The organism is Spirosoma sp. 209, from assembly GCF_002006735.1.
In the GTDB taxonomy this organism is placed as follows: Bacteria; Bacteroidota; Bacteroidia; order Cytophagales; family Spirosomataceae; genus Spirosoma; species Spirosoma sordidisoli.
In genome coordinates this window covers 57,672-519,044 of the sequence record NZ_MVEC01000002.1, presented here as the reverse complement: position 1 = coordinate 519,044, position 461,373 = coordinate 57,672, and the positions used below count along the sequence as shown (strand labels likewise).

The 461,373-nt window shown below is 55.1% G+C and carries 378 protein-coding genes, 7 tRNA genes and 2 pseudogenes (2 of these 387 running past the window's edge); 192 read left to right on the top strand and 195 right to left on the bottom strand.

Annotation, left to right across the window (positions count from 1 at the left end):
- The 10 genes from B1C80_RS05365 to B1C80_RS05320 all read right to left on the bottom strand — a co-directional run.
- On the bottom strand, nucleotides 1–655 hold the 5' portion of the coding sequence (locus B1C80_RS05365) for a BatA domain-containing protein (RefSeq protein ID WP_077920015.1). It extends 566 nt beyond the left edge of the window; 655 of the gene's 1,221 nt are visible here — the first part of the coding sequence; its start codon is at nucleotides 653–655; the stop codon falls past the left edge of the window.
- A gap of 2 nt (nucleotides 656–657) precedes the next feature.
- The gene (locus B1C80_RS05360) at nucleotides 658–1,509 is read right to left on the bottom strand and encodes a DUF58 domain-containing protein (RefSeq protein ID WP_077920014.1); all 852 of its coding nucleotides are present in this window, start codon (nucleotides 1,507–1,509) and stop codon (nucleotides 658–660) included.
- 82 nt (nucleotides 1,510–1,591) lie between these two features.
- Nucleotides 1,592–2,566, bottom strand: coding sequence for a MoxR family ATPase (locus B1C80_RS05355; RefSeq protein ID WP_077920013.1), 975 nt, complete (start codon nucleotides 2,564–2,566; stop codon nucleotides 1,592–1,594).
- Nucleotides 2,567–2,667: 101 nt separating this feature from the next.
- Nucleotides 2,668–3,285, bottom strand: coding sequence for a DUF4159 domain-containing protein (locus B1C80_RS05350; RefSeq protein WP_077920012.1), 618 nt, complete (start codon nucleotides 3,283–3,285; stop codon nucleotides 2,668–2,670).
- Between the two features lie 73 nt (nucleotides 3,286–3,358).
- A complete protein-coding gene (locus tag B1C80_RS05345) occupies nucleotides 3,359–3,865 on the bottom strand; it encodes a GNAT family N-acetyltransferase (RefSeq protein WP_077920011.1) in 507 nt (168 codons plus the stop codon).
- A gap of 21 nt (nucleotides 3,866–3,886) precedes the next feature.
- Nucleotides 3,887–4,354 (bottom strand): DUF1572 family protein, encoded by a 468-nt coding sequence (locus B1C80_RS05340; protein WP_317126229.1) that lies wholly within the window; start codon nucleotides 4,352–4,354, stop codon nucleotides 3,887–3,889.
- Between the two features lie 39 nt (nucleotides 4,355–4,393).
- The gene (locus tag B1C80_RS05335; protein ID WP_077920009.1) at nucleotides 4,394–5,731 is read right to left on the bottom strand and encodes a TldD/PmbA family protein; all 1,338 of its coding nucleotides are present in this window, start codon (nucleotides 5,729–5,731) and stop codon (nucleotides 4,394–4,396) included.
- 23 nt (nucleotides 5,732–5,754) lie between these two features.
- Nucleotides 5,755–7,395, bottom strand: a complete 1,641-nt coding sequence (locus tag B1C80_RS05330) for a TldD/PmbA family protein (RefSeq protein ID WP_077920008.1) — start codon at nucleotides 7,393–7,395, stop codon at nucleotides 5,755–5,757.
- 85 nt (nucleotides 7,396–7,480) lie between these two features.
- Complete coding sequence (locus tag B1C80_RS05325; RefSeq protein ID WP_077920007.1) at nucleotides 7,481–8,821, bottom strand: TldD/PmbA family protein; 1,341 nt, start codon at nucleotides 8,819–8,821, stop codon at nucleotides 7,481–7,483.
- Between the two features lie 123 nt (nucleotides 8,822–8,944).
- Complete coding sequence (locus B1C80_RS05320) at nucleotides 8,945–10,588, bottom strand: TldD/PmbA family protein (protein WP_077920006.1); 1,644 nt, start codon at nucleotides 10,586–10,588, stop codon at nucleotides 8,945–8,947.
- Between the two features lie 216 nt (nucleotides 10,589–10,804).
- Here B1C80_RS05320 and B1C80_RS05315 point away from each other — a divergent pair, with 216 nt between their 5' ends.
- Nucleotides 10,805–11,020, top strand: coding sequence for a hypothetical protein (locus tag B1C80_RS05315; RefSeq protein WP_077920005.1), 216 nt, complete (start codon nucleotides 10,805–10,807; stop codon nucleotides 11,018–11,020).
- Between the two features lie 76 nt (nucleotides 11,021–11,096).
- Here the strand turns inward: B1C80_RS05315 and B1C80_RS05310 are convergent, their stop codons facing one another.
- The 3 genes from B1C80_RS05310 to B1C80_RS05300 form a co-directional block, all read right to left on the bottom strand.
- Nucleotides 11,097–12,188 (bottom strand): RimK family alpha-L-glutamate ligase, encoded by a 1,092-nt coding sequence (locus B1C80_RS05310; RefSeq protein WP_077920004.1) that lies wholly within the window; start codon nucleotides 12,186–12,188, stop codon nucleotides 11,097–11,099.
- Between the two features lie 73 nt (nucleotides 12,189–12,261).
- Nucleotides 12,262–12,735 (bottom strand): DinB family protein, encoded by a 474-nt coding sequence (locus tag B1C80_RS05305; protein WP_161492717.1) that lies wholly within the window; start codon nucleotides 12,733–12,735, stop codon nucleotides 12,262–12,264.
- Between the two features lie 12 nt (nucleotides 12,736–12,747).
- Nucleotides 12,748–13,452 (bottom strand): esterase family protein, encoded by a 705-nt coding sequence (locus B1C80_RS05300; RefSeq protein ID WP_077920002.1) that lies wholly within the window; start codon nucleotides 13,450–13,452, stop codon nucleotides 12,748–12,750.
- Nucleotides 13,453–13,825: 373 nt separating this feature from the next.
- Here B1C80_RS05300 and B1C80_RS05295 point away from each other — a divergent pair, with 373 nt between their 5' ends.
- From B1C80_RS05295 to B1C80_RS05285, 3 genes are all read left to right on the top strand, one after another.
- A complete protein-coding gene (locus B1C80_RS05295; RefSeq protein WP_077920001.1) occupies nucleotides 13,826–14,671 on the top strand; it encodes an esterase family protein in 846 nt (281 codons plus the stop codon).
- Between the two features lie 89 nt (nucleotides 14,672–14,760).
- Complete coding sequence (locus B1C80_RS05290) at nucleotides 14,761–15,618, top strand: family 16 glycosylhydrolase (protein ID WP_077920000.1); 858 nt, start codon at nucleotides 14,761–14,763, stop codon at nucleotides 15,616–15,618.
- Nucleotides 15,619–15,650: 32 nt separating this feature from the next.
- Nucleotides 15,651–17,381 carry a hypothetical protein gene (locus B1C80_RS05285; RefSeq protein ID WP_077919999.1) on the top strand — a complete coding sequence of 577 codons (1,731 nt, stop codon included), beginning with the start codon at nucleotides 15,651–15,653 and terminating at the stop codon, nucleotides 17,379–17,381.
- Nucleotides 17,382–17,508: 127 nt separating this feature from the next.
- Here B1C80_RS05285 and B1C80_RS05280 read toward each other — a convergent pair whose 3' ends face one another.
- On the bottom strand, nucleotides 17,509–18,528 hold the full coding sequence (locus B1C80_RS05280; RefSeq protein ID WP_077920110.1) for an acyl-CoA reductase: 1,020 nt from the start codon (nucleotides 18,526–18,528) through the stop codon (nucleotides 17,509–17,511).
- 134 nt (nucleotides 18,529–18,662) lie between these two features.
- Here B1C80_RS05280 and B1C80_RS05275 point away from each other — a divergent pair, with 134 nt between their 5' ends.
- The 3 genes from B1C80_RS05275 (at nucleotide 18,663) to B1C80_RS05265 (ending at nucleotide 21,880) form a co-directional block, all read left to right on the top strand.
- A complete protein-coding gene (locus B1C80_RS05275; protein ID WP_077919998.1) occupies nucleotides 18,663–19,013 on the top strand; it encodes a 4Fe-4S dicluster domain-containing protein in 351 nt (116 codons plus the stop codon).
- A gap of 341 nt (nucleotides 19,014–19,354) precedes the next feature.
- Nucleotides 19,355–20,509 (top strand): porin, encoded by a 1,155-nt coding sequence (locus tag B1C80_RS05270; RefSeq protein ID WP_077919997.1) that lies wholly within the window; start codon nucleotides 19,355–19,357, stop codon nucleotides 20,507–20,509.
- 42 nt (nucleotides 20,510–20,551) lie between these two features.
- Entirely contained in the window at nucleotides 20,552–21,880 is a 1,329-nt protein-coding gene (locus tag B1C80_RS05265) for an ammonium transporter (RefSeq protein ID WP_077919996.1), read from the top strand.
- A 222-nt stretch (nucleotides 21,881–22,102) separates the two neighbouring features.
- Here the strand turns inward: B1C80_RS05265 and lepA are convergent, their stop codons facing one another.
- Nucleotides 22,103–23,890 carry a translation elongation factor 4 gene (gene lepA, locus B1C80_RS05260; protein WP_077919995.1) on the bottom strand — a complete coding sequence of 596 codons (1,788 nt, stop codon included), beginning with the start codon at nucleotides 23,888–23,890 and terminating at the stop codon, nucleotides 22,103–22,105.
- 522 nt (nucleotides 23,891–24,412) lie between these two features.
- Here lepA and B1C80_RS05255 point away from each other — a divergent pair.
- The 7 genes from B1C80_RS05255 (at nucleotide 24,413) to B1C80_RS05225 (ending at nucleotide 35,748) form a co-directional block, all read left to right on the top strand.
- Nucleotides 24,413–24,886 carry an Lrp/AsnC ligand binding domain-containing protein gene (locus B1C80_RS05255; RefSeq protein ID WP_077920109.1) on the top strand — a complete coding sequence of 158 codons (474 nt, stop codon included), beginning with the start codon at nucleotides 24,413–24,415 and terminating at the stop codon, nucleotides 24,884–24,886.
- 102 nt (nucleotides 24,887–24,988) lie between these two features.
- A complete protein-coding gene (gene hslV, locus B1C80_RS05250) occupies nucleotides 24,989–25,528 on the top strand; it encodes an ATP-dependent protease subunit HslV (protein ID WP_077919994.1) in 540 nt (179 codons plus the stop codon).
- 94 nt (nucleotides 25,529–25,622) lie between these two features.
- Nucleotides 25,623–27,104 (top strand): CHASE3 domain-containing protein, encoded by a 1,482-nt coding sequence (locus B1C80_RS05245; RefSeq protein ID WP_236648625.1) that lies wholly within the window; start codon nucleotides 25,623–25,625, stop codon nucleotides 27,102–27,104.
- Nucleotides 27,058–27,522 carry a response regulator gene (locus B1C80_RS05240; protein WP_077919993.1) on the top strand — a complete coding sequence of 155 codons (465 nt, stop codon included), beginning with the start codon at nucleotides 27,058–27,060 and terminating at the stop codon, nucleotides 27,520–27,522. The genes B1C80_RS05245 and B1C80_RS05240 overlap by 47 nt, the downstream gene beginning before the upstream one ends.
- Nucleotides 27,523–28,120: 598 nt before the next feature.
- On the top strand, nucleotides 28,121–30,667 hold the full coding sequence (locus tag B1C80_RS05235; protein ID WP_077919992.1) for a TonB-dependent receptor: 2,547 nt from the start codon (nucleotides 28,121–28,123) through the stop codon (nucleotides 30,665–30,667).
- 483 nt (nucleotides 30,668–31,150) lie between these two features.
- Nucleotides 31,151–34,318, top strand: coding sequence for a TonB-dependent receptor (locus B1C80_RS05230; protein ID WP_236648624.1), 3,168 nt, complete (start codon nucleotides 31,151–31,153; stop codon nucleotides 34,316–34,318).
- Between the two features lie 14 nt (nucleotides 34,319–34,332).
- The gene (locus B1C80_RS05225; RefSeq protein WP_236648622.1) at nucleotides 34,333–35,748 is read left to right on the top strand and encodes a RagB/SusD family nutrient uptake outer membrane protein; all 1,416 of its coding nucleotides are present in this window, start codon (nucleotides 34,333–34,335) and stop codon (nucleotides 35,746–35,748) included.
- A 165-nt stretch (nucleotides 35,749–35,913) separates the two neighbouring features.
- On the opposite strand, the gene dacB is transcribed toward B1C80_RS05225, so the two are convergent.
- Entirely contained in the window at nucleotides 35,914–37,470 is a 1,557-nt protein-coding gene (gene dacB, locus B1C80_RS05220) for a D-alanyl-D-alanine carboxypeptidase/D-alanyl-D-alanine-endopeptidase (RefSeq protein ID WP_077919990.1), read from the bottom strand.
- A gap of 143 nt (nucleotides 37,471–37,613) precedes the next feature.
- Here dacB and B1C80_RS05215 point away from each other — a divergent pair, with 143 nt between their 5' ends.
- From B1C80_RS05215 to B1C80_RS05115, 21 genes are all read left to right on the top strand, one after another.
- Nucleotides 37,614–39,041, top strand: a complete 1,428-nt coding sequence (locus tag B1C80_RS05215; protein ID WP_077919989.1) for an MBL fold metallo-hydrolase RNA specificity domain-containing protein — start codon at nucleotides 37,614–37,616, stop codon at nucleotides 39,039–39,041.
- A 62-nt stretch (nucleotides 39,042–39,103) separates the two neighbouring features.
- Entirely contained in the window at nucleotides 39,104–40,057 is a 954-nt protein-coding gene (locus B1C80_RS05210; protein ID WP_077919988.1) for an acetyl-CoA carboxylase carboxyltransferase subunit alpha, read from the top strand.
- 241 nt (nucleotides 40,058–40,298) lie between these two features.
- Nucleotides 40,299–41,036 (top strand): IclR family transcriptional regulator, encoded by a 738-nt coding sequence (locus B1C80_RS05205; protein WP_077919987.1) that lies wholly within the window; start codon nucleotides 40,299–40,301, stop codon nucleotides 41,034–41,036.
- A 208-nt stretch (nucleotides 41,037–41,244) separates the two neighbouring features.
- A complete protein-coding gene (locus tag B1C80_RS05200; protein ID WP_077919986.1) occupies nucleotides 41,245–44,238 on the top strand; it encodes a TonB-dependent receptor in 2,994 nt (997 codons plus the stop codon).
- Nucleotides 44,239–44,273: 35 nt separating this feature from the next.
- Complete coding sequence (locus tag B1C80_RS05195) at nucleotides 44,274–45,734, top strand: RagB/SusD family nutrient uptake outer membrane protein (protein ID WP_077919985.1); 1,461 nt, start codon at nucleotides 44,274–44,276, stop codon at nucleotides 45,732–45,734.
- Between the two features lie 82 nt (nucleotides 45,735–45,816).
- Nucleotides 45,817–47,727, top strand: a complete 1,911-nt coding sequence (locus B1C80_RS05190; RefSeq protein WP_077919984.1) for a fibronectin type III domain-containing protein — start codon at nucleotides 45,817–45,819, stop codon at nucleotides 47,725–47,727.
- A 65-nt stretch (nucleotides 47,728–47,792) separates the two neighbouring features.
- Entirely contained in the window at nucleotides 47,793–49,169 is a 1,377-nt protein-coding gene (locus tag B1C80_RS05185; RefSeq protein WP_077919983.1) for an endo-1,4-beta-xylanase, read from the top strand.
- A gap of 67 nt (nucleotides 49,170–49,236) precedes the next feature.
- Nucleotides 49,237–50,430, top strand: coding sequence for an enolase C-terminal domain-like protein (locus B1C80_RS05180; RefSeq protein ID WP_077920106.1), 1,194 nt, complete (start codon nucleotides 49,237–49,239; stop codon nucleotides 50,428–50,430).
- A gap of 14 nt (nucleotides 50,431–50,444) precedes the next feature.
- A complete protein-coding gene (locus B1C80_RS05175; RefSeq protein ID WP_077919982.1) occupies nucleotides 50,445–51,857 on the top strand; it encodes a hypothetical protein in 1,413 nt (470 codons plus the stop codon).
- Complete coding sequence (locus tag B1C80_RS05170) at nucleotides 51,857–52,645, top strand: SDR family NAD(P)-dependent oxidoreductase (protein ID WP_077919981.1); 789 nt, start codon at nucleotides 51,857–51,859, stop codon at nucleotides 52,643–52,645. Before B1C80_RS05175 ends, B1C80_RS05170 begins: the two co-directional genes overlap by 1 nt.
- A 13-nt stretch (nucleotides 52,646–52,658) precedes the next feature.
- The gene (locus B1C80_RS05165; protein WP_077919980.1) at nucleotides 52,659–55,622 is read left to right on the top strand and encodes a sugar-binding domain-containing protein; all 2,964 of its coding nucleotides are present in this window, start codon (nucleotides 52,659–52,661) and stop codon (nucleotides 55,620–55,622) included.
- Nucleotides 55,623–55,634: 12 nt separating this feature from the next.
- Nucleotides 55,635–56,921, top strand: a complete 1,287-nt coding sequence (locus B1C80_RS05160; protein WP_077919979.1) for an MFS transporter — start codon at nucleotides 55,635–55,637, stop codon at nucleotides 56,919–56,921.
- A gap of 97 nt (nucleotides 56,922–57,018) precedes the next feature.
- Nucleotides 57,019–57,732, top strand: coding sequence for an RraA family protein (locus B1C80_RS05155; RefSeq protein WP_077919978.1), 714 nt, complete (start codon nucleotides 57,019–57,021; stop codon nucleotides 57,730–57,732).
- A gap of 196 nt (nucleotides 57,733–57,928) precedes the next feature.
- Nucleotides 57,929–60,043 carry a PQQ-binding-like beta-propeller repeat protein gene (locus B1C80_RS05150; protein WP_077919977.1) on the top strand — a complete coding sequence of 705 codons (2,115 nt, stop codon included), beginning with the start codon at nucleotides 57,929–57,931 and terminating at the stop codon, nucleotides 60,041–60,043.
- A 90-nt stretch (nucleotides 60,044–60,133) separates the two neighbouring features.
- The gene (locus B1C80_RS05145; RefSeq protein ID WP_077919976.1) at nucleotides 60,134–60,790 is read left to right on the top strand and encodes an HAD family phosphatase; all 657 of its coding nucleotides are present in this window, start codon (nucleotides 60,134–60,136) and stop codon (nucleotides 60,788–60,790) included.
- 54 nt (nucleotides 60,791–60,844) lie between these two features.
- Entirely contained in the window at nucleotides 60,845–62,017 is a 1,173-nt protein-coding gene (locus B1C80_RS05140; protein WP_077919975.1) for a site-2 protease family protein, read from the top strand.
- A gap of 66 nt (nucleotides 62,018–62,083) precedes the next feature.
- Complete coding sequence (locus B1C80_RS05135) at nucleotides 62,084–63,457, top strand: sensor histidine kinase (protein ID WP_077919974.1); 1,374 nt, start codon at nucleotides 62,084–62,086, stop codon at nucleotides 63,455–63,457.
- Nucleotides 63,458–63,571: 114 nt separating this feature from the next.
- Complete coding sequence (locus B1C80_RS05130) at nucleotides 63,572–64,162, top strand: RNA polymerase sigma factor (RefSeq protein WP_077919973.1); 591 nt, start codon at nucleotides 63,572–63,574, stop codon at nucleotides 64,160–64,162.
- The gene (locus B1C80_RS05125) at nucleotides 64,159–64,935 is read left to right on the top strand and encodes a hypothetical protein (protein ID WP_077919972.1); all 777 of its coding nucleotides are present in this window, start codon (nucleotides 64,159–64,161) and stop codon (nucleotides 64,933–64,935) included. Before B1C80_RS05130 ends, B1C80_RS05125 begins: the two co-directional genes overlap by 4 nt.
- A 17-nt stretch (nucleotides 64,936–64,952) precedes the next feature.
- Nucleotides 64,953–66,362 (top strand): S8 family serine peptidase, encoded by a 1,410-nt coding sequence (locus B1C80_RS05120; RefSeq protein WP_077919971.1) that lies wholly within the window; start codon nucleotides 64,953–64,955, stop codon nucleotides 66,360–66,362.
- A 66-nt stretch (nucleotides 66,363–66,428) separates the two neighbouring features.
- On the top strand, nucleotides 66,429–69,215 hold the full coding sequence (locus B1C80_RS05115; RefSeq protein ID WP_077919970.1) for a CHAT domain-containing protein: 2,787 nt from the start codon (nucleotides 66,429–66,431) through the stop codon (nucleotides 69,213–69,215).
- Nucleotides 69,216–69,233: 18 nt separating this feature from the next.
- On the opposite strand, the gene B1C80_RS05110 is transcribed toward B1C80_RS05115, so the two are convergent.
- The 5 genes from B1C80_RS05110 to B1C80_RS05090 form a co-directional block, all read right to left on the bottom strand.
- On the bottom strand, nucleotides 69,234–69,851 hold the full coding sequence (locus B1C80_RS05110; protein ID WP_077919969.1) for a 3'-5' exonuclease: 618 nt from the start codon (nucleotides 69,849–69,851) through the stop codon (nucleotides 69,234–69,236).
- 115 nt (nucleotides 69,852–69,966) lie between these two features.
- A complete protein-coding gene (locus tag B1C80_RS05105) occupies nucleotides 69,967–72,141 on the bottom strand; it encodes an FUSC family membrane protein (protein WP_077919968.1) in 2,175 nt (724 codons plus the stop codon).
- A gap of 13 nt (nucleotides 72,142–72,154) precedes the next feature.
- The gene (rpiB, locus tag B1C80_RS05100; protein ID WP_077919967.1) at nucleotides 72,155–72,583 is read right to left on the bottom strand and encodes a ribose 5-phosphate isomerase B; all 429 of its coding nucleotides are present in this window, start codon (nucleotides 72,581–72,583) and stop codon (nucleotides 72,155–72,157) included.
- A 120-nt stretch (nucleotides 72,584–72,703) separates the two neighbouring features.
- The gene (locus B1C80_RS05095) at nucleotides 72,704–73,120 is read right to left on the bottom strand and encodes a response regulator (RefSeq protein WP_077919966.1); all 417 of its coding nucleotides are present in this window, start codon (nucleotides 73,118–73,120) and stop codon (nucleotides 72,704–72,706) included.
- A complete protein-coding gene (locus B1C80_RS05090) occupies nucleotides 73,086–74,252 on the bottom strand; it encodes an ATP-binding protein (protein ID WP_077919965.1) in 1,167 nt (388 codons plus the stop codon). The genes B1C80_RS05095 and B1C80_RS05090 overlap by 35 nt, the downstream gene beginning before the upstream one ends.
- Nucleotides 74,253–74,487: 235 nt before the next feature.
- On the opposite strand from B1C80_RS05090, the gene zwf reads away from it, so the two are divergent.
- The 3 genes from zwf to B1C80_RS05075 all read left to right on the top strand — a co-directional run bounded on the left by zwf (nucleotide 74,488) and on the right by B1C80_RS05075 (nucleotide 77,322).
- Nucleotides 74,488–75,984 (top strand): glucose-6-phosphate dehydrogenase, encoded by a 1,497-nt coding sequence (gene zwf, locus B1C80_RS05085; RefSeq protein ID WP_077919964.1) that lies wholly within the window; start codon nucleotides 74,488–74,490, stop codon nucleotides 75,982–75,984.
- 71 nt (nucleotides 75,985–76,055) lie between these two features.
- Complete coding sequence (gene pgl, locus B1C80_RS05080; RefSeq protein ID WP_077919963.1) at nucleotides 76,056–76,781, top strand: 6-phosphogluconolactonase; 726 nt, start codon at nucleotides 76,056–76,058, stop codon at nucleotides 76,779–76,781.
- A 127-nt stretch (nucleotides 76,782–76,908) separates the two neighbouring features.
- A complete protein-coding gene (locus B1C80_RS05075; RefSeq protein WP_236648620.1) occupies nucleotides 76,909–77,322 on the top strand; it encodes a hypothetical protein in 414 nt (137 codons plus the stop codon).
- 11 nt (nucleotides 77,323–77,333) lie between these two features.
- Here the strand turns inward: B1C80_RS05075 and B1C80_RS05070 are convergent, their stop codons facing one another.
- From B1C80_RS05070 to B1C80_RS05060, 3 genes are all read right to left on the bottom strand, one after another.
- Nucleotides 77,334–78,191 (bottom strand): dienelactone hydrolase family protein, encoded by an 858-nt coding sequence (locus B1C80_RS05070; RefSeq protein WP_077920104.1) that lies wholly within the window; start codon nucleotides 78,189–78,191, stop codon nucleotides 77,334–77,336.
- 137 nt (nucleotides 78,192–78,328) lie between these two features.
- The gene (locus tag B1C80_RS05065) at nucleotides 78,329–79,093 is read right to left on the bottom strand and encodes an SDR family oxidoreductase (protein WP_077919962.1); all 765 of its coding nucleotides are present in this window, start codon (nucleotides 79,091–79,093) and stop codon (nucleotides 78,329–78,331) included.
- 70 nt (nucleotides 79,094–79,163) lie between these two features.
- Complete coding sequence (locus tag B1C80_RS05060) at nucleotides 79,164–79,580, bottom strand: AraC family transcriptional regulator (RefSeq protein ID WP_077919961.1); 417 nt, start codon at nucleotides 79,578–79,580, stop codon at nucleotides 79,164–79,166.
- Between the two features lie 217 nt (nucleotides 79,581–79,797).
- On the opposite strand from B1C80_RS05060, the gene fumC reads away from it, so the two are divergent.
- The 3 genes from fumC (at nucleotide 79,798) to B1C80_RS05045 (ending at nucleotide 83,091) form a co-directional block, all read left to right on the top strand.
- Nucleotides 79,798–81,201, top strand: coding sequence for a class II fumarate hydratase (fumC, locus tag B1C80_RS05055; RefSeq protein ID WP_077919960.1), 1,404 nt, complete (start codon nucleotides 79,798–79,800; stop codon nucleotides 81,199–81,201).
- 117 nt (nucleotides 81,202–81,318) lie between these two features.
- Nucleotides 81,319–82,026: a hypothetical protein gene (locus B1C80_RS05050; RefSeq protein ID WP_077919959.1), complete on the top strand. Its 708-nt coding sequence runs from the start codon at nucleotides 81,319–81,321 to the stop codon at nucleotides 82,024–82,026.
- A 159-nt stretch (nucleotides 82,027–82,185) separates the two neighbouring features.
- On the top strand, nucleotides 82,186–83,091 hold the full coding sequence (locus B1C80_RS05045) for a hypothetical protein (RefSeq protein WP_077919958.1): 906 nt from the start codon (nucleotides 82,186–82,188) through the stop codon (nucleotides 83,089–83,091).
- A 29-nt stretch (nucleotides 83,092–83,120) separates the two neighbouring features.
- On the opposite strand, the gene ggt is transcribed toward B1C80_RS05045, so the two are convergent.
- The 3 genes from ggt to B1C80_RS05030 form a co-directional block, all read right to left on the bottom strand.
- Complete coding sequence (gene ggt, locus B1C80_RS05040; RefSeq protein WP_077919957.1) at nucleotides 83,121–84,818, bottom strand: gamma-glutamyltransferase; 1,698 nt, start codon at nucleotides 84,816–84,818, stop codon at nucleotides 83,121–83,123.
- 120 nt (nucleotides 84,819–84,938) lie between these two features.
- Entirely contained in the window at nucleotides 84,939–86,471 is a 1,533-nt protein-coding gene (locus B1C80_RS05035; RefSeq protein WP_077919956.1) for a malate:quinone oxidoreductase, read from the bottom strand.
- A gap of 262 nt (nucleotides 86,472–86,733) precedes the next feature.
- Nucleotides 86,734–88,440: a hypothetical protein gene (locus B1C80_RS05030; protein WP_077920103.1), complete on the bottom strand. Its 1,707-nt coding sequence runs from the start codon at nucleotides 88,438–88,440 to the stop codon at nucleotides 86,734–86,736.
- Between the two features lie 120 nt (nucleotides 88,441–88,560).
- Here B1C80_RS05030 and B1C80_RS05025 point away from each other — a divergent pair, with 120 nt between their 5' ends.
- Together B1C80_RS05025 and B1C80_RS05020 are read left to right on the top strand one after the other, a co-directional pair.
- Complete coding sequence (locus tag B1C80_RS05025) at nucleotides 88,561–89,556, top strand: DUF1028 domain-containing protein (RefSeq protein ID WP_077919955.1); 996 nt, start codon at nucleotides 88,561–88,563, stop codon at nucleotides 89,554–89,556.
- 20 nt (nucleotides 89,557–89,576) lie between these two features.
- Nucleotides 89,577–90,509 (top strand): DUF2279 domain-containing protein, encoded by a 933-nt coding sequence (locus B1C80_RS05020; RefSeq protein WP_077919954.1) that lies wholly within the window; start codon nucleotides 89,577–89,579, stop codon nucleotides 90,507–90,509.
- 64 nt (nucleotides 90,510–90,573) lie between these two features.
- On the opposite strand, the gene B1C80_RS05015 is transcribed toward B1C80_RS05020, so the two are convergent.
- Nucleotides 90,574–91,161: a hypothetical protein gene (locus B1C80_RS05015; protein WP_077920102.1), complete on the bottom strand. Its 588-nt coding sequence runs from the start codon at nucleotides 91,159–91,161 to the stop codon at nucleotides 90,574–90,576.
- A gap of 482 nt (nucleotides 91,162–91,643) precedes the next feature.
- Here B1C80_RS05015 and B1C80_RS05005 point away from each other — a divergent pair, with 482 nt between their 5' ends.
- Nucleotides 91,644–92,051: a DUF4332 domain-containing protein gene (locus B1C80_RS05005; RefSeq protein ID WP_077919952.1), complete on the top strand. Its 408-nt coding sequence runs from the start codon at nucleotides 91,644–91,646 to the stop codon at nucleotides 92,049–92,051.
- Between the two features lie 79 nt (nucleotides 92,052–92,130).
- Here the strand turns inward: B1C80_RS05005 and B1C80_RS05000 are convergent, their stop codons facing one another.
- The 8 genes from B1C80_RS05000 to B1C80_RS04965 all read right to left on the bottom strand — a co-directional run bounded on the left by B1C80_RS05000 (nucleotide 92,131) and on the right by B1C80_RS04965 (nucleotide 99,077).
- On the bottom strand, nucleotides 92,131–92,886 hold the full coding sequence (locus B1C80_RS05000; protein ID WP_077919951.1) for a hypothetical protein: 756 nt from the start codon (nucleotides 92,884–92,886) through the stop codon (nucleotides 92,131–92,133).
- Nucleotides 92,887–92,936: 50 nt separating this feature from the next.
- Nucleotides 92,937–93,746 (bottom strand): diadenylate cyclase CdaA, encoded by an 810-nt coding sequence (gene cdaA / locus B1C80_RS04995; protein WP_077919950.1) that lies wholly within the window; start codon nucleotides 93,744–93,746, stop codon nucleotides 92,937–92,939.
- A 44-nt stretch (nucleotides 93,747–93,790) separates the two neighbouring features.
- On the bottom strand, nucleotides 93,791–94,741 hold the full coding sequence (locus tag B1C80_RS04990) for a ribonuclease Z (RefSeq protein WP_077919949.1): 951 nt from the start codon (nucleotides 94,739–94,741) through the stop codon (nucleotides 93,791–93,793).
- Between the two features lie 9 nt (nucleotides 94,742–94,750).
- Nucleotides 94,751–95,167 (bottom strand): STAS domain-containing protein, encoded by a 417-nt coding sequence (locus B1C80_RS04985; RefSeq protein ID WP_077919948.1) that lies wholly within the window; start codon nucleotides 95,165–95,167, stop codon nucleotides 94,751–94,753.
- The gene (locus B1C80_RS04980; RefSeq protein ID WP_077919947.1) at nucleotides 95,164–96,108 is read right to left on the bottom strand and encodes a phosphoribosylaminoimidazolesuccinocarboxamide synthase; all 945 of its coding nucleotides are present in this window, start codon (nucleotides 96,106–96,108) and stop codon (nucleotides 95,164–95,166) included. The genes B1C80_RS04985 and B1C80_RS04980 overlap by 4 nt, the downstream gene beginning before the upstream one ends.
- Nucleotides 96,109–96,181: 73 nt before the next feature.
- Nucleotides 96,182–97,357: an acetyl-CoA C-acyltransferase gene (locus tag B1C80_RS04975; protein ID WP_077919946.1), complete on the bottom strand. Its 1,176-nt coding sequence runs from the start codon at nucleotides 97,355–97,357 to the stop codon at nucleotides 96,182–96,184.
- A 16-nt stretch (nucleotides 97,358–97,373) separates the two neighbouring features.
- Nucleotides 97,374–98,063 (bottom strand): lipopolysaccharide assembly protein LapB, encoded by a 690-nt coding sequence (locus B1C80_RS04970; protein ID WP_077919945.1) that lies wholly within the window; start codon nucleotides 98,061–98,063, stop codon nucleotides 97,374–97,376.
- A 51-nt stretch (nucleotides 98,064–98,114) separates the two neighbouring features.
- Nucleotides 98,115–99,077 (bottom strand): VWA domain-containing protein, encoded by a 963-nt coding sequence (locus B1C80_RS04965; RefSeq protein WP_077919944.1) that lies wholly within the window; start codon nucleotides 99,075–99,077, stop codon nucleotides 98,115–98,117.
- A gap of 168 nt (nucleotides 99,078–99,245) precedes the next feature.
- On the opposite strand from B1C80_RS04965, the gene B1C80_RS04960 reads away from it, so the two are divergent.
- The 3 genes from B1C80_RS04960 (at nucleotide 99,246) to B1C80_RS28060 (ending at nucleotide 100,359) form a co-directional block, all read left to right on the top strand.
- Nucleotides 99,246–99,332: transfer RNA gene (locus B1C80_RS04960), tRNA-Ser, on the top strand.
- A 60-nt stretch (nucleotides 99,333–99,392) separates the two neighbouring features.
- A tRNA-Pro gene (locus tag B1C80_RS04955) sits at nucleotides 99,393–99,466 on the top strand.
- 389 nt (nucleotides 99,467–99,855) lie between these two features.
- Nucleotides 99,856–100,359, top strand: a complete 504-nt coding sequence (locus tag B1C80_RS28060; protein ID WP_139361586.1) for a hypothetical protein — start codon at nucleotides 99,856–99,858, stop codon at nucleotides 100,357–100,359.
- A gap of 281 nt (nucleotides 100,360–100,640) precedes the next feature.
- Here the strand turns inward: B1C80_RS28060 and B1C80_RS28350 are convergent, their stop codons facing one another.
- Nucleotides 100,641–100,817 carry a hypothetical protein gene (locus B1C80_RS28350; RefSeq protein ID WP_161492716.1) on the bottom strand — a complete coding sequence of 59 codons (177 nt, stop codon included), beginning with the start codon at nucleotides 100,815–100,817 and terminating at the stop codon, nucleotides 100,641–100,643.
- Between the two features lie 365 nt (nucleotides 100,818–101,182).
- On the opposite strand from B1C80_RS28350, the gene katG reads away from it, so the two are divergent.
- Nucleotides 101,183–103,447 carry a catalase/peroxidase HPI gene (gene katG / locus B1C80_RS04950; protein WP_077919943.1) on the top strand — a complete coding sequence of 755 codons (2,265 nt, stop codon included), beginning with the start codon at nucleotides 101,183–101,185 and terminating at the stop codon, nucleotides 103,445–103,447.
- A gap of 1,177 nt (nucleotides 103,448–104,624) precedes the next feature.
- On the opposite strand, the gene B1C80_RS04945 is transcribed toward katG, so the two are convergent.
- A complete protein-coding gene (locus B1C80_RS04945) occupies nucleotides 104,625–105,032 on the bottom strand; it encodes a response regulator (protein ID WP_077919942.1) in 408 nt (135 codons plus the stop codon).
- A 36-nt stretch (nucleotides 105,033–105,068) separates the two neighbouring features.
- Nucleotides 105,069–105,494: a BLUF domain-containing protein gene (locus tag B1C80_RS04940; protein ID WP_077919941.1), complete on the bottom strand. Its 426-nt coding sequence runs from the start codon at nucleotides 105,492–105,494 to the stop codon at nucleotides 105,069–105,071.
- Nucleotides 105,495–105,738: 244 nt separating this feature from the next.
- On the opposite strand from B1C80_RS04940, the gene B1C80_RS04935 reads away from it, so the two are divergent.
- Nucleotides 105,739–105,812 (top strand) — tRNA-Arg (locus tag B1C80_RS04935).
- A gap of 324 nt (nucleotides 105,813–106,136) precedes the next feature.
- Here the strand turns inward: B1C80_RS04935 and B1C80_RS04930 are convergent.
- From B1C80_RS04930 to B1C80_RS04915, 4 genes are all read right to left on the bottom strand, one after another.
- Complete coding sequence (locus B1C80_RS04930) at nucleotides 106,137–107,345, bottom strand: MraY family glycosyltransferase (protein ID WP_077919940.1); 1,209 nt, start codon at nucleotides 107,343–107,345, stop codon at nucleotides 106,137–106,139.
- 171 nt (nucleotides 107,346–107,516) lie between these two features.
- Complete coding sequence (locus tag B1C80_RS04925; RefSeq protein WP_077919939.1) at nucleotides 107,517–108,296, bottom strand: glycosyltransferase family 2 protein; 780 nt, start codon at nucleotides 108,294–108,296, stop codon at nucleotides 107,517–107,519.
- Nucleotides 108,293–108,916 carry a WcaF family extracellular polysaccharide biosynthesis acetyltransferase gene (locus B1C80_RS04920; protein ID WP_077919938.1) on the bottom strand — a complete coding sequence of 208 codons (624 nt, stop codon included), beginning with the start codon at nucleotides 108,914–108,916 and terminating at the stop codon, nucleotides 108,293–108,295. The genes B1C80_RS04925 and B1C80_RS04920 overlap by 4 nt, the downstream gene beginning before the upstream one ends.
- Entirely contained in the window at nucleotides 108,873–109,814 is a 942-nt protein-coding gene (locus B1C80_RS04915; protein WP_077919937.1) for a glycosyltransferase family 2 protein, read from the bottom strand. The genes B1C80_RS04920 and B1C80_RS04915 overlap by 44 nt, the downstream gene beginning before the upstream one ends.
- A gap of 134 nt (nucleotides 109,815–109,948) precedes the next feature.
- Here B1C80_RS04915 and B1C80_RS04910 point away from each other — a divergent pair, with 134 nt between their 5' ends.
- From B1C80_RS04910 to B1C80_RS04900, 3 genes are all read left to right on the top strand, one after another.
- Nucleotides 109,949–111,937, top strand: a complete 1,989-nt coding sequence (locus B1C80_RS04910) for a sialate O-acetylesterase (RefSeq protein WP_077919936.1) — start codon at nucleotides 109,949–109,951, stop codon at nucleotides 111,935–111,937.
- A 68-nt stretch (nucleotides 111,938–112,005) separates the two neighbouring features.
- Nucleotides 112,006–112,770: a methionyl-tRNA formyltransferase gene (locus B1C80_RS04905; RefSeq protein ID WP_077919935.1), complete on the top strand. Its 765-nt coding sequence runs from the start codon at nucleotides 112,006–112,008 to the stop codon at nucleotides 112,768–112,770.
- A gap of 76 nt (nucleotides 112,771–112,846) precedes the next feature.
- Nucleotides 112,847–113,695, top strand: a complete 849-nt coding sequence (locus B1C80_RS04900; RefSeq protein ID WP_077919934.1) for a polysaccharide deacetylase family protein — start codon at nucleotides 112,847–112,849, stop codon at nucleotides 113,693–113,695.
- A gap of 27 nt (nucleotides 113,696–113,722) precedes the next feature.
- Here B1C80_RS04900 and B1C80_RS04895 read toward each other — a convergent pair whose 3' ends face one another.
- The 20 genes from B1C80_RS04895 to B1C80_RS04800 all read right to left on the bottom strand — a co-directional run bounded on the left by B1C80_RS04895 (nucleotide 113,723) and on the right by B1C80_RS04800 (nucleotide 137,769).
- Entirely contained in the window at nucleotides 113,723–114,874 is a 1,152-nt protein-coding gene (locus B1C80_RS04895; protein WP_077919933.1) for a glycosyltransferase, read from the bottom strand.
- Nucleotides 114,875–114,894: 20 nt separating this feature from the next.
- The gene (locus B1C80_RS04890) at nucleotides 114,895–116,058 is read right to left on the bottom strand and encodes a glycosyltransferase family 4 protein (RefSeq protein ID WP_077919932.1); all 1,164 of its coding nucleotides are present in this window, start codon (nucleotides 116,056–116,058) and stop codon (nucleotides 114,895–114,897) included.
- A 21-nt stretch (nucleotides 116,059–116,079) separates the two neighbouring features.
- Entirely contained in the window at nucleotides 116,080–117,459 is a 1,380-nt protein-coding gene (locus B1C80_RS04885) for an O-antigen ligase (RefSeq protein ID WP_077919931.1), read from the bottom strand.
- Between the two features lie 51 nt (nucleotides 117,460–117,510).
- On the bottom strand, nucleotides 117,511–118,401 hold the full coding sequence (locus B1C80_RS04880; RefSeq protein ID WP_077919930.1) for a glycosyltransferase family 2 protein: 891 nt from the start codon (nucleotides 118,399–118,401) through the stop codon (nucleotides 117,511–117,513).
- A gap of 8 nt (nucleotides 118,402–118,409) precedes the next feature.
- Nucleotides 118,410–119,519 (bottom strand): glycosyltransferase family 1 protein, encoded by a 1,110-nt coding sequence (locus B1C80_RS04875; RefSeq protein WP_077919929.1) that lies wholly within the window; start codon nucleotides 119,517–119,519, stop codon nucleotides 118,410–118,412.
- A gap of 113 nt (nucleotides 119,520–119,632) precedes the next feature.
- Nucleotides 119,633–120,664, bottom strand: coding sequence for a hypothetical protein (locus B1C80_RS04870; protein ID WP_077919928.1), 1,032 nt, complete (start codon nucleotides 120,662–120,664; stop codon nucleotides 119,633–119,635).
- Between the two features lie 18 nt (nucleotides 120,665–120,682).
- Complete coding sequence (locus tag B1C80_RS04865) at nucleotides 120,683–121,696, bottom strand: glycosyltransferase (RefSeq protein ID WP_077919927.1); 1,014 nt, start codon at nucleotides 121,694–121,696, stop codon at nucleotides 120,683–120,685.
- Between the two features lie 8 nt (nucleotides 121,697–121,704).
- Nucleotides 121,705–122,508, bottom strand: a complete 804-nt coding sequence (locus tag B1C80_RS04860; protein ID WP_236648619.1) for a DUF5672 family protein — start codon at nucleotides 122,506–122,508, stop codon at nucleotides 121,705–121,707.
- 20 nt (nucleotides 122,509–122,528) lie between these two features.
- Complete coding sequence (locus B1C80_RS04855; protein WP_236648617.1) at nucleotides 122,529–123,488, bottom strand: glycosyltransferase family 9 protein; 960 nt, start codon at nucleotides 123,486–123,488, stop codon at nucleotides 122,529–122,531.
- Between the two features lie 97 nt (nucleotides 123,489–123,585).
- A complete protein-coding gene (locus B1C80_RS04850; protein ID WP_077919924.1) occupies nucleotides 123,586–124,620 on the bottom strand; it encodes a glycosyl transferase in 1,035 nt (344 codons plus the stop codon).
- Nucleotides 124,617–125,759: an acyltransferase gene (locus B1C80_RS04845; protein WP_236648616.1), complete on the bottom strand. Its 1,143-nt coding sequence runs from the start codon at nucleotides 125,757–125,759 to the stop codon at nucleotides 124,617–124,619. Before B1C80_RS04845 ends, B1C80_RS04850 begins: the two co-directional genes overlap by 4 nt.
- Nucleotides 125,760–126,938, bottom strand: a complete 1,179-nt coding sequence (locus B1C80_RS04840; RefSeq protein ID WP_077919923.1) for a glycosyltransferase family 4 protein — start codon at nucleotides 126,936–126,938, stop codon at nucleotides 125,760–125,762. It lies immediately after the preceding gene.
- Nucleotides 126,935–127,588: an acetyltransferase gene (locus tag B1C80_RS04835; RefSeq protein ID WP_077919922.1), complete on the bottom strand. Its 654-nt coding sequence runs from the start codon at nucleotides 127,586–127,588 to the stop codon at nucleotides 126,935–126,937. The genes B1C80_RS04840 and B1C80_RS04835 overlap by 4 nt, the downstream gene beginning before the upstream one ends.
- A 76-nt stretch (nucleotides 127,589–127,664) precedes the next feature.
- Nucleotides 127,665–128,366, bottom strand: coding sequence for a WbqC family protein (locus tag B1C80_RS04830; RefSeq protein WP_077919921.1), 702 nt, complete (start codon nucleotides 128,364–128,366; stop codon nucleotides 127,665–127,667).
- A 69-nt stretch (nucleotides 128,367–128,435) separates the two neighbouring features.
- The gene (locus tag B1C80_RS04825; RefSeq protein WP_077919920.1) at nucleotides 128,436–130,514 is read right to left on the bottom strand and encodes a protein O-mannosyl-transferase family; all 2,079 of its coding nucleotides are present in this window, start codon (nucleotides 130,512–130,514) and stop codon (nucleotides 128,436–128,438) included.
- Between the two features lie 87 nt (nucleotides 130,515–130,601).
- Entirely contained in the window at nucleotides 130,602–131,693 is a 1,092-nt protein-coding gene (locus tag B1C80_RS04820; RefSeq protein WP_077919919.1) for a DegT/DnrJ/EryC1/StrS aminotransferase family protein, read from the bottom strand.
- 26 nt (nucleotides 131,694–131,719) lie between these two features.
- Complete coding sequence (locus B1C80_RS04815; protein WP_077919918.1) at nucleotides 131,720–132,979, bottom strand: ABC transporter ATP-binding protein; 1,260 nt, start codon at nucleotides 132,977–132,979, stop codon at nucleotides 131,720–131,722.
- A 74-nt stretch (nucleotides 132,980–133,053) separates the two neighbouring features.
- Complete coding sequence (locus tag B1C80_RS04810; protein ID WP_077919917.1) at nucleotides 133,054–133,893, bottom strand: ABC transporter permease; 840 nt, start codon at nucleotides 133,891–133,893, stop codon at nucleotides 133,054–133,056.
- 93 nt (nucleotides 133,894–133,986) lie between these two features.
- Complete coding sequence (locus tag B1C80_RS04805) at nucleotides 133,987–135,102, bottom strand: hypothetical protein (protein WP_077919916.1); 1,116 nt, start codon at nucleotides 135,100–135,102, stop codon at nucleotides 133,987–133,989.
- A gap of 15 nt (nucleotides 135,103–135,117) precedes the next feature.
- On the bottom strand, nucleotides 135,118–137,769 hold the full coding sequence (locus B1C80_RS04800) for an SLBB domain-containing protein (protein ID WP_077919915.1): 2,652 nt from the start codon (nucleotides 137,767–137,769) through the stop codon (nucleotides 135,118–135,120).
- 249 nt (nucleotides 137,770–138,018) lie between these two features.
- On the opposite strand from B1C80_RS04800, the gene B1C80_RS04795 reads away from it, so the two are divergent.
- From B1C80_RS04795 to B1C80_RS04785, 3 genes are all read left to right on the top strand, one after another.
- Nucleotides 138,019–139,911: a DNA topoisomerase IV subunit B gene (locus B1C80_RS04795; RefSeq protein WP_077920100.1), complete on the top strand. Its 1,893-nt coding sequence runs from the start codon at nucleotides 138,019–138,021 to the stop codon at nucleotides 139,909–139,911.
- Nucleotides 139,912–140,014: 103 nt separating this feature from the next.
- Entirely contained in the window at nucleotides 140,015–141,088 is a 1,074-nt protein-coding gene (gene pheA, locus B1C80_RS04790) for a prephenate dehydratase (protein ID WP_077919914.1), read from the top strand.
- A 116-nt stretch (nucleotides 141,089–141,204) separates the two neighbouring features.
- Complete coding sequence (locus B1C80_RS04785; protein ID WP_077919913.1) at nucleotides 141,205–141,897, top strand: molybdopterin-dependent oxidoreductase; 693 nt, start codon at nucleotides 141,205–141,207, stop codon at nucleotides 141,895–141,897.
- A 30-nt stretch (nucleotides 141,898–141,927) separates the two neighbouring features.
- Here B1C80_RS04785 and B1C80_RS04780 read toward each other — a convergent pair whose 3' ends face one another.
- From B1C80_RS04780 to B1C80_RS04765, 4 genes are all read right to left on the bottom strand, one after another.
- The gene (locus tag B1C80_RS04780; protein ID WP_077919912.1) at nucleotides 141,928–142,506 is read right to left on the bottom strand and encodes an SIS domain-containing protein; all 579 of its coding nucleotides are present in this window, start codon (nucleotides 142,504–142,506) and stop codon (nucleotides 141,928–141,930) included.
- Between the two features lie 35 nt (nucleotides 142,507–142,541).
- A complete protein-coding gene (locus tag B1C80_RS04775; RefSeq protein ID WP_077919911.1) occupies nucleotides 142,542–143,501 on the bottom strand; it encodes an ROK family protein in 960 nt (319 codons plus the stop codon).
- A gap of 18 nt (nucleotides 143,502–143,519) precedes the next feature.
- Nucleotides 143,520–145,142, bottom strand: a complete 1,623-nt coding sequence (locus tag B1C80_RS04770; RefSeq protein ID WP_077919910.1) for a hypothetical protein — start codon at nucleotides 145,140–145,142, stop codon at nucleotides 143,520–143,522.
- A gap of 64 nt (nucleotides 145,143–145,206) precedes the next feature.
- Nucleotides 145,207–146,079 (bottom strand): carbon-nitrogen hydrolase, encoded by an 873-nt coding sequence (locus B1C80_RS04765; protein WP_077919909.1) that lies wholly within the window; start codon nucleotides 146,077–146,079, stop codon nucleotides 145,207–145,209.
- Nucleotides 146,080–146,477: 398 nt separating this feature from the next.
- On the opposite strand from B1C80_RS04765, the gene B1C80_RS04755 reads away from it, so the two are divergent.
- The 4 genes from B1C80_RS04755 (at nucleotide 146,478) to B1C80_RS04740 (ending at nucleotide 149,980) form a co-directional block, all read left to right on the top strand.
- Nucleotides 146,478–147,368, top strand: a complete 891-nt coding sequence (locus B1C80_RS04755; RefSeq protein WP_077920099.1) for an AraC family transcriptional regulator — start codon at nucleotides 146,478–146,480, stop codon at nucleotides 147,366–147,368.
- A gap of 68 nt (nucleotides 147,369–147,436) precedes the next feature.
- Nucleotides 147,437–148,174: an SDR family oxidoreductase gene (locus B1C80_RS04750; RefSeq protein ID WP_077919907.1), complete on the top strand. Its 738-nt coding sequence runs from the start codon at nucleotides 147,437–147,439 to the stop codon at nucleotides 148,172–148,174.
- A gap of 293 nt (nucleotides 148,175–148,467) precedes the next feature.
- On the top strand, nucleotides 148,468–149,571 hold the full coding sequence (locus tag B1C80_RS04745; protein ID WP_077920098.1) for a Gfo/Idh/MocA family protein: 1,104 nt from the start codon (nucleotides 148,468–148,470) through the stop codon (nucleotides 149,569–149,571).
- Between the two features lie 178 nt (nucleotides 149,572–149,749).
- Complete coding sequence (locus tag B1C80_RS04740) at nucleotides 149,750–149,980, top strand: hypothetical protein (RefSeq protein ID WP_077919906.1); 231 nt, start codon at nucleotides 149,750–149,752, stop codon at nucleotides 149,978–149,980.
- A 29-nt stretch (nucleotides 149,981–150,009) separates the two neighbouring features.
- Here B1C80_RS04740 and B1C80_RS04735 read toward each other — a convergent pair whose 3' ends face one another.
- A complete protein-coding gene (locus B1C80_RS04735; RefSeq protein WP_077920097.1) occupies nucleotides 150,010–152,190 on the bottom strand; it encodes a DUF5916 domain-containing protein in 2,181 nt (726 codons plus the stop codon).
- A gap of 324 nt (nucleotides 152,191–152,514) precedes the next feature.
- Here B1C80_RS04735 and B1C80_RS04730 point away from each other — a divergent pair, with 324 nt between their 5' ends.
- The 3 genes from B1C80_RS04730 to B1C80_RS04720 all read left to right on the top strand — a co-directional run bounded on the left by B1C80_RS04730 (nucleotide 152,515) and on the right by B1C80_RS04720 (nucleotide 155,712).
- Nucleotides 152,515–152,706 carry a cold-shock protein gene (locus B1C80_RS04730; protein ID WP_077919905.1) on the top strand — a complete coding sequence of 64 codons (192 nt, stop codon included), beginning with the start codon at nucleotides 152,515–152,517 and terminating at the stop codon, nucleotides 152,704–152,706.
- A gap of 176 nt (nucleotides 152,707–152,882) precedes the next feature.
- Entirely contained in the window at nucleotides 152,883–155,012 is a 2,130-nt protein-coding gene (locus B1C80_RS04725; RefSeq protein ID WP_077919904.1) for a Tex family protein, read from the top strand.
- A gap of 88 nt (nucleotides 155,013–155,100) precedes the next feature.
- Complete coding sequence (locus B1C80_RS04720) at nucleotides 155,101–155,712, top strand: C40 family peptidase (RefSeq protein ID WP_077919903.1); 612 nt, start codon at nucleotides 155,101–155,103, stop codon at nucleotides 155,710–155,712.
- 65 nt (nucleotides 155,713–155,777) lie between these two features.
- Here B1C80_RS04720 and B1C80_RS04715 read toward each other — a convergent pair whose 3' ends face one another.
- Entirely contained in the window at nucleotides 155,778–156,032 is a 255-nt protein-coding gene (locus B1C80_RS04715; protein WP_077919902.1) for a GIY-YIG nuclease family protein, read from the bottom strand.
- A gap of 155 nt (nucleotides 156,033–156,187) precedes the next feature.
- Here B1C80_RS04715 and B1C80_RS04710 point away from each other — a divergent pair.
- Nucleotides 156,188–156,261 (top strand) — tRNA-Ala (locus B1C80_RS04710).
- A 64-nt stretch (nucleotides 156,262–156,325) separates the two neighbouring features.
- Here the strand turns inward: B1C80_RS04710 and B1C80_RS04705 are convergent.
- Nucleotides 156,326–156,814: a DUF3299 domain-containing protein gene (locus B1C80_RS04705; RefSeq protein ID WP_077919901.1), complete on the bottom strand. Its 489-nt coding sequence runs from the start codon at nucleotides 156,812–156,814 to the stop codon at nucleotides 156,326–156,328.
- 157 nt (nucleotides 156,815–156,971) lie between these two features.
- Here B1C80_RS04705 and B1C80_RS04700 point away from each other — a divergent pair, with 157 nt between their 5' ends.
- From B1C80_RS04700 to B1C80_RS04680, 5 genes are all read left to right on the top strand, one after another.
- Nucleotides 156,972–158,474: a sensor histidine kinase gene (locus B1C80_RS04700; RefSeq protein WP_236648615.1), complete on the top strand. Its 1,503-nt coding sequence runs from the start codon at nucleotides 156,972–156,974 to the stop codon at nucleotides 158,472–158,474.
- A gap of 4 nt (nucleotides 158,475–158,478) precedes the next feature.
- Nucleotides 158,479–159,144, top strand: coding sequence for a response regulator transcription factor (locus tag B1C80_RS04695; protein WP_077919899.1), 666 nt, complete (start codon nucleotides 158,479–158,481; stop codon nucleotides 159,142–159,144).
- A gap of 165 nt (nucleotides 159,145–159,309) precedes the next feature.
- Complete coding sequence (locus tag B1C80_RS04690; protein WP_077919898.1) at nucleotides 159,310–159,945, top strand: peroxiredoxin; 636 nt, start codon at nucleotides 159,310–159,312, stop codon at nucleotides 159,943–159,945.
- A 124-nt stretch (nucleotides 159,946–160,069) separates the two neighbouring features.
- Nucleotides 160,070–160,312: a hypothetical protein gene (locus B1C80_RS04685; protein WP_077919897.1), complete on the top strand. Its 243-nt coding sequence runs from the start codon at nucleotides 160,070–160,072 to the stop codon at nucleotides 160,310–160,312.
- A gap of 95 nt (nucleotides 160,313–160,407) precedes the next feature.
- Nucleotides 160,408–161,181, top strand: a complete 774-nt coding sequence (locus B1C80_RS04680; protein WP_201723550.1) for a glycoside hydrolase family 25 protein — start codon at nucleotides 160,408–160,410, stop codon at nucleotides 161,179–161,181.
- Nucleotides 161,182–161,226: 45 nt separating this feature from the next.
- Here the strand turns inward: B1C80_RS04680 and B1C80_RS04675 are convergent, their stop codons facing one another.
- The 3 genes from B1C80_RS04675 to B1C80_RS04665 form a co-directional block, all read right to left on the bottom strand.
- Nucleotides 161,227–161,976, bottom strand: coding sequence for a shikimate dehydrogenase (locus tag B1C80_RS04675; protein ID WP_077919896.1), 750 nt, complete (start codon nucleotides 161,974–161,976; stop codon nucleotides 161,227–161,229).
- Nucleotides 161,977–162,041: 65 nt separating this feature from the next.
- Nucleotides 162,042–162,689 (bottom strand): DedA family protein, encoded by a 648-nt coding sequence (locus B1C80_RS04670; RefSeq protein WP_077919895.1) that lies wholly within the window; start codon nucleotides 162,687–162,689, stop codon nucleotides 162,042–162,044.
- A 73-nt stretch (nucleotides 162,690–162,762) separates the two neighbouring features.
- Entirely contained in the window at nucleotides 162,763–163,524 is a 762-nt protein-coding gene (locus B1C80_RS04665; RefSeq protein ID WP_077919894.1) for a phosphosulfolactate synthase, read from the bottom strand.
- A gap of 130 nt (nucleotides 163,525–163,654) precedes the next feature.
- On the opposite strand from B1C80_RS04665, the gene B1C80_RS04660 reads away from it, so the two are divergent.
- From B1C80_RS04660 to recG, 6 genes are all read left to right on the top strand, one after another.
- Nucleotides 163,655–164,104, top strand: a complete 450-nt coding sequence (locus tag B1C80_RS04660; protein WP_077920095.1) for a PaaI family thioesterase — start codon at nucleotides 163,655–163,657, stop codon at nucleotides 164,102–164,104.
- Between the two features lie 72 nt (nucleotides 164,105–164,176).
- Nucleotides 164,177–164,494: a 50S ribosomal protein L21 gene (rplU, locus tag B1C80_RS04655; RefSeq protein ID WP_077919893.1), complete on the top strand. Its 318-nt coding sequence runs from the start codon at nucleotides 164,177–164,179 to the stop codon at nucleotides 164,492–164,494.
- Nucleotides 164,495–164,574: 80 nt separating this feature from the next.
- The gene (gene rpmA, locus B1C80_RS04650; protein WP_077919892.1) at nucleotides 164,575–164,868 is read left to right on the top strand and encodes a 50S ribosomal protein L27; all 294 of its coding nucleotides are present in this window, start codon (nucleotides 164,575–164,577) and stop codon (nucleotides 164,866–164,868) included.
- 157 nt (nucleotides 164,869–165,025) lie between these two features.
- A complete protein-coding gene (locus B1C80_RS04645) occupies nucleotides 165,026–165,628 on the top strand; it encodes a NifU family protein (RefSeq protein WP_077919891.1) in 603 nt (200 codons plus the stop codon).
- A 167-nt stretch (nucleotides 165,629–165,795) separates the two neighbouring features.
- Nucleotides 165,796–167,220: a DUF5723 family protein gene (locus B1C80_RS04640; RefSeq protein WP_077919890.1), complete on the top strand. Its 1,425-nt coding sequence runs from the start codon at nucleotides 165,796–165,798 to the stop codon at nucleotides 167,218–167,220.
- An 84-nt stretch (nucleotides 167,221–167,304) separates the two neighbouring features.
- Nucleotides 167,305–169,413, top strand: a complete 2,109-nt coding sequence (recG, locus tag B1C80_RS04635) for an ATP-dependent DNA helicase RecG (protein ID WP_077919889.1) — start codon at nucleotides 167,305–167,307, stop codon at nucleotides 169,411–169,413.
- Nucleotides 169,414–169,481: 68 nt separating this feature from the next.
- Here the strand turns inward: recG and B1C80_RS04630 are convergent, their stop codons facing one another.
- Together B1C80_RS04630 and B1C80_RS04625 are read right to left on the bottom strand one after the other, a co-directional pair.
- Nucleotides 169,482–170,999, bottom strand: a complete 1,518-nt coding sequence (locus B1C80_RS04630; RefSeq protein WP_161492714.1) for a RagB/SusD family nutrient uptake outer membrane protein — start codon at nucleotides 170,997–170,999, stop codon at nucleotides 169,482–169,484.
- 25 nt (nucleotides 171,000–171,024) lie between these two features.
- Nucleotides 171,025–174,132 carry a TonB-dependent receptor gene (locus tag B1C80_RS04625; protein ID WP_077919887.1) on the bottom strand — a complete coding sequence of 1,036 codons (3,108 nt, stop codon included), beginning with the start codon at nucleotides 174,130–174,132 and terminating at the stop codon, nucleotides 171,025–171,027.
- A gap of 493 nt (nucleotides 174,133–174,625) precedes the next feature.
- Between B1C80_RS04625 and B1C80_RS28055 the strand changes: the two genes are divergently transcribed.
- From B1C80_RS28055 to B1C80_RS04600, 6 genes are all read left to right on the top strand, one after another.
- Entirely contained in the window at nucleotides 174,626–174,838 is a 213-nt protein-coding gene (locus tag B1C80_RS28055; protein WP_139361585.1) for a hypothetical protein, read from the top strand.
- A gap of 242 nt (nucleotides 174,839–175,080) precedes the next feature.
- Entirely contained in the window at nucleotides 175,081–176,355 is a 1,275-nt protein-coding gene (locus tag B1C80_RS04620; protein WP_077919886.1) for an McrC family protein, read from the top strand.
- 15 nt (nucleotides 176,356–176,370) lie between these two features.
- Nucleotides 176,371–177,702, top strand: a complete 1,332-nt coding sequence (locus tag B1C80_RS04615) for a gluconate:H+ symporter (protein WP_077919885.1) — start codon at nucleotides 176,371–176,373, stop codon at nucleotides 177,700–177,702.
- A 167-nt stretch (nucleotides 177,703–177,869) separates the two neighbouring features.
- Entirely contained in the window at nucleotides 177,870–178,130 is a 261-nt protein-coding gene (locus tag B1C80_RS04610; protein WP_077919884.1) for a hypothetical protein, read from the top strand.
- A 51-nt stretch (nucleotides 178,131–178,181) separates the two neighbouring features.
- Nucleotides 178,182–178,628, top strand: a complete 447-nt coding sequence (locus B1C80_RS04605; RefSeq protein ID WP_077919883.1) for an Hsp20/alpha crystallin family protein — start codon at nucleotides 178,182–178,184, stop codon at nucleotides 178,626–178,628.
- A gap of 263 nt (nucleotides 178,629–178,891) precedes the next feature.
- The gene (locus B1C80_RS04600) at nucleotides 178,892–179,557 is read left to right on the top strand and encodes a GDSL-type esterase/lipase family protein (protein WP_077919882.1); all 666 of its coding nucleotides are present in this window, start codon (nucleotides 178,892–178,894) and stop codon (nucleotides 179,555–179,557) included.
- An 11-nt stretch (nucleotides 179,558–179,568) separates the two neighbouring features.
- Here B1C80_RS04600 and B1C80_RS04595 read toward each other — a convergent pair whose 3' ends face one another.
- From B1C80_RS04595 to B1C80_RS04585, 3 genes are all read right to left on the bottom strand, one after another.
- Complete coding sequence (locus B1C80_RS04595; protein ID WP_077919881.1) at nucleotides 179,569–181,035, bottom strand: hypothetical protein; 1,467 nt, start codon at nucleotides 181,033–181,035, stop codon at nucleotides 179,569–179,571.
- A 143-nt stretch (nucleotides 181,036–181,178) separates the two neighbouring features.
- The gene (locus B1C80_RS04590) at nucleotides 181,179–183,317 is read right to left on the bottom strand and encodes a PQQ-binding-like beta-propeller repeat protein (RefSeq protein WP_077920094.1); all 2,139 of its coding nucleotides are present in this window, start codon (nucleotides 183,315–183,317) and stop codon (nucleotides 181,179–181,181) included.
- Between the two features lie 28 nt (nucleotides 183,318–183,345).
- Nucleotides 183,346–184,092 carry a TIGR04283 family arsenosugar biosynthesis glycosyltransferase gene (locus B1C80_RS04585; protein ID WP_077919880.1) on the bottom strand — a complete coding sequence of 249 codons (747 nt, stop codon included), beginning with the start codon at nucleotides 184,090–184,092 and terminating at the stop codon, nucleotides 183,346–183,348.
- A gap of 145 nt (nucleotides 184,093–184,237) precedes the next feature.
- On the opposite strand from B1C80_RS04585, the gene B1C80_RS04580 reads away from it, so the two are divergent.
- Complete coding sequence (locus B1C80_RS04580) at nucleotides 184,238–185,803, top strand: hydroxymethylglutaryl-CoA reductase (RefSeq protein ID WP_077919879.1); 1,566 nt, start codon at nucleotides 184,238–184,240, stop codon at nucleotides 185,801–185,803.
- A gap of 56 nt (nucleotides 185,804–185,859) precedes the next feature.
- Here B1C80_RS04580 and B1C80_RS04575 read toward each other — a convergent pair whose 3' ends face one another.
- The 7 genes from B1C80_RS04575 to B1C80_RS04545 all read right to left on the bottom strand — a co-directional run bounded on the left by B1C80_RS04575 (nucleotide 185,860) and on the right by B1C80_RS04545 (nucleotide 193,633).
- Nucleotides 185,860–187,323, bottom strand: a complete 1,464-nt coding sequence (locus tag B1C80_RS04575) for a DEAD/DEAH box helicase (protein ID WP_077919878.1) — start codon at nucleotides 187,321–187,323, stop codon at nucleotides 185,860–185,862.
- A 139-nt stretch (nucleotides 187,324–187,462) separates the two neighbouring features.
- Nucleotides 187,463–188,236 carry an SDR family oxidoreductase gene (locus tag B1C80_RS04570; protein ID WP_077919877.1) on the bottom strand — a complete coding sequence of 258 codons (774 nt, stop codon included), beginning with the start codon at nucleotides 188,234–188,236 and terminating at the stop codon, nucleotides 187,463–187,465.
- Nucleotides 188,237–188,309: 73 nt separating this feature from the next.
- A complete protein-coding gene (locus B1C80_RS04565; protein ID WP_077919876.1) occupies nucleotides 188,310–189,125 on the bottom strand; it encodes a phytanoyl-CoA dioxygenase family protein in 816 nt (271 codons plus the stop codon).
- 503 nt (nucleotides 189,126–189,628) lie between these two features.
- Nucleotides 189,629–190,312 carry a phosphatase PAP2-related protein gene (locus tag B1C80_RS04560; RefSeq protein ID WP_077919875.1) on the bottom strand — a complete coding sequence of 228 codons (684 nt, stop codon included), beginning with the start codon at nucleotides 190,310–190,312 and terminating at the stop codon, nucleotides 189,629–189,631.
- Between the two features lie 53 nt (nucleotides 190,313–190,365).
- Complete coding sequence (locus tag B1C80_RS04555; RefSeq protein WP_077920093.1) at nucleotides 190,366–191,448, bottom strand: complex I subunit 1 family protein; 1,083 nt, start codon at nucleotides 191,446–191,448, stop codon at nucleotides 190,366–190,368.
- A gap of 72 nt (nucleotides 191,449–191,520) precedes the next feature.
- On the bottom strand, nucleotides 191,521–192,990 hold the full coding sequence (gene asnS / locus B1C80_RS04550; RefSeq protein WP_077919874.1) for an asparagine--tRNA ligase: 1,470 nt from the start codon (nucleotides 192,988–192,990) through the stop codon (nucleotides 191,521–191,523).
- Nucleotides 192,991–193,207: 217 nt separating this feature from the next.
- The gene (locus B1C80_RS04545; RefSeq protein WP_077919873.1) at nucleotides 193,208–193,633 is read right to left on the bottom strand and encodes a hypothetical protein; all 426 of its coding nucleotides are present in this window, start codon (nucleotides 193,631–193,633) and stop codon (nucleotides 193,208–193,210) included.
- A 170-nt stretch (nucleotides 193,634–193,803) separates the two neighbouring features.
- Here B1C80_RS04545 and B1C80_RS04540 point away from each other — a divergent pair, with 170 nt between their 5' ends.
- The 3 genes from B1C80_RS04540 (at nucleotide 193,804) to B1C80_RS04530 (ending at nucleotide 194,953) form a co-directional block, all read left to right on the top strand.
- Nucleotides 193,804–194,307, top strand: a complete 504-nt coding sequence (locus B1C80_RS04540; RefSeq protein ID WP_077920092.1) for a histidine phosphatase family protein — start codon at nucleotides 193,804–193,806, stop codon at nucleotides 194,305–194,307.
- A 63-nt stretch (nucleotides 194,308–194,370) separates the two neighbouring features.
- On the top strand, nucleotides 194,371–194,559 hold the full coding sequence (locus B1C80_RS04535; protein WP_077919872.1) for a hypothetical protein: 189 nt from the start codon (nucleotides 194,371–194,373) through the stop codon (nucleotides 194,557–194,559).
- Between the two features lie 4 nt (nucleotides 194,560–194,563).
- Nucleotides 194,564–194,953, top strand: coding sequence for a VOC family protein (locus B1C80_RS04530; RefSeq protein WP_077919871.1), 390 nt, complete (start codon nucleotides 194,564–194,566; stop codon nucleotides 194,951–194,953).
- A gap of 27 nt (nucleotides 194,954–194,980) precedes the next feature.
- On the opposite strand, the gene porQ is transcribed toward B1C80_RS04530, so the two are convergent.
- Nucleotides 194,981–196,006 carry a type IX secretion system protein PorQ gene (gene porQ, locus B1C80_RS04525; RefSeq protein ID WP_129606754.1) on the bottom strand — a complete coding sequence of 342 codons (1,026 nt, stop codon included), beginning with the start codon at nucleotides 196,004–196,006 and terminating at the stop codon, nucleotides 194,981–194,983.
- Nucleotides 196,007–196,141: 135 nt separating this feature from the next.
- On the opposite strand from porQ, the gene B1C80_RS04520 reads away from it, so the two are divergent.
- Complete coding sequence (locus tag B1C80_RS04520) at nucleotides 196,142–197,731, top strand: acyl-CoA carboxylase subunit beta (RefSeq protein WP_077919869.1); 1,590 nt, start codon at nucleotides 196,142–196,144, stop codon at nucleotides 197,729–197,731.
- Nucleotides 197,732–197,934: 203 nt separating this feature from the next.
- Here B1C80_RS04520 and B1C80_RS04515 read toward each other — a convergent pair whose 3' ends face one another.
- Nucleotides 197,935–199,167 (bottom strand): aspartate aminotransferase family protein, encoded by a 1,233-nt coding sequence (locus B1C80_RS04515; protein WP_077919868.1) that lies wholly within the window; start codon nucleotides 199,165–199,167, stop codon nucleotides 197,935–197,937.
- Nucleotides 199,168–199,333: 166 nt separating this feature from the next.
- Between B1C80_RS04515 and B1C80_RS04510 the strand changes: the two genes are divergently transcribed.
- From B1C80_RS04510 to B1C80_RS04505, 3 genes are all read left to right on the top strand, one after another.
- On the top strand, nucleotides 199,334–200,233 hold the full coding sequence (locus B1C80_RS04510; protein WP_077919867.1) for a hypothetical protein: 900 nt from the start codon (nucleotides 199,334–199,336) through the stop codon (nucleotides 200,231–200,233).
- Nucleotides 200,234–200,366: 133 nt separating this feature from the next.
- A complete protein-coding gene (locus B1C80_RS28860; protein WP_255376557.1) occupies nucleotides 200,367–200,492 on the top strand; it encodes a hypothetical protein in 126 nt (41 codons plus the stop codon).
- Nucleotides 200,489–202,186 carry a sodium:solute symporter gene (locus tag B1C80_RS04505; protein WP_077919866.1) on the top strand — a complete coding sequence of 566 codons (1,698 nt, stop codon included), beginning with the start codon at nucleotides 200,489–200,491 and terminating at the stop codon, nucleotides 202,184–202,186. The genes B1C80_RS28860 and B1C80_RS04505 overlap by 4 nt, the downstream gene beginning before the upstream one ends.
- Nucleotides 202,187–202,257: 71 nt before the next feature.
- Here the strand turns inward: B1C80_RS04505 and B1C80_RS04500 are convergent, their stop codons facing one another.
- Nucleotides 202,258–203,157, bottom strand: a complete 900-nt coding sequence (locus B1C80_RS04500) for a DUF2911 domain-containing protein (RefSeq protein ID WP_077919865.1) — start codon at nucleotides 203,155–203,157, stop codon at nucleotides 202,258–202,260.
- 70 nt (nucleotides 203,158–203,227) lie between these two features.
- On the opposite strand from B1C80_RS04500, the gene B1C80_RS04495 reads away from it, so the two are divergent.
- From B1C80_RS04495 to B1C80_RS04480, 4 genes are all read left to right on the top strand, one after another.
- Nucleotides 203,228–203,800, top strand: a complete 573-nt coding sequence (locus B1C80_RS04495) for an NUDIX hydrolase (RefSeq protein ID WP_077920091.1) — start codon at nucleotides 203,228–203,230, stop codon at nucleotides 203,798–203,800.
- Nucleotides 203,801–203,884: 84 nt separating this feature from the next.
- On the top strand, nucleotides 203,885–204,289 hold the full coding sequence (locus B1C80_RS04490; RefSeq protein ID WP_077919864.1) for a hypothetical protein: 405 nt from the start codon (nucleotides 203,885–203,887) through the stop codon (nucleotides 204,287–204,289).
- A 402-nt stretch (nucleotides 204,290–204,691) separates the two neighbouring features.
- Nucleotides 204,692–205,285: a TetR/AcrR family transcriptional regulator gene (locus tag B1C80_RS04485; RefSeq protein WP_077919863.1), complete on the top strand. Its 594-nt coding sequence runs from the start codon at nucleotides 204,692–204,694 to the stop codon at nucleotides 205,283–205,285.
- Nucleotides 205,286–205,287: 2 nt separating this feature from the next.
- Entirely contained in the window at nucleotides 205,288–206,142 is an 855-nt protein-coding gene (locus B1C80_RS04480) for an SDR family oxidoreductase (protein WP_077919862.1), read from the top strand.
- 85 nt (nucleotides 206,143–206,227) lie between these two features.
- On the opposite strand, the gene cysK is transcribed toward B1C80_RS04480, so the two are convergent.
- Both cysK and epsC read right to left on the bottom strand, forming a co-directional pair.
- Complete coding sequence (gene cysK / locus B1C80_RS04475) at nucleotides 206,228–207,136, bottom strand: cysteine synthase A (protein ID WP_077919861.1); 909 nt, start codon at nucleotides 207,134–207,136, stop codon at nucleotides 206,228–206,230.
- Nucleotides 207,133–207,978: a serine O-acetyltransferase EpsC gene (gene epsC / locus B1C80_RS04470; RefSeq protein ID WP_077919860.1), complete on the bottom strand. Its 846-nt coding sequence runs from the start codon at nucleotides 207,976–207,978 to the stop codon at nucleotides 207,133–207,135. Before epsC ends, cysK begins: the two co-directional genes overlap by 4 nt.
- Nucleotides 207,979–208,228: 250 nt before the next feature.
- On the opposite strand from epsC, the gene B1C80_RS04465 reads away from it, so the two are divergent.
- From B1C80_RS04465 to B1C80_RS04440, 6 genes are all read left to right on the top strand, one after another.
- A complete protein-coding gene (locus B1C80_RS04465) occupies nucleotides 208,229–209,452 on the top strand; it encodes a sorbosone dehydrogenase family protein (protein ID WP_236648614.1) in 1,224 nt (407 codons plus the stop codon).
- Between the two features lie 121 nt (nucleotides 209,453–209,573).
- The gene (locus B1C80_RS04460) at nucleotides 209,574–211,772 is read left to right on the top strand and encodes a prolyl oligopeptidase family serine peptidase (protein WP_139361584.1); all 2,199 of its coding nucleotides are present in this window, start codon (nucleotides 209,574–209,576) and stop codon (nucleotides 211,770–211,772) included.
- Complete coding sequence (locus tag B1C80_RS04455) at nucleotides 211,769–212,272, top strand: methylated-DNA--[protein]-cysteine S-methyltransferase (RefSeq protein WP_077919857.1); 504 nt, start codon at nucleotides 211,769–211,771, stop codon at nucleotides 212,270–212,272. The genes B1C80_RS04460 and B1C80_RS04455 overlap by 4 nt, the downstream gene beginning before the upstream one ends.
- Nucleotides 212,273–212,283: 11 nt before the next feature.
- The gene (locus B1C80_RS04450) at nucleotides 212,284–213,336 is read left to right on the top strand and encodes an MBL fold metallo-hydrolase (protein ID WP_077919856.1); all 1,053 of its coding nucleotides are present in this window, start codon (nucleotides 212,284–212,286) and stop codon (nucleotides 213,334–213,336) included.
- 161 nt (nucleotides 213,337–213,497) lie between these two features.
- Nucleotides 213,498–214,709 (top strand): pyridoxal phosphate-dependent aminotransferase, encoded by a 1,212-nt coding sequence (locus B1C80_RS04445; protein WP_077920090.1) that lies wholly within the window; start codon nucleotides 213,498–213,500, stop codon nucleotides 214,707–214,709.
- A 169-nt stretch (nucleotides 214,710–214,878) separates the two neighbouring features.
- Nucleotides 214,879–215,679: a TIGR00730 family Rossman fold protein gene (locus B1C80_RS04440; RefSeq protein ID WP_077920089.1), complete on the top strand. Its 801-nt coding sequence runs from the start codon at nucleotides 214,879–214,881 to the stop codon at nucleotides 215,677–215,679.
- A gap of 296 nt (nucleotides 215,680–215,975) precedes the next feature.
- Here the strand turns inward: B1C80_RS04440 and B1C80_RS04435 are convergent, their stop codons facing one another.
- The 4 genes from B1C80_RS04435 to dnaB form a co-directional block, all read right to left on the bottom strand.
- Nucleotides 215,976–216,884 (bottom strand): AraC family transcriptional regulator, encoded by a 909-nt coding sequence (locus B1C80_RS04435; protein WP_077919855.1) that lies wholly within the window; start codon nucleotides 216,882–216,884, stop codon nucleotides 215,976–215,978.
- Nucleotides 216,885–216,899: 15 nt separating this feature from the next.
- Nucleotides 216,900–217,250 (bottom strand): hypothetical protein, encoded by a 351-nt coding sequence (locus B1C80_RS04430; RefSeq protein WP_077919854.1) that lies wholly within the window; start codon nucleotides 217,248–217,250, stop codon nucleotides 216,900–216,902.
- Nucleotides 217,247–218,029, bottom strand: a complete 783-nt coding sequence (locus tag B1C80_RS04425; protein ID WP_077919853.1) for an SDR family oxidoreductase — start codon at nucleotides 218,027–218,029, stop codon at nucleotides 217,247–217,249. The genes B1C80_RS04430 and B1C80_RS04425 overlap by 4 nt, the downstream gene beginning before the upstream one ends.
- 257 nt (nucleotides 218,030–218,286) lie before the next feature.
- Nucleotides 218,287–219,882 carry a replicative DNA helicase gene (gene dnaB, locus B1C80_RS04420; protein WP_077919852.1) on the bottom strand — a complete coding sequence of 532 codons (1,596 nt, stop codon included), beginning with the start codon at nucleotides 219,880–219,882 and terminating at the stop codon, nucleotides 218,287–218,289.
- A 360-nt stretch (nucleotides 219,883–220,242) separates the two neighbouring features.
- Here dnaB and B1C80_RS04415 point away from each other — a divergent pair, with 360 nt between their 5' ends.
- The 4 genes from B1C80_RS04415 to B1C80_RS04400 are packed head-to-tail and all read left to right on the top strand — an operon-like array spanning nucleotide 220,243 to nucleotide 225,195.
- The gene (locus tag B1C80_RS04415; RefSeq protein WP_077919851.1) at nucleotides 220,243–221,202 is read left to right on the top strand and encodes a PhoH family protein; all 960 of its coding nucleotides are present in this window, start codon (nucleotides 220,243–220,245) and stop codon (nucleotides 221,200–221,202) included.
- Between the two features lie 13 nt (nucleotides 221,203–221,215).
- Nucleotides 221,216–222,559: a M43 family zinc metalloprotease gene (locus B1C80_RS04410; protein WP_236648613.1), complete on the top strand. Its 1,344-nt coding sequence runs from the start codon at nucleotides 221,216–221,218 to the stop codon at nucleotides 222,557–222,559.
- Nucleotides 222,560–222,601: 42 nt separating this feature from the next.
- Nucleotides 222,602–223,054 carry a GNAT family N-acetyltransferase gene (locus tag B1C80_RS04405; RefSeq protein ID WP_077919849.1) on the top strand — a complete coding sequence of 151 codons (453 nt, stop codon included), beginning with the start codon at nucleotides 222,602–222,604 and terminating at the stop codon, nucleotides 223,052–223,054.
- Nucleotides 223,051–225,195 carry a ComEC/Rec2 family competence protein gene (locus B1C80_RS04400; RefSeq protein WP_077919848.1) on the top strand — a complete coding sequence of 715 codons (2,145 nt, stop codon included), beginning with the start codon at nucleotides 223,051–223,053 and terminating at the stop codon, nucleotides 225,193–225,195. The genes B1C80_RS04405 and B1C80_RS04400 overlap by 4 nt, the downstream gene beginning before the upstream one ends.
- A gap of 2 nt (nucleotides 225,196–225,197) precedes the next feature.
- Here B1C80_RS04400 and B1C80_RS04395 read toward each other — a convergent pair whose 3' ends face one another.
- Nucleotides 225,198–225,734 carry a hypothetical protein gene (locus tag B1C80_RS04395; protein WP_077919847.1) on the bottom strand — a complete coding sequence of 179 codons (537 nt, stop codon included), beginning with the start codon at nucleotides 225,732–225,734 and terminating at the stop codon, nucleotides 225,198–225,200.
- 148 nt (nucleotides 225,735–225,882) lie between these two features.
- Here B1C80_RS04395 and B1C80_RS04390 point away from each other — a divergent pair, with 148 nt between their 5' ends.
- Together B1C80_RS04390 and B1C80_RS04385 are read left to right on the top strand one after the other, a co-directional pair.
- On the top strand, nucleotides 225,883–226,563 hold the full coding sequence (locus B1C80_RS04390) for a TetR/AcrR family transcriptional regulator (RefSeq protein WP_077919846.1): 681 nt from the start codon (nucleotides 225,883–225,885) through the stop codon (nucleotides 226,561–226,563).
- Between the two features lie 78 nt (nucleotides 226,564–226,641).
- Nucleotides 226,642–227,970: an AarF/ABC1/UbiB kinase family protein gene (locus B1C80_RS04385; RefSeq protein WP_077920088.1), complete on the top strand. Its 1,329-nt coding sequence runs from the start codon at nucleotides 226,642–226,644 to the stop codon at nucleotides 227,968–227,970.
- Between the two features lie 289 nt (nucleotides 227,971–228,259).
- Here the strand turns inward: B1C80_RS04385 and B1C80_RS04380 are convergent, their stop codons facing one another.
- Both B1C80_RS04380 and B1C80_RS04375 read right to left on the bottom strand, forming a co-directional pair.
- Nucleotides 228,260–229,117, bottom strand: coding sequence for a glycerophosphodiester phosphodiesterase family protein (locus B1C80_RS04380; protein ID WP_077919845.1), 858 nt, complete (start codon nucleotides 229,115–229,117; stop codon nucleotides 228,260–228,262).
- Nucleotides 229,118–229,264: 147 nt separating this feature from the next.
- A complete protein-coding gene (locus B1C80_RS04375) occupies nucleotides 229,265–232,468 on the bottom strand; it encodes a carboxypeptidase-like regulatory domain-containing protein (RefSeq protein ID WP_077919844.1) in 3,204 nt (1,067 codons plus the stop codon).
- A gap of 447 nt (nucleotides 232,469–232,915) precedes the next feature.
- Between B1C80_RS04375 and B1C80_RS04370 the strand changes: the two genes are divergently transcribed.
- The 6 genes from B1C80_RS04370 to B1C80_RS04345 all read left to right on the top strand — a co-directional run bounded on the left by B1C80_RS04370 (nucleotide 232,916) and on the right by B1C80_RS04345 (nucleotide 240,744).
- Nucleotides 232,916–234,898, top strand: a complete 1,983-nt coding sequence (locus tag B1C80_RS04370; RefSeq protein ID WP_077919843.1) for a KUP/HAK/KT family potassium transporter — start codon at nucleotides 232,916–232,918, stop codon at nucleotides 234,896–234,898.
- A 383-nt stretch (nucleotides 234,899–235,281) separates the two neighbouring features.
- Nucleotides 235,282–235,803 (top strand): dCMP deaminase family protein, encoded by a 522-nt coding sequence (locus B1C80_RS04365; protein WP_077919842.1) that lies wholly within the window; start codon nucleotides 235,282–235,284, stop codon nucleotides 235,801–235,803.
- Nucleotides 235,800–236,405, top strand: coding sequence for an ACP phosphodiesterase (locus tag B1C80_RS04360; RefSeq protein ID WP_077919841.1), 606 nt, complete (start codon nucleotides 235,800–235,802; stop codon nucleotides 236,403–236,405). Before B1C80_RS04365 ends, B1C80_RS04360 begins: the two co-directional genes overlap by 4 nt.
- Nucleotides 236,406–236,553: 148 nt before the next feature.
- Nucleotides 236,554–237,588: a DNA polymerase III subunit delta gene (holA, locus tag B1C80_RS04355; protein WP_077919840.1), complete on the top strand. Its 1,035-nt coding sequence runs from the start codon at nucleotides 236,554–236,556 to the stop codon at nucleotides 237,586–237,588.
- A 119-nt stretch (nucleotides 237,589–237,707) separates the two neighbouring features.
- On the top strand, nucleotides 237,708–240,113 hold the full coding sequence (locus B1C80_RS04350) for a TonB-dependent receptor (protein WP_236648611.1): 2,406 nt from the start codon (nucleotides 237,708–237,710) through the stop codon (nucleotides 240,111–240,113).
- A 61-nt stretch (nucleotides 240,114–240,174) separates the two neighbouring features.
- Nucleotides 240,175–240,744, top strand: coding sequence for a hypothetical protein (locus B1C80_RS04345; RefSeq protein WP_077919838.1), 570 nt, complete (start codon nucleotides 240,175–240,177; stop codon nucleotides 240,742–240,744).
- Nucleotides 240,745–240,826: 82 nt separating this feature from the next.
- Here B1C80_RS04345 and B1C80_RS04340 read toward each other — a convergent pair whose 3' ends face one another.
- Nucleotides 240,827–241,483: a hypothetical protein gene (locus tag B1C80_RS04340; RefSeq protein ID WP_077919837.1), complete on the bottom strand. Its 657-nt coding sequence runs from the start codon at nucleotides 241,481–241,483 to the stop codon at nucleotides 240,827–240,829.
- A gap of 186 nt (nucleotides 241,484–241,669) precedes the next feature.
- Here B1C80_RS04340 and B1C80_RS04335 point away from each other — a divergent pair, with 186 nt between their 5' ends.
- On the top strand, nucleotides 241,670–243,148 hold the full coding sequence (locus B1C80_RS04335; protein WP_077919836.1) for a capsule assembly Wzi family protein: 1,479 nt from the start codon (nucleotides 241,670–241,672) through the stop codon (nucleotides 243,146–243,148).
- Nucleotides 243,149–243,180: 32 nt separating this feature from the next.
- Here B1C80_RS04335 and B1C80_RS04330 read toward each other — a convergent pair whose 3' ends face one another.
- Nucleotides 243,181–243,438 carry a DUF6582 domain-containing protein gene (locus B1C80_RS04330; protein ID WP_077919835.1) on the bottom strand — a complete coding sequence of 86 codons (258 nt, stop codon included), beginning with the start codon at nucleotides 243,436–243,438 and terminating at the stop codon, nucleotides 243,181–243,183.
- 622 nt (nucleotides 243,439–244,060) lie between these two features.
- Nucleotides 244,061–244,134, bottom strand: a tRNA-Met gene (locus B1C80_RS04325).
- Between the two features lie 113 nt (nucleotides 244,135–244,247).
- Between B1C80_RS04325 and B1C80_RS04320 the strand changes: the two genes are divergently transcribed.
- From B1C80_RS04320 to B1C80_RS04300, 5 genes are all read left to right on the top strand, one after another.
- Nucleotides 244,248–244,640: an START-like domain-containing protein gene (locus tag B1C80_RS04320; protein WP_077919834.1), complete on the top strand. Its 393-nt coding sequence runs from the start codon at nucleotides 244,248–244,250 to the stop codon at nucleotides 244,638–244,640.
- Between the two features lie 88 nt (nucleotides 244,641–244,728).
- Nucleotides 244,729–246,234 carry an LptF/LptG family permease gene (locus B1C80_RS04315; protein ID WP_077919833.1) on the top strand — a complete coding sequence of 502 codons (1,506 nt, stop codon included), beginning with the start codon at nucleotides 244,729–244,731 and terminating at the stop codon, nucleotides 246,232–246,234.
- Between the two features lie 120 nt (nucleotides 246,235–246,354).
- Nucleotides 246,355–246,630 carry a 30S ribosomal protein S15 gene (gene rpsO, locus B1C80_RS04310; RefSeq protein WP_077919832.1) on the top strand — a complete coding sequence of 92 codons (276 nt, stop codon included), beginning with the start codon at nucleotides 246,355–246,357 and terminating at the stop codon, nucleotides 246,628–246,630.
- Nucleotides 246,631–246,783: 153 nt separating this feature from the next.
- On the top strand, nucleotides 246,784–248,910 hold the full coding sequence (locus tag B1C80_RS04305; RefSeq protein ID WP_077919831.1) for a polyribonucleotide nucleotidyltransferase: 2,127 nt from the start codon (nucleotides 246,784–246,786) through the stop codon (nucleotides 248,908–248,910).
- Between the two features lie 74 nt (nucleotides 248,911–248,984).
- Complete coding sequence (locus tag B1C80_RS04300; protein WP_009282104.1) at nucleotides 248,985–249,848, top strand: RNA polymerase sigma factor RpoD/SigA; 864 nt, start codon at nucleotides 248,985–248,987, stop codon at nucleotides 249,846–249,848.
- Nucleotides 249,849–249,993: 145 nt separating this feature from the next.
- Here B1C80_RS04300 and B1C80_RS04295 read toward each other — a convergent pair whose 3' ends face one another.
- From B1C80_RS04295 to B1C80_RS04285, 3 genes are all read right to left on the bottom strand, one after another.
- Nucleotides 249,994–251,115, bottom strand: a complete 1,122-nt coding sequence (locus B1C80_RS04295; protein ID WP_077919830.1) for an SPOR domain-containing protein — start codon at nucleotides 251,113–251,115, stop codon at nucleotides 249,994–249,996.
- Nucleotides 251,116–251,131: 16 nt separating this feature from the next.
- Nucleotides 251,132–252,814 (bottom strand): hypothetical protein, encoded by a 1,683-nt coding sequence (locus B1C80_RS04290; RefSeq protein ID WP_077919829.1) that lies wholly within the window; start codon nucleotides 252,812–252,814, stop codon nucleotides 251,132–251,134.
- 92 nt (nucleotides 252,815–252,906) lie between these two features.
- On the bottom strand, nucleotides 252,907–255,945 hold the full coding sequence (locus B1C80_RS04285; RefSeq protein ID WP_077919828.1) for a tetratricopeptide repeat protein: 3,039 nt from the start codon (nucleotides 255,943–255,945) through the stop codon (nucleotides 252,907–252,909).
- A gap of 193 nt (nucleotides 255,946–256,138) precedes the next feature.
- Between B1C80_RS04285 and B1C80_RS04280 the strand changes: the two genes are divergently transcribed.
- Both B1C80_RS04280 and B1C80_RS04275 read left to right on the top strand, forming a co-directional pair.
- Nucleotides 256,139–257,995, top strand: coding sequence for a M61 family metallopeptidase (locus B1C80_RS04280; RefSeq protein ID WP_077919827.1), 1,857 nt, complete (start codon nucleotides 256,139–256,141; stop codon nucleotides 257,993–257,995).
- 293 nt (nucleotides 257,996–258,288) lie between these two features.
- Entirely contained in the window at nucleotides 258,289–261,204 is a 2,916-nt protein-coding gene (locus tag B1C80_RS04275) for a GEVED domain-containing protein (protein WP_077919826.1), read from the top strand.
- A 142-nt stretch (nucleotides 261,205–261,346) separates the two neighbouring features.
- On the opposite strand, the gene B1C80_RS04270 is transcribed toward B1C80_RS04275, so the two are convergent.
- The 7 genes from B1C80_RS04270 to B1C80_RS04240 form a co-directional block, all read right to left on the bottom strand.
- Complete coding sequence (locus B1C80_RS04270) at nucleotides 261,347–262,606, bottom strand: sulfate adenylyltransferase subunit 1 (RefSeq protein ID WP_077919825.1); 1,260 nt, start codon at nucleotides 262,604–262,606, stop codon at nucleotides 261,347–261,349.
- Between the two features lie 87 nt (nucleotides 262,607–262,693).
- Nucleotides 262,694–263,590 (bottom strand): sulfate adenylyltransferase subunit CysD, encoded by an 897-nt coding sequence (gene cysD / locus B1C80_RS04265; protein WP_077919824.1) that lies wholly within the window; start codon nucleotides 263,588–263,590, stop codon nucleotides 262,694–262,696.
- 87 nt (nucleotides 263,591–263,677) lie between these two features.
- Complete coding sequence (locus tag B1C80_RS04260) at nucleotides 263,678–264,394, bottom strand: phosphoadenylyl-sulfate reductase (RefSeq protein WP_077919823.1); 717 nt, start codon at nucleotides 264,392–264,394, stop codon at nucleotides 263,678–263,680.
- 53 nt (nucleotides 264,395–264,447) lie between these two features.
- Complete coding sequence (locus tag B1C80_RS04255) at nucleotides 264,448–265,539, bottom strand: Gfo/Idh/MocA family protein (RefSeq protein WP_077919822.1); 1,092 nt, start codon at nucleotides 265,537–265,539, stop codon at nucleotides 264,448–264,450.
- Between the two features lie 48 nt (nucleotides 265,540–265,587).
- Nucleotides 265,588–266,793 carry a PLP-dependent aspartate aminotransferase family protein gene (locus tag B1C80_RS04250; RefSeq protein ID WP_077919821.1) on the bottom strand — a complete coding sequence of 402 codons (1,206 nt, stop codon included), beginning with the start codon at nucleotides 266,791–266,793 and terminating at the stop codon, nucleotides 265,588–265,590.
- Nucleotides 266,794–266,870: 77 nt separating this feature from the next.
- Complete coding sequence (locus B1C80_RS04245) at nucleotides 266,871–267,953, bottom strand: sulfite exporter TauE/SafE family protein (RefSeq protein ID WP_077919820.1); 1,083 nt, start codon at nucleotides 267,951–267,953, stop codon at nucleotides 266,871–266,873.
- Nucleotides 267,954–268,088: 135 nt separating this feature from the next.
- A complete protein-coding gene (locus B1C80_RS04240) occupies nucleotides 268,089–269,234 on the bottom strand; it encodes a DUF819 domain-containing protein (RefSeq protein ID WP_077919819.1) in 1,146 nt (381 codons plus the stop codon).
- A gap of 254 nt (nucleotides 269,235–269,488) precedes the next feature.
- On the opposite strand from B1C80_RS04240, the gene B1C80_RS04235 reads away from it, so the two are divergent.
- Both B1C80_RS04235 and B1C80_RS04230 read left to right on the top strand, forming a co-directional pair.
- On the top strand, nucleotides 269,489–272,452 hold the full coding sequence (locus B1C80_RS04235; RefSeq protein ID WP_236648610.1) for a SusC/RagA family TonB-linked outer membrane protein: 2,964 nt from the start codon (nucleotides 269,489–269,491) through the stop codon (nucleotides 272,450–272,452).
- Between the two features lie 52 nt (nucleotides 272,453–272,504).
- Complete coding sequence (locus B1C80_RS04230; protein ID WP_077920087.1) at nucleotides 272,505–273,833, top strand: RagB/SusD family nutrient uptake outer membrane protein; 1,329 nt, start codon at nucleotides 272,505–272,507, stop codon at nucleotides 273,831–273,833.
- Between the two features lie 798 nt (nucleotides 273,834–274,631).
- On the opposite strand, the gene B1C80_RS04225 is transcribed toward B1C80_RS04230, so the two are convergent.
- Together B1C80_RS04225 and B1C80_RS04220 are read right to left on the bottom strand one after the other, a co-directional pair.
- On the bottom strand, nucleotides 274,632–275,822 hold the full coding sequence (locus B1C80_RS04225) for a S8 family peptidase (RefSeq protein ID WP_077919817.1): 1,191 nt from the start codon (nucleotides 275,820–275,822) through the stop codon (nucleotides 274,632–274,634).
- A 109-nt stretch (nucleotides 275,823–275,931) separates the two neighbouring features.
- On the bottom strand, nucleotides 275,932–277,770 hold the full coding sequence (locus tag B1C80_RS04220) for a hypothetical protein (RefSeq protein ID WP_236648609.1): 1,839 nt from the start codon (nucleotides 277,768–277,770) through the stop codon (nucleotides 275,932–275,934).
- Between the two features lie 165 nt (nucleotides 277,771–277,935).
- Between B1C80_RS04220 and leuS the strand changes: the two genes are divergently transcribed.
- Entirely contained in the window at nucleotides 277,936–280,800 is a 2,865-nt protein-coding gene (gene leuS, locus B1C80_RS04215; RefSeq protein WP_077919816.1) for a leucine--tRNA ligase, read from the top strand.
- A 66-nt stretch (nucleotides 280,801–280,866) separates the two neighbouring features.
- Nucleotides 280,867–283,125: a fused MFS/spermidine synthase gene (locus tag B1C80_RS04210; protein WP_077919815.1), complete on the top strand. Its 2,259-nt coding sequence runs from the start codon at nucleotides 280,867–280,869 to the stop codon at nucleotides 283,123–283,125.
- 68 nt (nucleotides 283,126–283,193) lie between these two features.
- Here the strand turns inward: B1C80_RS04210 and B1C80_RS04205 are convergent, their stop codons facing one another.
- Nucleotides 283,194–284,210 (bottom strand): LLM class flavin-dependent oxidoreductase, encoded by a 1,017-nt coding sequence (locus B1C80_RS04205; RefSeq protein WP_077919814.1) that lies wholly within the window; start codon nucleotides 284,208–284,210, stop codon nucleotides 283,194–283,196.
- A 191-nt stretch (nucleotides 284,211–284,401) separates the two neighbouring features.
- Nucleotides 284,402–284,770 carry a hypothetical protein gene (locus B1C80_RS04200; RefSeq protein WP_077919813.1) on the bottom strand — a complete coding sequence of 123 codons (369 nt, stop codon included), beginning with the start codon at nucleotides 284,768–284,770 and terminating at the stop codon, nucleotides 284,402–284,404.
- A gap of 186 nt (nucleotides 284,771–284,956) precedes the next feature.
- On the opposite strand from B1C80_RS04200, the gene B1C80_RS04195 reads away from it, so the two are divergent.
- The gene (locus tag B1C80_RS04195; protein WP_077919812.1) at nucleotides 284,957–285,814 is read left to right on the top strand and encodes a glycerophosphodiester phosphodiesterase family protein; all 858 of its coding nucleotides are present in this window, start codon (nucleotides 284,957–284,959) and stop codon (nucleotides 285,812–285,814) included.
- A 49-nt stretch (nucleotides 285,815–285,863) separates the two neighbouring features.
- Here B1C80_RS04195 and B1C80_RS04190 read toward each other — a convergent pair whose 3' ends face one another.
- Entirely contained in the window at nucleotides 285,864–286,508 is a 645-nt protein-coding gene (locus B1C80_RS04190) for an NAD(P)-dependent oxidoreductase (protein ID WP_077919811.1), read from the bottom strand.
- Nucleotides 286,509–286,570: 62 nt separating this feature from the next.
- Nucleotides 286,571–286,981 carry an Rrf2 family transcriptional regulator gene (locus tag B1C80_RS04185; RefSeq protein ID WP_077919810.1) on the bottom strand — a complete coding sequence of 137 codons (411 nt, stop codon included), beginning with the start codon at nucleotides 286,979–286,981 and terminating at the stop codon, nucleotides 286,571–286,573.
- A gap of 111 nt (nucleotides 286,982–287,092) precedes the next feature.
- On the opposite strand from B1C80_RS04185, the gene B1C80_RS28660 reads away from it, so the two are divergent.
- Entirely contained in the window at nucleotides 287,093–287,542 is a 450-nt protein-coding gene (locus tag B1C80_RS28660) for a DUF2809 domain-containing protein (RefSeq protein ID WP_236648608.1), read from the top strand.
- 50 nt (nucleotides 287,543–287,592) lie between these two features.
- Here B1C80_RS28660 and B1C80_RS04175 read toward each other — a convergent pair whose 3' ends face one another.
- Genes B1C80_RS04175 through B1C80_RS04160 form a run of 4 tightly spaced genes read right to left on the bottom strand, consistent with a single transcriptional unit; the run spans nucleotide 287,593 to nucleotide 293,809 of the window.
- A complete protein-coding gene (locus B1C80_RS04175; RefSeq protein WP_077919809.1) occupies nucleotides 287,593–289,191 on the bottom strand; it encodes a carbon-nitrogen hydrolase family protein in 1,599 nt (532 codons plus the stop codon).
- The gene (locus B1C80_RS04170) at nucleotides 289,191–290,228 is read right to left on the bottom strand and encodes a low specificity L-threonine aldolase (protein ID WP_077919808.1); all 1,038 of its coding nucleotides are present in this window, start codon (nucleotides 290,226–290,228) and stop codon (nucleotides 289,191–289,193) included. The genes B1C80_RS04175 and B1C80_RS04170 overlap by 1 nt, the downstream gene beginning before the upstream one ends.
- Nucleotides 290,218–292,119, bottom strand: a complete 1,902-nt coding sequence (locus B1C80_RS04165) for a hypothetical protein (RefSeq protein ID WP_077919807.1) — start codon at nucleotides 292,117–292,119, stop codon at nucleotides 290,218–290,220. The genes B1C80_RS04170 and B1C80_RS04165 overlap by 11 nt, the downstream gene beginning before the upstream one ends.
- Before the next feature lie 52 nt (nucleotides 292,120–292,171).
- Nucleotides 292,172–293,809: a hypothetical protein gene (locus B1C80_RS04160; RefSeq protein ID WP_077919806.1), complete on the bottom strand. Its 1,638-nt coding sequence runs from the start codon at nucleotides 293,807–293,809 to the stop codon at nucleotides 292,172–292,174.
- Between the two features lie 255 nt (nucleotides 293,810–294,064).
- Between B1C80_RS04160 and B1C80_RS04155 the strand changes: the two genes are divergently transcribed.
- From B1C80_RS04155 to B1C80_RS04145, 3 genes are all read left to right on the top strand, one after another.
- Nucleotides 294,065–295,045 (top strand): OmpA family protein, encoded by a 981-nt coding sequence (locus B1C80_RS04155; RefSeq protein WP_077919805.1) that lies wholly within the window; start codon nucleotides 294,065–294,067, stop codon nucleotides 295,043–295,045.
- A 70-nt stretch (nucleotides 295,046–295,115) separates the two neighbouring features.
- Nucleotides 295,116–295,607 carry a hypothetical protein gene (locus B1C80_RS04150; protein WP_077919804.1) on the top strand — a complete coding sequence of 164 codons (492 nt, stop codon included), beginning with the start codon at nucleotides 295,116–295,118 and terminating at the stop codon, nucleotides 295,605–295,607.
- Between the two features lie 76 nt (nucleotides 295,608–295,683).
- On the top strand, nucleotides 295,684–296,394 hold the full coding sequence (locus tag B1C80_RS04145; protein ID WP_077919803.1) for a hypothetical protein: 711 nt from the start codon (nucleotides 295,684–295,686) through the stop codon (nucleotides 296,392–296,394).
- A gap of 50 nt (nucleotides 296,395–296,444) precedes the next feature.
- On the opposite strand, the gene nth is transcribed toward B1C80_RS04145, so the two are convergent.
- The 5 genes from nth to B1C80_RS28965 form a co-directional block, all read right to left on the bottom strand.
- Nucleotides 296,445–297,164 (bottom strand): endonuclease III, encoded by a 720-nt coding sequence (gene nth / locus B1C80_RS04140; protein ID WP_077919802.1) that lies wholly within the window; start codon nucleotides 297,162–297,164, stop codon nucleotides 296,445–296,447.
- Nucleotides 297,165–297,214: 50 nt separating this feature from the next.
- Nucleotides 297,215–297,916 carry an NAD-dependent deacylase gene (locus tag B1C80_RS04135; protein WP_077919801.1) on the bottom strand — a complete coding sequence of 234 codons (702 nt, stop codon included), beginning with the start codon at nucleotides 297,914–297,916 and terminating at the stop codon, nucleotides 297,215–297,217.
- Nucleotides 297,917–297,983: 67 nt separating this feature from the next.
- The gene (locus B1C80_RS04130; protein ID WP_077919800.1) at nucleotides 297,984–300,260 is read right to left on the bottom strand and encodes a family 20 glycosylhydrolase; all 2,277 of its coding nucleotides are present in this window, start codon (nucleotides 300,258–300,260) and stop codon (nucleotides 297,984–297,986) included.
- Between the two features lie 114 nt (nucleotides 300,261–300,374).
- Nucleotides 300,375–303,044, bottom strand: coding sequence for a type I DNA topoisomerase (gene topA, locus B1C80_RS04125; protein WP_077919799.1), 2,670 nt, complete (start codon nucleotides 303,042–303,044; stop codon nucleotides 300,375–300,377).
- A gap of 416 nt (nucleotides 303,045–303,460) precedes the next feature.
- The gene (locus tag B1C80_RS28965; protein WP_077919798.1) at nucleotides 303,461–304,276 is read right to left on the bottom strand and encodes a CHRD domain-containing protein; all 816 of its coding nucleotides are present in this window, start codon (nucleotides 304,274–304,276) and stop codon (nucleotides 303,461–303,463) included.
- 499 nt (nucleotides 304,277–304,775) lie between these two features.
- Between B1C80_RS28965 and B1C80_RS04115 the strand changes: the two genes are divergently transcribed.
- A complete protein-coding gene (locus tag B1C80_RS04115; protein ID WP_077919797.1) occupies nucleotides 304,776–307,058 on the top strand; it encodes an aconitate hydratase in 2,283 nt (760 codons plus the stop codon).
- A gap of 117 nt (nucleotides 307,059–307,175) precedes the next feature.
- Here B1C80_RS04115 and B1C80_RS04110 read toward each other — a convergent pair whose 3' ends face one another.
- On the bottom strand, nucleotides 307,176–308,708 hold the full coding sequence (locus B1C80_RS04110) for a helix-turn-helix domain-containing protein (protein ID WP_077919796.1): 1,533 nt from the start codon (nucleotides 308,706–308,708) through the stop codon (nucleotides 307,176–307,178).
- Between the two features lie 220 nt (nucleotides 308,709–308,928).
- Between B1C80_RS04110 and B1C80_RS04105 the strand changes: the two genes are divergently transcribed.
- The 3 genes from B1C80_RS04105 to deoC all read left to right on the top strand — a co-directional run bounded on the left by B1C80_RS04105 (nucleotide 308,929) and on the right by deoC (nucleotide 310,914).
- Nucleotides 308,929–309,318: a hypothetical protein gene (locus tag B1C80_RS04105; protein ID WP_077919795.1), complete on the top strand. Its 390-nt coding sequence runs from the start codon at nucleotides 308,929–308,931 to the stop codon at nucleotides 309,316–309,318.
- A 79-nt stretch (nucleotides 309,319–309,397) separates the two neighbouring features.
- Nucleotides 309,398–310,111, top strand: coding sequence for a GntR family transcriptional regulator (locus tag B1C80_RS04100; protein ID WP_077919794.1), 714 nt, complete (start codon nucleotides 309,398–309,400; stop codon nucleotides 310,109–310,111).
- Between the two features lie 29 nt (nucleotides 310,112–310,140).
- On the top strand, nucleotides 310,141–310,914 hold the full coding sequence (gene deoC / locus B1C80_RS04095) for a deoxyribose-phosphate aldolase (protein ID WP_077919793.1): 774 nt from the start codon (nucleotides 310,141–310,143) through the stop codon (nucleotides 310,912–310,914).
- A gap of 84 nt (nucleotides 310,915–310,998) precedes the next feature.
- Here deoC and solA read toward each other — a convergent pair whose 3' ends face one another.
- A complete protein-coding gene (gene solA, locus B1C80_RS04090) occupies nucleotides 310,999–312,162 on the bottom strand; it encodes an N-methyl-L-tryptophan oxidase (protein WP_077919792.1) in 1,164 nt (387 codons plus the stop codon).
- A gap of 256 nt (nucleotides 312,163–312,418) precedes the next feature.
- On the opposite strand from solA, the gene B1C80_RS04085 reads away from it, so the two are divergent.
- Both B1C80_RS04085 and B1C80_RS04080 read left to right on the top strand, forming a co-directional pair.
- Entirely contained in the window at nucleotides 312,419–312,817 is a 399-nt protein-coding gene (locus tag B1C80_RS04085) for a hypothetical protein (RefSeq protein ID WP_077919791.1), read from the top strand.
- Between the two features lie 220 nt (nucleotides 312,818–313,037).
- Nucleotides 313,038–315,002, top strand: a complete 1,965-nt coding sequence (locus B1C80_RS04080; RefSeq protein ID WP_077919790.1) for a response regulator — start codon at nucleotides 313,038–313,040, stop codon at nucleotides 315,000–315,002.
- A 51-nt stretch (nucleotides 315,003–315,053) separates the two neighbouring features.
- On the opposite strand, the gene B1C80_RS04075 is transcribed toward B1C80_RS04080, so the two are convergent.
- On the bottom strand, nucleotides 315,054–315,926 hold the full coding sequence (locus B1C80_RS04075; protein ID WP_077919789.1) for an AraC family transcriptional regulator: 873 nt from the start codon (nucleotides 315,924–315,926) through the stop codon (nucleotides 315,054–315,056).
- Nucleotides 315,927–316,059: 133 nt separating this feature from the next.
- Between B1C80_RS04075 and B1C80_RS04070 the strand changes: the two genes are divergently transcribed.
- The 5 genes from B1C80_RS04070 (at nucleotide 316,060) to B1C80_RS04050 (ending at nucleotide 324,167) form a co-directional block, all read left to right on the top strand.
- Nucleotides 316,060–317,076, top strand: a complete 1,017-nt coding sequence (locus tag B1C80_RS04070; protein WP_077919788.1) for a zinc-binding alcohol dehydrogenase family protein — start codon at nucleotides 316,060–316,062, stop codon at nucleotides 317,074–317,076.
- 44 nt (nucleotides 317,077–317,120) lie between these two features.
- Nucleotides 317,121–318,779, top strand: a complete 1,659-nt coding sequence (locus B1C80_RS04065; protein WP_077919787.1) for an alpha-L-fucosidase — start codon at nucleotides 317,121–317,123, stop codon at nucleotides 318,777–318,779.
- A 354-nt stretch (nucleotides 318,780–319,133) separates the two neighbouring features.
- Nucleotides 319,134–322,166, top strand: coding sequence for a TonB-dependent receptor (locus B1C80_RS04060; RefSeq protein WP_077919786.1), 3,033 nt, complete (start codon nucleotides 319,134–319,136; stop codon nucleotides 322,164–322,166).
- Between the two features lie 23 nt (nucleotides 322,167–322,189).
- Nucleotides 322,190–323,623, top strand: coding sequence for a RagB/SusD family nutrient uptake outer membrane protein (locus B1C80_RS04055; RefSeq protein WP_077919785.1), 1,434 nt, complete (start codon nucleotides 322,190–322,192; stop codon nucleotides 323,621–323,623).
- Between the two features lie 274 nt (nucleotides 323,624–323,897).
- Complete coding sequence (locus B1C80_RS04050) at nucleotides 323,898–324,167, top strand: hypothetical protein (protein ID WP_077919784.1); 270 nt, start codon at nucleotides 323,898–323,900, stop codon at nucleotides 324,165–324,167.
- On the opposite strand, the gene B1C80_RS04045 is transcribed toward B1C80_RS04050, so the two are convergent.
- From B1C80_RS04045 to B1C80_RS04025, 5 genes are all read right to left on the bottom strand, one after another.
- A complete protein-coding gene (locus tag B1C80_RS04045; protein WP_077919783.1) occupies nucleotides 324,168–325,067 on the bottom strand; it encodes an FHA domain-containing protein in 900 nt (299 codons plus the stop codon).
- Nucleotides 325,068–325,132: 65 nt separating this feature from the next.
- On the bottom strand, nucleotides 325,133–329,110 hold the full coding sequence (locus tag B1C80_RS04040) for an FtsW/RodA/SpoVE family cell cycle protein (RefSeq protein ID WP_077919782.1): 3,978 nt from the start codon (nucleotides 329,108–329,110) through the stop codon (nucleotides 325,133–325,135).
- Nucleotides 329,111–329,165: 55 nt separating this feature from the next.
- The gene (locus B1C80_RS04035) at nucleotides 329,166–330,830 is read right to left on the bottom strand and encodes a serine/threonine-protein kinase (RefSeq protein WP_077919781.1); all 1,665 of its coding nucleotides are present in this window, start codon (nucleotides 330,828–330,830) and stop codon (nucleotides 329,166–329,168) included.
- Nucleotides 330,830–332,275 (bottom strand): PP2C family serine/threonine-protein phosphatase, encoded by a 1,446-nt coding sequence (locus tag B1C80_RS04030; protein WP_077919780.1) that lies wholly within the window; start codon nucleotides 332,273–332,275, stop codon nucleotides 330,830–330,832. The genes B1C80_RS04035 and B1C80_RS04030 overlap by 1 nt, the downstream gene beginning before the upstream one ends.
- Nucleotides 332,276–332,778: 503 nt before the next feature.
- A complete protein-coding gene (locus tag B1C80_RS04025; protein WP_077919779.1) occupies nucleotides 332,779–333,777 on the bottom strand; it encodes an FHA domain-containing protein in 999 nt (332 codons plus the stop codon).
- A gap of 349 nt (nucleotides 333,778–334,126) precedes the next feature.
- On the opposite strand from B1C80_RS04025, the gene B1C80_RS04020 reads away from it, so the two are divergent.
- The 3 genes from B1C80_RS04020 (at nucleotide 334,127) to B1C80_RS04010 (ending at nucleotide 341,643) form a co-directional block, all read left to right on the top strand.
- Nucleotides 334,127–334,891: an MBL fold metallo-hydrolase gene (locus tag B1C80_RS04020; RefSeq protein ID WP_161492713.1), complete on the top strand. Its 765-nt coding sequence runs from the start codon at nucleotides 334,127–334,129 to the stop codon at nucleotides 334,889–334,891.
- 748 nt (nucleotides 334,892–335,639) lie between these two features.
- Nucleotides 335,640–337,037 carry a tetratricopeptide repeat protein gene (locus B1C80_RS04015; RefSeq protein WP_077919777.1) on the top strand — a complete coding sequence of 466 codons (1,398 nt, stop codon included), beginning with the start codon at nucleotides 335,640–335,642 and terminating at the stop codon, nucleotides 337,035–337,037.
- Between the two features lie 109 nt (nucleotides 337,038–337,146).
- A complete protein-coding gene (locus tag B1C80_RS04010) occupies nucleotides 337,147–341,643 on the top strand; it encodes a DUF2610 domain-containing protein (protein ID WP_077919776.1) in 4,497 nt (1,498 codons plus the stop codon).
- A 177-nt stretch (nucleotides 341,644–341,820) separates the two neighbouring features.
- Here the strand turns inward: B1C80_RS04010 and B1C80_RS04005 are convergent, their stop codons facing one another.
- Nucleotides 341,821–342,798 (bottom strand): AraC family transcriptional regulator ligand-binding domain-containing protein, encoded by a 978-nt coding sequence (locus B1C80_RS04005; protein WP_077919775.1) that lies wholly within the window; start codon nucleotides 342,796–342,798, stop codon nucleotides 341,821–341,823.
- 240 nt (nucleotides 342,799–343,038) lie between these two features.
- Between B1C80_RS04005 and B1C80_RS04000 the strand changes: the two genes are divergently transcribed.
- Complete coding sequence (locus tag B1C80_RS04000; RefSeq protein ID WP_077919774.1) at nucleotides 343,039–343,437, top strand: nuclear transport factor 2 family protein; 399 nt, start codon at nucleotides 343,039–343,041, stop codon at nucleotides 343,435–343,437.
- Between the two features lie 47 nt (nucleotides 343,438–343,484).
- On the top strand, nucleotides 343,485–343,859 hold the full coding sequence (locus B1C80_RS03995) for a hypothetical protein (protein ID WP_077919773.1): 375 nt from the start codon (nucleotides 343,485–343,487) through the stop codon (nucleotides 343,857–343,859).
- A gap of 212 nt (nucleotides 343,860–344,071) precedes the next feature.
- Here the strand turns inward: B1C80_RS03995 and B1C80_RS03990 are convergent, their stop codons facing one another.
- Complete coding sequence (locus B1C80_RS03990; protein ID WP_139361582.1) at nucleotides 344,072–344,914, bottom strand: hypothetical protein; 843 nt, start codon at nucleotides 344,912–344,914, stop codon at nucleotides 344,072–344,074.
- A 269-nt stretch (nucleotides 344,915–345,183) separates the two neighbouring features.
- On the opposite strand from B1C80_RS03990, the gene B1C80_RS03985 reads away from it, so the two are divergent.
- From B1C80_RS03985 to B1C80_RS03975, 3 genes are read left to right on the top strand one after another with little or no spacing between them, the layout of a single operon-like run.
- Complete coding sequence (locus B1C80_RS03985; protein ID WP_077919771.1) at nucleotides 345,184–346,143, top strand: hypothetical protein; 960 nt, start codon at nucleotides 345,184–345,186, stop codon at nucleotides 346,141–346,143.
- A 39-nt stretch (nucleotides 346,144–346,182) separates the two neighbouring features.
- Nucleotides 346,183–346,770: an RNA polymerase sigma factor gene (locus tag B1C80_RS03980; RefSeq protein ID WP_077919770.1), complete on the top strand. Its 588-nt coding sequence runs from the start codon at nucleotides 346,183–346,185 to the stop codon at nucleotides 346,768–346,770.
- Nucleotides 346,739–348,118 (top strand): hypothetical protein, encoded by a 1,380-nt coding sequence (locus B1C80_RS03975; RefSeq protein ID WP_139361581.1) that lies wholly within the window; start codon nucleotides 346,739–346,741, stop codon nucleotides 348,116–348,118. The genes B1C80_RS03980 and B1C80_RS03975 overlap by 32 nt, the downstream gene beginning before the upstream one ends.
- A 182-nt stretch (nucleotides 348,119–348,300) precedes the next feature.
- Here B1C80_RS03975 and B1C80_RS28960 read toward each other — a convergent pair whose 3' ends face one another.
- A complete protein-coding gene (locus B1C80_RS28960; protein WP_369822681.1) occupies nucleotides 348,301–348,549 on the bottom strand; it encodes a DUF4113 domain-containing protein in 249 nt (82 codons plus the stop codon).
- 217 nt (nucleotides 348,550–348,766) lie between these two features.
- Between B1C80_RS28960 and B1C80_RS03965 the strand changes: the two genes are divergently transcribed.
- Nucleotides 348,767–349,636 (top strand): alpha/beta hydrolase, encoded by an 870-nt coding sequence (locus tag B1C80_RS03965; protein WP_161492711.1) that lies wholly within the window; start codon nucleotides 348,767–348,769, stop codon nucleotides 349,634–349,636.
- Nucleotides 349,637–349,915: 279 nt separating this feature from the next.
- Here the strand turns inward: B1C80_RS03965 and B1C80_RS03960 are convergent, their stop codons facing one another.
- Complete coding sequence (locus tag B1C80_RS03960) at nucleotides 349,916–350,470, bottom strand: hypothetical protein (protein WP_077919767.1); 555 nt, start codon at nucleotides 350,468–350,470, stop codon at nucleotides 349,916–349,918.
- Between the two features lie 198 nt (nucleotides 350,471–350,668).
- Here B1C80_RS03960 and B1C80_RS03955 point away from each other — a divergent pair, with 198 nt between their 5' ends.
- Nucleotides 350,669–350,977: a hypothetical protein gene (locus B1C80_RS03955; RefSeq protein ID WP_077919766.1), complete on the top strand. Its 309-nt coding sequence runs from the start codon at nucleotides 350,669–350,671 to the stop codon at nucleotides 350,975–350,977.
- A 4-nt stretch (nucleotides 350,978–350,981) separates the two neighbouring features.
- Nucleotides 350,982–351,368: a hypothetical protein gene (locus B1C80_RS28640; RefSeq protein ID WP_236648605.1), complete on the top strand. Its 387-nt coding sequence runs from the start codon at nucleotides 350,982–350,984 to the stop codon at nucleotides 351,366–351,368.
- 10 nt (nucleotides 351,369–351,378) lie between these two features.
- On the opposite strand, the pseudogene B1C80_RS28955 reads toward B1C80_RS28640, so the two are convergent.
- Nucleotides 351,379–351,432, bottom strand: a pseudogene (locus tag B1C80_RS28955) (hypothetical protein); the annotation flags it as partial.
- A 169-nt stretch (nucleotides 351,433–351,601) separates the two neighbouring features.
- Here B1C80_RS28955 and B1C80_RS03945 point away from each other — a divergent pair.
- The 9 genes from B1C80_RS03945 to B1C80_RS03905 all read left to right on the top strand — a co-directional run bounded on the left by B1C80_RS03945 (nucleotide 351,602) and on the right by B1C80_RS03905 (nucleotide 355,912).
- Complete coding sequence (locus B1C80_RS03945; protein ID WP_077919764.1) at nucleotides 351,602–351,826, top strand: hypothetical protein; 225 nt, start codon at nucleotides 351,602–351,604, stop codon at nucleotides 351,824–351,826.
- A 324-nt stretch (nucleotides 351,827–352,150) separates the two neighbouring features.
- Entirely contained in the window at nucleotides 352,151–352,393 is a 243-nt protein-coding gene (locus B1C80_RS03935) for a hypothetical protein (protein WP_077919762.1), read from the top strand.
- Between the two features lie 3 nt (nucleotides 352,394–352,396).
- The gene (locus B1C80_RS28340; protein ID WP_161492710.1) at nucleotides 352,397–352,552 is read left to right on the top strand and encodes a hypothetical protein; all 156 of its coding nucleotides are present in this window, start codon (nucleotides 352,397–352,399) and stop codon (nucleotides 352,550–352,552) included.
- The gene (locus B1C80_RS03930) at nucleotides 352,545–352,829 is read left to right on the top strand and encodes a hypothetical protein (protein WP_077919761.1); all 285 of its coding nucleotides are present in this window, start codon (nucleotides 352,545–352,547) and stop codon (nucleotides 352,827–352,829) included. The genes B1C80_RS28340 and B1C80_RS03930 overlap by 8 nt, the downstream gene beginning before the upstream one ends.
- Complete coding sequence (locus B1C80_RS03925; protein ID WP_077919760.1) at nucleotides 352,819–353,211, top strand: hypothetical protein; 393 nt, start codon at nucleotides 352,819–352,821, stop codon at nucleotides 353,209–353,211. Before B1C80_RS03930 ends, B1C80_RS03925 begins: the two co-directional genes overlap by 11 nt.
- Nucleotides 353,189–353,395, top strand: a complete 207-nt coding sequence (locus B1C80_RS03920) for a hypothetical protein (RefSeq protein ID WP_077919759.1) — start codon at nucleotides 353,189–353,191, stop codon at nucleotides 353,393–353,395. The genes B1C80_RS03925 and B1C80_RS03920 overlap by 23 nt, the downstream gene beginning before the upstream one ends.
- Before the next feature lie 1,228 nt (nucleotides 353,396–354,623).
- Nucleotides 354,624–355,352 (top strand): hypothetical protein, encoded by a 729-nt coding sequence (locus tag B1C80_RS03910; protein WP_077919757.1) that lies wholly within the window; start codon nucleotides 354,624–354,626, stop codon nucleotides 355,350–355,352.
- Nucleotides 355,353–355,370: 18 nt separating this feature from the next.
- Nucleotides 355,371–355,544: a hypothetical protein gene (locus B1C80_RS28335; RefSeq protein WP_161492709.1), complete on the top strand. Its 174-nt coding sequence runs from the start codon at nucleotides 355,371–355,373 to the stop codon at nucleotides 355,542–355,544.
- Between the two features lie 2 nt (nucleotides 355,545–355,546).
- Entirely contained in the window at nucleotides 355,547–355,912 is a 366-nt protein-coding gene (locus B1C80_RS03905) for a hypothetical protein (protein ID WP_077919756.1), read from the top strand.
- Nucleotides 355,913–356,495: 583 nt separating this feature from the next.
- Here B1C80_RS03905 and B1C80_RS03900 read toward each other — a convergent pair.
- Together B1C80_RS03900 and B1C80_RS03895 are read right to left on the bottom strand one after the other, a co-directional pair.
- On the bottom strand, nucleotides 356,496–356,726 hold the full coding sequence (locus B1C80_RS03900; RefSeq protein ID WP_077919755.1) for a hypothetical protein: 231 nt from the start codon (nucleotides 356,724–356,726) through the stop codon (nucleotides 356,496–356,498).
- 125 nt (nucleotides 356,727–356,851) lie between these two features.
- Entirely contained in the window at nucleotides 356,852–357,133 is a 282-nt protein-coding gene (locus B1C80_RS03895; protein ID WP_077919754.1) for a hypothetical protein, read from the bottom strand.
- A gap of 1,532 nt (nucleotides 357,134–358,665) precedes the next feature.
- Between B1C80_RS03895 and B1C80_RS03885 the strand changes: the two genes are divergently transcribed.
- On the top strand, nucleotides 358,666–360,312 hold the full coding sequence (locus B1C80_RS03885) for a hypothetical protein (protein WP_077919752.1): 1,647 nt from the start codon (nucleotides 358,666–358,668) through the stop codon (nucleotides 360,310–360,312).
- Nucleotides 360,313–360,546: 234 nt separating this feature from the next.
- Here B1C80_RS03885 and B1C80_RS03880 read toward each other — a convergent pair whose 3' ends face one another.
- From B1C80_RS03880 to B1C80_RS03800, 18 genes are all read right to left on the bottom strand, one after another.
- On the bottom strand, nucleotides 360,547–364,014 hold the full coding sequence (locus tag B1C80_RS03880) for a phage tail tape measure protein (RefSeq protein WP_077919751.1): 3,468 nt from the start codon (nucleotides 364,012–364,014) through the stop codon (nucleotides 360,547–360,549).
- Nucleotides 364,015–364,068: 54 nt separating this feature from the next.
- Entirely contained in the window at nucleotides 364,069–364,539 is a 471-nt protein-coding gene (locus B1C80_RS03875) for a hypothetical protein (RefSeq protein ID WP_077919750.1), read from the bottom strand.
- The gene (locus B1C80_RS03870) at nucleotides 364,536–366,635 is read right to left on the bottom strand and encodes a hypothetical protein (RefSeq protein WP_077919749.1); all 2,100 of its coding nucleotides are present in this window, start codon (nucleotides 366,633–366,635) and stop codon (nucleotides 364,536–364,538) included. Before B1C80_RS03870 ends, B1C80_RS03875 begins: the two co-directional genes overlap by 4 nt.
- Nucleotides 366,636–366,638: 3 nt before the next feature.
- Nucleotides 366,639–368,072, bottom strand: coding sequence for an SGNH/GDSL hydrolase family protein (locus B1C80_RS03865; RefSeq protein ID WP_077919748.1), 1,434 nt, complete (start codon nucleotides 368,070–368,072; stop codon nucleotides 366,639–366,641).
- Nucleotides 368,072–368,902 carry a hypothetical protein gene (locus tag B1C80_RS03860; RefSeq protein ID WP_077919747.1) on the bottom strand — a complete coding sequence of 277 codons (831 nt, stop codon included), beginning with the start codon at nucleotides 368,900–368,902 and terminating at the stop codon, nucleotides 368,072–368,074. The genes B1C80_RS03865 and B1C80_RS03860 overlap by 1 nt, the downstream gene beginning before the upstream one ends.
- Nucleotides 368,902–373,560, bottom strand: a complete 4,659-nt coding sequence (locus tag B1C80_RS03855) for an SGNH/GDSL hydrolase family protein (protein WP_077919746.1) — start codon at nucleotides 373,558–373,560, stop codon at nucleotides 368,902–368,904. The genes B1C80_RS03860 and B1C80_RS03855 overlap by 1 nt, the downstream gene beginning before the upstream one ends.
- 28 nt (nucleotides 373,561–373,588) lie before the next feature.
- On the bottom strand, nucleotides 373,589–373,858 hold the full coding sequence (locus B1C80_RS03850) for a hypothetical protein (protein ID WP_077919745.1): 270 nt from the start codon (nucleotides 373,856–373,858) through the stop codon (nucleotides 373,589–373,591).
- Nucleotides 373,859–373,860: 2 nt separating this feature from the next.
- On the bottom strand, nucleotides 373,861–376,758 hold the full coding sequence (locus tag B1C80_RS03845) for a hypothetical protein (RefSeq protein WP_077919744.1): 2,898 nt from the start codon (nucleotides 376,756–376,758) through the stop codon (nucleotides 373,861–373,863).
- A gap of 2 nt (nucleotides 376,759–376,760) precedes the next feature.
- Complete coding sequence (locus B1C80_RS03840; protein WP_077919743.1) at nucleotides 376,761–378,755, bottom strand: hypothetical protein; 1,995 nt, start codon at nucleotides 378,753–378,755, stop codon at nucleotides 376,761–376,763.
- Between the two features lie 67 nt (nucleotides 378,756–378,822).
- On the bottom strand, nucleotides 378,823–379,335 hold the full coding sequence (locus tag B1C80_RS03835) for a hypothetical protein (protein ID WP_077919742.1): 513 nt from the start codon (nucleotides 379,333–379,335) through the stop codon (nucleotides 378,823–378,825).
- Nucleotides 379,332–380,192, bottom strand: coding sequence for a hypothetical protein (locus B1C80_RS03830; protein WP_077919741.1), 861 nt, complete (start codon nucleotides 380,190–380,192; stop codon nucleotides 379,332–379,334). The genes B1C80_RS03835 and B1C80_RS03830 overlap by 4 nt, the downstream gene beginning before the upstream one ends.
- The gene (locus B1C80_RS03825) at nucleotides 380,167–380,742 is read right to left on the bottom strand and encodes an N-acetylmuramidase family protein (RefSeq protein WP_077919740.1); all 576 of its coding nucleotides are present in this window, start codon (nucleotides 380,740–380,742) and stop codon (nucleotides 380,167–380,169) included. Before B1C80_RS03825 ends, B1C80_RS03830 begins: the two co-directional genes overlap by 26 nt.
- Before the next feature lie 8 nt (nucleotides 380,743–380,750).
- Nucleotides 380,751–381,113 carry a hypothetical protein gene (locus tag B1C80_RS03820; RefSeq protein WP_077919739.1) on the bottom strand — a complete coding sequence of 121 codons (363 nt, stop codon included), beginning with the start codon at nucleotides 381,111–381,113 and terminating at the stop codon, nucleotides 380,751–380,753.
- Nucleotides 381,114–381,169: 56 nt separating this feature from the next.
- On the bottom strand, nucleotides 381,170–381,781 hold the full coding sequence (locus B1C80_RS03815) for a hypothetical protein (RefSeq protein WP_077919738.1): 612 nt from the start codon (nucleotides 381,779–381,781) through the stop codon (nucleotides 381,170–381,172).
- The gene (locus B1C80_RS28040; RefSeq protein ID WP_129602153.1) at nucleotides 381,732–381,986 is read right to left on the bottom strand and encodes a hypothetical protein; all 255 of its coding nucleotides are present in this window, start codon (nucleotides 381,984–381,986) and stop codon (nucleotides 381,732–381,734) included. Before B1C80_RS28040 ends, B1C80_RS03815 begins: the two co-directional genes overlap by 50 nt.
- Before the next feature lie 154 nt (nucleotides 381,987–382,140).
- Nucleotides 382,141–383,082 (bottom strand): DUF6712 family protein, encoded by a 942-nt coding sequence (locus B1C80_RS03810; protein WP_077919737.1) that lies wholly within the window; start codon nucleotides 383,080–383,082, stop codon nucleotides 382,141–382,143.
- Between the two features lie 4 nt (nucleotides 383,083–383,086).
- The gene (locus tag B1C80_RS03805) at nucleotides 383,087–384,487 is read right to left on the bottom strand and encodes a hypothetical protein (protein ID WP_077919736.1); all 1,401 of its coding nucleotides are present in this window, start codon (nucleotides 384,485–384,487) and stop codon (nucleotides 383,087–383,089) included.
- Nucleotides 384,484–384,747: a hypothetical protein gene (locus B1C80_RS03800; RefSeq protein ID WP_077919735.1), complete on the bottom strand. Its 264-nt coding sequence runs from the start codon at nucleotides 384,745–384,747 to the stop codon at nucleotides 384,484–384,486. Before B1C80_RS03800 ends, B1C80_RS03805 begins: the two co-directional genes overlap by 4 nt.
- A 276-nt stretch (nucleotides 384,748–385,023) precedes the next feature.
- Between B1C80_RS03800 and B1C80_RS03795 the strand changes: the two genes are divergently transcribed.
- Nucleotides 385,024–385,224 carry a hypothetical protein gene (locus B1C80_RS03795; protein ID WP_077919734.1) on the top strand — a complete coding sequence of 67 codons (201 nt, stop codon included), beginning with the start codon at nucleotides 385,024–385,026 and terminating at the stop codon, nucleotides 385,222–385,224.
- A gap of 831 nt (nucleotides 385,225–386,055) precedes the next feature.
- Entirely contained in the window at nucleotides 386,056–387,552 is a 1,497-nt protein-coding gene (locus tag B1C80_RS03790) for a hypothetical protein (protein WP_077919733.1), read from the top strand.
- Nucleotides 387,553–387,939: 387 nt separating this feature from the next.
- Here the strand turns inward: B1C80_RS03790 and B1C80_RS03785 are convergent, their stop codons facing one another.
- The 5 genes from B1C80_RS03785 to B1C80_RS03765 form a co-directional block, all read right to left on the bottom strand.
- A complete protein-coding gene (locus B1C80_RS03785; RefSeq protein ID WP_077919732.1) occupies nucleotides 387,940–388,473 on the bottom strand; it encodes a hypothetical protein in 534 nt (177 codons plus the stop codon).
- An 11-nt stretch (nucleotides 388,474–388,484) separates the two neighbouring features.
- The gene (locus tag B1C80_RS03780; protein ID WP_077919731.1) at nucleotides 388,485–388,955 is read right to left on the bottom strand and encodes a RadC family protein; all 471 of its coding nucleotides are present in this window, start codon (nucleotides 388,953–388,955) and stop codon (nucleotides 388,485–388,487) included.
- The gene (locus tag B1C80_RS03775) at nucleotides 388,952–389,179 is read right to left on the bottom strand and encodes a hypothetical protein (protein ID WP_077919730.1); all 228 of its coding nucleotides are present in this window, start codon (nucleotides 389,177–389,179) and stop codon (nucleotides 388,952–388,954) included. The genes B1C80_RS03780 and B1C80_RS03775 overlap by 4 nt, the downstream gene beginning before the upstream one ends.
- The gene (locus B1C80_RS03770; protein ID WP_077919729.1) at nucleotides 389,176–389,763 is read right to left on the bottom strand and encodes a hypothetical protein; all 588 of its coding nucleotides are present in this window, start codon (nucleotides 389,761–389,763) and stop codon (nucleotides 389,176–389,178) included. The genes B1C80_RS03775 and B1C80_RS03770 overlap by 4 nt, the downstream gene beginning before the upstream one ends.
- 64 nt (nucleotides 389,764–389,827) lie before the next feature.
- Nucleotides 389,828–390,754 (bottom strand): ArdC family protein, encoded by a 927-nt coding sequence (locus tag B1C80_RS03765; protein ID WP_161492708.1) that lies wholly within the window; start codon nucleotides 390,752–390,754, stop codon nucleotides 389,828–389,830.
- Between the two features lie 910 nt (nucleotides 390,755–391,664).
- Between B1C80_RS03765 and B1C80_RS03760 the strand changes: the two genes are divergently transcribed.
- Both B1C80_RS03760 and B1C80_RS03755 read left to right on the top strand, forming a co-directional pair.
- Entirely contained in the window at nucleotides 391,665–392,120 is a 456-nt protein-coding gene (locus B1C80_RS03760; protein WP_077919727.1) for a hypothetical protein, read from the top strand.
- A gap of 51 nt (nucleotides 392,121–392,171) precedes the next feature.
- Entirely contained in the window at nucleotides 392,172–392,468 is a 297-nt protein-coding gene (locus B1C80_RS03755) for a hypothetical protein (protein WP_077919726.1), read from the top strand.
- Between the two features lie 72 nt (nucleotides 392,469–392,540).
- Here the strand turns inward: B1C80_RS03755 and B1C80_RS03750 are convergent, their stop codons facing one another.
- A complete protein-coding gene (locus tag B1C80_RS03750) occupies nucleotides 392,541–392,915 on the bottom strand; it encodes a nuclear transport factor 2 family protein (RefSeq protein ID WP_077919725.1) in 375 nt (124 codons plus the stop codon).
- Nucleotides 392,916–393,561: 646 nt separating this feature from the next.
- On the opposite strand from B1C80_RS03750, the gene B1C80_RS03745 reads away from it, so the two are divergent.
- The 4 genes from B1C80_RS03745 to B1C80_RS28630 are packed head-to-tail and all read left to right on the top strand — an operon-like array spanning nucleotide 393,562 to nucleotide 395,993.
- Nucleotides 393,562–394,272 carry a response regulator transcription factor gene (locus B1C80_RS03745; RefSeq protein ID WP_077919724.1) on the top strand — a complete coding sequence of 237 codons (711 nt, stop codon included), beginning with the start codon at nucleotides 393,562–393,564 and terminating at the stop codon, nucleotides 394,270–394,272.
- Nucleotides 394,269–395,540: a HAMP domain-containing sensor histidine kinase gene (locus tag B1C80_RS03740; protein ID WP_077919723.1), complete on the top strand. Its 1,272-nt coding sequence runs from the start codon at nucleotides 394,269–394,271 to the stop codon at nucleotides 395,538–395,540. The genes B1C80_RS03745 and B1C80_RS03740 overlap by 4 nt, the downstream gene beginning before the upstream one ends.
- An 11-nt stretch (nucleotides 395,541–395,551) precedes the next feature.
- The gene (locus tag B1C80_RS28635) at nucleotides 395,552–395,824 is read left to right on the top strand and encodes an EamA family transporter (RefSeq protein WP_236648603.1); all 273 of its coding nucleotides are present in this window, start codon (nucleotides 395,552–395,554) and stop codon (nucleotides 395,822–395,824) included.
- A gap of 19 nt (nucleotides 395,825–395,843) precedes the next feature.
- Complete coding sequence (locus B1C80_RS28630) at nucleotides 395,844–395,993, top strand: EamA family transporter (protein WP_236648601.1); 150 nt, start codon at nucleotides 395,844–395,846, stop codon at nucleotides 395,991–395,993.
- A gap of 69 nt (nucleotides 395,994–396,062) precedes the next feature.
- Here B1C80_RS28630 and B1C80_RS03730 read toward each other — a convergent pair whose 3' ends face one another.
- Entirely contained in the window at nucleotides 396,063–397,469 is a 1,407-nt protein-coding gene (locus B1C80_RS03730) for a DUF5982 domain-containing protein (RefSeq protein WP_236648599.1), read from the bottom strand.
- Nucleotides 397,470–397,554: 85 nt separating this feature from the next.
- On the bottom strand, nucleotides 397,555–398,184 hold the full coding sequence (locus B1C80_RS03725) for a DedA family protein (RefSeq protein ID WP_077919721.1): 630 nt from the start codon (nucleotides 398,182–398,184) through the stop codon (nucleotides 397,555–397,557).
- Between the two features lie 152 nt (nucleotides 398,185–398,336).
- Here B1C80_RS03725 and B1C80_RS03720 point away from each other — a divergent pair, with 152 nt between their 5' ends.
- Complete coding sequence (locus B1C80_RS03720; RefSeq protein ID WP_077919720.1) at nucleotides 398,337–400,760, top strand: TonB-dependent receptor domain-containing protein; 2,424 nt, start codon at nucleotides 398,337–398,339, stop codon at nucleotides 400,758–400,760.
- 492 nt (nucleotides 400,761–401,252) lie between these two features.
- Here B1C80_RS03720 and B1C80_RS03715 read toward each other — a convergent pair whose 3' ends face one another.
- From B1C80_RS03715 to B1C80_RS28035, 13 genes are all read right to left on the bottom strand, one after another.
- Nucleotides 401,253–403,022, bottom strand: a complete 1,770-nt coding sequence (locus B1C80_RS03715) for a hypothetical protein (protein ID WP_077919719.1) — start codon at nucleotides 403,020–403,022, stop codon at nucleotides 401,253–401,255.
- Nucleotides 402,994–403,620, bottom strand: coding sequence for a hypothetical protein (locus tag B1C80_RS03710; protein ID WP_077919718.1), 627 nt, complete (start codon nucleotides 403,618–403,620; stop codon nucleotides 402,994–402,996). Before B1C80_RS03710 ends, B1C80_RS03715 begins: the two co-directional genes overlap by 29 nt.
- Complete coding sequence (locus B1C80_RS03705) at nucleotides 403,617–403,895, bottom strand: hypothetical protein (RefSeq protein ID WP_077919717.1); 279 nt, start codon at nucleotides 403,893–403,895, stop codon at nucleotides 403,617–403,619. Before B1C80_RS03705 ends, B1C80_RS03710 begins: the two co-directional genes overlap by 4 nt.
- The gene (locus B1C80_RS03700) at nucleotides 403,879–404,115 is read right to left on the bottom strand and encodes a hypothetical protein (RefSeq protein ID WP_077919716.1); all 237 of its coding nucleotides are present in this window, start codon (nucleotides 404,113–404,115) and stop codon (nucleotides 403,879–403,881) included. The genes B1C80_RS03705 and B1C80_RS03700 overlap by 17 nt, the downstream gene beginning before the upstream one ends.
- 19 nt (nucleotides 404,116–404,134) lie before the next feature.
- Nucleotides 404,135–404,731: a hypothetical protein gene (locus tag B1C80_RS03695; RefSeq protein ID WP_077919715.1), complete on the bottom strand. Its 597-nt coding sequence runs from the start codon at nucleotides 404,729–404,731 to the stop codon at nucleotides 404,135–404,137.
- Nucleotides 404,715–405,377, bottom strand: a complete 663-nt coding sequence (locus B1C80_RS03690) for a hypothetical protein (protein ID WP_077919714.1) — start codon at nucleotides 405,375–405,377, stop codon at nucleotides 404,715–404,717. The genes B1C80_RS03695 and B1C80_RS03690 overlap by 17 nt, the downstream gene beginning before the upstream one ends.
- A 63-nt stretch (nucleotides 405,378–405,440) precedes the next feature.
- Entirely contained in the window at nucleotides 405,441–405,653 is a 213-nt protein-coding gene (locus tag B1C80_RS03685) for a hypothetical protein (protein ID WP_077919713.1), read from the bottom strand.
- Between the two features lie 15 nt (nucleotides 405,654–405,668).
- A complete protein-coding gene (locus tag B1C80_RS03680) occupies nucleotides 405,669–406,199 on the bottom strand; it encodes a hypothetical protein (protein ID WP_077919712.1) in 531 nt (176 codons plus the stop codon).
- Nucleotides 406,200–406,256: 57 nt separating this feature from the next.
- A complete protein-coding gene (locus tag B1C80_RS03675; RefSeq protein WP_077919711.1) occupies nucleotides 406,257–406,682 on the bottom strand; it encodes a hypothetical protein in 426 nt (141 codons plus the stop codon).
- An 88-nt stretch (nucleotides 406,683–406,770) separates the two neighbouring features.
- A complete protein-coding gene (locus tag B1C80_RS03670) occupies nucleotides 406,771–407,859 on the bottom strand; it encodes a hypothetical protein (RefSeq protein WP_077919710.1) in 1,089 nt (362 codons plus the stop codon).
- A gap of 63 nt (nucleotides 407,860–407,922) precedes the next feature.
- Nucleotides 407,923–409,428 carry a S49 family peptidase gene (locus B1C80_RS03665; protein ID WP_077919709.1) on the bottom strand — a complete coding sequence of 502 codons (1,506 nt, stop codon included), beginning with the start codon at nucleotides 409,426–409,428 and terminating at the stop codon, nucleotides 407,923–407,925.
- Between the two features lie 184 nt (nucleotides 409,429–409,612).
- Entirely contained in the window at nucleotides 409,613–410,134 is a 522-nt protein-coding gene (locus B1C80_RS03660) for a hypothetical protein (RefSeq protein ID WP_139361580.1), read from the bottom strand.
- A 536-nt stretch (nucleotides 410,135–410,670) separates the two neighbouring features.
- Nucleotides 410,671–411,042, bottom strand: coding sequence for a hypothetical protein (locus B1C80_RS28035; protein WP_139361579.1), 372 nt, complete (start codon nucleotides 411,040–411,042; stop codon nucleotides 410,671–410,673).
- Between the two features lie 847 nt (nucleotides 411,043–411,889).
- On the opposite strand from B1C80_RS28035, the pseudogene B1C80_RS03645 reads away from it, so the two are divergent.
- Both B1C80_RS03645 and B1C80_RS28950 read left to right on the top strand, forming a co-directional pair.
- Nucleotides 411,890–412,282, top strand: a pseudogene (locus B1C80_RS03645) (recombinase family protein); the annotation flags it as partial.
- On the top strand, nucleotides 412,259–412,462 hold the full coding sequence (locus B1C80_RS28950; protein WP_369822680.1) for a helix-turn-helix domain-containing protein: 204 nt from the start codon (nucleotides 412,259–412,261) through the stop codon (nucleotides 412,460–412,462). The pseudogene B1C80_RS03645 and the gene B1C80_RS28950, both read left to right, overlap by 24 nt.
- A 44-nt stretch (nucleotides 412,463–412,506) precedes the next feature.
- Here the strand turns inward: B1C80_RS28950 and B1C80_RS03640 are convergent, their stop codons facing one another.
- A complete protein-coding gene (locus B1C80_RS03640; RefSeq protein WP_139361578.1) occupies nucleotides 412,507–413,757 on the bottom strand; it encodes a phage integrase SAM-like domain-containing protein in 1,251 nt (416 codons plus the stop codon).
- 248 nt (nucleotides 413,758–414,005) lie between these two features.
- A tRNA-Ser gene (locus B1C80_RS03635) sits at nucleotides 414,006–414,090 on the bottom strand.
- 173 nt (nucleotides 414,091–414,263) lie between these two features.
- Between B1C80_RS03635 and purL the strand changes: the two genes are divergently transcribed.
- The 7 genes from purL (at nucleotide 414,264) to B1C80_RS03595 (ending at nucleotide 423,828) form a co-directional block, all read left to right on the top strand.
- Entirely contained in the window at nucleotides 414,264–416,525 is a 2,262-nt protein-coding gene (purL, locus tag B1C80_RS03630) for a phosphoribosylformylglycinamidine synthase subunit PurL (protein ID WP_077919704.1), read from the top strand.
- Between the two features lie 35 nt (nucleotides 416,526–416,560).
- Nucleotides 416,561–417,379 carry an inositol monophosphatase family protein gene (locus B1C80_RS03625; protein ID WP_077919703.1) on the top strand — a complete coding sequence of 273 codons (819 nt, stop codon included), beginning with the start codon at nucleotides 416,561–416,563 and terminating at the stop codon, nucleotides 417,377–417,379.
- A gap of 286 nt (nucleotides 417,380–417,665) precedes the next feature.
- Nucleotides 417,666–418,211 carry a hypothetical protein gene (locus B1C80_RS03620; protein WP_077919702.1) on the top strand — a complete coding sequence of 182 codons (546 nt, stop codon included), beginning with the start codon at nucleotides 417,666–417,668 and terminating at the stop codon, nucleotides 418,209–418,211.
- 460 nt (nucleotides 418,212–418,671) lie between these two features.
- Nucleotides 418,672–419,010 (top strand): PadR family transcriptional regulator, encoded by a 339-nt coding sequence (locus B1C80_RS03610; RefSeq protein WP_077920084.1) that lies wholly within the window; start codon nucleotides 418,672–418,674, stop codon nucleotides 419,008–419,010.
- Nucleotides 419,011–419,054: 44 nt separating this feature from the next.
- A complete protein-coding gene (locus B1C80_RS03605; protein ID WP_201723552.1) occupies nucleotides 419,055–421,685 on the top strand; it encodes an ABC transporter permease in 2,631 nt (876 codons plus the stop codon).
- A gap of 465 nt (nucleotides 421,686–422,150) precedes the next feature.
- The gene (locus tag B1C80_RS03600; RefSeq protein WP_077919699.1) at nucleotides 422,151–422,729 is read left to right on the top strand and encodes a Crp/Fnr family transcriptional regulator; all 579 of its coding nucleotides are present in this window, start codon (nucleotides 422,151–422,153) and stop codon (nucleotides 422,727–422,729) included.
- Between the two features lie 364 nt (nucleotides 422,730–423,093).
- Nucleotides 423,094–423,828, top strand: a complete 735-nt coding sequence (locus tag B1C80_RS03595; RefSeq protein ID WP_077919698.1) for an SDR family oxidoreductase — start codon at nucleotides 423,094–423,096, stop codon at nucleotides 423,826–423,828.
- Nucleotides 423,829–424,040: 212 nt separating this feature from the next.
- Here the strand turns inward: B1C80_RS03595 and B1C80_RS03590 are convergent, their stop codons facing one another.
- The 3 genes from B1C80_RS03590 to B1C80_RS03580 are packed head-to-tail and all read right to left on the bottom strand — an operon-like array spanning nucleotide 424,041 to nucleotide 430,336.
- Nucleotides 424,041–425,546, bottom strand: coding sequence for a DUF1501 domain-containing protein (locus B1C80_RS03590; protein ID WP_077919697.1), 1,506 nt, complete (start codon nucleotides 425,544–425,546; stop codon nucleotides 424,041–424,043).
- Complete coding sequence (locus B1C80_RS03585; protein ID WP_077919696.1) at nucleotides 425,546–428,836, bottom strand: DUF1553 domain-containing protein; 3,291 nt, start codon at nucleotides 428,834–428,836, stop codon at nucleotides 425,546–425,548. The genes B1C80_RS03590 and B1C80_RS03585 overlap by 1 nt, the downstream gene beginning before the upstream one ends.
- A 15-nt stretch (nucleotides 428,837–428,851) precedes the next feature.
- Complete coding sequence (locus B1C80_RS03580; RefSeq protein ID WP_077919695.1) at nucleotides 428,852–430,336, bottom strand: c-type cytochrome domain-containing protein; 1,485 nt, start codon at nucleotides 430,334–430,336, stop codon at nucleotides 428,852–428,854.
- A gap of 153 nt (nucleotides 430,337–430,489) precedes the next feature.
- Between B1C80_RS03580 and B1C80_RS03575 the strand changes: the two genes are divergently transcribed.
- From B1C80_RS03575 to B1C80_RS03565, 3 genes are all read left to right on the top strand, one after another.
- A complete protein-coding gene (locus B1C80_RS03575; protein ID WP_077919694.1) occupies nucleotides 430,490–431,359 on the top strand; it encodes a helix-turn-helix domain-containing protein in 870 nt (289 codons plus the stop codon).
- 737 nt (nucleotides 431,360–432,096) lie between these two features.
- Complete coding sequence (locus B1C80_RS03570) at nucleotides 432,097–433,428, top strand: glycosyltransferase (protein WP_077919693.1); 1,332 nt, start codon at nucleotides 432,097–432,099, stop codon at nucleotides 433,426–433,428.
- 211 nt (nucleotides 433,429–433,639) lie between these two features.
- On the top strand, nucleotides 433,640–434,305 hold the full coding sequence (locus B1C80_RS03565; RefSeq protein WP_139361577.1) for a response regulator transcription factor: 666 nt from the start codon (nucleotides 433,640–433,642) through the stop codon (nucleotides 434,303–434,305).
- A gap of 11 nt (nucleotides 434,306–434,316) precedes the next feature.
- On the opposite strand, the gene B1C80_RS03560 is transcribed toward B1C80_RS03565, so the two are convergent.
- From B1C80_RS03560 to B1C80_RS03550, 3 genes are read right to left on the bottom strand one after another with little or no spacing between them, the layout of a single operon-like run.
- Nucleotides 434,317–435,660 carry an HlyD family efflux transporter periplasmic adaptor subunit gene (locus tag B1C80_RS03560; RefSeq protein ID WP_077919691.1) on the bottom strand — a complete coding sequence of 448 codons (1,344 nt, stop codon included), beginning with the start codon at nucleotides 435,658–435,660 and terminating at the stop codon, nucleotides 434,317–434,319.
- 11 nt (nucleotides 435,661–435,671) lie between these two features.
- Entirely contained in the window at nucleotides 435,672–437,972 is a 2,301-nt protein-coding gene (locus B1C80_RS03555; RefSeq protein ID WP_077919690.1) for a peptidase domain-containing ABC transporter, read from the bottom strand.
- A gap of 12 nt (nucleotides 437,973–437,984) precedes the next feature.
- On the bottom strand, nucleotides 437,985–439,604 hold the full coding sequence (locus tag B1C80_RS03550; RefSeq protein WP_077919689.1) for a vitamin K epoxide reductase family protein: 1,620 nt from the start codon (nucleotides 439,602–439,604) through the stop codon (nucleotides 437,985–437,987).
- Between the two features lie 670 nt (nucleotides 439,605–440,274).
- Between B1C80_RS03550 and B1C80_RS03545 the strand changes: the two genes are divergently transcribed.
- The 5 genes from B1C80_RS03545 (at nucleotide 440,275) to B1C80_RS03530 (ending at nucleotide 445,222) form a co-directional block, all read left to right on the top strand.
- A complete protein-coding gene (locus tag B1C80_RS03545; protein ID WP_077919688.1) occupies nucleotides 440,275–441,027 on the top strand; it encodes an acetylxylan esterase in 753 nt (250 codons plus the stop codon).
- Nucleotides 441,028–441,162: 135 nt separating this feature from the next.
- Complete coding sequence (locus B1C80_RS03540) at nucleotides 441,163–442,602, top strand: family 43 glycosylhydrolase (RefSeq protein WP_077920083.1); 1,440 nt, start codon at nucleotides 441,163–441,165, stop codon at nucleotides 442,600–442,602.
- 338 nt (nucleotides 442,603–442,940) lie between these two features.
- Nucleotides 442,941–443,495, top strand: a complete 555-nt coding sequence (locus tag B1C80_RS03535) for a YfiT family bacillithiol transferase (protein ID WP_077919687.1) — start codon at nucleotides 442,941–442,943, stop codon at nucleotides 443,493–443,495.
- A 130-nt stretch (nucleotides 443,496–443,625) separates the two neighbouring features.
- Complete coding sequence (locus B1C80_RS28030; RefSeq protein WP_129602000.1) at nucleotides 443,626–443,778, top strand: FeoB-associated Cys-rich membrane protein; 153 nt, start codon at nucleotides 443,626–443,628, stop codon at nucleotides 443,776–443,778.
- A 55-nt stretch (nucleotides 443,779–443,833) separates the two neighbouring features.
- Nucleotides 443,834–445,222: a DUF4403 family protein gene (locus B1C80_RS03530; protein WP_077919686.1), complete on the top strand. Its 1,389-nt coding sequence runs from the start codon at nucleotides 443,834–443,836 to the stop codon at nucleotides 445,220–445,222.
- On the opposite strand, the gene B1C80_RS03525 is transcribed toward B1C80_RS03530, so the two are convergent.
- The 3 genes from B1C80_RS03525 to B1C80_RS03515 form a co-directional block, all read right to left on the bottom strand.
- On the bottom strand, nucleotides 445,191–445,859 hold the full coding sequence (locus B1C80_RS03525; RefSeq protein WP_077919685.1) for a DNA-3-methyladenine glycosylase: 669 nt from the start codon (nucleotides 445,857–445,859) through the stop codon (nucleotides 445,191–445,193). The genes B1C80_RS03530 and B1C80_RS03525 overlap by 32 nt on opposite strands.
- A gap of 38 nt (nucleotides 445,860–445,897) precedes the next feature.
- A complete protein-coding gene (locus B1C80_RS03520) occupies nucleotides 445,898–446,338 on the bottom strand; it encodes a DUF882 domain-containing protein (protein WP_077919684.1) in 441 nt (146 codons plus the stop codon).
- Nucleotides 446,339–446,421: 83 nt separating this feature from the next.
- Nucleotides 446,422–447,609, bottom strand: coding sequence for a hypothetical protein (locus B1C80_RS03515; RefSeq protein ID WP_077919683.1), 1,188 nt, complete (start codon nucleotides 447,607–447,609; stop codon nucleotides 446,422–446,424).
- Nucleotides 447,610–447,739: 130 nt separating this feature from the next.
- On the opposite strand from B1C80_RS03515, the gene corA reads away from it, so the two are divergent.
- Both corA and B1C80_RS03505 read left to right on the top strand, forming a co-directional pair.
- A complete protein-coding gene (corA, locus tag B1C80_RS03510; protein WP_077919682.1) occupies nucleotides 447,740–448,837 on the top strand; it encodes a magnesium/cobalt transporter CorA in 1,098 nt (365 codons plus the stop codon).
- An 18-nt stretch (nucleotides 448,838–448,855) separates the two neighbouring features.
- On the top strand, nucleotides 448,856–451,321 hold the full coding sequence (locus B1C80_RS03505) for a bifunctional UDP-N-acetylmuramoyl-tripeptide:D-alanyl-D-alanine ligase/alanine racemase (RefSeq protein WP_077919681.1): 2,466 nt from the start codon (nucleotides 448,856–448,858) through the stop codon (nucleotides 451,319–451,321).
- Between the two features lie 81 nt (nucleotides 451,322–451,402).
- On the opposite strand, the gene B1C80_RS03500 is transcribed toward B1C80_RS03505, so the two are convergent.
- On the bottom strand, nucleotides 451,403–452,083 hold the full coding sequence (locus B1C80_RS03500; protein ID WP_077919680.1) for a hypothetical protein: 681 nt from the start codon (nucleotides 452,081–452,083) through the stop codon (nucleotides 451,403–451,405).
- Nucleotides 452,084–452,176: 93 nt separating this feature from the next.
- On the bottom strand, nucleotides 452,177–453,379 hold the full coding sequence (locus B1C80_RS03495; protein WP_201723548.1) for an SAM-dependent methyltransferase: 1,203 nt from the start codon (nucleotides 453,377–453,379) through the stop codon (nucleotides 452,177–452,179).
- A 112-nt stretch (nucleotides 453,380–453,491) separates the two neighbouring features.
- On the opposite strand from B1C80_RS03495, the gene B1C80_RS03490 reads away from it, so the two are divergent.
- Entirely contained in the window at nucleotides 453,492–455,099 is a 1,608-nt protein-coding gene (locus B1C80_RS03490) for a SulP family inorganic anion transporter (RefSeq protein ID WP_077919678.1), read from the top strand.
- Between the two features lie 224 nt (nucleotides 455,100–455,323).
- Nucleotides 455,324–456,937, top strand: coding sequence for a catalase (locus tag B1C80_RS03485; protein WP_077919677.1), 1,614 nt, complete (start codon nucleotides 455,324–455,326; stop codon nucleotides 456,935–456,937).
- A gap of 139 nt (nucleotides 456,938–457,076) precedes the next feature.
- Here B1C80_RS03485 and B1C80_RS03480 read toward each other — a convergent pair.
- The 3 genes from B1C80_RS03480 to B1C80_RS03470 form a co-directional block, all read right to left on the bottom strand.
- Nucleotides 457,077–457,154, bottom strand: a tRNA-Val gene (locus B1C80_RS03480).
- 13 nt (nucleotides 457,155–457,167) lie between these two features.
- Nucleotides 457,168–458,496 (bottom strand): MFS transporter, encoded by a 1,329-nt coding sequence (locus tag B1C80_RS03475; RefSeq protein WP_077919676.1) that lies wholly within the window; start codon nucleotides 458,494–458,496, stop codon nucleotides 457,168–457,170.
- Nucleotides 458,497–458,508: 12 nt separating this feature from the next.
- Nucleotides 458,509–459,318 (bottom strand): tyrosine-protein phosphatase, encoded by an 810-nt coding sequence (locus tag B1C80_RS03470; protein ID WP_236648597.1) that lies wholly within the window; start codon nucleotides 459,316–459,318, stop codon nucleotides 458,509–458,511.
- 190 nt (nucleotides 459,319–459,508) lie between these two features.
- Here B1C80_RS03470 and B1C80_RS03465 point away from each other — a divergent pair, with 190 nt between their 5' ends.
- The 3 genes in view from B1C80_RS03465 to B1C80_RS03455 are tightly spaced (at most 49 nt apart) and all read left to right on the top strand, a layout consistent with a single transcriptional unit that may run on beyond the window.
- The gene (locus B1C80_RS03465) at nucleotides 459,509–460,333 is read left to right on the top strand and encodes a WecB/TagA/CpsF family glycosyltransferase (protein WP_236648595.1); all 825 of its coding nucleotides are present in this window, start codon (nucleotides 459,509–459,511) and stop codon (nucleotides 460,331–460,333) included.
- 49 nt (nucleotides 460,334–460,382) lie between these two features.
- Complete coding sequence (locus B1C80_RS03460) at nucleotides 460,383–461,357, top strand: glycosyltransferase (RefSeq protein ID WP_077919675.1); 975 nt, start codon at nucleotides 460,383–460,385, stop codon at nucleotides 461,355–461,357.
- A gap of 11 nt (nucleotides 461,358–461,368) precedes the next feature.
- On the top strand, nucleotides 461,369–461,373 hold the start of the coding sequence (locus B1C80_RS03455) for a glycosyltransferase family 4 protein (protein ID WP_077919674.1). 1,237 nt of this gene lie beyond the right edge of the window; 5 of the gene's 1,242 nt are visible here — the first part of the coding sequence; the start codon lies at nucleotides 461,369–461,371; its stop codon lies beyond the right edge, outside the window.

The window sequence follows — 461,373 nt, the reverse complement described above, 5'->3', positions numbered from 1 at the left end:
CCCGGTTAACCAGTAGTTTTTTCGAGTTGCCGAGATTCAGAAACGGGCGTGGTCGCACCGACGAATCGACCATCGTATGGAGCCGATATCGGGCCGGAACCGAAATGGCGGGTACATCAGCCAGCCTGGGGTCATTGACCAGATACAGATGCAGCTCGGTGTTCGTATGGGGTAGCTGGTCGATGGCGGTCTGAAGGGTCAGGCCGCTCCATGAACCAGATGAACGGGTCGCCCCGTTGGTGGTCGGCTGGTCAGGCAGTGCGCCGGCTTCGTTCATTAGCTCCGGTTGGCGGGTGGCCCAGTACACTTTCTCGCCTTTTCGACGGGCTTCGGCCAGCTCGAACCGAAAGTTGGTAGTGATCCGGTTACTGGGCTGAACGAGGTGAATGCGCTGAACGGTCTTATCGGTGGTCAGTCCCCGGAGCAGGGGCTGGGCCAGCAGAGCCGCCAGCAGCAGGAGCAGCAGACAGCGTACGAGCAGCAGCCATCGGTTGTCGAGCCGCAACCCCCGGCTTTGTTGCTGGTCGCGTTCGGTGAGCCAGCGGGTGGCAGCCCAGGGCAGGGGCGTTCCGCGCTTCTGGTGCCAGAAGTGGATCGCGATGGGAATGGCAATGGCCAGCGCCCCCCACAGCAAAGCCGGTTCTATAAACGACATAACTAACGCAGCAAAAAGGTTTTTAATACCAGCGCAATCGGCTCGCTCAGCCGCACCCGGATGAGCCGGACGTGCGGAATCCGCAGGGCTTCATCCAGCCTGGCCAGATAGTCCGATGCCCGTTGCCGGACTTCGTCGCGTACCGCTTCGGCCTGGAGTTCAAGCTCCTGGCCGGTTTCCATATCCTGGAACCGATAAAACCCGCTCAGGTCGAAGGTCAGTTCCGTATCGCCCAGCAGCTGAAAGATAACGATCTCCCGACGTGGCCCGGCTATGTTTCGGATGAGATTCAGCCACTCGTCGCCCACCTGCAAAAAGTCCGATGCCATAATGAGCAGTTCGCTTTGTTTCCGGCTGAATTCCGGGAAGCTAGTGCTGTCACTTTGCCAGGACCCCGCGGCCCGAGCCGACTCCAGCGTCGCTACCACCTTCTGAAACGACGACTTACCGGCGGCTACCATCAGCTGAACAGCGCCGTTCTGCAACCCGTACAGGCTCAGCTGATCGCCCTGCCGGTTGCCGATGTAAGCCAGCGAAGCCAGCAGAATCTTGGCATAGGCCAGCCGGTTCACGCCCGCTTCGGTATAATTCATCGAGCCCGACAGATCGAGCAGCAATCGAATATGCTGGTTACTCTCGGTAGACGACTCCCGAATGAGATGATGGCCGGTCTGGGCAAACCGTTTCCAGTCGATCCGTTTCGGATCATCGCCGGGTACGTAATGCCGAAACTGCTCAAACTCGGTTCCCACCCCCGACCGGCGGCTGGCCTGGATCCCAAGCAGCAGCTCATCGCTGACCAGCTTGCCGGCCAGCTGAAGGTTGTTGAGTTTGATGAGATCGGTACTGAGCATGTTGATTCGTTTTCAGAGTTGAGGTCATGATCACTAAACACCGTGGTCCATGGGGTCGGCGCTGTAGCTCGTCCGGACACATTTACTTCACCGCTTTCAGCAGTTCATCGATGACCCGATCGGTCGTGATGCCTTCGGCGTCGGCGCGGAAGTTGAGGGCGATTCGATGTCGCAGGATCGGGAAGGCCAGCGCCCGGATATCGTCGGGGGTTACCGAGAATCGTTCGTTCAGCACGGCCCGGGCTTTGGCACAGAGCACCAGCGCCTGCCCCGCCCGCGGCCCCGCGCCCCACTCGACCCATTGTTTGACGAATGCTACCGATGAGTCGGCTGGCCTCGACGCCCGCACCATCCGGTTAATCAGGCTGATCAGTTCGTCGCTGATGTGAACCTGACGGGTCAGTTTCTGGAGGTCGAGGATGTCCTGATCGGTTAGGATCGTTTGCAGGTCGGCGCGACTGGTTCCGGTCGTGCTGCGGAGAACCTCCAGTTCTTCGCGCTCGGAAGGGTAGCTGAGCTTGATATAGAGCAAAAACCTGTCGAGCTGGGCTTCGGGCAGGGGATAGGTGCCGGCCTGTTCGATGGGGTTTTGCGTAGCAATGATCAGGAACGGCTTCGGCAGGGGATAGTCGGTACCGCCGTAGGTAACCTTGTACTCCTGCATGGCTTCGAGCATGGCCGCCTGGGTCTTGGGCGGAGTCCGGTTGATCTCGTCGGCCAGCACCACATTGGCGAAAATGGGCCCCTGGTTGAACTGGAAGAACTTTTTGCCCGTGTTGTGGTCTTCTTCCAGCACTTCGGTACCTACGATATCGCCCGGCATCAGGTCGGGGGTGAACTGGATGCGTTTGAAGCGCATAGCCAGCGCATCGGCCATGGTGCGGACCATAAGCGTTTTGGCCAGGCCTGGCACCCCTTCGAGCAGACAGTGGCCACCCGCCAGTAAGGCCGTCAGAACTTCGTTGACGGCGTCCTGCTGTCCGATGATGACCTTGCCGATTTCAGCCTTCAGCAGCGGAAGCTTGGCCACCAGGGCTTTGTAGTGTTGTGTTTCCAAAATAGTCAGGTTGTATAGAAGGGTACACGGAGAGCAATCAGGTGCCTGAAATTCGCCGGGGCTCCGTGCCTTTCCTCCGCGAATTCTGATGTAGTTTGGGGTCAGGCCGTCAACGCATACGTCACGATATTGACACCGAACTTGGTATTGTCTTCGGCCAGAAACCGTTTGTTTCTAAAATCATAGTCCCATTCGCAGCCGTAATCTTTGTTGCTATACAGCACCCCGATCCGGCCGTTGACGATAATTGCTTTCAGGTAATCATGGACGAGGTCATCGCCCCAGCCATTCAGCTCGAACGAGGTCGTTGGCGGCCCCTCCGGAAATTTAAAAAAACAGCTGTAGATCGGGTGGGTGTTGGGAATCTTCTGCAACGCTTTCGGCCCGAACGTCCGTTCCATCTCCTGCTCGAATGACTTGGCAAACAACCCATCAATGTCATGGTTACAGTCATCGACAAAGACGAAGCCACCATTCTGTACATACCGCTTGAAATAGTCCCGCTCGGTACCCGAAAACTCGACCAGCTTATGCCCGCTGAGGTAGCAAAACGGGCTTTTGAACAGGTCGGGACTGTTGAGCCGCACTACACGCTCTTTCTGGTCGACGGGCAGGGTAGTATACTCCACCAGGGAATGCAGCAGATTCGTAGGCATTCGCTGATCGGTATCCCAGTCGCCGGAGGTGTATTGGATGCGGGTGAAAACGAATGGTTTCAAAATAAGCAGTTGAGTAAGCCGGCAATACCGGCGCGGGTCATATTATACTAACGCGGGTTTGGTGGATATACCATCAGCCGAGTGGTTTTTTCATGATCAGATCGTCCATGATGAAGCCATTGCCAATGTCGATGGTCTCCGACCCTGCCACTGCGAATCCCAGCCGTTCATAAAAGCCAACGGCTTTATTGAACCGGTTTACGTTCAGAGAAAGGGCCTCGTCACCGGCCTGCCGGGCCGCATCGGCTACCGCACCGACCAGTGCGTTTCCTACGCCTTTACCCTGGCTCTCGGGCACGATATACAGCTTGTGAATCTTCGTGACGGGCTGATGCCGATAGGTCAGCTCGTACGAAACATACCCCAGAAAGGTATCCTGGTCGGCTTCCTGCGCCAGTAAAAACACATGCTTCTGCTCATGCACCTGCGCCCGGAGGGCCATCGGGCTGTACATCATCTCCAGCATGTACTGAATCTGCCCGTCGGTCAGAATCTGCCCGAACGTTCCGGGCCAGGTTCGGTAAGCCATGTCGCGGATTACGGGTAAATGCTCGTCGGTAGCTGGTATAATCGTAATCATCTCCTGCGCAGAAACAGCGGACTACTGATCAAGTAGCCGTCTGTGGTAATTGATTTGCCCCAGGTGGTAACCCAGGTGGGTGGCCAGATGAATCAGCAAAAAACCGGTGGTGGTTGGCTCGTTCAGCACCACGATCGGATAGGCCTGCTCCAGCTGCTGATCATCGAGCTGGCGAAGGGTCTGCTCAACAACGGCTATCGTCTGCTCAACCTGATTGATCAGCACTGCTTTGGTAATCCCCTTGAGCGCGAACTCCGCCGGGCGGTCGCGTACGTATCCGGTTTTGCCGAGTTCGGCACCGATATAGGTATTCAGATTGCCCACCAGATGCAGACAGAGGTTCCCTGCCGAGTTGGGAATCTGGCCATCGACTGCCCAGATTTGCTCTTCTGATCGATAGGCGTCAATCTCGTTCCTGAGTCGTTCGAGGTCCCGGCGAAACAGCGCCTGTAGGGTATCCAGCACCATGCGGTAGTTGATAAATAGCAAATAGCCATCGGATGGGGGCCACCCGATGGCTACGGATGGCTATACGGCGTCTGACAGGCTGGTGAAGGTAAACTCCCGGATCTTCATGGGCGGAATCAGGTAGTTCTGATCCGACTCCGTGCTGACCACGCGCTCTGGCTTGCCCAGGGCTTCGAGGTTGTTGAGCATGATGATCGGGCTTTCGTTGAACCGGAAGTTCTTGACCGGATGCTTGATCTTGCCATTCTCGATGTAGAACGTACCGTCGCGGGTGAGGCCTGTCAGCAGAATCGTTTGCGGATCGACCTCGCGGATGTACCAGAGTTTGGTAACCAGAATACCCCGCTGGGTGCTCTTGATCATATCGTCGAGCGATGAGTTGCCGCCCATCATGATCACGTTGTTGGGGCCCGGCAGCGGTTTTTTACCCTGCTTCTGGGCCCAGTACCGGGAATACGACAGGTTCTTGACAACCCCTTTTTCGATCCACATGGTTTTCTGCTGCGCCTGCCCGTCACCCGACCAGGGCGACGCGGGTAGTTCAGCATTGGTCGGGTCCGAGTAAATCGTGACGCGCTCGTCGACGATCTTGTCGCCAAGCCGGCTTTTACCACCTGACTTGCTGAAATAGGACCGACCTTCATCGGCCGACCGGGCATCCATGTTGAAGAATACGTTCTCCAGGAGTACCACCGCTGCGGTAGGTTCCAGAATGACGGTGTACTTACCTGGTTCGATGGCTCTGGCTTCGGCCGACCCCCGCGCTTTCTGAATAGCGATGCTGGTAGCGGCTGCGGTGTCGAGTTTGGTGATATCGCTATAGCCCCTGGCTACGTAGCCCGACCCTTTGCCGTCTTCGGTGCGGACGGTCAGCGAGAAGTTGACGTTGGTGCTGGGGTAATAGGCAAACAATCCTTTGGAGTTCATCATGGCCGAATAGCCATGACGATCTTCCATAAACCCGGCGGCCGTCAGCCTGGCGTCGCGGGTCAGTTGCAGACTTTTCGCAACGGCTTCGGCCCGGGTGTCGGGGGTGATGTTGGCGGTCGTGTCGAAGAAGCCGTTCGCTTTCAGGTACGTCTGCGGCCCCAGCACGCCCATGTATTCGGGGTTTTCGGGTGCCAGCCGCGCGAGTTCTTCGGCCCGCCGAACCACTTTTTCGAGCGAGGCATCGTCGAACTCGTCGATAGTAGCCGTCCCGACTTTCTTGCCAAATGACGACTGAACAACCAGGTTCTGGTTGGTGAGCGAGCCGCTGGTGCTGACCTCGTTACGGGCATAGCGGACGTTACCGCGTTCTTCGCCCGACAGGTTTACTTCGCACTCGTCGGCTTTCGAGTAGCTCAGGACTTTTTGAAGCAGGGTTTTCGCTTCTGCCTCGGTGAGTATAGTTGCCATGGTAGGTTTGCGGCTAAACGAACTTAGATCTTCCGTGCGGTATTGATCACATTGACGCCATTGAACCGGGTCGTGCTGCTCCCGTGCGACACGGCGCTCGACTGCGGAGGCTGCCCTTTTCCATCGAAGAACGAACCGCCCAGCCGGTAATCTTTCTCATCGCAGACGGCCGCGCAGGAGTTCCAGAATTCCTGGGTGTTCGACTGATAGGCCACGTCTTTGAGCATACCGGCAATTTCGCCGTTCTTGATTTCATAGAACAGCTGTCCGCCAAACTGGAAGTTGTACCGCTGCTGGTCGATGCTGAACGAGCCATCGCCGATGATGTAAATGCCCTTTTTCACGTCTTTGATCATCTGCTGCACGGACAGGGGCGTTTTGCCGGCAGCCAGCGATACGTTCGCCATCCGCTGAAACTGTACGGAACTCCAGCTGTCGGCATAGCAGCAGCCCTGCGACTCGTTCTCGCCGATGATATGAACCTGATCGCGGATGGCCTGGTAGTTGACCAGCGTGCCGTCTTTTACCAGATCCCACTGTTTACATTTTACGCCTTCGTCGTCATACCCAACGGCGCCCAGCGAACCCACCTGGGTTTTGTCGGCCACGAGGTTGACGAGTTTACTGCCGTAGTTGAAATTTTTGCTTTTCCACTTGTCGAGGGTGGCGAAGCTGGTACCGGCAAAGTTGGCTTCGTAGCCCAGTACGCGGTCGAGTTCGAGGGGGTGGCCCACTGACTCGTGGATGGTCAGCCAGAGGTGCGACGGGTCCAGCACGAGGTCATATTTACCCGCTTCGACCGACTTGGCCGCATGCTTGGCCCGCGCCTGCTTGGCCGCGGCCGTTACATCTTCGAGCATGTCGTACCCTTTGTTGTAGCGGGTCGTGATTCCGGTTATCTTGTCCGACGGGTTGGCCTGTAGGTATTCGTAACCCATGCCCATCGGCGCGCTGAGCGACTGACGGGTTTCAAACTTGCCCGTTTTGGGGTCGATGGCGGTGACGGTAAACAGGGGCCACATGCGGTGAATGTCCTGGTCGGCATAGGTGCCGTCGGTCGAGGCAAAGTATTTTTGCTCGTTCACCATGAACAGCACCGAGTTGACGTAGTTGGCACCGTTTTTCAGGGCCGCCCCGTTCACCTCCATCAGCAGATCGACCTTTTCTTTGATGGGCACTTCGAACGCGTTTTTGGTGATCGGCGCTTTCCAGCTTACTTCGCCATAGCCTTTCTGGGGCGCTAGTTGTACCGGCTCTTTCATGAGCCTGGCGTTGGCTTTGGCAATGGCAACGGCTTTCTCGGCGGCTTTGGCGGTGTCGGCTTCGCTGCGGGCATCAACAACGGCGGCAAACCCCCAGCAACCGTCGGCAATCACCCGGACGCCTACCCCGTATGATTCGGTATTGACGATGTTCTGTACCTTGTCTTCGCGGGTAACGACAAACTGGTTCAGGTACCGACCGATACGTACGTCGGTATACGTAGCGCCCCGACTCTTGGCCGCGTTCATGGCCGCATCGGCCAGGCGCTTTTTGGTGGCCACGTCGACGCCTGTTTCGAGCAGGGCTTCCGGCGCAACAGTACGCGAAAAGGCAGGTAGGGAGGGGAGCATCAGCCCGGCTGTGCCCATACCTAGTATGTTGGTAAAGTCTCGACGATTCATGGGATACGTTTGGGATGGGAATTCGGAATGCGTTCATGGTATATGGCTGCCGCCCTGGCCGACCATATACCATGAACGGGTTGAACTAAACGGCGTCTGACAGGGAGGTGAACGTAAAGTCGCGGATCTTCATGGGCGGAATCAGGTGACCACCCGCCCGAACCGGTTTGCCGAGGGCTTCGAGGTTGTTGAGCATGATAACCGGGCTTTCGTTGAACCGGAAATTCTTGACCGGAAACTTGATCTGGCCGTTTTCGATGTAGAACGTACCGTCGCGGGTCAGGCCAGTATAGAGCAGCGTTTGCGGATCTACGGCGCGTATGTACCACAAACGCGTCACCAGAATTCCTTTGTCCGTACTCTTGATCAGATCGGCCAGCGACTGCGTGCCGCCCGCCATGATGATACCTCCCGGCGACGGAATGGCTTTTACGCCTTTTTTGTCGGCCCAGTAGCGGGAATAGTACATGTTTTTGACCACGCCATTTTCGATCCAGGCTACCTTTTCCTGCGGGCGCCCATCGGAGCCACCGCCACCGAACCGGCCACCCCCTCCGCCAAACGGGCTAAGCGGCAATTCGGCGTTCATGGGGTCGGTGATGATGTTGACGCGCTCGTCGAACAGTTTTTCACCGAGTCGGGTGCCGCCCCCTTTTTTGCTCAGGAACGACCGGCCTTCGTCGGCATTGCGGGCGTCCATGCTGCCCATCATGTTCTGCAGCAGTTCGACCGAGGCTGTTGGCTCCAGAATAACGGTGTACTTGCCCGGCTCGAGCGCCCGCGCCGACGACGACGCCAGGGCTTTCTGCATGGCTACTTCGGTGGCCGCTTTGGTGCTGAGTTTGCTCGTATCGTTCACATCGCGGGCCGCATAGCCCGAACCCAGACCGTCGGCAGTACGAACGGTGATGGAGAATTCAACCCCCGTCGAGCGGTTGTAGCCAAACAGCCCTTTGCTATTGCCGATGGCCGAGAACCCCGTCGAGTCCTCGAGGTAACCGGCGGCTGTTAGGTTCTTCTGGCGGCAGGGGTCGATACTATCGAACGCGGCTTTGGCGCGGTATTCGGGGTCTATTTTAGCCGTGCTTTCGGCGTAAGTATTCGTGTCCAGGTATTTCTGGGGGCCGAGCATCGGCATGTACTCCGGGTTCTCGGGCGCCAGCCGGGCAATTTCTTCGGCCCGCCGAACCGTTTTTTCGAGCGAGGCATCGTCGAACTCGTTGATGGTAGCGGTTCCGGACCGTTTGCCATAAACAGCGGTGATGGCCAGGCTCATATTGTCCGACTCCCCGGAGGTCGATACCGAGTTGCGGGCGTATCGGATGTTGCCCGTTCGGCCACCCGACAGGCTGACAGCGGTCTCGTCGGCTTTCGCGTACGAGAGAACCTTGTCGATAATTTTTTTGGCTTCTTCTCTGGTTAGCATTGTCTCTTGAAGGTTGTTCTTACTCGTTTAGGCAGCGGCTGTGCCGGACGATCGATGCCGCGCGGAATCAGGCAATGACTGCCGTCGGGTAGCGTATCGTCGGGCCGAACAGCCTGATGCGGGTTAAATCTTCCGGCCGGTATTGATGACGTTGACGCCGTTGAAGCGCGTCGTGGCCGACCCGTGCGAGACGGCGCTGACCTGGCTGGGTTGACCCTTGCCGTCGAAGAACGAGCCGAAGGTGCGGTAATCGTCCTGATCGCAAAGCTGGGCGCAGGAGTTCCAGAACTCCTGGGTGTTCGACTGGTAGGCGACATCGTCGAGCATACCGACAATTTCGCCATTCTTGATTTCGTAGAACAGCTGCCCGCCAAACTGGAAGTTGTACCGCTGCTGATCGATCGAGTATGAACCGCGGCCAATGATGTAGATGCCCTTGTCGACCCCTTTCACCATGTCGAATACCGAGCGTTTTTCGGACCCCGCCTTCAGCGATACGTTCGGCATCCGCTGAAACTGTACCGAGTTCCAGTTGTCGGCATAGCAGCAGCCGTGCGACTCGTTCTCGCCAATGATAGCCGCCTGATCGCGGATGGCCTGGTAGTTGACCAGGATGCCGTCTTTGATCAGATCCCACTGTTTGCAGGGAACGCCCTCATCGTCGTATCCAACAGCACCGAGCGAACCCACCTGGGTTTTGTCGGCCACGATGTTGACCATTTTGCTGCCGTAGTTGAAATTTTTGCTCTTCCACTTGTCGAGGGTGGCGAAGCTGGTACCGGCGTAGTTGGCTTCGTAGCCCAGCACGCGATCGAGTTCGGTAGGGTGCCCCACCGATTCGTGGATGGTCAGGCCGAGGTGGTTCGGGTCGAGCACCAAGTCATACTTGCCAGGCTGAACGGTTTTGGCCGTCAGCTTCTGCTTCACCTGTTTGGCCGCCAGGGTAGCATCTTCAACCATGTCGTACGAGTTGCGATAGCCGACCAGGCCGTAGGGCGCGGCAATCTTCTCGGAGGCCAGCCCGTCGAGGTATTCGTAGCCCATACCCATGGGAGAGGAGAGCGCATCGCGGGTTTTAAATTTCCCCGACGTGCGGTCAACAGCCGATACCGTAAACGTAGGCCAGATGCGATGCACATCCTGATCGATGTACGAGCCATCGGTCGAAGCAAAATATTTCTGTTCGTTGACAAAGAACAGGTTGGAGGTGACGAAGGCTGCGCCATTCTTCATGGCTTCGCTGTTCACCTTCATGAGCAGATCGATTTTCTGCCCGACAGGAATCTCGAAGGCGTTTTTCTGGAGGGGCGTCTTCCAGGTTACGTCACCAACGCCTTTCTGAGGGGCGAGTTTTACCGGTTCGGTCTGTAGCCGGGAGTTAGCTTTGGCAATAGCAACGGCAGTTTCGGCGCAACGGGCAATGGCTTCGGGCCGAACGTCGCTGGTGGCGGCAAACCCCCAGGTTCCGTTGGCTATTACCCGAATGCCGATGCCGTACGATTCGGCGTTGACAACGTTTTGTACTTTTTGCTCACGGGTAAAGAGAAACTGTTGCAGGTACCGGCCAATGCGCACATCGGTATAGGTAGCTCCTTTACTTTTGGCAGCATTCAGCGCTACATCGGCCAGGCGCTTTTTGGTGGCCGCGTCGGCGCCAGGCTCAAGCAGGCGTTCGGGAGCAACCGTGTTGCCAAGGACCGGAATGCCGGCTACCATCAGGCCACCGATGCCCGCGCCGGACAACTGCATAAACTCTCGTCTTTTCATATTGACTGGTACTGGTTAGAGTTCCCGTTGATGATCGGGTTTGTTCAGCGAACTATTCGCAAACCGCGAATATGGCCAAAAAATGGCTTACTATGTATGGCAAGTTGACTATTTTGTGATGAATGGTAATTGCTTTTGGGTCAGGGTGCCAACGAATATTTGGCAAACCTGTGTTCACCCTATTTCTTTGCTATATAGTACAAAAGCAACCCGACGATGCCTGCAACACCCCAGCAACTGGAAGACTTTATTCAGGATGTGCTGATTAGTCTACATGCCAACATCCGCGATCTGGAAGAGAAACGGGCCTTCGCCGATCCGGAAGAACACGCCTACATTGACGGGCGTCTGTTCAGCTACATCGAGATGCTGGCTATTTTGCGCGCTTCGGCCCGCGATATCGGCATTGATCCCGGCGCCATAGGTTTGTAACGAACGAACCAGCCCCGAGACGGCGTCCTGGGGCTGGTTCTGTAAGCAGGCTGCGGTCAGACGGGCTGACGCCCGGTTATTTCTTCGCCTTTTTAGGCTTGTCTTCCTTCTTGGGTTTGTCGGCTTTTTCAGCTTTGGGCGCTTTGTCGGCTTTGGCTTCTTTGGCGCTTTTTTCGGCCTTTTCGGCTTTTGGCTGTTTCGTGTCCGGCGCGGTCAGGCCCGTGCCGGCTACAGAACCGCGTACAAAGGTGCCCCAGGTCAGGTTATCTTTGCCGGTCTGTACGCGACGGGCCCGCTCGATCGCCATGTTTGCCGCGGCTTCGACAACCCATTCAAAGTTGGCCTGACCTACCGAGTGAATGTCGGCATCGGGGGCGGGGTTGCAGAAGTCGATAGCGATCGGAATACCATCGCGAACGGCAAACTCAACCGTGTTGAAGTCGTAACCCAGGCCGTGGTTCAGTTTCAGTACGTAATCGGTCATGGTGGCCAGCAGCTTTTTGCCCGCATCGCCGGTGGTTTTCATCTCGGCTGCGTAGCGCAGGTGGTGCGGATTCCGTGGCTCATACGGCATGATCCGCACGTCTTTGCCGCCAATGCAGTAGCACCGGAAATAATCGTCGAAATCAATGGCTTCCTGATAGAGCATGACCAGCTGCCCCGTTTCGTCGTAGGCCCGGAACATCTGCTCGGGGTTATCAACTTTGTATACGCTTTTCCAGCCACCACCCGCGTGAGGTTTCATGAACGCCGGAAAGCCAATGTGGTCAAAAATGGCGTCCCAGTTCATGTGCTGAAGGTTGCGGAACGAATTATGGTTGGTATCGTCGGGGCGCTCTTTTGAGGGCAGCAGGATCGTTTTAGGAACGGGCACACCGAGCTGTACCGCCAGCGCATTGTTGAAGAACTTCTCGTCGGCGGCCCACCAGAAGGGGTTGTTGATAACGGCTGTGCCGGTCAGTGCTGCGTTTTTCAGAAAGGCTTTGTAGAACGGTACGTCCTGCGAGATGCGGTCAATGATCACGGCATAGTCCGTGGCCACGCTCTGCTCGACCCGGTCGATGCTGACAAATTCGGCGGTAAACTCGCTTTGCTTTTCGTTGACGCGGTCGACAAAGGCCTGCGGGAACGTATTCTCCTGACCAAAAAGGATACCTATTTTTTTCATACGGACAAGACGGGAAACCCGCCTGGTTTAGCTTGGATTGAACGTGAGACATGGAACGGCCGGGCCGTTTACTTCATAACATGGTTTTCAGATGATGTTCTAAATGGGCAACATAATCCTCGATCAGCCACCCCAGCGTCAGGGTGTCGTCGGTCGGGTTTTCGACCCGAATCGGTTTGCTGAGTAACTCAGCCGGTATTGCCTCGGCCACGTAGATAATCTGGGTATTGAGGCTGCTCCAGAGGCTCAGTAGATGGTCCAGCGGCAGGTCCTGATACCGGTTGGCCAGCACCAGTTCATCCTGCTGGTAGCCCTGAAGCCGGTAAGGACCGTCGGCCAGCGGGGCGTCGGTAAATCGCTTAAGATTGTTCAGCGCCGAGTCGATCAGGTGCCCCAGTAGTTGTTTGCGGGACCATTTGCCCGGTAGATGGTAGGTCAGATCGGCCTCAGAACAGCCGTGTAACCGTTCCGGTACCTGTACCAGATGCGTGCGAAGCCGGTCGAGGGCTGGCGTAATCGTGCCAGTGGGCTGGGCGTAAGCGATCATGGTCCACATTGGTTAGATCATACTCAGATAGCGCGGAAACTGGTCTTTCCAGACGGGCCAGTCATGATCACCCCAGGGCGTGATGTCGAGCGTATGCTGGATGCCTTTACGATTCAGAATATCCGACATCTGGATGTTGCCGCTCTTGCAGAAATCATAGGCTGATGTACCCAGCACAATGTTCATGTGGTGGAACTCCGGGTTCTGGGCGTTGGGCATAAAATCGGGCGGGTTGTTAAAATAAACGTTGTCGTCATAATAACCACCCAGAAACGACCGGATGTCGAAAGCCGCGCCCATGGAGAACAGATGCCCCACCTGGTCGGGGTGCCGGAACGCGAAATTCAGCGCGTGATAGCCTCCGAAGCTGGCTCCCGCCACCCCTATTTTACGGACGTTGCACTCGCGCTGAATACCCGGCACGAACTCTTCGCTCAGGAACCGGTCGTATAAAACGTGGTTCCAGATGCGGGTGCCGGGGTGCAGATGCCTGGCGTACCAGCTGTCCCGATCGATGCTGTCGATGCAGTACAGCTTTACTTTGCCCGTTTCGACAAACCACCGTGCGGTTTCCGTTAGCCCGAAATCCTTATATTCATAATAATGGCCCATGGAGGTAGGAAACAGCACAACGGGGTAGCCCCAGTTGCCGTAAACCAGCATCTCCATGTCGCGGCCCAGGTGATGGGAGTACCACTTGCGATAGTCTTCGTGCACGGTGTTGGTTGATGTTGAGATCAGAAAAAATACGGGTCGAAATTAGCCAAATAGCTGGCATCGGCAAAAACAGCCGCGCGTACGGGAAAAATAACGGCCTCGGCAATCCGCTCAGCCCGAGCGGAAGCCCTGTAACAAGGCGCTGGCGAAGGCCGGTGAACCGGATGGTCGGGCTGGAGATTCGTTGGTGAATGCGCCGGGTGGCCTAATTTTTTTTGGTCTGCACCGGCCAGGCCCTTATTTTGTCAGTCCAAAACAACGGGATGACGGAAACGTAAAGCTGATCGGTTCGGCGTATCCAGCCGTTTGCTGGTTACCTTTACCTAACCGGATATCTGCCGAGGTGATACTACTACTACTTGTACTTGCACACATGACTGAACCATTACCGGCTTCTGTTGCAGCCGATCCGGTTGCCGTAACCGTCCGGCATGATGATTCGCTGGTTTCTGTACCCCTGAACCGAACGGTTCGGCTCGATGTCATTCTGCCGCCTGGTCATCAGGCCGGTGGGTCATCACCAGCGCGCTGGCCGGTTCTGTTTCTGAACGACGGGCAGGATCTGCCGCAGCTGAACATGCAGGCAATACTGGATTCGCTGTACAAGCAGCAGGCGATCCGCCCGTTTGTGCTGGTGGCCATTCACGCGGGCGACCGGATTCAGGAATATGGCACAGCCGCCCAGGCCGACTACATGAAGCGAGGGAGTAAAGCGGCTTTGTATACTGATTTTGTACTCACCGAATTGCTGCCATACGTCCGGAAACACTATCCGGTCAGTGCCGATGCGGCCGACAACGTATTTGCCGGCTTCTCGCTGGGCGGCCTGTCGGCTTTCGATATCGTGTTTCACCATCCCGATCGCTTTAGCAAAGCAGGCGTTTTTTCAGGCTCTTTCTGGTGGCGAAGCCGGGCGTTTGACGGAAAATACTCCGACGATACCGACCGCATCATGCACGCCCTCGTTCGGTCCGGATCATATGCTAAAGGGCTGACGTTCTGGTTTGAAACGGGTACCGACGATGAAACCAGCGACCGAAATAACAACGGAATCATCGACTCGATTGACGATACGACCGATCTGATTGACGAACTGGTCAGAAAAGGCTACGACCGAAACCGGGATATCCGCTACGTGGAGATTCCGGGTGGTCAGCATAACCAGGCGACCTGGAGCCGGATTATGCCCGATTTTCTGACATGGGCTTTTGCCCCATAACACCGGGTTAAACGCTGTTTCCTGCCGGTTTAGCGAAACAGCACGCTGGGCCGGGTGCTACAACGAATGCCCGATTGACAGGTAAACCTATGAAACCCTTACTCCTGATGAATACCCTACTGGTTGCTCTTCTCCTGGCCTGCAAGCGTCCTGATGATGCGACGGCTACTCTACCGCTGCCACCGGCCGTAACACCACCTGCCAGCCAGACGGTGTCGCCAACGACCCGAAAACTGGTCTGGGCCGATGAGTTCTCGACTCCCGGCTTACCCGATTCAACCAAATGGGGGTACGAAGTGGGGGGCAACGGCTGGGGCAACAACGAGCTACAGTTCTATACCAGCAAACGGCCCGAGAACGCTCGGGTAGAGGGCGGTAAGCTGATCATTGAAGCCCGTCGGGAAACCTGGGAGAACCGGGGCTATACCTCGGCCCGGCTGTTGACCCGGCCTACGCAGACCTGGACCTACGGCCGGATTGAGGCTTATGCCAGGCTGCCCAAAGGTCGCGGCACCTGGCCGGCCGTCTGGATGCTCGGCAAGAATATTTCCACTGCAGGCTGGCCCCGTTGTGGTGAGATCGATATTATGGAACACGTTGGCTATGACGAGGGTATGGTTCACGGGTCCATTCACTCCGAAAGCTATAACCACGTGAAGGGCACCCAGAAGACCAACAAGCTGAAGCTGGCCGACGTAGTCAACACGTTTCATCTGTACGCCATCGAGTGGACCGCCGACCAGATCGATTTCTTCATTGACGATCAGCAGTATTACAGTGTACAGCGGTCGGCGCTGGGAAACAGCGAGGCCCAGTGGCCCTTCAACCAGCCGTTCTACCTGATCCTGAACCTAGCGGTGGGCGGTAACTGGGGTGGCCAGCAGGGCGTTGACGAGACCATCTGGCCGCAACGAATGGAAGTTGATTACGTGCGGGTGTACCAGTAACGAATAAACAGCAACCCTATTTTTATAGATCAATGATACGACCTCTACTTGCCTGTTTCTGCTGGCTCTGGCTTTCCCATGCTTACGCCCAGACCACATTTTCTGTATCGTTTCCCACTTCGCAGAGCCAGCAGCCACTCGATGGTCGGGTCCTGCTCATCCTGGCCAAGGCCGCTTCACCCGAACCCCGGCAGCAGGTAAGTGATGCGGTCGAAACGGCCCAGCTCTTCGGTGTTGATGTCAACGGACTCAAACCCGGGCAGGGCGCGCTCGTAGACGCCACCGTATTTGGGTATCCCAAACGCAGCCTCCGCGATTTGCCCGCCGGCGATTATTACGTGCAGGCTGTATTGCACAAGTACGAAACCTTCCGGATCAAAAACGGCCCTAACGGAACGCGTAATACCGTGAAACTGCCGATGGATCGGGGCGAAGGCCAGAACTGGCGAATGGCGCCGGGCAACCTCTTCAGCAAGCCGCAGAAAATAACCCTCAAAGCAGGCGGCCGGCAGACCTTCGCCGTTGTCATGGACCAGATTAATCCGCCCATCGACGAGCCAAAGGATACCCGCTTCATCAAACATATTAAAATCCAGAGCAAACGCCTGACTGAGTTCTGGGGCCGACCCATGTACCTCGGCGCCCATATCCTGCTGCCGGCTGGCTTCGACGAACACCCGGAGGCTCGCTACCCACTCGCTATTTTCCACGGCCATTTCCCCGATGATTTCAGCGGGTTCAGCGAAACGCCACCACCCGCCAATATGGACACGACCGATTACGTTGAGCGGTTCAAATTGCGGGGGTACAAGAAGATAGTAGCGCAGGAAGCCTACGACTTCTATAAAAAGTGGACCAGTAAAGACTTCCCGCGGATGCTGATTGTCGAAATCCAGCATGCCAACCCATATTATGACGATTCGTACGCGGTGAACTCCGAAAATCTGGGGCCTTACGGCGACGCCATCATGTACGAGCTCCTGCCCGAGATCGAAACCCGTTTTCGGGGAATAGGGCAGGGGTGGGCCCGGTTCACCTACGGCGGTAGCACGGGCGGGTGGGAAGCGCTGGCGGCTCAGGTATTCTATCCCGACGAGTTCAACGGCTGTTTCGCGGCCTGCCCCGATCCGATCAGTTTTGATGCCTATACCGTTTTCAATCTGTACAAAGATAAAAACGCCTATTATTCCGAAGGCCCTTTACGGCGTACACCCCGACCCAGCCAGCGCAACTACCTCGGACAGGTGAAGGTGACCATGGAGGAAACCAACCACCGAGAACTGGCCCTTGGAACAAACTCCCGCTCCGGCGATCAGTTCGATATCTGGGAAGCGGTTTATTCACCAGCCGCCCCATCGGGCTATCCCAAGCGTATCTGGAATAAGCTAACCGGCGAAATCGACCCCGCCGTTGCCAGCTACTGGCGCGAGCATTTTGACCTGCTCCACATACTGAAACGGGACTGGAAAACACTGGGCCCGAAAGTGACCGGCAAAATCCACATCTACTGTGGAGACATGGACAACTACTACCTCAATAATGCGGTATATCTGATGGAAGATTTTCTGCAAAAGGTTCAGAATCCGCCAGCCCGCTCCGAAGTAGCCTACGGTGATCGGTTTGAACACTGCTGGAACGGCGACCCGAACGTCCCGAACTACATCAGCCGCCTACGCTACAATACGATGTACATCGATAAAATGTTGAAGCGAATGGAAGAGAACCACCCCGCCAACGCCGACCTCAAAAGCTGGCGATATTGAGTGAGTTATGAGTGATGAATGAGGAGCGATGAGTTACCCCGCCACCGTGATCCGTGCGGATCACGGTGGCGAAATGTAAAATGAATGATGAATCGTGAATAATAAATATGTTTTCCATCATTCATCATCACAGCTTACTTAGAAACGCCATGGTATCGATACCGTCGGCGTAGTCGGTCAGGCCGGGGCGCTGGGTTTTACCGAAGGGAACACTGCCCGGGAGCCAGCCCTGAGCCGATGCAATAACCTGGATCTGGGCTTTGTGGGCGTCGAGCCAGTTTCTGGCGTCGTCCTGGGTCTGGTAGATGTGGTAATAGACGACTGATATGGGCGAAACCAGCGCATCGTTTTCGGTAACGAGCAGGTACCCATTGTCGTAATGAGGAACGCCGTTGATCAGGTAAATCGACTTATTATAGTCGTAGTTATTCTGGTACTTATGGTTGTCGAGGTATCGGTTGGCCAGCGGCTCCAGCGTTCGGAGCAGGGGCGTGAAGTCGTACCCTTCCGGCACCAGCAGCGTGGATACATTCCGACAGCCCAGGCCGTAGTAATCGGATAGGTCATGGTCCAGTTTCAGCAACTCATCGTCGCTCTCTTCGCCAATCAACAGAGCAACCGAAGATCGGTTCTTGCGGATGATGTGCGGCTTACTGGCAAAATAGTAGTCGAAGTAGCGCGCTGAATTATTACTGCCCGTAGCGATGTAGGCCTCGGCCGCGTTGAGCCGCTCTGCCTCGACGATCAGAGAGTCAAAGGCCGGGTTGATCTCCTTTATTTTTTGTATTAAATAATGGATAAGTACAAAATCCTGGCTGCTTAGTTTGGCAAGCAGAGCGTGGCCGCTCATCAGTACGCAAAGAAGGTCATGAAAGCCAACGGCCGGAATATTGCCAGCCATCACGACGCCAACCTGTTTGGGAGAATCAGGTTCTGACCGGTACGAGCTAGCCCAGTCGGTTAGTTTCTGAGCTGTCAGAAATTCATCGGCAATTGCTGATAAGGCATTTAACGAATTGGCTACGGTGAACCAGTTATTGCGGGCATGAGCCCGGTGGGCTATTTCGGTCAATTCGGGCTGGGCCTCGGCTGAGCGTAAGAAATCACCGAGCGCTATGAACGTTTGCAGGCGTTCTGATTGAAGCATGTATGAAATAATCAAATGGAATACCCCATCAACCGAAGTGATTAAAATTTAGTTTGCCGCCAACCTTTAAATAGTTATATTTGTTGTCCAATTCAATAGTCTATACTTTTACCTCCAATAAATCTGTACTGCTCATGGCAATCATGATCACCGATGAGTGCATCAACTGTGGTGCCTGCGAACCCGAATGCCCCAATACAGCTATCTACGAAGGTGGCGTTGAATGGACGTGGGGTGGAGGAACTGAACTGACCGACGTCGATTTCGGTGATGGAACGGTTGTGAGCGGGAAAGCACCCCAGTCGCCTGTCTCCAACGAGTTCTATTACATCGTCAGCGATAAATGTACGGAGTGCATGGGCTTTCACGAAGAACCGCAATGTGCTGCCGTTTGCCCTGTCGACTGCTGTGTTCCCGACCCCGAGCACGTAGAAGACGAAGAAACGTTACTGGCTAAAAAGGCCTGGCTACATGCTGAAGCCTGATTGACGTCTACCTTTTTCCTAAGTGAGAACCCGGCTACTGAGTGGCCGGGTTTTTTGTTTTGTCCAATTTTTAAGCTAGCGAGAACTTCCTTATATCTATTAATTTAAAATTTTATAATATTTGGCTTAATGAGCTGTTAGCAAAATATTATGCAAGCATATCATTTTATCATATTTTCAGTATTAATACTGGATTTATTAGAATATTTTAAACAAAATTAAGTAAATAACCCAAAATTGCCTAATAATCTCACGCTATCTGTTGCATAGGCTCATTTTTATCCTAAAATTTGTTCCCCAACAAACCACCATAAGGCCGCCCGGTCTGCAAAACAAACAATATGAAAAAAGCATTTTTACTTCTAAGTTCTTTGCTTTCGTTTTATGGCGTCAGTGCTCAGGATTCCACATCTACTACGCCCGGTAAATTCACATTTTCAGGATATCTCGATACGTATTATATCGGCAACTTCAACAACCCGAAAAGTCAGTCTAACCTGGGGTTGAATGGTCAGGGTGTTGGTAACGCCCGGGCTTTCGATCAACGATCTGGTCAGTTCGGTATCGGGCTTATTCAAGCAAAGGCGACCTACACCTCCGAAAAGGTAGATGCAGTAGCCGACATGGCGTTCGGTCCGTTTGCTGATCTGGGTAACTATGGCAACTACGTGGGTCCTCTTGGTCCTGGTTCATCGTCGCTGGCTATCAAACAGGCTTACATTACTTTTAAAGCAACACCCAAGCTGACGTTCACCGCTGGTCAGTTCGGTACCCACATCGGGTATGAAGTAATTGACGCCCCGGTCAACTACAACTACTCGCTGTCAAATCTTTTCAACAACGGCCCTTTCTACCACATCGGTCTGAAAGGTCAGTACTCGTTCAGCGACCGGTCTTACTTGATGCTGGGCGTAGTCAATAACGTAGACAACCTGTTCGATAACAACAAAAAGAAGGGTCTCATCGGACAATTCTTCTTCTCGCCGGTAGCGGGCTGGAACGTCTACCTGAACGGGATCGTCTCCAATGAAGCTTCGAAGGATGTTAATGGTACCTCGGCTGATGACGCCAGCTACGCGCTCTACGACTTAACGACTACCTACCAGATTACATCTAAGTTTTTTGTTGGACTGAATGCCGCAACGGGTTCGCAGAAAGGTGATTTTCAGGGCTTCGGTGGACCATCGGCCTCCACAAGCTGGAGTGGTGTGGCGTTCTATACGAACTATGCATTTACGGATAAATTTGGTCTGGGTGCTCGTTATGAAGTGTTTGATAATAAGAAAGGCGCCCGTGCACTCACCGACGCAGCGGGCAACGGAGCCAGCGTAAACTCGATCACGATAACGGGAAACATCACGGCCGCCGACGGTCACGTGTTGCTGAAGCCTGAGCTGCGCATCGATAGCTACTCGGCAGACAAGTTTGAGAAAAATGATGGAAGCCTGACGCCCTCGCAGACAACCCTGGGTATGGCCGCAATCTTTAAGTTCTAACTCTCTTTAGCAAACAAGTACAACAAAAACCCCTCCAACACAATGCAAAAACCTAACTACATCCCCCTTGCTATCCTGTTGATAATCAGCATAGCAGCCATCTTTATGCCGGCCGTTCCGACGCAAATCGTAACGGAAGGGATAAACTCGGGCGATACCGCCTGGATGCTTGTGGCCACGGCCCTCGTATTGTTGATGACGCCCGGTCTGGCGTATTTCTACGGTGGTATGGTGAACAACAAGAACGTTATCTCTACCATGCTGCAAAGCTTCATCGCCATGGGCGCCATCAGCGTACTGTGGGTTGTGGTTGGGTTCAGCCTGGCGTTCGGAAGCTCGATCGGTGGCGTTGTTGGTAACCCGTTCGATCACTTCATGTTCCAGGGAGTTCTGGATGGTAAGCCCTGGTCGCTGGCCGCTAGTATTCCTCTGGTGGTATTTGCCTTCTTCCAGTTGAAGTTTGCGGTAATTACGCCGGCCCTGGTAACGGGATCGATGGCAGAGCGGATCAATTTCCGGTCGTATGTATTGTTCATGATTCTGTTCAGCCTGTTCGTTTACAGCCCGCTGGCGCACATGACCTGGCATCCTGAAGGCCTCCTGTTCAAGCGTGGTGTTCTTGACTTTGCCGGTGGTACGGTTGTGCACATGTCGGCAGGTTGGGCGGCTCTGGCAGGCGCTATCTACCTGAAGCGTCGGAAGTCACACGTTGAAGCCAGTGTACTGCCTCCGGCTAATATTCCGTTCGTTTTACTCGGTACGGGTCTGCTGTGGTTCGGCTGGTTCGGTTTCAACGCGGGTTCGGCCGTAGGCGCTTCTCCGCTGGCTGCCTCAGCTTTCGCTACCACCAACACGGCGGCTGCTGCGGCTGGTCTGGCCTGGGTTCTTTTCGATGCCGCAAAAGGTAAGAAAGTGTCGGCGCTCGGTTTCTGTATCGGTGCTGTAGTAGGTCTGGTTGCCATCACTCCGGCTGCCGGCTTCGTAACCATCCCGACGGCTATCTTCATTGGTACGATCGGTGCGATGGTATCGAACTACGTAGCGCACCTGCGCTCGAAATCGACCCTCGACGATACGCTCGACGTATTCCCCTGCCACGGTGTAGGCGGCATGGTTGGTATGATCATGACCGGTATTTTCGCCAGCAAAGGCGTAAACTCAGCCGTAACCGTTGAGGGACTGGCCTTTGGTGAAACAGGTCTCTTCATTGAGCACATGATTGCGCTGGTACTGGTATCGGCCTTCGCTTTCGGTATGTCGTTCCTGCTCCTGAAAGTGACGGACCTGATTCTGCCGCTGCGCGTGTCGGAAGACGACGAGAAGCAGGGTCTGGACGTCAGCCAGCACGACGAATTCCTGATCGAAGCCTAATAGTTCTGCGGCATTCGGTTAACCGTAACCGAATGCCATATACCGAACGATCAACAGAGCCACAGGCATCCTGTCTGGCCGAAATGTCCGACAGCTTTACTGTGGTTTTGTTGTACTCGTGGAGCCGCTCCCGCTTGGGGGCGGTTTCCTGTTTTTAGCCCTTCTGACACAAAAAAGCCAGCTCCCTTCAGAGCTGGCTTTTTTATGTCAGGAGAATCAGGCTTAGTTTATTTTCAGCACGGCCATAAAGGCTTCCTGCGGAATTTCAACGTTGCCGACCTGGCGCATGCGTTTCTTTCCTTTCTTTTGCTTTTCAAGCAGCTTACGCTTCCGGCTGATGTCGCCCCCGTAACATTTGGCCAGTACGTCTTTACGTAAGGCACTCAGGGTTTCGCGGGCAATTATCTTCTGACCAATAGCGGCCTGAATGGCAATTTCGAACTGCTGGCGGGGAATGAGCTCGCGTAACTTTTCGCAAAGTTTCTTGCCCCACTCATACGACTTGGAGCGGTGAACGATGGCCGACAGCGCATCGACCTTATCGCCGTTCAGCATAACGTCGAGCTTAACCATGTCCGATTCGCGGTTATCGATAAACTCGTAGTCGAGGGATGCATACCCCCGCGAGATGGTCTTGAGCTTATCGAAAAAGTCGAAAACTACCTCGGCCAGCGGCATCTCGAACTGAAGTTCAACCCGGTCGGCGGTCAGATAAACCTGGTTTTTGAGTAAGCTCCGCTTATCCATGCACAAGCCCATGATACCCCCAACATATTCGGCCTTCGTAATGATCTGCGCCCGGATAAACGGTTCTTCGATGTAGTCGATCAGGTTTGGCTCGGGCATTTCAGCCGGAGCCGACACTTGTAGTTCCTCTCCTTTGGTGGTCATCACCTCAAAACGCACGGACGGTACTGTAGTGATAACCGTCATGTTGAATTCGCGCTCCAGCCGTTCCTGTACGATCTCCATGTGGAGCATACCCAGAAAACCGCACCGGAATCCAAAGCCCAGAGCTGCCGACGTTTCGGGTTCCCAGACCAGGGCGGCATCGTTGAGCTGCAGCTTTTCCATGGCATCGCGCAGGTCTTCAAATTCGCTGGTTTCTACCGGGTAGATGCCCGCAAATACCATGGGTTTTACCTCCGAAAAGCCCTGTATAGCCACACTGGCCGGGTTGTCGAGGGTCGTAACGGTATCGCCCACTTTAACTTCCTTGGCTACTTTGATCCCGGAAATCAGATACCCTACGTCGCCACATTCGATAACGTCTTTGGGTTCCTGCGTCAGCCGGAGGGTGCCAATCTCGTCTGCGGTATATTCTTTGCCGGTGTTCATAAACTTGACCTTATCGCCCTTGCGGATACGACCGTTTTTAACCCGGAAAATTACCTCGATACCCCGGTAGGAGTTGAAATGCGAGTCGAAGATCAGCGCCTGCAGCGGACCGGCCGGTTCACCTTTGGGGGCCGGAATCCGCTCTACAATGGCGGCCAGAATTTCGGGAACACCGATTCCTTCTTTACCCGATGCCGGAATAATCTCGTCCCGGTCGCACCCGAGCAGGTCGACCATTTCGTCCTTGATCTCTTCGGGTCTGGCGCCCGGCAGGTCGATCTTGTTCAGAACGGGGATGATGACCAGATCGTTGTTCAGGGCCAGGTACAGGTTGGAGATCGTTTGAGCTTCGGTGCCCTGCGAGGCATCGACTAGCAGCAGTGCTCCTTCGCAGGCGGCAATGGAGCGGGAGACTTCGTAGCTAAAATCGACGTGGCCCGGGGTGTCGATGAGGTTTAATGTATAAAGCTCGCCATTATACATGTAATCCATCTGAATCGCGTGGCTTTTGATCGTGATACCACGTTCGCGCTCCAGATCCATATCGTCGAGCAGTTGGGCCTGCATATCGCGGGAGCCAACGGTTTTAGTGAATTCCAGCAACCGGTCGGCGAGGGTACTTTTACCGTGGTCGATGTGGGCAATAATGCAAAAGTTACGAATATGTTTCACGTTGGAAGAACGGAGAGGTCTTTACCTGTAAACTGCAAAATTAGGCAAAAAAGTCCGCGTTTGCGTTGACCGGGAATGGGTATCAAAAAACAAACGCCGATCTCATGGAGACCGGCGTGTCTGATTACACTTCATCAACAAACTAAAACCAATCGAACGCCGACTCGAAAGTCTGAGCGCTGCGATGCTGTAGGAGGGGGACTCGAACCGCCCACGGTGCAGTTAGCCACAGTACAACTCTGGTGGTCAACCCCAGTCGCCCTTGCGGGCGGCATTATGCTGCGTTTATCCCTTATCACCACCCCCGAGACAGGAGGGCACGTCTGCCAATTTCGACACCCTACAGTGTGAGATTCAAAGACATCAAGAAGACCGGCGTGTGACCCCGCTCGATCAACTTGACAATGCAAAGATAGTACATACGGATAATTCATTGCAAATTTTGCAGTAAAAATTCTTAAAATTTAGAAAAAATTTAGAATAATGGTATTTTTGTTGAGACTCATCAAAAATGAAATGGAAATGACCGAGAAAAATTTAGAAATTGATAACACAGACCTTAAAATACTGAATTTACTAATGCAGGATGCCAACATGGCTTACACCGAAATTGGTAAACGGATCTTCGTATCGGGCGGTACTGTGCACGTCCGGATGAATAAACTAAAGCAGATGGGCATTGTACGCGGTTCTCAGCTTGTCATTGACCATGCTAAACTCGGCTGGGACATCAGCGCGTTCCTGGGTATTTATCTGGACAAAAGTTCACTGTACGCCGAAGTTTCCAAACAGCTCGAAAAAATTCCGGAAGTTGTCAACGTCCATTACACGACCGGAATTTACAGCATCTTTGCCAAGATCGTTTGTCGGGATACCCAGCACCTGCGCGAAGTGCTGCACGATAAAATCCAGAAAGTGAGTGGCATTCAGCGCACAGAAACGTTTATATCGCTCGAAGAGAGCGTAAACCGGCCCATTCCGTTTGCTGAAAGCTGATGCCTTACCCGCTCTTTTCCGTATCCGGTTTATGGAGTTAGCCGACGATTCTGTGAACTGTAAACCGGTTTTAGGGCGTTATATTCATCAACAACTTAATGTATGCAACCAATCATTCACGCCACAACCGTTGTGGGAATCCGTCATAACGGGCAGGTGGCTCTCGGAGCCGATGGACAGGCTACCATGGGCAATACCGTTGCCAAGAGCAATGTCCGTAAAGTACGGGTATTGCTGGGCGGTAAAGTGCTGGCCGGCTTTGCGGGCTCAACAGCCGACGCGTTTACGCTGATCGAGCGATTCGAAGAAAAGTTGAATGCCTACGGCGGCAATCTGAAGCGGGCCGCTATCGAACTGGCCAAAGACTGGCGCACCGATCGATATTTGCGCAAGCTCGAAGCCATGCTGATCGTAGCCTCTAAAGATGACCTGCTGCTGGTATCGGGTACGGGCGATGTGATTGAGCCTGACAATGACATTGCAGCCATTGGCTCGGGGGGCGTATATGCCCAGTCGGCGGCTGTTGCGCTCAAGAAACACGCGGCTACCCTATCGGCCGAGGAGATGGTACGGGAGAGTCTGCATATTGCGGCTGACGTGTGCATTTACACCAACCATAATCTGATGGTAGAGGTACTTTAGTCGGCAACTTGTGTGGGCAGGAGTGAGGTCACTACGTCTATACAAAACCTATGCTTTTTCCTATATTTGTTGCCTATAGTGCTCAACGGCTTTTATGAATATACTCGGACGTATGGCCCCCGCGTTGATGAATCGGCGTATCGCGCTGGGGTTCATTGCGGCTCTGGTACTCATAGCTGTCGGGTTCATTATATCATTCTACAGCTACCACCAATACAGCCAGGATACCGAACGGGTACGACACACCTATGAGGTCATAGGAGCACTGGACGAGACCCTGTCGCTACTCAAGGACGTTGAAGCTGGCGCGCGTGGCTACATCATCACCAAAGATTCGTCGTTTCTGGAACCCTACCAGACATCGGTTACGGCACTGCCGGGGCACATGAACCGCTTGCGGCTGCTGCTGAAAGATAATCGGGTGCAGCTGAGCAGGGTCAATAAAATCGATACGCTTATCCAGACAAAGCTGGCCGTTACGCAGGTCCGGATCGGTGTAGCGCCTACCGACAAAACCAATGGGTTCAAACTCATTCGGGAAGCCAAGCGGTACATGGATGATATCCGCTGGCAAATCTCGGTTATGGTCGAAACCGAACGTAGTCTGGTCGAGGTCCGGAGCCGGCAGGCCAACCGATCGTTTCGGCACACGCTGATCATCATTTTTGCGCTGTCGCTGCTGACGTTTCTGACCGTAGTGGTGTTATACCGACTGCTGGAGGCTGAGCTGCTGCGCAGACAGGAGAACGAAGACCGACTGCGCGACTATGAACGGAGGCTGAAAGAGCAGATTCGTCAACTCGAAGCCTCGAACGAAGAACTGGAACGATTTGCCTTCGTAGCCAGTCATGACCTGCAGGAACCGCTGCGCAAAATACAGGCCTTCTCCAATCTGATCACCGATCGGTACGGGAGCCTGTTTGAGGGCGACAGTCTGCTGTTCATGAAAAAGATTGGTGCATCGGCGGAGCGAATGTCCAAGCTGATCAAAGATCTGCTCAATTTTTCGCGGATATCCAGTCACCGCGAAGACTTTAAACCGGTTCGGCTGAACGAGGTGATTCAGCGGATTCTTGACGATCAGGAGCTACGTATAAAGGGGTTGGGCGTGCGGGTTGAGGTAGGGCCATTGCCTACTATTTATGCCGTTGCGAGCCAGATGGACCATCTGTTTACCAACCTGATCTCAAACGCACTGAAATTCATTCGGCCCGATGTGCAGCCTGTGCTGCGTATCAGCGCGACTCCCGTAGACGGGGCTGAGTACCCCGGCTTGGTTGTCGGACGAAACTATTTTGAATTTACCGTGGAGGACAATGGAATCGGCTTTGATGAAAAATATTTAGACCATATTTTTAAGGTCTTCCAGCGTTTACATGGTAAAAGCGAATTTGAAGGAACGGGCATTGGACTGGCCATCTGCAAACGGGTAGTCGTCTATCATCAGGGCTATATTACAGCCCGCAGCAAACCCAAACAGGGGACTTCCTTCGTAATTGTATTGCCCGAAAGTCATCCATTACACAATCATGACCGAACAAACTCAACCGAAGCCTATTCATATTCTGCTGGTTGACGACGACGAGGACGACCGTTACCTCACGCGTGAAGCATTTCATCAGCATTATCCCGCAAGCCGGATATCGTTTGCCGAAGACGGCGAAGATCTGCTTGATTTTCTGAATTACCGGGGGCGCTACATTGGCGCTGAACACTCCTTGCCCGAGCTGATTCTGCTGGACCTGAACATGCCCCGGAAAGATGGCCGGGAAGCGCTGCGTGAGATCAAAGCGGATGACCAGTTTCGTCATATACCCATTGTCGTTCTGACAACCTCAGATGCCAAAGACGATATCGAAACATCGTACTACAATGGGGCAAACAGCTTTATTACCAAACCACCTACCTTCCAGCGACTCAGCGAGGTGACAAAAGCGATCGGGCAATACTGGTTCAGCGTTGTTACCGTCTGCGAGCATCAGGGAGACGAGTAGCCAATGAGTCCCTGCTTTAGGCATAGATCGTCATGATGTGTGCCCCAAGCAGGGACTCATTGGGTTTATAGCTTGCCAACAGGCAGTATACGAGAAAGCGACTCAGTGGAAATACCTGTCTTACAAGTAACTGAGTAAATCTATACAGTAAGCATACCCATACCGCCGGACAGCTGTTCTATCCTGGAAGCCCCAAACTTCGATATTGATCATCATAGCCTGTATCCGCGTATATACTCCTTAAACTAGATAGACTATTGTGTAAGTTGTTGATAGTCATTTTTTTAGCTATTTCTTGGATCGTATTATTTTCCATATCATTTTTGCCCAGCGGTTGCCCAAACTGAAGGTGACCGGCCTGCAATAAGTCAGCCCAACAACTGGCTTATTTGTTTACTGTAATAATATATAAATCCTATAGAATATAAGTATTAATTGGTGCTTGTGTGCCTGCAGGCACCCTGCCAGTTGGGATGGATTACCATCAACAGGAGGGAAGCGCGTGGCATATCGGCCCTAAAAAGTAATGAATCAGCATCTTACCAGTCGCCCGTTGGCCGTAAACAAGAAAGCATTTTACCAACCAGCATAATCCACAATGAGAAAAACACTACCTCTGATCACCCTCTTTATCCTATCTGTTAGCACCTTATTTGCCCAGGGCGTCGTAGTGGGCGTGGTGAAAGACAACGAAGGCCTGCCCGTTGCGGCTGCCACTGTTCTAATAAAGGGCACGAACACCTATGCAATTGCCGATGCCACCGGTCAATTCAGCCTGGCAGCCCGCCAGGAGTTTCCGTTTACTATTCGTATCAGTTCAGTTGGGTTTAAACCTCAGGAAATTCTGCTTGCCAAACGGCCCGATTCGCCGTTATCGCTGACCCTGGCGAACGACAACCAGCTGTCTGAAGTGGTGATCACCTCCCGCCGTCGGCAGGAGTCCGCTCAGGACGTGCCCATTCCGATTTCGGTAGTGCGGGGCGCGCTGGTCGAAGATGCGGGCGCGTTCAACGTGAACCGACTGAAAGAACTGGTGCCTACTGTGCAGCTTTATTCGTCTAACCCGCGCAACACGACGCTCAATATTCGGGGTCTGGGATCGACCTTCGGGCTCACCAACGACGGAATCGATCCGGGGGTGGGCTTTTACGTAGACGGTGTATACTACGCTCGTCCGGCGGCAACAACGCTCGATTTCATTGATATTGAGCAGATAGAAGTGCTACGCGGTCCTCAGGGAACGCTATTTGGCAAAAACACAACGGCCGGCGCGTTCAACATAACCACCCGGGCTGCCAGTTTTCAGCCGGGTGCTACGCTGGAAGTTAGCTACGGTAACTACGGATACATTCAGGCCCGTAGTTCGATCACGGGCCCATTGAGCCGGAAGATAGCCGGTCGGTTGTCCTTTTCGGGAACCCAGCGTAACGGGCTGTTATACAATGTGGCGACCCAGAAGCCCGTCAATGATCTCAATAACCTGGGCGGTCGGGGGCAGTTGTTGTTCACGCCAACCGACAGAATCAGCATAACGCTGGCGGGCGACGTGTCGAGTCAGCGCCCGGATGGGTATGCCCAGGTCGTTGCGGGGGTGGCTCCTACGTTGCGTCCGGCCTATCGGCAGTTTAACCAGATTATTGCCGACCTGAATTACAAACTGCCCAGCCAGAATCCGTTCGATCGGGTCATTGACCATGATACCCCCTGGCGGTCGGGAAACGAGCTGGGTGGTGTTTCGCTCAACGTTGACGCCAAGATCGGATCGGGAACGCTGACCTCAACGACCGCCTGGCGTTACTGGAACTGGGACCCCTCCAACGACCGCGACTTTACGGGCCTGCCGGTTCTGAGTAAGTCGGCTGCCACGTCGCGTCACGAGCAGTGGACGCAGGAGGTTCGGTACGCCGGAGCTATTTCACCCCGTGTGAGTGGGGTCATCGGTGTCTTTGCCATTGGGCAGGACCTCAAGACGGATCCCGTTCATACCGAAGAGTCTGGTTCAGCGCAGTGGCGTTTTTCGCAAAGTTCAACGAGTCCGCTCTGGCGAACCCCCGGCCTACTCGATGGGTTTGGCATCAGAACTACCTCCCGGCTGAAAAGCTTCGGTGCTGCGGTATTCGGTCAGGTCGACTGGGCTATTACCGACCGGCTTCACCTGCTGCCTGGTCTCCGGTACAACTATGATGAAAAACAGGTCGATTTCAGCCGACAGACCTACGGAGGGCTGCAAACGACTGATCCGGCGCTGATCGCGCTGAAAAATGCGGTCTATACGAATCAGGCCTTTACGGCAAACGTAGACGAAAGCAATCTGTCGGGGCAGTTAACCCTATCCTATAAGGTGTCATCGCGAATCAACTCATTTGCTACCTACTCGAATAGCTATAAACCGGTTGGGGTCAACCTGGGGGGACTGCCCACCGCCAACGGACGGGTGCTGACCGAGCTGGCCCGCATCAAACCTGAGTACGTGAGTCATTTTGAGGTTGGGGTAAAAACCCGGCCAACGCCATTGTCTACGCTGAACGTCGTTTTCCATAATACCGACATCCGGGATTTTCAGACGCAGGTTCAGACCGCCGAAGTGGGGGTGAACCGGGGTTACCTGGCCAATGCTGAACGGGTGCGGGTAGTCGGAGTGGAGGTAGATGGCAACATCCGGGTAAGCAACGGGCTCTCTTTCTACGGGGCTGTGGCCTATACCGACGGCAAATACGTATCGTTCAAGAATGCCCCCGTTCCCCTGGAAGAAACGGGTGGAGAGTCGGCCTTCAAAGATATATCGGGGGGCGACCTGCCGGGAATCTCGAAATGGGCCGGGTCGTTCGGTGGCGAAATCAGCGGTGGCGGAAACTTGCTGAGCCAGAGCGGCCGGTTCTTCCTGGCGCTGGATAGCTACTATCGCTCCTCTTTTTCGTCGAGTCCGTCACCCTCAAAATACCTGAATATCGAGGGGTACACGCTGTTGAATGCACGGGTTGGTTTCCGGGCGTCGAATGGATTATCGATTATGTTCTGGTCACGCAACCTGCTGGACAAAGATTATTTCGAGCAGTTGCTACCGGCCGCTGGTAACGCGGGCCACTATGCCGCCGTGCTGGGCGATCCAAGAACCTTTGGTACAACCCTTCGCTACTCATTTTAACCAGACCGGCTGGAAGAACACAAGGCACAACGGGCAGATCGTCAGAAATCACGAACGAATCGATATAAAAGAAGGGGATAGAACGGGTTTCGAACTGTCCCCTTCTGCTGTATGGGTGCGGTAAAAAGCGAGGCCAGTGAGCAAACCGGGAGAGTTTCACTTACCTTGTTCCAGAATTTATCCGCAGGCAAGCGGGATTGCGCAAACAATGCGTAATTTGGGTATCTGTACCACTTCCATAGAACATATACAGTCTACACCAATCCTGGCCGGGTACCCATCGTATCGTCAATGGCTGTCTGCCACCTGCTGAGGGTAGTGAACTATGCTACGCCTAGGTAGACCGATCTTCTGCAATACAGTCCGCTATTGGCAAACCCCAAGAGGAGCCAATCTGTAATTCACCCAGTTGTCAATCACCCCTAAATCAGTCTCTCGCGTATGATGAATTCGTTACTATTAAAAAGACCTTCCCGATGGAAATTGTCAGCAATAGGTCTGATCGGGTTTCTTCTGACCCTATCGACCGGCTGGGCTCAAAACACGATTACGGGAGCCGTTACGGACGCCGGGTCGGGTGAAGCCCTGGCCGGAGCAACGGTGCAGATCAAGGGCACCAATACCGGTGCTACTACCGATGCGCAGGGAAACTACCGGATTTCGGTACCGGCCAGCGCTGGCTCTTCAACCCTGGTTTTTTCGTTTATCGGTTATCAGCCGCTCGAGGTAGCCGTGGGTAATCGAACTGTCGTCGATGCGAAGCTCAGCAGTGCCGATAACGCGCTGAGTGAGGTTGTGGTGGTTGGGTATGGCGTGCAAAACCGGCGCGACGTGACGACCGCTATCGGGTCAGTGCGGGCCCGGGACCTGGCTAATCAGCCCGTCGTCAGTTTCGACAATGCGCTGGCGGCCAAGATTGCGGGCGTTCAGGTTACCCAGACCTCGGGCGCGCCGGGAGCGGCCCTGCAGGTACGGGTACGCGGTACCGGGTCGATCAGTGCCGGGCTCGACCCGCTTTACGTAATTGACGGCGTTCCGCTGTCGCGGGATACGAAGTTTGCAACGGGCAGTACGAGTACCCAGTTTCCCGACAACCCGATCAATGTGTTGAGTACGATCAACACGGATGATATCGAGAGTATTGAAGTACTGAAAGATGCCTCGGCCGCGGCTATTTACGGGTCGCGTGGCTCAAACGGGGTGGTACTGATCACCACGAAGCGGGGGCGCGAAGGCAAGACTATCATCAACTACGATAGTTTCGTCGGGTTCCAGCAGGTATCGAAAAAGCTGGATCTGCTCAACGCTTATGAATACGCGACCCTTAACGTGGAAGCGAAAAACAATGCTTATCTGGACCGGAATCCAACGGGCCGGGTTACGGACAGCAATGAGATCAGGAACAGGGGAGTAGGGGCACCCAGCACCCTGATTCCGCCCCAGGTGGTGCCCTACCTGAGCGGCCAGCCTGGGCTGACCAATACCGACTGGCAGGACGAAATTTTCAGAACGGCTCCCATTCAGAATCATACCCTGTCTATTTCCGGCGGCAATGCCAATGTGCGCTATTACGTCTCGGGCAATTATCTCGATCAGCGCGGCATCGTCATCAATTCGGGCTACCAGCGGTACGCGGCCCGGGCCAACCTCGATATAAAAAGTGGTCGGTTGTCGGTGGGGTTTAATTTCAACCCTACCTATTCCTACCACGATCTGATCAAGGCTGAAGGGCCTTACCTGGCCGATGGGGTCATTGGCTTAGCCGTTCAGATAGCACCGATCTGGCCGGTGTACAACCTGAATGGCACGTATAACTTCGATGCCAACGGCTGGGGTTACGGCGCTACGTCTATTTTGAACCCGGTGGCGGTTGCCAATGAGATAAAGGACAAGCTGGGGCACCTCCGATTGCTCGGCAACGCCTATGCGCAGTACGATATCGGGAAAGGCTTCTCGTACCGGCTCAATGTCGGCGCGGATGTCAACAATTTCCAGCGTGACTATTACCGCCCATCTACCGTCGAGATCCGCGATCGGAAAGGGGCGTCTGTACCGACCGGTTTTTCCAGAACGCAGAATTACATCAACTGGCTGGTAGAACACACGCTGAACTACAGCCGCAGCATCGGCCAGCATAACCTGTCGGCACTGGCCGGTTTTTCGGCTCAGAAAGACCGCCGAACCGCTACCGAACTGACCGCCACCAACTTCCCCAACGACCTGGTGCAGACGCTCAACGCCGGGCAGGTGTCGGCGGGGGGCTCCGATATTCAGGAGTGGTCACTGCTGTCGTACCTGGGGCGGGTGCAGTACGATTATAACGGAAAGTACCTGCTGTCGGGCGCCGTCCGGGCCGACGGATCTTCGCGCTTCGGGGCCGCCAATCGCTGGGGCTACTTTCCGAGCGTATCGGCAGGCTGGAACATTTCCCAGGAGCCGTTCCTGAAAACATCGACCTGGCTCAGTGATCTGAAACTACGCGCGAGCTACGGCCTGACGGGTAATTTTCAGATACCGAACTACGGGGCCGTTAGTCTGCTGAATTACCAGAATTACATCCTGGGCTCCGAAACGCTCGTTAGCGGTCTGGCACCGGGTAACTCGGCCAATGACCAGCTCAAATGGGAAAAGACGGCCATGCTCGATATTGGCGTCGATGCCAGTTTCTTCCGCAACCGGTTGACCCTGAGCGTCGATTATTACGATGCCAACACCTCTGATCTGTTGCTGAACGTGCCGGTGCCCAGAGCTTCGGGCTTCAGCACCGAGCTGCAAAATATTGGGAAGGTGAACAACAAAGGGATTGAGCTGACCCTGGGGACGCAGCAGTCGTTCGGAGGGTTTCGCTGGAACGCCAGTGCCAATATAGCGGCTAACCGCAACCGGGTAAAGGCACTTGGTCCGTCGGGCGATCCGATCATCGTGTCGGGTGGGGTAGCGGGCGCGCAGTTCATTACCCGCATTGGTGAGCCCATCGGGCAGTACTGGACCATGAAAACCAACGGCGTATTTAACAGCCAGGCCGAAATCGACGCCTATCCGCATACGACCACGACCCGCCCCGGCGATTTTCGCTTCGTTGACGTAAACGGCGATAACCGGATCGATTTCAGCAGCGACCGGGCCGTTACGGGCAGCTATTTTCCCAAGTACACCTTTGGCTTTACCAATACCTTCGCCTATGCCGGTTTCGATCTGGGCGTAACGGTGCAGGGTACGCAGGGGAACAAAATCCTGAACCTGATTCGTCGGTATATCTACAACCAGGAAGGAAACGGCAACCTGTTCAGGGGCGCGCTGAACCGGTGGCAGTCGGAAGCTAACCCGGGCGACGGGCAGCACAACCGCGCCAACCGCCTGCAAACGGGTTCTAACGGCGAAATATCGACCTGGCATATCGAAGACGGCTCGTTTGTGCGGGTTCGGACCATCACGCTGGGGTATACGCTGCCCACCGCGCTGCTCCAGCGGCTGCACCTGAACCGGGCCCGGCTGTATGTTACAACCCAGAATCCATTCACGTTCACGAAATACATTGGGTATAACCCCGAGGTGAGTGCCCGCCCCGATAACGCCCTGTCGGCTGGTGAGGATTATGGTACGTATCCCCTGGCCCGTACTACTTCCGTTGGCCTTAACCTCAGCTTCTAACCCCCGTAGTCATCATGAAAACCAATTCGTTTGTTCGCGCTTTCGGTCATCAAACGGCTATGGCCACCCTTTTTGTGCTTGGTCTGGCTGCCTGCCGGAGCGATTTTCTGGACCTGAAACCACAGTCGCAGCCCAACGTCGATAATTTTTACCAGACCGCCAATGACTTCAACAACGCTGTCAATGGAGCCTATGATGCCCTGCAATCGCCCAACCAGTACGGTGGTGATTTTAACACGATCGTAGAAGCCCGCAGCGACAATGTGCTGGATAACGACCCATCGTCGAACGCGGGTCTGCGGTATAACATCGACCGGTTCATCGAGCCTACTACCAACACCGTTCTGCGCGATACCTGGGGGAGTCTCTATACCGGTATCAACCGAACTAATCTGATCCTGGACAAGATCGACGCGGTCAGTATCGACGCGGGTCTGAAAGCCCGTTACCGGGGCGAAGCCCAGTTTATCCGGGCACTATCGTACTTCAACCTGGTGCGGTTGTGGGGACGGGTGCCGCTGGTGTTGACGGCCGGTACTACAGCCGACTCGCGTTCGTATGTTCGTAATGAGGTAACGGACGTGTACGCGGCCATTGAAAAAGACCTGACAGAGGCCGTCACGAACCTGCCCGCCAGTTATACCGGTGCTGATGTGGGTCGGGCTACGGCGGGGGCTGCGCGGGCGTTGCTGGGAAAGGTACTGGTTACCGAGAAGAAATACAGCCAGGCCGTACCAATCCTGCGCGAGGTAGTGACCAGTGGTCCGTATCGGCTGCTGGCTAACGTTGCCGACGTGTTTGCGGTGAACAACAAAAACAACGCCGAGATTGTATTCGCCATCAAGTTTCGGAAAGGCGTAGGCGGGGTGTCGGAAGGCCACGCGCTCTGGTTCGGGACCAACATCGGCGACAACATCGAAAAATCGCTGCGGTCGGCTTACCCGGCTGGCGACAAACGGCTGCCGCTGACCGTACAGGTGCCGGTGCCGAGCAATGTCAACGTGGTACCCCGCAAGTTTTACGACGAGGTATCGGCAACGAATGACGTAGGTAACGATTTTCCAGTATTGCGCTTTGCCGATGTGCTGCTGCTCTATGCCGAAGCGCTGAACGAGGTGGGCTACCAGCCCGACGGCGATGCGTTCCGGTCGCTCAACCAAGTGCGGAGCCGGGCCGGCATAGAGCCGTATACGCCTGCGCAACTCGCCAGCCAGGCGGCTTTCCGCGATGCCGTTATCAACGAACGGCGGCTGGAGCTGGCGCTGGAGTCGGACCGTTGGTTCGACCTGATCCGGACGGGTCGGGCCGTAGAGGCCATCAAGGTAACCGGCATTACAGTGCCTGCCAACCGGCTTATCTACCCCATTCCGCAGGCTGAAATCGACGTGTATAACAACCCCGCCACGTTCCCGCAGAATCCGGGTTATTGATAATTGATCAGTAAGCTGTCACGACTGCTGCTAAACCCGGCAGCGCTTCCGGTAACCAATAGCCCTTCCGGTTTGTGAGCTGTTTCACAAAACCGGAAGGGCTTCTGGTGAATTGATAAATAACAGATTGCAGCGGGTCAGCTCTTGATCGAAAACGGTGGCAGACTAGTTGCCGGGCAGTCCAACCAGTCCCAGAAAAATCGTTTCCAGTTCGGTGGTTACCGCGCGGTTCTGGCCGGGGGTAAACTTATTGACCAGTACGCAGAACGACATACGCTCGCCGTCGGTAGCGGTAAAGTACCCGGCGTAGGCTCTGACGCCTTCAATTGACCCGCTCTTGGCCCGAATGTTACCGGCTGCGGCCGTACCCCGGGCCAGCGAACGCACGGTACCGGTCTGTCCGACTACCGGAATGGTTTCGTAGAAAGCGGAGAACGAAGGCTCCCGCGCCATGGCGCTCAGGATACCCGTCATGTTGTCGGCCGTGAGGGCACCGGTGGTAGACAGGCCGCTGCCGTCGTGAATACGGAACCCATCGAGGTTAACCCCTTTTTTCTGCCAGAATGCCGTTAGCGCGTCCACACTGGCGTCGGTTGTGCCGACGGTTTTGTCGAGTTGGCGCGTGGCGGTTCGGATCAGGGCTTCGGCGTAGAGATTGATACTCTGGTAGTTGGTTTGCTGCGCCAGTTCGGCCAGCGTGGGTGACCGGTGCTGGTTGATGACTACGCGCGTGCCGGATGCTACGACGGTAGTCGACTGGCCACCACCAATCGATACGGGCAGATTCGGTACCAGAACGTTGTCCTGCACTAGTTGTTGCCGAAGCGCATGAGCGGCAAAGTAAGCCGGGTCGGGCAGGGCTCCTTTTACGCTGAACTCGTTGGCCGGTTCGCCCATGGGTACCTTACCGGTAAGCCACTGCAGGTTCAGAAACGGAGCGCCCACGATATTGACCTGGTCGCCGGTTTTGGCCGCGTCGGTCGTGACGGTGTTCTGGAACGTCAGGTAGGGCACGAGCGGGTCGGTGCGGAGTACGCTGGTAGGAGCGCCTACCGATTTGCCCGGCCGGAAAAAGATGCGGTACAGGTTCTCGTTGATGTTGAGGGCGCTCAGCCCGGCCCCGTAGTAGTTGCCCAGGTCACCGAAGGGCCAGGTACCCGGCGTAGTGAGGTCCGAGTAGAGGCTGGCATCGCCCACCACAACCCCCTGAATCTGGCGGATGCCGGCCGCCCGTACGGCTTCGGACCAGCTCTTGAGCAGCGCCGATAGATCATAGTAGGCGGGAAAACGCCAGCTGCCCAGCGACGGATCCCCGGTTCCCCGGATGTAGAGGTTACCTATCAGTACGCTGTCTTTGATGGTGCCGTCGTACTCGAGGGTAGTGGTATAGGTATAGTTCGGGCCCAGCACCGCCAGGGCGGTGGCCGTAGTGATGAGTTTAAGCGTAGAAGCCGAGGGCAGGCTCAGCCGGGCGTTGTAGCCAATTCGTTCTTCGCCGTCGCGTACCCGCCTGACCGAAAGCGCCACGGTACCGTACCGGACAGCGGGACCCGCCTGAAACGACTCGATCTGACGAAGGAGCCGCTGGGTTGCCAGCGAATCGGGCGGTGACGACGGTTGCCCATCCATACCGGCCCGGACCGCAAACGTAGGAAACCAGACGACGATAAAAAACAACAGGAAAGGATAAAATCGAACTAAACGGTGTCGCAATGGGTACATACTGTAGGTTTCCGTGCGGTTAGGGGAATCGCCCCTGATTTTGTAGCTTTGCAAACTTACGGATTTCGCGCCACCCAACTTGTGTCAAAATCACCTTTTCCGAAGCATTGAATCAACGACATTGATTAGCTAACGCTGTACGCATGAAAGTATCGTTTCTGGGGGCGGCCCGGCAGGTTACCGGCAGTATGTATCTGCTGGAGATAGACGACTACCGCATCCTGGTTGACTGTGGGTCTGATCTTGAACGGTCGAAAACCAACGGCCAGGCTGCCCCAATCACTCCGCAAACAGGTTTCTTCCCGTTTGAGGCTTCGAGTATTAACGTCGTGTTGCTGACCCACGCACACGTAGACCATTCCGGTAATCTGCCCAATCTGTTTCGCGAAGGTTATGAAGGACAGATCCTCTGTACCGAACCGACGTTTGCCCTGACCAACGTCTTGCTGAAAGATGCGGCTTCGCTCAATCAAAAGCGAATCAACGAGCTGAACGCCAGTAAGAAACAGCGCGTCAAAGATCGGCAGGCGCAGATGCAGAAAGATCTCTTCCTGGACCGGCAGGTACGGGAGGCCATGGAAAATGTAGTTCCCATTGCCTTCAACCGCAAATTCCGGCTGACCGATGGCATCGATGTGACATTTATTCCGGCTGGCCACCTGCTGGGAGCGGCTCATATCGTCATCAACGTAGTCGAAAACGGCGAGCAGAAAAGCATCTGTTTTTCGGGCGATATTGGCCGCAAAAACTACCCGCTGCTGGTCGATCCGGCACCGGTGCCGCCCGTCGATTACCTCATCTGCGAAAGCACCTACGGGAATCGGCTCCACGAGAACCACATGAGTCCCGAAGACGCGCTGGCCGACGTTATTCAGCGGACCTGCATCGATATTCCGGGCCGGCTGATCATTCCGTCGTTCAGCGTAGGCCGTACGCAGGCGCTGCTGTACACCCTGAACCGGCTCTATACCGAACGTGACTTCCCGCCCATCAGGGTGTTCTCCGACAGCCCCATGGCGTTCGAGAGTTCCAAAATCTATCTGCAGCACGTCAAGATGCTGAGCGGGGAGGCCAAGGCGTTTTATAAAGAGAACGAGGCTCTGTTCGATTTTCAGAATTTTCAGTTTCTGGAGTCTTCCAAAGCCAGCAAAGCCGTGTCGAACTTTGGCGAACCCTGCATCATCATCTCGTCGTCAGGCATGGTACAGGGCGGTCGGGTTGAATACCACGTGGCCGAAAACATCAGCAATCCGTACTCGACTATCCTGATCATAGGCTACTGCGCCGAAGGTACGCTCGGATGGCGTCTGCTGAACGGACAGCAAACCCTAAGTATTAAAGGGAAAGACCATCAGGTGCTGGCCAATATCGAAAAAGTCGACGTTTTCAGCGGCCACGGCGACCGCGACGATCTGCTGAATTTCGTTAGTATGCAGTCGCCCGAAACGCTCAAACGTATTTTTCTGGTCCATGGCGAGTTCGATAGCATGGAAGCTTTCCGTGATACCCTCGCCGAAACCGGCTACCCCCAGGTTGTTATCCCCAAGAAAGGAGAAACTTTTGATTTATGAGCGATGCGTGATGATCGTATGCCGTTCATCGCCCATTGCTCATCGCCCATCACCTAGTAACGATGAGAACGTACCTCGACTTTGAAAAACCGATTGCCGACCTTGAATCCCGGCTGGAAGAAACCAAACGGTTAGCCCAGACCAGTAACGTCAATGTCAGCGAAGCGGTACACGTACTGGAGCAGAGCATCGATAAACTGCGCCAGGAAATTTTCCAGAACCTGACCCGCTGGCAGCGCGTACAGCTCTCGCGCCACCCGGACCGGCCCTATACGCTCGATTACATCTCACTCATGTGCGATCAGTTCATCGAACTGCACGGCGACCGCACGGTGCGCGACGATCCGGCCATGGTGGGTGGTTTTTGTGAACTTGGCGGTCAGACCGTTATGGTTATCGGGCAGCAGAAAGGGCGTAATACCAAGCAGCGGCAACAGCGCAACTTCGGTATGGCTAACCCCGAAGGATACCGGAAAGCCCTGCGACTGATGAAACTCGCCGAGAAATTCAATAAGCCCATCATCACGCTCATCGATACGCCGGGCGCTTTCCCGGGCCTCGAAGCCGAGGAGCGCGGACAGGGCGAAGCCATTGCCCGGAACCTGAAAGAGATGTTCATGCTTACGGTACCTGTTATCTGCATCATCATTGGCGAAGGAGCCTCGGGGGGCGCCCTGGGTATTGCCATCGGTGATCGGGTGCTGATGCTCGAGAATACCTGGTATTCGGTTATTTCGCCCGAATCGTGCTCATCGATCCTGTGGCGTAGCTGGAATTTCAAGGAGCAGGCTGCCGAAGCCCTCAAACTAACCGCCCGCGATATGCAGGCCGCCCAGCTCGTCGACGGTATTGTGGACGAACCCCTGGGTGGTGCTCATAACGATCATTCTGAAATGGCCAGCCAACTCAAAACGGTGATTCTGGACACGCTGGCCGAACTGAACGCCCTGGATCCCCAGATCCGTATCGAACAGCGAATCGAGAAATTCTGCAACATGGGTGTGGTGGTCGAATAGACCCGTACTTATTGGGTTAACAAGAATCCGCGGAGACGATCTTCGCGGATTTTTTTGTTGAGGGTACTGTCAGGATCGGGTAGCTGCCCGGTTACGACATTCCGAAAGGGCCGCGCGCGTTACAGGACGGTACGGAGACCGTCAATGAAAAGCGGTGGATAGATTCGGGGATAAAAACACGGGTTGCCTATTGACATATTCACCGTTGTCGTTAGCTTTGTTTTATAATGTAAAATTAAATATGATTCAGGTTATCAACCGGGCCATTGATATTGTCGAGTATATCGCCCAGGACCCCGATAAGCCCAAAGCACTGGGGGATATAGCCGATGCCGTTGGACTAAATCACGGTACCTGCGCCAACATTCTGAAAACGCTGGTCAGCCGTGATTTCATCGAACAGATCGGTGCCAAGAAAGGGTATATACTGGGAGCCAAGGCCTATGCGCTGACCGGAAACGATAATTACCGGAAAGACATCGTTGAAGCCGCCACCGACGAGATGGACCGGCTTACGACGCTCCTCAACGAGAACACCTTACTGGCCGCCCTGAAAGGAAATCAGCGGATCGTCCTGCTCCGTACCTTCTCCGAACACGATCTGCAGGTACGCACACCCGATCAGAAAGATGCTTATAATACGGCCTCAGGCCGTCTATTGCTGGCTTTTCATACCGACGCCGAACTAGTAAAGTATACCGCCCGGTACGGATTACCCACGGCAGATATCTGGACCGAAGCCGCCAGTCCCGGCCAGTTTCAACAGGCCATCGACCTGATCAGGCGTGAAGAGCTGGCTATCCAGACCACCACCGGCCGACAGGTGGTAGGGCTGGCGGTGCCGGTTCGGAAGGCGGATCGGGTGGTGGCGAGTCTGAGCATATACATGCCCGAATATCGATACATGGTTACCGATAAAGCGCGGGTCGTTCAGGAACTACGTAACACCGCCAACCGCATATCTGCCAGACTGGCCTAAACGGTCAGCGGCCTTTACCATCCCATAAATAACCGAAAAACTACGCCAAACGCCCGCTCCTTACAGTGGGCGTTTTTTTTGTTTCTTGGCTATTTCCAAGAATATATAAAAAAAAATATGACTGAACACTTTGAGAAAGGGGAAAGAGTAATTTTATTTGCTTATCATTATGGTATTAAATTTTATAATATAAAAATAACTAAACCCTATGCAATCAAAACTACAATGCCTGGTACTGATGGGGTTACTCTCCCTCGTCTCAGTAGCAGTCCAGAGCCAGTCCATTACCCTGACGGGTAAGGTCGTTACGGGCGACTCCCGTGTTGCGCTTCCTGGGGTGAACGTCTCCGTTGAAGGAACAAACACCGGCACCAGTACCGATGCGAATGGCACGTACCGGCTGAACCTGCCTTCGGGGAACAGCACGGTGGTTTTCTCCTATATCGGCTACGTAACCCAGCGGGTGGAAGTTGGCGGCCGTACGCAGCTGGATGTTTCTCTGGAGGAAGATAACAAGTCGCTCAACGAGGTGGTCGTCGTGGGTTACGGAACGGTGAGAAAGTCGGATCTGACGGGTTCGCTGGCTTCCGTGAAGGCAAAGGACATCAACGCCTTTCCGGCCACCAACGTGCTGCAGGCGCTGTCGGGGCGGGCACCGGGGGTGCAGGTTATTCAGAATACCGGCGCTCCGGGCGCTGCGGTCAGCGTGCGCATTCGGGGCACCAACTCGGTGCAGGGCAGCAATGAGCCGCTGTACGTAATCGACGGGTTCCCGACCTCGGGCAGCAACCCAACCGTTCTGAACAACAGCGATATCGAAAGCATCGAAATCCTGAAAGATGCCTCGGCCACGGCCATTTACGGATCGCGTGGGGCAAACGGCGTCGTACTGATCACCACCCGGCAGGGAAAGGCCGGGCAGATGCGGGTAGACTACGAAGGGAGTTACAGCGTGCAGAGCCTGCGTAAAAAGCTGGACCTGATGAACGCCAGGGAGTACGCTACCTTTTATAACGAGCAGGCCGCCAACGACAGGCTGGCTCCGTACTTTACCCAGGCGCAGATCGACTCGTTTGGTGAGGGGTTCGACTGGCAGAACCTGATCTTCCGGAAAGCGCCCATGCAAACGCACAACCTGACCGTCAGCGGGGGGAATGAGAAGACCCGGTTTTCGGTCGGTGGCAGCATCTTCAATCAGGACGGTATCCTGATCAACAGTGATTACAAACGCTACTCGCTCCGGGCCAATGTCACGTCTGATATCAGCAAGAAGTTTAACCTGACCTACGGCGCTACCCTGACTAAAATCCAGACCAGCCGGCAAAACAACGGGGGCGGCAACCGGGGTGGCTCGCTGATTTCGGCGGCTATATCGGCTCCACCTACGCTCACCCCCTACAACGATGATGGCACCTACCGGGTGCTGGCTACGGCCTATCCGTTCATCTCGAACGTGCTGATCAACCCGCTCAATTACATCTACCAGCAAACTGACCGGATCGACGCCAACCGGGTGCTGGCCAACGCAGCCCTGACGTTCAAGCCCGTCGATGGGTTATCGATCAAACTGTCGGGCGGGATCGAAAACAGCGACGACCGGTCTGATTTTTACACCTCTACCCAGTTTATCAACTCGCAGGGGAGCGCCAGTGTGTCGAGTACGCGCGGCACCAGCCTGCTGAGCGAAAATACAATCAGCTACATCAAGACGCTGGCCCAGAAACACAGCATTTCGGCCGTTGTGGGGCTGACCTATCAGGACTTCCTGAATACCTCGCTGGGCGGGTCGGGAAATGGCTTTCTGAGCAACGTTACCGAAACCGCTAATCTGGGCTCGGCCAATACGCCCGGTATTCCAAGTTCGGGTTATTCGTTCGCCACCCTGCTGTCGTACCTGGGCCGGGTCAACTACAGTTACGATAACAAATACCTGCTGACGGCCAGTTTCCGGGCCGACGGCTCGTCCCGCTACAGCGAAGGGAACAAATGGGGGTACTTCCCATCGGGCGCGCTGGCCTGGCGGGTGTCGGAAGAAGATTTTCTGAAGAGTTCGGCCTACATCAGCGACCTGAAGGTGAGAGCCAGCTGGGGCCGTACCGGCAGTCAGGCGATCAACCCCTATGCGACGCTAAACAACCTCCTGGCCGGCAAGACCGTATTCGACGACGCGCTCTACAACACCTTTGCGCCCGGCACTGTACTGCCCGGTAACCTGAAATGGGAAACCACCGAGCAAACGGACTTCGGAATCGACGCCGGGTTCCTTAACAACCGCTACCGGCTTACGCTCGATTATTACATCAAGAATACCTACGATCTGCTTAATACCGTACAACTGCCGGTCGGTTTTGGGTTTACCAGCACCATCCAGAACGTGGGCGAAATCCAGAACAAAGGGCTGGAAGTGGCCCTCGACGCGCGGGTGATCGACAAAGCCTTCAAGTGGGACCTGAGCGGCAACATTGCCTTCAACCGGAATAGAGTCATTAAACTGTACGGCGGCAAAGACATTCTGGGTGGCAACGTGGGTGTAACGCTGATCAGCGACGCGGCTAACCTGCTGCGCGAGGGCCAGCCGATGAGCGTCTTTTTTGGCTACCTCGAAAATGGCTATAACGAGCAGGGGCGGGTCGTTTATCAGGATCTGAACGGCGACAAGGTCATTAACCAGCTCGACAAAGCCATCATTGGTAATCCGAACCCGGACTTTATCTACGGGCTTAACTCCACCATGTCGTTCAAAGGCCTGGAGCTGACCATGTTCTGGCAGGGATCTCAGGGGAACGATCTGCTGAACGTCAGCTCGATCAATAACACCCTCGACTACGGATTCGGGCTGAATATGCCAAGAGAGGTTTTTACCAATCACTGGACGCCCGACCGGCCCAATGCCAAGTACCCGGTCATTTCCCGCTCCAACACCTATAACTACTCGAATCGGCTGGTTGAAGATGGCTCGTTTCTGCGCCTGCGTAACATTCAGCTCGCCTATAACCTGCCCCTGCAGCAGTGGGGCGTCAGCTGGATGCGGAACGCGCAGATTTACGCCAGCGGCCAGAACCTGCTCACCTTCACCAGGTATTCCTGGTGGGACCCCGAGACAAACTCGCAGGGTGGTGCCAACTCCATCGGTCAGGGTATCGATCACTACAGCTACCCGACCTCCAAAGCCGTTACGTTCGGCCTGCGCGTAGGATTTTAATGAGTTTGACCCTTACTCTTCATGTTATTAATCCGATGAAATCTCTCATTCACATAGTCGCGCTATCACTCGCCGTTGTTGTCTTTACAGCCTGCGAGGAGGTACTGCAGGAATCGCCGAAGGCGGTAGCGGTCGAAACATTTTACAATACCGCCGGCGAGGTAGAAGCGGCCGTCAACGCAGCTTACGCCCAGCTTCGGGCCCCCAACAACATCAGCGGTCAGCTGGGCGCGCAGCTGGAAGCCTATACCGATTATAGCTACGGACGCGGCAGCTATCAAATCCTGAGCGATTTTCAGGGGCTCAACAGTACCAATATTCCCCGTACCGATGCCGGCTGGACCCTGTTTTACCTGACCATCCGTAATGCCAACCTGGTTATTCAGAACGCGCCCAAAGGATCGTCGATCAGCCAGGCCGACGTGGCCCGTTTCGTAGCCGAAGCCAAATTTCTCCGCGCGTTCAGCTATTTCTGGCTCGTGCGGAACTGGGGTGGGGTGCCAATCCGTACCGAAGCCACGCTCAATGAGCCGAACATAAAACGATCGACGGCCGAGGAGGTCTACACGCTGATTCTGGCCGATCTGAAAGAAGCCGAAACGGTATTGCCCGACAAAGGCGCGCAGGTAGGCCGGGCCACCAAGTGGGCCGCCAAGGCCGCGCTGGCCGAGGTCTATTTCTACCGGAACCAGTATGCCGAAGCGCGGGATAAGGCCAACGAGATTATCCAGTCGAAGCTGTTTTCGCTGGTGCCCGTAACAGTAGCCAATGACTTCGACAAAGTGTTTGGCCCCACCGTTGTATCGACGACCGAAGAAATCTGGTACCTGAAAATGACCCGGCAGGCCGGTCAGGGGCAATACCTGGCCATGTTTGCCCATCATCCGGGTTCCCGTCTTCACGGGGCCGGTGGGTTCTTCGCCCACTATACCGACGCGCAGACCAACTCCGTCTTTAAAAACTGGGATAATGCCGATCTGCGCAAGGGCTACAACTGGTACAGCTGGAATATCGGTTTGGGAGCCAACTCGTTCCTCTGCAAAAAATTTGCCGATCCCCTGGCGCCGGGTAATGATGCGGCCGGTAACGACTTTCCGATCTATCGCTATGCTGACATCCTGCTGCTCTATGCCGAAGCCGCTAGCCGGGCTGGTAACGGACCTACCGCTGCCGCCCTCGACGCGCTGAATCAGGTACACCGCCGGGCCTATGGTCAGCCGCCCACCGTAGCCTCGGCCGTCGATTTCAAACTGGCCGATTACAACGCTACTTCGTTTGCCAATCTGGTCATTCAGGAAAGGGGGTACGAAACCCAGTACGAAGCCAAACGCTGGCTCGACCTCAAACGCCTGGGCACCGCCGAACTGAAAGCCCGCATCAAGGCCGCCACGGGTAAAGACGTGGCCGACAAGCACCTGTTCTGGCCCATTCCCGTGGGTGAGCTGAACTTTAATACGGCGCTGGACCCCGCCAAAGACCAGAACCCAGGCTATTGATTGACAATGTTTAGGTATGATCCCGTCAGGTAGCTGACCTTATCGGCTACCTGATTTGTACCCCTCTTTGATTGATTGAGTTATGTTGAGAATAATCGTTCTGAGTATCGTTGTGATTCTGGTACTGGCCATCCAGCCACGCGCGAATGCCTTTACGCATTTCATTACCAGAGCTGGCGACCGGCTAAAGGAGGGCAATCAGGTGTTCAGGTTCATATCGGTAAATACACCAACCATCAATGGGCATTACGACGGTTATAAACATACCAATCCGGCCAGTGGGTATGTCTATGATCCGGTAGAGCTCTTCTTTGAGATGGAAGCCCATTTCAAGGATATGGCCCAGATGGGGGTTACCGTTATCCGCACCTGGGGAATCACGGTTAACGATGGCTCGGGCGAATTTGAAGCCCTGGTTTCGGGTCCGCATACCTATAACGAGATGGCATTCCGGCGCATCGATAAAATGCTGGAACTGTGCAACAAGTATAACATCCGGGTCATTCTCTGCCTGGTTAAGGAAAACAAATACTGGGGCGGAACAGCTGCGTTCAGCAAGCTCTACGGCGGGGGCGACTACTACCAGTCAGCGGCTGTCAAAGCCGGGTTTAAGGAATTGCTACAGACTGCTGTCAATCGAAAAAATCGGTTTACGGGTGTACCGTATAAAAACGACAAGGCTATACTGGCCTGGGAATTTGGCAACGAGGTGCCGAACAACCAGAGCGCCTGGATCGCCGAAATGGCCGGCTATCTGAAGAGTATTGACTCCAACCATCTGATTGCCGATCCGCGTCGGGCCAACGGGGTGCAGCAGATGAACGCCATCGTGACGGATGTGCTGGCCAATAATACCAACATCGACATCGTCAAAACCCGGCAATACCCCAATTATCGGAACACGGTCGCCGAACTCTGGAACGAATGCCAGGGTAAACGCCCGCTGATTATCGACGAGTTTCAGCGCTTCGATGGGTTCAAAGATGTTCTGGAAGCGGTTTGTAACACGGGCACCAGCGGGGCGCTGCTTTGGAGCCTGATGAAACCGCAGTATAATGGCGGCATTGGCGGCCATGCGCTGTTTCATTCCTATTCCTGGGGCGGCAGCCGCTGGCCCGGATTCGACAGTGGCGACTATTTCAAGGAACGCGAAAATCTGATGTTGGTCCGGGCGTATGGCTATAAAATCCGGGGAAAGCAGCTACCCGCCCTGCCTGCGCCGACGGATGCTCCCTACCTGTTTCCCAGTTTACGAAGCGATGCCGTCGCCTTAAAATGGCGCGTTTCGCCCGGCGCGAGATACTATATCGTCGAAAGAGCCAGTTCGGCAAAAGGGCCCTGGCAGGTGATCCGAACTGATCTGGACATCAGCTATCATCTTTATTTCTATCCGTTGTTCACCGATGCCAGCGCCATTCCCGGAAAGGCCTATTACTACCGAATTAAAGGTAAAAACGAGGCTGGTATATCGCCCGCATCGAATATAATCGGACCAGTAGTGCCCACATCCCGCATGGTGATGGATAACCTGAAAGACTTCTCACTGACCGCATCGCATTCCGACAATCTGCGGATCAGCCAGGAGACATGGCCCCGGCTCCGGCAAACCGAAGAAGATTTTTTTCAGGCGGAGCGGGTCGTCGGTAGTGAATCGGGCGAACTGGTGTACCGGGCCGATACGCTGAGCTGGATTGAGGTGATCGCATTCAGCGATAAGGTAGATGCCGTTAGTCTGTTTTACTCGACCGATGGCTCATCCTGGACCGCACTGCCGGAGGGGGTGCTGCATAAAACTCACCGAGCCGCCTATCCCAGCCAGATTTCCGGCAACAAGGATAATTCGGTTGATAAGTACACCTATACCGTACCGGCATTACCCCACGGTACGGTTGCGGTCAGGGTCGTAACCGGCAACGCGGGGGCTACTAATACCTACCCCTGGCTTGCGCGGGTGCATCTCGGATTCAAAGGATCACTAAAAACAGCTAACTAGGCCAGCCAGCATTAACCTCTTTTCTAACGAACCTGCCAGCCAACTGCCAGGCTACTACCCTAACTATGAAACAACTTGTCTTTGCCACCTATCTGACGCTGTCGGCACTGCCGTTGTCGGCTCAGCTGTCTGACGACTACAAAAACCAGTGGGCCAGCCCCGCCGTGCAGCAGCGTATTGCCGACGGTATTCGCGAACATCGTATGGGAAACTTTACGGTGCGGTTTACGGATAAGGACGGGAATCCGGTTTCGCCGGGCGATGTCTCGCTGACCCAAACCCGCCACGATTTTCACTTCGGTGCCAATGGTTTTATGGTCAAAGGGTTCAAGAATCCGAAGGAGGATGCGCTGTACGAAGAACACTTTGCCCGGCTGTTCAATTTCGTCACTATTCCGTTCTACTGGCCCGAGCTGGAGCCCGAACCCGGCAAGCTGCGTTTCGACAAAAACAGCCCCTACAGCTACCGCCGACCGGCTCCCGACCTGGTGATGGAGTTTGCGCGGAAGCATGCTATTACCCCCAAAGGCCATACCCTCGTTTGGGATAATCCGCGCTGGTCCATACCGACCTGGCTCCCGAAGGATGAGAAGATCATGGAGCAGAAAATCAACAAACGCATCGAGCAGATTGCGCAACGGTATGGCCACGAGATTCAAATTTGGGATGTTGTCAACGAAGTGACCGACCGGCATGCCGACGTGCTGATGCCCAAAGATTTTGCGTTCAAGGCTTTTAAGGAGAGCGAACGGGTATTTCCGAACAGCAATGTCTTTACCCTCAACTTCACGACTGCTATCTGGAAACGGAGCAACAAACGCGAGTACAGCGCCGATTATCTGCTCACCGAAAGTCTGCTGCGCCGTAACGCGAAGATCAACGCCATCGGCCTGCAGTTTCACAACTTCAGCGAGCCGGAATACGAACAGATTATGAAGGGCAAAGAGATGACTCCCACTACATTATTCAACACACTCGACCTGTATTCCGACTTTAACCTGCCGCTGCACATCACCGAGATTACGGTTTCGGCGCTATCGGATAAAGGCCCTGATTACCAGGCGGTCATGGCCGAGAACTACTATAAACTGTGGTTCAGCCACCCAAAAGTAGAAGCCATTATCTGGTGGAATCTGGTCGACGGCACCGCGGCCCCGGCCGGGATCCGGGCCGATGGCAGTGTGATTCCCGGCGAAGACAAATGGAAAGGCGGGCTGCTGAACCGGGACTTTACCAAAAAGCCGGTTTACGACGTACTCGACCGGCTGATCAATAAGGAGTGGCGCACGAACCTGACCGTAAAACCAACCGCAAACGGAGCCAGCTACCGGGGCTTCTACGGTACCTACAAGCTGGTAACCCAGCTGAAAGGCAAGACGTACGAAAAAGAAATTCAATGCCCGAAAAGCGGCACACGCGACATTGTCGTGGTGCTGGATTAACCTAACAACCTGACAGATACCCTTTAACGGAACGGCCGTGACCAGTCGCCCGGTCGTTCATACCGCTATGAAAATCATTGACTTACGTACCCGTTGTGTCGCTATTCCGCTCAACGCTCAGCTCCGCCACAATACCGGCGTTCATCCGGGTTATTTTCTGCGCACCATTCTGGAAATCATCACCGACGAAGGGGTGGTGGGCCTGGGCGAAGTAGGCGGGGGCGATCAGCGGGGCGCTCTCCAGAAACTGAAGCCGCGCATTGTGGGTGAAGACCCGTTTCACCTCGAAAAAATCAAGCTGAAAGTACTGCGCAGTATCTATTACATGTCCAATGCCCGCCTGTATGCCGCCATCGAAATGGCCTGCCTCGACATTCAGGGAAAGGTACTGAACCGCCCACTGAGCGATCTGCTGGGCGGTCGCGTACGGGACGAAGTGCCGTTTATTGCCTACCTGTTCTGGCGCTACGACCGCCCCGGCGATGGACGGCATGACGAAACTGCCGAAGACCTAGCCGATTTCTGCGTCGAACTGCACGAAACGCTGGGCGTAAACGCCATGAAGCTCAAAGCGGGGGTTATGGCGCCCAAAGAAGAGGTGCGGGTGCTCGAACTCTGCCGCCAGCAGCTGGGCGACGACTTCGGTCTGCGGATCGATCCGAACGGGCTGTGGTCGGTGCAGACCGCCGTACAGATGGGCCACCGGCTCGAAGACCTCAACATCGAATATTTCGAAGACCCGTCTTGGGGGCTCGAAGGCAACGCGGCCGTTCGGAAGCAGATCCGGATTCCGATCGCCACCAATATGTACCCCGCCCGTTTCGACGATCTCGCTCCGGCGATCCGGATGGGGTCGGTCGACATTGTCCTGACCGATATTCATTATTGGGAAGGCCCGCGCGGGGTAAAGGATCTGGTGGCCGTCTGTAACACCTTCAACCTGGGCGTGGCCATGCACTCCGGTGCCGAATTCGGTATCGAGCTGGCGGCCATGATCCATACAGCCTCGACGATTCCAACCATGAATTTTGCGGGCGATGCGCACTACCACTACCTGACCGACGACATCATTGAGGGCGGGCTGATGCGCTACGAAAACGGCTGTATTAAGGTGCCAACCGGGCCGGGGCTGGGCGTCGCGCTGGACGAGGACAAGATGACGTTTTACGAAAAATACTACGAAGAGAAAGGCGATTACTACGCCCGCTTTCATCAGGACCCGTACCGGCCTGACTGGTTTCCGACGGTGGGTGGGATGTAAACAATAGGGCTGTTATGTATTATTCTCTGACTCGAAACGTACTGCTGCTGGTGCTACTCATTTGTCTGGAGGGGGTGGCCCAGCCAAGCGCGTTTGTACGGGTAAGCAAAACCAATCCGAGGTATCTGGAGCTGGCGGGTAAACCTTTTATTCCGGTGGGCCCCAATATCTGCTTTGCCCGCCTGGTGACGAATGGTGACAGCCTGCTGGCCTACTACGACCACTATTTTGGCCGGCTGGCTGCCAGTGGCGGAAACTTTACGCGCGTCTGGTTAAGTACGCCTATGCTGGAAGTCGAAAAGCAGCAGCCGGGTTTGGTCGATAAACAAACCGAAACGCTGATCGACGGCCTGGTCGGGCTGGCCCAAAAGCACGGCATACGCATCAAATTCTGCCTGGAACATTTTCGCAAAGTCACCGGCTCACCGGCGCCCTTTCCGTCTTCCGTTCCGTTTGATAAACCCGTTTATGCCGGGGCGGTCTCGTCGATGGATGCGTTTTTTCGCTCGGAAAAAGGAAAGCAACTGTATCTGAACCGGGTCGCTTTTTTCGCCGGAAAATACCGCAACAACCCAACGGTTTTCGGCTGGGAATTATGGAATGAGCTGAACTCGGTACGGGTCGACGACGAGTCCTTGCTGCTGACGTGGACAACCGACATGCTCGACAGGGTGAAGGCGCTGGTGCCGAATCAGCTGGTGATGCAAACGCTCGGAAGCTACGATTCGCCCAAACAGCATGAGCTGTACCGGACGTACTCGGCGCTGCCGAACAACGAGCTGGCGCAGGCCCATCGCTACCTCGACAAAGGGGCGTCCTTACCCGTTTGTCAGGCACCGATGGATGTTTTGGCCAGCGACGCGGTCAGCAGTCTACTGGCCCTGGCACCGGCAAAACCCGTTCTGCTGTCGGAAGTGGGGGCCGTGGAGCCTCACCATACCGGTCCCTTTTTACGGTACCCGGCCGATACGCAGGGGACCTTACTGCACGACCTCCTGTTCGCTCCGTTCTTCGCGGGAGCGGCTGGGCCGGGGCAGAGCTGGCACTGGGATTATTACATCGAAAAAAATAACCTGTGGTGGCATTTCAGCCGATTCAACGAAGCCATCAGCGGCTTCGACCCGGTAGCGCAGCAGGCCGCACCCTTCCGGCTATCGGCCGACAATGGCCTGACGATTTACGGCTTACGGGGCCGGACAACTACCCTGCTTTGGGTGAAGGACACTGCCTCGAACTGGAAAAGCGAGCTGGAGGCTAACCGGCCGGCAGCCGTGCTGTCCCGAAAAACCATAAAGCCGGGGCTTCCGGCCTCCCGAACGCTTTCCTTTTATGATCCTTGGAAAGGTGTCTGGACGAAGGGTACCCCTGGCAAAGCGCTGTCGCTGCCAGATTTCTCCCGGTCAATCATCGTAAAACTGGACTACTGATGGAGTCAACACCAAAAAAAGCCCTGGTAACGGGTGCCTCCCGGGGAATAGGTAAGGCCATTGCGCTCCGTCTGGCCGACGAAGGCCATGAGGTGGTGGTGCATTTCCACGAGAACCAGGCCGAAGCCGCCGGAGTCGCCCAAGCCATTCGGGAGAAGGGCGGAACAGCGTATGTGTTGCAGGCCGATCTATCGGATGTGAAGCAGGCTATTCGACTGGGCGAGGTGGCCTGGGACATGACCGGCGGGCTGGATATACTGGTGAACAATGCCGGGGTATCGTACAAGCGCCATTTTCTGGACGTTACGGAAGCCGACTTTGAGCTGTTCAACGCCGTCAATTTCCGCAGCACCACGTTCCTGACCCAGTCGGTGGCCCGCAACATGGTCAGGCATCAGGTAGCGGGCAGCATCTGGACAGTTACGTCGGTCAATGGAATACGGCCGGGTCTGGGACTGAGCGTGTACGGAGCAACCAAAGGGGCGCTGGAAACCCTGATGAAAGGCATAGCCATGGAGCTGGGGCCGCACCAGATTCGGGTAAACACGGTGGCCGTTGGGGCCGTGCAGACCGATATCAACCGGGATGTATGGGAGAACCCCGACCTGCTTCAGACGGTGAACAACGGTATTCCCGCCGGTCGGTTCGGCCTGCCCGACGAGATCGCCGGCGTACTGGTCGATTTAATTAACTCCGGTAGCTACATGACCGGTACTACCATCACCATTGATGGTGGACTCCTGCTGATGCGGGGGTATGGACAGGTAAAACCCTACAAAACCAACTAACCGAAAGCATAGCATGAAGCTATATAGCGCACTCTTTTTAGGCCTGTGGCTGCTAACGAGCGGAGTGTCGGCCCAGTCTGACATGACCGCCAGAAAGCTCTGGCAACCGTACCGCATAACCCCCCGAACGGGCGCGCAGCACATCGATTTGTCGGGCCGTGGCTGGGAACTGTCGTATGCCGATAAGCCGGTAACGGACCTGAAGCAGAGCCGCCAGGGGGCTTTTCAGACGACCATCCCTAACTCGGTTCACTGGTCGCTGTTCAAGGCCGGCAGGTTGCCGCATCCGTATTATAACCGCAACTCAACCCAGTACCGCTGGGTCGAAGAAAAGGCCTGGTACTACAAAAAGACGGTCGACGTGCCGGCAGCTGCCCGGGATAACTTTGTTTTTCTCTGTTTCGACGGCGTCGACTACTTCTCGAAAGTCTGGGTCAACGATAGCCTGGTGGGGGTTCATGAGGGCATGTTTGGCGGGCCTACCGTTGAGGTGAGCCGTTTCCTGAAGCCGGGCGGCAAAAACGACATCACGGTAGAGGTGCGGGCGGGTAACTGGGGAAACCGGGCAACCGACTACGAGAACCTGCCCCGCACAGCCTCGGGCGAATTCGATTACTCGAAACGAACCGGCTTTAATCCCCGCGCCACTGGTAAAATCATTAAGCCGTGGGTGATTTCGGGTGGCTCGGGGGGTGAACCGTTTTTCTCGGTGGGTATGTGGCAGGGCGTCCGGCTCGAAATTGTACCGCCCTTTCATCTGGAACGGCCGTATATGACCACCCGAAGCCTGACGGCCAGCGCGGCCCAGCTGCACCTCTCGGCCGAAGTATTCGCGCAGGCCCACTCGCTCCAGAAACAGCTTCACCCCTGGAACAACACCCAGCTAAACCACCCCAACGAAAAAGGAACCGTTTTCAAGCCGGTGGCCGAAACGCTGAGTGTGCTGGTCGAACTCAGGCCAAAGGCAATGGCGCCAGCGACCGGGTCCGGCGGTCAGTCGCCCAGGACCAAGCCGGGCGAGGGTTTCAGCCGCGAGTACCCGGTTACCGCCTATGAAGGCCGTATCTGGCTCGAAGAGGACATCACTCTGCCGAACCCGAAGCGCTGGAATCCGAACGGTATGGGCGACCCGAACCTGTACGACGTCAGCCTGACGCTGAAGCAGAACGGCAGCCCGGTAGACCGGATGCAGTTTGACTATGGCATCCGTACCATTGAGCGCGTACCCACCGCCGGGCCGCGCACCGCCGACCGGTGGGAAAACTGGCAGTTTATCGTGAACGGGCAGAAACTCTTCGTGAAGGGAATGAACTTCACCCCGCAGGATATCCTGCTCGATCTGCCCCGCGAACGCTACCGCTGGACCCTCGAAGCCGCCAAAAAAATGGGCGTACAACTGATCCGCATCTGGGGCGGGGGGCTGCTCGAAACCGATCACTTCTACGACATCTGTAACGAGCTGGGGCTGATGGTCTGGCAGGATTTTCCGATCGGAAACCAGGATACGCCCGACTATCCGCAGGATGTCTGGGAAGCGCAGGTAGTGCAGAATATTTTCCGGCTTCGGAACCACCCCTCGCTCGCGATCTGGAACGGTGGTAACGAGTTTAACCCATACTCGTACGGCAATGCCGCTTCCATGGGCATCATCGAACGGAACCTGGATATCTTCGATAAGTCGAGGCTGTTTGTCCGTACCACCCCCGACGATGGCTCCATGCACGCCTATCCCGACATGGACCCCAGCTGGTATAACCGCAGCTACAAGTTTGAGCCGTGGGTGTCAGAAACGGGTATGCATAGTATTCCCGAAGCGGGTGTATTTCTGGAGACTGTCGACAATAAGGAGTTTACCGGGCTGGGCAAGATGTGGGATAAAGCGTTTGGCCCCGCGCACCCCGATTTCATTCATCACTTTACCGAATACGGCCCCGGTCGGGTGCCGCGTATGCTGAGCCGGGCGTCGCACATTGCCGACATGGCCGATCCAACGCTCGAGTCCATCTCCGAAGCGTCGCAGATTGGGGCGGGGGAATTTTATCAGGTCTTCTCGGAAAAGATGCAGGGTAACTACCCCGTTACGGCTGGGCTGATGCCCTGGGTGTTCAAACGCCACTGGCCCGTCATTGCTATTCAGCTGATGGATTGGTTCGGACAGGCAGCCGCTCCGTACTATTTTCTGAAACGCACCTACGAGCCGACCCACGTAGCCATCGACCTGCCCCGGTTGATCTGGGCGTCCGGCGAAACCATCGGGCTGACCGCCAAGGTCACCCACGCCCAGCCGCAGGCACTGGCCGGTCATACGGTACGTGTAACGGTGCTGGATGATGGGTTCAACCCACTCTGGAAAGCCACCAAGCCGCTCGCCATTGCGGCCGGGCCCTCCGTCAGTTCGGCAACCATCGGGGCGTTTGCGATCCCGGCTGCCTATAAAGACCGCTTCCTGTTTGTCGTGGCTGAACTAACCGACGCGTCGGGCAAGCTGGTATCGCGCTCCATTTATTACCCGCGTTCGCTGACGATGATGGACGACAAAACCACTCACGATAGGTACGTAGCGGAACCCGTAGCCTGGCCGGCGATCGAGAAAGGACCTTTCCTGAAAGCAACCGTTCAGAAAACAACCACCACGCTCGAAAGCAAACTGCTGTCGATGAAGCCGCTCGACGATAGCCGCTCGCAACTAATGGTGCAGGTACGGAACGCAGGCACGACGCCCGCCTTCATGACCCGACTCGACATTGCCGGGGCCAGACGCGCCCTCGTTGCCGATGACAACTATTTCTGGCTGGCCCCCGGCGAAGTCCGGACCCTGGCCGCTACGGTGCTCTGGCGGGGCGACACCCAGCGGCCCGACGCTCCCCGCGAACGGCCAGCCGGAACGGTATCGGTCACTGTCAGTGCCTGGAACGCGCCGGTGGTGAGCCTGCCGCTGGATACCAAAGCGCTGCTGGTTCAGAAAACAAGCAAGTAAACCCGATCCAACATGAACCCATCCGAACCACTAGGAATTGTGCCGATACCAGAGGCCGCCCGCCCGAAACCGCCCCAGGCGCCCGTTCGCTGGACCCTGCTGATCCTGCTATGGCTGGCCTTTTTCCTGAACCAGGCCGACCGGCAGATCTTCAGCGTGGTGCTACCGCTCATCCGGACCGAGCTGGGCCTGACCGACGCGGAGCTGGGCCTGATTGCGTCGGCGCTGGTCTGGACCTACGGGCTGCTGGTGCCGGTAGCGGGCTTTATTGGCGATCGGTTCTCGCGCCGGAATATCATCGGGTTCTGCCTGCTGTTCTGGTCGGGGGCCACCCTGTTTACGGGCCTGTGTTCGTCGGTGGTGCAGTTTGTTTTGCTGCGGGGCGTCGGAACGGGTGGGGGCGAAGCCTTCTACGCGCCATCGGCCAACGCGATGCTGGGCGAGAACTACCGCCATAACCGGTCCTTTGTCTTGTCCATTCACCAGTCGGCCGTTTATTTCGGGATCATCCTGAGCGGACTGATTGCGGGCTACATCGGTGAACGATACGGCTGGCGTCATGCCTTCTACCTGTTTGGCGGACTGGGCATCGTGCTGGCGGCTGTCTTCTTCCGACTCATTCCCGAAGACGTACCGGCCGCCGGGCCCGCCAGCCAACAGGAATCCACAACTCAGATCGTGGCCACGGCCCGGGCCATTATCCGGAAACCAACGGTGATACTGCTTACCCTGGGGTTTGGCTGCATGGTATTCGTGAATGTGGGGTATCTGACCTGGATGCCCTCGTTTCTGGTCGATAAGTTCGGGTTGAGTCTGACCCAGGCGGGTTTCTCCGCCCTTTTCTATCACCATGCGGGTGCTTTTCTGGGCGTACTGTCGGGCGGAAAGCTGGCCGATCATTTTGCCCGCGTCAACCCCCGCAACCGACTCGTGATCCAGGCGCTTGGGCTGTTGCTGGGCGCGCCCTTCATCTACTGGATCAGCATGAGCCAGAGTCAGGCCATGACCTACGCAGCCCTGTTTGGCTTCGGCATATTCCGGGGCTGGTACGACTCCAACATCGTGGCTTCCCTGTATGAGGTAGTAGCACCCACCATCCGTTCATCGGCCTACGGGCTGATGCTGGCCTGTGCGTTTCTGATCGGCGCATCGGCTCCTTATCTGCTGGGCGTGCTGAAACCAACGCTCGGGCTAACCATTGGGCTGGCCAGCCTCTCGGGTGTATATGTGGTCGGGGGGCTACTGATCGGGGCGGGGGCTATCTGGTTTTTTGAGGCCGATAAAGAACATAGCCTGTAAAGGGCAAGCGTCGACGCATCGGCCTGGTCAGCCTTGTGTTGCCTGAAACTAACTGACTGAACGTATTGAAATTGTAACTTATAAATCAACTGATTACATGGAAATCATTGCTAACGATTATCCCGTCCGCAAGCACTTCGTAGACTACGACACCGCCGAAGTAGCTTACCGCTACAAAAAACTGTATGCCGCGCTGATCTCGGATGCCCTCGAAGGGCTGGGCTACCACAACCAGTGTATGTCGAGCGGTATCTACCCGCTGGTTCATACCATGAAAGTGGCCGGGCCTGCGTTTACCGCCCATGGTATCGCGACGCCCAGCCGCGACCATAAAGTGCATGATATTCGGCTGGGTATGTTCAAGAGTATGACCGATGGGGTTGTGCAGATCCGCGATACGCAGGGCGACACCTCCTGCGGGCAGTTTGGCGAAATATCCGCCACCGCGGCTGCCGCTGCGGGTTGTGTAGGGGCTGTCATTGACGGGTCCACGCGCGACTCCAATTACCTGATCGATATGGGTTTTCCTACGTTCTGCCGGTTTCGGAATCCAGTCGAGGCTTTTGGCCGGTTCATGGTGGTCGATTACCAGATTCCCATTTACGTCAAAGGCATGAGCGGCCAGCTGCAGGTGAATCCCGGCGACTACATCTTCGGCGATAACGACGGGGTGGTGGTGGTGCCGCAGGAGCTGACCATCAAAGTGCTGGAAATTGCCGAACAGGCCTTTGCCGATGAGGCTCAGAGTCGTCAGGCGATGGCTACCGGCCGCGATCCGTTCGAGGTCTATCAGGAGTTTGGTCGTTTCTGAGCCGATTGGTTATTCGGTTGACTGCCCGTTCGCCTGTCCATTCCGGTTTCCGGGCAGGTGAACGGGCGGGTTGGTGGACGAGTAAAAAGAGCAGCTACCCACGCTTCGTTCACGAATGGGCAGGCTGTACTGACCGGCCCGGATTGTCGACTGTTCTAGTTATTCCGAATTGGATAGTATGGCTTACCTGTCTGGAATGCAACGTGTGCTGCTCGGGTTTGTGTCTGTTTTAGGCTCGGCGGGCCTGATGCTTAATAGCCCCGAACCGAATACCGACTGGCCTGAATACAACGGCGACGGGCATCGCAGCCATTATTCGCCCCTGGCTCAGATTACGCCCGCTAATGTGCAGCGCCTGGAGGTGGCCTGGCGCTATGCGTCGGGTGGGGCCGATACCGTTGGGAACCGAACCCAGATGCAGTGTAACCCGATCGTTATAGGCGGTATCCTCTACGGTGTGTCGGCCAATACCCAGGCCTTTGCGGTGAACGCAGTTACCGGTAAAGAAATCTGGAAAACGAACCTGCCCGATACCGACGGCACCACCAGCCGGGGCGTAACCTACTGGACCGACGGCACCGACGAGCGGATCTTCTTCGGGGCCGGTAACAACCTCTACGCGCTACGGGCCCGCACCGGCACCCGGATCGAGTCCTTCGGACAGGGCGGCTATATCGACCTTAAGCAAGGCATCGACCGACCCGGTGGCGACAACTACGTTCGGGCCAATACGCCCAACACCATCTACAAAAATCTGATCATCGTGGGGGCCCGGCTGGCCGAAGGCGAAACCGCGCTGCTGGGCGACGTGCGCGCCTACGACGTACGCACCGGCCGAACGGTCTGGACCTTTCGCACCATTCCGCAGCCGGGCGAGTATGGGTACTCGACCTGGTCGCCCGCCAACCCCCGCCAACGGCTGGGTGGGGCCAACGCCTGGGCCGGCATGGCTATTGACCGGCAGCGGGGTATCGTCTTTGTACCCACCGGATCGGCCGCCTATGACTTTTACGGAGGAAACCGAAAAGGCGATAACCTGTTTGCCAACTGCCTGCTGGCGCTCGATGCCGCCACCGGGAAGCGCCTGTGGCATTTTCAGTTCGTTCACCACGACATCTGGGATCGCGACCCGCCCGCGCCCCCCAACCTGCTGACGGTCGTGCAGAAAGGGTCGGACGGCAGGCCCCGACGCATCGACGCGGTGGCTCAGATAACCAAACAGGGACACGTGTTTGTCTTTGATCGGGTAACGGGCAAACTCTTGTTTCCGGTCGTTGAACAACCGTTTCCCGGCGATGCCGTAGCGGGTGAGCAGACCAGCCGCACCCAGCCAATTCCCCTGAAACCTGCCCCGTTTACGCAGCAGACCTTTACCGAGAAAGACATTAACCCCTGGGCTTCGGACCGGCCGGCCCTGGTAGCCATGCTGCGAAAAGCCCGCACCGGCAGCCCGTATATACCCCTGACGGCGGAGACGACCATCTTCTTTCCGGGCACCGACGGGGGCGCACAGTGGGGCGGAGCCGCTACCGACCCGGAAGGAACCATCTACATTCCGGCCAAGCAGAACCCCTGCTATTCGACGCTTATCCTGAAAGACCAGCCCGCCGGGAAAGCCCTGGTGTCGACGGCGCAACTGTACAAGGCAAACTGTTCATCCTGCCACGGAGCCGACCGGCGCGGCAATCACGACGGGTCGTATCCGTCGCTGCTCGGGATCGACCGGCGGCTCTCGGCGGAGGCTATTCATCAGGTGGTACTCAGGGGGCGGGGTATGATGCCCGGCTTCTCTCATTTACCCGAAGCGGAACGGAAAGCCATCGTCGACTATCTGCTGAACAAAACCACCCCGGCTCAGGCGAGTCGGGCTCGTACCCGTGATGTACCTTACCAGCATACGGGCTATAACCGCTGGTACGACAGCCAGGGCTATCCGGTCAGTGCGCCACCCTGGGGTACGCTGACCGCCATTGACCTCAATACGGGCGAACACCGGTGGCAGGTGCCGTTGGGCGAGTACCCCGAACTGACCGCCAGAGGCATTCCGCCTACCGGCACCGATAATTACGGAGGGCCACTGGTAACGGGCAGCGGGCTGCTGTTCATCGCGGCCAGTAAAGACAGCCAGTTGAGGGCCATCGACAAAAAAAACGGCAAGATCGTCTGGCAAACAAGCCTGCCGGCTGCCGGCTACGCGACCCCGGCTACCTATTCGGTAGGTGGTCGGCAGTTTGTTGTGATTGCCTGTGGCGGGGGCAAGCTAAAATCAAAATCGGGCGATCAGTATGTGGCCTACGCGCTGGCCCCCTGACCGGCATAAATCGGAAAGAGGACGGATACGGGTTGTGTGCTATTCTACCCGTATCTTTGGTTTTCTGAACGTACCGCTTATCGGCCAGTTATGCAGCCTACACTCGACCCCGCAACGCTCAAAAACCTTATTTTCGACCTCGGCGACGTTATTATCCCCATTGACCTGACGGCCCCGATCCGCAATTTTGCCATGCTGGCCAACATGCCCGAAGACGACGTACGGGACCTCTGGCAGCAGCACGATTTCCTGAATCACTACGAGACCGGCCTGATCGACGACGACGCCTTTCGCAACCATGTCCGGCAACTGATCAGCCAGTACAGCGATGCACCTAAAGACTGGGCCGACGAAATCATCGATACGGCCTGGAATACCGTGCTGCTCGATCTGCCCGTGGAGCGCATCGAGCGCATCAAACAGCTGCGGACCCGCTACCGGCTGTTCCTGCTGAGCAATACCAGTCCCATCCATATCCGGCAGGTCAACCAGGTGCTGACCGGCATGGGGCAGCCAGCGCTGGAAGAACTCTTCGAGACGGTGTTCTATTCGTATGACCTCCGGATGGCCAAACCATCGCCCGGGATCTATCAGCACGTGCTGACCCAGGCTGGCATCCGGGCCGAAGAAACCGCTTTCTTCGACGATAACGCCCTGAACATCCGCGCAGCCGCCGAGTTAGGTATTCAGGCGGTTCAGGTGCAGCCACCCCTGACGATGCTGGACTACGTAAAGGATTTATCGTGATGCGGTCATACCGCCTTTCTGCTCACTGAACGGGTTTGTACCCGCGTTTTCGACATGAACCAGCGCACTCGTACCTACCTCCTGCACGGAGGTCTTTTTTTGCTTACCCTGATTACCACCACCCTCTCAGGAGCGGAATGGATGTTTGGCCGGCTCTTCATCGCCATCGAGGACATGAAACCCCTGGGCTGGGCCGAGTTTGTGGCCGGATTGCAGTTTTCGGTGCCCTTTCTGGCTATTCTGACCGTACACGAGTTTGGCCATTACTTTACCGCAAAGGCCAACCGGGTGCGGGTAACCCTGCCTTATTATATACCGCTCTGGTTCCTGGTCGGGCAAAGCATCGGTACGCTGGGGGCCTTTATCCGGATCAAAGATTACATCGGCAGCCGACGCAAGTACTTCGACATTGGTATTGCCGGACCGCTGGCCGGATTTGCGCTGGCGCTGGTTGTGCTCTGGTATGGATTCACTCACTTGCCGCCACCGGAATACGTCTTCAGCATTCACCCGGAGTACCAGAAATACGGCCTCGATTATGGGAAGTACGTGTATGCTAACCTGCCCCCGGGCGGAGCCGTAGGGCTGGGCGATAACCTGCTGTTCTGGTTTTTTAAAACGTACGTGGCCGATCCGGCGCGGGTGCCGCACCCTTACGAAATGGTTCATTATCCGTTTCTGCTGGCGGGGTATCTGGCCCTGTTCTTCACCGCGCTCAACCTGATTCCCATTGGTCAGCTGGATGGCGGACATATTCTGTACGGACTTATTGGCCGGACGCGGTTTAACCGGGTAGCGCCGGTGCTCTTCACGGGCTTTGTCTTCTATGCCGGACTTGGGGTCTTCAAACCCGCCGATTTTGCCGTGCCTACCGACGATGCTTTTTTCTCACAGCTGGGGTATTTCGGACTTTATGTGCTGTTTCTCTACCTGTGTTTCTCCAGAATAGACGAGCAGGATGGTCCCCGGGCGGGCTTTCGCATGACTCCGCTACTCGTAACGCTCAGTGTTGTTATGGCGCAGCTGGTCATCTCTTCGTTCCGGCCCGACTGGGAAGGATACTCGGGGTTTCTGGCCTTTGCCTTTGTGCTGGGCCGCTTTCTGGGTATTTACCATCCCGAAACCCAGCTCGACGAACCACTCGATGGTAAGCGGCAACTACTGGGCTGGCTGGCGCTGCTGGTGCTGGCTCTTTGTGTGAGTCCACGTCCGTTTCTGATTCCCTAGGAAAATTCGGGCTTACTCGTATGTTTGTAGGATAACTGGTTGACCTATTGATCATAGGCTTTTAGTATGGCTTTACCTGCCGCCTACACGACGCTACGCCTGTTCCTCGACGGCATGCTATGCATGATGGCGCTGTATGCCCTGCTGAGCTATTTTCAGCAGCAGAAGTCGATCTATTGGCAGTATGCGCTCTATATCCTGTGTATGGTCGCTACCTTCTGGATCGATGACATCGGCTACGGTAAGGTCGATTACCTGCCCGGAGCCGATTACCGGGCCGCCCTGCTCGAAACCATTGCCTTTGTCCTCTACATCCGGTTTGCGGTGCTGTTGATGAACATTGCGGTGCAGGATTCCGTCAGCTACCGGATACTCTGGGTCATTACCACCATACTGATGGCCGGGGCTCTGCTCGATACGGTGCTGTGGCTGGCCGGAGCTTCCGACAGCCTGCGGAGTACTTTGTATACGATCAACCGGTTCAGTGTGGCGGCTGGTGCGCTGCTGGTGATGCCCCGGATTCTGCGGCTGCGGCAGGCTGTGGTGACCTACTTTATTGTCGGATCGCTGCTGTTTACGTCGGGTTGTCTGCTGGCCCTCTGTATAAATTTCATTCCGGCGCTGTTTACCCGCCAGATCGACCATCCGTTTACGTACCCGATAACATTCATGCAACTCGGCGTGGTAGGTGAAGTACTGTGCTTCACGCTGGGTATGTCGCTGCGGAACCGCGAGAATGAACAGGAAAAAATAAAATACCAGGCGCAACTGATCGAGCAACTCCTCGAAAACGAACGGAAACAGCAAAAACTTCAGCGCATCCGCGACGACATTGCCCGCGACCTGCACGACGACGTAGGCTCTGACCTGAGTAGTATCAACCTGCTCAGCCAGGCAGCCGCCCGCCAGCTCGACCGCCAACCCGACGAAGCGCGCGCCCTGATCCTGACCATCGGGCAGACATCCCGGCGGGTGGTAGCCACCATGCGCGAAATAGTCTGGAGTCTGAACTCGGCGCAAACGTCGCTGGAGAGTTTTTCATTCCGCCTGCGCGAAACGGCCAGCCTGCTCTTCGATCACCAGCCTACGGAGCTTCATCTGGATTTGCCGCTCGACAGCGATCCTACCTGGGTTCTGCCGGCCGAAGGACGGCGGGATCTGTTTCTGATGGTGAAAGAGATGCTGCATAACGCCGTCCGACACGCGCAGTCGTCGCATGTCTACGTGCAGGTAAGACAGCAGGCCGGCGTACTCCAGGTCAGTGTGCGCGATGATGGGCGGGGGTTTAGGGTAGCGGATCGGACAACCGGCAACGGACTAAGAAGCCTGAACCAGCGGGCCGCATCGCTGAGCGGGCAACTCCATATAGAGTCAGCGCCCGGAGCCGGTACCCTCGTTACGTTTCAGTGCCCGCTGGCCGAAGATGTCGTCATAGCCTGAGCCGGATCGTGATGCAGGCCGGTGCTATCAGGGACTAATTATCGAATGATCCTAGTCTTTATTGCCTGTTTTTGTCTACTTTACGTCCCATAAACCTCTCTTTCTCTACTTCTTATGGAGCCTTTACGCCGGCAGTTATCGGACGCGGATTTGATGGCGGGTATCCGGTCGGGTGGTACACAGCGTCGGCTCTTTGAAAATAAGCTGTACGAAAAATACGATTACCTCATTGCCGACGGGGTGCGAAAACACCGGCTGACCGAAGACGATTGCGCCAGCGCTTACTCCGATTCGGTCCTGACTCTCTTCGAACACATTACCACCGGCCGGTTTGAGGGCCGTTCGGAGCTTAAAACGTATCTCTATCAAATTTTTTCGAACAAATGTGTTGACGCTATTCGGAAAAAGACGACTAACCGAAGTAGTGTCCACGATGCCCTGTCTCTCGACGATACGCTCCTGCAATTACCCGATGAAGCCCGTTCGGCGGTACAGCGGCTCATTGCCCAGAGCGACGTAGACGCCCTGCACCGGCACCTGCGCAGTATCGGCGATAAGTGCCGCGCCATGATTCTGGCCTGGGGAGAAGGGTATTCTGACGACGAAATTGCGCAGACCATGGGCTACAACACGGCCGCTGTGGCCAAAACCAGCCGACTGCGCTGTATCGAAAAGTTGCGCGAACGCTATCGCGATATGCTATGAACGATCTGGAGATCATTGAAAACTACCTGAACGGTCAACTCTCCGCCGACGAACGAACGCGGTTTGAGACCTCGCTCCGCACTGACCCGGCCCTTGCCGATGCGCTCGCCTTTTACGTGCTGACCAAACAGGTAGCCCGGCAGGAAGCCCGCGAGCAGCGCCTGGCCGAACTGGATGCCCTGCGCCGGAACAAACATCCGCAACCGCCCATACACACCGGGTCCGACGAACCGACCGTGGCAACCCCCCGGCGCCGGCTGGCGCCTATGCGCTGGGTTGCAGCCGCCAGTGTCCTGTTGCTGCTGGGACTGGGCTGGTACATCTTCCGGCAGGCTGGCGGGCCAACAAGTGCCGTAGAACTGGCCGACACTTACCTCAACCAGCAATACGGTCAGTTGAGCACGACCATGAGTGGCGGCCCGGCTGACCGGCTTAAACAGGGTATTGACCTGTATAACCAGCAAAAATTCCAGGAAGCTGAACTGATTTTTAATCAGCTACTTATCGAGCAGCCCGATAATGACCGCGTCCTGAAACTGGCCGGTCTTGTTGCCCTGCGACAGGCAAATTACGACGAAGCCATAGCGCGTTTTCACCGCCTGAGTCAGCGAACAGACCTGTATTCGAATCCAGGAACGTTCCTCGAAGCACTCGCCCGGCTCAAACGGAATCAACCGATGGATAAAGAGCAGGCCAAAAAGTTGCTTGACGAGGTCATTACCAGCAACTTGGAAGGCAAAAGTACCGCGCAGTCTCTTGTTAAACAGCTGTAATTAACCTATACCCAGTTATGTCCCACTCTCAGGAAAAACCCATGTTGAACCCAGGGCGCCCCAATTTCCATGTGAAGGTTAAGCGGTTATATGAAAAAGGTGAGCTCGTTCCCGATACGGTGCCAGACGAGATTGACCCCCGCCGACTGGTAGTACGTAATCAACTGGTTGCGCTGTTCGAAAAGCCGTTGGAGGTGGACCAGGAGAAGACCTTAAGTCTCGTGGGTGTCGGGGGAAGGGACAAACGGGAAGTAGTGATCAGCGAAGCACGGGTCATCAAACGATCCCACTGTAACCCGAATCTGGTATTGCTCGAAGGTAATAACGCGCACCTGTTAACGGAGGATATAAAAATTACTTCTGGTCCCACTCTCGATATAGTCAAGAGTAGCGCCAATGATGTACACTACTCCGAGGGCGGTACCATTACTCCTCCGCCCAAAATCCTGGATTCCAGCGGGCCGGGCAACCCGAACCCACCGCGAATAAAACCGGCATTGTTCGATTTTCAACTCCGGCGCATCATCCGTGATTCGTCGGCCTGGCAAGATTTTCCGATTGTGGGCATTATGGATACGGGTATCGATTTTTCATACCCTAATACTGAGTCGATACCGATTCAGTTTAACGGCGGTAAACCCCTGTGCAGAAAAACCATTGAACCTGATTTTATCGGCTGGGATTTCGTACACGACCAGAACTATCCCTACGACGACAACGACCGGAGCAAGCACGGAAGTCGTATTGCGGCCATCATCAGCAGGCAGATGGAGCACAAGGTTCGCATTCTGCCGCTGAAAGTCATCGACAAGTACGGTATAGGCCAGTTATTCGATATTCTCTGCTGCTTCGAATACCTGCTCCACTCCGACAGTTTGCCTCAAAAGCCGGTAGCGATCAATGCCAGCTGGGGATTTTATCAGTCGACAGAAGACAAACTATTGAGTAGTTATATACCGCGTCTGCAGGACGCGGGAATCTGGCTGGTCAATGCAGCTGGCAACGAGGGTGATGTGAAAAATAATAAGACTGTAGATCTGGGCGATGAGCGCAGATGGCCTTCTTGTTATAGTGACCAGTTTGCCAGCGTAGTGACGGTTACAACCGTGAAGCGAACCCCTCTGCTGGGTTTCGAGACGGTCGAAAACTTTTCAAAGAGGTTTGTTAATATGGGTATCGGCAGCGGAAACGATGGCAAATTTATTGAGCCGCTGGTGTCGGAAGACAATTCACCTCCGGTTACGTTTCCGCCGGTAAAGGGATCATCGTTTGCTACGCCATTTGCGGTTGCGCAAATCGTGAAATGCAACCAGCGCCCCACCACCATACCGGAGCGTCTGAGGATGCTCACGTCGATACCGGGCCGAATCACCGCGCTCACCGAGCGGATCGATCAGGGTACGGTTGTTCCGGTCGAGACGAACTAAGGCCGGCAATCAGCGTAGTGGCGATCCGTGTAGTTGAGAGTGTCCGTTCAGTTATTGAGTATAGCTATGAGAAACGCACGACTGCTTTGGTTGATCAGTGGCTGTACGCTGGCTACGCTAATTACCTATGCGCAATGCCCTGCGCTCCGGTCAGACTGGGACCGGCTTCAGAAAAATACGACGCTCGAGGCTAGCCAGCTGGCCGGACAGGCCCTCGCCTTACAAAAACGATGGGGTGCCTGTCATGAGTCCGTCGATACGTCTTTTGTGCGTCTGCTCCTGTTTACCGGTACTCAATTCAGACAGCAGGGAAAATACGCCGAGGCCATCGGCTATTATCAGCAAGGAGTGAAACTGGCCACTACTCGACCCGAAAACAGGGCGCTGGCGGCTCAGGCGCACTATCTGGCCGGCTCGTCATATCTGTATGACAACAGAGCCGAACAGGCAACCGCATCCTTACTACAGGCCCTGCGCTGGGCCAAAGGTCGTGATGCTGACCTGAAATGGGCGGCCAGTTCATTATTGAATCTGGCCTACATAAGCGCATCGGGAGGAGAGTACCAGCAGGCGCTGACCTATGCCGAATCGGGCTCGCGGCAGGCTGTCGGTCTAAATAAGCCGCGAATCGTTGCACAGCTACTACGCGAGAAAGCCAATGCTCTGTACTGGCTCGGCCGTTACGATGAAGCCATTGTTACTATTGAAGAAGCCTGCCGACTGAGTATTGCGGCTGCTGTAACAGATGTTCTGCCGCAGTTGTATTTATTACTGGGCGACATCGAGAGCAATCGCAACAAGGATGTGTCGGCGATGAAGGCCTATCAGAAAGTGGTTCAGCTGGCCGATCAGGCCAATGATACCGCGCTGAAAGGGGTTGTTCTCAATAATCTCGGCTATTTGTATTTCAAACAGAAAAACTACCCCCGGGCGGTTCAGACCTACCAGGAGGCCCTGCAGGTAGAAACCAATCCGATGAATCGGGTCCGCCTGCTCGATAACATTGCGTCGGCACTGCGTCGGCAGGGGCAGTATACGAAAGCCCTGTCCGTTTATCAGCAAAGCCTGGCAGCCGTGCCTAATATTCGGTTTGTTGCGTCGGATATAACAAAAAATCCGGCAGCCGAATCTATTCGATCGGTGCTTCAGCGCGAGTACCTGCTCACCACCGTTCAGGACAAAGCGGACGCCTGGTTAGACTACGCCAGGGCGACCGGAAACAACAAACAACGCCTGTACCATGCCCTGCATACCTACCAGGTGGCCGATCAGATGATCGACTTCATGCGGTGGGAACATACCGAGCAGCAGTCGAAACTGTTCTGGCGAAATAAAACCAGAACCCTTTACGAGCGCGCTATTGAAACCTGCTGGCGGTTGGGCGATGCCGAACAGGCATTTCGATTTATTGAAAAAAGCCGGGCCGTCATGCTGGCCGACAAACTGAACGAGCTGGGAGCCCGGCGGCAGCTGACAGCCGAACAGAATGCCGAAGAAAAACGATTACAGGCCACGCTCAGTGAACAGCAAACCGCGCTGGCCAATGCACCGGCAGGCCGGGCTTACGACAGTTTGCGGGTAGCCCTGCTGGATGGTCAGGTTAAGCTCGATCGGTTCCGGCGGGGGCTGGAAGCCTCCAATCCGGCTTACTACCGTTATAAGTACGATACCACGACCACCCACCTGGCTGACCTGAAAGCATACCTGACCGAACGGAAAGCATCGTATGTCAGCTATTTTATAGGCGATAGTAGCCTGTATGTACTGGGCGTGGCCGGTGGGCGTACTACGCTGGTTCGGCAACCGCTTAGTAACTACAGCCAGACCGTTCGTTCGTTTATGAATTTGCTGGCTAATCCTGATGCGATGAACCAGCGGGCCAACGTGCGTCAGTTCATGGGGCTGGGAAACTCACTCTATCGGCAGCTGCTGGCTCCAGTTGGGCTACCCGAAGGCCGGGTTATTGTGTCGCCCGATGGGGCGTTTGTCCCGTTCGAGGCTCTGAGCCGCTCGGCCAGTACCGCCGACTATCTGGTGCAGACAAACGCGTTCAGCTATGCCTATTCGGCGCGGCTGCTGCTGAAAAATGAAACGAGAGCCTCCGCTACGGCCAACTTATGGACCACCGATTTTCTGGGGGTGGCACCGGTAACCTTCGCGGCTGGCCTGGGCCAGGTGTCACTGCCGGGCTCAGATGCTGCACTTCAGCCAATAGCCGATCGGTTCAAGTCGTCGGTGCTGCTTGTCCATACTCAGGCCCGACGCCGAACCTTCCTCGACGAAGCCGCCCGCGCGCGCGTCGTTCACTTGTTTACCCACGCCATTGCTGATGACAGTACGGGCCAGGAGCCTCAGCTTTATTTTGCCGATTCGACCCTACAATTATCAGACTTGAGTAACAACGATTTATTCAATACGCAACTGGTAGTGCTGGCGGCCTGTAAAACCGGCATCGGAGCCAACCAGCGGGGCGAAGGCGTTTTTAGTTTAGCGCGGGGCTTTGCTGCCCTTGGTGTTCCCAGCGTACTGACCACGCTCTGGAGCGTCGAAAACAAAGCGACTTACGACATCACCAATTTGTTCTACCGCTACCTGGCCGAAGGAATGCCCAAAGACGTAGCCCTGCAGCGGGCCCAGCGCGACTGGCTGGCCAGGGCCGAGGGCGAAAATCAGCTACCCAACTATTGGGCGGGTCTGATCGTCGTTGGCGATGCGGCTCCGCTCGACCAGCCTCCGGCCTGGCCCTGGATGGTCGGCAGCGCCTTGCTGTTGCTCAGCCTGGGGCTTGTTTGGGCCTGGTGGCGTAGGAGACGCCGGGTCGCACAGCCGTCTCCACAGTATAATCTGGCCTAACGGGTAGCCAGCGTTTTCTTATACAGTGAGTTTCATGGTATCCGCCAGTTTGAATACCTCGGCCAGGCATTTTGCCGTGAGTTCCGCATCTTCGAGGGCATTATGAAAGCCATCTTCCCGTGCCAGACCGAAGTAGCTGGCAATGGCTGTCAGGCTCAGCCGGTCCGGCACTTTACGGCCGTTCGCGCGCAGGACCCGGAAGGTAAAGTAGCTAAGCGTATGCAGATCGAGGAGCACCCGTGAATATGGCCATTTCAGCTTTTCGTACCGATACGCTTCCTTCAGAAAATTGATGTCATTGATGACGCTCTGGCCACAGATGATTACGTCGCGCAGGTAAGGCGTACGGTCGAGCTGACCCGCCGGTACCCGGATCGACAATTCTTTGCAGATCCATTCTTCCAGCTCGGGCAATACGTCGTACATCATGGGCGCATCCTGCAAATCAGCCAGAGACAGGTTATGAATCTTTTCCGAAGACGATGAGAAGGCCTCTTCATTCTCGGGGTAGACGTTCGTCAGGTACTGTCCCTTCCTGACCCAGTTGTCGTCGAAGAGCACTGCGCCAATCTGAATGATTTCGTTGTAATCCGGCTCAGGGCCGGTCATTTCAAGGTCGAGTACAAGGTAGGGCATGAGTTATAATGGCGAAGTTGATTAAAGTGAAAAATAATGTCACAGTTTTTCATGTGTGAAACAAACGGGATACGTTAGGCGTTTACCTCTTAACAACGCAGCAAAACCTCGATGACTACGGTCCGTCGGGGTTTTTTGTTGCCGGGTGATCAACCCAGTTCCCCTTCGAAAGTACCTTGCCTATATCGCCACTTACCTGCTGGATAAACTGCAGGTGTTCCATAAACAGAAGATCGGCCGAAGTCGGCTCAGGCGCATCGACCGTGTCGGCCGCTACGGGGCGGGTGGCAGCCGACTCTACGGGCTGCGTTTCCACTAAGCGCTTCTGGCTGTCGGTCAGGGTGGCTGCGGCCCGCTTGATCGGTTTAAGTACCTCTGCCGAATACGGCCTGGGCCGGTCGGTCAGCAAACCGGTAATCAGGGTGGCAATATTGGCCGATAGTATGTGGTTAAGTACCACAAATTCGTAGATGAGCGTTTCGTTGCGCTGCTTATGCTTCGGTTCCGATGTCATTCGCTGAAAGGCCGCTGCCAGGTTGGCCGAAGCTACGTACACCTCTTTTCTGACCAGTTTATAATCGACAACCGGCAGTGATTTGCCCGACAGCCCGTCGAGGAGCAGATTCATATACCGGATGTTGGCGCTGAGCATTTCGCGCATGGTGTTGACAATCTGGTTCGACTCCCAGTTGGGAAAAAGCAGATAGCTGGCGCCGAAGGCCAGCAGCCCGCCCAGCAGCGTATCCAGAAACCGCTCGCCCGCCACGTCGAGGTAGCCCGTTCCCAGAAAGCTGAAAACAATCAGCAGGAAAGGGGTTACGCAGACAACCATGACCAGGTAGTTGAACCGGAGAAAGCTGTAGGTGCCCAGCATGAACAAAACCAGAAACGCGAACTGAGCGGCTTTGTCGGGCACAAACATCAGAATCAGAACCCCGATGATGGCCCCGGCCAGCGTGCCGGTAATGCGTTCAATGTTTCGTTGTTTGGTCAGGCTGAAAGCCGGTTTGAGAATAACCAGCACTGTAAGCAGAACCCAGTAGCTATAGTCGCCGTACGGCAGTACCAGCGTGAGCAGGTAGCCAACGACCAGCGAGACCGCCACCCGCACCGAGTGTCGGAAAGCTGATGACTCGCGGGTCAGGTTGTTTCGGAAAGAAGGCCAGTCGATGACCTGGTGAGACACAAACCGGCCGTATTCGATGGTGTCGGCCCGATCGGTGGGTACCGCGGGCTGGCTGATGTTATTCTGAATAATTGACAGCCGCTGGCTGATGGCTCGTAAGCCGACCATGGCTTTTCGCAGGACGAGGGTACTGCCGTATTCAGGGCCCAGTGCTTCGATGTGCTGCCAGAGATCATCGAGCTGTTTGCTGATGTCGATCGGGGGGCGCCGAATCACACTGGCCTGTATCGATAAGCCAATGTAATCGAGCTCGATGGATAGCTTACGAATCAGGGCGGCAAAGCGCGGCAGAACCCCGGTCTGGCCAAACCGCTCCAGCATATCGGCATAGTCGAGGTACATGGCCAGTATCTGGTCGTACAGATCAACGACATCCGTGAAGGTAAGCACGAGCAGGCGGCTGGTATTGTCGGACTCGGCCATCAGCTGCCGGCTTTTGAAGAGAATTTCGCGCACGGCATCCTGCTGCTCGCTCACCACAACCTGCTGGGCAACCAGCCGCCGGTAGTCATCATCGAGCGGGGTGCTGATGTCGTAGAAATCGGCCTTAATGGCCATGAAGGTTGCCACGGCATGAATACACTGGCCCAGCGCCTGACGGGCAGCCTGGTAGGGGCGAAGCCGCGACGAGAGCAGACCAATGGCCGTATACCAGAGTCCGCCGGCCGCAATGAGTCCGCTCTCGCGCAAAATACCCATCAGATCGAGCGGCCGGTCGAGCATCAGGATCATCGTGAGCAAAGCGGCTGTACCGACCGAGGTGGCCCGGTTGCCGTAAATCACGAACATGGAAAAAAAGAAACCCAGCAGCCCGATTTCCAGGGTCATGGAAATCGGGTGCAGGCGCGCTACGCCGGTCAGTAAAGTCATCCCGACGCTGACAACAACCGTGGCCAGCATGGCATTCCGGCGGTGCTGAACCGGGCCGGGGGCATCGCTCAAACTGACGGCCAGCGCCCCCAGCGAGATGGCCATACCCGTATCCAGCTGCCCAAACTGATCGAAAACCAGCGAGGGGAGCAGAATAGACAGCGTGGTACGAAAGCCGTTCGAGAAGTTCTGGCTTGAGAGAAAATAGGCGATTTCCCGGATGCGTCGGTTCATAACGCCCCCGTTACTATTCGTCCAGCTGCTGAATGCGTGTCAGGTGCCGACCGCCTTCGAACGGGGTGTCGAGCCAGATCTGCACGAGTTTGAGCGCCGTTTCTTCACTCATCATCCGCTCGCCCAGCGAGATCACGTTGGCATCGTTATGCTGGCGGCATAGCCGGGCCGACTCTTCATTCCAGCAGAGGGCCGCGCGGACGCCTTTGATGCGGTTCGACATGATGGCTTCTCCGTTGCCTGAGCCGCCCAGTACAACCCCACGTTCTACGTCGCCAGCCGCTACGGCTTCGGCAACGGGCCGGATAAAACGCGGGTAATCAACCGATGCGTCGGAGTAGGTACCCATGTCCGTTACATCATGACCCTGGTCAATCAGATACTGCTTAATGGCTTCTTTGTAGCGGAAACCGGCGTGGTCGGAGCCGATGGCAATTTTCATAAAGTAATGCAAGGTTGATATCAGGCCCAAAAGTAGCCAAAATGCGGGCCTGACGAAATAATAATGTAGATAACCCGCCGGTCGGATCGTGTGGCTGAGCGCTATTCAGATTGACCGGCCTCAGACCGGCGCTGAGAAATAGGTATCCACGATTTTCTGGATCATATCCCTCGTTAGGGGTTTGCTGTAATAGCCAGCCACCTCGTCCATGCCAATGGCCCGCTGCCGGTCGGCGGGGTTTAGCGAAGTCGTCAGCATCAGCAGGATCAGCCGGCTCTTTTGCGAGGCTGGCAGCTGATGGTACCGATCCAGAAATTCGAATCCGTTCATGCCGGGCATGTTGATATCCAGCATGATGACGTCGGGCTGCAGGTAGTCGGGATGATCGGTCTGGGTCAGGTAATCGAGGGCTTTCTGGCCGTTCTCGGCGATCCGCACCGTTTCGCAATAGCCCGACTCCTCAATAATCAGCTGATGAAAGAAATTATCGTCGGGGTCATCGTCAACCAACAGAATGCAGCGAATCGGTTTGGGCATAATGCTGTAGGGTTTTTATGATTTTGGGGAGGGTAAAATGAAAGGTACTGCCGGTGCCGGGGGTACTCTCGACCCAAATCCGGCCGCCGTAAATATCGATGACTTTTTTTACGGTGGCCAGCCCGATGCCGGTTCCCGAGTATTCGTTGCGGCCGTGCAGGCGCTGAAAGATCTGGAAGATACGGTCGTGGTATTGCAGATCGATACCGATCCCATTGTCGCTGACCATAAAATGATAGCGATCACCCCGGTCGGTAGCCCGGATCAGTACTTTGGGGTCGGTAGCCGGCCGTCGGTATTTGAGCGCGTTACTGACCAGGTTCTGAAACAGCTGGTGGATATCGGTCTGGTGGGCGGTCAGCGTAGGAAGCCTACCCTCTACGCGGATGGTCGCGTGGGTGGCCTGAATATCGGCCTGGTGTTCTTCGATCACATCTGCCACAACCTGATTCAGGTCGACGGGGGTAAACTCGACCGTGTTGCCTACCCGTGAGAAAGCCAGCAGGTCGTTGATCAGTGAGCGCATCCGGTCGGCCGCGGCTGTTGAGACGCTGATCAGCTTTCGGGCGTCGGTGTCGAGGTGGCTGCCATGTTTGGCTTCCAGCAGCGTGAGGTAGTTGGTAATGGTTTTCAGGGGTGACTGCAGATCGTGGGAGGCCACGTAGGCAAACTGTTGCAGTTCTTCGTTGGAGCGGGCCAGCTCCTGCATGGCCTGTTGCCGAAGGGTGAGCTCCCGGCTGTATTCATCCGATGTCCGCAACCCCAATGCCTCGTTAAAATACCGGATCAACGCTATTACGGTAGCAATAGAAACAAGACCCGTCATAAACCGGACAAGGGCACTGATGCGGTAGGCTGGCCACCAGAACATGAGCGCATCGATCAGGTGGGTCAGGCCGCAGAGCAGAATAAAGGCGCCAAACAGCCAGAATACACCCGTGAGCGGAACCCCGGTTTTTTTGAGTAAAAACCGAATGAGTATAAGCGGTATGGCCATATAGGCCAGCCAGATGGTAAGGTCTGAAACGATATAGAGCCATCCGTGGAAGTCGGTCCAGGTACCACACAGCCAGCGGGGAGGCCAGTCGCTGGTGTCGGTAAGCCGCCGGAAAAACTCGAAAAACTGATCCATAGTAAGCGTAAGACTGGGGAGAGCCGGTAAAGAAAGTAAAGCCTGCTGAACCGAACTATAAATGTACTAAGTCCGGTTGGGATGTAGATAATGCAAGTCTACCAAAAAAGAAGAACAGCCGTACATTTACCTATCCATCCGTCAGGGCTATGCACCACCAACGCTAACCTTATTCGTGTAGACTTGTTCGGAACGGGGGGCATCGGTAATTTGCGGCCCTCAATACAACCAGCTTATGATTCCAGCCACTAATCAGCGGCCAGCCGCTACCATCCTCTTTATATTCGGCGGCAGCGGTGATCTGAACCTCCGGAAACTAACGCCAGCGCTTTACAACCTTTTTATCGACCAGTACCTGCCCGAGCGGTTTGCCGTTGTTGGCCTGGGCCGTAGTCCGTATGACAACGACTCGTTTCGGGAGCGCCTGCTCGACGGGGTACAATCTTTCTCGCGCCGTAAAAACGGACCCGAAGACGCCTGGAAATCGTTTTCGCCCCTGGTATCCTACCTGCAGATGGATGCGGGCGATGCGGGCGCCTACGGTACGCTGTCCGATTTTGTGCGTCAGAAAGAAGAAGAATGGGGCGAGCACCCCAACGTGGTGTTCTACCTGGCCGTGGCTCCGCAGCTGGTTCCCAACATCGCTACCAACCTCAGCAAGCTGGAGCTGTGTGGCGACAAACGGCACGTGCGGATCGTGGTGGAGAAGCCGTTTGGCCATGACCTGAAAACGGCCCTCGAACTGAACGAACTGCTGGGTGGCCTCTTTGCCGAAGAACAGATCTACCGCATCGATCACTACCTGGGGAAAGAAACCGTCCAGAATATTCTGGCGCTGCGGTTTGCCAACTCGCTTTTTGAACCGATCTGGAACCGGCGCTATGTCGAATATGTGCAGATCACGGCCGCCGAAACGGTAGGGCTCGAAGGGCGGGGGGGCTACTACGAAGGCTCCGGTGCGCTGCGCGATATGATTCAGAATCACCTGCTTCAGGTCATGTGCATGGTGGCTACCGAAGCTCCGGTCAATTTCGACGCGAATGAAGTCCGCAACAAAAAAGTAGACGTACTGCACGCGATTCGCCCCATCAAGCCCGAAGACGTCAAACAGGTGGCCGTTCGTGGTCAGTACGGACCGGGGCGCGTAAAAGATAAAGACATCCCCGGCTACCGGCAGGAAGAAGGCGTAAAGCCCGATTCGGCTACCGAAACCTTTGCCGCCGTAAAGCTATACGTCGATAACTGGCGGTGGGAGAATGTGCCGTTCTACCTGCGGACGGGCAAATCGCTGGCCGAAAAGACGACGGTCATTACGATTCAGTTCAAAGCGGCTCCGGATTTTGCCTTCCCCGATGAAGCGATCTCGACCTGGGAGTCGAACCGGCTAACGATCGGTATCCAGCCGGCCATGGACATCCGGCTGCGTTTTCAGGCCAAACGCCCGGGGCAGACCCTGGCCATCGATCCGGTCGAGATGGTGTTCAGCTACAAAACGGCTTACGACGGGCAGGAACCCGAAGCGTACGAAACCCTGCTGCTCGACGTGATGACGGGCGATGCTACCCTGTTTATGCGCGCCGATCAGGTAGAAGCGGCCTGGCGGGTGGTTACCCCCATCCTCGACGCCTGGGAGAGCGAGGCTCCCACCGATTTCCCGAACTACACGCCCGGTTCATGGGGTCCCGAAGCGGCCATGCGCCTGGTCGAAAAAGACGGGTTCTCGTGGAAATAACCCGGTTGGGTGTTCGAATCGTGGCTTTTGCCGTCATCAGCATCGTTTGCCAACAACTGTAAACCGATCGTATGCAGGTTCTTATCAAGAAAAACCCGGACGCGCTGGCCAAGGCTGCGGCTGAGTTTATTACGAAGCAGATCAAAGAGGTTCTGAAAAAACAGGACCGTTTTACCATTGCCCTGTCGGGAGGCAGTACGCCCAAAGCCCTGCACGAACTGCTGGCAAAATCACCCTTTGCCGAGCAGATTCCGTGGCTGCAGCTGCATGTTTTCTGGGGCGACGAGCGCTACGTACTCATTGACGACGAGCAGAGCAATGCTGGTATGGCCTACGATACGCTGCTGGGGCATGTGTTCACCCCCGAAGAACAGATCCATGTCTGGCGCACCGAACTCGAACCCGAGGCTGCGGCTGTCGACTATGACCGGATTTTACACGACTATTTTGGCGACACCGGCCCCACCTTCGACCTGGTGTTGCTGGGCATGGGCGACGACGGCCATACGCTGTCCCTGTTTCCGGGTACCGAGGTCGTACACGAGCAAACCAGCTGGACGAAGGCTTATTACCTAAAGCAGCAGACTATGTACCGGCTCACCCTCACGGCTCCGGTGGTAAACCGGGCGTCGTGTGTACTGTTTCTGGTGGCCGGCCCTAAAAAAGCGGCCCCGCTGAAAGAAGTGCTGGAGGGCGAGTTCCGGCCCGACACTTATCCGTCGCAGGTTATCAAACCCGCTGACGGCCAGCTTATCTGGATGGTCGATGAGAAAGCGGCTGCCAGCCTCAGTCAGTAGCCACCATCTGTGTACCTTATAAACCGCCCGACGCTACCGATCAGTAGGCGTCGGGCGGTTTTTTGTTTAGGAGGCAGCGGGAGATCGACTCCTGTACCATCCTGAACAAACTAACTTCTTCATTATCATGCGAATCCGATCCCTGGTATTCCTGCTTATGGCCTGGGTAGCCAGCTACTCTGTAGTCACCGCTCAGACAACCGCGGCCCCGGCCGACTCATCGGCCATGCTCATCGGCAAATGGGCCGGTACGTATGATGGCTCAGACGCGGGGAAATTCGACCTGATTATCAATCAGGACAACGCCCGGAAGCTGACCGGCCAGATCGTGATGCTGGCGCCCGATGGCAATCGGTATCCTATTGATCTGAAAGTGATTACCTGGCAAAACGGTAAACTCAGCGCAGCCTATGCCGACCCGCAGGGTGGGAGTGACGTCACGTTTTCGGGCACCTATGAACAGTCCGCGCTAAAAGGGAACTGGCGGGCGTCTGATGGTATGGCTACCGGTAGCTGGCAGGCCACCCGGGCCGACAAGTAGCTGGCGGGTGGTTAGCTCAGGTTCTTTTTAAAGAATGAAATAGTACGGTCCCAGGCTAGTTTGGCCGCGGTTTCGTTGTAGCGGGTGGGCGCGGTGTCGTTGTGAAAAGCGTGCTGCGCGCCTTCGTATACGTAAAGTTCGTAGGCGACCCCTGCCTTTTTCAGCGCTTCTTCGTAGGCCGGGATCCCGGCATTGACCCGTTCGTCCAGCCCGCCGTAATGGAGTTGCACGGCCGCTTTGATCTTAGGTACGTCGGCCGCGTCGGGTTGGCGGCCGTAAAACGGAACCGCTGCTTTCAGGTCAGGCACATGAACGGCGAGCTGATTGGCCATGGCGCCACCCCAACAGAAACCAACGGCACCCACTTTGCCGGTACTGTCGGGGCGGGTTTTAAGGTAGTCGACGGCTTTCATGAAATTTTCGCGCGTTTTCTGGGCATCCAGTTTGCCAAACAGCTCCCGCATCTGGGTTTCATCGGTTGGGGTGCCTCCGGCGGCCGACAGCGCATCCGGGGCGAGGGCTACAAAGCCCGCCAGCGCCACGCGTCGGGCTACATCTTCGATGTGGGGGTTAAGGCCTCGGTTTTCGTGGATGACGATAACGGCCGGATACTTACCAGCCGCTGCGGGGCGGGCCAGGTACCCCTTCATGGTGGTGTCGGAGCCGGGGTAGGTGATGGATTCGGTTTTGATACGATCGTCCTGAGCCGTGATGGTTTCGGCTTTGGCGTAGTTGACTTCCAGTAAGGGTAGCACCGCCAGGGCAGCGGCTGTTCCGCCCGTCAGCTGGGCCAGTCGTTTCAGAAAATCGTCTCGCCTGAGCGGTTTATGGGTGTACTCGTCGAAGAGGTTGATAATACGCTGATCCATGCCAGATTGGGGTTTAGAGCTCGTTTTGTAAAGCTGCCGAATCACCCGATCATTTGCAAATGTGGTTGCTCGATCGTCAACAAACATGGGTAAGCAACGCCAGCTGGTGCGCTCACCCATGTTGTTGGAGTCCGGATTTACAGGAACATACCGCCTGATGCCTCGATTCGCTGGGCGTTAACCCAACGGGCGTCGGCCGAGCAAAGAAACGCAACCACCCCACCCACATCGTCGGGAACCCCGAGTCGACCCAGCGCCGTCTGCGACGATATGAACGCCCCCAGCTCGGGATGAGCGTCGCGGGCTGCCTGGGTAAAATCGGTTTCAATAAGACCGGGCGCTACCAGATTGGCCCGGATACCCCGGGGACCGAGTTCTTTGGCCAGGTATTTGGTAAATACTTCCACCGCCCCTTTCATGGACGCGTAAGCCGCGTAGCCGGGCGTTGTGAAGCGGGTAAGGCCAGTCGATACATTGACGATACACCCATGGTCGGCCAGTAAGGGCAGCGCTTTCTGCGTCAGGAAGTAGACTCCTTTCACGTGAACGGCAAACAGGTTGTCAAACGCTTCTTCGGACGTTTGCGCAATGGGCGAGCTGGCGTCGATACCGGCATTATTGATCAGAAAGTCGAACTGGGTGCGGCCCCAGGTTTGTGCTAAGCTGACCTTTACGTCGTCCAGAAACGCATCGAAGGTCGTTGACAGGCTGGTGTCGAGCCGTAGGGCCACCGCTTTCCGGCCCTGCCGTTCCAACTCCTGTACCACAGCCTCGGCTTCTGCCTGCTGCGTACGGTAGGTCAGGATCAGATCAATACCATCGGCGGCCAGTCGCATCGCCATATTTTTTCCCAGCCCGCGGCTGCCTCCGGTCACCAGTGCAATTTTGTTGTCAGTTGCCATATTGTTTGTTTTAAATGGATGGCACAAAATTGCGGGTCCCGACGGCTTGGGCTGTGGTGACAGTTTCCGTTTAAATGGTGAGCATTTCAGTTTTTTCGCGCTCCGCCCGCCAGTACTCCTCGCGGTACTGCTTTGGAGTGACTCCCTGAAACCGCTTGAAGAACTTGGTGAAGTTGGAGGGGTCGAAGGTGAGTATAGCGGCAATGCTGGCAACGGACTGCTGTGGATCGGTTAGCATGGACCGGGCTATGGTCATGATTTTTTCTTCGAAGAAGTAGCAGGGTGCCTGGCCCGTTGTGAGCTTGATAGTGTTGCTCAGGTGGGTGGGATGAATGTGCAGCTCGTCGGCTATGTCCCGAATCTCATACATCTCGGTAACCCGTCCGGCCAGCAGGTCGGCCAGATGTCGGTCAATCACCATCAGGAAGTCGGCAGTGATTTCGTGCTGCCGGGCGGCTATTTTCTTGGGTAGTGTGTAAGCGGCCATGTTCGATCGATAAGCCAGGGGTTACCCTATGAACCATTTTACGTGCTGTTTTGATCAGTATCGCCCGGCAATTCGTGGCGCAAAGTGACCATACCCATGGGAAAACACCGGCCCCCCTGTACCTTTGCAGCCGGATTTTAAAGAGTCAGCGACGGAACGGATTCCAGGCCTGGTACCTGTTCCGTCGCTGACTCCTTCACTCTTTCGCTCTTACCACATGGAATACCGCATCGAGAAAGACACGATGGGCCAGGTTCAGGTGCCGGCCAACGTTTACTGGGGCGCGCAGACGCAGCGTTCCATCGAGAATTTTAAAATTGCTCAGGACATCAATAAAATGCCCCGCGAAATTATCCGGGCGTTTGCGTACCTCAAGAAAGCGGCTGCGCTGACCAACCTCGATGCCGGGGTGCTGGCGCCGGAAAAAGCAGAACTGATCGGCCGCGTCTGCGACGAAATTCTGGAAGGAACGCTGGACGATCAGTTTCCGCTGGTTGTCTGGCAGACCGGCTCGGGTACCCAGTCGAATATGAACGTCAACGAGGTGGTGGCTTACCGCGCGCACGTGCTGCAGGGCGGATCGCTTACCGACGAGAAGAAGGCGCTGCACCCGAACGATGATGTAAACAAGTCGCAGTCGAGTAACGATACCTTCCCAACGGCCATGCACATTGCCGCCTACAAGATCCTGCTGGACGTGACCATTCCGGGCATTACCAAACTGCGCGATACGCTGGCGGCCAAGGCGAAGGCCTTTATGCACGTCGTAAAGATTGGCCGCACCCACTTCATGGACGCGACCCCGCTCACGGTGGGGCAGGAGTTTTCGGGATATGTGTCTCAGCTCGATCACGGTTTGCGGGCAATCAACAACTCGCTGGCTCACCTGAGCGAGCTGGCGCTGGGCGGTACGGCCGTCGGAACGGGGATAAACACCCCGCCCAACTACGCTGACAACGTGGCCAAACACATTGCCAGCCTGACCGGTCTGCCGTTCGTTACAGCCGAGAATAAGTTTGAAGCCCTGGCGGCCCACGATGCCATTGTAGAAGCACACGGCGCGCTGAAAACGGTAGCGGCCAGCCTGATGAAGATCGGCAACGACATCCGCATGCTGTCGAGCGGTCCGCGGGCGGGGATTGGCGAGTTACACATTCCGGACAACGAGCCCGGCAGCAGCATCATGCCAGGTAAGGTAAACCCGACCCAGTGTGAAGCCATGACGATGGTGGCCGCGCAGGTGATGGGCAACGACGTAGCGATCAACATCGGCGGTATGAACGGCCATTTCGAGCTGAACGTATTCAAGCCGGTTATGATCTATAATTTCCTGCATTCGGCCCGGCTTATCGGCGACGTATGCGTATCGTTCAACGACAAATGTGCCGAAGGGATCGAGCCGATCGAAGCCAACATCAAAAAGCACGTCGATTCGTCGCTGATGCTGGTAACGGCGCTGAATACCAAAATTGGCTACTACAAAGCCGCCGAAATTGCGCAAACCGCCCATAAAAACGGCTCTACGCTGAAAGAAACGGCCCTGCAACTGGGCTACCTGACCGAAGACGAGTTTAACGAATGGGTGAAGCCCGGCGATATGGTTGGCGAGCTGCCTGCCTGACGATAGCCCCTGCCGAACTAAACACCCGAAACAACACGGGCCGGATGACAGCATCCGGCCCGTGTTGTTTCGGGCCGCGCCAGGTTGTACTTTGTCGGGTACTTTCGCCACCGCCTTATGCTCCATCAACTTCCTCTGTACGTTAGCCTTGTCTTCGGCGCCACGACGCTGGCCACGGTCTGGCTGTTTTACCGGGCCAGTCGGCAGTCGATCCTGGTATTGGTCGTTCTTCTGGCCTGGATGGCGCTTCAGGCGGGCCTGAGTCTGGCGGGGTTTTACCGGCAGACCGATGCAATGCCTCCGCGTTTTCCGGCCCTGGTGATTCCCCCGCTTCTGGTACTGATTGGGCTGCTGCGAACCGCCGGGGGGCGTCGGTTTCTCGATTCGCTTCGGCTGGACCAGCTGACTTTACTGCATACCGTACGCATCCCGGTCGAGCTGGTGCTGTTCTGGCTGTTCGTTGCTGGCGCGGTGCCGAAGGAAATGACCTTCGAAGGACGGAACGTCGATATCGTGTCTGGTCTGACGGCGCCGGTGGTATACTATCTGGCATTTGTCCGGAAGCGGTTGTCCGGTCGGGGGTTGTTGATATGGAATCTGATCTGTCTGGGTTTGCTGGTCAATATCGTGCTGACTGCGGCTATGGCTGTTCCCTCGCCTGTTCAGCAGATTGCGTTCAGTCAGCCCAACATAGCCATCCTCTATTTTCCGTTTGTATGGCTGCCATCGGTGGTGGTGCCCATTGTGCTGGTGGCTCATGTGTCATCGCTACGTCAGTTACGCCGGAAAGCGTCGGAGAAGCAGACGGATCTGTTTATACACTGAACCCCGCAGATCGGAGCCTCTGGGGTCAGGATACACCATTGACTAACAAGGCGTCTCACTAATCGGGTAAGTTCGGTTAAAACAACAGCCCAATGCCTTTCTGGAGTATAGCTGCCCAGGCAACCCGTTTGGTAATCGGTCAAACCTCTCTACGTGCCCATGTTCTACGATTCAGAAAACCCGGCCATCGCGTTGATAGGCCTTGGCGAAACCGGAACTGCCGTTGGCAATCAGCTGCACAAGACAGCTATCCGGAACCTTGTCCCGATCCTCTGCGATACCGATCCGGACCGGCTTCGGGCCTCTCCGATAACCAATAAACTGTTTGTGGAGTCCGGGAGGGAGCGTGCCGACGCGAAGTGGCACCTGGCCGATGCGTTTAATGAGTTGCCGGCGCTGGGTGAGCTAGCCCTTGTCGTAACGGATCTTCGAACACCTGCCGACTGCGAACTGGCGCCAATCCTGGTCGAGCTACTAGCCGAATACGGGCTGTTTACGGTAGTGTGTATTGGCCTGCCGCCAGATCTGGAGACCGCGCAGCAGGATATGGCCAACCAGACCATGCATCGCCTGCAGGCCGAGGCCGACAGCCTCTGGGTATACCCGCTGTCAGAAACGGCCTGGTCGCAGCAGGTTGATCAGTTTACCAGCGCGGTTGGCAAACTGGCTACGTTCGGCGAGTCCATGCTGGGTCATGTCGATTTTATGGACTTTAAAAAAGTGGTCAGTAAGGCACGATTAACGCTGACAACGGCCAGAGCCAGGGGCCAAAGCCGGTCGGCCGAGATTATGCAGGAACTCACTCGTCAGCTAAACCAGCAGATGGCAACCAGCGAATCGGGCGTATACCGGGTGTTGCTGGTTATGAGTTACAGCGACGATAAGCCGCTGCTTGTGCGTGAACACGTGGACCTGTCAAACTGGGTCAGTGATGTCGTCAAAACCGAGCCCCGTATGTTTAAGCTCGGGATGTTTGCCGATCCTGAACAGGGCGAATGGCTCGATGTGTCGGTACTGATCGGGATGCCCGTTACGGACGCTTCAGCTGGCCAGACCAGCCGATAGCCACTCACGCCTTTGGTCCATAACAAGGTTTAGAAACCCGCTGCCTGCCCGTCTTTTCGGGATTCTGTAGCGCCGTGGTAGATCTTGTTCTTGGCATCGTACATAATGGCCTGATAGCCGCCGTATCCGCCCAGGCCATAGCCTACCTTATGCCCCCTGCGCATCAGCTCGCGGATGGTTTCGTACGGGTAGCCCGACTCGAGGGTAATCAGACCGGAGTCGGTCATTTTCTCGCCCGTCGGTTCCGATGATCCCTGGTGGTCGATCCGGGGGGCATCGCCCGCTTCCTGTGGGTTCATGCCGTAGTCGATCATGTTCATCACGATCTGAACATGACCCAGCGGCTGAAAACTTCCTCCCATCACCCCGAAACTCATAAAAGGCTGCCCGTCTTTGGTGATGAAAGCCGGAATAATGGTCTGGAAGGGCCGTTTGTGGGGGGCGTAAGTGTTATTTTGCCCGTCGATGAGGCTATATAACTCGCCCCGGTCCTGAAGCATAAAGCCCAGCCCATCAGGAACCATGCCCGACCCGAATCCGCGGTAGTTGCTCTGGATCAGCGATACCATATTACCCTCATCGTCGGCAACGGTGAGGTAAATGGTGTCGCCCTGTTTAAGCGCCGGATTGCCTGCATCGACCCGGCTGGCAGCCCGGTTCAGGTCGATCAGGGCCCGCCGATCAGCTGCGTAGGGTTTACTGATCAGCGCCTGAACAGGAATAGTAGCAAAGGCCGGGTCAGCATAGTATCTGGCCCGGTCTTCGAAGGCCAGCTTCTTGGCTTCCACGAACCGGTGAATGTGTTCCGGGCTACCCCAGGGAATCGTCGAGAAATCGTAGCCTTCCAGTATGTTCAGCATCTGCAGGGCCGCGATACCCTGGCTGTTGGGGGGCAGCTCCCAAACGTCGTACCCGCGGTAGTTGGTCGATACGGGTTCGACCCACTCGGAGGTATGATCGGCCAGGTCGCGGGCACTCAGGTAGCCGCCCATCTTTTTCATGAACACGTCGATCGTCTGCGCAATGTCGCCTTTATAAAACGCATCCCGACCACCTTTGGCAATTTTTTCGAGGGTGTTGGCCAGCGCCGGATTCCTGAACAGCTCGCCCCGCTTGGGCGCGGCTCCGGTGGGGGCGTAGGTTTCTTTAACGTTGGGGTACTTGCCGAAGCGGGCAATCATCGATGGCCAGTAAAAAGCAGCCTCGTCATGAACGGGGTAGCCTTCGCGGGCGTACCGGATGGCGTGGGAAAGAATATCGGTCATGGGTGCCCTGCCAAACCGTTTGTGCAGCGAGAACCACCCATCCACACAGCCCGGCACCGAGACGGGCAGGGGGCCGTCGGCGGGAATGTGCGTCAGCCCCCGTTTCTTAAACTCGGCCAGGGTAAGTGTATAAGGCGACCGCCCCGATGCGTTGAGACCGTACAGTTTTTTGGTTTTGGCATCCCACACGATGGCAAACAGGTCGCCCCCGATCCCGTTTACGTGCGGCTCTACCAGGCCTTCCATGGCGTTGGCGGCAATGGCGGCATCGATGGCGTTGCCGCCCGAGCGCAGCACCTGAAGCGCGGCCTGGGTCGAGAGCGGATGCGAGGTGCAGGCCATACCGTGACGAGCCATCACGACCGCCCGGGTGGCAAAGGATTTGCCGCTGAGCCGGTCCTGGGCGATCAGACGGGGAAGCAACAGAATCAGCAGACAGAGGGTAGCGATCAGCTTGTTCATGGGTGGGGCAGGGCTGAAAAAAGATGTGCCACGACCAGGCGGTCGTGGCACAAGATACGTAAATCGAGCTATTTATGCAGTAACATCGCTCTGGCGCAGGATACCCTAACGTAGGGTATGCTAACGGGTTACCTCAGGTGTTTGCTCGTCGGTGGTCAGTCCCAGCACTTCGCTGGTTTGCCGGCGGAGTTGCTGACCCAGTTCCGGATTGTTGGCCAGTACCTGCCCATAGGACGGAATCATCTGCTTCAGCTTGGTCTGCCAGTCGGCCGAGTTCATTTGCTCCGGGAAGCACCGCTTGATGAGGTCGAGCATGATCGATACCGCCGTCGACGCGCCCGGCGAAGCCCCCAGCAGGGCGGCAATGCTGCCATCGGCCGCGCTCACGACTTCGGTGCCGAACTCAAGAACGCCCCCCTCTTCCTCATCTTTTTTGATGACCTGTACCCGCTGACCGGCAATCTCCAGCTCCCAGTCGTTCATCTGGGCGTTGGGGAAGTATTCGCGCAGGGCGTTGAGCCGATCCTCGGGCGACTGCATCACCTGCTGAATCAGGTAGCGCGTCAGCGGTATGTTATGCAGACCCGCCATCAGCATGGGGGCCATGTTGCTCAGTTGAATCGACTTGGGCAGGTCGAGGTACGAGCCGCTTTTAAGGAACTTGGTCGAGAACCCCGCGTAAGGTCCGAACAGTAACTCCTGTTTGCCATCGATCATACGGGTATCCAGGTGCGGCACCGACATGGGTGGGGCGCCAACCGAGGCTTTCCCGTAGACCTTGGCGTGATGCTGTTCAATAACAGCGCGGTTGGTACATTTGAGCCACTGCCCACTTACCGGGAAGCCCCCGTAGCCGCGGCTCTCGGGAATGTCGGATTTTTCGAGCAGGCGCAGCGAACCACCCCCGGCTCCGATAAAGACAAACTCGGTCTGTACATCGCGGGTTTTGCCGTCGTTCAGGTTTTCAACTCTGATTTTCCAGCCGCCCAGACTTTTGGAGCGCCACAGATCGCGCACGTCATAGCCAAAATGCATGGTTACGCCGTCCATCTGCTGTAACTTCTCGAACAGGCAGCGGGTCAGCGCGCCGAAGTTGACGTCGGTACCGATATCCATCCGGGTGGCGGCAACGGGCTGTGCCGGGTCGCGGCCTTCCATTACCAGCGGCATCCACTCGGCCAGTTGAGCAGGCTCTTCGGAATACTGCATGCCGTGGAAGAGGTAGTTCTGCTGGAGTGCGTCGTAGCGTTTGTGCAGGTAGTTCACGTTGTCTTCGCCCCAGACAAAGCTCATGTGGGGAATGGAGCGGATGAAGTTGGGCGCATCTTTCAGGAAACCCTGTTCAACCAGGTAGGCCCAGAACTGCTTCGACTGCTCGAACGATTCGGCAATCTTGATGGCTTTGGCGGTCTCAACGCTGCCGTCTTCGCGCTCGGGGGTGTAGTTGAGTTCGCAGAAGGCTGAGTGACCCGTACCGGCGTTGTTCCAGGCGTCGGAGCTTTCTGCTGCGGCACTGTCCAGACGCTCGTAGATCTCGATCGTGATGCTGGGTTGCAGTTCCTTGAGCATGACACCGAGGGTGGCGCTCATGATACCTGCTCCAATCAACACGACATCAGGACCTTTTTCAGTTGTATTCGTATGTTTTGCCATAATGGTAGCTGGGGGATTCCCATACTCATCTACAAAATTAGTAGGTCTGATGTTCGGAAAAGTAAGGCTGTTGCTCCGTAAAGGGGCCGATCCGTGAGGTTTCTGGGAAAACGCAACTTTATCCCGTAGCAGTACCAAAAAAAGGTGCGCCCAGCCACGATCCCAATGGGTTGGCTGAGCGCACACTAAGACCGATGTGGCTCTGGGGCAGGGCCTTCCGGCATAATACCCTCAGCCAGTCGACAGCGTGTTATGCCGTAGTTTAGCTGGCCCGCAGTACCTTTTCGAGCCACTTCATGGTGATCAGGTAGGTCGGCTTGACCCCCAGCGTACCCAGACTGCCCGATGCCAGCGTAGCGCCGGTCAGCAGCGGGTTGTCCGATGCGTAATAGGCGTATCGCACTTTCACGTCGGCCGGTACGCTGTTCCTGATTTTGAGGTGGGCCTGAATCGCTTTCTGGTAGTGGGCTCCTTCCATTTCCAGCCCAATGGCTTTCCAGGACGAATTGCAGAAGTAGCTGAGGATATCCTTGTTCTGTAACGACGTGCCCAGTACGGTAATCATGGCGCCTTCGTAGACGGCCAGCCCGTTGCCTTCAAAATCGTCTTTGCTGAAATCATTATCCAGCGGGTAGTTGTCGGCGGTGCCCTCAAAGATGTGTGATGTCGGAATCATCAGGTCGCCTTTGTCGCCGGTCAGGATACCGGCTTTGCCCATGATCGTCACCGAGGCTACTTTCAGGGTTGCCGATTCGCTCTGGCGTTCGTAGGGCTTCAGCAGTTCGTCCATCGTCTCGAAAGCCTGCTCGCCGAAGGCGTAGTCCATGACCAGCAGCAGGGGTTGGTTTTCCTGAACATAGACCGGGTCGGGGTTCAGTTCGGCGGGCAGGTTCGATACGTCACAGCGCGACAGATCGATCAGCTGTACCAGCAAACTGGTGCCAGCGGTGTCTTCCAGCACATGCATGCCATGCTCGGCTGCGTACCGAGCGACCTGCTCCCGCAGCTCCCGCTGGTTGGGCTGGCTCAGGGTCATGGCCAGGTCGTAGAGGTTATCCCAGGTGGTGGTGCCTTTCAGGGCGGCCGGTGCGTAGAGGCAGTTCATGACACTGTGCGGATTGGCGCTGATGATGTGCAGCGGCCGGTCCTGCAGGTTGTTTTGCCATATGTATTGTTTGATGCGGGTCGCCCAGCGCTCGCCATAGAGATGCTGGCCGATGCGTTCGCGCAGCATGGGGGTGAAGTTAATTTCCCGGTCTACGTTCGATTCGCGTACCTCGCTGATCGAAACGCTGCCCAGGCCGTAGACAATCTGAAACAAGCCGTTGTTGGTGCCCGCGGTTTCTTCGAAACGCCGGTAGGCCCGCTGGGTTTCTTCAAACGTGCGCCCCAGTATAGAACTCAGGTAGGTCAGGGCCAGCTCCCGCTCATCGTCGGTAACGGTGCCGCCCGACCGGATGATGGCTTCGAGCTTTTCCCACTCGCGCGATTTACTACCCCGCTCCTGGAAGGCGTTGCGCCTGATCTTGTCGGCCTCCATAAACATGAAGGTCAGGTGGGTCAGGATATCGTAGATTTCGCTTCGGCCGTTGGTTACCTCAATGACCATCTGCTCCTGATCGATACGGTAGCAGTTGCGCCGACGCTTGGCGGGTACCAGCACCGGAAAATGGGAATTCTCGAACCCTTCGCGCGAGGCCAGGGTGATCACCCGACAGGCTTCGATCCCCTTGGGGAGCCGGTCCATGACGTAAACCAGACCGTCGAGCTCAACCCGCTGGGGGTCGCCAACGAGTCCGTAGATTTCGGGTTGCAGCGTCAGCAACGCCCGTCGGATCTCTTCGCCCGATACGCCCGATGGTTTGTAAAACCCCCGGTTAAAGAGGTGACGCATGGTAATATAAAGCCGTTCAATAGCAACGCGCGACTCCTGAGCGCGGGTGAGTGGGGGAGATGGTTGATCGTTCATGACGATAGGCAGCAAATCAAATTGATCCGCAAGTTACATGGTCTGGTGTATCGGGTCGGTTAACTCCTTGTGAAATTGCCCCGCACGCGTACATTTGATGATGACAACCACTCATCAATCATGCGTAAACGTATTCTCTTTTTTCTGCTTCTAACGGCCCCAGCCTTGGCCCAACACGTACGGATCGGCAGCAATGGCCAGCCCGAACCGTTTGCCCATACGTTTTCTATCGTTGCCCGCGACGAAAAAACCGGCGACCTGGCCGTTGGCGTTCAGAGCCACTGGTTCTCGGTGGGTACCTCGGTGTCGTGGGGTGAGGCCGGGGTAGGGGTGGTCGCTACGCAGTCGTTCACCAACAAATCATTTGGTATGCGGGGGCTGGCGCTACTCAAAGCGGGAAAAACGGCCCAGCAGGCCCTGGATGAGTTGCTGCGTACCGACGAGGGGCGGGACGTACGGCAGGTTGCTATTGCCGACGCTAAGGGCAATGTAGCCGTGCATACCGGTAAAAAATGCATCGACTTCGCCGGTCACCAGAAAGGGGCTACCTATTCGGTTCAGGCCAATATGATGCTGAACAACACGGTGCCTGCGGCAATGGCGGGGGCATTCGAGAAAAACGCCGGTATGCCCCTGCCCGAACGGGTACTCTCGGCCCTGCAGGCCGCCCAGGCCGCCGGTGGCGACATTCGTGGCCGGCAGTCGGCGGTGCTGTTGATGGTGAAAGGCCGCGCGTCAGACACCCCCTGGGACGATAATCACCTGGTCGACCTGCGCGTCGATGATGCCGAACAGCCGCTGGCCGAGCTGGACCGGCTGTTACGGACGCATCGGGCGTACGAACACATGAACCGGGGCGATCTGGCTACCGAAAAGAACGACATGAAAGGGGCTATGGACGAGTACGGCGCGGCCATGAAGCTGTTTCCGGCCAATCTGGAGATGCAGTACTGGACGGCCATTGCCCTCGCCAATACCAAACAGGTTGATCGGGCGGTGGTCATGCTGAAACGAATTTACGAGGCCGATCCCAACTGGCGGGAACTGACCCGGCGGTTGCCCAAAGTCGGGCTACTAACCGTATCGGCCGCGGAATTAGCGAAGCTGGTCAACTGATTATCGGCTATTTTTAGGCCATGAACTACAGGCTCTACGCCTTCTTGCTGGCCTGGCTGCTGGCAGTCAGCACCTTTGCTCAACCGCAGCCGGTTATGCCGACTAGGCCCGACCCGTCTGGTATCAGACAGGGACGCTTTATTGGGGTGGTGGCCGGAACCGCGGCTTTCTATACGGTAACGCTATTGGTGCTGCGAAAGCAGTGGTACAAAAAGCGGGTGCCTTTTCACGCGTTCAACGACAATCGGGAGTGGTTGCAGATGGACAAGGTCGGTCACGCGGCTACGGCCTACTGCATGAGCCGGGGCGGTTACGAACTCATGCGCTGGAGCGGGGTAAACGAGCGAACCAGCATCCTGACCGGCGGTTTGCTGGCGCTGCTGTTTCAGAGTACGCTGGAGGTTTTCGACGGCTATTCTGAAGGATGGGGCTTTTCGAAGGGCGATATGCTCGCCAACGCGGCCGGAACCGCTTTGTTTATGGGCCAGCAGTACGGGGCCGGGCAGCAGATCGTTACCCTGAAGTACGGGTTCCGGAAAACCATTTTTCCCCAGTACCGGCCCAATCTGCTCGGAAAAACAACCGGGCAGCAACTGCTTAAAGACTATAATGGGCAGCAATACTGGCTATCGGTTAATCTGGCGTCGGTCGTACCGGTTGGCCCTCAGTTTCCGCGCTGGCTGAATCTGGATATCGGCTACAGCGGAAGCGGTATGATCGGGGGGCACGATAACCCCAGGGTCTGGGACGCTAATGGCAATGAAGTCAGGTTCGAGCGGTACCGACAGTTCTTTATCTCGCCCGACGCTGATCTGTCGAGGGTTGGCACGTTCAGCCCGTCGTTGCAGCGGTTCATCGGTACCGCCCAGTTTTTTAAGATACCGGCCCCGACACTTGAATTCAGCCGTGTAAAAGGCCTCCGCTTCCACCCCTGGCAGGTACCAGAGGACTAAAAGAGAGAAAGAGCGGTTATTATGGCCGCTCTTTCTCTCTTTTAGTCGCTCGATCACGGCTGGCTTAGTACCGCCCTCCGCCAATGTCGAAGCCTACTTTCACGCCGAGGTAGGCGTTTTTGCTCTCGATGGTCGTATTCGTCAGCCGGTTAGACGTGGTCGGGACCGCATTGTATTCTACGCCCAGAACGAAGTGACCGGCCTTGATGCCGCCCCGGATCATGCCGCCAAATTTGGTAGCGCCAACCAGGGTGACATCTTCCGGTGTCTGGCCATCGACCACTGTTACGACACCGCCCGAAGCGATGCTGTACAGCCCAGCGCCCAGACCCAGGAAAGGGCGTACTCCGCCCGTTCCGAACAGGTAATTACCGGTTATCAGGTACGAGCCGAACGCGCCGATCTCCCCCGAAACGGTGTTGCCGCTACTGATCACCGCCCGCGCTACAAGAGCCGACTCCAGGCGCAGGCCAAGATCAATATTGTCGGTGATCCCGTATTTGGGTTCGATGGCAAACAATACCCCACCTGACGCGCCCGACGACAGCGGTTTGGCAAAACCTAGAGACAGGTTTACTTTGAATGGCTTGTACTCCTGCGCCGTAGCCGAGAAGGCTGCCAGTGTGAATAGAACAATTAAGACTCGCTTCATAATGAATAATGAATGAATGGAAATAAACCGTGCAAACATACTCCTTCCCGATACCAAAACAATATAGCGTATATTTCTGGCAGGCCATTCACTCCGCAGGCGTCTGGGAATAATGAACCAGGGCTGACTGCTTCTCTTGATCTAAACAGTGAGTAGATTAACTTTACGCCCCCACCCAGAAGGAATCGCGGTTGATGCTACAACGAGTGTGCTGCTTTGACAAAGACTAAATAAATGGATGAACTATTTGATAACTATCTGCTACAGAAGAAGATAGATGCCAATCGGTTCCGGGAGCAGGAGCCAGATCGCTACGTAATATGGGCGCGAGAGTACGCGCAAATGCACCCGGACAGCTTTACCGCTCAGAAAAAATTTCTTTTAAACGATACCCGAAGAAAGTACCTTGTTCGTTGAAAAAGTACTCTGCGGCCTGAAGGTCGGGCCGATTACCTCTGTTTAACCCATATCCTCTTTTTGCAATGAGTGTTACGTTAGGAGAACTGCGCGGTATTACGGATGCCGTTCTAAACGCCCTGAAAGGGCAAGGTTTAGGCGACAGTGACGCGCTTCTGGAAGCCGCAAAAACCCCGGGCGGTCGTAAAACGCTGGCCTCAGCAGCTGGTGTCGATGCAACCGCTATTCTGGAACTGGCCAATCGGGCCGATCTGGCCCGAATCAAGGGAATTGGTCGGGTATACAGTGATCTGATGGAAGAAGCCGGGGTGGATACGGTGAAGGAACTGGCCCAGCGGTCGCCCAACAATCTGCATGCAAAATTGATTGAGATCAACAAGAAACGGCAGTTTACGCAACGGCCGCCGTCTGTAGAGCAGGTGAGCGATTTTGTTGAGCAGGCCAAGAGCCTGCCCGGTATGCTGGAATACTAAAGGCAGCAACGCACCCGGATGATATTGACTCGTCCTGCGGAAGATCGATTGGATCGATTGCCCGCAGGACGAGTTTCGTTTAGAGGGTTATGAGCAGCCCGGCCGATGCGTAGTTGATCCAGGTGAAGTTATAAATCGTATCGACGTTGGCACCGCCTTCCACGACCCGGTACCCGGCTTTTAGACCGAAAGCATCGCTGAGCTGGTAAGTAGCTCCCGCAAAAATATCTTCGGCCCGGCCCTGTCTGGCCCCCAGCGCATCGCCCTCCAGCAGCAGGCCCAGCCGTTGCGTGGGCCGGTAGCTGACATAAAAGTTGATCAGCGGCACAAACCCCAGGTTATCGAAATTCGTATCCCGATTGCTGGTTTCGTTCGCAAACTGAACATTGGCATCCCTGATTTTGCCCGTGAAGCCCAAACCTACCCGCCAGCGCTCGTCGGCTACAAAATCGTACCGATACGTTAGCCGGTATGAGTTGAAAGTATAGTTGACCCGGGTGGCCTGCCCGGCCGGAAAAATCAGACCATTGTAATTCACATCCCGATCGAAAGCCCCATCGTAACGAACCGTAAGGGGAGCATATAGCGCAGAGATTGTGTGTCGGTTGTTAATGGTATAACCCAGCCGAATACGGTAAAAGGCGGTTGGTTGAGCCGACAGTTCGGCTGATAGGTCAACGAGAGTGCCGCCCGTATTGGGGATGCGGACTTCGTTATAAGGAGTGCCGAGAACAAGACCCGATTCGAGGTCGAGCCGGAGCTGGGCGTGAACAACCGGGCCGGAAAGCAGCAGGAAGGCCAAACAAAAGCTGAGCCGTTGTATCGTGTTTTTCATAGCGTATTGACTGATGGTAATTCACTCAACCGGCTATGGTCAATAATGGTTTAGTGCCCGATTCGGGGTTCGCGTAGATATTGGTCCAGCCGGTTTTCCAGCTCAGACAGGCTCAGGCTCGTAAACAGTTCGCCGTTTATGGCCAGGGCGAGTCGGCCGCTTTCTTCCGAAATAGCGATAACGGCGGCATCGGTGGCTTCACTCATACCAAGAGCGGCCCGGTGCCGGAACCCCAGCGCCGGCGGTAGTTCGTCATCGTTGGAGACGGGTAAAATACAGCGCGCTGACCGAATTCGTCCGTCGCTGATTACCACGGCGCCATCATGTAAGGGGCTGTACTGGCTGAAGATAGCCAGCAGCAGCGACTTGGACAGATCGGCGTTGATGATTTCGCCCGACTGGATAAACTTTTCCAGGTCGTCATTCTTCTGCAGAACCAGCAAGCCCCCCGAAAACTCGGTGCTCAGCGCCTTGCAGGTATCGAGAATAGGCTTCAGCGTTGTTTGATGATCGGCCTGCAGCGGCTGGCGCAGGAGCCACCGGCGAATCCAGCGGCTGTTAGTGAGGTTGGTCGATTTACCAATATAAAGCAGAAACCGCCGAATCTCCTGCTGAAAAATGATGATAAGCGCCAGGGCACCCACACTGATAAAATACTCCAGTATGGTAGTCATCAGGTTCAGGCCGAGTGCCTTTACCAGCAGGTAGGCCAGGTAAACCAGCAGGTAGCCGATAAACACCCGGCTGGCCACACTGCCCCGAACAAGGTTATAAATCTGGTAGATCAACAACGCTACCAGGCCCATGTCGAGCAGGTCTAGCCAGCCAATTTCAAGAAACCCCAGTCTGAACCCCAGCATAAAGGATAAGTACATAGCAACTGTAAAGGTAGGCCGGCGGAGGCTTAAACGGCCAGTGTCTCGCCTTCTATAGCCAGGTAGGTTTCGGGAAAGACGGTACGGGCTTCGTCCAGAAACGGCTCGTACTGCTTATAGCGAGACGAAAAATGACCGATAAGTAACCGGCCTACGTCGGCTTTTGCGGCAATGGTAGCGGCCTGGCGGGCCGTTGAGTGATACACTTCGGCCGCGCGCAGGGCGTTATCTTCCAGGAACGTGGCTTCGTGATAAAGCAGGCTGACCCCCTGCAACTGCGGCACCAGCTCCTCAACGTAGCGGGTATCTGAGCAGAAAGCGTAGGAACGCGGCTCCGGTCCCGGCGCGGTATGCTCGGCCGCAGCGTAGCGTACCTGCCCGCTTTCGTCCAGTACGTCCTGTCCCTCTTTCAGTCGCTTCAACACCTCAATCGAGACATCGGCCGGCAGTTTTTCACGGAGCAGGTGAGGCTTGTGGGGCTTTTCCCGAAAGATGTAGCCCGTGCAGCTGATCCGGTGCTGCAGCGGTATCGATTCTACCGTTACCAGCGGATGATCGAGCAGCAATGCCGGCTGGTCAGGCTCAACCGCCTGGAAGTGAAGTTTGTAGCCCAACCGGGAATCAGACACCCGAAAAATGGTCGTCAGTACATCGTCAAGTCCACGGGGTCCGAACAGATACAGATCTTCCGTTCGACCACTCAGATTGAGCGTCGACAGGAGCGGGGCCAGCCCGAAGTAGTGATCGCCGTGGAGGTGGCTGATAAAGATGTACCGCAGTCGGCCCGGCCGTATCCGGTGTTCGAGTAATCGAAGCTGCGTTCCTTCGCCACAGTCGATAAGTATGTGATCATTGCCAACCGTTAGCAGCTGGGCTGTTGGATGAAACCGCAGGCTGGGCGTGGCCGAACCGGCGCCCAGCACGGTGAGCGTAAACGGCAAATGAGCGGGTCTGGAATGATCTGAAACTTGGTTGGGCATAGGGTTAGGCTAGGCTTCCTCGCGACCGACGCTGCCCCCGGCGTCGTACTCATCGTCGTCTTCGCTGCGGAAATCGTTTTCCAATTCGTTCATAAATACGGCATCGATGGCTTCCTCTACCGTGGGCAGAATGGTCAGGTCACTACCGCCGGCTGAGTCGAGGAGCTCGATCAGGTCGTCATCTTTCGTAACGAGTACCAATAACCCAACTTCATTCGTGCACTGACGGTTTATTTTTCGTATCGCCGTGATGCCTGCCATGTCGATGGACTTCAGCGAAGCCATGTCCAGAATAATATTGCTGTACCCTTCGCGGAACAGGCTGCGGCTGAGGGTCTCGAAGGTCGTTGGCAGCTCGCCTTCCAGGGCTGTTTCGTTCAGGCGAATCAGGGCATACTGCTCGTTTTTTTCAATGGTATAATTCATATGGTTGTATCAGTAAGGGTCTTCAGAATATTGGTTTCAATCCGGTTAAGTGGGTTGGTTTCGTCGGCGCGCAGAAAGGCCTGGCCCGTTACGGTTTCAAACAACTCAATGTACCGACCCGAAATCTGGTCTACCCACTCATCGGACATGGTCGGAACGGTCTGGCCGGTTTTACCCTGAAAACCGTTCGCGATAAGCCATTCTCTAACGAACTCTTTCGACAATTGTTTTTGAGGCTGGTTCGCCCGGAGCTGTTCTTCGTAGGTATCGGCGTAAAAATAACGTGATGAGTCGGGGGTATGGACTTCGTCGATCAGGATCACGGTTCCGTTCAGATTACCGAACTCGTATTTCGTATCGACCAGGATAAGTCCGCGCTCGGCAGCCATCTGTGTACCCCGCTCAAAGAGCGCCAGGGCGTACCGCTCCAGCTGCACATACTCGCTTTCCGAAACAATGCCCCGACTCAGGATCTCTTCGCGGCTGATGTCCTCATCATGGCCTTCGTGGGCTTTGGTTGATGGGGTTATGATGGGCGTGGGGAGCCGGTCGTTCTCGCGTAATCCGTCGGGCAGGGCAACGCCACACAGTATTCGGTGGCCATCGCGGTACTGCCGCCAGGCGTGTCCGGCCAGATACCCCCGTACTACCATTTCGACTGCATAGGGTTCGCAGCGAAACCCCACACTGACGTTAGGATCGGGAACCGTCAGTAACCAGTTGGGAACCAGATCGGCGGTGGCCCGCAGAAAATACTCGGCTGTCTGGTTCAGCACCTGTCCTTTGTAGGGAATAGGGCGGGGCAGAACGACATCAAAGGCCGAAATCCGATCGGACGCAATCATGATCAAACGGTCCGGGAACGAATACACATCACGGACTTTGCCGCGGTAAAATCCCGTTTGGCCGGGAAAATGGAAGTTGGTTTCCTGAATGGGCATTGGCTACATATTCGGTTTTGGGTCCGGCGGAATGGAATGACTCGCTTCCGCGAACACCGGACCCAAAACCCGTTTATACTTTTTCGATGACAAGCGCTGACGCTCCTCCTCCGCCGTTGCAGATACCGACCGCGCCGATGCGGCCCTCAGTCTGCTGCAGCACGTTCGTGAGCGTCGTTATAATTCGGGCCCCCGACGCACCCAGCGGATGGCCAATCGATACAGCACCACCAAACACGTTCAGCTTCTCTTGAGGCACCTCCAGCAGCTGACTAAACGCCAGGGGTACTACGGCGAACGCTTCGTTGATCTCGAAATAATCAACGTCGGCCGTGGTCAGGCCTGCCCGCTCCAGCGCCAGTGGTACGGCTTTGGTGGGAGCGGTCGTAAACCACTCGGGTTCCTGTTCGGCGTCGGCATAGGCCAAAATACGCGCCAGTGGCTTTAGTCCGAGCTCATCGGCTTTGCGTTGGCTCATGATAACGAGCGCAGCGGCTCCGTCGCTGATTGGCGATGAGCTGGCTGGCGTTACGGTACCGTCGGGGGTGAAGGCGGCCTTCAGCGTTGGTACTTTATCGTAAATGACATTCTTGTACTCTTCGTCTTCACTGACGGTTACGGTGCCTTTACGACCAGCCACCTCAACGGCAACGATCTCTGCTGCGAACCGCCCGGTTTGGGTACTGTCTTCGGCCCGCCGGTATGACTGCACCGTATAGGCATCCTGCGCTTCACGGCTGATGCTGTAGGTTTGGGCCGTGCGGTCGGCAAACACGCCCATCGCACACTGATCGTAGACGTCGACCAGCCCATCCCGGGCCAGCCCGTCAACGAGTTCGGCATTGCCGTATTTATAGCCGAAGCGGGCTTTGGGTACGTAGTAGGGAGTGTTCGACATGCTTTCCATGCCGCCCGCCACCACTATGTCGGCCTGGCCAAGCTGGATTGCCTGTGCCGCCAGCATAACGGCTTTCGTGCCGGATGCGCATACTTTGTTGATCGTGGTGCAGGGAATGGTGGCTGGGAGGCCCGCTTTCAGGGCTGCCTGTTTGGCCGGTGCCTGACCCACATTGGCCGAGACAACGTTACCCATAATAACCTCCTGTACCTGGCCGGGCTGCACACCGGCCCGGCTGAGTGCTCCCCGGATGGCGGCTGCACCAAGGTCGGTCGCCGACAGGGAAGACAAGACGCCACCAAAGCCCCCAATCGGGGTTCGGACAGCGGAAATAATTACGACTTCGTTCATGGTTAGTTTGTGATTACTACCAGCGGTTTTCCCCCGCTGTCGGGCTTGTAACGCGTCGGGCTGAGCGCGTCAGCGCATACGGTAAGTCATCGGTCTGCATAGCATCGAGCAGCTGAAGCGCCTGATCCTGCGTCAGATTCAGCTGCCTGAAGCGTCGGAGCAGATCATCCTGGCGTGATGACCGTTCTACCTGCCCATTGCCCATAGACGGTTGATCTGCCTGCTGCTGGATTTCGGCAGTCGATTTGGCCGGCGCCTGTCGGGAAGGTGGACGCGGAGTATACCGCTTACTTATCAACTCAAAGTTATACCGCGCCGGTTCATTCGTGAAATCTTCCAGCAACGCCTGGCGGAACAGGGTCAGAGCCGCCGTACTGTCGTGGTCGAGACAGGCAATGATGCCCAGCTGCGTAGCCGCTACCGTACGCAGAGCAGACCGGTCTGAGTCGAGTAACGTCTGATACTGCTGACCTGCTTTTTTGTATTGTCTCAGTTGAAAGTACGTGTGGCCCAGGTTAAGCCGAACGGCAGGGTCGGCAGTTGAAGTGGCCTGACTAAGAAAGACATATAATCTAAGGGCCTGTTGGTAGTGGCCTGCCCGATAAGCTGATTCCGCTTCCTGCCGGGCCTGATTATTTAACGAAATCTGGTTGACCGGCACGGTCTCGCTCCACCAGAGCCAGGCAATCATCAACACATAGATCATAAGCTACGAACAAACAGGAGTCCAAAAATAAGACGAAAGATTGAGACCACCCTATAGCCGAAACGTCCGTACGGTTATGATCAGATCAAACAGAATCAGGACCAGCGCTGCCAGCACGAAGTAGTAATATTTGTTGGTCGATACGGCCACTTGCTGCTGGTCAACGACCCGCCCCTGTAACGACCGCATGTAGCTGGCCAGCTCATCAATATGCTGATCCTGGCTTTCTACTTCTATGTAACGTCCCTGCGTCTCGAGCGCCAGTCGTTGTAAAAAGCTTCGGTTCAGCCGACTACGTACAATCTGCTTATCGGCGTCACGTATAAAATCCCGGCCCTGTCGGATCGATGCGCCCCCCTCCGTACCCACGCCCATCGTCACCAGCGGAATCCGGAACGTACGAAGCCGGGCCATGGCCGTACGGTCGCAGGTGTTGAAGTTTTCGCCGTCGCTGAAAATAACAATAGCCTTGGCGTTCTGGCGGGTCGAGGGGTCGGTCAGCAGTTTTTGCCGGGCCAGCTCGATAGCCTCGCACAGATTGGTGCCCCCCGTTGGCGAAACAGTAGTCCGAACATCGCGAACCGACTGCCTGATGGCATCATGATCGGCGGTGAGTGGCGACAACACAAACGACTCGGTAGATGACAGGATCAGGCCAAACCGGTCGGCCGCCAGCGTATCGCACAGCTGCTGTACATCGTACTTGACCCGCTCGAGCCGGGTGGGTACTACATCGTCGGCATCCATGGACCGCGAAACATCGACAATCAGGAACACGTCGCGTCCGGTAGTCATCAGATCGGCACTGGCCTCGCCGAAAGACGGGCCAAGCAGGGCAATCAGTAGCAGAATCAGGTAGCTGCTGCGTAAGAAAAATTTGGGCACTACTCCCCAGGCCGTTGTTCCCAGCTGACGGGCGAGTCGAAATGTACGCCAGATGTAGAAAGCGTACAGGCACATAAATAGCCCTATAAAGAGGTATTCGGTCGTTGAGAATGAATATAACCAGTTCATTTAAAAATTTTTTTTCGATGCTGCCGGAACTGGTAATCAGGGCCAATAGGAGCAAAGAGGAGCAAAATTAGCGATTCTGCAAAGATTTTTCTGAGCTACCTATTGGCATAAACGGAGAATGGCTCTATCTTTGCACTCCAACAAGCCGGAAGCAGTTGTAAAAAATCCGGAGAGATGCCTGAGAGGCCGAAAGGAACAGTTTGCTAAACTGTCGTACTGGTAACGGTACCGAGGGTTCGAATCCCTCTCTCTCCGCAGAAAACAGTAGCGTGCCTTTCTAGTATGATTGCTACGGCTTACTAGAAATTAACAACTCGGGGTGTAGCGTAGCCCGGTATCGCGCCTGCTTTGGGAGCAGGAGGTCGTAGGTTCGAATCCTGCCACCCCGACACTAAAAACCGTCCATTTCGCAAGATTTGGGCGGTTTTTCTTTTTCAGCCATACGTATTGGCCGTTTTTTGGCAGCAATTGGCACAGAAGAATGGTACGAAGCCTGGTACTGAAAACGAGTAACTACACAACCAGCAGCGTGTTTGGTTGCGGCCTCAACCACCCTTTGCGTGGTGTATCGTGTCTGGGGCGTTTAGAATAAACAGAAAGTTTTACTGCATTTAGGCTTCTGAATATAAATTAACTTATATAACAGTTTCAAGCGTACACTTATATTAAAGATCAATGGTATAGTATTGACAGAGGCTGCCGCTTAGTATACTTCATTTTTCACTTATGTATAAGATACATTCATATACGTTACGGATGAAAACTGTCTTTTCCTTCCATGAAAGCTCCTGTAATCTTAACTTTTATCCTGTCAGTTTATGGCCTGTGTTCTCAAGCACAGAAAGCCAAATCGTTAACGGCTCGTAACACTGTCTATCTAGAGATTCTGGGGTCTGGTGCGCTTTATTCGATTAACTATGAACGTCTCTTACTTCAAAAGGAAAAACAGGCTTATGGATTGAGAGTAGGTACTTCTTACTTTGGAGAGAGACCCGCTACAATAGCTCTTATAGGTGAGTTACTTATGTTGACAGGGAAGGGTGATCATCATGGTGACTTTGGTTTAGGATTAACTGGTGCGAGTGGAAGGAATAATGAGTTAGGTCTTTCGAGCTTTGAGAGAAAAACCTCTTTATTTGCTGTTCCACGATTAGGTTACCGTTATCAGAAGCTGACAGGAGGGATTATGTTACGAGCTGGTTTTACTCCCTTGATACGGTTAATTGGCAATAGCCGAATTTTTAGTCCCTCTTTAGGTCTATCAATAGGGCATAGCTTCTAGCAGTTTTATATGTTTTTAAGAACAGCTTCGTAAAGCAGCGATTGTTATACTGCTTTTAATCGAATAACACAATGTGAGTTATATAAAGCAGCATATCTGCAGTGTACAATTTAGCTCGTGCTGCCGATGGGCGTTCAATCCTTATACTTCTCCCAGATCAGTGGTCAGTTTTCTTTTGCACCTGTGAGAATGCTGTTTTGGCTGAAGTCCAGTTCTGCTTTCAGGGAACTGGACAGTTAATAGACCTCTGTGATTTGCTCCTTTCGTCTAAATGAAAGTGGCTACAGGTATGCGGCCGTCAGGTTGATGCGCTTGGTCACCTTAACGGTGTTGCCTGTTAAACGTCTCAAAACGCCTTCCACATCGACCAGGCTATTCGCGCCGGTATACCAGCGCCAGCGGCTGCTGTGGTCGTGGGTGGCTCTGGGTTCGTTCCCCACCAGCTTATTCTCATACAACAGCTTCGGACACGGCCCGTAGTTGTCTTTATTCTGCTGGATGACATTAGGCTGCTGACCGATATTGGAGATGTCTCACGAGTGATGTACTTGTCCATGGAGCTAATTCGCACAATCTGAGCAGGTTTTCTTTTTCCCTTTTTCACCGGCCTTTTATGGGTAGCAAATAGCCCCTTGTTGATGGTGCCAATCGAAACAGGCGTTCTTGCTGAAAGCGCCATCTCCCAAATGCCAGCTTGTTGGCAAACCGCGTGTCAGTTAGATCTTCGTTATAGATTTACTCTATGTCAGTATAAAAACAATAGATTGGTACTATATAAAGGTTCATGTAAATTTGATTCGTAAAACCACTAAACACTATCATAATGGGAAACAACGGAAGTCCTGAGACAACTGCGCTGGACGTCAACGATGAAAGCCACGTCAATACAGTAGGCAAATGCCCTTTTCTGAATGGAGAACTGAATAAGAGCGCTGGTGGTGGAACGAGAAACCGCGACTGGTGGCCAAATCAGTTACGGCTGAACATACTACGGCAGCATTCGTCTCTGACCGATCCGATGGACGAAGGTTTCAACTACGCCGAAGCGTTCAAGTCGCTGGATCTGGCTGCGGTCAAGCAGGATATAGTTGAGTTGATGACTACCTCGCAGGACTGGTGGCCAGCGGACTACGGTCACTACGGGCCTTTCTTCATCCGGATGGCGTGGCATAGTGCCGGTACCTACCGCATTGGCGATGGCCGCGGAGGGAGCAGTTCCGGGGCCCAGCGTTTTGCTCCCCTCAACAGCTGGCCCGACAATGCGAACCTCGACAAGGCTCGTCTGCTGCTGTGGCCGATCAAACAGAAATACGGTCGGAAAATTTCCTGGGCTGACCTGATGATCCTGGCCGGTAACTGCGCGCTGGAGTCGATGGGATTCAAAACGTTCGGCTTTGGTGGCGGGCGCGAAGATGTCTGGGAACCGGAAGAGGATATTTACTGGGGATCTGAAACCGAATGGATGGGCGATAACGTACGGTACCCCAGTGGTCCGGAACGTAAACTCGAGCAACCCCTTGGCGCATCTCACATGGGGCTCATCTATGTGAACCCCGAAGGACCCCAGGGCAACCCTGATCCGCTTGCCGCGGCCTACGACATCCGTGAGACGTTTGGTCGGATGGCCATGAACGACGAAGAAACCGTTGCGCTGATAGCAGGCGGGCACACATTTGGTAAAACCCACGGAGCGGCCAGTCCGAGCGAATACGTTGGTTCTGAACCCGCCGGCGCAAGCATTGAAGAGCTAAGCCTGGGTTGGAAAAACTCATTTGGCACCGGTCATGGGGCACACACCATAACCAGTGGGCTCGAAGGGGCGTGGACTACAACCCCCACGAAATGGGGCAACGAGTATTTCGATAACCTGTTTGGTTTCGACTGGGAGCTGACCAAGAGCCCGGGTGGAGCCCACCAGTGGCGGCCGAAAAATGGGGCCGGCGCGGGTACGATCCCCGACGCACACGACCCGTCGATCCGGCATGCCCCCTTCATGCTTACGACAGATTTGGCGCTGAAGGTGGACCCCGCCTACGAAAAGATTTCAAGACGCTTCTATGAAAATCCAGACGAGTTCGCCGACGCATTCGCGCGGGCGTGGTTCAAGCTGACCCACCGTGATATGGGGCCGATAGAGCGTTATCTTGGACCAGAAGTGCCAACCGAGGTGCTGATCTGGCAAGATCCGGTTCCTGCCGTTACGCACCCCCTGGTCAACGATCAGGACATTGCCGAGTTGAAAGGTAAGATCCTGGGGTCGGGCCTGACCATATCGCAGCTGGTTTCAACAGCCTGGGCTTCGGCGTCTACCTACCGCGATTCCGACAAACGTGGTGGTACCAATGGGGCACGGGTTCGGCTGGCACCTCAGAAAGACTGGACAGTCAATAACCCGGTTCAGCTGGCGGCTGTTCTGAAAACTCTTGAGGGCATCCAGCAGGAATTTAACAACGCGCAGGCTGGCGATACAAAAATATCGATGGCCGATCTGATCGTGCTGGGTGGATGCGTTGGTATTGAGCTGGCGGCTAAGAGTGCCGGCGTTGACATTACAGTGCCGTTCACACCGGGCCGCGCGGATGCCTCGCAGGAGCAAACGGATGTAGAATCGTTCGATGCGCTCGAGCCAGGTGCCGATGGGTTCCGCAATTACCTGAACCCCAGCCATAAGTCGGCGGCCGAAGACATGCTGATTGACAAAGCTCAGTTACTGACGCTGACCGTTCCGCAATTGACGGTGCTGATTGGCGGTATGCGGGTGCTGGACACAAACTTTGATCAGTCGCGGCATGGCGTATTTACCAACCGGCCCGGGGTGCTCACCAACGACTTTTTTGTCAATTTGCTCGACATGGGAACAACCTGGAGAGCAACCTCCGAAACCCAAAACGTTTTTGAGGGACGTGATCGTAGAACGGGCGAGCGCAAGTGGACCGGAACCCGGGTTGATCTGATCTTCGGGTCGAACTCAGAACTCCGCGCTATTGCTGAAGTGTATGGCTGCGGAGACGCGCAGGAAAAGTTTGTGCGGGATTTTGTCGCAGCGTGGGCTAAAGTGATGAATCTTGGCCGATTCGATCTGGCCTGATTGGGCCCTGACAGAATAGTTTACTTCGTTCGTTATCATCAACAGGTAGTCTGGCAACGGACTGCCTGTTGTTCTACTTCACTGGTGTACCAGGTAACGATACGCCAGCTAACACTCATCAACAATGATCTTTGACTATCCAAACCCAATGTGTAGTCCGGTTTTTTCTACTCTGGTTCCTCTGGAAGTAGAGTACTCAGGAACCATCCCCAGGCTGCAAAAGACGATTATTGATCTCGATGCAACGCTGGATCCGGCTCAGATTTCTATTGTTGCGCAGCCCACTACCCATACTATACGCATAATGGGGGTTAAAGCCGAAACGGTTTGTCGGGCTATCCAGCTTATAGCCTTTCCGTCAGCCAGTCGGCCAGACTAAGCAGTTGATAATTCGCACTGTCTGTACCTGGGCAACACGCCAAAGGTAAGCCCGACAAGCGGCTATCACAGGCCGGGCTAACCAGACTATTTCATTATCTGGGGTTCTAAGCAACTTGGCCGGACAGTGCAAAGTACCTGATTACCGCTGTGCAGAAGTTCGTAGCCCTCAGCAGGCAAAAGAATCGGTTGACTTATACCGATAAGGAGCCTGCTGCAGGTATAAGAATGTTCCTGCAACAGGCTCAATTAAACAGAAGAGTTGGATAAAGCAAAGAGCTAAAAACGCGACAGGCGCTGGGTACCTAGCCCGAAATCGAATAGAATGAAGTAGCTATTTTTTCATATTGAACTAGTTTAAACTGTACACAAAAAAACAAGGCTCTGCGTCATCAGTATCCGTAATAGTTACGGTTTGTACGATGTAGAATGCATAAAGCACACTGCCCCAAAAAGGGCTGGCATGGGGGAATTCCAGGACAGTTGTTGGATACATAGGTACTTATTCACAAGCAAAATGCCTGCCAATCTTTCTAACCTATAGGTAAACAATACAAAAAAATAGCCGCAATGCGCAAAGCAGGGCGGCAGGTACAGCAAGTCGTAAAACGCGGAAGATCACGTTTTTTCATTCATAGATATGTATATACGGAGACAAACTACGTGTGGATTATAAAGTTTTGAAAAAAGTATATTTATTTTGAAAAAAAGCCCAAACCATCGGGTCTGGGCTACTCTTAAGTTAATAAGTTACGGATAGTACTAAAATATACGTTTAGAATGAAATTATTGATATGTTTTAGTTAAGCCAGTTATTGCTTAGATCGCTAACCCATTCAGCCAGTTGACGGTAACTACTGTTTTTTACGATAAAGGCACGGCTGCCCAGTTCATAAGACCGGTTTATATCGGCTAGCTTTACCGACGAGGTACGCACAATCACGGGAATACCCTGCCAGTCTGAATCGTTTTTCAATACCTGTAATACTTCATGTCCGTTCAGTACGGGCATATCGAGGTCGAGCAGAATAAGATCGGGAAGATGTCCGTCGAGCTGGTGGGTCAACTGGGTGAGAAGTTCGCGGCCATGGCTGAAGCAGCGTAAATTACAGGCAGCATATTTGTTGGTAAATACGCTTTGTAGTAGATAATGTTCGTCTGGATCATCATCGACTACGTAAATCAGTGGGTTTCTTGAAAGAGGCATACGGTGGATTCGATTGAATTGGTAAGACAATATAACTTAATTCCGATAATTATTTTTATAAAAAAGCTGCACTAGGGTAATAATGACGTTCTCTTGTCGGGCATCGATGTCAGCAGCCGGATTGTTGACGAAAGGGATGATCGCCCGAATTTGCTCAAACTCGCTGGATGATAACGATTTATAACCCATGAACCAGCCCGGAAACGATCGTTGTCTGATTGGACTTTCGTATAGCTGGATAAGCTGGCTGTGTCTCGGATCATGGCTAATCTTTTTAAATAGCTCTTTTACCGCTTTTTCCGGCCCTTCCAGTACTTCAATCAGGCAGCCATTGAAGTAAAGAAGAATTCCGGTTATGTCTAGTGACTGGTTTTTCAGCTGGCTCTGGTGCCTGATCTTGTCCAGCTCAGCAGAAGACAGAAGCGACGTCACCGAGCTCGTGTAGACAATACAGTAGTCCATCTGATGTATTTTTACACAAAACAGCGTATACTTAACCTGTTGTGAACTGATTACTATTAGTATATCATATGACTTTTATCATATACTATTTTTTGCCGACTAACGAGAATAGTTATAGGCTATTAGCAGCCCATTAAAGCCACCGGTTTTTGTAAAATCAGGCGGATCACTGTACTTTTGTGCATTATCTGGCCTACCGGGTTGCTCTTCATCAGTTTGGCGATGCCCGCACAGGATCAGATACGGTCCCGTAGCTCAGTTGGATAGAGCATCTGCCTTCTAAGCAGACGGTCTTTGGTTCGAATCCAAACGGGATCACGTTGAAATCAAGCACTTGTCTGTATGGTCAAGTGCTTTTTTTATGAGTTATTAGTTGACCTACCAAACGCTTTGGGCATTGATCGGGCAAACTAGTAAATTCAGACATCAGGCCTCACGGTTTCGTAGACGCAAAACTTGATGAGTCAATTACATATCGCCATGCTACCAACTCTGTTTTCACACTATTGGTGACATGCATACTTATCACAAGCGGCCGATACCACCTGTTTACGGTTACGATCTCCTCCAACATAAAACCCCTGGCCAGATGGCCAGGGGTTTTATGTTGGAGGAGGGTATGCTTGTAAGAAGATTATATTGTTACAGATAATCGACGATACGTTTGCCAACAATTCCGTTTTGCAGCTCACGGCGGAGAACCGCTTTACGACGCCGGGGATGGGTCGAAACGTACTTCACCCGCATTTTAAGCGTGAAGCTAACCACCATGTATATACCGAAAAGCGCAATCAGAATCAGCAATGACATGGTATTGGATATGTTGCGGTGGAGCAGGAAAAACAGGACCGTGTTCAGGAACGATATACCACACAGCACAGCGGTTGCTCCGGCATGGGAAAGGCCATTGTCAAGCAGGATATGGTGCATGTGGTTCCGGTCAGCCGAGAACGGAGAGCGACCGGCCAGAATACGTACCAGAAACACCCGCAGCGTATCGAAGATCGGGACGATCAAAATGACGATCGCAATGATTGGCGCGTTGAAGAAAGCGGTAGGTTCGTAGCGGAACGACGCGTTTAGATTCACAAACCGAACGGCGAAGAAAGCCAGCATGAAGCCTATGATCAGCGATCCGGTGTTACCCATGAATATCTTGCTGGTCTTCGAGAAGTTGAACCGCAGAAAGCCAATCAGCGCCCCCGATAGCGTAAAGGCCATGCAGGCCATGGCAAAGTGATTGGTCAGCAGAAACCACCCGCCAAATGTAGCACTGGCAATTGTCGCAATTCCCCCGGCCAGGCCATCGATCCCATCAATCAGGTTGATAGCGTTTGTCAGGGCGATGAAAATGAAGCAGGTCAGCAGGATACCAACCAGTTCTGCGATGTGGTGAAAACCCATGATGCCATATAGATAATCAACCCGCAGATCGCCAAAGAAGATCAGAATCATGGCTGCAACTACCTGAAAGAGAATCTTCTTGGTCGGGTCTATACCAACCAGATCGTCTTTAATGCCGATGAAAAACAGGATGGTCATACCGGCAACGGACAGGTTGGTACGATATATATCGGTCTGATCTATGCTGGGCCAGAGAAAATAGGCGATCAGGATGGCAGCGTAGATAGCAATACCGCCAAAGGTGGGCGTTGGTGTTGAGTGAGAGCGACGTTCACCCGGTTTTTCCATCAGCGACTTCAGCTCAGAAATCTTGATGACTACCGGGATGGAAACGACTGATACGAAACAGGCAACTAAAAAGGATAATATGCACTGATACAGGCCAAGTGTGAAAATATCCTCTCCAAACTTATGCTGTAAGTATGCAATAAATAAATCAATGTTCATAAGGCTGGTCGTTTAGTGATGGCGTGATTCAGAGTTTGGTATCTCCGTTTGTCTAGCCCCTTTTTGCTTCTTTGGTTAGAGGAGTGTATATCTACCAGGCCCAGCAGGGAGCGTAAAAATCAATTGTTAATTTAAGACCACAAGAAAAATTTGATCAAACGGCTTATGTCACTAGTGTACAGGCGAACCGGGCGGGTGAGGGGGTCGGGTTACGTACTGACTTATCTTGCGCAGAGGTTTCAGCCAAAGGGTGAAAAAATAAGGGGTAAGTCCGTTTAGTTTCCAGGCTAGCTGGTCTTCCCGATTGGCGCGCAGTCGGTTACCAACGTTTTTGTTGCTGACTCCGCCGTCCCGCATCACAATGGTTACCTCATCCATATAGGTCAGTTTAGCTTTATTCTTATGAATGAACCGCAGCAGCAGCTCGTAGTCAGCGGCACTTTTCAGGTCGAGCCGGAACAGGCCATGCTGTATATAGAGCTGCCTTTTGGCGAAAAAGGACAAGTGCCCCGGCATCCAGCCCCATAAAAAAGCGTTTGGACTGTACCAGCCCGACCGCCAGTAGCGCCTGAGCCGATTGGTATCGTTGCGATCAACATACAACATGTCTCCGTAAACAGCATCGCTGCCGCTACGCTGAAACGTGGCCACAACATGGTCGATAACACGATCGTGCCGATAAAAGTCATCCGCGTTGAGTAAGCCGATTACGTCGCCGGTAGCCAGGCCAATTCCTTTGTTCATGGCATCGTAAAGCCCTTTATCCGGCTCTGAAATAAATCGCGCAATTCTCGTGCCGTATGACTTAACAATATCAACGGTACCATCAGTCGACTGGCCGTCGACAACGATGTATTCGATGTCAGCGTAGGTCTGGTTCAGGATCGACTCGATACAATCCCGGATATGTTCGGCGCCGTTGTAGACAACCGTAATAATGGATACTTTCACGGAGTAATAATTCGTTGGCGGACCAGAACGGCCGGGTTTCCCTGATAAATACCATAGGCGCTGAGTGAGCGGGTGGCTACCGACCCTACCGACAGCACAGCATGCGACTGACAGTGGACCCCGGCACAAACCACCGCTCTGGCACCGATCCATACCCCTTCGTCAAGAGTGATGGGACGGGTTGTCAGATCGAACGTAACCCGCCGGTAGTCGTGATTGCCTGTAAGCAGCAAAGCCCCCTGCGACAGACAGGCATGATTACCTATAACAACCTCACTTAAATTATCGATCCATACCTGCTCGCCGATCCATACATGGTTGCCGATTGTCAGAAACCAGGGGTATTTGATATTGACAGCCGGCTTAATGACAACACCAACGCCTATTTTAGCACCGAAAAGCCTCAGTATAGCGGTTTTCAGCGCAACGGGTATGGGTAGGTAATTATTTAAAAACACTGAGTTCGCCAGAAACCACAGTAGTATTTTCCAGCGTGGACCCGGCTTGTACCAGTCGTTGTCAAAGCGGGCCAGATCGGTCTTGGCACCCGAAGATGCCTCGCCGGCAGAGGCTGCGCTAGCCGACGGGATGGGGGCGGCCGGGTTTGAGGTTCTTGCCATACTCTGATTGGAAATAGTCGATGATTGCCTGCTTATCGTGACCAACTGTATGATAAACTTCGTACAGCTTGGCATCGACCAGGAACCGATACCAAAGCCCTTGTAGAAAATGCCACATCAGGCCCGGGCGACCATCCAGGAAGCCCAGCCTGATAATGTATCTGTACAAAAAGTACAAAAAGGGCCGGGTAAATAAAGGCAGCGAAGCATATTGCAATTTCAGGAATCGCGTGCGCTGCTCCTGAGATCCGAATAACTTCGGTGTTACTCGTTTGGCATCTTCGAAGTTATACTTTATATTCAGCAAATCAATAGCTTCCCGAATTGCGTATTGATTGTGTTTCTGAGTCCACCAGGTCAGGTTGTTCAGGTTGTGGTCTACCAGATCATGCTGAAAATGAGCAGTTTGGGCAGGTGAACCCTGTTGGTCCGCCAGCTTAATGTGCTCGTCCATCCAGATTTCTTCACAAAGGCCCTGACCACGGCGCCAGAGTCGCAGTAACCAGATTGGATAATACCCACCACGGCGCATCCAGCGGTCGAAAAACATAACTCGACGTTTCACATAAACACCCGATATATCAGCCGCCAGGGTTGGTAATCGCTGTGTAATTTCACCGGCTAGTTCAGGCAGTACATACTCGTCGGCATCCATCCGCATGAGCCAACCCGTTTTGAAAGGCGTGTTGGCAATACCGAAGTTGAACTGGGTAGCATAATTGACCCAGGTATTCTGAACAACGACAGCGCCCATTGACTGAGCAATCTCTACCGTGCGATCGGTCGAAAACGAGTCAACGATAAAGATTTTGTCTGTAAAGGATTGCAGACTTTGTAAACACCGGGCGAGATGCTTCTCCTCGTTGAACGTTAAAATGATGACAGAAACGTCAGTCATAACTTGTATACGAAATCAATCGAAAGAACATGTCTGCGATACGAATAATGCCTTTTCGGTATTATTTTTACACCACTATCCACGCGCCGATTGTCGACGCAATATTATAACTTTTTTTAGACGGGAAAAAGCCGATGAAGCGACTTTACTGTACCCTTTTATTGATTTTATACTATTTTTCGGTTTCGGGCCAGGTAAATTATACCGAACTGCCCCGCAATCTACAGCTCTATCCGCGTGATGCTCAAAATCAGGCAAAAATCGTAGTAAGCGGTACTGTTACCTGGAGCGACTTCAAACGCATTGGGGTAAAGGTGCTGCGGGAAGGGGTCGTAACCGATATACTGAGCCAAGCCCTGGTGGGCGAGTCCGACAGACCATTCAGCTTTAGTACAACAATCAAAGCCGAACGGGCGGAATACGGAATAGAAGTGTATTTATATACGGATACTGATACAGTATTATCTGTTACACGAAGCCGGCTTGTTTGCGGTGATGTATTTATAATTCACGGCCAGTCAAACGCACAGGCTCGGGTAGGTATTGACGAAGGAGACTACGGGTTTGAACCCCAGGATCGATTCATGCGAAATTGCTCCTACACCGGAGACGATGTGCAGAATATAAATTGGTTTCAGCTTACCCAGGGAGATAATAGCGTAGGTGGGTTTGGGATTACGTTGCAACGACTGATTCTGGCCAATTATAATATTCCGACACTGATCATTAACGGCGCAGAGGGCGGGAAACCCATTACCGAACTGGCAGCCCGTGATCCGGTTAACCCTGCCAATCCCTATTTCTATTACGGAAAACTGCTCCGCCGGGCTCAATGGGCGGGCGTGGCCCGGCAGGTGAAAGGATTTATCTGGAAACAGGGAGAAGCGGAGGCAGGAACGGATCCTGCAGGTTATGACAAGAAATTTGCAACCTTGTATGATCAGATTCGTGAAGATTACGGTAATGCCCGCATCTACATAAGCCAGATTAACATATTAATGTCTGCGCAGCGTTCAGGAGCTGCGGCTTTACGTGACTTTCAACGGCGTACAAAATATTTGTTCAAAAATGTAGAGACGATTGCCACCGTTGGAACGAGAACGTATGATGGTACGCACTATGGCGTAGACGGACACAAACAGATGGCTTTTGAGCAATTCCGGCAAATTGCCCGTGATTTTTACGGCTCTACAGACACGATGCAGATCAACTCGCCAGATATCAAACAGGCGTTTTATAATGCTCGGAAGGACTCGATAACGCTGGTATTTGATCCGGGTATGGATATGGTCTGGAAGGCAGACTCGATTACTTATGATTTTTCGAATGGAAAGATTATAAAAGAGAGATACCAAAAAGATTATTTCTACCTGGATGAGCAGCCGGGTTGGATAGTGGCCGGAAATGCCCAGCAGAATCGGGTAAAGCTGGCGCTGAAAGGGCCTGCTACGGCGCGGTTTTTACGCTATCTGCCATCGGTGTTCTCGGACCCACCAACGTCTGATTTCTATGACGGGCCAACCCTGCGGAACAAGCGGGGCATCCGGGCGTTTTCATTCGATGGGTTTCCCGTGGCAGATGCTATTCCAACCGTAAGTACGCTGGCCGCCAAACCGATCTCTGAGAAGGAAATTCAGCTCAGCTGGCCCGCGCTGCCAACGGCCCAGGTACAGATTATTGAGCGGGCCGATGGAACGCCGGTAAACTTCCGGCAGATTGCCAGCCTGACGGCGCGTGAAGCTTCGTTTACCGATACAAACCTGCCCGATCCGTTCGGCATCTATTACTACCGGATGCGGGCGTTCAGCGCGGTCTCCGAGTCTCAATACAGTAATGTAGTAATGGGAAGGCCCCTGGTGCTGGGTATCGAGCCTGTGGCCCCGCTGGTGCAGGTCTATCCCAATCCGCTGGCTACCGGTCAACAGCTGCACATAGAATCCGATCAGGTACAATTTACCCGCATCGATCTGCGCGACCTGACGGGGCGGCTGGTTAAAAGCTGGACGGGTCCCGCCCGTAAAACAGTCTCGATAGCCCTCGACGGACTGGCTACCGGGTTGTATGTTGCTGATCTGGGGACTACTCAGGGGCATACTGTACAGCGGAAGCTGATTGTACGGTAAGCGAATCCGCGTTGGCTTTGCGCGGGATTCCGTAGTTTTGCGCTGTCATCATTGTGATTCACTTATCTATGCGCCTAGTTATTCTCACGCAGGACGATCCATTCTACCTCGCCCGCAACATTGACTACCTGCTGAAAAAATTGCCACCCTATGCCGAAGTTGTAGCAACGGTGGTGTTTGACGTATCGCCCTTTGGCAAGCGTGAGAGCTTTAAAGATAAAATGAAGAAGACGTACGATATTTTCGGCTTACCCTTCTTCATTCGGTATGGCTTTAAGTTCGTAGCCTCGAAGCTCGATAGCCGTAATAACGTTCGTAAAGTGCTGTCTGACCGAAATATTCCCCTGGTTCATATAGAGGGAAATATCAATAAAGAAGAAAATCTGCAGAAGCTGCGGGCCTATAAACCTGACCTCCTGGTCTCTATTGCCGGTAACCAGATTTTCAAACAGAAGCTACTCGACGTGGCTACCCACGGTTGTATCAATCTGCACACGGCGCTGCTCCCGAAGTACCGGGGACTGATGCCGTCGTTCTGGGTGTTGAAAAATGGCGAGACCCATACCGGGGTATCGGTGTTTTTTGTCGATGAAGGCATCGACAGCGGGCCAATTCTGGTACAGAACAAACTGGAGATCAGTAACCGGAGCCAGGCTGAACTGATCGATGTCACGAAGAAAATGGGCATGGACGCTATTCTGGAATCGATCGATAAAATTCATAGCGGTAACTACCAGCTCATCGAGAACGATGCGTCGCAGATGACCTATTTTTCGTTTCCCACCCGCAACGACGTCAACGAGTTTTTAAAAGCCGGCAAACGGTTTTACTGAAAAGGAGGAAGGCCCAAGAGGCTGGACACTTGTCTGAGTCCTGTTTCTTTACCCATCTTTCCCTTCATCCTTAGTTATGAATATTCTGACATTTGATATTGAAGAGTGGTTTCACATTCTGGACAATGCGTCGACGCGGACCGAAGCCGAATGGGGCCGCTATGAAACCCGAATCTATGAGAACATGGATCGGATCTTCCAGCTGCTGGATGAAACGAAAAGCCGGGCCACATTTTTCTGTCTGGGCTGGGTCGCCGATAAGCACCCCGATGTGATTCGTAGGATCGATGCGGCCGGATACGAAGTCGCAACCCACTCGTACGCGCACCAACTGGCCTATGAGCAGACCCCTGCCGATTTTCAGGCCGATCTGGAGCGATCAATCAAACACCTGCAGGACCTGACCGGCAAGAAAGTGCGGTCGTACCGGGCGCCGGGTTTTTCTATCAAAGAGTATAACCGGTGGGTATTCCCGATTCTGATTGAGCAGGGAATCGAAATTGACTGCTCGGTGTTTTCGGCCCGCCGGGCTCACGGGGGCGATGCGTCGCTGGGCATGTTCGAGCCGGGCTACCTGAACGTTGGCGGAACACTGCTGAAGGAGTTCCCGATCAACACAGCCGCCGTGCTGGGGCAGGATCTGATCTTCTCGGGTGGGGGCTATTTTCGGTTATTACCCTATACCGCCATTCGGGGCCTGATGCGCCGGTCAGACTACGTGATGACCTATTTTCACCCCCGCGACTTTGACGCCGGGCAGCCGATGATTCCGGGCCTGAGCCGGGTACGCCAGTTCAAATCCTATTACGGTCTTAAACACTGCTGGCCCAAGCTACACAAGCTGCTGAACGATTTTCCGTTTATCGACCTGGCCGAAGCCGAACGGCAGGTCGACTGGTCGAAGGTGATCAGGCGGGATGTATAGACTCCGCCGGGATTTAGTCCCGGCGGTTTATTTTTTACGGGCCACCCGACTGTATTCGTCAAGAAGTCGTTTCGCTACGATCTCAATATCGTACTGGGTCCGGAGCAGGTTCGTGGCGTTCTGCCGGACCCGCTCCCGCAGGGCATCGTTGCCCAGCATGCGTTCCAGTCCCGCCCGTACACCTTCAGGCGTTAAGTCGACCAGGCCGGCGGCCTCGTGTTCACGAATGGCCTCTCCGAACCCAACCCGATCAGATACCAGCGCCGGAGTGCCAGCAGCCATGGCTTCGAGCACGGCCATGGAAAAGCCTTCGGAGTAGGAGGGCAGCGTGAACAGATCAGCGTCGGCCAGTGCCGCTTTTTTGTCGTCGCCCGTCAGCATACCAACCATCCGAATCGAATCACCCAGGTTGTTCTGCTCGATAAACTGCCGGGTTTCAGCCTCGTACCCGTCGTCAGAACCAGCCAGGGCCAGCACGGTGCCCGGATGCTGGCGTACGTAATCCCGAAAGGCGGGCAGGAGCAGATCGAGTCCTTTTTTCTTGTTCAGTCGGCTCAGGAACAAAACTACTTTCTGGTCGAGTGGCAAACCGAATTTGGTTCGGAAAGTACCTTTGGCGGGTAAGCTGACAAAATCACTCATCTTGACCCCGTTCGGAATGATGACCACGTTGGGATGCTGGTAACCCAGATACCGCAGCACGTCTTCGCGCTCGTCGGTATTGTTGATGTGCACCAGATCGGCCCGACGCAGATACGCTTTCTGCGCCAGCGTATCCATGATGCGCTTTTTCCAGTTATTCTGGGCGTAGGTCCAGCGGTCAAGTACGCCATGAATGGTGATAATCTTGGCTACCTGCCGGTCGAGCATAAACGGCGCCAGCGTACCAAAGTGCCATAGTCCATGGCAGTGAATGACATCATAGTCGCGGACGTGCTTCTGTAAAAAGCGGTACAGTTCGCCCGAAAACTCCCTGAAAAATCGGCTGATACCAGGTGTTCGTTTGCAAAGAATTAACCGCGCGCCCTCAGGTACCGGGTAAGGACGTTCGCCGGGCGAGATGGGACTCAGAATATCGACCTGGTGACCCTGACGCAGTACAACCTGAGTATGGTCGAAGATGATTTTGGGGGGGCCTCCTGTTTCCCAGGAGTAGGCACAAATGTTCAGAATTCGCATATGTCTCGCGAAATAACCGCTTATGTAGTGAGTTTGATGAACCCGTCGAGCATGTCCTGTGCAACCGCTTCGGGGGCGTATGGGGCAATATGAGCCAGGGCTGACTGACCCAGCTGGTCGGCATCGACAGTGCCGTTCATGAACGAGAGCAGATGCCGGGTTAGCTCGTCGGGTTGGTCCGGATCGAACACGAAGCCGTTTTCGCCATGCCGTACCAGATCAGGCGCACACCCGCAGCGGTTCGACACGATGACGGGCAGGCCGCAGGCCATGGCTTCGTTGACCACCAGACCCCACGGCTCCGACAGGCTTGGCAGGACCAGCACATCGCTTATGGCCAGTACATCCGGTACCTGGTACCAGGGCCGGCCTGGCAAAAAATGAACCGCGTCGCTCGATCCGCGTGTAGCCGCCTGTTCCAACAGGGCGCTTTTTTCGGGGCCGTCTCCGAGTAAAATCAGCCCCCAGTCGGCTGCATGTTCAGCTTGAGCCTGCGCATCGGCAAAGGCGTTTAGCAAGGCTTTCAGGTTTTTGACCGCAATAAGCCGGCCAACAAACACAAAGTTCCGGGTCCGAATACCCAGCGAGTGCTGTTGGGCCGACCGGTGCTGTCTGGCCTGTAGATAGGCCGTTCGGAGCGCTGTATTGTCGACGGAATTTTTGCGGAGAAGAATTTTGTGGGGCGCAATGCCGAGCTGGATGAGGTAGGTGGCCGACTGGCTGCCGAAGCAGAAGAAACCGTCGCAGCGGCTCAGTATCCACCGTTTCAGCTGCTCTTTCCAGCCTCCGCGCTGATGATCTGCCGCTGTACTTTCGTTCTGCATCACAACGCGCACACCCGTAGCTTTGGCCCAGAGCAGCAACAGAAGCTGAGCCGGATCGTAGTACCCGGTCAGTAACAGCACATCGGGGCGAAAAGCCCTGGCCCGGTTAAGAAGGGCGCTGCTTCGTTCCTGTAGACCTACCTCTTCCAGATACCGGTCGAACAGGAGTTCATACGGGTAGGTATAGGTTGGCGCATCGGCCTGGTTGGCTTCGAGACCGGCGCGCGAACGTTCGTTACGGGCAATCTGCAACACCATCAGCGTACTGTCGGGCCGAAGGTCGATCAATCGCTGCAACGCCTGAAAAACGCTTGATTTATAGTGCGCCCAAAGAATATTATGAACGATCAGAATGCGCATCTGGCGTTGATAAAGCAGTGACTAGCTAGGTAAGGCAAGGGGTCTGACGGGCATGAGTTCGCTGGTAACACCCGGCGTCGGTCGTTTGGTCAGATGGGCGGGCAACAGATGTTCAACCCCCATAAACCGAATCATGGCCGCCAGCGGAAACCAGAACGTAATGTCATACGGTCGTCCGTTGGTGAAGAGCTGAACGAGTATCAGCATATAAAAGTAAGCCAGAAAAACGCTCAGCTCATTGGGGTTCGTGCTCATACTCCGGATGGCGTACCGAAGCACCATCGCATTCAGTATACCGAAGAGCGCAAAGCCGAAAATGCCCTGATTGGTCAATGATTCAATCAGCGGAATGTCCAGATAAAGGAATTTGTAGCCGTACCCCAGAATGAGCCGGTGCGGGTGCCCTTCCAGCACGTTGGTAAAGAACAGGGCACTCACCGATCGGTTGGCGGCCGAATCGTCGAGCGTGGCTTTATAGCCGGAGTTTACACTTAACCCCAGCAGGGCATATACGTTCTCCAGGTTTCGCTCCATAAACCCAATTACGTATCCATACAGGATAGCATAGGCATCGTAGTACTTCCGGAAGAAGAAGCTAATACCGATCAGGCCAATTACGATAACGGCGATCGGCATGGGACGGAATAAACTTCTGACCGCCGTACGGATCTGGGCGGGCCGAACATTGAAGTAGACGAAGAAGACAACCGCAATGATCAGGGCAACGATGGCCGAGCGGGTTTGAGTCAGTACCAGCACCGCCAGGTTGAGAACCCCCGCAAACAGCGACAGGAGCCGGAAAAGAATATTGGTTTGCGGGTTAAGAAGCCAGATCGCGCAGGCGATCAGCCCCATAAAGGCATTACGCGAGAAGGCGTGCGGGTTGCCGGACCCTTCGTCGCTGTTGTTCAGCGAGATCGTGGCTCGCTGGCCAATTGTCCAGGTTGGGTCGGTAATCAGCGAATAAATCAGACCGAGGTTAGACACCAGCGTGAACAGGACGACTATCGGTATAAACACCCGGATAACATCGTTCGGGATGTTGATCAGCAAAAACAGGAAGATCAGGATGTAGGCATAATAGATCATGTCCCGGTCGTAATCCTTGAAGCCAGGCACGCCGTTGTAGACAAACATGTACAGCACGCAAAGAATCAGAAAGGTGATACCGAGCCAGAACATGGTAATGTTGGGCCGGTATAACCGACGCAGCACCGTGAAGGGAATCATCAGCAACAGGCCACCCGCCATGGCTACCGCCGTAAACGTAGAGTTACCCGGCGCCAGACGCAGGGCATCCCGGAAAAAGAAGATCAGCGGATAACCATCCAGAAGAATACAGATGCCCACCACCATGCGCATGAGGTCGAGCGTCTGAAGTAAGCGAATGAATTTAGCCATTACGTCGGATCAATTAGCTGATTCACTAAAAATTATGGAACAGCTGCGCGCTTACCTATTTTGCCGGCGCGACAGCCGATGGTATACATACCCGAATTCGCCCTGTAGGACAAACGTTGTCAATTTACGCACGCGGGCGTACCGTTTCCAGAACCATTCGCCAAGCGGACTCCGGAGCTGGGGCTGAAACTTGCGTTTGATCTGTTCATGCTCCTGCAGCCCAACGGTACTGGCAATGGTCGACGATTTGGCATCGGGCTGAACCCGAAAACCGCCCCAGAAGCCGTTGACGTGCTGAAACCGAACTCCTTTCTGCACACCCAGCCGGGTAACGATCTCATAATCGATGACAAACTTCAGACTCTCGTCCAGAAAGCCAGCCTGATTCATGAGACTGCGCCGGATAAACAACGACTGGTTAAATACCTGCATGCCTTCGTAAATCTGGCATTCGATACGAAACGGTGGCACCCGTAGTTCTTCAAGAATAACGTCGTTCAGATCGGTGATGTACATATCGCCGAAGAAAACATCGGTTTGCGGTGATTTTCGCCAGGCTTCGGCTACCCGTTCAAAGGCGCCGGGCGCAAAGACGTCATCCGAGTTCTGGAAAGCGACATAATCGCCCGTGGCCCGGCGAAACCCCTTATTGATGGCGTCGGTCTGGCCCCGGTCTTTTTCGCTGACCCAGCCGGCCAGATAAGGCTCATATTGCTTGATCAGCTCAACACTCCCGTCGGTAGAGCCGCCATCGATGATGAAGTACTCGAGGTTGGGGTAGTGCTGATTGAGGACGCTCAGGATGGTTCGCTCCAGGTATTCTACCTGGTTGAAGGAGGGCGTAACCACGGTCAGTTTAGGGTAAGCCTTACCGTCAGTCCTCACAACCGGCGGCTGGTAGGGTTTGGTAACAAAATCGCGTAACGAATCAGATGCAGGCATAGGCTTACTCAGAGCAGGTTTTGGTAAACTTCCAGCGTCTGCCGGGCCGTTTTGTCGCAGGAAAAATCCTGAAGACGGCGGGTGCCTTTCTGACGCAGCTCGGCTCGCAGGGGTTCGTCGGTAACCACCTGTTCTACCGCATTGGCGATCGAGTCGTCATCTTCCGGGTCAAAGTAAATGGCCGCATCGGCCCCTACTTCGGGTAAGGAGCTTCGATCGCTCAGGACCACCGGACACCCCCCGCTGAACGCTTCCAGCACCGGAATGCCAAAGCCTTCATTGAGTGATGGAAATACGAATGCGCGGGCGTGCTGATACAGGTTCAGCAGACCAGCATCGGTAACGGGCCGGTAGTGAACCCGGTCGGCCAGCCGGGCTGCATGGAACAGCGCCTGTTCATCGTGGTTAAACAGGCCGCCCCCTCCGCAAACCAGGTGCAGGTCGGGATGGCGTTGTAAAACCGGCTGAATGGCGCGGAAAAAGCCGTCAAAATTCTTGTAAAGCCCCCGTTTACCAACGTACAGGATATACGGGAAGGGTAGTCCGGGCGTTACGGACGATGGGGTGTTGACTTGTTCGGCCAGGGTTGTACCCAGGTGAATCACCTTTATTTTGTCGGGGTTGATCGGGAAGTAGCGCAGGATCTCTTCTTTCGAAAATTCCGACACAGAAATGATACAGTCGGCCCGGCGTAACAGTTGTTTCTTTACGTCGTACAAGCCCTTGCCGACATCCGGGTACTGATCGCCATAACGTTCGCTGGTCGCATCATGAAAAGTGATGACGAAGGGGCGGTTACCGATCGAGTTCAGGAAGTACCGGTGATAATACGTGGGGTGAAACACATCGTACTTGCCGGCGCGTATTCGTTGCAGACTATACAATCGGTTCAGGACAGAGGCTATCCGGTTGGCATTCGGTAAGTCGGCCAGGTTACGGTAACGCAGGTGGCGGCTGAAAGATACCTGGTCAAGATACTCGTTGTTGGATAAACGCAGGGATAACTCAAACTCGATATCAGGCCGCTTGGCAAACGAACGCATCAGTTCAAAAAAATACCGGGAAACGCCCCCATAGGTCAGGCCTGTGAACGATTGATGGTCGTATAGAACTTTCATGTAAGGAAATCTACAAACTCGCAAGTTTGTATTTTTCTGAGAAATAGTACCTGCAAAATTAAAGTTTTTATCGACAATTCCCAGACAAGCGCCATAGGATTGGGGGTCAGAACTTACCGAATGGCCGGTAGGGGTATCTGATCCAGAAAACGCGTAACCAGCCGGAGCGACTTCACCGTACTACGTTTCCAGCCTCGTAAAACGACTGGTTCGGGTTGCTGACCATAGGCGGGAGCCTGGGCTTCCGGTAACGTTAGCCGACGTGCCGACAGGGTCGACTTACAGGCGGTCAGTAGAGCCTGAATATCGGACCGGTGGGCGAGTTTAACTCGATTCTGGTGCGGGAAGAACCCCTCGTTCGGATTGGAAAGACCCTTCAGGTTGACGAATACCAGCGGCTGGTTCTGCCCCGTGGGGTCTGTCACAAGCCAGCTGGTTCCTGACGATTGCAGGCTGCGTTCCGGTAAGTTCCAGAGCGCCAGATGCCAGCCCGGGTTTTTAACAACGACCACGTCCCGAAAGAAGACAGGAACATGCATCAGCCAGATCTGATCGGTACACAAACCGGCGCAGAAGTCGATATAGGCCCGCTCGGTAACCCGATCCTGCCACCAGGCAAGGAAGCGATCGGTTTCGGCCGAGCGACGAAAAGCCAGAAAATCAGCGCTATACAGCCCAATGTTTTGAAAGTATTTTTCGTCGGGCCAGGCGCCACCGGGCTGCGGCCCGGACGCGGGCGACCGGGTAATGTGCGGAGTCAGCAGTATGGTTGCGTTGGCAAGGGCTTCCCAGACCGGCGTTACCGACCCCATAAACTGAATGGCGGAGTCTGCATAAATGAGCTGGTCGGCATCCGGAAAGTGCCTGAACACATGCGCAATGACATGAGGCTTGCAGGCGGCTGCGAATTCGGTAGGCGTGTATTTCGCCGACAGCGCCGTCAGCTGCTCGGCGGGTAAAACCTCACCCATGGGCAGCAGCGGGTAGGGCGACACGAAGTCGGCTGGTAAGCGGGCCGGATCGTCGACGAGGCCGATCAGGACACGCATCGGCTGGCCGTTGGGCTGAAGCGCGTGACGGGAGAAACTATCACCGAGGGCAATAGCCTGCGGCAATTGGCGAATGGTACAGAGAGTTAGTAGCACAGTAGGCGCAAAACTAACTCATTCGAGTATATCCCCCAAGGCCGCTAGGTAAGGAGCGAGCCAATTGGCCGATGCGTCGGCATACCGTTGGTAATTTCCCTGCCGCAGGTTGCTCAGCACCGGACTGATGCGCTGAAGTCGGTCGTGGGGCAGGCAGCTCCGCATCGTAAAATGAGCCAGCCGACGGCGTAGCGCCTGCATACCGGGCGAGTTTTCGGGGACACGCCCGCTCAGTAACTGCGTGATTGCGGCTAACTGAGCCTGCTTTTCGCGCAGGGGAGCCAGCTTCTTGCTACGGTGACGGGCCAGCCGATCCCGCAGCCGTATCCGTTCGGCGGGTTCCTGCTGGCGGATGCCTACCTGCTGCTGTACGTGGGTGCGGTACAGCTGGAGGGGTTCATCGATGTAGTGGATCACGTTATTGGTGGCACCCACCAGGCCGAGCCATCCGTCGTAGATATAGCCGGGAACCAAGTCGGGGAAAGGCATGGCTACTGCCAGAAACGAGCGCCGGAGCACGGTAGCGCAGCCCATGACCCGGTTGCCTTCCAGCATGACTTCCATCATATCGCCCGAATACCAGCGCTGGCGAGCCTCCTGATCGAAGCGTACCCACTCCCAGAAGCGGGATTGCCGCCCCTGTAGCTGTTCATCGGTAACCCAGGCGTCGCAGAAGGCAAGCTGGGCTTCGGGGTGTTGCACCATGTAATCGGTCATCGTGCTGATCTTTTCAGCCAGCCAGTAGTCATCCTGGTCGCAGATAAAAATCAGATCGCCGGTGCACTCGGAGAGCGCCCGCTCAAAGTTTTTGTTGTAACCTAGCCGATGAGTGTTTTCGTAGATGCGTATCGGAAACGGAACCTCTGCCGCCAGCTGTTGCAGGAGGTTGATTGTCGTGTCTGTCGACTGGTCATCGCAGACAACGACCTCGTCGGGTTGTTGTTTTTGAGCAACCAGACTTCGCAACTGGGTTGCGAGGTGCTCCTCACCATTGTAGGTGCACAGGGCGATCGAAATAGTTGGCCGAGTCATACACTCACTCAAATTTGATAGCCGTATTTAGCGAAGATTGGACGCCAGTAATCTGTACCATGAATGTTCCAGGCATGACAGCCAAAGGGTAGTTCACCCTTGTTGTAGTGTTCTATGGCCCATTGTGGGTAAAATTCAACCGCAAAATGCAGCGCCGTATGGTACGAAGGAATGCGTAAAAAAGGTCTGTAACGATTTACCTCAACCCCAAAGAAAACGTCTTCGTTATACTGGTGGTCAGGTCTTCGCTCATAGGTCTCGATCTTACTTCGGAATGCCCGGAGCGCCCGAAGCATAGCGGGTATCCGCCGTAGTGATAAACCCCCGTTGCCTACTCCATTGAGACTGATGATTTCCCGGGGAGTCATCCCATCCGGCTTTTTCAAGTCGAGCCAGGTGGCTATGCGCTGCTTGACCTGAAACCACATTTTGTCGCGCCAGTTGTAAAAATCGCGATCGCGTAGCCAGGGAGCTCCTATGTAATCATAGCCCAGTTGACACCAGTCTGTCAAACTGTCCCGAAAGACAAATGCATCCAGTTGGTGAATAAGCATATACTCGGTTTCGGCAAAAGCCTGATAAAATTCTTCGGACAACATTAGCTTGTTATAGCCCTGTATATCAGCAAAGTAAGCTTCGTCGAACGTTTTCGCCCGTAAAGTTGGGTATATTTTACGGTATTCGGAAATATCAAGGTTATGCGGACTGGCCAGTAAAAGAGGATAATTACCTAGTACTGAAACACATTGCACAAAAGAGATGCGTTCGTATTCGGTAAGCGACGTTTTATAGACGGGTATGACAACGGCCACACTGACCGGCGAAGAATGGTTCATACAAATTTTGGCTGGCCAAGCCGTTGTGCCACAGCCTGTTGTACCCACTCGTAGGGCAATTCGGCGCACGGGTACCCAAACTTGTTCAGGATCGTTACGCCCTCTCCCCGTTTATAACGACCTGAATAGGGCAGGTAGTCCACAAAATCAAAAAGTTTACCGAGCAACAGCACACTTTCGGTGCCGCCGGCATTAGCCATATGGGCCGGACCGCTGTCGATACCGACAAACAGGCGGGCGTGGCGGATGACTTCAGCCGTTTCGAGCAGATTTAATTGACCACAAACGCTGATGTACTGACTGTCGTTGATATGCACAACGGGTTTAAGGCCTATTTCGACGACGGGGTAGCGGTACGTATCGATGAGCCACTGTACGAGCCGGTTCCAGTTCTCAGCTGGCCAGTCGCGCAGCACATGACTCGACTGGCAATGTATCACAATGGGGCGGGCTGGTAGTTTCAACGACGCTACCCGCTCCCGTACTGGTTCCGGAATGTACATTCTGGGCTCGTCGGTCAGGGCTGGTAAACCGGCTGCCTGCGAAAACATGTACAAGAGGTCGCCCCGGTGGTAGTAGTTATCGAACGTCAGGCCGATCTGATCCGCCGTTGGATTGATTGGATCCTCGGGGCAGTACTTGCATTTTCGGTGCGATATGTGCAGATTATATACCTTGTCGTAGATGCCGGAACGAATAAGCCACATCCGTTCACTGGGGCATTTTTCGACCAGGTAACCGTCCAGGTCGGGGTGGTGTTTAACCAGCTCTATGTACGCTTCCCGAACTACCCAAATGATGTACGCATCCGGATGGCGCTGGCGCACATCCCGCGCCACGGGTTCGCAGGCAATGATGTCGCCCATCTGTTCCGACAGGATAATAGCCACCAGCGGTCGCCCACCCGCTTTTAGTTTGAGCCGCTGCAGGTGGATATACTTTAACGCAAAAGACACGAATTTACCGGCAATATGAGTATACTTTCGGTATCTATATGTCCAGAGTGTTCGGAACTGGTGCCATTCGGAGCCTGGTCGGAAACCCATACAATTTCTACGATTCTAAACGCGCAATAACTCGGTTGAACGGTGCTTTCAGTAATTTTCGGACCCGCTGGTACCGCAATACTACCGGGGGTTTTATGTAAATGCAGGGGTACTGCCGGTACTGATCATTGTAGTTCGCTAACAATCGGTCGCGATACAGGTCGAACAAGGGCCTGGCATCGGGCCGTTGCCGCTCGGGCCGTACGGCAGCCGTTGCGGCTTCCTGGGCAAAGGTGTACCGGGTCTGATATTTAGAGACCTCATCGGGGCGGGAGGGGTTGTAACCACTGTAATGAAAAAACTGTAACGATTCGGCTGGACGATCATCCGGACCGTTTACAACCCACTGACCAGCTTCGTCTTTGGCAAGTATTCGTTCGTGCAGATTCCAGTAGGCAACATTATAGCCCAGATGCTGCTCAATCAATACGTTGTCAAAGTAAACGGGAGCAAAGTTAACCCAATGCTGATCGACAAAGAGACCTTCGCACAAATCAATTCGACATTCGTACACCAGCCGGTCTTTCCACCAAGATACGAATTGCCTGGCTATACTATCATTACGAAGTCCAATAAATCCTAAGTTAAATATACCCGTGTTCAGATGGTGCTGCTCATTCGGACGCTCCCAGTCTGGCGTTGGCGAACAGGTATGGGGGGTCAGTACCAGGCTGTACTGCTTCAGATCCTGATCTAACTTACGCAGGGGCTGGTAAACGATAATATCCGGGTCGAAGTAAATGACTTCGGTGGCATCTGGGTATTCCCTATAGAAATAGTCAATGTAAAATGGCTTTACGGCGGTGTTCAGTTCGGTGATGTCATACCGGTCGCACATGGCCGCGAAATCAGGAATACCGATCTGGTCGACCTCCAGCATGGTGTAATCCGGCACCAGTTCGCCGGGTAAATTAGCTTCGCTGAGCTTGTCGACCAGTCCGATGATATATCGATAGTCCGGGTTGGTCTGCCGCAGCGAGTCACCCAGCGTACGCGCCTGGGCCAGGTAATTGACAGAGCAGATCGTGAAAGCGAGAGTCATCGATACGAAAAATAACGTTTGAGGTCGTTAATCGGCTTTTCAAAGGCATACCAGGACGCCGAAGCAATAGCAATCAGCACCGCCAGACTGAACAGGCGATGAGACCAGTACCCCAGCGTCAGTGAAACACCCAGCCGGTTACTGATCCGGAACAGAATTGGGACAATATGGCCGGGAACCAGCATATGAAATACATAGATTCCGTAGCTGATGCGGCCTATGTAGAGCAGGATTCGATTATTCAGCACCTGCCCAATGGGGCCGCCAATACCAGCGCTGGCATGAGAAACAATAAACAGCGCCAGTATCGATAATACCAGCCGCTGAAACAGGACCGTAATCAGGTGATCATCGGGTAGGAACTGGATACCGACAAAGGCGGCAAAAGCCAGCCCGGCAATCAGGCCCAGTCGTTTTCGTACGGTACCCTCGGCAGCTGGTCGGTCAACCAGCACATAGGCCCAGAGAGCCCCCAGCCCAAAGGCATCGGCACTGGCGGGGGTGAGCAGTCCATCAATATCGCCCCGGGCGTAGCCGTAGGCCCGAAACAAAACACCCAGTACGATCATGCCGCCGATTACCCAGCGAAAGGCCGACCGGGGCGTTAGCAGAACGATCCAGGGCCAGACCAGGTACAGCTGCTCTTCTACGCCCAGTGTCCAGAAGGGCGACAGCACGTCAGACCAGTTTCCGGTCTGGTGGAGCAGAATATTATAGCCGTACAGATAGTAATAGAGCGGATGTGCATCGATGTCAGAATGCTGCGGAATCAGCAGCCATACCCCCGTCAGCACCAGGTAATACAGCGGAAAGATGCGCAGTACCCGTCGGATGAAGAAGTTACGGTACGTACCGGCTACGGTTGCTTTGCCCAGACTGATCCGGTTGCGGTTATCGAGTAAGATCCGGGTAATCAGAAACCCACTGATGACAAAAAATATCATTACCCCCATCGACCCGTTGGGCAGCCGGTTGATACCTACACCGGTCGGAAACCAGTGGTAAATCACCACCAGCATGACCGCAATGGTCCGCAGCGAATCCAGCTGGGGCATGTGGCCCGAACGGACGCTGACCGACGACGCCGTTGCCGTGCTTGGATGAGGAGACCGGATCGAACCGGAAAACGGATTCAGCATTCAGGCGGTTAGTTTGTCGAACAAAGTTACGAGTGTAGCGACACTTTGCTGCGCCGGATGCCGGTCTAGTATTTTCTGGCCCAGCCGCTGCCCCATCTGCCGGCGTTGTTCGGGCTGGTCGAGCAGGTCAATGACCCGGCCGCTCATGGCGTCCAGATCGAGATAGGGAACAACGAATCCACCGTCGGCCTCCACCAGTTCGGGGGCGCCACCCGCTTTGTCGAAACAAACCACCGGTACGTCACACAAGCCCGCTTCGAACATGACGAGCGGGTAGGGGTCTTCGCGGGAGCAGAGTACGAATACGTCGAACCGGCTCATGTAGCGCAGAACATCCGGGGTAGGTGGAATCAGATGTACCCGGTCAGCCAGACCCGCTTTCCGAATGTCGAGCCAGAGGTCATCGTGCAACGGCCCCGGCGGAACCCCCACCCAGACGAAATGGACCGGAGCGCCCGATGAGCGGCCTATGACCTGTCGGGCCAGGGTAACGAACAGGTCGTTTCCTTTCCGCCATTCGGCATTTCCGCAGCCACCAACCAGGCGCGCATCGGCAGGAATGCCCGGAACCGATAGGGGTTCGGATTTCGCCTTTCGGACAGCCGTGACCAGCGCGGGGGTATCGATCAGGGTAAACTGAGTAATCCGGTTTGGGTCAAAATGATGCTCTTCGATGTAGTACCGGGCAGTCGCGCTGGAAACGGCCAGCAGCTGATTGGTTCTGGTCAGGAGCTGGCTCAACTCGTCGGGGCGGGTATACATCCGGACCGACATGGCCAGTTCGTGAACAAACGTAACTACCGGAACCTGGGCAGGAATCGATAACTGGCTGAACCATCGGCTGCTGGTAACCGTGTTGACGAATACCAGATCGACCGTGTCGAGCCCCAATTGCTCCCGGATGGCCTGCTGCTGCTGTGCTGCCTGGCGGGCATGCATCGATTGCCAGAGACCTACTTTCCCGAGTACCTTATCGGCCACCGCGCCCACAACGTAGCGGCTGGCCGGGGGCCACACGGTAACGGGGCAGATGGTCTGATAGTCCGTCAGGAGCGGCCCCCCTTCGCCCAGGAGCAGATGCATCTGATAGCCTTCGGCTTTCAGGAGTCGCATCAGGTTTAACAGGACCAACTGGGCGCCGGCTCGATTGGCATCGTGGCCGATAAACAAAAGTTTCAATATGCTTCGTAGCTGGGTTTGGGTAATTTTTTGGCTGGGTTACCGATATAAAGCCCCCATTCGTCGGTGTCTTTATAAATGGCAGAGGCCATGCCGACCAGCGTTCCGGTTGCAATATGCAGAAAATCGCGGATGGTGCTGTTCACCCCAAAGAAGCAGTACGGCTCAATGACGCAGTGACCCGACATGACAACATGCGAGGTAAAAAAAACGTGGTCTTTAATCTGGCCGTGGTGCCCGATATGGTTGCCGCTCCAGAGCACTACGTTGTTGCCGATGGTGGTGAAGGGCTGAATGGTATTGTCTTCCAGAATAAAGCAGTTTTCGCCGATCTGGTTGCCAAACAGTGTGGCTTTTGAGCTGACGTAGGAGATGAATTCGTAGCCTTTGGCTTTCGCTTCCAGGTAAATCCGCTCGCGGTTGCGGTTCATGCCCCGACCGGTCATGGGCGCAAAGAACTTAAAATCCTGTGGGGGGTAAATCGTTTCCACGTCCTCAAAGGCCACAACCGGCAAACCCCGGAACTCAGTAGTGGTCAAATACTCGCGGCTCACGGTAAACGCCACTACGTCGTGTTCCGAGTCCTGCGTGAGATAGAAATGAGCCAGCTCGGCTGTATCCATCACGCCAAAGATGATAACGTTTGCCATAGTTTATGAGTGAATGATGAACGACAGATTCGGGCATACACGACAGGCGAATCCCGAAGTTGTCGTTCATTCTCGGTTATAATAAATCAAATTCGGTTAGCATAGCCCGGGTGGTCGGCACATCATTGAACATTACTATGTCGATGATCGACAGCCAGGGAACAAACTCCGGCCGGTTGAACTGGGCGTATTCGACCCGTTTGGCCTGGATGAAAGCAAGGTCGATACCCGCCGTAGCAAACGATGGTTTATCATACAGGTCGGTACCGCCAATGGGATTAATGTACCGCGTGGCCTTTTCCTGCCGGCAGATGTCCAGAATACGGTCCTGGGCTTTCAGGTCTGCATTCTGATAGATTGATGAGGAGGCCACGAGACGCGTAGGTATCTCCAGGAATGTATTCAGTTCTACCAGGCTAAAATGAACCAGTTCGGCGATCGAGTCCGTGGTAAAGTTGACAATTTTTTCAGTCAGGGGCATTACCGTTCCGTAATATGGCGCTTTTCGATAGCCCTGTTCGATGGTTTTCAGCAGCTTACTCCGCCACTTCGGATCGTCGGCCAGATGAACCTCATTAATGCGTTTATTCTGGCTGGCATCGCGCAAAGGAACCGTAAACAGGTATTCCTGCCCGTTGATAAGGAGCCGGTTCCGGTTGATCCAGCCCCGGTTAATGAACGAAACATCGTCATAGAGGATAAACGTATCTACTGCGCTCATCAGCTGCATGTAGCCGATGTAGGGCAGGAAATAAGGTTGCATAATGGCGATAGTCATAGGGCAATTTGGGGTAGTGAGGCTGGTTCGTGGCCGACAGGGAGCAAGCCCGCAACGGAACCGGTATGGTTATTTCAGCTTGCGGAGGTAATAGTCTTCGCCCGGTACAGGCGCAATGGCCCGCAAGGTCGTATCGGTACCTAACCGAATATCTCCGGCCTGGGGTCTGATTACGCTACTGGCAAAAAACAGGTAATCGGCCTCTTTCGGAATCGGTCTCAGACCCTGTTCGAACGGGTTGATTGGTATGAGCCGACGCGACAGGGACGGTCCGTATAGCGGGTACTCGTAATCGTCGTTGATTGTACCGAGGGCCACCGTTGCGTTTGCCGGAACAAGTTCGTCAAATCGTTTGTAGGGCCGGAAGATGTCGGGCCGCCCGAGGGTCATCTGCTCAACGCGGTCCGACGAGAACGCCGACGGAAAAGGCCGTCCGTCGGGAGCCGTCCAGGCAAAGGGAAGCGCCCGGGTGTTTAGAAACACGCACATCAGGGCCGAGACGCAGCCAAGCACGACAATCAGCCCAACGTACCCTTTCCAGACCACGCGCTTCGGCACCTCGACTGATAGCCGGGCGTGCAAAAACAGGAGGCCTAGAAACAGGATGCCGAACAGGCCCGTTTCGATGAAGTATCGACCCTTGAAGGGGTCATAGGGCGCCGAGTAGGAGAGTGCAGCAAAATGAAGCAGCAGGGCCAGACCGATGAACAGATGGGGTGTGGACCGAACAAAGCCCGTCAGAACCAGAATCAGCAGCGGAAAAATCAGCCCAATACCGATAGCCCCCCAGTACGGGTTGGCATTGTAGAACATAAACTTGCGGTCGAACGCAAACGGCTGGATGGAGAAATCGGTCTCTTCGTCCAGGCGCATATGTAGTTTATCTTCCAGTATGACCAGGGGTTGCCGCATGGCATGATTCAGGGTAGCCCCGGCCCGAACATTCCGGATACCGTCCAGATTAGCATGGTCGTAGGCATAGCGAATCACATTCCGGCTTCCCTGTTCGAACAGGTTTCGGGCCGAGCCTGCCCGTTCTACCGACTGGTGTTTGAGAGCGGTTGGCGGGCCAATCGGATGACCAAATACTTCGATATTTTTCAGATACCCGGTAGGCAGCGTCCATAAGCAAACGCCTACCAGTATAGCTCCCGCCAGTCGCAGGGTTCGCCGGGTCGTGATGGCCAGCGATGGCGACAGAAAGACCGTGTAGATCATAATCACAAACACCGACGGCAGCAGCAGCGCGAAAGTAATCTTGTGGCCAAAGGCCATGCCGAAGGCCATACCTGCCAGATACAGATACCGGCTGTCGCGGGTTTGCGGACTGCCGGAAGCCTGGTAGCTGAAGAGCATGTACAGTAGCACACTCAGGTAGGCGGTCAGCACAATATCGGTTTCGGTCGTAATGGCCTGCATCAGAAAGTCAGGCAGCAGCGCATAGCAAAGGGCACAGAAAAAACTGGCCGACAGCGACACCGCACCCCGGCTAACCCCGATGCGCTGGATAATACCGAAAACCGAGACGATGGCTACCCAGTAACTGAGGTGATGAATGAACTTGAAGCCGTTTTCGAACCGGCCGGTCATCAGAAAAGAATAGATCTGAAGCGTACAGACGCTCTTGGGGTAGGTGTCAATGTTCCAGTTGGTACCGCCAAAATGCCGCATGGTACCGCGTTGCATGTACTGCATCAGCCGGTTGAGGTGCCCGGTCATGCTATCCCATTCGTTGGGAACGGTAAAGAAAACGAGCAGCAGGTTCGTTACCGCAATAACGGCGAGCGTGCCAAACAGGATCGTGAACAGAAACTTCGGGAAGGTGGTCAGGGCCTGAAACCACCGGCGCATCGAGTGGCGCCGGTCCCGGATCAGCAGCGACACCGAGAAGCGTTCATGATCTGGAACAAGCCAGCGCAGTATACGACCCAGCACCGTTGCCGTAATGAAGACCGACACGGCCCATACGGGGGTAGTATTGGTCTGGTAAAGCGCCGACAGGATAAAGCCCGTCAGGATAACGCTGCCTGCCCCAAGCAAAAACGAAGTCAATAGCCAGTCCACCAGCGACCGGCGGCAAATTCGGGCCGCTAGTCGTCCAACGTAGAATAGAAAAAGAAATAAGGCAAGGATGTAGATAAGTGTCATACTATCGAATAACGAATCATAAGTGACTGGTTCTAAGGTATTGCTGGCCTAGTCGGTGACCAGCGCCCAATCAATAGCCAGCACTTATTAATCGATATTAACCAGAGCAACGGCCTCGTTAACGACGCTGGCAATACGGTCGGCATCGGCTTCGGACAAACCCGGATACATAGGTAAGCAAAGCACCCGCAGCGATACGTTCTCCGAAATCGGGCAGGGCTGGTGGGTTTTCACGAAGGGGAGCGTATTAAGCGACGGGTAGAAGTACCGCCGGGGCAGCACATCCTGCGCTTGCAGGGCGTCCATAACTCGTAGCAGCGTTTCTTCCGTATCGAACACAATCGGGTAGTAGGCGTAGTTGTAATCTACACCCGGCGTGAGGGTGGGGCGGGTAATTTTCGAGAAATCCAGTCGGCTGTCGTAGTACCCGAATACCTCTTTCCGGCTGGCAATCAGTTCGGGCACTTTGGGCAGTACACAAAGCCCCATGGCTGCGTGTAACTCGGAGTTTTTCGCGTTGATGCCCACACTCCGGTAGTCGTCGTTGCGGTGGCCGAACGAACGGTAGAAGTGCAGCTTTTCGGCCATCTCGTCGTTGTCCGTCACGATACACCCGCCTTCAACGGTATGAAACACTTTGGTGGCGTGGAAACTACAGGTACTCAGGTCGCCGTACGAAAGGATCGATTGACCGTTGTAACTGGCTCCGAATGTATGGGCTGCGTCGTAAATCACCTTCAACCCGTATTTGTCGGCTATCGCCTGGATCTGCTCGATGCGACAGGCATTCCCGTACACGTGGGTGGCCATAATAGCCTGGGTGTTTTCAGTGATCAACGGCTCAATGGCGTCCGGATCGATGCAGAAATCGTCGGGGCGGATATCGGCAAAGATGGGGGTACAGCCTTCCCATAAGAGGGCATTGGTTGTCGCTACGTAGGAGAAAGGCGTGGTAATAACTTCTTTGGTTATATCCAGCGCTTTCAGGGCCATCTGCAGCACTACCGTACCGTTACTGCAGTATTTCAGGTGACGAACGCCCAGGAACTCCTTCATCTGGTCTTCGAGCTGGCGGAGCAGCGGGCCATCGTTGGTCAGGTGCACACGTTCCCAAATGCCTTTCAGATAGGCGGTGTATTCGTCGAGGTCGGGTAAATATGATTTGGTAACGTAGATCATGGGTAAGTTATCGGTTGGCGACTCGGCTATTGTTCGCTGTTCACTGGCTCCAGCATTTCCATCTCGAACGGAAACTGGGGCCGAACGTAGCCCGGCCATTTCCCGTACCAGGCAATTCCCTCTCGGTAGTCCTCAACGTCGAAGGTGAGGCCTTCTTCCATAACGTACAGGGGCGTGACGGTATCTTTCACCACCATTACTGACACAGTGTAGGAACCGTCGTTGAGGAAGTAACCCGGTACTGTGCACTCGCCCGCAATCAGGCCTTTGCCGTAAGGCTGCGACCGGGTGCCGACGTTAAAGATACATTCGCCGGTCAGGGAATTCAGGTGCATGGACAGGTTCAGGTTGGCCCGATCCATCATGTTCCAGAACTCGAACCGTATTTTCATCGGTGTACGAACGTCGATGTGGGTTAGTTCATCCTGATATTCCGGAATCAGCTCGATACGCCGGAACCGGACCAGATCGTTGCCGGGCGCATCTTCGGGGCTGTCCCACTGGCGTACGAGCCGGGTCCGGGATACCTTACTCAGGTAAGACGCAATGACCTGGTTGGTTTCGCCCTGCTCGATGAGCCGTCCTTTTTCGAAGTACAGGGTTTTGTTGCATAGCGCCTGTACGGCGGTCATGTTGTGGCTAACAAAAATGATAGTCCGGCCACTGGCTGAGTTGTCGCGCATTTTGCCCAGACTTTTCTTCTGGAATTCAGCATCGCCCACGGCCAGTACTTCATCGACGATCATGATTTCGGGGTCGAGGTGAGCCGAGATAGCAAACCCAAGCCGTACGTACATACCAGACGAATATCGCTTAACGGGCGTATCGAGAAACTTCTCGACACCCGCAAACGCAACTATGGCGTCGAACTGGTTCCGGATCTCGCTGCGGCTCATACCCAGCAGTGAGCCGTTCAGGAAGATGTTTTCGCGACCCGTCAGCTCGGGGTGAAAGCCGGTGCCGACTTCCAGCAAGCTGGCGACGCGTCCCTTGATCCGAACGCTGCCGGTGGTAGGCTCGATGATCTTGCTCAATACCTTGAGCATGGTCGACTTACCGGCCCCGTTGTGACCAACGATACCGACCCGGTCGCCTTGTTCAATAGAAAAGCTTACATCACGCAGCGCCCAGAACTCCTCGCGGGACAGGCCATTCTGCTCTTTTTTGCCACCAAAGAGTTGCTTCACGTTCTGAGTCAGCACGTCGCGCAGGGTGTTGACCCCTTTGCCCTTCTGGTGGTCAATGATGTATTGCTTACTTATATTATCGACAGTAATGACAGACATAGTAGTTGGTCGTTAATCGGTCGTTGTTCGGGTAAGCCAGGATAAGCTTTGCCGACTACAACGCCCGACCCCGTTTAGATATCGTCAACAAACGTGTTTTCCCGTTTGCGAAAAAAGTAGATCGAAAGAGTCAGGCAAACGCCCGTAATGATCACCGAGGTCAGCAGACTCTGTGGGTTAAAGTAAGCATTTTCACCGAGAAGTGCCCACCGGAATCCGTCAATGATGCCCACCATCGGGTTGAGCCAGTACAAAGGAGCCCACCATTCATTCGATTTTTCAGCAACCAGCCGACTGCTGTACGCGATCGGGCAGATGTAAAAACCCACCTGAACGATAAATGGGATCAGCTGAGCAATGTCGCGAAATTTGACATTGACAGCGGCAAAAAAGAGCCCGAAAGCAAACGATGCCAGCAGGGCCAGTACAATGAACGCCGGCAGGAGCAGCAGGTGCCAGTCAGGAACGAACCGGTACCAGGCCGCCAGCAGAATGAACAAACCCAATGATACCAGGAAATCGACAAAGCTGACCGCAACCGAACTGATGGGCATGATCAGCCGAGGGAAATATACTTTTGTGACGAGGTTTGAGTTCAGCGTCACGCTGTTGCTGACCTGGGTGAAGGATGTGGCAAAAAAAGTCCAGACCGTAATACCGCCAAGTACCATAAGTGGGTAGGGCACCCCCGGATCAGCCGGTAGTTTCGCGATCTTACTGAACACGAAGACCATGATGAGCATGGTCGTCAGTGGTCGGATGAGGCCCCAGGCGGTGCCGAGTGCGGTCTGTTTATAGCGAACCGATACATCGCGCATCGACAGGATATACATCAATTCGCGGTTACGCCAAAGGTCCCGCCAATAGTGCTTTTCTGAGCGGCCTGGTTGTATAATTACTTCGTGGGTCTTCACAAGTATAGATTTTCGATGTTCAGTTTACGGGCAGTGAACCTGAGCAACTGACCAATGTCCGGCTACCCGTAAACTGAAAGCTACAGACAGATTTTATTCTTCCCGCATGATAGAGCGGTACGTTTCGCGCATGAACACAACGATGAGGCTCAAAATAACGCCCAGCGCAATACCAATCCGCATGCCTATCGGAGTTTTTACCTGTCGGTACAGCGGGAAGGATACCGGTTCGATAATGGTAAACAGCGGAGCTTCGCGAATCAGCGACAGGCGCATGTTATCGGCACTCTGCAGGGCCTGGTAATACAGGGTGGTCAGGAAGGTCGAGTTGCGGGTCAGCTTGTTTTCGGTAATCCGACCCTGAGCCACAACCATCTGCTGGTTCTGGTCCATATACCGGGCCAGCTTGTTTTCGGTGCCCGACAGTACGCCCAACAGGGAATCGGCGCGTGAGTTGAGCAGGTCGTACATCTCGCGCGTTTTCTTCGTCTCTTTCTTGCGGTAATCTTCCTCGATCGTCTTCAGGTGCGAGGTCAGGAAGGTAGCGGTCAGCATCTCATCCTGCATACCGCAGCTCATCTCCATAAACGATGATTTTCGCTCCGGCTGGGTAACGCTCATTTCGGTAGAGATACGAGTGTAAATCTGCGACATGACGTCCTGCTCGGTCTTGGTGTACTCGCTGGGTTTCTTGGCCCGCGGGAACGTAAACGCCCGCAGGGTATCGATCTCTTCCCATTCTTCGTCCCGGATACCGCTGTACTTGATGTAGTAGTTGGCCAGCAGGTAGATCTTCCCGTTGATGGTGTCATACTGCATGAGCGTTTTCTCTACTACCGGACGAGACTTGGCGTAGATCAGGAAGTTGTCGCCCGTGAAGATATTGGCATCCGAAGCGCCCTGACTCAGGCCGAATGCGCCGGCCAGCGCACCCAGATCGCCAAAGCCCCCTCCCGATGAACCACCGCCCAGGTTGAACGTGATCGATGAGTTATAGATGGGCTTTTTCTCATGGGTAAAGTCGTAGATAAACCCAATGGAACCGCCAATGGCTGTCAGGATCAGGAGCAGCTTCCAGTTGCGCTTAACTACGTCTTTCAGTTTGAAGAGCTGTAGAACGACCGATTTGGGCGAAATCTGGTCGGGTGGCAGTGGTGGACGGGTTACCATCCCGTTCGGGTCCGCTGGCGTTGTTTTTGTCGAATCCATGCGTATTGTATGAGTTTAGTTGCCTACTCGGCTCAAGGCGATAACGGTTACAATCAGCGTAATCAGTGAGGACGCTATACCTGTAGCAGAACCCAGTACCTGTTGGGGAGTGAGCGGGTTCGTTGTCTTTTTAGGAATAACGACTTCTGATCCTGGGGCTACACGTGGATAGACGTTGAAGAACATAAATTTACGCGTACGGTCTACCGAGCCGTTGGCGTAAACGACGAATGATTTCCGGCGTTGCGACTTGGAGGTAAACCCACCGACCTGGCTGATGTAGTCCTGGAAGGTCTGGCCCGAGCGGTATTTCACCGTGTTGGGCAACATAACCTCACCCTGAATCCGAACCGTTTCGAGCAGCTTGGGTATGCGCAGTACATCCCCTTCCTGCACCAGAATGTCTTCCGATGAGCCGGGGCGTTCCATGATCTTCTTCAGGTTGATGCCGATTGATTCCGGTTTGTCGGCAACGACCGAGTCTACTTCAACAACGCCCCGACCCGTGGTGACATTATCGGCCAGGTCGCGGATCGAGCGCTGACGACGGGCAATTTCGTCTTCGCTCAGTCTGATTCGCCGAACCAGGGTAGCCCCTTCGATGTAGGCCTGCGGGGTCAGACCGCCCGCCAGACCGACCAGGTCCGATACTTTCTGATCTTTGCTCCGGATAGCATACAGGCCCGGCAGGATGACCTCGCCTTCTACCGCAGCGTAGGTCTGAACGGCGTAGTTTGGCGACCGACGAACGATAACCTGGTCGAAAGGCTCCAGCAGGAAGTTGTTCTCATCTGAGGTGGTCGACAGATCCCGGTTGATGTTGAACCGTTTGATTTCGGCAATCTGAGCCGAAGCCGAACGTGGGTCGACATCCTTTTTCCGGCGAACGATTTCGACGACCGATGCCGCAGCAGACTCCCGAAGGCCACCCGCCTTCAGCAAGGCATCGTTCAGCGTCATGTTGGCCATATAGGGAATTGCCGGATTAGGCTTGGTAACCTCGCCCAGCACGGAGATCTCAGCGGGTTCGGCCAGATCGAATTTTGACGGAATAATAACCTGGTCTTCGCGCTGCAGGATCACATCCGGATCAGTGCCGGCCATGATATTGCTCAGGTTGACCGTTATGTTTTCGATGGCGAGGTCTTCGCGGGTCCGAACAATGTTGACCCGGCCCATGAATGCATCGCCTTTCAGCCCTTCAGCGGAGCCGATCAGCTGCTTCAGTGTTTTGTTCTGATCGAGCGAGTACTGGCCTGGTCTGTAAACGGCCCCTTCGATCGTGATCTGGTTTTCGAAACGGTCGAGGAGTTGTTCGACCGACACCTGATCGCCATCCTGCATAACGAACGATTTGTATTCGGTGGACGTAACGTCAATGATTTTACGCTCGCGGTCGGTGAGCCGCTGCACCTTCACCCGACCTTTGTAAGCCGTAGCTGCAAAATCACCGGCGTAGAACAGAAGCCGGTCCAGGGTTTCGCCCGGCATCATCTCAAACAGATTATTCCGCTTGGTAGCGCCCGTGACGTCAACCCGCAGGGTGTAGGTCGAAAACCGGATATTATCATTATCCTGGAGACGGATGTCGTTCCGCTGGGTGCCGTTGAGCAGGTAATCGTATAAGTCGAGGGTAGCCGCTACGCGGTTGTTGCGGATGAGCTGCACTTTACGAAACGATCCCAGCTCGTTGGGGCCACCTGCCTGATAAATAGCGTTCATAACCGTCGAAAGCGACGACATCGTATAGGTGCCCGGCCGAAGGGCTTCGCCCGTTACCGTAACCCGAATGCTGCGGATGGTTGTCCCCAGCGATACTTCCAGGAACGTGTTTTTCGGGCCGTAAGATGAACTGCGCAATCCCACGTATTTGGTGGCCAGGCGGCTTTCCATACGCGCTTTGGCCTGCTCAACAGTCAGCCCCGATACGAAGACCGGACCGATGCCCGACTGATTGGCAAAATAAACATAGCCCTCCGACGAAACCGTTTGGGAGAAGTCGGTTTCCGAGTAACCGTATATCCGGATGTTGAGCTGGTCGCCTGGTCCAACCATGTAGTTGCGGGGGGTGGCGATACTGGTATTGGGCTGAAACGACGCTTTCAGGGCCGGATCGTTGAAGATGGCAAAGCCGAACAGTTTCCGGCGAATCTCGAGTTTCTCCTGTTCGCGGGCGAGTTCGTAGCTGCTCTTTTGTACCTCCTGGCTATTTTCTTCGTTAGGTTCGACCCCGTCTTCGTTCTGATTAACACCTTGTTCAAGGCCGTTTGGAGAACTCCGCTCGGTAGTGGTCGCGTTACCATCGGCGCCGGTGGCTGCGCCGGACCGGCCGTTGGCACCGTTTCTGCCCTGGTTCTGAAGCTGTCCGGCCCGCTGGTTAATTTGCTGCTGAACACCGGGCGGCAGGTTGTTTACGTTTACGCCGGCGGGTAAGCCACGGCCGGGTTGCGAAGAAGGAGCGGAGGGAGTGGCGCCGGGCCGGGCTGTTCCTGGTGAGGTAGTCGCTCCTCCCGCAGCGGGAGCAGGCGTTACCTGAGCCCGTACAGTCAGTCCAGTTAAGGTTAGCAGCAGATAGACCACAAACGGGGCGAGCCGCTGGAGTGGAGCAACTGGTGCGACAGAAAAAGATTTTGGCGGAAAGACGTGGTTAATTCGCAGATTTTGCATATTTTTAAGATGTCGAACAGCTCGGGTAACAGCGACGGCGAAGACCTGTATGTAACGTTGTTTTTGACCGTATAGTACACAGCACAGTTCAGTCGGCAAAGTAAGCGAACTTTTGTTGGATTTCTAATAGTTTCCTATTCAGCGGAGACTTTTCCTGCAGGCAGGGCTTGCGTATGATTTTTCCGATGTTTTGTTTACCGGGCTCGTGTATCCTCCTAGTTGTTTGATCCTTGCTTCACCGTTTTTTTTATGACAGAATTAACGAACCAGACCGTTCAGTACAACGAAGACAGTATCCGTTCGCTCGATTGGCGCGAACATATCCGGCTCCGGCCCGGCATGTATATAGGTAAACTAGGTGATGGCTCTGCCGCTGATGATGGTATATATGTCCTGTTGAAAGAAACTATCGACAATTGCATTGACGAACACGTGATGGGATTTGGTAAGACCATCGATGTGCGCGTAACGGACCATCGAATTGAAGTTCGCGACTATGGCCGCGGCATTCCGCTCGGGAAGGTGGTCGAGGTGGTGTCGAAGATCAATACGGGTGGTAAATACGACTCGGGTGCTTTCCAGAAATCGGTCGGCCTCAACGGGGTGGGTACTAAAGCGGTGAACGCGCTGGCTACTTACTTCCGGGTGCAGTCGTTTCGGGAGGGCCGTACGGTCTGGGCCGAATTTGAACGCGGAGAGCTTCAGCAGCAGGGTGATGAGCCGACCACCGAGCGCAATGGTACGCTGATCTGCTTTGAACCGGATGATACCGTGTTTAAACATTTTCATTATCGCGGGCAGTTCGTTTCCGACATGATCTGGAACTACTGTTACCTGAATGCCGGGCTGATCGTTAACTTCAACAAGCAAAAATTTGTCTCCCAGAATGGCCTGCTCGATCTGCTCAGCAGCAAGCATAAGGAAGACGACTTACGGTATCCGATCATTCACCTGAAGGGGAATGACATTGAAATTGCCCTATCGCACGGCAACGCCTATGGCGAAGAGTACTATTCATTCGTTAACGGTCAGAACACCACGCAGGGCGGTACACACCTGCAGGCGCTCAAAGAAGCCGTTGTCGATACTGTTCGTAAACACTTCGACAAAAACTACGAAACGACCGACATCCGGGCCAGTATCATTGCGGCTATCAGCGTCCGGGTTCAGGAACCCGTCTTCGAGTCGCAGACGAAAACCAAGCTGGGGTCGATCAATATGTCGCCCGAGCCCAATGCCCAGTCGGTTAACTCCTTTGTCAAGGATTTTGTAAAAGAACGGCTGGACGACTTCCTGCACATGAACCCGACCGTTCGCGACGCGATCAAGAAACGAATAGAACAATCGGAGCGGGAACGCAAGGAACTCGCCGGTATCAAAAAACTCGCCAATGATCGTGCCAAAAAAGCGAGTCTGCACAACAAGAAGCTGCGCGATTGCCGCAATCACCTGTCCGATCTGAAGGCCGACGACCGGTATCAGTCTACGTTGTTTATTACGGAAGGCGATTCAGCTTCGGGTTCGATCACCAAATCGCGGAACGTACAGAACCAGGCCGTCTTCAGCCTGCGCGGTAAACCTCTCAACTGCTTCGGATTAACCAAAAAGGTGGTGTATGAAAATGAGGAGTTTAACCTGCTGCAGCACGCCCTCGATATCGAAGACGGGCTGGAAGGGCTGCGTTACAACCGGATCGTGATCGCTACCGATGCCGACGTCGACGGGATGCACATCCGCCTGCTGATGCTGACGTTCTTTCTGCAATTTTTTCCCGAACTGGTTCGTAACGGGCACCTGTATATTCTGGAGACTCCGCTTTTTAGGGTCCGAAACCCCAAAAATCACAAAGAGACGACCTACTGCTATTCCGAAGAAGAGAAGCAGAACGCTATGAGTAAATTGACCAAGGGGGGTAAGAAAGTAGAAATTACCCGTTTCAAAGGGTTAGGCGAGATATCGCCCGAAGAGTTTGGGCTCTTTATCGGCGAGAACATGCGGCTCGAGCCGGTCATCATGGAGAAAGAAACGTCGGTGCCAAAACTCCTGAGCTATTACATGGGTAAGAACACGCCCGACCGTCAGCGGTTTATCATCGATAATCTGCGGATCGAAAAAGACGTTGAAGAAGCCGCGCTGGTGTAAGTTTTAACCCGCAAGGGTAGCAGTCGTAGGTCGTAAGTCGTAAGTTTGCCGGGCGTGAGTTACTGCTCCGACAAATTGATACGATTTACGACCTGCACGTTTTATGACCCTGGAGTCTCTCCGTAACGACATCGATGCCCTGGACGACCAGCTGCTGACTTTATTAAATCAGCGGATGGAACTGGTTCGGAAAGTGGGCGAGCTTAAGCGTACGACCAACGCCGTTATCTACCGCCCTGAGCGCGAAAAACAGATACTCGACCGGCTGCACAAACAAAACAACGGTTTGCTGAACCAGTCGGCTATCGAAGCCATCTTTCTGGAAATTTTTGCGGTTTCGCGTAATCTCGAATTGCCCGAACGGGTTGCGTACCTGGGCCCCGAAGGAAGCTTTACCCATCAGGCCGCCGAAAGTCGGTTTGGGGCCATGAGCGCCTATACCGCCTTACCAACCATCCGGTCCGTTTTTGAAAGTGTTGAGACCGGCCGGGCTCGCTTCGGGGTGGTGCCGATCGAAAATAATCAGGAAGGAGTCGTCAGCGAAGCCATCGACCTGCTGCTCGAGAAAGACCTTAGTATTGCGGCCGAAGCGCAGATTCCGGTTCATTTTACCTTTGCGACTCAGACAGAAGACCTCTCGCAGATCACCCATATCTATTCCAAAGATATTGCGTTCCGACAGTGCAGTAAGTTTCTGAACGATACCTTCGACGGACTTAAAGCGGAGCTGGTGCCGGTTGAGTCGACGTCTAAAGCCGCTAAACTGGCCGGTCAGCAGCCTTATACGGCGGCCATTTGTTCAACCATCGCGGCCAAGCTGTTCGATGTGCCGGTGCTGTTCGACAATATCGAAGATTCGGACCTCAACCGCACCCGGTTCCTGATTCTGGCCAAGAATTTTGTGAACCAGCCCAGCGGGCATGATAAGACAACGCTTATTGCCAAACTGCCCAACACCGAATCGCCGGGGGTACTGGCCGAATTTCTGCAGGAGTTCAACACCCGCCATATCAACCTGACCAAAATAGAAAGCCGTCCGTTGCGGGAGGGAGCTACGTTCCGATACTGGTTCCTGCTCGAATGCGAAGGCCACGCCAGTGACCCGGATCTACAGGATATATTGAACCACCACACGGCCGACGTCAAGCTACTGGGTAGTTACGTGCGGGTAGCCTGACCAAAACAGGCATTCGTAAAAACTACTTATTTCAATTTGCGGTTGAGGGAGTATCAGGTTTCGAGAAAAATACCAGGTCAACTGTAAACCCGAACGTAGATTCGGTACGACTCACGATGGAAGCGAACGATAAAACGGAGCGGATCATTGAGGCCCGCCTGAAACTCAAACGACGGTTTGAAGAAAAAATGGCGCAGACGCCATCCATGACCGACGCTACACCACGTGGCTCAGGCCCGGTTAATCGCCACGGCATGCCAACGGTACCCGTTGGGCAGACCGTGACGACCAAATGGCCCGTGCTCGATCTGGGTTATCAGCCCAATATCCCGCTCGATAAGTGGCAACTGGCCATCGATGGTGAGGTCAACCACCCGGTTCGGCTGAAGTGGGATGACCTGATGGCATTACCGCAAACGGAAGATACCAGTGACTTCCACTGTGTAACGACCTGGTCGAGACTGAACATTCCCTGGGTAGGGGTGCGGTTAATCGATCTGGCGGCCCTGGTTGATCCGAAAGGGTCGGCAACGCACATCATGTGCTACGGATACGACGGTTATTCTACCAATGTATCGCTCGAGGAAGCCCTCAAGCCCGATGTGCTCCTGGTGCATACGGCCGATGGCGAGCCACTCCCGCGCGAACATGGCGGTCCGTTGCGAATGATTACGCCCCAGTTGTACGCCTGGAAAGGCTCCAAATGGATAAAACGTATTGAATTTCTACCCCAGAATAAGCTTGGTTTCTGGGAAGAACGGGGCTATTCGGACACGGCCTACCCCTGGCGGAACGACCGGTACGCCTAGCCGCAGAGAGTCTACTTAAAGCGTCTTTACTTACAGGTAGGCTTCAATAAATCCGTAGCAGATCATGTGGCAGATGGTCATCTGCGCATCTTCTACGCGGCCATAGTGCGTCTCGTTGATGACGATAACCTCGTGGGCGAGATCGGCCACCTGGCCTCGTTTGCCGCCGACGAGCGCAACGGTGATCAGGCCGTTAGTTCTGGCCCATTCCACTGCTTTCACCACATTGGGCGAACTGCCGCTTACACTCAGTGTGATAACCAGGTCGCCGGGCCGGGCGTAGTTCTGAAGCTGCCTGAGGTAAACATCCTCGTAGCTGTAATCATTGCCCAGGGCGGTGATCCACGAAAGGTTTTCGTTCAGGGATATGCACCGGAATCGGTTAGCCTCTCCCCGGGCCATCATGCTGTCGGATGCACTCTTGCCAAGGTCGGTGATAAAGTGCGAGACATTAGACGCGCTGCCGCCATTACCGAACGCGAATAACTGCCGGTCCTCTTCACGGCACTGCTTCACGAGTTGAATGATGCGCTCTACCGTATCGAGCGGAATGGCATCATAAGCCGCTTTTTGCTGTTGAAGATAAGCCTGAAAATAAGACTGGTTCATGTCGGCAGGTCGGTCAATCGACAACTAATATATAGTTATAAGTAGTCATCATTCATCATCGCCAACGCCCCCGCCGGAACGGCATCTTCTCCCAGTTTGGCCAGCAGAATGATAGGAGCGGGGTGGAAGGCCTTCATCACAAAACGGGGCAGCGCCTGCCGAACCGCGGCCCGCAAGGGTTCTCCAATCAGCGAAAGTCCACCACCCAGAACAATGGCGTCCGGATGAAACAGGTGTATGGCATGGGAGAGACCCAGGGCCAGTACCGACCCTACCTGTTCGATCAGCATACGAGCTACCGGATCGCTGGCTTCATAGGCCGCATGCAGGTATTTCGCCTGTCCACGCGGAGGATGCTGTTGAATGACTCCTTCGGCCTGCGCCCCGAGTACCATAGTCTTCAGCGCCGAGTCGGGAGGTAGTTGCGGCAGCAGGTCGGCAATCTGCTGGTCAACAGCCCATCCTGATACAGTTTGTTCGAGGGTCTGCCCCGGCGACGAGTCGCCCGGAGGAACCAACCACAGTTGACCAATCTCGGCCTCACCGGGCGACGCTCCGTGGTAGAGCTGTTTATCAACCACCAGGCCACCGCCCATACCACTCCCCAGCGTTACGTAAAAAACCCGCCTGAACCCCGTAGCTACCCCTCGTCGGGCTTCGCCCAGAGCCGCTACGTTGGCATCGTTTTCAATACGAACCTGAGCGCCTGGCACCTGAGTACGCAGCCAGTCCGCGAGATCGAAACCAGCCCAGCCACCAATCTGGTGCGACGTGGCCACCCGACCCGTCTGCCAGTCGACGGGGCCACCGAAGCCAACGCCTATTGCCTGCGGAGGCTCGGGAAGCTGGGCTATTGTTGTCGCAATTTGATGCAGTATACCATCGGCGCCTGCTGAAGGGGCAACCCTAAAGCGGTAACGCTGATCGATCCAGCCGGTTAGGTCGCTGGTGACGAGTTGTATTTTTGTTCCGCCGATTTCTATGCCAAGCGTCATATGGAGGTGGGAAGGAGGTCAGCTTCGGCGACCCGCGCCCTTGCGCATGGTAGCCCGACCCAGGTAGATCTGATCGCCCTGTAAATCTATGGTTGTGTAAAACTGGTATCCGTTCTGTACGTACCGGAGCATCACCTGTCCGGCCTGATTGGGCCGGGCGTAGGCCTGAGTAGCCGCCACCAGTATCTGATCACCATTAACGATCGCCCGCACGAAAGGCAGACTGCGGGTCTTGATCTGATTGGCATTGTATTTCAGCCAGGTCTTTCCGCCGTCGTAGGAGCACTCGGTCTGTTCGTTGAGGTACGTTTCGCGGCCGTTGAAAAGATCGCCATGGTGCTTGAACAGCCGCCACAGGCCATGAATGTAATGTTCGTAACAGGCGTAGGGCCGGTCGTTTCCCAGGCCCCGCAGACCCGGGTCGGCCGGAGTGGGCTGACCCGGCACCAGGTCTTTGTGATCATCCCAGAACAGAACCCCATAAGCGCCCGTAAACCAGTAAAAGATACTCATTCCTTCGGCAATGGCGGGTGGCGCGGGGTGTTCGGCTTTACCGCTTTTTTCGAACTCGCCACTCTGGGTATTGAAGAGCCAGTGCCAGGCGATCCGTTTCTTGGACGACAGCTTCATGTTAACCTCCTGCTCCCCCAGCAGGGCAGCCAGCCAGTGGCGACTGTCGTCCGCCGTATGAGCGATGCTGTAATCGAAATCGGGGTATACGTAATACGTACCAGCCATGTGAAAATCGGCGACGTCAGCGAAGCGTTTTCCCACCAGATCGTCTGGCATACCGCGCTGCCGACTGCTGTTGGTATGCGTTGCCGGCGTATTCCAGAGCCAGTCGGGCTCGGCCATGTAATCAGACGCGCGGGAGTAGCCGAAGCTGTTATGTGGGACGGGAGCTATGGAGCCAATTTCGGTCTGCGGGCTAACGTTCTCTTTAATGGTACGGGCCAGATAGGTGTATAAGTTAGCCTGGTCCTGTTTTTTGCCGATGCTGACGCCATCATTTTCGATGTCCAGAAAAATTTTGCCAAACGTACTGATCATCGTACCCGGCGGGCAATCGCCGAAGCCGACGCAGCCTCCCCGCAGTTCCATACCGGCCTGGTAAATCGTATTCCGCGCAGCCTGATTCCGGGCGGTAGCCCTGTACAGGGTGTTTGTCGCCTGATCGCCGTTGCGAGCCCAGTCAAGCTTAAACGCATTGGCAAAGTAATCCTGATAGAGAATTAAAGACCGCTGGCTTTGTTTCAGCCTGCTCCGCCAGCCCGCCGGGGGCATACCATCGGTCCAAATCTCCTGGCCGCCGACCATACGGGTCTGGTCAAGGGCCGTAAAACCACGCCGAAACAGCTTACTCCAGTCCCGGTCAACGTGCAGGTTTCGACCGGCTCCGCAGAACGTAATGGTCTTGGTTGCCGGTACGGTAAAATCGTCGACAACGTCGATGTTGTAAAACCCTTTACGGCTGGCTGGCGTTGGGTTGAACCGGGCGCGGGGCGTGGCCGTTAGGGGAGTCGGCGCGGGTAGCGGATCGGTCTGCAGAACGGCTGCGGGTACCGGCGGTGCCGACGGGCGCAGCCACCAGAAGCCGAACCCCGTCAGGCTGGCTATAAAAAACGACAAAACTAGTTTCATGCTGGTTTTCACTGAAGCCGAAAAAAAGAAGTCAACATATCGCACTGCTCGATCGCTGGCCTGGTTATTCGTCGATATACCGTCTGGTGATCGGCTGGTACGAGTCAATCCGACGATCGCGGAAATAAGGCCAGGTCGTGCGGTACTTCTCCGACAGTGCCAGGTCTATCTCCTGCACGTGTACAACTTCCTGGTCGTGCGGAGCCAGGTAGAGCAGGGAACCGAACGGATTGGCCACAAACGAGCCGCCCCAGAACTGCTGATCCGCTTCGCGTCCAACCCGGTTGACAGCCACGACGTGAACCCCGTTTGCAATGGCGTGGCTCCGCTGAATGGTTTGCCAGGCGTTATACTGTTCGGTATTCTGAGCCGGGTCAGGCTCATTGGTGTCCCAGCCGATGGCAGTGGGGTAAACCAACAGCTCGGCGCCCATCAGCGCCGTTATGCGGGCTGCTTCCGGATACCACTGGTCCCAGCAGATCAGCACCCCCACACGGGCATACTTCGTGTCAAAAACCTTATAGCCCAGATCGCCTGGGGTGAAGTAGAACTTCTCGTAATAGCCCGGATCGTCGGGAATGTGCATTTTCCGGTACTTGCCTAGGTAGCTGCCGTCGGCGTCCAGAACTGCCGTCGTGTTGTGATATAAACCGTGCGCCCGTTTCTCGAACAGCGAAGCTACAATGACAACGCTCAGTTCGGCGGCTACCTGCCCCAGCCGCTCGGTGGTTGGGCCCGGAATGGCTTCGGCCAGACTGAAATTGTGATGATCTTCCACATCGCAGAAATACAGCGATGTGAACAGTTCCTGCAAACAAACGATCTGGGCGCCTTTTTGGGCTGCTTCCCGAATGCCGCTGATGGCTTTCTGAATGTTCGACTCGACATCGGCCGAGCAACTCATCTGGACTAAACCAATATTGACTTTCTTAGACATGATGCAAAAGTAGAGCGTTCTGTCATGACAACGCCTATTTTCAACAAAAGTCTGAGCAGGCGGGTTCGGGGTAAAAAGAGAGTTCGTTGCTCACGTCAAATGGGCGTTGAAAGCAGGACTTCTACCCGATTTGAGGTAATGCTGGACATGCAGACCTGGACCTACAGGGAACTGCTCGAAGCCAAACGACATTATCAGGCCGAACGTAAGGCAGCCCCGGCGGTCGGCAAAAAGGGTACATGGCAGCAGGCAACTGGGGAAGGTCAGCACTTACTGTCATCACCATGGTTCTGTCAACCCTTTGGCAGTCCGCACCAAACGGGCTTAAACAAACGAACACAGGTGTGATGTCAGTCCTACGACCCGGCAGCGCACTGCAGACCCCGGTCAAATCGATAATGCAAGTATATAATACCTCTTTACAGATACCGACCTATAGTCTGGAGCCGGACGAGCTGATGGGTAGTAAACAGCTTCGAATCTATAACTACGACGGTAGTATGCCCGGCCGGAGTGATTTGCTGGTGCCGCATCGGAAAGATTATTACCTGCTTGTGTTTATTCGGCAGGCCGAAAGTCGTCAATGGATCGATATGGTGCCGTACACGCTAAAAGCTAATACGTTTTACTTTACTGCGCCGGGCCAGATCATCGTTAAAGAAGGAATCAATCAACTGTGGAGTACGGGTATTGCGTTCACGGATGAATTTCTGGCTCTCCAGGAAAACGCTTCGCTGCGTAAACTGCCGCTTATTCAAAACCCGTACAACGGCCATGAATTGCAGCTGAAGGATACCGATGTTCGGTTCGTTGAAGACCTGTTGACTAAAATCTGCCTGGAGACGCAGCAACCCGGCGATTTCCAGCAGCGGATGATGAGTGCTTACATTACCGTATTGCTGACCTACATGAGCCGCCTGTACACCGAACAGTTTACGGGCGAAGAGCCCTCAGCCGATAAACTGCTGCTCCGGCAATTTCAGGCGAAGATTGAGGAGAACTTCTGGTATCGGCACGAGGTGGCTCAGTATGCCTCTATGCTGCATCTGTCGGCCGGGCACCTAAGCGAGATTGTGAAAAGGCAAAGTGGGAAGCCCGCGATCAAACACATCCATGAGCGACTGGTACTGGAGGCCCGGCGGCTGCTTTTTCATACGCAGCATTCACTTAAGGAAATCGCCTTCAGCCTTGGGTTTGCCGAGGCTTCTTACTTCACCCGTTTCTTCAAGCGCGAAACCGGTCAGACCCCCGCCGACTACCGGGCCACCATCCGTAAAATGTACCAGTGATGCCGCAGAATGTGTGCCGGACAGGCGGCTGAGGAGCGGTACTTTTGTGCTGTCAAAACAACCTGATCATGAAAACAGCACTGATAACAGGAGCCAACAAAAGCATCGGTTTCGAAACCGCCCGGCAGCTACTGCAACATGGGTATTATGTCTACCTGGGAAGCCGTGATGGACAAAAAGGACAGCAGGCCGTCGACCAGCTTCAATCGGAGGGTCTCTCCGCCGTCGAACTCCTGCTAATCGACGTTAACAACCTTGACTCGATAAAGGCAGCCCGCGAAACACTGGGTCAGAAAACCCCGGTGCTGGATGTGCTGGTCAACAACGCTGGGGTCGGCGGTAATTTACCACAAGAAGCCATCAGTACCGACATCAGCCTGTTTCGGCAGATATTTGAGACCAATTATTTTGGTGTCATCGGTGTCACCCAGGCCTTTATCGACCTGCTCCGGCTGTCGCCCGAACCCAGAATCGTTAATGTTACTTCTGGACTGGGTTCGCTGGAGCTGCATAATGATCCGACCTGGCCGTATTACGCGGTTAAGCCCGCTTGTTATGTGTCGTCGAAAGCGGCTCTCAACGCCTACACCATTGTGCTGGCTTACGAGCTGCGCGACACCCCGTTCAAAGTAAATGCCGTTGATCCGGGCTATACCGCTACCGACTTTAACGGCCACAGCGGACCCGGAACCGTGCCGGATGCTGCTGCCAGGGTAATAAAAGCAGCTATGCTGGGACCGGAAGGTCCGACCAGCCAATTCTTCAGCGATGACAACGCGCCGGAAACGGGTATTAGCCCGTGGTAACTATCGACTGATCACCCGTACAGTCAGCACGGGTGATCAGTCGATAGTTACCTATTCAGAAGCGGGGACACGAGGTCTTAACCTGACGCAGGTCAGGTGATCGAACTGATAAAGTAGGATGACGTCTGGTTACTGTTTTCGGTATGTAGGCCTGGCTAATGCTGAGGCAGATGGGTAGGGTATGGGTAAATTCGCTTTATAACCAGAAACGGGACACTGGTAATTGATCAGTGCCTTTTGTATTCTTGTACTACACATTACGAACCCTGTACCGAAACCAGTACGATAGCATTATGACAACCCGAAGAGACTTTTTACAGGCTACTGCTCTTACCAGTGCCGTAGCCACGTTTTCGCCCAACACGCTGTTAGCCGCTACCCGCCCGGCTAAGGACCGGCTCGGGGTAGCGCTGGTCGGACTGGGCTACTACAGTACCGATCTGCTGGCTCCCGCCCTTCAAAAAACCAAAAAATGCTACCTCGCCGGTATCGTAACCGGAACGCCCGCCAAGGCCGAGAAATGGAAGAAGCAGTACAACATTCCGGACAAGAATATCTACTCGTACCAGACCTTCGATCAGATTGCTAATAACCCGGATATTGATGTAGTGTATGTCGTACTGCCCCCTTCCATGCATGAGGAGTACGTTGTTCGGGCGGCTAAAGCGGGCAAGCACGTCTGGGTAGAAAAGCCAATGGCCGTTACCGCTAAAGAATGCCAGAACATGATTGATGCCTGTGCCAAAAACAAGCGGTCGCTGGCAGTAGGGTACCGGCTCCATCATGAACCAAATACCCAGGAGTATGTGAAAGCGCTTCGGGACGGGAAGGTTGGCAAAATTCAGATGGTGAGCTGCTCGGCGGCTTACTATGACGCCCGAACCGACCACTGGAAACAGAAAAAGGAAATGGGCGGGGGCGTTATGTACGATATGGGCGTATACGCCATTCAGGGGGCACGACTGGCCACCGGCGAAGAACCGATTTCACTAACGGCGCAGCAGTACACGACCCGCCCCGACGTGTATAAGAACGGCCTCGACGAAACCTCCATGGCCCAGCTGGTTTTTCCCAGCGGAGCGCGGGCAACCATTCAGACAAGTTACGGGATGAATATGAACTACCTGCACGTAACGGGCGACAAGGGAACCCTACACATGGAGCCTTATTCAGCCTATAACGGGGTCAAAGGGGAGTTCACCGGCCGGGCCAGTGGTAAAATTGACCATCCGTATGAAACGCCCTGGCAGCAGACCCTGCAGATGGACCACGATGCCGAATCGATCATGCAGAACAAACCCATGCTCGTGCCCGGCGAGGAAGGACTACGCGACATCCGCGTGGTAGAAGCTATCTACGAAGCCGCTCGTACCGGTCGATCCGTCAAGCTGTCATAAAATTAAAAGCCCCTGCCCACCCAGTCAGGGGCTTTTATCTGACTGGTAAATAGCCCATTGATGAATGGGCTATTTTATTTGTATGATAATAGTAATTAGGGTGTATTATATAAAGTCAGTTTGGCCGGTTGCCTGACTGCTGATTTTTGGCGTATTTCGCTGGCCAACCCCGTTTCATATGCAACCCGCCGATTTTACCCGACTCCCCGCCAACCAGCAACTCGATACGCTTTACTACGCAGGAGACATACTGGCTAATCGGTACGAAGGTGACCAGATCTTTTTGTTGTATAACCTTCGCGATTTCTACGTCGAGCTGTGCTACGATGCGTACCGCAACAACCTTCAGAACGTAGCCGCCTTCCGCGATACCGATCGGCTGGAGCCCTATCTGCCGTATCTGAACTAATACCCTTCTGGTTTCCCTACTGGTACTTGTTACAGGTTAAGCCAGTACGATAGTTTTAGTACCAGCGTACGGTTCTTGCTCTGGAACGAGCCCGGTATGTAGTTTTCCTGATACACGACAAACAAATCCGACACGGGGGCGTATCGCCACTGCAGCCGCGTGTTCAACAGGGTGTTGTTGGTTTGATTGTTGAACTGGGCGAAAGTTGTCAGGAATACCCGACGCGAAAACGTCAGATCGAGTCGGGGACCAACCAGCCAGAAAGAAGCCGAACTGTAAGGAGCAGGCAACCGGATGTTGTTGTGTTCAGCCGTGATGCCAAGCGACCCGTACGGCTGAAAGCGGTAATTGAGTGTAGGAGCAATGTTGAAGTTGGTCCCGTTGAAATACCCACCCGTCCAGCCCTCGACCTGCAGCGTCAGTAACTTTCGGCGGTCAGTGTTCAGGAACCAGAATCCTCCTTTAATCCGATAGTCTGTTCCGGCGGGTAAGGCCTTCCCGTCGAGGTTGGTAGGATCGAAAGCCGAGAACAGATACGTGTAATACGAGTAAAAGCCTCCGCCAAATTCGGTCGTGTTCCGGAGGGCGAATGAATAAAAAAGATTCAGCTCGCGGTCAAGCAGCCTGCCGGTCAGGTCACGGTAAAAGCGGGTTTCAAAGCCGGGGCCGTGGCTAACCAGTCCTCCCTGCTGTCGGGAATAGAAGGTATACCCGCCTTTCGGGAAAAAGCCCCATTGGCCGCGCCGGGCTACATACCCCACATCGTTGATGTTGTACCGGGCACCAATGTATTCGTGCGACCATTCCAGCATCAGGTTCCGGCTGGTATAGGTTAACAAGAGGCCATGGGCTGCGTCCTGAGTGGTGTTCACGGCCTGACCTTCCTGAAATGCTTTGTGGCCCCATACCTTCCCCGCCCATCGGTTGTCGGCGGTAAGCAGGTTAAATTCAACCCCGCCAATTCGGGTATAGCGCGACAGACCGGGTGTTACCGAAGCCGCATCCCGGTTGATGAAAAAGCCAACCAGATTGGACCGGCCCAGTACCTGCCTTTGGACAACCCCTACTGTATAGTTCTGCGGACTGATGCCCCGGCTGCTTTGTCGGGCGGTTTGCGTGTTCAACAGTCCGATCCGCCAGTTCTTATCCACTTTCCCGCTCAGTCGGAGTCCGTACAGGATAGGGTTCTGGACGGTCACCCCCGTGCTGGTATCCCGTCCAATACCGATGCGTCTGCTGAAGAAGGGCCTCGACTGCTCGAATCCAAGATTCGCAAACAGATCGTTGTTTTCCAGAAAGAACTGTCGTCGTTCGGGGAAAAATATCTCGAACCGATCGAGGTTCGTAACCTGTTGGTCCACTTCTACCTGCGAAAAATCAGGATTCACGGTCAGGTCGAGGTTGAGGGCTGGCGTAACTGCCACCTTCGCGTCGAAGCCGGCGTTGCTTCCCGGTTTGTAGGCTCCCCCTTCGCCCCGATTGTCGTCGATGCGGCCACTGACGTAGGGTATAAGTGATATATTGGTTCCCACACGGGGGAGGGGAGTCGAGAAGCGAACTGTATCGGCAAAGGCGAGCGCCGAAATCCGATAGGCAATCGGCACCCGGCGCCAGGAGGTTCGCTGGTTATTCTTCAGATCATGGCGGGCAAAGTTCATTAGGAACCAGGTTGAATTCTGGCGGTATCTAATGCTCTTGAAGGGAATCATAAGTTCAGCCTGCCAGCGATCCGGGTACACCTTTACGAACGAACGCCATTTGTTGTCCCATTCCGTGGCCACCCGTTCTCCGTTGAAGAGTTGCCCTTCGCGCTCAACACCAAGCGGGGTTACGTTGAAGGTAAATCCGTTGGTACGGTCGCCGAAGGGATCGATATATAGGGTAAAGTTGTCGTTCAAATCCCATTCCCAGTCCCGGCGCAGCGAACTGGCCACAAATCGTTTGTTCCGGTTCTGGTCGAAACAGACAACGCCTACGTATAAGTTATTCTGATCATAGGTCAGCCGGACTTCGGTCCGGTTAGAGGCCGGTAACGTATCATTGGGAAAGTTCTGGGTAAACTGGCCGGCAACCGCAGCCCGCTGCCAGACCGACTCCGTTAATTCACCATCCAGCCGAACCAGCGTATCGGTCGGGCTAACCAGCAGGGACTGGGAGAGAGCAACCGAATGAAGTAAAACGGCAACAAAAACTGTCCAGGCGGTCCCCATTTTACAAATCAGTCTATACGCCAATTTATTCTGTACTACCAGCCAGGGGCCCAATCCCTGCTCACTCGAACGAAAAAACATCTGGTCAATCTACTTTTTTCAGCCTGCAAAGAACGCCTATTTTACCGTATAAATGCCTGAGTATATTTTGTTAAAAAATGATAATGTGTTGTATGTCAGCGATTTGAATATTTATGATTTTTTTTAGGGCATTATGCTGATGCGAAGTGGTACGAAGAATCAATGGGTATTGTCAGAAAATTTATCAGATATATTTGGAAAACAAGTTTATTGTGTCGTCCTTCGCTTAAATTTTAACAAGCAATGCAAACAGGAACAGTAAAATTCTTTAATGAAACCAAAGGGTTTGGTTTCATTAAGCCCGATGAAGGCGGTGAAGACATCTTCGTACATGCTTCAGGTCTCATCGACCAAATCCGCGAGAACGACAAGGTTAAGTTCAATGTCGAGCGCGGCAAGAAAGGCTTAAACGCCGTGAACGTCGAAATGGCTTAATCGTAAGATATACCCCGACAACCGTTGTAGAAACATGCCTTACGGCATGTTTTTTTTTGCCCTGTCGGTTCGTAGAGCCATTTTTGCGGTCAGTACAATAACTAGTCACGTATAAACAGAGAAGCCAGACATCTACGGCCGGCCGATCTGTCCGATACGGTCTATACCCTCATTGCATGACCATACTTTCGCTCGAACAACGCGTAGCCAACAAACTCGGCCTTAAGCTTTCATCGGTAACGGCCACAATCGATCTTATCAACGGAGGAGCCACCGTACCGTTCATAGCCCGCTATCGTAAGGAAGCGACCGGCCAACTGGATGAGGTGCAGATCGGGCAGATCAAAGAGACCACCCAGAAACTGCTGGATCTTGACAAACGGCGGGAAACGATAGGAAAAGCAATTGCCGACCAGGGTAAACTCACCGACGACCTCCGTCAGAAACTGGCGGCTGCGGATACCCTCACGGAGCTTGAAGACCTGTATTTACCCTACAAACAGAAGCGGAAGACGCGGGCTATACTGGCCATAGAGCGCGGGCTGGAACCCCTGGCCAACCTGCTGCAGCTGCAACGGGAACCGAACCCCGAACGGGCCGCCCAACGCTACCTGACCGACGCCGTACCTACCGTTGCCGATGCGTTGCAGGGCGCTCGCGATATACTGGCCGAGCGTATCAGTGAAGATGCCGACGCCCGTCAGCGCATCCGGAACCTCTTTGAACGCGAGGCCATTGTTCGATCCGTCGTCAAAAAAGGGAAAGCAGCAGACGGCGCTAAGTTCAACGATTACTTCGACTATGCCGAACCACTTCGGCGGGTACCATCCCATCGGTTGCTGGCGATACGCCGGGGCGAAGCCGAAGGTTTCCTGACGGTGAGCATCGGCCCGGCCGAAGAGGTTGCGCTGGAGCGGCTCGACCGTCAGTTTCTGGCTGGTACCGGCACAGCCGCCAGCCGCGATCAGGTTTCTCTGGCCATTCGGGATGGTTACAAACGATTACTCAAACCAGCTATCGAGACCGAATTTTCGGGGCTGGCCAAAGAGAAAGCCGACGCAGCCGCTATTACTATCTTTGCCGACAATCTGCGGCAACTACTGCTCAGCCCCCCGCTGGGCCAGCAGCGGGTACTGGCTATTGACCCCGGCTACCGCACTGGCTGCAAAGCCGTCTGCCTGGACGCACAGGGTAACCTGCTCACCCACACCGTACTGTATCTGTTTCAGTCAGACAACCAAAAGCAGCAGGCGGCACAGGTGGTGCAGAAGCTGGTCGATCAGTACAGGATAGATACAATTGCCATCGGCAACGGTACGGCCGGCCGCGAAACAGAAGCGTTTATCCAGGGTCTGAACCTCGGCAAGCCGGTATTTATGGTGAGTGAGCAGGGCGCTTCGGTGTACTCAGCCTCCGAAGCTGCGCGGGCTGAATTTCCTGATCATGACGTTACCGTGCGGGGCGCAGTTAGCATTGGCCGGCGGCTCATGGACCCCCTGGCCGAACTGGTCAAGATAGACCCCAAATCGATTGGGGTAGGACAGTACCAGCACGACGTTGACCAGACCGAACTAAAGTCGAGCCTTGATACGGTGGTAGAGAGCTGCGTGAACCAGGTGGGCGTATCCCTCAACACCGCAAGTGCTTATCTGTTGCGGTACGTATCCGGACTGGGCCCGCAACTAGCCGACAATATCGTTTCGTTCCGCTCGCAACACGGCGCGTTTACGTCGCGTGAACAACTCCGTAAAGTACCCCGGCTGGGGCCCAAAGCCTATGAGCAGTGTGCCGGATTCCTGCGTATAGAAGGGGCTAAAAATCCACTCGATAACAGTGCCGTTCATCCCGAACGCTACGCCCTCGTAGAGCGCATGGCAGCGGATATAGGAAGCAATGTCGTTACCCTCATCCAACAACCCGACCTGCGCCGGCAGATCAAACCGGAACGTTACGTAACCAGCGAGGTAGGGCTACCTACCCTGCGCGACATTCTGACCGAACTGGACAAGCCCGGTCGTGATCCCCGGGAACAGCTGTCGGTATTTGAGTACGACGATCGTATCCGCTCCATTACCGATCTGCACGAGGGTATGGTCCTGAATGGTGTCGTAACGAACGTTACGGCATTTGGGGCTTTTGTCGATATTGGCGTCAAGCAGGACGGTCTCGTACACATCTCACAACTGGCTGACAAATACGTCGCTGACCCCAAAACGGTAGTGCAGGTCTACCAGAAAGTACGTGTAAAAGTGCTGGAGGTAGATACGACCCGCAAGCGCATTGCGTTATCCATGAAAGTTAATTAAGTTGCCATTACGCATCGAGCCGGAAGGTCGACCCGGTATTGCGCCAGCGAATCGACCTTCCGGCTGCTACGATCCTAACCCCATCCGTATGTCACTACGCTGGTTCCGGGCCATCGGCCAACCCGTTTTACTCAGTGCCTGTCTGCTTACGACCCTGAGCGCCTGCGAAGCGCTCCGTTCTTCCGGCCCCTCGGTGAGCCGCCGTCCTGCCGCCACAAAAACCGTTGCCCGTCGGCCGGCTAGTACCCGACCACCGGCCGTTCCCAAAGCGCCAACCGGCAAAGTGGTGGACAGCCGAACCTACGTCAATCGCTACGTGCCGGAGGTGGTTAAAATAGCCCGTACCTATACAGGAACCCCATACCGCTCGGGCGGCAATACGTCCGATGGCATCGACTGTTCGGGCCTGGTATACGTCGTTTTCAATACCGTAGGGCTCAGAATGCCACGCATCTCCTGGCAGCAGTCGGAGGTGGGCCGTGAAGTAGAGGTAAATGAGATTTCGCCGGGCGATCTGCTCTTTTTCGTGCCGGACAAAGGACAGGCTGGCTACGTGTCACACACGGGAATCGTGACGGAGGTAAATGGGCCTACTAACATTCGGTTCATCCATGCCTCTTCATCGCGGGGGGTGCGTGAAGATAATCTCTATGCCGACTATTTTAAGGGGCGCTTTGTCAAAGCCCTGCGACCATTTTAAGGCGTTGTGAACCGGATAGGTACCAAGTTAAAAAGCCCACGTGCAAACGTGGGCTTTTTAGTAGGCTAGAGCACTGGCTGTGCATTGCCGATAAACTCTTCGAGGGTTGTTCGATTCTTGTTTTTCAGTTTCATCTCCAAACTCAACGCTTCATTACGGGTAGCAAACGGCTGGGTGAACTTTACCTCCCAGGGTTTACCATTGGCCGTGGCCGGGTTCGTTTTGGCATTGTGCTGCCACAGGCTGATGCGTAAATCTTTCGTCTGACCAATAAAGTACTGGTCCGTTGAGGGGCTGTAGATAATATAAACTGTATGCATAGTATGTAGGGACTATTACCAAAGCTACGGCATTGTTCACGGAAAACAAACACTACCTGATTGAAAGGAGGATTTATTGGACGGAGAGAATTTTTTTGCGTTTAGAGTTGACACGACCTGATTTTTTCCCGATGTTTGCACCCACAAAAACGCTCGGGGGATTAGCTCAGTTGGCTAGAGCGCTACAATGGCATTGTAGAGGCCATCGGTTCGAATCCGATATTCTCCACCCCTGGAAAACAAAAAAACCACTCGTGATGAGTGGTTTTTTTGTTTGGTATGATTCGCTGCGCTTAGCCTTCGATCATTTCGGCGTCGGACAGGATGTAGTTCAGTTCGTAAATATTATCGGCGTTGAGCTTCAGCGTACCCCGGAACGTACGACGCTCATCGGTTTTGAATTTCTTACCTGCTTTTTTGAACTTCAACGATACGACGGACTCCGGACCGGCGCCCCCGCAGAAGAAACAGGCACTGAAGGGAAAGGCTGACAGCACGTAGGTATTCGTTTCCAGATCGACCGGCAGTACGTAGCCGGTCAGTTCAACAGCTTTCCCGTTGAGCTTCTGAATACCCGCCCCGAACGTCGGATAAAGCATATACACCGATTCTTCGGCGTACCATTTTTTCTTAAAGGTTACGTCACGAAGGGCCTCCCACGATAGTTTGACCGGCTCCGCCGTCGGGGCAGCCGAAACAGGGGTCGGGAGAGCGGGCGACAGCGGACGAAAAGCCGTGGCCGACAGAGAAACGACGAATAATGCGATGAGTAGCCGATGCATAGTGTTGGGCACTTATTGATAAGGATTACGGTAAAATTACGTAAAAAGATTACTTTTACTGACTCAATTTGTTCGTTCAGGCCTTATTGTGTCCGATTTACTCAACGATAACACAAAAGATAGCGCGGCAATTCCCGTACGGTTCACGAGACTGTACATGACCCTGCTGATTACGCTGGCCGTTCTGCTCACCGCAGGGCAGGGCCTGACGCAGTGGCGACTTCATGCCTTCCAGAATGAGCTCTGGATAATTCGCTATACTGCCCTCCAACGCCATCAGAGTCAGCAGATTGTCAAGCAGGCGCTCCAGCTAAGCCGGATTAGTCAGCCCGTCAGCTTCGCTCGAAAAGTAGCCGAGATCCAGCAGGTTTTTGTCAAGTTTGAACAGTATCATCTGGAAGGCCGCGAAGGAAAAGTTGTTGACCGGGACGTATCTGTCCCTAATTCCGAGACAGTTCGAAAGCTATACAAAGAAATTCGGCCCGAGTTTGAAGCGTACCAGCGCAGCGTTCGGCAACTGATTACCCTCCGGGAGCCCGACGACCTGAAACGGCCAGACGCGCAGGCCAGTCTGAATCTGCTCCTGGCCAATGAGAAGCCGTTTCTGGAGGAGATCGACGGAATTGTGCGTGTTTATACCACTGAACTGCGGTCAAAACTGGCCTGGCTTCAGGCGGTCGAGCTCTATTTGTACATTTTTACGGTAGTGGTGCTGATCGGGATAGGGGGACTGATTTTCAGACCGGCAGCCCGGCGTCTTCGGCAAACCTTTATGCAGCTGGTCGAGGCCCAGAACCAGACAACAGCCGCCAACCGAAAGCTGATCAGTGCGAACAAATCGCTGAAAGAAACCCGACAGAAGCTCTACGAAGCTACCAAACTGCAATACCAGCAGCGGATCCACGAACAGCAGATCAGAACCTCGGGGCTCATTGCCGGGCAGGAAGAAGAGCGCAAACGACTGTCGCGCGATTTACACGATGGGCTGGGGCAGATGCTGACGGCCATCAAGCTTCAGCTCGAAGGGCTGGAGGCCAGCCTAAACCGGCTGAACGGAGCCGAGAGCTTGGGTAAAGCGCCCTACAGCAAGAACCTGCGCACGCTCAAGACCCTCGTTACCCAGACCATTCAGGAAACCCGCACCATCTCTAATAATCTGATGCCGAGCGTACTTAGCGACTTCGGCATTGCGCCTGCCATCAAAATGCTGGCCGAACACGACCGGAGCGAAGCTGTAGATGTCACGTTCGTTACCAATCTGACGCCCAGCATGCCCCGGCTGGATCGTAATCTGGAGATTACTCTGTACCGTATTACGCAGGAAGCCATTAGCAACGCCATCCGACATGCTTCGCCAACTCAGGTCAGAATTGAACTGCTTGAGCGTGAAAACGTTTTATACTTAACTGTGGCCGATAATGGTCGGGGGTTCCGGGTAGCTGGTCGGGGGGCTGTTCCCGAAAACGGGAACGAACCCATGGAAACCGGTTTGCAACCTGCCGGTAAAAAAAGGACTCCTTCTCAAGGAATCCATAACATGCAGGAGCGGGTCAACCTGCTCAACGGAAAGTTTAAAATTCACTCAACACCAGGGAAAGGGACCAAAGTACAGGTCAGTATCCCCTATAAAACGCAACCTGCGCACTATGACAATTACTAAATTGATGCTCGTTGATGATCATTCCATTGTTCGCGATGGAATCCGGTTACTCCTTGAACAGGCCGAAGGGCTGGAGATTATCGACGAAGCCAATGACGGCGAAGAAGCACTGGAGAAGCTCAAAGCTCATCTGGCCGAAGAAAACGGTAAAGCGCAATTACCAGACATCATCCTGATGGATATCTCGCTACCGGGCATGTCGGGTATCCAGACAACACAGGTGATCAGCAAACACTATAAGCAGGTGCGGGTGCTGATGCTGTCTATGCACAATAACGAAGATTATATCTTGCGCTCGGTAGAGGCTGGTGCGTATGGCTATATCCTGAAAGACTCGTCGTCCGATGAAATGATCAAAGCCATCCGGACCATTGCCTCAGGCGAAAAGTATTACAGTTCACCCGTAGCATCGATTATTTTGAGCGGCTATATGCAGCAGCTGAAAAAAAGCGAGAAAAACAGCCGGGTCGAGCGCCAGTCGAAGCTGTCGAATAAGGAGAAGGAGATTCTGCACTATCTCATCGATGGAATGAGCAGCCGCGAAATTGCCGAGAAACTGCAACTCAGCGTTCGGACTGTCGATAACCACCGGGCTAATATGATGCGTCGGCTCCAGGTACGTAATGCGGCCGAGCTGGTACGCATGGCCGTCGAAGAGAAATTGATCTGATGATGCATGAGCCAGAAAGGTCCCAAAAAAAGACCTTTCTGGTGTGAACGAACTCCACAAAGCTTTTCTACGTTTGCCCTGTGAAACCGGTCCAAAGCCGGTTTTATCCTTTTTGGATTAATATATTTAATTGATAGAGTTTATTAACTAAAACCCCATTAACTTATGTCACTTCGCTTAGGAGACATTGCCCCTGATTTTGAGGCTGATACAACCCAGGGCCGGATTCGCTTTCACGAATGGCTCGGCACGTCCTGGGGCATGCTGTTCTCACACCCGGCTGATTTTACACCCGTTTGTACCACAGAGCTGGGCCGGACAGCTTTGCTCAAAGATGAGTTTGGTAAGCGTAACGTCAAGGTGATAGCTGTATCGGTCGATGATCTCGATTCGCACAACCGCTGGACGCCAGATATTAAAGACGTAACTGGATCAGAAGTGAATTTCCCGATTATTGCCGATGCCGACCGGACCGTAGCTACGCTCTATGACATGATCCATCCGAATGCCAGTGAGAAGGCGACCGTTCGCTCAGTATTCGTAATCGGACCGGATAAGAAAATCAAGCTGACGCTGACTTACCCGGCTTCTACCGGCCGTAATTTCAACGAACTGCTGCGGGTTATCGACTCGCTGCAATTAACAGCCGACTACCAGGTAGCAACTCCCGCCGACTGGCAGGACGGTGAGGACGTGATTGTTACGCCCGCCGTAACCAACGATCAGCTGGACGCTAAATTTCCTAAAGGGGTAACGTTTGTGAAGCCCTATCTGCGCACTACCCCGCAGCCAAATAAGTAATAAACAGTGCCTGTTCAGGGGGCGGTTAGTCGATTTGCCGGTGGCAAACAGGCTGATTGCCCCCTGAACAATATGCCCGGCTGCCGGTTAGGAATTTTGTAGCAACCAAACTAACATCAACGTTATGGCAAAGAGAAATTTGAATCCGCAACATGATGAGGGACCAGTAGCTGAGGCCATTGAACAACAGACCGCCAAATTGCCGTCTGACCTGTTCCTGTGGGGTGGCCTGGGGGCACTGGCAGCCGCAGCGGCTGTTTACGCCAGTGGCAAACGGCATGAAGCGCTGCTGGTTGGGCAGTGGGCAGCTCCCATTCTTATCTTGGGTCTCTATAATAAAGTGGTTAAACTGGAAGGCAGCGATTAGATCAAGTGTGCCCTTCATCCTGTAGCCCGGACGTTGCCGTTCGGGCTACATTCGTTTTAAAGCCGTAATTTGCGAGCTCCTAGTTTTTGAATGGCATGAAGTCCCGCGTTCTGGGTAAGATTATTTTACGGCGTTATGGCTTTTGGATAGCCGGCGGTCTGATTTTACTGCTGGCTGGCTGGTGGTTCCGGTCGCGACAGAAAGCCCAAATGGACTGGCGGCACGTATCCGCCTTTGGTATTCGGCTTCCTATGCGTTTCGGTATTCACGGTATCGACGTATCGCGGCACAATGACCGAATCAACTGGAAGCGGGTTCGGGACATGGAAGCCGAGGGAGTGCGGCTCCAGTTTGTGTTTATCAAAGCCACAGAAGGTGCTACCTTAAGCGACAAACAGTTTGCCAAAAACTGGCGCGAAGCCAGAAAATCGAACCTGCGTCGGGGCGCCTACCACTTTTATCACCCTACCCGCGACCCCATTAAACAGGCCAATAACTTCATCAGGACGGTTGAACTGGGCGAAGGCGATTTCGTACCGGTCGTTGATTTTGAAGTTACAAACGGGCAATCAGACGTCGTCATCATTGACGGGTTGCGGCAGTGGCTCGAAGCCATCGAAGACCATTATAACGTTCGCCCCATGATCTACACCAACGGCAATTTGTACCGCCGGTACATTAAGGGCAACTTCAACGATTATCCCCTCTGGATTGCGGATTATTCAAACACGCACCTGCGGCAATACGATTCTGATCAGCTTTATCTGTGGCAGCATAGCCAGAGCGGCTGGGTACAGGGTATTCGCGGTCGGGTCGACTTCAACGTGTTCGTGATGGACGAGGACCGGCTCAGCGATATCTGTCTATGAATTGCCGCGTCAGGTCGTAGCGTTCAGGCTGGCCGTTGCCAGTAACTAACTCTGCCAGATTTCCCAGGCTTTTTCGGCCTGTAGTTCCAGCATACGCAGTCCATTATGGGTAGCGCAGCCCCGTTCGCGTCCCAGCTTCATGAACAAGGTTTCAGCCGGGTTATAGACGAGGTCGTAAAACAGATGCCAGTCGGTAATTTGCCCGTACGGCAGATCGGGGGCTTCGTCCGTGTGCGGATAGGTACCGACGGGCGAGCAGTTGATGATAAGCCGGTAATTATGGATGAAGGTTGGCAACTCGTCGTAGGTAATCGTCTCGGGCGATTTGTGACGGGAAACGAGCCGGTAGGCAATCTTCAGATCGGTCAGGGCCGCTGTTATGGCTTTGGATGCGCCACCGGTCCCCAGCACGAGTGCCTGGCCGTTATAGGACAGAAGGCTGATGCCCAGCTCATAGAACCAGTTGCTGAGCGAGGTCTTGAAGCCGTAGTAATCGGAATTGTAGCCCGTACGTGAGCCATCCTGTTCGAGCCTGATAACGTTGACCGCCCCTACTTTCCGGGCCGATGCATCGAGCCGGTCCAGGTAGGGGAGTACGACCTGTTTGTGCGGAATCGTTACGTTCAGGCCGCGTAGATCCGGAGTTTGTAATACGTCGGTCAGTCCGTCAATTGCCGGAAGCTCGAACAGATCATACCGGCTGTCAGCGATGCCTTCGCGGGCAAATTTCTCGGTAAAATACCGCTGGGAAAACGAGTGGGTAAGCGGGTACCCGATGAGACCGTAACGAGGCATGAGAGGAGGGGTTTTATCATGGTGTTTTGGATAAAGGGCAAAAGCACCGATAAAACCCCTGTTACTCACCCTTTGCGTAAACGCTTCTTGGCAAACTCAACAACGATTGGCATGATTGAGAGACCAACGATACCGAAAACAACCAGCTCAAAGTTTTTCTGAACAATGGGGAAGTTGCCGAAGAAAAAGCCCAGCAGCGTAATGCTGAATACCCACAAGACGGCCCCAACGATGCAGAAACGGATATAGGTGCCGTAGTTCATGCTGCCTGCGCCGGCAACGAAAGGCGCAATGGTGCGCACAATCGGGATAAACCGGGCAATGATGACCGTGCGGCCTCCGTATTTTGCATAGAACTTCTCGGTTTCGGAGATGTACTCGCGCTTAAAGAACAGGATTCGTTCGCGGGATTTGATCCGGTTACCCAGGAACTTGCCCACAAAATAGTTGACGTTATCACCCAGGAGAGCCGCCACAATCAGCAGCGGAATGATCACCCACACACTTAATTCATTGGTATCTCGTGCGGCCAGGGCGCCCGCAGCAAAAAGCAGCGAATCACCCGGCAGGAGGGGCATCACGATCAGACCCGTTTCGGTGAATACAATCAGAAATAGGATGGCATACAGCAGTATCCCGTATTCATTAGCCCACAAGTCGAGGTACCGATCCAGGTGAAGCAGGAAATCCAGAAGTGATTTGATGAGTTCCATAAGTGGAGTTTTCGGCCTACAGGTTTAGAAAGGCTATGACCGCGCCAGGCGATCCAATCCTGTAAACAGGGTCTTATTTGTCAAGAAAATGGGAAAAAGTGTCGCCCCGAAGTCCTAGCCGGATCGTTTCGAGCGGAATGACCTCGTGGGGAGCAATGTTGCCCAGGTTAACGTTAGCCCCTAGTAGTTTGACAAACCAGACCTGCTGCTCTTTCTGGGGAGCTTCCCACAGAATGCTCTCGAACGGAATCTGGGTAAGAATTTCTTCGACCAGCCCCTGCCGAACTTCACCGCTCGACCGGAAAAGACCAACGGTACCCCCTTCGCGGGCCTCGCCGATTACTTTCCAGGCGCCAGCCGCCAGTTCAGCCTTCATCAGCTGGATCCATTTGTAGGGCGGAATGATCTTGGCTTCATCTTTGGAACCCACCTCCGACAGTACCGTTACCTGGGTGGCGAGCTGGCGAATGTAGTTGCACTTATCATCCTGCTCCATCTCGATCGATCCGTCCGATACTTCGGCGTACTGCATGTCATACCTGTCGAGCAGTTTCCGGTAATCGTCAAACTGCTTTCGGACCACGAAGGCTTCGAACAGCGTACCGCCAAAGTATACGGGTAAGCCAGCAGAGCGGTATATTGCCAGTTTTTCTTTAAGATGAGGGGTAACGAAAGAAGTAGCCCAGCCTAGTTTGATAATGTCAGCGTAGTCGGCGGAAGTGGACAGAAAGTCTTCTACTTCGCGTAGACTCAACCCCTTGTCCATAACCATGGTCAGCCCACTATTACGTGGTTTGGCGGTACGGTCGGGAAGTTGCGTAAGCGTATAGTTCATTCGGTTCAATTGAATAGGCATCTGTAAAATCGCCCAAAAGTAGCATAACTCGTCTATTACTCCCAAGAAAGTCCATAATTAATCAAGCCAGATAAGCGTTTCGCTTGGTTTAGTGCTATTTTTGCCGGATATGGACAATCCCGTTAACCCACGTCTTGATTTATTTCGCTCCATGATCGGGCGCGACATGCAGGCCAGTATTTCGCCGTTTGGCCGCTGGCTCAACGGAATCATCCGATCTGCCGAAGCGGGACAGCTTACGGCTGATTATACCATCCGGGAAGATATGACCAACCCGGCGGGTGTGCTACACGGCGGGGCGGCTGCCGGCATACTGGACGACCTGATCGGCGCGACCGTGTTTACGCTGGGACGCGAATATGCTTATACGTCGGTCAATCTGAACGTCGATTTTCTGCATGCAGCCCGGCTGGGCGATACGGTAACGGCCACGGCTCAGGTGCTGCGGGCCGGCAAAAACATTATTCACTGCGAAGGCCGGATTGTGGCGGCCGATGGGAAGGTTATTGCCAAATGTGCCACTAATCTTATTCAAACCTCGGTAAAACCAGGTATTTAGCCCGGCATTTGTTTGTGTCTGTGCCGAAAATAAATTACTTTTGCACCCTAATTTCCAATTTACACACAGATCATGTACGCAATCGTAGAGATCGCAGGGCAGCAATTCAAGATCCAGAAGGGTCGTTCCATCTATACCCACCGGTTAGAGGGCGATGTGGACGCTGCGCTTGCCTCCGACCAGGTGAAAATTCTTCTGGTTGACAACGAAGGTAGCATCACCATCGGTGCACCTACTGTCGCTGGAGCGACGGTATCCGCCAAAATCGTCGAGCATTTGAAGGGCGAGAAAGTTATCGTCTTCAAAAAGAAGCGTCGTAAAGGCTACAAAAAGAAAAACGGCCATCGTCAGTACCTGACTAAGGTCATGATTGAAGACATCACTATTTAAGGTACTGCGTTTTCGAGTCCGGCTACCGGAGAATAAATTTCCGGCGGGCTAAACTCTGAAAATAAAAAAACTCCAGAAAAATGGCACACAAGAAAGGTGTAGGTAGTTCCAAAAACGGCCGCGATTCGCACAGCAAACGCTTGGGTGTGAAACTGTTCGGTGGCCAGTCGGCCATTGCCGGCAACATCATCGTTCGTCAGCGCGGTACGAAACATCATCCGGGTAAAAACGTAGGTCTGGGTAAAGACTATACGCTGTTCGCCCTGGTCGATGGTACCGTTAAGTTCCGTCCCGGCCGCGATAGCCGTTCGTACGTTGACATCGTTCCGGCCGGTCCGTCGGTTGTTGAAACAGCACCGGTTGCTGCTGAATAAGTCACGTTTATCGATGAAATTGAACCCGTCTGGCTTTAGTCAGGCGGGTTTTTTTACGGTCAAAAACTAAAAAAACGCCCTGGCTGTTAGCCATGCAGCGCCAGCCATTCCGGTGGCCGGCCAGGTACGCCAAACCAGACTATAAACCAGATAAGATATGAATCCTGCACTGAACCGCCCTGTTTCCATTTTCACAGAAGGAAGCCCGAACCCGAACTCGATGAAGTTCGTGGTCAATTTTGAGCTTGTGCCGGCCGGACTGTCGTTCGATTATGCCACCCCCGCCGAAGCGGTCGTTGATGGCAAGCATTCGCCCCTGGCCGTCGCTTTGTTTGGGTTTGACTTTGTACGGCGGGTGTTCATTTCGGCTAACTTCATCACCGTAACCAAAGATGAAGAGACCGATTGGGACGAGGTGATGTTTGAAGTGAAGCTGTTTCTGAAAGAGTACTTCAGCGAACAGAAACCTGTGTTTGCCCAGCGTACGATGGATACCAACTCGGCCAAGCTTGACATGGACTCCGAAACGGTTCAGAAGATCAAAGCCGTACTGGATCAGTATATCAAGCCGGCGGTCGAGTCGGATGGGGGAGCTATCAATTTTTATTCATTCGACGAACCCAGCGGTACCGTGAAAGTGCAGCTACAGGGCTCATGCAGCGGGTGCCCGTCGTCTACACTGACCCTCAAAGCAGGTATCGAAAATCTGCTGACCCGTCTGGTGCCGGAAGTGAAACTGGTGGAGGCAGAAGGCGTATAACCAGAGCCAGATGGTCCGCGGATTTATATACCTTGGTATGATACCAGGTATTATTCGTTGGGTTATACTTCGGTTTCCACTTACTCGATAAAACTGACACGAGCCGAACAGCCCTCAGTAATTCGCGTTTACTTTGCATGACAGTTTCCCATTCAACTTGCCACTGCATGAAGTTTTCGCTGATGCTGGGGGCGTTTTTTGTAACGTCCACAGCCAGTTTCGCCCAGAATATGCTGGGTATATCGACCAGCCGCCAGGGTGGTACCAATCGACTGTATATCAACCCGGCTTTAGCGGCCGATGCACAAAACCGGGTATATCTGAACGGGTTCGTGGCCAACCTGCACGTCGACAATAATTACGTTCGCTATCAGGCTCCGTTCTCACTACTTGGGTTGATAACCGGCACTGTACCCGATCAGTACCGGCGACCCGATGGATCGGTGCGCTTCGAGTCTGACTACACCAGCGAGAATCTGGACGGTCGACGCAAAAATGGTACGTTGTGGGGAGAGGTTCGGGGGCCTTCTCTGTTGGTCAAAACCAATGAAGGCAGTGCTTTTGCCGTAACCACCCGTTTTCGGGCCATTGGGCAGGTGACGGGCGCGTCGCAGTCGCTGCTCTCCGCAATCCGGGCGGGATTGGAAGACGGTGCCCTGTATGGCATACCGAGTAGCGATAACCAGTTTAGTGTCAATACCAGTACCTATTCGGAAGTTGGGCTTACCTACGCCGGTACGTTACTCGAAGCCGATGGTCGACGGCTGTTGCTGGGAGCTACGGCCAAGGTGTTGCTGGGATATAACGCACAAAGTCTAATTAACCGGGGGCTCGACTATCGCGTCATTGCCGATCCTGACCAGCCGAACAGCGCCATCCTGGAGGTCAACCGACTCGACGCTACGCTGAGCTACACGACCTTTTTGCAGAACCGCACGCTTACGCCCAGTACACTGCTGAGTCCATCGTCTCCGGGCCGCGGGTTCGGGCTCGATCTGGGGTTGACCTATATCAGCCAGTACGATACCGACAGTCCGGCCTGGCAGATTGGGCTGGCCCTGACCGACATCGGTAGCATACGCTACAAAGGCGAACAATACGATTATTCGTCGGTTCAGCAACAGCCCGTGCAGTTTAGAAGCAGCGACTTCAATAACACGGCCGGTACGCTGCAGATCGCGCGGATCATTCAGGATAAATTCAACACGGGCCGTAGTCCAGACCAGAATCAGTTTCGTACGGGGCTGCCTACGTCGCTCAACCTCACCTGGGATTATCAGAGCCCGCGGGGCGCCGGGCTGAACATTACGTATTTTCAGGATGTCCGGTCTGCCGGTGCGCAGTCGGTACACCAGCCTTCGCTGCTGGCGATTACTCCCCGCTATGACACCCGTCTGGTGAGTGTAGCGTTGCCGGTGCTCTATCTAAACCGGGGGCTGATGGCGGGCGCGTCGCTGCGGGTTGGCCCAGCCTGGCTGGGTACTGACAATTTTCTGGGGCTGGTCGGGAACGGATCGAACGGAATCCGGCCCCGTGGGCTTGATGTCTACGGCGGTGTTGCCTTCGGCATTGGCCGGACCGACGAAGACTGAAACCTCTCCTGGTTGATTAGTTTGCTTAGAATTGCGTAAATTTGATCAAATAGCGATGTTTTAACGCCATTTGATGGGTCACGCATGACCGAGCGAGCCACATTTTTTGAAACGCCCCTTCTCTACCTCAAAGGCTTAGGACCGCAGCGCACAGAACTCCTCAATAAAGAGTTGAATCTGTTTACCTACGGTGACCTGATCCAGTACTACCCCTTTCGGTATGATGACCGGTCGCGGTATTATACCATCAGCGAACTGATGGACTCGATGCCGTCGGCGCAGGTGCGCGGTCGGCTTCGCGACTGGTACCTGGAGGGGGAGGGCCCCAAAAAACGGCTGGTAGCCAATTTTACCGATGGCACCGGCAGCATGACACTGGTATGGTTTCAGGGGATCACCTACATCGAAAAGACACTCCGGCGCAATGGCGAGTACATTGCCTACGGGAAACCGCAGTCATTCAGCGGGCAGTTCAGTATTGTACACCCCGAACTCGACAACCTGGCCACGGGCGGTGAACATGAGGCCGGATTTTTTCCGGTATACAACCTTACCGATAAACTGCGGAAGCGGCACATCGACAGTAAGCTGATCGGGAAAATGATGCGGATCCTGCTGGAACAGGCCTGGCCGCATATCCATGAAACCTTACCCGAAGAGCTGATTCAGAAATACCGGCTCATCGGCAAGCGGGAAGCACTCTGGAATATTCATCTGCCTCAGAACCAGGGCTGGCTCAAACAAGCCCAACGGCGGCTCAAGTTTGAGGAGTTATTCTACAATCAACTGCGGCTGATTAAAAATAAGCTGATTCAGAAAGAGGAATTCCCCGGTCAGATTTTCAGGGACACCACGCTGATGAAGCATTTCTACAATGAACTGTTACCGTTCGAACTGACCGGGGCGCAGCAGCGGGTGATTCGGGAAATCTACGCTGATTTTCTGACCGGAAAACAGATGAATCGGCTGTTGCAGGGTGACGTAGGAAGCGGCAAAACTATTGTAGCGTTCATTGCCTGTCTGATGGCGATTGGTAATGGCGCGCAGGCCTGCCTGATGGCACCCACCGAGATTCTGGCCGATCAGCACTACAACGGACTGAAGCCCTTTGCCGATGCCATGGGGCTTAACATTGGCATACTAACGGGTTCGACGAATAAAAAACGACGGGCTGTGCTGCACCAAGAGTTGCAGTCGGGCCAGATGCATATTCTGGTCGGGACCCACGCCCTCCTCGAAGACGTTGTTCAGTACAAAAATCTGGGGCTGTGTATTATCGATGAACAGCACCGCTTTGGGGTGGCGCAGCGGGCTAAACTCTGGCGAAAGAACGAAACGGTACCCCCGCATATTCTGGTTATGACGGCCACGCCTATTCCGCGTACGCTGGCCATGACCCTATACGGTAACCTCGACGTGTCGGTGATCGACGAGCTGCCGAAAGGACGTAAACCGATAAAAACCGTTCATAAATTCGACAAGCACCGTGCCGAGGTATTCGGCTTCATGCGTCAGCAGCTGGAGCTGGGCCGGCAGGTGTACGTGGTTTACCCGCTGATCGAAGAATCGGAAAAGCTGGACTACAAAGACCTTATGGACGGCTTCGAGAGTATGCAGCGGGCTTTTCCCCGGCCAACCTATGAGATCGGCATTCTGCACGGCAAGATGCTGCCGTACGAGAAAGACGACGAGATGAAACGGTTTCTGAACCGCGAAACCCAGATCATGGTAGCCACTACGGTTATCGAAGTAGGGGTAAACGTGCCGAACGCCAGCGTTATGGTCATCGAAAGTGCCGAGCGGTTTGGCCTTTCGCAGCTGCACCAGCTGCGCGGACGGGTTGGCCGGGGCGCCGATCAGTCGTACTGTATCATGATGACCGGCTACAAGCTCAGTACCGACACCCGAACCCGGTTGGAAACCATGGTGCGGACCAATAACGGTTTCGAAATTGCGGATGTGGACCTGCAACTGCGCGGCCCCGGCGACCTGACCGGTACGCAACAAAGCGGGGTGATGGATCTGATGATTGCCGATCTGGCCAAAGACGGGGCCATTCTGGCCGTTGCCCGGGAGTCGGCACAGGCTATTCTGCAGGACGATCCGGAACTGGTGTTGCCCCAGCATGCGCCTATTCGAAATCATATCGAGAGCCTCCGCAAGACGGAGAGTAACTGGGGGCGAATTTCCTGATGGTATACTGATCCGCATAAAAAAGCCCAACCAGAATGTCTGGTTGGGCTTTTTGCAGAAAGTGACGTCTACCAGCCTGTGTTCTGCTTCACACCGCTGTTCGTGTTGACTTCGACGAAGGGCAGGGGCAACAGCCGGAATTTGTCGCCCGAGACCGTGCGTCCGGCGTATTTCTGAATCAGCTCGTTGGTTTTGCCAAAGCGACGGGCGTGGTTAAAGGCCCAGCCTTCGCCGGCAAATTCCTTCATCCACTCGTTGAAAATAGCTTCCCGCAGCGCATCTTTCGACAAACCAGCCAGCGGAGCCAGACCGGCCCGCGCCCGAACCGCGTTGATGCCCATGTAAGCATCGCCCGTGGCGCCGGCGTTAACCGCTTCAGAATGAGCCAGGTAGGCATCGGCCAGCCGCAGCAGCACGAAATTCTTCTCGGTCCTGTTCCAGCCACCCGTGTTATACTCAATGAACTTGTTGAAAATTACGTTGTTAAACGACCGCTCCGGGCTGCCGGGGGCTACGAAGGGCGACCGGGCCGTGGGGCTGTAGCGAACTACCTGCCCATTGGCGTTCTTCGACCGATACTGGGTCATGAACGTGGCCGGAATCCGTTTGTCCGTTGCGTCGAACGACTCGCGGAAGGGGATGGCTCCTACAATCCAGGCATCGGCCCAGCCAGCGGCTGTTACGTTATCGCCCGGGGTTAGTGCGGTCGGATCGCCACCGTCCCAGTCAGACGGGGTGAAGTGCGCGTGCATATTGTTATACAGCGCACCAGCTGTGGCCAGGAAGCTCTGTTGAATTTCGAACAGGCGTTCTCCCTTGTTCTTATTGGCAACATCGAAATTGTTGGCAAACTCCGTAAACAGCTTCAGGCCGCTCTGGTCGATGACCTCCTTGGCTTTATCGGCCGCGAGCTGGTAGTTCTTGTTTTCCAGATACACCTTTGCCAGCAACGTCTTGGCAGCCCAGCGGGTGGGTTTGCCCGATCCGTCGGCGGTAGCAGTCAGGTCGGCTTCGGCGGCCTTGAGGTCGGCAACCATCAGGTCGAGCGCTTTCTGTTTACCCCCTTCGTTCGACTGGTAAGAGCCGAGTTCGGTTGTGGGCTTATCCAGTACCGGAATGTTCTCGAAGAACACGAACAGCTGGTAGTAGTAGAAAGCCCGAAGGAATTTAGCTTCGGCCAGTACCGCTTTGCGCTCGGCATCGGTCATGCTTGCCCCAGGCGCTCGTTCAATTACCGCGTTGGTGCGGTTGATACCCCGGTAGTTTTGTGCCCAGTACGTACCGATGTAGTCATCGGATGGTGCATAGCCGCCCTGTTTGTAATACTGGGGGCCTTTCTCATAGCCTGTCTGAATGCCGAGTGCGCAGTCAAATACCGAGCGGTTGTAATAGGTGTTGAACCACTCGTTGTTCAGTTCGCGATAGGCTGCATTCAGCGCCGACTGAATATCGCTGGTGTTGCGGTAAAAGCTCGAGGGACTGACAAAGTCGGGCTGTTCGGTCAGGTCTTTGCAACCAAACTCGGTTAGCGCCAGACCACCGGTCAGGGCCGTCATGAGCAAAATTCGGGATGTAATACGATTCATGGTCATGTCTGTTTATGAAATCTGGTTATAAGCCAATTTGCAGACCCAAGGTGAGTGTACGTGGACGCGGGTAGGCATCGTAGTCGTCGCCCCGGTTCAGGCTGCTCTGACCCTGGTTGTTGACTTCGGGGTCGAAGCCGCGATACTTGGTAATCAGGAACACGTTTTGGCCGCTTACGTAAATGCGGGCGTTGCGAATCGATTTAATCTGCGGCAACCGGTAGCCCAGCGAGATATTCTGCAGGCGGATGAACGAGCCATCTTCAATGAAGAAGTCGGACCGGCGGAAGTAGTTGGCAAAGTCGCGGGTGGCGTCAATGACCGGGCGGGTTGCGTTCGGATTTTCGGGCGTCCAGGAGGTTGTCAGGATGTCATAAGCCTGGTTGTAGTTACCCACGCCATCGGCCATCTCGGACTGCTGCAGGTTCCGGACTTTGTTACCCTGAGTGCCGCGCAGGAACAGGTTCAGGTCGAACGCGCCATAGGTCAGGTTCGTGTTGAAACCCCAGATCATTTTCGGGTTCGGGTTGCCCAGGTAAGTCCGGTCGGCCTGCGTGATGGTACCGTCGCCGTTAACGTCCTGGTAGCGCGGATAGCCGGGCTTATCGCCGACGATACTTGGGCTGCTGGCAATCTCCTGGGTGCTCTGGAACAGACCAATGTAGTGGTAGCCATACCACGATCCAATCGCCAGACCGGGTGCAACGTAGCTGCCATCAACACCCAAGTGGCCACTGGGGCTACCGGCGTAGAAAGGAGCGCTGGGTCCTATGTCAAGAATTTTGTTGTCGACAAAAGACACGTTGGCTGTGGCATCCCAGCGCAGCTTCCGGTTATTGATGATGACGCCGTTCAGCGCCAGTTCAAACCCGGTGTTTCTGAGCGAGCCCGCATTCTGGAACGAGGTGCTGAAACCCGTACTGGTTGGCAGGGCTACATCGAGCAGCAGGTCGGTGGTTTTGTTGTAGAAGTAATCGGCCGTTACGTTGAGCCGGTTGCTGAACAGACCCAGGTCAAGACCTACGTTGAACATCGCCGTTGTTTCCCACTTCAGGTTGGGGTTCGCCACCCGTGATTCGGCCAGACCCGGCAGCAGACCCGAGCCACCCAGGTAGTTCGTGGTGCTCAGCGCAGCCAGTGAGCGGTAGGTCGGAATGTTCGAGTTACCCGTAATACCGTAGCTGGCTCGTAGTTTGGCTTCGCTAACGGCTTTGATGTCCTGCATGAACGATTCGTCTTTGATCCGCCAGCCGAGGGCTACCGATGGGAAATTAGCCCACTTGTTGTTCTCACCAAACCGGCTCGAACCGTCCCGGCGCAGCGTCAGCGTGAACAGGTAGCGACCCAGCAGGTTGTAGTTGACCCGGGCCAGGAACGACTTCAGCGCCCAGGTATCGCGGTACGAGTATGGAATCTGGGGCCGGAGACCATCCTGCAGGCGAGCCGTCTGGAAGTCATCGACCGTAAAGCCCTGGGTAGAGGTACCAAAACGCTGGTTGTTGTCGGTCTGGTAGGTATAGCCGACCAGTGCGTCGATAGTCTGATTTTCGCCCAGCTGCCGGTTGTAAGACAGAATGTTCTCATTGAGGAAGTTCAGCACATACCGCGACTCTTTGCCCAGCGAACCGCCCGAATTGCGCCCGTCGACGGTTTGCAGGTTATAGAACGTTGTCCGGTTGGTGTTGACCACGTCGAAACCAATGCTGGAGCGGAGCGATAACCCTTTGGCCAGTTCAGCCTGCACGTAGTTGTTCGACAGAATACGGTTCTGAACGTCGGCATCAACCGGTTCCAGCACCTGAGCCAGCGGGTTCGTCAGGAAACGGCCATCGTAAGAAACGAGGTCGTAGCCGCCACTCGCGTTATACACCGGACCCAGGGGCGATTGGCCGAGGGCGGTGATAATGGCCGAGCCACCCGGGCCGCCCCGGTCAGTGGCTACGGCGTTTGATCCCGACCGGGAGAAGGTAGTGCTCGTACCGACGCGCATCTTGTCGTTCAGAAAGCGCGAATCGACGTTCAGGCGCAGGCTATACCGTTCGAAATAGGAGTTTTTCACCACCCCATCGTTCCGGAAATAGCCACCTGCCACGGCAAACTGCGTTTTTTCGTTACCGCCCGACAGCGTCAGGTTATGATTGGCGATGGCACCGGCACGGGTGATCTCGTTCATCCAGTTGGTGCCTTCGCCGTACTGCTCCGGATTGGGGTAGGGGATCGTCTGGTTCCGCGACAGGGCCCGCAGGTTCTGATAACGGGCGTAGTCAGCCGCGTTCAGCACTTTCACCTCCCGGGCAATGCTTTGTACGGATTGCGACCCGTCATAATCGATGCGGGTAGAACCGGCTTTACCACGCTTCGTCGTGATCAGTACGACCCCGTTAGCTCCGCGCGATCCATAAATGGAGGTGGCCGATGCGTCTTTCAGGATCTCGACCGACTCGATATCGGACGGGTTAATCGATGCCAGTGCGTTGGTCGGCTGTCGGTTACCCCCGGCGCTTAGCGCACCATTGTCGGGATAGATCGGAAAACCGTCGATGACGTACAGCGGTTCGGAGCCAGCGTTGATGGAGTTTGCCCCCCGGATACGAACCGTTACCCCGCCACCCGGCGCGCCCGATGCCTGGGTAACGTTGATTCCCGTAGCGCGCGCCGACAGGGCCTGGTCGACCGAGGCAATCGGAAACGCTTTGAGTTCTTTGCTACCGACTGAAGCGACAGAACCGGTCAGGTCGCTTTTCTTTACAGTACCGTAGCCGATCACGATCACCTCGCTGAGCGCTTTGGTGTCGTTCTGGAGCGTTACGGTCAGGTTCGACCGGTTGTTGACCGGCACTTCCTGACTCAGGTAACCAATGTACGAGAAAACCAGCGTACCCCGGCCATCGGGAATCGTGAGCGAAAAGCGTCCTTCGGCGTTCGTAGTAGTTCCCTGAGAGGTGCCCTTAAGCAGAATGTTTACACCGGGTAGTGCGTTACCCTGATCATCGTTGACCTGGCCGGATACCGTGACGGCAACCTGCCGGTTAATGCTTGGCGTATCGGCCAACCCTACCGCTGGTAGCATGACAAAGGTGCTACTCAGTAACATGCCGCCAGTCACCCAGCAGCGATGTATAGTGTTCTTCATAAAAGGATTATTTTGGTACTACACACATAAAGGTCAATAAGAAGTTATTATAATGATAGCTATGATATAATATAAAGAAAAATTTTAAATATTCGCTCCAACCGCAACAGAATCAATAGGCTATAAACCCATAAGTAGTAATACTAATAAGCCAGAACAGCTTGTTGAGTAGTTTAATTTTACCCGAAATATCTCCCCAGTGCCAATTATGGGGTTAAACGTAACCCGGTAGAAAGGTAATACAGTCCCGGCTAGGCCCTGTCTGGCTATGATACTTTGTCAGCGCCAGATGTCTTCTTTAGTCCTACCTGTGGTTATTCTGGATTATCGTTGCGCTGGCCCCCCGTCTCCCAAGAAGACGGGGGAGACTATTGACTCAATTGTGCCAGGGTTTTACTCAAAGCTGACATAGCTTACTGGGCGTAAGACGGACCTTTGATTCGACCAACGCGGATAGTCCGCCAGTCGATACCCACCAACCGGTTTCTGTCCCATGAAAACGTCACTCCACTCCGCCACCCGCTTACTGGTCAGTGTAATCGCCCTCACAACGCTGCTTCAGCTTGCCGGTTGTCAGGAACCCGATGTTAAACCACGGGTAAATCAACCCGCCCAAACCAATGCACCCCGATCGATGCCCAAACCCGCGGCCGTAGAGATGGACAGTGTTGGTAACAATTTGCCCTACATGGAGCCACAGCAATGAGTGTCATTTATTCAGCCCCTTCTGATTAGCTGGTCAGAGACGAGTCTGAATGTTTGGCCGAGCCAGATAGCCAGTTAATTATTTTGCCAATGGGGGACTGGCTAAAAACACAAAATTCCCGCCAACGAAACGTCCGGGGGATTACAGCAGGCATTTGTCATAAAACCCCGGTACTGAATTAACTTTGGTCGGTAAAACGTGGGCCGGACTTGTCAGACCCGGCCCGCTCTGTAAGCCTGCCTATGCACACGGTTTTTTCGGTTGTCGAGAATGGATTGATTACCAGCGATCGGTACGGCACTGATACCAGCGACGAGATACAGGTATTGCCCGACTCCGCCTTTCAGGCGCTTCGACAACTGGCGTTTAGTGATAACGAGACGGATCTGCTATTGACCCTGACCGTTAAAAAAGGGCAGGAATACGTCCGTTTTAGAAATTACGTTGGTCTGCTGGGGCTGGCCGATGGTACGCAGCTGGAAATTCTGCCCAAAATTGGGGCGCCTGCCGAGTCGCGAACCACACTGCTGACCATGCTGCGCCACCTGCGCAACAGTCCGTTTCGAACCTTGCCCAACGCCCGAACGGGGCCTTCGCGGTTACCGCTCTGGGAGGTGTTCATTGCCGCTTTCCTGGATGCCCTGGTCCCGCTGATGCGGCAGGGAATACAACAGGCGTATGTGTCGGTCGAGGCCAGCGAACGATTCTGGAAGGGTAAGTTTCAGGCCACCCGCCAGCAACGCGACAATGCGCACCACGCCGAACGGCTGGCAGTCTGTTACGATGCGCTGACGATCAATATACCCCCGAACCGGGTTCTCAAATCGGCCCTGCTGTTTCTGAATGAGCGCTCTGCCAACGCAACGAACCGGCAGCGTCTCGGGCAGATGCTCCACGCGCTGGCCGATGTACCAGCGTCCGACTCGGTTGCCGCCGACCGCATCGCCAGCCGCCGGACTAACCGGCTGTTTGTGCGGTACGAACCCGCGCTGCGCTGGGCGGTAGCGCTGCTCGGCCACCGGGCCTTTGGCGTTCGGCAGGGCGAAGTTACCGAGCAGTCGCTGCTGTTTCCGATGGAGCGGGTGTTTGAAGATTACGTCGCCTACGGCATTCGAACCTACTGGCCAAACGAAGGTGTCGTATCGGTGCAGGAGTCATCGGCGCATCTGGTCGATGAACACGTCGGTTCTCCTAAATTTAAACTGCGCCCCGATATTCTGATTCGGCAGCATGGGCGGACGCTGCTGCTGGATACAAAATGGAAATCCGTGAACGGTCAGGAGCGGGGGCAGGGTAACTACGGCATCGAGCAAGCGGATCTGTACCAGCTCTTTGCGTACGGGAAAAAGTACGCAGCCGACGATCTGTTTCTAATCTACCCGACCAACGAGACCTTCCGGCAGCCCCTGGCGCAGTTTGGCTACGATGCGTCAACCCGCCTGCATGTGATCCCTTTCGACCCGTCGCAGCCGCTGGCATCAGAAGTAGAAAAACTGGCGAAATACGCTTTATCCTGACAAAACCTGCCGCTCATGCCCCTGCTTCTAACATTTATCGGTATTCTGGCCCTTGTTTTCCTGATTGCCGTTGTTAACCTCGATACGTTCATTTCCTTCGTTCTGGTTTCATTGGGTATAGGGCTGGCGTCGGGGATGAGTATTACGGCCGTGGGCAAATCGATACAGACCGGCATCGGCAGCACCCTGGGCGACCTGGTTCTGATCATTGGTTTCGGGGCTATGCTGGGGCGTCTGGTGGCCGAAAGCGGAGCGGCCCGGCGCATTACCAATGTACTGATTGGCTGGTTCGGCATAAAAAACATCCGCTGGGGGCTGGCGCTGGCGGGCTTTATCATCGGCATTCCGTTGTTTTACAATGCCGGCTTTATCATTGTCGTTCCGCTGATCTTTACCATTGCGGCTTCGTCGGGGCTGCCCTTGCTGACGGTGGCCATACCAATGCTGTCGGCGCTGTCAGTGGCGCATGGTTACCTGCCTCCACACCCCTCACCGGCGGCTATTGCGGGTCAGCTAAACGCCAATATTGGCCGTACCCTACTCTACGGAATTATCGTGGCAACGCCCGCTATCGTTATTGCGGGGCCTATATTCGGTAAAACCCTGGGCCGGTTTCAGCCCAAACCCGACCGGGAGCTGTTCAACATTCGAGAAGTCCCCGTTACCAATCTGCCGGGGGCCGGCATCAGCTTTTTTGTGGCCCTGCTGCCGGTCGTGATACTAACGCTTTTCGGTCCGCTCAAAGGGATGCTTACCGAAGGAACGGTGCTGCACGGCATTGTGGCGCTGATGGCCGAGCCCTACGTGGGTATGCTGGTTTCGGTTCTGGTGGCGGTCTACGCGCTGGGGCTCCGGCCCGACGAAACGGGTAAGCGACCCACCATGAAAGCGGTCATGAAAGACCTCGAAGAAGCCATTAAGGCGGCATCGCCCATATTGCTGGTCATTGCCGGAGCGGGGGCGCTGAAGCAGATTTTCAACGACTCCGGTACAAGCCTGTACATCGGTGCCCAGCTGGCTGGGGTCAATATGTCGCCGTTGCTGCTGGGCTGGGGTATGGCGGCCGTAATTCGCGTTTGTGTGGGGTCGGCCACGGTAGCGGGTCTGACAACGGTCGGCATTATTCTGCCCCTGATTCAGTCGCAGCACGTCAATCCTGAGCTGATGGTGTTGGCGATCGGGTCAGGAAGCCTGATGCTGTCGCACATCAACGACCCGGGTTTCTGGCTCTTCAAAGAGTATTTTAACCTTAGCATCAACGATACCCTTCGCACCTGGAGTGTCATGGAGTCGCTGGTTTCGATCATCGGCCTGCTCGGCGTTCTGGCGCTTAACCTGGTGGTATAAGCGGTCGTCAGAAAAAAAGTTGTTTCTCCCTACAATATAAATGCCCCCGCTGCGACTACCCCTCTAGAGCAGCCTGGGCCGGATTGAGCAAAACAGCCCGATCCAGTCGGTACCGTAAGCCAGCCGTGTCCGGTTGCTCTGAACAAATCACTAAATCAGACAACGACATGAGAATTTGGCGAGTAGCGGGCGTAGTCCTGTTGGCCGGAATGGCCCTTTTTTTACTATCTCTTCTGATTAAGCTCCTGCTGGTAGCTGCGGCTGCTTTCCTGGTGGTACGGGTAGTAGGCGGCTTACTAGCGAGTCAGTTTACCCATTCGACCGAGCGGGTGGGCTGGCATTCACCCACTATCATATCCATCGATAATCCAGCCTATCGCTCACCCATGAGCCGGGTCACGTATGACCGGGTAATCCCGATTCACTAATCGGACCATTGCCGATAGTACAGTGTAAATACAAGACTAAAACACACAACCATGTATCATAAACACGCATTTCAGTCAGACTACAAAGGCCGTTGCGGAGGCTGGGGCCGCAGTAAATTTAACGAAGCCTGGGGCCGGGGTCGGTTCAGTGGCTTTGGCTGGCGGCCGGGCAGCAGTCAGCCGCCGGTCAACATCGAAGAAACCGACGACGCGTTCGTTATTTCGCTCTACGCGGCCGGTCTGAAAAAAGAGACCGTTGCGCTGACGGTGAAAGAGGATGTATTGCAGATCAGCTATCCCGGTACCGGTGCTGACAATGCCGAATCTGGTTATACCTACCAGGAGTACCGACAGGGCGCTTTCGAACGGTCATTCCGATTAAATGGCAAGGTGCTGACAGAGGCCATTTCGGCGTCGTATGCCGATGGTATCCTGAAGGTGACGCTGCCCAAAAATCCGGAAACGAACCAGCCCGCCCAGACGATTACAGTAGGGTAATGCGCTAAGCAGTCCCGCGAAGGGCCAGATCGTAGCTTCGGTCTGGCTCTTTTGGTATGGGTCAGGCCAGCGATCAGGCTAAACGGTTTAATTGGGCAGCGTCGCTTCCAATATTTCCGGATGCCTTAGCTGGCAGGAAGGCAGAAACGCGGACGATAGCCAGGTGAATGAAGTCAGGTATTAGCAGGAGATGATTACAGAAAATGTAGAGGGTGGAAGAGGCTGTTACGGGTAGTGAACCGGGGCGATGAGCTTTAGTCAGCATGACAACTTTCTTCCGCCTTTCATTTATCAGTCTGCTTGTCGGACTTCTGGCCATGACTGCGGCCAAACCCAAACGTGTGGTGTTTTTTGGCGATTCAATTACCCAGGCTGGAATAAAGCCAGGGGGGTACATTGATCGGTTGAAATCGATGGTGCCGGCTGATCAGTATGAGTTGGTTGGCGCCGGCATTGGCGGTAACAAGATCTACGACCTGTTTCTTCGCATGGACGAAGACGTGCTGGCCAAGCAACCCGATGTAGTCGTCATTTGGGTAGGGGTCAACGACGTATGGCACAAAGCGACCTCAGGTACGGGCACCGACCCCGATAAGTTTGTGCGCTTCTACGAGGCCGTAGTGAAAAAGTTTCAGGCCGCCAACGTGCGCGTGGTGCTGTGCACGCCAGCGGCTATCGGCGAAAAAAACGACATGACCAACCAGCAGGACGGCGACCTGAACCAATACAGCCAGTTTATCCGCGATCTGGCCAAACGGCAGAATCTGCCCCTGGTTGATTTGCGGAAAGCATTCCAGGACTACAACCTGAAAAACAACCCCGAAAACAAAGACCGTGGCATCTTAACGGCGGATCGGGTCCACCTCAACGAAGCCGGCAATCAGTTTGTAGCCGATCAGATGAAGTCCGTTCTGCTCCAGGTCAAATAGCCAGTGGATCGTCAAAACTTAATAATGCGCAGGATGAGGTCGCGCGTGCCCGGCGGAGCTGCCAGTGAGCCACTCGGCTCGGCCGATCCGCTCTTGAGTACCTGGCCCGTTTCGGCGTCGGCCCACTCGGCATGATAGTCACCTTTGGGCAGGTTCACCTGCAGCAGGAATGAATTGGGCGAAAACGGCTCGGCATAAATCAGCCAGCCGTTTTTGCCATTTTTGAGCGTCTGGGTAACCGCCCCCGGCGACGCTTTGACGAAGGTTGGATCGGGGCTGAGTTGGGTCAGATCGAACCGGTCCAGGTAGCGTTTCATGGCACCGAGTTGCCGGCGCAGGGCCGGGCTGCCGCCACCGGGGGTGGTGCTGCGCCGGTAGGTAGTATCCTGACCAATTTCGCCCCCTACGCTGAACGAATAATCGAGGTGGTTGAACAGCCCCCCGCCCGCCATCAGAAACCGCCAGGCCTGACGCCGGTAGGTCCGGTCAGCCTGTCCCGCAAAGCCCGTTTCGTTAAAGCCAATGACCCGGTTCAGGGCGTAATTGTCCGTAACGGCTTCGGGCAGCGCGTAGTGAAACGTATAAATCGAAACATTGGGGTCGAGGTCGAGAATGGGGTAGCGAAAATTGCTGACATTCTGCGAGATCAGGTGATTCTGTAACAGGTTCTCTTCTTCGCTCACAATCCATGACGCTACCCGCCGTTGCCACTGCAACGACGCCTGACTGCTCACTTCGAGTGTCGCTCGCCAGTCGCGTTTACCATCCGGGCTGGTGTGGTACTCGTTGCGGGTCAGCACCGTGTCTTTCAGGTCGGCCCAGGGTTCGTTCTGGATCTCATAGTAGAGGTTCCTGAAGCTGTTAAGTTCCCGGACCAGTTTCCGAACGTACTGCTCCTGGTATTTCAGCAGGTTCCCGTTCTGCAGGGTGTTGGCCTGAAGGGGGCGGATAGCATCGGTCTGGTTGATGTTGTTGGCCGGATTGAACGGACTATAGGGCCAGCCGGTACCATAATATGAGGAGAAAAGGGTTACCTCGACAATGATGCCCAGCTGCTGCGCCCGGCTCATAAAGTCCCGAAGCCGCTCAAAATAGGCCTCATCCCACCGGCTCAGGTCAAACTTATTCCCTCCCAGCGCGTACCCAGACTGTTCTGAACGCGCCCAGGGTAAAATCAGTCGGCCCGACCGGGGAGCCAGGGTATTTTTCTGAATGCCAAAGTCGCCCTGCTTTTCAACATAAGCTCCTGTAAACAGCCGGGTGTTGTTAAGGCCGTCGGCTGCCAGCGTGGCGAGATAAGTCTTATAGTCGAAATCCAAGTTAACGACGGCGCCGTAGTGTTCACCCGATCCAACCAGCAGGGTGGGTTTTCCGTCGTACTGGAAATAGTGTGGATTTTCGGGGAGAAGCTGGAGCGGCTGGGCCGTTACCCCTACAGCGGAGAACAGTATACAGCAGATTGCCGAAACAAGGCGCATATCGTAGTTTGAGAATTTTGGGGCAAACTAAGGACTTTCTCGCAAAACAGCCCCACAACTTACCGTACGAGCCTCGCCGAACCAGGGCCTGCCAGGGGTGGGGCTGGCCAGCTAGTCACCAGCCGAGCCCCGCCCATTACTGTTTAGGGTAAGGCATAGGCCACATACTGATTGCCTTTTTTGGCGCCGAGCTTGGCCCCTCCGCAGGCAATGACTACGTACTGCCTGCCGTTGACCTGATAAGTAGCCGGGGTAGCAAAACCGGCTGCCGGTAATGTGGTTTCCCAAAGCAGCTTGCCGGTCTTCTTGTCGAAAGCCCGGAATTTCTCATCTTTCGTGGCGGCAATGAAAAGCAGGCCGCTGGCCGTGACCACCGGACCACCGTAGTTTTCGGTACCCGTTTGGGTTGCTTTGCCGGCTAAGGCCGAATCCTGGCCGAGGGGTATCTTCCAGAGGTATTCGCCGGTGTTTAAATTGATGGCGTTCAGCGTACCCCAGGGTGGCGCAATGGCTGGCAGCCCTTTGCTATCCTGAAATTTGATGTACCCCGTCACCTTGTAGGGCAAATACGGCTCTTTGACTTTGGCCGGATAGGGCGACCCGCCGGCTACTTCCTGCTTTTCATCGCCAAACAGGAATGATACCAACGCCTGCCGATCGGCCGCCGACAGGGCTGTAAAGCCGGGCATCATGCCTTTGCCATTGCTGATAATCTGGTTCACATAAGGCCGGTCGCGTCGCTGGCTAATATCGACCAGGGAGGGGTAGCCGCTGCGGGCGTTGCCTTTGCGCTCGGGGCCGTGGCAGCTAATGCAGTTCTGGGTGTAGATCCGTTGCCCGGGACTGAGATGCGCCAGCTCGTCGCTCTTGGGCGCATCGATCATCGTAAAAATCCAGGGTATATCGTTCGCGTTCACGTACAGGATGCCATCCGGATCAGCCGCTGCGCCCCCCCATTCGGCTCCCCCGTCGGTGCCCGGAAACATCAGACTACCTCGTTTGCTGATGGGTTCGAACGGCCGGCGACCCACAGAACGGAACACGCGCAGCAACGAATCACGGTCGGCGGAGTAAGGGTTGATGTCGGCTTCACTCATCTGTTGCCGGGCAAAGGGCGCGGGTTTCTGCGGAACAGGCTGCGTAGGCCAGGTCACTTCCCCGGGCAGGTCTGACTTGGGCACGGGAGTCTCCCGAATCGGGAAAAGCGGTTTTCCGGTTACCCGGTCGAAGACGAACACGTGGCCCGACTTGGTAACCTGAGCCACGGCGTCGATCTTTTTGCCGTTCTGTGTAACCGTAAGCAGGTTGGGGGGAGCCGGAAAGTCGCGATCCCAAAGGTCATGGTGTACAGCCTGAAAATGCCAGCGTCGCTTACCGGTTCGGGCGTCGAGGGCCAGCAGGCAGTTGGCAAACAGGTTCTGGCCTTTGCGATTGCCGCCGTAGAAATCATACGAGGCTGAGCCGGTGGGGACGTAGAGCAAGCCGCGCGGTCGGTCAATAGCCATTCCCGACCAGTTGTTGGCCCCGCCAACGTCGATATTGCGGTATGCTTCTTTGGGCCAGGTTTCGTACCCGTATTCGCCGGGATTGGGAATGGTGCGAAAGACCCAGGCCAGCCGACCCGTCCGCACGTTGAAGGCCTGAATGTAGCCCGGTGCCGCGTCGGGGCCTTCCGAGACCCGCGTGGGCATGATAATCAGGTCTTCGAACAGGGTGCCGGGGGTGTTCGAAATAATGAACTTGTCACGGGCCTGCTCGCCCAGACCCGCGTGCAGGTCGGCGGTTCCGTTATCGCCGAAACTCGGGATTGGTTTGCCGGTTCGGGCATCCAGCGCATACAGCTTTGGCCCGACGGTGTAGAGGATTCGTTTATCCGGTTCGCCGGTTTTGTCGGAAGATTGCCAGTACACGACCCCCCGGCTGGTGCTGTGCCATACTTTGAGGGGATCGCCAAATTTCCAGAGTTCTTTGCCGGTCGTAGCATCCAGCGCAAAGGCCTGTACGGTAGGTGTTACCCCGTATAGGACGCCGTCGACAATAATAGGGTTGGTTTGAATCTGGCCACTATCGGGTGTCGAGTACGTCCAGGCTACTTTCAACTGGCTGACGTTCTGCGGGCCGATCTGGGTCAGTGCCGAATAGTGGCTACGATCCGGGCCGCCCAGGTATTCGCCCCAGTTGGTGTAATCATTGGGTTTGGTATCGGTAGGGTTCCGGGTGAACTGTGCCCATCCCAAGGCCAGCACGGCGCCGGCTGCAATCGGTAGAAGAAGGCGTTTCATAAAGCGGTTACAGGAATAGTCCGCCAATTTATCGAATATCCGCGAACCACCGCTTTAACTTGTTGGGTGAGTAGCCCAGTCCCCACAAAAAGCCGATAGCCAGATAGATACCATTGGCCTTCCAGAAGCCCCACCGGGCGACTCGACGGTCCGACGACTCAACCAGCCGATTCACCTGGCGCACCCGGCCGTAGGGAACCAGCTTCAGCAACAAATCCGCTTCTTCCATAATGGGCATGCTGGCCGTATAGCCGCCAACGGTCATAAACTGATCCCGTCGGCAGAATATAACCTGATCGCCAAAGAGCAGGCGTGCCCCCCGAAAGAACAGGCGGGGCCTGAAGAGCAGCGGGGCGTAATAGGTCTTGATGTAGTTATGGAAGGACGTCAGCCAGCGGGTTGTATGCGCCCCCCGCATGATGGAAATAAACCCACCGGCTACCGTATCGGCGTCGGCCAATGTTTGCCGAATAACCTGGAGTGCATCATCGGGCAGGGCCGTATCGGCGTGTAGAAAGCACAAAATATCCCCAGTTGCTTTGGCCGCTCCCGCATTCATCTGGCTGGCGCGGCCCGGGAGTTTGGCGTGAACAATGCGCATCGATCGAAAACAGGGACTGGTAGCCTCCGCCAGCTGAATGGTCCGGTCGGTGCTGCCACCGTCAACGATGATAATTTCGAGCGGTTCGGGACATAGTCGTTGTAAGAGCCGCAACGTCCGGGGAAGCGCGTTTTCTTCGTTAAGGGTTGGAATGATGATCGACACTGTACGCATACGGGGAATAAACCAATCCGGCGAACGAGGGTTTTTTTAATGGATAATGAATGATAAAAAATGTATAATAAATAAGTAATTCATCATTCATCATTCATCATTCATCATTCATCATTCATCATTCATCATTCATCATTCATCATTCATGTTTCGTTTCCTGCCCAATGTGCTGCTGAAGCAGTTGTATACCCGTAAGAGTTTGCGTAATACGGCCACAGGGTTCACCTTTACCCTGAAAAACAGGCTGTCGGATGCCCAGTTTACGGGACTCGAACGGGCCAGAATAAACGGACGTGATTACCCGGCCAGCGCGTTCCTGCTGGAGACCGATGGGGGTGAAGAAGTGCTGGTAGACGCTATTTCGGCGGCAACGCCACTCGCGTTTCCGCTCCGGCGGTCAGTTCGTGTACGGGCCATCGCGCCCCCGCTCGAACCCGGTCAGCATATCCTCGAGATCACCCTCAAAACGCAGCCCTTTGGTACCATAACGCTAACCGTAGAAGACAACCTGCAAACCGAAACGCCCGAAGGCACGCAGCGGACCCAACCCGGTATTCCCCGCCATGCGGTTGATGATTACAACCCGCAGGCGGTTGCGGAGCGGCAGCAATTTCTGCGCGATTTCACCCAAACGAATCCGCAACACGTCATACAGCCCTCGTTTGAGCCGTCTGCCGTGAGGGGAAACTGCGAAAACTTTGTAGGCGTGGCGCAGGTGCCGATCGGGCTGGCCGGTCCGTTACGGGTTAACGGCGAGCACGCGCAGGGTGACTTCCTGATTCCGCTGGCTACTACCGAAGGAACGCTGGTGGCGAGCTATAACCGGGGTATCAAGCTCATCAACGGTAGTGGGGGCGTGTTATGTACCATTCAGGATGAGGCCATGCAGCGCGCCCCGGTTTTTCAGTTTGCCGATGCGCGTCAGGCCCGCTCGTTCGTTCGGTGGGTCGAGGCCCGGGAGCGTGATATTGCTGCCGAAGCCGAAACGACCTCGCGGTTTGCCCGGCTCACCTACGTAGACGCCTACCTGAACGGCCGGTTTGCATTTCTGCGTTTTGGCTATACAACAGGTGATGCGGCTGGGCAGAACATGGTCAGCAAAGCAACGCTGGCTGCCTGCAACTACATTCTACAGACCTACCCGGCGGCTGCGGCCATCGAGCACTTTTTCCTCGAATCGAATATGGCTACTGACAAAAAGCCATCGCAGCTGAACATGCTGCGCACCCGCGGCAAGCGCGTCACGGCCGAAATTCGCATCCCGCGCGAGCTGCTTATTCAGGAACTCCAGGTTGAACCTGAGCAACTGCTGCGGCACGCCCGGCTTGGTGACGTAGGGGCCCGCCTGGCCGGAACGAACAACAACGGCCTGCATTCGGTAAACGGACTGGCGGCTCTGTTCATCGCAACCGGCCAGGATGTTGCCTGCCTGGCCGAATCATCGGCGGCCATAACCTATTCCGAATTAACCCCCGAGGGTGATCTGTACGGGTCTGTCACCCTGCCGTCGCTGATCGTGGGGACCGTTGGTGGTGGTACGGGGCTACCTACGCAGCGGGAGTGTCTGGAGCTGATGGACTGCTATGGCGAAGGGAAAGCCAACAAACTGGCCGAGATCATGGCCGGGGTAGTCGCTGCCGGGGAGCTTTCACTGGCTTCGGCTATCTCCTCACTCGACTGGGTATCGAGTCATGACGCCACGCGGGCCTAAAAAAAAAGGCAAGCTGATGCTTGCCTTTTTTTAGCCGGGTCAGTGGAGCCAGCGGGTTAGTAGTTTTTGTCTGACGAGCCAAAATTGGTGAACCGGCTGTTGCCGGTGCCGCGGCTGGGGCGCTGCTCGGAACCATTCCGTTGCCGGCCCTGGCTGCTGCCGTTGCGGGCTTGTCCGCCTTTGGTGCCTTCGCTCCGGAACGAGTTGCCATTGCCCGACGAATTGGGTCGACCGCTGTTGCTGCGGTTTTGACCGTTCCCCGATGAGGCACTCGACATCCGACCGTTTCCGTTTTGGGGGCGGGCGTTGCCCTGCCGGTTGCCGCCACCGTTGCGACCCTGGCGTTGCGGTGGGGCCGGATTCACTTTAGTGGTGTCAATATCCAGTACATACGGATGTTCGTCGATAACCGGAACCTGCTTGCCGATCAGTTTGTGAATGTCGCGCAGAAACTCCGTTTCTTCCGCGTCGCAAAACGACAGGGCTATGCCGTCGTTTCCTGCCCGGCCGGTCCGGCCAATGCGGTGTACGTATGTTTCGGGAATGTTCGGCAGTTCGTAGTTGATCACGTGCGACAATTCGTCGACGTCGATACCGCGGGCCGCAATATCGGTTGCCACCAACACCCGCGTTTCGCGGGTTTTGAAGTTCGAGAGCGCCCGCTGACGGGCATTCTGCGACTTGTTACCGTGAATGGCTTCGGCTTTGATACCTACCCGAACCAAGTCTTTCACTACTTTATCAGCCCCGTGTTTGGTGCGGGCAAAAACCAGCGCCGACTTGATGCGCTGATCATCCAGGATATGAACCAGCAGTTTACGCTTATCTTCCTTGCTGACGAAATACATCGCCTGCTGAATGGTATCGGCCGTTGATGATACGGGGGTTACCTCAACTTTGGCGGGGTTATGCAGAATGGTATCGGCCAGTTTGGCTACATCGGTCGGCATGGTAGCCGAGAAAAACAGCGACTGACGACGTTCGGGTAGTTTAGCGATGACTTTCTTGACGTCATGAATAAAGCCCATGTCGAGCATCCGGTCGGCCTCGTCCAGCACGAAGAACTGTACATCGCGCAGATTGATAAAGCCCTGATTCATGAGGTCGAGCAAACGGCCCGGCGTAGCAATCAGAATATCCAGACCGGCTTTGATGGCGTTGACCTGGCTATGCTGGGATACACCCCCAAAAATAACGGCATGACGCAGGTTCAGGTGCCGCCCGTAGGCTGCGAAACTTTCGTCGATCTGAATAGCCAGCTCACGCGTTGGGGTAAGAACCAGCGTCTTGATGCGCCGGGGACCACCCGCACTTTTGCTCCGTTCTTCGTTAAGCAGTTGTAAGATCGGGATAGCGAAGGCGGCTGTTTTACCCGTACCTGTTTGTGCGCAGCCGAGGAGGTCGCGCCGACCGAGTAAAATAGGAATTGCCTGTTGCTGAATGGGAGTAGGGGTAGTGTATCCTTCTTCGGCAAGCGCCTTCTGGATTGGTTCAATCAGTGATAAATCGGAAAATTGCATGGGTAGGCTGGACGTCGATAGGCAGTGGAAAAACGGTGTTCATGAAGTCCAGCATCCAACGTCGAAAAAATGAAGTTATACGTCTACAACCCCACTATGGCAAAGAAAGTGCCATACTTGCCGGTATGTTAAATTCTTGCTACTCGTAGATACTGCCCGCAGCCTGTTCAACCACGGCTTTCGGCATGAGCCAGGCCATCAGTTTGCCGAGTTTATTGAGTACACCCGTAACGACTTCGGTTTGCCCCGCCAGCGTAGCATCGACTGCCTGACGGGCTACATCGGCGGGGGTCATGTTCACTTTTTCGGCTGCTTTGCGACCTTTTTCGCCAATCTGAGCCCGCGTAACGAAGTCGGTATCAGTAGCTCCGGGACAAACGCAGGTTACCGAGACCGAACTGCGTTTCAATTCCTGGGCCAGGCCCCGGCTAAACTGCAGAACCAGAGCCTTGGAAGCTGCGTACAGACTCAGACGCGGTACGGCCTGGTAGGCGGCCGAGCTGCCAATGTTTAAAATGTAGGCGCGGGGCTGTTGCTTGAGCTGGGGTAAAAAAAGGTAACAGAGTTTTACCAGGGTGGTATTGTTCACCGCCAGCATGTCGAGGTGCTCGGCCAGGGCGTGGCTTTCGAAGAGTCCGCTCAAGCCGTAGCCGGCGTTATTGACCAGCAGTTGTACCGTATACCCGTTCTGCTCACACCAGCCGAATACCTGCCCGGCGGCATCGGCTGCGGCCAGGTCGGCAACCAGCACCTCGGCGCGAACCCCGTAGGTGTCGGCTAACCGACGGGCCTGCTGTTGCAGCACCGACTCTGAACGGGCTACCAGCAGGAGGTCAAACTGTCGGCGGGCCAGTTCATCGGCAATGGCCAAGCCAATGCCACGGCTGGCACCGGTAATCAGAGCGTAAGGCATACACAAAAAACGATTTACGGTATTCAGCCCATGCGGATCGAGTCCCGGAGGCCAAATACCGTAAACAGTATACTTAAATATTTACTTTCGAGATAAACCGGTGATAGAACGGCGTCTTACTGTTTTCGTGCTTGGGCATGTACTTACCCGTTACAACCGGCACGTACATGACCCGACGACGGCTGGCTTCGCCAAAGTGGGGCGACTGCTGAGCCCGGTGCCAGAGCCGTCCGTCATGTACCGATAGATCCCCTGCCTGAATGTCGAAGCCGATCTCGTGCTTGTCGGGGTCGTTGTCCACGAAGTATTTCTTCCGAAACAGCATCTTGATGATCCCCTGTTTATGGGTACCCGGAATAACGCGCAGGCCACCATTTTCGTAGGGCGTATCGTTCAGGTGAATGCCTACGTTCAGCATCGGCATGATGCGCTGCCCGAGAAAAATGTCGCGGGGGCTGTCGGTATGCCAGCCCATCTGCGAAAATTTGCTGTTGGGGGTGCGTACATAGTGGTTGAGAATAAGTCCGTCTTTTTCGATTTCGGCGATGCGACCTTCGTACGGTTGCAGCAGATCAACAACGGCCTGCAGGCGCGGGTCCTGTAGAAACTCATGAAGGGCTGTGCTGTGCTGCGACAGGAAACACATCCGCTGAATCATGGGGTTTCCGGCTTCATCCTTCCCGAATTTCAGCGGAACTCCATTCACTTTATCGCGACCTTCATCCAGCCATTGCTGTTCAATGCGAATGGTTTCGCTGATAAATAATTTTACGGTTTCGGGATTAATAAAATTTTTGAAAACAATCACACCGTGTTTATTAAAAAACTGGCGCTGTTCTGTGGTAATGGTTTCGCCCAGGGTAAACGGGGGCAAGAATATTTTGCTCATATCGGTGGTTTTGCAATGCGGGTATTTCGGTATCGTACTAGCTGTATGGGTGTAGAGCTGACAGAATCAACGAGGTAACATTATCTTAACGTGCCAAATCTAATAAATTTACAATTTTGGGATTACTTTACCGCCATATAATTAATTCGACTTTAATTGGCTCTTCTTCCGTAAATAGGTGTCATTCTCCTGCAGACATAAGGTAATATGTTGACTGTCAGTTGATTTTTGGCCCGGCTTATTCGATATGAACCGATAGCCGGTTAGTAAATTACAAATCAGCCTGAACGCGTAATATTCTTATTCTACTGGTTGATAATCAGATTTACAGCCACGCACCGAACCGGTAAATATATCCGCCTATGTGGCTGGTAGTTTTTTTGTAGCCTAATTGGTCGAGGCAGGTCCGGCAATCGCGAACGTTGTCCCTTAAACGGAACCTCTTACTGAGCTATCCTGACCTGGGACGGAGTTTATGTTGGTGCTGGTCGGTAGCCGGCTTTTCATGATACAGACCGTTCTTCTTCGTTTTTTTCGACCCTGTTCCAGCCGCTGAGGGCCAGCCGTTTGCCCAGCCAGTAAAGCGGGTAGGTAAATGCAAAAGCCCCCACTACATCCACGGTATAATGTACGTGCTGTACCAGCAACAGACTCCCGACAAGCAGTGACCCAATCAAGGCCAGCAGCCTGTCCCACCACCGGCGCAGACACAGGAACATCAGGAAGATACTGGACGTATGACCGGAGTAAAAAAGATCCTTGGTAATATACGTTTTGCCGTAGAATGCATTACTGATCGGGTCTATCAGCGGAATGAGACCAGCTGGCGGATTCAGGGGTACCAGATTGATACTCAGCATGCGGGACAGGCTAACGATGATATAGCCATACGTGAACATCATAAATATGGCCGGGCTGCGTCGGGCCCGAACGATGAGCAACAGGGCCGTGGCCCAAATGATCAGGAAAATACCCAGCGATACATCCTGAGGGGGTAGCTGGTTCAGCACCCAGTCGTTCAGAACGGGACCCTGGTGCTGTTCTATGGTTTGAAAGAAAACCGGAAAGGTAACTAGCAACGCCAGCGTACAGGCCAGACCCACAAAAAACTTGATGCGGAAAATAGGTTGTTGCCAGGCTGCCTGCCAGGCCAGATCGCCAGTGGGATCAGGAGAAAGAATACGCATTTGTACACGCTAAAAAGGCCGCAAAGGTACGAAAGCCAGCTCGTTTGTACCAGTTACACCATCAGCAATCGCCAGATACCCGATGCCAGCAACAGCAGCAGACCGGCCGGTGTCAGCACTTTCCAGCACAGAAACATCATCTGGTCAACCCGAATGCGGGGGAATGTCCACCGGACCCACATCTGGAGCAGCACCGCCAGGAATACTTTACTTAATAGCCAGAAGGCCCCCGTTACGTTACCCCATACGGTGCCGGGCGCGCCACTCGTCCAGTCAGCAAGCCGGACAGGTCCGATGTTGGGAAGGGGCGTATTCCAGCTACCCAGAAACAGGACGGCACCCAGAAACGACACTAGGAGCATCATGGCATACTCCGACAGATAGAGCAGCGCAAACCGCATGCCCGAATACTCGGTATGAAACCCGCCCACAATCTCCGACTCGCCCTCCGGGAGGTCAAACGGGGCGCGGTTACTCTCGGCCAGCGTGCATATAAAGAAAATTACGTAGGCGATCAGTAAAAACGGATTCCGGAAAACGTTCCAGGCAAAAATGCCCCCCCAGCCCGTTACATCGATTCCAAGGAATTTGAGGCCGAACAGGTAGTTGGTATCTGTCGTATAAATACCCTGTTGAAAGCTGATTTCCTGCAGGTTGAGCGTCTGGGCAATCATGGCAACGCACAGGACCATCAGACCCAGCGGAATTTCGTAGGATATGATCTGGGCCACCGATCGCATGGCTCCGAACAGCGAATATTTGTTGTTTGACCCCCAGCCTGCCATCAGGATGCCCACGACATCGAAAGAAACGATGGCCATCAGGTAAAAGACCCCCACGGCAGCGCCCGACCCCTGTACATCCGGCGTAAGGGGTAGTACCGCAAAGCCGGCGAAAACAGAGGCAAAAATGACGGCCGGTGCCAGCAGGAACAAGCGACGATCGGCAGCTGTCGGTACAATATCTTCTTTCTGCAGGAGTTTCAGCAGATCGGCAAACAGTTGCAGCAACCCCCATTTTCCCGTTTCCATGGGGCCGAGCCGGTCCTGCATAAACGCCGACACCTTCCGTTCGGTATAAACACCAACGACTACGAAGCCAGAAGCAATCAGCAGGAAAAGAGGAAGAGCCAGCACAGCATACAAGGGAAATGCCTGAGGCTGCCAGCGGCCCGACCCGCCGGTTCAGGTCGCTGGCAGCCTCAGGGGTTAAAACTCGGCCTGTTTGGGCGCGCGCGGGAAAGGAATAACGTCGCGGATGTTGCCCATACCCGTCACGAACTGCACCAGTCGTTCGAAACCCAGCCCAAATCCGGCGTGGGGGGCTGAGCCGAACCGGCGTGTATCGAGGTACCACCAGATGGTTTCCGGATCGATCCCGACTTCCTGCATGCGGGTAACGAGCTTGTCGAGGTCGTCTTCCCGCTGCGATCCACCGATGATCTCGCCGATACCGGGAAAGAGCACATCCATAGCCCGAACCGTCTGGCCAAGTACCTCGCCCCGGCTGTTGGTGGCCTGGGCCTCGTCCTGCTTCATGTAGAACGCCTTGATGTCGCGGGGGTAGTTGGTCAGGATAACCGGTTTCTTAAAATGCTTCTCGACCAGATACCGCTCGTGTTCAGACTGTAGGTCAACGCCCCAGCTAACTTCGTACTGAAACTGTCCTTTTTTGGCTGGTTTTGAATTGACGAGAATGTCGATCGCATCGGTGTAGGTTAACCGGACAAACTCGTTACTAATCACGAATTGAAGTTTTTCGAGCAGACTCAACTCGCTCTGTTCTTCTTTCTTCTTTGTTTTCTCTTCCTCCTTGAGCCGGTTGTCCAGAAACGCCAGATCGTCGGCACAATGCTGAAGGGCGTAGCGGATAACGGTTTTGACGAAATCCTCGGCCAGGTTCATGTTATCTTCCAGCTCGTGGAAGGCCATCTCGGGCTCAATCATCCAGAACTCGGCCAGGTGACGGGTCGTGTTGGAGTTCTCGGCCCGGAAGGTGGGTCCAAATGTATAGATTTTGCCCAGCGCCAGTGCACCCAGTTCGCCTTCGAGCTGACCCGACACGGTCAGGTTCGTTTCGCGGCCGAAGAAATCCTGGCTGTAGTCTACTTTGCCATCGTCGGTGCGGGGCGGATTGATCGGGTCGAGTGTCGTTACCCGGAACATCTCACCAGCGCCCTCGGCGTCGGAGGCCGTTATGATGGGCGTGTTGAGGTAGAAGAATCCGTTGTCGTTAAAATATTGATGCACCGCAAAAGCCAGGGCGTGACGAACGCGGAGAATGGCGCTGAAGGTATTGGTTCGGGGACGCAGGTGGGCAATCTCACGCAGAAACTCGAGCGAGTGTCTTTTGGGCTGGAGCGGGTACTTGTCGGGGTCGGCCGGTCCGTAGATATGGACGCTGGCAATTTTTACCTCTACCGACTGTCCGGCACCCTGCGACTCTACCAGCTGGCCCGTTATGGCCAGGCAGGCTCCGGTCGTGATGAGTTTCAGGGTTTCGTCAGGAAGTTGACCCGCTTCGGCTACGGCCTGAATGGTATTGATGGTAGAACCGTCGTTAAGGGCAATGAAAACCGCGTTTTTACTTTCACGCTTGGTGCGGACCCAACCTTTTACGGTAACACTGGTGCCAACGGTTGCAGATTTGAGCAGCTGCTGAATGGGTAGATAACTCATAAAAAAAAGCGATCAGTAGGGGATCGGCCCGCAAAAATACAGATTGTCGACTGAATCGCCCACTTCTGTTTTAGGTGAAGCTCGATTCCACAAAAGGGCATGTTACTGCGTATAGAGGTAAACAACAGTATATACGTTTCAAACGCCTGTTTTGTGGGGGCTAAAGCACCCGAAGAGTAAACAAGACAGAACGGAGGGCGGTTGTTGAAACGGGTAGTTACCAGCTCAGGTCAACGGACCAGGAGTCGCGCTGAAGGGCCCGGGTGAGGTAAACGAACTCGGGCTGGCGGATGTCGAGCCGAACGATCAGCGGAAACCGGATTTCCCAGTTCCACCAGACAGGGACCTGCTCCATAGACAGCTCCAGCTCCAGCTGGGTTATGTTGCCAGCCGGTGAAGAAAGTCGCCGGACATAGCGTATGGGGTCCGTGAAGGGGAGTGGCGTACTCGATTCGGAAGCCAGCCAGGTCTGCAGGGCGGTCAACTGATCCGGCGGCAACAGCGAATGAAACCGCACTACGGGTTGCTGGGGCTGGGAGCGGGTAGACTGCCGTAGTGGCCATACCGTACCCGATAAGCGGACCAGGCCTTTGTCGAGGGAAAGGCCGAACGATAGCGTACAATTTTCGCCTTGAAAACGCATGATAGTAGTATCGTTCTAATGACTTTGATAGCTTTGCAACCTCTAAAATTAGTCGCTTTTTGGACTAAATCCATAAAGTTGCTTTATTTTTTGTTTAAATGAACCTAAACAAACCGGCTCGGTAAGCGCCTAACCCTGCCAAGCCGGCTGCCGATACAACCCAATCTATGATGATGCGTACCTTATATATCGTTCGTCATGCCAAAGCTGAAGAGCGGAACATGTTTGCCGCAGACCACGACCGGCAACTTACTTCGGAAGGTATTATGGCGGCCGCCCGCGTAGGTCGGTACCTGCACAGTCGGCAGGTTATGCCGGGTCATATTATCAGCAGCACGGCTCCGCGTGCCAAAGACACCGCTCGGGTAGTGGCTGAACAGCTTGGCTTTGAGACGAGTCAGATTCAGCTCAACCCAAATCTGTTCGATGGTGGACCTAAAGCGTATCTGGAAGCTATAAACGATTTGCCCGATACTATTGATTCGGCTATGATTGTGGGCCACAATCCGGACGTTTCGTATTTTGCCGAGTTCTTGACCCATCAGTCAATCGGGTCAATGAGCAAAGGTGCCGTCGTGGCTGTTTCGTTCGAAGGGCTGAACTGGTCCGAGGTGTCGGGCCGAACGGGGTCGGTGGCCTTTGAGATAGCGCCTAAAAAGCTGCCTAATTCATAAGAAAAGCGCCCCTGCATTATTGACCCGGAAACAAGGTGCTGCTTTTAGCAAGCTGTAATCGTCATGAATCGCAACCGTCGTATTTTTATCGTTGTCTTTATTGTCTTCACAGCCATCGTGGCTCTGCTGGCTATCGATATGGGGCGCCGTACTACCGCGCCCTGGAACAAACGCAGGGAAGTAGAACGAGCCTTTAAACGGGATGGCACCACCGCCGATACGCTACTCTCCGATACGCTGCTTACTCCCTGAAACCATGCTGCAACTCGCAGGTCTTCACCATGTCGCCGTCATCTGCTCGGACTATGAGCGGTCGAAGCATTTCTACACCCAGATTCTGGGATTAACCGTAGTGGGAGAAGTGTTCAGAGCGGAACGACAATCGTATAAACTCGACCTGGCCGTCAATGGACACTACCAGATCGAGCTGTTTTCGTTCCCCGATCCGCCCCGTCGCCCATCGCGCCCGGAAGCCCTCGGTCTTCGGCACCTCGCCTTTGCCGTAGCCGACCTCGATGCGGCCGTTGCGCACCTGACAGAGCATAATGTAATCACGGAACCCATCCGCGTCGACGCGCAGACGGGCAGGCGGTTCACCTTTTTTGCCGATCCCGACGAGCTTCCCCTGGAATTGTACGAAGAGTAGCGAGCCAACCAGGCTGGCAGCAGGCCATCAGTTGAGGAGTTGACCCAGATCGATTCGCATCGATAGCTGGCTGGTACCGGCGGTTGGTACTGAGGTAAAGCGTCCGTAGGTGAGCTGAAAGCCCCGCGCCTGTACGGATGCGCCGAAGCTGACGCCCGCTCCGCCCGTGATCAGCTTGCCTTCCTGCCGTTTCTGATGATTGTAGCCGAGCATCAGATGCACATGCCGGCTGATGAGAAACTCGGTGCCCACGCTCAGGTGACGGGCCAGTTTCTCGGCCAGGCTTACCGGCTGCGGGATCGGATTCCCGTTCAGGTCGAACCGAACGGCCAGGTTGGGGTCGTTATAAGTAATATCGAACCGGTGCAGATGATGGGCCGTCAGCGTCACCCGAATGGGGGCGTACTGCGGCTTCAGGGTGATGCCAGCCTGGAGGTCGAAGGGAAGGTCGGCCTCGGCCGGACCGTAGTTTTTGAGCAGATAGCCCGCATTTTTGGCGACGAGACCTACCGTCAGATTTCCGTTCGGGTGGCGCCAGATACCGCCCAGGTCGGCCAGAATTCCGAAGGCTGAATAGGTTTCAATGGTCGACCCCACAGCCTTTATGGTAGCGCCGAGGGTGAAATTGCCTTCGGTGCGGGCATGAGTGAGGCTGAGGGCATAGTCGTTAGCCGAAAACGTGCCGAGCGTATTACCGCCGGGGTCGGTCAGATCGAACTGGCCGTAGGTCAGATACTGCAGGCCAACCGCCCAGGTGCCGGCCGATCTGACGGGTAGGCCATAGTGCAGGGTATAATACCGGGCCGCAGCCCGATACGGCATCAGACTAATGGACAGCTGGTTGTCGGGGAGTGAGTCGGCCAGCGCCGGGTTGTTCAGGAAATAGGGCGCGTCGGGACGGAGACCACTGGCAACGGTACTACCCAGAGCCGCTACGCGGGCGTGGGTGGGCAGATCGAGGAACGAAAACACCCGCTGGCCACCCAGAGGCTGGCCTTGACTCAGCAGCGGTCCCAGAAAGACCACCCACGAAAAAAAGAGCGCGCGTTTCAAACCAGAGAGCAAGATGTGACAAAGAAACGCCAAATTTCAGGGCGGTAAAAATCGACTGGCGAAGATTCGGGTTAAATATTATCGCGTACTTAACGAATACGTAACTTTGCCAACATCGATTCGACAAACCGACTTATGCAAACCGAAACCCGTCCGGAAGTACCCCTACATGCGCTCAGCAAACCATCAAAAACTGATCTGCTTGCCCAGAAAAACGCCGAAGCTGAACTTGGCGGGGGACAGAAACGGATCGATGCCCAACACGCCAAAGGCAAACTAACGGCTCGTGAGCGAATCGCACTCCTGGTCGATGAAGGGTCGTTTGAGGAGATCGGCAAGTTCGTGATGCACCGAACCCGCGACTTTGGCCTCGACAAAGAACATTACCTGGGCGATGGTGTCGTGACGGGCTACGGCACGGTTGACGGACGACTGGTATACGTGTTTGCGCAGGACTTTACGGTCTTTGGCGGGGCACTCTCCGAGACCCATGCCGAAAAAATATGCAAGCTGATGGACCTGGCGTTGCAGAACGGTGCACCGCTCATCGGGCTGAACGATTCGGGGGGCGCCCGTATTCAGGAAGGGGTTCTGTCGCTGGCGGGTTATGCCGATATTTTTTATCGCAACACCCGGGCCTCGGGCGTTATTCCGCAGCTCTCGGCAATCATGGGTCCCTGCGCTGGCGGAGCCGTGTATAGCCCCGCCATTACCGACTTCATCTTCATGGTAGAAAACACGAGCTATATGTTCGTGACGGGCCCCAATGTGGTCAAAACCGTAACCCATGAGAACGTAACGGCCGAAGAACTGGGCGGGGCCAGCACCCACAGTACCAAATCGGGGGTTACCCATTTTGCCAGTGCCAACGAACTAGCCTGTATTCAGGACATCAAACAGCTGCTCAGCTACATCCCCCAGAACTGCGAAGACGAGCCATTCCGGCTGCCGTACGACACCACCCGCGAGGAAAGACGCCCGGCGCTGAACCAGATCATACCCGAGAATCCGAACCAGCCCTACGATATGCGCGAAGTCATTGACGAACTCGTCGATGAAGGCACGTTCTTCGAAGTGCATAAGAATTATGCGGAGAACATTGTCGTTGGCTTTGCCCGGATTGGTGGGCGTAGTATCGGCGTTGTGGGGAACCAGCCTGCTGTACTGGCCGGTGTGCTCGACATTAACGCCAGCGTAAAGGCAGCCCGGTTTGTTCGGTTCTGCGATTGCTTCAATGTGCCGTTGCTGGTGCTCGAAGACGTGCCCGGTTTCCTGCCCGGCACCGATCAGGAATGGAACGGAATTATTACCAACGGCGCCAAGCTGCTGTTTGCCTTTTGCGAAGCCACTGTACCTCGCGTAACGGTAATTACCCGCAAAGCATACGGCGGGGCCTATGACGTAATGAACTCCAAGCACATAGGCGCTGACCTGAACTACGCCTGGCCCTCGGCCGAAATCGCGGTAATGGGCGCGAGCGGGGCTGCCGAAATTATTTTCAAGCGGGAGATTGCCGAAGCCGAAGACCCGCAGGCCAAGTTGCAGGAAAAAGTGCAGGAGTATACCGAGAAGTTTGCCAATCCCTACCGGGCTGCCAACCGAGGCTACATCGATGAGGTCATCATGCCCGACCAGACCCGGCATAAGCTGATCCGGGCGTTTGGGATGCTGGAGAATAAAGTGGCCAGCATGCCGAAGAAAAAACACGGAAATATTCCCCTGTAAAAACACGGAACCCGGTCATGAAGCGGTAGCTCGTGACCGGGTTCCGTTACAAGCCAGTTTATAATGCCTGCTCCAACGCCCAAAAAAAACGGTAGTCTGCTTCGAACGGTGCTGATCGGTTTATTGATCATTTTCGGCCTGGCTCTGCTGGTCGGTACGGCTTCGGTGCTGTTTCCGTAAGCAAGTCCGACCCGGCTGCGTAACTAGCCGATAGCTTTCAGAATAATAGCGCAGGCCTCTCGAATCTGCTCGTCGGTGATGATGAGCGGGGGGGCTATCCGCATGGAATTATTGCAGAACAAAAACCAGTCGGTGATGACGCCCGGGCCGGCGTCCGACGCGCCACCCGCAATAGCGCGGTCGATGATGGGTTTGAGCACATCGAACGAATCGAACTCAACGGCGAGTAACAGACCTTTTCCCCGAATGTCACGAATGGCCGGGTGCTTTAGCAACTGACGGAACAGCTGCCCCTTGGCTTCGGCCTGCTCGTACAGCTTTTCGTCCCGGATCACCTGTAACGTAGCCAGCGAAGCAGCGCACGAAACCGGATGACCGCCAAAGGTTGTAATATGGCCCAGCACTGGGTTGTTCCTGAACACATGCATGATCTGGGCCGAGCTGATAAAAGCGCCGATCGGCATGCCTCCGCCCATTCCTTTGGCACACAAGACAATATCGGGTACAACCGCCCCCGCTGGACCGGCACCTTCAAAGGCCCAGAACGTACCCGTACGACCAAACCCGGTTTGTATTTCGTCAAAGATGAGCAACGCTCCCACGTCGGTGCAGCGCTGGCGAACGGCTTGCAAATACCCTGCGTCGGGTACCCTAACCCCCGCTTCCGCGCCTACGACCTCCATCACAACGGCTGCCGTTCGGGGACCAATCTGATCGATATCGTCCCAGTTCGAGTAGCGGATGTGCCGCACGTCGGGTAGTAAGGGCCGGTAATTTCGTTTGAAGTTCTCATCGCCCGATAAGGACAGCGCTCCCTGGGTGGCACCGTGATAGGCATTAACGCAGCTGATCACTTCGGTACGGCCGGTATATCGTTTAGCCAGCTTCATGGCGCCTTCCACCGCTTCGGTACCGGAGTTGGTGAAATAAACCGTATCGAGGCCGGGCGGCAGGGTACTGGCCAGGGCCTGAGCCAGCTGCGTCTGCGGGGTCTGCACGTACTCGCCATAGACCATCAGATGCAGGTATTTATCCAGCTGGTGCTGAATAGCTTCCAGTACGCGCGGGTGCCGGTGTCCGACGTTGCTGACGCCGATGCCGGAGATCAGATCCATATACGGTGTCGACGTACCGTCCGAGTCTGCCGTCGAATAAATATATACGCCTTCGGCCCGGTCTATTTCCAACGCTAGGGGAAAGTCGGAGGTCTGGGCTACGTGCTGGAAAAATAACTGCCGGTGGGTTACCGAATACATGATGAATTTGTCAATATTGTCGATGCTATCCTAACACACCCAACCGGGAAAACAGTTCTGCTCATTCAACTCCCCGATCTCTGGTCCGCCCGGGCTAAGCCAGGGCCAGCGTCCCTGATTAGTTCATCCCGCTTTTCACCACCACATCCTCTTTTTGCCGAAGTCTATGACCATGAAACATGTTTATCTGTTGCTGCTGTTGCTGCTGCCTGGGCTGGTAGCCGCGCAGCATGACTACTATCCACCCAGACAGGAGGCTGCCCCGGCCCCCCGCCAGTACAGCATCACGCTGAAGGACGGTACGGAGCTACGGGGCGAACTGCTGCGGCAGGACAGCACAGAAGCCCTGATCCGGACCAAAAACCTGGGTGAAATCCGACTTCGGACCGACCAGATCCTTCGAATCGAGCAGACCGGCGTTCGGGGCGAAGGGGTAGCCTATCCAAACCTCTTTCCGCAAACGATGCGTATCGCGCCAACGGCGTTCTCGGCCGAAAAAGGGCGACTGTATTACCGGAACTATTACGTGTATATAAGCCAGTTTGAATACGGTGTGACCGATAACTGGAGTGTGGGTGCTACCTTCTACTCGATCCTGCCTACCAACCTGTTCAGCCTGAACACGAAAGTGTCGGTGCCGGTCAGTAGCCGGCTGCGGCTGGGGGTAAATGCGCAGTACGCGGCTGTCCGGTTCGATTCATTTCTGGAAGGCATCGGGTACATTCAGGGTATCGTCACTACCGGCGACCGACAGAACAATACCACCTTTGGGCTAGGGTGGAGCCTGTCGAACGGGACGGTGTCACGCAATGTCGTGGCTACCTTCGGGCTAGTCCGGAAAGTAAGCCCGAAGCTGTCATTCATCAGCGAAAACTTTGCCCTGTTCGGCAGTGGTATCAACCGGAGTCTCGATTTTGCCGGGGTGCTTTCGGCGGGAATCCGGTTCGACCGTCGGCGGCATGCTTTCGATCTGGCGGCTTACGTGCCGATCATTGTCGGTTCGACTGCCGGCAACCCCATTACGTTTCTGCCCTACGGCAGTTATCATCTGCGCATCGGGAAGTAGAAGACAGTCGGTACAATAATTGCGGAATGGCTGGCAGACAAACGAATGCGTCTGTTGAACGGATCAGCAGACTGTTTAGTGGTCGATTATTTCCGCTAATTTCGCCGTTATAGTCAGACAACCCTGCCGTTTCATGTCCGAAGATCCTACCGATTTACCTCCTTTCGCCCGGTCGTGGCCCCAGCTGTATGCCATTGTCATCGGCAGTCTGCTGGTTGAAATTATCCTGTTCTACGTCTTAATGCGCTGGCTGTCATGAGCGTGGTTGACTGGGGCGTGCTCGTCGCTACGCTGGCAGGCATTATCGTTTATGGTATTGTCAAAAGCCGCGGGAGCCGCAGTATGGACGACTACCTGCTGGCTGGTCAGTCGCTGCCGTGGTACCACGTGGGGCTGTCGGTCATGGCGACTCAGGCCAGCGCCGTTACGTTTCTGTCTGCGCCGGGACAGGGCTTCTCGGACGGGATGCGGTTCGTTCAGTTCTATTTTGGCCTGCCGCTGGCCATGGTGGTCCTGTCGGTAACGTTTGTCCCCATCTTCCATAAACTGAAAGTATTCACGGCCTATGAGTTCCTGGAGAAGCGGTTCGATACCCGCGTCCGTACGCTGACGGCAGGCCTGTTTTTGCTCCAGCGTGGCCTGTCGACGGGTTTATCCATTTACGCGCCGGCCATCATCCTGTCTACTATCCTGGGCTGGAATATCTACTGGACCAACCTCATCATGGGGGGCATTGTGCTGGTCTACACGGTAACGGGAGGAACCCGGGCTATTTCCCACACCCACCTGCAGCAGATGGCTGTTGTTACGTTCGCCATGGCGCTGGCCGGATTCCTGACGGTGCGGCTCCTCCCCGACGATATTGGGTTCATCGATGCGCTGCAGGTAGCCGGAAAAGCGGGCCGGATGAACCTGATTGATCTTAAATTTGATCCGGACAGCCGCTATAACCTCTGGTCAGGCCTGATCGGAGGGTTCTTTCTCCAGCTTTCGTATTTCGGAACAGACCAGTCGCAGGTGGGGCGTTACCTGACGGGCGAATCGATCGGGCAAAGCCGGTTGGGGCTGCTGATGAACGGCTTGCTGAAAGTGCCGATGCAGTTCCTGATTCTGCTGGTTGGGGTGCTGGTGTTCGTTTTTTATCAGTTTAATCCGGCGCCGGTCTTTCACAACAAACAGGAAACCGACCGGCTCCGGGATAGCCCCTACGCCAGTGACTATCAGCGGGCCGAGACCCGGCATCAGCAACTTACGGCCCAGCGGCAGCAGGCGGTGCTGGACATGCAGGCCGCGATCCGTACCGACAATGAACCGGCTGAAACGGCTGCTGTTGCTGTACTAAAAGAGACCGATGACGCGCTCAAAACCGTAAAGGCAGACGTAACCAAACTGATTGAAAAGAACAACCCCGCGGCTGACACGAACGATGTGAATTACGTTTTTCTTCGGTTCGTACTCGATTACCTGCCCCACGGACTGATTGGCCTGCTGATAGCGGTCATTTTCAGCGCGTCGATGGGGTCTATTGCCGCGGCTTACAATTCGCTGGCGTCAACGACGGTTGTCGATGTGTACAAGCGGCTCGTGAACGGCCGGGCCGACGATGCGCACTACCTGAATGCGTCGCGCTGGGCCACCATAGGCTGGGGCATCTTCTGCATCATTGTGGCTCAGTTTGCCAACCGACTGGGCAGTATGATCGAAGCCGTCAATATCCTGGGGTCGTTATTTTACGGGGTTATTCTGGGGGTATTTATCGTCGCCTTTTACGTTAAATCGATCGGGGGACGGGCTACGTTCTGGGCCGCGATCATCGGCGAGCTGTTCGTAGTGCTGAGCTGGTATTATGACCTTACCGCCTTTCTATGGCTTAACGCAATCGGGTGTCTGCTGGTCGTTGGAATCGCCTGGCTGATTCAGCAGCTGATCGGCCGGGAAACGCTGAACACCTAGGCAAACCAAATAACAGCAAAGGCCCCGAACTACAAATCTGTAGCCCGGGGCCTTTGCTGTTATTTGTATAATCAGGCTTTTTTCTTGCCCTTGCCCTTCAGAGCAGGCATGGCCGGCAGTTTTGCGGTGTATTCGCTTACGCTTTTCTCGATCGCATCCTTAAAGAATGGGAAAGAAGGGTCGTTGGACGATTGACCGAGCGACAGGGCTTTTTGTGCCATCGGGACGGCTTCGGCAAATTTCCCCATCTTCCCCAGCAGCTGCGATTTCACATAAAGGTTGCGAAACGTTTCCTTGGCCGCAATCGATTTATCGATCCAGGTCATTGCCTGGTCCAGGTTACGGCCTTTGCTCAGGTTGTAGTTGGCAGCAGCCTGAAGAACGGCCGCATCATCTGGTTTCTCTGCAACGGCTTTATCAACGCTGGCTGCGGCATTGGCACTGGTGTTAACGGCCAGATCGGCCTTCGCCTTTCTGTTGGCCCACATGAAATTCATGGACGCCGTGCTGTCGGTCAGGTCGCTGAAATTAATCGTGAAGGTCTCGGTAGGCTCCGCAGTGGCTGACGACTTAATGGACACACGCAGCGCATCCTGGTCCTGCTTATACGACTGCTCGGTAACGCTTAGGTCTTTGCTGAAAATCAGGGTCCAGTCGTCAGAAGCCGGGATCGACAGGATAGCATAGGTACCGGCGGGCAACGTCTGGCCATTCACCATCAGGTCAGTCGAGGTCGTGAAGGCTGTTGCCTGGTTGGCACCAGTACGCCAAACCTTGCCGCTGGGCACGAAAGCCTCCGTGAAGGGGGTACGTCCTTTCAGGCTGGGGCGGGAGTATTTAACGGTCAGGTCAGTAACGCCAATCGTTTGTATGACTGTAGCACCAGGGCTGGGGGAGGGGAGTTTGATCTGGGCTGTAGCCAGCTGAGCAGCCAGGCCCAGTGTGATGCCACTTAGTACGAGTTTACGCATGGTTATGTAGTATGTTTTAGAAAACTAGGGGCGAAATTGCGGCTTTTTGGGCACAAAAGCCAATACCATCATGCACAGAGAGCCGCTCCTGAACCTGCTCCGGCAATACCGGCCGGCCGATCCGGAAGAACAGACAATGACTGCCAGAACAATCGATTTTGTAGAAAAGAATCCAGCCTGTTTCGAGCGTTCACTGCCTGATGGCCATATAACAGGCTCTGCCTGGGTGGTCGAGCAAAAAGCAGGCCAGGGCCAGCCAGCCATTAGCCGTGTGGTGTTGATTCACCACCGAAAACTCGACCGCTGGCTACAGCCGGGTGGACATGCCGATGGTGATCCGGATGTAGCCGCTGTAGCGCTGCGGGAGGCTCAGGAAGAAACGGGGCTCAATAACCTGAAACTGGTCGGGCACGCAGACGGATCGCCGGCTATTTTCGACGTCGATATTCATACGATCCCGGCCCGGGGCGACGTTCCCGAACATCTTCATTATGACATTCGTTTTTTGGTTGAAGCAGACCCGGAAGAAGCATTCCGGGCAAATCACGAAACGAAGGATATTCAATGGTTTAGCCTGGAAAAAGCAGAATCATTGACTAAAGATGCCTCAATTTTCAGAATGCTTCGAAAAAATTGGCTTTAACGAAGAACATAGTTGGTGTTTTGCTGGTTTTTTTGTTAGGTAGGTATTTATACATTTGCCTTACAACAAAACCACAGAACGTCAATGAAATTCGCACACATAGCCTTGGTTGGCGTAGCTTTACTGGCTACTGCTGTCCAATCGTCAGCGCAGGACGACCGCAAGCTGCGTAAAGATCCAACCTATTCGACGGGTAATTACAAGCATGCCAACAAAGCGGCTACCGCCCGGAGCTGGGAAAAAAACACAGGTGTAGCGGTTGAGCAACCTGCACCGACCGACGCTAATCTGGCCAACTACAAGCGGCAGGTGCCTGCCCAGCAGCCAGTAGGTGGCGTGACGGTTGAACACACCCCCTCGACCGATGTGGCTGATCGGAATTATAAGATGCAGCGTCCTTCTACGGTGACCAACTCATCGGGTACGGGCATTGCGCGCAAGTCGCGTAAAAACGCTGATACAACGAGCGCGTCGGGTACGGGTAACTAATACGTGTACGCTCTCAGACAGGCCAGTTCCACAGGGACTGGCCTTTTTTTATGCCCGTTTACAGCCAGATTGTCTGCCTGGCCGATCGGAATGAATAAGTTGTGTTCCGGTTGAGGTTGGTAAACAACAGATTGTGGTCAATGGGCAGGTAAAGATTGCTCCAGATCAGGCCTTGTGTCGTGATAGTGAGCTTATTAAGTGCTAATGATGGTATTATTAGCTGACTTTTAATTTACATTAAAAATGAAGTAAAGGTCTGATAGTTAGTGAGTTATTCGGAATTGGGTTATCATATGTAAAACATTTTTATGACTAAGCAACGTGTACGTTAGAGTAAACCAGGACTAATGCGTAGTTTTCAGGTGATTTAACACCGTTAACTAACTACCTATAACTACCTATATGGAAACCATTGAGAGAAAGCCGCGCTCTCGCGAGCAAACGCGTTCGGGTATCATGGTAACGGCCAAAACCATTGCCCGCCGGGAAGGATGGCAGGCGGTTTCGATCCGAAAAATTGCCGATGCTATTGAATACAGCGCACCCATTGTTTACGAGTATTTCGACAGCAAAGACGTACTGCTGAATGAGATTCGAAATGAAGGGTTCAGCTATCTCTACCAGGAGTACGACCGCATTCTGAAATTATACCGCGACCCCGAGAAACGCTTATACGAAATATCACTCATTCAGTGGGATTTTGCCCAGCAGCAGCCTGAGATCTATCAGGTCATGTACAGCCTGGAGGGAGCCTATTGCTCGATGCCCGTTTACCAGTCCGACATCGTGCAGGCTGTTTCAGACAAGGTGTCGGAAATTATTTGCTCCTTTATTCCCAAGTCCAAAGAAAGCATCCGTCGACTTTTCTTTGAATGGTGGTCCATTTCGCACGGATTGATCTCGATGGCTATGATGCTTAAAGACGAACAGTCGATCGAAATGTCGGCGCAGGTGTACCGGGAAACGATGCGTCGGTTTGTTCGTGGGCTTAAGTAGTCATGCTGGCGATTATCGGCGCTACCGGCATGCTTGGCCAGCCCGTTGCGCATCAACTGATCTGGGCCGGCAACGCGGTTCGTATCATTGCCCGTAATGTTGCGGAGGCCAAGGGCTTGTTTCCGCATGTAGAGGTGGTGCCCGGCGATCTGCGCAATCCAGACAGCCTGTTGCAGGCTTTACAGGGTGTGGATACGGTTTACCTCAGTTTATCCGTCAGGCAAACCGAGAAACGAACCGACTTCCATACCGAGACCGATGGCCTGCGAAACCTGCTGACCGCGGCCAGGCAGGCCGGGGTGACGCGTATTGCGTACCTGTCATCGCTGGTGATGCGCTACCAGGGTATGAACGGATTCCGCTGGTGGGTATTCGAGGTGAAGCACGAAGCCGTTCGGCTCATCAAAGACTCGGGGCTTCGGTATAGTATATTCTACCCATCCTGTTTTATGGAATCGATCAATACGGTACAGCGTATGGGTCGGTTTATTCTTGTCCTGGGCCGCTCGCCGGTTCGGCCGTGGTATATTTCTGCCCATGACTATGGCAAACAGGTAGCGCGGGCGTTGAAACAGGCCTCAGATAACCAGGAATACGTTATCCAGGGACCCGAGGCCCTTACGCAGCATGAGGCTGCTGAACGGTTTACACGGGCGTATACGGCCAGCCCAGTAAGGGTGCTGACGAGCCCGTTGTTTTTCCTGAAAATGGGAAGCGCTTTCTCGACCCAGGCCAACTACGGCTGGCACATTGGCGAAGCACTGAACAGCTACCCCGAACAGTTCGAGGCAGAAAAAACCTGGGCTGATCTGGGGAAACCCCAAACGACCATCGACCAGTTTGCGGCCGACCAGTAAAACGAATCCAGCAGCTGGCCAATAGAAGGGCGGTTAACACCAGGCCTGGTAGTCGGTTTTAACCGCCCCGTTCTTCTTAACCAGATCAGTATAACCCTTCGATCGACAGATACCGTTCGCCGGTATCGTAGCAGAACGTGAGGATGCGGCTGCCAGCGGGTAGTTCCGGCAGCTTTTGGGCGATGGCCGCCAGCGAAGCGCCCGACGATATCCCGATAAAGATACCTTCTTCGCGGGCCGCTCGCTGCGCCCAGGCAAAAGCATCTTCTTTACTGACTGCAATGGACCCGTCGAGCAGGTTGGTGTGCAGGTTCTGCGGTACGAAGCCGGCGCCAATACCCTGAATGGGGTGCGGACCCGGCGCTCCTCCGCTGATGACCGGCGAGAGGGCGGGTTCGACCGCAAACACTTTAAGGGCAGGAAACGATTCTTTCAGCACCTCGGCAACGCCGGTAATGTGTCCGCCCGTACCCACGCCGGTAATCAGCGCATCGAAGCCTTCCGGAAAATCGGCCAGGATTTCCTGCGCCGTGGTTTGCCGATGTATCTCAATATTGGCCGGATTCTCGAATTGCTGAGGCATCCACGCGCCCGGCGTCTGACTTACCAGCTCATGCGCCCGTTCAATGGCCCCTTTCATACCCTTCTCACGCGGAGTCAGATCAAAAGTGGCCCCATAGGCTGCCATGATACGCCGACGCTCGATACTCATCGACTCAGGCATGACCAGGATCAGCTTGTATCCTTTTACCGCAGCCACCATGGCCAGGCCAATACCGGTATTGCCCGAGGTGGGTTCAATAATTGTACTGTCGGAGGTCAGAATGCCTTTAGACTCGGCATCGTCAATCATGGCCAGCGCAATGCGGTCCTTGATGCTGGCGCCGGGATTGGCCCGTTCCAGTTTCATCCAGACGTCGTAGCCGGGGTAGAGCCGGTTCAGTCGTACGTGGGGAGTATTACCAATCGTGTCGAGAATGGAGGTAGCCTTCATATGACAAAGTTTATGGGTTCAGCCGATTCGAGCGACTTCAATCGTACTTCGGTCTGGTGCTGGTGATAAACCAGCGAATGCGCTTCTACGCTGTCGGTCAGCCAGACGTTGCCGCCAATGACTGAATCGTGACCAACGACGGTATGCCCACCCAGGATGGTCGCGTTGGCGTAAATGACTACGTTGTTCTCGATTGTCGGGTGCCGCTTTTTCTGCGCCATCGATTTAGCGACGTGGGTGGCTCCGAGCGTGACGCCCTGGTAGATCTTGACGTTGTCGCCAATAATCGTCGTTTCGCCGATCACAACGCCGGTACCATGATCGATGAAAAAGGCGCGACCAATCTGAGCGCCGGGGTGAATGTCGATACCGGTTTGTCCGTGGGCGTATTCCGTGAGCATACGGGGCAGCAGCGGTACGTTGAGCCGAAGCAGTTCGTGCGCAATCCGGTAAACGGCAATGGCGTAGAAGCCAGGATACACCGCAATTACCTCTTCGAGTCCAATAGCGGCCGGATCGTTATCCGTGATGGCATGGGCGTCGAGCAGCAGCCGGTCGTAAATAGCCGGTAACTGATCAAAGAATTTCTCGGCAATGCTGTCGGCGCCTTCGGGCAGGGTATTCTGTAAAGGACTAAGTAGACAGACCAGCTGCTGGTTTAGTTTCTGATAGGTTTCCTCCACATGCTGCGACACCGACTGGCAGTCCTGCGTAACAGGAAAAAGGAGTCGCATCAGCTGGTCGATAAAGCGGCCGGCATCGGGGCGGGAGGGAAGCTTGTACCGGTACTGCGCCCGCTGAACCAGCAGATGGTCAAGAAAGGCGTTTGTGGCAGTGGTCATAACAGAATAGTTAACGCGAATGTACGAGTAGAAAGAAGAGAATGCTTGATTGTCAGCGGGAATAGAGTGGTGATTTTGCCCCGTATTGTGGAGACACTACACAAGCTGTCGGTTCGTTTATGTGCATAGGACGGCCTGCTTCACAGGGACATTCGTTGATTTTCAAACAAAATGCGGGCCGCAAAGTTCTGCCGCGGCTTCTGGAACCTGATTTGTATTAAAAACAACTGAACAGATGGAACAAATCGCCATGATAAGTAAAGCTATAACTACATTTCTTGTATCGCTGGTGGCCACGTCGGGGTTTTCCTGGCTGCTGTCAATGGCCTGCCAGCGTACGGGAGGTGCCGAAACGATGAGTCCCGACTCAGCCGTTACGGCCCCCGGTTCATCCGAGCTGGCAGGCCTGACGCTGGTCAACGCGTACCCGAAACTCAAATTCGAAGCGCCAGTCGAATACACCTATGCCGATGACGGAACGAACCGGGTGTTTGTGGTCGAGCAGGCCGGGCAGATTCGGGTTTTCGACAACAACGCTGATGCATCGTCGGCTAGTACATACCTCGATATTCGGAGCCGGGTTGCCTACGGAGGGGAAATGGGACTGCTGGGCCTGGCTTTCCATCCCAAATTCAAAGAGAACGGCTATTTCTATGTCAACTACACCAAAAACAACCCGCGTGAAACGGTTATCAGCCGGTTCAAAGCAGCTTCACCAACCGCTTCGACCGCCGAAGCAAGCTCGGAAGTCGTCCTGTTAAAATTCAGCCAGCCTTACTCGAACCACAACGGTGGCAAACTGGTATTCGGCCCCGACGGGTACCTGTATATTTCTACGGGCGATGGCGGTAGCGGGGGCGATCCCCAGAACAACGGGCAGAGCCGCAGCACCCTGTTGGGTAAAATTCTCAGGATCGATGTGAACAGCACGGAGAAAGGTCAGTACGGCATTCCGGCCGACAATCCATACAAGGGAAACAGCAACAACTATCGGGAGGAAATTTTTGCCTACGGCCTGCGTAACCCCTGGCGGATTAGCTTTGACGACAAAGGTCAGCTGTGGGCGGGTGATGTCGGCCAAAATGCCATCGAAGAAATTGACATCGTGACCAAAGGAGGCAACTACGGCTGGCGCGTGAAAGAAGGAAACTCCGATTACAACGCCAGGGATAATCAGGCGGCTGACTTTGTTGGCCCTATCTGGCAGTACGATCACAAAAACGGCGATATCTCAGTAACCGGTGGGCTTGTCTACCGTGGCCAGGCTGCGCCGGCGCTTCGTAACAAATATGTGTACGCTGATTACGCCAGCGGCCGGGTCTGGGCGCTGACATCCAATGGAACAAAAGCCGTCAGCAATCAGGAAATTGTAGCGCGGGCGGGGCTGATTTCGGCTTTTGGTGAAGACAAGAACAAAGAGATGTACCTGTGCGACTACGACGGGCGTATCCTGAAATTATCGGCTGGTAAATAAGCAACAACCAGTGATCGAGCGGGTTCGGGAGTTATACGGTCCAGTATAGCTCCCGAACCCGTTTTTTGTGCGGGTCAGTCAGCCTAAAATCGTTATCTTGGGACTGTATACCCGGATATCGATGATGCGATTTCTTCTGCTTTTGCTGCTGATCGGCTGCGCTGTAACCACCTGGGCCCAGCCAGCCACCCCCTATTCAATTGAACAGGTAGTATCTGCTCCCTACTGCGCCAACCTGACCGCCGGCCGCAACCGGGTGGCCTGGGTTGTCACGACCGAGGGTGTCCGGAATATCTGCGTATATGAGTTTCTCGAGGCATCCGGCAACGTTCCGCGTGCGCAGCCGACCCAACCGGGTAAACTGATCCAGCTTACTCGCCAGACCGTTGACGATGGGCAGGAGCTGGGCGAACTGCGCTTCTCGCCCGACGGCCGTTACCTGGCCTATGTACGAGGGGGGAGCAAAAACGCAAAGGGCGAGAACCCCAACCCTGTCAGTGATCCGGCCGGCACCGAGCAGGCTGTCTACCTCGTGCCGACCGACGGTAGCAGTACCGCCCGCAAAATCGGATTGGGTAACCATCCGTCGTTTTCGCCCGATGGCGGTCGGCTGTTGTTTAGCCAGGCAGGCCAGCCTGTGGTAGCCAGCCTGACCGCCCAATCGGCCGGCGGGTCTGTAACAGCGGCTCCGGCCGTCAGTAAACTATTTACATCCCGTGGCAGCCTGGGGAGTTTCAGCTGGTCGCCCGACGGAACCCGGGTGTTGTTCGTGAGTGATCGAGGCTACCATTCGTTTATTGGTGTATACGACCTTGCGCAGAAAACGATATCGTGGCTGGCGCCGGGCGTTGACCGGGATGCTGCACCCGTCTGGTCGCCCGACGGAAAACGGGTGGCATTTATTCGCGTGCCCGGGCTGCGTCATGGCGAGCTGGAGAACGTACAGGGCGGAAACCGGTTTGCGATCTGGACGGCTGACGTGAAAACCGGCGAAGGTCGTCAACTCTGGCACTCCCCGGCCGACGATGGAGGTTTTGCGCAGTATTATCCCGCCGAGCCCCTTCGGTGGACGGTAGCGAATCAGCTGCTTTTTTTCTCCGAACATGAGGACTGGATGCACCTATATTCGCTCTCGCCGGAAGGGGGCTATAAGCCCGTGGATCGCACCCCCGGACCTTACGAAGCCGAAGAAACGGTTGTTTCGCCCGACGGTCAGACGCTGTACTTCAGCAGCAACAACCCCGAGAACGATCCGCTCGACCGCGACCGGCGGCATGTATGGCGGGTGTCTCTGACCGAAAAGAACCCAAAGCCGGTATCTGTTACGAAGGGGAAAGGCATCGAAACCGACCCGACGCTCGTTGGCAACTGGCTGGTCTGCCGGTCGGCTGCTTATAACCGACCAACGGGCATCGAGATGCGCAGCCTGAGCCAGTCGCTGGAGCCGATTCGGTATCCAAGCTCATTACCCGCTCGCTTTCCGCAGGGCGCCCTGGTTGAACCCCAACAGGTGGTGATGACAGCGGCCGACGGGGTGGTTGTACACGGTCAGCTGTTCCTGCCGACTGGGGTAACGTCGGCTGGGAGTCGTAAACCGGCGCTTATTTTCATGCATGGCGGACCGATGCGGCAAATGTTGCTTGGCTGGCATTACCGGGGTACCTACTACGCCAATGCCTACGCCATCAATCAGTATCTGGCCTCGCAGGGGTACGTGGTGCTGTCGGTAAACTACCGGGCGGGTATCGGGTACGGGCGGACGTTTCGCCGGGCCGAGCGACAGGGCCCCCGGGGAGCCTCCGAATACCAGGATGTGCTGGCTGCGGCCGACTACCTGAAAAGCCGTTCCGATGTCGACGCGGCCCGAATAGGCTTGTGGGGCGGCTCCTACGGTGGTTATCTTACCGCACTCGGGCTAGCCCGTAACTCGGATCGGTTTGCGGCCGGGGTCGATCTGCACGGCGTTCATGACTGGTCTTGGCGGGGAAACCATTTCACGCCCGGGGGCGAGTGGGGCATCGGGCCCGACCAGATGAAAGAAGCCCTGGCTTCGTCGCCCAACGCGGATTTGAGTCAGTGGCGATCGCCCTGCCTGTTCGTGCATGGCGATGATGATCGAAACGTGAGCTTCAATGAAACGGTCGATCTGGTGCAGAAGCTACGGGAGCGTCAGGTGCCAACTGAGGTGCTTATCTTTCCTGACGATGTCCATAGTTTACTTCTTCACAAAAACTGGCTTCGGACGTATAACGCGCTGGATGCTTTCTTCAATAAATACCTGCTTCGTCAACCCGACAAAGGTGTCGCCACTGAAAAATGATCTCTACTGTATTTGAATCGCCCATCGGACTGGTTCAGGTGATGGGTACGGCCGAGGGCGTTTCGGCCATTACCTGTATTGATGTGTTGCCTGGGCCAGGACTGACGCCCGATACCCCCGAACCAGTTCGGCAGGCTGTCGAGCAGTTACAGGCTTATTTTGCCGGCAGTGGGCAGACATTCAGTTTTCGGCTCAATCCGGTAGGGACTGCTTTTCAGCAAACCGTCTGGCGGGCGCTGCTCGACATCCCGTTTGGAACGACCTGCTCGTACCTGACCCTGACCCGACGAATCGGCGACGAAAAGGCCATTCGGGCGGTGGCGGCTGCCAACGGCCGAAATCCAATAGCTATCGTAATTCCGTGTCATCGGGTGATCGGCTCAAATGGGTCATTGACCGGTTATGCGGGTGGTTTGTGGCGCAAACAGTGGCTCCTTGAACATGAGGGCACCTGGCCGGTTAAACCAACTAACCCACCGGGCCAGTTATCGCTGTTCTGACTAAACTCATCATGACATATACCCACCTGCCGTTATGGCGTTTGCTGTTGTTTATTGGTTGTCTGGCAACGGGCTCCTGTGCTCCGCGCTACCGGGGCCCGGTGACGGATCATTTTACCGGTAAGCGGTTCGTCAACCCCGACATGCCTGCCCGCGAGGGAGGTGGGTTGTTGAAATGGCTGCTGCATCGCGACAAAGGACCATGGGCTGAGCAGCCGAACGCCTACGTGGGGGCGCCACCGGCCCGGCGCATCGAGGGCGACAGTCTGGTGCTGACGTTTGTGAATCATTCTACTTTTTTGCTGCAAACGGGCGGACTAAACATCCTGACCGATCCGGTCTGGTCAGAACGCGTGGGCCCGACGAACTGGCTGGGTGTCAGGCGCCGACGACCGCCGGGAATACGGTTTGAGGATTTGCCACCCATCGATGTGGTTTTGCTCAGCCATTTGCATTACGACCATCTCGATTTACCCACGCTGCGCCGGCTGGTCCGGGCCCACAATCCGCTCTTCGTGGTGCCGCTGGGCGTTGGCTATCTGCCGCGCCGGGCCGGGGGGCGGGTAGCCCGAGAACTCGACTGGAACGATACCCTGCGGATCAGGCCTGGTCTTGAGTTGACCTGTACACCCGCTCAGCACTTCAGCAATCGGGGTTTGGGTGACCGGGATCGCACCTTATGGGCCGGGTATCTGCTGCACACGAGCTTCGGTACGACCTACTTCTGTGGAGATAGTGGGTATGGCCCCCATTTCAAACGCATTGCCGAACAGGCGGCCCGCAGCCCAACCGGGCCTATCAGGCTGGCGCTGTTACCTATCGGTTCTTACCGGCCAGAGTGGTTCATGGCGCCGGTGCATGTGTCACCCGCCGGAGCCGTGCGCGCTTTCATGGATGTAAAGGCGCCCCGGGCAGTCGGTATTCATTTCGGAACTTTTCAGCAGGGCGACGATGGCCTAACGGAGCCCGTAGACGATCTGCGCAAGGCCCTCGCGGAACAGGGTATCGTGCAGGACCGATTCATAGCCCCCCAGGAAGGCCGACCCATTACAATTAAAAAGTGAATGAGCCAGGTTCATAGAAGAGATCGCTAAGTACATTACTGGAAGACGAATAGCAAAACGGCATTGATATTGTGTACTTTTGCCGCATGGAATCAGTGCAGATTGATAGGCCCACCACCGATGCTCCCGGCACGGAAAAAGCCAGTATGGATGTACCCGGTATGGATATACTGAAAAGCCAGCGTCTCGAACAACTCAAATACGACATCAGAGGGCCCGTATACGAAAAGGCACTTGAACTCGAAAGTCAGGGGTACAAAATTATCAGCCTCAATATTGGCAATCCGGCTGTTTTTGGCTTCGATGCGCCCGATGAGATTGTTCACGATATCATCCTGAACATTCGGAACGCGCAGGGCTACGCCGACTCGCGGGGGTTGTTCTCGGCCCGTAAAGCCGTCATGCACCACACGCAGAACATCGGCTTGCCCGGTATTACCATCAACGACATCTATATCGGAAACGGCGTCAGTGAGCTGATTATGCTGGCCATGCAGGCCCTGCTCAACGAAGGTGACGAAGTGCTGATTCCATCGCCCGATTATCCGCTCTGGACTGCCTCGGTCGCGTTCTGCGGAGGAAAGCCGGTTCATTACGTTTGTGACGAAGCGGCCGGCTGGAATCCGGATCTGGCCGATCTGGAGCAAAAGATAACCCCTCGTACCCGAGCGGTAGTTGTCATCAATCCCAACAATCCGACCGGGGCCGTATACGACCGGTCGGTGCTCGAAGGCATTGCCCGCATTGCCGAACGGCATAAACTAATCGTCTTTTCGGACGAGATTTATGACCGTATTCTGTACGACGGAGCTCAGCATTTTCCCATCGCCAAAATGGTACACGACACGTTGTGTATCACCATGGGCGGCCTGTCGAAGAACTACCGGTCTGCGGGCTTTCGGGGCGGATGGCTCATCCTGAGCGGAGCGCGTCACCGGGCCAAGTCCTACATTGAAGGATTAACGCTGCTGGCCAGTATGCGGCTCTGCGCCAACGTACCGACCCAGTACGCTATTCAGACCGCGCTGGGCGGCTACCAGAGTATCAACGATCTGGTCGTACCAGCCGGGCGGCTACACAAGCAGATGATGCTGGCCTACGAACGGATGATCGCTATTCCGGGGGTGTCGTGCGTGAAACCCAAAGGCGCCCTTTATATCTTCCCCAAACTGGATCTGAGCCAGTTCACCTTTGCCGACGACGATGACTTCGTGCTAAACCTGCTCATCGAACAAAAGGTACTGGTGGTGGCCGGTAGCGGCTTCAACTACACGACCAAAGACCACTTCCGGATCGTGTGTCTGCCAACGGTCGATGAACTCAACACCGCCCTCGATCGCATCGAAGCGTTCCTGGAAAGTCACCGGCGCTAACTCTTGCCGGGTGTTCATAAACGTTTTTCTTCATTTCAACGTTATCGTATTCCCCCCGCGAAAAAGTCGGCTGGTATGGCTAACCGTGCCCGACTATACGCGGCAGGGAGGATCGTTTACTGATCAGTGCGTACGCCCTTCGCGCCCACTGCCTTTTTTAATGAATGAAATGGAAGCTACAAAAGAAAACGTACAACGCTCTGAAACGCAGAGCACCGAACGAATTGCCCAGGATTTACCCAAACGCGATGAGTTACTCCTGACCCCCGACGAACAGCGAATCAAAGAAGCGTTTCAGGATCATAACTGGAACGAAATCAAGACCGCCGATTCGTGGGTGATATTTAAAGTGATGGCCGAGTTTGTTGAAGGCTTCGATAAGCTGGCAAAAATTGGCCCATGCGTGTCTATCTTCGGATCGGCTCGGACCCAGCCCGACAATCCCTATTACAAAATGACCGAGGAGATCGCAGCCAAGCTGGTTCGCCACGGGTATGGTGTGATTACGGGTGGCGGCCCCGGCATCATGGAAGCCGGTAATAAAGGCGCCTATGAGCAGGGTGGTAAGTCGGTAGGACTAAACATCAAACTTCCCTTCGAGCAGCATAGCAACATCTACATCGATCCCGACAAAAGCATCAATTTCGATTTCTTCTTTGTTCGGAAAGTGATGTTTGTCAAATACGCGCAGGGTTTTGTGGTCATGCCCGGCGGTATGGGTACGCTCGACGAACTGTTTGAAGCGCTGACGCTGATTCAGACCCGTAAAATTGCCCGGTTCCCCATTGTACTGGTTGGACGGGCCTACTGGCAGGGACTCATCGACTGGATCACCCAGGTAATGCTCGAACAGGAGCACAATATCAATCCGGAAGATATGAAGCTGATCAGCATTGTTGACACGCCAACCGACGCCGTGAGGGTTATTGACGAGTTCTACAGCAAATACCTGCTGAAGCCGAACTTCTAGGCCGGTGGGTACGCTTGGGTCATCCCAGGTGTCAAGCCACCATTAGGCTATAGTATAGAAAGCGATGTCAGTCTGCACTGGCATCGCTTTGTTGTTTTAAAACACCAACGTTGGCATGATCCCGTTTGGTAGCCCACTAGTCATTTCGCTCGGTGGACTTGCTGGGTCAAGGGAGTATAAGTTTCCGTTCAGGAATTGTGCAGTATGGGCTTTGGCAATTTTCCGGATGGCTCGATACATGCGACACCCGCAGAACGCGAGAGCAGCGTCTTATTGCCCAGCAGCGCTTTTATCGGTCAGTTGAACGACGCCCTGAACGACAGTGGGCTCTGGTTTGTCTTAGCTTTGAACAGCTTACTAAACGATTGAGAATGCTCAAACCCTAACTCATACGCAATTTCACTTACCGACAACTCCGTCGTCGAGAGCCGTTCTTTCGCTCTTTCGATGAGCTTTTCGTGGATGAGTTGCTGCGTAGTTTGCCCGGTCAGCTGCTTCAACAGACTGCTCAGGTATTTGGTCGATACATGTAGCGTTTCGGCAATCTGTTGGACTGTAGGCAGGCCTTTTTGCATCAAGTCATCACCCCTGAAGTAATCCGTTAGCATATCATCTACCCGTTCTAACAGCTTACTGTTAGTAATTTTGCGAGTAATAAACTGGCGTTCGTAAAACCGTTGGGCGTAGGTAAACAGTACCTCCAGGTGAGCAATCATGACGTCCTGACTAAACTTGTCCAGATTGGCCTGGTACTCCTGTCTGATAATGTCGATTATGCCATCAATAATTGTTTCCTCTTTATCGGACAGAAACAGCGCTTCATGGGTAGAGTAGCCGAAAAAGTCGTACTGTTTTATTTTTCTGGATAGGGAGGTATTCCACAAAAAGTCGGGGTGAATGAACAGCATCCAGCCTTCGAGCTGATGGGGTACTCCGTTCTCTTCCCCTCGTAGAATCTGGCCGGGGGCCAGGAAAGCCATCAATCCCTCATCGAAATCATATTTCTGCTGGCCATACATAAGTTTGTCGCAACCGCGTTTCAGCGAAACCACATATAAGTCAAAAATAACGGCATGGATACCCGGGTCGGCTTTCAGGTCTTTCAGATCGATGATGCCGATGAGAGGGTGGTGGGGCTTGGGCAGCCCCATTATCCGGTGTATTTGTGAGATGGATTCGATTCGGACCAGGTTCGATGCTGCCATAAGGTAGACGTGGGGTTAAAACTTGAAGGGATACTTCAGCCAGATCAGGGCCAGTGGCATGGCGAGAAAGGGAATTTCAATCAACGCCATGCTTATGTTGCCGGCTCGTAGCGACAAGGCCATGATCAGGACGATGGTTACCGCGTTCAGCACATTACTGATGAAAAACGTTGGCGGAAACAGCAGCATTAGCCCGATAGCGATGGAAAGTACACCGAAAAATGGCATGATGGCTTTACTAATGCCCAGGTCTGCCATCATGTTTACCTGGTCGGTATTAGCCGGCTGGAAGGTATCCCAACCGTGTTTGAGACTCAGGCATGCCGAAATAGTTAATAAACCTACGGAAATAATAGTCTTCATCATGGCTTGCTGACCAGTTTGAATTTTTTGAACTCACGGTGTCCTATGTTGCGCTCAATAAAACCGGGGGCAATACGGCTCGCTAACTTGATCACATTCACCAGGCCTGGCCTTATTTCAAGCGTGTCGTTCAGTAGCCCTTTTATAACAACGCTTACCAGTTTATCGACGTCCATCATCTGGCCTGGGTCGGGTTGTACCACCCAATCATTCTGAAGATTGGTGTTGACCCCCGGCGGTATGAGTTCAAAGACCCTGACATTAGAGTCTTCGAGTTGTAACCGCAAGGCCTTTGTGTACGCGTGAACCCCTGCTTTGGAGGCACTGTAGATAGGAGCGGAGGAGTAAGCCATAAAGGCTATCGCTGATGAGACGTTGACAATACCAGCCGTTTTTTGCTGGAGCAGGTGCGGCAAAAATTGGTGCACCATCTGGATGGTACCGGACAGGTTGGTGCTGATTTCGCGGACTATGCTATCCAGATCATGGCTCGTATCCTGCAAATCGAGCTGTCGCATCAGTCCGGCATTGTTGATGATCATGTTCAACGCCGGAAACTGTTGGGTGACGGCTTTGTAGAGCTGTTCGATATCCGTCGGTTTACTCACATCGCTTTGCAGGACGTGAACAGCCGGGAATTGCTCCCTGGTTTTCTGGAGGGCGTCCAGACTGCGGCCTGTAACGATGAGGGTGGCTCCCTGTTGAGTAAGTTGTTTGACAAGCGCTAAACCGATACCGCTGGTTCCGCCTGTAATCAGAATGGTGCTGTTTGCCAGGTTCATTGTTTCCGTTTTTTGTTATTGCAAAAGTCTGCAGCAGTCAAAAAACGGATGTAGCCAAAAGTCGCGGTGTTGTAGTAGAAAGGGAATATGGCCATCCGCCAATCCAGGTCTGACCTCGATTGGCGGATGGATGCGTAAGTACTTCGATCAACGCTTGTACCTATTTATCAGGAGTAGAGCAACGTCCCGATGCTGGCCTGAGAATAGCCAGCTCCGTCAAACTGCGGAATGAGTTAGAGTTGGGAGCGATACCAGTCTTAGAATGGGGTCTCCTGGCTGGGGTCGGCGTTGCCGAAGTTGGAGAGATTGTTCGCCTTGCTCTTGAAGACGCTGCCGCCGGCAGGGGGCATTCCGGGTGCGTCGAAACTGCTCAGTCCGTTTACCTCAGGGGCAAAGCCCTGCGCCTGAACGGGCTCGAAATACGTATCGAGATCGCAGAATTTGGTGTATTTATTGATGAATCGAAGTTGAATCGTGTCGAGCGAACCGCTTCGGTTTTTGGCAATGATTACTTCGCCGATGCCCTGGGTAGAGTTTCCGTTTTCGTCGGCCGTGATGTTGTAATACTCGGGTCGGTACAGGAAGCATACCATGTCTGCATCCTGCTCAATAGATCCTGATTCACGAAGGTCAGACAGCTGTGGTTTTTTATCGCCACCGCGGGTTTCAACGGCCCGGCTCAGCTGCGAAAGCGCAATAACCGGAACGTTGAGTTCCTTGGCCAGATTCTTCAACGCCCGCGAAATCGACGCAATTTCCTGTTCGCGGTTACCACCCCCGCGACCGCTCGTATCGCCCGACATCAGCTGGAGGTAGTCGATAACGACCATCTGAATGTCGTGCTGGGCTTTCAGACGTCTGCACTTGGCCCGTAGTTCCAGGATCGACAAAGCCGGCGTATCATCAATAAAGATAGGAGCCTCGGTCAGCCGCTGAATTTTGTGGTGCAGCTGGGTCCACTCGTGCGGAGCGAGCGTCCCTTTCCGGATTTTCTCGGAATCGATCTCGGCTTCGGCCGAGATAAGTCGGTTAACCAGCTGTACCGACGACATCTCCAGCGAGAAGATGGCTACCGGTTTACCGTGGTCGACGGCGGCATTGCGCAGGGCACTCACCACAAAAGCGGTTTTACCCATGGCAGGCCGGGCCGCCAGAATAATGAGTTCGGTAGGTTGCCAGCCCGACGTAACGCGGTCGAGGTTGGTAAAGCCCGACGGAACGCCGGTCAGACCTTCCTGGTTTTTCTTGGTTTCCAGTTCGTTCAGGGCCATCCGAACGATGGTACTCATGTCGGCGTAGTTCTTCTTGATGTTCGATTCCGAAATCTTGAAGAGCGATTGTTCCGTACGGTCGAGGAGTTCGAATACGTCGGTCGTGTCCTCATACGCGTCGCGCAGAATCGTCGACGACATGGCAATCAGCGCCCGTTTCAGGGCCTGCTCCGAAATAATCCGGGCGTGGTACTCGATATTGGCGGCCGAGTTGACCCGGAACGTCAGCTCCGATACGAAGCCGCCCCCGCCTACCAGTTCAATCTCGCCTGTCTTCCGCAGCTGCTGCGTAACCGTCAGCAGATCGATCGGGTCGGAGTTGCCAAACAACGTCAGTATGGCATTGTATATACGCTGGTGAGCCTCCTTGTAAAACGTTTCGGGCTTCAGGATATCAACAACGGAGGAGAGCGCGTCTTTCTCGATCATGAGCGCCCCGAGTACGGCCTCTTCCAGATCGAGCGCTTGAGGGGGGAGTTTGCCGAGACCGGTATCCAGCCAGGCGTTTCCGGCCTGCTGACGGCCACCGGCAAAGGCTGACGGCTTTCTAAGATGTTGGTTTGGGCGTGCGTTATTCTCCATGACGTACTGCAAGTTTACGCAAACATGTACCCACAAGGCAAATCCAATCGTATACGCGTATAGGCCTGTCAGCTAAAAAACAACGCGTAACATTCTGGTAATGTTGACGCTACTGTACGAAAAAAAAGTTGGTGTTTTTTTGCAACGCTGGCAGAGCCTCTGGGCGTATAGGATCTTTGACAGGGAAAGGTCGTTGATGATCAGATAAATAGCAAATTATTTCAACAAAAAGGCTTTTTTGTTCAAAAAACACAGGGCAGATAAGATTGCTGGGCAAGCGAATAATTTTTTGCAAAAAGTTGTTGTATAGGGGAAGAAATCGCTTACTTTTCGGAATCACACGCTAATCCTATTCATCGTTTGGTCGAAAAAGTTATCACCCTCGACAACATCTCGCTCATCGACTTTCTGGGCGTAGAGAACCACAACATCCGGGAAGTGGCTGCGGCCTTCCCGATGAGCAAAATCATTTCGCGCGGAAACGAAATTCGCATAAAAGGCACAACGCCCGAAATCAGCCGTATCAGTACTATTCTGGATTCGCTCATGGAACATTACCAGAAATACGGCAAAATCACCCACGAGAACGTTCAGAATTACATCAGCCATAGCGGCCAGCCCGTTAGTGGAGCCAGCGCACCAGTAGTGCCCGACGATGATGAAGTCATCGTATATGGGAACAAAGGCGTGGTGGTTCGGGCGCGTACCGACAACCAGAAACGACTGGTAGAGGCCGCCGAGAAACACGATCTGGTGTTTGCCATTGGGCCAGCCGGTACGGGTAAGACCTATACGGCGGTGGCTATTGCGGTACGGGCGCTCAAGAACAAGGAAGTTAAGAAAATTATCATCACCCGGCCGGCCGTAGAAGCCGGTGAAAATCTGGGCTTTCTGCCGGGCGACCTGAAGGAGAAAATCGACCCGTACCTGCGTCCGATCTATGATGCGCTCGACGATATGATTCCGGCCGAAAAGCTGAAATTTTACGAAGAGAACCGGATCATCGAAATTGCTCCGCTGGCCTACATGCGGGGGCGAACGCTGAATAATGCCTTCATTCTGCTTGACGAAGCGCAAAACACAACGTCGATGCAGATGAAGATGTTTCTGACGCGGATGGGCCCAACCTCAAAAGCCATCATCACCGGCGACCGGTCGCAGATCGACTTGCCCAATAAGCAGAAGTCAGGACTAATCGAGTCGGTCGATATCTTAAAAAACATCAAGGGTATCGCCTTCGTTGAACTGGATGGCCGCGACGTGGTACGGCACCGGCTCGTTCGGGAAATTATTACAGCATATGATAAAGCTGGGCAATAACTGCCAATCAGGCATGTGGAGAACCGGGCGGCTTTGGCTGACCGGTTCTTTTGTGTGTTTACTGGCTGTATCCGGGCAGGCTCAGGTACCAGCCACACCCCTGGCCGAAGAGCCGGCGCCCAATCGCTGCGGGGTGGTTGAACATGAACGAATACTACAGCAGCGCCACCCCGGCCGGCTCCGGCAGCTCAACGAATTGAACCGCCAGCTCGAGCAGGCGGCTGCGAACGGACGAATGCTGCGGGCTGCGGCCGATGATCAGGTTTTCCGGATTCCGGTCGTGGTACATGTCGTTCACAGCACCGCTTCGAATGAGATTGGCGGGCCAACGAATGTCAATATTTCTGACGAGCAGATCGTCTCGCAGATTCAGGTGCTGAACGAAGATTACCGACGCAAATCGGGCACCAACGGCTTCAACACCAACCCGATAGGCGCCGATGCGAAGATCGAGTTTTTCCTGGCTACGACCGACCCCAGCGGCAATCCGACAAATGGCATAACACGGCATTATTATCCGCAGAAGACCTCGTTCAGCGTTGCCGACGGGTCGGGTGATGATATTCTGCTTTCGCAGATTGCCTACTGGCCCAGCGATCGATACCTGAATATCTGGGTTACCCGGGTGAACTCGTACCTGGGGTATACGCAGTTTCCGACCTCGGCGGATACGCTCAGCGGGTTGCCCTTCGACGCGAGTGAATTTACGGATGGGTCGATTATCGACTACCGCTACTTTGGGCGCCAGCTCGGTTCGGTTCGTGACCCGACTTACTCGCTCGGTCGGACTGCTACGCACGAAATAGGGCACTGGCTGGGGTTGATTCATACCTGGGGCGACGGGAATGGCTGCGCCGAAGATTACGTGGGTGATACGCCCCCCACACTGGCCCCCAACCAGACCCGGCAATGCCGCGAAACGTTTTCGAACTGCACGGGCCGGGGACCCACCCGCGACCAGACCGAGAACTACCTGGATTACTCGCCCGATGCCTGTATGAACCTGTTCACGGTTGGTCAGGTAGCCCGAATGCGTACCGTGCTGGCCCTTAGTCCCCGGCGGGCCCGCCTGATCCGGGCGGCCAATTCGCCCATTACCGAATCTGAATCACTGGCCGTTACGGTGTATCCGAATCCGACCCAGAGCGACCCGGCCGTTGAAGTGCGGCTGAAAGGAATACAGTCTTTTTCGGTCGATCTGTTCGACGCCACTGGCAAGCACGTTCGTAACGTAAATTACACTGACTCGCCCAGTACGCTGGTATCGCTGCCGGTGAGTGGTCTCAAGTCCGGCATGTACATTGTGCGCGTCAAAACCGCCGATGAAATAGTGAGCAAACGCCTGCTGTTACAATAAAAAAGGTCTGGCCCATCGGCCCGCGACCTATATATTGCTGCTATGATACAAGTTCTGCCTATTTCCAGCCCGGCTGATCTCGATACTGCCTTTGCCATTCGACGAACAGTTTTTGTCGAAGAACAGCGCGTTTCTGCCCGGGAAGAGTACGATGAATATGAAGAGTCAAGCCGCCATTTTCTGGCCCGAATCGATGGGGTGCCGGGCGGTACGGCGCGCTGGCGTCGCACCTCGTATGGCGTTAAGATGGAGCGGTTTGCCGTGCTGAAAGAGTTTCGGCAACAGGGCGTAGGAAAAGCGCTCGTGCAGGCCGTTCTCGACGATGTCTTCAGCCAGCAGCCCGAACCTATCGAAAGCATCTATCTGCATGCTCAGTTGTCGGCTATGCCGCTCTACGCGGGTTTTGGCTTCGTTCCGGTGGGCCCCATGTTTGAGGAAGCCGGTATTCAGCATTATAAGATGGTACTGCCGGGTTCTGCTTACTCGAAGCAATGAAAGGGTATCCGTTCGTTCGGTATGCGGCCGCGCTGGCAGCCGGGATCGTATTGTACGGACAATGGCCCGGCCTGATCTGGATACCCGCAGGCGCTGCAGTACTCGGCCTGGGCTTCTTCATCGGCTATTTTATTCGGTACAGAAACCAGGTAGTCAAACCCCTAGCGGCCGTGCAGGGGCTGGGCGGACTGCTGCTGCTGTTGGCGGCCGGCTGGTGCCTGACCTACGAGCGTACAGCCAGCAACCGGCCCGACAACCTGCTTCACCTGACAGACACCTTGCAGGCCTATACGGGGGTAGTGACGGCCCAGCCCGAAGAGCGGGCGAAAACCTACCGGGTTGAACTGGCCATTCGCCAAGGCCGCTGGCAAACCGGCTCCAACACGGATCATCTGGCTACTGCCTGGCATCCGCTTAGCGGACGCGTCATCGTGTACATCGATAAAGCCATTGGTCAGATTCCCCGGTACGGGGAGTTGTGGCTGGTTAGTGGCTCGCCCCGCTCCATCGACCCGCCACTGAATCCGGGCGAGTTCGATTACAAAAGGTATCTGCACTACCGAAATATCTACCATCAGCAGTATCTGCGACCGTTCCAGCGGCAGTTGATCGGGTACGATCCACCATACCGCATCACAACCTGGGCCATGTCGATAAACCGACTGGCCGATGCACTCATTACCCGGCAGGTCGGGAATCGGGATGAATACAGCATCGTAAATGCCATGATCCTAGGGGTACGTGACGATCTGGATCCGGCGCTATATCGAGCCTATTCGGCCGCCGGGGCAGTGCATATTCTGTCGGTATCGGGTCTGCATGTCGGGATTCTGTTTACGGTGCTGACCTACCTGCTCAGCTTTCTCATCAGGCGCCCCCGCGGTAAACTCATCATGGCGGTTGTGCAGCTGATTATCCTGTGGTTCTACGCCCTCGTAACCGGCCTGTCGCCCCCGGTTCTGCGCTCGGCCGGTATGTTCTCGATGCTGATCGTAGCCAATGCCCTCGGCCGTCAGCAGCAGTTGCTGAACACCATGGGGGCATCGGCGTTTTTCATTCTTTGTTTTGACCCGTACGCCCTGTTTTCGGCGGGCTTCCAGCTGTCTAACCTGGCCGTAGCGGGTATCGGTTCCTGGCAGTCTACGCTGTCGCAGGCGCTTACGTTCCGGTATCGGTTCCTGAATAAATTGTGGGAGCTGACGGCGGTAGCGCTGGTAGCCCAGCTGATTACCTTTCCGCTGGGGGTATTCTATTTTCATCAGTTTCCGACCTACTTTCTGCTGGCTAACCCGGCCGTTATGGGCTTGTCGTTTTTGCTACTGCCCCTGGCCATGGCTACACTGGCGTTGGGCTGGGTACCGTATCTGAACGATCTGCTGGGCTGGTTGCTTCAGAAAACGGCCTGGCTACTTAACTGGGTGGTGGTGCAGACCGGTACGTTGCCCGGCGCTGTCTGGGATGGACTCTGGCTGTCAGCAGGCGGGATGTTGCTTACCTACGCGGTCATACTCGGGGCGGTGGCCCTGGTGCTGACCCGGCAGCGTGAGTATGCCTGGGTCACCTGCCTGGCTGCTTTTCTGCTGGGCGTCCTGATCGTCTGGGATGAGTATGAACAACGGCATCAGCAGACGCTGGCGGTTCATTTTCTGCCGCACCGTACGGCCGTAAGCCTGACCGCCGGCCACAAAAGCCTGCTCCTGACCGATCTGGATACTTCAGATACCCGGTCGTATGACTTTTACCTGAAAAATACCTTTGGGCAGTGGGGCATCGGTCAGCTTAGCCTGCTCGACCTGCGTCAGTCCGGTGATTCCGCGCTGGCTGATTCGCCGATTCGGACCTTTTACCGACATCGGGATTATATGCTGTGCGTCTGGCAGGGAAAAACCATTATGCTGGTCAACAAACTCAATAGGTACACGCACTGGCGGTTACCAGCCGTCGTCGACTATTGTATCATCCGCCGGAATGCACTGCAGCACTGGGACGACCTGAAAGGTAGGATAGTAGCCCGGCATATTATTTTCGATGACTCCAACAAAACCCCGCTGACCGATCGGCTGCTGGCCGAAGCGGATCAACGGGGGCTTGTCTGTTACTCGGTCCGGCAAATGGGGGCCTATGTGGCCGAGTTAAAGTAGGGTTACTGCCTGGGCGACCCGGTTGAGTCGGGTCGGACGGCTGTACTTTTGGGGGCCGGTGGCCGGAAACCGCCGACCTCTTTCTGCATCGATTCTTTTTTAGCCTGATAGGTTGTCCACTGTTCGGGCGTCAGTAAGCCTTTGAGCTTATCTTCTTTCTCCTCGTTCAGCATCAGCATCATGTCCTGGATCTGCTTTCGGGTGTCTGCAGTCGGCTGGGTTCCCGTGCCAACAATATCCTTGATGGCGTCCTGCTGAATATCGGCGTACTCATTGTTGAGCTTCTTGACGGCCTTGGCCTGTTCTTTGTCGAGGCCCAGATTCTCTTTCAGCCATTTGGTTTCCTTATTGGCTATATCGCCCGCAATGTTCGGGATCTGGGGCCGCGAGGGGCCGCTGGCCTGGGGCGTCATGCCCCGACCCATACCACCCCGACCCATGCCGTAACCAGAACCGGGGTAATACTGACTATAGCCGGCGCTAATGAAGAGGCAGTTCAGGGCCACCAGGGCAGTGAAAAAACGTGCCGTTGGGTTCATAAATCGATTGCTGTTTAGTTCTTACCGAAATGAGAGTGCGAAGTACGGTAAAATTAGGCTGAACGCATCAGAAACGGACTAAAGATGAGTTGAAATACGGCCCCGTAATCGTAAAACTTTTCAGTCGTACAGACCGTTAGCTAAGTATATGGAAACGCTAGAAAAAATCCGTAAGGCGTACACCGAGTACGTTCTTGAAAACGGAAAACAACCCACCTCCGTCTTCCAGTTTGCTAAAAAACTGAAACTGGCCGAAGCCGATTTTTACAACTATTACGCATCGTTCGACGCCATCGAAGCCGACGTTTGGCTGGCATTTTTTCAGGATGCAAAGGCTACTGTCGAGGCCGATGATACCTATCAGGGTTACTCGGTTCGGGAAAAGCTGCTGGCCTTTTACTACACCTGGATCGAGCTGTTGAAAGCACAGCGTAGTTTCGTCACCTACAGCTATACCCGGTTGCGGGAAGAAGGCGCGGCCGCATCGCCGATTGCCAAAGCCCGTATGCGGAGCAGTCAGCTAAAGACCAGCAGCCGCGTACTGCAGCCGTTTCGCGAAGCCTTCTTTGACTACGCCCGCGACCTGCTGGCCGAGGGGCGTGAAAGTAAGGAGGTGGAGCCTCGTCCGTTTGTGACGGACCGCTACCCCAACGCCCTCTGGTCACAGACGCTGTTTCTGCTCGACTTTTGGGTGCGCGACGTGAGCCGGAATTTCGAAAAAACCGATACTGCCATCGAGAAAGCCGTCAACACCGCTTTCGACCTGATTGGCCGTTCTCCACTGGATACTCTATTCGATTTTGCCAAGTTTATCTATCAAAATAAATGAGTGAAGGGGTGGGCGAGGTGAGGAGAGCCTGTGTGGCAGGTACTCTTTTGCTCGTTCATGTTTTCGCTCTTTGAGCGCATGAAAACTCAGAACTCCGTTCCGACGACCAAAGTTGCCCGCGCCAGTCAGTTTGTAAAAGCAGGCGTGAAGGTCGGTGGCAATTACATTAAGCATTACAGCAAAAAACTACTCGATCCGGAGCTGTCGAAAGAAGAGCTGCACAAGGATAATGCGGCCGATATCTACGACGCGCTGAGTGAACTGAAAGGATCGGCCCTGAAAATGGCGCAGATGCTTAGTATGGACCGGGGCCTGCTGCCGGTGGCCTATTCCGATAAGTTCACCATGGCCCAGTACTCGGCTCCCCCTTTGTCGGGACCGCTGGTGGTGAAGACCTTCCGGACTTATTTCGGCAAATCGCCCGACGAACTGTTCGACAAATTCGATATCAACTCGGTCAATGCCGCCAGTATCGGGCAGGTCCACCAGGCCTGGAAAGCGGGTAAGAAACTGGCCGTAAAGGTTCAGTATCCGGGCGTGGCCGATTCGGTTAGTTCGGATCTTAAAATTGCCAAGCCGCTGGCCGTTCGGCTGCTGAACCTCGATGAGCGGCAGATTGACCGGTACATGGGCGAGGTGGAAAGCAAACTCCTCGAAGAAACGGACTACGACCTGGAGCTGCGACGGAGCATCGAAATTTCGGAAGCCTGCGCTCACATCGACGGACTGGTATTCCCGACCTACTACCCCGAGTTATCGAGCAAGCGGATTCTGACCATGGACTGGTTGGACGGGCAACACCTGAAAGAGTTTCTGGCTACCAAACCCTCGCAGGAGGCCAGAGACCGCATCGGGCAGCTCTTGTGGGATTTCTACGATCACCAGATCCATACGCTCCGGCAGGTGCATGCCGATCCGCATCCCGGCAACTTCCTGATGCGGGCCGATGGCACGCTGGGAGTGATCGACTTTGGCTGCGTAAAGGTCATCCCAGACTACTACTACGATAATTATTTCCGGCTGATCAACCCCGATACCATCAAAGACCAGGCACTGACCGAGCAGATCTTTACCAATCTGGAGTTTCTGGTGGCTCAGGACTCGCCCAAAGACCGTCGGTTTTTCTCGGATCTGTTCGTGCAGATGATCGAAATGCTGGGCGCGCCTTTTGCCGTCGATGAATTCGATTTTGGTGATGATGCGTACTTCAATAAAGTATACGCCTTTGCCGACGAACTATCGAAACTCGAAGAGCTTCGTTCGTCGAAAGTGGTCCGTGGCTCGCAGGACGGTCTGTATGTAAACCGGACTTACTATGGTCTGTACGCCATGCTGAACGAGCTGAAAGCCCGCGTCCGGACCACAAAACCGGAATGGCTGCGGTCGCAGCAGGTTGCATCGGTATAAAGCTAACGGCTCCGGGAAAAGGTCGCTGACAGTTTGTTGGCGACTTTGTTGTTATGGGCGATGCTTAATAACGAAAAGAGGTTATCCAGATAAGGTTATCTTACAGATGGGTCTTGTTAACACCGGCAGTAGACGAAAGAACTACCGGAGCAGCAAGCAAATCCTGGTTTTCCCCGAGGTTTCGACAGGGTCTATTGATTTCCAGAGGGCAGGTCACACGATAGGTACAAAAAGCCAGCGTTTTTCAAGGCGCTGGCTTTTGGAATGGCAGGTAGTTTTGCCTGTCGACTCAAAACAAATTCGGGTAATCCGTAATGATGCCATCTACGCCTAACCCCGTCAGCGCGTCGATTTCAGGCTTGGTGTTTACTGTCCACGGAATAATCTTCAGGCCCTGCTCGTGGCAGGCTTTCACTAACTCGGCGGTAACGGTTTTGTAGTAGGGGCTGTAGATGGCCGGTTTGAAACCCAGCGTTTGCAGGTTCTCAGCCAGCGTTTTGGGGTTGGCCGTCAGGTGGGCCAGTACCACATTGGGGTGTTGCTCATGCAGCAGCTGCAGTGGCCGCACATCGAACGACTGAATATTGAACCGGTTACCCAGCTTCCGGCTGTTAATCACGTCCATCGCCAGCTTCACAAACTCGGCTGGGGCCGGGTGATAGGTGCCGTCGGTTTGTGGACTGCATTTGATTTCGATGTTGTAGCGCGGCTGCGGCATCCCCTTCGCCCGGGCATACACCTCCACCGAATCAATCAACTCACCAAGCAGCGGTTTGTAGGCGGCCTGTTTCTGCTGTTGCGGAAAGAGCGGGTGCGGCTTGCGACCCACGTCGTAGCGTTTAATCTCATCGTAGGTCATCTGGTACAGGTTCAGCGACTTTTCTTCGGACTTTGTTACAGGCGAACCGTCGGGTTTGGTGGCAATGTCCGACACCATGTAGGTATCATGCGAAACGACCACCTGCTTGTCTTTCGAGATGACGATGTCGAGTTCGAGTGTGGTTACGCCGAGGTCGAGGGCCTTTTTCATGGCCGCAACCGTGTTTTCAGGCATAAGACCCCGGCACCCCCGGTGACCTTGGCGGTCGAGCCTGGGCTGGGCGAACGTAAGAATTGGGAGAAGGAGAAAAATGAAAAATTTTGTCATCAGTTAGTTGGGCTTCGCCCGTCATTGGTGATTGGCCCTTCGTGCATCATTGGACATTGTTCATTTTCCAGTTACTATACCTGCCGGTAATTAATGACTGACGAAGTTTAAACAGCCAATGACTAATGACGCGCGAAGGGCTACCCACTAAAAATTATATCGCGCACCCACCTGTACCTGGAAAGGATCGTTGGTAGGGTTGGGAATGCCGGTTGCGTTGACGCGGTAGTTGTAGCGCGCGTTGGCTACGTCGAAATTTGGTACGGCTGGCGAGGTAGCTGTGGCCGCCCGGCCATTGGGGGCGTAGAGGGCCTGCGAACCCAGTGACTTGTTTACACCCCAGTCGCGTTTGAGCATGTTGGCAAAGTTGAAAATATCGGCCGAAAACTCGATGTTGTGGTTTTTGTAAATACGGAACCGCTTGGCTGCCCGGATGTCAAAGATGCCGTAAAAGGCATTGATGCCGCCGTTCCGGGGAGCAAACTGACCCGAATACGTCGTTATATAGTCTTTTATACTTTGACTGGCATCAGGGCTGTTAAGCAGGTTTTGCAGTCCCGTACGGATGTTTTCGGGAACTTCGGCGCTGTTGCGGTCGAAGATAAACGCCAGGTCGTTCTGACCCGCTACAAAGTCACCGTTGCTGTTCACGCCCGACAGCAGGGTGTAGCGCGTACCGCCCAGTCCTGAATAGCGAACGCCCACCGTGATGCCCCAGAACGTGGGCAGCGTGCCATACACCACGACCTTGTGCCGGAACTGGTTGTCGGAATAGGTCATGCGGGTCAGGTTGCGCGGGTCGTCGACCACGGGTTGCACCAGCGTAGCTGTGTTCGCTACATTACCGTTATAGGAGGTATTGTCGCGCACATCGCTCCAGGTATAGCTTGCCGAAATTTCACCATCACGGAAGTAGCGGTACGTAGCGTCTACAACAGCCGCAAACTGATTCACCCGGCCATCGCTCGTTAGCTCCAGTACTCGACCCAAGCGGTTGCTGATGCGCCCGTCGAGCCAGTTGGCCGCGCCATTGGCAGGCATCCGGTTCAGCGGCACAAACACGCCCCGGTTGCCTTCGTTCGAGAGTCGGAAGAAAGGCTCGGAGGGCATATTGCGGTCCACGTAGGTGTAGTTGTTGCGGGCCAGCGACATAAAGCCCGACAGGCTCACCTTCAGGCGGTCGTTGATGAAGCGCGTGTACGACACGTTGGCTTTGTAAAGTACGGGTACGCGGGCATCGGCCCCGGTCAGGTTGATGGTTGGCAACTGAAACTGCGCCAGCGTCGGAATGCTGTTGTAATCCTGCCGGTATGCCGCAAAATTTGGTGCTGGCACGTCAGCCCCGCGCACATCGACGGTGGCCAGGTTCGAGCCATCGAAAGTCAGGTTATTGATGAGCATGTAATTGTTGATGTCCGAGGCAAACACGCCCGCGCCCAGCCGGATAATGTCACGACGCTGCTCATTCACGTCCCAGGTAAACTGCAACCGTGGCTGAGCCATGAACGTCCGCAGGCGGTTGTCGGTCCGCAGGCCCAGATCCTCTAACACTGCCTGATTTAGCGAAGCTTTGGGGAAGTGGGCGTAATCGAAGCGCAGGCCGGCGGTCATGTCGAGGCCGGGCGCGAGTTTGGTCGCCATCTGGCCATAAACACCTGCGTTCCAGATGCCCCCGCGCACACTCCAGTCGTCTTTGAGCGGCACTTCGCGGAAGTAGCGGTAGGGCCGCAGCCGGTCGAAGTTGTCGAGGGCCGAGCCGGTTGCGTCGTTGGTATAGTGGAAACGTCCGTTTACTTCACTGCCATATACCGAGCGGGCGTTGGTGTACATCAGGTCCACACCGAACGTAAACTGCGCTCTGTCGGTGTTGTAATACAGGTTGTTGATGAGTTGCACCACGTTGTTGGTGAAGCCTTCCTGCGCAAAGCGGTGACCGCCCATCTGAATATTGGTGGCGCGGGTGGATCCGCCAATGGTCGATTGCACGTTCTCGACAATGTTGCGCGGAATGTTACGCTCAGGCAGCTGATCGCCGGGGCTGCTTAACTGGTAGGTATGGAGGTGCTGCACCTTCAACTCGTTGGTGATACGCGGGCTGACCGACGACCGAAGCGTGGCCAGCAGGCTATTGTCCCAGTTATAGTCATTGCCGGTCGACTCAAGAATGTTGATGGCTGAATTGTCGACTAAACCCAGCTTATTGCGGTCGGTGGTAAAGTTGTTGCGAACGGTCAGCAGGTTTTTGCTGTCGATCTGCCAATCGAGCCGCAGAAAACCTGTGCTGGAATTGCGTACCCGGTCAAATTGCCCGTACTGCGGAGTATTGGCCACGCCATAACGAGTGCGGGCAATGTTCACGTACCGGTCGAGCGTAGCAGTAGTCACGTTGAAACGCAACTCATCGGCGGGAGACTGAATATCGGCGATAAACAGCGGCCGCGAGTCGATTTGCCGTTCATAAACGGCGTAGTAATGCAGTTTGTCTTTAATAATCGGCCCTCCCAGCGCGAAGCCAAACTGATTTGTTGAAAACCGAACATCCCGGCGGTTCCCCCGAATATCGAATCGACTGGCCAGCTGGTTGGCGCGCGTGTAGTTGAATACGCTACCCGTAAGCTGGTTGGTACCGGCTTTGGTAACGGCACTCACAATACCGCCCCCGGCGCGGCCGTAGACTACATCGTACTGGTTCGTAATCACCTTGAACTCCCGTACGGCTTCGAGCGAGATCGTGTATGGGCCACCGCTGCGGCTGTTCGAGGCACCCGCCGAGGTGGGGTTTTTGGCCGTCGTGCCATCGATGGTGAAGTTGGTCGAAGAACCCAGTTGTCCCGACAGGTTGCCGCCCCGGCCCGCGAGTGGCGACAGGTCTGTTAGCGTTGTGAAGTTCCGGCCATTCACCGGCAGCGTAGCGATGGCCCGGGCCGATACGTCCGTGGCCGCGCCAAAGTTCTCAATTTTGTTTTTCAACCCCGAAGCGACTACATCGACCACGGCCAGGTCCTGACCGCTTTCTTTCATGTCGAGGTTGATACGAACCAAATCGCCCTGATTTAGCATGTAGCCCGTTAGTCGCTGTTCGCCGTAGCCGACAAAAGTAGCCCGGACGGTGTAGGGGCCGCCGAGGGGTAGTTCTTTGAACAGGTACTCGCCTTTAGCATTGGTGACGGTACCGACGGAGAAGCCCGTTGCTTCGTTGCGCACAACAACCGTGGCTCCCGGTAGGGGCGTTTTGCCATTTTCGAGTACAGTTCCAGTGATAGACGTTTGTGTAGTTTGCGCGGTTATGTTGCCAATGCCCACGGCGGTTAGCAACAGCAGGAGGATGAATGTGAATAATGAACGGTTCATAGTGACAGGTATATTTCCTGCCGCAAAGAGACGCGATATGCGTTATGTGGGCGTTACTCATAAATTAAGAAATTATAATAATTGTGTCTGGTACTTAATATAAAATAAGAACAGTGTGACCTGCTCTGTAGTAAGTGCCCGGAGCGTACATGCTGACCTTACCATTGATCCCAAGAAAAACCCCTGTTTACCAGAGTTTTTGGTGGAATGCTAAACGGCATATTATAAGCAACCTTAAGGCTCTTGAACGCAATGGACCTACCAGTGGCACGAGCTTGGCTGACTATCTTAGGTGGATTTTCGCAGCGTAATAGCCAAATTGGATTGGATTGTGCCGTAACAGAAACTGTTGCTTTTTATTTTCAATTACCTGTCCTATTCTTGCGGAATCCCTGAATCGAGCCCGTCAACAACCAATCATTCGTAGGGTCACTATTCATTTATGTCATGACAAAGTCTACCCAACATTTAGACAAACTGACAACCGCAGGTTTACTTGTAGCGGTCGGTATTGTTTTTGGCGATATCGGTACATCGCCACTTTACACGTACCGCGCCATAATTGAAGACCGAAGTGTGACTGAAACCCTGGCGCTGGGAGGGGCATCGGCCATTTTCTGGACGTTGACATTTCAGACCACTCTAAAATACGTGCTGATTACCTTACGAGCCGACAATAATGGGGAGGGTGGGATTTTTTCGCTTTACGCCCTAATCAGGCGATACGCCAGATGGCTCCTATTTCCCGCTATTGCGGGGGGGAGCTTTCTCATTGCTGATAGCATCATCACCCCACCCATTTCGGTATCGTCTGCCATTGAAGGGTTGTTGCCGATTTATCCTGACCTGCCTACGGTCCCGATCGTACTGGCGGTTCTGTTGGGGTTGTTTCTGGTGCAGCAGGCTGGCACAAACCGGCTGGGTAATGCCTTTGGGCCGATCATGACCGTCTGGTTTACAATGATTGGCCTGTTAGGAGTGGTGCACATTGTCCAGAATCCTGCGGTTGTTCGCGCCCTTAATCCCTACTATGCCTACGAATTGATTGTCCACTATCCTGAAGGTTTCTGGCTGCTGGGTGGGGTGTTTCTCTGCTCAACAGGTGCTGAAGCGCTTTATTCCGACATGGGCCATGTGGGTCGGCGAAATGTGCAGGTGTCCTGGGTTTATGTCAAACTTTGTCTAATACTCTGCTATTTAGGGCAGGCAGCCTGGCTGCTCGACCATACTGGTCAGCCATTGGGTAATCAAAGCCCGTTTTTCGGATTAGTACCCGACTGGTTTATGTTACCTAGTATCGGTATTGCCACACTGGCAACAATTATTGCCTCCCAGGCGCTGATTAGTGGCACGTTCACATTGGTGTCGGAAGCTTTCCGACTGACGCTGTTGCCTAAGCTACGGATCGTATTTCCTTCCGATGCGCGGGGGCAGGTGTACATACCGGCGTTCAACTGGCTGCTGATGGCAGGCTGTTTTGCGGTCGTACTGTACTTTCGCGAATCAAAAAACATGGAAGCGGCTTTTGGACTGTCGGTCAATCTAACAATGCTGATGACAACCGTATTGCTGGCTATGTACCTTTACAGCCGTCACGTCAGCCTCTTCTGGGTAGGGGCGCTGTTGCTGGTTTTTCTGGTTATCGAGAGCGCATTTCTGGTAGCCAACCTGCGAAAGTTTACCCACGGTGGCTGGGTGTCGCTCCTGCTGGGTTTCATCATGACTACGGTGATGCTGGTGTGGTACTATGGCAGTCGCATCAAACGCCGACTAACCCGCTACGTCAGCCTACGCGATCATCTGCCCATCCTAAAACAGCTCAGCAACGACGAGTCTGTACCGAAATATGCCACGAATCTTGTTTACCTGACTGCATCTGATCAGCCAGCGCAGGTGGAAGAGAGTATTATTAGTTCTGTGCTGGAAGGTCAGCCTAAACGCGCTGATGTGTACTGGCTAATCCACGTTGACTTAATGGACGAACCGTATACGACCGAGTATAGCTTAGATATTTTAGAGCCAGAAGAAGTGGTCCGTATAACTTTCCGGCTGGGGTTCCGGGTACAGCCCCGCATCAACTTGTTATTCCGCAAAGTTGTTGAGGAGCTGGTGCGTTGCCGAGAAATTACGCTTCGACCCAACTACCAGCCGCTGCACGCAAAAGCCAACGCCATCGGTGACTTTCGCTTTATCGTTATCAATCGGTTTTTGTCCTATGATAACGATCTCAATTCGCTCGATACGTTTATCATGAACAGCTACTTCGCCTTGAAAAGTATTAGCGTAGCCGATGAGCGAGCATATGGACTAGACACCCAGAACGTAGCTACTGAGCAGGTGCCTCTGATCGTCAAACCTGCTGAATTTGTCCGGTTGCGTCGGGTCGACTCGCCAACCAGCACCGAACAAGTTCCTGACCATCGGGGATGATTTTGGCACCAAAACACCCCCATATTGGATAGGTTTTGTGTTAATATAACTTGCATCTACAGGGAGCAAAAAACCGTTTTGGCCGCCCACCTTGCCTCTTGCTTATACCTGACGACCATAGCGATTTGTTTGATATTGACTCCTGGTTTGAGTTGCTCTGCCAGATGCTAGGGGCTGCCGACTTATGAGGAGATGACTTATTTCTGAACGCGGATACTGGCTTTGATTCAACGCAGACTAAAGTACGGCTCGCATCGTTGGACAGACAGAAAACCTTCGCCATTACGTATTCGATTGTTAAAAACGCCTAAATTGCTATAGTGCCTGATCTGGTAGTCGGTTCGGCTCTGTCATGTGGTTGTCATACGCATTATAAATTATTCATGTCTCGCCCTCGTTTCGACGATATTTTTATGGAACTGGCCGTTAACCTGGCCAAGCGTTCTCATTGCATCAAAGCCCAGGTCGGGGCCGTTCTGACCCGCGATACCCGCATCATATCCATCGGATACAATGGCCCCCCCGCCGGTACCCATAATTGCGACGACGAGTTTCCCGAAACGGGTTGCCCCCGCGACTCGAAAGGCTCGTGTTCGCTGGCGTTGCATGCCGAAGAAAATGCCATTCTGTACGCAGCCAAGAACGGCTCAGAAGTTGAAGGTGCCACTATCTACGTGACCCTGTCGCCCTGTATTGCCTGCGCCCGTATCATCTACAGTATGAAAATAGCAAGGGTTGTTTTCCTGCATTCCTATGCCGAATACAAAGGCATTGGCTCGGACGAAGGCGTCGACTTTTTGCGCCGATTCGGTGTCACGGTTGAGCGCTACGTGCCGAGTCCGGGGTTTGACATCCAGTCTGAGCCGCCCATTCCTAAAAAAGCGGTCTCGGCGCCCGTATTATGAATATTCTGGCACATGCCTACCTGTCGGGTCAGGACACAGGACTCATCGTTGGTAACTTTATTGGCGATTTTATCAAGGGTGATCCGGCCGGGCTCCGCCATCATCTGCTGCCGGGCGAGATAGCGGGGGTGCGGCTGCATCGGGCCATCGACCTGTTTACGGATACCCATACCGACGTAGCCGCCGTGCGCGATATCCTGCATCCACGCTGTCACAAATACGCCGGGGCGGCTGTCGACGTTTTTTTTGATCATTTTCTGGCGGTGCGCTTCCAGGAACTTACGGGTCAGTCGCTGTCCGCCTTCACGACCGATTTTTACCAGACGCTGCTTCGGCACACGACCAATTTCCCGGCTACCGCTCTGCGGATGCTCGACGCCATGATTCGATACGACTGGCTGACGCATTACCAGACGCTCGACGGCATTAACCGGTCGCTAACGGGTATTTCGCGCCGAACGGCGTTTCCGTCGGGCCTCGAGACGGCTGTCGAAGACCTGCAAACGTATTACGTTGAGATCGAAACCCGGTTCATGCACTACTGGCCACAGTTGACGGCCGAGGTCGGGCGGGTTAAAAGGCAGCTGGCCGAAACGACCTGAGCCGACCTGGCGTTCGTAGTCCAAACGGCGTCGCGGGCTGGCAAAGGCCGAAAATCGTTACTTTTGTTGTTCACCATCGGCATTTGTCGTAGGGGAGGCTGGCCTTCGTTCTGCCCGCGACCCCGCCTGTATAATCTCCTGGTACGTCTTGATTGCTGCAGTTGATACCCTCCTGAAAGATATTCGCAACAAGCGAATTGCTCCTGTTTACCTCGTTCATGGCGACGAGCCCTATTATATCGACCGAATTGCTGAGGAGCTCGAAAAAGTAGCCGTACCGGTAGCGGAACGCGGTTTCAATCAGTTCGTGCTTTTTGGGAAGGATACCGATGTGGGCGCTGTGCTCAACTACGCCCGGCGTTACCCCTTCATGGCCGAACGCCAGCTGGTACTTGTCAAAGAAGCCCAGCAGATGGCCGGTATCGGCGATAAATCGGCGCAGACCCTGCTCGAAGATTACGCGCTCAATCCGCTGGCCAGTACGATTCTGATGCTCTGCTATACCAAAGAGGACGGTAAACCAGGGCTCGACGAGCGGAAGTCGTGGGTGAAAGCGTTCGGGACCAAGGGAAAGCTGCTGGGTGTCAAGAAGCTGTATGATAACAAAGTGCCTGACTGGATTGGGGAGTATTGCCGGGAGCAGGGTACGAAAGTAAGCCCGAAAGCCTGTCAGTTACTGGCCGATCACATTGGTAACGACCTCAAGCGACTCGCCAGCGAAATCGATAAAATACTCATCAATCTGCACGTTGGCGAGGAGATCTCAGCGGCAACGGTAGAGCGGCTGGTCGGAATCAGCAAAGAATACAATGTTTTCGAACTGCAGAAGGCCCTCGTGCAGCGAGACGTCGTAAAAGCCAACCGGATTGTCGATTACTTTGCCCGTAACCCGAAAGATAATCCACTGGTTGTTATTCTGGCGCAGCTGTTTGGCTATTTCAGCAAGGTAGTACTGGTGCAGGCCTCACCCGACCAGTCCGAGAAAGGACTGGCCTCGGTGCTGGGCGTTAACCCGTTCTTCGTCAAAGATTATCTGTCGGCCGCCCGTACGTTCCCGCTGGCTAAAGTGGCAGACATTATACACGCCATCCGACGAGCCGATGCGCAGAGTAAAGGGATCGACGCGCCCACCCTTACCGAAGGCGATATTCTCCGGGAACTCGTATTTACGGTGCTGCACTAACAATCACTCGCTTTATCTGTTATATTTGCAACTATGTTGCAGGAGTAGAGGTGAGTTGTACTCAGCCTTGCGCCTGCCAGTTTCAATAACAGATGAGTGCAGGGCGGACAGTAAGTCGAATGGTAAGTGTGCTGATGGGGATATGTACAGTATCTCTGGCTCAGGCACAGACGTCCTGCACGGCTGTATTGAGTGGGCGGATTCTGGACCAGGCCAGCCACCAGCCGCTTCCGGGGGCTACGGTCTACATTCGTGAGCTGGGCACTGGTGCCGTAGCCGATACAAACGGAATGTTTCGGGTGGCCGCCGTCTGTGCTGGTCAGTATACGATCGACTACCAGTTTGTCAGCTACCAGAAGCTGGAGCAGCGGATAACGATCGGGGCGGATACGCTTACAACGCTCCCTACGGTACAGCTCGCTCCGGATAGCCGCACATTACAGGAAGTTGTTGTGACCGAGTACCGATCCGAAGCGCAGCAGTTGCTTCAGGTCCAAACTTCGTTGAGCGGAAACGCGCTGGAAGCCACCCGCGGTCAGTCGTTGGGCGAGAGCCTCAAAACGTTGCCGGGTTTGTATACGGTGCAGACAGGCCCCTCCATTGCAAAGCCGGTTATTCATGGTTTATACAGCAACCGGATCATAACCCTGAATAACGGTATTCGTCAGGAAGATCAGCAGTGGGGTAGTGAACACGCTCCGCAGATCGACCCGTTTCTGGCATCCCGCATAACGGTCATTAAAGGAGCGGCCAGTATACGGTATGGCTCCGACGCCATTGGTGGGGTCATTTTGGTCGAGCCCCGGCCCATGCCCGTCAAGCCTGGTTTTGGGGCTGAACTGAATGCCGTTGGCGGTACAAATGGTCGGCAGGGTACCCTGTCGGGGTTTGTTGAGCAGGCCTTTGGGGGCAAACTCAATGGGTTGAGCTGGCGGTTACAGGGAACCATAAAACGGGTAGGCTACGCCCGGACCCCCAACTATTACCTCGACAACAGCAGTTACCACGAGACCAACGGCTCCGGGCAGCTAAGCTATAGCCGGAATCTCCCGAGCGGGAGTACCGTTGGGACTGACCTGTATTACAGTCTTTTTACTACCAAAGTAGGCTTGTTTACGGGCGCACAGGTGGGCAGTCTGGCCGATTTTTACGCGGCTATAGCCCGCCCCGAACCCTTACGCCAGCCTGGTTTTTCGTACGACCTGAGCCGACCCTACCAGCAGGTCCAGCACGAACTGCTGAAGTTTCGGACGTTTGTGCGGTCCGACCGATGGGGCACGCTGACATTTACCTACGCCCGGCAGCAGAACATACGACGCGAATACGATTTTTTGTCCTTCAGCCGGGCTACCGACCCCGAACTATACCTGAAGCTGGTTAGCCAGACCGCCGATCTGATCTGGGAGCGGAAGCCAGTTAAGCTGGCTAACGGAGGTACCCTGTCGGGGAGTGCCGGTTTTAACGGGATCACGCAGGGCAACGTTCGGCAGTTTCTGTTTCTGATCCCGAACTACCGAAACTACGGTGCCGGTCTGTTCGCCATTGAGCGCTACGCAAACGACCGCTGGACCCTGGAGGCCGGCGTCCGGTACGACTACCGCTGGTTGCGTGCCTTCTTCCTCAACGAGCAAACCAGTACCGTTACCAACACAACCCGTCAGTGGCAGAACGGTAGTGGCTCGGTTGGTGCCACCTACCAGCTGAACCAGCGGCTATCGCTGGCAGGTAATCTCAGCACGGCCTGGCGGGCTCCCAACGTCAACGATCTGTACTCGAACGGCTTGCACCAGAGCGCCGTGGCCTACGAGCGGGGTAACCCCAACCTTCGGGCCGAGCAGGCCTATAACGCTACGTTCTCGCTGGAATATACCAGCAAACGACTTTACCTGGATCTGGGCCTGTACAACAACCGGATCGACAACTTCATTTATTTGAAACCTGACTCCGTACCTATTGTCCGGCAACGGGGGGCCTTTCCGGCGTATACCTACACGGCCGTTCAGGCAACCTTCCGGGGGGTAGACGCTACGATTCGCTACAAAATCGTTGACCGTCTGGCGCTTACGTCGAAAACGTCGTTGCTGCTGGCCTACGCCCGTTCAACGGACCCGGCTACCCGGGGGGCACATGAGTACCTGGTGTACATTCCACCGAACCGAACTGACAATAGCCTGCGCTATGAGCTAAAGGATGCCAACCGGTTCTCAAGTATGTACGTCAGTGTCAGCAGCCAGTATGTGGCCCGGCAAAACCGAGCGCCGGCGGTATCGCAGCGGCAGGAGGGAGGGCAGCTCATTTTTACCGGCGATTTTGCTCCGCCCCCGCCCGCCTATACCCTGTTCGGGGCCGAAATGGGCTTCACGTATCGGATAGGCACCCAACCGCTGGGTGTCATTTTAACCGGAACCAATCTGCTGAACCGGGCTTACCGCGACTACCTGGACCGGTTTCGCTACTTCACCGACGAGCCGGGCCGGGCCATCTGGCTTAAGCTTAGACTGCCTTTAGCCTTTGGTCGTAGTTAGTCGCTTCGGCTTTATGGTCTGCTTTTTCAACCTGATGTTTCACATAAATCGTTAACTACCAATGAACATGTTCCGTCAATCGCTCCTCTTCCTGTTACCCATGGCTCTGCTGGTTGCTGCCTGTAACAACGATGAAGAAAACCCGACCCCAACCGACGATAACGAAGCGATCACCACGGCTACGCTGACGCTTACCAGCCAGACTACTCCCGTTCAAACCGTGACTGCAACGGTCGAGAACCTGAACACGAACGCTGATTTCAGCCGGGCTACCCTGACGCTTCGGCCCAATACAACCTATACGGGGGTTTTATCCCTGCTGGATAAAACAAAAACGCCCACGCTCGACGTATCGGCCGAAGTGGCCGAAGAGGCCAATGAACACCTCGTGGTGTATACGTTCACACCAACTACGGGCTCGCCCGCATCCGTGACCGTAACGGCTACCGATCGGGATACCAACCCCGCGCCGGGACCTTATCCTATTGGGTTAGCCACGCAGATACGAACCGGGGCTGCCGGCAGTGGAAAACTGAAGGTCGTGTTGCGGCACCAGCCTAACGTAAAGAACGGCACCCCCCAGCCAGGTTCGTCTGATCTGGATACCGACTTCTCGGTCACCATTCAGTAAGCCGAATGGACGACTCGCGTTAACAGCAGCAGGCCACTACCCCAGGGTAGTGGCCTGCTGCTGTTAACAGGACTTGGGTCTGTTAATAAGGGAGTGCACAAAGCTGGTTATACGCGACCACCATCTCACCAAACCGATCCCAATCCCGGCGGGTCGCTACGGGGTAATTTCGGATGAACTCAGAACAATCACCGAAAATAGCGTCATGTACCGCTTCCAGACTGCCTGGCCGGGCAATCAGAGGGGACTGTCCGTTTTTCACGACAACATAGCTAAGATCCCGGCGGTGGCTGAGGGTAAAGTTGCCAAACGAATACTCGATGGTCCGCTTCCAGCCCGATACGTCGAAGTAAAGCGCCAGTGGTCCGCCCGCTGGCGTCAGTCTTTCCAGTAACATGGGCTTGCCACCACGACGAGGATTCGGCACACGCTCAAACACAATCGTTTTCCGGTCTCGCGGAATACTCCCCGTCACATAGGCGAAGTCAGGAATCTGCTGAACCAGTGTACGGAGTTCATCCCCGCTCATTTTTACTCTTTTGTCGCCGGCAAGCCGAATGACTATACCCGTTGGCGAGCCGTTGACGACTGACCCCACGCGAACCTGACCGGCCAGTGTATCGCCCTGATGGCTGACGACGTATCCGTCGACCCAGCTCGTTATCGCACCCAGCGGATCATACTGGGCATTGCTTATATGGCTCCCTAGCAGGAGGAGCCCGAAGACTATTTTTTTCATGAGAAAGCAGTTCAACCAGCAGGTGGTAGAACAAAGCTAAACGTGACTAAATGGCCCCTCAACCAGGGCGATGTTAATCAGTAGATAAATAAGGATGAACTGACAAAATCGGGCCCTGAATCGGTAGTATCTACTTTTAATAAATATCTAGGTATAGTCTACAGGATAAGTGATTATTTTGTAGATATGAAACACTTGTACTACGTAAATATTATCTTATTTCTGACAGGCTTGACGGCTTACGCCCAGCTTCCAGCCCCGCATGAGGGGTATGTGGAAGTCGGCGGTATGGCAGCGTCGAGCGCGCGAACACCTTTTTGGCTTCGGGCCAACCAGTTTGGCACTATACCGCTGTCGGCACCGGCAGTAACCGGGCGGGCAGGTATTCGCGGACGCATACTGCTGACGGATACGACGAAACAAACGGCCCGAAAGCCCTGGACGGTGAGTTATGGAGCCGAACTGGTTGGGAATGCCGGTCGGGACAATCAACTACTGGCGCCTGAATACTTCGTGAGTCTGACCCACCGTCAGATCCAGCTTACCGCAGGTCGTCGGCGTGAGGTGATCGGGTTAGTAGATACAACGCTGTCTTCCGGATCGTACGCCTGGTCAGGAAACGCCTTGCCGCTGCCAAAAATCCAGTTCGGAACCCGGGGGTTTGCCCCGCTGGGTCGGCGGCAATGGCTGGCCATCAATGCGTTCATAGCCCACGGGCTATTTGCCAATACCGACTACATGCAACATTCATTTCTCCATCAGAAATCGATCATTTTGCGAGTTGGTAAACCGACATCGGCCATACGGGTGTACGGGGGCATAAATCACAGCGTTCAGTGGGGCGGGCATTCTGATTATCTCGACTACCATTATGCGGTGAATGGGCAGTTGCCCGGACAGTTGCGCGACTTTCCAAACGTACTTTTTGCCATTCGCACGGGCGGGTTAAACAACCCTCGGGTTACTTCCTTCGACTATGTCAATCTGTATGGTAACCATGTCGGCAGCATCGATCTGGGCATGGAACTTAGGCTGGCCTCGGTTCACCTGATGCTCTATCACCAGCACAGTTTCGACGACGCATCGGGTATGCTTCTCCAGAACGTTCCAGATGGGTTGAGCGGATTGCGTATCCGCCCGCAGAAGCATGGGTCGGCCGACTTTCATATTGATGCGGTGCTGGTTGAATTTCTGTCTACCCTGCATCAGAGTGGTCCCAGTTTTTACCAGGCCAATACCCATACGAAGGGAGCGGATAACTACTTCAATAATGGACAGTATGCCGAGGGCTGGACGTATAACGACCGGGTAATTGGTACGCCGTTCATTACCCGCAAACAGGATCTCAGTCCAGACCTGCAGAACAACACACAGTGGACCATAAACAACAACCGCCTGCAGATGGCACACGTTGGCCTGAGCGCTACCCTGGCGCAGCGCATAAGCTGTCTGGCCAAGGTGTCGTATAGCCAGAACTACGGTGTACCTGGTGAGCCTCTTCCTGGTACGCCTTCCCAGTGGTCGTCGCTGCTGCAGCTCCAAACCCCGGTTTCCTGGATGGGTGGGATGACGCTGACCGCGGCTGTGGCTGCCGACATAGGCGAGCTATACACCAATTCGATAGGCGGGTCTGTTGGCCTTCGAAAAACGGTCTGGCAAAAGTAAAACCGCAGTCTGACAGCAACTGCTGACTGGAATCAGTCAGACTGAATCTGAACCCCCTGTTGGTGGGCAGCCTGTTTAATACGATCCTTAATAATCTGTAGGTCGTCGGCATCGTACCTGGCCGCATTGTCTTTATGGTTGATGTAAGACCAGGCAGCCCGAACGTGATCGGGAGTGTCGATGGGGTATTTCTTGTTGACCGGATCGGCAAACGGTACATCCCCGTATTTGTGCTCGCCTTCTGACGGACGCACATCGTTGCGACGGTCAATGTCTGGGTTCTTTTTCATAACGTTATCAGTGACAGGTAAAAGTTATATAGATTCAGCCTGGTAGCCAGCTTGCTCAACAGCTTCGACAACGGTTTGGCTCACGCGGTTGTCGACCGTCTGAACGGTTAGCAGGTGATCCGGAATGGCGTAACGGCCGCTACCCCCTCATGATCGCTAATATTCGTTTTAAACGTGAGTGTTTTCATCGTAATCAATTCTTGTGACTATATTCCGGATAAACGGGTCTGTATTGGGTTGGTTTGATAATGCGATAAAACGGGAGACCAGCAGCCAAAGCGCTGCCAGTCCATAGGAACAAAGCTCCGCAGGTTAATGAGTGTACCCCTGAGGTTTATGTTTTTTTGATATATATAGGCTTTAAATACTATACTAGCACAGTGAATGCCGGAAAGCGGAGCTGGGAGCTGGACGTTTGGATGAGGCATTACCGTATAAACGCGCCCGTTACCGGTTGGCTTGTGATCTAGCCAGGACGTATGTATCGGATACGGGGTGAATGAGTCAGAAGAGCAGTATAGACAGGTCGCGCGAAGGAACGGTAAGCGCTGCTCAGGGCGCAGAGGGCCCTACTAAAAACGCCAAAACCCGCTGCTGGGCGGGTCTGGAGCAAAATTACAGGTAGCGGGGAGCAGGATCGAACTGCCGACCTTAGGGTTATGAATCCTACGCTCTAACCATCTGAGCTACCCCGCCGTCTTGATGGCACAAAAGTAAGGAAAAAATCAGCGTTCCCCAAAAGTGCGCGTTGACTTTCGCAAAAAATTTCGTTTACCTTTGCCGGGGTCCCCCCTTGATCATTACCAACTATGGAGAAATTAAAATTTGTTGCGGAATACGAGCTCCGGGCGTCTCCCAAAATGCTGTTCCCCTATATCAGTACAGCCTCCGGGTTGTCGCAGTGGTTTGCCAGTAAAGTGAATACCCTGCCCGAACAGCGCTTCGATTTTCAGTGGGATAACGAAAGCCATATTGCCCGGCAGGTATCCATGCGCCAGAACAAGGGTGTGCGATTCGAATTTCTCGACACTGCCGAAAACGGATCCGACAACAACTACGTCGACTTCCGTGTCGACCAGTCGGAGCTGACTCAATCTACGTTTCTGCGCGTTACAGACTACTCCAGCACCACCGACGAAGACGAACTGAAAGACCTCTGGGATGGTTTAATGGATAAGCTCAAAGAGATTGTCGGTAGTTAAAAATGCTTAATGGATAATGGATACGGTGTAGTTGCTCGTTGGATATATACCGACATCTCACACCTTCTCTTATGCATTATTCATTCGAATGAAAAAGATAGATAAACTGGTACTCGGCTCTTTTTGGGGGCCATTCTTCCTGACTCTCGGCGTCGTCATCTTCATATTCCTGATGCGACTGCTGATGTTCTACATCGACGAGTTTGTTTCCAAAGACCTTGACATGGCCACGTTTGGCCGGTTACTGTTCTACTTTGCCCTGCTGACCGTTCCGACCGCCCTGCCGCTGGCCGTGTTGCTATCTTCCCTGATGACCTTCGGCAACCTGGGCGAGTTTTTCGAGCTGACCGCGCTCAAAAGTGCGGGTATTTCGCTCACCCGGGCCATGCGCCCCCTGCTGATCGTGGCCATCTTCATCAGCGTGTTCTCATTCTGGTTCAACAATGTGGTTTCGCCCTGGGCCAACCTGAAAGGGTACAGTCTGCTCTACGACATTAAAACGGCTAAAGCAACGCTGAACCTGAAGGAGGGTATTTTTTACAACGACCTGCCCGGCTACAGCATTAAAGTTGATAAGAAGGTCAAAGCCAGTAAAGAGAGCACAACGGGTGACCTGCTTAAGGGCCTCGTGATTTACAAACAGGCAACAAACGGTATGGAGACCGGCAATCGGGAGATCATTCTGGCCGATTCCGGTCGAATGTATACCGACAAAGACCGGACCTACCTCGTTTTCGAACTTTTCAATGGCAACGACTATCAGGAGTATACCGACAACAATACGGTGAGCTATGCCAGCGACGGAACCAGCAAAGGGGCTCAGTTTGTCAGAAATGGATTTAAAAACTATCGGCTTGTGATCAGCCTGGAATCGTTCGGTATCAAGCGCACGGACGAAAACCAGTTCGAATATCACGAGTATATGAAAAACCTGAGTGAGCTGGCCAGTCTGACCGATTCGCTCCGAAAAGATTACAAGAACACGAGTTTGAGCGTGGCCAGTACATCACGTCAGTATTATAGCTATCAATTCAAAGCCGACGAAGCCGCTAAATTTCAAAAAGCAAAAGACGGTAAATGGGTCGACTCGCTGCTCAGAAAGCAGGATGCTACCCGGCCCGATTTTGCCCAGACAGCGCTCAGCCAGGCCCAGAACGTTCTGAACTATGCGACATCGAACGTATCCTACCTGGCCGAAAAAGAGAAGAGCGTCTGGAAATACCAGCTCGAAAGCCACCATAAATTCACCCAGGCTATCTCTATCTTCGTCATGTTCCTGATTGGCGCATCCATGGGGGCCATCATTAAAAAAGGTGGCTTTGGACTACCGGTACTGATCGCCATTGTCTTTTTTATCTTCCTGTACGTATTGACCATTGCGGGCGATAAATACGCGAAAGACGGATTAATATGGGTACCAATCGGCGCGTGGCTGGCTAACCTGGTTTTGTTTCCAATTGGGTTATTTTTGATGCAACGCGCCCGCTACGATTCGCGTCTATTCGATAAAGATGTATACATCATTGCCTGGGGGCGGCTGAAACAGAAATGGGCCCAACGACGCCAGCAGGCCGTTACCGGAGGCATGTCATAAAGCGAAGCCTGTTTTGTGACAATTCATAACATTTCTGGTCATAATTTACAGGAGGCTTCCCGGTTTTTTCCTATCTTTGCACCCAAATTCATTTTTTCAATTATAATTAGCTGTCTGAAGATGTATTTAACGACCGAAAAGAAACAGGAGATTTTCTCCACCTCGGGCTTTGCCAAAAGTGCAACGGACACCGGGTCGGCCGAATCCCAGATCGCGCTGTTTACGTACCGGATCAGTCATTTGACCGAGCACCTGAAAGTTCACAAGCACGATTACGGCACCCAACTGGGTCTTTTGAAATTAGTAGGTAAACGCCGGCGTCTGCTGAACTACCTGATGAAAAAAGACATCACCCGTTACCGGGCTATTCTGGCTGCTCTGGGTCTCCGGAAATAATTCAAGGCCACTGATGAAGGGAATCTGCTCAACAACCAAGTCCGGTCGAGTAGATTCCCTCATTTTTGTTGTTTACTTACTGATGCGATGATTGCTGCGGTGAGAAGTTTGTTGTCTGTAAAGCTGTAAGAGGGCGTATCCAAAATCTGTTGTATGTTTCAAATCACCACGCAATCCGTTGCGCTGCCCGACGGGCGGGAAATCACCATCGAAACCGGTAAACTGGCCCGACAGGCCGACGGCGCGGTGGTTGTACGACTAGGCGACACCATGCTGTTGGCCACGGTCGTATCCAGTAAAGATGCTAAAGAAGGCGTTGACTTTCTGCCTTTATCCGTTGATTATCAAGAGAAATTTGCGTCGGCTGGCCGGATTCCGGGAAGCTTCCAGCGCCGGGAAGGCCGCCTGGGCGACCATGAAATCCTGATCAGCCGGTTGGTTGACCGGGCGTTGCGTCCAATCTTCCCCGAAGATTACCATGCCGATACCCAGGTGATGATCACCCTGATCTCGGCCGATCCGGAAGTTCAACCCGACGCCCTGGCGGCCCTGGCCGCTTCGTCGGCCCTGGCGGTATCCGACATCCCCTTTAACGGTCCGATCTCCGAAGTACGCGTTGCCAAAATCGATGGCGAGTACCGGATTAATCCAAAAACGGCCGATCTCTCGCGGGCAACTATCGATCTGATCGTAGCCGCAACGGCAAAAGACATATGTATGGTAGAAGGCGAAATGAGCGAATGCTCAGAAGCCGAAGTGGTTGAAGCGCTGAAAGCGGCCCACGAAGCCATTAAAGTACAATGCCAGGCGCAGCTCGAACTGCAAACCAAAGTTGGCAAGACCGAAAAACGGCAGTATAGCCACGAAACCCACGACGAAGAACTCCGTGCGGCCGTTCGGGCGTATTGCTACGACAAAATATACGAAGTAGCCCGCCGTCAGAATCCCAATAAAAAGAGCCGAAGCGAAGGGTTCCGCGACGTTCGTGACGAGTATCTGGCCACCTTCCCCGAAGGCAGCGAGGTAAACGTTTCGCTGGTGAAAACCTATTTCAGCGATTTGGTCTGGGAAGCGTCACGTCGGCTGGTGCTCGACGAGCGCACCCGGCTGGACGGTCGCCGTCTCGACGAAATCCGGGCTATTTCAGCGGAAGCTGGTTACCTGCCCGGGCCACACGGTTCGGCGCTGTTTACCCGCGGAGAAACTCAATCGTTGACGACGGTAACGCTCGGTACCAAAGTAGATGAGCAGATCGTTGATCAGGCGATGCACCAGGGTTACAGCAAATTCCTGCTTCACTATAACTTTCCTGGCTTCTCAACCGGTGAGGTGAAACCTAACCGGGGTGCTGGACGTCGGGAAATCGGCCATGGTAATCTGGCCCACCGCTCGCTGAAAAAAGTGCTGCCACCCGAAGCGGATAACCCGTATACAATCCGGATTGTATCAGATATCCTGGAGTCGAACGGGTCGTCATCCATGGCAACCGTTTGCGCGGGTACCATGGCGCTGATGGATGCCGGCATCAAGATCAAGGCACCTGTCGCTGGTATTGCCATGGGGCTGATCTCGGACGGTGAAAAATACGCCGTGTTGTCCGATATTCTGGGTGATGAAGATCACCTTGGGGATATGGACTTTAAAGTGACAGGTACTGAGAAAGGCATCGTTGCCTGCCAGATGGACCTGAAGGTAGATGGTCTTTCGTACGAAGTGCTGGCTCAGGCTCTGGAGCAGGCCCGTGCTGGCCGTCTGCATATCCTGGGCGAGATGAAGAAAGGCATCACCGAAGTTCGGGCCGATCTGAAACCACACGCGCCACGGGCCGTAGTGATCAAGATTGAAACGAATCAGATTGGCGCCGTTATCGGACCAGGTGGTAAGGTCGTTCAGGATATCCAGAAAGATTCGGGTGCTGTGGTGAACATCGATGAGCACGACAATGCTGGTTGGGTGAGCATCTTTGCTACCAACAAAGAAAGTATGGACCGGGCTGTTTCACGGGTGAAAGGCATTGTAGCCGTACCGGAAGTGGGCGAAACGTATGTCGGTAAAGTAAAAACCATCCAGCCCTTCGGCGCCTTTGTCGAGTTTATGCCGGGCAAGGACGGATTATTGCACATTTCTGAGATCAAGTGGGAGCGTCTGGAAACGATGGACGGTGTACTGCAGGTTGGTGAAGAAGTGACGGTAAAACTGATTGACGTAGATAAAAAGACCGGAAAATATCGTCTGTCGCGTAAAGTTTTGCTGCCCAAGCCGGAGAACAAAAACGCGTAAGCCTTTGTTACTTTTTTGTGTAATGCAGCGTCGTACGTTTGCGTTATACAGTCACCCCACCCGGGCAACGTATCATGAGACAGCTAAAAATTTCAAAACAGATTACCAACCGCGAGAGCCAGTCGTTAGACAAGTACTTGCAGGAAATTGGTAAAGTAGACCTGCTTACACCCGACGAGGAGGTAACGCTGGCCCAGAAGATTCGCGAGGGAGACCAACTTTCGCTCGAACGACTGACGAAAGCCAACCTACGCTTTGTGGTGTCGGTGGCTAAGCAATATCAGAACCAGGGACTTTCGCTGGGCGATCTGATTAACGAAGGTAATTTAGGACTTATCAAAGCTGCCCAGCGTTTCGACGAAACACGAGGGTTCAAGTTTATTTCCTACGCGGTTTGGTGGATCCGTCAGTCTATTCTGCAGGCGCTGGCCGAACAGTCCCGGATTGTCCGGTTGCCGCTGAACCGGGTCGGTTCGCTGAACAAAATCTCGAAAACGTTCTCTGACCTCGAGCAGAAGTTTGAGCGTGAGCCGTCGCCCGAAGAGCTGGCAGCTGTGCTGGAGATTTCGGCCGCCGAGGTAGTTGACACCCTGAAGATATCAGGTCGTCATGTATCGATGGATGCGCCGTTTGTACAGGGTGAAGAAAACAGCCTGCTCGACGTACTTGAGAACGATGGCGAAGACAAGCCTGATTCGGGCCTGATCAACGATTCGCTCCGGAAAGAAGTGCAACGGGCTCTTTCGACACTGACCCAGCGCGAAGCGGATGTGATTACGCTTTACTTTGGACTCAATGGTGAGCATGCCATGACGCTCGAAGAAATAGGCGAGAAGTTCAACCTGACCCGGGAGCGGGTTCGTCAGATTAAAGAGAAAGCGATTCGCCGGTTACGTCATACATCGCGTTCAAAGGCGCTGAAAACGTATCTTGGCTAGTTACGAGCTAGCGTAACAAAAGCAACAATGCCTTCGTCCGGGACGAAGGCATTGTTGCTTTTACTGAAAATCAATTAGAGTTGCCCCTAACAAAAAGAGAGAAATTCGCAGGAATTTCTCTCTTTTTGTTAGGGGGTATGTACTGTTAATTTTTCAAGATCCAGGCGGTGGTACCGGCCAGTTCCGTAATAGCGGTAGCGCTGGCTACTGCTTCGGCCCGATCGGCAGAACCCGAGGCTGCCACTTTATAAAGCTGGCCTTTAGCGGCAGGCATAATGATGAAAGCGTCTACATACCCGGCTTTGCGTAACTGACGACGAAGCCGAAGCGCATTCCGTTTGCTGGCAAAGCTACCGGCAATGACGGTGAAGTGCGGACCTGTACGAACCGGCTTAGCAGCTACCTCGACAGGCTGTTTACTAACCGTAGGCGTGGCAGCTGGCTGTGTAGCAGGTTCCGCTTTGGCGACCGGCTTCGCCACAGGGGCTACATCGGCTGGCAGGTTCACTTCAGGTTTTGCGGCTGTTGCTGATGGGTTCGGAACGGCTTTCTCTACAACAACTACTTTAGAAGACTCAGTATTGGGGGCTGATTTGGAAAACCAGTTGTCAGGGATGCGGAACAGATTGGCCGGGTCAACGCTACTTTGCTGAGGCTGACCTGGCTTGATGACCGAGAAATAACTAACGAGTCCTAACGAGCCGACCAGTAGCGTGGCTGCTGCAATGCGCCAGTAGGGGCGGGCCGGGCGCAGGGGCGTCAGGGTAGCCTCTTCATCGCGAACGAGAACGGGCCCGGCAGCCGTAACCGGAACCGCTTCGATGGACGGCTGGGGCTGGAGTTGACGATTGATGGCTGTTGCCGAGATGGCACTCATTCCGTACGCTTCGCCGAAGAAGTTATGGCGCAGGTTTGGTTCAAACTGTAACCGGCCCTCGTCATTATGACTGAATGACCCAATACCGTCCAGTTCGAACCGGTCGGTTAACTCGACCTGACTGCGCAGCTCGCTAACAAACTGACTGATATGGCGTTGGGCCAGTTCACGAGTAACCGGCTCGTGGAGCATGATGTAGTTGGCCAGAATACCATCGTCCAGACGAAGTGCTTCGTTGAAAGCAACCCGCTTGCGGGGAGGTAAAAACAGACCACTCTCTTCCGTAAATGAGGCTGGTTGGTAATGGGTCAGAAAGGCTCCCAGTTCAGGTACAACCACACAGTCGTACTGATAAAGAAGCTTTTTGAGGTACTCATTAACGGATGCCATAGTGTCAGGGGCAGGATTAGAACGAATAACTGATTCCTCCGAGAAAGTTAAGGCCTTGTACCTGATAATACAAATATCGCTGGTACTGCTGGCCAAAGATATTATTTAACGCGACAAAAGCCGAAACCTGCTTACCCAGGAAATAATCGATCTTGACGTTGGCATCATAGATCGGTTTGAGCGTGTAGGTAAGGTTAGAGGTGAAGTTTTTATTCTTGATCCCTTCGTAGAAATACAGGTCGGCCGTGATAAATAATTTTTTGTTCAGCACGTAGGAGTTAGTCCAGGTAGCGGCAACGCGCGGGCGGCCCCAGGCTTCGTCGAGCCGCTCAAGACCGTAGCGAAAGAAATCGCCCCGAAGCGACGAGCGGAACTTGTCTTTCTGGGCATAGGCCAGTTGAGCCGAAATGGTCAGTACTCTCGACACTCCACCATCGTAGAGAATAAAGAATTTGGTAGTGTCGGGAATGCTGTTGTTGAAGGTAGAGAAATTCCGGTAGCTGGCATAGGAAACCTTGCCTTCATAGGAGAAGCCTCCCCCCAGATTTCCCTTCGAGCCGCCGTAAATGTCCAGTGACTTAACTGTGTTGGCCAGCAGTACTTCCGGAGCGAGCCATCGGTTCTCGGTCAGGAATGAGCGCAGGGTATTTCGGTTGATATCCCCGTCGACCCCGGCAAAGAAATGGATGTTTCCCGTTGGCACAACATCAATATCAAGGACAGGAAACGCCCGCGTGCTGTTGATCGACTGTCGTTTATCGGTCTCGTTGACGGCGTTGATCCCCGCCGTGACGGTCAGAAATGACGAGCTGTATTTAAAGGTGGGCTTTACCCGGAACAGATTCCGGTTGTCGACGATAGGGCCGTCAGAACGCTGGGTCACGTAAGCGTCAGCGGCCACCAGTGCAAAAACGTTGTCTGTAATACCAAGCGACGCGTTGAAGTTAGTGCCCCAGTCCGTCTCAGCCGCGTTGAACCGGTCGCGCAGGGAGGTGATACCGGTTTTCAGCGAGTAGTCGATTGCATTCTCAGCATTGGCGTTCTCGATACCAAGCCGGAAGTTGAGTGTATTCAGTCGCTGCCGGATCCGGTCCGGGTTGAAGTCGGGCCGGGCCGCGTACTCACGGCTATAGCCATAAAAACCGTAGGCGTTTCGGTCGAAACCCAGATCGGCCTGAAACTTAAACGCATCGGTCAGGTATTTGCCCGTTACGTTCAGGCGGGTATCGGCCTGCGCTGAATTTTTACCGTCGACGGGGCCGATGCCGGACGACAAATGGCGGGCCGAGGCTTCGAGCGACAGGTTCGACAGGTTGTTTAGCCCTACGAAGCCTTCACCAAAAAATGAGCTGTAGTTACCGGCCCCCAGCTTTACGTAGTTATCATAAGCCGGATTTTCGTCAGGAGCGGTAGTGGCCGGGGCTAACACGCCGGGTGTGATCCGGGGATCGCCAACGGTCAGTTTTCGATCTTCAAATTCGTACGTCAGCTTACGCTGTTCGGTAGACGGCTTTACCGAAGGAATTTTGTTAAAGAGCCGGTTGGCCGGAGGAAGCTCAATCTTCCGGCTTTTTTCTACGGTTATTTCCTGGTTATCGATCTCGCCTTCCTTTACGGGTCGGGTTGGCCGGGGCTGCTGTGCTAACACGGCCGCAGAGACGAAGAGCAGGGGGAGGGTATGTAAGGGACGTACAGTCATAAGGGATGCACGATAAACTGACAAGGCTAAACGATGAATGATACCGTGGGCAGGGCCTGGGTCGATGCCTCGTTTAGCTGCTTCGTTCATCATTAATTTTTGCTGTCGAGCGTGGCTAGTTTCTGTTTGGCTTCAGCGACGATGGTTTGGTCGGATGAGTTTTCGATAATGGAGTTGAGCACGGCTTTGGCCTGAGCGGTTTCTTCCAGGGCTACATTGTTATCGGCAACCAGCATGAATGCTTTTCCTTTCCAGTATTCAAAATCGCCAAACTGTTCGTTGAACTTCAGCAGCGAAGCAATGGACTCTTTGTACTTCTTCTGTTTATAGAGAATATCGCCGAGGTAGTACAGCGCTTCAGCTCCGTTGACATCTTTGCCCAGGGCTATGGTTTTATCCAGTTCGGTTTGGGCCGTCTTGTAGTCGCCTTTGGCGAACGCCACTTTACCAAGCATCAGCTGAGCCCGGTTTTGCGCACCCGGCACAACGTTACCGCCCGTAACGACGTCGCGGGCAATGGCAGCGGCTGAATCAGGCTTTGGCATGGCAAAGTACGTATCCATCAGCCCCAGCTGGGCCGTTACCTGAGCGGCTTTATCGTCGGCTTTGCTGATAATCAGCTGGTAGTTACGAATAGCGCGCGGGTAGTTTTTCTGCTGGGTCTCCAGCTCGGCCGCCCGGGTGGCTGCCCGAACCAGGAAGCTGGACCGGTTATCGGTAATAATCTGGTTAAAGTAACGCAGAGCGTTGGTTGCATCGTCGGTTTGCCGGTACGATTCGGCCAGATAATACCGGGCTTCGTTCAGGTTAGGACTGGCTGGGTACTCCTGCAGGAACGCGATGAACGACTGGATAGCCTGCGCATATTTCTCGTTGGCGTATATGTTACGGGCGTTTTCGAACTGCACCCGCTCCACATCTGTACTCCCCGGGTTGCTCTTTTTATACTGCCCCAGCACCTGCGAGAACTCCTCGGGTCGACCGGCGTCGTTGAGCGTATTCTGAATACCCAGTAAAGCACTTTGAGCCTGCTCGGAGTCGCCGTAATTGTCCAGAATTCGTTTGTAATCCGCTACGGCGGGGTCGTACTGTTGCAGGTTACCGTAAGCAATAGCCCGTTTCAAGAGCGCAGCCGGCACCAGTTTGCTATTGGGTTTACCGTCGATAAGCTTCGAGAAACCACGAATAGCTACCTGATAGGCGCCTTTTTCAAAATCTACGTTGGCCGTCTGGAACAAGCTCTCGTCAACGAATCGCGAGTTGGGAAACTGACGCTGTACCTGGTCGAACTGCGCCTTGGCTTCGGCATCCCGACCTACATAGCTGAGAATGACTGCTTTCTGGTAAGCCGCGTAATCTTTGTCCGGGGCGTTACGGGCGATGGCCTGATCGTAATATCGCATGGCATTCTCGTACTGCTTGCCGGCAAAATAAGCGTCGGCCAGCCGGATCGTGGCGTCCAGTACCTGTGCCTGCTCGTCATTGTCGGCTTTCCGGCTCACGAAGTCACGGAAGTAGGGTAGGGCCCGGGCGTAGTCTTTCTTATTGTAATAGGCGTAACCCAGCGCATACAGGCTTTTGGACGCATACTCACCCGCTCCTTTGGCAATACTGGCATATAACGGAATCGCTGTATCGTATTGTTTCCCCGCTGAATAGGCCTCCGCTTTCCAGAACTGAGCCGCCTGCTGCAGCGCATTATCGACCGGATACCGGAGCGATTTGTCGAGGTTGGCTACCGCCTGGGGGTACCGCTCGGCGTTGAACTCATTGACACCCTGATTATAGGTCAGGCGCTGGTACGTTGTATTGATCCGGGGAGTCCGGCGTTTCAGTCCTTCAATGTACGCGATAGCCGCCGGGTAATTGTTGGATGCGAAATAGGCTTCGCCCACCAGCTCGTTGGCTTCGTTCTCAAACTTGCTGTCGGGATACTGTTTCAGGAACGCTGTGAGTTCCTTTACGGCATCGGCGCCGTTGTTCTGATCAACGAGCAGCTTGGCATGATTGAACCGCGCTTCTTCCTGAATATCCCGATTGAACGACAGCCGTCCGGCCTGATCAAAGGCGTTGAGGGCGTAGGTAGGATTCTGTGTCTGGAGATAGCTTACCCCAAGGGTATAGGCGGCATACTGGGCGGTTGTGTCTTTCCCCGTTGCCAGCGATTTCAACTGGGTGATGGCATCAGGATAGGCCCCCGTCCGGAAGAGCGACTGTCCGTAACGGAACCGTACGGCCCCCGGTGCTTTGGCTCCTGCAGCGGCTATGTATTGCTTATAATAGGGGATAGCCTTCGCGAACTGATTTTGCTGGTAATAGACTTCGGCCGTAAACAGCGCTACTTCGCTCAGGCCCGCCCCGTTTGAGCGCCGGAGCAGGGGCTCAGTATAGGCCAGCAGGTCGTCGAACCGGCGTTGTCGGTAGAGAGCCTGCGCAATCCAGTTAGGCACCTGGTTTTGATAGATCGGATTGGTTTCAACGCGCCGGAAATCGGCCACGGCTTCGTTGAAGTTCCGATTCCGGAAGTTGATAACCCCGGCATAGTAGGAAGCCGCGGGAGCGTCGGTCGAGTTGGGGTCGAGTTTTACCTCATTCAGCAAAGGCAATGCCCGCTGCAGATCCTGGGTGTTGTAATAAGATAACGCCAGCTGATATTTATACCGGCTGTTGTTTCCACCCTGAGCAACCGCTTTCTCAAGAAAGCCAATGGCTTTGGTGTAATCTTCACGGGCAAAATAATAGGAGCCGAGGTCGCCGTAGAGCTGACTGGCTTTAGGATGGGCGCTATGGTTTTTGACGAAGCGATCGACCAGCAGTTCGGCACCGGGCTCATCGACATACAAGCTGGTCAGCGCGATGTAGTATTCGGCATCGACGGCATTCTGATCGTTGGTGTTGAGCAGCGTACTGGCGCCCTGGCCCCGGCGGGGTTCGAGATACTGCCGAAACTCATACCGGGCTGCGGCATAGTTACTGCGTTCGAAAAGTTCGAGACCGTTGCGGTAATGGTAATCGGGTTCCTGGTAACTCTGGGTTCGCTGGGCCAGCGCCGACAGCGTAGTAAACAGCCCAAAAGTCAGCAGACAGAGTTGTCGACAGCGCTGACGGGATTGGGAAGGATGATGGGGCATAGTTGATTGTTGCTAAAATTAGTACCCGGAAAGACGCAGCCCGCAGGAATCATTGGGAGCGCTCCGTGTATGTCTAATGTTCCCGGCAAGGGGTTTTGTAACGGTTATTTCACCCAGAACGTCGTAACTTCGCCGACAAAATGACAAAGTTCAATTCAATCTGGACAAAAAACGAAGGTATTCCCGTTTCCGTATGAAAAAAAACGCCCGGCTCTTTTATTTACTTACTGTCTGGACACTTTTCGCTTCTCTACAAACGCTTGCTGTTCCACGCTTCGTTACCGATGAAAATCTACCGGCTCCGGCCCCTGGCATCTCCTACGTGTTGTCGATGCCAGAGCCCCAAACCCACTACTTTGAGGTAGAAATGCAGCTGAAAAACAGCGCATCAGCCACCAGTGCCAGGAAGAATGGATACGTTGATATCAAAATGCCGGTCTGGACGCCCGGCTCGTATCTGATTCGGGAGTACGCCAAAAACGTGGAGGCTTTTTCGGCTTCGGCCGCCGGGAAACCTGTTCGCAGCGAAAAGGTCCGCAAAAATGCCTGGCGCGTTTACTCCACAGACGATAACCTGACGGTTAAGTACCGGGTCTATGCCAACGAGCTAACTGTCCGGACGAGTTTCGTTGACGCTGACCACGGCTATGTAACGCCAGCCAGTGTGTTTATGTACGTGGAGGCCCTTAAAAATCAGCCGCACCGCGTGGTGGTACAACCCTATAAGGACTGGAAGAAAGTAGCTACCGGACTGAAGACCATCAGCGGGTCCCCCTATACGTACGAAGCCGCCGATTATGACCTGCTGGTCGATTCGCCGATCGAGATCGGGAATCATAAAACGTTCTCTTTCACCGCTTCCGGTATTCCGCATACGGTGGCAATGTTTGGCGACGTGACCTATGACGAGAAGCGTCTGGCCGCAGATTACACCCGGGTTTGCGAAACCGCGGCCTCGGTAGTTGGCGAGCATCCCTGTACCGATTATACATTCATTGTCCATCACATTCCGCAGGGCGGGGGTGGTCTGGAACACCTGAACTCCACTACGCTCGAAACCTACCGGACAGCCTACGCCACCGAAGCCAGTTACAAAGGATTCTTCACGCTGGTAGCCCACGAGTATTTCCACCTCTGGAACGTAAAACGAATTCGGCCGATCGCGCTGGGGCCCTTTGACTACGACAACGAGAATTATACAACCATGCTCTGGTTGTCGGAGGGCTGTACATCGTTCTACGAAGATTATATTCTGCGCCGGGCCGGCTTCCACAGTCCGGAAGCGTATCTGGGTATTGTGGCCAATGATATCACCCAGATCGAAAATCAGCCGGGTAGCCGTGTACAATCCGCATCAGAGTCGAGCTGGGACGCCTGGATTAAAGGATACCGGCCGAACGAGAATTCGGCCAACACGACTATTTCGTACTATAGTAAAGGATCGGTGCTCGGAACTCTGCTGAATCTGACCATCCTGGCCGGCAGCAACGGCGCGCGCAACATGGATGACCTGATGCGGCTGCTCTATACCGAGTACTACAAAAAGCAGAAGCGCGGGTTCACCGATGCTGAATTCCGGCAGGCAGCTGAACAGATGGCCGGTCGGAAACTCGACGATTTCTTCGGTACGGCAGTCAATAGCACCAATCCAATCGATTACAACGCTTATTTCGCTCCGGTCGGTCTGCAGCTGACTAACGTAGCCGGTCGTACGCAGGACGGTTTTCTGGGTGCCGGTACTACGGTTCAAAACGGCAAAGTGGTGATCTCGAGCGTTAGACGTGGGTCGGCCGCTTATACGGATGGGCTGAACGTTGGAGACGAAGTGCTGGCTGTTGACAGTGTACGGGTGGGTGATGATCTGCTGCGGTTAATTAGTGGCCGTCGGGTGGGCGACAAGCTGGACATACTCGTCAACCGAGCTGGTCTGGTTCGTAAGTTGTCGATAACCCTTACGCAAAACCCGCTGGTAAGCTATCGGCTGGAACCAGTCGCCAATCGGACAGATGCCCAGAAAGCGCTGTTCAATAAATGGTTGTATATAAAATAGGTGAAAGCTGACCCGCAATTCGGTAAAGCGGCTTTGGCATTTTTTGTCAAAGCCGCTTTTTTTAGCTTCTGAAAGACTTTTAATTCTATGGATATAGATATTGTCGTAATGCAGTGTTAGTGTATCATATGTATGATTATAGAAAATTATCAGCTTGATAAGTATATATATTTTAATATTCATAAATATACAACCTTTTTCGTTGTCGTACTCTATATTTAGGTTAAAAGCTTGGATCGACTCTCGTTATTTCCTGAGGCAATGATGACTATTGCTGTATACGTGTCGACTATATGAGAAAATTATATAGCCTGATATTCCTCTTACTGGTGTTGTTAAGTGCTGGCGAAGCACGGGTATGGGCACAGAAACCTTCAGGGGCGTCTGCGCCCATACCCGTGCCCGCCGTATGTGGCACCGTTACGCCCGCAAAAGGCCGGACAGCAGAATTGAACCGGTTATCTAAACTGGCGCTGGGTATAAAACAAGCCAACGCGGCCGCTAACACAATTACCCATATCCCCATTCGGCCTCATATCTATCGGCGTAGCAACGGTACGGGGGGATTTAGTCTGGCTGCACTCAACAATGTAATTGCCCTGACTAATTCGTACTATTTGCAAAACGGGTATGGGCTGCAGTTTTATCTGGCCGGTACGTCGCCCAACTACATCGACGATGACGCCCGTTATGCGGTGTTCAACTATACTGACGAAGAAGGCATGGTCGGGTCTACCACTGTCAACAATGCGTTGAATCAGTATTACGTGCAGGATTTCAGTAACGGTATTGGCGGGTATGCCTATTTCCCTGAAAACCTGATGCAGACAACCCGGTCCTTTATACTGGTTGGTGGGCCAGAAACAGAAAATGACCTGGGTAATCGGCTGATACCGCACGAGCTGGGTCATAATTTTGGGCTGCTGCATACATTTGAACGCGCCATTGCTACCGAGCGGGTAACCCGCAATCCAAACGAGGTTTCTCCCCGTTTACCGGCCAATTGCACAACAGCGGGCGACTTTGTTTGTGATACCCCCGCCGATCCGTTCGGCCTGCCGGGCGCCAGCACGGCCTACAGCGCTACTCCTTCGTGCCTTACCTATACCGGCACCACCCTGGACAGTAATGGCGACTCCTATAATCCGCTGATGACCAACATCATGTCCTACTATTTCCCGTGTAAGCATGATTTCACGCCGGGTCAGTATGATCGGATTCAGGAAGCGCTGGCGCTGCGCGAAACCCATACAGCCTACTCTCTGACGTTTCCGCCTACCGCGGTTCAGGCCGTGACGAACCTTCAGGCGTCGGTTGGTCTTTCAGGCGCTATTGCCCTCAGCTGGCAGGATAATGCCAGTAACGAAATGGGGTACTTTATAGAGCGGGCAACCGCTGCCGCCGGACCGTTTATTGCCATTGGTGGTGTAGCACCCGATGTGAGCGTGTTTGCCGATGCCCGGGTAACTACCGGTCAAACGTATTATTACCGGGTGAGGCCTTCCAATACCAGTACAGGAGCAATGAGTACCGTAGCAACGGTAACCGCTACAGGCACTCTTTACTGCCGGCCGGGTTTCAGTTACGGTGCCAGCACAACCGAACCAGATGGGCTGAACGCCGTATTCCTGAACGGAGAAACGCTGAGTACGCAATCCGGGCCTGCAGCCAACGGGTACAACGAATACAGGCCTTCATCGCTGACCGTTGTTCCGGGGCAGGTGTGTAATCTGAACGGTTCCTTTTTAAGCACAACCCAGCAGGAAGGCATTTCGGTATGGCTCGATACGAACCGTAATGGCGTTTTTGAAATCGGTGAGCGGGTGGCTTCCGGTCTGTCGACGAGCCAGTTTTCAGTGAGCCTGACAATTCCATCCAGTGTAACGGCCGGGCAACTGGCCATGCGCATCATTGTCTTACCCAACAGCATAGCCAGCGCTACCGGAGCCTGTGCCAACTACACCTATGGCGAAGCTGAAGATTATTCGATTACGGTACAGACGGGTGGGTGTGCGATACCGACCGACCCGACGGTCAATCCGGGTATAACCACAGCTTCTCTTTCGTGGTTGCCGGCCGGTGGCGCTACTGGTTTCGCCCTCCGCTACAAACTCGTGAACAGCCCGACCTGGATCAATCTACCGTCGACTACGACCCCAACCTACTCCTTAACCGGTCTCTCGCAGGGAACCGCTTATCAGTGGCAGGTACGATCTGACTGTGGTGGTAATGTATCGCCCTGGGTGGGGCAGCTCTTCGTTAGCCTTTGTCCCAACGGTCCGGTCAGCACAACGACATCGGCCCTTACCGAACAATCGGCAACGCTGAGCTGGACCGGCGGCTACGCGCCTTACGAAGTACGTTATCGTACAGAACCAGACGGTGCCTGGCAGTTACAGTCGGGTATTACGACAACCACATACAATCTAACCGGCCTCACGTCGGCTACCACGTACAGCTGGCAGGTACGCAGTCGCTGTTCAGCTGAGGGTGGTTCGTTGTACACTTCCCTGACCAGCTTCACGACACCGGGCTACTGCCGTCCTGTATTCGGAGCGGCTACCAACTGCACCGATGGCGACGCTATTACCTCATTTATACTGAGCAGTACGGCGCTGAGTCTAAACTCGGGATGTTCGGCGGGGGGATACGGTTCGTTTACATCGGTATCGGCTACCGTAGGAGCCGGAAACAGCTACACATTTACCGGTACAACGGCATCCAACCTGTATGCCCCCGGGCAGGGCGTGGCCGTCTGGATCGATCTGAATCGTAACGGGCAGCTGGAAACCGGCGAGCGCGTCTATGCCATGACTGAACTGATGCCCGTAGGGCAGACGACATTCAGCGGGAGTTTCAGCATTGCGTCCGACACCGGGCCGGGGCTGCTCACCATGCGGGTACTACTGGTGTATGGGCAGATCCCATCAGCCAGTTGTGGCAACTATAACTACGGAGAAGCCGAAGATTACCGGCTACAGGGAGAAGCGAACTGCCTGAGTATGGTCTCGGTGAAAGATGGAGACTGGAACGACCCTACCGTCTGGTCCTGCGGTCGGGTGCCAACGGCGAACGACCTGATTGAAGTCAGTCATGTGGTTAGTTTACCGGCAGGCTATACCGGTCATGCGCAGCGTATTCGTATCAACACCGCCCGGAAACTGGTATACGGCACCGGTAGTCAATTGCGGATTGGGCAGGTCAATTAAATCGGAAGGTAACGTAATCAAAAACGCAGCGAGACGTCTGTCAAAGAACGGACGTCTCGCTGCGTTTTTGATTTTTGTAGGCAAGTTGCTAATCAGTAGATTATACGTCTTCTGGTAGCACGGTCCGGCTATCACTTCGGGGTTATGCCTCGCCCACCAGCATCAGCGCACCTACCGTTACGTTGCTCGTTTCATCGATCAGGATCGCACCACCGGTGGCGCGGTTCTGTTGATAAGGATCAAAGCTTACCGGCTGGGCGGTGCGTAAGACAACCCGGGCCAGGTCATTGAGCGCCAGGCTTTCTACGCCCTCTATTTTTTCGTAGGTGTTTACATTGAGCTGGTGTACAATCTCCCGTACGGAGCATCGGGTCCGGGCGGTGCCAACCTGCAACACGTATTTACTGCCTACCCGAAGTTCTTTGGTATCCATCCAGCAGAGCATGGCTTCTACCGTTTGGCTGGTGAGTGGCAGGCCGTCGGAGCGAACCAGCAGGTCGCCCCGGCTGATGTCAACGTCCGTGGCCAGGTGAAGAACCACCGACTGCGGAGCCGTGGCTTCGGTCAGGTGCTGCCCGGCAATTTCAATGGCGTCGATCGTGGAGGTTTCGCCGGAGGGGAGTACGGTGATCGAGTCGCCCGTGCGAAACAACCCACTGGTAATTTTACCGGCATAGCCCCGGTAGTCGTGGAGTTCGCTCGTCTGGGGCCGGATTACGTACTGCACCGGAAAGCGACCGGCTGCACCTGCGTCTGCACTGGCTACCTCATCTACCTCGATGGTTTCCAGATGATCGAGCAGCGTTGGGCCATCGTACCAGGGCATCGTCGTTGAACGGTCAACTACGTTATCGCCGTTCAGCGCACTGATGGGGATGTAGGTGACCTGGCTGACGTTCAGATTCCGGGCCAGCTCGGCGTACTGAATGCATATATCCGAAAAAACATTCTGCGAATGCCCCACCAGGTCCATCTTGTTAACGGCTACCACGATGTGTGGAATGCCCAGCAGACTGGCAATCAGGGAATGACGCCGGGTTTGCTCAACGACACCCTGCCGGGCATCGATCAGCACAATAGCCAGCTGACAGTTCGAGGCACCCGTTACCATGTTGCGCGTATACTGGATATGCCCGGGGGCGTCAACGATGATAAACTTCCGTTTCGGCGTCTGGAAATACCGGTAGGCAACGTCGATCGTAATGCCCTGTTCGCGCTCGGAGCGTAGCCCATCGGTCAGCAGGGCCAGGTCAACGGTTCCATCGTCGCGACCTTTGGTAGCTCGTTCAATGGCTTCGAGCTGATCGGCCAGAATGGATTTGGAGTCGTAGAGCAGTCGGCCAATGAGCGTACTTTTTCCATCATCGACGCTGCCGCAGGTTATAAAACGTAAAAGATCCATTGTAAATGAGTGAAAGATGGATGAAACAGCCAGGTAGGCAAGTGAGTCGGCAGACGCACCTGGTTACCGGTTTACCCAATCATCCAATTAAAAATAGCCTCCTTTTTTCCGGTCTTCCATTGCCGCTTCGGAGAGCTGATCGTCCATGCGGGTTTCGCCCCGTTCGCTGATGCGGGTGGCCTGAATTTCGGCGATAACGGCATCCAGCGTGCCGGCCTCAGACTCAGACGCGGCTGTGCATGAAATATCACCCACCGTGCGGAACCGTACGGTTCGGGTAACGAGCTGATCGTCGGCTTCGGGTTTGATAACCCCACCGGCCGTGGCCATCAGCTTGCCATCCCGAACGAGTAACTCGCGCTCGTGGGCAAAATACAGGCTGGGTAAGGCGATATTCTCACGCTGAATGTAATTCCAGACGTCCAGTTCGGTCCAGTTAGAGATGGGGAATACGCGCACGTTTTCTCCTTTGTGGATACGCCCGTTGTAAAGGTTCCACAACTCGGGACGCTGCCGTTTGGGGTCCCACGAGCCAAACTCATCCCGGACCGAAAAGACCCGTTCTTTGGCGCGCGCTTTTTCTTCGTCTCGTCGGGCACCGCCGATGCAGGCGTCAAACTCAAACTCTTCGATGGCGTCGAGCAGGGTAAACGTCTGCAGGCCGTTACGGGTGGCGTTGCGACCGGTCGGCTCCTTCAGCTTTTTGGTCCGGATCGTATCTTCTACGTAGCGAACAATAAGCCGTTCGCCGATCCGGTTTGTCAGCTCATCGCGAAAGTCGAGGGCCTCCTGGAAATTATGCCCCGTGTCGATATGAAGCAGCGGGAACGGAAATTTGCCCGGCCGAAACGCTTTGAGGGCCAGGTGAACCAGCGTAATAGAATCTTTACCGCCCGAGAATAACAGCGCCGGCCGCTCAAACTGCCCGGCTACCTCCCGCAGGATATGAATCGCTTCCGATTCGAGTTGATCGAGATAATCCATGTTTAGTGAGTGAGTTAGCGAATGAGTGAATTAGTGAATACAGACCAGGTCGCCACCATTCGCTTATTCATCAATTTATTCATTCTCTCATTTAGCGTGTAGCCCGCATTCTTTTTTTGAGTTGTCTTCCCACCACCAGCGGCCGGCCCGGAAATCTTCGCCTGGCTGTATTGCGCGGGTGCACGGCTGGCAGCCAATACTGACAAAGCCCCGGTCATGGAGCGGGTTGTATGGTACGTTATGGTCTTTGATGTACTGTTTTACCTGCTCGAAGGTCCAGTCCATCAGTGGGTGAAACTTGAACAGGTTGTGCGAATCGTCCCACTCGAGCTGCGTCATGGTCTGCCGGTTGGGCGACTGCTCGGCGCGTATGCCCGTGATCCAGATTTTCTGACCGGCCAGCGCGCGGTTGAGGGGTTCTATTTTCCGGATGAAACAGCACTCCTTCCGGTTTTCGACCGAGTCGTACATACTGTAGGGTCCCTTGCCGGTCATCAGGCTTTCGACCGATTCCTGTTTGGGGAAATAGGCTTCGATTTTAGCACCGTAGCGGTCGTTTGTTTTTTTCCAGACCGAGTAGGTTTCGGAAAACATGCGGCCCGTATCGAGGGTGAAGATGCGGATCGGGATATCGTTGGCCAGAATCAGGTCGGTGATAACCTGATCTTCGTAACCCAGGCTGGTTGAAAAGACAACCTGTCCGGGAAACTGGTCGGCCAGGGTCCGTAGCGCTTCAACAGGGTCCTGGCCGCGCAGTTGCTCTGCCAGGATGTCTAGTGTGGGGGTGTTTGGTTCGGCAATCATAGTTGTATGGCCTCCTGAATCGGAACGGACCTTGGCCGGCCCGTCCGATTCGATTACTGTAATTTAACCGCTTTGCCCGTTTTGGCTGATTGGCGCGCGGCATCTAAAATTTCCATGACAATCAGGTTATTCTCCACCGACGTAAGCTCGTCTGGTTTCGTCTGGCCCCGCAGCAACTGGGCCAGATACGCAAATGGATCAGCCGCCGGGGCGGCCGTGGCGGGAGCTTCGAGAGCCTGTTCGGCCTCTTTCTCTGTCCGCCGGATACGCATGCGCGACTTGTCGAGGGTGAAGACAGAGCCGGTCTGGCCGTATACCTCCATATCTTTCCGGGCATAGGGCCAGTTCCAGGACGCCTGAATGACGGCCTGAGCCGTTGGGTACGTCAAAACGATGGTCGCTTCGTCATCTACCTTGGGGTAAATGTCGGGTTTGATCTGCTGAGTAACGGCCAGAACCGATGTAGGCCGCTGGCCTCGCATGAGCCAGGTCGACAGGTTGGCTCCGTAACAGCCAAAATCAAACAAGGCACCCGCCCCATTGGTGGCCGGGTCGGTAAGCCAGACCAGAAACTCGGGCATAACCCCGATTTCTTTTGGCCCCTGGTGGCCGTCGTGGACAACAATCTTTCGAACATCGCCAATGGCTTTATCGCGATGCGTGATGCCGTAAGCGTGGTGATTGCTCGTATACCAGGTTGTTTCGTAATTGGTAAGAAGCTGTACGTTATGTTTTTTAGCCAGGGCTGCCATCTCTTTTGCGTCAGCATAGCTCGTGGCCAGCGGCTTCTCAACCATGACGTGGATGCCCCGCGGAGCGCATACCTTCACCGTTTGCAGATGATCGACGATCCGGCCAAAATCCGTTACGGCTTCTGGTTTGGTTTTGTCGATCATTTCGGCCGTGGTGTTGTAGACCAGACTCATGGGCAGTTTGTACTGCTTCACAAACCGCTCAGCCAGCTCCCGATTCGGCTCGGCAATGCCGACAATTTCGATACTCTTTCCGTTTAGTCCCAGAATCTGGTGGACGTGTGAATGGACCAGACCGGCCACGCCCACCCGTACTTTGCCGGACGTAGTTTGCGCGCCCGCTGCCTGAGCGAGTATGCATATGGAAAACAACAGGACTAAACGACGAATCATGAGCGTAGGGATTTATGGGTTATGGGTATAGTACTACCAATAAACCCGTTAGGCCCGTTCCTTTACTATATCAGCACTGACCGTTAGCGCCTGCCCGAAATCGGCGATCAGGTCCTCGACCGCTTCCAGACCGACAGAAATCCGGATCAGACCGGGCGTAATGCCCAGGGCGGCTTTTTCGTCGGGTTTCAGTTTGGCGTGGGTGGTCGTGTTGGGGTTCGTTACAATCGTGCGCGAATCACCCAGGTTAGACGAAAGGGTGGGGATCTGGAGAGCATCGAAAAACGCGCTGACCCGGTCGAAACCACCTTCGAGTTCAATGGTGATGATGGCTCCACCCGCACTCATCTGTGCTTTCGCCAGTTCGTATTGCGGATGCGAGGGCAGGAACGGATACAACACCCGATCAACCTCGGGGTGCGCGTCGAGGGCTTCGGCCAGCGCCAGGGCATTGCGGCAGTGGCGCTCCATCCGCAGATCGAGGGTCTCGAGACTTTTGGATAATACCCAGGCGTTGAACGGCGAGAGCGAAGGGCCCGTATGGCGCGCAAAAAACCGGATGGGCTGAATCAGGTCGGCCCGCCCTACCACGATACCACCCAGCACCCGCCCCTGGCCATCCATAAACTTCGTGGCCGAATGAACCGAGAGGTCGGCTCCCAGATCGAGCGGGGTTTGCAGGATGGGCGTGGCGAAGCAGTTGTCGACGTTCAGAATGAATCCGTATTTCGCTTTCAGCCGGGCCAGCATGGCCAGGTCAACCAGCTCGAGGCCGGGGTTGGAGGGGGTTTCCAGATACACCATGCGCGCGACCGGCCGATCGGCGGTGGGCTGTATGGCGGCTTCCCAGTCGGCCTCGGTAGCGGTGGCGTCAACGTAGGTATGGGTGATGCCCCACTTGCTCAGAATCTGGGTGATGATCTGGTGAGCCGAGCCAAACAGCGCGCGGCAGGCTACTATGTGATCGCCCGACTTGAGCAGGGCGGCCATACTCGCAAAAACGGCGGCCATACCCGTGCCCGTGGCAATACCATCTTCCGCATTTTCGAGCATGCATACCTTCTCGACAAACTCCGATACGTTGGGGTTTGAAAAACGGCTGTAGATGTTTCCCGGCTCGGTTTCTTCGAACAGTGCTTTTCCCTGTTCAGCACTCTCAAAGGCGAAACTGGAGGTCAGGTACAAAGGAACCGAGTGCTCGCGGTTGAGCGACTTCGGGGTTTGCGTCCGGATGGCTTTGGTTTGTTTTTGCATGCTTTACTCCCGAACCCAACGGTTCGGCTGAAATCGTATAGAATGGAACGAAGTCGGCTACCGTTAGGTGGCGTGACTCAAAAAAACAGGATAATCTTTCGCAGGCTGACCAGGATCACGACAATGCCTACCAGCACCATCATCGTTTTTACGGGTAATTTCTGGGCCAGTTGAGCCGCAATCGGGGCGGCAATCATACCGCCCAGAATCAGTCCCAAAATAACCAGCCCGTAATTGCCTAGGCCAGCGTACAGGGCGAAAACTACAGAACTGGAGAACGAAACAAAAAATTCAGCCAGGTTCACCGAGCCAATCGTATAACGCGGGTGCCGACCGGCAGCAATCAGCGTTGAGTTCACAATGGGGCCCCAGCCACCACCACCAATGGCATCGACAAAGCCGCCGAACCAGGCCAGCAACCCAATGCGTCGGACGGGCTTTTTCTTAATTCGTTTGACGAGGGCTTTCCGGATGATGAGCGCGCCCAGTATGGCCGTATAAACCGAAATGGCTGGCCCCAGGTACTTGGATACGATCTCAAGGTCTGCGAGCTGGGTAATCAGGAATGCGCCCAGGGCGGCTCCGATCACACCCGGTATCAGCACCACTTTGAACAAACGGCTGTTGACGTTGCCAAACTTAAGGTGCATGTAGCCCGACACGCCCGAGGTGAAAATCTCGGAACTGTGAACGCTGGCCGTGGCAAACACGGGACTGATACCAACGCTGGTCAGAAAGGTTGTAGCGGTTACCCCATACGCCATGCCCAGCGCTCCGTCGATCATCTGCGCCGTGAAACCGGCCAGGATGAAATAAAAGATATCCGGCGACAGATCGATGGCCGTAGCCATAACCGTTAGCCGATCGAGGGTAAAGTAGCTGAATAGCAGGTGGCCAACGACCATCAGCGCCAGCGCTGAGAAGACGTAAACCGCAATCTCTGTGCGCGTTCGCCGGCGTAACAGATTGGCATACCGCTGCCGGACCGGTTTGTGAACGCGTACGCCAATGCCCGGAAACTCCGCCCGCAGCCGGTCGGCCTGCTGTTCGGCGTTTTCACCCTCCAGCGTGACAGTCAGGCCGGTAAGGTCGAACGAAAACGGTTTGCCTGGCAGCGGGTCAGTACCTGACGAAGGCGTCACTATGTCGTTTGATTGCATAGTGTTTAAATCCTATCGAGATAATAGATTAATATACTTATGAAAAACGGCACAAGTCCGTGCCGCTGTTGAGATGAAGGGTAGCCGCAAAGGTAAGCAGAGGAGGGGCAAAGATGCAAATCGGCCGACTGGTGTTCAGCCGGTTCGCAAGAGTTCGGCGATCAAAATACCGAGGTACGTACCGATTGCGTTCCCGAGCGTGCCGACCAGCACGGCAGGTAGCTGCAAATCAGGTCTGCCCAGGCTTTTGGCGAGCGCAAGCGCCGAAGTAGCCCCGCCAATATTAGCCTGGGAGGCAATACCCAGCACGGCCCAGTCCTGCCTGAATAGCGCACCGATTCCGAACAGAATGCCACCGTGAACGAGCACCAGCAGCAAAATCATGCCAAACAGAATAATGGCCAGCTGGCCATCGCGAAGCAGGGCGGCTATATCGCAGTAGGCACCGATAACGGCCAGGAATATATATATCCCAAAAAGGCCCAGAAGTCGGCTACCCCGTAAGCGATTAATGGCTCTGAACTGAGCCAGCACCAGCGCCATGGTTGTCAGAATAAGCACGAAAGGAACACCCGGAACGACCGCGGCCAGCTGTTTCGAAAGGAAAATAGAGCCTATACCCAATGCGAGCAGCAGGGCCAGATCGTTGGGTGTCATGGTTTCAGAGTCCTGGTAAGGATTGCCACCACCCTTGTCTGTCGTGTCCGTTTGGGTCGTGGGGAGTGTACGCGGAAAACGCTGCTGCAAAAAGCGGGGTACGGCCAGCGTCACGATCATCCAGAGAGTTGTCATGATGTTATCGGCTGCTGTGGAAGCAATGAACAGATTGCCGGCTTTGGAAACCCCGTAATGAAGGGCCACGGCATGGAAATTGACACTCCCCCCGATATAGGTTCCCGTGAACATGCCCGCCAGGGCGTAAAAGAGCGTTCCGATTGTCTGGGGTGCAGAAAAGGCCCAGACGCTGGTCAGCACACCGATAATTGTGCCCACGGAGCCGATCAGATACATAGTCAGCATCGGCAGGCCGGCTTGTCTGAGGTCCTTCAGATTAACACTGAGCAGCAGTAAGAACAGCGAGAATGGCGCGACGTAGCCAAAGATACCTTCGTAAATGGGGGTTTCGACGGTGGGAATGATTCCAAGATTGGCTTCAATGGCAGTGACAACGATGACCAGCAGAGCTGTTCCGATGTGATGCAGACCAGGTCGGCGGGCCAGCCATTCGCAGATAACCACATTCAGACAAAGAACGAATAGGATGAATAGTGAATCAAACACAGGAAAAGATAAGTCTTGGGTTGGTAAATATACTTAATAGACTGTTGTTCGGGTAATTGGCTGATTCAGTCAGCCCAAATATCATTAGGCTATTGGTGTAATATGTAAAATATTTACTAGAAAAAATCGGTATTTGCCCAACAAAGATGTTATTTGCAGTAAGTTTCACTACTTAATTTTAACTAAGTTTAACACATATGAACAGAAAATTACTACTGAGTTTGTGTTTGTTTTTGGGCTTAGCAACACTGGCAATGGCACAAAATCAGACGCTTACGGGTAAGGTCTCTGACCAAAAGGGGAATCCATTACCCGGTGTATCAGTGCTGGTGAAGGGAACTACTCAGGGCGCTACCACCGACGCTGACGGAAATTACCGGCTGAGTGTTCCCGGTAACGCACGGGTTGGTTTCAGTTTCATCGGCTTTCTGAGCCAGGAAATTGCAGTGGGCTCACAGTCGACCCTTAACGTTACCCTGGCCGAAGATACGCGGCAACTGGAAGAAGTAGTTGTATCCGGTCTGGCTACTACCGTAAAGCGATCTAACCTCGCTAATGCTGTAACCCGGCTCGACAGCAAGGACCTGACCGGCGCAACGAGCCCGGTTACTACGGATGCCGCGTTCCAGGGGAAAATTGCCGGTGCCAACATCGTGTCGAACAGTTCGGTACCGGGTGGTGGCTTTAACGTACAGTTCCGGGGTGTTTCTACCCTCGGCGCATCGGCCTCGCAGCCCCTGTTTATCGTAGACGGTGTCTATATTGACAATGGTCAGTATTCAAACGGGCGGTCGGCTGCCAATAAAGCGGCTGCGGGTTCGGCTCAGAGCACACAGGATAATAACGCCAACCGCCTGGCCGATTTGAACCCGGATGACATTGAAAGCATCGAAGTGCTGAAAGGCTCTTCGGCGGCTGCTATTTACGGTACCCGGGCTAATGCCGGTGTGGTCATCATCACGACCAAACGGGGTAAAGGTGGCAAAACAACCGTTTCGTTCGGGCAGGATCTGGGCTTCAGCAAAGCACTCAGCTACTACGGAGGAGCCGACTGGACCGAGCAGAAACTGACCGATTACTTCTCGGCATCGGAGATTCCGCAATTGCAGGCTGCGCGGGCCAACGGTACCTATACCGACTGGGAGCGGGTGGTCTATGGCGGCACCGGAGCGATCCGCAACACCCGGCTGGGCATCACGGGTGGTAACGAAAAAACCAAGTTCTACGTAAACGGCAGCATCTCCGACGAAACTGGTATCATTAAAAATACAGGCTTTCAGCGGTACTCGATCCGGGCTAACATTGATCATAAACTGACCAACTGGCTCGACTTCAGCATCAACTCGAACTACATCGTCAGCAACAACGACCGTGGCTGGACCGGTAACGATAACTCCTACATTAACTACGGTTATTCGTTGCCCTATACCAAGCCGTATATTAACCTGTATCCTGATGCCAACGGCCGTTACCCCGACAACGGATCGGGCGTAGGGGAGAACCCGCTGGCCGTTCGCGACCGGGCTATCAACAACCAGAAAAACAACCGGGTGCTGCAGGGCTTTACCGTAAACGCCCGGGCTATCAACACCGCCAAATCGTCGCTGACGTTCCGGGTGAACGGTGGTCTGGATTACCAGAACGGGTTTGCCACCATCTGGCTGCCTTCCGATCTGCAGTCGCAGCGGCAGGAGGCTAACCCCGGCTTTGCGCAGGATACCCGCACGGAGGTATTCAACTCCAACGTACAGCTGTCGGCCATCTATACGCAGGCGGTTATGGATGGTCGGTTGAATCTGACAACCTCGGCGGGCGCTGTCCGGCTGTTCAAGTACCTGCGCTCGAATTACGTGCGGGGTACAGGCCTGCCCGCGGGTGTGTCGAACCCATCGCGTGGTAAGGTAATCGACGGATTCGTCGAGTATCAGGAAAATACCGACGTGGGTGTGTTTGCTCAGCAGGATGCCAACTTCGAGGACAAGGTGATCGGTTCGGTTGGTATTCGTTTTGACAAATCGACACTCAACAGCGAGTTCGATAAATTCTATGCGTTTCCGCGGGCTGCCCTGGCGGTCAACGCGGCTCGTTTCGGTACCTGGGCCGGCAATACGGTTAGCCAGCTGAAATTCCGCGTAGCCTACGGGCAAACGGCTGGTCTGCCGACGTTCGGTACAACCTATTCGCAATTGCAGGTAGTGGGTATCGGCGGTCTGGGCGGTCTGGTGCCATCGACGGTGCTGGGTAACACCGCCATCAAGCCCGAGCGTGCAACTGAGCTGGAGTATGGTATCGATTTCGGCCTGTTCAACAACCGGGTAACGGGCGAATTGACGATGTACAACAAGAAAGTATTCGACCTGATTCAGCCGCTGACGACCGCACCAACAACGGGTGTAACCTCGACCCAGATTAACGCAGCTGACCTGACCAACAAAGGGGTAGAAATATCCTTGGGCGCTGATGTTGTCCGGAGCAGCAACTTCAGCTGGTTTGTACAGCCCATTTTCTGGTACAACCGCTCAAAGATTACCCGCCTGGCCATTCCTGAGCGCTTGACGGGTGGTTTCGGTGCTACGTTCGGTCAGTGGCGCGTGAAAGGTCCCGATCCCGATGGGACCACCTATTCGCCAACGCAGATCGTAGGCCAGCCCCGGACCGATCCGGCCAACGCCACCTCCTGGACGAGCTACGGCGACGCTCAGCCGAAATACGAGCTATCGCTGAACAACCGGATTACGTTCCTGAAGAACTTCGAATTTTCGGCGCTGCTCAACTACCGGCACAAGTTCACGGTCGTGTCACTCACCCGCGTCCTGTGGGATGAAGGCGGCAACACCTACGACTGGAATGAGACGGACGACGCTGGCAACGATGGTAAAACGCCGAACGGTATCTACCGGCAAAACGCCAACGGACTGGACGAAAGTGGCAACCCCAAGCCTGGTTATAACCCGGGTATCTACAGCTTCCTGAAGCTGCGCGAGGTTTCTCTGTACTACCGGATTCCTGCGCCGGCGCTGAAGCGTGTGTTTGGCAATGTTGTCAGCAACATTCGGGTCGGCGTATCGGGTAACAACGTACTGCGCTGGACCGACTATACGGCTGGTTACGACCCCGAGAACTCGAACTTCGGATCGCTGGCCCTGGGTGGTGGTGTCGACCTGGGTTCTACGCCCGCCGTTCGTCGGATGATGTTCCACCTCGCTGTTGACTTCTAGAAACGACCGAAATGCAGTCAGACGTACGTTCACGTTCCTAAAAATGAAACTCATGAAAAAACATACATCAATTGTGCTCACCAGCCTGCTGGTGGGTGGCCTGACGGCCTGTAATCCGCTCCAGACGGAAGAGGTCATTGATCCAAACTTCCCCAGCGTAGGGGCTGTAACCAACAATGCCACCAAAGCCCAGCTGGACGCGCTGTCGGTCGGTCAGTTTTCGCTGGCCCGGAATGGCCTGTCTACCTACCTGCTGGTAACCGGAACCATTGGTAAAGAGCTGTTCAACTTCAACGGTACCGAATCGCGCTGGATGACGGAGTTGAACGGACTGCGCCCCATCGACAACTCGGCGTTCTACAACACCGCCACCACCGGGTTCGGGTTGCCCGTTCGTCAGGCCAATATCACCCTGGCGGCTACCAACAACACCAGCTCCGTGTCTGACGCTGAAAAGAACGCGTACCGGGGCATTGCCAACACCTTCAAAGGACTGGCTTACCTGCAGATGCTGAATGCTCAGGGAACGAACGGTGTCCGTCTGAACGTGGAAGATCCGTTTAAACCAAGCAAAGCAGCTACCTACGCTGAGTCACTGGCTGGTATTGCCAAGTTTCTCGACGACGGGGCTTCGCAACTCGATCAGGCGGGGGCTGCTTTTCCGTTTTCGCTGCCATCGGGCTTTGCCGGGTTCACGACCCCGTCAACGTTCAAGCGGTTTAACCGAGCCATTGCCCTTCGCGTTGCCATCTATCAGGCCGACTGGGCGAAGGCCGCTACACTGCTGCCCCAGACGTTCTACAGCGCGACCGGCGACCTGAATGCAGGCCCTCGTCATACCTACAACCCAACTCCGCCCGATATTCAGAACCCATTGCTGAATACCTCGTCGAGCCAGATCGTAGGGGTTAAAGAGGTGTTTGATGCGGCTGAAGCCGGGGACAAGCGGCTCTCGAAAGTCCGGAAGCAGGCTACTCCGCTGAACTACACATCGGGCGTAACCTACAGCACCCCTTACCTGACGAACATGTACACGAGCGGCAGCGACCCCATTCCTATTATCCGGAACGAAGAGCTGGTACTGATTGCTGCCGAGATTGCGGCTCAGCAAAACAACGCAGCGGAAGCTACGCGTCTAATCAACGTCATCCGGACGGCGGCTGGTTTGCCTAACTACGCCGGAGCCACCACGAAAGATGCGCTGATCAACGCCATCCTGAAAGAGCGGCTGTACTCGCTGTTCTACGAAGGTCACCGCTGGGTCGATATGCGTCGGTACAACAAACTGAACGAGATCATTCTGCCGGTAGCCAACATGAAGGTGCTGGAGCGGCTCGAGCGGCCGGTGGCCGAAGTGAACTGGGACAAGTTCAACCCATAGACTGAGCTTGATTTACGCTTCACCAGGAGTACGCAGACTGAAAAGTATGATGTACTCCTGGTGATTTTTTTTATTCTCAACCTAGCCGTGACGGGTAATTGTGTACCAATTCAGAAAATACCAAAGTGCCACCATAATGATGAAAATGCCAATGGCTATTGTGAAATTCAACCACCGGTTGGTCGTTTTCTCATTGAGCCAGAAGTACAATGACACACATTGAATGACTAAAATACTGAGCAGGATAGGGTGAAAAAGTCGGTTATTGGCTTCCAATATCCTAAAATATAATAATATGGGTGTCAAGACTGTTGATGACACACCCAAACGACGAACTACATTCTTGAGACTCAGTGTGGTTGTCATTTTCGCTGAAGTTTCAGAATAGATTTCTGTTGTCTACGCTAGTTAGTAATCCTTTAGTGACGTAGAATAACAGGAAGTTATGAATTAATTGTTGCAATTGCAGTTAACTTCGATGTCTCTTGTGCATTGAGTGCGTGCATTCTCAACTGTATTATCCCAAATTGTCGCGGCTATCAGCACACAACTACCACCTGTTACTAAGCCGGACAGAAATGATACTATCTGCGCTGGTACAGCCCCTGCAGGTCCAACTACAAAAGAAGGAGCGGTTATGGTTGCTGAAACATAAACCTTAGTTTCCGCAGTTACCTTACCTACTCAAGATAACAATCTTCATTAGAAAAGAAGCATATACTGAAAGTTCAGTATATGCTTCTTTTCTAAGAAACGTTCTGTACTAATTGGGTTTCCGTCCTCTGCGTTTAAACGTATTTACTCGCCGGCAATAGGGTCCGGCGTGCCGTCTGGGTCGCCGGTGACGAAGCCGCGCGTTGGGAGTTTGCTGCCCCGGATCAGCAACAGGCCGGCCACGTGCGGAGCTGCCATGCTGGTACCACTCAGAACCGCGTACCGGCCATCCTTGTAGGTCGAGGTGATACGAACCCCGTAGGCACAAACGTCAACGCTGGAGCCGTAGTTGGAGAAGCTGGCAAACCGATTGGCTCGGTCCATAGCCGATACGGTGAAGACGTTGGTAGTGTTGAGCCGGGCGGGAGTGGCCTCGTTGGCGTTCTGGCCGTCATTGCCGGCTGCGATGGCGAACAGGATACCGCTGTTGGCTGCCTGCCGGATGGCGTTTTCCAGCGTTACCGATACCCCCTCGCCACCCAGGCTCAGGTTCACGACATCACCGGCTTTGCCATTCTGACGAACATAGTTTACGGCCTGAATAATACCCGATAGCCGCCCTTCGCCCAGCTGGTTGAGCACTTTCAGCGCAACCAGACGCGCCCCTGAGGCCACCCCCGTTACTCCAACGCCGTTATTGCGGGCGCCGATAATACCGGCTACGTGGGTACCGTGCCCGTTCTGATCGTCGGCCGAGGTAACCCCACTCACAAACGAGCGGCTACGCTCCGTGTCGACGTTCAGATCGGGGTGGTCGAGGTCAATGCCAGTATCGACTACCCAAACCGTTTTGCCGGTCTGCAAATCGCCCCGACCATAGCCGGTCTGCTGGACGTTCCAGTACACGGTGCTGGGTGCGGCCACATCGACGCAGTTGCAAATCGACATAATCCGATCTGGCTCGACCATAGAAACGGTCGGGTCCTGCTGGAGCTGCTTGGCTTCGGCAGCGGACAGATGGGCCAGGAAACTGGTCTGCTCCGTGGAGGCCAGCAGCTCCGGCGCATCGTCTTCGATGCGGTGGCGAGCCAGTAGCTGGTCAATCCCGGCGCGGGCGGCACTTATCCGGGCGTTGGGCGAGCCGGGCAGCGACTGCTCAGGCTGGTACGTGACGATGTACGAACCCGCGATGGCCTGGCCGTTCAGGGCGGAGGCTTTGACCAGGCAGTCGGCCGAGAAGGTGGGCTCGACGTCTCGATCGGAGCGGCAACCGAACACAGCAAGCCCCGCCAGCACAACATACGTAGCCGTTGTAGAGAAAATAAAACGTTGCATGAACGAGTCAGGAGGATAAAATTAGCCGGAGAAAACAGTGGGTACACCTAGCTCATACGCGAATCAACAGTCAACCGTTGCGGCTGTTACTAAAACGTTAAACCGGGGTTTATGGTGCAGCAAGGCGGCTCTTTTCTGCCAGTGGCCGGATCGGAATGAACACCACCCGCCCGGCTACCGGGAAATGCGTTTCGATCGTGGGCTGGCCCAAACGCCGGTAAAACTCCGCCACCTGGTCCGGCGTCAGTAAATCGGGGTAGAGATTGATACCCGCGAAGTTATTTGTCCGCAAAAAATTGATAAAAAAGCGCCAGTCAGCTTCCGTGAATGACCTTCCAGGTGTCAAAAGCCTCGGCCAGCCATCGCGCAGGAAGGGTTGAATCTGGCTGGGGTGAAGCCGCCCGAAATACTGACCGACTACGTGTTTGTCGTAAAACCGACGAAAGGTGAAAACTGCATTCTGTTGTTTGTAGTAGGGACAAAGCCCTTCGGCCATGCCGGGTCCATCGGCTCCGACGGCGCAGAAGGGCCAGTCGAGAACGGCCTTACCCGGCTGCTGACGGATGGTCTGGCAATAGCGGAGCAGGTCATCAGAGGCCACGAGCGTAGGCAGCGTGGTGCGCAGGTACAAGCCATATGACCATTCGCTGACCATTAGCAGCAACACCCCAGCCGTGGCGATCAGACCGGTTCGGTTGGTAGGCCAGCGGAGCGGTAAAGCCAGCAGGACCAGCAGAACCGGATAAACCAGGCTGGCCCGGCCGCCGTGCCGGTTGAAGCTAAACCAGGGAAACAGCTTGAGCGTAGGCAGTACCGCCGGATGATACAGCAGACACAATACCAGCATCAGCACCACTGGCAGCCACAGTCCAACCTGCCGCCGGGTCTGCCACAGTCCCACGCCAGCCAGTATGGTCAGGTATAAACCCGGGCTACCCTGCCCGTAGCTCTCGAACGTATCCCGCAGCCACGACTGGTAAGGCACTACAAAGGCGTCTAGGCCCGGGAGATGAGGCAGAAACAGCCGTAACGGATGCGACCAGGCGCGGAGGGGAGGCATGGCGGCAAAATCGAACTCCCAGGCGGTGAAGGCGATCTGGAGGGTGAGCGGCAGATACAAAAAAGTGCTGATAAGAGTCAGGACCAGCATCAGAATCACCTGTCGGGGCTGACGGGTCCAGGAAGCGGCCAGGTACCGACTCAGCTGCGCCATCCATTGGGCCGGACGGGGGTGTTGTCGGTAGAGAACGACGCCCGCAACGGGCAGCGCCAGGGTGGTGAACGTAAGCGCATAACCCGCTACATAGCCCAGCTCCTGGCTCAGCACCTGCACATGGAGCCATACCCACAGCAGAACGAACACCAGCGAAACCAGTTGTCGGTTCACAAGGTCGTGAAGCAGGCAATAGGTGGCTATCATACACAGGATAGTCCAGTGGCCGACGCAGACGTTCATATGGACCGGAAACTTGAAGATCGCATAGAGGTTGAAAACCGACACGATCAGCCCGGCCGCAAACGATCGGCCGGTGCCAAAGCGGGGCTGAAGCAACAGGTACGTTCCCAGCGCAGCTACCAGCAGACTGTAGATGTAATAATACTGGAGATAGGGACCGGCATACCTACCATGAAACTGGTAACACAGGGCGTACCAATAGTCGCGCTCAAACCCCCAGGGTAGAAACACCTGGTTCAGGCCATAGGGGTAAAACGATTGGTTATTAACCAGATCGAGATGGGGGAAGGGCCACAGAGAGAGATTTTTGCCGAAATAATAGCCCGCGTACTCGTACTGATCCGTGTCGTCGCCGTCGGACAGGGGGCGGCTGAAATCATCCACGACCCAGGCGCCCAGGATAGCCGTAAGGATGGTTAGAAACAGGGGCCAGGGCCAGCCAGCGGCAGCGTGGGCGGGTCGGTGAATCGAAGCGGAGGAAGCAGTGGGCATGGGAGTGGACAGGCGATTGTCGGAAGGAGGTGGGCAAAAGTCTCAGTAAACGGCTATTTTTGCAAACCAGAGACCGGGCCAACCGACTCGTTTGGCCCGCAAGCCAAGTATCTGACAGACATACATACGATTCAGATGGGCTAAAAAAACCATCCCTCCTTACATATGGCCGATTATAACCACCGCGAAACCGAGCAGAAATGGCAACGGTTTTGGGACGAAAACCAGACGTATCGCACGCAGACCAGCACCGGCAAACCGAAATACTATGTGCTCGACATGTTTCCGTATCCTTCCGGAGCCGGACTGCACGTTGGTCACCCGCTGGGCTATATCGCTTCGGATATCGTGTCGCGGTACAAGCGGCTGAAAGGCTATAATGTCCTGCACCCGATGGGATTCGATAGCTTCGGCCTCCCCGCCGAGCAGTACGCCATTCAGACCGGTCAGCATCCGGCCCTGACCACCGAGCAGAACCTGACGCGCTATATCGAACAACTCAAAAATATTGGCTTCAGCTACGACTGGTCGCGCGAGGTGCGTACCTCCGATCCGGCCTACTACAAGTGGACGCAGTGGATCTTCATGGAACTGTTCCGGTCGTGGTACAACAAAGACACGGACCGGGCCGAGCCCATCGAGACGCTGCTGGAGAAGTTTGCTACCAACGGAACCACTGATGTCAACGCTGTCTGTGACGATGACCGCGAGCCCCTGACGTTTACCGCTGCGGAGTGGAACGCCATGTCGGCCGAAGAGTCGTACGAAATTACGCTCAGATACCGCCTGACCTACCTGGCCGATGCCGTTGTGAACTGGTGTCCGGCCCTCGGTACGGTGCTGGCCAATGATGAAGTGAAGGACGGCGTTTCGGAACGGGGCGGCTACCCCGTTGAGCAGAAGCTCATGCGCCAGTGGATGATGCGGATTACGGCCTATGCCGACCGGTTGCTCACTGGTCTCGATACCATCGACTGGACCGAATCGATCAAGGAACAGCAGCGGAACTGGATCGGCAAAAGCGTTGGCGCCAGCGTGAAGTTCCCCTTGCCCGACGCGCCGGTGGCGGGTGAGCAGCCCAAAACCATCGAAGTATTTACCACCCGTGTCGATACAATCTATGGCGTAACCTTTATGGTGCTGGCTCCCGAACATGAGCTGGTGCCGGGCCTGACTACGCCAGAACAGCGCGACGCGGTTGACGCCTACGTAAATGCCGCCAAACTGCGTTCCGAGCGTGATCGTATGGCCGAAACCAAAGTCGTATCGGGCGTATTCACGGGGAGCTACTGCCTCAATCCGCTCAACGGGGAGAAGGTGCCTGTTTTCCTGGCCGATTACGTGCTGGCCGGGTACGGTACCGGTGCTGTCATGGCCGTTCCGTCGGGCGATCAGCGCGATTATCTGTTCGCTAAGCACTTTAATTTGCCAATTGTGCCGGTGCTGGACGCTCAGAAAGAGATAGACATCCAGGCCGACAATACCAAAGAAGGGCGGTACATCAACTCGGGCATCATCAACGGTATGACCTATGCCGAAGCCGTACCGACGCTGATTGCCTGGCTCGAAGCCCGCGGACTGGGCCGTGGAAAGGTTAATTTCCGGATGCGCGACGCCGTTTTCAGCCGCCAGCGCTACTGGGGCGAACCCGTACCGGTCTATTTCAAAGAAGGAGGGTCAACGGGACGGCTGCCCTATCTGATCGATGAACAGGATTTACCCGTTGAACTGCCGGCGGTTGACAAATACCTGCCCACCGAGACCGGCGAGCCACCGCTGGGCCGCGCCGAAGGCTGGAAGTACAAAGGGCAGTATGAGTACGAGCTGAGCACCATGCCCGGCTGGGCGGGCTCGTCGTGGTACTGGTACCGCTACATGGACCCGCAGAACGAGACCGAGTTTGCGAGCCGCGAAGCCATCAGCTACTGGCAGAACGTAGACCTGTACATTGGTGGTACCGAACATGCAACCGGTCACCTGCTCTACAGCCGTTTCTGGAATAAATTCCTGAAAGACCGGGGCTACGTGCCGCAGGAGGAGCCGTTCAAAAAGCTCATCAATCAGGGCATGATTCAGGGGCGGTCAAACTTTGTCTACCGGCTCAAAGGGACCGGGCAGGAAGGGCAACCCGCCGTTTTTGTGTCGCTCAACCAGATTCAGGGTAGAGAGGTGACGCCCTTACACGTGGATGTGAACATAGTCGAAAACGACGTGCTCGACATTGACGCGTTCCGCAACGCCCGGCCCGACCTGACCGAAAACGCCGAGTTCATCTGTGAACCCGACGGCCGCTATGTTGTAGGGGCCGAAGTCGAGAAGATGTCGAAGTCGAAGTTCAACGTGGTTAACCCCGATACGATCGTGGAGCGCTACGGGGCCGACGTGCTGCGTTTGTACGAGATGTTTCTCGGACCGCTCGAGCAGGCTAAACCCTGGAACACCAACGGAATAGATGGCGTATACCGGTTCATCCGTAAATTCTGGCGATTGTTCTATAAGGACAATGCTGCCGGGGCATCGGATGCCGGATCGAGCCAGTGGATAGTGACCGATGAGCAGCCGACCCCCGCCGAGCTGAAAATTCTGCACCGGACCATCAAGAAAACGCAGGACGACATCGATGCCTATTCGTTCAACACGTCGGTAAGCTCGTTCATGATCTGCGTCAACGAGCTGGCCTCGCTCGACTGCCATAAGCGCTCGGTATTGCAGGATCTGGTGCTGCTGCTGTCGCCCTTTGCGCCCCATATTACCGAAGAATTATGGGCGGCATTGGGGAACGAACCAGGAACGGTTTCGCAGGCCAGCTTCCCGGTTTTCAACCCGGCCTATCTGGTTGAAGACGCCTTCGAGTACCCGATTCAGATTAACGGCAAGGTGCGTACCACGATCAGTTTTGCCATCGACCGCGCGCCGACCGACATCGAACGGGAGGTGCTGGCCGACGAGATCGTTCAGAAATGGCTCGAAGGAAAGACGCCCAAGAAAGTGGTTGTCGTGCCAAAGCGTATTGTCAATGTGGTGATATAGACGATTTTGAGCCATATTGGGCCCAGTTTCCTGATAGTCGGGAGGCTGGGCTTATTTTTTTTAGGCATGTCATCTAACCGTAACCGTCTATTTGTTCTACTTCTATTTTTTCTGTCCGGGTTTGCTGCTTTACTCTACCAGGTTGTCTGGCAGCGGCTCCTGGTGTTCTACACAGGCTCCGATACGGTCAGCATCAGTCTGATAGTTTCAGCTTTCATGACCGGGCTGGGTATTGGCTATCTGGCCGGGGGGCGGCTGGCCGACCGGTCGGCACCGCCGGTCAATTTGCGTTACTTTATCGGGGCCGAGCTGGGCATTATGGGCTTTGCTGCGGGTAGCAAATGGCTCCTGTATGACTTTCTCTACGCGTCTGCTCCACCCCTGGGCGATAGTCCCATTATCCTGTACGCTATTGTGTTCGGAGTTCTGCTGGTGCCCACGTTTCTAATGGGGCTATCGTTGCCGGTGCTGTCCCGGGCGTTCCGGTTCGGCGAAATGGACCAGCAGGCGCGTTACATCAGCCTGCTCTATTTCATCAATACGCTGGGAGCATCGCTGGGGGCCCTGATCACGGGATTCCTGCTGGTCCGGCGGCTCGGGTTCGACCAGGCCATCTGGGTGGGTGCGGCCCTGAACGGCGTTTGTGCCGCATCCGCCTACCTGCTGAGTCGACAGGCATCTTTGTCCGGGGAGGTGTTGGTCAGCGGATCGGATGCGGGCTCAAAAGTGCCCCTGCGGCTTACGCCGGTCCTGACGATCTGGTCGGTACAGTACTTTATGTCAGGGCTGGCAGCGTTATCACTCGAACTCATCTGGTTCAGGATACTGGAAACCCTCATCAAGTCAGTGTCGCTGACGTTTGCCGTGCTGTTGGCCATCTACCTGGGGTCAATGGCTATCGGTACCGTAGTGGGCACCCGGTTCGGCAACCGGTCGGCCCGTTGGCGTGAACGTCTTTTCCTGGTGTGTCAGCTAAGCCTGTACGCGTACACCATTCTGGCCCTCACGGCGTTTTTGTACGGTATTGCCCATTGGCCGGCCCTGCGGTTTCTGTGGGATTACTTCGCCAGTGGAGAGCCGGTTCTGACTCCGCGTTTCAGCATCTTCACCTACGGCCTAGTACCGGTCTTTCTGCTGTTTTTACCCACCTTCCTGATGGGAATGAGTTTCGCCTTGTCCCAGTCTCTACTCCAGGACAAGCCCGATGAAGTGGGTCGCCGGGTGGGCTGGTTACAGTTTGTGAATATTGCCGGATCGGCCGTTGGAGCATGGGGGATCACGTGGGTGGGCTTCCCGCTGCTCGGTACCGCAATGCTCGTACGAATTATCGGGTGCCTGGGGCTAGTGTACATCATCGTGCTGGCTGTTCGTCGGCACTGGTCCGCTGGTCTGGCCGTCGTCATGGCCGGTGCGTTGGTACTGGTGAGCCTGACCATACCCGATAATGCGCGGTTCTGGCAGCTGATGAACGGCATCGAAACGCCCGATCAGTTCGTCTTCGACGAGAACGAATCGGCAGTGTCGGTGATCAAACGGTCGCCGGATCGGAAGCTGGGTGTCGTTTTTGTCAACGGGTTGGGGCAGAGTGCGCTGCCTTACTCGACCGACGAGATTCATACGTTACTGGGAGCGTTGCCGCTCATGATTCATCCCCGGCCCGAGCGGGTTGCCGTGATTGGTCTGGGATCGGCCGGTACGGTCAACGGGATAGCCGGTCGGGCAGAAACGCAGCGGATCGATTGTTTTGAGATTGCCACTAACCAGGCGGCTGTACTGGCGGAGTATGCGGAGCAGGCGGGCGATTCGGCCATACAAACCCTGCTGCACGACGAGCGGCTGCATCTGATTTTTCGGGATGGGCGATACGCTATCCGTAACCAGGCCATTCGCTATGACATCATCGAAGCCGATGCCCTGCGGCCAGCCTCTGCCTATTCGGGTAATGTATATTCGAGAGAGTATTTTGAGCTGCTCAGGGCGAAACTGAAACCTGGCGGACTGGCTGTTACCTGGTGTCCGACGGCGCGGGTGCTCAATACGTTTCGCTCCGTTTTTCCGTACGTCGCCTACTGCGATAAACTACTGCTCATCGGGAGTAATCAACCCATAAAACTGGACTGGGCCGCCATTCGGCAACGGGCTGGCAGTGTTTACAGCCGGCAGCATTATGGGCGGTCAGGGATACAGATAGAGCCCCTGCTGGCCCGCTACGGCCACGGTATGCGGTTGTTGCCGGCCACTGCGACACGCACGGACGAAATCAATACCGACCTGTTTCCCAAAGACGAATATAGCATCCGGGTCAACGATCGGGCCCGGTTCTGATCGACAGGGGATCGTTCCTGGTAGCAGCCCCACTTACGTGAGCCAGGGCTACTACCAGGGAACCGGCTTTAGTGGACTACCCCCTGCAGTGAGGTATCGGCCAGCGCCTGTCGTACCTGGGCGGTCAGGGTGAGCGAATGTTTGCGGGCCTCGTGGTCGAATATCGGCGCGGTAATAATCAGCTCGTCGGCCTGCGTCTGGTCAAGGAAACTGGCCAGGCCCCGCTGTACCGTTCCGGCCGAACCAACCGCCGAGCAACTCAGCACCGACTCGATACCCGCCAGTTCATAGTCGGGCCACAACGCCTGAATATCGTCGACCGGGGGTTGCATCTGCCGGGCTTTGCCGCGCCGGATGTGAAGAAACTGTTGCTGAACGGAGGTAAACAAGCGCTCGGCTTCCTGATCCGTATCGGCGGCTATGACGTTCACGGCCACCATCGCGTAGGGTTCCTGCAACTGAGCCGAGGGCTTGAACTGCGACCGATAGACCTGCAGAGCCCGCATCAGCTGCGCCGGTGCGAAGTGGGAGGCAAAGGCATAGGGTAAACCCAGCAGGGCGGCCAGCTGGGCCCCGAACAGGCTGGATCCCAAAATCCAGATCGGTATGTCTAAACCAGAGCCGGGAATAGCCTGAACGAACTGGCCGGAGTCGTCGGGCTGAAAATAGCGCTGCAGCTCAATGACATCCTGCGGAAACGTATCGGGCCCTGTTGCGTCCCGGCGTAGCGCCCGGGCGGTAGCCTGATCGGAGCCGGGCGCGCGACCCAGACCCAGATCGATTCGGCCGGGATAGAGCGACTCCAGCGTGCCGAACTGTTCAGCGATGACCAGGGGCGAATGGTTGGGGAGCATGATACCGCCGGAGCCAACGCGGATAGTCTGGGTGCCGCCGGCTACGTACCCAATCACGACCGAGGTGGCAGCGCTGGCAATACCAGGCATGTTATGGTGCTCGGCCAGCCAGTACCGGTTGTAGCCTAGCTCTTCAGCATGCCGGGCCAGATCTAATGTATTATGTAGCGCCTGACTGGCGGTGTTGCCAGCCACAATGGGCGATAAATCAAGAACTGAAAAGGGAATCATACTACGTTGATGGGCCGTTGGGCCCGGTTTACGGCAACGGGCGGCCTGATCCGGTTGGATGAAGCACCGATGCTTACCTATAGGCAACAACGCAGCTTGCCCGAACGGTTCCTGGCCATAATTAGCCGCGAGCCTGGTCGGGGCGCAAACACAATGGTACGTAAACGGAAGGCTGTAACTTCGAAGAAAAGCTACTCCTGCGGAAAAACGATCTGATCCTCTCCAGCCTGGGGCTCGAAGACGGAAACCCGAAAGCCGCTGGCCGATTCGTTGGTGGCCGCATCGGGCAGGTTGCCGGTGCTCAGGTAATCGAGCAGCTGTTCGGTCCTGGCGAAGTTGATCGTTTGGGTTGCCGGGCGGTCATGGAGCCGATCCGTGTCTGACGAGTCAGCCTCAACGGGCTGGATCTGTACCGTAACGACGGCGTAGTCATGGGTGCGGGCCATCACCTCGAGCGGAGCACTGTCGGCCTGGCCGGTTTGTCGGTGAACGTTCAGGATAGTGAAGGCATTGCCCTGATTGCCCATATTATGCAGCAACCATTCATAGATAGTTTCCATAGGGTACGTTGGTATAGCAGGTGTTCTGAATAAAGGTCAGCGGCAACCGGCTTCGGGTACAACCGGACGGTCCTGATCCTTGTTCAGGGTTTCTACCCGACGGCCCCCGGCCAATTTATCGGAATCGCCATCCCGAATAGCCGGGTAAGCTAGGCCAGACGCTGTTCTTTTTAGTAGGTTTGCGGCATGAAAAACTGCATTGCTGTTAGTCTGCTGGCGCTTTCGCTGGTCACCTGCTCGCCCAAAACCTACACGCGCATTCCTGCCGGTGGGGCCTACCAATTTTTTAAATACACACCTGGGCAGCCCGTCCGTATTTCAGCCCACCGGGGTGGGGGCGATCTGAAAGGATATCCCGAAAACTGCATCGAATCATTTGCGTACCTGGCTAAACAAACTCCCGTCATCATCGAGTGCGACATCGACCTGACCAAAGACAGCGTACTGGTGATGATGCACGACGCCACCCTCGACCGCACCACAACCGGAACCGGCAAGCTTATCGAAAAAACCTACGCTGAGTTGAGCCCGTACCGGCTGGAAGATAACCAGGGTAATCAGACACCCTACAAAATTCCTACGCTGGAGCAGGTTCTGCGTTGGGGAAAAAATAAAGTAGCCTTTACCCTCGACGTGAAGCGAAACGTATCGTTTGAGAAGATAGTCGACATGATCCATCGCACCGGCGCGGGCGACTATGCCGCTGTGATCACCTATAACGCGCAGGATGCCGGCAAGCTGCACAAGCTCGACCCGGCGCTGATGATCTCCGTCACGATCCGCAACCGTGCTGAATACGACCGACTGCGTGAACTGGGCGTGCCGGACAATCGCATGATTGCGTTCGTGGGCGTCAAAGAACCGGACAAGGCGTTATACGATTTTCTGCACCAGAAAGGGATTGCCTGTATCCTCGGCACCCTGGGTAACCTCGACCGGCAGGCCGCTGCCAAAGGTGACCAGCTCTATAAAAAATTTGCCGACAACGGGGCCGACGTAATGAGTACCGATCGGCCCCTGGAAATGGCAAAGGTGCTGTACTAAACGCTGACGCCCCGGCATGCTGGTTTCGATCAGGCCGGGGCGCCAGCGTTTAATAGCCGAGCGTGAACCGCTGCCGAACAAACTGGGGTTGCTCCACCTCATTCAGAATAGCCACGGCCAGGTCGGCTACCGAAATGGCCGATCCTCCGTTTTCATCGAAAACGGGCTGGTCAGTGCCGAGTCGGAACGTGCCGGTACGCGCGCCGGGCGCCAGCCCGATGGCCGGACTGATAAAGGTCCACTCCAGGGTCGTATTTTTTCGAATGATGTTGAGGTAATCGCGGGCCGCCGTGGCGCCTGCCTTCCAGTCGGCCGGAAACTGAGGGGTGTCAACCAGTTGAACACCCGGCGCCACCTCCAGGCTTCCCGCTCCGCCCACAACCAGCAGTCGTTTAACGCCTGCCTGCTCAGTGCCTTTCTCGATTGCTTCGCAGCCAGCCAGAAAATCGGTATACAGGTTCGGGTTTGTCCAGCCTGCGTTGAATGAGTTGATAACGGCATCGTGGCCCGCTACCAGTGTCGCCACCGTATCGGCCTGCTGCGCATCGCCCGGCTGAACGCTCAGGTTAGGGTGGGTAGTGGTGATTTTATCAGGATGGCGAACAATGGCCGTGACCGAATGACCGCGTTCCAGCGCTTCGGTAAGTACGGCAGATCCGACAAAGCCAGATGCGCCAATAAGGGCAATTTTCATACGTATAACCGATTTATGTAAAAAAAATGTAATAAAAATTGTTACAGTTATGGGTAAAAAAATTAATCGAACCGGTGGCTGAAGTCGGCCAGTGTGCTGTCGCCCAGTTTCTGAACGAGCGCTTCTTCAGCCTCCTGATAGAGCTCTTCCAGGTGCCGGTTGATTTCTTTGCCGACGGGGCAATTGGGGTTGGGTTTGTTACGGGACGTACCCAGAAATGGGCCCTGGCGGGTGGCCAGAAAGATATCCGACACCCGCACCTGATCAGCCGGTTTGGCCAGCCTGCTCCCCCCGTTCTTGCCTTCGCGGCTGACTACCAGCCCATTTCGACGGAGGTTGCCAATCTCCTTACGAACCAGAACCGGGTTTATGTTGATGCTGCCCGCAATCAGATCCGACGACACCCATTCACCCTCAGCCGCTTTGGCCAACAGGGTAAGAATGTGCATCGATATCGTGAATTGTCCGGTCATTACTGTAGTTAATAATGTTACAGTTTGTAATGAATAATAATTCCCTTTATCGCTGAAATTTTTTGTAGACTGCATGTACCAACTGCATACAGGCAGCGGGCAGACGAATACGTGGCAACCAATCAGACCGCAACTACAGACCGGCAGGAATCCGTGTCGATTCAGCGTAACCGGCTGGCGTACGTGGGTTTTGTTGCTCTTGCGTTGCTGGCAGGGCTGGCTTCCCGTCGTTTTTTCGGCGACATCCCGTTTATCAGGCTTTATGCGGGTGATGTTCTCTGGGCGCTGATGGTTTTTTTTGGCTTTTGTACCCTCCTCCCCGGTTGGCCTGCCGGCTGGCTGGCGCTGGTGACGCTGTTGTTTTCATTTGGAATAGAAGCCAGCCAGCTGATTCACGAACCCTGGCTTGAGGCTATCCGGGCAACCCGGCTGGGCGGGCTTATACTGGGCTTTTCATTTGTGTGGAGCGACCTGCTTTGCTATAGCCTCGGCGCGCTGATCGGGTATCTGATGGACGCGTACCTGATGCCAGGCCGATATCGGCGTATACTAAAGCGGTAACGTCGCGGAGAAAGCAAAAAAGGCCTTCGCTCAGGAAGGCCTTCTGTTCATTAACTGGCTACCACAATGACCGGCGCCACTTCTTCGGGGTCGTTGTCGGGCGAGGCCTTTTTCTGCTTTAGTGCTTTCTTAGCGGCCTTTTTCAGCGTAACATCGTAGAGGTCGGTTCGCCGGTCTTTCAACACCTGTACCGACCCGTGTTCGTGCAGCTCTTTCAGCAGGCTCAGGTCGACGTCGGCGATCAGCACCATTTCCGTATTTGGGGTCGCTTCTGCCTTCACCGCGTTGGTCGGAAACTGGAAGTCAGACGGGGTAAACACCGCCGACTGCGCAAAATTGATGTCCATGTTGTGCACCTTCGGCAGATTGCCGACGCAACCCGAAATTGCCACGTAACATTCGTTTTCGATTGCCCGGGCCTGGGCGCAGTGCCGTACCCGTGAATAGCCGTTCTGGGTATCGGTCAGGAACGGAACGAACAGAATCTGCATGCCCTGCTGAGCCAGAATCCGACCCAGTTCGGGGAACTCAACGTCGTAGCAGATCAGCATCCCGATCTTGCCGCAGTCGGTGTCGAAGGCGCGGATCTCGTAGCCCCCCACCATGCCGTAGTGACGCACCTCGTTGGGGGTGATATGGATCTTTCGGTACTCTTCGTAGGAACCATCGCGCCGGCAGAGGTAAGCCACGTTGTACAGCTTGCCATCACTGTCGACCAGGGGCATACTGCCGCCAACGATGTTCACATTATACGAAATGGCCAATTCGCAGAGTTTGTCGCGCACCTCTTCGGTAAAGTCGGCCAGTTTACGAATGGCTACCGGCTCGGGCAGGTCGTTGAAGTCGGCCATGAGCGGGGTGTTGAAAAACTCCGGCAGCACCATAAAGTCGGCCCGGTAATCACTAACCGCGTTGGCAAAAAACTCAACCTGATCCAGGAAAGCGTTCAGGTTTTTGAACAGCCGCATCTGCCACTGGATAACGCCCAGCCGGATAATGGAGTCGGTATGGGGGCGTTTGTCTTTCTCGACAACGTAATAAATGTTGATCCACTCCAGCAGGGTGGCGTACTCCTTCGACTCCGTATCGCCGGGCAGGTAGCCGCGCAGGACCTTCCGAACGTGGAAATCGTTCGAGATCTGGAAGGTCAGCGTGGGGTCGTAAATTTCTTTCTGCTTTACCTTGGCGATGTATTCGCGCGGGCTCAGCTCGTCAGCGTATTTATTGTAGTTCGGGATACGTCCACCCGCCAGAATCCCTTTCAGGTTGAGGGTTTCGCAGAGTTCTTTTCGGGCGTCGTAGAGCCGTCGGCCCAGGCGCAGGTCGCGGTAGTCGGGGTGCACGAATACCTCGATACCATACATGTAGTCGCCCTCGTCGCTATGCGTTTTGAAGGTATAGCCACCAGTAATTTCGTGGTAGGTGTGGTTGTCGCCAAACTGGTCGTACTTCACCCGAATGGCGAGCGCACAGGCCACCACTTTCCCGTCGACTTCAACGCAGAACTGGCCTTCGGGGAAAATCGTGAGCAGCTTGTTGATCTTACTTTTCTGCCAGTAATCTCCGCCAATGCCGCTGTATACCTCAATCATGGCCTCCTTGAGGTCATCGTAATCATCTTTCTGTAGTGTTCTGGTCTGAATATGCATCAGTAGGTAGTCTCTAAAGTCAATTGCTGGAGTGCCCCGGCCATCTGGTCAATGTGCTCGTCGGTCAGGTGCAGATGGGTAACAAACCGAACCAGGTGCTTACCGAAGGTGATCCCCCGGATACCAATTTGCTCTAGTTTCTGAACATAATCAGCCGCTAAAAGGGTTTCGGATAGTCTGAAAATGACAATATTCGTGTCGATCGGATAGATTTCCTCTACCTCGGGCCGGTTGCTGAACAGCGTCCCGATCCGGCGGGCGCGGGCATGGTCCTGCCGAAGCCGTTCAACGTGGTGGTCGAGGGCGTAAATACCCGCAGCCGCCAGAAAGCCAGCCTGGCGCCAGCCCCCGCCCATGAGTTTTCGGTACCGGCGGGCCTGCCCGATGAAAGAGGCCTTCCCCAGCAGTAGCGAACCGACCGGACAGCCTAAGCCTTTCGAGAGGCAGATACTGATCGAGTCGAACAGTTGCCCATAGGCCTGGGTTGGGTCGCCGGTTTCGACGAGGGCGTTGAAAAGCCGGGCCCCGTCGAGGTGCAGCAGCAGGCCGTGTTCGTCGCAGACCTTGCGGATAGCCGCTATTTCGGGAATGGTATAGTAACAGCCCCCGCCCTTGTTGACGGTATTTTCCAGCACCACCAGCCGCGACAGGGGTTTGTGCGGATCGGCCGGACTGTAGATGTAGTCGCGGATGAGGTCGGGGGTTAGCTTCCCCCGTTTTCCCTGGGGCAGACTGACCGAAGCCAGCGCATTGGCCATGATACCCCCGCCTTCGTACAGATACACGTGCGAGAGCTGATCGCAGATCACATCGTCGCCGGGGCGGCAGTGGGTCCGGATCGCCAGCTGATTGGTCATGGTGCCGCTGGCGCAGAAAAGAGCCGCTTCCATACCGAATATATGAGCAGCTTTAGCTTCCAGGGCATTTACAGTGGGGTCGTCGCCGAGTACATCGTCGCCCAAGGGGGCGTTAAACATAGCCTCGCGCATGGCGGGCGTGGGTTGAGTAATGGTATCGCTACGAAGGTCAATCAGCATAATCAGGTTGTCCGTTACCCGACAAATTTAAGGGATATTGGCGGACATGAACGGTTGGATAAAACAAGCTGGTATCGGCCAGCAGCCGGATGGAGGCCAAACCGGGCAGATGCTGATCCCGCCGTTGCAGAAAATGGCTCATGTTGGTCAGGTTGCGGGGATGAGGTCCAATCAGTAGGCCGCCTTTTAGCAGGGGAATGGCCGTTCGGAAGGTATCGCGCTGGCCAGACCGGTACGTCAGCTCGACATGAAGCGACGGGGGTTGAAAAAGCAGCCGCTGGAGCGCCCCCATGGGGCGATACCGGCAGTCGATCTGCCAGCGTTGCCAGCAACCGTCGGCCGGCCGTACCGGAACAGAATGACCTATCTGGGCAACCTGAGTACGGAACGGGGCCTTGTAGTCGGTTTGACGGATCGGTTTCTTCCCCAGCAGCAGCCAGTCGCCCTGCTGATCAACAACGGCGTAGTGCGTACGAAGGGCCAGCTTGGTGGCGGGTTCGTCGTTAAACGGATCGCGGCCATCGATGGCATCCCAGGCGATCACCACATAGTCGGCCGCGCGGGCTGAGCCGTAGTAAGCCGCGTTGAGCGAGTCCAGGTAAGCATCGGTAACCTGGTAGGTCTGCATAATGGGACGGGGCGTATACCGCAGTTTATGGTGATAAAGCAGGGCCACATCGGCGGGCATAATGTCAACCCGCTTCTGGTTCAGCCGGTTTAGCCAGGATACGGGGAAGCCCATCCGGTTGGTTACCAGCGAGGGCCTGACGGGGTTCCATACATCCTGTCCGTAGCTAAAGGCCTGGCTGACCCAGCGGTACGGAAAACTACTGTCCCAGTTATACGCAACCAGCTTCGGCGCGGCCAGGGCCAGTAGGATCATGGGCAGCACCGCCCACCGGCGAACAGACGAATGAGCCGAAAACAACGCCAAAATCGTGAACGGCAGCAGCCCGTACTTATAAAAGAAACCAATGTGCCCGGCGTCGGCCCGGACAAAGGATTCCTTGAAAAGAACGAAGAGCTGCAACGCTACCAGCCCGAACAGGACGCCTTCCCGGCGGAGGAACCCGGGAAGCTGCCCCCGCTTCAGGAGCTGGTACAACGGCCAGCTCAGCGCGCCGATGGATAGGCCCAGGATCAGGAGGCTTACCAGTATAGCCCGTTTGTTCTGAACCAGGTACATGACGTCGTTGTAAGAATCGATCAGGTGCCACTGGGCAACGAGGTAGGGGCCCAGCTGAACAGGCAGCAGCACCACGCTCAGGGCCAGCAGACCTGCCATGCTGCTCATGCTGATCAGGAGGTGACGGGAGGTCATCTCACCCGTCAGCCGCTGAATCAGGGCGTAGATAACCAGGCTGCCCAGGCTGACAAGGCCCACATTCGCTTTCATGTAGAAGGAAAGGATGGCGATGACCGACGCCCCCACCAGTAACCAGGCCCGACGGGTACGCTGATAGTAACCCAGATAGGCCAGCACGAAGAAGTAGAAGACAAAAGGAATCTCAGTCCCCGCGGCCAGCGTATGCAGGGTGACCAGCCCGGCTACGATTCCGTACCGCAGCCAGGAGAATTGGTTGCCAAGAACAAACCATATGATTATGTATACATGAAAAACGTAAACCAGGTCCAGGAGAACAATTTCCCAGCTCTCTACCGCAATCGGGAGTCGGGTCGTGTACCAGCCCAGGGGGCCATAGGTGAATATGAAGTCGGTACCGTAGTCCAGCCCGGCCGCCCGGGCCAGATGCAGGGCAATGGCCCAGGATCCGTCAAGGCCATCGAGTGGGGTATTATAAACGACCCATCGGTTGAAAACGAGGAGGGTGAATACGAAGCTTACCAGCAGCCTGTATAGCCGCTGACCTGACGCGTGCGTGCCAGTCATGAGTGAATCTGTATGGTGTGGAAGAAAAAAAGCCCTAAAACAGCACAGGTATCTATTGCCCCGGATCGTGCGTGCCGAAATAGCGGAGCGTCAGCACTTCGCCGGGTGCGACAAAAGCCGGACTGTAGTTGTGCGCAATCTCGAACTGCTGCACTACATCTTTCCAGGCAGGATGACCCGTCATGGTTAGTTTGTAGGTGTGCATCTGTCCGTCATTTTGAACGACCAGGGGGACGTACTGATCGTCAGGCCCCCGAATGCCCCTGGGAAACCGGGTTCGGTTCTGGTCCGGATACTGACTGTTGAAGCCGTTGGGTTCCTGCCCGTTCAGCAGCCAGGCCAACCGCAGAGGAACCTGAGCCGGAGCACCGGGCGGGCCGGTATATGCCATACGGATGTACAGGGTTCCGGATTGACTGGCGGGCCAGCTGCCCGTCGTTGAGATGAGTTTAGTACCCCGGGCGTTGGTGACGCCATTTTCGGTTTTGCCGGTGAACATAACCCGCCAGTCGTCGGACGAGAACGGTTCCTGCTGATCATAGCCGCCATCCTGGATGAACCAGCCGTTACGGCCACCGGCTTTGTTGAACGTAAAATCGGGCACCATCTGCCGGGGCTGCGCGTATACGTACTGACGTATATCCTGCTCACTGCCAAGTATATACGTGTAATCTTTGTGCCAGATATTGTCGCTGTCTAAATGAACCATGGGCCGGTTGCCTACATAGGTCAGCGTCAGGCTTCCTTCGCTGTTGTCGGGCGAGGGGGTCAGGGCGGCTACGTTGTAGTTGGCCCGGAAGAAACCGGGGCTATATAACCCAATCAGCCGGTCTGGCGCAATCTCGACGCCTTCCCAGGGTTCGGTCAGGTAGAAAGGCGTGCTTTGCTGGGTAGCCATGCTGCCGATACTCCGTTCAATGCCGTCGCTTACGGTAGTCAGGTCGTGCTGGTAGGGGCGTGAGCCGGTATAGAAATGAACCCTGCGGTGCCCGCTGATCATCATCATGGGCCATTCCTGCTCTTCGACGTTGTAGAACGTTTTGTCGGGTCGCTGGTGGGTTAGTCTGACCTTGACGTGCACTTTGTTGCTGTCGACGCCAACCCACTGTTCGTAGAAAAAAGGCAGTCGGCGGGCATCCTGATGGGCCCAGGACAAACACTGGGCTTTCGTATAGATCCAGCCGTTCACAATGCCGTGAACCAGGATGGGAGATGGGTTAAATCCATCGTCGCCAGCCTGTAGTGGATTATAACCGATGTTTTTCCAGCGGGGCGAGTCGTCGGCGAAGCTTCGGGGCCCACCGTACGAGGCCATGCCTGACTCGCGGCCCATATCGTAGAAGTTGATGAGGGCCTGGTTGCTGACTTTGTCGTAGATCTGAATGCTCCCTCCGTAATCCCGCCGAACCTCGACCCGTAGTATTGACGATTCGGCCGCCGATACCGGTCCAATGGGTCGGCCGTTGATGGAGTTGGGGTTGGTACCCATCCAGGCGCTCGACTCGGTCGGCGTTTCGTACGTAAAAGGGCGGGTAGGGGGCGGGAGGGGCGGCAGCGCTACCGTTTTGGGAATGTCGGGTGGTTCGGCTGTCTGGTCTACGGCGGTGACGCCGTTTTGACAACGGCTCAGCAGGGCGAACACCATTAACAGCAGTCCCGCACGGAGCAAAGCCGGAAGGATATGGGTCATGATAAGATGGTATGGATGTTAGTTCTATAGAACTACTTACAAAACTAGTCTTTTTCGGTTATGGATAGGTGATGTCGGTAACTAATTGACAGACTGGCCGGGGTTCGTGCTACTATGGGTGGAGACAGCATATTGAGATTCCCTGACAGTCTTGTATTTATACTGCTTGCATGTATTTTTGAGCAACCTTTTCCGGGATCGCCGTCTAATAGCCGCACTCGAAACCGAGAGGTACTTTCTAACCCCACTATCGCTATGTTCACCAATAAAACCCCTTGGATTATCCTGCTGGTGCTTTGGATGATCGGTTCAACCTGGTGGCATGTCTGCAAAATCAAGCAGTTGTGCGTTGACGATCTGCCATCGTCCACCACCTTGCCGACCGTTGCCATGCCCTCGCTAATCATTGCCGACGGTGACCGGTTCAGGCTCGATATGGCTGGCAACTTCAGCTTTGCCAAGTCGGGAGCCAATGCCAATATGAGTGCGCTGGGCGGATCGCTCGATTCATTAACGGCTTATCTCAAAACTACCGGCCGAACCATGGAGATCAGAGGGTATTACGCATCGACGGAAGCGAATACCAGTTCGTTCCCCAATCTGGGCCTTGCCCGCGCCGAGGGCATCAAACAGTATCTGGTGCAGCAGGGCGTTCCGGCGGCATCGCTGACTACGAAAGGCGTATTGCAGGATGATCTGACGTTCACGGCTGCCGGTGACTCGCTGTATGGTGGGCTAAACTTTGTCTTCGACGGAGCCGACAGCGCGTCGCCTGTCGATACGACTCTGACCGATCTGACCACCGATACGACGTCGACCGCTACTGCTCCGGCTACCGAAACCGTGGCTGCGGGCATCACCGAAGCGGGGTTGGCTGCCAAAGAAAAATTCACGACGGTTTTTGAGCCCATCGATCTGTACTTCCCGCTGGGCGAGGCCAACTACATCAAAACTCCCGAAACCGCTAAATTCTTTAAAGAAGCCGTTGCGTACCTGTCAACGCATAAAGATAAGAAGCTCGTACTTACCGGCTATACCGATAACTCCGGTCCGGACGACGTAAACCTGCGACTCTCACGTGACCGCGCCAACCAGGTCAAGGCCAGACTGCGCCAGTCGGGCATCTCGCCCGATCAGATCGTGACCGACGCCAAAGGGGAAGCCAATCCTAAAGCCTCTAACGACACTCGCGAAGGCCGTAAAGCCAATCGCCGGGTTATGGTCGTAGTCAAGTAATACATCCTCTCATCTGCTCGGGCCGACCAGCCGGTCGGCCCGCAGTCGTACTTTTAACTCCAACAGTCGTATGTTTGACATGAACCCCCTCAACCTGCCCGAGGCCCAGATGCAGCAGTGGATAATGCTGTTTGTGGCCGGAATGCTGGGTTTTATCATTGGTTATGTATCGCGGAAGAGTACGGTCCGTCAGCTCGAAAGCGAGCTGGCTACAACCGAACGGGCCGTTGATGACTGTCAGCGCATGCCCACGGCGTCGGCCAGTAGCAGCACCGAGGAAGCCATCGTGCTGAATCGGATAGCAGCCCGCGCGGGTGAGCTGAATTTTAACCGGATCGGTCTGGCCTCTCTGGACGAAGCCGACGATCTGAAAATCATTGTTGGTATTGGGCCTTTTCTGGAGAAAAAGCTGCACGCTGTGGGCATCTACACGTTTCGGCAGATTGCTAACTTCAACCGGGAAGATATCGATCAGGTAAACGATGTGATCGAGTTCTTCCCCGGTCGTATCGAGCGTGACAACTGGGTGGGGCAGGCAACGGACCTGATTAAAAAACAATAAAACGCGATTTGATGCACAGGTAGGCCTTCATGAGGTCCTACGTACCGAATACTGAAACCTAAAAACAGACAAAATCATGTTTGGATTAGATCCATTGAGTCGCCCGGTTGCCATAGCCGAAATACTATTGCTGCTGGCATTTGCCGCGCTGGTTGGCTGGTTGCTGGGACGGTTAATCCTGGCCGGCCGCATCCGGACACTGCGGACCGCACTCACAAACAAAGAAGCCGAGCTGGACGAATGCCGCCGGACCAAGTTTATGTCGACCTCGGGGCGGATGCCGGCTGCTTCCGTGCCCGCCCGGCCCGCGCCCATAGCGGAGATGCCGCCTACCTATGTTCATGCCGACCCGCTCGAGCCGGCCCTGAGTTTCGATACGACCCCGGACCCAATCGATGCCGATCCGCTGGTACCGGTCGTCGCTACCCGGGAGGCCGAGGCCGTTGGGCTGGCCGGTACCGATGCCGGCGCAGTAGCCGAGAACTCGGAAGTGGCCGTGCTGAGCCGGATTGCGGCCCGCGCCGGTGAACTGAACTTCGACCGGATCGGTCGGGCTACAGCCGCCGAAGCTGATGACCTGAAGGACATCGTGGGCGTAGGTCCGTTTCTGGAGCGTAAATTACACAGTCTCGGTATCTACACGTTCCGGCAGGTGGCCAACTTCACCAAGGAAGACATCGATCAGGTAAACGAAATCATCGAGTTCTTCCCCGGCCGCATCGAACGCGACAACTGGGTCGATCAGTCAAAGTCGTTTTACGAAAAGAAATACGGAGCCACCTCCTGATCCGGCTCGTTCCTCTCTTGTAGCCGTCGTGCCAGTTGCTGGTACGGCGGCTATTTGTTTTTACGGCTGGGCGTACTGCTGAGAGCCAGGGTCAGGCCAGACTGGAAGTAAACACACTGGTCGCGAAGGACGCATTCGCCACAGCGGGGATTGTACCAGGTACACACCCGCTGGCCATGCCAGTAGAAGTGTTTGTGGAAGTTGAACAAGACGAGAGGATCGGCAGGCAGGCGTTCCAGCAGGAGCGTATGGGCTTTTTCGGCGCTGACTTTAGGACCGATCAGACCGAGTCGCTGGGTTACCCGATGGACGTGGGTATCAACGGGCAGTACCGGTTTCTGAAAGTTGAACAGCAGCAAGAGGGTGGCCGTTTTCAGCCCGATACCCGGCAGGTCGGTTAGCCATTTCATGGCCTCGTCGGTAGACAGGTCGCGCAGAAAGTCGATGTTGGCCACACCGGTTTCGCGGATGAGGTGAGCCAGCAGATTCTGAATATACGGGGCTTTAACCTCGGGATAATTAGCCGTTTTGATGGCGTCGATCAGGTCCGGCAAGGGCGCATCCCGCACAGACTCCCAGCTTGGAAACCGCTCGCGCAGGGTTCGATAGGCTACCACTTCGTTATGGTGGGTAGTCCGGTGCGACAGGATGGTGCCGACGAGTTCATGCATCGGGTCCGCCCGGCCATAGATAGCCTGAACCCCGTAGAACTCATTGAGCCGCTGGTGGGCGTCCAGGGTTTTGGTTGTCTCGTCAGATTGGGATGTCATGGAACAGAAACGTTGAGCGTTTCTGATGAACCCGGTTTGGCTGATACTGTTTACGTCGTGCCCGACAGCAGCTGGTCTGCCAGCTGAGTCAGCCCCACCGTTGCGGGCTCCTGAATAAAGGTTACCTCCGACGTTTTGCGCATACTGGGTGTGTGTGGGTCGACCACGTAAACAGGAACGCCCTTCCGTACACCATAGACCAGGCCAGCGGCCGGATAAACGTTCAGGGAGGTACCGACCACAATAAAAATGTCTGCCTCCCCGGCAATATCCATGGCCATGTCCATCATCGGTACGGCCTCCCCGAACCAGACGATATGCGGCCTCAGCTGAGAGCCTTTCTCACAAAGGTCGCCTTCTTTGAGCTCCCAGCCGTCCATCGAATAAACGAGCGATTCATCGACGGTGGATCGGGCTTTGAACAGTTCGCCGTGCAGGTGTACAACGGTAGATGAACCGGCTTTTTCGTGCAGGTTGTCAACGTTCTGCGTAACGATGGTAACGTCGTACTGCTCCTCCAGCCTGACCAGCGCATAATGGCCCGCATTGGGTTGAACCTGGAGGGCCTGTTTCCGACGCTGATTATAAAAATCCTGAACCAAGGCCCGGTTTCGGCGCCAGGCATCGGGGGTGGCTACGTCTTCGATCCGGTGGTTTTCCCACAGCCCATCCGACGCCCGGAACGTGGGGATACCGCTTTCGGCGCTGACCCCCGCCCCCGACAAAACAACAATCTTTTTGCGTGTGTCCATGAAATAAGGCAAGCAGCCGGGCGGAGCAGGTTGGATTTTACCCGGCTGCTTGGCTCCTTAAAGATACCTATTCGACCACGATTTCGTCGGTGGCAAACCAGGTTTTTTTGCCTTCACTGGGGTGCCCGGCTGGGCAGACACCGGCGTTTTTAGCGCGTATACGCACGTAACGAGCCCGACCCGTCCGGAAATCGGCCACCACAGGCAGGATCGACCAGGGGCCGTTCAACTCGTAGGTTACGGGTTGGGCAATAGCCTCTTTGAAGTCCTGCCCATCGCGCGAGAGAGCCACCTCTACGGAGGTCGGCGGGAAGCCTCCTTCCAGAATGATCTTCAGGAAATTGAGCGACACTTTCGAGACACTCGTAACCTCGCCCAGATCCAGCGTCAGGTCCAGGTCGGTGCCGTAGACACTGACCCACTGGCGCCGGTCGCGGGGTGTTTCGCCCCGTACGCCATCGGTCAGTTTCAGGTTGTTGGCGGTAGCATCGCCCTGCGGAGCAGTGGCGTAGGTGTAAGGCTTATTCTTAGCCTTATGCAGGGTGAAGGTTTGGGTGAGCCGGCCCCCCGTCTGGGTGATAGCGCGCAGGGTTGTTGTCTTGGTCAGGGTGATAGGGCCGCTGTATTCGCTGCTCTTCTCGCTGGGTTCTTTGCCATTGGTCGTAAAGAAAATGCGGCTGTCGGCATCGAGCTTGGTTAACTTCACCTGAACCTGCCCCTGCTCATTGGCCTGCGTTTGCGCCGATATATCGAACAGTCGTTTGGCGTAGTTGACCCGGCTGGCGTCCAGTTTGGGAAGGTGATTCTTTAGCCGCATCGCAAAGTCCTCGAAGTTGCGCGGGCCAGCGGGCATCCAGCCGATCTCGGCCAGCGCCAGCGCCCGGGGCCAGACCATATACTCGACCGACTCCGGGGTTGGCATGTACTCGGTCCAGATATTACCCTGCACACCCAGAATATACTTCTGCTGCTCGGCCGTTAGCTCAGCGGGCATGGGTTCGTAGGCATAGACCTTGTCTAGCGGCAGGTAGCCGCCAATGGCCAGGGGTTCGGTGGCGGGGTTGCCCTGGTAATAATCCAGGTAGCAGTTATCGGTAGGGGTCATGATGACCGTATGCTTCTGTTTGGCAGCAGCGATGCCACCCGCTGTACCGCGCCAGCTCATGATCGTTGCGTTGGGGGCGACACCGCCCTCCAGAATTTCGTCCCAGCCAATAATACTCCGGCCTTTGCTGTTCAGGAATTTCTCCATCCGCCGGATGAAGTAGCTCTGCAGTTCGTTTTCGTCTCTGAGCTTGTTCTTCTTCATAAGCTCCTGGCAGAACGCGCTTTGTTTCCAGGCCGTTTTCAGGCACTCGTCACCCCCGATATGCACATACTTACCCGGAAAGAGAGCCACAACTTCGGTCAGTACGTCCTGCAAAAAAGTAAACGTTTTCTCCGACGGGCAAAATACGTCGTCAAAGACACCCCAGTGGGTAGCCACCGTATAGCCTTTGGTGGGTTCGCAGCCCAGCTCGGGATAGGCAGCCAGAGCGGCTCGCGCGTGACCCGGCATCTCGATTTCGGGAACGATCGTGACGAAGCGGCTCTGCGCGTACCGGACTACCTCCCGAATGTCGTTCTGCGTGTAGAACCCGCCGTGCGGTTTGCCGTCGTACTGCATGGGGTAGTTCTGGTAAAACTGACCAACGAGGGTTTCGGGGCGCTGGCTGCCGATCTGGGTCAGCTTCGGGTATTTCTTAATCTCGATCCGCCAGCCCTGATCGTCGGTCAGGTGCCAGTGGAAGGTGTTCTGTTTATGCATGGCCATCAGATCGATGAACTTCTTCACGAACGATACCGGCATAAAATGGCGGCTGACGTCCAGCATCAGACCCCGATGGCCGAAGCGTGGTTTATCGGTAATCTGGCAGGCGGGCAGTCGGTTGTCCGTCAGGAGTTGCCGCAGGGTCTGGGTGGCGTAGAACAGGCCCCGTGGGGTTGCGGCTTCGGCGGTTACTTTATTAGGTGCGATGGTCAGTTTGTAGCCCTCGTCGCCCAGGGTTAACTTTTTGTTGATGGTCAGGAAAATATGCGCGCCTTTGGCCAGGGCCGGGCTGGCAGCCGCCAGGCTAAGGGTGGGTCCATTAGCTGCTTTGACCTGGCTCGCAAAGGTCTGGGCTACGGCCCGTACGCCCGCATCGGTACCGGGCGCGGTAACCAGTCGGGTGGTGCTGGTAATGGAAAACTGGCCATCCTGACCAGCAAAGCGGGCAGGAAACGGAATGAGATTATACTGGTTTTCGGGTTGTTGACCGATAGCTGCAAAAGAGAGGAGTAACAGACCAATCAGGTACTTCATACGAAAGATGGGGCAAGAATGAACGGGCAAGGTAAGCACGATCGACCGTATGAAAAAGCAACCCCCCATCCAGACGGTCTGGATGGGGGGTTGAGGCTAGCCATTTTCGTTGGCTTATTTAGACTTGGCCGCGGGCTTCTTGGCCGTCGTTTTTTTCGCCGTCGGTGCTTTGGCTGTAGCCTTGGTTTTACCGGTTGAACCGGCCTTTTTCGCCGTCGGTTTACCGGCGGACTCTTCGCCCTCGCCGGCCAGTTTCAAACAGTCGTCCAGGGTCAGCGAGGCCGCGTCTACATCCTTCGGGATGCGTACGTTTCGTTTGCCCACGGCCAGATAAGGGCCGTACTGACCGTTTACAATCTTGATCTCGGGCCGCTCGGCAAACTCTTTTATGTACTTGTTGGCTTCTGCCTGGCGCTTCTGCTGGATGAGCTCGATAGCCCGCTCCAGGCTGAGCTCGGCCAGCGACTCATTGCGCGGGATGGAAATGTATTTGTCGAGATGCTTCACGTACGGACCAAACCGGCCTTTGCCCGTGGTAACCAGTGTGCCCTCAAACTCGCCCAGCGATTCGCTGACCGATTCCGCCCGTTTCTGCTGAATCAGCTCAATAGCCCGTTCGGCTGAGATCGTATAAGGGTCGTCGTCGCGGGTGAGCGATACGTATTTGCCGTCATGCTTGACGTAGGGGCCAAACTTACCGATACCGATGGTCATGGCCTGGTCTTCGAAGAAACCAACCTCACGGGGAAGGGCGAAGAGGTTCATGGCCTCGTCGAGGGTAATGGTTTCGATCAGCTGGCCGTCGCGCAGGTTGGCATAGCGGGGCTTCTCTTCGTCGCTGGCTTCACCGATCTGCACGTAGGCCCCGTATTTGCCCAGTCGGGCCGAAACGGGTTTGCCGGTAGCCGGATCTGCGCCCAGCACGCGTTCGCCGGTTTTGAACGACACGCCCGATGAACCCTGTATATCTTCGATGTTCTTGTGGAAATCAACGTAGAAGTCGCCAAGCATGGTTTGCCAGTTAACCTTACCATCGGCAATTTCATCGAACTCTTTCTCGACCGTAGCCGTGAATTTGTAATCGACAATGTCCGGGAAGTACTCGACCAGAAAATCATTTACTACAATGCCCGTGTTGGTCGGGAAGAGCTTGGCTTTTTCGGAACCGAACGTTTCCTTTCCGCTCGTCTCGCTGATCTGATTCTGCTGCAGGGTGTATTCGACGTACTTACGCTCCTGGCCGGGCTTATCCTGCTTGACAACATAGCCGCGGTTGATAATCGTTGATATGGTTGGCGCATAGGTGGAAGGACGGCCAATGCCCATTTCTTCGAGTTTCTTCACCAGCGAGGCTTCGGCGTAGCGGGGCTGCGGCCGGGTAAACTTCTCGGTAGCTTTCATCTGACCGAGGGTCAGGTCCTGTCCGATGCGGAGGGGCGGGAGCATGCCTTTGGCATCTTCATCATCCTCGTCATCTTTCGATTCCATATATACCCGCAGAAAGCCGTCGAACTTGATGACCTCACCCTGCGCAACCAGTTCTTTAGGGAAGCCGGCCGAGTTCGATTTGCCGCTGGCAACGGGCGCATCGAACGGGCTGTCGTCCAGGTTAGCCTGTACCGAAACTGACTGGCCATTGGCAAAACCAATGGCAATCGTCACGGTGGTGCGCTCCAGCTGGGCGTCGGCCATCTGCGAGGCAATGGCGCGTTTCCAGATCAGTTCGTAGAGTCGTTTCTGATCGCGGTCGGCGCCGGCGTTGCGGTCGTTGAAGTTCGTGGGCCGAATGGCTTCGTGGGCTTCCTGGGCCGACTCGTTTTTGGTCTTGAACTGCCGGGTCTGCACGTACTTGTCGCCGAATTCGCTTTCAATTTCGGCTTTCGCTTTGCCGATGGCTTCCTGCGAGAGGCTGGTCGAGTCGGTACGCATGTAGGAAATCTTACCGGCTTCGTACAGATTCTGCGCGATGCGCATGGTTCGGTCTACCGAGTAGCCCAGTTTACGCGACGCTTCCTGTTGCAGGGTAGAGGTCGTAAAGGGGGGCGCGGGCGACTTCTTGGCGGGTTTGGTCTCCAGGTTCCGGATCGTAAACGAAGCGCCAATGCAGGCATCCAGGAATGCCCGGGCATCGCCGGCGGTGGGGAAGTTCTTCGGCAGCTCGGCGTTCAGTACCTTATTGCCGTCGACAATGAACTGGGCAGTAACTTTAAACGACGATTTCGACGAGTGAGCATCGATTTCGCGCTCGCGCTCTACGACGAGCCGCAACGCAACCGATTGCACACGCCCGGCCGATAAACTCTGTCCACCTTTGATCTTGCGCCATAAAACGGGCGAAAGTTCGTAACCAACCAGCCGGTCCAGCACACGCCGGGCCTGCTGAGCATTCACCAGATCGACGTCGATGGTACGGGGCGACTGGATGGCGTTCAGGATCGCGTTTTTGGTGATTTCCCGAAAAACGATGCGTTTGGTGTTGTCGCGCAGGCCGAGGGCTTCTTTCAGATGCCAGGAGATAGCTTCGCCCTCGCGGTCATCGTCCGTTGCCAGCCATACCTCTTCGGCCGACTTAGCCAGCGATTTCAGTTCACTCACCAGTTTTTTCTTGTCGGGCGATATTTCGTACGAGGGCCGGAATCCGTTCGCGACATCGACGGCCAGTCCGTCTTTGGGCAGATCACGGACGTGGCCGAAGCTCGACTTCACGGTAAAGTCTTTGCCTAAGTAGCCTTCAATGGTCTTGGCCTTCGCTGGCGACTCCACAATGACTAAGTTCTTCGACATGTTGTGTGTTCAGGTTGATAATGGCTCCGGGACATTTATCCCGCGGTAGATTACATCAGCATTTCAGTCCAGACCGGGTCAATCTGGCCGACGTCCATACTGGCTGACCTTATGCAGGTCGAGCCAAATATAGGCGCAAACAAATTGACTTATGCAAATGCACAAAATGCGTACGGCGGGAAAAGATCGGAGAATGGCTCCCTTTTATAACGCCATACGGTTGGTCAACGTTCGTTTACTGGGTCGTAAGGCGTGTATAAATCAACGTTTAATTACTTTGTTTTAGTTACTACCAAAATACATGCCTGATTCGGGCTAAATAGCTCCTGATCGGTTGCCTGGTTGAACCCGGAGGGGCCCAAAAAAGGGTATCCCATACTATAGGATACCCTTTTTTGGGGTAGGCTGTAGTCCGTTTATGGCTTGATGTCGCCCCGAATCTCACCAGCCGGGTAGGCTGCGGTATGGAGGTTGGCATAGTAAAATCCGTTCAGCAGGCTGTCGACCCGGCCAGGCGTTGCCAGGGTCGTAGTGCCGGAGATGGGTGAGCTCAGACTGGTGAAAGGAATCTCAACGGGCCCATTACCAATGGTCGAGTAGGGGGTAATGCGGTGCAGGTGCCCCATAACCGGCGTCAGGCCCGAATAGGTAACGGTATAGCTGAGCACCCGGGTAACCGGATCGACCAGCCCCGTAAAGGTCCCTGACCCCGATGACGTAACGGGCGTGGGTTTTTCCGACGCTCCGTTGAGTGTGGCTTTTAGCCGAATTATCCCTTTAGGCCGAATGTTACCCCGGATCTCACCGGCGGGGTAGGCTACCGTATGGAGGTTGGCGTAATAGAATCCGTTGATCAGGCTATCGACTCGGCTGGTCGTTGCCAGGGTTGTTGTACCAATAATAGGCGAATCGAGGGTAGTAAAGGGGATCTCAACCGGTCCGTTGCCAACCGCTGAGTTGGGCGTGATGCGGTGCAAATGGCCCATGGTGGGCCGCAAACCGGTGTAGGTAACGGTATAGCTGAGCACCCGGGTCGAGCGATCAAGCACGCCAACGAACGAGCCAGTGGCGGCTGTTGTTACCGAGACTGGCCGTTCGGCGGCCCCACTCAGGGTGGCTACCAGCTCAATTCTGGCGTCGGGAGGAGCAGCCTGATGATCGTTACAGGCATAGAAGGTGGCGGCCAGACAGACGAGTAACGCCACGGCCAGCAGGGTAGCTAGTTTGTTCATAAAGGTGAAAGAGTAAGGGGTATAAGTAGAGTTTTGTCAAAGCTACTGATACTTATGTAATTACCACTAGAGCCAGCAGGAGATATACGTAAGATTGTGCCGACCGGGTACGGTCTGTTAAGGCTACCGGACAAAAAAAGGGTCTTCACAAAAGTTAGCCCACATAAGAGGTTGTTTGGGGAAGCTATTGGCTGAGGTTAGTCGGCTCGAAGGGCGGGCCTTTTCTACCCCCCCAGCCCCCTAAAGGAACGGTTGGCCGCTGCCGGAGCCCATTCGGCGAGGCTGGGGGTGAGAAATCCGGATATGAATCTTCGGGTTATGATGAGTCAACAGCCCCTGTCGCCGGGAATCTGGGCCGGCTCGGGCAAGCTAGCCGTGAGAATATTTCCAAAACGAAATAGAATCCTCTAATTTTGACCCGCTAACTGGAATCCATTTACTGAATTTGCTGGTTAGCTTACTAGATACCCTATTCAGTACCTTATAATCCGTTATTATCATGGCTTTTGATGTCGACATGATTCAACGCGTGTATGCCGGTTTGGGCGAGCGCATTGAAGCAGCCCGGCAGGTAGTGGGCCGCCCACTGACCCTGTCGGAAAAAATCTTATACAGTCACCTCTTTGCCGGTGCCGGTACCTCGGCCCAACCCACGCAGGCATATGAGCGGGGTAAAGCATACGTAGACTTCGCGCCTGACCGGGTAGCTATGCAGGATGCAACGGCCCAGATGGCCCTGCTGCAGTTTATGCAGGCCGGTCGGCCGCAGGTGGCTGTTCCATCGACGGTGCACTGCGACCACCTGATCCAGGCTGAAGTAGGTGCCGATAAAGACCTCGACATTGCGAAAAGCAAAAACAAAGAAGTATATGACTTCCTGGCGTCGATCTCGAATAAATACGGCATTGGTTTCTGGAAGCCGGGCGCCGGCATCATTCACCAGGTGGTGATCGAGAACTATGCATTTCCGGGGGGCATGATGATCGGTACCGATTCGCACACGCCCAATGCCGGTGGTCTGGGTATGATTGCGATCGGTGTTGGTGGGGCCGATGCCTGCGACGTGATGGCGGGCCTGGCCTGGGAGCTTAAAATGCCCAAGCTGATTGGCGTAAAACTAACGGGTAAACTGAGCGGCTGGGCATCAGCCAAGGATGTGATCCTGCGGGTGGCGGGTATCCTGACCGTAAAAGGCGGTACGGGCTGCATCGTCGAATACTTCGGCGAAGGGGCCGAAAGTCTGTCGGCTACCGGCAAAGGTACGATCTGTAACATGGGTGCTGAGATCGGCGCTACCACGTCGATTTTTGCCTATGATGAGGCCATGGCCAACTACCTGCGGGCTACCAGCCGCGCCGATATTGCCGATGCGGCTGAAGCCGTAAAAGCGCATCTGCGTTCCGACGACGAGGTCTATGCCGACCCGGCAACGTACTACGATCAGCTGATCGAGATTGATCTGAACACCCTGGAGCCGCACATCAACGGCCCGTTCACGCCCGATCTGGCCTGGCCGCTGTCGAACTTTGCCAAAGCGGTGAAAGAAAACGGCTGGCCCGAAAAACTGGAGGTAGGCCTGATCGGTTCCTGCACCAACTCGAGCTACGAAGACCTGACCCGGTCGGCGTCGGTAGCGGCTCAGGCGGTTAGCAAAAACCTGAAAGTCCGGTCGGAGTTCACCGTTACCCCTGGCTCGGAGCTGGTGCGGTTTACGGCCGAGCGCGACGGGCTGCTGGGTACGTTTGAAGACATGGGGGGCGTAGTGCTGGCCAACGCCTGCGGACCCTGCATCGGGCAGTGGGCGCGTCACATGGACGATCCGACCCGCAAGAACTCGATCATCACGTCGTTCAACCGCAACTTCGCCAAGCGGAACGATGGCAACGCCAGCACCCACGCCTTCGTGGCGTCGCCCGAAATCGTGACGGCTCTGGCCATTGCCGGTGACCTGACCTTCAACCCGATGACCGATACGCTGACCAACGAAAATGGGGAGCAGGTGAAACTCGATGAGCCGCAGGGTATCGAGCAGCCCGTTAAAGGCTATGCCGTCGACGACGCCGGTTATCAGGCTCCTGCCGAAGACGGATCGGGGGTTCAGGTAATCGTATCGCCCACCTCGGATCGTCTGCAGTTGCTGGCTCCGTTTGCTGCCTGGGAAGGTACCGACCTGGCCGGTCTCAAGCTGCTCATCAAAGCCAAAGGCAAGTGTACTACCGACCATATTTCGATGGCCGGTCCGTGGCTGAAATACCGCGGGCACCTCGACAATATCTCGAACAACATGCTGATCGGCGCTGTCAACTTCTACAATGAGAAGACCAACAGCGTGAAAAACCAGCTCACGGGCGAGTACGGCGAAGTACCGGCGGTGCAGCGGGCGTATAAAGCGGCTGGCATCGGATCGGTCGTGGTAGGCGACGAGAACTATGGCGAAGGCTCATCGCGTGAGCACGCGGCTATGGAACCCCGCTTCCTGGGCGTTCGGGCCATTCTGGTGCGGTCGTTTGCCCGTATCCACGAAACCAACCTGAAAAAGCAGGGTATGCTGGCGCTGACGTTTGCCAACCCAGCCGACTATGACAAAATTCAGGAAGATGACAGCATCGATATCACCGGCCTGACCGAGTTCGCTCCGGGTCGTCCGCTGGGTATTGTGCTTCACCATGCCGACGGTACCACCGATGAGTTCCAGGCGAATCATACCTACAACCAGGGACAGATCGAGTGGTTCAAGGCGGGTGCTGCGCTGAACATCATCCGGATGAAGCAAAACGCGTAAATCCGATGACGGACCTGCTGTCTGTCATTGACTATAAAAAAACCGGCTGGCGGTCCTTACGGATTGCCAGCCGGTTTTTTTGCATCTCACCCGGACATGAGTAGCTGTTGGATTCGGTTACTTCAATTTTTCAACGGCTTCTTTCAGGCCGGCAAACTGACGTTTCTTCTGAAGAATCGTCGGGGCGGCCACCCGTTCGCGGCAGTCGAAGATCCCGCAGCGTTCGCAGGCTTCGTTCACAATCCGAAAGGGGATGTCGTTGTTGGTCGTCGTCAGGAATTTCATCTTGGCCCGCAGTGCATCGTTGATCGCGAAACACATCGACACGCTCATATTCTGCTGGGCGGTCTGGCCACCCACGCGGGCCTGGAACGGGTGGGCTACCGAAACAATCAGGTACTGTTGCCGGGTGTCGAAATACTCCGATACCTGCGCCCGGCAGAGCGTACCGTCGAAGCCTTTGTTCTGTTGCAGAAGCGATAGCTCCTGCAGGATGGTCAGCGCGATCCACCGGCGGCAGTAGTGCTCATCGACCATGCCGCGGGGCCCCTGTTGCCGCGACAGGTGCATCTCTTTGGTCAGATGGAAGGTCGTTTGGCCCGCCGTATGGTTGAACCGGTAAAAGAAAAGCTGATCGATGCCGAACGCACTCGGCAGCACGTTGCTGAGCCGGTAGAAGAACCGCTCGGGCGTAGCGCCAAAGTCGGTGATGAGCTGTAGAAAATCGTCATTGCTCCAGGTGTCGCGGGCAAACAGCGCGCTCAGCCGCTCCACCAGCTGGTCGCGCCGGATCAGGATGGCGCCGGCAAAATAAGACGCTTTGTAGTTATTCAGAATCTGCTCGAACGACTCGGCCTCAACCCACGAATAGGTGTAGGGCCGGTTTTTGAGGCTCATGAACTGAAACCCCACTTCGCGGGCCAGAATGAACGACCGCTGCTCGAGCGTAAGGCCCGCGTTGAGGTGCAGGGTTCGCTTTTCGGCCGGGGCGTTTGCGGACGATACCGCCCGGCCGGGCCTGAAAATAGACCGCAGGGCCGTCAGTTCGGGCTGCGTGAGCGGGTCGAAGTACTCGATATGAATATTGTACTGGGTCTTGAGCAGGTTGGTCAGCAGGGCTTCGTCGACGGCCTGACCCGAGGGCGCAAACTGATTGAGGAACCGTTCGGCATCAGCTTCGATATCCGGAAAAAAATTGTCGTGCATTTCCTGATACGAGCGCAGCATGGTCAGGTACAGCCGCTCCACACTCATGTTGTAGGTGAGGGCGATATCCATGAACGTACGGATCATGGCACTCACTTTGGCGGGGGCTTCGGCCAGCAGCTCGAGCAGGTCAGACGGATCGATGCCGAAGAGCTCGAGCGGTACCTCGGTCAGGAATTTTGACCGCAGCAGGTCCGAGATCGGTTCCAGTTTCTTGCTCAGCTTCAGGGAAACCAGCGTGTCATAGTCGACCTGCATGGCATTGGCAAGCGCCGAGATCTTGTCGGCTTTCGGGTATTTCCGGCCTTTCTCTATCTCGGTCACGTACGAGACAGACAGGCCGGCCTGCTGGGCCAGCTCACTGACCGACAGCCCCCGGTCAAGGCGGAGCTGGCGGAGTTTGAGGCCGAATAACAGGCGAATATGGTCAGCGGGTAGGTTCAATGGAATGAAGAACGATAAATGGTCAGAACCAGGTGATGGCAGGCTACTGGCAAACGGGCCAGTGCTGGTCCCGTCAGTAAAAGTACGAAAAGTGCACGGGAACCGGTGTCATGTTCTGAAAAGGCTGCGGCTGTTCGGATGGCGTTGAAAAATACAACCCCGGTTCCAACCCTGTGCGGATCGACAGACTCTTCGGTACAACCTGATTGTTCCCGCCACAATGACCTTCATAAACCTAACGACGCTGGTTGTATGCCTGCTGACGCTCGGCGCCTGCCAGTTTACCCATCCTGAACACGAAATTCATTTTCGGGTAACCAACCAAACCGCTTCGGCCCTTGATCAGCTCCGGTTCTCGACAGCCGACGGACAGGGCCAAACGGCGGCTTACCGGCTACCGGCCGGTGCTTCCCTGACGGTTCCTTTTAGGTTCGCGAATATCGACAAAACGGATGGCAGCTACCACATGACCTATGTGCATGGCGCTACGGCCGATACCGTAACCAGGGAATTCGGATACTACACCAACGGCCACCCACTCGACAAAGAACTGGTGCTCGACGTGTTCGCCGGCACGGTGCGGATAGGCCGGGTTGCGCATTCGTACTAAGCCAGTATATGACTGCCTGACCGGGAGAAAATAGCTCGTCTATACTTGTCTAGACAAGTTGGGGTGCCTACATTTGTCTATGCTTACCCGCCCGCGTCAGTACCAGCTTATCTACGAGTCGCTGAAGACCCAGCTGACGGCTGGTGTCTACCCCAAGGGGTCGTTGCTGCCGTCGGAGAACGAGCTGGCGGGTCAGTTTCAGACCACGCGAACAACCGTCCGGCAGGCGCTTACCGAACTGGTCCGGGACGGCTATATTGAACGACAGCACGGGCGGGGGAGTATTGTTCGGTCCGAACGGCAGACCCTGGGTTTGCTGTCGTTCCAGGGGTTTTCGGAGGTGGTAGCCGGTGACCATGCGGTTCGGACTACCTTTCTGAAGCCCATCACCCTACAGGACTGGCCGTCGGCCTTCGTTTTTCCGCTGACCGATACCGAACGGGCTCTGACTTGTCTGGCGCTGGAACGGATCCGGTACGCGGATGAGCACCCGGTCATGCTCGAGTACACCTTCGTGCCCAACGTCGGTCTCGACGATATGCTGACCAACGACCTGCTGAACGGCTCCCTGTTTCGAACCCTGCACCAGCGCTACCAGCTTGCCATCATCGACATGCAGCAGCGGCTCTATGCTGTGGGTGCAACGGCCCGGCAGGCGGCTGTGTTCGGGTGTGCGCTGCATACCCCTTTGCTGTATATGGAGCGCCGGTATCTGACCAGCCGGCCGGGACTGCACGTGTATAGCCAGTTATACTGCCATACCGATAAGTACGCCATCAGCAATGGTCTGTAACCCTTAAACCCTGTATAAACCACGTAATCATGACGCCTAATCAGACTTTGATCCGCGAGATCGCCAAGATGATCGATCATTCGCTGTTGCACCCCACCCTGACCGACGCCGAACTGCGCGAAGGCTGCCAGCTGGCGCTGCGCTATGAGGTAGCGTCGGTCTGTATCAAGCCCTATGCCGTACCCCTGGCCAGTGAGCTGCTGGCCGGCTCTGACGTGCTGGTGGGTACGGTCATCGGTTTCCCGGCCGGTAACAGTGCCGTTTCCATCAAGGTGGCCGAAACCATTCAGGCCTGCCTCGACGGCGCCGTCGAGATCGATATGGTCGTCAATCTGGGTAAGGTGCTGGCCGAAGACTGGGACTACGTGACCAGCGAAATTCGGGCAGTCAATACCGCCAGTACAGACCATGGCGCTATTCTGAAGGTTATTTTCGAAAATGACTATCTGCCCGAAGATCGCTACAAGGTCCGTCTGTGTAACATCTGTACCGAAGTAGGGGTCGCGTTTGTCAAGACATCGACAGGGTATGGCTTCGTGAAGGGAAGCGATGGCAAGTACAGCTACGAAGGCGCTACCCTGCCTGACCTGCGCCTGATGCTCGACCACGTTGGCCCCGGTGTGCGCGTTAAGGCGGCCGGTGGTGTACGAACGCTCGATGGGCTGCTGACCGTCAAAGACATGGGCGTATCGCGGCTGGGCGCTTCGGCTACGGCAGCTATTCTGGAGGAAGCGTACCGGCGGTTCGGTGCTGTAGCGGCCGACACGCCCGTAGCGCCCATAACCGAAGGTAAAGGCTATTGATCAGTGGGCCGTAGGCTGGCCACCGGGCTGCTCGCAAAGTATTCGTTCCGGTGAGCCAGACTACGCCCGGTTGCTTTACCGTCGTCAGGAGCGGTCGAAGCGGCTTAGCTGAAACGGGCTGATGTTGAACCCGGTCCGGCCCTCCAGGGCCAGCTCGGCCAGCACCTGCCCAACCGCGGCTGAGTGTTTGAAGCCATGTCCCGAGCAGGCCGAAGCCAATAGGACGTCGCGATGCTCGGGGTGCTGATCAATGATAAAGTCGCCGTCGGGCGTCATGGTGTAGAGGCAAACGACCGACTTCACGCACCGTGGCCCAATCCCGACGAAATTAGGCGCAACGTACTGCTCGTACATCTGCCGGGTTTCCGACTCGCTGACGGTCCGGTCTACCGTGTGCGGACTGGTGGCGTGCTCGTAGGTTTCTGTGGCCAGCTTGATCCCTCCCTCTGGGCCACCCACCGCCGGAAACCCGTATACATTCCGTTCGTTCAGGATAAACACCGGCAGGGCATCGGGTGTGTAGCGGGTATAGTCGCCTTCGATGCCGAACCAGTACAGCACCTGCCGGTTCACCGTCAGCAACTCGCGATACGGGGTCTGGCGCAGCGATTCGGTGATCCAGGAACCAGTTGTCAGGATTAGCTTCCGGCCGTGGTAGACCCCCTGATCCGTCTGTACCCGAATGCCGCCATCGGTGGCCGTAAACCCGAGCAGACGCTCCTGCGTACGAACGGTAGCGCCCTGCTGCCGGGCCTGTTCCAGCTGGGCAGTCACGCAGCGTTCCGGCCGCAGAAAACCGGCTTCTTCTTCAAAATACCCAATGTCGCCCGGTCGGTATCGGAACTGGGGAAACTGCTGCCGGAGCGACTTGGTATCCAGTACCTGGTGGGGAATGCCAAACTGCTCGGCGGCCCGGATGGTAGTGTCGAGCCAGCCCGGCTTATGATGCATAGCCACCGTTGAGTTCGGCTGCCCCACGAACAGCCCACCCGTACTGGTCAGCAGCTGATGACCGGTACGTTGCTCGAGGTCGCGCCAGATGGCATAGGAGCGCAGCGCCAGCGGTACAAAATGGGCACCTTCGCCAATGGCCTGCCGCGTTATTCGGGTATCGCCGTGGGTCGACCCCATCGTATGCGGGGGCGAAAACTGGTCAAAGCCCAGCACTCTAGGCGTATGGGCCGAGAGCTGGTAGAGGGCGGCACTGCCCATGGCGCCAAGCCCAACAACAATAGCATCGAAGATCATAGACTGTACTTAGGTGTGGGGGTGAGGTCATGGCCGCAGGGGCACAGGCCAGCCTGCCGGGCAAAAGTAGGGGTATGGGTTTGGTTGGGACGGTCTGTAGCCATAAAAATCAGCGGCTGGAGGACGCCCAACCGGTTCGTCTGGTATCCATTCTCAAAAGTAACAGGGATTGACTCATTTGTGACAGGCGCTCCGCCCGGTCTGGCCGACCTTTGATCTATCCAAAACGGACAAACCGATTCAACTCCATACAATCATGAAAACGCTCATCAAACCCCTGCTCGTTGCCTTTTCGCTGATCCTGATCAGCCTGACTGTTTCGCTGGCCGCTGGTAACCCCGGCCGTCGCCCCGCCCGCATCGCTACCTTCCAGAGCGGTGTCTATATCACCGCCGAAGGGAAAGTTAAAGTGGCTCTCGATAAACAAACCGGTGGCGCCGTTACGCTTCGACTGATGACCGCTGCCGGCCAGGAGCTATTTGCTCAACAGGTTGGCAAGAATCAGACGATGACCCGTATGCAGCTGGATGTGAGCAACCTGCCCGACGGTGCCTATCAGCTGGTTGTTTCCAACGGCGTAGACACCACGACTCACGAGCTGACGCTCGCTACCAAACAGCCGGTAGCCAGCCCCCGACGCGTTGTGCTGAACTAAACAGATAATCCGTCTGTAGCCTTTCCTCAGTAACCCGATTAACTACCTCAATCAAGACGGCACGGTCAGGGATCGTGCCGTCTGTGTATAAACCAGTCCGATGGTATAGCTATAGCTGGTCAAACGATTTTTGTGTAGTACATTGGCTCCGGGTTGGGCTTGTACACGCAGGACCGGCTTACCTTTCCCAACGAGCTTATTACGTGCTGCTAGCTGATCGATGAAGACCAAATTACTTCTGGTGGACGATGAAGCCGATCTGGCGGCTCTGTTTCGCCAGCGTTTCCGCCAGGCTATTCAAAAAGGAACCTACGAATTTGTCTTTAGCCAGGATGCGGAGGAGGCTCTGTCGATTCTGGAACAGCAGCCCGATATCGATCTGGTGCTGACGGATATCAACATGCCCGGCATGGATGGACTGACCCTGCTGGATCGCATAACCCGAACCAACCCGCTGCTGTGTACGGTCATGATCACCGCCTATGGCAACATGAATACCATCCGGACGGCGATGAACAGGGGGGCCTTCGACTTTATTACCAAACCCATCGACTTCGAAGACCTCGAAGCAACCCTCGTCAAAGCCACCCACCACGTTCGGCAGATGCGGGAGGCCCGGGAGCTGAAGCTCATGGACGAGGTGAAGACGCGCTTCTTTACCAACATCACCCATGAGCTGCGAACCCCACTGTCGCTGATCGTTTCCCCGGTCGATAAACTGCTGGAGACGGCAGACCTGCCCGACGGTTTGCGCGAGCAGCTGCTTACGGTGCGTCGGAATGCCCGCCAGAGCCTGCGCCTGATTGATCAGTTGCTGGCCATCGACCAGCTCGAAGCCCGGCAGGTAGAGCTGGTCGACCAGATCGGGGATCTGCCCGAATTTGTGGGGCAGGTCGTCGAGCTGTTCCGCCCCTCAACGGCGACAAAAAATCTGCAGCTAGTGTACGAGACCGACCTGCCCGCGGGGAGCTACCGGTTCGACGCCGGCAAATGGGAAACGATCCTGTTCAACCTGCTGACCAACGCCATTCGATTCACCGACGTTGGCTCGATAACCGTTTCGCTCCGGCAAACGACCACGGGCGTTCGCCTGACGGTTCGCGATACCGGCATCGGCATCACGGCGCATAAGCTGCCCCATATCTTCGACCGTTTTTATCAGGGCGATAATCTGCGCATCCGGTCCAACGACAGTACCGGGATCAGCCTGGCGCTGGTACGCGAACTGACCCTGCGGCTGGGCGGGGCCATTGAAGTCGACAGCCAGATTGATGGGCCTAACGGCGAGTCGGGTACGGTGTTCGTGCTGGATTTACCCGTTCAGCGCACGAGCGAAGCGCTGGCAACTCCGGCGGCCATAGTCCCCGACCTGGTGATCGACCTGCCGGCCCTACCCGGCAGCGCAGCTAAAAAACCGGCCACCAGCGGTGCTGAGTCGACCCCGCTGGTCCTGGTCGTTGAAGACAATGCCGAACTGCGCGAATTCATGACGACCGAACTGGCTACGAGCTACCGCGTACGGTCGGCGGCTAACGGCTACGATGGCTGGGTTCTGGCCAAAGAAGAGCTACCGGCGATCGTGATTACCGATCTGATGATGCCCCGGCTGGACGGCTACGACCTGATTGAGCGGCTGAAGTCCGATCCGGCCACGGATCATATTGCGGTTGTGTTGCTTACGGCCAGCGTCGGCGAGGAGCAGCGACTGCGGGGACTGAGCCTGGGCGCCGACGATTTCCTGGCCAAACCGTTTCACCTGGGCGAACTGCGGCTGCGGCTGCGGAACCTGCTAAACAGCCAGCAACGCCTGCGGGAACATTACCGGCAGCAGCTGGCCCAACCCGATAGCGCCACGCCACTGGATACCGTCGGCGATCAGTTTCTCAAAAAGGTATACACGCTCATCGAAGAACATCTGGACGACTCTACCCTGAGTGTGGAATGGCTGGCCGACAAACTGGCCATGAGCCGGAAAGCGCTGTACCTGAAAATACATAACCTCACCCACCTCTCGCCCGTGGAGCTGATTCGGCAATACCGACTCCGCAAAGCCATCGACCTGCTGCGGCTGGGCCATAGCGCGGCCGAAACGGCGTATCTGGTGGGCTTTGAAACCCCGTCTTATTTCACGAAAGTGTTCCGGGAGTTTTATAAGCAGACGCCAACCGCTTACGTCAAAGGCTAACCGGAGGAGTTGAGCCCGCGGCACCGGTACGGCCCGGAGCGTTCTGATCGGTTACAGGGGCCTGGTGGCAAACGAGCGCTGGTACTGGAGGGGGCTCTTGCCGGTAATGTGCTTAAACTTTTTGTAGAAGCAGGTAAAATTATTAAACCCGCTTTCGTAACAAATTTGCTTGATACTCATGTTCGTGTTGATGAGGAGCTTGCAGGCATTGCCGATGCGGATCTCCAGCAGGAACTGCGTATACTGCTTGCCGGTTCGGGACCTGAAATAGCGGCAGAACGAATTCGGAACCAGGCCCGCCAGCGACGCTACATCGTCGAGCCGGATCTTTTCCTGAAAATGGTTGAGCGTGTAAGCGTAGATGGTGTTTATCCGCTCATGTTCCACCTCCGAGGCTTCGTGCTGGAAGCCCATCGACGCCAGCAGGCAGCTTTCGTCGGCCTGGCTGGCCGACAGCAGACACTCCATCAGCGCAATCAGCTGGTACGTTCCTTCGGCTTTATACAGCGTTTCCATCAGGCCGGCCACCCGCTGACCGGCCTCACCCGTGAGCCGGATGCCCCGCCGGGCCCGGTCCAGTACGGCTTTCAGCACCGCGTTCTCGGGAAGACTCAGAAACCGGTCGCCCCAGAAGTTTTCGGTGAAATGGATAACGGTCGAATAAGGTTGCTGGCTGGCTTCGGCCGCGTCGTCCCGGTCGTAGTGCCAGTAGTGAGGCAGGTTAGTGCCAACCAGCACCACATCTCCGGGGTGGAACCGGCGAATGTTATCGCCGACAAACTGGGTGCCACTTCCGCGGTGAAAGTGAATCAGCTCCACTTCAGTATGGCAGTGCCAGCGGCTGTTGATGTTGGGCAGGTGGTCACGCCGAACGCTGAACGATCGGTTGGGGGCTGTAGCGACCTGTAAACGTTGAGGCTTCATTACATTAGTACACGTAAAAACGGGTCTTAATGTTGTAAACAGGTTAAAATAGCTTACTATGTTGGTAATTTACTAATTAATCGGAAAAAAGAAATAGTAGTCCTTTGCGCTGGGGATCACAGCGCCCTTCTGTATGAAAACACTTACCTGCACCGCACCTGGTCAACTGGATTATCGAACCGACTTGCTGCCAGCGCTCCAGCCTGGGCGTGCGATCATCCGGATCACCCGAATCGGTATCTGCGGCACCGACCTGCATGCCTATGAGGGTACGCAGCCGTATTTCAGCTATCCGCGCGTGCTGGGACACGAACTGGCGGGCGAACTGGTCGATATCGACGGCGATACGGGCTTCGTTCCCGGCGAGGCCGTTACCATTATGCCGTACTTTCACTGCGGCCGCTGCATAGCCTGCCGGGTTGGCAAGACCAATTGCTGCGAACGGATGCAGGTTTGCGGGGTCCACATAGACGGCGGTATGACCGAATACCTGATGGTACCAGCTTACGCGCTGCTTCATGGCCACGGCCTGACCTACGACGAGCTGGCGCTGGTTGAGCCACTGGCTATCGGGGTGCATGGGCTTCGGCGGGCGGGCGTACAGGCGGGTGAGCATGTGCTGGTGGTCGGCGCGGGGCCCATCGGCCTGGGCATCATCGCGTTTGCGCAACTGGCCGGCGCGCAGGTAACAGCGCTGGACGTTAACGACAGCCGGCTTGGTTTTTGTCGGCAGCAGTTCGGACTAACCCGTACCGTTAACCCCCGCACCGAAGACGCTTTTCAGGCGATCAGTGCCTATACCGGCGGAGACATGCCCACGGTGATCATCGACGCTACCGGTAATCTGAAAGCCATTGAGCAGAGTTTCAGCTACATGGCCCACGGTGGTCGCTACGTACTGGTCGGTCTCCAGCGGCAACCCATCAGCTTCAGCCACCCTGAATTTCACAAACGGGAAGCCACCCTCATGAGCAGCCGCAACGCCACCCGCGCCGATTTCGATCAGGTCATCGACGCCATCCGGGCCGGTCATATCGATGCCTCCAGCTACATTACCCATCGGGTTCTGTTCGATCAGGTTGGTGACCAGTTCAGCAGCTGGCTCGATCCCGACACGGGCGTGATCAAAGCCATGGTGAGCCTACCCTGATCAATACAAACTGATTATTCGTAAACCCTTAATCCAGTATTTTAATGAACAGACGACACATCCTGAAGGGGATAGGGGGCCTGGTACCCAGCTGGTATTTGTCACAGCTGCCCGCCTGGGCACGCCCCGCTGCCTGGTCTGGCCCTGGCGAGCCAATGGCAACGGGAAAGTTCAAGCCCACCTGGGAGTCGCTCCGGCAGTATAGCGTACCCGACTGGTACCGCGATGCGAAGTTTGGTATATGGGCCCACTGGGGCGCCCAATGCCAGCCCGAACATGGCGACTGGTACGCACGATCGATGTACGACGAAGGCAGCAACGACTACAAGTTCCACATCGAGAAATACGGCCATCCCTCCAAAGCTGGTTTTAAGGACGTTATTCATCAGTGGAAAGCCGAAAACTGGAATCCTGATCAGTTACTGAGCCTCTACAAACGGGCCGGGGCGCAGTATTTCATGGCAATGGCGAATCACCACGACAATTTCGACAACTATGACAGCAAGTACCAGTCCTGGAACTCGACCCGGCTGGGGCCCAAGAAAGATATCATCGGGGGCTGGGCCCGGGCTGCGCGTCAGCATGGGCTTCGGTTTGGGGTCAGTATACACGCTGCCCATGCCTGGACCTGGTACGAAACCGCCCAGCGCGCCGACAAAAACGGGCCGCTGGCGGGCGTACCCTATGACGGGAAACTGACCAAAGCCGACGGAAAAGGTACCTGGTGGGAAGGCTACGACCCTCAGGAACTGTATGCCCAGAACCACGCCCTGAGCGAGGGAAGTGAAAAAACCAATACCATCCACCGGCAGTGGGAGTGGGGGAACGGCGCCAATGTACCGACGAGCGAGTACATCGAAAAATTCTACAACCGCACCGTTGACCTGATCAACAAGTACGAACCCGAGGTGGTCTATTTCGATGATACGGCGCTACCACTCTGGCCGGTCAGCGATGCGGGGCTGCGGATTGCGGCCCACCTGTACAACAGCAACATGAAGCGCCACGGTGGTAAGCTGGAAGCCGTTGTGAATGGTAAAATTCTGACGCCCGACCAGCAGAAATGCATGGTCTGGGACATTGAGCGCGGCCAGTCGAACCAGATCGAGCCCTTTGTCTGGCAAACCGACACCTGCATCGGGAGCTGGCACTACGACCGGCGCGTCTACGAGGGTAACCGGTACAAGACGCCCCAGACGGTGATTCATACCCTGGCCGATGTGGTCAGCAAAAACGGTAACCTCCTCCTGAGCGTACCTGTCCGCGCCGATGGCAGCATCGACGAAAAAGAAACGGCGGTGGTAGAAGGCATAGCCAGCTGGATGGCTGTCAATAAGGAAAGCATTTTCGGGACCCGTCCGTGGCGGGTATTTGGCGAAGGCCCCGCTCTCGAATCGGCCGCTCCGCTCAGTGCTCAGGGCTTTAACGAAGGAAAAGGAAAACCGTTTGGCCCCGAAGATATTCGGTTTACCCAGAAAGGAAACACCCTGTATGCGATTGTGATGGGATGGCCGGCCAGTGGTGTCGTGCGTATTAAAAACCTGGGCACCAACGCAGCCGCGGCCCGGGACCAATCCGTAAAACAGGTTGAACTGATGGGACATACCGGCCCATTGTCTATAAACCGAACGGCCGAAGCGCTGGAAGTAACGCTGCCAGCCCGTAAAACCGGCGACTATGCCCACTGCCTCCGGATCGTGTAAGTAAGGCGTAAATCATAAGTGGTTGAAAGCCGGCGAACAGTCTTGTTTGCTGGCTTTTTGTTTTGCTCAGGTATCGAAGGGCTTGTAGTGGGCGACTGACGAAGCTATGGGTAAGGTTTATAAGATTATTCCTACTTAACAAGGGTTAAATACTGTAAAAGGTTAAAATAACTTACTAATCAGATAATATATAAACCCTATAAATTAAGAAATACTTTTCCTTTGTATCGTTCTATTTAGAATTGACTTGTCTGGCCGGACTTTCTGATTATCAGTGTATTTCTTTCATGTGTTCTGTCCTGCCCAGGGGCGGATACTGCTTTCTATTTCAGGCCTTTTTTCACCTATCAACTTATGAAACAGCACGTTTTACGCGCCTGGAAATTGTCCGCGCTTCCGGCCTGTATACTATTCTTCGGAACAGGCAACGGTCTGTCGGTCTATGCCGCTTCTAACCATTCGGTCATGATAAACTCATCAACCTTGCAGGCTGACCGGCCTGTTACGGGGAAAATAACCGGTGATAACGGGGAAGCGTTGCCGGGGGTCAACATTCAGATCAAAGGCACTACCCGCGGTACTTCCAGCGATGCCAATGGCGCCTTTCGGCTGAGTATCCCCGACGAGACAGGGACGGTGCTGGTGTTCTCTTTTATCGGCTATGTGTCCCAGGAAATACCCATCGGCAATCAGTCTACGGTCGATGTAACCCTCAGGACCGACAGCAAATCACTCAATGAAGTGGTCGTCGTGGGCTACGGAACCCAGCGCAAAGCCGACCTGACGGGAGCCGTGTCGGCCATTTCAGCCGGTGATTTCGATAATACCATCAATACGAACGTGGGCCAGGCGCTGCAGGGTCGGGCTGCCGGAGTACAGGTTACCCAGAACACCGGCAAACCTGGCGACAATGCCATCATTCGCGTACGGGGCGTTGGCACGACTGGTAACAGCAATGCGTTGTACGTTATCGACGGCGTTATTACCGATGGCGGCATTGCCAATATCAACCCCGATGATATCGAGTCGATGACGGTACTGAAAGACGCGGCCTCGTCGGCTATTTACGGCGCCCGGGCCGCTAACGGAGTGGTGCTGATCACGACCAAACGAGGCAAAGCCGGGGTTGGGCGGGTTAGCTTTTCCATGTATTACGGCACCCAGAAAGCCTGGCGGTTGCCAAAGATGGCTAACGCACGCGAGTTTGCGACGTTACAGAACGAAGCCCGTCGAAACGCCGGTCTGGCTCCCTACTGGAATAACCCGGATTCGCTGGGAGTGGGTAACGATAAAATCGGGGAGATTTTCCAGACGGCTCCCATTCAGAACTACCATCTGTCGGTATCGGGTGGGTCCGAGAAATCGCAGTATTCCGTATCGCTGGGCTACTTCAATCAGGTCGGTATCGGCATTGGCGTGGGCTACGACCGGTACTCGCTGAACGTCACCTCAGACCATCAGGTGCTTAAAAAACTGCGATTCGGCAACAGCCTGTCGCTGACGCGCGGTAACCAGACCAGCGGCCAGTGGAACGAGACCTTCGTGAACGCCATTCGGTTCTCGCCCACGATTCCGAAATATATGCCCGATGGGAACTATGGCTATGCTACCCTGCCCGGCGAACAGATCGGATACCTTTCGTCGCTCGGGAGCGCCTACCTGTTTCAGAACGACCTGGCCCGCTACCGGTTGCTCGGCAATGTGTACGGCGAATATCAGTTTACTCCTGAACTGAAGTTTCGGGCTACCATCGGTACTGACATCATCTTTGAGAACGGCACCAATTTCGTACCTACCTACGCGTTCGGCGGTCGAACCAATACGGTCAATTCGCTCGACCGGTCCAATGTCATCAACCTGACGTGGCTCAACGAAAACCTCCTCTCGTACGATAAGAAAATCGGTAAACACGGTATTTCGGCGCTGGCCGGTATCACTCAGCAGTCTAACCGCTTCGAGAATTTCACGGCCCACCGCGAGAGTTTCCCCAATAATGACATTCGGGTGCTGGACGCGGGTGCGCTGAACGACCGGGCCCGGGGAAGCGCATCCGAATGGTCGATTCGGTCGTTTCTGAGCCGGGTTAATTACAACTATGACGAGAAGTACCTGCTCTCAGCCAACCTCCGGGTCGATGGGTCGTCGCGCTTTGGGGCGGGTAATCGGTATGGGGTGTTCCCGTCTTTCGCGGCCGGCTGGCGTATTTCGGGTGAGCCGTTTATGGAAAATGTGCGGCTGATTAACGACCTGAAGCTGCGGGCCAGCTGGGGCCAGCTCGGTAACCAGGAGATCGGGCTGTACTCGTTCACGACGGGTCTGAACCTGGGTCAGAACTACGTGCTCGGCAGCGGCCAGACGGTGGCGCCGGGGGTAGCTCCCACGGCACTGGGAAACCCGGATATCCGGTGGGAAACTACTACGATGCAGGATATTGGTGTTGACCTGGCCCTGCTCAACAACCGGGTGTCGGTAACGGCCGACTACTTCATTAAGGATACCCGCGACATGCTGGTGCAGGTGCCTATTCCGGGGACTACGGGGGTTACCACCGCGCCGTACCAGAACGTGGGGGCCGTGCGTAACTCGGGCTTCGAGCTGGCCGTCACCTACCGGCAAAACGCAGGTCCGTTTCGCTGGGACGTGAGCGCCAATATGGGAGCCATTAAGAACCGGGTGATCTCGCTGGCGGGTCTGCCCATTATCTCGGGCGTGTTCAAAACCGCCGAGGGGCAGCCGATCAACTCCATATTCGGCTATGTGCAGGAGGGTATTTTCCAGAATCAGGCCGAGATTGACGGTCACGCCCGGCAGCAGAATGCCCAGCCCGGCGACATCAAATGGAAAGATATAAACGGTGATGGCATCATCAATGACCTTGACCGTGACTATATCGGTAATACCATTCCGCGCCTGTCGTACGGTCTGACGGCCAATGCCAGCTACAAAGGGTTCGACCTGAGCATTTTTGTGCAGGGCATTCAGGGGCGTGAACTCTACCTCGACGGAACCGGTGGTCGACGGCTCATGGACAACTTCGACAACACAACCGCCGATTACCTGAGCCGCTGGACCGGACCGGGAACCAGTAACCGCGTGCCCCGGCTGGTTTGGGGCGACCCCAGCAACAACCGGCGTACGTCTAGTTTCTGGGTATATGACGCCAGTTACATGCGGATACGTAACCTGCAGCTGGGATATACCCTGCCGAAAGGGACGCTGGGATTGGGTCGGCTGCGGGTGTACGCCAGCTGCCAGAACCTGCTGACACTTACGCCTTATCCCTGGTTCGACCCGGAAGTGGGGGCGGGTATCGATAATAACTTCACCGACCTGATGACCTATCCGCAGCCCCGTACCATCCTGGGCGGTATCAACATCGATTTTTAACGGGTTCCCCAACCATAATCTCTATGAAAAAGATACTCGTAGCAGCCGCACTCTGCCTGGCCGGTTGCCAGAATGATTTCCTGGAAAAACAACCGCTGAATGCGGTGACGGCCGATAACTTTTACCAGACTGCCGACGATGCAGTCCGGGCCATCAACGCGGCTTACAAGCCACTGATGTACAATGGCGTTGGTCAGTTTGGTCTTGCCTATTACGGCAATAACCAGGCGGGCGATTCAAATACCTATGGCGATGATGCCAACTGGGTAGCGATCGAGAATTTTACCGTAAATGCCGATAATCCGGCCGTCAGAAGCTCCTGGACATCGTTGTATCAGGTCGTATTCCGGGCCAACCTGGTGCTCGAACGGGTGCCTGCCATCGCGATGGACGCCAGCCTGAAAGCGCGGATTCTGGCCGAAGCGTCGTTTTTGCGGGGGCTGTCGTATCACTACCTGGTGCTGCTTTTCGGCGACGTACCGCTGATTACCAAACCGCAGTTCAACGCCAGCGAATTTCTGGTGTCGAGAACCCCCGCCGATCAGGTATATGCGCAGATCGTCGCCGATTTTCAGGCAGCCGAGAAAAGCCTGCCGCTTACCTACGCTGCCGCTGATCTGGGGCGGGCTACGCAGGGAGCAGCCAGGGCGTTTCTGGCCAAAGTTTACCTGTACCGGAAGCAATGGGCCGAAGCCGCCAGCAAGGTGAAAGAAGTTGTCGATTCACGCGCCTATAGCCTAACAGATCGTTACTTCGACAATTTCGAACTGGCTACGGAAAACAACCGGGAGTCTATTTTCGAGATTCAGTATGCCTCGTTTCTGGGCGGTCTGGGCAACGCGACCAACAACTACGACGCGCCCCGTGGCTCGGGCTTCACGCTGGACGGCGGCTACGGCTGGGCACAGCCTACCCAGAACTTTGTAAGCTCGTTTGCGGCTAACGATCCCCGGAAAGGCTTCACAATTTTTCAGGCGGGCGATGTGTTTCAGGGAATTACGTTCAATCCGGCTTCGTCATCGACTGGCTACGGCTCGCGTAAGTACGTAGTGGGTAAAGGAGCGAACATCGGCCGAAGCGACGACCCGAAAAATTTCATCCTGATGCGGTATGCCGATTTGTTGCTGATGTATGCCGAAGCCCTGAATGAGTCGGGCAAAACGGCAGAAGCGCTGGCGCCTATCAATCAGGTACGGGCCCGTCCGGACGTCAGGCTGCCGGCCCTGAGTTCGTCACTTTCGCAGGTCCAGCTTCGGCAGGCAATCAAAGATGAACGCCGGGTAGAGTTGGGTATGGAAGGTCACCGCTGGTTCGATCTGGTACGGTGGGGCGATGCTGCGGCTTTCATGCGCTCGATTGGCAAAACTAACTTCCGGGAAGGAATCAGCGAGCGCTTCCCCATTCCTCAGGCCGAGCGGGATGTCAACCCTAATCTGACCCAAAATACAGGCTATTAACCCCCGCGCCGGTTGATGACCAGGTGATCGGCCTCTTCGGTTCAAAATAGTATTACTTACAGCATTGATACTACTGCTGAATTGGTTAGTAATCAGTATGTTGTATAAACATGTAAACTTTTTTTCACATAAAAAACCGCCTTATTTTCGAAAATAAGGCGGTTTTTTATGTTTTGTAAATTTATTTTGTGACTCTTAAAAACTACTTTATGGATCCATTCGTAAGTATTGAGTAACAAAATAAGTTTATTGAAGACCTATACCTATCTGCACCATGGCAACACGTCCAACGATCTTTGTTAACCACAAACCTGGTGATCTCTACTTTACTGTTAGCTTCCGCAACGACCCTCATTTAACCACTCAGATCGGCAACCTCGAAGGCGCTTTGTGGAACGGCGCCTACTGGGAAGTGCCCGTTTTTGCCCCAACCAAACGCCTGCTCGACGGCAAAATGATGCCGGTCAATCAACTAAAAATGGTTGTCGATCGTCGCCGTCTGCCGGGGCTCATGAGCTACCCCGTCGATTTCACAAAACTGTAACTACTGGAGCTCAAACAGCAACAGCACCTCTCCGCCCAGTTCGATCTGGTCGCCCGACTGAAGCGGGTAAACCAGGGTGGCGATATCTGCCCGCTCGATGGTATCATCCGGGTGAATAATCTTGGTTTTATTACCACTGGCGGGCAAGCCGCCCGGATCGACCAGCAGGGCGTAGCGCCGTTGAACGCTATCGTAGCGGATCGACGCGTGGGCCCGGCTAACGGCGCCATTGCCCTTTCCTCGCTGCGCGTCGAAATCGGGATCGTCGTCATTGACGATAACGATATCGTTGGTGCGAACCCGGCCCGAGTTAGTCTGGGTAGTCTGTCCGCGTCCAATACAGAAGCTGGTTTGCCGGGTGGGATCGAGGAGGTATTCAGGCTGCCTTGTCTGGCCCACCAGGGTGATGAGTTTGCCCAGTACGGGCGAATCGTCAGGTTTCGAGCTATCGACGATGAACAGGCTGATGTTGCCGTCGCGGTAGGTGCTGGCAGGCAGCTCGTCGGCGAAGAAGGTATAATCGAACAGCCAGTTTTTGGGCAGTGTGATGTAGTTGTCGGCCAGTTGTCGGCTCAGTTCCTGCTGAAATTTCCCCGGCTGGCTGGCCCATAATGCCACCTTGTACAAGGCCTGTTCTTCCGGATCGCTGCTCAGGATACCCAGCCGAATGCCGACGGGAACCGTATCCGGCTCGTTCTGATAGATCCGTAGTTTGCTGACAATAAACCGGATCAGCTGCTCCCGACGCTGAGCTGCGGGCGGAGGCCCGGCAGGTGCGGGCACAGGGTGGGCAGCAACCGGTTTGTCCGGCAATGGAGACTCCGTTGTTAGGGTAGCCGTGGGGCGCGACCCGGGGGAGCCGAACCCGAACCAGTTTTTTAGGTTTTCCAGTAGACTCATCGCAGTAAGGTATCGTTGGCCCGGCCCGCCGGATTGGTCGGGGAGCTGTTAGTCAGGTTTATAGGTTAAAAACTCCCCAGGTAATTCCGCTGGTTCAGGATCGGTGCCACTACCTCGTTGGCTAGCTGCACGGCATCGGCCGACGACTCACCCAGCTCGATCCGTATGGCCGTGACGGTATGCGAACGGCCGTTGGGAGTCGGGGCAAAAAAAACGTACCAGCCGTCGTTCTGCTGCTCGCCCTGCACGATGCGTTCGGGGGTGCCAGTCTTACCGGCTACCCGGGCCACACTGATTTTAGCCCGTCCGCCCGGATTCGATTGTTCGATCATGAACGAGGTCAGTTGCTGAGCATAGTCGGCCTGTCGGGCCAGGGGTTTGGCGGGGAGCAGGGGTTGTGACTTGCCGGCCCGTTTCAGCACGTAGCGCGAGGGTTGCATGCGCCCGTTGTTGGCGATAGCCGCTGCCATCCGGGCCAGCGACGCGGGCGTTGAGGTCAGTTTTCCCTGTCCCCAGGCCAGCCCCGAAAACTCGCTGCGGTACCGGCGGGGGTACCGGGTGCTCTGGTATAAGTTACGCCGAACGACAAACGACGAGTCGCGCCAGTGCTGCCGTATCTGTTGCTGCTCGGCTTCGGTATGCGTATCCGCGAACGAATAGCCCCCCATCAGGTCGACATTCATCCCCGTAGCCAGGTAAAGGTCGGCGAGTTCGCTGTCGAGGGCGTTGTCGTTGGCGGCCCGGATAAAGTAAACGTTGCTTGACCGGACAATAGCCCGGCGCATGTCGACGGTTTCACCGCAGGGTTCCGATTCCCGCGTGCCGCGCCGGATGATCTCCGCGCACGAAATGGGGTAACTGACTTCAGACGCCGACGTGCCCAGCTTGTTGAACGCGGCCATTGCCGTCAGGATCTTGGCGGTTGAGCCGGGGGCGGTAGCGTAGGTCATACCCAGGTCGCGTTCGGTGACCAGATAGGGCAGTTTGAGCCGATCCCGATCGGGTAACAGCATCGTTTCGGGCGTTTTCAGGTTCGGCAGCGGGTACATGGCCGATGCCAGCACATCGCCCGATGCCGCATCCATCACCACAACCGACAGCCGTTTGGTCGTAAAGGCCGACTGGGCGAGGGCCTTTTGCAGACTAACCTGTAATTCGGCGTTGACACTCAGGTGCAAGTCGCGATTGCGGGCTTTGCGCTGCGCCACCTCGCGGCTGTCGATACCTGCCCTCAGGGCCGGGGCCAGCTCCCGATAGTCATATACCGATAGCGTGCGGGTTTGCTGGACCGATGGGCTGAACCGGTCGGCGCGGTAGCGGGTGGCGACCAGGGTTGTTTTGCGGGGTCGGCTGTTGAAGCCGCGCAACTCGCTGAAGTGGGTCGCTTCGGCATAGTAGCCGTTGCTCTGACCCCAGAAAAGCTGGGTATTGAGGTCGCCGGTCCAGAAAAAAAGCTGCTCGCCAAACGGGTAATAGCGTTGCAGCCGTTTCTGGGTCAGGCGGGACAGCTCCTCGGGGGCCAGCCCGCTCTGCCGCAGCCGGGCGCGCTGCTGGTTGATCAGTTGCGGTGAGCTGGTGGCCAGGACCAGCCCATTCCGGTCGTAGAGCGTACCTGAAGCCAGCACGCGCGTTAGCCGCTCGATTCGGGGGTTGTAGCTATAGACCGGATCGCCGGTGCGGGTAACGACCCGGGCGGGCCGCACAATGTACTCGTCGCCCCGCCAGCCGATAACCGGCATTAGCCTGCCGATCAGGATGACTACTCCCAGCAAAAAACCGGCGATACCGGCCATCAGTACTACGTCATACTGTTTCTCCAGATACTGCCGCTGTTCGGCCTGGCCGGGTCGGTTGGCCACGCTGAAAACGACCCCCATGGCCAGCAGGTTGATAATCAGGGATATTTTGCCATAACTCAGAAACGGTACGCTAATGCCGGTCAGGGGCAGTAGCCCGAGCGATCCGCTGGCGATGATCAGAAACTGGATGCCGGTCGAGATGGCGATACCAGCTACCAGGAAAAAGCTGAACGGCTGACCAGCCCGACGGGCGTGCAGAAAGAGTCGATGGAGCAGCAGCCCCATCAGCAGAAATACGGCAATGACGCCCAGCCCGCCCAGCTCTTCGCCTACGCTGGGCAGTATCATATCGGTATGGGCGGCTGGCATGGCATTGGCAAATCCTTTGCCGAGACCCTGCCCGGTCCAGCCACCCGATGCCAGGGTCCAGAAGCTATGGGCCAGATGATCGCCCCCGTACACGTCGTTGTCCCAGGGGTTGAGCCACATGGCTTTTCGGTCGGCCAGCCGGTCGCCCACGAAAGGCAGCTGATCGCCGAAGGTGAACATGGCCATGACGAGCAGCAGCAATACCGGGGCCTCAGTCAGCAAAGCGCCCCAGCCCAGTGCCGTCCGCGACCGCGCTTCGCCCTGCCAGACCATGTAGACCACCAGAGCCGCCAGGGTCAAGAGCGTTGCCAGACTGCCCGGTAAAAACCATAGCGCGACGCCGTAGCCCAGCCCGGTGGCCAGGGTCAGGGGGAGGTTACCGCGGGCAATGCTGTAGAAAAGCAGAAAGGTAAAGCACACAACCAGCGCTGGCCCCATGTCGCCCAGCAGCAGGTACAGCAGCATAAGAATCCCGGCTCCGGCCAGCGCGCCGGCGCTCACGGCAAATCGCCAGCGCAGGTCGGGCAGTTGCCGAAGCTGCTGCTCATGGGCTGCGAAGAACCCGGCAAAAAACAGCAGGAGCAGGTATTTGGTGATTTCGCTGGGCTGAAACGTCAACCCCAGCACCGACAGGTTAACCCGAACGCCACTGCCTTCTGGCCCCGACCCGATCAGCAGGGTAAGGAACGCCAGCCCCAGCGCCAGAACCAGCCAGGTCCAGCCCGACAGCCGCACCGACGACCGGCTTCGGAACGTAACCAGCCAGTCAAACCGCCAGTCGGCGTAAAAACGACCCACATTCAGCTGCGACAGAACCGCCATGCCGGCCAGTCCGGCGGCTACGCCCTGTAGCGTTTGCCAGGCGTAGAGCATATCCTGCACCGGGTCCTGAATGGCCAGCAGCGTCAGTATCGAAATGCCCGTCAGCAGCATCAGCACGGGTAGCAGCAGCGGGTCGGGCGCAAACCGCCGGAGCGACCAGAACCCCTGAACGGCCCAGAACGCCAGCAGAAACAGGCCGGCTATGGCCCAGAACTGAGCGGTGAAGGCCGAGGGCGTTCGTACCGTAAAGGCATGATCGGTCTTGAGCTGGCCGTAAACGATAGAGCCAATGAGCCGGAGCTGATGTGGTCGGCCGGTAAACGAAAACTGCGGATCGCGGCTGAGCCGGCTGGTTCCTTTGCGGCTCCCGAACTCAAACCCGGGTTTCATCGGCACCACGCTGTAGCCCGATCCGTCGGTCAGACCCGTGAAGGAAAACTGGCCGTCGGTATCGGTTCGGGCGTAGGTGAAGCGGTCGGGCAGGGTATCGGGGCGGGCCGTGGCGGGGTGTTGCCTGAGCTGCACCAGTACGCCGGCCATCGGCTGGTCGTCGCGCAGAACCCGGCCCGACAGGCCTACCGTGCCTGTACCGGCACTGACGCTAGCTGCATACGGGCGCGGACTGGTTTGTTCCTGCCGGTATAATACCGAATCGAACCCCATCTGCTGGCGGGATGCCTGGAGCCGACTCTGAAAATCGACCCCGCCAATCCGGCTGCGCCAGGCCACGGGAGCCAGCACGGCGAACTGTCGTTTGTTGATCGCTCCCAGATTCTCGGGCGCACCGTACTGGTTGAGTTTGGTAGCCAGCGAATCGGCAACCAGCGCTCTGTCTTTTGGATCGGTATAGTAGTTGCCGCTATTGAGCAACCGCTGGATAGCGGCCGGTTTCAGGCCGGGCGTCAGGGTGAGGGCCTGCCCGCTGGCCAGGGCGTCGGTGGCGTGGTTCAGGTCAGGGTACAGGTTCAGATACAGCCGGGCAAACAGCAGCAGGAGCATGCCGGAAGCACCGAGCAGATACAAACGTCCTGACGAAGGGGAAGCTGGGGTCATACAGTCAAACGGTGGTGCTTGTGCGCATCAGATGAAGGGAGCAGGTCCGGGACGATCAATCGAGGGAGTCAGACTCGTCGGATTCGTCATCGTCGGGGCTTTCCATAATCGTCATCAACGAATCCAGGTCGGGCGCAAATTGGTGATTAATCACTTTGCAGGTAACCCGAACGCCCCGGTCGCTGTTGGGGGCCGTACGGGTCAGGGTCATGTTGGGGCCAACGGGGCTGAAAAATACGTTTTCTGACTTGTACAGGCCGCCATTGTCCTTGTAGTAATTGACCCGTACCGCCACCGACGCAAAGTCAACCGAGCTGGGGTTGCGCAGCTGAATCTTCACGTTTTTGATGCCCCCGAAGAAGCCAACCTTAAAATCGGTCACCTCGGCGCTCAGTTCACCAACGGCGGCTTTTGCCTGCTGTTTGCGCAGAGCGAGCTGCCGTTCGGCTTCCTCCTGTTGCTGCCGGAGGGTCTCTTCATCCAGCGCAGCGGAGTCGGTGGTGATACCGTCGAGGCCCGTACTTACTGGCGCTTCGGTGCTGGTCTCTGGCCGGTTGCCGTTTTGTTTCGGGAGCAGGAAGAAGTAATACACACCGGCGCCCGCCAGTAACACGGTCAACGCCAGTATCCCCCACGACAGTCCACCCGATACCGACTGACGCGGCCGACGGGGCTGCGGAGCCGGTGTGGCAGCCGCTGCATTCGTGGCCGGGGGCTCGGCTGGCGGTTGAGAAGGGCGCGTTGCGGTGGGTGTTGTAGCTGGTACCCCGGCTCCCGGGGTGGCGGGGGCGGGCGAAGGCGTGTAGGCGGGACCCGCTACCGTCACCGTTGGCGGAATAGGAACGGGTCGGGCGTTGCTGGCCCGGTTGGCCTGCAGGTAGTTCAGCTCGGCCTGTTTGAGCAGCCACGTCAGCTCGTCGGGGTCACTGATCCGGTCGGAGGCTTTTTTCTGCAGCAGCCCCCGCAACAAATCGTTGAAATGGCTGAGCGGCTGACTGACCGCATCAACCGTTAGCACGGGGGGCGCTTCGGTCAGTACCTTGTTCATGAACGTGACAATTCCCGAATGATCGTCGAGCGCAAAAGGTACGCTGCCGTGCAAACATTCGTACAGCACGACCCCCAGCGAGTAATAATCCGTAGCGATGCCTACCCCCTTGGGATCATTGAATTGCTCGGGCGATGCGTATTCATAGGTCATCAGCGACTGGCCGGTCAGGGTGGTCGACTGTTCATGCAGCCGCGCCACGCCGAAGTCGGTGAGGAGAAAATGCAGCTCACCGCTTGGCAGGGGCCGGTACAGGATATTTTCCGGTTTTATATCGCGGTGGATGATGCCCTGCGGGTGGATGGCTTTGAACGCGCTGGCCATCTGTAACCCCAGCCGAATCGTCGTGGGTACGTCGATGCGTTGCTGACCGGCAAAGAGGTTCTTCAGGCTACCGCCTTCGATCAGCTCCATAACGATGTAAGGCAGCTCGGCTTCGACCTGCACCTCCCGCACTTTGACAATATTTGGATGGGCAATGCTGGTCATAATGGCCGACTCCCGCTGGAACCGGCGAATGGTCTCGGCATCGGTGTTGAGCGCGAAGTGCTTGATGGCCACCAGCTCGCCCGTGGCCAGATGACGGGCTTTGAGGATACGGGCGTTGCTGCGCCCCAGCTCACTCAGCACCTCATAGCCAGGAAATCGGGTGTCGAATCGTATGGTGGACATTAGGGACGTACGGGTTTGGGTGAATCGGTCTGGCTTTGTACGCTAACCTGAATAACGGCATTCTGGAAGCTGTCTTGCCGGATTTCTGCGCGAATGGGCAGGTCTACCTGCTGAAAATGGACCTTGACGAGCTGTAGCTTCGTTTCGCGGCTGGTTTCGATGCCTGTCTTAAAGCCACTGATTACTATATTTTCTAAACGAGTCGGTCCCGCACGCAGTATACGTAACGCTACGGCCGACCGCATCGTATCCGCGGGCACCAGTACCGTTAACCGCTCCGTGCCGACAATGCTCTGCAGCGAATCGGCGAGGAGCAGGGGCGAGTTGAGCCGGATGGTGTCGGGGGGCAGCACCAGGCGTTTGTCGGCACTCCGGTACGCCACCCGAAGCAGGGAGTCGAGCGGACTGGCCGGTCGTAGTTCGGTTGCCGGCGCACCGCTGGCCAGGCTGTCGGCTGGAGCGCTTGCATTTTCGGCCGTACCGGTCGGGTCTGCTGCCTGATGTTGGTACCATACAAACCCGGCCACCCCCGCAGCCAGCAGGCCGAGCACCAGCCAGCGTCCCGCCCGGTTGCCGGATTGTTGCCGGGCTGATGCGGAGGGTGCCGGAGCGGGCGCCGTTGCGGGGGGCGGCAGTGGGGTGGGTGCCACCACCCGGTCCGACTGGGGCTGGTCGGCCATGGGCGGGCGGGCTGGTTGGGCGGTGTTGGTAGCCAGCACGACCGTAATATTATCGTTGCCGCCCGCGTCGTTGGCCAGCTGCACCAGATCGGCCGCTTTTTCAGGAAGGGCTTTTTTCGGGTCCAGCACCGATCGGATCTGGGCCTGGGTAATCATATCGGTCAGCCCATCGCTGCAGAGTAAGAGCTGATCGCCCGGCCGGAAATCGGATTCGCCCGATTCGAGGAAATCGGGATCGTCGACCCGGTGGGCGGCCGACCCGACTTCGCGCAGAATCTCGTTTCGGCGGGGGTGCTGCATGGCCTCGGCTTCGGTCAGCTCGCTGGCATCTTCCCGAACCCCAACCAGCGAGTGGTCGTGGGTCAGCTTGGTGAGGGTACCCTGCCGGTAGCGGTACAGGCGGGTGTCGCCCACATGCGCAAAAAAAAGTTTCCCGGACTGGCTATCGACTACGGCAACCGTCAGCACGCAGCACATCTGCGCCAGCGCGCGATCCTGCTGCCGCCGGGTGTTGATCTGGTTATTGGCAAAAACGACCGCTTCGCGCAGCATCGACAGCGGGTTTCCGGTTGGGGTGGTCATGTACTGGGAAATCGACTCCTGCGCAATGGCCGCAGCCTGATCTCCGCCCGCATAACCCCCTACGCCATCGATCACCGCCAGCAGCGCACTGCCTTCCGCCCAGATCGGGGCGCAGATAAACGTATCCTGGTTATCGGTTCGGCGCTGGCCGACATCGGTCTGACCGGTAATTTCTAACGACATCGAATTCGGTTACTGGTTAATAACTGTATAGGTACCTCGTTTACCCCCAGGCACTACTCCCGAAGGAATTGTTTGGGTCGGGCATTTTCTGACTTCTGTTGGCTACCTGCACACCCCCCAACCCGCTAAGAGGTTGTTTGGGGAAGATAGTTGCTGACTTTAGTCGGCTCGAAAGGCTGCCGTTTCGCCCCCAGCCCCTGAAGGGGGAGTTAGCTCCGCCGAATGGGCTCCCCCTTCAGGGGCTGGGGGTGAAAATCCGGTCTTTTCACGGCTTTACCTTTTTATCAACACTTCCCCAAACAACCCCTTTATGGGGCCGGGGGTAAACGAAAGGGTAAAACTACCAGGAGCAAACCATACCTCCACAGCCCCCACTCAATCGCCATCCACAAATCACTCAATCACAAATCATCACTTACCGGGGCAGGTTTCGGAAGTGCTGAACGACGAGGGCGACGACAAACAGGAGCAGCAGCACCGCAAGCAGGGCATCGAGCATAGGGTCAGACGGTACGTTGAAAATGAAGGGTAACCATGTTGTTGAGCAACACCTGCGCCGTATCGGGCAGTGGGTGCCACTGCGGACTGGCGGGTTCGCTTCGCGCAATCAGCTGCTCGTTGACCCGGGTTTCGTTGCGGCTGAACGAGGCTATCTGAAACGAATCGGAAGCGTCGTGGTAGCGAATCCGGGCGTGGGGATTCGAGACGTAGGCCGATTCGAGCAGCAGGTAGTTCGGGAAATGCTGGTTGTCGGGTTCTTTGCGGGCTATCACGATTTCGCGGTCTCGCATCCGGCAGCTGCCTTCCTTATTCAGTTCGGCCAGATAATACGATATCTCGGCCAGCACATCGCCGGGTTTCTGGGGCTGGCTGGGAGCCATGCGGGTGCCGCTGCCTACCGCCGGCCGGGCCGGGGACGCGGGCGTGTCGAACCCAAAATGAACCACAAACGCGCCCGGCTCGCGGAAGTCGATATGCTGGAACATGTTCAGGTCCACGTCTACCTTTTCGTAGCGGTTGGTTTGCCGAACCCGGCGCGTCACGTTGAGCCGGTCGGGCGTCTGGCTCTGTGCGTTGCCGGGCAGAATACCGGTCAGCGCCCCCACCACGAACACATCGGTCGGGCTGACGGGCTCACCACCGAACTCGCGCCCGCCCCCGAACTTGAAGAACCAGCTGGACGCTACCGGCACCACCCGTTCATAGGACGACTGCTGCGCGTCGATACTAGCCCTGAAGGCGTTGACGGCTTCGTTGACAATGACCGGAAACGCATTTTGCCGTTCTTCGTAGGTGTCGGGGTGCAGAATGATCAGAAAATGGGCGTTGAAAAGCAGGCTGGAACCGACGGACTCGCGCCGGATGGAATCCTCGAACGAGGCTGCCAGTTCGTGCAGAATCCGCGTGTTGGTAACGGTAGCGGTCGGGTTGGACTGGGCGTCGCTGGTCGGGACCAGGAGCTTGCCCAGTTTACTAAGCCAGGTCGTTGGCTGATTGGCCATGGATGAATACAAGAAGGATGCTTGCTACAGGGTTAACGGTGTGGGTGAAAAAATCTGTCAGACCAGGTCGGTTTTTTGAAATCCGGCACGTCTACAGGGTAAAACGAAAACCGCGAAAGATAGTCGGCCTTCGCCAGTTTCGTCGCTAATCTTTGTAAGCGGTGGTTAAAACCGGCAGGCAGCAGTCCTCAGCTGCCCGGCAGTGACGGGGCCTCGACCGTTGGTGAACTGCAATGGGGCCCGTCTATCGGGTTAGTTTCGTAGGTTTGCCACCAACAGGCCGGTTAGTGGCTGCGAGCCCGGCTCCGCAAGCGCCTGCCCATCTTCACGTCTTATTGTCTGTTCATCTGTGAAAACCACCGCACTCCGCGAAGGGCTGTTTACGGTAAATGCCGACAAGGTATTTACGCCCATCGACGATCAAACCGACGTATCATCGCCCGAGCTGGCCGGCAGGGTGGTGGTGGCGGTACAGCCGTTTCTGGTCTGTACGCAGACCGACTTCATCCTGCTCGATACCGGACTCGGCTACAGTCGCGATGGCCAGCTGCAGATTCTGACGGCCCTGGAGCGGGAGGGGGTTACGCCCGGTCAGATCAGTAAGGTGATTCTGTCGCATCTGCACAAAGACCATACGGGCGGCATCGGCCACTGGCTGAGCGACGACCAGTTTGCACTAAACTTCCCGAACGCGACCTACTACGTGCAGGAGCGGGAGCTGGCGTTTGCCCGTCAGCAAACCGGTAACCCGTCGTACCACGACCCCACACTACGGGTGCTGGAGAATCACCCTCAGGTCGAGTGGCTGCACACGGACGAAGGCCAGCTGAACGACCAGATATGGTACGCCGTGAGCGGGGGGCACACGCCTTTTCATCAGACTATAACCATTCGGGAAGGCAGCGAAACCCTGTTTTACGGAGCCGACGAGGTGCCCCAGTTCGGGTATCTTCGGCGAAACGTTGCTTACAAGAACGACTACGACGGTAAACGCGCCCGGGATTCGCGCAAACGGTGGGTCGAGCAGGGCGAAGCCGGGAACTGGACGTTTCTGCTCTATCACAACCGCCAGCTACCCTTCGCCACCTTACCGATCAACACAGGCACAACATAGTTGACCAGCATAAAATGGCCCAGCTGGCCGGTGGTAAATGCAGTGCAGAATGTGTGAGCCATCAACAATTCATTCATACTCAATAAATATTCCTAGAAAAAGCCCTCTTAGGCTGTTACTTTTCTCACCCTGTTCGGAATATATCAGAGAGCCTGGGAAAGCAACGGATTTTTATACAATCATTAAACGGTCTTACCATCGCAATGGTGAGCCTCAGGCTCTTCACCACAGTCCGCAGCTAAAGAACCAAAGCCTGTACAGGAAGCAATAGTACAGGCCATTGCAGGAACCCAGGGTACCGACTCAACGAGTAAGACAGAAGAGCCAATAACTGATCAGTCTATACTGCGCCCAGCGGTAGCGCAGAACATGCTGTCAGATTTACTTCGACACCAATAGGGGTATATACACCATACCGAACGTGGATTGTGGTTTCCAGAGAAAGCTTTCTTTCTGGCTCCGTATCGGCGGGCGCCGGGGGAAGTTTGCCCTGGAGTGCATTGGGTATCTGCCGGGAAGAGTACGCCAACAAACAACAGTAAACGACCTGCCATAAACGACTGAGCCGACTGGAAAACACAGTCGGCTAACCGATTTTGAGCAAATCGTGACGGTACTGACGTTCAGCGCTGTACAAATCACCTACTTTTTCAAACAAGGCTCTGTCTCACCTAACCGGGCCACACTTCGCATCGAGTTTTAACCTGTTCTATAAACGTGTCGTAACCCCTGCCAAACGCTAATTACTATGAAAATCTCGATCTACGGTTTGCTTCTTCTGTTTGCTCTTTCGGTAAAGGTATCGGCCCAACCGGCTGCTGGTTTGGCTCAGGCGTTACGCTACATTAAGGCTGGCAACACGCTGAGGGAAGCTAACCAGTTTACGCAGGCCGCTAAGTATCTGAACCTGGGACTTGCCGGAGCCAAAAATGCCAAAGATGCCTACTGGATGGCGGCAGCCTACGAAAATCTGGGGTGGCTGTACCGGGATATGAATGATGCAACACAGGCTACCTTTTACCTGAACAAAGCGTTTGACCTGTATAAAGGAAAGTACAGCGTCAGCGCATTGGCCCTGCAGAAGTTCGTAGGTGGTCTTAAGAAACAGGAGGAGATTTACGGCGGTATCGACATCGGGGCCAGAGGGGTAAAAGTTTCGGTAATTGCGCTCCAGTACGCATCCAATGGCCGTCCGAATTTTAGAATTATCAAGGCGGAGTCGATTAACACGGGGGCGGCCGAGGGGACGCCTGCTGCTTTTGCCGCCACCGCCAAAGCCGTTCGCAGCTACCTCGATACACTCCTCAACCGACGGAGCATCGTCCGGAATCGTGTTTTTGTCGTAGGCAGTAGCGGACTGAAAACCGTGCTGGAAAATGCCAGCAAACTGCCCGACCTCAACAAAGCCCTCAAATCGGAACTAAGTTCGGTATGGCCCAACGACATCCCTTTTATCGACGCGGCTACGGAGGCTGAACTAACCGTCCGGGGAACCATTGCCCAGAATGAATGGCTCACAACGGCCACCCTCGATATTGGCAGCGGCAACACCAAGGGCGGCTACTTCACGGCGGATAATCAGTTCGAATATGTTGACTTTCCGGGTACGTCGGCCATGACCCGCAAAATTCAGGACAGTGGTAAACCCGTTGCCCAGTCTGCCCAGCAGGTATATACGGACGAGATGCAATCGGTGGTGGGGCGGGAACTGGGGCGCAAGCCGGAGTTTGAAAACCGCCGTAAAATATACGTGTTCGGCGGGATAGTCTATGCCCTGATTACCTACCTGCACCCCCAGGAGACCAACAAAACGGTCGTTCAGTTCAGCTACAAGGATGCGCTGAAGTTTCAGGACCTGGCCATCCGCAATTACGAAGCGCTCACGAATCCTGATATGAGCGGCATCGACAGCGACGACGTTTTCAAAAAAGCACAGGCCGATGTAAAGACCGTTCGGGAAAAAATCTTTAAACGCGACGAAATCATTGCCGGCGCCACCCTGCTACGAGGCATCCTGGAAGAATGTCGTCGGAATAATCCTGAAACCAAAGAGTTTCATTTTCACCGGAACGGTCAGATTGGGTGGATTTCGGGCTTCATCATGAAGATGATCGAAACCGAATATCAGCAGCAGAAAGAACAGTAAATCAGCCCGAACCAGTACATGGGCCGGCGGCCTGAAAAGCTGGTGTTCAGACCGCCGGCAAGACGTTTTCTGTTGAGAACAAACCAACTCGTTAACCTCTCCGATACTCATGAAAAAAGTGCTGGTATTAGGCTGCGCCCTGCTGATGTTGAGCGGTGTAGCTTCGGCTCTTAGGGCTCAGTCAACCGATAAAAAACGCGGCTCTCAGGCGGCTGCGGAAGAAACCTCATCGACCTTTAAAAACATTTACGCGCTGATTGTTGGGGTCAGCACCTACGGCAACCGGGATATTCGGGATTTGGAATTTGCCGATGATGATGCCCAGCTGTTTTACACCTACCTCCTGGCCGCTTACCCCAACCAGGCTAAGCCGGGAAACATTCATCGGTTACTCAACGAGCAGGCTACTGGGGCTGAAATCGAACGAAAGCTGGCCTGGCTCCGGGACCAGGCCAACGAAAACGACCTGGTCATCTTCTTCTTTGCGGGGCATGGCGGCATTGACAACGTCGGCATCAACCGGGGGCAGGCTTACCTGATTCCCTACAAAAGCTCGCTGGCCTCGTTGAACGATTCCAGAGCCATCAAAATGACTGACGTCGATGACTTGATGAATAATCAGATCTCGGTTACTAAAAAAGCGACCACCATCTGTATCCTGGATGCCTGCCATGCGGGGAATAGTACCAATAACCAGCAGATGGCTACCATCATCAACGAACGGCTCAGTCAGCAACAGGGAAACGTTATCAAGATTCTCGCATCACGGTCCAATCAACTGGCCGCTGAAGATCCGTCGCTCTGCGGAGGACACGGGGTGTTTACCTATTTTCTGATAAAAGGGCTGCTCAAAGAAGCCGACAAGGATGGAGATAATCGGATAAGCCTGGCCGACATGAATGATTTCCTGCCGGGCAAGGTGCGCGAGAAAACAAAGGGCAGCCAGGACCCGGTGGTGCAATATCAGAACAATCTGCTGCTCAATGGCTGGCAGGGGGGCAGCAAAACCGAATTCGACTGCCTGCTCGACCAAAAAACGGGAGCCTCCCAGCCCATCGCCTACGCCGAGTATGATGAGAAAAAATTAATTGGTGACCAGCTCAACCCCACCCAGATGCGGCACTATGAGCAGTTCACGAAAGCCCTGGCCGCCCGTCGGTACTTAGAACCGGCAGGTGATAACGTACTACACTACTTCGACATCCTGCGCGACGACCGCGTGGCCCCGGCTTTGCTGAACCAGATTCGGGGACAGTGGAAAGCTGCGTTTCAGGATTATGCCCAGGAACTGGTGTTGGTTTATCTGAACGAACGCCCCATACAGGACCCCACCGAGTATGAGCGGGCTGCCCGGATGATGCGGCACGTGCTGGACGCATCGCAGCCCAACGACGATGAGTACAAGCGCCTGCAGGCCCAGCAAATCTGGCTGGCCAGCTTCAACGAATCCCAAAAAATAACCCTGGGTATCTACCGAAACTCGCAGAACGAGCAACGGAAACAGCGCCAGGCCATTGTAAATGATCTCAAACGGGCCGTTCAGCTAGATCCTGAAGCGGCTTATCTGTTTAATACATTAGGCCGCAACTTTGAAAAGCTGGGCCAGACCGAGGAAGCCAGAAAAGCATATCGAAAAGCAATTGAACTGGCCCCCCGCTGGACCTACCCCCGTAATAATCTGGCTGTCACCATCAACGACCGGGAAGAAAAGATCAAACTTTATGAGGAGTGTATTCAGCTTAATCCCAAATTAGATGTGGCGTACACCAACGTGGCTCAGCAATACCTGGCCAAAGGCGATACGCTGAAGTGCCGGCAGATGCTGGAACAGGCGCTGGTGCTGTGTAATGCAACAAAAGACGCTTACTACCGATACAGTCTGACCTGGGTGTATCAGCAATACGCGGCCCTATACCGCAAACGGGAGAATCGTCAGTTGGCTGAGTACTATTATAAGCTGGCGGTTGACAACAGTGACCCCAACGACATCGATAGCCGCATGACCCTGGCCAACTACTACAGCGAAATTTATGAGACCAATAAAGTAGATGCGCTCCTCAGCGGCATAATGACCCAATGGGCCAACGATGCCCGTCCGTATGCTGAGTTGGGGTATAAATACATGCAGATTTCGGATTGGGTAAACTCGGAACGTTATTATCTGGAAGCGATCAACCGGGACAGCCTGAATGCCAACTACTACGCCAATTTAGGAGACATATACAGAAGCACAAAGCGATATGACAAAGCCCTGGAAGCGGCTAACAAAGCTATCCGGCTTGACCCCGAAGAAGATACGTATGTGAGTGCCCGGGGGAATGTGTTTCTGGAGCAGGGCGATTACGACAAAGCCATCAGGGATCATGAACAAGCGCTGCGCCTGAACCCGAATTCAGCGTTTGCGCTCGGTAACTTGGGGCATGTCTATACCATTAAAAAAGACTATGCTAAAGCGGAAACGTACTTCCGGCAGGCGCAGACGTTACGCAGCCAGGCCGAGTATTACTACAGAGGGATGGGATACGCGATGTATCAACAAAAAAAGTACCCGGAAGCCCTGGCCGAGTACCAGAAAGCGTTGAAAATTAGCCCATCCAACAATGATACCTGGTTGAACCTAGCCGATGTGTACCGGGTAACAAACCGGCTCGATAGTGCCGTCACAATGCTTAATCAAGGAGTTGAGCTAAGTGGATACGTTAAGGAGCGCAAGTACAAGGAAGCAAAACAGCAGTTTTTGCGGACGGTTAGCCAGAATGAAAATATATTCTCTTATTACGCCTTAGGTTATCTGGCTGAGAAAGGCTACGGCGAGCCGACCAATCTGTCGGCTGCGGCCCGATGGTATAGTTTTGCCGCTGAAATGGGAAATGTCATTGCGGCTCAACGGCTTATTCAGCTGTACCAATCGCGTCAGATTCGCATCGACGATGTGAAGGCAGAAATTGAAAGACTCCGGAAAAATACCGAAAAAGGCCGTAAGAAGTTTACAATCCCCGCAACGCTGGCCGATGGAAACAAAGCGCCGGTAGACCTGTACATCGAAGATTTTCCGCCCGATCCCAACGAGCCGATCCAGCACGAACTCCGGCGAATCAAAGAAACCCGCAAAGCCTCCATAGGGCAGGAGGTAATCGACGCTTTTGGGAAGTTATATGCCCTGGCCGTGAAAAACGGAGTTTCGTTTCAGGACCTTTGCGTATATGCGCTCAATGCTGCCAATGAAGATAAGCAGAAGACGACCGCACGGCTGACGAACTATCCGGCCAAAGCGCAGGCCGCTATCCAGAATAACCAGCTAGACAGCCTGAACGCCTACATGCGGCAATCGGTGGTTACCTACCTGGGTGTCGATCTGAACGATACCGAGAAGTCGACCAAACAGCTGGTAGACTCGCTGCGGGCAGGAACCAGCCAGCCCGGTTTGTTCTATTATGCGCTCGGTTATCTGTTTGAACACACGCCGGCTGGCCGGTCGTGGGCAAAAGCGGAAACCTATTACCGCTACTCGTTTCAAACGGGGTATGATCCAGCTTATTACCGGCTTCTGACGCGCTTCACCCGGGAGATCCCGTCTACCTCGCAAGCCAACTGGCTGCGGGATAACTTTAACCGGAAAATTCAGGGATACACAGTAACCGGTAGTCTGGCCGACAGTTCGAGCCGTAAACTGACCATCTATATCCATGATTTTCCGCAGGATGCCCGAGATCCAATCGCCGATGAGCGCCGGCGGTTGCAGGACGTTTTTGGGGCTACACTCTCGCCCGTACTGGTTAAAAATTTCAAAGAGCTGTATGCCCAGTCGCAGAAGAACCGACGGTCGTTTCAGGAGCAGGTCCAGTTGGCTGTTGCGTCGAAGCCAGCTGAGACCAACGCAGAAGGATCAGCCGAAAAACTGGTCAAACAGGGGGATGTGCTTTTCGAACAGGGCAAGTACAAAGAAGCCGCACTGGCTTATATGGCAGCGGTAAAACAAACGGACAGTAAAACGCAGCGGGCTGAGTACTGGGTCAAAATCGGCAATAGCATGATGTTGCTGAAAGATCATACTATGGCGCAGGGAAGCTATCAACTGAGCGCTTCCCTGCATCCAACGGCCTGGGCGTACTACTGCTCCGGCTACGATTACGCCCTTCAGACAAAATACGATTCAGCCGCAATCCGCTACCAACAAGCCATCGAGTTGAATCCGGGCCGGGCGTCGTATCACCGGGAACTGGGGCGGTTATACTATGATCAAAAGAAGTATACGGCAGCGATCAGCGCACTCCGGCGCGCTCAGCAACTAGACTCAACCAACACGCAAACGTTAAACACCCTGGGTATCAGCCTGACCTATGCCAAACGTTTCGAGGAGGGATTAGCCTGTTTTCGAAAAGCGATTGAGTTGAACCCGTCCGAGTCCAGCGTTTACCTGTATAATATGGCGTGTAATTATGCGCTACAGGATAAACGTGTTGATGCATTGAACTACCTCGAAGAAGCCCTGAAAAAGAAATACGCCGATTATGAGGGAATCAATAAAGACCCCGACTTTGCTACCCTTCGCACTACCGATGCGTTCCGGCAGCTCATGGCCAGGTATTTTCCTAACCGGAAGTAAACTCCGCCCAATGCCCGGGTACTAACAGCATAAAAGCCAGGATACCCAATACCCGTTGTCAGCCCATCAGGCTGGACAAGCTGTTGCGTTGATGCGTGAAAAAGGGTAGGGTCATCCGGCTCCGAAGCGTGAGGCCCGCCCCCATTGTCTTTCCTTTGGGATGAGACGTATTGACCTTCACATGCCGTCAAAAAATGGTTGCGTACGCCATTTCTTGACGGCATGGAGGTACGCGCTGGGGCTGGAGTAGCCCAGTACATAGGCAATGTCCTGGGTACGGAGCGAGCGACCCTGCTCCAGGTAGTGCGACAACTGCCGTTTGAGATCGTCGGCTATGGCCCGAAACGACGTGTTTTCCTGGGTGAGCCTGCGCTGAAACGTTCGGTGGCTCAGGGAAAACTGGGCCACGACCTGGTCCAGCGTTGGCAGTTCGGGGGCGCATAGACTGAGCGTCATGGTACGCACCTGCTGGGCAAATGGCGTTTGGGGGTTGGGCGACTGGTCGAGCAGCTGAAGAAAAATCGGGAGCAGGGTTTCGATTTGCCGGAGGTGTCGGCGGTTGATCGGACCGGCCACCTGCCCTGTCGTCAGCCGGAGCCGGTGCGCGTCGGCCCTCACCACCGAACTCTGACACAGGCGCCGGTACTCGCTCAGGTCGTCGTGGGGAAGCTGCACCTCCGAAACCGGCCCTTCAATCAGTACGCCCAGCTCGCGATACATCAGAAACAGCACCGAATCCAGGATATGCCGCCGAACGGGCCCCTCGGGCAGGTCGCTCCGCAGGGTAATGACCAGATGCTCCGGACCGACATCGCTGGTCAGGCTCACCACCGAAAATGTCTGGTTAAGGTAATCGTCCAGCAGCCGCATGGCCTGCCCGATGCTGGAGGCCGCCAGCGAAATCTGGTAGATCAGGCCCAGGGCTTTCAGATTCAGGAAACAACCATAATGCAGGCCGAGGTGCGGATCCCGGCTTAGCTGCAGCATCTGCTCCCAGACCTGGCAGTACTCGCTACGACTGACGCGGCCCTGCCCGTCGGTTCGGTCGGCGTCGGGGGTATAGAGCAGGCGTTGCAGGGCTGACCGGTCTATGCCCTTGCAGGCGGCATAGTCCAGCAGGTTGGCCAGATGAAGGGAAGACAGCGTCGTTGCCATAGTCGGTTGCCGTTGAGCGTTGGCGCAAAATACGGCGAATTTGGCGTAAACTATCAATACTCCCCGCAGCGGTCCGCCGACCTTTGTGCTGTTCAGTTACGCAAACCGAAAAAGAGTATGAGCCAAAACCATGTCGCCCTCCGATGGATCTCCCTAAGCCTGCTGTCACTGCTTGCGGTTGGTCGGCCCGCATCCGCACAGGTCTATCCGTCACATCAACCTAATCAGTCCGCAAACGCCATGACAAATCAACCCTCCGACGTCGTTACCCGTTTTCTGACCGCCGTTCAGCGCGGGGACCAGGCCCAGCTGGCCGCGCTGGTAGCCCCCAACATCCACTGGTCGCAGCCGGGCCGCCACCGCTTCGCCGGACTGAAAAAAACCAGTCAGGAGGTCTTCCAGATGGTTGGTGTTATGATGGAAGCGTCGGCGGGTACGTTGCGATTAACCGACGTTAAACCGCTGACGGTTAACGGCAATCAGGTAGCCTGCCTGATGCACTGGCAGGCGGTGCAGCCGGGCGGGGGCACCCTGGACGTCAACAATATTGACGTCTATACGGTCGAGGACGGGAAGCTGGTGGCAGCTACCATTTTTTCGGCCGACCTCAGGCAGGAAGACGAGTTCTGGGGCCGCTAAGCCAACGACGGATATAGCCCATTTTTTTCACTCAATCGATTATTCCAATGATTTCTCTAAAAACAACCCTGCTGATCAATGGCGTAAGCTCGGCCGCAACGGGCCTATTGCTGGTACTACTGGCCGACCCTATAGCTACCCTGTTCGGCGTGGCGGCCACCGATCCGTTCATCGGCGTCGGTCTGTTTCTGCTTGTATTCGGCGTGTTTGTGCTAATCACCAGCCTCAGAACCCCTATTAATCCCCGCGCGGTTAGACTGATTAGTACGCTGGATATGCTCTGGGTGGTAGCCAGTATCGTTGTCGTTGTCTGGCTGGCGGCTACGATCAGTCTGTTTGGTCTGATTGCTATTGCCGCCGTTGCAATATGGGTAGCGGCCATGGCTTACTTACAAACCAAAGGACTGAGCGCTTTTCCCTGAACCACCCGGCTGTACGATACCAGGCCGGTCAGCTATTGCCCATGTTTCCAGTGTCTACAGTCTTCGCCGTAACCCATCCGGCGAAGAGCTTGTGAATCAAAAGCTGTTGACCGGCTTAGTCGGTCCTCGGTTGACCGTGAATACCGATCGATCAGTCTATATGAATGACTTCCCTGGTATCCGGTTAGTAAGATACCAGGGAAGTAGCCGGCTTAATAACTTTCGTATTCATACCGCAGCACAACACCCGGCGAAACCGCCCGGGTTGGTAGTCCCTGCTCGTTGAATTCGTACTGGATGGTGTAAACATCCCTCGGCTGAGCCTGCGTGGGTGAACCAAAATTATCAATCATCGACAGCTTGAGTACATTGTTGCGGCTAAACCGACGCATGTCGCCTATGCCGGGTCCAATTAATCCGAAAAACGGATTTGACCGGTTATCGTAGGTAAAATCAGAGGCCACCCGGCTCGAACTGCCTGACTGACTGATCGTGCGGCTTAGATTGCCACCGGCGAAGGTTTGCTCATAAGCCGAACTGGCCCCCGACTGGGGCGAGGTGTCTGTGAAACCAATGGGCTGGTTTTGACCATCCATTCTATAAACCGATGTTTTTATGGCTCGGAGTGGTGCATATTGACCATTGATCATTGTCAGCAGCGAAAGCGTGGCCCGCACCTCCCGCTGGGCGTCGTCATAGGCAAAAATAGTCTGCTCCCCGGTGACATTCTCTCGGGTGGTGTACGAATACAGGATGCTCGTTATGCGGTCATTGGCATCGTAGGTAAATGTAGCCGTATCCCCCAGATAAACATATCCGGATTGGCGACCCTGCTGATCATACAGGAATTCCGTTATGCCGGGAAGGCCCGGCGAGGTGCTGACGGTTCGTTTGAGCCGTAAGCGAGGCTGGCCGGGATCGTTCGTGCGGGTGGCTCCCAGTCGCAGTAGCTGTGGCGGTTCCGGCTCTACAAGGGATTGATTTTGGGTGCAGGCACTTAGGCCCAGAAACAGGATTATTGTCAGGCCCGTTAAACTACGTGTGATGTGTACCATGGTTGTAACGATTTGGTTGAGTGAAAAAACAAACCCATTCGACAGGGCGGCCAAAACGGTTGCGGATTAGTCAACTGAAACCCATCACGCTGCCGTCGGGACGATAGACACCCCAAAAGACACAAAGTGTTGCATAGCCCGACAAACGGGCAGGGCAGGCGGGGTGTCAGGAAAAAAAATAGGATTGGTTGCAACAGCGTACCCTAGGTTTCGTGTCTGTGAAGAGGGGACGTAAAGCCCAGGGGGAATGCACAACACGATACCAACCTATGAACCCGCTCACTCGATTCGTCTGGATAGGCCTGTTGCTTGGCGTAAGCAGCTGTAACCAGTTTGTAGACCAGCAGCCCGAACCTGACGGCGGACCACCGGCAGAAACGGTGCAGGCGCTGCTCCACCGTTTTTCCCAGGCCGAGGAGGTGCGCTTCAGCACCCTACTGAACAACAAACTGTGGCAGGTCGACTTCAGCCAGCATCGGTTGCGCTACCAGGGTCTGATGGGGCCCGGTCAGCTTTTGACAGCGGATCAGCTCCTGGACGGTAACCTGCCCGACTCGCTTACCCGCGTCCTGCACGCAACGGTATTTGCTGGAGGAACGATTGCCCGGCCTCGTCTTCACCTGTACGAGAGAGGCTGGTCTGGTCCCGTGGGGGCGGCTGAGCCAACGGCGTTTGTTTTGGCGGATTACACCTGGCAGCAGCAACCGTATACGGCTTTTTGGCGTGTTTCCGGGCGCAACACTGATCGATCGTGGTATAATGTCACGATAACCCCGTTTCAGCGGGCTTCTTATTCGGCCGAGGGCCAGCAGGAGATTCCGGAACTCATTCAGGCGCAGCTGCGCAACGACAACATGACCTTCCTGTTCGCCCAGGTGCAGGTAGATGCCGCCGGCCAATCCACGTACATCGTATCCGCGTCTCAGCAGGGGCAATTCTGGAACCTTACCTTTACGAGTGACGGACAGTTGATCGCCGTTCGGAATCAGGCAACGGTGCATTTCTTTCAGGAGACGAATCAACTGCCCCCGGCGGCACAAGCGTATCTCCGCCGACCTGAGCTGGCGGGCTTTGCGCTGGCCCGTGGCGGCTCCTACGCCCGCCATTCGTATGGCTCGCTGAACACCTACGAATTTACCGTCGAAAAAGGCACAGAAGCCTGGGATCTGAGGTTTTCGGACTCCGGACAGCTGATCAGTCGTAGCTACCGCCTTTACGGGACTTTTTGAGTCGCGTCTCCTGAGCCCTCTACTCCCCAGTCTTCCTGCATGGCATTTTTTGGTCGTAAGTCCTACAAAACCCTTACCGAACTGGTAGCGGGCTGCCAACGGCAGGAGCCCAGGGCGCAGCGGGCTTTCTATGAACGCTACCAGGAGCGCATGTTAGGGGTTTGCGTCCGATACGCCCGGACCGTGGCCGAAGCGGAAGATATTTTTCAGGAGGCGTTCCTTAAAGTTTTCACCCACATTAACGACATAACGAAGCCCGAATCGGCCGATAGCTGGGTCAAATCAGTCGTGGTGCGTACGGCCATCAACTATTATCACCGCACCACGCTACCCCAGGAACACCTGACCAGCTACGAGTCCAGCCACGAATCATTGGCCAGTGATGAGCACCTGCATATACTGGCCGGTTATAATCTGGAGGTTTTGTTGGGTTTGCTGGCCCGCCTGCCCGATACGTACCGGCTGGTGGTGAATCTATATTTGATTGAGGGCTATTCTCACGCCGAAATAGCCCTTTTACTCACGATTCCAGAAGCCACGGTCCGGTCGCGCTTTAGCCGGGGCCGACAGCTACTACTAACCGATATCGAACAACATGGCATCCAACGACACGAACTCCTGGGATGAGGACCCCCATGAGCTGATGCGCCAGCGCTGGCAACAGGCGTTTGCGGATCACCGCATGCCGGCCCGGCCTGATTTGACCCGGCGGATCTTTGATTCGCTAAACGCCGGACGTAGACGCAGATGGGCCTACCGGACGGTGAAGCTACTCGGCAGCCTGTTGCTGTTACTGGGGGGCGGAGTTGGTCTAAACCCTTCGGTAGAGCGCCCCATGTGGGCAAATAGTACTATCCATAGGGTAATGCCCGCAGCCCAACCTGTTAGTATGACCGGGCAGGATTCACCCCAGCCACGGGCCATCGACGCCCGGGCAGATCAAGGCATCGAACAGCAGCGTACAGCGGCTACGACCCTAGCCGACCGGAAAGATATCCATCCCGTTTTACCCACTGAGGGAGTGACTCGCCCAGGCATCACCCGACCAACTCGATTTGGCGGTAAGCCGACACCTGTTTATCGGGTAGCGGCAAAAGAGACTTCCTCGAAGCGCTCCACGCGTTTTGATCTGCCCGGTAAACGACCTTCCGTACAGGACAACTCTGTTCCTGATGAGTACCTGATCAACCCAAACGCACAGCTGACCGATCAGTCGCAGCCAGATATCCTCGGGGCAGCCGTTTCGGGACCGATGGACAGAGTGGTTTGGGAGCGGCTCAAACCACTGAGCCTGCTCCCGCCAACGGGTACATTCGATAACCATCTTCGGCTGCCATCCGCACTCGACGTTACGGTTCAACACCTGACCAGGCCGGTAACCGCCCGACGAAGCGGCCGATGGTTTGCCGAGATTACCCAATTGAGTCATTTTCAACTGATGACCGCCCCGCCCAATGCTACAGCTTATCTGTCGTCAGTAGGCTCTCCGGCCGCTTTTTCGCCCACTACCTGGGGCGTGCAGATGGCCGGCGGGCTACGCTGGTCCCGCTGGCAGCTTCACGGGTCGATTGGTTATCTTCGCCGATGGGCCTATTACACCGTCAGCGAGAACAGCTACCACCTGAGGTCGGCGCCGGACAACGCCTACCAGCTCGTCCGGGAGACATACGCTGTAGCGGAGAATAAGCGATTACCCCTGGTTGGTCTTGGCGTAAGTCAGCAGCAGCTTCTGTTCCGGGGGCGCTATGCGGCCGAGCTGGGGGGGCAGATCTCTTACCTGCCCACTATCAACCAGTCACTACTGGCTTTGCGGGGCGGCATTGCCCGACAGCTTCCGCTCGTTCGGGGGGTGGAGCTTAGGGTGAAGCTGAAGGTCGACTATGGCCTCAATCAGCTCCGGGACGAAGCTAACCAGCTTACCCTGCGTCCACTCATGGTAGGCATTGGCATACAGGTACAACCCCGGCCGAAGTAGCCGATCAACTAAGGCCGTCAGTTTGGGCGTGGGGAAGAAATCGACCAGCAGTCAACAGGCGGTGCTGATAGCCTGGTAAAACGCAGCCGGGCAACAAGAGCAGAAAGGACAATAGCGTTGCCCGGAGAGCCTCTGCTAATGAACTTTCAGAATGTCGTTCCAGCGGGTGGTGTAACACGGACTCAACAACTCCTGTGTCCCCAGTCGGGGGTAAACGACTGACTGGCCAGCCGCACCCGATCCCGGCCGTGGCGTGCGTTGAGCCGGTCTATTACGCCCGACAACGTCAGCAGCCGCTCGTTTGGCCCCTCTACGAAAATGCCCTGTTGCCGATGATCGGCCGGAACGAAGTTCGACAGGATGATGCCGATTTTCTGGTAGTTGTAGCCGAATCGGTATACGGCCCCGCGTGCTGACTCGGTATAGCGCAGCAGCTCAACGGTACTTGAGGTGGGGCAGGCTAACCGTCTGACTGCCGCAATACGGCCGGGCGGTTCGTGGGAACTTAGGCGGCAGGCCTAGTGCTAGTGCGTGTTATACCGCTATATTTGAACTGATCGAAATCGGTATGTCCCCCTATTGTATGAAGCCTTATTCCCGTAGCGGTCATTCGAAAACTCGATGTCCAACTTTGTCATTCTATATAGTATGAAACTGTTTACCTACTCCTCTCGATGGCTGACGAGCCTGTTTTTCGTGGTAGCCTTCCAGGCTCAGGGCCAGCCTGTTCAGCCCTATACCTATCCACCCAGTGAGGTGGTGAAAATTCACTCCAGGCTGTTAAACGAAGAGCGAAAAGTGTATGTGCATTGCCCTAAAGTAGACTCTGCCTATGCAAACAGTCGATTTCCAGTCTTATACGTTTTGGATGGGGACAATCATTTTGAACTCTTTGCTCAGTATGTTGACTATCTGAGTCGGCCCGATGTGTTGGCCATGCCCAAGATGATTGTCATCGGCATCCCAAATACCAAGCGGACCCGAGACCTTACGCCAACAAACAGCATCCTTAACTACGAGGGCAAACCTGATAGTAGCTCGTATCGAGGCAGTGGAGGAAACGAAAAGTTTTTACAATTTATGGCGACCGAGTTGATGCCCGTGATCGAGAAAAAGTACCCAACAGCGCCCTGTAAAATTTTGGCCGGCCACTCCTTTGGGGGCCTTGCGTCGCTTCATTGTCTGTTGACCCATCCCGATCTGTTCGATGCGTATGTTGCCGTAAGTCCATCCCTGTGGTGGGACAAGGAGTATGTATTGAGAATGACCGATGAGAAACTGAAGAGTGGTTCAACCTTACACAAAACGCTTTTTCTTAGTGATGGTAATGAAGGCGGAGCGGATTCGTTTTTTCATAAACATCTATTAAAACTGGAGGCAACACTCGCCGGAAAAAAGCTGAAAAAACTTGATTATCGCTATAAGCATTATCCCACCGAAACCCACATGACCGAACCTGTTGTGGCTTATTTCGATGCGCTGCGCTTTATTTTTAAGGACTGGGAAAAGCAGCACTGAGGACTGAAGCGTCGCTATCGGGCATACGCTGAGAACAGGTAATGAGACAAGAGAAGCCGGAAGCTACAGCCAGCGGCCGTTTTGACGAAGATGCCATACAGATGTCTTTCTGACAACCGGTACTTTGCTTCAACTCCCCCGTTTTTTAGGGTCGCTGAAATCTGCGGTTTAGGCAGGGCACAAAAAAAGCCCGAAACAGTTTTCGTCTCGGGCTTCTGGCATTATGTAAGGTCTTTCTGCAGAGAGAGAGGGATTCCTCAAAATCTGCCATACATGCAGTCACTGCCGTGTTCTCGTGGTTTGAGAACGGGGTGCCACCAACTTTTGTTCCGCCATAGCCGTGAACAGTGGCGAGGAGGGCAGGATCTGGCCTGCATAGGGCAGGTCAAACTGCTGGGCTACCTCAGCCGTATATTTTTTATACATCTCTGTAAACGTCATCTGGCCGGACAAAAGCGGCTGCTCGATAGCACCCTCAAGCTTTCCCAAAAGGTCCAGCAACTTCTCGATCTGGCGATCCTTTGCTCTTAATTGATCTTCGAACACCTTTCTCAAGGTTTCAAGATCATCGGCCATTCTGGTTAAAACTTCTTCCCCAAACGAGTTTTTGTTATCACTTTTCTTGGTATAGGATGCTTCCTCACCGTAAAAGTATGATACTGGTACATCGAAGAATTGTGATATCTCCGCCAATCTACTAGCCGTAATAGAGTTGTTTTTGACCATCCCATCAAAACCGTTAGCGGTCATCTTTAAGTGGTCGTATAAACTCTTTTTCGTATTTCCTCGCTCGGTTAGCAGTTTTTCTATCTTTTTTCCAAAGTCATATTCCATTGAATGATAGCGGTTTGTGTGTGATAAGGTATTTATAGGAAAAATATTTTCTAACTATTGTTGGATATAATTCCAACTGTACTTAGAATTGCATCGGGTTTTCGTATTTGATAGTACGAAAAGTAGCAATAAGATGTGCAAAAGAATGTAGTAAGTACTACAAAATCAAGTACAAGCAGACTTCTGGACGGTAATTCTATGCGAACGGTCAATAAAGTTATACCCGGCAAAAATGCCCTATGGGTAGCGTATCGAGAGGCTGCTCCCCTGGTACGCGACGAAATTGTACTGGAGCTAAAGAAGATCGAGCTGTTCAGGTATTGGCAGGAGACGGCGAGTAAGGAAGGGTACGACCTAAGAAAGAAGGTGAAGGCTCCTCTGCGGGACATCTTTTTAAGGCTGATGCCAGAAACCGCCCCCCTCTTTGGTCTACCGGCTCCCCGAGGAGCTGGTAAGAAGAAAGAGACCGCCATCGTCAACGACGGTACACTACCCCTTTTCTCATAGTACTATGAAGATCACTAAAGAAGAAGGTCTCCGGTTGATGGAGGTAGCCGCGAAAATCAATGTAAACCTCGGTTACTGCCAACTTGAGTCGGACTATAAAGACCTCTACCAGCTACTACTGGACAGCACGGTTGAGAATAAGCCAACTGGCGATGAGACTATTCATCCCAAGGGGGCTTACCCGCTATGTCTGCATTGCCAAACTGGAAATGCTGGGGTGGTTTCTGGGCAGTCGGCTGTTGAGCCGCCTGTTGTCGAGCTGCCTGTTCCAGCAGGGACTCCAGGGCTGACAGAACTTCCGGAGACAGGCGGTCTTTTCGATCCACTACTTGAAATATCCGAAGAGTCTCGGGTAAGAAATCATGATGCCGATACTCCCCCTGCACCGTAAACCAGCTACACCTAACCGTGCCCTGGCCGTTTGTTGATTTGTTGTTGATCGCAATGACGGTCATTACGGGGCCACCGGACAGGAGTTGTGTCAGGTCGCCTATGGTAAACTGAGTGGATAGGTACATGGATCATTTTTATGTCAAACTACAAATACCGCATCGAATAATCAATTCACTATCCCAGAATTGATTTGAGCGTTCGACCGGAACACCTTTTATAACGCGTCAGGCTATGGAGTTGCTACTAGAAGGAGAATACGATATGCTCTCGGCAAAGGTCACGCTCAGACTGTTGGCTGTGGCCAGAGAGCTCAGCGGGGGCATTGAAGAACGTGAGCGCCAGAACTTCGTTGAGCTGATCCGCTGTGCTATCGGGCAGTATAACCGGATGGTTGCGGCAGCCGTCAAGGCCAGCTCTACCGAGAGCGACGACCACAGAGCCCCTAACCTGCCTTAGTGCCCAAGTAAAGAGCTAAGAGAATACGTTGTCCAAAAGTCTCACAGCAGGGGGCAATACTATAGACGGGGCGCCCGTCAGGACCGTCCACAAAGCGGACAATAGTAGGCTGATTAGGATGCTTGGGGCATTGAATGCCTTCCAGGGCTGGTTTGAGAATCATGTCACGCTCCTGCTGGGCTTCAAGGTCAACGCTTGTAGAGTTGGTTTCGATAAGGTATTCAAACATGATTAAGATGGGGCTTAAACAGATCTGTTTAACTGGACAAATGATCCCCACTACCAACAACTGAGAAATAAGTAAGCAGTTTCAACGATGCAACTATGGCCACATTAGAAACCGAACAAGCCTGGCTGGAACAGATCGAAGCCAGTAAGCTGGTGGGCATCTGCCTACTTGACGCCGACGGTCGGCTCGTGCAGCGGCTCGATGACGATCCGACCCTGAAAGAAGCCATTGCAGACTGGCAGGCTCAGCGCATCCGCGAGCTGAACCGATCGGCCTTTCGGAACCAAACACCAAGCTACGAGCTGCCTGATGAGAGCTATCAACCCCAAACCGCTTGAGCCATGAGTTACCTGTTTGAATTTGGCTCGTTCATCCTGCTGATTGTCCTAGCCGCGCTGCTGGGGATCGTAGGTATATGGACGGTGCTGTTAGCGTGGCGTGACAACAGGCGTGTCGACCAGGCGATCAACTCGATGAAACCGCACCGCCATGTATAACAACCTCGCTGATTTCTTCGTGGCCCACCAGGTCGATCACCTGCTGGAGACAGATCACCAAGCTCTCACCAAAGCCGAGCGCTGGCAGCTTATTGATCAGCTCGATCAGGCGACTGACCAGTACCAACGCTGGAAGCAGCGACTCCAGCCGAGTCAGATCGCTCACAAGCTGCTTACCCAAAAGCTGCGCGCGATTCGCTTGAAACGGTTTCAGGTCTGGAATTCCTTCTACCCGGCGATGTCAACCGCCATAAAGATCGGCCTCCATGCAGCTTGACTTCGACAACTTGGCCAGCCTCCTGAAGCCAGGTAAGCAGGAGATGGTTCTCGACCATTTCGGGATGGGGCCAGAGTTTATGGTTCGTTTCGACCAGCTATCAGCGGCCTTTAGTGTGCACGTCACGAGACTGCTTCGGGGTGCTGAACACTCGGGTGATGCGGAGCAGCTTCACGAGAGCCTGCTGCTAAAAACACTCTTCGGCATGGCTGATCAATACATCAAGCCCGAGTCGGCTCGTGAACTAGCCTGCGTCGCTTATATGGCCAGTAACCTGCTGGCAAGCACGCACCCCATTATCTGCTCGTTTTTGGCCATTCTTCAGATGCGTAAGACCGCATCTCAAACCACTACATTTTATGGAGGCACAGCAACAGCTTGACGAGTTGGTCAGGGCGACGCGTACCATGCGCCAGGCTCAGAAGAAGTATTTCAGGAGCAGGACCACTACGGCCCTGTCCGAATCCAAAAACGCGGAGGCAGCCGTCGACCGGCTCCTCCAGCAGCTACCCGAACCGGCCGGGCCGGTGCAGGGAGAATTGGGTTTCAGTACATCACATAAGTAATGCGGATTGGCCACTTGGCTTCCGGGTGGCCAATTTAAAACAAGATCAGAAGAAAAACCTAGCGGGGCAGAGCAGTAGGTAGCAATAACTAATTACGCATTTCCATGCCTTACAAAGACAAAGAAGTTCGAAGGGAAAAACAGAGGGAATATGCGGCTCGTCACTACGAGGCCAATAAGACTAATGTCAAGAAGCGAGCCGTAGCTAGCAAGACGGATGTCAGGAAACGTAATGTTGAATATATACAACAGTATAAGGCTGAACATCCGTGTGTCGACTGTGGCAATACCAACCCAATTGTATTAGAGTTTGACCATTTGGGGTACTCGATTAAGCTTGGTGATATTGCTCACATGGCACGCTGTCACAGCTTAAATACAATAAAGGCGGAAATTGAAAAGTGTGAGGTTGTTTGTGCTAACTGCCACAGGATTAGAACGCACAACCGAAGAAAGCAAGCGGGCTTGGAGGTCATAGTTAATTAGTCGCCGGTTCGAGTCCGGCCCCCGCTACATGGGTGGTTGACGATTGGTTGGAAGGCATGCAGAATGCCTGACGAGCGTGGAATAGACACCTCGACCCTGGAACGGCCAGGGCCGGGCTGAGCCGGCAATCATTCTTGAAACGAGGTCACAGGGGTGACTGGGTAGGAGCGACCCTACGCAAGCGGTTCGAATCCGACGTTTCAACTACTGGTCCCCTTCTGGGGGCTGGTATGCTTACCTCAAGAGGTAGAGGTAAGTAATGGTGTGGATAGAACGAGTGAATACCGGGGCCGCTGGCTCCGGTGTTCCTTTTCTGCTCCACAGCAAAACTGACCCGTTAACACACAGGACCATGCTTCACCCGTACACGCCCCCTTAATTTCCCCTGACCATATCGTCCTTGTGCATTGCACGTCCGAAACTCGCGATTTCGGAACGCGGTAATGTATTTTTTATGCCTCCACGCCTATGCGTATAGGGGTAAAAGGTATCTCCATGCCCGTTGCGCAAGCAGCGTTTTTTCGCCACCGACTTTGCAGTTATTCGGTTAGGATAGCTATATAAGAAAAGTTAACAACGGTTAGTCCTAGGTTCCACCGTTGTCAACTGTAGTTAACCTGTACTGAAGTTAACTTAGTTAGGGCGCGAAAAAAAATCGAAAACGAGCGGGCCCCACCCGCTTGGCCCAGTATAACCTAGTCTCTCCAATCGCGCCAGATGGGCGCCTGTGATTACCGAAAACCATGACAATACAACCAGCCGCCTACAACCGTAAGCCCAATACCGGTACGCCCAAATTTGAAGCCGACCCGATCAACAGCACCTTCCGCTGGGAGTTCTATCTCACACCCGGCAACGCCCGCAACCGCATCAGCCTGATGGATGGCTACAGCAAGGGCATGGGCTTCGAAAATCCCAACAAGGTGCTGCTCCTGTACCGCAAGCTGATTAACCCGCTGTTGCCCTATTTGTCGCGCTGTGACGCCATCGTGATTTACGAGCAAGCACCAGGCCTGCCCAAAGAGCTGCATACGAAAGTGCTGGAGATTTACAGTAACCAGTACCGGGCGCATGGCTGGGTCAAGGATACGGCCGTCATTACCGAATATCTGGACAACTACTTCAACCACTATGTCAAGACCGGTACCATGCCGCCCCTGGAGGATCGGCGCAAAAATGTGCGGCAGCCCGTGTATATGCAGGAGCTGGACCACACCAGGCATCACTTTGCCACGCTCGATGAGCTGCGAGTGTTCTGCCGCAGTCGATCAGAAAAATACTCCGAGATCTGCATGCGGGGATGGTACTACCGGCACGCGGAGTATCAACCTGAACTGTTCGAGAATGAAGTGACGGATATGATAACCGACGCACTCGCTCACCAGGTACATACAGCCACGACGTACGAAGAGGCCGAGCGGGCTCAGAATAGCTTGACTAATCTGCTCACCAAGCACAAATCGAATCGTTGATCTCTGATCACAACGCTCATGAACACACCATTGCATACCATCCCCTATACCGTTGCCGTCTGGCTGGGTGACCGTTTCGTTATCCGTCTGACTATTTGGGCCGCAAACCGATATACTGCCGAGCAGCTGGCCGGCGTGGATCTGCACGCGGCTGGCAAAGTCTACGATACCATCACTGCTATTGCTGTTTAGCCATGATCTCACTGAAGCTGACCCCCAACGAGTTCAAGGCGCTGATCCTGTTTGTCCGGGGTGTGGTGGACATGCAGAGCCGCCTGCCGATCAGGAATCAGCAGCTGTCGGGTCTGGTGCTCGAGCAGTATCTCGGGAAGTGGCGACCACATCAGCTGCTGGCCTGGGGGCAGCGCACTGCCGGCAAGGAGTTCAAACTGAATCTGTCCCTTCCGGTGGCTAAGGCTTTGCATCAGGAAATGCAGCATTCGGTGCTGATGGGCTGGCAGCAGCTGCTGCTGGGTAAGCTGGACCAGGCGCTGATCAACTACCAAATCCCGCTACTGGAAAGCGTACCAGTTATCACATTCCGGTACGGCTCAAACTGAAGCCGTACCGGAATGTCAGTCTAAAACCGTCAGACGGGTTAGTTCCCCACTAATTTCGTCAAGCCCTTTTTGGAGCTGTCTGATTTTAACTTCCAGAAATAGTTTCTTTTGCTGGAGTAATTCGACGCGCCGACGGGTGCGCTCGGCCGGGGAGAGTCTTGGCATGAAGTAAAGTAGGCTACCGGCAGTCAATGGGCGGTGCTGCCTGTCCCGCTGCTAAGTTCTCGCCGTGGGTCAAACTACCTGCATCATTACAATACAGGAACGGGGGTGCAGCACCGCCTATTGACAGGCGGTGCTGACCCACGACAACAAAAGAACTTAGCAAGGCAAAAGTAGTAAAAAGGACGATAGGCCTGGTCGATTCATTCATTGCGAGCCCGGTATTTCGCGCGTAGCAGACCGAAGAGTAACAACAGATCCGTGTTAGCAACAGGCTGCTTTCCAGTAGTATATATTTTGGTTAGTGTGACGCGGAGGCCCGGCCAATACACCTCACAGAAACAATAGATTAATAGCTGCGAAACTCCCAAGCTGGCCAGGGCAACCTATAGGCGCGGCACTGCCCCGAACTAGGCCGGCTTTAGCCCGGGCTGGTTTCGTCGGTGGCTGGCCCTTTGAATATGATTATGCCCGGCTCTGTTTCGTGTTTGCGCCAGGCGCGTAGTAAGGAAGAGACGTCTTCGTAGTTCGCAACAATCAAATTCGTTGACTCTTCTGAGGAGAGGGCCAGTTCGTGCTGCTCCGCCAGCGAGTGAATCCGCAGCGGATAGCGGGACAGGAGATCGGTTTGGTCCGCTGAGCGCTGATCCATACTTTATGAGGTTTAGCTCAAAGGTGACCTGCTAATTTGAACGGACTATCTGTATACGTTGTAAATACTTAGTTTATTTATTAAATGCTAGTGGTTTACACTTACGTATATCTACTATATATGCTTTAATTGTATACGTAACTTTTTGAACGAGTCCGGGACATGTGGATGTACAGCGAGAGAATCTTGTCGGTGTGACCAAAAGCCAGCACCTGCTGGATTGGGTACACCCTGGTTTCCAATTGAACAAATTCATAGCCGAATGACCAGGTGGCACTTTGCTGTAGGAGCGCCACTGACCCCGTAGCTGGCTCCGGGTCGACGCGGTAAATGCGGATCAAATTAATCCGCTGGAGGGTGATGACCTCCTGCAAAGTAAGGACGAGTGGCTCAGCCGAGTTGTTCATTGCTTATTGTATAGTCGCACGTCTATAAATGGGCTGCCTGATTGGTAATGAATTGTTTATAGAAGCGTTTGCAAGAAGGTAATACCCTTACGCGCTAAATAAAGTTTGGCAGTAGCTGTACACTACCCGCCGGCAGTGGATCATCTGATGCGTCAAAAAGCTGACAGGCAACCTAGGCTGAACCGGGGGCGGACTGGGAGGGAGTGGCCGTGGAATTGACTGGGGTTCTTCGGGCTGATTCAGATCCAGTTGATCCAGTCGGTCCAAGGCCAATCCAATGGCTAAGATACCGTCCTGCCAGGGCTTGAGCAGGGAGTAGTACTCCCGCCCGGTGGTGGGCGAGTGATAAATCTCTTCCTGAGCGAGGCCTGATGAGAGAACTTGGCTGTAGGCTTGGAATAGGCCTTGCCGGGCATCCTCGCGAAACAACTCCCAAAAGGAAGCTCCCTGATACCAGTTTTGTAAAGCCGGGATGTCAAGGGTAGCATGGTGGTTGAACGAACACACCTCAAAATTGACGAGCTCTCCCTGCTGGTTACGAATGGCCCGCGAGTGCATAACCCCAAATGGGAGGACGTATGGTTGGTCTTGCCAGATAAACGATGACGCAGGTGCAGCCATTAAGACACGTACAGGATGAAGAGAGGTATAAAGTTATAAGAAAGTAAACAAGTAGTAGACATAGATGCTATTAATTATACGTAATATAAGCTATAGGTAAGTGCCATAGAATGATATTAGTAGTAAGGTCTATAGATTAAGGCTATTTTTGTGCATTGATAAAGTCTCTGCTGGTTTTACTCTACGTCCCGTGAAACGTCAATTTGCTTTGCCTGCCCAACCTCGTTTTGAGGAACTTGTCGCGCGCTACGTGGAGCGTATCCGCAGGGCGTATGAGTTACCTGCTGATTATCCAGGATTCGAAAAACTCCATGAGTTGGCTTCACCACAGGTAACGGGGCCTTCACCAGACGTTGACGAACCACCCCATTCCTGAACTGCGGTCTTATTAAATGATTAAGCGGCAGGTAAAGCGTATGGGTTGATGTCTAGATAAACCATACAAAATGACAGTTGAAGAGGCCGGGATCGGCTGTCTATAGAGCCGCTGGCAGTTCCCTTGTCACTGGCACGTGTTATGGGCTAATTTTCCTGGCTACAGGAATTGTGTATTCATGAGGCTGCTCCACAGCCCAAAGTAGCCTACCGGTTGCAGTAGTATTGTAAGCAATTGATTGAGCAACTTTTTTCAAACGCTCACGACCCGAGACTTTTTTTACTACCGGTTAGTATATACCCCTTTATTTCAAGACGATCATTCATTCATAAAAACGTGAATGCTTTATATTTCGGCTAGGAACGCAGGAGTGCCACTGCGGACCGCTCAGCGAAGCAGCGGTAAATTATCGACAGCCAACCCGCCGTTTCCCGGATTGGCATTACTGGTTTGTTTCTGTCCGTAGGCTTACGGCTTAGATTGACGAGTTAACCGAGATTATACTTGTTCTATATCCACTAACCAACGCTTACTCATGCCCCAAAAACTACGTAGCTATCTGGCGCTATCAGGCTTTCTGTTTTTGATTCTTGGTTGCTCCAAAAAAGAGATCAGTAACCCGGTACCACCGGCGCAGACGGCTTACTTCGTAGCGCTCACAGACCCCCAAGTCAACAAAAATGTAAAGGTTTTTGCCAGTGGTCCCATTGTCGACGAGATAAGCAACGTATCGCCTACGCAGCTTACCTTCAAAAAAGGGAGCCCGGCCGCTCAACCCCTTATTGTGGGTGATATCATTGTCTCGGATACCTCGAAGGTATTTCCCTACGGCACCCTGAGAAAAATTGTGAGCCGCAGCGAAAACGCCACTGGTATCACCTTTACAACCGAAGCGGCTTCCCTGAATGATGTGTTCGCCAGTGGGTCTATACACATTGAGCATGAACTGTCCAATCAGTCGGTGAAAGCGGTCAGAGGCGGCCGGCCGGGAGCCATCGAGCCCGTGGATATGTCTCTTTCGTACAAGTTCACCGATAACATCATCCTGAAAGGCTCGGGGTCGGCGAAGCCTAAATTTACCTTTGATTGGCAAAAGCAACCCAATTCGCTGGAACCCAGTTACGCCAAGATGACTCTTGATTTGGATACAGAATACTACGTTGGGTTGTCGTTTGCGGCCGACACCTATGACGACGAAAAGTTGCTAAAGGGGTTTGACTTCGGGGTGCAACGAACCATCGCCTTTGGGGTGCCCATTGCCTTCCGGCTGGAGCTGAATTTATACGGCCGAATCAAAGTGACCAATCCGGTTGATCTGAGCTTTGGATTTGAGGGAACCAAGAACTTTCACATGGCCGGAATATACAAGGATGGCGATTGGAAAAGTGAAACCAGCTCTACCGATTTGACCGTCAACTTTAAACCGCCGTTCCAGGTCAAGCAGGCCGGGGAAGTGAAACTGAGCTTTTTAAAGCCTGTCGTTGAGATTCATCCCTATGACATTGACGGCATAGCGCTATATCTGGGGGTAGATCTGGGGTCAGAGGCAAAATTTGATTGCCAAACCAAACGCTACAATGGAGATGTCTATTTGAAGGGAATATTGGGAGCGAAAACTAACTTCAATTATTTCCTGGGGGCCTTCAAGTTTAAGCAGAATTCTGATACGTATTTAGACGTTGATATAGCCAAGAAAAGCCTGGGGAGCGGAACTATCCTTTGTGATCAGCCGCAAATATCAGGCAAAATAGATTTAACTAGGGAGAAAATACAGTACAGCGATGACTATCAGTACGTTTTGACGTTTAATGTAGTGGGCCTTCCTAGACTGGAAGATGATAGATTTTATTATTATGCTCAGATAAAGGGGCCTAAGGGAACCGTGCAGAATGTGTATTTATCAAAGCCTCCCTTTGAAATTACCGTAAGCAACAAAATAGAAATATCCCCGCTTATGGGGTCGGGCAACTATACAGTGCAGTTACAGGTATTTCCCAAGAGCGTCGCGGGCTTTCTTCCAGGGTCTTATGGGGGAGGTTACGGAGGCAGTTGTTGTGGCCCCTGTTATCAGAACGAGTTTGCACTCGGTACCATATCATTCGACGAAAAAGGACAGCCCCTGCCCAATTTCTCAACCTCGGTAGTGATCCCCAAGACCAACTACTATATCTGCAATCCCTAGCCGTGGCCAGGGCCGTTGCCGCGCCAACGCACCAAACCCGTTATGGTAAGGTCAGTGCTGGTTTACCAGGAAGAATTGCCTGAGAAAAAAGTAACCGTAGGAAAGGGTAGCTGAGCAACCCAACCAGGCTACTTTATCCAACGCGAAAGCCGGTCAAACTGATCGGCTTTCGCGTTGGATAAAGAATGATGCTTTCTAGCCGATGCAGAATTTCCCAGCGTTCAACTAAGCTCTTTACAGTCGATTGGAGGTTTTGATATAGTCGATAAGTTCGGTTTCCTGCTTGAAGAGGTGATAGTTCAGTTCAACCGGGCGGCTGGAGAGGTTGTTTATATCCTGCCGTAGCGTTTGTAGCTCCGCGACCAGGGCGCTCAATTCCAGCCCCTGATGGTCCCTGCTCCCCCGACTATTATCGGCCGCTGGCGGGATAGCCCCCTGAGTAGGTGACAAAGCCGCATAATTGCCCGTTCGCTGCATGGCATCCAGCATCCGGGCAAAATCGGCCACCACCGGATGCTGCAGGGCGCGGTTGCTAATCACAAACTCGCGGCCGGCTTCACCGGCTATATAGGACCTACGGCCCATGTTGAATAGGGTAGGCCCATCGGTAAAACCCGCTGGTCCGGCCGATCCCGGATACAGTTCCTCTAGGCCGGTATAACCGCCATCCGCTTTCGCGGCAATTTCAGTGGCGCCCTGGGCGGCAATGGCCGCAATGGCCGAGCCGGCCTGAATTTTAGCCGTCAGGATCGATTTGGCTAGGTAAGCTTCCCGGACACCGGGGGGCATGGCCATCACCGAGGGGCTGGCGGCCAGGCCCACAATCTGCCGCTGCATGTCGATTATAACCTGCGCAATGGCGAAGGCTTTCTGAGCCGCCAGGGCCACCTTGTAGGCCCGGGTGCCTTCTTTCAAAAAGGCTTTTAGCAACGTAGTACCCTGCAGATAGGCGTCGCGCTTGGCGTCGGCGAGGGCCCACTCGGCCTGCTTCATGCGCTCGGCGGCATCGTATTCGGTCTGGGCCCGCAGGTGCACCTGGGCATTCCAGTTCTCGGTCAGCTGGCGCTGGGTGTCAGTGACCTCCTGAGCGAAGGTTTGCTGGAGAAGGAGTTTCTGCTCCAGAAAGCGCTGCTCGCTTTCAAGCTCGAGCTGGCGGGCTTCGGCTTCCCCGATTTTTTTGGTGGCCAGATCCAGGCCAATCCGGGTTTGATCCCCCGCCCGGGTTTGCTCGGCTTCGCCCAGGGCTGCGGTATAGCCCAGCTTATTGTCCCGCTCGGCCTGCCTACGGGCCGACTCGTCGAGAAGCTCCTGCCGGCGCCGTTCGATCTCGGCGAACTCGACCAGGCTCAGCCGCTGAATCTCGTCGATTTTATCCTGATGATCTTTGGCCAGCTCATACATCCGGGTGTACTTCTCGGCGAAGGCGGCTACCTCCCGTTCGTAGTCGGACGCTTCGCCTTCGGCGATTCGCTGCCGGCTGTCGCCGAGTAGTTTCTCCAGTTCGTCGGCATCGCGTTTGGCATCGGCTTTCTGTTTAGAAGCCGCAGCCCGGCGGTCGTCCTCGCTGACAATCGTCGTGCTTGCCCCGCCATCCCGGCCCGGAGCAGGTCGCTCGTAGCGCTGGATTTGATTCAGGATGGTATCGTACTGTTTAAGCTCGTTGGTTAGGCCCGAGATGCCTCCTTCGAACTGCTGGCGAACGGCCAGCACGTTGGCCAGTCCCTGCTCCATAAGGTTCTTGGGAACGGCGGCCATGTTGCCCCCGGCTTTAATGACTGCCCATAGCTTTTGCCACAGACTGGGCTCCAGGGCGAGCATCTCCATTTCTTTCGCGCGCGCCTTCATCCGGCTCAGGCGGGCCTCCAGATCCAGGCGGGCGATAGCCACGTTTTTGACGTACTCGGCCCGCTCGGCCTGGCTCATGGCCGTGTAGTCCTGCAGCTGCTCGTTGAGTTTATCCAGGGTCCGGGTTTGTACCTCGGTCAGCAGCGTCATATCCCGCTGCAGGCGCAGCTTCTCCCGTTCCAGCCGCAAGGCCTGCTCGGTATTGTCCGAATAGGTTTTTACGGCGTAGGCCAGGGCGGCCAGCCCGGTCAGAACGACCCCGATTGGATTGGCAATCAGGATCGCGTTAAACGCCGTCCAGGCGGTGCGGGCGAGCGTTACGGCCGCCGTTTGCAGGGTAATCTGGCCGGTGAGTACCTGGGTGGTCAGGGCATACGCTTTAGTAGCCGTTTCGGTGATTACCAGCCAGCGAAACCCCAGTTCATAAGCAGCCCGCCGGTAGAGCTCGGCGGTCGTGTGGGCGACGGTGGCTGCGGTGGCTTTCAGGGTGGCCCCGTAGTAAGCTACCGTGGCTAGCATCAGTCCGTAGAAATAGTCCTTCATGCCGCTCAGAAAGGCCCCGGCCTGGGGCAACGCCCGGGTAAAGAGGACCAAATTGTGCAGGGCCGATACCAGAAACTGCTGCAGGGCTTCGCTGGTCAGCAGGCTGTTGAACCACTCGTTGAGTTCCTTTAAGTCCCGGGCCAGCTGGTGGTTCTTTTTTGTGAACTCCTCGGTCAGACTGGTGCCTTCGGCCATCGCTTTGGCCGCCAGATCCTGCTTCTCTTTAACGAAGCCCGTCTGATCAGCCAGCAGACTCATCACTTTGATGCTTTCCTGGCTTTCGACCTTGAGTTCTTTCAGCCGCTGGGCGACGGCGGCTGGTGCCATGCCTTCAAAACTGCGGGCCAGCGTCATCAAAAACTCGTTCGGGCTGGTGTTGATCAGCTGCTCGAGGGCGACTTTGCTCAGGCCCAGGTGCTGGGCAAACAACTCACTTCGATTGGCGGCCGTGAGCATAAGCCCTGTCAGACCGGACGAGGCAATCTCGGCCGACAGACCCAGCTCCTGCAGGGCGGCTCCCAGTCCCATGGTTTCGGCGAGTTTGGGCGCCAGCGCGCCCAGCTGGCCCATGCGGGTGGTGAACTCGGCGACGACGGCGGAGGTGGCCGATCCGGCGGCACCGAGTTCGTTGAGAGCCGAACCAACATCGTTGATCACCTGACCGGCGGGTAGATTGCGGGTTTCGGCAAAGAGTTTACCAATGCCCCCCAGCGATTTGGCCACCTCGTCGACGCCCCCCGAAAACTCGTCGCCGAGCGCGACGACGGCCTGGTCGACGTTCTCGACAAACTCGACCAGTTCGGCGTTGGGCACGCCCAGCTGACCGCCGGCAATGGCTATTTCGCGCAGCTCCTGGTTGGTCGTGCGGGTGTCGATGGCCTTGAGCTCCTGGTTGAGTTTCTGCACGCCTGCCGCGCTCAGGTTGGTTGCCTTTTCGATGTCGGCAAACGTATCCTTGAGCTTTAGGGTCCGATCGATCGTCGAGGGAATCAGGGCCACTAGCGATTGCAGGGCGGCCGTGATCACGTTGCCGCCCACGACACCGACGGCGACCTGGGCCATTTCTTTCTTAAAGCGGCCCCAGGCGGTGGTCGTGTCGTCGATGCGCTGGCGCATCTGCTTCTGGGCGGCCAGCATCTTATGATACTCGGCCAGTTTGGCTTTGTAGAATTCGGGGTTGTCGGCTTCCTTGAGCTTGAGCAGGGCCGACCGCTGGCGGGTGACCTCCAGGGTAATTTCTTTGAGGTTGGTTTTAGCCTGCTGGCCGTTGATCACCAGATCAATGACGGCCCGCTCGGTCTGGGTTTTTGCCACGGCAGTTGCGGGTTAAGCGTTGCCGCGGGTGACGTGTCGCGTGTAAGGCGTGTGTTAGAGTCGGAGCTCAATGCGCGTACTGAGGGCGCTTTCCAGAGTCTCCAGGGGAATATCAATATGGTGCTGCACCAGCAGCTCGCGGAGCCGGTGCGTTTCGTAGCCTTTCCGGCGGCTGTACCAGCGCACCGGGATCCGGGTTCGTTTCTCGCCGTTGGCCCGAACCCGCTGGTAGGTAGCCAGGGCGGAATCGGTTCCCTTGCCCACGCCCATGTCGACAAAGCGGCCGTACTGCAGAAAGCTGATCTGACTGCCCCGTACGTCGTCACCGGCCCCGATCAGGGCCATGTGCCAGTTGTTGCGCAGCTGATACGTCCGGCTGAGTGTTCGGCGCCAGCGGGCCCGTTTTCGCCCGTAGAGTTTTTGGTTTAGATCCTCGCGGAATCGGTCGACGGTAATGCGCTGCCATGCCTGCACCAGTCCTTTCAGATTGATCCGTTTGTTGATATCAAGATCGTCGTAGCTCATAGCAGGGTATAGCCGTCGCCCGGATCGAGCTGGATGGTTCGTTCGAAAATGCTGATGCGCCGATCGGGTCCGTACACATTCTGGGTCGCTACAAAATCAGTCGTGACTATCGTCTGGTGGGTATTGACGACATAGGTCGTCACGTATTCTTCCCCTTCCAGCACGCCGGCCATCCCCGGCATCCGCTGACGCAGGTTAACGGGTAGACCCGACGGAATAAAGGGCTGCGTGCGGCCCGAATCGCTCCAGCAGCGCACGGTGACCGATTGTTTCCAGACGGGGTAGGTGCCGCTGGCGGGGGAAGGTACCGGCAGCGGCTGGGCTACCTTGGGGCCCAGAACGATGTCTACCCAGACAACCGGATCATCAAACTCGCCCGGCAAATCCAGACCGCTGGGCAGGCTTAACACCTCCAGCTTGACAATGGCCAGCCCGTCGGGGCCTGGACTCTCGGCCTGGACCTTACTGATTAAGTAGGACCGCCGAATGTGATCGTCCAGGCTCAGACTGACCGTGCCGTGCAGGGGGAGCGCGCTGAGCACACTTACCGGCAGGAGCAGTTTCTGGGTGATTGGCCGGGTCTGGTTGCGGAAATAAACGTAGTTCCGCAGCGCCCGGCGCCACAGCCCGTACCGGCCGGACAGCATACAGGCGTCCGTCCCGACGATCTGCTGCCGGCCGTCCCGCACGTCGGGCGTGCCCAGCGGGTGGGGGCGACCGGTCGAGTCCTGGGTCATACCCCGGTAGCTGAGCAGCTTTAGCCCCACCGGGTTCCGTATCTTCCCGGTCTCATCGAGGTAGTGCTCACTGGCCTTGTAGGCCTCGTCGAGCAGGTTGCCGGGCTGACGGACGATGGGCACAAACCAGCGACCGGCCGCGCTGGCGGGGCTGTTTTTAGGGGCTAGTGTGGAGGCTTCGTAGCTGAGCTGGGTAGTGCCCACGCGCAGGTTGAGCAGCTGCTGGCCATCCCCGATTGTCAGGGGGGCGGGCTGCAAGAGTTCCCCTTTCTCCGTTTTGTAGAGGGAATCGGCGGAGTCTACATAGTCAATCACCCGGTAGCCTTTGCCAAACGGGTCAGTACAGTCGTAAGGTCCCGACTGATAGGGGGTCAGATCCAGCAGGGGCGGCTGGGCTACGCTGTCGACAAAGCGAACCAGGCGGCAAATTCGATCATTGGCATTAAAGGTGAACGCCAGCCCAAATCGTCCCTTGATCGCTTTCAAAAAATCTGAAACGCTCATGTCGGGCATGTGCTGGCCGGCCGTTACGGTATGGCCCACCAGCAGGGTGTTGATGCCGCCCGTCAGCAGCTGGCCACCCGTCCAGATGGGTAGGGCGGTCATGTTGACAATGACTAGCCGCTGCGCTTCCGGACTGGCCAGCCAGTCGGATTCCAGGCGAAAGCCGGCCAGGGCCATGATGCGCTCGAGTACCCAGCTCAAGTAAAAGAACGGCACCACGGGATACCCCCGGGTGAGGGCGAGCTGACCGGATTTTAGGGTATCGGTGCGGAAGCCGTACCCACCGCCCGTCAGCGCTTCCCAGGCATTGACGTAAGGTTGACGAACAAAACCCGGGACCTTGACTGCATCCAGCGCGCTCTCGAAAAAGCCGTCATTCCGAATGGGGAAAAACGTGAGCGGAAATTGACCCGGCGGCATCTCGGCGATCTGCCGCAGGCGGGTGGCAATCGGTATGGTTTGGCCACTAATCAGCCCGTCGCCCAAATTGATGCGGTCGGGTAGGGCCTCCAGCAGGGTGAGATTGCGGATTCGGTCGTAAAACTCGGCGGAGTCGAGTTTGAGAAAACCCGTCAGCTTGCCACCCTGCAGCCGGTAGCCGAACCGGCAGCGCCGGTACAGCACCCCCTGCATTTCAACACGGACCGCCAGCTCGCCGAGGGGCCGGGCTGCGTCAGGTCGATACCCAAACCGGACGAATCGCCGGTTGTGGTCGTTCAAGGGAGCCTGGATCGGGTACGAGAATTCCGCCGGCAGTTCATCATCACTGAGCCAGGCAACGGCCTGCTCCGTGATGACTTCCTGACCGGGATCGAGTTGCAGGGCTTCACCCTGATCGTTGGTGATGGCGATCATGGGTTAGAATTGAATGTTGAGGGCGTTCAGGTCATCCCGCACCGCCTGAAATATTTTCAGGTTGCCACCGTCATTCGGATGGATGCCGTCCGTAGTGTCAAGCGCAGGATTGAAACAGGTGCGCGTGGAGCCAATCCAGATAATGTTCGGATCACCCACGCTGGCCACGGCGGCTGCCATTTGTGGACTGAGCGTGGCCAGGCCAGCTTCGAGGGCCGCATTCGTAACCGGGAAGGGGGCCAGCACCAGCATTTTCGCCGTGGGCGCCTTTCGCTGTTTGTGGCGGATCATGTCGACCAGATCCGCCACGGTTTTGCTGTCGGGAACGTTGGTAGATTTATTATTTACCCCGTGCTCGTAGACCCATACCCCGGTTTTGGTGTCAAAATCATAGCGGTTATCGAACAGGCGGAAATTATCATGGTCGGTAGTTGTCGAGCCACTGACCGACTTGTTGATCCGCCGGATGTGGTAACCCCGTTCGTTGCGGAGCCAGTTGCGAAACAACATGGACCACATCGTTTTGTAGTTCGACGCCCCCGAGCCCGCACTAATAGAGGTGCCGATGATCGGCATGATATGCGGGGCGGAGTAATCGTTATCGCAATCGATCAGCCAGCCATTACCGCTCCCCGATATGTGGGCATTAATCGTTGGCGCAACGGTTACCGACAGCGGAGCCGAGTTAGTGCCTGGCGCTAGGATGGCCGTGGTCGTTGCGGTTATTGTGCCGCTCGCCACCGAGGTAGACCAGCCCGATCCGCTGACGGCCACCAGCCGGACCCCGGTCGGCAGTACGTCAGTCAGCGTCGTCGTCCCAGTCAGTGAGGTACTGGTCGAGTTGGTAACGCTGACCGAATAGCTGAACGCCTGATTGGCCAGGGGCGTGAGGGTTGGATTTTTCGTTGTGACCAGCCCGGTCGAGCCATTCACGGCTGATGCCACCATCAGCAGCGGGTCGGCCTCGCTCATGGAGATGATATTAACCCCATAGGGGCCCATACCCGGCCGTATTACCGATCCGACGTTGATAACGACCGAACCCGATGGCCCACCTACAACCTGGCTGTTGAACTGCACGGCCGTGTTGCCCACGGCATAATAACCAAACCCGCCCTTCAGCCGCACCTGTCGGGTAGCCGACAGCGTTACACTTTTTAGATAGTACGCGTAACCGGGCGGAATCGGCTGAATGGTGCCCACGGACTGCCCGCCTTGCGTATTGAGCCCCGACCAGACAAAGCCGGTCGCTTCAAAACCAGTCGGGCCCGGGACGCCTTCGCGGTAGCAGCGCTGCTCAAAATCGTCGTTAGCCTGGTTAACCGATCCGGCTACCTGCAGCGATGAATTGGTAATTTTGGTGGGAAACCCCTCGATAGTCTGCGCGTGAGCGGTGTACGAAAGAAACGTGAGTAAACTGAGGATAAGCGTTTTCATTATCTGGAGATTAAAGGAGATACAGAGTAGGTGGAGCCGTCCCAATAGGTGACACTACGGCCAAAGCGCTCGTCGTTGGTGATCAGATAGATGGTGGGCCTGCCGGCGACTGATAGCGCCTGCGCGGCCTCGAACGTGGTCACCGCGACGATATCTGGCTTTTTGGCATCAGCCTGGGCCTTCGTATACACGTCGCCCGTATTCGCTTTCAGGCCGATCGACAACATCATATTCGACTTGTCGACGTTGTAGCTGCTCAGATCCACCTTGCCGGCCGACAGAGAGCTGATCTTCGTGGTCTGTCCGGCATCGATGCTGGCCTGACTGGCCAGGAAAGCGCTGTAGATATCCGAATCCAATTTGGTAGGCAGCGTGGCGCTGACGGCCGCGATCGAGGTGCTGAGGGGCAACAGATCCGCCCGGGTCAGGTTGCTAACGTTGACGGGCTGGATCTGCCCCTGGGTAGCAACGTTCCGGTTAGCCGCAACGAACTGAATGTAATCGGCCCAGACTACCGTCTGCTCGACGCGAATCTCCAGCCAGATCTGAGAAGGCTGCTGTTGCGTTTGTGAACTTGTCCAATTAATTGAGAAGGTCTGTCCGTTTCGCGTGATACCGGGCTGCAAATAGTCTGGTAATACTGTGCCAACCGGAAAGTTCTTAGCCCGGACGGTTACGGCAACCGGATCACCCTGGAGGGTGCCCGTCAGGCTGGCCGGCGAACTCGGGTAGAGCTGGATGGGTCTGGCTGCCAGGGTCAGCGGCAGGTTACTCTGGGCCAGCGTCGAGCCAGCCCAGAGCAGCATGAGAAGCGTTACGTAGGTACGCATTATTGATTGTCTAAATTGCGGTAGCTGATCCATTTGATGTGCCACTGATCGTTCTGCAGCGGGATGAGGCCACTCCCGTAGTTGCCGCGCTTGATACTGACCTCCATGCCCAGATCCCCCGACCAGTTCGGCACATTCGTCAGGTCGATATCGATCGTCCGCAGCTGCCCGTCGGCATTGATCGAGAGCGGATGGGTGAACTCCTGGGCGCCTTTCTTCCAGCGCAGGTAGATCGAGTTCGAGCCCTGAAACGACGCCCGGAGGTAGACGTGCTTGTGCACATCCGCGTTGATCCAGCGTTCGGGCAGGGTGATATCGAAGTCGCGCCCCCCGTTTTCGTTGTCGGTCGCCGGGGTCACCGTAATGCCGTCGACGATGTTTTTTTCGAGCTGATCGTAGGCGTTGTACAGCGTGCAGCCAAACCGGCTCTTTTTGCCCTGATCGAAGCGAACTTCGAAGGTGCCGGGCCAGCGCGGCTGGTTGTAGAGCCAGATCCGGGCGGCCGCTTCGCTCGGAAATTCGCCCAGCGCCACGTCGAAATCATACACCCCATCGCGATCGCACGACAGCATCGGGGCTGACGCGATATAAGCGGCCGGGAAGGTCGCGTTCGGCCCGTTGGGGTGCTCAGCCGCCACCACCCGGCCCGAGTGGGGCGTGTAGAGAATGATGACCCGGCCTGTACCCGGATTTTTGGCCAGGATAAAGGGCTCGGTCGAGAAGCGAGGGGGTTCGGCCGCCCCCGAGCTGGTAATGGGGTACGGAACCAGCGAGGCATTGGTGTAGGGCTTACCGGCGCAGTACCAGAACTCGGAATAGCTCGGGTGGACGTACGCGCAGGGCAGCTCCTGCTGGCGGGGGGTCGGGTAGTGACTGGCCTGAGGATCGTCGCGGAACATCGTCCAGCGCGAATGCCGCCGGACGGCCCGCGGTTCAGCCGGATCGAACTGCTGCCAGGTCTCCATGTACATTTTTCCCAGCACGCCGGTGCCATCCCCCCGGGGCGACGGTCTAAGCTCCCACTGCACCGGCTGCGTTTTGCTATACATCAGCCCGTTTTGTACCGAATGAATCAGCGTTTCCCCGTACTTGGGGTAATCGTCGATGTTGCCCCCCTGGACGGGGTTATAGCCGATGCCCACCGGGCTGAACGAGCTCAGCCCGGCTTCCGAGTACAGGCCTTCGCTCCAGGGGTGCAGGGCGACCCCGTTTGGAAAACCGTACATGGCATCCATCACCTGCCGACCGGCATCCTCCCGGCCGCTGTTCCACACCGGTGAGTTGATCAAATTGAGGTTGCTGCCGGCCACCGATAGCCAGTCGAGCACCGACCCCACGCGCACGTTGATGCCCGCCTTGATCACTCCATTATCAATAAAACTGCGCCAGGGCGACGCACTGGGGCGGGCCGTTTCGGGCTGGGCCGTATAGCTGCTGTTGGCTGCGTAAATCCCCCCGTACCCCTCAAAGCCGGCTGTCGTTGCCGTTCCCGAGTTACAGGTCGTGCAGACCGGGGCGCTGGGCGTCGAGGCAATGGCGACCAGCGTGCGCCGGGCCAGCTCGCGGTGGCCCGCATCGTTGGGATGGCGCTGCACCCCGTTGCCCGTCTGATCGACGTAGTACCCTGGATTACTCCAGAAATCAGCCACGTCGACCAGCGACAGGCCCAGCTCACTGGCCACCCCGTTGATGACGCTCGTCACCGCAGCCTGATTCCAGACCGAATTGGTCAGAACGACCCGCGCGGAGGGGTTGCCCGAGCGCAGTTTAGCCAGCAGCGCTTGGTAGTCCGCGCTGAGGTTGGTCAGATCGGCAATATTTTCGGCCAGGTGCACGACGATGAGGTTCGCGCCCCAGGCCGCTACTTTGTTGAAGCGATCCAGATTGAACGTCCGGTGGTTCTGCTCCCAGTCCGAGCCGGTGGAGCCCGTGACCGAACCTCCGTCCCCTTCGAAGTCGACCAGGGTGCGCGCCTGCAGATTGGTGTTGACCGTTTTAAGCTCCCGGACCACCTGGGCCATAAAGGTTTTGTCGGGCGCAGACGCGGCCATCGCCCAGGCGTATTCCCACACCCCCGGCAGGTAGGGATGGTAGGTAATGCTGTTGCCCACAAACAACACCTTGGCGTAGGCCGGATAGGTGCAGCTGGGGCACAGCCGCTCGGGAGCCGTGTCGAGGTTGGTGGCCCCGATGTACTGGATCTCCAGCTGCTGGCCTTTCTGAATCAGCCCGCAGCAGCCCCGGTCGTTACCAATCTCGAAGCGGTGAATGATCCCCGTCCAGCCGGGGGCGCTGGCCAGGTTGACGGCGTAGGTGTGAAACTGACCATCATCCTGCACGTCGAAGTAGACCGTCTGGGCGGCATCATCGCGCTGACCCAGGGGATACTGCACCGAATTGCCGGCGTTGTTGGGATCAAAGCCCGACGGTTTCTGTCCCACCCGCAGCCAGGTTACCCGCAGCCGGTTGGGGGCGTTGGAGGCCCCCTTGGCGTACTTCATCCGGATGTAGAGGGTCGTAAAGTCAGCCGCCTTCCAGGCACCGGCCGGCGACTGCAGCGTCACCGTCGAGGCATGCGTGGTCGGGACGCCCCCGATCAGTTCGGTTTTTCCTTCAAACTTCGGATTCCAGTAATCGGAGTTGAAGGGCTCGCCTTTATCCGAAATACCGTCCAGGCCCACCCACCCGGCCCGGCCCGCGGCCCGGCTGAAGGTCCAGCTCGGCAGCGCCTGCCGGGGCAGGGCGTAGGCTGCTTCCCGGATGTCGGCCTCCGAGCCGATGACATAGCTATACTCGTGGTAGAAGGTCTGGTCGGCATCCAGGTGACTGTAGGGCCGGGCACCCATGTACATGAACCGATCACTGTACTCGCCGGACTCTCCGCCCAAATTTGTGTAATTCAGGTTGGCGTTGTACAGATCCGGCGAGACTAGCCCGATGTAGCCCCCCTCGGGTAGGTTAGCCGCTATCCAGGGTTCGCTGAGGGGAAAACTGGATATGGTCCAGCCAACGGCATCGGTGCTTGTCGTCGAGGCATTGGTAAAGGGTTGATTACCGTTGTAAAAGCGCGCTTCCGTCGCCGGCCAGATCATGGTGAACGGCGTCTCCTGCTCCCGGGCATCATAGAGCGTTTTATCGCCCCGGAAGTGGGTCACTTTCAGCCGGACGTCGACGCGCTTGTTGGTCACTTTCGCCCACCGCTCGACGTACATAGGCAGCAGCTGCAGCTGGTTGTGGGGCCAGCTGACGTACTGGGTTTTGGCGTAGAGCCAGCCGTCCGGGGTGATGCCCTTGACGAGCACCGGCCCCGCTTCCCCACTCACCCCACCCCCCAGGGGGTTATAGCCAATCTGCGCCCAGAAATTACCCTGATCAGCTGCGTAGTTGAGGGGCCCTGCGTAGCCGCAGTACGACTCGCACCGACCCTGATCGCGCCGGTTGATGGTGCTCACCCACTGGGTACCCACTTTGCGCTGGATCTGCAGGGTGGCCCCGAAGCCTTCGGCCAGCTCAATGCGGAGGTTACCCGACTCCTGGCGCAGAATCCCCTTGACGGGTATGTTGTAGGGGGGCACGATTTCCGTGCTGACCTCCGTCCAGTCGCTTGGCTGAGCGGGGGCCTGGTAGGCGAACGTACCCGAGCCGCAGGTGGTGCAGGCCGGTGGAGTGGTGGTGCCCCCCCCGCTAGAACCGGCCGCCGTAAACAGCGGAACCGGCGTGGCCGTCAGCGCGGGCGTAAAGACGTGCACGAAATCAGCCTGACCCGGTTTTTTAAAGGTCAGCCGAATCGGCACCGTAGGCACCGGCCCCAGCGTCCACTCGATGACAAAGGGAGCCTGGTTATTGAGTTGCCCCCAGGGGTAGTCGACGCCCGAGCTGAGGCTGGGGTTGTTGTCATTCTGCAGGGCCATCGCCACGCCATCGACGCGCTCGATGCGCAGGGTGATGCCGTTGCCGTCATCGCTCGGATCGCCCTGCACCTGCAGGTACTGACTCGACTGGGTGTACCGCGCGGCCAGCCAGCTGGGGCCGGTGGTCGTGCCGGTGCCGCAGGTGGTGCAGGTGGGCGGGCTGGTGTTGCTGCCCGACAGCACGATCCGCTGCGCGCCGGTACTGGGCGTAAACGTATAGGCGTAGGTAGCCGATCCACCCGCCTGCTCGGCCGTAATCCGGAGCGGTACCTGGGGCAGATTGACCGCCCACTGCCGGTCGTAGGGAGCCTGATTGTTGAGGGGTCCGTAGACGTAAAAGGTATTCGAGTTGATGGTAACGCCGTCCGGATTGGTGGTCGTGAAGGCCTGGTTATCCTGCCGCTCGAATTTCAGCCGGCCGATCTGGCCCGCCCCTTCCATGGTCAACAGCCCCCCGGTGTAGGAGTAGCGCATGCCGGTGATCCAGGAAGGAGCCGATACGCAGGTGCCACTGACGGGTATGGTGCCCCCGTGGGTGTAGGAAAAGGCGGTGCAGCCGCTGTTGACGGCCACAAAGAAGGCGTCTCTACCCGCTGGGTTGTCCGGGTAGACACTCATGTCGCGCCAGAGCTTGAACTTTTCGGTCGAGCCGTCCGCCCGCTCCCGTTTTACCTTCTGTTTCTTGAAGGACTGCGCCGAGCCGGTGAGCGTCAGGATCGACAGCAGCAGAATAAGTACTTTTTTCATGGTTCGTACAAGTGGGGTGGTAAGCAGGTTAGTCGATCAGATCCGGACCGTCGTCGGTGTCGGGTACGTAGGGGCCATCGGCCGTGGCCGCGCAGTTGCGGACCTGCCAGACCTTGCCCGAAGCCGGGGCGGGAGCGGCCAGCGTGGTCTGGGCCACCTGCTGGGCGTCGGTAAGCGCCCGAAACGCCGCTTCGGCCTGGGCGCAGGTGCCCTGACTGTAGGGCCAGTAGCGTTTCTGGCCCACCGGCCAGCCGGTCTTGGCGGCTACCGTGTTGGTTACTTCGAGGTAAAAAGCCATGGTTACGGAGCGGTATAGATGACCCGTACTTCACCGATGGCGAGGTTGGGCGCAGTGAACTGGAATTCGAGCAGATTGGTCGTTGTATCAGCTTTGCGGAGCCGGAAGGTGGTCGTGCCATTCAGGGCGGTGAGGTAATCGCCGGCCGACGCCCCGTATTCGTACTGGTACTGGAAGTTCTCAAAGCCATCCGGTCGTTCGTCGATGATATTGGACTCACCACTGTAACCGACCGGAAGCCACAGACCCAGGGACGACCACCAGCCTTCCATACCCAGATTGCCGCTGGTCGAGGCCGACCGCACCAAAAACATGGGGGTATCGTCCGGGGTGCGCCAAATGGCCACGCTGGTTATGCCGGGCGGTGTAGCCGCGGGCACGTAGCGCTCGGACAGGTTGGGAGCCGCTTCGAGCTGTATACCGGGCAGGGCGGTCTGGTTGGTCAGAAAGCCCCCACCCGTTCCCAGGTTGTCGTCGATCGGCGAATACACGATCAGCGCCTGCCGGGGCATCGCGTTGGGCAGGTTACTGATCTGCCCGTCGCTGAGCGTCGTTTGCCAGACCTGGATGTTGCGGAAGGCGTAGCCCTGGGCCGTCGATGGGGTGCCGTTGGTGCGGCCACCCCAGCTGAGAAAGGGCACCTCGATGCCCGCCGTCAGCGTACCGCTGCCGATGGCCACCTCATTGACGAACAGGCTGGCCACCCCGGAAATCGCGTTATAGCGCACGACGATCCGGTGCCAGGTGCCGATCGAGAGCGGAGTCTGGGTCGAGGCCAGCAGGGTTCCCGTCGCGTAGATCAGCTCCAGTCGCCGGTCGGCCTGGGCGATGCGCAGGCGCACACCCGGCTGGTCGTTATCGATCGAGTGCTGGGAGAACAGCGAGCGGAACAGCGTGGCCTGCTCACTATCGAAGCGCAGCTCGAAGGCGGTCGTGAAGGAGGCCATCGGCCGGGTCAGCTTGAAGGGTATCCCCTCCGAAACGGTCACCATACGACCAGCCTCGGTCGAGCGGTTCAGGGCGGGCATCATCGCGCTGACCTGCAGGTACTCCCGGGGCATGGTTTTGACGGCCTGCTGGTGGCCCAGATCGTTCCAGTGGATGTTGTCGGCGTTGATGGCCGGCAGGTAGCCGCCGGTACCGTCGTCGCCCAGGGCACCCACCCCCAGCACGTAGGCGGGCAGGGTGTTGATCTGCGCCCACTCCTGTTTGACCAGGCTGTACTGGGCGGGCGACAGGCCGGGCCGGGTAAGCGAGTCAATCATAATCGGAATGGCGCCCACCGCGCGGATCTTGTTGACCAGCTGCCCGTAATTGACAGTAAACGTGTCGTAGCCTACTACGTCGCCCTGCAGCGCATTGCTCCATTCGTTGCCCAGCGTGAGCCAGACGATGACGTAGTGGGGGTTGACCTCTTGCAGATCCTGATCGATGCGGTTGATCCACTGGCTGCTGTAGGAGCCGCCCACGGCGCGGTTGACGAACGAATGGGTGGCGCTGAGCGCGGTGGCCAGCTGCTGCATGGCTCCGTTGTTGCCAGGGGCGCTGTTCCCCACCGCGCTGGAGGAGCCCACCACCAGCACCCGTTTACGGGTATCGGCACCGGGGCGGTTCAGGGTGATCAGCACGTCGTCGGGCGTCGAGCCGTAGGCGTTGCTGCCCACCACGCGGATCGCGATGGTGTCGACGAAGGTGCTGGCCACGGTTAGTTTTCGGGTGGCGGGGTCATAGCTTAGCCCGTTGGGCAGCACCGCATTGGTGTTCTGGTCGATGATGCGGTATACATTCATACTGGTCGCATGGAGGAAATAATCGACCGGCAGCGTGTACTCATGGGCGTCGTTGTCACTGATGAGGATGTCGGCGATGGGGTTATGAAGAATAGGCGGAGCGCCACCGGGTTGTTCGGTGGGGCACGCGTCGGTGGTCTTGGGGCTATAGGTCAGGGCCGTGGCCGTACCGGCCACGCGCACGGTGATGGTCAGGGCCACGCCTGTGCGGAACTCGGCCGGGATGGTCCACTCGAAACCGTACTGGTTGAAGGAGCCGGTCTGTCCCAGGGCGGTGGCCACGTCGGGCCGGGGCTTGGTGGTGGACACGGTCGCCTGCTTGGTATCGCCCAGGTAGATATCGACGGACTGGGCCGCGTTGCGGTCGCTGTCGCGGCTCAGCCAGCCGGTTACCAGGTAACAGGTGTTGGTCTCGTGACTACCCCGGTAGCCGCCCGCCAGCAGGGGCGGACCGATCGGGTCAGGATCAGGGTCCGGATCGGGGTCAGTCGGCAGATCGACGTAGACGAATGCATCGACGAAGTGAGTACCGAATACCAGCACCGGTACCGGGGTGGTCGTGCCCCCATCGCCGGCCAGCGCCTGGTCGATATCGACGTAGTGGTTACCGAACACCAGGACCGAAACGGGGTCGGGATCGGGGTCAGTACCGCTGCCGCACCCCTGGGCCGTCAGTTTGGCGCACAGGGCCTGGATGGTGGCGGCATCGGCCGCGGCAATGAGCTGACCCAGCAGGCCGTTGAAGCCCGCAGCGCCCAGCACCTCGAGGGTTTTGGTCTGGGGATTGAAAACGACCAGGCGAAGCTCGGGAGCGCTTGCGGGCTCCAGTCCGGAAAAGACGACGCTTCCCGCCAGCTCGATATCGGCGTCGGTGTAGCCGTCCCGGCTGGCCACCTCATCGAGGGTATCACCAGCCCGGGGCATAGTCACGAACCGACGGCCCCGTTTGGCTTCGCCCACGTTACGGATCTCGATGAGGTACTCCTGACCCGGCACGAAGGGCTCCCCGTTCAGCTGGGCCGTAAAAAGAGGTTCGGTCTGCCAGGTCACTCCGTCGAGGCTGTACTCCCAACCGTCACCGAGTGGGCCTAAAATGCGTATACCGCCCATAGTTAAGCAGGTTCTAGGGCCGTGATCCAGGTTTTGACCCGGATCACGACGTCGTTATTGGTGAGGGTAGATTCAGCCAGCGCCCGCACCTCGTCAAGGGTCGGTACGTCTGACAAGCCGATGCCATCCCGGGTGTTGGGGATATTTTGCAGTTCGGCAAACTGTATGGGAATACTGGAGGGTCGGAAAATCATCCGGGCCGTCTGCTCGTTGAGAAAGCCCAGCGTGCGCGGATCGGGCCTGGCAGCCGCGATATCAAAGGTGTTGATTCGCTCGGGGGTCAGGCCACGCACCGCATTCGGTACGGTGTCATCGACCGATCGGATTAGGGTAGTCTGCTCGACGACTACCGTACCGCCCCCGGCCACGAAGCCGATGGGCGGGGCACCGTCGCCGGCTTCTTCTTCAGCTTCCGCCGTAAAAAAGTCATCCCGAAATAGGTAGGTGTACTCGAAGGTGTGGGCAAACAACGTGTCGCCATCCTTACCCTGTTTAATGGATTTGCTCAGGATTCCGATGGGCAGGGCCCGGCCGGTTTGCAGGCGAAACCGGTACGCCGACCGGTAGAAATCCGTCCACAACAGCAATTCGGCGGCCGGCCGAAACCCGGTAGTTACTTCAACCTGCTGCTGCAGCCCGACGTTGTAGTCGACAAACTGCCCGTCCTGTACAGTGTAGGCGTGCGGCAGGTAGCGTTCGGCCTGCTCATAGAACCGGGTTAATTCGGCCGATCCCTTGCCGGTGGTCGCCAGCGTGTCGACGACGCCCAGGCTGGTCAGGTAGGCGAAATAGCGCGTGTAGGGCTGATAATCGTAGTTGAGTACGTAGCGGTAGGTGACGCTGAGTGCGCTGCCGTTCCCGGCTGTACGGCGAACGCTGTATTCGGTCAGGTGTTTACCGGCTGGTACCAGCGCGAGCAGCTCCAGCTGCCGGGGGCCGACCGGGTAGGTAAGCTTTTCGCCTTTGGGCAGAGCGAGCTGAGTCGGCAACAGGTTGTCACGGCTTAGTGACGAGCCGTCGTCAAAGGTCAGCTCAACCGTTAAACGAGACTGATCCTGCTGCGGGCGGGTATTAACAAATGTCAGGTATTGCGGTTCATCAGGCCGGATATACCGCGTCAGCGAACCGAACCGCAGGGCCGTATCGAGGGCGGGGGTGCTACCGGTAAACTTGTAGAGTTCAAAGCCACTGCCGGCCCGGCCCGCAAAGTCAGCCCCGCCCAGATAAACGGTGCGGATGTCGTCGGCCTGCATGCGGCCGATCTGCAGCGGACTCCCCCAGGCTTCACCGTAAGCTAGAAAATACTTTCGTACCGAATAAACCGATCCAGACGGGTTTTGAAACGACCAGGTAGGCCAGTCGGGCGTTAGCAGGCTATGCAACACGCTGCCGGCGTCAAATTGGCACTCACCGGTTTCGTTGGTTTCGACGGGCGCGGAAAATACGCGGTCGAAATCCGCCGGACTGTCACCCGCCGAACCCGGCCGCAGCGCCCAGAGTTCAACGTACACGCCGTAGCGATCCCGCCGGATGGGGTCAGCCCCGGCTAGAATGGGCTCAAAACCGAGCTGAGCTGGCGCGGTGGGGGTTGGGGGGGCGACCAGTGACAGGGTATACGCTTCTCCGTGCTGGCGGGCGTTGAAGACGATACCCCGGTGGCTGCCGAAATCACTGGCTGTTGCGACAAAATCCTCGCGGAAGGGAAAGTACTCCTGGAAAAAGGGAGCCAGCACGTCGCGGGCGTAGTCGGCCGACCCGTCGCCGGCGGGGGCTTCATTAGGCAGCTGGGGGTTGTTGCGAAAGGTGATGGTTTGATTTTGCCCCCGCCAGCGCAGCTGGATGCGGGTGCCATCCGCCAGGGGCCCGCTGAAGCGTAGTACACCCCGGGCCGTGGCACCCCGGGTGAGGTACTGGCCTGATCCGAGAAAGTGAAAGGTGGTGCGCCCGCCCCGGGAAAAAGCCAGTGGATCGGGCGCGCTGATCAGGGTAACGGGCATAGCTCCGCGAAACTGCCCGCCCGGCTACGAATCGGCCGCGACAACCTCGGTGACGGCCCGGGGCTAATCAGGGAAGGTCGAGCCAGGTGCCCGGCTGGGTGGCCACGCGGGTGGGCAGTACCCATTCAAAGGAATAGCCCCAGCCGGTGGCTACGCCCGAGCCAATGACCGGGGTTGGTTCGCCATTGGTTTCTTTGGCTGCTACGACGCGTTTCTGCCCCAGCAGGCTGGTGGGGCGCCGGCAATCGTCAAACATCCGATTCACGAATTGGAGGGCGATCGTGCGGGCTTCGGTGCGCGCCCGGCGTTTGTCGGCCGGGTCGGCCGGATTGCATTTGACCAGCACGGCCAGGCCGCCCAGAATGCGCAGCCGGTGGTTGTCGGCGGTGCGGTCCTGATCGTCATAATACTGATCGAGCAGCAGACAAGGAAGATAGAGTTTATTCCGAAGGGCCAGCTCGAGTTCGGTCCGGTTGTCATCGTGCACAACGTAGAAGCGAGGTTCGGCCGCCGAGTGCCGAATGGCCGTATGCTGACTGGCCAGTCGGGCAAAATAATCGATGTAGTCCTGTTCCGTCATCGTTTTTTTACGGCTTCGAGTTGCTGTTTCATCTCGTCGGCCTGGCGGATCTGCTCGTTGAGTACCTTCAGCGCCAGGTACAGATTGGTCTGTTCGATGTCCCGGATTTTGGTTACGTCCAGTTTGGCCATGTTAATGGCCACGTCAAGCCAGCTGCCGCTAGTCGGTTTACCGCTGTTGGTTGAGGAACCGCCCGGCGGATCGAAGACCTGGGGGAAGTGACGTTTGAGTACGAGCAGGGACGAGCCAAAACCAAAGTAGAATCGCTCCAGCAGCGCCGGATCGAGCCGGGCAAAGCGGCTGACGTAGTTGGCTACCCTATCCTTATCCAGGGCGGGCCGGCCTTTCCCGAGCGGCCGGCACAGGACGGCCGCCAGCAGGGGGCGGTTGTTGCTGCGGAAGGCTTTCTCGGCGAACATAAAGTCCTCGAATGTGCAGTCCGACAGGGCCTCGGCGGGACCGCTGAAGATCTGACGGTTTCCCAGTCGGCCCAGCCAGACGCGGGGGGTTCCGAACTGAAAATCATAAACCCGAAACCGCCTGGGGAACCGGGCGTCGGGTTCGCCGATCCAGGCCAGCGTATCCAGCAGCTGCCCGCCAATCGACAGGGTCAGATCGATAGCTTCCGGAGAAAGCCCCTGCCGACGCAGAAAGGCCGCGTCGAACAGCCACCGCTGATCCCGGGGCTTCATGCCGTAGAGCACCCGTAACGCCACAAACACGCGTTCCTGGTGATCCTGAATGCTTAGCCGCACCCGGGTCATCTGAATGGCCTGCTGCTCGCTGAGTTCCGCCCAGCCCGACGGCCCACTAAACAGGCGGGCTTTACCCTTAATCCAGAGTTCGATAGTGTTCATACAGGGCTAAGAGGTCCGGTCCGTAGTTGTTGGCGGCACTGTCGGTACCGTTATAGGCATCGGCAAAGGCTTGCAGCCGTCGTTCGCGTAGCGCATCGGCCAGCCCCTGCTTTTGGATGTAGCGCACGAAGGCGTCGAGCTGGGTCCCTTCGCCCTGATTGAAGGCCTGCACCAGGTCGTAGGCACTTTTGTAGCCCAGTAGGGCATAATGAAAGCCCATAATCTGAAACATGCCGTAACTGGCGCACTCGAACGCCACATCCCCCGCCAGCTGGCGAGCCTGCTCGAGCCGTCGCCAGTCGCTGATCGTTCCCTTGTTGAAGGGGCATTTTCGCATGTAGGCATGGGACAGCGTGGGGTGCGTTTTGTTAAACTTACCCCGGGTGAGTCGCTGGAAAATATGGCCCTCGAAGCGAACGACCAGGAGCTGACGCTTCAAAAAACCGCCCCCATCAGACTCTTTTTCGGCAACCGCCCGGATGATGGCAACCTCGCAACCAAGCGCAGCCGCGGCCCGCTTGTAATCAGCTGGGGTGAGTATAGCTTTCATAGGTTCGCTCAGGCCTGGGCCGGTTCGGTGGGTTTGGCGACCGGTTTGCGGGGGTTCAGCGGGCGCAGGCCTGCTTTGCGGGGGTCGAGATCATCGATACGGGACAAAATCAGGCGGGTGTTGTCTTCGTTGACATCGTTCATGCGCTGGATAGCGTTGGCCAGCGCGTTGTAGGCCGCCGATATCTGGCCGTTCGAGCTCATCATTTTTTCGAAAAACTCTTTTTGAATGGCCAGCGTCATTGCCCGCTCGGCCGTCAGATCGGCATCTTTTTTCTGGACGTATTTCCAGACGACGTACAAACAGAAAAACAGGACAAGCGCAATGGGCGTCACTTTGAGCGCTTCCATCACAACGGGCATAAATTCCATAGCGAAAAGGGTCTAGCCCCTGGCAACCAGGGGCGGGTTTGGATACAGGCGTTAGCTTACAAAAGCAGGGTAAGACCCAGCACGAATCCGAGGGCGCACCCAGCCCCCCCGAACGTCCACTTTCGCACCCGGAGTGTATCCAGGTAGGTGACAAGGGTCGAGTACGTTTGGTCGGGATCCGCCGATCGAGCCAGCAGGCGCCGTAAACGCCGGGGTAGAGTAGCTACGACCCGGGCAATGGTGCCATTGGCCCGCTCCAGCTCCTGTTTAACCACCCCGAGTTCGGTTTCGACCTGGCGGAGCCGGCCCCGAAGCCGGGCCGTTTGCAGGGAATCGTGCCGGCTAAGCCGGTCGCGATCCGCCAGGGCACCGCGGGTAGCGGTGATCTCCAGGGTGAGCGCCTGGATGCGGGCCTCGGCGTGCGTGCGCAGGGAGTCGGCGGCCCGCACTTTAGCCTTGACGGCCGCGTAGGTGCTGTTGTCCAGGGCCACACCGGTTGGGTACGGGAACGGCTGCTGGTTGACCATGGGGAGAACCGGCGGTAGCACCTGGGCGTCAGCTGGGGTAAAAAGCGCACCCAGGGTGGCCAGGGCTAGGGCAACCAGCAGGAGCAGGGCTTTACGGCAGCGTAACCCGAATCGAGTCGTAGCGTTGACGAAATTGTTCATAGGGCGTTTGGGTTTGGGAAGCTCGGTGGCGCACGATCAGCAGTTCGCCGGCCGACTCGTCGGCGCGGTGCTGAAGATGAATGCGGGTAGTGTCGACGTATAGCGTAGTTTGGTCAGTGGGGGTGGGGGGAGCGGGCCGCGAGCCGCAGCCACAGAAAAGAACGATTAACCCCAGTGTCAAGAGAAACAGGGATACGTGCCGCATTAGGGGTGTCCCAGGGGTTAGGAAGAGTCGCCAGGCTAAAAAAACTGCGGGTGTAGCTCGTTGACTGGACGGGGGGAAGGTAATTGGCCAGACAACTCGGGTGAGTACATGAATGGCTAAAACGATCAAACTGGAAGACAGGGTCGGGAGCATGTCAAAGCAGGGTTACAGCGCCGGTCGAATAGACCAGGCTGGTTGAATCGGAAAAAGCATTGGGGGCTAAGACGGCCGTAAGGCTATCTTCGTAGGTGCGCCAGGCTAGATCGGCCTGGCGCGTCAGGTTGTCGAGCAGCCAGCTCAGCTGTTCCTTGCCCGGCGCGTTGTAGTACTGGGTGTTGCCGTACTGGCTCGAGTAATTCACCTGCAGGTTCACGCCCTGAATCTCAACGCTCAGGTTAGGTAGGGCCTCGATGACGCTCTGGTAGGCCAGCGCCCGCTGAAGCTTTCGGCGGATCAGCGCCCGCGTCGCTTCCGGTACGGCAGGGGCCAGCTCGTCGATGCGCGCCACAGCCGCCACGCCCCGGTCTTCTTCGACGGCCCGGATAAACGGTCGCAGCGCCCAGAAGGTGAGCCAGCGGTCCTGGATCGGGTAATACCGCGAGAACTCGGCGGGCGTTTTGAATAAGGCGTCTTGATGCTCCTGAAAATAAGGCGAGTCTGGCCAGGTGGGGAAAATCTCGGTCTGACTGGCGACGAGCGTAATCAGCGCATCCAGCTCACTCCAGCCCCGCTCCAGCAGGGTCTGAGTGAGCTTGTTGGTCTGGTATTCGAAAGCCGCTTTTCGACCCTCCATGGCCGGCACGGTGATGCCAATGTCGTCGATCTGAACTTCGGCAAACGGTACGTGCTCGGCAAACGCAATGCGGGCTACGGCGGAGCGGGCCAGGTGCAACGCCTGCCGTTCGACGGTTGACAACGCCTGGCTGGCCGTGTTGACCAACTCCTCGAACTGGCTGGCTATGGCGGGCCCAAAAAACCGGTCCAGCAACCGGGCCTGGGTGGCTTCCAGCGTGGGCAGCAGCGCTTCCGCCGTATACGTGATTGTGACGGGTACGTACTGGCGTAGCTGGTCCGTCGAGCCATTGAGCAGGGGCATAGCGTTAGGTTAAGCGATCTTGGGTGCCAGCCCCGGTGTCCAGGGTGGTCAGCAGCGTATCCCGCCAGCAGAAGCGCAGTCTGGGGAAACGGGCTTTCCAGCCGTTGTAATCCGCCACGAAGGAAAGCGGCTCGATGAGCATCTGGCGAAAGGGAGCCAGCATCTGCAGGGCGATCAGGTAAGCCTCCCGCTTGTCGGAGCCGCCCGAACGGGCGCCCATCTTCTCACCCCCTGCGAAGCCGACCAGGGTCGGATCGATGTTGAGGGCGTAAAAGATGTTGGCCGCGGCCTCGAGATTGTCTTCGATGTACTTGCCGTCCTTCATGGCGTCCGTCAGGGGCACCAGCTGTACGTAATCCTTGGTTGATTTGCCGTCGAGCTGCTGTTCAATTTCGGTCATCAGCATGGCGCCCGCGTTCTCGACGTTGGTCAGCATTTTGGTGATCTTGTCGACCCAGCCTTTTTTAAGGGCCTGCTTCTTGGCGTTATCGGCCGCCGTGTAGTCGTTGCCCCACAGCGTTGACCAGTAATTTTTATCGACCTTCAAGTGATACTTTAAACTCATCTGGTTTTTGAGCAGGTACTTCTTGAAGGCTGGTACGGCCAGGTGCACGTCGAGCCAGCCTGATTCGACCAGGCTGTAGTGGTGAGCCAGGCTATAGAACCGTTTGCCCGGGGTGGGATACGAGATGGGGTATACGCAGTTATAAAATGAGCTTTCCCGCAGCCAGTCGACAGCATCCCATCGGTAGGGGTCGAGCGCGTTGATTTTGACCGTACGGCCGTCGTCGACGGTGCAGTGGGGCCAGTTGGCATTCAGATACACATGGGGCATATTGCCCCGCTCATCCATGCGGCACCAGCGGATTTCCTCGGCATTGAGCGGGTGGAGCTGCACGATTTTTTTGCGATCCTTGCTGAGCAGCAGTTCCGGAAACCCGTTAAAAAACCAGGCCGCATCGGCCGCCATCTCCCGGAGATACGTCTCAAACCGGATGTTGCTGATGAAGGCGGTAATCTCAGCCGTTACTGGATCGCCCGCCGGCAGCGGGCGGGTGAGTTCCTCGCCGTTCTGGTCAATATCCTCCAGCACCGCCTTAATGCCCCGGCCGATGAGCATAGAGGCTACTTTGCCCAGGGTAGGAGGAATGATGGGGTCACGGTTGTAGAGCTCAGTAATGCGCTGGGGAAAATCGTTGCTCTCACCCCAGGGCATGATATCGCCACTACCGGCAAACCGGGCCAGATCGGGCTGAACGACCGACGGGCGGGTCCCCGGCCCAGGTAAGCTACTGGCTCCGGCAATTAGCCGAGCAGGCTGATCATTCTCCAGGGCCAGGCTGACGCCGGCACCGGGCAACAAGACGACGTCGTAGGCATCCCCCGGGAAAAAATGCTCGTTCATGCGACCGGGATCTGATTAAAGTACAGGATCAGATCAAGGTGGACGCAAATACAATCTTTCGTGCCCAGGGGTTGCAGATTCACCGTGCGGTTCTCAGTTCGCTGTTTCGTCAGCAGCACGGCCTTGTGCAGTTCACGAATCTGGCCCCCCCGGCCACGTCGGCGATCGCCGGTCACGAAAACAAGTGAGAACGGTCGGGGCTGATGCAGGCCCACCGTGCGTCTCATTTCCTTCACCATGTCGCCCACCTTGATGATCATGTCAGTTGATAGCGCTACCCATTGGCAGCAATGGGCGGAAAATTGGGGGAGTGGGGTGCTCGATACCGCGACAACCTCGGTGACGGCCCCGAAGGAGTCGTACCAACGGACTTACATCCATTCGTTGTCCATAGAGGAGAGGGAGCGGTCGGTCGTGAAAAATAGGTGATCTGGATAGCCTGACGATGGAAGCAGGAAACTACAATGGCGTTAGGAATTCCTGACGATTTTTTCTAGATTTGTGGTATGTCAAAGCCCGAAAACACCACAAACGCCATGTTTGACATCTTGGTCAACTCACCCTACTACTGGAGCTTGACCGGACGAAACAACGGCCTGCGCCGTCAATACGTGCATACGCTAGGCCGGGGCGAAGGCATTAGTCTGGATAAGAAAGAGCAACTGCTGGCCGAAGCCGGTTTCACCGTAGCTCAGGAGAAGCTGTGGAATCTGCCGTCAGATAAGAGTATTGAATGAAGAATTAATTTGATTGAAAGTGTGAACACCCCCGGAGCTATGCATTGGGGGTGTTTTGTTTTTTTAAGGCAGTCTACTGTTAAGTGGATCAAGGCTGAATATTAGCCAGCGTTAGTTCGACAGTTCCTAGGCTTTAATGCACAAAAAGATTTTGGATGATGCTCTTCAGTTTGACGACGGGCTGTTGACTGGCCAGTGTAATTCTACTACACCGCTTGGGAAGGTTTAAGGATTAAGATACATGAAAACCAATCTGGAATAATAGGGAGCTTATAGATATGCCACCAACGTCCTGTTGTCCGAATAATATAGGTGGCAAATACTAGTAAATCGAGTTGGTAATGAATGAATAACAGACATTAAAATTATAATTTTTAAAGAATTTTTATTGACAAATACCAGTACTTCAAAATCATGTAAGTACATATATTAATTCAATTGTTCGATTTAAAAACAGTATTTGAGTAATGAGCAGGGGTGTAACTGCATCCCACAATGAATAAAATAAGTTCAAATAAATTTATAATTAATCCTATAAATTGTATAATAAGTTAATCAAATAGTCGATTCGGTTGTAGTTTAGCAGGGAAACAGCCTGGTAATATTTTGACGATCAGAGATGGGGTTCAACGTTTCACTGCTAAATCATCAACATATGTAAAAATTAGAGATTGGCTTTTTGAGACTTTAAGTCATCTCTCGCCTACAGGTACCCTCCTAAAAGCTGTTCTAGCTATTCATTGATCTGGTCTGCGCTACTAAGCCTGGAAAGCATCACCTGCGATGCTTAGAAATTAGTGTCAAGTACTCAATTCTAAACTCATCAAGATCATGAAAAATTTGTCTCTAATGTCAATGGTATGGGTATTGTTATGTATCCTGTTACCGCTCTCCTGTAATACGGAAATAAATTCACTCGCTCCTAGTAAAATCAAGCAGGGGCCAGCACCCCTAAATCTCAATGGATCTACTACGTTAGATGATATCCTGGCTAGAAATAACGCCTACGCCCGGGCTAGAGATACAACTGGCTTTAATTTCAATACCCACGGTCAGGTACTGTTGAGGCACATTAAATATTACTCCGCAACTATTGATCCATTGACCTACTTGCCGGCCAATCAACGAGCAGGGTTCAAGGCTAAGTTTGACGCCTATCAGGCGAAGATAAAGGCCAACCATTGGACTCATGACCAAATTATTGATGATTTGGTTGCTCAGAAAAGCTATACCCAGCGACAGGGTCAGATCATCAAAGACCAGCAGCGTTCGCTCCTTGAGCTGCTAGCTACGCAACCAGATATGCAAACTGCCTGGGACTGGTTTGCGCAGCGCGAGAAGGAGATCATGCAGGATAACGTCTTGACTCCATCCGAGAAAAGTGACGTCCTGAATCAGCGGTCAACTGTCAAATATGCCCTGCTTTATCGATTGGAACAGGCGCCTGCATCAGAAGGCGTTTCTGAACCAAAAGCACGTTCCACGTCCGCTTGCGGATTTTGGGCTAAACTGTATTGCTACGTGGGCACGATCAGTGGGTTGTCCTCCACGGGCAGTGCCATTGGTGGCGTGGAAGCCATTGTAAAATCGGGGGCGACAATATTGGTGAAAGGCTCAGCGATCGGCGCCATCATTGGCGCTGCCTACGGAACCATACAGGCCTTTACCTCTTGTCAGTGCGATCAGCAGGAGTTAGCCAAATGTGACGCGCCTGCAACCGTTTCTTTCCCTTACCGCTGCTACGTACCGGGAGCTGGGCTACGATATACAGCTGTTGGTTATGGTACGAATGGGCCTACTCAGTTCATCTGGAAAATATCGGCCAACAATGATTTAAATAACGTCATCTATGAGAACATAGGTAGTGGTAACTACTTTGATATACCTGGTAATTTAATAACTCAAAACAACGTCAGTACGCTCGGCATGCGTGTCACAAGCCAGTGCCATGATACCGGTGTCACCGAGTCCAGACAGTCTGATGCGTTCGGCTGGTTTGATCTAAGTAAGTTGGGCAAGCCTTATTTTACGATATCAGGAGCTGATAACGTGTCACCGGGTCAGTATGCTATGTACGGAGTAGCTGGCTCGTACGAGAATATTGAGGGTAGTGTTACAATAACCTGGCAAGTCATTCCTTCGGGTTATCCTAACTACTCACTATCAGGAACATTTTCTAACGGGCAAACGACGATAACAGGGGGGACCTATGTGGGGGTTCAGTGGAGTTCGAACCAGGGTTATGGGACCATCAAGGTTACGATCACCAGCTATTGTGATGGTGGTCAAATCAGTGAAGTCCAGTATTTGAATGTCCGGGCCCAATAATAAAGCCGGACAGTAAGAGCGCAATTAGATGAAGCTAGAAAGGCAGCCCCAATAGGCTGCCTTTCTAGCTTCATCTAATTCATATTAACTCAAAATACGTCCATAGTTGCTAGAAGGGAGCATAGGTAAATCGGCTGTGGAAGCTGCATCAATCCAGAAAAGCAGGCGTCAGCAACGTGCCGAGGGTGGGGTAGATCCGGGCGGTTTTCTTTGTTACTTTCTTACCAAGAAAAAAGAAAGTAAAAATTTTGCTTGTCGAAACTATATTTTTAGTTGCATAGGTCAAAAAAAAGGTCTGTAACGAACGTTACAGACCTTGCCAGGATGGACATATCTTTTGGGCAGATCGGCGCTAAAATGGGCAGAAGAGGGGCCCAAAACAAGGGACTAGGGGCGGGCATGTTGTTTGGCTCCTCCATATTCTTCGGCAAACGGAATGCCTAAAATGTTCTCGTAGACTTTCCAAACCTTATCCGCTATGAGTAATTTTTGCACCTCAGGGGTAAAGTAGTCGAGTGGCTGAAGTGAGCTGATCTTCTCACTGTCGCGGCCGTCGAAAATGGCAAACCGTTTGTAGACTATATCCGGCGCTGGTTCCGGCTCGGGTACTGGCGTTGGCTCGGAGACTGGTGCTGACTCGTGGAGCGTTCGGGCAACCTTGTAAAGGTGGAAAGCAAATAAGCCTCCTGCTGAAATGCTTCTAATTTCCTTGGTCGTATGATCCCGGTTAACCCCCAACGTCTGCGGACTGCAACGGCGATAGGTATAGTTTGCCGTATCGGTACATTTTTGCAGGATGGCGAGTAAGCTGTCTGGGTCATGTAGCAGGGTGTGATTGTAGGTTTCTACCTGCCTGAGTAGATAGTGCTGTAGCTGGTTGGCTGGCCGTAACTGGCTACTGATCCGGGCGAAATAGGGCATAGTCGTAGGGATTAAATGCCTTCGTCAGCAAATGAAAAATACCGGTCTTGATCAGGCCCAAGAATCAAATGATCGAGTACGACGCAATCAAGCAACCGGCCAATTTCCCTAAACTTTTTGGTTAACTCCTTATCCTGCGCGCTAGGACTCATATTACCGCTTGGGTGATTATGCGCCAAAATGATGCTGGACGAGTGACAGCCTAAAGCAACCTGAAAAATAACTTTCGCGTCTACGTAGGTGGCGGCGGTTCCACCCGTTGACACGAGGTAGATACCTACTACCTCGTTGGCTCGGTTTAAACAAAGTATATAAAACTCTTCCAGTCGGTTAATTTGGTCGGTCCAGTGCTGACGGAACATATAAAAAGCATCCCGACTACTGGTTACCCGTTCGCGTTTGATAGAACGGTCCTCTTGATACGTTACTTTAATTTCAGCCACACAAAAGCGGGGCGTAACGGAATCGTTTAAAATAGTCATACGTCTAAGATCTCGACGAGGTCGAATTGGGTATGGTGATGACAGAAAGAAGTAGGATGCACTAAACCCGACGGATACCAAAAAATGCGGTAGCCGATGCGGTGCGGTTCGGTCAGTCGAAAAATGCCGGCGGTATAGTTGTTGAGGATGGCTTTTGCCGGGGGACGAGTGCGCCGAAACTCCCGGCGCAACTCGTCCACAATCAGCCAATCAAAGTCACTCACGATCTGGACACCCGTAAAAATTCGGTTTCTTTCTCGTCAATTTTCTGCAAGAATACCCCTTTCAGGTAGTCCACCACCAGAGCGGCCAAGCCGTGATTTTTACAGACAAACTCCCGGTTGGCATCATCGTAAATGACCAGACGTCCAAACCGGCTATCCTCGCTCTGATCTACGGTATAGGAAAATGCTTTTAGTTCGTCGTGTTTGCCTTTCAGGTTAACCAGTTGTGTATTGACCAGTTGTAGCCGGTTGGCTTTGTCCACCTGAAACTGAATTTCTTCGGACCGACTACGTACAGGCATCAGGGCCATTGGTTGGGGGGCTGGCTCCGGCTCGGGGGCTGCTGCTGACTCCGGTTTTGTTGCTGGTACTGGCTCGGGTTTAGCGGCTGGCTCTATCTGCGGGGCTACCTCTGGTTTAGTAGTTGGGATCGGGTAGGTAGTTGGCGTTTTGACGTCTTCGGGGTTAATTTTTTCTTTAGCCTGGGCGATTAGTTGAGAAACGGCTACGGGTTCGGTTGGCTTGATGCCAAATGCCGGTTTACCGCTGTTGATGGTGCTGGTTGTTGCGTTGGTCGTTTTCATCTGATTGAAAGTGATTAAACTGATTTGAAAAAATTGAACTTGGGTAAAGTGATCGGGTAAGTAATCAGGCGGTTACGGCTTGCTCTGAACAATCCATTAGGAACGTAAAAGCGGCCTGTGCCTCGCTGGCCGCGTCCCAGACAAACCGCTTATCCTTTCGTAACTTGGTTAACCAGCCCTGTATATAGCTGGCCGCGTTATCTTCGACGGAGGCCGTATTGATGCCGTGGCGATTGCACAGAAAACAGGCGCCCAACTCGGCCACTAATTCTTCTTTGCTGTAATTGGTATCGCCAAACTTAAGCGCGTCGGTTAGCGTGGCCCGATTTAACCGGCTGGCGTGGCCCGTAAAATGGGTTAATTCATGGTACAATGTGGCGTAATAATGTTCCGACGACTCAAAGCGGGAAAGTTCAGGCATGAGAATTCGATCTTTCGATTTGCTGTAATAGGCCTGTCCGCTGGTGGGACTGTTTAGCAACTTTTCCCCTAGGTTTAAGCCCGTGACGAAGTCAGCGCAAACGGCTATTTCCTGATTTTCGCTGTTTCCCTTGTGGCTGACTGGCTTAACGGGGCACCCTTCCACATCCTGCATATTAAAAACCGGAAACAGGCGGATATAAGGGTATTTACTGACGTTTTTATCACCCGCTTTCAGTCGCGCCCGGGCTTCTTCCTCGTTTAGTCGGGCACCCGTTTTGGCGTCTTTATAAATGCAATCGTGAAAGTAAACGGCGGAGCTTTTGGCTCCCTTCTTTACCCGCCCTCCGGCCTCGTTGATCTGGCGAATGGTGGCGAAATAGGGCGTTTCATAATTGGTAATTAGCATTAACAGCTGATTGATACCTCGGTATTTGTGGCCCGTGAAATGATTCTGTGCGGGTTCAATAAACCCCCAGGGTTGATGCCAGGGTACAACCCCATGTTCAAGGCTCTTGATAATGCGCTCGGTTACTTCGGCGAAATGATCGCGTTTGGCAGTGGTTTCCATGTCTTTTTTTGATTGAAAGTGTGTAACTGACTTTAAAATTTGGGCCGTGTAGGCCCGTTCGTCGGTGGTGCCGACTAGCATTGATCTGTCCAGAAATCAAAGAACGAACCCCTTACCCGCCCGATACCGGCCTACCTGGTATCACCCGCCAACCCATTCAAAATCCTGTAGGTCTCCCTGCCCAAAATCCCCTGATTTTTCCCCTTAACTCCTTCACTATCACTATATAAAGGTAATACAAAGTGTTAGGAATTCCTAACGATTTGTGACTTATTTTTGCAATTTAGAAAAGGTCTAACTAATTGTCTTTCAGGCGCTTAAGTCGATTATTTGGTGCACGCTTCGCGTTTGGGACGAAGTGCCCCCCAATGCCACGCACTGAGCCGAAATGCAATTGCAGGGGTGGGGGTAGGGGCGGTATATGAAGGGGGGCAGACTGTGCTACTATGGGCGGTTACGCCCTACACAAACAGGTCCGCTTAATAGGCCTGGGCCTCTCAAAGTGCCCTACTTGAACAGGTCCGCTAGCTAGGTATCGACAACTCGAGTGGTATATATAATCGTAGGGATCAGTGTGTTTTGCGAATTGCTGAGCAAGTAGGGGAGTTGCATCACTGTCAATAACCTACTACGTAGAAGGGATAATTTTGGTCACTTTCGGCTAAAATACCTATTCCGTTTACTATGGAATCGTGTGATCAATACATCTGAGATTACCGATCCATTGAAGAGGTATGTTAGTCGAGCTACACTGCTTCAGTACCGATTGACCCACAGGGTAAAACAATTGGCAGAAACCTACGAGGTAATGCTTTGTGCAAGAAGACAGAGATATAATTTATGAATACGTTTGTTAATAGATTATACAATAGGCTTCCAACGTTTAAACCCTTTTCCTGGTCTCTATAAGATGGAAACTATAAAAGCGGTGAAGTATAGCCTGCTAGTGGCCATACTCACCACTAGCCTAAGCTGTGGCATCAAGGCCGTTGAAAAAGGAACGGTCATCACAGGAACGGTTCAACTCAACACGGGAGAACCCGTTGAGGGTTACCCCTTAAGTGTAGTCGGCAAAAAAGGGACAGGCTTTGGCGTTACTAATCCAGTATCTCGTCAAGATATTCGCACTGATAAGAACGGGACTTTTTCCTATCAAGGCTTGTTAAAATCGGGGGGATTGGATGGCCTGGGTTATGAACTGCAATGGGCTTACTACTTTGACGTTCAGGGGCAGTCCTATTCAGTCGATACAATTCAAGCTTCCATTCCCGACACAGGGATTAACAATACGCCGGGTTACCAATATGACGGCTATTTATTTCCAGGGAAGCAGCATGAAATCAAGATCATCTTGAAGAAGAATTGAGTTGCGCTTTCCTTTAGATTAACATAGTGTTTGATTATACAACAGAAAATAATGGAAGTAACTATAAGTCGTAATGACTTGCAGACGCTACTCACTCAAGTTGTTGCTGTTTATGTAGAGCAACTCTATTCTGGCCAAGAGATTTTGATAAGCCAAGACTACTTTTGGAACATTGAGCAGGAAGCTCTTTATAACGTATCAACTGAGCCAAGCCATCATGATATGGGTTCATTACATGATGCAGTAATTGAGCTAAAGATGCTAGTTGAAGCCGATGATGACTACATACCGTCAAACATTGATATTCGTCGGATCTCGTATCTTCTTCGATACTTGTCAGGTATATAAAAGCTTACTTAGCAAATATATTGCCACTTATATAGTGGCTATTCTAAGCGAGGTGAAGGTATCAAAAAAATATCAACTTGGCATTGGGCTAATGTGAGCCGCAAAAATTTGCCAACCTCTGCCCTGATTATGCCAAACACGAGTGTAGCGATAACGACCACTAAAGGCATGATCTTGGTAGATTCCTTGCATTTTCATAAGTGCAAAGACAATAGCCACTCCTTCAGAGATAAGTTGAATAGTTACCTCTTGGGGTTCCATTGTAAGAATACGAAGTAAACCATCCCGATGAGCAGCTACATCGTCAATCTTATTTGATAATCGTCCATCTGGTCCAACAACAACAGCTTGGTCCGATATAAGTGAATCAAGTTCACTCACATCACTGGCAAGCATGGCTTTGAGGAGTCTTCTCTCCATCTCCTGAATCTGCTTCGACGGGTTCATACATAACTATTTGTTAGTTTCTCCCACAAAAATGGACTTGTATCACCCTTAAGCATAATCGGCGTGACTTGATAATTAATTAGTATATGTTGAGGTTAAGCGAGTAGTGACAGTCTTTCACATTTCCAATAGTATGACTGGTATATCGTGCGAACTTATCTTTATCTACTACCTCTACATAGCATCAGTTATAGAACGGGTCTTGGGAAAATACAACCTCCTGCCTCACAGTGAGTTTACACTTATCGCAGACCCCTTCTATAACTACACACATGTAAAGAGAATTTTCCGAGGGGTGAGCCGCACACAAGCTCTGAAAACAAGCCCGATTGTACGTTTGAAAGGGAAAGAAAACGCATTATTATGTTGATCAATTATTCATCGATTATTCTATTCTTCTAAAAGAGCGTTTATTGAGAATGTGCATTTTGAGCACCAGGCTGCCCTTTTACTATCTGTCAACACTGATCCGTAGTCATCGAAAAATGATATGGAAAAGCAAGTCGACTACATCCGTCAGCTGTTCGATAGTATGTGAGCAAAGGACAACCCATTCTTTCGGTAACGGTAGAGCGTTCAGTCCAATACGCGGCTGCTATAGAATTTCTTCAGATTTCAGGTTCATCTTTGATCAAACGTTTAAACCATGAAAATTCTGCTGGTCGAAGATGAACCCGCCCTGCTGATCGCCATGCGGCAATTTCTGGAAGAGGAAGGGTACGTGGTGACGACGGCCGCCAGTTTTGTTAAAGCTACCCAGGCCCTCAACGATTATGATTATGACTGCCTGGTAGTCGATATTAGCCTGCCCGATGGGAATGGTCTGAACCTGATTCGACAACTAAAGGGCAACGACCGGTCTGCAAAGGCAACTACTGCGCAAATGGCCCAGCCCGGACTAATTATTATTTCCGCTAAAGATTCGCTCGACGATAAATTAGTAGGGCTGGAACTGGGGTCGGACGATTACATCACCAAACCCTTTCACCTGCCCGAACTCAACGCCCGCATCAAATCCGTGCTGCGCCGACGTTTTTTCGGGGGAAACAACCTCATTAGTTACGGCGACATCACAGTCGATCCGCTCGCGCACCGGGTGAATGTCCAGGAGCGCAGCCTCGACCTGACAGAAAAGGAATACCACCTGCTACTGTTTTTTCTGGCCAATACAAACCGGCTGCTCACGAAAGCGGCCATTGCCGAGTACGTCTGGGGCGACCACATGGACGGGGCCGATTCCCACGATTTTCTTTATACCCACATCAAAAATCTGCGTCGTAAACTCATAGACGCCGGATGCCCCGATTATGTCCGAACCCGGTACGGGGCGGGGTATATGTTCTCCACAGCACCATGAGTTTGCTCCGTAAAACCCTGCTGTATCTGGTGCTGGTGGCCGTTCCGGTGGCCATCGGGGGCGGTTGGTTGTTTCACACCCTCATCAGCCGAGTGGTCCGCTACGAGATTGATGAGCAGCTCACCAGCGATTTGCTCTTTGTCCAGGAGCAATTGAGTACAACTGATCGGCCAATGCCCGAGGGGCAGCATTTGCTGGACAATCCCCACGTGGAAGAAATAGCCCCTGGTTATACTCTGAAGCCCCTATTTTCGGATACGCTGGAATACGACCGGCGCGAGAAGCAGTTGGTTCCGGTCCGCCGACTAACGGCCACCGTACAGGTGGCGGACCGCTCGTACCTGGTGGTGGTAAAGCAGGTGATTGGGGAGTTTATCGAAATTACCCAGTTGTTGTCAGTGGCTATCATCGTCGGCTTCCTGGGCCTGCTGGGGGTATTGCTGGGATTGACTAGCTGGGTATCCCGTCGACTGTGGCAGCCTTTTTACCAACTGATCGATCAACTTCGTAACTACCGGCTCGATGCCCAAACTCCGGCTACGTTTCCCGACAGCACAATTACCGAGTTTAGTCAATTAGGCCGTACCCTCAACGATATGAGCCGGAATCTGCACGGGCAATACGTCGCTCAGAAAGAGTTTACCGACCACGCCGCCCACGAGATGCAAACGCCCCTGTCCATCGTCACCACGCTGCTGGATCGGCTCTTAGCGACCGAACCGTTGACCCAGCAGCAGGTCGAGTATATGGAACAGGCCCAGGGGGCCATTGGTCGACTCGTTCACCTCAACAAAAGTTTGTTGTTGCTCTCCAAGATCGACAACAACCAGTTTTTGGATCAGCAACCCGTCGACCTGAGCGCCCTCGCCCAAAAACTGCACCATAACTTCTCCTCCTACGCCCACCACCGGCAGTTAGGTTGGGTAAGCCGAATCACCCCGGATGTTATTCGGCCGATGAATCCGTATCTGGCCGAGGTGTTATTCAGCAATCTGATTAAAAATGCGACCATCCACGCCCTGCCTGCCACCTGTGCAGAAATGACCTTGACGAAGACCTTTTTCAATATCGTCAATGTCGGTCTGCCGTTGCCGTTTCCGTCCGACCAACTCTTTGACCGGTTTGTCAAGAACCCCAATCGACCCGAATCGACCGGCTTAGGGTTAGCCCTGGTTCGCCAGATCGCCGAACGCCACGGCATGACCGTGCAGTATCAATTTGATGAGTTAGCGCAAATACACAGCTTCTCGGTTTATTTTCCTCATTAGTAAAACTGACTATGCCTACCTGGGTCATTTACAGTCTTATTTCAATGCTCTTTGCCGGTTTAACGGCCGTTGTCGCCAAGTTGGGCCTCAAGGACATTAGTTCGGACCTGGGATTAGCCGTCCGGACGACGGTCGTCTTCGGGCTGGTACTACTAAACTTTCTCTGTTTCCAGAACGTGCGGGAAGTTGGTCAGCTCGACAGCCGCATCGTCGGCTTTCTGGCCATATCGGGCCTGACGACCACGCTGTCGTGGGTTTTTTACCGCGTCGGCGGTCCGATATAAAGCCATCCAGATTGGCCGCGTGTCAGATGTCGCCCTGATCGATAAAGGAAGCATCGTCATGACGATCCTGCTGTCGGTTACGTTGCTTGGCGAACCCGTTACACCCAAGTTGCTGATCGGTGGTGGGCTGATTTTGATCGGGTTGCTGGTACTGGTATGGCCGACATAAAGCAAGACTTCCGGCTACGGTTCCGCTACATCTGGTACGCCGGAGCGGTCCCGTGCCGCGGTGGTCCGGTTAAAAAATCTGCCCGATGCCAAAGTAGAATAGCCGGTCTTCTTTCGATAAGCCATAATCGAAGAACAGGATAGTCGAGAGGTTCCAGGCCACCCGGGCGCCAGCCCCGTAGGATGTCTTGATGTTGCTAAAATCCAGGTCCTGCCAGCGGTCACGCACGGTGCCCGCGTCGAAAAAGGGAGCCACCCCTAACCCAAAATTTTGTCGGCCAACTTTCAGGTCGGCCAGCCGAACCCGAAGCTCCACGTTGGTGAAGGCGAGCGAGCGGGCCAGGAACCGGTTGGCCCGGTAGCCCCGCAGGGATTGTCGCCCCCCCAGCGCATTAATACTGCCGTCGGGACTCCACTGATCCTGATACTCGAAGAAGGGAGCCTGTCGGCCAAAGATGGTTCCCGCCCCAATCCGACCCGCCAGCACCGTTCGCGACCCGACAGGCAGTTGGTGGTAGATACGCCCCTGGAGGAACAGTTTATCAAAATTGAACTGGGAGCCGATAGCACGGTGAGAAAACTCATTGGCCACTTCGATATATATACCCCGCGTTGGATCGGGTTCAAAGTTACGGGTATCGTAAATCAGCGCCCCCTGCACGATGGAAACCCGCCCCCCATCGAGGCCGAAAATCAGTCCCTGCTGCGCATCACGGGCCAGCAAGGACGTGCCGTTGGGCGCTTTGGTCTCCGCCCCCGAGACGGGATCGATAGCATCCGTTTCGGTCCCCTGAAACGTTTTGTACGCTAAAGATTGGATCTCGTAGCCGCCCATCACCCGCCATTTGCCCTTACCTAAGGCATAATCGGCTTTAAGATTGAGCATGAATTCGGTTTCCCGAAACCGGTTCGATAAGGCATCGCTCACGAAGGGGGCTTCGCCCGCCTGACCAGGCCGCAGGGTGCTGCGCGCCCGGTCGTAGGCGGCATAGGTCGCGAACGTTTTGTTCGGATCGGAGGGCAAACGAAGGGGCCCCAGCGTGCTTTGGCTTGATCCGAAATAGAGATTCGACGGGTTTTGCTGCGCCTTGAAATCCACGCGAAACCGCCAGCGCGATCCTTTATAGTACGGCACATCCACCGAAAAGGTCAATTCGCGGGCGTTGGTGGTATAGTACGATGCATTGGCGCGCAGCCTCACCAGGTAGGGCGTATAGGCGAAGAGCGGGTTGGCGCGGGTGCCATTCCAGTAGGTGTTGGTTCGGATACCGATGCCAAACCCCGTTACCGGGTCCGACGATAAATCGGGCAGACCCGTCGTAAAGCGTCCTTCCCTCTTCTTGGCCAGATCGACCTCCGACATGCGCTTCGAGCGAATAAACGAAAGGCTATCAATCACCAAGGTGTCGGTCTTTTGGGCCAGTGTCGGTGGGGTAAAACCACCCAGCAAACCGAAAAAGCAAAGCATTCTTTTCATTGAGTAAGTTGATTAATGAATTTATGAAAGTTGTATAGACCCACTGGTCACTGCTTACAGACTTGTGCAGACAGCAGCTAACCCGCTATTGGGGTACATTATCAGATCGGCGAAATCGCTTGACGAGGAGCGTTCCGAGTACCAGTACCACTACGCCCAGAAAGATGTATTCCACGTATTGGCCGATCCCGGGAAACCGCCCACCCAGCCAATATCCAGCCAGCACCAGGGTGGTGATATAGGCTATACAGCCCGTAGAGGTCAGGAGTAAAAACCGGGTCCAGGGCATGCCGCTGTTGGCCGCCAGTAGCGGATTGAAGGTGCGAATGATCGGGAAGAAACGACCGATCAGTAAGGCCCGCTTCGGGTGTTTGCGGTAAAATTGGTCGGACTCTTCCAGGTCGGCTCGTTTGAAGAGGAACGTGTCGGGCTGGTGACGGAGTCGGTCACCGAGTTGGCGGCCAATCCAAAAACCCGTCAGATCGCCAGCCACGGCAGCTACGACCAGCACGCCGACAAGTCCTAAAACCGGCAAATGCAGCGTACCGACGCCCGTCAGCAGCCCCGCCGTGAACAAAAGCGTTTCGCCACCGGGTACGATCAGGCCCAGCAGAAAACCCGTTTCGATGAACACCAGCGCGGCAATCAGGGTCGTACCGCCCCACTCGATCCAGGCCGTGTTCAGGCCCAGTATACTCATGACGTTAGCTTCCATAGCGTTGTGTTGATGCGGACAAAAAAAGAGGGCGAATCTGAAGTTTTTCTGAAGTTCTTCCGGTAACAACTCAATTCGGGATAGCCCGTCGGCTGCTACAGAATTGCTCCCGAATTGGTCGTTAGGTTTGAGTAATCAATTACCTTAAGCGGATGAAGTCGATTCTCTCTTCTGTTTACCGGACGCTGTTTATCGTCGGCACGACGGCCGTTGTCGCTCTGGCGCAAACGACCAACGTAACCCTATCGGGGACTGTCAAAGAAGCCAAAAACAAAGTCTTCCTGCCCTTCGTGAACGTAACCCTGCTGACCCCGAGCGACAGCGCCTTCGTGACGGGAGCCATCACCAGTGAAGAAGGGCTATTTACCCTCGCGGGCGTTAAACCGGGCAACTACCTGCTGAAAACGACTTACATCGGTTACCGGACCCGCCTTCAGCCCGTACTGGTGGGGCAGTTGAGCGAATTTTTGAACGTGGGTACGCTGGAGCTGACCGAAGAAGTGGCTCAGTTGAGCGAAGTGGTCGTGACCGCCGGGCCCGAAGCCGTTGCGGGCACGATGGACAAGAAAACCTTTACGGTGGGCGAGAACATCAGCCAGGCAGGCGGCTCGGCCCTGGAAGCGATGAAAAATCTGCCGGGCGTGACCGTGGGTGAGGATGGCCAGATCCAACTGCGGGGCAGTAAGCAGGTGATGGTGCTAATCGACGGGAAACAGACCGCCCTGACGGGTTTTGGCGGTCAATCCGGCTTGGAAAACATTCCGGCTTCAGCCATCGACCGGGTCGAAATCATCAACAATCCATCGGCTAAATTCGACGCCAACGGGAACGCGGGCATCATCAACATCATCTACAAAAAAGAAAAGAAAGAAGGCTTCAACGGTAAAGTAGGCCTGGCTGCGGCCGTGGGTGCCCTCTGGGAGAAACAGGCAAACTACCCGACCATCCGGCCCCAGTACCGGAACACGCCCAAAATCAATCCGTCGCTCTCGCTCAACTACCGCAAAAACAAGGTCAACCTGTTTTTTCAGGGCGACAACCTCTACACACAAACGCTGAACAAAAACGAGTTTGCCGACCGGTTTTATAACGACGGCACCGTCGTTCGCCAGCAACTCAAACGAAACCGCAACACCAACATCGTAACGGGCAAGGCCGGCATCGACTGGTTTGTCGACGCGGCCAATACGGTGACGGTATCGGGATTATTCAGCAGCGAGAAAATCACCGACCGGGGCGACCAACCGTTCTTCGACGGCACGCTCTCGGAGCGGCTGCGGCTGTGGCAGTTTCTGGAAGATGAACTGAAAACGACCGTTACGGCATCGGCGAACTGGCAGCACAAGTTCAAACAACCGGGCCGGTTACTCAACGCGGGTTTCAACTACACATTCCACCGGGAAGACGAGAAATACTTTTTCACCAACATACTGCCCACCTACACGGGCCAGGATTCGTTTAAACTCCTGTCGGATGAAAACGTAGCCGACCTGACCGTCGATTATGTGCAGCCGCTGCCTTACGGCCGACTTGAAACCGGGGTTAAGTTTCGTCGCCGGTGGATTCCCACCAATATGCAGTTTTTTCCGGGTCTGAACTCCCCGCTGGATGTCGACGCCGGAGGAGCGGCCACCTACCGCGAATGGATACCGGCTCTGTACGGCAACTACCTGATCGAAACGAAGAGAGTAGAGGTAGAAGCCGGTTTGCGCGTCGAATACGTGGATTTGCAGTACGAGGTAAACCCGAACCACAACACGTACAAGAGCGACGGCTACCGGTATGGGCAACCCTTCCCGACATTGCGACTGGCCTACAAGCTCAATGACAATAACCGACTGTCTCTTTTCTACACGCGCCGGGTCGACCGGCCCAACGAAGTGGACATCCGAATTTTTCCCAAGTACGACGATGCCGAAATCATCAAAGTAGGGAATCCAGGCCTGCGTCCGCAATTCACCAGTTCGTACGAGCTGGGCTACAAGACCAACTGGAACGGTGGGTATCTGTATTCGGCGGCCTACCACAAAGCCATGCAGGCCACCATTACCCGTATCAGCAGTATAGTCCCTGGCAGCACCCTGATCTACAATATTTTTCAGAATGCCGGTCGCAGTCGCCTGAGTGGGGTCGAATTGATCCTATCCCAACGCTTTGCAAAATGGGCCACGGTCAATCTGAACCTGAATGGCTACCGGAATACCATCGATGCCTTCTCGGTGGTCAATCTATATCCGGTCCGAAACACGTTTTCGGCGGAGCGGCAACAGTTGTTTTCGGGGAACGTGAAAGTCAACGGCCTGTTTCACTTAGGAGGAAAGCTCGATGCGCAGTTCACGGCCATCTATTTAGCCCCTGACCTGGTGCCGCAGGGCCGCATCGACTCCCGTTTCTCCATCGATGTAGGCTTGAAAAAAGCAATCCAAAAGGGCAAAGGCGAGTTGTTTATCAACGCGACGGATATTGCCAACACACTGCGTATCCGACGCGAGGTGCAGGGCGACGGCTTCCGATACGTCAGCACCGACTATTACGAAACGCAGGTGGTGAGGGTTGGCTATGGGTATAAGTTTTAACCTAAAACGGACCAGCCTCACCAGTGACGCGGTTCGACGTAAACTAGTGCTTCAATTGGCCAAGTTGTTATTTCAGGCTTGGTACTCTGGCATCGGTTACCGGTAAATACTTCAGCAGAGACGCTATTCACATAAAATAGGGTTAACGCAATGCTTTTGAAAAGCACAACTTCGTCCCATAGGTTACTGGTAATTTTTGCCATACCCTTCGATATTCATCATTTTAAACGCCAGTTTATCCAATATCACAAAACTTATTACCAGCCGCCGTTCTTTTCTCAGGTCTATTTTCTCAACTTGTTATCCGAAAGAGGGGCTACTTCCAAAAATCAACATCTCGTTTCAACAAAGGGTTTGAGTTTGTAATCCGAATATTCCTAAACAACGAATTATCGCCCTTTCCGCCGAAAAACCAAAGATGCCCTAAAGAGGCAAGCTAAAAAGGAGGGCTGACCGGTTAGGTCGGCCTGCGCACCGCAAGGGTTGGGACGATTAACTCATAAACACGCCATCGAAGGAACGGCTATCCGATTCGAAGCGGTGAAGCAGGTGCGCCCCGTACAGTAGGGTATCGGCTGCATCCGAGAAGTGGGTGGTTTCCCGTTGGTCGAGGTTATGGTTCTTCTCATCTTTTTTATCCTTCCGGAAGCCGGTACTGCCCTGGGCAATCTGGGCCTGCTGCATCGAGATCCGCACGAACTCGGTATTATTCCGGTTGAAGCCAACCCGAAACAGCCTGGCATCCCCACCCCTCAAGGCCCGGCCCCACAGTTCATAGCGCTGGGCGGGTTCAGGAGTGTGACCGACGTAGCGGTCTTCCACAGTCCAGCCTTCACTCATGAGGTATTCGGCGAAAACGTCCTTGGGACTGGTGGCGCTGGTGGCACTGGTGCCGATGGCGGTATGGTCAAAAAAGTAATTAATGACCTTAACCGGGTGGTGTTTATAATAGCGGCAGAACGCTCGGGCCACGTCAACGACCCGGTCCGGGTGGCGCACGTACATTTCCTTCAATACCCGATAGTCCCGGCCGTGGGGTTGCCCTACCAGGAGCGGGTTTATATGAGCCCCATAATCGAGCGCCACGTCCAGCGGACGGTATTTGTCGACATCGGCGTCTTTTCGGCTATCCTCAAAGAGACCCTTCCCAAATTGGTCGAAGTCAAAGCTATCGATGAAACCATAGTCAATCTCGTCGTAAAAGTGATGTTCGTCCAGATCCGGGTAAAACGCGTTTTCCGTTAAGAATGGACGCCGGTTCAGAATCGCCGTTTCAAAGATGAAGGGGGGCAGTTTCTCCCGCAGACGGGCGATGTTTTTGGCACCGAAGCCGTGGATATTGTCCAGCGTGGAGGCCTCCGAGAAATAAACCGTGTTGCTCCGGATCGCATCCCAGCGGGTTTGGTAGGTCTGGATCTTTTTCAGGATTGAGGCCCGCTTGCCCGGGTAGGCAATCAAGCCTTCGTAGAGCGCGTAAATCTTGGTCCGAAGGTCTAAAATCGCTTTGATCCGGTCGAAACCCAACTCTTTAGACTGGGCAATCATGCGCTTTTCTTCCTCCAGGATCCACATGGCCGCTTTCGAGGTCGGCATATCGGTACAAAACAGCAGACTATGAAACTCGGGGATGCCGCCAAAATACCGTTCGTCGCCCCGGTTGGTGAGTAGCAGCTCATTGTCAAGTTTGGCTTTATCGAGGAATTTGGCTTCGTCGCCGGCGATCCAGTGCACGGTTTTGCCGTTGGCTGAGCCGGGTCGGTCCTGACTGACCATGCTCGCCACGGCCCCGTTGCGAAAAAAGATGCAATGCTCGGTAGTGATTGGGCCAACGATCGGCTGGGGCACATTGAGTTTTTTGGGTGGGCGTTCCCGTACCCAGAAGTCACGACCCCTGACCCAGCCCATCTGTTCCCAGCCTTTGATGACGGGCGGCAGGGTGCGTTCGAGCAATTGCAGGTAGGTAGAGCCCACAAAGCAGCCATGCCCCCGAGGCATGACTTCCACGTTTCGAAACGTTCGGGGTGCAATCAACCCTTCTGATTTACCGGTGCCCCGCCCCCAGACGGCGTATTCCTCGTTAGCCCCGACCAGCATCGAGCGCAGCTGCGGCTTGTTGAAGTGCCGGTGAACCGCCTGGACATCGTCGGCGAGACTGTGGGCGTCGTGGCCCACGTGAGCCAGGCGAACGGCGATCTGCAGATCGGACGTCACCAACTCATCGAGCTTATAGCGATCAGGCAGGTGTTTGGGGGGAGCTGACATCTTCGAAATCGTCGAACAGTTCTTCCGTTTTTTTCTTGTCCAAGGCCAGCATCTTATCAATCATCCGGGTCAGCTGCTCGTCGCTGATCTGCTGGCCACCCAGCTGCTCGGGGTTAAAGTTGATAATGTTGATGACCGTTTTATTCTCGACAGGGTCCTCCGGCTTGTCGGCGCCGATTAGCTTGATATAGATCTGACGCAGGGCGGCCAGACTTCGTAAATCCCCCTTCTTTTTAGCCAGCCGCATATCATCCCGCATCTCGTCAATGAGCATGACCCGCTCGTAGGCCAGGTTCGGCTGGTCCTGAATCGCAAAAAAACGGCGGGTATCGTCCAGGTAGTTGCGCGCCGTGCGGGCCGAAATGCCGGGGATAGCCTTCAGAATGGCGTTGAGCTGCTGGCTGGTTTTTGGATACCGGCCCGTCGACAGTAGGGCGTGAATGGTAATCCAGTGGCTCAGCTGCTCGGCGAGATCGCGGGAGAGTTTGACCTTTTTAGGATCGGTGTCGGGTAACTGGCACCGGTAATACTTGACGATCCGGTCAAATTTATCCTCGAAGCGGGACGGTAAGTTGGTCAGGGCGAGATCGTTGTTCATGGCTGGCGGGCCTCCAAATCATCCAGAAGCCGAATGGCCAGCGTTTGGGCCGGGCCCGAGCCTTGTTTGGCCAGCGTCAGGATGGACTTGCGGAGTTCAAGTTTTGATTTCAGCTTGCCCCGCTGGTAGGCGCGGTACGCGGGACTGGTTTCATCGTCCAGGGCGTCCTCGAGCGCAACGGCGTCGACGCCCAGGACAATGGCGATTTCGTCGGGTACGAAAAAAAAGCCGGCCATGCTTTCCAGCTCGGTAAGTTGATCAGCGGTTAGTGTCATGAGGAAGGGCGCGAATCTGGTACTCCCAGACCGGTCGTTCGGTTGAGTCGGTGTAATGGCGAACCAGGTGAAGCTCAATGCCCTGGCGGTGAATCTGGCGCAGCAGCTTGCCCAGCAGTTTCTGATCGAGGGTGGTATCGGTCTCGCTATGGGTAAACTCGAGCACCGGCTCGTCCTGCTCGTCGAGGGTAATACTGATCAGGTCGGCTTTAGAAGACATCAGGCGGGGCGTTTGCGGGTTAGGGATTAAACGGTTTGGCTTTGCTCATCTCGGCTTCGATCCAGCCGATATGAAACTGAGCCACCAGGGGACTGACAGTAACGACGCCCGATTCAATCCGGGGGTTGTTGGTGTAATTGGGCGAGCCGTTGACGGCCATCGACCAGGCCTCGTTTCGAATGACGGTTACTTTGGCGTGACAGACCGATACGGCCGTTTTTTCGGCGTGGGCTTTGACAAAGGCGTAAGCGCTGGGGTTACGCCGGGTGACCCGCCCATCGATGAGCAGCCGCAGCCGGCGGATCACACCCGCTTCCAGGCCCTGCACCAGCATGCGTACGGCGTCCTCGGTCATCGACCAGGTAGCAATCCAGACGTCGGCGGGTCCGGTCTGGCGCAGGAGGTGGAACAGCAGGTCGTGCATACTCCAGAGGCCGGCGCTAGCGTAATGGTAGCTGTGGCCGGCCTCCAGGGGCGGCCACACCGCATCGACAGCATCCGAAACGCGGCCGACGAGTGTATGGGTGTGTTCAGGTGGCTCAGCAGCCGGGCACAGGGCGGCCTGCCGGTGCTGGGGTAAACAAAAGTCTTGGACATCGTCAGCGTGAAATAGCATCGTCAGTCGGGGTTAGCGTATCCAGCTGTTGCTGGATCTGGAAAAGTTCGCTGTGATACTGGGCGAGGAGCGTCTGGCATTTCAGCCGCTCGGGTTCGGTGCCAGCCGCCACCAGCCGTTTTTTATAGCGCGAAACGAACGTACGCAGGGTGTTGCGCCGGGTCAGCAGCGCCTGGGCCGAGCGGACCACCGGCTCCGACTCATCGGGCAAATAGCCGTGCTCGGCGAAAAAATGCCGCCGGCCGTAAATCATCGTCAGTTCGTCGCCGATGTCCAGAATGCGAAACGACCAGGTGCGCAGCTCATCGCCTTCCCTGGTTCCCCCGTTATAAGCCATCCGGAGTCGTTCTTTCAGGATGGTTCGTTCGTCCATCAATCGCTTGCCGTCCTCCAGGGCATCGACCAACGGCTGTGGGTAGCTGGCTTGCTGGAGTAGCAGCCGTTCGCCCAGCTGCTCGTGCAAGCTGGACAGGGCCGTATGTAGGATCTGGCGGTTGTAGTCATCAGCGCCCGCTTTCAGCATGCCCAGCACGAAGGTCGAACCGGCTGGCGTGGGCAAAATCAGTTTTTCGTACAGTAGCACGCCCTGCTCGTAGAGGGGGGCATCCAGCCAGGCGCTGAGCTGCTCGATCGATTCGTTTATCATTGGAAAGGAGCGGGTGAAACAAAGAAGCCCGGCAAAACCGGGCTCTTTCGCCGTTCACACACATTACACGGGCACGTCGCCCACGTTGTCAGTCTGGAGATAGGGTACCTGCTGGGGAAACTGCAGCAGGTAGCTCAGCTCCGATTCGGTTAGGTTGGCCAGGTCGTAGCGTTGTCCCTCGAAGTCGATGGGCATCGTGGCGGCCGGCGTCAGACCGATGATGGAATAGGGCCGGGGCGGAGGAGGAGCCAGCCCGACTTTGGACAGTTTAGCCATCGCTCGATCTCGGGGTTAAGGGGCCGGCGTTAAGGGTACGGCTGCGCTATAGAAGAGAATATTGGGCACGAAGCCCGAAATCTCAATGAACGTGCCCAGCCCGCGCCCCGATACCGTACCGGTTTTCATTTCAGGCGACACGGTCATAAAGTGTTTACCACTCCCCAACTGGATGATTTTGCCGTTGTTGAGCGGGACGAGCATGTTCACCTTATCGTTTTTAACGTCGTTGATGAACTGAATCGCGTCTTCGTCGATACCAGGATAAAACAGCTTGAGCATGGGTTTGAAGCTCTTGCCATCGGCCTCACCGTTGCTGCCTAGATCCAGTTCGGACATGTCCTCGGTGGTATAGAGCTGCATGGCTTTCTTCCCCGTGTTGAGCACGTAGGGCGTGTTCATAACGTATTTGTTGGCCGGTGCCGCGGCCGGGGCGGGATACGTCTTGACGTCCGACTTGCGGATCAGGTAAACGATCTGCTCGGTGCCCCCCATGTTGTTTTCCTCCCCGTTGGGACCCAGGAGGTCTTTGTATTCGATAGCCATGGCTAATTGAGTAGTCTATGATGGAGAAAAGGCCCGACGGCGGGCAACGTAACGGGGCTACTTGACGACCTTACGCAGGGTAGCGACGCCCTCCCGGATCAGTTCGGCCACCAGTTTGGCGTCGTCGCGCAGCGTGGCCACGGTTACCACCTGGCCCTTCCAGCTGAACTCGGTGAGCAGCTCATAGCTGTCTTTACCGTGGCTGATCGTGGGTAGCGCGTCGCTATCGGCCTGTTGACTGGCGAGGGTTTGCTTGAGCTCCGTAACGATCCGGGCGGCCGACTGCAGCTCGCTGTCTTTAGCGGCCAGCTGATTGGTCTGCTGGATGAGCGTCTTTTTGGCTGTTTCCAGGTCAACGACAACTTTAGCCAGATCCTGCCGGGCCTGGTCACGTTCCGTTTTATACGTAGTACGCTCGGTTTTCAGCCCCTCAATATCTTTCAAGGCGGCTTCGAGTTTTTGTTCGGCGGTTAGTTCAGCCATGGTTGGCAGTGCGGGTTGGAAAAGTTGGTAACCTGCCCAGGCAGGTTACCAACGGGTAAAGGGAAGGAAGAAATCGAAAGCCAGTTAATTACGCCTGGTCGTTGACGAACAGGATGTCCAGATCGGCGATCTGGAAGGCGAGCACCAGCTGCATTTTGCAGGTGTAGCCATGGACGAAGGGGATCATCTGGCCGATCGAGGTGAAATCGCTTGTCAGATCGGTACCGAAGTAGAGGTTCTTATCGACGTCGGCCACCAGCCGCTTCGAGCCGGACATCCAGCTGGCGGGCTGCAGGATCCACTTACCATCCGAGCCAAAAATAGACTTGCCGATGACTTTCCCATTGGCGCCAGCGATGTCCAGAAATGAAGTACCATTGGTGAATTTGGCCAGCGCGCTCATGTTGTAGTTATCGTAGGTCGAGCGCGAGCAGCGGATGATGCCACCTAGATTCCGGATTTCTTCCGGGATCGCCAGGTAGAAGTTCGTAACCTTGTCGAAGGCGTTAGTCGCGTCAATCGTGCCGATGGCGATTTTGTTGCGGGCCGGCAGCGCTGCGTATTCGTCGGCAATGATGGTGCCCAGCCCTTTGTTGATCGAGCTGTTGTTAACCTTTTGCCACTTGGCGGGGTGCGATTCAGGTGACTGACCCGCGGTGGTGATGGCCAGACACTTGAAATAGGAATTGGCGTAGCGAACCCGGGCATCGACCGCGTAGACGGTACCGCCATCGTAAACGGGTATCAGTTGGCCATCCACCCCGAAATAACTGTTGTTGTTGATTTCGGCGCGCTGCTTTTTAATCTGCTCGTCCCAAAAGTACTGAGCAAAGCCCTGCGGATAGTCGGGCGCGTTCGCTTTGAGCATCTCGGAGAGATACGTCTTACGCAGTTCCTCGGGAACAACGCGCAAAATCTTCATGGCCGTGCGCGGCACAATGGTGCGCTGGCTGAAGGTACCAGCCTGACCGTCGGGGTCGACCACGTCGACGTCGTAGGGGCGAAGCCCTTCGTTTGCCTTGTACTTAGGCATGATACGCGGGGCGGTCAGGTTGGTGATCAGGTTCAGATCGGTAGCGATGTCGAGGCCGTTAAAAATCGACGTCCGGATGCGCTGTTCGTACTGACCCGCGTAGTTGTTGATCGCGGTCAGATCTTGTTGAGGGGTTGTGGCCACAGGGTTTGGCTGGCTAAGGGTTTAGAGTAGGTAGGCTGAAGGACAGACAAGCGCTGGCCTTGCTCAGGCTCGCTGGCCTTTGAGCCGGGCGACTTCGGCGTCGGTCTCCGAGAAAAAAGGGTTGGTGGATGATCCACCGGCCGTTATCTCGGTTTCTTTGGGGCTTTTCGAGCCCAGGTGGCCCGGCTGGCTGCCGAACTTGTCGAGCTCACTGGTCAAGCGGGTGATTTCGGCGGTGGCCGTCCGGCCGGCGTCTTCAGCGGCCTGGAGCCGCTGCTGAAGGTCCTGAGCCTGGGTGAACTGGGTTTGATTGACGGTCGCGATGTTGAAGCCATTGGCCTCCAGCTCGGCATTGATGGCACTGATGTGGGCGTCGGTAACGTCGGCCGCAGCCAGACCTTTTACTGCCGCCAGGGCGGGCAGTTTGGTAAATCCAAACATGGGATCGGTAGGGGTTGGGTTTGTCGGAGTAAGGGCTGATTCAGAGCTGCTGGCGGTTTTGTCAGGGGCTGACGCAGCGGCACCAGCCAGAGCAGATGCCTGGCTATCGGTAGCAGACGCCGAGTGCATCGTAGAATCAGGTGTTGGCTGGGCTGCCGCCAGCTCGATAACCTTGTCGACCGCAGCCTGCAGATTGCCGAAGCCGTCGATGAGTCCCAGTGATAAGGCTATCTGGGCGCTGTAGAGCTTGCCGGTGAAGGGCTCATCCGTTTTCGGGGTGGGCTTGAGCCGATCGCCCCGGCCGGCCCGAATAGCGGCTTCGAATTGATCGACCGCTTCGTCCAGTTCATCTTCGAGGGCGGTCGTGTCACCCGCCAGGGCGTCCCGAAAGGTTTTGTTTTTATCCGTTGAGCGCCGACTATACACCGAAATGTCCCGGATACCATCCTGCTCGAGGGCTTTACTGTAATCGCGCAGGCGGCAGAATACGCCAATCGAGCCGATTTGATCGGTCGGCTGGGAGGCCAGAATCCAGTCGGCACCGCAGGCCAGCCAGTAGGCAGCCGAGGCCATGATGCCGTCGTTAACCAGCACTACCGTAGGCTTAATGGGGTTGCGGATGGCGTCGTAAAACGTGGGGGTGCCGCTCAGCTGGCCCCCCCCCGAATCCACCAGGATTACGGCCCCGATGAACTGCTGATTATCGTAAAGTGCGTTGAGCTCAGTCGTGTAGTCTTCCGTGCCGTACGCGCCACAGAAGCCTTCTTTCATGATGGGGCCCCGTACATCAATGACGCCAACGCTACCGGCGGGTAAGTCCGGGTTGGACAGGCTCGTCTCGACGCGCCGGTAGGATGAAGCTGATGAACTAGCGGACGAGGGAGCCAGGGCAAAGCCGATCGGCTTTTTATCGTCGTCGTCGTCGTCGAAGAGACTAGCCATGCGACCACCCAGGAAAGCATTGACCAGCCCTATATGCTGGTTAGCATAGCCCGGATCAATCATCCAGGTATGCCGCATCAAGGCCGAAATGGTCCGAAAGGAACGATTCATGCCCCGAAACTGCCTGGCCAGCCAGCCCACAGCCGCGACAAGCCCGGTGACGGCCTGCTTAAAAACAACCAGCACGTAACCAGTCGGCTACGGGCTGGTTGTTATCTATACGTTTAATTAGGTGAGTACCGACAAATCTAAATAGGTTTATAAAACAAATTCAAGTATAAGTCACTATTATGCGATAAAAAAACACGCAGCCAACCGGCCGCGTGCTTTCTGATTCTATCCACACCAAAATTATTCTTGGTACGTAAAGCTACAAAATTGGAACACTGGGCTTAGTAAGCTGGCCAGAAAAAGTTAGCTGGGTTCCCCGGCGATCACCTAGCTGCTTACCCGTTGAGAACTGATAGCGAAATGACAATGCTTGCTCGAGTGTGCCGGCCCGGCGTACCAGTCCGGCGTAATCCTCCACCTCGACCATAAACCGGTACCGGACCAGGTCGGCTAGCAGCTGCCGGCGCTGGGGAGAGTCACCGGGAAGCCAGCCGTCGATCGATACATTCCAAATCGGCCCGTTATCGGTTTCTTCCTGGTCTTCCTCAAAGCCAATTGTACCGTCAGTTCCGTAACAGGTTAACCACCGGTAGCCGGAGCGAAAGCTAACCGGCCCATTGACAGTAGAAATGGCGGATACGCCGATAACGGGCACAAAGCGGACCAGGCAATTGCCGCCTGGATTGTCGACAGGCTCAAATAACAGATCACTGAGGGAAGGGCCGTAGGCAATCAAGGGGGGCGTCGTGCTCGCCGGCGTAAGGCGGTCAATACGTTGCACGGCTGCTCCTTTCTAAATAGTTCCTCTCGTCGAGCCAGTGAAGCCAGGCGATACCGGACCAGCGTCCACAGCGTTCCCCAACCGACACGGTCGAACCATTATCGATTTGGAAATAGCGGTAGGGATCGACCGATACCGTGACAGAGTGCGAGGGGTACTGGCAGTCAACGAGCAACCTCCACTGGGCGGGGTGGTAGACGGAATGACAGGTATTGACCCCCTTCGTCACAGCGTGGCAGTCCACCGTGGTATAGGGGGCCTGGTATTGATGATCCAGCACCAGGCCAGGGCAGTGTCGGGTTTGGCCCGCCGAGCAGTCGACCATGACGGCGGTCATGAATAGTAGGAAGAGCAGTCCCAGCAGACCTCGGGAATCGAAACGATTAGTCACAGGGCAGAAGTTTGGTTCCGGTTCATTGGATCAAACTTCTGCCCTGTGAGCGCACCGAGTGCGACAAGCCCGGTGACGGCTTATTGGGCTACAAGCAGAACAAAGCCCGTGGCTTTTGACAAAAGGGCCAATTTTACCATAATGATTACGCAGCCAGCTCCAGGGGGTGGAAGTGCAACTGGCGACCTACATGCACACTAAAAGATGATGCCTTGGTGTCGCGTCGATGGCGGAGATAGGTCTGCCGCAGGGTCTGCTCATTACAGTCTTCGTCGGAAAAGTCGTATTGGTCGACAAAGAGCTTAATCCGACGCATGGGCTCGATGTCGGGCGCGGCTTCGCAAAAGAGCACCATCTCGTTGCGGATGATGTAGTCGACAAAATTGCTGAAGGCTACTAGCTCGGCGGCATTTAGCAGGTACTGATGCCGGCTTTGGTGAAACTCCTGGATGCCTACCCCCATTCGCTGGGTCATGTCGTCCGGAATCAGATTTCGGCCCCCGCCCTGGCGATTCATATGCCCTGGGCGGGGCTTTCGCTCGTACTGCAGCAGGACTTTTTGGGATTGGGACAAGGCCCACAAAAAAAGAGAGGCCCCTTCTGATTGCGGGCCTACCAGCATAGGACGAGGGGCCCCCTGGGCATCCTGTAACTTGATGGATACATACTTTTTAATCCGCGGCAGTACCGGGATGTCGAAAAGTACAGGTTCAGTAAAGTACATGTTGTTCCGGTGAGTTAAAAACAGGATAAAAATAAATATTATCCATCCTAAAATATACCTACAGGTACCAATGTGATGAAATATTTACTGGTAGGTGTCAACTGTTCAAATTTATTGCTGGCTTGTAACTGATAGCAGAAGCAAAGCCTTCTGCTGACAAGAATTTGAAATAGCCCCACTGAAACGGCAATATGCCGCGAATCGCCCGGGGCATGTGGTCTGTCCACCAAAACGCTTGTTTTACTGGACACAGTTAGAAAGCTATGTTTCTTGCAAGGGTTTGCGGGTATTGTGTCCAAAATACTTGTCTAGTATTGCTTGTCCAGCTATTCGCTATTACTAGTGTTATTTTGGACAAATCAGCTAACTTACCAGCCGGTTATTTACCTACTTCCGTAACTGTACTTACTATGATTATTTATCTTCTAAATGGGGCCTTTAGACAGGAGCGGTATGCCTACTGGTCTGATGTCAGCGATAGAGTGAGAGAATTATTAAGCCAGTCAGACATCCTGCTGCTAACTTGCCATCATGTAGAGATGAACTTTACGAAATGGTACGTCGAGGGCGAGGTATATGCTAAATGTAAGGATATGGTTGACGCTATGATTAAAGCCTACCGTACCCAACTTGGACTAGTATGAAAATAGGTTACGCCCGCGTATCAACCCAGGACCAAAACCTGGATCTACAAGTCAATGCGCTGATTGAAGCCGGGTGTCATGTGGTGCATAAGGGAAAGATCACGGGTGCCCACGCCGATCGGCCGGAGCTGTAGAAAATGCTGGAGTTTATGCGGCCAGGAGACGAGATTGTCGTCTGGAAACTGGACCGGCTGGGCCGATCACTGTCTCATCTGATCGAGCTGGTCAATTTGTTTTCTGAGAGAGGAGTGACTTTTACCAGTCTCCAGGACAAAATTGATACCAGTACACCCTCAGGTAAATTAATCTTTCACATCTTTTGTAGCCTGGCCGAGTTTGAACGGGCGCAGATCCGGGAGCGGACTATGGCTGGTTTAGCTGCGGCCAAACTAAAGGGAAAGACGGGGGGGAAGCCCCCGGGCCTCTCCGAAGAGGCCAAGCAGAAAGCGCGGGTAGTTGAATCCCTTTATCGAGATGGGTACGGGATCAAGCAAATCGGGCAGCAGCTCAACTTAGCCCGGACAACCGTTTATAAGTATCTCCAGGAAAGGGGAGTGAACTTGCATTAATCTATAGCAGAAGAGCCAGGCAAGAAAGCCTGGCTCTTCTAGCTCTAAGCTGATTCTCGTTTCTGCATTACTTTACTTTGCTTCAACTCCGCAGATACCCGTCTCTCATCAGGACGGCCGTACACCTCCAGCCCTTTATCGGACTTTCTACCCAGTAGCACCTTCACCGAATCGGTTGTCAAGTGGAGCGTGTTAAAGCACCAATCGGTAAAGGTCTTCCGGCCTGCTTTGCTGGAAAGGTCGGGGTGTAATTTTAACTCACCAGCGATCAGCTTCAACCAATAATTGAATTTCGGGAGGGAGATAACGGGTAGTTTCTCCCAGCCTCCGTATTTGGCTACGATTTGCTTAACCTCTTCAAACTGGGGCACCTTGGCCGATACCTCGGTTTTGATGCGCTCTTTGATGATCCAGATTTCCCCATCGACACCCCTACGCACGGCCGTTTGGTGCTTTCGAATCAGATCGAGTAAATCTCCGTAATGAAAACCCGTTCGGCACAGCAAAATGAAGATATCAGCTACGTGCTGCATGTGCGGGTTGGTAAAGTGGTGGTTACGTAACCGGTCAAACTCATCCTCGCTGAGAAAGACCGGATCGCTATACTCGGCGTTTTTGATTCTGAGTCCCTCCAGGGGGTTGGAGTCCGCCAGCTTGTGCAGTTTCGCCCAGACCAGCACGTTCTTAATCGTCTGGGTGTGCTTGACAATATAACTGTCGGCATGGCCCGTTTTGCCGCCTTCCAGGGGCACCTGCTTCATCCACCGGCGGTACTTCTTGACCCAGTTTAGATCGAAGTCCTCAACAAGCAGATCCTGCGCCTTTTCGCTAATGAGGAAGTCTACCAGCTTCTTTCTGACGTTATCATAGACCTCTAAACTGGAGGCTGTCAGTTTGCGCTCGGGATCGGCCTGGCTGTCGGTCAGGTACATGCTGAAAGCGGACAACAGGGAGACATTTACACTCTGGCCCAAAAACGCCCTTTTGATTTTTTCCGGCGTGATCTTTTCCCGCTTTCGGAACAGATCATTGAAGATGGCCCGAAGCTGGTTGCGGAGGATATCGAGCTGCTCGTTTTTAAAAAACGCTTCCGGGTCTTGATCACTGATGCGCTGGCCGTCCCAGTGATCATCGTAGATCGTCAGGCCGGTACTGCCAATTTCGGCCCGCCCGCCCTCCATGGTGATGCGGCAGTAGAGTTGGGACTTGTCCGGCGTCTTACTCTTGTGACGCCAAAAGCTGATTTCCATGCGGAATAGATTCATTGCACGACTCATTTTGGTGAGCGGGCGCAACTGAATTTTTATATGGTGTGTGTGTCATGTGTATATTAAGCGGCTCAATTATTACCAAAAGGTATGCTATGGTAACGGAGGGTAATTTATCGGTCACTACAAATACAGGCAGTGCCACCTGGCATATTGGAGTGCCACCTGTAATGCCACCAGATCTGAAATTGTGAGCTTATTGCCCAAAAAAGGGCATAAAAAAAGCCCGAAACGGGATTTGTTTCGGGCACCTGACAGTGAGTACAGCTATTAAGCAGAGAGAGAGGGATTCGAACCCCCGGACCTGTTACAGTCTTCGGTTTTCAAGACCGACGCAATCGACCACTCTGCCATCTCTCTGTGGTGGTGCAAATATACGAACGTTTGCAGATTTGTCAACCCACCCTCGGACTCTTTGGGCCGAAAACCGTAGTTTTGTGGCGTATTTACTGCGTGAACGGGTCAGCAGACCGGCCATCTCATATCACCCGGCATCTGCCAGCCCCCACGCTCCGTCTTACTTTTTCGCACGAATGGATACCCTCGAAGCTCTCCCCACTGTCGAAACAGCCCGCAAACTGGGCCTGCTGCCCGATGAATACGACCGCATCGTCCAGATTCTGGGTCGCCAGCCCAATTTTACGGAACTAAGTATCTTCTCCGTCATGTGGTCGGAGCACTGCTCCTACAAAAACTCCATCGTCTGGCTCAAAACCCTGCCCCGCGACTCGGATCGGATGCTGGCCAAAGCCGGCGAAGAAAATGCGGGCCTGGTCGACATCGGCGATGGGCTGGCCTGCTCCTTTAAAATCGAATCGCACAACCACCCCTCGGCGCTCGAACCCTACCAGGGTGCAGCAACGGGCGTGGGCGGCATCAACCGGGATATTTTTACGATGGGTGCCCGGCCCATCGCCCAGCTCAACTCCCTGCGCTTCGGTGATCTGAGCCTGCCCAAAACCCGGCGGCTGCTGCGGGGCGTGGTCAAAGGCATCGGCGACTACGGTAACGCCTTCGGGATTCCGACGGTGGGTGGTGAGCTATTCTTCGACGAGTGCTACAACACCAACCCGCTCGTTAATGCGTTCTCGGCGGGTATCGTAGCCGCGGGCAAGGTAGCCAAAGCGACCAGCTACGGCGTGGGCAACCCGGTCTTTATCGTAGGCTCGGCCACGGGTAAAGATGGTATTCACGGCGCTACCTTCGCGTCGGAAGATATCAGCGCGGCTTCGACCGATAAGCTGCCTGCCGTACAGGTGGGGGATCCGTTTATGGAGAAGCTGCTGCTCGAGGCTACGCTGGAGATCATCGCAACGGGCTACGTAATCGGTATTCAGGACATGGGCGCGGCCGGTATCATCTGCTCGACCTCCGAGATGAGTGCGAAAGGGGAACACGGGATGCGCATCGACCTGGATCTCGTACCTACCCGGCAGCCGAATATGGCGCCGTTCGAGATTCTGCTGTCGGAGTCGCAGGAGCGGATGCTGGTGGTGATCGAAAAAGGAAAGGAACACATCATTCAGGGCATCTTCGACAAGTGGGACCTGAACTGCGCCCAGATCGGGGAGGTGACACCCCCGGCCCCGGAAGGTGGAGGCCGACTGCATTTCTACCGCCATGGCGAGTTGGTAGCCGACGTACCGGCCCATGACCTCGTGCTGGGTGGGGGCGCCCCGCAGTACCAGCGCGAATACCGCGAACCCGCCTATATAAAGGAATACGAAGCCTTCGACGCCGACGACGTTGACGATATCGACACCGACGAGATCCGGAAGGTAGCCGAGCACCTGCTGAGCCACCCCAATATCTGCTCGCGCCGGTGGGTGTACGAGCAGTACGACTCGATGGTCGGCACCGCCAACCGCAGCACCAACGCCCCGTCCGATGCGGCTGTGGTACGGGTAAAAACCCCCGAAACCGGCTTGAGCAACAAATCCATCGTGATTACGGTCGACTGCAACAGCCGGTACGTGAACGCCAGCCCGCGCCGGGGCGCTATGATCGCCGTGGCCGAAGCCGCCCGCAACATCGTTTGTACGGGTGGTGAGCCGCTGGCCGTTACCAACAACCTGAACTTCGGCAATCCCTACGTACCGGAGGTCTACTGGCAGTTTGTGGAAGCCGTTCAGGGCATGGGCGAAGCCTGCCGCCGGTTCAGTACCCCCGTAACGGGCGGTAACGTAAGCTTCTACAACCAGTCGTCGGACGACGGGCCGGTTTTCCCGACGCCAACCATTGGGATGCTCGGTCTGATGGAAGACCCATCGAACCAGATGACGCTGAACTTCAAAAACGAGGGTGACGTCATCTTCCTGATCGGGCCGTCGACCAACGACATTGCGTCGTCGGAGTACCTGTATTCGTACCGCGGTATCAAAGCCGCTCCAGCCCCTTATTTTGAGTTCGACACCGAGTGGCGCGTGCAGGAAGCGACCAAGACCATGATCCGCAACGGCTGGCTGCAATCGGCCCACGACGTATCGGACGGTGGTCTGTTCGTGGCGCTGGCGGAGTCGGCCATGACCGGCAACAAAGGCTTTACTATCGAAACCGACGACCGGCACCGGACCGATGCTTTCCTGTTTGGCGAAGGCCAGAGCCGGGTGGTGGTATCGGTATCGGCCGAGCAACAGCAGCAGGTAGAAGCTTACCTGGAAGATACGATTCTGCCTTTCGTGAAGCTGGGCCTGGTAACGGCAACCGGTGAGTATATCATCGACGGCAATACCGTAATGACCAGTGCCGATGCCAAAGGTCTTTACGAACCTGCGTTAAGTACTATCATGGCCTGATACCTTAACGGCCTGCCGACTAATCAAACGGACCCATGCGCTATAATCTGGCTGAACTGACCGATCAAATTGTGGTTATAGCCCGCTCAGCTGGCGCGTTTCTGCTACAGGAGCGCGCTCAGTTTCAGCGTGAAGCCATCGAGTATAAAGGGTTGAACAACCTCGTTTCGTACGTCGACAAGGAAACCGAGAAGCAACTCGTTGAGCAGCTGCACGCGCTGCTGCCCGAAGCCGGCTTTATCACCGAAGAAGGCACAACGGGGCAGATCGCCGACCAGACAGCCCTCAACTGGATCATCGACCCCCTCGACGGAACTGCCAACTTCATCCACGGCCTGCCCGTTTTTTCGGTCAGCATCGGTCTGGCTGAAGGCAGCACCCCCATTGCGGGAGTCGTGTATGATCCAAACCGCGACGAGTGTTTCTCGGCCTGGCAGGGTGGGGGCGCCTACTGCAACGGCAGCCCCATTCGCGTATCGGCGGCCCCGACGCTGGGCGAGAGCCTGATTGCAACGGGGTTCCCGTACTACCGCTTCGAGCAGATGCAGACATACCTGCAAATTCTGGAGTCGCTGATGCAGCAGACGCACGGCCTGCGCCGGATGGGTTCGGCGGCTATCGACCTGGCCTATGTGGCAGCGGGTCGGTTCGAGGCCTTTTACGAGTACAACCTGAATTCCTGGGATATGGCTGCGGGGGTTTTGCTGGTGCGCGAAGCCGGCGGTACCGTCAGCGACTTTGCGGGTGGTGAGGAGTACCTGTTCCGGGGCGATGTCATTGCTGGGGGCGGGGTACATCCCGAGCTGTTGCGGGTTATCCAGGAACACTGGAATGCTGCGACCAGCCCACTATAAAGGGGTACTGCTCACGCACGATAAGGTACAAGCTCAATGAATTCAGGGACGGCCCAATCGATGGCGTATCGATTGGGCCGTCCCTGTTTGATGAATGATGAATGATGAATACGTAGGGGCCTACCGCTTTCACCGTGGTCCCCACGGTAGGATAAAGTGACGCGGCTCATCGATCGCTGTGGGCTGGACGGGCGGTTTAGGGTTGAGAATTGACCGCTTGCTCAATCGGGTTTATCGATGAGCTGGTTGGAACGACTAACAGGACAGTTGTTTCCGAACCAAAATCATGAAAAAGCTACTGTATCTGCTCCCACTGCTAGTGGTGCTCCACCTGTCTGCAAACGCCCAGCGGACCGAAGTGAAAAATGTAACGGCCCGCGAGTATCAACGCCAGTTTGACCGGCTGGTGGCTCAAGGCTACCGACCCATCAGCGTATCGGCCAACACCCTGCAGGTCATCGATTACCAGCCCGGCGAGCGACCTCAGCTGGGGTACTGGGGCATCTTCCAGAAACGGCCTGACACGACGCCCTGGGCGGCCCGGCACGCCCTAAGCCACGAGGCCTACCAACGCGAGTTTAACACCTGGACCCGCCAGGGGTATATGCCGACCAGTATCAACGTGGCGTTCATGGATGGGCATACCAGCTACTGCGTGATTTATGACAAGATTCCCAACCCACCGGCCTGGGTGGCCCGGCACGGGATAGGCTACGCTGAATTTGCCAGAACCAATGAAGACCTGCTTCGGCAAGGCTACCGGCGTACCATCACCAGCCAATGCCAAACGCCGACGGGACGGGTGATGGCTGGCCTGTGGGTGAAGCGGTAGGCGGGTAAACGGCCTGCGCGTTGGGGTTGGGTAAGTCATTGCGCGCTGGTTTCCCGCGATGCAAACGTTTGCTCTGACTGGCTGGGCCAACTCGGATAGGGGATACGCCCCTGTACGCCATCTGGGTACCGAAGCCAGAGAAGGAAAGCTACTTTCTTCTGCACCGCTGCCATGTACGGCTGGATGCGTACATTCCTATGAACCTTGTCGCCAACGGCTGCCGGCTCGTAAGCCAGGAGCCAAGAGTTCCCCGAAATCATGACAGGCGTTTGCCAAAACTGGACAATTGTCTGTACAGAAATGGACAGACAATTGTCCAGTTTTGGACAATATATAGCTGGTCAAAGACTCATAATGGCTCCGTATGGCTTGTTAAGCCACTTTTTGACGTTTGGCTTAGTATTTGTTCGACAAAAACTATACTAATATCTACGACACCGGCGAACCGGCAGTTTTTGCTATGAAACGAGCTTTTTTAGGGGAGTTAGAGGAAATAGTCCTGCTCACGGTAGCCGCTTTGCAGGAACTGGCTTATTGTGCTTCGATCACCCAAACGATCGATCAGGAAATGGGCCGAAGCATCAGCTTTCCGACGGTCCACACCACGTTACAGCGGTTGGAAGAAAAAGGCTTTGTGGCTTCTCATATGGGCGGGGCAACCGCTGAGCGGGGCGGTCGCCAAAAGCGCCTGTTCACGGTTACAGCGGCTGGCCAGCAGGCATTGATAGAGAGTCGCCAGGTTCGGGCCCACCTCTGGGATCAGATTCCAACCCCAATCTTACAGTTATGGGGCGCTTAAACAGCCGGGAAGAAAGAGCCGCTGGCCCGTTGCAGCGGCACCGAATGGCGGCCAGGCGACCACCACGCTGGGCTGACTGGCTATTGAGTCGGTTCTGTCCGGTCGGTATGGAAGATGAACTACTGGGTGATTTGCTGGAGATGTACGCCTATTGGGTCAGCACTGTTGGCCCCTCAAAAGCACGCTGGCGATATGCCCTGGCCGTCATACGGCTGATTCGCCCCTTTTCAGGGACAACCGTCAAACAAAGTACTGAATACCCTCAACCCTTTTTCTTACACCCTGTCATGATACGTAATTATATCAAGATTGCCTTTCGAAACCTCGTTAAGAACAAGGTGTATTCGTTCATCAACGTGGCCGGCCTGGCAACCGGCATGGCCGTAGCTATGCTGATTGGTTTGTGGATTTGGGATGAACTGTCGGTCAATACGTATCACCAAAACCACGACCGCATAGCTCAGGTGATGCAACACCAAATCATTAACGGTGGGATTGAAACCTGGGACAGTCAGGCCCTGCAGCTCGGCCATGAGCTGCACCATACGTACGGCAGCAACTTCAAACATGTTGTTATGACCAGTGGCGCCGTGTTTCCTATTTTATCCGTTGGTGACAGAAAGTTTGCCAAAGGTGGCCGGTTCATGGAGCCGGCAGCGCCCGACATGCTAACGTTGACCATGCTGAAAGGGACACGGGCTGGCTTGAGGGACCCTAACTCCATTCTGCTCTCCGAATCGGTCGCGAGAAGCTTCTTCGACGATGCCGATCCGATTGGTAAACTCATGAAGATCGACAACGATTGGGCCGTTAAAGTAGCCGGCGTTTACAAAGACCTGCCCCCAGGCTCGTCTTTCGCCGAGCTGGCGTTTATTGCTCCGTGGGACTTACTGATCAAAGGCGAAGGATACGACAAAAAGTTGGGTTGGGGTAACAATTGGTTTCAGACTTTTGTCCAAATCGCCGATCGGGCCGATATGAACAAGGTTTCGGCGGCCATCAGGCTGGCCAAGTGGGAACGCGTTAAGAACCTGACTTCTGAAGCGCCTTTCAGGGCGGAACTGTTTCTCCACCCAATGAATCGCTGGCATCTATACGGCGACTTCAGGAATGGCGTAAACGTGGGCGGGCGTATTCAGTTTGTGTGGATGTACGGCATCATTGGCGCCTTCGTGCTCTTGCTGGCGTGTATCAACTTCATGAACCTGAGCACGGCGCGCTCCGAAAAACGAGCGAAGGAAGTTGGGATTCGCAAAGCCGTTGGTTCGGTACGGAGTCAGCTTATCAGTCAGTTCTACAGCGAATCGTTGCTGGTGGCTTTCGTTGCTTTTGCGCTGGCGATCCTGTTGGTTAGCCTCACGCTGCCTCTTTTCAACGACGTGGCGGGCAAGAAAATGGCGATACAGTGGGCTAATCCTCTGTTCTGGTTAGCCGGTATTGGCTTTACCCTGCTGACGGGCTTGATTGCGGGCAGTTACCCGGCGCTTTACCTGTCGTCGTTTGCGCCGGTTAAGGTGCTCAAGGGCACTTTCAAAGCCGGTCGTTTAGCGGCCGTTCCCCGCAAAGCGCTGGTCGTGATTCAATTTGCGGTGTCGATTACGCTCATTATCGGCACAATTATCGTTTTCCGGCAGATCCAGTATACCAAAAACCGCCCCATTGGCTTCAGTCGCGCCGGTCTGTTGAGTATTCCGATGAAAACAGACGAGGTTCGCAACGGGTACGAAGCCCTGCGCAATGAGCTGCTATCGACGCGCACCGCCGTTGAAGTCTCCCAGTCGGAAACGCAGGCTACCAGCGCCGGTATCACCAACGGCGGTTTACAGTGGCGAGGCAAGCCGGAGGGTATGCAGGATGAACAGGTGACTGTTGCGGTCACTCACGAGTTCGGCAAAACCATCGATTGGGAAATCAAAGCCGGTCGCGATTTCTCGCGGGCGTTCGGTACGGATTCGGCCGGGTTTATTCTCAACGAAGAAGCGGTTAAATACATGGGGTTCAAAGCGCCGGTAGGCGAACAGATCAACGCGTTTGGACGTACCTATACGGTCATTGGCGTGGTTAAAAATATGGTGATGGAATCGCCCTATAACCCGATACGCCCTACCATTTTCTACATTGACACCTTCAACCGGACTTTCTATAGCAATATCAGAATCAACCCGAACGTCAGCGCCAGCGAAGCATTATCAAGCATCGAAGCCACGTTTAGGAAGTACAATCCAAACACGCCGTTCGAGTACAAGTTTGCCGACGACGATTATGATGCCAAGTTCAGAGCCGAGGAACGCATTGGTAAGCTGGCCAGCTGCTTTGCGGTGCTTGCGATCTTGATTTCGTGCTTAGGGTTATTTGGTTTGGCGTCGTTCGTTGCCCAGCAGCGTACCAAAGAGATCGGTATTCGAAAGGTGCTTGGCGCATCGGTGTCCAGCCTGTGGCAGTTACTCTCGAAAGACTTTGTGGCGCTCGTCCTTATCGCCTGCCTGATTGCCATTCCCCTGGCTTATTACCTGATGGGCAGCTGGCTGCAGAACTACACCTACCGCGTCAATCTCTCGTGGTGGATTTTCGCAGCGGCCGGTTTGGGCGCGCTGGTCGTTACGTTGCTGACCGTTAGTTATCAAAGTATAAAAGCCGCCCTGATCAACCCGGTGAAAAGTCTACGCGCCGAATAAGCGTTGTTTTAATTTATCTCAGCTCCAGCCCATTACCGGGAGGTGTTGTTTTTGCAACCCAACGCGCCGTTTGAACAGTAAAAATGCCACGTAACGGACGTCTGCTGATCGCAAAAAAGGCTTCGCTGTGAGACGGACGAGTCGTCATATGCTGGCTTGCCGGGCTGGAACCGGGTATCATTTTTTTTTCGGGCCGCGTAGTCGGTTAACCTGCCTGCTGATGGGGGCAGTCTTTACCTGTAAGCCTTGTTTGGCTTCTTCTGGTAACAGTACTTTTGTTGGCAACCGTTCAGAAAAGGCAAGGATTGAGTGTCGGGTGCACTGCGTCAGCAAGGCGCCGGCCGCCGGTTGAGTTGCCCCAAACCTCGCTGATTGGTTGGCTGGTCGGCATACACTATCCTTACGGGCTCCCGACCGGGCTTTCGCGACAGTGTGAATGTAGAGTTGACACATAACATATTGATCATGCAGCGGTTGCGCCAGTTTATTAACCAGATAGCCCCACTGACCGACTCTACCTGGGAAGTGGTCTCGGCCCTCTTTACGCCGACCACCCTGCGTAAGAACGAGTACTTCGCGCTAGCCGGACGGGTTGAAACAACGGCCGCCTACGTGACGCAGGGCGTACTGCGGGGCTTTTATCGACATGCGAATGGGCTGGAGTACAATAAAACGTTTTTTGTCGATAACGACTTTGTGGGGGCCTACAGCTCGCTGGTAACGGGTCAACCCAATCAGATTTACATTCAGGCCCTGACCGACTGTGAACTCTTCAGCGCCGATTATTCAGCCCTGACCCGCCTTTACCAGACCCATCCTGACTGGGAACGGTTTGCCCGCTGCCTGGCCGAAGGCTATTTTGTGTACAAGGAAAAGCGGGAACTGGAACTGGTCCTCTTTAAGGCCGACGAGCGGTATGTTCGCTTTCGGGAAGAGTACCCGATGCTCGAGCAGGTGGTTGCCCAGTATCATGTGGCCTCTTATCTGGGCATTACCCCCACGCAGTTGTCGCGGATCCGGGCAAAAGTATTTCACCGCAGTTGATTTCCTCAACCTATGTAAATGACCCGCTACTGGCAGACGCCCACCTTTGTGTTTCAATCAAACAAGGTACGGTATGCTTTATGAATTCATAAGTTGTTTGCGGGTAGCGCCTGCTTCTACAAACGTCTACGACCCTGGCCCTATCGGTTGACACCACTGGTCGGGTGCCCGGCTCGGGTGCGGTTGGACTGCTCACATCACTACTGCCATTTTCAAGCGCTTTCCAACGAGCATACCGGAGTTAGTTCGACCGAAAGTGTGAGTGGGTAGATTGTCTGCTTACTCACCAAACAACTTGAGCGGAGCCGACCGGAAGCGTCTCCCAATGGCTCGGACCGTTAAAATACGACTAAGCAACTTTTCAATGAACCTATCAGATAACACCGTATTGGTTACCGGAGCCAGTTCAGGCATCGGCTATGCCCTGGCCCTGCGGCTGGCTCAACTCAACAACACAGTCATTGCGGTTGGCCGCCATCAGGCCAGGCTCAACGAACTCCAGTCGCGTTCGGCCCGCATTCATTCGTTTTGTGCTGATTTGGCCGATAAACAGCAACTCGAACAACTGGCACTTTGGGTTGAAGAGAACCACCCCGGTTTGAACGTACTCATCAATAACGCCGGTATACAATACAATTATACGTTTGCCGAGAGCCGTGCTTATTTGTACCAGATCGAGCACGAGATTAACGTGAACCTGACTGCCCCTCTGCAACTCACGGCGTTATTATTACCTACGTTGGTAGGTAAGCAGGCAGCTGCCATTGTAAACATTTCATCTGGCCTGGCGCTAGCCCCCAAGCAGTCGGCTCCTGTTTACTGCGGCACCAAAGCGGGGCTGCACATCTTTACAAAAGCATTACGCTACCAGTTGGAAACAACGGCGGTTCGGGTGATCGAAGTCATTCCGCCACTGGTCGATACGCCCATGACTGCCGGTCGGGGGAAGAACAAAGTAAGTCCGGAACGGCTGGTCGATGAGTTTCTAAGCGGCTTTGCCCGAAATCAGCCCGAAATTAATATCGGTAAGGTTGGACTGCTGCGAACCCTACTGCGGCTGAGCCCATCGCTGGCCGACAGCCTGTTGAAAAATGGTTAATTCGTTCCATTCCATTGGCACCAACGCTACTACTCCGCCTGGCAGGGTGTGCAGTACCTGCGGGATAGGCAGGATGGGCAGGGTAAGGCTACCTCGCTGGACAATGACCGCTACGCGGGTATAGGCTGCCATACGGTGAAGGACGTGCTCACCGGGTTCTTAACCGATGGTGTACCGGCCAGGGGTTGACGTAGCGATTTGTTTATGGGTCATTAGGTCAGAATGCCTTTCACAAGTTTACCCTCCACATCGGTCAGGCGAAATCGGCGTCCCTGGTATTTGTAGGTAAGTTGTTCATGGTCGATGCCCATCAGGTGTAGCAACGTAGCCTGAAAGTCATGAACGTGTACCGGGTCTCTAACGACGTTGTAGCTGAAATCGTCGGTTTGGCCGTAGGAGAACCCGGCTTTCACGCCCGCCCCGGCCATCCACATGGTGAAACAGCGCGGATGGTGATCGCGGCCGTAATCGGCGGTCGTCAGCCTGCCCTGAGAATAAACCGTCCGGCCAAACTCACCGCCCCAGACGACCAGCGTATCGTCCAGCAGTCCCCGGCGTTTTAAGTCCACGATCAGTCCGGCCGTGGCCTGATCGATCTGCTGGCACTGGTTCTTCATGCCTTTGGGCAGAGAGCCGTGGTGATCCCAGCCCTGGTGGTAAAGCTGCACAAACCGCACGTCTTTCTCCAGTAGCTTCCGGGCCAGCAGGCAGTTGGCTGCGTAGGTGCCTTTGTCGCGGCTGTCGGGTCCGTACAGCTCAAATACCTCATCGGGCTCGGTCGAGGTGTCCATCACCTCCGGTACCGATGTCTGCATCCGAAAGGCCATTTCGTACTGCGAAATGCGGGCATTCACTTCGGGGTCGCCCCAGCTTTCGTTCTGCAGCTGGTTGAGCTGGGTCAGATAAGTGAGCATCTCCTCCCGATCGGCACCGTCGTAGCCTTCGGGATTGTTGAGAAACAGCACGGGGTCTTTACCGGCGCGGAACTGCACGCCCTGATATTCTGACGGCAAAAAACCATTGCCCCACAGCCGGGCGTAAAGCGGCTGATCTTTCGATGCGTTTTTCGACACCAGGACAATGAAAGCCGGCAGGTTCTGATTCTCCGACCCCAATCCGTAACTCACCCACGAACCAATCGACGGCCGGCCGGGCAGTTGATGGCCCGTCTGAAAAAACGTAATGGCCGGGTCGTGGTTGATCTGCTCGGTGTACAGCGATTTGACCAGACACAGCTCATCCACCACCTGCGCCGTATACGGCAGCAGCTCGCTTACCCACGTCCTGGTTTTGCCGTGCTGGGCAAATTTGTAAAGGGATGGTGCAATGGGCAGGGCCGCCTGGTTGGCGCTCATACCCGTTAGCCGCTGCCCCTGGCGCACCGAATCGGGCAGACTTTTACCCAGCATGTTTATCAGCCTGGGCTTATAGTCGAAGGTTTCGAATTGCGATGGTCCCCCCGCCATGAACAGATAAACGACCCGTTTGGCCCGGGGCGCTACGCGCTGGCGAAAGGCGTCGAGGGCCTGCTCGTTCGCGGGTGCGCCAGCGGCCTGGTTGCCTAGCAGGGTACCCAGCGCCAGCCCTCCCAGACCCGAGGCCGTACGGCGCAGAAAATTCCGGCGGTCGAGCGTCTGGTTCAGCGCGGCCAGATCGGGCGTTTGCAGCCGGGCTGCGAAAGGCCGCCCGGGGTCGTCGTGATGCGGTGAAGAGGTCATTAGCGTTTGGTTAACGTTGCATCCGAATTCATAATCGTACTGGCAACCACCGCATTGGCCGCGATCAGCGCCGGGTCCAGGTTGCCATTGGGGCGGTGTAACCCGGCTTTAAGCCAGCCAGCTGCTTTGGCCGGATGGGTCCTGAATTTCTCGTACTCAGTCTGTTGCAGCTTTGTCAGCAGCGTCAGCTCCCGTTCCAGGGGCCTCCGACCCGTTAGCCGGCGGTAGGCCTGGGTTATGGCCTGCTCTGTATCGGTCTGGCCCGCCATATGTTCGCCCAGTACGCAGGCCGCTTCGACAAACGTGGGGTCGTTAAGTGTTACGAGCGCCTGTAGGGGCGTGTTTGTCCGTTGCCGACGTACCAGGCAGCTATTCCGCGCCGGGGCGTCGAAGGTGGCCAGCGTCGGGTTGGGCACAGACCGTTTAACCACTACGTATAAACTCCGGCGGTACACAGCGTCGGTCGAGTCGGCCTTGTAGGTCATGCTGTTGATCTCCCACAGGCCGTCGGGCTGGTAGGGCTTCACGCTCTTGCCACCAATGGCGGGGTTGAGCAGGCCGCTGGCCAGCAAGGCATTGTCACGCATCATCTCGGCAGAGAGCCGCGTGGCCGGTCCTCGGGCCAGGAGCCGGTTCTCCGCATCCCGCTCCCGTAGCGCAGGGCTGGTATGTGAATCCTGCCGGTACGTTGCTGACATCACCATCAGCTTCACCAACCGCTTCAGGTCCCAGTTATAGTCCTGCTGGAATGTCACAGCCAGCCAGTCGAGTAGTTCGGGGTGGCTGGGCATCTCGCCCTGATTGCCAAAATCTTCGGCGGTTTTGACCAGGCCCGTGCCGAAGAAATGCTGCCAGTAGCGGTTCACCGCAACGCGGGCCGTCAGTGGATGGTTGGCATCCGTTAGCCACTCGGCCAGGCCCAGTCGGTTCTTTGGGCGGTTGGCCGGAAAAGGGAGGATCGCGTCCGGCGTATTGGGGAAGACTTCCTGCCCCGGCATATCGTACTGACCGCGTTGCAGCAGGAACGTCTTTTTGGGCGTCGGCATCTCCTGCATCACCATAATTTCGGCCACGTGGCGCATCGAATCGCTGAGGGCCGTCCGGCGTTTGCGTAGTTCCTGCCGGGCCGCGTTCAGCCCGGCGTCTTCGGCCGACAGGTAATAGGCCTGCAGGACAGACCTGTCGTGTTCGCTGAGGTCGGCAGGCGCTTTAGCGGCCAGCGTGGCCCAGTTTGTTTTTCGGGCTAACACACCGATTTCGAAGGAGGTCAGCGGGCGGTCATATACGACCACGTCATCTACCTTGCCGCCCTTAAAGCCCAGCCCGCGCCACCAGCCCCCCAGTTGCAGGGCCGGTTCTTTCTGCTCGAAAAAGATAATGTCTTTCTGCAACTGATCGACCACTGTTATCATGGGCTGCTCCGTTCCGTTAAGGTAGAGCCGTAAGCCATCGGCTTTCGACGAACCGTCGTAGGTCATCGTTAGCTGCACCCAGGTTTCACGGGGGATGGGCCCCTGGCTCTGCCGCGTAATGGCGTTCGAAGGGGCCGTGTGCGCCAGGCTGATCTCCAGGCGGTTGTTTTTCAACAACAAGTGATATCCTTTGAAGTTGTAGAGCCGCTCGGCATTGCCCTTGTGGAAAATAACGCCTTCCCTGAAGCTCCTCGGGAACCAGGCCCACAGACCAACAGAAAACGGGTCCGATTGCCGAAATACGCCCACATCCTTCAGGTCGGCATAGGCATCGCCGTTCAGCAGCAGCACCTGCCCCCGGTTTGTTCGTTCAAAAACAGGTTTATCCGGGTCTCCTGCGTCGCGTTTCATGACGCCTTTCTGCTTCGGGTTTACGCGGTTCGTCAGCGAATCGTCGAAGGTGTAGAAACCCTGCAGGCCCTGCTGGGGTACTGTCTGGGGAGCCAGTTTCTGGTAGGCCCTGGCCGCTATCCATTGCCCGGCGGCCGTCTTTGCGCTGGTTTCGGCCTGCGCAACGGTTGACTGCTGCTCAGAAATCTTCGACTTCATGAACCGAATCAGTTCGTCCTGCCGCTCGGTGGGTAACAGCATGGTGGGTGTGGGCAGGTCATCGTTCCAGGAAATCTGCCCCGCTTCGCGCACGTTGTTGAAGAAGCTGTAGAGCTCGTAATAATTTTTTTGCGAAATCGGGTCGTACTTATGATCGTGGCAGCGGGCGCACCCCAGCGAAATGGCCATGAACGCATCGCCCAGGGTGTTAGTCCGGTCCATAACGTACTCGGTCTGAAACTCCTCTTCCACGATACCCCCCTCCATGTTTTGCGGGTGAAGCCGGTTAAAAGCCGTGGCAATCATCATGTCGCGGGTGGGTGAGCTACCGGCAGGGCGGAGGGGCGTATCACCTTTCATCAGATCGCCCGCCAGTTGGTGGTGAATGAACGTACGGTACGGCATGTTCTGGTTGAAGGCCCGAATAACCCAGTCACGATAAGGCGACATATCGCGCAGGCGGTCAACGGTATAGCCATGTGAGTCGGCAAAGCGGGCCAGATCGAGCCAGTCGGTTGCCATCTTTTCCCCGTAATGGGGCGACCCCAGTAGCCGGTCTACCTGTTTTTCGTAGGCGTTGGGACTGGTATCGTTGACAAAGGCATCCAGCTCGGCCAGGGTGGGGGGCAAGCCAGTCAGGTCGAGCGATAACCGACGCAGCAACAGCTCTTTAGGCGCTTCGGGCGATGGTGCCAATTTCTCGCGCGCTAATCGGCTGAAGATAAACTGATCGATTTCATTGACCGCGGGGGAAGCCGTGGGCTGACTGATGGTCGGTACGGCTTTCCGGTCGGGCTTCACGAAGGCCCAGTGCGGTTTGTAAACGGCTCCGTCTTTAATCCACTTTAAAAGGGTTGCTTTTTCAACGGCCGACAGAGACAGATGCGATTTGGGGGTGGGCATCTGATAGTCCGGATCACCAGACAGGATACGCAGGGCCGCTTCGCTTTTTTGCCAGCTGCCGGGCTTGATGGCCACCTTACCCGGATTTTCGGGTAGCGGTCCGTAAGCCGCCTGCGCCCTATCGAGCCGCAGGCCAGCCTTCTGTTTGGCTTTATCCGGGCCATGACAGGCAAAACACTTATCCGACAGTATGGGCTTTACGTGCTGGTTGTAGTCCAGCTGGGCAGGCAGCTTATCATAGGCCGCCGACACGTCGGCCGGGAGTTTAACCTCGTCGGCGGGTGCCCGTACCCCTTCCGTTGGCGACTGGAGCCACCAGAAGGACAAGCTTGTACTGGTCAGAACGAAAAGGATGTATCGTATCATGCCAACTCGTCACGTTTATAGGATTTTAGTTGAATCAGGTCGGGCCACGCCTGGCCGGGCCAGCTGTACCGTTCCGGTGTCTATTTTCAGATTGGGCCGGCGCTTTTGCAGCCGTTCAATCCCTTCGGGAGTGGTTTTCGTTTGCCACAGATAGACGACTTTTAAATTCGGGCAACGGGCCAGGATAGCCAGCCCTTCATCGGTTACGGCCGTCCCGTACAGGTTTAGCTGTTCCAGATTCGGCAGGCCCGTCAGGGCAGTCAATGCCTTATCGGTTATGGACGTACGGGCCAGATTGAGCCGGGTCAGGTTCGTCAGCGAAGCCAGCGGATCCAGATCCGCATCGGTCACCGGCTGGCCGCTCAACCGCAGATGAACCACCTGTGCGCCTACTTCGCCCAGGGCTGCCAGCAGGGCCGGACTATAGGTTTTTACGTTGACGAAGTTGGCCGACAAATAGTTGGCACCATCGGTCAGTTTCGACAGCGACACCTGTTGTTGGGTCAGTCTGGCAAGTGTTGTCGGACTGGCTGCATCGACCGGCCGGGCCAACACGGTCGATTCCAGACTAATGGGCCGGGGCCCGATCTCGTCCGCTATTGAGTGGCTGGAGTCGGCTGAGCGTGCGAGGGGTAAAGATGGAATCACGTCCGCAAGGGCGACCAGCTGGTTCGGCCGGGTGGGTTGGAGGGTATCGACCTGTTCGCTGAAGGAAGCGCCTTTCTGAATCCAGTGGTATATCGTCGTAATTTGCTGGGGAGTCAGCTGCAGCTTGCCTTTCGGAGGCATGTGGTTATCGTCACCTTCGGGCAACAGCAGATACGTAAACAGCTTGCTTTTCTGCGCATTACCCGCCGTCAGGATGCTGCCATTTTTGCCGCCCTGCCTGATAAACACCTCGGTGTCGAGCCGTAAGCCGCCTTTTTTCTTGGTGGCAGAGTGGCAGCTATAGCATTTTGTTTTCAGAATCGGCACTACCTGATCCCGGTACAAAAACGTTCGTCGAATAATCGGCTTATCGCGGCTATCGACCGAGTCGGTTTGCAGGGCAGCGGGTTGAGAAACTATGGCTGGCTGAGCCGCCGGTTCCTGTTCGACCAGTTGCCTGGTATCAGGAAATAGGTAATCCTGACCGTGGGTCAGGTTACCGCCGTAATGCCCCGCCAGGGTGAGCAGCCCAACCGTGATGAAGGCCACTGGCCACCGGTACTGTTTCAACAAAAACGTCAGGGTGGCCAGTCCGGCTGTCGCTAACCCGGTCCACTGGTGCCTGGCCACCATGTCGGCATCGTAATCTCCGGACTGAGCCAGTAACCAGCCCGCCCCGCAGGCCAGCAGGGCCGATGCGGCCCCCAGGCCCCAGGCTAACGACACGGCTGCTTCGACGTCCAGCTTCTTCAGCCGACCGTAGACCATCAAGCCTACTGCAAACAGCAGGATGCCGATGGGCAGATGCACCAGCAGCGGATGAAGACGACCCCAAAGTTCGGTAGAAGGCATATAGCAGTACAATTGACTGATTCCGGGATGCAATTGACTCAAAAGTAGTGGCTAAAGTCAGCCTGTACAATGAACGCAGTTGTAATTAATTTGCACAAATCCGACTTTTGATTACTGTAAACGGGTATATATCACCAATCTGGACTGATTTGTATGGATGCACTGTTAACGCTTAAGCTCCGGTTATTGCACTGTGGCTATACGCAATTAGGAGCTGAGTGGCAGTTTGATGGCGTTATCAGCCCGTTCAGTCGACTTTACCTGGTTACGGATGGCGAAGCCTGGGTATGGCACCATCAACAGAAGTTCACGCTACGGCCAGGCTGGCTTTATCTGATTCCGAGTTTTTCACTCAGCCGCTATCACTGCGATAGCCGCATGACGCAGTTTTACGTATCCATGCTGGAGGAGACCGAAAACGGCCTGTCTGTATTTGATGTACTTCCCTTTGGCTATGAGATGCCGGCGCTGGAGATCGACCAACGGGTGTTTGAGCGGCTGCTGGCGCTTAACCCGGCACGGAGCCTTCAGAACATCGATCCGAAGGTGTACGATAACCAGCCAAACCTGCTCAGTTTCAATCAATCCGGGCCTGGGCAGTCGGCCGGTCAGCTTCTGGAAACGCAGGGCATTCTCTTACAGCTACTTTCCCGGTTTGTAGGGGTCCAGAGCGACGACCTCAGCCAGCAGGCCGGGGCTCGTATCCAGCTACGATCGGTGCTGAATTACATCCATACCCATCTGGCCGAAAAAATCAACGTGGAGCAACTCGCGGCTCTTCAGCACCTGAATACGGACTATTTTTCCCGCCAGTTTCAGAAATTATTGGGCATACGTCCCATCGATTACATCATCAACAAACGGCTGGAGCGGGCGCAGCTGCTGATGATGACAAGCTCGCTGACCTTACAGGCTATCGCTGAACAGGTGGGCATTGCCGACATCTATTATTTTTCCCGGTTGTTTAAGCGCCGGTTTGGTGTTTCACCGGGCCAGTTCCGGAAGCAGGGTCGCCAGATCTGATCATTAGGTAAGCGCGTTACCATGGCCGACCGGGTGCTCTCTGAATTGTTCGGAAGATAGGGTAACCCTGAACGAGTGGATGGCCTGATTGTCTTGAACGCCAACGGTTACTTGTTTACTGAATAACGGCGAAATCCGTTCACAAAAAAGTGGGGCAAAGACACTGAAATAAGCTGAGTTGTAGATATACATGCATAAAAACTGATAGGCTTCTACTACTGTTAGTGCCAATAAATGAACTATATCGCTTATTGATGAGCGAAGCGCAGGAGCCTACCTTTGATCCATACTAAGGCCGATATTCAGTGCACGGAAGATGCGGTCTTGGAAACCAGTACATGCTTCATCAACAAACATAGTCACAAGTAACACATGAAAAAGAAAATTCAGGAACTCGCCAATGCGCTACTGTCAAGGGAGCAGATAAAAAGTATTAAAGGAGGCAGCACCCGGTACTGCGTCTGTAATGGCTCACTCATCGGCTTCCCCAGTGGTACCCCAGGGGATTGCTCAACACTTTGTGGACCTCCAGGCGGTGGTGGTGGCGGTTCAGGCTGCAGCAACACGCTTCCGAACTTCCCTCCCTGTAATTAAAACCAACCCCAGGAACGCTCGTACTTCGTAGTACCGAGCGTTCCCTTTTTCTTAAACCCCCTTGTCATACACGTCATAGGTTGTCATCAGTATCGTGCCCCTTCGGCATACCCTGTACCGGCCGGGCGTAGAGGTGAGCGAATATGAAAAAAGCCTTATTTTTAATGTTGCCCACGCCCAGTCATTACACGCCCTGCTTCGGACTGGCCAATGACCTGCGTGATCGGGGCTTTACGATTGTCTTTGGGGGTACACCGTCTGTCGCTGACCTCGTGGTACGAAATGGCTTTGACTTCGTGCCGTTTACCTACATGCCCACCTATGAAGTAACTACGTTGACCAGTTTTCTTGGTACTTTCCTGAAGTCGGCTACTGATCCTGGCTTCCTGCGAGCCCGTTATCGTGAATTTGTACAGGGTATCGCGGCTGCACATAAGCTGTACCAATCACAACAGCCCGATGTTATCTACCTCGACGAGCACCTGAACCACTACTATGCTTATTTTAAGTCCTTTATCTCGTCTATCTATCTGATCAACACAAAATTATCTACGCGCCGGGCGGCTCACGTTCCTCCGCTGAATTCGGGATACGTGGCCAGTGGTGGCTGGGGTAGTTCGTGGTATTGCAGATACCTCTGGATTCGGCAATTTCTGACAAAAACCATTCGTCAGGGAGTCAATGCTGTTGCTTTTACGGGCCGAACTGACGACTATTTTCAGCGCCGACTTTCCAAACGTTTAGGGGTAGCCGTTCGGTCTAGTCGCCAGTCGGCTATGTATTGCTATGATGTCTTGCCTGGGGTTAAGACATTGATTCTGATGGACGATACGTTCGAGTATCCCTGGATCAGACACTCGGCCGATGAGCGGGTGCTGCATTACTGGAATCAGGATGCTCAGCCGATGGATGATACAACCAAAGCCATACTGGCACAGAAAAGACCGGGTGTCCCATTGATTTACTGCGGAATTGGTACGCTGGCGGGTAATGATGCCGCACAATACACCCAGTTTATTCATCAGCTACTAAAAGCATTGGGTGGGCTACCCACCTACCAGGTGGTGATTTCAACAGGCCGCTCCCTGGCCAGCGACGCATTTGATCCGGCTGCCATTCCGGCTAATATACAGGTGGTCAGCTACCTCAACCAGCAAGCGCTACTTCCCCATTGTGCGCTGATGATTACTCATGGTGGCCTCAACTCAATAAAAGAATGCATGGCGGCCACTGTTCCGATGCTGGGAATCGATAACCCTGCCGATATACATAAAGATACGCCCGGTAATATAGCCCGTATCGTTTACCATAAAATTGGACTGCGTTGCCAGATCAGCGATCCGGCGTCTGTAATCCGACTGCGAGTCGACCAGTTGCTGGCTGATGATACGTTTAAGACAAGGATAAGCCAGCTCAAGGCCACTATCGACAGCCAACAGCAAGTACATGCTCCCGTACAGGCAGATCTTTATTAACTAGTTCAACTATTTTTATCGCAAGAGCAACCATCAGCCCTGTATGCGCAACTCGATCGGGCGAAAGTATAACTGTCAGTTGTGATAATAATATACTCATAGTCAATTTGTTAAATCTATTTTTATTGCGAATATAATTAGGGAAATAGTTGTACTATTCTGCAACAAAAATGTAGTATTGCGATATCTCTTATTGATACTTCCTTACTCCATGCTAACTCAACCAATTCCACCTGGTGGTATCCTGATCGCGAAGCAGGATATGTTATTGTGCGAAACATTGAAAGAATCGTTACAGGCCAGGCGACTTTATGTGCGCGGCTGCATAACAGACGGGCGTGAAGCACTAAAGCTCATTCAGCAACAATACCCAAGCCTGGTCATATTAGGTGCCGAAATGCCGGGTCTTAGCGGTATTGACATTGTGCGCTACATTGAAGAACACCGGATGCCGATTAAGTGCATTATTTATGCAAAAAGCCGTCGGCCCGATTTCCTGGCGGAAGCTCTCAAGTTAAATGTGAAAGGGTATTTGTTTGTCAACTCGGGCTTTGCCGAGTTGTTCTATTGCGTACAGGAGGTTTTGGAGAACCGCGAATACGTTACTCCGCTGGCGCATCAGGTAGTTGAAGAACTGGCGGCCAAATTGCCTCCCAAACCGGCCACGATGAGTGACCTTAACCGGCTTAGTAGTCGCGAGCGGGAGATTTTGTGTCTGATTGCACAGTGTTTCACTAATAATCAGATTGCGGACCGCATATGCAGAAGTGTGGCTACTGTTAACAATCACCGGCATAACATCATGAAAAAGCTGAACCTTCAGGGCCATCACCAACTGCTGCCTTACGCGTTATCGATGTATGACACCTTGACTTAGAAATTGCTTCATCATTCGATCCCTCCCCGTAAACGTTGGTAAGCCCGCTCCAGTAGTCGCAGGTCGTTGGTAACCACTTCCGCCGAACCCGAGGCTTCCGAGTTAACCTTAAGCTGTTGGCCGTAGCTGCTGAGCAGCCCATTGGGTAAGCTCACGCTGAGCCGGTACCGACCAGGCGTCGTTGTGGGGGAAATGGCGGTTACCCGCCCCCGCAGTACGCCATACTCGCGGGCCGGGAAATCATTAAGTTTAAGAATAACCAACTGGCCAACCTCTACTTTACCGGTACCAGGGGCAGCTACTGTGACAAACCCCACAAATGGCTGCTGGATGGCCGGCAATAGAGCAAACAGTGTATCTGCCGTACGAACCGGTTGATCCTGGTTCAGTTGCTTAAGGAAAAGGACTCTGCCGTCAGCGGGGGCCGTGAGCAGGTAGGTATGCTGCCAGATCTGCAGGGCATTCTCAATGCTGCGAATGTGCTGGTCGATCTTGTCGCGGTGGGCGCGGGTCTGCTGTAAAAACTGGTGGGTTAGTTCGGAGAGTTGCTGGTGTTTATCCGTCAGGGTCAGGCGGTTTTCGACAATAATTTTCCGGAAACTTTCCCGTTCTTTCTTCTTTTGCAGATAGCTGTTTTCCATAGCCAGAAACTCCAGCCGGGCGTATAGTTTTTGTCGATACAGGGATGCATTTATCTGGTAGGTCTGGTCGGCATTCGTGTACTCTTGCTCAATGAGGGCTAGCTGTCGCTCGTTGAGGTCAATGAGCTGCTGATAGTCACCAATTTGTTGACGCAGTGTACGCGCCTGCTGACCGTAATAGGCATCGGTGAGCAGGCGTTTATAGTCCCGGTAACTTTTCACAAGCTGATTATAGTCTTCCTGCACATCGCCCAGCGTTGTGTGGTCGGCCAGTAGGGGTAACGGAAGAGTTGGGTCGTTCAGAAACTGGCGGGCGTCGGTTATGAACCGCCGTAATGCCGGTACGTTTTCCAGCCGGGTCGTATTTTCAATCTCGGCCAGTAGCGCTCCCCGCTTCACCATCGCATTGTCATGAACCAGGAGTGCCGTTAAGCGTCCATTGGCTTTGGCCAGCAGTTTGAGCGGAGGGCGTTCCGTCGTGATCAGTACCGTGCCCTGAATAACGTCTGGGTAGTGGATTAGCCAGGCCCCGGCCAGTAACAAAATCAGCGCCCCCAGGAATACGGACGTACCCCATCGTACAATGGACGACGGGGGGTGAGCGAGTACTTCGCTCAGCGCGTCTGACCGTCCGGCGGCATCATAAGTGACCCGGGCTGGCGGTTCCGGGGGCCGGGTTGATGTCTTTGCTGCGGTTCGGGGCGATGGGATCATATGCGTTTGAATCAATTTCCTAATTCGAGTTGATTTCTGACCAGATGAAAGTAGCCCTCCCGTCGGGCGGTCAATTCGGCGTGCGTACCGATTTCGGCAATACGACCCTTATCCATCAGGATGATCTGGTCGGCATGCTTTACCGTACTGAGCCGGTGGGCTACAACAATGACGGTACGCCCGCGGAAAAAGTCGTTTAAATTTTCCTGTATAATCCGTTCATTATTAGCATCCAGCGCATTGGTTGCCTCGTCGAGGAAGATGTATTGGGGATTTTTATAGACCGCCCGGGCAATCAGAATCCGTTGTTTCTGGCCCTGACTAAGCCCGTTTCCTTCTGCCCCAATTTTTGTGCTCAGCCCCAGGGGGAGTGTGTCGATAAAATCCTGCAGATTCGCAATGTGCAGGGCATGACTCACGTTTGCCGGATCGGGGTACTCGTCGCCAACCGCAATATTCCGTAGTATGGTATCCGAAAAGATGAATCCATCCTGCATGACAACACCGCACTCTCTGCGCCAGGCCCGATGACTGATCTGGCTAAGCCGTAGTCCCGAGGCATTACCCGGCCGGGCGTTGGGCGTGGGCGATGCTGGTCCCTGAGCCGAACGCGATCGGGTGGTATGGGGCAATGGTTCGCCAATCAACACCTCACCGGCGGTCGGATCATATACTTTCAGCAGCAGCTTTAGCAGCGTAGTTTTTCCGCTACCACTCGATCCGACAATGGCTGTTATTTTTCCCGGCGGAATACGCAGGCTGACTCCCTGGAGTACAGGCCCGTTGCCGGCGCCGGGATAGCTATATGTCACATCCTGTAGCCGGATACCTCCCCGGGCAGGGAGGGTGGTTACCAGCGGTGTATCGACCGGTTCCTCATCCGCTAACTGGTGAATCTCATTGAGTCGCTCTAAGCTGATCTGCGCTTCCTGCCAGGATTGAGCAAACCGGATCAGCTGCTCAATGGGGCTGTTGAGCTGACCAATGATATATTGTACGGACAGCATGCCACCTAAGGTCAGGTTGCCTTCAATAACGGCCTGAGCGGACAAAAAAGTAATGAATATGTTTTTTCCTTCGTGGATAAAAAACGCCCCGGCTTGCTGATACTGGCTCAGCGCCAGTGTTTTAATCTGCACCCGATGTTGCTTTAACTGTAGCTGCTCCCATTCCCACCGTTTGGATTTTTCGCAGTTGTGCAGCTTTATTTCCTGCATTCCCTGAATCAGTTGCACCAATGCCCCCTGGCTCCGCGCCGACATATCGAATAAGCGGTAATCGATTTTGCGGAGTTGCTTCATGAAGAGCTTTACCCAAAGGCCATACAAGACGCTGCCCACCAGGAAGACTAAGAAAATGGTCGAGTTATAGGCCGCCAGCAGCAGACCAAAAACCACCAGATTCAGGACCGAAAAAAGGGTTGACAGCGTCTGGCCCGTCAGGAAATTCTCAACCCGCTGGTGGTCGCCAACGCGCTGCATGATGTCACCCATCATCTTGACATCGAAGTAGGACATGGGGAGCTTCATCAGCTTGATGAAAAAATCGGAGAGCAGTTGCAGATTGATGCGCGCACTGACATGCAGCAGAATCCAGCTCCGGATAAAATCGACAGTGGTCCGCCCGGCAAACAGCGCCAGCTGGGCAAAAAGTACCAGATGAATGAAACCAATATTGTGGGTATTGATGCCAACATCGACAATTGACTGGGTCAGGAAGGGAAGGATTAGTTGCAGGCCACTACCAACCAGCATGCCGAGAACTAACTGAATCAACAGAGAACGATATGGCCAGAGGTACCCGTACAGACGGCTAAAGCCCACGGCTCCGGTGCGCGGTTCGTCATCCAGATCGACCAGGGCGGGCGTGGGCTCGATCAACAGGGCTACACCCGTTGCTTTCTCCGAACGGTCAGTGCCGACCCATCCATCCAGGAACTCTTCTTCTGTCAGTTCGAGTAGATCCAGCGCCGGGTCGGCCACAAACACGCGCCGTGGCGAAGCCAGCCAGCCCAATCGGCTTTTCTGGGTTCGGTAGACAACGATGAAATGATTCTGCTGCCAATGTACAATGCAGGGCAGCACAGCTTTGTAAAAAAGTTGATCGAAGGAAATCTTTACCGCCATTGTCCGAAAACCAAGCGCTTCAGCTGTCTCACTTATACCCAGCAGTGAAACGCCTTCCCGGCTCATATCTATTTTCTCCCGCAGGGATTGCAGGCTGTACTGCCGGCCATAATAGCGGGCAACCATGCGGAGGCAGGCCGGCCCGCAATCCATTAGATCGTACTGGCGAAAGAAAGGAAAAGCCATTGGTTCTTTCGATTAGTGAGTCAGAACGCCGGATGTCTCGCAACGGCTTATGACGTACCGCAGATGCACCAGTAAGTCGTTGATTGTAAACAAGTCGGGCAGCAATCGCCCGTTAACGAAAACGGATGGTGTATATTCTATTTTGGTCCTGTCACACCAAGCCATGTGCTGGTGGTGGGCCCTGGCAGTGTCAATGGTGGGATCGGCGGGATAAGCTGCCTGCAGTAGCTCAAAATCCTTATGGGTATACCACGAGTGCAAAGCCTCCTGGAGAATGGGCTGCCCGCTTAGTCCAATTAAGTGCTGCGCTATGCGATTGGAGTCGGAGTACTCCGGCCGGGTATTGCCGGCAAACCGCTCGATAACCCGTACCTCGTCGGGGTAGATAGCCAGTATCTTCTCTAGTATAGCGTGCGCATCGGCACAGGGTACACAGAAGGGATTACTGACAACTGTAATCGTAACGGGCGCATCCTGATTTCCCAACACCAGTTCGGCCGGCATTGTCTCCATGGCAACTACGGGTTGGGCGTCCAGCAAGGTAACAAACAGCGTATCGCTGCGTTTGAACCGAGCCAGCGCCCGTTCGGTCAGCCGGATGGTTCGCGTATGCTCAAGAAGTGGCTTAACAAAAACCCAGGTCAGGCTCACCAGTAGAAAAGCAGCGGCTACCAGCGGCAGACTTGCTACCGAAACGCTGGTAAAGGCCGTCCCATAGCCATTGGCTACCCAGCCGTGCAGGCCGAAAGTAAGCCAAAGGGTGATCTGCACAATCAGACAAAGTGTACACCATTTACGCAGGACGAACGCCTGATAGCTCACCGAAAAAATTGTATAGGGCAGTGCAGCAGCGTTCAGCCACGCCAGTGTGCTCACCACCAGCGCCCCACCCCAGGCCATTGCCAATAGGCAGCTACCAAAATAAACAAGCCCAATCTCGGCCATGCTGAACCAGCCAAACAGTTTTCCCGCTGGTGAATTAACGACCTGATGACAATCCGTTTTGGGACTGATACCGCATAGTTTTTTCAGGTACGAAAAAGCACTCTGGCTGGCTTCTTCGGACCAGAGGGCGACACACACGAAAAGACCGGACACGTTACCCGCAAACAGCGCTAACCAGGACCAGGAGGGAGCCTGTATGGCGATCAACATAGCCAGCAAGGTGAGGGCGGTATAAAAGAACGGGCGCCGATATGATGCCTGCACTTCTTGCCGATGCTTAGCCTCGTATTGGCTCTCTCCCGAGGTTTTGTTGGCTTCGGTCAGCAGGCTGATCCCCTGCCAGCGCCGACCAAACGTCGCGATGGGCTCGCGAACCAAACCCGCCTGGGGATGAAAATAGACAATCTCAGCTCCCTGAACCTGGGTCACTACCACGTACTCCACCTCGTCGTTGGTGTCCAGCTGGGCAATAAACGGATAACTGACTTCCAGCAGGTGGCTGTCTGACAGGCAAACGGCCATTGTTTCGATGCCCCATTCACTAAAGACGTCGGTTAAACTCGCCAGGCTCGGAAAGGCAGGATGCGACTCAAGCGCCTGGCGAACAGTTCGGCGTGTTACCCGTACGTTTAGCCCTTCCAGCAGGTGTTGGACTACCTTGATTATATGCTGTTGGTTCGTTTCCATGATGAAGTGTCAACGGTATTGTTAGTCTCCTAATGTCGTCGTGAGGAAGTGCAGCCATCCACGAAAAGCAGCTGGCTGGTCAGTACTGATACTCAGAATACATTTACACGCTTGGGCAGGGATGGATGCTGGCCGCCTGCTAACCATACGAGCACCAGCCTGAGCAACCTGTTCTGTCTGGCTCGAATCGGTATGAGCTGCGGCCACGGGACCGCTTTCTGTAAAGGCTCTTTTTGCGAAGAAGCCCATCCGTTAGCCTGCGTTTCGTTTTCATTGCCGTTTTCAGTGGAGGATGACTACAAAAGTAGACTCCGGCAAAAGTGACAGCAATGAGCGTACTGTTTCAATTATAGGCCTTATGACTAGGCAACATATACTAGTCACTGGCAGATGTCGCTCAATAGTGCAAGGGTGTATAATGGCCTTGCCTTTTGTTGAATGGATGCAGGATCAATCCTGGCTCACTCATTTTCACCGTATCCCAGGCCTGTCGGCACACCGTACTGATTTGCCAGGAGGCTATGCTGTGCGTACAGATTATCATCGTATTGTCAGATAGACTTTTATGATGCTTTAACCGGTCTTCGTTCTGGTAGATTCGCTTCACTAAGTAGGTTTGGCCAAACTACGCTTACTGTAGAAACACGGACCCTTACCCGAGAAATCTGCTATGAATGGACTACGCAACCCCTGGCTGCTGGGGGTAACTCTGGTCGCTTTATCCGCCTGCCAACCCGGTGGCTTTACCGCCTTTGCGCAGGGACCGGGTCAGCGACTTCCGCTCCCGCCCATACCGATAAAAGGCGATACGACCCATACGCTATCCCGACACTTCATACCGGCCTCTGCCGCCCAAAAAACACCGGACGCTAGGGGCTTTATTCAGCGGTGGCTGATGCTGGAACCCGTGAAGAAAGATATCGCCCGAAATAATATATTCACCGACAACTACCTCAGAACCACGTTTTCGGCCGATAACTTCTCCAGCGATTATGCCACCGTTCCCCGGTCTGGCGAAACCGTAAAGGTGGGAACTCAGGAACTAAGGTGGTACGCGCTGGACAGCAAGGCTTTCAACGTCAATTTATACCATTTTACCTACGCCCTTAACAAGCCCAAATACGGCATACTGGTCTGGCTGGTCACGGTCATCGATTGCCCCGAAGAAATGCAAAATGTCCGGATGGCGGCAGGCTGTAATTCCGGCAGCATGTGGTGGTTGAATGGTCAGGAAGCCCTGCTGCTTTCCGGCGACCGGGACATGATTGCCGATAATGGCACCTCGGCCCGACTAACGCTGAAGAAGGGACGAAACATCATCCGGGGAGCCGTCATAAACGGGCCGGGTATGGCTAATTTCTGCGTTCGCTTTTTGGACGAAAAAGGGACACCCGTGAAAAACTTCCGAATTGGATCCGAGTAATTGGCTAACTGATGGCATCCATTTTTTGTCATCCTGATAATGGAAGGATTTACTTTCTGAATTCCCAGAGACCCTTCCGTCGGTATGACAAAAGCCCTCCTGATAAAACCCCATGGTAGTAAAACGAACCGCTTCATGAAACGAATGCACGTAACTGGCCTGATAACCTTACTTGTCTTATTGATAACGCAAACCGTACTAGCCCAGATCGGAAGACCGTTTATCCACGATCCATCAACGATCGCTGCATGTGACGGTAAGTATTTCACCTTCGGCACCGGCGGTGGCGGGTTGATCTCTGACGATGGCTGGACCTGGTACGGTGGTGGGGTAAGGCCGGGTGGGGGAGCGGCCCCCGACGTTCTCAAAATTGGGGATCGTTACCTGGTTGTCTACGGAGCCACCGGTGGTTCTCCCAGCCACAAAGGCGCTATTCTGACCATGTGGAACAAGAGTCTGGACCCTAAATCCCCTGACTTCAAGTACTCCGAACCGATTGTGGTAGCGACCTCCGATGGCTACGAAGAGAATGACGCCATTGATCCCGGCCTGATGCTGGACCCGACTACCGGGCGACTATGGCTCACCTACGGTACCTATTTTGGCTATACCCGCCTGATTGAGCTAGACCCCAAAACCGGGAAACTCAAGGCCGGGAACAAACCGGTAGATGTAGCCATCGTCTGCGAAGCCAGCACACTCGTCTACCGCGACGGCTGGTACTACCTGCTGGCCACGCACGGCAGTTGCTGCGATGGGGCCAACTCGACCTACAATGTGGTAGTGGGTCGATCTAAAAAAATAACCGGCCCTTACCTCGATAACGTAGGCCGAAGCATGCTGGAAGGGGGCGGTAAACTGGTAGTGGCTACCCGGGGAGGGTTGATTGGCCCCGGGCATTTTGGCCACATCATACTGGAGCAAGGAGTTGAAAAAATGTCTCTCCATTACGAAGCCGATCTGGAGCAGGGTGGTCGAAGTGTGCTGGGCATACTGCCGGTGGTTTGGAAAGACGGGTGGCCGCTTGCCGGTGAAAAGTTCAGAGAAGGTACGTATGAAATCGAATCGGTCCGACGAGGCTATGGTCTCGAACTGGCCGTTGATTTCACCCGAATGCCCGTTGTACGCGGCTTTGGCCAGCCCAGCAACGACCCCATAAAGCCCGTTCCGGCCCAGCAATTAGCCGATGTCGTGAAAAACTGGCCAACCGGAGAGATCAAGGTAAGAATAGGCGACTATATGGCGCGCCCCCACCAGAAATGGACCATTACCGATGCGCCGGATACCACCGGCTATCTGGGTGGACCCTATTACAAGATCGTGCTGGCCGGAACCGATCGGGCCCTGGCGGCTACTGCCGATGCCGAACTAACAACGGTACCGGCGTTTACCGGTGCCCCTGAACAGTTGTGGCGAATCGATCAACTGACAGACGGCAGTTACCGGATAATGCCTAAGATCGTGCCAAATTCAAAAAAGAAGCTGGCGCTGGTCTCTTCGGGAGATAGCACCCCGACACTGGCGGAATTCGATGTCAACAGCGATAATTCCAAATGGAATTTTAGGGAACACTAAGCCCCAAAAAGTGACAGCCGGTTGTTGGTTTGGGGCCAGCCAGTTGCCGTCAGCAGGCACCGTGGCCGGGCTATTTTCTTCTACAGGCTGCAAAAACCTGTCAGCTTGTCCACATGGCTTGCCTCGTCTATCAATGTGACCGTGTGCAGTTCGTAACAAGTTGATCGTACGACCATGGTAATCCAGTGCTAGCAGATTGATAAACTCTGTTGCTACGAGCCTGCATAGACTATAGACAACTTTTGGGGTATTCTGGTTAATATGATGCGGTTTCCCGATAAAAAACGTACTTCACACCCCCAGATACATGTGTCGACCTAACCCAGTTCAATTTAAAAATGAATATCGGATCATCTACGCAGGATTTTAACGCGCTTCGGTACCCGATCGGTACATTTACCTTCGGCCAGTCCTACAGTACTGCCGAAACCAGCCAGCATATCGTCGGCCTCGACGAGTTACCCATAAAGCTAACCGAACTAGTGGGAAAGTGGGGCGACGACCGGCTCGATACGCCCTACCGCCCCGAAGGCTGGACTGTCCGTCAACTGGTACACCACGTGGCTGATAGCCACATGAACGGCTACATACGAACCAAGCTAGCCCTGACCGAAGCCAATCCAACCATAAAACCCTACGAAGAAGGCGATTGGGCCACGCTGCCCGACTCACGGCTCGATATCGCGCCGTCGCTGGTTATTCTGCGTAGTCTGCACCAGCGCTGGGTGGCTGTGCTGAGCCAGCTCGACGAAGCGGGTCTGGCCCGTACGTTTTACCATCCCGGCAGCGGCTATACCTACACCCTCGCCGAGCAGGCCGCTCATTACGCCTGGCATAGCGAGCACCACTACCAGCATATCAACCGACTCGCCGAGCGCAACGGCTGGAAATGATTTTTATGAATGATGAATGATGAATGATGAATGATGAATGATGAATGATGAATGATGAATGATGAATGATGAATGATATTGATCTCAATCGCGTTTATCGTTTATCATTCATCGTTACAATCGCGTTGTCATGCAGGAGCTGATCATACTACTTTTGTTGGGACTGGCACTGGGCTATCTGGGCTGGCGAGCTTACCGGTCGGTGGCGGTAAAACAGGCTGGTTGTGGTAAAGGATGCGGTTGCGAAACGGATTCGGCGCCTAAAGTACTTATTCGGAAATAAAGACTACTTTTTTAGTAGGCTAACATTTTGGCAATCCGATGGTTTGTTGTAGCAAATGAATGCTCAACGGATCATCGGATTTATTGTTTTTGCGCTGGCTTTTAGCCTTTCGGTTAGCTGTAACCGGGTTCGGTCCAAAGCGCCGGCCCAGCAGGATTTTGAACCAGCCATACCTGATCCTATTTCGTATGTGGCGGGAGATATTACCTTCCAGATCAAAGACCTCGAACGCAAGATCAACCAGTCGCTCAACCCGGTGCTGGTTACGGAAGAAACGTTTGAAGGCAAGAAAGGGGAGGCCTGGCGGCTGCGGGTCGAGCGGACCGGTCCGGTACAGATTCGGTATGACCGACAGCGGGTGTATCTGTCGGCTCCGCTGAAAGTCTGGTACAGCAACCCCATCGGTCTCCGCAAGCACAGGAAACGACGGACTCTGTGCGCGCTGTCGGTCAATTTTGCATCGCCCCTGACCGTTGGCGAAAACTGGCGATTGGCTACCCGCTCGCGCTTCGAGAATTACCAGTGGATACAGAAGCCCACGGTGCGGCTGCTGGGTATCAGGGTCAATATCACCAAACTGGCCGATACAATCCTGAACAAGCGCAAGGCCGAGATAGAACTCGCCATCGACAAAGCCGTTCATAACGAGCTGCGGCTCGATAAACACATCCGAAAAGTCTGGCGCGACGTACAGAAACCCCTCCGGATTACGCGCAAGCCCGAGGAGTTATGGCTGATACCGCGTCCGTTCAGTGTGGCCGCAGCCCCGGTTTATGGTAACCGGCAACGTATTACAGTGCCGTTGCAGATCGCCTTCCGGGTCGAAACGCGCGTTGGTCCCCGACCGGTTGAGCTTGAGCTGGAAAAGCTGCCCCGGCTGCAACGGCGCAACAAGCTGCCCGGCGCATCGCGGCTGCAGGTGCTGGCGTTTATTCCGTATGCCGATCTGAACCGGGTGCTGACCCGGAGTTTGCCCGAGCGCAAGCTGGAGCTGGCCGGCGGAAATATTACCGTCAAGAACGCTACCGTATACGGCAACGGACGGTCGCTGATTTTGCGGACCGACGTGCGGGGTTCCGTCAACGGTACGCTTTACTTTCGGGGCCAGCCGGCCTACGACACCCTCAACAACACGCTCAAAGTAGAATACGTTGACTTCGACGTCGATACTAAGGAACGCATTTTTGCCACGGCCGACTGGCTTCTGCACGACCGTTTGCGCGATACCCTCCAGGCCGCCATGGTCGTTCCGCTCCGGACCCAGATCGATCAGATTCCGGGCAAGATCGAAACCGCTTTTGCGCGCAGCAAAGGGGGCGAGAAAACGGCACTGGATGTAGACCAGTTTCGTATGGTACCCCAGCGCATCGTAGTCCGGCCCGACGGGGTGCAGGTCCTGATCAGTGTGCAGTCTAAGGTGCAGGTGCTGGTGAAACGGCTGTAGGGTTCCAACGCCAGAGGTAGCGGCTAGCGGTGGTTCGGTAGGGTCGCCAGGCGTCGGCAATCTGGTGAATGACCTTGTAGAGCGCCCGGCCCGTCAGCCCCTCCGTCTGTTCGGGGTACGCCCGGATAAGCCGCTGGCGGATAACCAGATCGTCGATCGGAAATACATCGGGCCGGTCCAGTACGAACATAAGCAGCATCTCTACTGTCCAGCGGCCCACGCCCCGGATCGGCAGCAGGTATTGAACGATCTCTTCATCGGTCATCGGGTCCAGGCGCGCCCGGTCAAACGCCAGTAGTTCGGCCTCTTCGGACTGACCCGCCCGGCTCAGCGAAAATTCCGCCACGCTTCGGAGGTAACTGATCTTTTGGGCCGACAGCCCTGCTCCGCGCAGCTCGTCGTTTGGTTTGGCCAGCAGCGCATCGGCATGCGGGTACCCGTCCGGAAAGAGCGCCCGAAACCGGGTGAAGATGGCGTCGGCGGCTTTTACCGAGATCTGCTGCGAAACGATGCTTTCCAGCAGCGCCAGATAAACGTCGTCGGCGTAGTCGCCAAAAATTTTCGGGCTCGGCGTTGCGGCAATGATCCGGGCCATTACCGGGTCCTGGGCGAGATGAAGAAGGGCGGGGTCAGCCATGAAAAGCAATCGTTAGGGCCGGTAAAGATAGGGCCCGGTTAGTAATCCCAATGCCGGTGTTTGCCCGATACGTCGAAGTGGACCATGCGGGGGGCCGACTTATGATAAAGTCCCAGTCCGCCTTGGCTGGCCGGGTTTGTCTGGTCCAGTTTGTCCAGCAGACGGGCTACGATCTGCACATCGGCATCGGTCCACTTCCCGTCCCGGTTGATGTCACCTACCCAAATATCGATAGCCAGACCCTGCTGATGACTGCTTTTTTTAGCTGACAGGGGCATCAGCCGGTTCAGCCAGGGGGGACGGTAGCCCGATATCAGCCAGTAACGGGGCTGGTACCCGGCTTTCCGGAGGGCGCTGGCCAGCAGCCGCTCTTTAGCCCGAACGCTGGGAGATAAGTGGGCGTAACTGATGGACAGGTAGGCCGCTACCAAGGCGGCAATGACACCGAGCAGCAGACCGGCAGTTTTTATGATACGCATGGTGAACTGGGGTGTGGATGAACGTAAACGCAGATACCAGTATCGAATTTTAAAAACTGGAAGCTATGTAAGCAGAAAGGTTGTTAGGGTTCCTCGCGGGCGTATCGGGTCCGGAGTCGGCGGGCAACATCGCTGGCCAGTTCGTCGCGCATGCTGCGGTACAGTTCCCAGCGCGACGGGGGGAATGGGTTGGCCGACAGGAGACTGCTTCCGTTAAGGGCCCGGTTGTCGCCACTGAACGATTGCCACTCGGTTACCCAGCTGCGGGTCTCCCAGACGGTGTCGTGCCAGCGTTCGCGGCCGGTCTGGGTGTCGAGGGCGCGCAGCCGGAGGGCGAGTTCAGCGCTGATCTCCAGCCGGTAGGTAGTCAGCTTACCCGACACTTTTTCCATGATGTCGACGGTGGTGGAGTCGTTGATTTTTTTCTCACCCACTTTGTACTCCTGATTGCTGTAGACCGTTGTCGTCGATGAAGAACGGTTTTCATCGTAGGAGTCGTAGTCTGTCACCTGCATCTGAACCACCTCATGAATGAGATAGCCGTCGCCCGCGGTTTCGGTGGGCGGGTAAAGTCGTACCAGAGGGGCGGGGATGTCGTTCTGCCTGAGCTCGTTAAAAATAAGTTTTTCCAGCTCGGCGTTGTCAGACGAACTGATTTCATTCGTCGGGCTGAGGGGTTCGACGACCACGCGCAGGATGGCGAACGGGAACGCATCAGCGGCCTTGCCCCGGGCCTGTCGGTAATCAGGTACCCAGTCGAGGGCTTTCTTATAGTTTGCATACGCATCCCGGGCCGCGAGCCGGTTCTCTTCCCGGTAGGCGAAAGCTTCTTCGGCCAGCTCGTAGCGATCTTCGGCAGCCAGTTGCCGAACCTCGTTCTGGCGGTCGGCATACGAGGCCGGATACGCCGAAAGCCAGTCGGCGCAGCTGCGGCACCGGGCTGCGTTATCGGTCAGGGTCTGGAGCTGCTCATACTCAGCATGAACGGCTTCCCAGCGAAACGGACCGGGCTCGCCGGGGCGGGGTTTATCGGCCGCCGACAGGCGCTGGATCGTGGTCTGGTGTTGCCGGTAGGCTCGTTCAAAAGCCTCTTTCAGAACCAGCCCGGCCAGCCGATGGCCCCGTTTGCTCAGGCCGGGGTTCTGGTTGAGCCGGAACGAAGCACGCTGCACGGCCAGATCGAACTGGCCGTGACGAAGGGCCGTCTGGCCGCTGCTACAGGCGGTAACCAGACCGGCAAGAATAACGATGAGTAAGGAAGGGCGGTGCATGGTCGTAAACTACGAATTTGTGTTCATTTGACCACCTACCAGCCGACTTGGTTTATCTTTGGGTCGTAAAAAATAAGGCAGTCACGGAGACGAGTCCGAAACGCAGGGAATCACGCGTAAACGCCCCTTTATGTCGAAACACCGACGGTACCGTTCGGCCGAGAAAATGCTCGGTACATCGCCCGGTACGCTTACCTACGTAGGCGAAGAAATTCAGCATGCCACCCGCATCAAGCGCATCGACTATAACAGCACCGATTACCACGTCGACGATAATGCGCGGCTGAGCGCGTGCCGCCTGCCCGCCGAAGAGATTCCGCACATCACCTGGATCGACGTCGACGGCATCCATGAGCCTAAAGTGGTGCAGCGACTGGGCGAGCAGTTTCAGCTGCACCCGCTGCTGCTCGAAGACGTGATGAACGTGGAGCAGAAGCCTAAGGTCGACCTCTACGACGATACGCAGGCTAACGAGAGTATTGTATACGTGACTCTCAAGATGCTGCACCACAACCGGCGGCAACAGGAGATCGAAGCCGAACACGTCAGTCTGGTGCTGGGGAAAAACTTCCTGATCACCTTTCAGGAAGAGCGATCGATGGATATTTTTCAGCCCGTCATCGAACGGATCAAGGCGTCGTCGGGTAAAACCCGGCGGAACGGTCCTGATTACCTGATGTATGCGCTCATGGACCTGATCGTTGACCACTACCTGGTCATTACCGAGCGGATCGGTGAAAAAATGGACGAGTTGGAAGATTATATCGTGCAGCAACGGGCCAACCAGCAGACGCTGGCTACGCTCTACCAGCTGAAACGGGAGCTGGCCTATATCCGGCGGGTGGTCAACCCGCTTCGCGACATGCTGGGCGTCCTGCTGCGCGAAGAGTCGGACCTGATTCAGCGATCGACCATGCCGTTCCTGCGCGACCTGGCCGACCACGTGAACCAGGTTATTGAAACCCTGGAGTCATACCGGGAGCAGATTGCGGGGCTGATGGATGTGTACTACTCCATTGTAAACAACCGCATGAATTCGGTTATGAAGACACTGACGATTATTTCGTCGATTTTTATTCCGCTGACGTTCATCGCCGGTATCTACGGCATGAACTTCGATAACATGCCTGAACTACGCACCCAGACCGGTTATTTCTGGACGCTGGCCGCTATGACCGCTATCGCCGTGGGCGAGGTGATCTACTTTAAGCGCCGGGGCTGGATGTAATCAGAAGGGCATCTGCTTATGACACCAACCCAACATTCCATCCGGCCCGTTTGGCTCACCGACTCCCGACAGCTTGCCGGTGCGGCCGACGAAGCCGTTTTTTTTGCCATCCGCGGAAGCCACCACGATGGGCACGATTACATCCATGATCTCTACCAGACCGGCGTTCGTCAGTTTGTCGTGGAGCGAGGGGCGCTCAGCCCTGACCGGCAGGCCGAACTGATCAACTACCCCGACGCGGAGTTTATCGAGGCCGACAGTAGCCTGCACCTGCTGCAAAAACTGGCGGCCGAACACCGGCGGCAGTTTCGGATTCCGGTGATCGGCATCACGGGTAGTAACGGCAAAACGATTGTGAAAGAATGGCTGGCTCAGTTGCTGGCCGACGAATACGTAATTGCCCGAAGCCCTAAAAGCTATAACTCGCAGCTGGGGGTACCACTGTCGGTACATGAACTCAACGAGCGGCATACGCTGGGCATCTTCGAAGCCGGTATCTCGCAGTCGCACGAGATGGCGGCCCTCGAAGCTATTATCCGGCCTACCCTGGGGATATTCACCAACATCGGTACCGCCCACGACGAGGGCTTCCGGACCCGCAAACAAAAAATAGCCGAGAAGCTACGGCTGTTTATTCACGCCAGCTCGCTGGTATATTGTGTCGACTACAGCGATGTCGATGAAGAAATCCGGCTCCTGCTCAAAGCGGTGAACCCCGATATGCGTTTCGTGACCTGGTCGCTGACCGGCAAAGACGCGCTCTATCAGGCTACCCTTACCGCCGATCGGTTGCTGCTGACCGGCCCGGCGGGTTCGTATGAGTTGCGGATACCGTTCACCGATCCGGCTTCGGTCGAAAATCTGATTCACTGTCTGGTGACGATGCTGACCCTGCGCCGGTTCGATGGGGACGCCCTTCAGTTGCGACTGAACCGGCTGCGGCCCGTATCGATGCGGCTGGAGCAGAAAGAAGGCATCAATAATTGCGAACTGATTGACGACTCGTACAACAACGACGTGGCGGGGCTAACGCTGGCTCTTCGGTTTCTGAACCAGCAAAGCACGCGGAGCCGTCGGGTGGTTATCCTGTCGGACGTATTACAGTCGGGCCAGCCCGAGGAGGAACTTTACGAACAGGTGGCGGGGCTGATCCGGTCGGGCGAGGTGGCCTTGTTTGTGGGCATCGGGCCGGTCATGGGTCGCTACGCCCGGTTTTTTGCCGACAACAGCCTGTTTTACGAAACTACGGAGGAGTTTCTGACCCAGTTCCGGGTTGGTGACCTGCGCGATAGTACGGTGCTGGTGAAGGGCGCCCGGCCGTTTTCGTTCGAGCGCATCGTAAACCGGCTGCAGCGGAAAGTCCACGGAACCCTGCTGGAAATCAATCTCGACGCGCTGACTCACAATCTTAACTACTACCGCGAGAAAGTAGGTGCCGATACCCGGATCATGGTTATGGTCAAAGCCTTCGCCTACGGAAGCGGAAGCGCCGAGGTAGCTCAGCTGCTCCAGTTTCATCGGGTCGACTACCTGGCCGTGGCCTATGCGGATGAGGGGGTGTCACTCCGCCAGAATGGCATTACCCTGCCGATCATGGTGATGAATCCTGCGCCCGAAACCTTTGCCACGCTACGTGAATATGGGCTGGAACCGGAAATGTACAGCCTGCGCCTGTTGCAGGAGTGGGTGCGGTTCTTGAAAGACAGATCGGGGGGCGTGCCGGCCCCATTATCCGTGCCCTCTATTCACCTCAAGGTCGATACGGGCATGCACCGGCTCGGTTTTCTGGAGAGCGAACTGCCCGGCGTCATCGACTACCTGCGCGAGCACCCCGAGCTGCGGGTGGCTACCGTATTCAGCCATCTGGTCGGGGCCGACGAGTCGCAGTTCAACGCCTTTTCGCAGCAGCAGTACGAAACCTTCCGGCGGTGTACCGACGCGCTCGAAGCCGGTCTGGGGTATATGCCCGTGCGGCATTTGCTGAATTCGGCCGGTATCGTTCGGTTTCCCGATTACAAACTGGATATGGTCCGGCTGGGCATTGGACTGTACGGGGTAGAAGCCAGCCACCTGGATACGGCCGCGCTTCGCCCCGTTGGCCGACTCAAAACGGTTATCAGCCAGATCAAAACCGTTCCGGCCGGTGAGTCCGTCGGATATAGTCGCCGGGGGGTGCTGAACCAGGAGGCCCGGATCGCCACCCTAGCCATTGGCTATGCCGATGGACTGGACAGGCGGCTGGGAAACGGCGTTGGGCAGATCGTGGTAAACGACACCCGATGCCCCATTGTCGGCAATGTATGCATGGATATGGTAATGATTGACGTGACCCGTGCATCGGCTTCGGAAGGTGATGAAGTAATTGTGTTTGGCCCCGAGCTACCCATCGGCGAACTGGCCCGCCAGATCGATACCATCCCGTACGAGTTGCTGACCGGCGTCAGCGAACGGGTAAAACGGGTATTTGTCAAGGAAGGAAACTAACGAAAGCCCCGGGGCAGTCATGCCGGAGCAGCGGTTTATTGACTGATTGAACCTGTTTGTCGGCCCCGGGGAATCCTGCGTTTAGTTGGTCTTTTTGGCCTTGACGGCTTCTACGTTTTTCTTGCGGTTCTCGAGTTCGGTAAGGGCGCTGGCCTGCTCGGTTTGGTTGGTCTCGATGTCTTTCTTAAGCTGTTCGAGCTCTTTGGCGTTTTCGTCCAGACGCTTCAGCAGGCGCTCTTTTTCTTTGGCGTTGGTTTCTATCTCGCGCTGGAGCCGCTCCCCGTTGCGGACCGATTTCTGGTGGTTCTTCTGGGCTTCGTCGAAACCCGTCTGCGCCAGCCGCACCTCCTGATCATACTGCGATCGGCTCGAAAACTCTTTCAGCAACGTCTCCGCGGCCGCATAAGCGGGATCGCCAGCCTTCACAAAGTTGCCGCTTCCCAGATCGAAAGCAGCAAAAATGGTAGCCGAGGTTCTGGACGATTTTACCGTGCTGGTCAGATTGATGGGTTCGGGCGAGATGGCAGAAATATCCGCATTGGGAACCCGGTACGTACCCCGCGACGCTGACAGGCGCCCATAGCTCTTCAGAAACGTTTCCCAGTCTTTCTCGATTTGTTTGCCATCACCCTGGAGAGTCAGGTAGAGGCCGCTTAGTTTGGCTTTGTCGACGGTGGTTTCGCCCGCATAGATGGTCTGGGCGCTCAGCCGGGCCCCCGACAGTGTGATCAGTAACAGGGCGAGTAACAGGTTCTTTTTCATTGGATATACAATCAGTGGGATGATATGTGGTGGCATTACCAGCAGGTAAGCCTACATGCATACGGTTCCGGTGGTGAAAATGTTCCGCCGGGGTCAATTCGCTTTGCGGCATACAACCAAACGCTTGTCGCCGTTGAGGAGGGTGGTGGCAAACAGGTACTGATCCCCACCTTCCTGCAGGCTCAGTTTTTTGCGTAGTTCGGCAACCGTCTGCGGAAAATTACGAACGGTCAGGTTCGCTTTCAGCCTCGGCACAACGGCCTGCAACGCCTTACGCTCGGCCCGGATGTGCTGCTCAACCCTGAATATACGACCCGGGAAATCGGCACGCAGCGTATCGCTGGTATACAGATGCGAGTGAGGAGCCAGTTTGATGAGACCAAAACGGGAGGCCACCAGCCGAAAGGCGCCGGCTTTCAGTACAGCTGCGTTGGGCTCGTACAAATAGGCCTGCGGGTCACCAAACTGAACCTCGGCGGTGCGCTCTTCCTGTCGCCGAAAACAAATGTGTATAGTATTATCTGATAATAAGTTAACAGCGTTAACCTCGATCAGTGCTTGATCTATAGGCTGACGGTCGACGATGAACAACACTTCTTTTACCTCGCCCTGTAAGGCAACAATATGAACGGCCCGTACGCCCTGTGCCGGGCCACTTAGCTGCCGGATCGTAGCATCGATATCGATCAGGGGTGAGGTTTTCAGCAGGATAGTACTGGCTTTGGTCAGCAGGCCGGCCAGCACGTCTGGTTTCGACAGATCCGGCTCGCAGTCGGCCAGCCGAACTACTTTACCGCCCTGTTCGTCGCGCCGGTGCGGGTCGAGATACAGCCAGTCGGCGGGTTCGCTGAGGGTCTGTACAACCACCAGTCCATTACCCGTCTGCACCGTTACATTGGTCAGGCCAAGGGTCGCCAGATTGCTGGCAGCCAGTTCGGCCAGTTCTGGCTGCTGCTCTACGTATATGACCGTACGTAAGCGCTGCGCGAAGGCCCAGGTGTCAACGCCCATACCGCCCGTCAGATCGAGCAGCAACCCGCCCTGAACCAGCGACGCCTTGTACCGGGCGGTGGCTTCTGAGGAAGCCTGTTCAACCGATAGGGCGGGGGGAAATACCAGTTCGTCGGTCTCGTACCAGGTAGGCAGTTTATACCGGGCTTTCTGACGGGCACTCAGCTGAGCGGCCAGCTTTTTCAGGTCCAGACCGGCGGGATTGGGGCGCAGCAGGAGCGCACTGATATCATCGGTTCGGTGTTCGCGGATGAACTGCTGTTCTTTTTCAGAAAGTCTGGTCAAAATGTAAGTCAGGATAAGTAATTGAGTAATTTTAACCTCTTTAGACAACATGCAACGTTATAGGTGTAACTGGCATTGACCGACCAGCCAGCTCCCCGAATCCGCCCTTCTTATGCAACGAGTAAGTCCAGTTCGTACGCTCACGAACTACAAATCAGCCTGGCTGCGTCAGGATATTCCCGCCGGTCTGTCCGTCTTTCTGGTGGCGTTGCCACTCTGCCTGGGCATTGCACTGGCATCCGGAGCTCCTTTGTTTTCGGGCCTGGTGGCCGGGGTCATTGGCGGCATAGTGGTTGGTCTGCTCTCGGGCTCTGAGGTCAGCGTCAGTGGGCCGGCTGCCGGGCTGGCGGTTATCGTTGCCGATGCTATTGCAAAAATAGGGTCTTACGAAGCATTTCTGGTAGCGGTCGTACTGGCCGGTCTTTTCCAGCTGGTCCTGGGGCTGATTAAAGCCGGCCGGTTCAGCGGTTTTTTCCCGGATAGCGTCATCAAAGGAATGCTGGTGGCCATCGGTATCGTTATCATTCTGAAACAGATTCCACACGCCCTCGGCCGTGACAATGATTACGAGGGCGAGTTCGAGTTTCAGCAACTGGCCGATGGGGAAAATACCCTGTCAGAAATATACCGGGCTATAGAAACGGCCAGTCCGGGCGCGGTTGTCATCAGTCTGTCATCGCTGCTGTTCCTGATCGGCTGGGAGCGGATCGCCGGGCGCAGTACCCGAACGTTCTTCAAAAACTTTCCGTCGGCGCTGGTGGTGGTTATTATGGGCGTGATGCTGAACGAGTTTTTTCGGATTAGTGTACCGTCCTGGTACCTGGGCGACACGGCCCATCAGCACATGGTCCAGATCCCGACTATCGCTCCGGGAAAAAACTTTTTCTCGATCTTCGATTTTCCCGACCTGAGCGTGCTGAGCAACCCGAGCGTGTATGCTATCGCGGCTACCATCGCCCTGGTTGCGAGTCTGGAAACCCTGCTGAACCTCGAAGCGTCGGACCGGCTCGATGCCCAGAAACGGGTGTCGTCAACGAATCAGGAGCTGATTGCCCAGGGTGTCGGCAATATGGTGTCGGGGCTGATCGGCGGGTTGCCCATTACCTCGGTGGTCGTACGGTCGTCCGCTAACGTGTATGGAGGGGCCCGCACCCGGATATCGGCCGTGCTGCACGGGGTGCTGCTGCTGGTAGCGGTCTTTCTGGGTGGCCCGCTGCTGAACCTGGTGCCGTTGTCGTGCCTGGCCGCCGTGCTCATTATGGTTGGTTACAAGCTGGCCAAACCCACTATCTTCAGGAAGAGTTACAAAGATGGCTGGAGCCAGTTCATCCCCTTTATCGTGACGGTGCTGGGTATTGTCTTTACCGATCTGCTGAAGGGCATTGCACTCGGAACCATTGTAGGCATTATCTACGTACTCTATACCAATTTTCAGTCTACCTTCCGGCTGGTGCGCGAGGGAAATCAGGTGCTCATCCTGGTCGAGAAAGACTTGTTTTTCTTGAGCAAGCCCCAGCTGAAAGAAGCGCTTGGGAGCCTGCGAACGGGTGACCAGGTTGTTGTCGACGCACAAAAGGCCGCGTTCATCGATCACGATATTTATAACATGCTGTATGACTTTCAGGATGTTGCTGCCGCGCAGGGCATTCAGTACGAGCTGCGCGATGTGAACCTGAACACCCGGCGCCGGCCGCGCGAGGAGGTACTGGTTAATCACTGAATCATTCCACTACACGTGCTGAATAAAACGCCCCGACTTGCGGAAAGTCGGGGCGTTTTGCTGGTGTCCGGTCAGTATAGGCACCGCTATATACCCCTCCGGCACGAAAATCTTGCCGGGTTTTGGGCTCTCTATCAGGACAATAGCTATAAAATTCGCAACCGGGTCAAACACCCTTTATAGTCTGGTGTTTTAATAGAGAATAAAGTATAGCCTGTGAACCCATGGAAGCACAACATCAAAGCGGCAACGGTCATCCAACGAATGGTCAGTCAGCGCAGAACGGCAGCACCGATGATCAAACCCTGACAACCCGGCAGGGGCATCCCATCCGCGATAATCAGAATACCCGTACGGTCGGCAGCCGTGGACCAACTACGCTCGAGAACTACCAGTTTCTGGAAAAGATTACCCATTTTGACCGGGAGCGTATTCCGGAGCGGGTTGTTCACGCCCGGGGAGCGGGCGCCCATGGGTATTTCGAAGCCTACGGAACCGTTGGCGATGAGCCCGTTTCGACCTATACCCGGGCCAAACTGTTTCAGCAGAAAGGAAAGAAAACGCCTGTATTCGTACGTTTTTCGTCGGTGATCCACGGTGGTCATTCTCCCGAAACGCTGCGCGACCCCCGCGGTTTTGCTACCAAATTCTACACCGAAGACGGAAACTGGGATTTGGTGGGTAATAACCTGAAGGTGTTTTTCATCCGGGATGCTATGAAGTTCCCGGATCTGGTCCATGCTTTTAAGCCCGATCCTGTAACGAATCGGCAGGACGGCGAACGTATCTTCGACTTCATCAGCAACACGCCGGAAGCGATGCACATGATCACGTTCCTGTTTTCGCCCTGGGGTATCCCGGCCAACTACCGGCAAATGCAGGGGTCGGGGGTGAACACCTACAAGTGGGTCAATGAAGCGGGCGAAGCCGTACTGGTTAAATACCACTGGGAACCGAAGCAGGGCATCAGGAACCTGACGCAGGAGCAGGCTGAACAGATTCAGGGTAAGAACTTCAACCATTCGACCCAGGACCTGTACGATGCGATCGAGCGGGGTGAATTTCCGGAATGGGAGTTCTGCGTGCAGATCATGAGCGACGACGAGCATCCCGAACTCGACTTCGACCCGCTGGACGATACCAAGCTCTGGCCAACCGACCAGTTCCCTTTCCTGCCGGTGGGGCGTATGGTGCTGGATCGAAACCCGGAGAATTACTTTGCCGAGGTCGAGCAGTCGGCCTTCGGAACCGGGGTGCTGGTCGACGGACTCGACTTCTCGGACGACAAGATGTTGCAGGGCCGGACGCTGTCGTATTCCGATACCCAGCGGTACCGGGTGGGCGCCAACTACCTGCAACTACCCATCAATGCGCCGAAGAAACGGGTGGCGACCAACCAGCGCGACGGACAGATGGCCTACCATGTTGATACGGCCCCGGGCCAGAACCCGCACGTCAACTACGAGCCTTCGTCGCTGGGTGGCTTAAAAGAATCAGCGACGGTTGGCCCGGATCATACGCCCTATGTAGCGGGAAACCTGGTGCGGCAGAAGATTGAACGCACCAACGACTTCAAACAGGCGGGTGAACGGTATCGCCTGTTCGAGGACTGGGAGCGCGACGACCTGATCAATAACCTGGTTGGAGCGCTCAAGCCGGCGCATAAGATCGTACAGGACAAGATGATCGAGCTGTTCACGAAATGTGATGAGGACTACGGCCGTCGGGTCGCCGAAGGACTTCGTGAACCCAACAATGGCCATGCCACCCCAACGGAGACGCAGGCCGAAGGCGTTCGTCAGGCCGCCGAAGAATCGCAGTCGGCCCAGCCTTACTAGATGATTAGAAGAATATACGAAACAGGCCCGCGTACAACTCTGTACGCGGGCCTGTTTCGTATCGTGGGCCCGCAGTTGGCTACTGGAGTCGCCAATGGGGGTACAAAAAAACTCGAAAGCGGGTTGCTCTCGAGTTCTCTGGTAGGAAGTAGCGGGCTCGAACCGCTGACCTCTGCTCTGTCAAAGCAGCGCTCTGAACCAACTGAGCTAACCTCCTTCGTGGAGCAAATTTACAAAAGTTCTGCTTTTTCTAATGAGCTCCGGTAGATTTTTTGCGACGGAATCCGCCACAGCAGCACTAACCCGATGACAAACAGCACCAATAGGGCCAGCACAGAATTTCGCATGCTGCCCGTTAGTTGTTCGATCAGGCCGTATAACAGCGTGCCCAGTACGATCGATGACTTTTCGGTAACGTCGTAGAAGCTGAAATAGGAAGCCGTATCGGTCGTGGCCGGAATTAGTTTGGAGTAGGTAGACCGCGAGAGCGACTGCACCCCGCCCATCACCAGGCCTACTACCGACGCCAGCGCGAAAAACTGCATTTCGGTCTGCACCGAATAGGCGGCTGCGCAGATACCGATCCAGATCACAACCGCTACCATCAGCGCATACGTATTCCCAATCCGCTCCGACAGTCGCGAGAACCCGTAAGCCCCCGGAATGGCAACCAGCTGGAGTAGCAGAATCAGGATAATCAGGCTCTGTCCTTCCATTTTTAGCTCGTCGCTGCCGAAGATGGTGGCTACATACATCACCGTCTGTACCCCCATGTTGTACACGAAGAAAGCCAGCAGAAACCGTTTCACCATCGGCAGCATCTGTAGTTCAGAAAATACCTTTCTCAACTCTTTAAATCCATTGAGCAGGTAGCTGCCGCCCGCCGACGGATTGGCCACAGCTTCTTTCCTGACACCGTCGGGCAGGCGGCTGAAGGGAATTTGCGCGAACCCGATCCACCACAGGCCAACGGTCAGGAAAGCCAGGCGGGACGCCATGCCTTCGGAAATATTACCGAACCAGTCGCGCTTCAGGATAACGACCAGGTTGAGTATCATCAGCAATACACTGCCGATGTACCCCATTGAGAAGCCCCGTGCGCTGACCCGGTCATAGCGGTCTTCGGTGGCAATGTCGGGGAGGTAGGAATTGTAGAAGACAATACTGCCACTCCAGCCAATCAGGCTCAGCCAGAAGCAGATAACGGCAAAGGTGGTGGTGTCCTGGGTGAAAAAATACAGTAGACTACAGCTAATGGCACCCGTGTAACAGAAACCTTTCATGAATGCTTTCTTCCTGCCGCTATAGTCGGCTATCGCCGTGCAGACCGGCGATAGCAGGGCGGTGAGCAGAAATGCGGCCGATACCGTATAGGAAAACAGCACCGAGTTTTTGATCGACATGCCCAGAAAATCGATGACCGGGCCACCGGCTTCGTTGAGTGCCGTTGCCGAAAAATAAACCGGGAAAATACTCGATACAATGACGAGCGAGTGAACAGAGTTGGCCCAGTCGTAGAATGTCCAGGCAGTGAGGGTTCGAGGATCGTTCTTTTGCATAGGGTGAGGTAGTCAGCAGAGTGATTCAGTGGGTGGGATGCTGGACAGCCCCAGCAGGCTCTGGTTGCGCAGCGGCTGTTGTCGAAGCTGCTCATAGTCGGCCGACGCAATGAGGGTAGGCAGTATAGCCAGATCGGATGGACGATGGGCGTCGGAGCCGATGAAGTCAACCCATTTTTGCCGAAGCAGTCGCTGCGCCTGCGTCTTTACCCGTCTGCCATATCGCCCGGTCAGTGAGCCCCAGTTGAGCTGGAACAGGCACCCTTTCGACCGGAGTTCATCCAGCGTTTTCAGCTGGTCGTGGTAGTAGGTATACCGTTCCGGGTGGGCCAGCACCGGCTGATAGCCCTGAGCCAGCAGGTGAAACAGAATCTCGTTCAAAAAATGGGGCGCCGAGGCCCAGCCGGTTTCGAAGAGTACATACCGCTCCGGACCGAAGCTGAGCAGCTGATCGGCATGAAGCAGGTCGAGGAAAAGATCATCGACCAGGTATTCGGCAGCCATATCGATGGTAAGCGGGAGCTGATGATCGGCAACCAGCTGGCGCAGAGAAGTCAGACCCGTCAGCAGGGTGTCCCGGGTGTTGGGGTACCAGTCCTGGCTGACATGGGGCGTTGTGATTACATGGCGGATCCCGCCGGCTGCCAGCTGCTGTAAACAGTCGAGCGCCTGCTCCGGCGTCGATACGCCATCGTCGACACCCGGTACCAGGTGCGAATGAATGTCGGTTTGCCAGAAACAGGTCGTTTCTGTAGGGACATCGCCCTGCCAGCCCGGAAACAGGGACCTGAACTGACGTAGCAAGCTATGTAGAGAATTCATTACCTGAAGCTGGTGGATACGCAGCACTGACTATACAGTCTGTAAATGTACAGCTAAACCGGTACCAAACGACTTTCCCGGTCAGACAGGCCAATCCGCATGCCCGATGATCCGCGTCTCAGGGACAGGCGTTGTTACATCCGGTCTGGTTTTACGTCTGGTTAGTACAGGTGTAGACCAGGTACCGATCATGAAAGCTAACCTCACCCAGGTAATGCCAGCGCCCAGCCCCCGACATAAGGTCGTAGGCCTGACTATTACGGCCTGTGGATACGACCAGTTTATCGACCAGGTGATCGACGCGGCCCGGCATCGGGAGTCGGGATACGCCTGTTTCGCAAATGCCCACATGATCGTGGAAGCCGCCCGTAATCCAACGTTCAGGCAGGCGGTTAACCGGTCGACCTGGACGCTGGCCGATGGGGTACCGCTGACCTGGGCGCTTCGCTGGCTGTATGGAATCCGGCAGGAGCGGATCACGGGCCTCGACGTACTACCTACCTTATTTCGGGAGGCCGACCGGCATCAACTGGCCGTGTATATCTACGGATCCACCGGCGAGGTGCTGGCCATGTGCAACCGCTACTGTCTTCACCATCACCCTACGCTACGAATTGTCGGTATGTATTCACCGCCTTTCCGGCCGCTCAGCCCGGCCGAAGAAGCGCAGGTAACGACTCAGATCAGTTTGTCAGGGGCCCAGCTCGTTTTCGTGGCGTTGGGATGCCCCCGGCAGGAGGCCTGGATGGCGGCCCTGTCGGACCGTATACCGGCTGTCCTGCTTGGGATTGGTGGAGCGCTCCCGGTAACGGTTGGTTCGCAGAAACGGGCACCCCGCTGGATGCAGCGATCTGCCCTCGAATGGTTATATCGATTCATGCAGGAGCCACGTCGGTTGTTTGCCCGCTACGCCGTTACCAACACCCTGTTTCTTTACTACCTGGCTCAACAGTGGTACCGGCAGCAACGGCCCCTCCCGGCTGATCCGGCTGAATTGACAGACAGCTACCTCTAGCCGACCAGTCTGTGCTGGTTGCCCTGTATTCCCCAGTGATCAATTACGTATGCCTGCCCCGATAATCTTATTCGCCTACAAGCGTGCTCACGAGCTTCAGCGAACGCTGACGGCTTTGCAGGCCAACCACCTGGCCCCCGCGAGTGATCTATACGTCTTCGTGGATGGTCCCAGACTGGATGGTCCCCGACTGGATGGTCCCCGACTGGATGGTCCCCGACGGACCGACGAAGCGGCCAAAGTAATGGCGGTACGCGCTCTGCTGGATGGCCTGAGCGGCTTTCGAACCATTCATCGGGTGTACAGTGATCACAATAAAGGCTGTGCCAACTCCATCATTGCCGGCGTTACGGAAGTACTCCGCAAGTACCCCTCAGCGATCGTGCTGGAAGATGATATCGTGACCAGTCCTAATTTTCTGGACTACATGAATCAATGTCTGACCCAGTACGCCGACACGCCTTCGGTTTTCTCGGTAGGCGGCTACACCTTTCCATTTCGGCAACCCGCCGACTATACCGACGATGTTTATTTCTTTGGCAGAACCTGCGCCTGGGGCTGGGGAATCTGGGCCAACCGCTGGCACCGGGTCGACTGGGAACTGACCGACTTCGATGCGTTCATGGCCGACCGGCGGGCCAGGCAGGCGTTCAACGCGGGCGGGACTGACCGGGTCCGGATGCTGCGCCGGGCGCATACCAAAGCCATCGACGCCTGGGATATACGGCTGTGTTACAGCGAATTCAAGGAAAAGGGGTTAACCGTATATCCAACCGTTTCCAAGACCCTGAACATCGGCGTCGACTCCATCGACTCAACCACCGAGGTCATTTTTGACCGGTATAAAACCCCGCTCGATGCTGGGCAGCAGCGCTACTTCCGGTTACCCGACCGGGCCGTACCTAATTGGTTCTATACCCGTCAGTTTCAACGGAAATTTAGTATACCGGTGCGTATCCTGAATAAAATCCGGACCTGGCTGACTATAAACCCTATTCGTCGAAATCGCCGTGTTACCAGCTAGCACCGAGATCCATGCG

What these genes read in the sequence shown, in the direction of transcription:
- B1C80_RS04190 (WP_077919811.1), bottom strand. Translation starts at nt 286,508, where the DNA reads ATGAAAATTGCCCTTATTGGCGCATCTGGCTTTGTCGGATCTGCCGTA.
- B1C80_RS04520 (WP_077919869.1), top strand. Translation starts at nt 196,142, where the DNA reads ATGCAAACCGAAACCCGTCCGGAAGTACCCCTACATGCGCTCAGCAAA.
- corA (WP_077919682.1), top strand. Translation starts at nt 447,740, where the DNA reads ATGTCGAAACACCGACGGTACCGTTCGGCCGAGAAAATGCTCGGTACA.
- B1C80_RS04670 (WP_077919895.1), bottom strand. Translation starts at nt 162,689, where the DNA reads ATGGAACTCATCAAATCACTTCTGGATTTCCTGCTTCACCTGGATCGG.
- B1C80_RS04010 (WP_077919776.1), top strand. Translation starts at nt 337,147, where the DNA reads ATGAAAAAAGTGCTGGTATTAGGCTGCGCCCTGCTGATGTTGAGCGGT.
- B1C80_RS03725 (WP_077919721.1), bottom strand. Translation starts at nt 398,184, where the DNA reads ATGGAAGCTAACGTCATGAGTATACTGGGCCTGAACACGGCCTGGATC.
- B1C80_RS03980 (WP_077919770.1), top strand. Translation starts at nt 346,183, where the DNA reads ATGGCATTTTTTGGTCGTAAGTCCTACAAAACCCTTACCGAACTGGTA.
- B1C80_RS03985 (WP_077919771.1), top strand. Translation starts at nt 345,184, where the DNA reads ATGAACCCGCTCACTCGATTCGTCTGGATAGGCCTGTTGCTTGGCGTA.
- B1C80_RS03730 (WP_236648599.1), bottom strand. Translation starts at nt 397,469, where the DNA reads ATGAAAAGAATGCTTTGCTTTTTCGGTTTGCTGGGTGGTTTTACCCCA.
- B1C80_RS04290 (WP_077919829.1), bottom strand. Translation starts at nt 252,814, where the DNA reads ATGACTGTACGTCCCTTACATACCCTCCCCCTGCTCTTCGTCTCTGCG.
- B1C80_RS05145 (WP_077919976.1), top strand. Translation starts at nt 60,134, where the DNA reads ATGCAGCCTACACTCGACCCCGCAACGCTCAAAAACCTTATTTTCGAC.
- B1C80_RS04605 (WP_077919883.1), top strand. Translation starts at nt 178,182, where the DNA reads ATGTATCATAAACACGCATTTCAGTCAGACTACAAAGGCCGTTGCGGA.
- B1C80_RS05090 (WP_077919965.1), bottom strand. Translation starts at nt 74,252, where the DNA reads ATGGATCAGTTTTTCGAGTTTTTCCGGCGGCTTACCGACACCAGCGAC.
- B1C80_RS04510 (WP_077919867.1), top strand. Translation starts at nt 199,334, where the DNA reads ATGACCATGAAACATGTTTATCTGTTGCTGCTGTTGCTGCTGCCTGGG.
- deoC (WP_077919793.1), top strand. Translation starts at nt 310,141, where the DNA reads ATGACGCCTAATCAGACTTTGATCCGCGAGATCGCCAAGATGATCGAT.
- B1C80_RS03515 (WP_077919683.1), bottom strand. Translation starts at nt 447,609, where the DNA reads ATGCACCGCCCTTCCTTACTCATCGTTATTCTTGCCGGTCTGGTTACC.
- B1C80_RS05245 (WP_236648625.1), top strand. Translation starts at nt 25,623, where the DNA reads ATGAATATACTCGGACGTATGGCCCCCGCGTTGATGAATCGGCGTATC.
- B1C80_RS04775 (WP_077919911.1), bottom strand. Translation starts at nt 143,501, where the DNA reads ATGACGCTTGGCATAGAAATCGGCGGAACAAAAATACAACTCGTCACC.
- B1C80_RS03680 (WP_077919712.1), bottom strand. Translation starts at nt 406,199, where the DNA reads ATGGCTATCGAATACAAAGACCTCCTGGGTCCCAACGGGGAGGAAAAC.
- B1C80_RS03720 (WP_077919720.1), top strand. Translation starts at nt 398,337, where the DNA reads ATGAAGTCGATTCTCTCTTCTGTTTACCGGACGCTGTTTATCGTCGGC.
- B1C80_RS05235 (WP_077919992.1), top strand. Translation starts at nt 28,121, where the DNA reads ATGAGAAAAACACTACCTCTGATCACCCTCTTTATCCTATCTGTTAGC.
- B1C80_RS04910 (WP_077919936.1), top strand. Translation starts at nt 109,949, where the DNA reads ATGAAGCGACTTTACTGTACCCTTTTATTGATTTTATACTATTTTTCG.
- B1C80_RS28340 (WP_161492710.1), top strand. Translation starts at nt 352,397, where the DNA reads ATGAGTTACCTGTTTGAATTTGGCTCGTTCATCCTGCTGATTGTCCTA.
- B1C80_RS04135 (WP_077919801.1), bottom strand. Translation starts at nt 297,916, where the DNA reads ATGGACACACGCAAAAAGATTGTTGTTTTGTCGGGGGCGGGGGTCAGC.
- B1C80_RS05315 (WP_077920005.1), top strand. Translation starts at nt 10,805, where the DNA reads ATGCCTGCAACACCCCAGCAACTGGAAGACTTTATTCAGGATGTGCTG.
- B1C80_RS03900 (WP_077919755.1), bottom strand. Translation starts at nt 356,726, where the DNA reads ATGGATCAGCGCTCAGCGGACCAAACCGATCTCCTGTCCCGCTATCCG.
- B1C80_RS04680 (WP_201723550.1), top strand. Translation starts at nt 160,408, where the DNA reads ATGAAGTCCCGCGTTCTGGGTAAGATTATTTTACGGCGTTATGGCTTT.
- B1C80_RS04170 (WP_077919808.1), bottom strand. Translation starts at nt 290,228, where the DNA reads ATGCTGATTGACCTTCGTAGCGATACCATTACTCAACCCACGCCCGCC.
- B1C80_RS04025 (WP_077919779.1), bottom strand. Translation starts at nt 333,777, where the DNA reads ATGGCCAATCAGCCAACGACCTGGCTTAGTAAACTGGGCAAGCTCCTG.
- B1C80_RS04820 (WP_077919919.1), bottom strand. Translation starts at nt 131,693, where the DNA reads ATGATCTACGTTACCAAATCATATTTACCCGACCTCGACGAATACACC.
- B1C80_RS03555 (WP_077919690.1), bottom strand. Translation starts at nt 437,972, where the DNA reads ATGGCTTTTCCTTTCTTTCGCCAGTACGATCTAATGGATTGCGGGCCG.
- B1C80_RS04400 (WP_077919848.1), top strand. Translation starts at nt 223,051, where the DNA reads ATGAAAGGGTATCCGTTCGTTCGGTATGCGGCCGCGCTGGCAGCCGGG.
- B1C80_RS04385 (WP_077920088.1), top strand. Translation starts at nt 226,642, where the DNA reads ATGAAAACTCAGAACTCCGTTCCGACGACCAAAGTTGCCCGCGCCAGT.
- epsC (WP_077919860.1), bottom strand. Translation starts at nt 207,978, where the DNA reads ATGACCACTGCCACAAACGCCTTTCTTGACCATCTGCTGGTTCAGCGG.
- recG (WP_077919889.1), top strand. Translation starts at nt 167,305, where the DNA reads ATGACCGAGCGAGCCACATTTTTTGAAACGCCCCTTCTCTACCTCAAA.
- B1C80_RS04430 (WP_077919854.1), bottom strand. Translation starts at nt 217,250, where the DNA reads ATGATGAAGACTATTATTTCCGTAGGTTTATTAACTATTTCGGCATGC.
- B1C80_RS04835 (WP_077919922.1), bottom strand. Translation starts at nt 127,588, where the DNA reads ATGGCAAACGTTATCATCTTTGGCGTGATGGATACAGCCGAGCTGGCT.
- B1C80_RS04990 (WP_077919949.1), bottom strand. Translation starts at nt 94,741, where the DNA reads ATGCCCAACCAAGTTTCAGATCATTCCAGACCCGCTCATTTGCCGTTT.
- topA (WP_077919799.1), bottom strand. Translation starts at nt 303,044, where the DNA reads ATGTCGAAGAACTTAGTCATTGTGGAGTCGCCAGCGAAGGCCAAGACC.
- dacB (WP_077919990.1), bottom strand. Translation starts at nt 37,470, where the DNA reads ATGTACCCATTGCGACACCGTTTAGTTCGATTTTATCCTTTCCTGTTG.
- ggt (WP_077919957.1), bottom strand. Translation starts at nt 84,818, where the DNA reads ATGAACAAGCTGATCGCTACCCTCTGTCTGCTGATTCTGTTGCTTCCC.
- B1C80_RS05335 (WP_077920009.1), bottom strand. Translation starts at nt 5,731, where the DNA reads ATGGCAACTATACTCACCGAGGCAGAAGCGAAAACCCTGCTTCAAAAA.
- B1C80_RS04920 (WP_077919938.1), bottom strand. Translation starts at nt 108,916, where the DNA reads ATGGCAAGAACCTCAAACCCGGCCGCCCCCATCCCGTCGGCTAGCGCA.
- B1C80_RS04100 (WP_077919794.1), top strand. Translation starts at nt 309,398, where the DNA reads ATGCTTACCCGCCCGCGTCAGTACCAGCTTATCTACGAGTCGCTGAAG.
- B1C80_RS04895 (WP_077919933.1), bottom strand. Translation starts at nt 114,874, where the DNA reads ATGCGAATTCTGAACATTTGTGCCTACTCCTGGGAAACAGGAGGCCCC.
- B1C80_RS04035 (WP_077919781.1), bottom strand. Translation starts at nt 330,830, where the DNA reads ATGTCCACCATACGATTCGACACCCGATTTCCTGGCTATGAGGTGCTG.
- B1C80_RS03550 (WP_077919689.1), bottom strand. Translation starts at nt 439,604, where the DNA reads ATGGAAACGAACCAACAGCATATAATCAAGGTAGTCCAACACCTGCTG.
- B1C80_RS03705 (WP_077919717.1), bottom strand. Translation starts at nt 403,895, where the DNA reads ATGACACTAACCGCTGATCAACTTACCGAGCTGGAAAGCATGGCCGGC.
- B1C80_RS04515 (WP_077919868.1), bottom strand. Translation starts at nt 199,167, where the DNA reads ATGTATTCGGTAACCCACCGGCAGTTATTTTTCCAGCACGTAGCCCAG.
- B1C80_RS04380 (WP_077919845.1), bottom strand. Translation starts at nt 229,117, where the DNA reads ATGACAAAATTTTTCATTTTTCTCCTTCTCCCAATTCTTACGTTCGCC.
- B1C80_RS05160 (WP_077919979.1), top strand. Translation starts at nt 55,635, where the DNA reads ATGAACCCATCCGAACCACTAGGAATTGTGCCGATACCAGAGGCCGCC.
- B1C80_RS04130 (WP_077919800.1), bottom strand. Translation starts at nt 300,260, where the DNA reads ATGAAGTACCTGATTGGTCTGTTACTCCTCTCTTTTGCAGCTATCGGT.
- B1C80_RS04285 (WP_077919828.1), bottom strand. Translation starts at nt 255,945, where the DNA reads ATGCCCCATCATCCTTCCCAATCCCGTCAGCGCTGTCGACAACTCTGT.
- B1C80_RS03785 (WP_077919732.1), bottom strand. Translation starts at nt 388,473, where the DNA reads ATGCCCTATTTCGCCCGGATCAGTAGCCAGTTACGGCCAGCCAACCAG.
- B1C80_RS04665 (WP_077919894.1), bottom strand. Translation starts at nt 163,524, where the DNA reads ATGAACTATACGCTTACGCAACTTCCCGACCGTACCGCCAAACCACGT.
- B1C80_RS04620 (WP_077919886.1), top strand. Translation starts at nt 175,081, where the DNA reads ATGCACACGGTTTTTTCGGTTGTCGAGAATGGATTGATTACCAGCGAT.
- B1C80_RS04085 (WP_077919791.1), top strand. Translation starts at nt 312,419, where the DNA reads ATGAAAACGCTCATCAAACCCCTGCTCGTTGCCTTTTCGCTGATCCTG.
- B1C80_RS03625 (WP_077919703.1), top strand. Translation starts at nt 416,561, where the DNA reads ATGCGCTATAATCTGGCTGAACTGACCGATCAAATTGTGGTTATAGCC.
- B1C80_RS04530 (WP_077919871.1), top strand. Translation starts at nt 194,564, where the DNA reads ATGCTGCAACTCGCAGGTCTTCACCATGTCGCCGTCATCTGCTCGGAC.
- B1C80_RS05150 (WP_077919977.1), top strand. Translation starts at nt 57,929, where the DNA reads ATGCAACGTGTGCTGCTCGGGTTTGTGTCTGTTTTAGGCTCGGCGGGC.
- B1C80_RS04575 (WP_077919878.1), bottom strand. Translation starts at nt 187,323, where the DNA reads ATGCAATTTTCCGATTTATCACTGATTGAACCAATCCAGAAGGCGCTT.
- cysD (WP_077919824.1), bottom strand. Translation starts at nt 263,590, where the DNA reads ATGGATTATCTCGATCAACTCGAATCGGAAGCGATTCATATCCTGCGG.
- B1C80_RS03505 (WP_077919681.1), top strand. Translation starts at nt 448,856, where the DNA reads ATGACACCAACCCAACATTCCATCCGGCCCGTTTGGCTCACCGACTCC.
- B1C80_RS04940 (WP_077919941.1), bottom strand. Translation starts at nt 105,494, where the DNA reads ATGGACTACTGTATTGTCTACACGAGCTCGGTGACGTCGCTTCTGTCT.
- B1C80_RS03780 (WP_077919731.1), bottom strand. Translation starts at nt 388,955, where the DNA reads ATGACTATTTTAAACGATTCCGTTACGCCCCGCTTTTGTGTGGCTGAA.
- B1C80_RS04730 (WP_077919905.1), top strand. Translation starts at nt 152,515, where the DNA reads ATGCAAACAGGAACAGTAAAATTCTTTAATGAAACCAAAGGGTTTGGT.
- B1C80_RS03575 (WP_077919694.1), top strand. Translation starts at nt 430,490, where the DNA reads ATGGATGCACTGTTAACGCTTAAGCTCCGGTTATTGCACTGTGGCTAT.
- B1C80_RS04765 (WP_077919909.1), bottom strand. Translation starts at nt 146,079, where the DNA reads ATGTCTAAGAAAGTCAATATTGGTTTAGTCCAGATGAGTTGCTCGGCC.
- B1C80_RS03825 (WP_077919740.1), bottom strand. Translation starts at nt 380,742, where the DNA reads ATGAAAGCTATACTCACCCCAGCTGATTACAAGCGGGCCGCGGCTGCG.
- B1C80_RS05060 (WP_077919961.1), bottom strand. Translation starts at nt 79,580, where the DNA reads ATGGCCGCTTACACACTACCCAAGAAAATAGCCGCCCGGCAGCACGAA.
- dnaB (WP_077919852.1), bottom strand. Translation starts at nt 219,882, where the DNA reads ATGGAGAATAACGCACGCCCAAACCAACATCTTAGAAAGCCGTCAGCC.
- B1C80_RS03740 (WP_077919723.1), top strand. Translation starts at nt 394,269, where the DNA reads ATGAGTTTGCTCCGTAAAACCCTGCTGTATCTGGTGCTGGTGGCCGTT.
- B1C80_RS03605 (WP_201723552.1), top strand. Translation starts at nt 419,055, where the DNA reads ATGGCGGCCAGGCGACCACCACGCTGGGCTGACTGGCTATTGAGTCGG.
- B1C80_RS04795 (WP_077920100.1), top strand. Translation starts at nt 138,019, where the DNA reads ATGACAGAATTAACGAACCAGACCGTTCAGTACAACGAAGACAGTATC.
- B1C80_RS04155 (WP_077919805.1), top strand. Translation starts at nt 294,065, where the DNA reads ATGTTCACCAATAAAACCCCTTGGATTATCCTGCTGGTGCTTTGGATG.
- B1C80_RS05035 (WP_077919956.1), bottom strand. Translation starts at nt 86,471, where the DNA reads ATGGCAAAACATACGAATACAACTGAAAAAGGTCCTGATGTCGTGTTG.
- B1C80_RS03475 (WP_077919676.1), bottom strand. Translation starts at nt 458,496, where the DNA reads ATGCAAAAGAACGATCCTCGAACCCTCACTGCCTGGACATTCTACGAC.
- B1C80_RS05330 (WP_077920008.1), bottom strand. Translation starts at nt 7,395, where the DNA reads ATGAATCGTCGAGACTTTACCAACATACTAGGTATGGGCACAGCCGGG.
- B1C80_RS04640 (WP_077919890.1), top strand. Translation starts at nt 165,796, where the DNA reads ATGAAGTTTTCGCTGATGCTGGGGGCGTTTTTTGTAACGTCCACAGCC.
- B1C80_RS04390 (WP_077919846.1), top strand. Translation starts at nt 225,883, where the DNA reads ATGGAAACGCTAGAAAAAATCCGTAAGGCGTACACCGAGTACGTTCTT.
- B1C80_RS03800 (WP_077919735.1), bottom strand. Translation starts at nt 384,747, where the DNA reads ATGATCATCAAGGTGGGCGACATGGTGAAGGAAATGAGACGCACGGTG.
- B1C80_RS04450 (WP_077919856.1), top strand. Translation starts at nt 212,284, where the DNA reads ATGACATATACCCACCTGCCGTTATGGCGTTTGCTGTTGTTTATTGGT.
- rpmA (WP_077919892.1), top strand. Translation starts at nt 164,575, where the DNA reads ATGGCACACAAGAAAGGTGTAGGTAGTTCCAAAAACGGCCGCGATTCG.
- B1C80_RS03545 (WP_077919688.1), top strand. Translation starts at nt 440,275, where the DNA reads ATGAATGGACTACGCAACCCCTGGCTGCTGGGGGTAACTCTGGTCGCT.
- B1C80_RS04690 (WP_077919898.1), top strand. Translation starts at nt 159,310, where the DNA reads ATGTCACTTCGCTTAGGAGACATTGCCCCTGATTTTGAGGCTGATACA.
- zwf (WP_077919964.1), top strand. Translation starts at nt 74,488, where the DNA reads ATGATTCCAGCCACTAATCAGCGGCCAGCCGCTACCATCCTCTTTATA.
- B1C80_RS04255 (WP_077919822.1), bottom strand. Translation starts at nt 265,539, where the DNA reads ATGATTCGTCGTTTAGTCCTGTTGTTTTCCATATGCATACTCGCTCAG.
- B1C80_RS05155 (WP_077919978.1), top strand. Translation starts at nt 57,019, where the DNA reads ATGGAAATCATTGCTAACGATTATCCCGTCCGCAAGCACTTCGTAGAC.
- B1C80_RS04195 (WP_077919812.1), top strand. Translation starts at nt 284,957, where the DNA reads ATGAAAAACTGCATTGCTGTTAGTCTGCTGGCGCTTTCGCTGGTCACC.
- B1C80_RS03770 (WP_077919729.1), bottom strand. Translation starts at nt 389,763, where the DNA reads ATGAAAACGACCAACGCAACAACCAGCACCATCAACAGCGGTAAACCG.
- B1C80_RS04230 (WP_077920087.1), top strand. Translation starts at nt 272,505, where the DNA reads ATGAAAAAACATACATCAATTGTGCTCACCAGCCTGCTGGTGGGTGGC.
- B1C80_RS04890 (WP_077919932.1), bottom strand. Translation starts at nt 116,058, where the DNA reads ATGCGCATTCTGATCGTTCATAATATTCTTTGGGCGCACTATAAATCA.
- B1C80_RS04185 (WP_077919810.1), bottom strand. Translation starts at nt 286,981, where the DNA reads ATGACCGGACAATTCACGATATCGATGCACATTCTTACCCTGTTGGCC.
- B1C80_RS05165 (WP_077919980.1), top strand. Translation starts at nt 52,659, where the DNA reads ATGAAGCTATATAGCGCACTCTTTTTAGGCCTGTGGCTGCTAACGAGC.
- B1C80_RS03685 (WP_077919713.1), bottom strand. Translation starts at nt 405,653, where the DNA reads ATGGCTAAACTGTCCAAAGTCGGGCTGGCTCCTCCTCCGCCCCGGCCC.
- B1C80_RS04350 (WP_236648611.1), top strand. Translation starts at nt 237,708, where the DNA reads ATGGTAAGTGTGCTGATGGGGATATGTACAGTATCTCTGGCTCAGGCA.
- B1C80_RS04315 (WP_077919833.1), top strand. Translation starts at nt 244,729, where the DNA reads ATGAAAAAGATAGATAAACTGGTACTCGGCTCTTTTTGGGGGCCATTC.
- B1C80_RS05270 (WP_077919997.1), top strand. Translation starts at nt 19,355, where the DNA reads ATGAAAAAAGCATTTTTACTTCTAAGTTCTTTGCTTTCGTTTTATGGC.
- B1C80_RS04205 (WP_077919814.1), bottom strand. Translation starts at nt 284,210, where the DNA reads ATGATTCCCTTTTCAGTTCTTGATTTATCGCCCATTGTGGCTGGCAAC.
- B1C80_RS05170 (WP_077919981.1), top strand. Translation starts at nt 51,857, where the DNA reads ATGGAGTCAACACCAAAAAAAGCCCTGGTAACGGGTGCCTCCCGGGGA.
- B1C80_RS04295 (WP_077919830.1), bottom strand. Translation starts at nt 251,115, where the DNA reads ATGGCATCCGTTAATGAGTACCTCAAAAAGCTTCTTTATCAGTACGAC.
- B1C80_RS04805 (WP_077919916.1), bottom strand. Translation starts at nt 135,102, where the DNA reads ATGGATTCGACAAAAACAACGCCAGCGGACCCGAACGGGATGGTAACC.
- B1C80_RS04590 (WP_077920094.1), bottom strand. Translation starts at nt 183,317, where the DNA reads ATGAAACGCCTTCTTCTACCGATTGCAGCCGGCGCCGTGCTGGCCTTG.
- B1C80_RS03610 (WP_077920084.1), top strand. Translation starts at nt 418,672, where the DNA reads ATGAAACGAGCTTTTTTAGGGGAGTTAGAGGAAATAGTCCTGCTCACG.
- B1C80_RS03865 (WP_077919748.1), bottom strand. Translation starts at nt 368,072, where the DNA reads ATGAAAACGCTTATCCTCAGTTTACTCACGTTTCTTTCGTACACCGCT.
- cdaA (WP_077919950.1), bottom strand. Translation starts at nt 93,746, where the DNA reads ATGCTGGGGTTCAGACTGGGGTTTCTTGAAATTGGCTGGCTAGACCTG.
- B1C80_RS04865 (WP_077919927.1), bottom strand. Translation starts at nt 121,696, where the DNA reads ATGACTCGGCCAACTATTTCGATCGCCCTGTGCACCTACAATGGTGAG.
- B1C80_RS05120 (WP_077919971.1), top strand. Translation starts at nt 64,953, where the DNA reads ATGTCCCACTCTCAGGAAAAACCCATGTTGAACCCAGGGCGCCCCAAT.
- B1C80_RS05045 (WP_077919958.1), top strand. Translation starts at nt 82,186, where the DNA reads ATGTTCTACGATTCAGAAAACCCGGCCATCGCGTTGATAGGCCTTGGC.
- cysK (WP_077919861.1), bottom strand. Translation starts at nt 207,136, where the DNA reads ATGAAGGCTACCTCCATTCTCGACACGATTGGTAATACTCCCCACGTA.
- B1C80_RS04305 (WP_077919831.1), top strand. Translation starts at nt 246,784, where the DNA reads ATGTTTCAAATCACCACGCAATCCGTTGCGCTGCCCGACGGGCGGGAA.
- B1C80_RS05285 (WP_077919999.1), top strand. Translation starts at nt 15,651, where the DNA reads ATGATACGACCTCTACTTGCCTGTTTCTGCTGGCTCTGGCTTTCCCAT.
- B1C80_RS04165 (WP_077919807.1), bottom strand. Translation starts at nt 292,119, where the DNA reads ATGACTGGCACGCACGCGTCAGGTCAGCGGCTATACAGGCTGCTGGTA.
- B1C80_RS03565 (WP_139361577.1), top strand. Translation starts at nt 433,640, where the DNA reads ATGCTAACTCAACCAATTCCACCTGGTGGTATCCTGATCGCGAAGCAG.
- B1C80_RS04055 (WP_077919785.1), top strand. Translation starts at nt 322,190, where the DNA reads ATGAAAAAGATACTCGTAGCAGCCGCACTCTGCCTGGCCGGTTGCCAG.
- B1C80_RS03840 (WP_077919743.1), bottom strand. Translation starts at nt 378,755, where the DNA reads ATGCCCGTTACCCTGATCAGCGCGCCCGATCCACTGGCTTTTTCCCGG.
- B1C80_RS05075 (WP_236648620.1), top strand. Translation starts at nt 76,909, where the DNA reads ATGCGAATCCGATCCCTGGTATTCCTGCTTATGGCCTGGGTAGCCAGC.
- B1C80_RS04845 (WP_236648616.1), bottom strand. Translation starts at nt 125,759, where the DNA reads ATGCTGAATCCGTTTTCCGGTTCGATCCGGTCTCCTCATCCAAGCACG.
- B1C80_RS05175 (WP_077919982.1), top strand. Translation starts at nt 50,445, where the DNA reads ATGTATTATTCTCTGACTCGAAACGTACTGCTGCTGGTGCTACTCATT.
- B1C80_RS03535 (WP_077919687.1), top strand. Translation starts at nt 442,941, where the DNA reads ATGAATATCGGATCATCTACGCAGGATTTTAACGCGCTTCGGTACCCG.
- B1C80_RS04660 (WP_077920095.1), top strand. Translation starts at nt 163,655, where the DNA reads ATGGACAATCCCGTTAACCCACGTCTTGATTTATTTCGCTCCATGATC.
- B1C80_RS04815 (WP_077919918.1), bottom strand. Translation starts at nt 132,979, where the DNA reads ATGTCTGTCATTACTGTCGATAATATAAGTAAGCAATACATCATTGAC.
- B1C80_RS04455 (WP_077919857.1), top strand. Translation starts at nt 211,769, where the DNA reads ATGATCTCTACTGTATTTGAATCGCCCATCGGACTGGTTCAGGTGATG.
- B1C80_RS03710 (WP_077919718.1), bottom strand. Translation starts at nt 403,620, where the DNA reads ATGAACAACGATCTCGCCCTGACCAACTTACCGTCCCGCTTCGAGGAT.
- B1C80_RS03520 (WP_077919684.1), bottom strand. Translation starts at nt 446,338, where the DNA reads ATGCGTATCATAAAAACTGCCGGTCTGCTGCTCGGTGTCATTGCCGCC.
- B1C80_RS03925 (WP_077919760.1), top strand. Translation starts at nt 352,819, where the DNA reads ATGCAGCTTGACTTCGACAACTTGGCCAGCCTCCTGAAGCCAGGTAAG.
- B1C80_RS28030 (WP_129602000.1), top strand. Translation starts at nt 443,626, where the DNA reads ATGCAGGAGCTGATCATACTACTTTTGTTGGGACTGGCACTGGGCTAT.
- B1C80_RS04570 (WP_077919877.1), bottom strand. Translation starts at nt 188,236, where the DNA reads ATGCCTTACGCTCTGATTACCGGTGCCAGCCGTGGCATTGGCTTGGCC.
- B1C80_RS03875 (WP_077919750.1), bottom strand. Translation starts at nt 364,539, where the DNA reads ATGAGCTACGACGATCTTGATATCAACAAACGGATCAATCTGAAAGGA.
- B1C80_RS04755 (WP_077920099.1), top strand. Translation starts at nt 146,478, where the DNA reads ATGCAAGTATATAATACCTCTTTACAGATACCGACCTATAGTCTGGAG.
- B1C80_RS04115 (WP_077919797.1), top strand. Translation starts at nt 304,776, where the DNA reads ATGGCTTTTGATGTCGACATGATTCAACGCGTGTATGCCGGTTTGGGC.
- B1C80_RS04440 (WP_077920089.1), top strand. Translation starts at nt 214,879, where the DNA reads ATGGAAGCTACAAAAGAAAACGTACAACGCTCTGAAACGCAGAGCACC.
- B1C80_RS04975 (WP_077919946.1), bottom strand. Translation starts at nt 97,357, where the DNA reads ATGAACGAAGTCGTAATTATTTCCGCTGTCCGAACCCCGATTGGGGGC.
- B1C80_RS04275 (WP_077919826.1), top strand. Translation starts at nt 258,289, where the DNA reads ATGAGAAAATTATATAGCCTGATATTCCTCTTACTGGTGTTGTTAAGT.
- B1C80_RS05200 (WP_077919986.1), top strand. Translation starts at nt 41,245, where the DNA reads ATGCAATCAAAACTACAATGCCTGGTACTGATGGGGTTACTCTCCCTC.
- B1C80_RS04005 (WP_077919775.1), bottom strand. Translation starts at nt 342,798, where the DNA reads ATGGCAACGACGCTGTCTTCCCTTCATCTGGCCAACCTGCTGGACTAT.
- B1C80_RS04800 (WP_077919915.1), bottom strand. Translation starts at nt 137,769, where the DNA reads ATGCAAAATCTGCGAATTAACCACGTCTTTCCGCCAAAATCTTTTTCT.
- B1C80_RS04235 (WP_236648610.1), top strand. Translation starts at nt 269,489, where the DNA reads ATGGCACAAAATCAGACGCTTACGGGTAAGGTCTCTGACCAAAAGGGG.
- B1C80_RS03765 (WP_161492708.1), bottom strand. Translation starts at nt 390,754, where the DNA reads ATGGAAACCACTGCCAAACGCGATCATTTCGCCGAAGTAACCGAGCGC.
- B1C80_RS04505 (WP_077919866.1), top strand. Translation starts at nt 200,489, where the DNA reads ATGAGCGTGGTTGACTGGGGCGTGCTCGTCGCTACGCTGGCAGGCATT.
- B1C80_RS03700 (WP_077919716.1), bottom strand. Translation starts at nt 404,115, where the DNA reads ATGTCTTCTAAAGCCGACCTGATCAGTATTACCCTCGACGAGCAGGAC.
- B1C80_RS05240 (WP_077919993.1), top strand. Translation starts at nt 27,058, where the DNA reads ATGACCGAACAAACTCAACCGAAGCCTATTCATATTCTGCTGGTTGAC.
- katG (WP_077919943.1), top strand. Translation starts at nt 101,183, where the DNA reads ATGGGAAACAACGGAAGTCCTGAGACAACTGCGCTGGACGTCAACGAT.
- B1C80_RS03960 (WP_077919767.1), bottom strand. Translation starts at nt 350,470, where the DNA reads ATGGAATATGACTTTGGAAAAAAGATAGAAAAACTGCTAACCGAGCGA.
- B1C80_RS03470 (WP_236648597.1), bottom strand. Translation starts at nt 459,318, where the DNA reads ATGAATTCTCTACATAGCTTGCTACGTCAGTTCAGGTCCCTGTTTCCG.
- B1C80_RS04885 (WP_077919931.1), bottom strand. Translation starts at nt 117,459, where the DNA reads ATGGCTAAATTCATTCGCTTACTTCAGACGCTCGACCTCATGCGCATG.
- B1C80_RS05110 (WP_077919969.1), bottom strand. Translation starts at nt 69,851, where the DNA reads ATGCCCTACCTTGTACTCGACCTTGAAATGACCGGCCCTGAGCCGGAT.
- B1C80_RS04395 (WP_077919847.1), bottom strand. Translation starts at nt 225,734, where the DNA reads ATGAACCCAACGGCACGTTTTTTCACTGCCCTGGTGGCCCTGAACTGC.
- B1C80_RS05320 (WP_077920006.1), bottom strand. Translation starts at nt 10,588, where the DNA reads ATGAAAAGACGAGAGTTTATGCAGTTGTCCGGCGCGGGCATCGGTGGC.
- asnS (WP_077919874.1), bottom strand. Translation starts at nt 192,990, where the DNA reads ATGAGTTATCTACCCATTCAGCAGCTGCTCAAATCTGCAACCGTTGGC.
- B1C80_RS05190 (WP_077919984.1), top strand. Translation starts at nt 45,817, where the DNA reads ATGTTGAGAATAATCGTTCTGAGTATCGTTGTGATTCTGGTACTGGCC.
- B1C80_RS04745 (WP_077920098.1), top strand. Translation starts at nt 148,468, where the DNA reads ATGACAACCCGAAGAGACTTTTTACAGGCTACTGCTCTTACCAGTGCC.
- B1C80_RS04075 (WP_077919789.1), bottom strand. Translation starts at nt 315,926, where the DNA reads ATGAAGCCTCAACGTTTACAGGTCGCTACAGCCCCCAACCGATCGTTC.
- B1C80_RS04245 (WP_077919820.1), bottom strand. Translation starts at nt 267,953, where the DNA reads ATGCAATCAAACGACATAGTGACGCCTTCGTCAGGTACTGACCCGCTG.
- B1C80_RS04560 (WP_077919875.1), bottom strand. Translation starts at nt 190,312, where the DNA reads ATGCGTATTCTTTCTCCTGATCCCACTGGCGATCTGGCCTGGCAGGCA.
- B1C80_RS04070 (WP_077919788.1), top strand. Translation starts at nt 316,060, where the DNA reads ATGAAAACACTTACCTGCACCGCACCTGGTCAACTGGATTATCGAACC.
- B1C80_RS03905 (WP_077919756.1), top strand. Translation starts at nt 355,547, where the DNA reads ATGATCTCACTGAAGCTGACCCCCAACGAGTTCAAGGCGCTGATCCTG.
- B1C80_RS04405 (WP_077919849.1), top strand. Translation starts at nt 222,602, where the DNA reads ATGATACAAGTTCTGCCTATTTCCAGCCCGGCTGATCTCGATACTGCC.
- B1C80_RS04675 (WP_077919896.1), bottom strand. Translation starts at nt 161,976, where the DNA reads ATGCCTCGTTACGGTCTCATCGGGTACCCGCTTACCCACTCGTTTTCC.
- B1C80_RS03870 (WP_077919749.1), bottom strand. Translation starts at nt 366,635, where the DNA reads ATGATCGCCATCACCAACGATCAGGGTGAAGCCCTGCAACTCGATCCC.
- B1C80_RS03820 (WP_077919739.1), bottom strand. Translation starts at nt 381,113, where the DNA reads ATGGAATTTATGCCCGTTGTGATGGAAGCGCTCAAAGTGACGCCCATT.
- B1C80_RS05020 (WP_077919954.1), top strand. Translation starts at nt 89,577, where the DNA reads ATGAACTACAGGCTCTACGCCTTCTTGCTGGCCTGGCTGCTGGCAGTC.
- B1C80_RS04535 (WP_077919872.1), top strand. Translation starts at nt 194,371, where the DNA reads ATGAATCGCAACCGTCGTATTTTTATCGTTGTCTTTATTGTCTTCACA.
- B1C80_RS03790 (WP_077919733.1), top strand. Translation starts at nt 386,056, where the DNA reads ATGAAAAATTTGTCTCTAATGTCAATGGTATGGGTATTGTTATGTATC.
- B1C80_RS04065 (WP_077919787.1), top strand. Translation starts at nt 317,121, where the DNA reads ATGAACAGACGACACATCCTGAAGGGGATAGGGGGCCTGGTACCCAGC.
- B1C80_RS04830 (WP_077919921.1), bottom strand. Translation starts at nt 128,366, where the DNA reads ATGACTATCGCCATTATGCAACCTTATTTCCTGCCCTACATCGGCTAC.
- B1C80_RS03695 (WP_077919715.1), bottom strand. Translation starts at nt 404,731, where the DNA reads ATGCTATTTCACGCTGACGATGTCCAAGACTTTTGTTTACCCCAGCAC.
- B1C80_RS03460 (WP_077919675.1), top strand. Translation starts at nt 460,383, where the DNA reads ATGCCTGCCCCGATAATCTTATTCGCCTACAAGCGTGCTCACGAGCTT.
- B1C80_RS04980 (WP_077919947.1), bottom strand. Translation starts at nt 96,108, where the DNA reads ATGCCCATTCAGGAAACCAACTTCCATTTTCCCGGCCAAACGGGATTT.
- B1C80_RS05185 (WP_077919983.1), top strand. Translation starts at nt 47,793, where the DNA reads ATGAAACAACTTGTCTTTGCCACCTATCTGACGCTGTCGGCACTGCCG.
- B1C80_RS03995 (WP_077919773.1), top strand. Translation starts at nt 343,485, where the DNA reads ATGATTTCTCTAAAAACAACCCTGCTGATCAATGGCGTAAGCTCGGCC.
- B1C80_RS05000 (WP_077919951.1), bottom strand. Translation starts at nt 92,886, where the DNA reads ATGAAAAACACGATACAACGGCTCAGCTTTTGTTTGGCCTTCCTGCTG.
- B1C80_RS04015 (WP_077919777.1), top strand. Translation starts at nt 335,640, where the DNA reads ATGAAAATCTCGATCTACGGTTTGCTTCTTCTGTTTGCTCTTTCGGTA.
- B1C80_RS04000 (WP_077919774.1), top strand. Translation starts at nt 343,039, where the DNA reads ATGACAAATCAACCCTCCGACGTCGTTACCCGTTTTCTGACCGCCGTT.
- B1C80_RS04040 (WP_077919782.1), bottom strand. Translation starts at nt 329,110, where the DNA reads ATGACCCCAGCTTCCCCTTCGTCAGGACGTTTGTATCTGCTCGGTGCT.
- B1C80_RS03990 (WP_139361582.1), bottom strand. Translation starts at nt 344,914, where the DNA reads ATGGTACACATCACACGTAGTTTAACGGGCCTGACAATAATCCTGTTT.
- B1C80_RS04210 (WP_077919815.1), top strand. Translation starts at nt 280,867, where the DNA reads ATGTCATCTAACCGTAACCGTCTATTTGTTCTACTTCTATTTTTTCTG.
- B1C80_RS05070 (WP_077920104.1), bottom strand. Translation starts at nt 78,191, where the DNA reads ATGGATCAGCGTATTATCAACCTCTTCGACGAGTACACCCATAAACCG.
- B1C80_RS05310 (WP_077920004.1), bottom strand. Translation starts at nt 12,188, where the DNA reads ATGAAAAAAATAGGTATCCTTTTTGGTCAGGAGAATACGTTCCCGCAG.
- B1C80_RS05290 (WP_077920000.1), top strand. Translation starts at nt 14,761, where the DNA reads ATGAAACCCTTACTCCTGATGAATACCCTACTGGTTGCTCTTCTCCTG.
- B1C80_RS05280 (WP_077920110.1), bottom strand. Translation starts at nt 18,528, where the DNA reads ATGCTTCAATCAGAACGCCTGCAAACGTTCATAGCGCTCGGTGATTTC.
- B1C80_RS04780 (WP_077919912.1), bottom strand. Translation starts at nt 142,506, where the DNA reads ATGAACCAGTCTTATTTTCAGGCTTATCTTCAACAGCAAAAAGCGGCT.
- B1C80_RS04705 (WP_077919901.1), bottom strand. Translation starts at nt 156,814, where the DNA reads ATGCATCGGCTACTCATCGCATTATTCGTCGTTTCTCTGTCGGCCACG.
- B1C80_RS04335 (WP_077919836.1), top strand. Translation starts at nt 241,670, where the DNA reads ATGAAACACTTGTACTACGTAAATATTATCTTATTTCTGACAGGCTTG.
- B1C80_RS04735 (WP_077920097.1), bottom strand. Translation starts at nt 152,190, where the DNA reads ATGGGGACCGCCTGGACAGTTTTTGTTGCCGTTTTACTTCATTCGGTT.
- B1C80_RS04280 (WP_077919827.1), top strand. Translation starts at nt 256,139, where the DNA reads ATGAAAAAAAACGCCCGGCTCTTTTATTTACTTACTGTCTGGACACTT.
- B1C80_RS03955 (WP_077919766.1), top strand. Translation starts at nt 350,669, where the DNA reads ATGCGAACGGTCAATAAAGTTATACCCGGCAAAAATGCCCTATGGGTA.
- B1C80_RS05135 (WP_077919974.1), top strand. Translation starts at nt 62,084, where the DNA reads ATGGCTTTACCTGCCGCCTACACGACGCTACGCCTGTTCCTCGACGGC.
- B1C80_RS04905 (WP_077919935.1), top strand. Translation starts at nt 112,006, where the DNA reads ATGCGCCTAGTTATTCTCACGCAGGACGATCCATTCTACCTCGCCCGC.
- B1C80_RS28950 (WP_369822680.1), top strand. Translation starts at nt 412,259, where the DNA reads ATGGCTGGTTTAGCTGCGGCCAAACTAAAGGGAAAGACGGGGGGGAAG.
- B1C80_RS05275 (WP_077919998.1), top strand. Translation starts at nt 18,663, where the DNA reads ATGGCAATCATGATCACCGATGAGTGCATCAACTGTGGTGCCTGCGAA.
- B1C80_RS03485 (WP_077919677.1), top strand. Translation starts at nt 455,324, where the DNA reads ATGGAAGCACAACATCAAAGCGGCAACGGTCATCCAACGAATGGTCAG.
- B1C80_RS03585 (WP_077919696.1), bottom strand. Translation starts at nt 428,836, where the DNA reads ATGATACGATACATCCTTTTCGTTCTGACCAGTACAAGCTTGTCCTTC.
- B1C80_RS05125 (WP_077919972.1), top strand. Translation starts at nt 64,159, where the DNA reads ATGAACGATCTGGAGATCATTGAAAACTACCTGAACGGTCAACTCTCC.
- B1C80_RS04260 (WP_077919823.1), bottom strand. Translation starts at nt 264,394, where the DNA reads ATGATTGCCGAACCAAACACCCCCACACTAGACATCCTGGCAGAGCAA.
- hslV (WP_077919994.1), top strand. Translation starts at nt 24,989, where the DNA reads ATGCAACCAATCATTCACGCCACAACCGTTGTGGGAATCCGTCATAAC.
- B1C80_RS03590 (WP_077919697.1), bottom strand. Translation starts at nt 425,546, where the DNA reads ATGACCTCTTCACCGCATCACGACGACCCCGGGCGGCCTTTCGCAGCC.
- B1C80_RS03525 (WP_077919685.1), bottom strand. Translation starts at nt 445,859, where the DNA reads ATGGCTGACCCCGCCCTTCTTCATCTCGCCCAGGACCCGGTAATGGCC.
- B1C80_RS04580 (WP_077919879.1), top strand. Translation starts at nt 184,238, where the DNA reads ATGTTTCGTTTCCTGCCCAATGTGCTGCTGAAGCAGTTGTATACCCGT.
- B1C80_RS04445 (WP_077920090.1), top strand. Translation starts at nt 213,498, where the DNA reads ATGGATATACTGAAAAGCCAGCGTCTCGAACAACTCAAATACGACATC.
- B1C80_RS04825 (WP_077919920.1), bottom strand. Translation starts at nt 130,514, where the DNA reads ATGACACTTATCTACATCCTTGCCTTATTTCTTTTTCTATTCTACGTT.
- B1C80_RS28035 (WP_139361579.1), bottom strand. Translation starts at nt 411,042, where the DNA reads ATGAATCGCCAGGGCGGGGGCCGAAATCTGATTCCGGACGACATGACC.
- B1C80_RS03500 (WP_077919680.1), bottom strand. Translation starts at nt 452,083, where the DNA reads ATGAAAAAGAACCTGTTACTCGCCCTGTTACTGATCACACTGTCGGGG.
- B1C80_RS04410 (WP_236648613.1), top strand. Translation starts at nt 221,216, where the DNA reads ATGTGGAGAACCGGGCGGCTTTGGCTGACCGGTTCTTTTGTGTGTTTA.
- B1C80_RS28055 (WP_139361585.1), top strand. Translation starts at nt 174,626, where the DNA reads ATGAAAACGTCACTCCACTCCGCCACCCGCTTACTGGTCAGTGTAATC.
- B1C80_RS05255 (WP_077920109.1), top strand. Translation starts at nt 24,413, where the DNA reads ATGACCGAGAAAAATTTAGAAATTGATAACACAGACCTTAAAATACTG.
- B1C80_RS04030 (WP_077919780.1), bottom strand. Translation starts at nt 332,275, where the DNA reads ATGTCGTTAGAAATTACCGGTCAGACCGATGTCGGCCAGCGCCGAACC.
- B1C80_RS04500 (WP_077919865.1), bottom strand. Translation starts at nt 203,157, where the DNA reads ATGCGTAAACTCGTACTAAGTGGCATCACACTGGGCCTGGCTGCTCAG.
- rpiB (WP_077919967.1), bottom strand. Translation starts at nt 72,583, where the DNA reads ATGAAAATTGCCATCGGCTCCGACCACGCCGGTTTCCGCTACAAAGAA.
- B1C80_RS03845 (WP_077919744.1), bottom strand. Translation starts at nt 376,758, where the DNA reads ATGGGCGGTATACGCATTTTAGGCCCACTCGGTGACGGTTGGGAGTAC.
- B1C80_RS04875 (WP_077919929.1), bottom strand. Translation starts at nt 119,519, where the DNA reads ATGAAAGTTCTATACGACCATCAATCGTTCACAGGCCTGACCTATGGG.
- B1C80_RS05180 (WP_077920106.1), top strand. Translation starts at nt 49,237, where the DNA reads ATGAAAATCATTGACTTACGTACCCGTTGTGTCGCTATTCCGCTCAAC.
- B1C80_RS03580 (WP_077919695.1), bottom strand. Translation starts at nt 430,336, where the DNA reads ATGCCTTCTACCGAACTTTGGGGTCGTCTTCATCCGCTGCTGGTGCAT.
- B1C80_RS05215 (WP_077919989.1), top strand. Translation starts at nt 37,614, where the DNA reads ATGAAAGTATCGTTTCTGGGGGCGGCCCGGCAGGTTACCGGCAGTATG.
- B1C80_RS04060 (WP_077919786.1), top strand. Translation starts at nt 319,134, where the DNA reads ATGAAACAGCACGTTTTACGCGCCTGGAAATTGTCCGCGCTTCCGGCC.
- B1C80_RS04985 (WP_077919948.1), bottom strand. Translation starts at nt 95,167, where the DNA reads ATGAATTATACCATTGAAAAAAACGAGCAGTATGCCCTGATTCGCCTG.
- B1C80_RS04345 (WP_077919838.1), top strand. Translation starts at nt 240,175, where the DNA reads ATGAACATGTTCCGTCAATCGCTCCTCTTCCTGTTACCCATGGCTCTG.
- B1C80_RS04930 (WP_077919940.1), bottom strand. Translation starts at nt 107,345, where the DNA reads ATGAACATTGATTTATTTATTGCATACTTACAGCATAAGTTTGGAGAG.
- B1C80_RS03965 (WP_161492711.1), top strand. Translation starts at nt 348,767, where the DNA reads ATGAAACTGTTTACCTACTCCTCTCGATGGCTGACGAGCCTGTTTTTC.
- B1C80_RS03795 (WP_077919734.1), top strand. Translation starts at nt 385,024, where the DNA reads ATGTTTGACATCTTGGTCAACTCACCCTACTACTGGAGCTTGACCGGA.
- B1C80_RS05030 (WP_077920103.1), bottom strand. Translation starts at nt 88,440, where the DNA reads ATGAACGATCAACCATCTCCCCCACTCACCCGCGCTCAGGAGTCGCGC.
- B1C80_RS03595 (WP_077919698.1), top strand. Translation starts at nt 423,094, where the DNA reads ATGAACCTATCAGATAACACCGTATTGGTTACCGGAGCCAGTTCAGGC.
- B1C80_RS04600 (WP_077919882.1), top strand. Translation starts at nt 178,892, where the DNA reads ATGACAACTTTCTTCCGCCTTTCATTTATCAGTCTGCTTGTCGGACTT.
- B1C80_RS03855 (WP_077919746.1), bottom strand. Translation starts at nt 373,560, where the DNA reads ATGAAAAAAGTACTTATTCTGCTGCTGTCGATCCTGACGCTCACCGGC.
- B1C80_RS04160 (WP_077919806.1), bottom strand. Translation starts at nt 293,809, where the DNA reads ATGACCCATATCCTTCCGGCTTTGCTCCGTGCGGGACTGCTGTTAATG.
- B1C80_RS04880 (WP_077919930.1), bottom strand. Translation starts at nt 118,401, where the DNA reads ATGCCTGCATCTGATTCGTTACGCGATTTTGTTACCAAACCCTACCAG.
- B1C80_RS28860 (WP_255376557.1), top strand. Translation starts at nt 200,367, where the DNA reads ATGTCCGAAGATCCTACCGATTTACCTCCTTTCGCCCGGTCGTGGCCC.
- B1C80_RS05115 (WP_077919970.1), top strand. Translation starts at nt 66,429, where the DNA reads ATGAGAAACGCACGACTGCTTTGGTTGATCAGTGGCTGTACGCTGGCT.
- B1C80_RS04485 (WP_077919863.1), top strand. Translation starts at nt 204,692, where the DNA reads ATGGAAACCATTGAGAGAAAGCCGCGCTCTCGCGAGCAAACGCGTTCG.
- B1C80_RS03850 (WP_077919745.1), bottom strand. Translation starts at nt 373,858, where the DNA reads ATGGCTTTTTACCTCGAAGTAACCAACACGGTAGCCGCCAAGACCGGC.
- leuS (WP_077919816.1), top strand. Translation starts at nt 277,936, where the DNA reads ATGGCCGATTATAACCACCGCGAAACCGAGCAGAAATGGCAACGGTTT.
- B1C80_RS05050 (WP_077919959.1), top strand. Translation starts at nt 81,319, where the DNA reads ATGCTCCATCAACTTCCTCTGTACGTTAGCCTTGTCTTCGGCGCCACG.
- B1C80_RS05065 (WP_077919962.1), bottom strand. Translation starts at nt 79,093, where the DNA reads ATGGCAACTGACAACAAAATTGCACTGGTGACCGGAGGCAGCCGCGGG.
- B1C80_RS04540 (WP_077920092.1), top strand. Translation starts at nt 193,804, where the DNA reads ATGATGCGTACCTTATATATCGTTCGTCATGCCAAAGCTGAAGAGCGG.
- B1C80_RS04365 (WP_077919842.1), top strand. Translation starts at nt 235,282, where the DNA reads ATGTCTCGCCCTCGTTTCGACGATATTTTTATGGAACTGGCCGTTAAC.
- B1C80_RS28965 (WP_077919798.1), bottom strand. Translation starts at nt 304,276, where the DNA reads ATGAACAAACTAGCTACCCTGCTGGCCGTGGCGTTACTCGTCTGTCTG.
- B1C80_RS05205 (WP_077919987.1), top strand. Translation starts at nt 40,299, where the DNA reads ATGATTCAGGTTATCAACCGGGCCATTGATATTGTCGAGTATATCGCC.
- B1C80_RS03750 (WP_077919725.1), bottom strand. Translation starts at nt 392,915, where the DNA reads ATGAACCCGTCGAAGCAGATTCAGGAGATGGAGAGAAGACTCCTCAAA.
- B1C80_RS03895 (WP_077919754.1), bottom strand. Translation starts at nt 357,133, where the DNA reads ATGAACAACTCGGCTGAGCCACTCGTCCTTACTTTGCAGGAGGTCATC.
- purL (WP_077919704.1), top strand. Translation starts at nt 414,264, where the DNA reads ATGGATACCCTCGAAGCTCTCCCCACTGTCGAAACAGCCCGCAAACTG.
- fumC (WP_077919960.1), top strand. Translation starts at nt 79,798, where the DNA reads ATGGAATACCGCATCGAGAAAGACACGATGGGCCAGGTTCAGGTGCCG.
- B1C80_RS03675 (WP_077919711.1), bottom strand. Translation starts at nt 406,682, where the DNA reads ATGGCTGAACTAACCGCCGAACAAAAACTCGAAGCCGCCTTGAAAGAT.
- B1C80_RS04270 (WP_077919825.1), bottom strand. Translation starts at nt 262,606, where the DNA reads ATGGATCTTTTACGTTTTATAACCTGCGGCAGCGTCGATGATGGAAAA.
- B1C80_RS05225 (WP_236648622.1), top strand. Translation starts at nt 34,333, where the DNA reads ATGAAAACCAATTCGTTTGTTCGCGCTTTCGGTCATCAAACGGCTATG.
- B1C80_RS03830 (WP_077919741.1), bottom strand. Translation starts at nt 380,192, where the DNA reads ATGAACACTATCGAACTCTGGATTAAGGGTAAAGCCCGCCTGTTTAGT.
- B1C80_RS03935 (WP_077919762.1), top strand. Translation starts at nt 352,151, where the DNA reads ATGGCCACATTAGAAACCGAACAAGCCTGGCTGGAACAGATCGAAGCC.
- B1C80_RS05130 (WP_077919973.1), top strand. Translation starts at nt 63,572, where the DNA reads ATGGAGCCTTTACGCCGGCAGTTATCGGACGCGGATTTGATGGCGGGT.
- B1C80_RS04720 (WP_077919903.1), top strand. Translation starts at nt 155,101, where the DNA reads ATGTCACTACGCTGGTTCCGGGCCATCGGCCAACCCGTTTTACTCAGT.
- B1C80_RS04695 (WP_077919899.1), top strand. Translation starts at nt 158,479, where the DNA reads ATGCTCGTTGATGATCATTCCATTGTTCGCGATGGAATCCGGTTACTC.
- rplU (WP_077919893.1), top strand. Translation starts at nt 164,177, where the DNA reads ATGTACGCAATCGTAGAGATCGCAGGGCAGCAATTCAAGATCCAGAAG.
- B1C80_RS03835 (WP_077919742.1), bottom strand. Translation starts at nt 379,335, where the DNA reads ATGACGGAACAGGACTACATCGATTATTTTGCCCGACTGGCCAGTCAG.
- B1C80_RS04045 (WP_077919783.1), bottom strand. Translation starts at nt 325,067, where the DNA reads ATGAGTCTACTGGAAAACCTAAAAAACTGGTTCGGGTTCGGCTCCCCC.
- B1C80_RS03690 (WP_077919714.1), bottom strand. Translation starts at nt 405,377, where the DNA reads ATGATAAACGAATCGATCGAGCAGCTCAGCGCCTGGCTGGATGCCCCC.
- B1C80_RS03910 (WP_077919757.1), top strand. Translation starts at nt 354,624, where the DNA reads ATGACAATACAACCAGCCGCCTACAACCGTAAGCCCAATACCGGTACG.
- B1C80_RS05140 (WP_077919975.1), top strand. Translation starts at nt 60,845, where the DNA reads ATGAACCAGCGCACTCGTACCTACCTCCTGCACGGAGGTCTTTTTTTG.
- B1C80_RS04970 (WP_077919945.1), bottom strand. Translation starts at nt 98,063, where the DNA reads ATGATCTATGTGTTGATGATTGCCTGGCTCTGGTGGAGCGAGACCGTG.
- B1C80_RS04105 (WP_077919795.1), top strand. Translation starts at nt 308,929, where the DNA reads ATGACCTTCATAAACCTAACGACGCTGGTTGTATGCCTGCTGACGCTC.
- B1C80_RS04340 (WP_077919837.1), bottom strand. Translation starts at nt 241,483, where the DNA reads ATGAAAAAAATAGTCTTCGGGCTCCTCCTGCTAGGGAGCCATATAAGC.
- B1C80_RS05005 (WP_077919952.1), top strand. Translation starts at nt 91,644, where the DNA reads ATGAGTGTTACGTTAGGAGAACTGCGCGGTATTACGGATGCCGTTCTA.
- B1C80_RS04915 (WP_077919937.1), bottom strand. Translation starts at nt 109,814, where the DNA reads ATGACTGACGTTTCTGTCATCATTTTAACGTTCAACGAGGAGAAGCAT.
- solA (WP_077919792.1), bottom strand. Translation starts at nt 312,162, where the DNA reads ATGATCTTCGATGCTATTGTTGTTGGGCTTGGCGCCATGGGCAGTGCC.
- B1C80_RS04545 (WP_077919873.1), bottom strand. Translation starts at nt 193,633, where the DNA reads ATGCGTTTTCAAGGCGAAAATTGTACGCTATCGTTCGGCCTTTCCCTC.
- B1C80_RS05345 (WP_077920011.1), bottom strand. Translation starts at nt 3,865, where the DNA reads ATGATTACGATTATACCAGCTACCGACGAGCATTTACCCGTAATCCGC.
- B1C80_RS04250 (WP_077919821.1), bottom strand. Translation starts at nt 266,793, where the DNA reads ATGCAAAAACAAACCAAAGCCATCCGGACGCAAACCCCGAAGTCGCTC.
- B1C80_RS04225 (WP_077919817.1), bottom strand. Translation starts at nt 275,822, where the DNA reads ATGCAACGTTTTATTTTCTCTACAACGGCTACGTATGTTGTGCTGGCG.
- B1C80_RS05210 (WP_077919988.1), top strand. Translation starts at nt 39,104, where the DNA reads ATGAGAACGTACCTCGACTTTGAAAAACCGATTGCCGACCTTGAATCC.
- B1C80_RS03715 (WP_077919719.1), bottom strand. Translation starts at nt 403,022, where the DNA reads ATGTCAGCTCCCCCCAAACACCTGCCTGATCGCTATAAGCTCGATGAG.
- B1C80_RS04175 (WP_077919809.1), bottom strand. Translation starts at nt 289,191, where the DNA reads ATGCATATTCAGACCAGAACACTACAGAAAGATGATTACGATGACCTC.
- B1C80_RS03490 (WP_077919678.1), top strand. Translation starts at nt 453,492, where the DNA reads ATGCAACGAGTAAGTCCAGTTCGTACGCTCACGAACTACAAATCAGCC.
- B1C80_RS04145 (WP_077919803.1), top strand. Translation starts at nt 295,684, where the DNA reads ATGTTTGGATTAGATCCATTGAGTCGCCCGGTTGCCATAGCCGAAATA.
- B1C80_RS04725 (WP_077919904.1), top strand. Translation starts at nt 152,883, where the DNA reads ATGACCATACTTTCGCTCGAACAACGCGTAGCCAACAAACTCGGCCTT.
- B1C80_RS04610 (WP_077919884.1), top strand. Translation starts at nt 177,870, where the DNA reads ATGAGAATTTGGCGAGTAGCGGGCGTAGTCCTGTTGGCCGGAATGGCC.
- B1C80_RS04370 (WP_077919843.1), top strand. Translation starts at nt 232,916, where the DNA reads ATGACAAAGTCTACCCAACATTTAGACAAACTGACAACCGCAGGTTTA.
- B1C80_RS05325 (WP_077920007.1), bottom strand. Translation starts at nt 8,821, where the DNA reads ATGCTAACCAGAGAAGAAGCCAAAAAAATTATCGACAAGGTTCTCTCG.
- B1C80_RS03760 (WP_077919727.1), top strand. Translation starts at nt 391,665, where the DNA reads ATGGAAACTATAAAAGCGGTGAAGTATAGCCTGCTAGTGGCCATACTC.
- B1C80_RS28040 (WP_129602153.1), bottom strand. Translation starts at nt 381,986, where the DNA reads ATGCGGCACGTATCCCTGTTTCTCTTGACACTGGGGTTAATCGTTCTT.
- B1C80_RS04645 (WP_077919891.1), top strand. Translation starts at nt 165,026, where the DNA reads ATGAATCCTGCACTGAACCGCCCTGTTTCCATTTTCACAGAAGGAAGC.
- B1C80_RS03540 (WP_077920083.1), top strand. Translation starts at nt 441,163, where the DNA reads ATGAAACGAATGCACGTAACTGGCCTGATAACCTTACTTGTCTTATTG.
- B1C80_RS04685 (WP_077919897.1), top strand. Translation starts at nt 160,070, where the DNA reads ATGGCAAAGAGAAATTTGAATCCGCAACATGATGAGGGACCAGTAGCT.
- B1C80_RS03465 (WP_236648595.1), top strand. Translation starts at nt 459,509, where the DNA reads ATGAAAGCTAACCTCACCCAGGTAATGCCAGCGCCCAGCCCCCGACAT.
- B1C80_RS04050 (WP_077919784.1), top strand. Translation starts at nt 323,898, where the DNA reads ATGGCAACACGTCCAACGATCTTTGTTAACCACAAACCTGGTGATCTC.
- B1C80_RS04945 (WP_077919942.1), bottom strand. Translation starts at nt 105,032, where the DNA reads ATGCCTCTTTCAAGAAACCCACTGATTTACGTAGTCGATGATGATCCA.
- rpsO (WP_077919832.1), top strand. Translation starts at nt 246,355, where the DNA reads ATGTATTTAACGACCGAAAAGAAACAGGAGATTTTCTCCACCTCGGGC.
- B1C80_RS28060 (WP_139361586.1), top strand. Translation starts at nt 99,856, where the DNA reads ATGAAAGCTCCTGTAATCTTAACTTTTATCCTGTCAGTTTATGGCCTG.
- B1C80_RS04625 (WP_077919887.1), bottom strand. Translation starts at nt 174,132, where the DNA reads ATGAAGAACACTATACATCGCTGCTGGGTGACTGGCGGCATGTTACTG.
- B1C80_RS04565 (WP_077919876.1), bottom strand. Translation starts at nt 189,125, where the DNA reads ATGAGCAAAATATTCTTGCCCCCGTTTACCCTGGGCGAAACCATTACC.
- B1C80_RS05105 (WP_077919968.1), bottom strand. Translation starts at nt 72,141, where the DNA reads ATGAACCGACGCATCCGGGAAATCGCCTATTTTCTCTCAAGCCAGAAC.
- B1C80_RS28640 (WP_236648605.1), top strand. Translation starts at nt 350,982, where the DNA reads ATGAAGATCACTAAAGAAGAAGGTCTCCGGTTGATGGAGGTAGCCGCG.
- B1C80_RS04585 (WP_077919880.1), bottom strand. Translation starts at nt 184,092, where the DNA reads ATGCGTACAGTGTCGATCATCATTCCAACCCTTAACGAAGAAAACGCG.
- B1C80_RS03560 (WP_077919691.1), bottom strand. Translation starts at nt 435,660, where the DNA reads ATGATCCCATCGCCCCGAACCGCAGCAAAGACATCAACCCGGCCCCCG.
- nth (WP_077919802.1), bottom strand. Translation starts at nt 297,164, where the DNA reads ATGACATCCCAATCTGACGAGACAACCAAAACCCTGGACGCCCACCAG.
- B1C80_RS04715 (WP_077919902.1), bottom strand. Translation starts at nt 156,032, where the DNA reads ATGCATACAGTTTATATTATCTACAGCCCCTCAACGGACCAGTACTTT.
- B1C80_RS28635 (WP_236648603.1), top strand. Translation starts at nt 395,552, where the DNA reads ATGCCTACCTGGGTCATTTACAGTCTTATTTCAATGCTCTTTGCCGGT.
- B1C80_RS04900 (WP_077919934.1), top strand. Translation starts at nt 112,847, where the DNA reads ATGAATATTCTGACATTTGATATTGAAGAGTGGTTTCACATTCTGGAC.
- B1C80_RS04740 (WP_077919906.1), top strand. Translation starts at nt 149,750, where the DNA reads ATGCAACCCGCCGATTTTACCCGACTCCCCGCCAACCAGCAACTCGAT.
- B1C80_RS04480 (WP_077919862.1), top strand. Translation starts at nt 205,288, where the DNA reads ATGCTGGCGATTATCGGCGCTACCGGCATGCTTGGCCAGCCCGTTGCG.
- B1C80_RS03945 (WP_077919764.1), top strand. Translation starts at nt 351,602, where the DNA reads ATGGAGTTGCTACTAGAAGGAGAATACGATATGCTCTCGGCAAAGGTC.
- B1C80_RS03805 (WP_077919736.1), bottom strand. Translation starts at nt 384,487, where the DNA reads ATGAACGAGCATTTTTTCCCGGGGGATGCCTACGACGTCGTCTTGTTG.
- B1C80_RS05025 (WP_077919955.1), top strand. Translation starts at nt 88,561, where the DNA reads ATGCGTAAACGTATTCTCTTTTTTCTGCTTCTAACGGCCCCAGCCTTG.
- B1C80_RS03975 (WP_139361581.1), top strand. Translation starts at nt 346,739, where the DNA reads ATGGCATCCAACGACACGAACTCCTGGGATGAGGACCCCCATGAGCTG.
- B1C80_RS04750 (WP_077919907.1), top strand. Translation starts at nt 147,437, where the DNA reads ATGAAAACAGCACTGATAACAGGAGCCAACAAAAGCATCGGTTTCGAA.
- B1C80_RS03620 (WP_077919702.1), top strand. Translation starts at nt 417,666, where the DNA reads ATGAAAAAGCTACTGTATCTGCTCCCACTGCTAGTGGTGCTCCACCTG.
- B1C80_RS04850 (WP_077919924.1), bottom strand. Translation starts at nt 124,620, where the DNA reads ATGACTCTCGCTTTCACGATCTGCTCTGTCAATTACCTGGCCCAGGCG.
- B1C80_RS03570 (WP_077919693.1), top strand. Translation starts at nt 432,097, where the DNA reads ATGAAAAAAGCCTTATTTTTAATGTTGCCCACGCCCAGTCATTACACG.
- B1C80_RS04220 (WP_236648609.1), bottom strand. Translation starts at nt 277,770, where the DNA reads ATGCCCACTGCTTCCTCCGCTTCGATTCACCGACCCGCCCACGCTGCC.
- B1C80_RS04330 (WP_077919835.1), bottom strand. Translation starts at nt 243,438, where the DNA reads ATGAAAAAGAACCCAGACATTGACCGTCGCAACGATGTGCGTCCGTCA.
- B1C80_RS05360 (WP_077920014.1), bottom strand. Translation starts at nt 1,509, where the DNA reads ATGCTCAGTACCGATCTCATCAAACTCAACAACCTTCAGCTGGCCGGC.
- B1C80_RS04320 (WP_077919834.1), top strand. Translation starts at nt 244,248, where the DNA reads ATGGAGAAATTAAAATTTGTTGCGGAATACGAGCTCCGGGCGTCTCCC.
- B1C80_RS04770 (WP_077919910.1), bottom strand. Translation starts at nt 145,142, where the DNA reads ATGAAACTAGTTTTGTCGTTTTTTATAGCCAGCCTGACGGGGTTCGGC.
- B1C80_RS05295 (WP_077920001.1), top strand. Translation starts at nt 13,826, where the DNA reads ATGACTGAACCATTACCGGCTTCTGTTGCAGCCGATCCGGTTGCCGTA.
- B1C80_RS03600 (WP_077919699.1), top strand. Translation starts at nt 422,151, where the DNA reads ATGCAGCGGTTGCGCCAGTTTATTAACCAGATAGCCCCACTGACCGAC.
- B1C80_RS04300 (WP_009282104.1), top strand. Translation starts at nt 248,985, where the DNA reads ATGAGACAGCTAAAAATTTCAAAACAGATTACCAACCGCGAGAGCCAG.
- B1C80_RS04435 (WP_077919855.1), bottom strand. Translation starts at nt 216,884, where the DNA reads ATGGCAGCATCGAACCTGGTCCGAATCGAATCCATCTCACAAATACAC.
- B1C80_RS03530 (WP_077919686.1), top strand. Translation starts at nt 443,834, where the DNA reads ATGAATGCTCAACGGATCATCGGATTTATTGTTTTTGCGCTGGCTTTT.
- B1C80_RS04425 (WP_077919853.1), bottom strand. Translation starts at nt 218,029, where the DNA reads ATGAACCTGGCAAACAGCACCATTCTGATTACAGGCGGAACCAGCGGT.
- B1C80_RS03810 (WP_077919737.1), bottom strand. Translation starts at nt 383,082, where the DNA reads ATGCCCCTGCTCAATGGCTCGACGGACCAGCTACGCCAGTACGTACCC.
- B1C80_RS04630 (WP_161492714.1), bottom strand. Translation starts at nt 170,999, where the DNA reads ATGAATCGTATTACATCCCGAATTTTGCTCATGACGGCCCTGACCGGT.
- B1C80_RS04150 (WP_077919804.1), top strand. Translation starts at nt 295,116, where the DNA reads ATGTTTGACATGAACCCCCTCAACCTGCCCGAGGCCCAGATGCAGCAG.
- pheA (WP_077919914.1), top strand. Translation starts at nt 140,015, where the DNA reads ATGACCCTGGAGTCTCTCCGTAACGACATCGATGCCCTGGACGACCAG.
- B1C80_RS05305 (WP_161492717.1), bottom strand. Translation starts at nt 12,735, where the DNA reads ATGATCGCTTACGCCCAGCCCACTGGCACGATTACGCCAGCCCTCGAC.
- B1C80_RS04965 (WP_077919944.1), bottom strand. Translation starts at nt 99,077, where the DNA reads ATGAACTGGTTATATTCATTCTCAACGACCGAATACCTCTTTATAGGG.
- B1C80_RS28335 (WP_161492709.1), top strand. Translation starts at nt 355,371, where the DNA reads ATGAACACACCATTGCATACCATCCCCTATACCGTTGCCGTCTGGCTG.
- B1C80_RS03815 (WP_077919738.1), bottom strand. Translation starts at nt 381,781, where the DNA reads ATGAACAATTTCGTCAACGCTACGACTCGATTCGGGTTACGCTGCCGT.
- B1C80_RS04495 (WP_077920091.1), top strand. Translation starts at nt 203,228, where the DNA reads ATGCACAGAGAGCCGCTCCTGAACCTGCTCCGGCAATACCGGCCGGCC.
- B1C80_RS04490 (WP_077919864.1), top strand. Translation starts at nt 203,885, where the DNA reads ATGAAATTCGCACACATAGCCTTGGTTGGCGTAGCTTTACTGGCTACT.
- B1C80_RS04080 (WP_077919790.1), top strand. Translation starts at nt 313,038, where the DNA reads ATGAAGACCAAATTACTTCTGGTGGACGATGAAGCCGATCTGGCGGCT.
- B1C80_RS04200 (WP_077919813.1), bottom strand. Translation starts at nt 284,770, where the DNA reads ATGGAAACTATCTATGAATGGTTGCTGCATAATATGGGCAATCAGGGC.
- B1C80_RS03930 (WP_077919761.1), top strand. Translation starts at nt 352,545, where the DNA reads ATGTATAACAACCTCGCTGATTTCTTCGTGGCCCACCAGGTCGATCAC.
- B1C80_RS04460 (WP_139361584.1), top strand. Translation starts at nt 209,574, where the DNA reads ATGATGCGATTTCTTCTGCTTTTGCTGCTGATCGGCTGCGCTGTAACC.
- B1C80_RS04615 (WP_077919885.1), top strand. Translation starts at nt 176,371, where the DNA reads ATGCCCCTGCTTCTAACATTTATCGGTATTCTGGCCCTTGTTTTCCTG.
- B1C80_RS03885 (WP_077919752.1), top strand. Translation starts at nt 358,666, where the DNA reads ATGCCCCAAAAACTACGTAGCTATCTGGCGCTATCAGGCTTTCTGTTT.
- B1C80_RS03755 (WP_077919726.1), top strand. Translation starts at nt 392,172, where the DNA reads ATGGAAGTAACTATAAGTCGTAATGACTTGCAGACGCTACTCACTCAA.
- B1C80_RS04785 (WP_077919913.1), top strand. Translation starts at nt 141,205, where the DNA reads ATGGAAGCGAACGATAAAACGGAGCGGATCATTGAGGCCCGCCTGAAA.
- B1C80_RS03860 (WP_077919747.1), bottom strand. Translation starts at nt 368,902, where the DNA reads ATGCGTACCTACGTAACGCTTCTCATGCTGCTCTGGGCTGGCTCGACG.
- B1C80_RS04700 (WP_236648615.1), top strand. Translation starts at nt 156,972, where the DNA reads ATGACCCTGCTGATTACGCTGGCCGTTCTGCTCACCGCAGGGCAGGGC.
- B1C80_RS05015 (WP_077920102.1), bottom strand. Translation starts at nt 91,161, where the DNA reads ATGAAGCGAGTCTTAATTGTTCTATTCACACTGGCAGCCTTCTCGGCT.
- B1C80_RS03920 (WP_077919759.1), top strand. Translation starts at nt 353,189, where the DNA reads ATGGAGGCACAGCAACAGCTTGACGAGTTGGTCAGGGCGACGCGTACC.
- B1C80_RS04465 (WP_236648614.1), top strand. Translation starts at nt 208,229, where the DNA reads ATGATAAGTAAAGCTATAACTACATTTCTTGTATCGCTGGTGGCCACG.
- B1C80_RS05195 (WP_077919985.1), top strand. Translation starts at nt 44,274, where the DNA reads ATGAAATCTCTCATTCACATAGTCGCGCTATCACTCGCCGTTGTTGTC.
- B1C80_RS04595 (WP_077919881.1), bottom strand. Translation starts at nt 181,035, where the DNA reads ATGCGCCTTGTTTCGGCAATCTGCTGTATACTGTTCTCCGCTGTAGGG.
- B1C80_RS05095 (WP_077919966.1), bottom strand. Translation starts at nt 73,120, where the DNA reads ATGCCCAAACCGATTCGCTGCATTCTGTTGGTTGACGATGACCCCGAC.
- B1C80_RS03745 (WP_077919724.1), top strand. Translation starts at nt 393,562, where the DNA reads ATGAAAATTCTGCTGGTCGAAGATGAACCCGCCCTGCTGATCGCCATG.
- B1C80_RS04360 (WP_077919841.1), top strand. Translation starts at nt 235,800, where the DNA reads ATGAATATTCTGGCACATGCCTACCTGTCGGGTCAGGACACAGGACTC.
- B1C80_RS05265 (WP_077919996.1), top strand. Translation starts at nt 20,552, where the DNA reads ATGCAAAAACCTAACTACATCCCCCTTGCTATCCTGTTGATAATCAGC.
- B1C80_RS04375 (WP_077919844.1), bottom strand. Translation starts at nt 232,468, where the DNA reads ATGAACCGTTCATTATTCACATTCATCCTCCTGCTGTTGCTAACCGCC.
- pgl (WP_077919963.1), top strand. Translation starts at nt 76,056, where the DNA reads ATGCAGGTTCTTATCAAGAAAAACCCGGACGCGCTGGCCAAGGCTGCG.